Here is a 461,373-nt window from a genome sequence, read left to right on the forward strand (position 1 = left end):
CGCCGGCACGCTCCATCGACTCCCAGCAGCGCGCCGCGACCAGGCGCACCAGTTCGATTTCCGCCGAGGTCCATACCCGCGGCCGCGTCTGGTGCACGCCGACCACGGCGACCAGGCGGCCGGCCTTGTGCAAGGGCGCGCTCAGCAACGCGCGCATGCCCAGGCGCCGGTAGCCGCCGGTGTCCAGCTGCGGCGGCGGCGAATAGGTCTCGCTGTCCTGCACCACCCAGGGTCGGTTCTCGCGCATGCATTCCAGCAGGTCGCTGCCGAAATCGCTGAGGCGCGAGCGCCCGGTCAGATGCGCGGTGCCGTCGGCATAGTCGGCGCGTACTTCGAAGGTATCTTCGTCGGCATCGACGATCGCGTACGCGCAGCGGTTCGCCTGCAGATGCCGGCCCAGCAGTTCGGCGCCGGTCTCGCAGATGGCTTCGGCACTGCCGAGGTTCTGCAGCGCGTCCTCGAGCATCAGCAGGAAGCTGTCGTGGGCCTGGGCGCGCGCCTGCTCGGTGCGGTCGATGCCGTGGACCAGGACCCCGGTGACCTTGCCTTCGGCGTCGCGCATCGGCTGGTACACGCATTCCAGCGTGGTCTCCGAAACCGTTTCGTGCGGCGTGCGACGCAGGTTGAAGGTCATCGACTCGCCGGTGAAGGGCAGGCCGCTGGCGCGGACGTTGTCGAGCAGGCGGATGAATCCCTGCTGCTGGATCTCCGGGATCGCCTCGGCCAGCGGCTTGCCGACCACCTCGCGCGGCCCGACCAGTTGCTGGTAGCGCCGGTTGACGCTCTCGACCACATAATCCGGACCGCGCAGGATCGCCAACGCCGCCGGCGACTGCTCGAACGCGTCGGCCATCTGCGTGCGCTGCGCATCCAGCGCCTTCAGCAGCGCGTCGCGCTCGCGTTCCAGCTTGATCCGGGCGGTGTCCTCGGTGCAGACGCACAGCACGCCGCCGATGCCGCCGTGGTCGTCGTACAGCGGGCTGTAGGAAAAGGTGAAATACACCTCTTCGCTGTAGCCGTTGCGCATCATCATGAACGGAACGTGCTCGTTCCAGGTCGATTCGCCGGTGGCCATGACCTGTTCGGCCTGCGCGCCCACCGTCGGCCACACATCGGGCCACACCTCGGCCACCGCGCGCCCGAAGGCGAAGGGGTGGCGCATCCCCAGGATCGGAATATAGGCGTCGTTGTAGAGGTTGATCATCCGCGCGCCCCAGCGGATCACCATCGGGAAGCGCGAACTCAGGCAGATCGAAAGCGCCGAACGCAGACTCTGCGGCCATCCCTGCATCGGCCCCAGCTCATGGCTGGACCAATCGATGGCGCACAGCAAGTCTGCCGTGACGCTGTTGGCGGGCAGCCAGACAGGGGGAGGCGATCGGTCATGAGCGTTGATGGCGAAATCCCTCGAATCGATCCCTGCGGGGCAGGCTCCCTGTGCGGGATTGTCAAGGGCGGGCGGTCATTTTCGCGTGAGCATCGCCCAGCGCCTTGATCAGCTGTTCCGACAGATAGGGCTTGGTCAGCACCACGCCGGCGGCGAAACCAGCAGGGAGCGAGTCGGCCGCGACGCCGGTGGCCAGCACGAACGGGATCGCACGCTCGGTCAGCATCCGCGCGACCGCCTCGCTGGTCTCGCCGGCGGCAAGGCGGAAGTCGAGCACCGCACGATCCGGCCGCTCCTGTTCGATCAGCAAAAGCGCTTCCTGCACCGATTCGGCCGGACCGATCACGTCGGCACCGGCTTGGTCAAGCTGCAATTCCAGCAGCGTGGCATTCATTTCGTCGTTCTCGACCACCAGGATACGCAGGCCCCGCAATGCCGACATCGCTTGCTCGTTAAGGTTTGGGAACGGAAAGTATAGCGGCAGCCACGCGGGCCCTGGTTGGACCGCGATCCCAACGAAGATGAAGGATTTAGCTGATGGCGCCGCGGAATGCCGGTGCACAGCGCCAGGCACGATCACACAAAAACAAACGGCAGCCGAAGCTGCCGTAGGTCCTGGTGCCGAAGGTGGGACTCGAACCCACACGCTTTTAAGGGCGGCGGATTTTGAGTCCGCTGCGTCTACCGATTCCGCCACTTCGGCGCGGCCGCGAAGTATAGCCGACCGCAACCGGCTGCGACAGGGGGAGGGGCGGCGACCATCCAGCCGGCATCGAGGGCCCGTGTTTGCCTAGGCGGGCAGGGCATCCCTCTGCCTGCAATCGATATGTCCCTGGAGCTGGGCGCGATGGCCTGTGCCGGTCCACGCTGCCGCGCCGGCAGACCATTGCGAACAGCCAGTGGCGACTTCGCCTTTCTTGTCCTTCTTATTAGGGTGCGTGCATTGGCGTGCTATGCGATTCGGCCAGACTGCCTGGCTTGGCACAACGACGGTGATTGGGTGTCGGCAATCGCATGCGATCCAACGGGACTGCATCGATGCGATGGATGCACGCGATCGGCATGTACCGCAGCGATCACCGAATTCGCCTGCGCCGCGGTGTTAAAAAACTTCAAAAAACGCTTGCGCAGGCGGGACACCGTCGCTAATATTCCGCTCCTCGCAGCACACGTGGGGCCATAGCTCAGCTGGGAGAGCGCTTGCATGGCATGCAAGAGGTCGCCGGTTCGATCCCGGCTGGCTCCACCAACTTTTCCGGGCACTAGGCCGTCCGCAAAAGCTAATCGTTATCAGCGTCCCCATCGTCTAGAGGCCTAGGACATCACCCTTTCACGGTGGCGACCGGGGTTCGAATCCCCGTGGGGACGCCATTTTATTTGCAAGAAACCTGAAGTCCGGCGATGCCGGACTTTTTTTGTGCGGGGTTTGTACATCTCGCCAGAATCGAGTAAGATTCCGCTTCTGCCAGTACACGTGGGGCCATAGCTCAGCTGGGAGAGCGCTTGCATGGCATGCAAGAGGTCGCCGGTTCGATCCCGGCTGGCTCCACCAACTTTTCCGGGCACTAGGCCGTCCGCAAAAGCTACATCGTTATCAGCGTCCCCATCGTCTAGAGGCCTAGGACATCACCCTTTCACGGTGGCGACCGGGGTTCGAATCCCCGTGGGGACGCCAGCTACAGGAAGACACCCGGCATCGCCGGGTGTTTTTTTGTCTGCGCTTCTCGCGCCGCTTCGCATCTGGTCGGCAGCGTTGTCGCTTCAGCGCAGCAATTTGCGGTTCGCGAGAATGGCCCGCGGGTTTCCTGCACGCTGTGCCCGGAGGCGATCACGGTTTCCGACGCCGCGCCGTCCAGGTGTGCGATCCAGTAAGGCACGAAGCCGTCGGCGATTGCGCCAGAGGCACGCGCGGATCGCGGCGGGCGACGATCGAGTGATAGGTCACCTGGGGCGAAATTTTCAGGTCCGCGGCGGCCTCGACGCGTTGAGGGTGTCCATGCTGGTCGGCAACTTGCCGTGCAGGCCGGCGCTGGCGACGTCCTGGAACTGCTCGAGAATGCGCGCGGGCATGCCGATCAGGCGACCCACGCGCTCAGTGGCGCGTCGCTGCGCGGCTGGCGCTTGACCAACTGCAGCGCCGCCTGCAGCCACCGCTCGGCGGCCGTCGCCAGTTTGCGTTCCTGGGCTACGCCGTCGTTGTCGCGCAGTCGCTCTGCGCAGCGCTGCGGGTGGGCGTTGCAGGCGCATTCGTTCAGGCCGAGCACGCTGAGCGTTTCGATCGCCGCGGTGCTGAGCTGGCCACTGCCGAGCGGGTCGCCGCGCTTGGCCTGGATGTACTCGGCGGCGCTCACCGGTTTCAGCTTCACCGTGGCGCAGCCGCCACCGCCTCCGCCGCACGCGCTTCGCGGCGGCTTTCGCGCTGCGAGAACAGCAGGTCGTACAGCACCGGGATCACGCCCAGCGTGACCAGCGTGCCTAGCGCCAGGCCGCCGATCATGGTGATCGCCATGCCGGTCCACAGCGGTCCGGCGAACAGCATCAGCGGCACCAGGCCGACGATGCAGGTCAGCTTGGTCATCACGATCGGGCGCAGGCGCTTGACCGCTGCTGCGATCACCGCCTGGTGCCGGTCCAGGCCGTCGGCCAGTTCGGCGTCGATGCGCTCCAGCAACAGCACCGCGTTGTTGACGATGATGCCGGCCAGCGCGAGCAGGCCGAAGGTGGCCATGAAGCCGAACGGATAGCCGGTGAGCAGCAGCGCCAGCGCCGCGCCGATCAGCACGAAGGGAACGCTGGCGACGACGATCAACAGCTTGCGGAACGAGTTGAATTGCCAGATGAACAGCAGCAGGATCGCGCCCAGCGCATGCGGCATGTACTGCAGCAGGGCCTGGTTGGCCTCGGCCGAATCCTCCAGTTCCCCACCCATCTCGATCCGGTAGCCCGGCGGCAGGCGCAGCGCGGCGACCTTGTCGGCCAGCGCGGCGACAACCTCGTCGGTGGTCATGTTCGGGTTGTGCCCAGTGACGGTGATGGCGCGGCTCAGGTTGCGGCGCTGGATCGCCGAGGGTTCCGACGACAGCGCGATGTCCGCGATCGCCGCCAGCGGCACGGCAGCGCCGCCGGCCTGCGGATAGAGCAGGGTGGTGCCCGGATCGCTGGCCGCCGCCCGTTCGTCGGCGCCGCCGCTCAGCACGATCGGCACGTTGACGCTGTCGTCGCGGATCATCGAGGCATCGATGCCGCTGTAGCGCAGTTGCAGGGCCTGGGCGATATCGTCGCTGCCGATCCCGACGCGGCGCGCCTTGGCCTGATCCACGCGGACGTCGTAACGGGGAATGCGGATCTCCCAGTCGTCGCTGACGTCGATGGTGCCGGGCAACTGGCGCAGTGCCTGCGCGATCCCGGCGGCGATGCGCCGCAGCTGGGTTTCGTCCGACCCGACCACCCGATAGATCGCCACGCCGGATTCGGTCGAGCCCATCGAGAAGCGCTTGGGCTCGGCGCGCACGGCGGGGTAGCCCTGGCGGATGTGTTGGCGAACGCGGGCGATCAGCGCGTCGAGGTCGGTGCCGGGGCGCACGCTGACGGTGAAGTAGGCGATATTGGCGGCGGGCTGCGGCGGATTCAGGCCGAGCACGATGCGCGGCCCGCCGTCGGCGACGTAGCCGATGCTGTCCACGATCTCGGGGTTGCGCTTGCGATCGGCCAGCCAGTTGCTGATCGATTGCACGGTGCGCAGGGTCTGGCGCGCGTCGCTGCCCGGCTGCAGGGTCACCGGCATCTGGAACTGCAGGCGGTCGGACTTGGGCAGGAAGCTGTAGGGAATCGAGCCCAGGATGGTGGCCGCTCCCGCCAACAGCAGCAGCATGCTGCCCAGGAACAGCGCCTTGTGCCCGAGCAGGGTTTCGATGATGTGCCGGTAGCCGCGGTACAGCCTGGAATCGTAGTGGTCGGCAGCGCCGTCACCGTCGGCATGCGCGGTGCGGTGCGCTCGCGCGAAGTACATGCACAGCAGCGGGGTCACGGTGACGCTGAGCAGCCACGAGCCGAGCAGGGTCACCGCCAGCACGATCGCCAGCGAGCGCATGTATTCGTTGGTGCTGGTCTGGCCGAAGAAGAACGGCGAGAACGCGAGCACGATGACCAGCGAGGAGGTCAGCAACGGCAGTGCCAGGGTGCGCCCCGCGGCTTCGCAGGCGTGCCGGCGCTCTTCGCCGGCGGCCAGGCGGCGCTCGATGTCCTCGGCGATGACGATGCCGTTGTCCACCAGCAACCCCAGCGCCAGGATGATCGCGGCGATCGACACCGTCTGCAGCTCCACGCCCAGCGCACGCATCACGATCAGCGTACCGAGGATGGTCAGCGGCACAATCGCGCCGACGATCAGGCCGGTGCGCCAGCCCAGGAACAGCATCACCACCGCCATCACGATGAGCACGGTCTCGCCCATGACGTGGTGCATCTTGCCCATCTCGCGTTCGACCACGTCGGCCTGGAACGTGACCACGTGCTGCGAAAAGCCGACCGGCAGCATCCGCGCGGTCTCGCCGAGCTTCTGCCGCAATGCCTGGCCGACTTGCGCCACGTTGTAGCCGGGCGCCATCGACACCGCCACCACCACCGCCGGCTGGCCCTGGTAGATCGCGGCGCTGTCCGGCGGATCGGCCGGCATCAGTTCGACGCGGGCCAGCTGCGACAGCGGGATCTGGCGCGCGCCGTCGGCGCCGGGAGCGGAGATCAGCGTGTTGCGCAGCTCGCCCAGGGTGCGGATTTCGCCGGACGTGGTGACGGTCATCGCCAGCCCGGACGCAGCGATCTGGCCGCCGCTGGCGACCACGTTCTGGGTGCGCAGCTGTTGCGCGACCGCGCCGGGGGTCAGGCCGGCCTCGCTCAGCCGGGTCCGCTCGAAGGCGACATAGATGCGGTCCTCGCGCAGCCCGTGGAAGCTGACGCGTTCCACCCCGGGCACGGTGTACAGCTGTTCGCGCATCTGCCGCAGCGGCGCGCGCATTTCGCTGGTGGTGAAGCCGGGCGCGGTCACCGCGATGGAGGCGGTCGCGACACGGCCGAAATCGTCGTCGACGAACGGTCCTTGCGTGCCCGGCGGCAACTCGGCGCTGGCATCGGCGGCCTTGGTGCGTACCCGCTGCCACAGCGCGGGCAGGTCGTCGACGTCGTCGCGCGCGGTCAGCTGCACGATCGCGCTGCCCGGGCGCACCGTGGTGACGATCTTCTTGATGCCGGTCAGTTCGCGCAGGTGCTCTTCGAGCGGGCGCGCGATCATGTTCTCGACGCGCTCGCTGGGCATGCCGGGAAACGCGACCTGCACCAGCGCATCGCGCACGGTGACGCTGGGCTCCTCCTGCGATGGAAAGCCGAGAAAGGTGACGATGCCGCCGATCAGGATCAGCGCGGCGGTGACCAGCGCGAAGCGGCTGGACGCGAGGGTGGCGCGGGTCAGATTCATGGGCTGGCGGTGCCGGTCAGACGCGTTGCGGGCTGGAAGGGGACGACGGTCTGGCCGTCGCTGAGGAAGGCCGCGCCGGCGGCGACGATGCGTTCGCCGGCGTTGAGCCCCTGCCGCACCTGCACGCGGTCGCCTTCGGCATTCCCGACGACGATCTGGCGCCGGCGCACGCTGGCGTTGCTGGCCTGGTAGACGAACACCATCGGCTTGCCGTTGGCCATGCTCGGCACCAGCGCGCTGAGCGGGACGCTCAATGGCCGTGCCGCGTCGCGGGGCAGGGCCAGCAGCAGGTTCTCGCCGCTGCGTAAGCCGGCATCGGCGTCCGTGGCACTCTCGAACAGCGCCTGCACGGTGGCGCCGCCGTCCAGGCGATCGGACACGCTGCGCAGTCGCAACGGCAGCGCCTGCTCGGGCGCGCCGGCGCGATAAGCCGTCGCCGCCTGGCCGGGCTGCAGCGACACCGCCAATGCCGACGGCAGCGCGACCGTCACCTGCGCCCGTCCGCAGCCTTCCACCTGCAGCACCGGCTGGCCCGCGGCCACGTTGGCGTCGGGTTGCTGCAGTCGTGCCACCACGCTGCCGTCGAACGGCGCGCGCAGTTCGGCCTGGCGCAGGCCGCGGCGCGCCAGCGCCAGGTCCGATCGGGCGCTGCGCACGCGCGCCTGCGCGCCGGCGAAGGCGGTCTTGGCGGCGGTCAAGGTGGTGGCGGACGCGGCGCCGTCCTCGAACATGGCCTGCTGCTGGGCCAGTTGGGTCTGCTGCTGTTGCAGGTCGGCGGCAGCGATGCGGACGTTCGCTTCGGCCTGCTCGACGCGCAAGCGGTTCGGCTCCGGATCCAGCCGCGCCAAGACCTGGCCCTGGCGCACCGTGTCGCCGACATCCACCTCGACCGAGGCGATGCGGCCGCCGCCTTCGAAGCCGAGTTCGGCACGCTGCGCCTGGCGCACCTGGGCCACCAGGCGATCGTCGCCGCCGCCGCCGGCGCCGCTGCCGACGGCCTCCAGCTTCACCGCGCGCGGGGCTTCCGCGGGCGGCGCCGCGTCGCGGCTGCAGGCGGTCAACGACACTGCTGCCAGCGGCATGCAGGCGCAGAAGAACATCGCAAGACTCGGTTTCATAGGGGTGTCTGTGGCGGGTCAGAAGGTGTAGGTCACGGCGCCGATGGCGCTGGCGAAGGCGCGGCGCTGCACGATCGGGCTGCCGTCGGCGTTGTCGACGTAGCGCGTGCCGGCGACGGTCAGCGAGGTGCTCCAGTGCTTGGACAGGGCATGGTCCCAGTTGGCGCCGACCGAACAGGCATACAGGCCGGAGCCGGCGCTGTAGGCGGCAAACCGGCTATGTGCGCTCTGCGCATCGGTGACCCCGAAATAGGCCTGGTTGTAGCGGCGGTCGCCCCAGTGCGCGTCCAGGTTCATGGTCAGCGTGTCGCGGTCGTTCTGCAGCAGGGTGAACTTGGCGCCGGCGCGATAGGTGTTGCGGCGCGCATCGTCCTTCAGGGCGAACTCGGCTTCGGCATCCAGCATCAGATACGGGGTGAACTGCTGCGCGATCATGGTGCGGCTGGTGATCGAACCCGGCACGCCGCCCATGCCGGCCAGGGTTCTGGAACCGGGACGCCAGTTGCTGTTGCGGTCCAGCCGGCCCAGGTCGTAGCCGAACGACTGGCTGACGTAGAAGCCGCCATCGCTCTGGAATTGCGCGCCGAGGCCACGCACGCTGTCGAAGAACAGCAGGCCGCTCTGTGCGGCGATCACCGGCGCGAATAGCACGCGGTCGTCCTTGGAGCCGAAGTAGCGCGGCGCCGCCACGGCGGCGGCGCCGACGCTGAGTTCGGTCTGGTGGCCGAACAGGCGGAAGCCGGAGGCGTCCGCATCGGCGGCGTGGGCCGCCAACGGCGATACGGCGCAGGCCAGGAGCGGGAACAACGCGATGGTCTTCATGAGCGGTCTCTTCGACGTGGGGATCAGGAGGCGTGCGGCAGATGCACGCCATAGAACGCGCGGAACAGCGCGATGCGGTTGAGGAGCAGTTCCTGGCGGGCCTGCAGGTGATCCAGTGCGGCCTGCTCGGCGGCGATGCGTTCGCCGAGCAGTGCCGGGCGATCCTGCAGGCCCTGCGCGACGCGCCGTTCCATGCGCTGGATGCGTTGCTGTTCGCGATCGCGGTTGGTGCGTTCGCGCTGTTCGCGTTGCTGCAGGACCGGGCCGGCGTCGAGGGCGTCGGCCACCTCGCGGAATGCGGATTCGATCGCTTTCTCGTAGTCGGCGATGCCGGCCTGCTTGCGCAGCTGGGCGATGTCCAGATTCGCCTGATTGCGGCCGAAATCGAAGATCGGCATGGTCAGTTGCGGCACGAAGCTCCAGGTGCGGCTGCCGGCGGTGAACAGGCCGCTGAGCACGTCGCTGGCGGTTCCCAGCGACGTGCTCAGCCTGATCGACGGGAAGAACGCGGCACGCGCGGCGCCGATGTCGGCATTGCGCGCGCGCAATTCGGCTTCGGCCTGCTGGATGTCCGGGCGCTGCAGCAACACCGCCGAGTCCAGGTCGCGCAGCGCCATCGTGTCTGGATTGGTCGGCAATAGCGCCTCGATGCTGCCGGCGCTAGCCGCCGCGTCGTAGCCGGCGACCAGTTGCAGGGCGCGGCGCGCGGCGGCATGGTCGCTGGCCGCCTGCATCGCGCGGACCCGCGCCTGGTCGGCCTGGTGGCGCTGGCGGTCGAGCGCGTCGCTGGAGATCAGCCCGACATCGTGCTGGTCGTCGGCGACTGCCAACAGTGCGTTGCTGTCGTCGGCGATGGCCTGGAAACGCGTCTGCGCCTGGGCGGCGGCGCGTTCCAGCGTGTAGGTCCGCAATACTTCGGCCACCAGCGCGCCGCGCGCGGCCAGCTGCCCGGCGCTGGACGCCAGATAGCGCTGCTGCGCGGCAGCGGACAACGCGGCCAGCTTGCCGAACAGGTCCAGTTCGAAGTTATCGATGCCGACCGCTGCGGTGACCAGCTTCTGCCCGTAGCGCTCCTGCTGCCGCGCATCGTCATAGCTCTGTCGGGCCTGCTGCGCGTCGATACCGAGTTGCGGCATCTGTTGCGCGCGCTCGATCCGGTATTGCGCACGGGCCTGCTGCACTTGCAGGACGGTGTTGCGGAAATCCGGATTGTGCGCGAGCGCCTGCTGCACCAGCGGCGCGAGGTCGTGGTCCGGCGAGAAGTCGTGCAGAAACCGCTGTTCCTGCTCCGACAAAGCCACTGCGGCGACCGCGCTCGCCTGTGGTGCCGGCGTGGCAGATACGCCGCCCAGCGTGCTCGGTACGGTGGCCTGGGGGCGCTCGTAGACCGGTGCCAAGGCGCAGCCACCGAGCAGTACCGCCAGCGCGGCGGCGAGGAGGCGAGGGCGGTACGGGCGCTTGCCTGCGGACGATACAATCATGGGGGTCGGTCGGGGTGGCCAATCTCGAGTGATAGAGTCGGCCGGCGAGTTCAAGCTGGCTTTCAGGAATCTTCAAGATTTCGTCAAGACGCGCGACAAGGGCGGCACAAGACATGAGTTCCAAGAAGATTCTTGTCGTCGAGGACGACGCCGACAGCGCCAGCATCCTCGAGGCCTATCTGCGCCGCGACGGGTTCGACGTGGCCATCGCCAGCGACGGCGAACGTGCGATCCAGCTGCATGCGCAGTGGAGACCGGATCTGGTGCTGCTGGACGTGATGCTGCCCAAGCTGAGCGGCACCGAAGTGCTGTCGACGATCCGCCGCAGCAGCGACACCCCGGTGATCATGGTGACCGCGATGGGCGACGAGCCGGAAAAGCTCGGCGCGCTGCGCTACGGGGCCGACGACTATGTGGTCAAGCCCTACAGCCCGAAGGAAGTGGTCGCGCGCGTGTACGCGGTGCTGCGCCGCGCCGGGCCGGCCAGGACCAGCGAGGAGCCGCTGAAATACGAACGGCTCACCGTGGACACCAACGCGGTGCTGGCCACGGTGCAGGACGCCAACGGCCACGACGTACCGCTGGACCTGACCCCGACCGAATTCAACATCCTGGCCACCTTGCTGAAGACGCCGTTCAAGGCCTACACGCGCAGCGAACTGCTGGAAATCTGCCTGCCGGACAGCGATGCGCTGGAGCGGGTGGTGGACGCCCATGTGCACAACCTGCGCAAGAAGCTGGAAGGCGAGCGCATCACCGGCGTGCTGGTGACGGTGCGCGCGATCGGCTACCGCTTCCGATGAAATGGACCTGGCCATTCGCGCGCCGCGATGCGCACGCGCCGCTGTGGCAATGGGTCGGCCTGCGCATGAGCGCGCTGGCGGTGGTCACGGTGCTGGTGATCGCGTTCGGCATGTGGTTGCGTTTCGCGATCTGGGATATCGCCACCCTGTCCAAGCTGCCGCCGGCCGCGCGGCAGGACATGCTGGCGCTGCGCGAGGACCCGCACAGCAATGCACAGCGCCTGTGGCAACTGTTCGAGCGCTATTACGACGTCGCCGACTTCCTGCCGGGATTGGCCAATCGCGACTGGTTGCTGCTGGCGGCCTTGTTGGTCGCCTCGATCCCGGTCATCGTGGTATGCGGACTGCTGGCATCGCGGCCGTTGTCGCGCCAGTTTTCCCAGGTGGCGGAGGCGGCTCGGCGCATCAGCGATGGCGACTTTTCCGCGCGCGCCGAGGTGATTCCCTCCGCGCCGGACGAACTCGCCAGTTTCGCGATGGACTTCAACGGCATGACCGCGCAGCTGCAGCGGTACGAGCGCGAGGTGCGCGATTCCAGCGCGATGCTGGCGCACGAGCTGCGCACGCCGTTGAACGCGGCGATGGGCCGGGTGCAGGGCATGCTGGACCAGGTGTTCCCGTGTAGCGACGAACAGCTGCTGATGGTCCACCGGCAGCTGGAACAGATCAACCGCCTGGTCGGCGACCTGCATCTGCTGTCGATGGCGCGTGCCAATCAGCTGATGCTGGAGCCGCACACCTTTCCGATCGACGTGCTGATCCGCGAGCGCCTGGCCTGGCTGGCGCAGTCGCTGCAGGCGGCGCAGATGGAGGTGGAGGTACGGGTGCCGGGCGGCGTGGCGATCAGCGCCGACCGCGACCGCATCGGCCAAGTGCTGTCGGTGCTGATCGACAACGCGCTGCGCTATGCCGCGTCCGGCAAGCGCCTGCTGATCGAAGTGAGCACCGAGGGCAACGACATGCTGATCTGCGTCTGCGACCGCGGGCCGGGCGTGGCGCCGGACCTGTTGCCGCAGATGGTCGATCGCTTCTGGCGCGCCGAGGATTCGCGTGCCCGGCACTCGGGCGGCAGCGGCCTGGGCCTGTCCATCGCTGCGGCGATCTGCCATGCCCACGACGGCGCACTGGAATTCGGCAACCGCGAAGGCGGCGGGCTGTGCGCGCGGGTGCGGTTGCCGCGGGGAGCATAGATCGCAACCGGCGGCTCGGGACGCTGCGTCGACCGGCCGGGGGAGCGCGCCTTGTCCACGCACTCTAACACTGTTAGATTTCGCCAACTAACAGCGTTAGGGTACGCATGCGCAAGTCTCTCGGGCGCGAACAGATCGTCGACGCGGCCTTCCAGCTCCTGGACGAGGCCGGCATCGAAGGCGTGAGCCTGCGCAAGGTGGCCTGCCAGTTGGGCATCCGCGCGCCGTCGCTGTATTGGCACTTCAAGAGCAAGCAGGCCTTGATCGACGCCATGGCCGATGCCTTGATCGAGCAGGTGGCCCGCGACGTTCCTGCCGGCCAACCGTGGCGGGCGACCCTGCTGCAGGTCGCGCATGAGTTCCGATCCGGCCTCAAGGCGCACCGCGACGGCGCGCGCGTCTATGCCGGCACCTACATCGCAAGCGAGAACGTGCTGCGCGTCGGCGAGGCCATGATCAAGGCCTTGGCCGAGGCCGGCGCGCCCATCGGCTTCGCCGCCACTGCGGCGATGGACCTGGCCTATTACGTCATGGGTTTCGTCATCGAGGAACAGGCGCTGCCCGACTATGGCCACGTCGAGGACGTGGGCAAAGCGTTCCTGGCGTTGTCGCAGGCGCGCTTTCCCTATTGCTGGCAGGCCAGGCATGTGATGACCGAGCCGGATTTCGATCGGCGTTTCGACCAGGGCCTGGGATGGTTGCTGGGCGGCATCGAGCACTGGCTGGCCCAGGCCGACGCACAACGCGACCAGCACGGAGCTGCCCAGGCGCGCACTGCAGCTGCTTCATGACCGCCATCGCATCCCGCTTCTCCTCCCGCCAGCCATCGCCAGCGTCCACTCTTCCAGCGTCCGTCCACTACGGGCTACAGGCGTCCTCCATGCGTATCCACCTCCTGCGGTGTTCCTCCCTGATCCTGATCGGCGCGCTGCTGTCGGCCTGCGGCGGCGCGGACAAGAAGCCCGACGAGGCGGGCACCGCGTCCGCGCTCGCGGTCACCGTGGCGGCCGCGCAGACGCAGACGCTGGCACGCACGGTGGTCGTGTCCGGCCCGGTCTCGGCCTACGAGGAAATGCAGCTCGGGGTCGAACTGTCGGGCCAGCGGGTGACGGCGTTGAAGGTGGACGTGGGCGAATGGGTCAAGCAGGGCCAGGTGCTGCTGGAACTGGACCATCGCACCCTGGACAGCGAACTGGCGCAGGCGGACGCCGCGCTGCACCAGGCGCAGACCGCGCAGGAGCTGGCGCGGCTCAACTACGAACGCGGCGCGAAGCTGGCCGCCGAGCGGCTGGTCAGCGCCAGCAGCCTGGACGAATTGCGCGCCACACGCGTGGACGCCGAAGCGCAGACCGCCACCGCCCGCGCCAGGCGCCAGGCGGCGCAACTGCAGCGCGACTTCGCGCAATTGCGCGCGCCTGCCGACGGGGTGATCTCCAAGCGTCTCGTACAAGCGGGGCAGGTGGTCGCGGCAGGCAACGAACTGCTGCGCTTGATCCGCGATGGCAGGCTGGAATGGCGTGCGGAACTGTCCGAGGAGCAGCTCGCCGGTGTGGCCGTTGGCAACCCCGTCGAGCTGCCGTATGCCGGGCAGACCATCGCCGGCCGCATCCGCGCGGTCAGCCCCGGCGTCGATGCGCAGACGCGCACCGGCACGATCTATGCGGATCTGCCCGCGCCCGGCCCGCTCAAGCAGGGCATCTATGTGGAAGGGCGCATCGTCACCGGCGATGGTCGGGCGCTGACCATTCCCAGTGCCGCGATCGTGCAGCGCGACGGCCACAGCTATGTGTTCACCGTGGATGCCAAGCAGCACGCGCAGCGCCGGCGCGTGCGCAGCGGCCAGACCATGCAGGGGCGTACCGAGATCGTGGAAGGATTGAAGGAGGGCGACCGGGTGGTGGTGGACGGCGCCGGTTTCCTCGGCGAGGGCGACCGCGTGCGCGTGGTCGCCGATGCGAAGGCGGCCGCGCGATGAATATCTCCGCCTGGGCGATCAACCGCCCGCTGCCCGCGATCCTGGTCTTTTTCGTGCTGTGCGTGGCCGGCCTGTGGGGCTTCCACCAATTGCCGGTGGCGCGTTTTCCGGATATCGCCTTTCCGATGACCACGGTCACGGTCACCCAGCCGGGCGCCTCGCCCAGCCAGCTGGAAGCCGAGGTCACGCGCAAGATCGAGGATTCCGTGGCCACGGTGACCAACGTCAAGCGGGTGATGTCCACCGTCAGCGAAGGCGTCAGCACCACCACCATCGAATTCCAGCTCGAGGCCGACCTGGCCACCGCGCTGGACGACACGCGCGATGCGGTGACGCGCATCCGCACCGACCTGCCGCAGGACATCCAGGAACCGGTGATCTCCAAGGTCGACATCGGCGGTTCGCTGATGACCTACGCACTGGTGGCGCCGAAGATGACCCCGGACGAAGCCAGCTGGTTCGTCGATCGCGAGATCGCACGCGCCATGTACGGCGTGCCGGGCGTGGCCCGGGTCACCCGGGTGGGCGGCGTGCAGCGCCAGGTGCGCGTGGATCTGGACCCCAACGCCTTGCTCGCCTTCGGTATCACCGCCGGTGATGTGTCCAAGCAGCTGGCGCAGATCCAGGTGGAGCGGGCAGGCGGCAAGGCCGAACTCGGCGGCGCGCAGCAGACCATCCGCACCCTGGGCACGGTGGGCGATGCGCAGGCCCTGCGCGATTTCTCGATCAGCCTGCCCGACGGGCGCGCGGCCCGCCTGTCCACGCTGGCGCGGATCACCGACGCCGCCGCCGATCCCGCCGAAGCGGCCTTGCTGGACGGGCGCGACGTGGTCGCGTTCTCCATGTCGCGTACCCGCGGCTCCAGCGAGATCAAGGTGGAGGCGGGCGTGCACAAGGCGCTGGACGACATCAAGGCCGCGCATCCGGGAATCGACTTCCGCCTGGTCACCACCGCCATCGACGAGACCCACCGCTCCTACGAATCGTCGATGACCATGCTCTACGAAGGCGCCGCGCTGGCACTGCTGGTGGTGTGGCTGTTCCTGCGCAACTGGCGCGCGACCTGGGTCTCGGCGCTGGCGCTGCCGCTGTCGATCATTCCCACGTTCGCGGTGATGCATCTGTTCGGTTTCACCTTGAACATGATCACCTTGCTGGCGCTGTCGGTGGTGGTCGGCATCCTGGTCGACGACGCCATCGTGGAAATCGAGAACATCGTGCGCCATCTGCGCATGGGCAAGCCGCCGCTGGAAGCGGCGCGCGACGCGGCCGGCGAGATCGGCAACGCGGTGATCGCCACCTCGCTGACCCTGGCCGCGGTGTTCGTGCCGGTGGCGTTCATGCCCGGCATCGCCGGCAAGTTCTTCCGCGAATTCGGCTGGACCGCGGCCACCGCGGTGCTGTTCTCTCTGCTGGTGGCGCGCCTGCTGACGCCGATGATGGCGGCCTACCTGCTCAAGCCGCATGGCGAAGAGCAGACCGACTCGCGGCTGATGCGCTGGTACCTGGGCTGGGTCGACGCGGCGCTGCGCCATCGCGCGCGCACCCTGTGGATCGCCACCGGCCTGTTCGCCGCCTCGCTGGCGCTGGTGCCGCTGATCCCGGCCACCTTCATCCCGCAATCGGACCTGGGCCGCAGCAACTTGAACCTGGAGCTGCCGCCCGGCACCCGGCTGCAGGAAACCGTCGCCGTCGCCGAGCATGCGCGCGCATTGCTCAAGGACATTCCCGAACTCAAGCAGGTCTACACCGCGGTCGGCAGCGTGCTGGATCTCGGCGATCCGAACGCCACCGGCGTGGGCGAGCCGCGCAAGGCCACGCTGGTGCTGGATTGGGGCGTTGCCGACCACCGCGAGCGCGACCAGCGCGTGCTCGAGCGCGATGCGCGCGCGCGGCTGGCGGACATGCCCGGGGTGCGCGTGAGCTATGTGAGTTCGGAACCGGGCAACCTGTTGCAGCTGGTGCTGGCCGGCGACGACCCGCAGCACCTGCAGGATGCCGCCACCGCGCTGGAGCGCGACCTGCGCGGCATCGCGGGACTGGGCAGCGTCACTTCCACCGCGTCGCTGCTGCGGCCCGAGATCCAGATCGTGCCCGACTCGGCGCGGGCGGCGGACATGGGCGTGGCCACGGCCACCATCGCCGAGGCCGCGCGCATCGCCACCGCCGGCGACTACGAGCAGCGCCTGGCCAAGCTCAATCTGCCCGACCGCCAGGTCCCGATCCGGGTCGGCTTCAGCGAAGCCACCCTCGCCAATCCGGCCCTGATCGGCCAGCTGCGCGTGCCGGGCCGCTACGGGCCGGTGCCGCTGGCCGCGGTGGCGGAGATCCGTATGGGCAGCGGCCCGTCGCAGATCTCGCGCTACCAGCGCCAGCGCAACGTCACCCTCACCGCCGAGCTCAACGGCCGCCCGCTGGGCGAAGTGATGGAGCAGGTGCAGCAGCTGCCCAGCGTGAAGCAGTTGCCGCCGGGGGTCAGCTTCCTCAACACCGGCGACGCCGAAGTGTTCGTGGAGCTGTTCGTCGGCTTCATGCTGGCGATGGCCGCCGGCCTGGTCTGCATCTACATGGTGCTGTTGCTGCTGTTCAACCACGCGCTGATGCCGATCACCATCCTGGTCGCGGTGCCGCTGTGCGCCGGCGGCGCGTTCGGGGCCCTGCTGCTGACCCAGAACATGCTGTCGCTGCCGGCGCTGATCGGTTTGCTGATGCTGATCGGCATCGCCACCAAGAACTCGATCCTGCTGGTGGACTACGCGGTGATGGCCGAGGACGAACACGGCATGAGCCAGCACGACGCACTGATCGACGCCTGTCGCAAGCGCGCCCAGCCCATCGTCATGACCACCCTGGCGATGGGCGCGGGCATGATGCCGATCGCGCTGGGCTTCTCCGGCGATTCCAGCTTCCGCGCACCGATGGCGATCGCGGTGATCGGCGGTCTGATCACCTCCACGCTGCTGAGCCTGATCGTGATCCCGGCTGCGTTCACCCTGGTCGACGACCTCGGCGAGTGGATGTCGCGGCGCTTCCGCCACCGGTCGTCGCATTCGGCTGCCGGTTGAGCGTGTGGCCCCGGCGCGCTGCGCGCGCTCGCGTTCGCGCGGCGCACGACGTCGGTGCGCCCCGCGGTTGCAACAGTGGCCGATCGTGGCGGATTTGGCGGTAAAGTTGTGCCTGGCCGGGCAACCGGCCAACCTGGATTTCCACGACCGGACAATCGCATTGACTGCCAAGCGCCACGCCGGCCCGACCGGCACGACCCGTTCACAGTGGCTGGAGATCGAGCGCGCCGCTGCAGAAGAACTGCAGCGCCGCACCGACGCAGCGCACGCGGCGATCCTCGAATTGCTTCGGCGCCATGCCCAGGAGTTCAGCCCGCGGCAGATCGCGGGGCTTCGGCGGCGCTTGCGCAAAGGGCGTTGAGCGGCTGGCACGGGCGGGACCGATCGGCGCGGAACGTCGCGCGCCGCATGGATGGTCGCATCACGGCGCCAGAGCACCGGCCGCACATCGGCACGCTTGCTGGCTGCCTGGCGTGGCGCGGCATGGATCCGGACCGCGCCTAGCCGGTGTCGCGTTGCACCCGTGCCCGATAGTCGTGCACATTGTCGCCGCTGATGTGCCGGGCCCGGGTTCCCGTCACCGTGCCGACCTTGCGGTCCGAACCGGTCACCGGCTTGGCCTCGACGCGCGTCTCCCGCTCGAAGGCATGCGATTTGTCGGTGTTGCGGTAATACCGGTACAGCGCCCAGTACAACGCGCTCGCCCCGGCCGGGCCGGCCAGCAGCAACCAGATTCCATTGTCGTCGCTCATGAGGTGGTCACCAGGATCCAGAGGACGATGGCTTCGATGACGCTGCCGGCAGTGAGCGCGGCCAGCAGCAGCTTCCACTGCTGCACTGGCACGCTGCCCATGGTTTCGCCGGTGCGGCCGTTCACCGCGATGTAGTGCAGCATGCCGCCGTTGCGGCCGGGCTCGTGGTACGAGTACAGCCACACCGGCAGATACATCGACACCCAGCGCGTGCCGTGGACCTCGAGCCGCTCCTGCTCCCAGCGCACGCCGCGGTCGTAGCGGTCGACGGAGTCTTCGACCTGTGCGCGGGCGATCGACAGCAGCTGGTCTTCCAGCCGCGGCCGCAGGTGCTCGACGTCGCGGTTGCGCTTTTCCGAGGTGAAGCCTGCCAGGTACGACGCATTCCACTGCACCGCGTTCTTGGTGTCGAACGGCAGGATGGTGTTGATGATGTTGTTGGTGTTGGCCTGGGCGTCCAGGTTGCCGCGTTCGGAGGACGATTCCAGCGGCAGGTCGTCCACGGTGAAATCCACGTGCCGTTCCACCTGGTACACGTCGGCGTCGTAGTACGTGGTCTTGTTCTTCTCGGTGGCGCGCGTGTACTCGCGGGTCTTGATCTCGCCCTTGCCGGCCACGCTGGCGCTCACGTTGCCGTCGACGATCATGTAGGGCAGGAAAACCCCGACCACATTCTCCGGCGTGAACTGCTCCTTGAAGGCCTTCAGCGCGAACAGACGACGCTTGTCCACGAACTGGCGGATGCGCGCGACCGCGTCCTCCTTCTTGATGTGGAAGGGCAGCACCGCATCGGGCACCGCGCCGTTGGCGACCTGCTCGTTGACGCCGAACACATGCCGGCACCAGTGGCAGCGTGCAGTCATCGTGCTCTCGGTGTTGACCGTGACCTCGGCACCGCAGCCGCTGCACTTGAAGCTCATCAAGCTGGCGGCGTCGGCGGCGATGTCGCGCGCGCCGGAGGCGATGACCGTGCCGCGCAGCTCGCCGATGCCTGCGCCGAACCCGAATACTTCCTCGACCCGCGCGCCATGCCATTCGTTGCGGCAGTACTGGCAGACCAGCAGGTCGGTGCCGAGCTTGGGGCGGATGTCGGTGGCGCCGCATTTCGGGCAGCGGTTGAGGCCGTCCTTCAGCTCCTGGGCCGCGGTATCGATGGCGAGCGGATCGGGCGCCTGTAGTTCGTCGCGGATCGGAGCGGGCAGGGTGGCCGGATCGAGCGGAAAACTGCCGGGCAGCGGCGGCACGTCCTGCGGCGATCCGGGTCCGGTCGCTGCCGCCGCAGGCAAGGGCGGTGGCACCGGCGGCAGCGGTGGCGGGGTTCTGGAGTCGGACATGAGCGCGGCGTCCGGCGGCTTACAGACCCAGCGCCTTGGCCTTGGCCGCGTCGTAATCGCTTTGGGTGATCAGGCCCAGGTCCAGCATCTCCTTGGCCTTCTTCAGCTTGGCGACCGCGTCGTCGGCGGCCGGTGCGACCGGCTGCTGCAGACCGCCCACGCCGCCGACCATGCCCGTGGCCATGCCCACTCCGACCAGGCCCGCCGCGCCGCCATGCTCGCCCGCCGACTGGATGCCCTGGGCGACGCTCGCCTGCAGATTGGAGTTGCCGCGCGCACCGGCCAGCGCATCCGCGCGTTGCACGGTCTTGAGCAGTTCCCGCGTGTTCGCGTCGTATTCGATCGACACGATCGCGGTCTTGACGATGGCCAGGCCGCGCTCGGAGCGCCACTGGTACGCCTGCTCGACCGCATCGGACAGGCTCTTGGCGAAGCCGAGCGAATCCTGCTGCAACTTGGTGATGCGGTTGCCCTTGCCAGGGTCGTTCGTATACAGGCTGAAGGCCGGCGCCAGCGACCCCACCACCTCGTTGAACAGCTGGTTGGCGGCGGCGTTGTCGAGATCGGTGAAGTCGAACACCTGGCCCGGCTGCAGATAGCGCGCCGGCACGAAGTTCTTCACGAACAGGATCGGATCGACGATCTTCAGCGTATAGGCGCCGCGCGTCACCGCGCCGACCTGGGTGCCGAGGAAACCGTCGTCCCAATAGATTTCGGACTGCGTGCCGAAGCGGTTGTCGGGCAGCTCCTTCAGCGAGACGAAGAACGCGGCCTGCTGCGACCCCGGCTGGCCGCCGAACTTGAAGCGCTCCCAGCTCTGCCGGATGAGCGGCCCGACCAGGCCATTGCCGGCGAAGATCGACTGCGAATTCGGATCGTCGGAGCGCCATTCGTAGCCGCCCGGCTCGGCGACGAAGCCAGTGATCGCACCGTCCTGGAGCAGCAGCAGCCCATAGCCTTCGGGGACGACGATCTTCGACCCGTTGCTGATGATGTTCGAGGATGCACCGGTGTTGGAGCCGCGCCCGGCGTTGGTGCCATGCGGCACGGCGGCGAACAGCGCCGCCGTTGCCGGCAGGCCGGCCGGCACGGTGTAGAAGTCCTTCCACTGATCGGCGAGAACGCCGCCGACCGCACCCGCCACCGCCTGTACCAGACCCATGCCAACTCCCTGTGATGCGTGGACGGGCACCATGCCCATCGTTCTCGCCGGACTATATCAGCAGCGGGCAACAGGTGAAGGTGGGGCATGGCCTTGTCCCGGCTTATCGCCAGCGCCGTGCCGAAGCCGCCATCGGGGCCGGCGGCACGCCGAAAAAAGCCCCGCGAAAGCGGGGCCTCGTTCGGGTTAGGGGCTTCAAGGCGCGGACTGCTCCGGCGCAGGCCACAGTGTTACGGCAGATTGCACTTGAGCTTGCCTTCCACGTAGTAGGGCTTGGGGACATCCGGATTCTGGCTGGTCTTCTCGAACACCACCTCGAACGACTCCATATCCGGCGTGCCTTTGCGCGACGTGCAAGCCTCCTGCAGCTTCTTCTTCACCGCGGCGATGCCGGCGTCGCGATTGGCCCCATCGGCGCTGTTGCTCAGGTTGACGACTTCGGCGGATGCCAACGGGCTCAGGCAGAGCAGGCAACCGGCGAACACGAGTACATGCAGCTTCTTCATAGGGTCTCCTTTGCGATATCGATGTCCGTTGACGGCCGGCGACGTGGTCTGCTCTCCGCAATCTGCGCGTAGGCATGGCAAGCCTTGTCCGGCGCGTCGGTAGGATAGGGGCAGCGGGTTAAGGCTTCGTGGTGATATGAGCGCCGGTGGGATGGCCCTTTGAGCCGCAGGCCGGGTCTCTATGCATCGGATCGACCGGCGAGTCCTTGCCAGACGCTGACGTCGCCCAACGTGGCGGCATCCGCCCCGAAGAAGACATAATCCTTGAGCCAACGAACGACCCAGAGACCGCAATGGACACCGTCGTTTCAGAAACGGGCAAATCCTTGCAACAGGATCCTGGGCTACCCATTCCCACACATGCTCGTGTTGCCGCCATCGACGTGCTGCGCGGCGTAGCGCTCTTCGGCGTGCTCTCGGTCAACCTGATCACCGAGTTCCGGGTTTCATTGTTTCAGCAGTTTCTTCCATCGCCAATGGAGGGATCCCGTCTGGATCGGATGGTGGATGCGATTGTGAGCATCGGCATGGAATCGAAAGCGTTTGCGCTGTTCTCCCTGTTGTTTGGGATCGGACTCGCCATTCAATTCGAGAGGCTCGCCGCCAAGAAGCAGCGCCTATCGCTCCTGGTGAGGCGACTGCTTGTTCTGCTGGGATTCGGCATCCTGCATCTGTGCTTCGTCTGGAATGGCGACATCCTCACGGAGTATGCGCTGGTAGGGTTGATTGCCCTCCCGTTCCTGCATGTCTCGAACAGGACCCTGGTCGCCGCATGCGCAGTGGCATTGCTGGTCTATGCGGCGATGCCGTCCTGGCTTCCAGATGGTTTCCTTGGGCCCGACGAAGCGGGACTTCGACGATACGTCCACGTTGCTACGTCGGTCTATGCGAGCGGAACCTGGAGCGAAATCGTCCGCTTCAACATCGCCGAGATACCTCGCATTGTTCCGCTGCACGTGCTGGTAGCTCCCAGGACGTTCGCGCTGTTCTTGCTTGGCATGTTTGTGTGGCGGACCGGCCTGCTTCGCAACCCGGAAAAGCACAGCCATCTGCTCGTCGGCACGGCCCTGCTTGGCTTGGTCCTTGGCTTAGGCATGAATTTTCTGGAGTTGCCTGATGCAGGGGCTTCTTGGCGGCTCTGGACGCTCGTCGTTTCGGCTCTGAAAACGTTGGGCCCGGTCGTGCTTGCCATCGGCTATGGTGCCACCTGCGTAGCAGCTTATACATTCACCGGGGCCAACCGCGTACTGGGTTTGCTTGGTCCTCTTGGCCGAATGGCCTTCAGTAACTACCTGGCCCAATCGCTGGTCTTCGGTTGGATCTTCTTTGGATACGGGTTAGGTCTGTTCGGCCGTCTGGGCGCATCGCAAGCGATGTTGCTAGGCATGGCTGTTTACCTTGCCCAGGTTCTGATCAGCCTTTGGTGGCTGAAGCATTTTCGGTTCGGTCCCATGGAGTGGTTGTGGCGAACGCTCATGTATGGCGTTCGGCAACCTTGGCGGGTGAGGAGGCCATGACCGCAAACGAAGTTGCGTCGTTGTTCAAGGGTAGGGCGGGCCTAATGGCACAGTCCGGTTAGGATCCAGAGCGGACGCTGGCGCACACCCTCGTGTCCCAGCGCGTAGCAGCAACGGGTTCTCGGCTATCATCCTCCGCAATCTGATGTGAGCACGGATATGGAAGTGCGACTCACGCGCGAGCAGGTGCTCGCGCTTGCGCCTGATGCGTCATCGAGCAAGGCGGCCGGCGGTTTGGCCACAGACGGAAAGTGGGGCCTGCTCGGTGCCGATGCCGAAGCCCTGTGGGGGGAATGCCAGGGCAGCGGCGCCAAGCCGTACCAGACCCAAGTGGAGCTGGCCACGCTGGTGAGCCGCTGCTCGTGCCCCAGCCGCAAGTTCCCTTGCAAGCATGGCCTGGCCCTTATGCTGCTCTATGCCGCCGGCAATTCGCGCTGCGTGCCAGGCGCGCGCCCGGCCTGGGTGGACGAGTGGATGCAGGGCCGTCGCGCCCGTGCGGTCCGCAAGGAGGAAGCTGCCGCCAGCGTGCCCCCGTCCGATCCGCAGGTGCAGGCCGCCGCTGCCGCCAAGCGCGAACAGGCGCGCTGGTCGCGCATGGAAACCGGTGCGGCGGAACTGCAGCGCTGGGTGGCCGACCAGTTCCGCCAGGGGCTGGCCAACCTGGGCGCAGGCTTCGAGCAGGAAGCGCAGCGCATGATGGCACGCATGGTGGATGCCCAGGCCCCGGGATTGGCCAGTCGGCTGGAACGAGCGCTCGGCGAGGGCGGGCGCGACCTTGCCCAGCTGGCCGAACTGGGTGAGTCCCTCGGGCTGCTGCAACTGCTCACCCAGGCGGTGCCGCGCATGCAGACCTTCAGCGCAGCGCGACAGGCCGACCTGCGCACCGCGCTGGGCTGGCCGATGGAGCGCGAGGCGGTGCTGCGGGAGGGCGAGGCCGTGCGCGACCGGTGGCACGTGCAGGGTCAACATGTGATCGAACAGCCGGGCAACTTGCTGGAACGCCGCGTGTGGTTGCACGGCCTGGAGAGCGGGCGGGCCGCGCTGCTGCAGGACTACAGCCACGGTGGGCGCGCCTGGGAACAGCACTGGCGCAACGGCCATGTGCATGCGGGTACGCTGCATTTTCACGCAGGCACGGTACCGCTGCGCGCGGTGCCGGGCGAAGTGCAAGCGGGCACGGACGCCGGTACGGCGCTGCCGCGCGAAGACACGCTGGACGCCGCCGCGCAGGCGTACGCCATCAACCCATGGCTACCGCAGGTGCCCATGCGCCTCGGCGAGGCGCACGTCGCACACGATGGCCACAACGCCTGGGCGCAGCACGCCGAAGGCACGTTGTCGCTTCGGCTGCCGATGTCGCAGGGCTGGGCGTTGATGGCATTTGCCGGTGGCCACCCGCTGTGCCTGATGGGCGAATGGGACGGCCAGGCACTGCTGCCGCTTACCGCATGGAATGCGGCGGGCGAACGCTGGGAAAGGAGCGCGGCATGAGCGAGGCATGGTTGAAGCCGGCCCTGCTGGGCATAGACCGCCCGCAGCCCATTCCCGCCGAAGGCGCGCTGGGCGAAGTGCTCGCCGCCGTGGCCACGCAGGAAGACGCCGCGCTGGGCTACAGCCGACAGGTGGGCGTCCTGGCCGCCTGCCGGCGCGCTGCCTTGCGCATGGCCGCGCCGGTGGCCCTGCCGCCGCCTGCGGAGGTCGATCCTCTGGTGTTGCCCATCGGCCATGCCTGGGTACCGCTGTTGAAGGATCTATTCGGCAGTGCGCAGCCGTCGCCATGGATGAAGCGCGCCCGGTACGAGGCCTGCTTGCAGTTGGCCGCATACAACCGGCACCTGCCGGTGGCGGTGCTGCCGCAGGCGCTGGAAGCAGGTGTCCGCCTGAGCGCGCTGCGCCCTGTCCTGCGCCCGGTGCTGGGTGCGCGCGGCCGCTGGCTGGCATGCTGCAACGCAGACTGGGCCTACGCGGCAGATTCGGCGATCGTGGCGGGGGTACCGGCAGACCTGGAGCAGATATGGAACGAAGGCGCGTTCGATGCGCGCCTGCGGGCCTTCCAGCACTTGCGTGCGCACCACCCCGAGGACGCCCGTGCGCGTTTGCAGGGTGCGTTGAAAGACCTTTCCGCGCGCGAGCGGGTGGACTTCGTCGCTGCGCTGCAGCTGCAGCTGAGCGAGGCCGACGCGCCGCTGCTGCAGCCGCTGTTGAAGGATCGCAGCCGCGAAGTGCGCATGCTGGTCGGCCCGATGCTGGCTCGGCTGCCATCCACGCCGCACGCGCACTATGTGCGGGCGCAGATGCTCGCCCTGCTGCAGCACCAGCCGGGCGGGCTGCTGCGCCGGATGAGCTGGAAACTGGAAGCACCGTCGGCGGCGGATGCCGGTTGGACGGAAGCCGCCATCGACAGCAAGCGCCCCAACAACGATCCGTTGGGTGAGCGTGCCTGGTGGCTCTATCAGCTGGCGCGCCAGCTGCCGCTGGCCTGGTGGCGCCATATCCTGGAAAAAACGCCAGCGCAGGTGCTGGCCTGGGCGCGCACCACGGACTGGTATGACGCGCTGTTGCGCGCCTGGCTGGAGCGGGTGGACGCCGGCGAACCGGAGTGGGTGGAAGCCCTCATCGGTGCCGAGCAGCGACACATGAGCCTGAGCGACCTGCTGGCCATGCTCCCGCCGGTGCAGCGCGAACGGCATTGGCCCACCAGTGCGGCCGAACTTCAGCAAAAGCGCCTGTTCGGCGAAGTGCTGGGCAGCACAGGCCCTGGCCAGACCCTCAGTGCCGCTTACTCGCGGCAGCTGGCTGCCGGGCTGGGTGCGCTGTTCGGCGAAGAGTCGCTGCGTTACGACTACAGCCTGCGCGACGCATTGCTGGAACTGCTGGCCGTGCTTCATCCCTCCGCGCTCTCGCAGGTACGGGTGGCCGATGCACCGGCCGACGCCACCGAGGCCATGCGCGACTGCGTGCAGCAGGCACGCCAGCTTTTGGCCCTGCGTCAGACGCTGCATTCCGCTTTCTGATCATCACGACCTTTCATTGGAGCCAACATGAGCACTGCCGTCCTGCGCCAGCACGCCGAACACCAATACGCGGAAGAGTTGGAAGAACTGCGCCGCCAGGACACCCGCCAGCGCCCGGCCAACTGGGTCCTGTCGCCGTGGGCGGTGGTGACCTATCTACTTGGCGGCACGCTGGAAAACGGCTTTGTGGTCAGCCCCAAGTACATCGGCGACAGACGCCTGATGGAGGTGGCCGTGGCCACCATCGCCACCGACCGGGCCCTGTTGCTGTTCGGGGTGCCGGGCACGGCCAAGTCGTGGGTGTCCGAGCACATGACCGCAGCCATCAGCGGCGACTCCACCCTGCTGGTGCAAGGCACGGCCGGTACCAGCGAAGAGCAGATCCGCTACGGCTGGAACTACGCGCAGCTGTTGGCCCACGGTCCCAGCGAGAAGGCGCTGGTGCCCAGTCCGCTGATGCATGCCATGCGCCTGGGCAAGATCGCTCGCATCGAAGAACTCACCCGCATTCCGGCGGATGTGCAGGACGCGCTCATCACCGTGCTTTCCGAAAAGACCCTGCCGGTGCCGGAACTGGGCAGCGAAGTGCAGGCCGTGCGCGGCTTCAGCGTGATCGCCACGGCCAACAACCGCGACAAGGGCGTGAACGAACTGTCCAGCGCGCTCAAGCGCCGCTTCAATACGGTGATCCTGCCGGTGCCCTCCAGCGAGGAAGACGAAGTGGCCATCGTGGTCAAGCGCGTGGCCGAAATGGGCGCGGCGCTGGACCTGCCGGCCGAACCGCCGGCGCTGCAGGAAGTCGCGCGGGTGGTCCGCATTTTCCGCGAACTGCGCAACGGCGTGACCGAAGACGGCAAGGCCAAACTGAAGAGCCCCACTGCCACGCTTTCGACCGCTGAGGTCATTTCGGTGATCAACAACGGCATGGCCCTGGCCGGGCACTTCGGCGATGGCGTGCTGCGCCCGGGCGACATGGCCGCCGGCATGATCGGTGCCATCGTCAAGGATCCGGTGCAGGATGCGCTGGTCTGGAAGGAATATCTGGAAACCGTGGTGAAGGAACGCGACGACTGGAAAGACCTGTACCGCGCGTTCCGCGAGCACAGCTGAGCGACACGCGCCAATGAGCGAAGGTATCTCCCTTTTCGGCATCCGCCACCATGGCCCAGGCTGCGCACGCAGCCTGCTGGCTGCGCTGGAGGCACTGCAACCGGACTGTGTGTTGATCGAAGGCCCCGCGGGTACCGAAGCGCTGCTGCCGTACGTGTTGGAAGCGGGCATGCAACCGCCGGTGGCGTTGCTGTCCTACAGCGTGGACGATCCGCAGCTGGCGGTATTCCATCCCTATGCGCTGTACTCGCCGGAATGGCAGGCCATGCTCTGGGCGCTGCGCAAGGATGTGCCGGTGCGCTTCATGGACGTGCCCCCGGCGCTGACCCTGGAGTGGCAGGCGCAGGCCCGCGCGGATCGCTCGGCAGCGAAGCCCGCCGAAGCACCGGACGCAGAGGATGAAACAGCGGCGCCCCACGGCGACGCCACATCCGCTGCCGAAGACGATACCGAAACCCGCCCGGCCGACCCACTGGACTGGCTGGCACGCGCTGCAGGCCACGCCGACGGCGAGGACTGGTGGAACCACATGGTGGAAGAGCGGGGCGACGGGCAGGGGCTGTTCGACGCCATTGCCGAGGCCATGGCCGCCGTGCGCGAGCACACGCCGGAACACCCTGGCCTGCGCGGCGAGCACGAGGCCGTACGCGAGGCGCACATGCGCGCCGCGCTACGCGGCGCCAGCAAGGAATTCGCGCGTGTCGCCGTTGTATGCGGCGCCTGGCACGTTCCGGCGCTGCAGGCGGACGCACTGCGTGCCAACACCGCTACTGGCGACAATCGCCTGCTCAAGGGCATGCCCAAGCGCAAGACGCAGAGCACCTGGGTACCGTGGACCTATCGCCATCTGAGTGCCGAAAGCGGATACGGTGCCGGCGTGGACGCGCCCGGCTGGTACGACCACCTGTGGCGCAACGCCGGCTCGCACGAGCAGCGCGCCGTGGGCTGGTACGCCCGCGTGGGCCGCTTGCTGCGCGAGCATGGAATGGATTGCTCCCCGGCGCATCTCATTGAAGCCACGCGCCTGGCCGACACCCTGGCCGCGCTGCGCGGCCATCCCTCGCCGGGGCTGGAAGACATTGCCGAAGCCAGCCGCGCCGTCATCTGCAATGGCGACGACGCGCCCATGCGGCTCATCCGCGAACGCCTCATGGTGGGCGACGCGCTGGGGCATGTGCCCGACAGCGTGCCGGTGGTGCCGCTGCAGCGCGACCTGGAAGCCGAGCAGAAACGCCTGCGTTTGAAGCCCGAGGCTCTGGAAAAAACCCTGGATCTGGACCTGCGCAAGGAAAACGACCTTGCGCGAAGCCACTTGCTGCATCGCCTGCAGCTGATCGGCATCGACTGGGGCAGGCTTGCGCGGACGGGGCACTCCGTGCGCGGCACCTTCCACGAAATCTGGCAGTTGGCATGGCAGCCGCATTTCCTGGTGGATCTGGTGGAAGCCAGCCGCCATGGACAGACCCTGCTGGACGCCGCGTCCAACAAGGCCATCGCGCAGGCGCGCAAGGCCGAGGCGTTGCCGAAACTTTCCGCACTGGTGGACCAGGTGCTGCTGGCCGATCTGCCGCAGGCGGTGCGCGCCATTGCCGCCGAGCTGGAAGCGCGCGCAGCGACGGATGCCGATCCGCTGGCACTGCTCGGCGCGCTGCCGCCGCTGGCCAACATCCACCGCTATGGCAATGTGCGTCAGACCGAAGGGGTGCAGGTAGCGCAGCTGTTCGACAGCATGCTGGAACGCGCCGTCATCGGCCTGCCGCTGGCCCTTTCCAGCCTGGACGAAGCGCGCGCCGAGCTTGCCCGCAACGTGGTGCTCGATGCCGACCGCGCCATCGGCCTGCGTCACCACGCGGACGGCAGCGCTGGCTGGCAGCAGGCGTTGCAGCGGGTGGCGCGGTCGTCTTCGTGCAGCGCGCTGCTGCGCGGCGTCGCACTGCGCCTGCTGTTCGACACGCAGGCGGCGGAGGCGGAAACGGTGCACGTGCAGCTGCAGCAGGAGCTTTCGCCGGGTGCCGAGCCGCTGCAAGCCGCGCAGTGGCTGGATGGCTTCCTCAACCGAAACGCCACCGTGCTGCTGCACGATGACGCGGTGTGGCGGATGATCGACGAATGGGTGGTGGCGCTGGACGAAGTGCAGCTGGTGCGCGTGTTGCCGCTGGTGCGGCGTACCTTTGCGGCCTTCGAGGCCGCCGATCGCCGTGACCTGGGGACGCGTGTGAAGCGTGCCCCAGCGCAGAAAACCGTGGCCGTGCTGGCTCCGGACTGGAACGCGGCACGTGCCGAACGCGCGTTGCCGATGCTGCGTGAGCTGCTCGGGTTGCCCACATGACCGATATCACCGAAGCACCGAACACCCCCACCTCGCGCGAGCAGCGCTGGAGATTGATCCTGGGTCAGGAGGCCGATCGCAGCTGCGGCGCGTTGCCTGGCAACCTGCAAGGCATCGACCAGGCCCTGGCCGCACTGTACGAACCTGATGGCCCAGGCGGCCTGGGTCGCCGCGGTGGGCGCGGGGCGTCTTCCCCGAATGTGGCGCGCTGGCTCGGCGACATCCGTCGTTACTTCCCCTCGTCCGTGGTCCAGGTGATGCAGCGCGACGCCCTGCAGCGGCTGGACCTCACCCAGATGCTGCTGGAAAAGGAAATGCTGGAGCAGGTGCAGCCCGACGTGCACATGGTGGCCAACCTGATCGGGCTGAGCCGGGTGATTCCAGACGAGACCAAGGAAACCGCACGCATGGTGGTGCGCAAGGTGGTGGACGACCTGCTGCGCCAACTCGAGGAGCCGATGCGCTCCGCAGTGACGGGGGCACTGGACCGCGCCCGCCGCAACCGCCGCCCGCGCCTGGCCGAAATCGACTGGCACCGCACCATCCGCAGCAACCTGCGCCATTGGCAGCCGGAACTGCGCACCGTGGTGCCGCAGGAGGTGGTGGGCTATGGCCGCAAGGCAAGGAAGCCGCAGCGGGAAGTGCTGCTGTGCATCGACCAGAGCGGCTCCATGGCGGCATCGGTGGTGTATTCGAGCATCTTCGGCGCGGTGATGGCCTCGTTGCCGGCGGTGGCCACACGTCTGGTGGTGTTCGACACCGAAGTGGTGGACATGAGCGAGCAACTGGACGACCCGGTGGACCTGCTGTTCGGCGTGCAATTGGGCGGCGGCACCGATATCCACCGCGCGGTCAGCTATTGCCAGGGCATCATCCGCGAACCGCACAACGCCATCCTGGTGCTCATCTCCGACCTGTACGAGGGCGGGGTGGAAGACAACCTGCTGGCCCGTGCCCGCGAGTTGCTGGAGGCTGGCGTGCAATTCATCGTGCTGCTGGCACTCAGCGACGAAGGCACACCGTCCTACGATCGAAACCTGGCCGGCAAGCTCGCGACACTGGGCGTACCGTCGTTCGCCTGCACACCGGACGCATTTCCGGGGCTGATGGCCGCTGCGATCCGCCGCGATGACATCAACCAATGGGCAGGCGGGCAGGGACTGTTGACGACACGTTGAGGTGCGCGCAATGGTGCGCACATCATTGGCGCGAGCGTCGCGACGATGGGTTTGCTCACTGTGCTCTTGAGCTCATGGCAACACTGGCGTCATGCGGTCTCCGCGACTGGCGCTTGCGAGCGCCCGCGCCGACAGCGCGCCGAAACCGCTGGATGCGCCGGTGACGAGGATGATGTGCTTCGGATTTGCATTCATGGGGACTCTCCGATGTGCGCGCTTGCGTTACGCAGGAGGAGGAATCGTGTGATCAGGCGTAGCCGCCGTTGACGCGTAGCACTTGGCCATTGACCCAGCCGCCATCCGGCCCGGCCAGGAACGCGACCGCGGCAGCGATCTCCTCGGGCGTGCCGAGGCGTTCGAGCGGCGCGAGCTTGCTGATGTGCGCAATCTGCTCCTCGGTCTTGCCGTTGAAGAACAACTCGGTACCCACCGGCCCCGGCGCGATCGCGTTGACGGTGATGCCGCGGCCACGCAGTTCGTTGGCGAGCACGGGCACCAAGCCCTCGACACCGGCCTTGGAGGCGATGTAGGGCCCGTAATTGGGGAAGGACTTGGCGATCACACTGGTGGACAGCGCGATGATCCGGCCGCCTTCGCCCAGGTGATGTGCGGCTTGCGCCAGCATCAGGAAGCTGCCGCGCAGGTTGACGGCGATGACCCGATCGAAGTCGGCGAGGCTGGACTCGGCGATGGGCGCCATCGGCATGATGCCCGCACTGTTGACGACCACATCGACACGGCCGAAGGCCTTTTGCGTCGCCGCGAACAGGTGGGCCACATCTTCCGGCTGGCTGACATCCCCCTGCACAGCGATGGCATTGCCGCCGTCGGCGCGGACGTCTTGCGCGACCGCTTCGGCCGCTGCGGCGTTGCCGGCATAGTTGATGACGACGGCAAAACCATCGGCTGCGAGGCGACGCACGATCGAGCGGCCGATGCCGCGCGAACCGCCGGCAACGATGGCGACCCGCGCAGCGGGGTCGGGGAGGGATGGCTGATGCTGGGTTGGACGGGTGGTGTTGGTCATTTCATGCTCCCTTGGACGGGGAAGGGGGGACGGAGAAGCATTCTTCTCGTTGTCACCAGTTGAATAAACTGGCCAGAACTGGCAATTGAATTCAAAAATCGACAACAATAAAGGAATGGATCGCTTCGACTCCTTTCGACTGCTCACCCGAATCGTCGAACTGGGCAGCTTCACCCGTGCCGCCGGGGAGCTCGGGATCCCGCGCGCCACCGCCACCCATGCAATGAAGGAGCTGGAGGCGAGGCTGGGCACGCGTCTGCTCGAACGCACCACCCGCCAGGTGCGGCCGACCCTCGATGGCCAGGCGTTCTACGAGCGCTGCGTGCAGCTGCTGGCGGACCTGGACGATGCCGAATCCTCACTGCGCACGGTCGCCGCGAACCCGCGTGGCACCTTGCGCCTGGATCTGCACGGCACCCACGCGACGCGGATCGTATTGCCACGCATCGATGAGTTCCGCAACCGCTATCCGCAGATCGATCTCGTGATCAGTAGCGGCGATCGCCTGGTTGACCTGGTCCGCGAGGGAATCGACTGCGTGGTGCGTGCCGGCACTCCAAAAGATTCGTCATTGGTGGCGCGGCGCCTGGCTGTCTTGCCTGAAGTCATCTGCGCTAGCCCGGAGTATCTGCAGCGCTTCGGCACGCCTGAATCTCCCGGTGCGTTGTCCTCCCACAAGGCCGTGGGGTTCTTTGCCAGCAGCCATGACCGCAGCTACCCATTAGAACTCGTCGTCGATGGTCAGGTCCGCGAATTCGAGTTGGGCGCCTGGATCACGGTCAACGATGCGGAAAGCTACGTGGCATGCGCGCTGCGCGGCTGCGGCCTGATCCAGTTGCCTCGGTTCCATGTCGAGGATGAGCTGCGCGATGGTCGGCTGGTGGAAGTCCTGGGAGATTGGCCGAGCACGGGGTTACCCGTGTCGGCGATGTACCGTCGCATCGCCAGTTGTCGCCACGCGTGAGAGTCTTCATCGACTGGGTAGCGAAGGTGTATGAGGATCGCTTTGGAGCGCAGCCTTAACTTTCGAGCGGTGGGAGCGCTATAGAGCGCTGATCTTGTAGGCGGCGCGCTGGGGGCTGCTTTGCCAGATGCAGATGTCAGGGCTAGGCGATTAGGGATGTTTATCGGGGGTAGGGGACATGGCAGCTTCCGACCCAAAGCGGACAGGCCAAGTCGAAATGAGTCCAAGAGCGGGCAGGTTGCCTGTCTCGCATCAACACGCGAACTCTGTCGGTAATCGGTAGGCTACACTCGCTGTGGGCTACACAAGCGACCGCCGGAAAGCAAATGATCAAGCTAATCGTTCTCGTAGAAGGTAACTACGATGCTGTATGGGTTAATGCGCTTCTTCATAGAGCGATTTCCCGCAGCGACGTCGCCATTGTGACTCGGTCGTGCAAGGGGAAGCAGGCCGTCTACAGAGATCTGGTCTCCAGCACGGGTCAAGTCACCCCACTTTATGAGGAGACAGTCGTTGTTGGCGTCGTCGATTCTGATTCTCCCAGCATCGCAGACGCGCGCGCTCAGGTGGATTCACATCCACTTCTATCGCGAATCTCTGACCGAATTTTCTTCGCGGTCCCTACGATCGAGGCGTGGTTATTCGCTGATATTGAGGCCGCAAGGCGCCATCTTGTCCGTTACGACACCTCTGCGTTGGAGCGAATCTCATTCCCAGAGGAGATGCCGCTGCCTAAGTACTTCGCAATGCAGATTTTTGGAGGTCGTAGAGGACTTGAAAGCGCTGGTCTAAAGATCATGCAAGAAATGAGCATCGATCGTGCGATTAGTCGCTCTCCATCGATGCGCGAGTTTCTCGCGGGGGTCTCCCGATTGCTTGGTCAAGCCAGCAATTTTGAGACCATACCTGATGCGGAAAAGCTTCTCGGACGCAGGCTGCTGGGCTCTCTAATTGCAGAGACCAATCCGAGTGAAAGGATCTTGTACAGGACCATGGCAGGCGAGCGAGTCTCTGCGAAGCAGCTAACAGATGCAATCAAGGACGGCACTCCGCTTGCCAGGCAATACGCGGCAGATTTATTGCGAGTAGCAAGGGAGCTGCTCGCTCAGGAATCGGACGAATCAGAAGGGGGCGCTGAATGATAATATTTGCCCCAGCTTACGACGAGCAGACTGAAGCATGTGCTCAGGTTGCCCAGCACGTCTCAGCATCCGTTCCCGGAAAGAAGTTGATTGCAGCTGATGCCAATAGAGGTGCCATCTTAAAGGAACTAGCTGCAGCGGACGCCTGCATGATTTTTAGTCATGGCGCTCCCGATATAATCTGCGGACAAAATGACTCTCCAGCGTTGTATCCGGAGGATCTCCCGGCGATCAATCACAAGGCTCCAATCTACGCATATGCGTGCTATTCCGCGTTTTTTGGGCGGAACTCTGGTGATTCGACCCGCGTTTGGTGGGGGTACGACAAGAGTATGGTGCCGCCTCCCCTTGGCATACTGAAAAGGGAAGACATCGTGGGCGTATTTCGATACATCTCGCACAGATTCTCTCACTGCGCTTCAATCAAAGATGTAGAGCAACTGGTGGAAGAGATTCACGTATTGTGTGAATCACGAGTGGCGCTCTATAGGCGAAACGGTTCGGCCAGCATGACGAGCATGGTGTTCTTTATGCAGCTATGGACGCGACTTAGAGTCTTGACACCATGGAGTGACACGCCGGTCCTACATGCAGAGTCCTGGCAAGGGGACCTAGATGAGGTGATTTGAAGCTGGCTTAGAGCTTGGAAAGTGGGCTTACGCATGGGGCTATATGTCCGCTTCTGGCCGGAAGCGGACATCGGCGGGCCAGGGGATAAGGGAGATTTATCGAGGGTGGAGCATGGCAGTTTTCGACCCAAAGCAGGCGCGCCGAGCACCCTACGCTTCATCTACCGGAATTGTCCCTGACACAATTAGTCAGCGACCATGCATTGCGAAGGCGGCGTTTCGAACGGGTCGACGGGTGGCTCAAGATCCCAGAGAGCCAGACCATGCCCGAGGGAGCCACGTCGGGCTAGCACACTGGCTTTCTTGATTCATTCACCAGTACTGGAAGGATGCAGATGCAGGATCCCCCCGAGCGCCCCACACCGTCGCAATTCATGCGCACGTTGCGACCGGAGCTGTACTCGGACTCGGCGTCGCGTATCCGGTACCGCCTCAACGCGGAGGTACTTTCGCACCACCTAGAAACCATCACCGAGCGAAACCGGACACACGACTTCGAGCTGTTCTGTCGGAAGCTATGCGAGCGAACGATTTGCCCCAATTTGCGTCCCGCAACGGGCCCCGAAGGCGGCGGTGACAGCAAGGCCGATACTGAAACGACGCCGGTCGCGGAGGAAATCAGCAAGCTCACCTACGTTGGCGCGGCCAACAGCGGCAGCGAGCGCTGGGCGTTCGCGTTCAGCGCTAAGAAGAGGTGGACCGAGAAGGTCCGATCAGACGTGGCCGGCATCGCCGCCACCGATCGCGGCTACAATCGGATCATCTTCGTGACCTCGCGCGCGGCCCGCGCCAAAGACCGGGCCGCGCTGGAAGACGCCCTCTCCAACGAGTACGGCATTCCCGTCACGATCCACGACCGCTCCTGGATCATCGAGGAAGTCGTCGAAAAGGACCGTCGCGACCTGGCGTTCCACTACCTGGGGATCGGCGAGGAAACCAGTGACAAGGACCTGGGGCCGTCGGATTACTCCCGTTCCCGGCAGCTGGACGAGATCGAACGGGAGCTCGCGGACCCGACGGCGTTTGTCGGCATGCCCATGCAGCGAGCCGCCGACGCCTTGGTGGCTGCCAAGCTGGCGCGCGGCGTGGAGTTGCCCCGCACAGACGTAGAGGGTCGCTTCTTGCGGGCGATTCGACTGGCCGATGGCGGCGGTACGCATCGCCAGCAGTTGGTGGCCCGCTATGAGGCGCTCTGGACCGGGGTTTGGTGGTACGACGACATAGCCTCCCTGCTGTCGGGCTATGACGCGTTCGAGGCCCTGGTACTCGACGACACCCAGGCGTCCAATTTGGAGTTGCTGTGCAATCTGGCGCAGGTTCTTTTCACCACAGTGATCACCGGTCAGATGACACCGGAACAGGTGCAGCTGGAACCGCGAATCCGGCGGTTGTCCTCCAGGCTGGATGCGCTGGCAAAGGACGCGGAGCGACCGAACAACGCCCTCGAGGCGACGACGTCGCTCTTGGTCGTACGGGTCAGTCTGGCGGTGCTCGCGCAGGATCGGACGACGCTCGCGTCGCTGTGGCCCCAGTTCGGTGAAGTACTTTCAAAGGCGGAAGAGCTGGGCGAATTCGACGCCGCACGGCTGTCTCAGTTGATCGAGCGCTTCGGCGACGTCGCTGGTGACGATCAAGGCTATCGCGATCTGGTCGATCAGTTGGCCGACTTCACCACCAAGCGCACGGGCGAGTGCGAAGGCGCGTTAGTCCTGCTGCGCCGTGCACGGCAGCTCAACTTAGACCAAAACATGGAGATGATCCGATTGCTGGGTCGTGCGGCGCGGCTGCTCTCCAAGAAGGAGCATGCGCAAGAGCAGGTGAGGGCGCTGGCGGAGCTCTCCGTGGCGTACAAGAGCGCCGGGTTGGCGTGGGCCGCCCGGGCGAGCGCGACATCTGCGGCGGTGACGATGTTCGTCGACGCGGAGGATGGGAGTGAACTTCCCGCCAGCGTCTTCCCGATACTCATGAACGTCGCGTGGATGGCACTGGCGCTGAAGTACCTGCCCGAGGTGCTCGACACCATTCGCGTGGCTCGCGGCTGTCTGGCCGGACTGCCATTTGACGAGGAGTCCGCAGCGCGTGCCCGCGAACAGCTGCAGGAGTTCGACCTGTTGCTTGCCTGCCAGCTGGGCACACTGTCGGAGCCGGAACTGTCGTGCTTGCCGTCGGTGCCGGACGTCCTCCGTGGGCTGGACTTGCTTCACAGCTGGTCTGCCTTGATGTACCGACTGGGCTACGAGGACAAGCTCCGGGCGGAGGGGTATGTTCCCGCCAGTGAATCGGCGGACGACGTCGCCAACCTCTTCTCGCAGATGGCAGGGCAGCCCACGGGCGTGGCCCGCTGGCGGCCGGCGGTACTCAATGGCGAGTCGACACAGACATTTGCCACGGCCGTGTTAGGCGTGCGAATCGATGTGTCGCACGAGCCCACCGACACCGCCATCATTGTCGCCGAAGCCATCGCGGGCTCGATCGAGGCGTTCTTTGCGACCGCGTTCGAGTTGCATGCGTTCGGCCACGTCGAGCGATTCGATGTGCGGGTGGTGGAATCGGACACCCGCAACTTCGTCGTCGAGACCGATCTCGACCACATGCGAATGACCGTGCATTGCCCCCAAGGGACGTTCCCCGGGTCGCCCGGTGTCTATGCGGACTTCCAGCGCATGTTGTTCGAAGTGGCAACGAGGATTTTCTGGGCGACCTGCCACACCAAGAGCCACGGAGATGCAGCGGATCGTCTCTTGGGGGCCGATTCGGCCGCGGACCGGCTCGCGATGATTGCGTCCTTGTGCTTGAGCCGGCATCGCATGTTTGGGGGCGTGGCGCGGCTGAGCAAATGGGATCAGTACGCTCCGCAGAAGTACGATTTGCGTTCCGATCGTCCCAAGGTGGTGGCGCAGGCCCCGGCTGCGCGCCCAGTCGGGAAGGGCAGCACTGACGAGGGTGCGCCACCGAAGGTCACCAATCACGACGATGTCGCGGTGCGGTCGGTGATCGATCTGCACCTGTGGGATCGGGCCGGTTGGACAGGGACGGCGTTCGGCAGTTTCGGTGATGCGGCGCCGCCGTTTCTGGCACTGATGTTTAAGAAGCAGGATGCCGCGACCAAGATCTTCGAGCGCTGGCAGGAGCGATTCGGAAGCATGGACGACTCCGACGAGATCTACATCAGCATCGTTCGACAGTATTCAGCCAAGCATCCGGCGCACTACGGTATGGTGGTAACGTCCCGGCTCCCGGACGATGGCGACTCGGGGACGCAACTCTCCACCCTGGTCTCGCGATCGTTGTCGATGGAGCCCGACAATGACGTGAACCTCAGCCGGTTCCTGAAGGATTACGAACGCGTCGGCGCCTACTTGCTGATGCCGATGGTGTTGGAGGAAGGTCAGGCGCAACCTGCGCTTCTCCGGAATCTGTTCGTGCTCAAGCGCACGCTCCATGTAAAGCGGGCCGCCGACGTGGGGCCCTTCGATCCTGAGAACCTGTTCCTAGGGCCGCGGGGTCTGGGTCCATTGAAGCCTTAAACCACGCATCGCGCCGGCACAAGCCATCAGAAGACGACGGCCTCGGCCCGGTCGGCGTAACGCGTCTGGAGGAGTTCGTGGTGCTTTTCCACGCTGAAGCGCCAGCTCTCGAAGACCAGCGTTCTCGCGCCGAAATCATTCGTGTAGTTGATAGGGTCAAGCGCCGCGAACTGCTCACCTGCGAGACCATGGCGGCCCAAGTAGCGATTTACATCGGCCGTTGACAGCGAATCGCCTTCCCAGAAGCGAAAGATCGTACCGAGGCTGTTGATCTTCCCGCGCGCGATCACGTTGATGAACTCGTGCGCTTGACGCACCGGGTGGCCTTGGATCGTCGAGCCCGTGAACACGCGATTAGCGGTCAATACGAGCGTTCGGGTGGCTGTGGGAGCGGCAACGTTCCACCCGAGCACCTTCCAGACCTTCGTTTGGTAAGCAGGATCGGCAAACATCTGCTCCCGCAACGTGAGCTGCTCGCCGGCCTTGCGAATGTGATCGTAGCTGTTGCGCATCTCGTGTGCATTGCACGGATGGTAGGCGTTCTTGCATTCGATCAGGTACAGCGTTCCATCCCGATAGGCGACCAGGTCCGTGTCACCAGCCTTTCGGTTTCCTTTTACCTCGACGCCGACATGGAATCCCGCGTCGCGTAATGCCTGCTCCACCGCTGATTGCATGGGATCGGCCTCGCCGGCGAGGCGCTTCTCATTGAGGCCATTGGCAAAGGCGATGTTTCGCACGAGGTTGGCGTGCGCGATCACCGAAGGGGCGAGCAGGTAGTAGCCATCGACCTTGAGGAACGGCGTGTACTGCAGGTCCACGAATTCGCGGGAGTCGTCGAGCACCAGCAGCGAGATGACCTTCTCCGCCGTCTCGACAGGGAGCACGGTACTGAGGAAAGCCAGAAGCTGCTCGTGCCGGAACACGGCGATGATGGAATGCAAGGCGAGCCGTTCCCGCTCTGCGGAGTCGGTGATGCTGGTCAGCTGGTGCTGGTACAAGAATTCGACCAAGGCGAACAGGCGGCTGATGCGGAACAAGTCAGTGGAGCGAACACCGGGAGCCACCTCGAAGGGTTCGAGTTCGAGGTCCTCGTAGTCATCCACGTCCAACTGCAGCAGTGCGAGGAAGTCTTCGCGGAACGCCCGCTCTTCGGCGAGCGGATCGAACAGACCGGGCATGTCGGGGATGCCAAACGTGATGCGGCGAACGGGCTTGTCCTTGATCTGCATGAATTGCGAGATGATGGGCGCATAGATCTCTTCGAACAGCTTGGTCAAGGACATCGGGGAAGGCGACTTGGCCCAAACCTCTTCGATACCCACCTGGCGGATCAGCATCTGCATCTCCATCTGGACGTAGCCGAGGCGCACGGACTTTTCAAGGTCCGGATCGATCGAGCTGACGAGAACCAAGTTGTCGAGCGTGCGCGCGCAATAGGGCAGCCCATCAATCAAGGTCTCAGCGCGGCACAGTTCATCCAGACGGAAGGCGGTGTGCAGGTCCTCCAGGTAGGAAGCACGGTCGGCCTTGAGCGCTCGCTCGTCGGTGTAGGAGAAGTCGGTCATGTGCAGTCCGCCGGCCTCTCGGGCGATGGTCAGTACGCGCGACACCATGCTGGCGATGTCTTCCGTACTCAGGCCATCTAGGGCATGCGCGATACTCGACTCGTCGATCTCGGCATCGATCGGCACCCTGGTACGGGCGGCAAACGCCTGGTTGGCGATGACCAGGAAGGTCTTGAGTGCGCGACCCCGTCGCTTCGACAGCCGCGCCAGCAGGGCGTGCCGAAGCCGCTTGGCGTCCGCCGCTAGGTAGTGGAGGGCATCGACCGATGCCAGGTAGTCGCGCCAACGAGGCTCAAGCCCCAGCGCGTCGTGCAGGCGGTCCAAGATGCGCACCATTTCCCGCAGCGCTCCGATTCGAAAGTCGTATCGGGAGGCGCGCAGCAACCCCTGGCGGCGCAGGTCGGCCATCAGAGAATTGCCGCTCGCACACACGGCCATGGCGAGCAACAGCGCGGCCGCGTCTTGACGGTGGTTCTTCCGGATCAACTCCTTGAGCCGCGCGAAGTCGTCTCGAGACACCTTCGCAGGTCTGGTGGAGCAGACATTCGCGCGCACCCACGCTTCCTTCTCAGCGATGGTGGGGCAGCCTTGCAGAACTTGTTCGATTGATTGGAGGCTCATAGGTGCGAACAATGGGGGTGTACAGGTAGCAGCTCGGACCGCCGACATAACGGAGTTCCGCCCCCCGAACCAGCAGTCCTCACCGGGCTTAGTCCGGTGCCTTTTCCCACTAGCAGAAATTTGGGTCTTGATCCCGTCGTCTTGCCATTTTTTGCCAATGTCCGCTTCTGGCCGAAAGCGGACATTATTAGGGAAGGGGATAAGGCAAATCTATCGAGGGTAGGAGAGGTCTGTAGACTCATCGCCCGCTCGATGAGCGATGCCGTCGCGTCTTTGGGCGAAAATAGCTTGAGGCATTGACGGTTCTTTTATCGAGATCCAGTGTGATACTTCTAGCTTCGGAAGTGTTTAACTCAAGCACGCGCTCGAAGATGTAAGCGCCGAGCTCTTGGTGCGGCGCCGCCATCTCCTGCAGTCGAAGGGAAACGGTGAGCAGGTGCTCTGTGAGGGAATAGCGCGATGAGTTGTTGTCGAGGAAATCGTCGTCGACCGCCTCCAACAAGGATCGCACGACGTTGGCGACGATCAGAGGCGCGGCTTCCAGCATCGAGACCAGGCAGTCCCCCAAATTATCGTCGGCAATCTGCTTGAGTAGGTTGGGGCGAGCCGCTATGTGTTCGAGCAACTCGCGGCTGGTGGCGTCCGGCTTCAGAAGTCGCCGGGCGAACACCCAGGCCGCTGCTGCCACTACCTTGTCGTCGTCTGAGTCCAGCAGACGCAGCAAGTAGGGCTGCATCCGAGCGCGGAAGTCCGCCTCCTGCCAAAGCTCGGCGGTGGCATAGGCGATGCCGGTGCGGCATTGGACCAGGAAGGGCTCAGCATCCGTGTCCTTCAAGTGTTGCCCCAGCAGTTCCTGCACATCTGGTTCGGCGTCGCCCTTCAGGGCGAAGCGAAGCATGAGGATCTCACCCGCGGCTTGGGCAGCAAAAGCTGTCTGCGTTGCGTACAGCGCATTCAGTAATGTGTGGGCAGTTGCCGTCGAAATCCAATGCTGGCTGTTTGCGAGGAGCACTGCGCCGGTCTTGAAGTTGCAGAGCCCGGGGTAGGATTGAAACAGTTCCAGAAGGAACCGCTGTGCGCGTTCATGATCGGCGCATACCAGCCATCTCAGGTCGTGGGCCAGGGTTCCCCAGACCTTTAGCTGTTCTTCGCGGCCGAGATGTGTCTCGAGCAGGGACAACCACGCATCCCAAAGCGGAGGTTCCTGTGAAAGGCAGGCGTGGGTCAACGCAGAGAGAATGGGATAGTTGCCGCTAGGCATGATGACGAAGCCGCCGTGGCTCCACAGGATGCTGCCGGATGGATCCTTGTCTTCGGCATCGTCTTCGGTCTGGGTGCCGTCGTCGAGATCGTCCTGCAGCCATGAGGTCAACAGCTCGAACAGATCCTGTGACAGTGGCGTATCGGCACTCACGACCGCGCCAGCGGCATACGCCGCATCCCTGCGGAACTCCACACCGTCAAAGCCCTTGTGGTTCAATTCCAATATGAGCGAATGTAGCGCGGTAGCGTCGTGCTTGCTCTCTCCGAGCGCTCGCAGCACGGCGCCGACCGCGATTTCGTTGTTGTTCGGATGCATCTGGCGGATGAGGCGGATGGCCTTGTCCGGTACGACCTTGGCGAGCTCAGCCAGTGCACGGCTAGCCTGTATTACGCCGCCACGCATGTGATGTCTTGGATGGTCCCACTGCGTCTGATCGGTGAGTTCGGCAAACAGGCTGAGAATGTCTTCCTCCGACGCCCGTTGCATGCGCGTGGCGTCCATGGGGCTGTCGATCCTGCTGAATCCGGAAATGCGGACATCAGCGTCGTCCAGACCGGGGAATGCCCGCTCCTCCTCGGCGACATGGCGGCGGCACGCCACGCTCATGCGTTCCGGCGGGATGGCCCGCAGCAGGCGCAAACGATGCTGGCGCGTCCATTGCAGGCGGTGAAGACGCGTCTTTGCATCGTCATCGGGTAGGTAGATGTATCGGTTCCAGCCAAGGATGGCCCGTTCCAGTTGCTGGATCTGTTCTTCGTCGAGGTGCGGCGAGACCGCACGGATGAGGCGTTTTGTGTCGCCATGTGCATCGCGGTAGCTACCGATCACCAGACGCCTGGGATCCTCGAGTAGGAACTCAAGCGCTTCTGCAGGGTATTGCGCGGCCACCCGCTGCAGGCCCAGCGCAAGCAGCCGCTGGACGGGCATCAGGTCGGACTGTCGATTGGACTGCAGGAGATCAAGGAAGTCTTCGGGGTGACGTTCTGCTAGCAGTTTGATTCCGACGATCACAGCCGAGATGAAAGGTTTCTCGCGACGCAGCTCTTCATCGTCAAGATCGGGAAATCTCATGTCGACGCTTCTGTACCCGACGACGAAATCATGCGCATCCTGGGCCAGGAGCCGGACCGACTTCAGCACCCAAGACCAAACCGTCGCCATGAACTCTCGCGGTGCGGCTTCGGCGAGTGCCCGTAGGTCGTGCAGTTCTTGCCCGTTCAATATCTCTGCGAGACGCACAGCCTCTTCAGCGGGCTGCTGCACGTCGGCAGTCTTCTGCCGCAGCCAGGCATCGAGCAACAGCGGCGCCTGGCTAGGATCCGCGCCACTGACGACGCTGAGCATGTGGTTGGCCTGCCAGCCCGAGATCTCCGTCCTGGCAAGAATCTGCCGGCATAGGGCGATGCAGTCCGCGTCCCAGGCCGGTAGTTGCTCCAGCACGAACCAAGTCAGCGGGTCCTTCTCCGCACTGGCTTGCCAATGGTCCCGGATCAGGTCCAGTGCGCGGGCTTGCCGGGAAGGCAACGCCCGCCACAGCACCGGCAGCGCGACGCGGGCGTCCTCGACCGGCAGTCGCATGATCTCCACAAGGTGGTCGTTCGCCAGCCAGTCGAACCAGCCGGGGCTTCCGGGAACCGTGGCGAGGATGCGGCGCCGGTACCAGCCGTCGTCCCACTTCTCTGCGACCAGGGCCGTCTCGTTGGGGTCGGGGTCCTGCAGTTGGCCGAGGAACTCTATCAGCAGCATCTTCAGGTGCGGGCGAAGATCGGCGTGCCAGAGTCGCTCGATCTCCCGGGAATAGGTTGTACGGTCGACCGCACGCATGTAGGCGACCGAGTGCCACAGCAGCGGTCTAATCCGCAGGCTGTGCTGGCGCTCCAGCACGGTATCGGTGAGCTGCCCGGGCGCGTCGACGAAGCTCCGTGCGCGGATGTACTCGTAGAGCGTTTGGTGGCGGAAGCCGACGCGGCCACCCTCGCAGAGCAGGATGCCGGATCGCGAGAGTCGTTGCAGTTCGTTGTGAAAGGCATCGAACAGCGCCTCCGGCAACCAGAGAACTTCCCGGTCTGCCATCCGCGCAGTGATCTCGTACAGCGCCGTGCGCGAGCGCCCGCTCGCATCGGACAGCACCTCCTGTTTCCACAACTCTCCGAGCATGTGTTGGTACCCGAGCAGCAGATCTGCCTCTTCGGTGGTACCAATCAGCTGCAGGAACAGGTTCAGGGTCTGGGGCGATCGCAGGTCCTCACAGATCGAGGCATTCCATCCTTTGGCGTGGATGCCGTATTTCCCGAGCGTCGCCTCGACGTTATCCCATGTGGGCAGATCGAGCGTCATCGTCTCTGCATCGAGATTCCGCAACCGGGTGTCGTGCCGATGCTCGAATACTCGGCAGGAGGCCACGATGTGAACGTTCTGCACGCCCGAAAGCCCGCGAATCAGGTCCATGGGCGCACGCAGGCGCGTGGAGTGCTGGACGACCAAATCCGCAAGCGCATCCAGCTGGTCGACAAGAACGAGTACTTTCGTGGACTTGGCCAGCGCGACCACGCAATCGATCGGATCGGCGGGCAGGTTCAGATGATCGCCAAGCGAAGGCGTGTCGATGACGTCCTCGGACAGGTAATCCGCCTTGATCGCGAGGACAGGGATGCCGAGCGCGGCCTGCTCCCGAGCCAGCCTGGCGAGCAGTGCGGATTTGCCGCAACCCGGCTCGCCGAGTACGAGCGTTAACCAGGCCGGCTCGTTGGCGATTCGTTCGCAAAGCGCGTCCAGCTCGGGCCGCTCCAGCCAGTCGTCTTTAGGCAGCGTCGTCTTCCAGTCGGTTAGGTCGGCGGACGCCGCGGCAAAGCTGTTGGACACTTGGACCGGATCCAGCGAAATGGCGTTGCGAATGAAGCCGACACCACGCTCATCCAGCGCCTGCACGATCTGGTCGCGGTCCAGCGGTCCGGGAGGAGCCCGCAGCCCACTCTGGTTGCCACGCGCCATTCCGGTGAGCACATCGACGGCGGTTTCGGGGTCGTCGACCTGAAACTGTAGCGCTGAGAGGTTGACGGCTTCCCAGCCTTCGAAGTTGTGCGCGCTGCCGATCCGTGTGTGCCTGACCAGATCGAAAGCGCTATCACCGGAACAGTCCAAGACACCTTCGAGCTTGGCAAGAGCTGTTTTGAGTCTGGAGCTGGCCTGCGCCTCGAATACGTCGTGACTGGCGTAGTCACGGGTACTCTCGACCAGAGCTGCCAAGTCGCCAAACGGCGTGTGCGAGCAGAACTCGATAATCGCATCCGGCGTCTTCTGCAGTTGTCGGCGCGCTTTGACCAATTCTTCCTTCAGATCCGAATCCGATATCTGCCAGCTACGGTGGTTCGGTTGATTCTTCTTTGCCTGTATGTGTCGGGTCGTGCCGCTACCATAGGTAACGACGATGTCGTCCACATCGATGGTCTCGGACGCCCCAGGAAGGGCGACGGCGTCCACTTGCACGGAGGCGATGTTCGGGTCGGACAGCAGCCTGATCAGCCAATGCACGGCGACAGCGAGCTGGTACTCGTCTCCACGGTGGGATCTTCTGGCGGCGATGCTCATGTGTCAAACCGATATGTAAGGCAAAGACGGTCTTCTCAACTGTCAGCCGGGTGGAAGTAGATGACAAGGATCTATTGACGGAGTCATCACGGTTAGAAGTGATCTCGCGCGCGTAGAAGCGACATGTAAGTTGAATCGCGCGGATCGCTCCGAGTCGGGTCCTCGTTGAACAAAGTAGCGTTGGAACGGCCCCTCAAATACGATGACCTCGTCGAACTCTTTACCTTTGGATTTGTGTATTGTCATCACCGATACGCCTTGGTGAGCGCGACCTGTCGCTGCAAACTGATCCTCTACGACTGCTGCACGCAGGAGCGACCTCGCTTCGACATAAGCACTGTGTGCGCGCCAGGCGTCGGCCAAGACCGCCTCAATCTGTGCGCCACGGTGTAGCAGTCGCATGTGCCGAGCTTCTTTCGCGGCGGATTGGAGTTCAGCTCGGGAGCTCGCTGCCATTGCTGCTCGCACCGCTCGCCAATCCGACACTGGGTCGCCAGTAAGTTGGAGTTGTGCCACCTCGGCAACTAGCTGGCGGACTCCCGGTCCAATGCCTGCTGCTCCGTAGCCCCTGTCGCCTCGTGTCCGGACTGCGGTCGCCAGAGTGCGCATCCGTCGAGATCTGGTGATCGCAGTATTCGAAGCGTTCTCGGTGCGCCCGACCTCAAATGCCGCGAGTGCTTCAAGAACGGCAGCGCCAAGTTCAATTTCGGAGCTTCTGGGCTCCAGGAGCAGCGCAATCAGCATGCCGGCCAGCATAGGGCCCTCGGCCGAGACAACAATGTCGATGGGATACCTAGGAAGCCCGTGCTCTGCACCGTACATGTAATCAAATACGGCTGCGGCTAGGGGGTTCGACGGCACAAGAACTGCCAACGACCAGGTTTCCCGTCGCCTTAGTCGGTTTGCAGTTTCAAGCACCTTCTGCTTCAAGGGCCTGAGGCTGCGACCTGCGTATCGAATCACAGAAACACCTGTGTAGTGCTGCTGGCGGAATGCCCCATCAAGAATCGCATCCGCGAATGCAGTGATATCAGTGCCAGCACTGCGATTGTTTTCGCTGAGGAAATCGAATTCGGTTGGGGCGAATGCTTCAATGAAATCATTGAAGCGCCGAGGACTCGCACCCTTGAAGTCGTAGATGCGCTGCTTGGGGTCGCCCAGTGCAATCAAACGGCTGTGCTGTCCTAGGCGGGAGATCATTGCCCATTCTTGATCATTCGTGTCTTGGAATTCATCCACGATGATCGTTGGATAGGCATGGCCGAAGGCCTGAGCCAAAACAGGTAATTTTTCCAGCAACTCTGTTAGCAGAATTGGGAAAAGATCGAAAGCAACCAATCCTTCTTCATCAAACAGCTGCCTTTGGCGCGCGGTGCGTGCACCGCCAGCGAGTCCCGCAAGGCGCTCTCGTGCCTGGGCGGGAAGTAGAAGCGAAACTCCGGGTTTCGTGCCTAGCAGATACGCATGACTCTTCAAGACCGACCACGCGAAGCCATGGTAGGTGTTGATTTCGATGCGGCGCAGCTGATCTTTGGGGAGCGTTGCCGTAGCCTGCTCGGCGACGCGGGCAATCGTGGCACGGGCGAAACTCAGGAATAGCGCCTTCGCCGAATTTCCTATGCGCCCGGCCGCAAGGTCTTCGCAGGCTTTGGCGAGTGCGATCGTTGTCTTGCCTGACCCAGCACCGCCTCGAACTATGATGTGGCCATCCGTTCCAAGTAGGCGTTGCCGTTGTTCGCAGAGCACCAAAGGCATGGCGCTATATCCTCTGCTTAGATGACTGGAATTGGAAGCAGAGGCAATAGGATAGGCTGGGGAGGAAGCGCGGGTGGTGGTTCAACCATCGCTCTTAGTGCGCCGAGGATCCTCATGATGGTTGGAGGGAGGTGCTCGATCTGACACTGGTCAAAAAACAGGGTGAGGTAGTCATTGCCCTTCTTGTATCGAAGAATTTCAAAAAAGGGAGCGGCATAGGCCTGGTCCGGCGAGTTTTCAGGAGGGAGCTGATTTTGCAAAGCTTGCGGCCACTCGCCCTGAACTGCGAGCCATTTGACGAACCAACTCTGCATGGCAGGCGGAACCTCGGCTCGAAGGAGCTCTTCGAACCCCACGTAAGGCTGCTCAAAAGCTCGGTCGCTCGCCTGCTCGATCGTAGCTCTTGCGGCGGGCTGCTGCTGGTCAAAGATCGTTGCCACTGTCTTGCCAAGTCCGCGGAAGAATGTGGCAAACGGTGCGACCGCGGTATCTCCAACCGCATCAAATGGAACCCAGCCAAGCGAATCGAGACGCTTGTGCGCAGCGGGCGCAATTTCAGCGGCACGCCGTGATACCGCACTGTATGCAACGAACTCAGTCTTTCCTTCGACCACAAGAACCCGCCGCGCGAGAAGCGCTTCGCAGAAGCGCGTCCGGAAGCCATCTCGGAAGATTTTTAGTTTGAGATTGGCGGGCAGCACCACGGGCGTGGCCGACATGTGTCCGGTAGCATCCCTGCGCACGACCGTCATCTGCTCGGGCTTGAACTGCTCGATGACATAGGGGGAGTGCGACGTGAAGAGAGCTTGGGATGCAAGCCCCCGCACCTTGTCGACTACCCGCTGCTGGACGTGCGGTGGAAGCGAAAGCTCGGGCTCCTCCATCGCAAAGATCACGCGACCTGCACGACGTTGCGCGATCAATCCCAACATGGCCAGCACCAGCGCGTTGATCGTTCCCGAACCTTGGTGCTGGAAGGGTGCCGCGTAGCCAGGCACACCGGTAGCAAGGAACGATTTCAGGACTCGTCGAAGATCCTCGCGCGTGAGCTCTGAAACCCGAAGGTGCGGGGCGTCCGCCCACTCGCCGGGAACGATCTCCCGCATTGCATCCCGGATGGCGGTCAGGATCTGGCCAAACTCCGGATCCTGATCACCGACCACATCAAGCACGCGCAAGCGATCCAGGAGTCCCTCCCACATCCGCGTCCGAACCTCGTAGGTCCGGAGGATCACATCAAGCAACGACCCCCGTTCCATCGACAGCGCACGGCTTCCGGTGCGAAGCGCGCGAAGATGGAGGAACCCAAACTCCCGCTTGTCCGAGGAACGGCATTCGCTCGTAGGAACATCGTCGACATTTCGAGGAACGGCGAACCATGTCTTAGCGGTGAATTCGTCGGCTTCCTGGTCGTATTCGCCTTCGAACCTGATCCGGACCGCCGGTTCGACTCCGGCCTGTGCTGCCTGTGCGGCCCCGCCAGGTCCGATCAACACGCCGTCCCCCTCCCGCCAGAACTCCAAGTTGTTCCGAAAACGCTCGCAATGCTGTGCGTCGAGCCCTGCAATGACCACTTCGACAACAATCTTGGGGCCCGGATGCTCGTCATCCCCCCGGTAGGCGCCACCAAAGAAATCGTGCTCGTCGATGACCTGACTTCTGGCTAGCCTGTCCGCACCGATGGCGAGTTCGACGGCTTCGAAAATCGTGGACTTGCCGGTGTTGTTGTCGCCAAGCAAGACCGTCGTTCCGGCAAAGCGTAGGTCGGCCAGTCGAATGCCACGGAAGTTTTCGATGTGAACGCGAGCAACGCGCATGGCTCCTCCCGAACCGAGACGTTGAGCGAGACTTAATGTGCTCTCCCCGAACAACGGAGGATAGGGCTTAAGGTCACATTTGTCGCCTCCGCAGCTAAAACGGCGGGAAGTGACATGCCGCGCCTTGCAAATTGGCGATTCTTAGTTTTCGAGAAGGCGAGCAGCTGGATTGTTCGTTGCTCCGCCGGTCTGAAAATACCCCATGACACTCGACACCGACCGGTGTTCGGTCAGCTGCATAATCGCCGGCAGCGCAATCCCTTGGCGGCTGGCCTCGGTCACGAACCCTGACCTGAGACTGTGCCCGCCAAAATCTCCCTCCAGTCCGGCCAGTCGCGCCCGCCGCTGTACGATCTCGCCTACCGCGGCCGGAGACAGGGCAGGGCCGACGCGCTGCTTCCACAGCCGTCGGAAGATCGCCCCTTCGGTGATCCCGGCTGCGTCCAGCCAGTCCTGCAGCGCGAGGGCGGCCCGATCGAGCACCGGCTTGTCCGGGGTCGAGCTCGCGGTGACACCGGCCTGCTGGGTCTTGCTGTGTTCCAGGCGGTAGATATAGCCCAGGTCGCCGATTCGGCGCAGGTCGCGCAGATCGGCAGCGGCGATCTCGCTGCGCCGGCGGCCGCCGCTGGCAAACCCGAAGCAGAGTAGGGCGCGATCCCGTATTCCTTCCAGGCTGTCGTCGCAGGTAGCCAGCATGGATTCCAGCTCGGGCAGGGTGATGGCGGTCTTCTTGCGCGGCCGCTCGCCGCGTTTGACTGCGGCTCGGGCGGCGCGGCTGAGCACGGTGCGGATCGCTGGCTGTTCGCAGGGATTGGTCGCCTGTTTGAGCCTGTGCGCGGTGGACAGCACGGCGACCCGATGCCGCACGGTTGCCAAGGTCCAGGGCCCAAGCTTGGCCTTCAGGCCGGCCGCCACCAAGGCCTGGTCCACGATCGGCGGCAGCTCCCACACCAGTTCGCCCTCAGCCGAACGGCGTTGCACATGGTCAACGACGAACTGCAGCACGGTGGCCTCGGGTACCGGCAATGCCAGCTCGATGCCATAGCGCGCCGCATGCCAGCCGGCCCAGTAGCGCAGGGCACTGGTGTAGCTGCGAGTAGTGTTCTCGGCCGCTGCTTCGGCCAGCAGCTCGCGCACCGCGTCCGCCGTCTGTTGCGCCAGCTGTTCGGGCAGTACCAGCTGGTGGACGGTCTGGACTAGGGCGGCACTAGTGGAATTAGCATTCATAGTATGTAATATACGCTACGAATAAGCAGGCGTAGCCACGATAATCATCACTTATCGAGAGTAGGTCAACTGCAGGGCAGGGCGCCAATCCGGGAGGCACTTCAATGGCCAGAGGCATCACAGAATCAGATGTTCACGCCGCCGCCGACGCGCTTGTCGCGCTGGGCGAACGTCCGACCGTGGAACGCATCCGTGCTCATCTTGGCACTGGCTCGCCCAACACCGTGGTTCGCTGGCTGGAAACCTGGTGGGGAAGATTGGGTGAGCGGCTGACCGCGCAGCAGGTCAAACTTGAGCTACCCAATGCCCCTGCGGAGCTGGCGACCTTGGCCTCACAGTGGTGGGAGCATGCGCTGGCAGCCGCACAGCGCCACGCTGACGCCAACCTGGCTCAACAGCGTGCCGACCTCGTCGCACTAGAAGATGACTTGGGCAATCGGGAGGCCGCTTGGCAAGCGCAGATTCATCAGCATTCCGTTGCTGCCAACCAAGCTCGGCAGTCGCTGGTTGTCGCCGAACAGCGGCTGGCCGATCTCCAGCGCTTGTGCGATCAACAGCTTACTCAAATTGCCGACCTGACCACGCAACGCGAGGACTTGCGTGACCGCTGCACCCAGATGGAACAAGAGCTTGGTGCGCTGCAGGGCCGCTACAGCGAGCGTGAGGCAGTGATCACCATCGAGCGCAATCGTCAGGCCGACCACGTGCGTGCAATTGAAGATAGGGCGCACGCAGAGATCGATCGGGCACGGCAGGAAGCTCAGGCACTTCTAAAGCAACTTACGAGCGCACAACGGGAGCGTCAAACGTTTGAACAGCACGCTCGCCAGCAAGAAGACAGTACCCGTCAGGCGTTGGCTGAGGCGCTACGAGAAGCTGCCGTCGAGCGAACTCGAGCCGACACCCTGGCAGCAGAGTTACAACGTATCGTCTCAGCGAGGCCCACATCGCGCCAGAAGTCGGCCGCACCGGCGGCACGCAAGCCGCGCCGCGCTGCACGTTAGACAACAAGCGCATGGTATGCTCAAGCCATGAGTGCCTACCACCGCTACGAGCCCGGCTTTCGAATATCGGCGTGATCGCAACGATCACGCCCCTGTAGCTCAATTGGTAGAGCAGCGGATTTATATCCCGTCAGCGCCAGATAAGCGGCAAGTGCCGGTTCGAGCCCGGCCAGGGGCACCACCTGTTCGCGTCGTTGCAGATGACGCGTTGAACTGAGCCTTGCTTCTACCCAGGCATTTAATTGATGCGCTTTTTTCTGGATACCGAGTGGGCCGACACCCTAGGCTCTGAGCTCGTCAGCATCGCCTTGGTGGCGGAGAACGGCATTGACTACGTCTACGCCGAGCGAGAGATATTGCCGGCGCGTCCGACTGACTTCGTTCGCAGCGTCGTCTATCCACTGCTGGATCGGGACAAGTCTACCCTGACCGATCAGGCAATGACCATGCGCGTACGCGGTTTTCTGAACTGCACAAGTGCTCCAATGATCTTTGCGGACTACGCCAACGATCTTCAACTTCTGCACTACGTGCTCGCGGGCTTCGATCTACCCGATACCCAAGTCTCTGCGTGCGGCCCGACACCTCGGGCAGTGGATGTGCAGATCATTCACGACAGGCAGACGGCAACATTGGTGGAAGCCTACTTTGAGGCTCATCCTGCAGTTCGGTCCAAACGACACCATGCCTTGGTCGATGCAGAGGCACTGCGAGTGGCATGGCATGTCTCTACCGGTCGCATGCCATGTCCCGCATGGGCCGTTGATGCTATGGCACGCGTAAGCCGCGCACCTTAGCTGGCGATCGCCGCTTAGGTGAGTCATTTGCCTTGCAACTATCAGTAACGCAACTACATCGTGCTGATCCAGGAAACGCCTATGACCATCACAACCCTATCAAGCCGGGAACTGAATCAGGACGTGACGCGGGCAAAGAAGGCCACCAAGAGCGGCCCGGTGTTCATCACGGACCGCGGCAAGCCTGCGCACGCACTGTTGAGCTTCGAGGACTACCAACGGCTGACCAGGCAGCGGCGCAACATCGCCGATGCGCTGGCGATGCCGGGCATTGCAGACGTCGAGTTTGAGCCGCCGCGCGTGACGATTGGAGCCCAGCCGGCTGATCTTTCGTGATGTACGTGCTCCGACGTCCCCTCGCTTTCAGTAGCGGGGCTATTTAGAGTCCGGGTTTTAACGTGATCCACGTGTTTACGAATTTGAGTCCACCGAGACCGCCGAGGACTACAACCGGTGGTTCCGGGCGAAGATCGAGTGCGCCGTGGCCGACACGCGGCCGACGATTCCGCACGACCAAGTGATGGCGTGGGCGCACGCTGCGATAGAAGCCGCCGCGAAGGGTCAGAAGCTCGCTGATGAAGATCACCATTGAGTGGGTGGGAAAAGCACTGGGGGTGCTGCGTAAGAGCATCCAAGAGTGCGCTATCCACCGATGCCGCACGGTGGCCAGCGTCCAAGGCCCAAGTTTGGCCTTCAAGCCACATGCTGACGAATTCTCCGCGTTAACAGTAAAAGTGGGCACTCGAGAATGCGGGGCCAGGAAAACTTGGCACTCGATGGTGCGGCTGCAGATGACGATCACTTATGAGTGCGTGGGAAAAGCATTGGGAGTGCTGCGTAGGAGCATGCAAGAGTGCGTTGTCCATGCATAGCGACACCGGCACGAAGAGCGTCCACGCGTTACTTTGGATCGTGTCCTTGGAGAGGGAAAAAAGCCTTTGAAATCAAGCAGGGGCACGATCCAAGCGAAAAGGACACGAACTAAAGAAACTGACACTGGGCAAGCAAGACTTGATCCACAGCCAGATCCAGCGCGCCCGCGCCCGTAGTACATTTCGCATAATGTATATTATGTAAAGGCAGAACGCTGCGGCGCTAGGTCGCCATAGCCCTTACTGGCCAAGCTGGATCGATTGCAGGACAAGTGTCGACAGCTTCTAGCCCCAACCCCGCTCATCGACCAATGGATATCGCCGGCAACTCGACAGAGGGTCTGCAGCGCAGATAGTTCCGCTGCCGATCGAGCGCTTGCTCCCAGCCATTGCCTACCCGGCGGATCACACGGCCCTCGGAACACGAGACGCCCGAAGCCTTGGCGTCAGCGGTACCCAGCGCAGGGATATCTAGAAGAACCGGCGATGGCCGAGGACGCCCCCAGGCGCGGGACATGTTGTCCTGCATCACGAAGTCGACCTGCTCGCAATAAGCATGGACCCATGGCCGAGGATCGCTAGCGAGGAGCTTGCGACAATCCAGCTTCGGAACCGCAGCCACATTGCGATTCGGATTCACACGCTCGCTGCCGCGGCCGGTAGCTGTGCGCGTCTGCGCAGACGCAGACAAGGCGAACGCCGCCGACAGCAAGAACAGCCCCAAAATACGAACATCCATGCTCACCCCCGTGGCAGAGAGGATATGCGAGAGGTGAAGCGCACGCTTAGACAGTTGCGAGGTCGGTACGCCGGGAGACATTCGGCAGTTCGACCAAGCGCCGTCCACCAAACAACGCAATCAGGGTCTCACGCCCGAAAACAATGTGCATATTGCACTCTTTCCTGAAGAGGCATACGCTGCCGCCCAGTTAAGTGCATTTTGCACATATGGAGGCGGCATGAACGACGACGGCAAGCCATTGGATGTCTTGATCCGCGGCGCTGGCGCGGCGGGCCTCACGATCGGCATGACCGCGCAGGTCGGCAAGCTGCAGGCGCTTGCCGGTTACCTGGCGGCGGTCGGACTCTAGCCTGCGGGAGCTTTGCCTTTGAGGTCGTCGGCGAACTTGCACATGAGCCGGACCAATTCTTCGATATCCCGCTCCTCCCACTCGGCGAAGACGGCGACGCCGATTCGCTTGCGCGCTTCGTCGACCCGGTCCGTCATCGCCTTGCCCTCGCTGGTGATGACAGCCTCGCGAATGCGGCGGTCGCTGGCGCTTTCCCGGCGATCGACCAGGCCATGGCCTTCCAGCTTCGCGACCTGGCGGCTGACGGTGGTGTAGTCGCGCCCCACCCGATCGGCCAACTCGACGACCCCGATCGGCCCGAGCCGTTCCACCAGCACCAGCAGCGGGAACAGGGCGCGTTCAAGGGAGATTCCCGCCTCCCGAATCATCGCCTCGTCGCGCTGCGGCCTGTTCATGACGCCGACGATCTCGAGCAACGCTCCGTGCAGCTCACGGAATCGATCGTTGCGCTGTGCCTGTTTCGCTTTCTTCATCGCCCCGGAATCAGCTTGCGTTTGATGCCTGCATGCTACACCCATGCACCTGGGAACAACGCCTCAGACGGCATGCACGGCCAGCGTTCGTACCAGCACCGCAAGCAGCGCCAGATGCCCAACGTAGTAGATGTAGAACGCCCAGCGCGTCCGCGGAATAGGGAAATCGCGGTTGGCCAACAGCGCCACCACCGGCAATGCCAGCAAGGCCCAGCCGTTGCCGTTCCACCAGCACAGCGGTCCGAACGCCAGGACGAGGATGGCGATGCGGGCATGGCGGTGTTCCACCGCGTGGCGGAAGCCGTGCTGGGGCGCACTCTGCTGCGTCGCGTGCGGCATCGCGCGCAGGCGGAACACCCACCAGGCGGCCAGCACCAGGATCAGTCCGGCCCAGTTGTAGTCCACCAGCGGCGGCGCGGCCAGGACGCACATGCCGAGCAAGGTCCACTGCCGTCGCTGGATGCTCCAGATCGCCGCTGCCGCCAGGGCGAAGCTCAGCAGCACATTGAATGGCCACCAGTAGCCGAACGCCAGTCCGAATGCCGGCTGGGCCAGGATGCCCCACAGCAATAGCCTGCGCACGGACTTGAGGACATCGGCGCCGGGCTGGGCCAGGTTGTAGGCCATGACCAGGGCGAACAGCGGGAATGCGACGCGACCGAGTTCGGACACGACCGGGATATAGCCGTGGACCAGCGTCTTTGCCACGTGATCGCCGGTCATCAGCAGCACGGCGATCCATTTCAACAGTTCGCGGGCACTGCTGGTCATCGTGTCGTTCAAAAAGCCGCTCCTTGCGGCCAAGTGTCCGCCCTGCCCCGTCTGCCGCCATCGCCGGTGGCGGCGGTTCGGCGAGCAGCAGGCGCGCATCGCTGTCGAGGCCATGGACGGTAGACTGTTCCGCGCAAGTCGGCAATACGGCAGAGTGCGTGTCCCGGAGCGGCGTGCCGCCGCCGCGTCCCGCTCGCTGCGACGCTCAGTGCGGCTGTCGCGCCAGCGAACGTGGCACCTCTGCCTTGCGCGCCAGGTGCAGGCAGCGGTCGGCCACCGCGGACAGGCTGGTCCGGTGCGACACCACGACCAGCGCGGTGCGCGGCAGGCGTTGCCGCAGCGTCGACAGCACGTGCTTCTCCGAAACCGCGTCGAGCGCGCTGGTGGCTTCGTCAAGCAAGGCGATCCGCGGTTGCCTGAGGATCACCTGCGCCAGCAGCAGGCGCTGCAGCTCGCCGCCCGAAAGTTTGGCAGTGGCGCTGTTCAAGGTGGTGTCCAGGCCCTGCGCGCCGGCCTGCAGGCGCGCAGCCAGGCCGACGTCGCGCAAGGCCTGCCACATCGCCGCGTCGCCGGCGCCCGGCTCGGCCCAGGCGAGGCAGTCGCGCACCGTGTGCTGCCACGGGCGCACGCTCTGGCCCACATAGGCGCCATGCCGCACCAGGGCACGATACGCGGCGAAATCCAGCGTTTGCCCATCGCACTGCGCCGCGAACACGCGCGGTTCGACCATGCCGGCGAGTACGTCCATCAGGCTGCTCTTGCCGGCACCGGAGTGTCCGCAGATCAGGGTCATGCTGCCGGGCGCCAGGATCAGCTCGCCGATCGCGACCGCAGCCAGTGGCGGCGCCAGACCGAGCCTGTGGATGCGCAGCGGGCCATGCATGGGTGCGGCCGCGTGCGCTATTGCGTGCACCGCCCTCGCCGTCCCCAGGCCGACATAGCGCTGCCAAAGCTCCAGCGCCGGTGCCGCCGACCGTAGTTGCTGGAAGCTCTGCCGGGTCGAGACCAGATACGGCAGCAACCGCCCCAGCAGCAGGCCGACGGTGATCAACGCGCCGCGGTCGATGCCGTGCCAGAGGCCTGCCAGCAGCATGATCGCGGCGATGGCGGCGACGGCGCTGAGTTCGAGCAGCAACCGGCCCGAGGCGACCAGCGCCTGCTGTCGCCAGTAGCCGTGGCTGAGTCGGCTGGAGATCGCGTCGTAGCCGCGTTTCTCCAGGTCTTCGCGTTCGAACGAGCGCACGTGGCGCAGGCGCCGCGGGAAATCCTCGCTGAGCCAGAACAGCCGGGTCATGTCGGCGACGTACTGGCGGCTCACCCGCGCCTGCTCGTGGCCGGAGATGCGGAACGCGAGCAGTGCCAGGCCCAGCAGCGGCGGCAGCGCCAGCACCAGGGTCGGCGACACCAGAAACGCGATGCCCAGGCTGACGCCGGCGGTAATGGCGGCCACCAGCAACTGCAGCAATGCGCTGAAGCCCTGGACGATGATCTCGATGTTGTAGGTGAGCACGTTGGCGATTTCCGCCGAACTGGCGTCGGCCAGCGCCGGCAGCGGCGCGTCGAGCAGGCGCGCGTGCACCATGCGGCGCAGGCGCAGCGCATGGCCGCTGGCCAGATCGGCGGCCAGTCGCGCACCCGTCCAGCGCAGCAGGGCGAAAACGGCACTGGCGACGACGAAGATCGTCGTCTGGGCGAGAACGCCGTCGGGCAACGCGAGCACGTGGCCGCCGAGCGTCAATGCATGCCCGGGTTGCACCAGCGGCACCAGGGCGACCGTGGCCACGGCCCCTGCCAGCGCGCAGACCAGCGACAGCACGACGTAGAAACAGATGCGCAGCCGTTCGCCACGGTCCAGGGTGGCGACGAAGCTGCGCAGCAGCGGCGGCGCCGGGTCGGAGGCGGTGCTGCGCGCGGTCATTGGGGACGGCCTGCGGACGGTGCACGTTCGCCGATCGGTGTGGCGGACTGCGACGCGCCTGCACGCCGCGCCGGTGCGAGCATGGCGCCGCGGCGGCCCTCGCCTGCGCGCGCGGCGTCCGTTCTCATGGCCGGCATATGGTCGCCGCCGCCGCACTCATCGCAGCAACTGCAGTACGGCATCGACCGAAGCATCCGCATGCGTGCCGCGTTGCAGTTCGTACACGCCCAGCCGTTGCAGCTGGCGCGCGAACAGCGACCATCCCGGCTGCGCGGCGGCGTAAGGCTGGTCGGCGGTCAGGCGCTGAAGCACGTCGTGTTCGGCGATGGGCCGCAACAGCTGCCGCGAATCGGCGGCAGCGGTGCTGGAGACGAACACCGCACCGGCGAGCTGCAACGGCGCGGGCGCAAGGAACGCGCGGCCGTTGCGGATATCGACCTCGTGCTTGACCGCGCCGCTGCGGCGCCGGATCGTCGGTGCGGCGGCGATCCAGTCGCGGGTCTGCCCGTCGACCAGCCGCAGCAGATCCGGTCGCAGGTGCAGGAAGTTGCCGATGCCGGTAGCGAGCATGCGCTGCGGCTCGACGAACAACGCGTCCTCGGCAAGGAACTGCAGCCCGCGCAGCAGGCTGTGCAAGGCCAGCGTGGACTTGCCCGCACCGCTGGCGCCGAGCAGCAGCACGCCGCGCTCGCCGGCGCCGACGCAGGCGCCGTGCAGCGGCACCAGGCGCATCGCGCGCGCCGCCAACACGAACACCGCGAACTCGATCAGTTCGTAGCGCACATGATAGGGATGGGCGAGCATGTCTTCCGATACCACCAGCAACGCCCTGCGCTGGTCCGGCATCAGCACCATGTAGTTGTCGGCGTCGATGACTCCGCACAGCGCGCCGGCGCCGGAATGGGTCCGCACCGGCGGCGGCTGCAGCGCGAACACATAGGGCGCGTCGTGGCGCGCGACCAGGTTCAGTTCGATATGGAAGTCGGCGCCCTCCGGCAACCGATGCGGCGGCACGCCGCCGAACGCCGCGTCGACCAACTGCAGCAAGGCCTCGCTGTTGCTTTCGAAGCGGAAGCGGCCGCCCAGCAGTTGCTTGTCGAGGACATGGTCGCGCCGCAGGCGGTCGTGGAACGGATCGACGGCAGCGCCCGCCTGGGTGGCGTCGGTACTGGCCACAGGCTCCCAGCGTTGCGTGCGCACGGTCGAGAGCTGCATTGGCGATGGGTCCGTGGATTCGATGCGCGTGGGTGCGTGTAGCGGCGGGAAAGGTTGCGCACATCGCGCGTGATGCCGTGCCTGCGCAGCGCGCACAACCAAAGACGGCGCCGGCGGCACTTACCGGCACGGCCACCTGTGCGCGGCCCCTGCTGCATGCGCCGCGGCATCCGTTGCCGGCGCCGAACGAGACCCTTCCGCCGATGCCAAAGATCCAGGTCAGCCACTCCTACTTCCTGCGCTACGACCCCAAGCAGTGGGAGCGCGGCAAGCCGTATCCGCCGTTGGCCACGCTGCAGGTGGCTACGCTGCTGCGCCGGTACGGGCACGAGGTGACGCTGTTCGACGCGATGCTGGCCGACGGCGTGGAGGACTACCAAGGCTCGCTGCGCGCCGCGCAGCCGGATCTGGTGGTGTTCTACGAGGACAACTTCAATTTCCTGACCAAGATGTGCCTGAGCCGGATGCGCGAGGCTGCCTGCCGGATGATCGCCGAGGCGCGTGCCGGCGGCAGCCGGGTGATCGTGGCCGGCTCCGACGCGTCGGACCACCCCGACGCGTTCCTGGCCGCCGGCGCGCATGCGGTGCTGATCGGCGAAGGCATCGCGCCGCTGCTGGAACTGGTCGAACGCCTGCAGCGAACGCCCGACATCGATGCCGCAGCCTGGGTAGCCGACGTGGCCGATGTCGCCACTCCCGCCCTGCCGCAGCTCAAGCGCGCGCAGATCGGCGCGCGGCCGCCGGATCCGCGCCTGTCCGGCCTGGCCGCCTGGGACCTGGTGGATATCGAACGCTACCGGCGCCTGTGGCTGCAGCGGCACGGCTACTTCAGCCTGAACATGGCGGCCTCGCGCGGCTGCCCGTTCCGCTGCAACTGGTGCGCCAAGCCGATCTGGGGCAACCACTACAAGCGCCGCACCGCGCCGGAGGTGGCGGCGGAAATGATCCACCTCAAGCGCGCCTTCGCCCCCGACCATATCTGGATGGCCGACGACATCTTCGGCTTCCACATCGACTGGGTGGAAGAATTCGCCGCGGTGCTGGCCGCGGCCGATGGCTCGATTCCGTTCACCATCCAGACCCGCGCCGATCTGGGCAGCGAACGCATGGCCGCCGCGCTGGCCCGCGCCGGCTGCGCCGAGGCGTGGATCGGCGCGGAAAGCGGCAGCCAGCGCATCCTCGACAAGATGACCAAGGGCACCGCGGTGGAGGACGTGATCGCTGCGCGCCAGCGCCTGGGCGCACACGGCATCCGCGTCGGCTTCTTCCTGCAGCTCGGCTATTTGGACGAACAACTGGACGACATCCTCGCCACCCGTGCGCTGGTGGCGAAGGCGCGTCCGGACGACATCGGCGTCAGCGTGTCGTACCCGCTGCCCGGAACCAAGTTCTACCAGCAGGTGAAGAACCAGCTCGGCCGCAAGACCCATTGGCAGGACAGCGACGATCTGGCGATGATGTTCCATGGCGCCTACGACTCGGAGTTCTACCGGCGCGTGCGCGATCTGCTGCATCGGCAGGTGGACCTGCAACGCAGCGAAGCCACGCGGTCGCCGCAGGACCATGCGCAGGACTGGGCGGCCCTGGATGCGCAATGGGAGGCGTTGATCGCCAGCGAGGGCCGGCATCGCACCGAGGCCGCCGTGCCTACCGCAGCCACCGTCTCTGACCGCCGCATCCCGCTGGCGCAACGCCAATGACCGCGCAGGCGACGCCGCAAGCGCATGCGCCCTCCTCCACCGATCCCATCACCGAGCGCGGGATACAGCCCGCCTTGAAGCAGGTCGGCAAGGGCTTGCGGCTGGCGACCGAAACCCTGGCGCGCGAGCTGGCGCGGCCGGGCGACGCGATGCCGCAGTGGAACCGTCTGCAGTGGCAGCTGGCCGCGGCGGCGACCGCCGCGCACGGTATCGGTCCGTTGCTGAGCCGGCTGTCGGTGTGGCCCGATCGCGACTGGAGCGCGTTCCTGGCCGAGCAGCGCGAGCATGTCGCGCATCGCTACCGGCGCATCGCCGCGCTGCTGAAGCGGATCGATGCGCTGGCCCAGGCCGCCGGCGTGGCGATCGTGCCGCTGAAGGGCGCGGCCTTGCATGCAAAGGGCCTGTACCTTCCTGGCGACCGGCCGATGGCCGACATCGACCTGCTGGTACGCGCCGAAGACGCAGCACAGGCAGGTGCGCTGCTGGGCGAGCTCGGCTATGTGGCCGAGTTCGCGCAGTGGAAGCACCAGACCTTCCGCCCCGCGCAGGCGCACGCGGTCGCCGGCCTGGGCGAGCATCGCGACACGCCGATCAACATCGAGCTGCACCTGCGCATCCAGGAGCGGCTGCCGCTGGCCACGGTCGATATCAGCGAGCGTATATTTCCGCGCGACAGCCGACCAGGGTTGAACCCCTACCCGTCCAATGGCGCGCTGATGAGCCACCTGCTGCTGCACGCGGCCGGCGGCATCTGCAGCCGCAGCCTGCGGCTGATGCATCTGCACGACATCTCGCTGCTGGCCACGCGGATGGGCGCCAAGGACTGGCGGGTGCTGTGCGACACCGCCGATGGCGCCCCGTGGTGGGCGTTGCCGCCGTTGCAGCTGGTGCTGCGCTACTACCGCACGGCGATTCCGAAGGCGGTGCTGGCGCAGTTGCGCGCGCAGTGCCCGCCGCTGCTGCGGCTGGTCTCGCGCCGGCTGGACCTGACCCGCGCCTCGTGCTCGCAGCTATGGCTGCCGGCGCTGCCCGGGATCGAGTGGGCGCGCTCGCTCGGCGAGGTCGTGCGCTATCTGCGGCAGCGGCTGCAGCCGTCGCGGGAAAGCCGGCAGGAGCGCGCCGACATGATCCGCACCCAGCTGTGGCTGCAGGGCCAGCCCTGGGTCGCTCTGCCGCAGCGGCGGCGCCTGCTGCGGCGCCTGCTGCGGCCGGTGCCGCGGATGGATACGCTGTATGCGGTGCGCAGCGCCCTGCAGGGCTATCCGGCGGCGCGTTGAGAGGGTAGACCTCTGTAGGAGCGGCTTCAGCCGCGACAGGCAGGTTCCGGCTGCGGATGGTTTCTGTCGCGGCTGAAGCCGCTCCTACGTTGAATTCATGCGCTTACTCGCGCTTCGGACACAGCCGGCGGTACAGCGTGTTGAAGCTGCGCACGGTGTGCTCTGCATCCTCGCGCACCGCGCGACACTGCGCGGACCAGGCCAGGCGCAGGCGCAGTTCGTCGTCGGCCAGGACCTGGCGCAAGGCCTCGGCCAGGCCCGCCCAGTCGCCGGGCGGCACCGCCAGCGCCGCCGACGGCGCCCATTCCAGCAGGTGCCCTACCCCGGTGCCGACGGTGGGCACGCCGGCCACCGCCGCTTCCAGCAGCACCATCGGCCCGGCTTCGTGCAGCGACGACAGCACCAGCAGATCGGCAGCCTCCACCAGCGGGCGCAGTTCGCGCTGGGTCTTGAAGCCGAGGAAGCGCACTTGTTGCGACAACCCGAGCTGCGCGACCAGGCGCTGGATCTCGCCGTCCAGCGTGTCCACGCCGACGATATCGATCCGGAACGCGACCCCGGCACGCGCCAGCGCCGCCAGTGCGCGCAGCAGCGTCGGCTGATCCTTGACCCGGTTGAGGCTGGCGACGTGCAGCAGCCGCGCGGTGCCGCCATCGCGGCGGCGCGGCTCGCGCTGCGGCCAGGCGCGCAGGTCCACGCCCAGCGGCACGCGTTCGGCGGCGATGCCCAGCGCCCGCAGCGCCTCGACGATCGGGTCGCTGGCGGCAGTGACCGCGTCGGCCAGCCGCAACACCAATGCCTCGCGCAACCGGCCTTGCCACTTGCGCCGCCCACCGTAGCCGATGGCATGCAGTGCGACCAGTTCGCCGCCGGCGATATGCACCAGGCTCGGTCGCCGCAGCAGGCGCGCGGCGGCCACCGCGATCAGGCTGCAGTGGCCGGAGAAGATCGATTGCACCAGGTCGAACGGCGCCAGGCGGTGCTCGGCGCGGATCGCGGCGACCGCGCGCAGGCGGGTGCGGCCGTTGCCGATGTTGTGGATGCGCGCGCCGAGCAAGTCCCAGTTGGCCGGCGCAGGTTCCTGGTGCAGCACGAACACATGCACCTCGTGGCTGCGCGCCAGGCGTTCGATCAGGGTCATCAGCACCGGGATCACCCGGTACTCGCCGCTGCGATCGACCCCGCCGGGCACCACCAGCGCCAGCTTCATGCCTCGCTCCGCGCGGCGTGCTCCAGCAACTGCGCATAGGCGCGCGACCAGCGCCGGCCCACCGCCGCGAACGACAGCTGCGCATCGAAATGGGCGCGGACCTGCGCCGGCGACGGCCGTTCGTCGGCGGCGTGCACCAGCGCTTCGGCGAGCAGGTCGGCATCGCCGCACGGCCACAGTTCGCCGACGCGGCCATAGTCGGTGAGCGCCCGGAACGAAGGAATGTCGGTCAGCACCGGCAGCGTGCCGCAGGCGAAGGCTTCCAGCGCCGCGTAGCCGCAACTTTCGGCCAGGCTGCCCGACACGAACAGATCGGCCGCACGCATCAGCGTCTGCACCTGCGCATGGTCGACCTTGCCGAGCAGATGCACGCTCCCGCGCAGGCGCGGATCCTGCTGCACGCGGTGCTGGACCGCCTCCAGCAACGGCGCGCTGCCGAACGCACAGAACAGCTGCAGTCCGGGCAGCCGCGCGACAGCGCGGGCCACGCCTTCGAGCACGGTCAACGGATCCTTGCCGGCGCTGAGGTGCCCAACCCACAGCACGCAGGGCGCGCCATGCAGGCCGCTCTCGCGCCGTGCCTGGGCGCGATCGCCGAGAGTGAAGCGGCAGCTGGATTCGGGAATCGCGAACAGGCGGGTGGACGGCGCGAACAGCCCGGCATGCACGAACGAGCGCGCCAGATCGAGCGAGGTGAAGGCGATCCCCGCTGCGGCCGCATACCATTGCCGCCACTGCGAACGTCGCCACCAGCGCGGCGGGCGATTGGCATGGTCCTGCAGCAGGATCGGCACCTGCGGCAATTGCCGCGCCATCGCGCAGGCCTCGCGCGCGAACTCCAGGCCGTGCACGTGGACCACGTCGGCGCCGATCGCGTGCACGATGCCGGCGATGCGCCGCGCACGGCTGCTGGTGCCGGCTTCGCCCGGATCGGTGAAGTGATATTCCACGCCGTTGCGCAGCAACTGCTCCGAGGCATCGGCGGCCTGGATCACCGACACGCGGGTGCCGGCGCTGGCCACCGCCTCGGAGATGTCGGCCAGCGACGGCCAGTGCGCGAACACCTGCGCCGGCGCCACGCCCTTCGGTGTGCGGACGAAATTGATCTGGGCGACGTGCATGGGTTTTCCGCTGGAACGCGTCATGCCTAGATGCCGGAGACCTGCGGCCGGCGCAGGCGCACCAGCCAATTGGCCAGGTTCAGTTCCCACGGCCGGTCGTAGCGCCGGTAGCGGTAGCGCCACGCCGCCATCGCGCTCAGGCCGCGCTTGGCCCAGCGCGGCGAGCGCAGGTCCTGCGCGGTGGGATAGCGGCAACCCAGCACGGTGACGAAGTCGCGGATGCGCTGGCGCAGCGCGTCGTCCAGCCAGGGCGCGTCGGCGTGACAGGCGTAGTCCACCCATTGCGGCTGGGTCCACTCTTCCGGCGTGCGCGGGAACACCACCGGCGCGCCGTGCAGGTCGCGCAGCGGCATCGATGCGCGCTTGCCGCGGTCCTTCTCGTGGCGGCTGGCCTCCGGCAGCGGCGTGTAGACGTAGACGATGATTTCCGATTGCGGGTTGATCCGCTTGAGCTCGCGGATGAACTCGAAGGTCTGCTCGGTCTCGTGCACGGTGTCCTGCGGAGGCGCGACCATGAACGACAGCTCCGGAATCACGCCGTTGCGCCGGCACAGCTCGGCCACCTGCAGGGTCTGGTCCGGGCGCGTGCCCTTGCGGATTTCCTTGAGCATGGCCCCGCTCGGCGATTCGGCGCCGATATAGGCCATGCGCAACCGGCTCTTGCGCACCAGCGCCCAGGTGCTCTCGGACAGGTTGAGCAGCGCGTCGGCGCGCGCATAGCACCACCACGGCATCTCCAGCTTGGCCATGACCTCCAGCAGCGGGATCATCTCCGCCTCGCGGTCGAAGAAGTTGTGGTCGAAGAACTGGATCGAATCGGCACCCAGTTCCTCTTTCAGGTAGCGCAGCTCGCGCTCCAGCCGCGCCGCGGTGGGCAGCGCGGTGGCGCCGCCGAACATCGCCGCCACGCCGCAGAAAGTGCAGCGGAAACGGCAGCCCAGCGCGGCCTGGTGCGAGGCGGTACGGCGGCCGAGGAAGCTGCGGCCCAGGTATTGGCGCGGGTCGCCGAGCTTTGCGTACGGCAGCGCCGGCGCCGCCTCGCCGCGGCTGAAGCCGCGATTGCGGTTGTGCACGATCGCGCCGTCCTGCTTCCACGACAGGCCGTCGATCTGCGCCAGGCCGGGACCTTCGCCGCGCAACGCCGCGACCAGTTCCGGCAGCGTGTCCTCGCCCTGCGCGCGGATCGCGTAGTCCACGTACGGCGCGCTCAGCGCGGTGTCGGTGTACAGGGTCGGGAAATAGCCGCCCCAGACGATCGGCATGGCCGGGAAGCGTTCGCGGATCGCGGTGGACAGCGCGATCGACGGCGCGATCTGCGGCCCGCCCATGACGCTGATGCCGACCGCGTCATAGCGCTGCTCTTGCAACGCCTGCAGCGCAGTGTCGATGAAGCCGCGATCGACGTTGCCGTCGATGATGCGGCTGTCGCCGCTGCGGTCCAGCGCCGCGGCCAGATTCAGCAGCGCCAACGGGAAGCGGGCGTTGCCGCGCGAGGTGATGGTCGGATTGACCAGCAGCGTGTTCGGTGTGGAAGGCATGGAAGGAGACCGCAAGGCGAGGCTCACGGCAGGCGCCGCAGCCGGAACACCAGCGCCACCGGGACCTGCAACGCGGCAGGATCGAAGTGCGCGCCGGCGGGAATGTCGGCAGGATCGAGCATCGGTTCGCGCACCGCCTCGATCGCCAGCCCGAGCGCGGCGCAGGCCGCATGCCAGTGGCTGTAGAGATGCTGCGTATGGCGCACCGCATAGCGCTCGCCGTCGGCCTTGAAATCGCGCTTCCAGCCCAGCGCGTGGCCGATCGGGTGCACGTCGCTGCACAGCACGCTGCCGCCCGGGCGGGTGGCGCGGCGCAGTTCCGCCAGTGCCGGCTGCAGCTGCGGCAGATGGCCGACGACCAGGGCGCAGATGCTCAGGTCGGCGGCGGCATCGGCTACCGGCAACGCGTCCAGGCTGCCCTCGCACAGCGTGTAGCGGTTGCCGGCGCCAGCCGCATCCAGTTCGCGCGCGGCGCGGCCGAGCATCTGCGGCGACAGGTCCACGCCGGTGGCGTGAGCGGCGTGGCGCTGCAGCGCATGCAACAGATAGCGTCCGCTGCCGCAGCCGGCATCGAGCACGCGCTGGCCGTGCAGCGCGGACGGCAACAACGCCAGCATGGCGCGCTGTTCGGCCTGCATCACCGGGTTGTGCGCGTGCGCCGGATAGCTCGCCGCCCACAGCGCATACGCGTCGAAGGGCTCCAGGGTCGGCATGGCGCTCATGCGCGGCGTGCCTGCAGCGTGGGCGGCGCGGTCGTGCGCAACGCGTCGCCTTGCAGCTCCAGCCCGGGTTCGAGCGCGAGCAGTGCGGGGTCGGCCAGCTCCGCGGCCAGCAGCTTCGGCGCGCCGTCCAGGGTGACCGGCACCGCCGCCATGCCGGTGGCCTCGAACCAGTCCGCGAAATCGGGATCGGCGATGCGCGGGCGTCCATCGCGCACCACCGCACGCAGCTCGCTGCGCGCCAGCCCGACCAGGCTGTGCGCCGGATCGCCGCCGCGGTCGCCGACGATCAGCAGATCCGCGGCTGCGCCGACCGCGAGATTGCCGCGTCCGGGCAGGCGCAGGATCCGCGCCGCGGCAGTGGTCGCCAGGGCCAGCGCCTGCGCGGCGTCCAGGCCGTGGTCGCTAGCCACCTGCAGTTCCTCGAGCAGGTCGCGCGCGCCGCTCAGCCGCGAATCGCTGCCCAGTGTCAGGCGCCCGCCCGCATACAGCCGGCGTGGATCCAGCGTGCGCCCCAGCAACGCCAGGTTGCTCGACGGGCACCACACCACGGCCGCGCCGCAGGCAAGCACGCGCTCGATATCGGCGCTGCCCAGGCCGACGCCATGAATCAGCACGCTGTTGGCGGCCAGGTAGCCGCGCCGGTCCAGTTCGGCCAGCTCGCCGGCGGCGAGCGCATCGGTGCCTTCGGCCAGGTGGATCATCCACGGGCGGTCGGGGGCGGTCGCGGCGAAGCTCTGCGCCAGCGGCGGGCCGTAGTCGGGGCCGTGCAGGGCGTAACTCCAGCCGAACTCGCGCAGCAACGCGACCGGGAAGTCCGCCGCGTCCAGTTCGGCGTGCCAGGGATCGTGGTGGGCGACGCAGGTGACGCCGGCGAGCAGGTTCTTCAGCGCGCCGTGGCGCAGCCGCAGGGCTTTCGGCAATTGCAGCGCGGCGGCGACGGCAGGGTCGCAGAAATGCGCGGCGAACGCCTCGATCCACGCGTAGCTGCTGGCGAACGGTGCGGTCTGCGGCAGCGGCGGCACCGCGTTGACCTGCAGGTGCTCGTGCGCATTGATCAGCCCCGGAAACACCAGATGCCCGTGCAACGCGATCCGGTACGCGGCGGTGGCCGGCGCAGCGGCGATGCGTGCGCCGCGCAACGCCAGGGAGGCGCGCACCGCGCCGGCCGGCGTGGCCAGGCGTGCGCCGTGCAGGCAGGTCTCGGCGGCAGCGGAAGGCGCGCGCATGGTTCAGCGCTTGCGCATCACGATCAGGAAGTGATCGCCCATGTCGCGCAGCAACGGCCAGCCGCCGATGCGGTCGTCCAGCCGCCCCAGCCGCTCGCCCATACGCGGGTGGCGGCGATAGTGCTCGACCAGATACGGCGGCGGCAGGCACAGGCTGAGCGCGCGATAGGAGTCCAGTTCGAAATGCGCGGAAAAGGCGCGGTAGAACTCGCGCGGCAGGTAGTACCAGGTCCAGATCGTGTGCCCGTTCATGCCCACCGCGGTGACGCCGCGCGCTCCACGCACCGCTGCGCGGCGGAAGCGCCCGCGCAGCGCGTAATGGCCCACTTCCCACGGGCACAGGCGCCCGATCACCGAGAACACCAGGCGCCCGTCGCGGCGCAGCAGGCGCGCGCATTCGGCGGCCACCGCGGGCAGATCCGGTGCGCAGTTGAGCGGGCCGAAATTGGAATACATGCCGTCGAACTCGCCGTCGATGCGCTCCAGTTGCTGGATGCCGACATGCGCCACGCTGAGCCGTCCGTGCAGCGCCGGGTCCTGCGCCCGCTGCCGGGTGCGCTCCACCATCTGCGGCGACCAGTCGGTGGCCAGCACGCGGTAGCCGCGCTGCGCGAACTCGTGGGCGTCCAGGCCGGTGCCGCAGCCCAGGTCGATCAGCCGCGCGCCCACAGGCAACTGCGCGGCCACCGTGTCCCACAGGGTGGTGCGCATGCGCTGGATCAGCTCGTTGTTGCCGCGCGGACCGTCGTAGTCGGCGGCGACGCTATCGAAGGCGCGCTGGGTCTCCAGCAGCCGCGCCGGATCGATCGTCGCCGCGTGCGCAGCGGCGCCGGGCTTGCCATTCGCAGTCACATCCACTCTCCACTCGCCTGCCGTCGTCGTCGGGAATTGCCGTGCCGGCCGCAAGCGCGGATCGCACGGTATGCCAGTGAGTGCGGGTGGCGGGCGGTTTGGTTGAATCGCCGGCAGCGGCGGCGTGCGTGTTCGCGCTTATGCGCCGCTGGCGGCTGGCGCAGGCGGCGGCATGCGTGCGGCCTGTCGGCGTCGCAGCGCGTTGCGCACGATCGCGGCGAACACCCCAAGTCCAACGCCCAGCATCAGCCCCACCGCCAGCACCAGCACCGGATTGGGAAACGCGGGGCGTTCGGGCACATAGGCTGCCCAGGGCGCAGAGGTGTCGTAGGTATAGCGCGCGCCGAGCCGGGCGAGCAGATCGTCGCGCTCGGATTTCAGACTGCGGATGGTCGCGTTCTTCTCCGACAACAGCATGTTGCCGAGCAGCTGCTGCTCGACGCTGCCCTTGCCCTCGGCTTGCTGCTGCAGCAAACGCGCGCGCTCGACCTGGGTCGCGGCCAGTTCGCTGCCGATGTCCTGCAGGCGTTCGCGCGTCTGCTGCATCAGCACGGCTTGGATGCGCCGATGCAGCGCCTGCAGCTGCGCCGTGGTCGCCGTGGCCAGGGCGCGCGCCTGCTGCGCCGAGCCGGCACGCAGGCTCAACTCGATCAGGTTGGCGTAGGGATCCGGGTCCAGTTTCAGACTGCTGCGGTACAGCGCGGCCTCGCGCCCGTTCAACGGCAGGCCCAGGCTCTGCAGCACCTGGTCCTGGAACAGCCGGGTCTTGATCCGCTCGATCACGCGCTGGAACGGTTCCAGCTTGGGGTCGCGCCCGGCCGGGGTCGGGCCGAATTCGCCGACCTGCACCCATGCGGTGGCCTGCCACTGCCGGGTGGCGACCTGCAGAAAGGCGAACGCCAGCGCCAGCACGGCGAGCAGCGGCAGCACGCACCAGGTCCACTCGCGCCGCAGGATCCGCCACAGGTCGATCAGGTAGATTTCGTCTTCTTTCATGGCAAGGCATTTCCCGGAGAAAAAGGTGGCGACGGCGCCTGCCCCGCCCTGCCCGGCGCTGCCGCCAGCGCCGCGCGCCGGTTCGGCAACAGCGCGCTGCAGGCGTGCAGGACCAGGCACAACGCGACGAAGCCGGCGTTGGTCCAGATGAAGGCCTGTGGCGCGAACGGCGACATCAGGCAGGCATAGGCGATGCGCAGGAACACCAGCAGGTTGAACAGCGACACGTTGCTGCCGAGCAGGCGTACGCTCCACAGCAGCGCCGCATACAGCGCCAGCATCGCGGCCAATGCGGCGCCGGCGCCGCCGGCCAGCAGGAACGGGAAGAATTCGGTGCCGACGTTGATGTTCGGCGCATCCAGCGGAATGCCGGTGCCGGCGGTGGCGATCGAGCCGCTCAGCGGCACCAGCTGGTTGATCAGGAAACTGGCGTTGACGTAGTCCTTGGCCAGCATCGCGCCGAAGTTGTACGGGCCGGCGCCGATGTACAGCAGCAGCCACTTGATGCCCTGCGGCGCGGCGCGGTACAGCGCGCCGAACGGCAGCGTCACCGAGTCCAGCGAGCCCGAGCGCAGCGTGCCCAGCAGCGAGAACGCCGCGCCGCCTGCCACCAGCAAGGCCATGACCGACTTCCACGGCAACGGCCGCGCCGGATCGCGCCGCAGCAACAGCAGCAGCGCGAAGCTGAACAAGCCGGCAAAGATGCGGTTGCGATCGATCACCAGCACCGGGAACACGAAGCCGGCGACGATCATCGCGTTGCGCAGCGCCTTGTCGCGCACGCACAGCAGCGCGATCGGTGGCAGGATCCAGCACATGTTGGACAGGTGCCGCACGTGCGCGTGCAGCGGGGTCAGGTCGGCGTACGCGGAAGGATTGGTGAACAGCGGAATCGGGAACAACGCCAGATCCAGCACGCAGAACACGCCGACCAGCGCGGCCAGGCACAGCGCGACGAAGGCCTCGCGGGTGCCGGCATAGCGACGCGCGCGAAACGCGGCCAGCGGCGGCAGGCGGATGCCGTGCAGCGCATCCAGCAGCAGCGTCGTTGCCGCCGCGGCGGCGAGCAAGGCAATGCCGGCGGCATAGCCGGGCGGTAGATCGAAGCTGAGCAGGGTCAGCGCGCAACTGAACAGCAACGGCAGGCCGAAATAGCTCGACGGCAGGCGCAGCAGGCGTTTCATGCGCGCTCCGCCAGCGGCGCCGCTGCGGCCGGCCGCATGCGCGCCAGCAGCGACAGCCAGGCGTGAGCCAGCAGGTGCCCGCCCAGCGCGGCTGGCTGGCGCCGCAGGAACGCGATCTTGGCCGCGATGTAATGCGCCTGCGCATGCAGCAACGTGCGGCACGGCGCATCGAACAGCGCCGCGCGGCGCAGCGCCACCTGCCGCGACTCGGTCAGATTGGCCAGGCGGCTGGGCAGGTGCCGGGTCCTGCTGGCATTGGCGCCATGCAGCCGGTACGCGCACACGCCGACGTCGATGAAGCCCAGCGCGTCGCGCGCGACCAGGCGCAGGAAGAAATCCCAGTCCTCGATATGCAGCTCTTCGTCCCAGGCCACGGGCGCCTGCAGGGCGCTGCGCCGGACCAGCGCCACCGCCCCGCTCACCGCCCAGTGCCGGATCACCGCGCGGCGGATGCCGGCATCGCTCAGGTACAGGCGTTTGTCCACGCCGTGCAGGTCGCGCATGCTGCTCTGATGCAGCAGGCGTCCGTCCGCATCGACCACCACCGCATCGCCGATCACCGCGGTCTTGCCCGGCGAGGCGCGCAGATAGGCGACCTGCGCGGCCAGGCCACCCGGCAGCAGGTAGTCGTCGCTGGCGCCCAGGCGCAGGAACTCGCCGCTGGCCATCGCCACCAGATGGTTCAGCGTGGCGGCGATGCCGCGGTTCTCGCGCGGCCAGAAGCGGACCGGGATGCGCTGCCCATGCAGCGCGATCCACTCGGCGATGCGCGCGGCGGTGGCGTCGCTGGAGCCGTCGTCGACGATCACCAGTTCCTTTTTCGGATACGGGTCCTCCAGCACGCTGTCCAGGCAGCGCTGCACGAAGCGTTCGTGGTTGTACGCCGGCACCAGCACCGACACCAGCGGCATGTCGCCGCACAGTCCGCGGTCGTCCATCAGCGCACCCCTCCCAGATAGCGCCGCACCACCACGACGTTGAACGCCAGGTACAGCGCATAGTTGACCGCGAATGCGTAGGCCGCCCCGATCAGGCCCATGCGCGCGGTGAGCAGATAGACCAGCCCCAGATAGCTGGCGGCGAACACGCATTCGGAGAGCACGAACAGCCGCGTCATCGCCTTGGCTAACATCAGGTACGACAGGACGAACGAGGCGATCTTGATCACGTCGCCGACCAGCTGCGGCGCGTACAGCGGCGCGGCGGCGGCGAAATCGGCGGCGAACAGCAGCCGCGTGAGCCAGTCCCGGCACAGATAGATCGCCGCGGCCGATGCGGTCACCGCCGGCAGTACGTAGCGGTAGGCGGTGCGCAATTCCAGCAGCAGCCCGGCGCGGTCGCGCAACGCCGCCAGCTTGGGCAGGTAATAGACGTTGATCGCGGTGGTGAAGAACAGCAGATACGCCTCGGAGACCTTGCTCACCGCCTGCCAGTAGCCGACCTGTTGCCAGCCGAAGCGGACGGCCAGATGATCGCGCACGCCAATGTTGACCAGCAGCGGCAGCAGCGCCGAGGTCAGGGTCATCACCGAGAACGCGGCCAGGCGCCGGGTCATCTCCTTGTCGAAGCGCATGCGCAGCATGTCGCGGCGGAAGTACGGGCTGCGCCACAGCGCCGGCAGGCCGGCGCACAGCCACAGCACCTGCCCGGCGACCAAGGCCAGCAGCGCGCCGTACAGCTGCAGCCAGCGCGACAGCCACAGCACCACCAGCACGCTGAGCACCGAGCCGGCGACCTGGATGAAGGCCAGCCGGCGCACGTCCATGAAACCGTTGACCACGGCCAGGATGTAGTTCACCAGGGCGATGCCGAGCTGGGCCACGGCCAGCACGCAGATCAGGCTCTGGTACTGCGGATCGCCGAGCAGGCGCTGCGCGATCTGGCGGCTGAACAGCAGCGCGACCAGCCCCATCACGCAGGCAGCGCAGCACGCATAGCCAAGCGCCGCGCCCAGCAACCGCGCCAGTTTCTGCGCATCGTCGCGGTACTCGGCCACGTACTTGACGATGCCGGCGCCGATGCCGCCGCCAGCCAGCACCGCCAGCAGCGACATCAAACTGGTGAACTGGCCGAGCCGGGCCACGCCGGCCGGCCCGGCATAGACCGCGACCAGCTTCAGCACCAGCAACGCCGCCAGCAGCTTGGCCGCGGTCGCTGCGCCGCTGTACAGGCCGCTGCGCAGCACGTTCATGCCGCGCCGGCCTCGAACGCCAGGCAGGCGGCGATCACCTGCTCCACCGCGTCCGCATCCAGCATCGGCCCGATCGGCAGGCTCAACACCTCGCGGTGCAGCTGCTCGCACAGCGGCAGGCTGAGTCCGCTCAATGCGGCATAGGCCGGCTGCCGGTGCGGCGGCAGCGGATAGTGCACCAGGCAGTGGATGCCGCTGGCCAGCAGATGGCGTTGCAGCGCATCGCGCCGGGCGCAGCGGACCACGAACAGATGCCAGGCGTGCGCCGCCTCGTCGGCCACCTGCGGCAACTGCAGTTGCGGATGCACGATGCCGGCGCGATAGCGCCGCGCCACGTCGCGGCGCAGGGCGATGTCGGCATCCAGGTGCTTCAGCTTGACCCGCAGCAGCGCCGCCTGCATTTCGTCCAGGCGCGAGTTCATGCCCTGCACCAGGTGCCGGTACTTGATGTCCGACCCGTAGTTGCGCAGCATCCGGATCCGCGCCGCCAGTTCAGGATCGTCGGTCGTCACCGCGCCGCCATCGCCCAGCGCGCCGAGGTTCTTGCCCGGGAAGAAACTGAAGCCGGCGGCGTCGCCGAAACTGCCGGCGTGGCGCCCGTGCAGGCGCGCGCCATGCGCCTGCGCCGCGTCCTCGATCAACAGCAGGCCATGCTGCCGCGCCAGCGTGCGCAGCGCGACCATGTCCGCCAGCTTGCCGTACAGGTGCACCGCCATGATGGCCCGCGTGCGCGGGCCGATCGCCCGTTCCACGCTGGCCGGATCCAGGTTGAAGCTGACCGGGTCCGGCTCCACCGGCACCGGCAGCAACCGGTTCTCGCTGATCGCCAGGAAGCTGGCGATGAAGGTGTTGCCCGGCACGATCACCTCGTCGCCGTCGCGCAATTTGCCCAGGTCGCGGTAGCCGCGCAGGATCAGGGTCAGCGCGTCCATGCCGTTGCCCACGCCGATCGCATGCCCGCTGCCGCAATAGCCGGCGAACTCGCGCTCGAACGCTTCCAGCTCCTCGCCGAGCACGTACCAGCCCGAGTCGATGACCCGCGCGGCCGCTGCCTTCAGTTCGTCGGCATGGCGGGCATTGAGCGCGCGTAGATCCAGGAACGGCACGCTCATCGCAGGTCCCAGACATAGAAATCGTGGACCACGCCGCGCGCGCCGAAGCGCTCCTTCTGCGTGACCAGGCCGTCGTTGAGCACCCGGCCCTGCTGCTCGGTGGAAATGCCGAGGCTGAAGTAGTCGCGCTGCGCGTAGCGGTTCTCGATCAGGTCGGCCAGTAGCAGGCTCAGCGCGTCCACGCGCCGGCCCTGTTCGGAACAGGCCAGGTATTGCGTGTGCACCACGTGGCCGAAGTCGTACAGCACAGTGCCGGCCAGCAGCGTGGCGCCGTCGCGGACCTCGTACAGCAAGATCTGCTCGGGAAAGCGCTCGCGCAGCAAGCGCAGCTCGTCCAGGCTGTGGGTCGGGGTGGCGCCGTGGCGCTGCAACACCTCGACCAGCAACGCATGCAAAGGCGCGGGATCGTCGCTGCGTTGCACGTGCAAACCGGCCTTGCGCGCCTTGCCGATCGAGCGGCGGCGTTCGGCGGCGAAGGGCGGCCGCCCGCGCAAGGCGATCGCCGAGGACAGGTCGCGGCGTTGCAGCCGCGCACCGAGGCGATGCAGCGCGTAGAGATCCTCCTCCGCCGGCGAGCTGTGGAACAGATGCGGCACGGCCTTGTACACCAGTTCGTGCGCGCCTTCTGCGCGGTAGTGCGCGGCGATCTGCTCGAACACGTCCAACGTCGCCACTGCGCGCAGTCCGTGCACGGACAGCAGCCCGGCATAGCTCAGCCCGGCGTGGCTGACCACGCGCGTGCCTTCGATGTTGGCCGGGAACACCGCCACCGGCGCGCCGCCGCGTTCGACCAGCAGCGAGGCGTCGACGAAGCGCTCGGCGTGGTAGTCCATGTAGCCGCGCCGGTGCAGCAGGTTGCCGTTGCGGGATGCGGCGATCACCGCGTCCCAGGCCGGCGCGTCCGCGGCGCGATACGCCCTAACCGAATACATCGCCGCTCCCCGCGCCCGCATCCTGCGCGAGCGGCGCCACCGCCACGCCGAAGCCGTCGCGGCCCATGTCGTTGCCGTTGTAGAACATCAGCACGCGGTCGCGGTGCCGGATCAGCGCCGGGTAGCACAACGTGCACGCGTCCCAGCCACCGGGCGAAAGCGCCAGGCCGAACACCTCGTCGCAACGTTGCCAGTGGCGGCCGTCGGCGCTGCGCGCGACGCCGGGGAAGTACGCGCCGTCGACGTTGCCACGGGTGAAGTACATCAGATAGCCGCCCTGGCAGCGGTACACGCGCGGGCGGCCGATGCGGTATTCGCTGCCCTGCGGTTGCAGGCACAGCGTGTCCTGGCGCGGGATCGCCTGCAGGTCGTCGGTCTCGGCGTAGCGGATGTGGTAGCGCGGGAACGGGGCGCCGTCGATCTGCTCCCAGTCGTCGCCGACCGCGTACCACAGCCGCCAGCGGCCGTCCTCGTAGCGCGCCGAATGCACCGCGGCGATGGTGCTGCGCCCGGGCGCGCGGTCCAGCAGCGGCGTGTCCTGGCGGCGCTGGAAGGTCTCGCCGCCGTCCTGGGACACCGCCAGCCCGGTGAAGGCGAGGAACTTGGCCTTGGCCACGCGCTGGAAGCCGACATAGAACATGTACAGCCCGTCCGGCGCGGCGACCACGTCGCCGAGGATCATGCCGTTGTCGTCGAAGCAACCATCGCGGCCGATGTCCAGCACCGGCACGGCGCTGACCCGCACCACCCGGGTCGGATCGTCGCCGCGCACGTCGACGTAGCCGATGCGGCTGACCCCGGCGGCGTCGCGAAAGCCGGCGTAGACCCGGATCAGCTCGGCGTCCAGGCGATGCGGCGTCGGCGTCAGCGCCGAATGCCGCATCCAGCCGCCGACGCCATCGCGTGCGGTGGCGAACGCCAGGCCGCGCTTGCTCCAATCGAACATGGCGTCAGAGCGTCACGTCGAAGCTGGACTTGCCGGCCACCGCACGCGCCGGCGCACCGACGTAGACGCGGCCCGGTTCGGTATCGCGGGTGACCAGCGCGCCAGCGCCGATCACGTTGTCCGCGGCGACCTTGACCCCGTCGCTGAAGGTGGCATTGACCCCGACGAAACTGCTCTGGCCGATCTCGCAATAGCCGGAAATCACCGCATGCGAGGCGACGAACACATGGTCGTGGATCAGCGTGCGGTGGCCGATATGGTTGCCGCTCCACAGGATGCAGTTGTCGCCGATGCGGGTGAATGGCTGCACCACATTGCCTTCGAACACGAAGCAGTTCTCGCCCAGTTGCGCGTTGCGCCAGACGAAGGCGCGCGAACTGACGTAGCTGGCCAGGCGATAGCCGCGACGCCTGGCGTCGAGGAAGAAGCGCGTGCGCAGGCGGTTGAGGCCGCTGGCGGGAATCGCCACGAACGCCTCGACCTCGCCAGGCGGATACAGCCGCTCCAGGTCTTCGTACGCCACCACCGGCCGCTCGGCCAGCGTCGGCGCGGCGATGTAGTCGCGCTCGGCACTGAAGGCGAGCACGTCGTAGTCGCTGTCGTGGCTGAAGTACTCGCAGGCGATCTGGGCCAGTTCGCCCGCGCCGATGATGACCAGCGGCTTCGCCATGGCCCTATGCCTCCTGCCTGCGTTCGCCCGCGGCTTCGCGCAGGAACTCGTCGTAGTCGAGGATGTAGTCGGCCGGATCGTAGGCCTGGTCGGCCAGCACCATCAGCACGCAATCGTCGCTGAAGTCGTAGAGATCGCGCCATACCATATTGCCGAGCAGCAGGCCCTGGCACGGGTCGTCGAGCACCACCTGCACCGGACCGCTGCCGTCGTCGAGCAGGAACGACACCGAGCCGTGCAGGGCCACCGCCAGTTGATTCAGATGGCGGTGCGCGTGCTGCCCGCGGTGCACGCCGTGCTTGGTGGCGAACAGGTAATACACGCGCCGGATGTCGAAGGGCACGTCGCGTTGCTGCTCCAGGGCCACGAGCAGACCGCGCTCGTCGCCGTGCGTGCGCAACTGGATTCGTTCGATTGCCATAGTGTGTCCGACACGGACTCCGACGCGGAGTTACCAGGCTGAGTGCCGCCGGTCGTCGCAAAGGTTGCGCCCTGCCATTCGCAGCACCGATGCAGGCCGTTGCCACGCCGACGCAACCTTTCGCCGCGCCCCCGGCACCCATCTGCGACCACCACTGCGCCAGCCCCTTGCGCTGCCAGCGGGGTAGCGCAGCACGACGCCGCGAACGGCAGCGCGCATTCCATCGACACGACCTGGACAGGGCTCGCCACCATGACTTCATCCACGCAGGCCGACGACGGCATCCTTCTCCCCGACGTGGCGGAGCATCCGCCGCGCACCGCCGCGGCTGCAGGCTTGCCGCGGCCGATGGTGCTGCTGCACTGGCTCACCGTGCTGTGCCTGGTGCTGGCGGCGGGCCTGATCCTGCTGCGCGAAGAGGTCGAGGGCCGCGCCGTGCGCCAGTGGCTGCTGGAGGGCCATCGGCATTTCGGCCTGTTCGTGCTCGGCCTGTTCTTCCTGCGCGTGGCGCTGCGCCTACGCCTGGGCAAACGCCAGGACCCGGACGCCACTTCGCCGCTGCTGCGCGCGCTTGCCGGGCTCACCCACGTGATCATGTACGCGCTGCTGCTGACCCTGCCGGTGCTGGGCTGGGCGCTGAGCCAGTCGATGGGCAAGCCGGTGCATCTGTTCGCCGCCACGCTGCCGGAGCTGGTCGCCCCCGATCCGGAGCTGGCCGACACGCTCGGCGCCTGGCACGTGTATGCCGCCTGGGCGCTGCTCGGCCTGATTCTGCTGCATATCGGTGCCGCGCTGTGGCACCACTTCGTGCGCCGCGACGACACCCTGCGGCGAATGCTGCGCTTCCGCCGCGGCTGAGACGCGCCTGCACCCCTCCCCCGTCCGCCGCCCTTCCCTCGTCCGCGCACCGCACCGACCCGCTCAAGGACCCATCCCATGCAGACCGCCCAGTCGCTCTCTTCCTTCTTCCGTCCCGGCCCGCTGCGTGGCGCCGAGCAGGTCCTGCTGTGGACCACGCTCGGCTCGCTGTTGCTGCTGGTCAGCCCGCGCGCCGCGGCGGTGCCGGCGTTCGCGCGGCAGACCGGCTCCTCCTGCGCGGACTGCCACATCGGCGCCTACGGCCCGGCACTGACCCCGTACGGCATGCGCTTCAAGCTCAACGGCTATACCGACAGCGACGGCAACGGCACCAAGATTCCGGCCTCGGCGCAGCTCACCGGCACCCGCAGCGTGCCGGTGCGCGGCAAGACCAACAACCAGCTCAGCGAGGGCGATCTGTACCTGGCCGGACGGGTCAGCGACAACGTCGGCGGCTACATCAAGGTGTCCAGCACCAACAACGGCAAGGACAAGTTCACCACCAAGCTGGACAACGTGGACCTGCGCTTCGTTGCCAAGACCTTCAAGCTCGGCGGCAAGGACGCGCTGCTCGGGGTCAGCGTCAACAACAACCCTGGCAGCCAGGACCCGATCGGCGTGCTGCCCAATGCCTCCGGCCTGGGACCGGCCTCGGCCTATGCCGGTTCCACCACTCTGCTCAACCAATCCTCGCTGTCCAACCGGGTGATTGGCACCAGCCTCTACGGCGTGTACGACCGCAACTGGTACGGCGAGATCGGCACCTACAACGCATTGCCGGTCTCCACCCAGGACGACCTCGGCTACGCGGTCGGCGGCGACCCGGGCAAGCTCAGCGACACCGGCTATCTGCGCCTGAGCTACATGAAGGACATGAAGAAGCAATTCTTCTCCGCCGGCGTGGTCGCCCTGACTACCCATCGCCAGCTGCCGCGCAGCACCGGTCCGCGCGACGACTTCACCGACCTGGGCTACGACCTGAACTACCAGTTCCTCGGCACCCGCGAGCACATCCTCAAGCTCGGCTATCTCAACATCTACGAGCGCCGCCGCTATGGCAGCGCGGCGATCGACCCGGACGACCCGAGCGTGGCCGGGCTGCGCCGCGGCAGCATCCGCGACCAGTCGATCAACGTCAGCTACACCTACCGGCAGACCTACGGCCTGCTGCTGGCGCACTTCATCAACACCGGCTCGGCCGACCCGTTCCGCTACAGCCCGTACGGCACCCCGGACACCACCAGCAACCTGATCAGCGCCTCCTGGGCGCCATTCGGCAAGGACGATTCATTCACCTCGATCGCCAACCTGCGCCTGTCGGCCACCTGGTTCCGTTTCAGCAAGTTCAACGGCACCACCGGCAACGTGTTCGGCGCCCTGCCGGTGACCCGCCCGCACGACCTCAACCAGTTCTCGCTGGCGCTGAGCCTCGCGTTCTGAGCACACCTTCCCCCAAGCACGGATCGTCATGAAACCAGCCAACCCATTTCCCCTGTGGTGCACCCTGATGGCCAGCCTGCTGCCGTTCGGCGTCGCCCTCGCCCCCGCCGCGCAGGCCGGCGGCGGCCTGCCTGGTGCCGGCGTGTTCGCGACCGAATGCGCCGAATGCCATAGCGCGGCGCCGGGCAAGAACAAGAAGGGCCCGACCCTGTTCGGCGTGGTCGGGCGCAGCGCCGGCAGCGTGCCCGACTACCGCTATTCGGATGCGATGAAGAAGACCCAATGGACCTGGAGCGACGACAAGCTGCGCAGCTACCTGGCCCAGCCCGCGTCCAAGGGCATTCCTGGCGCCAACATGAAGTACGACGGGCTCGACGACAGCAAGCAGCTCGAGGACCTCATCGCCTATCTCAATACCCTGCATTGAAGTCGGCCCCCGGCCCCGGCATAGTCGAAACTGAACCCGGCGCCCGACGCCGGGTGGGTGCCGTGTCGCCGCCAGTCCGCAATGCCGATAATGGCGACCGTCCACGTGGCGAGCGCTCCAGCGTTGCCGCTGCCACCCGCCCCGGCGTTCCCTGCGATCCGATCCGCGACCATCGAGCGACCGTGCACAACCGTCCTTCCGCCGCCGGCTCCGTGTTCCCGACCGCTCTGCCCGCGACCGTGCCTCCAACCCGCACGGGCCGCCGGCGCGCGCAGCGCCATGCATGGGCATCCTGACCGGCATGACCGCGGCCGCGGCTGACCTGGCGCAATGTGCCGCGCGCCTGCGCCCGCTGCGCGGCACGCTGGCGCTGGCGGCGGCGCTGGGCCTGCCGGGCACGGCGCTGGCGGCCAATCTGGGCGGCGCGGTCGGGCTCAGTTCGCAATTGGTCGATCGCGGCATCGCGGTGACCGCCGACACCCCGTCGTTGCAGCTGGCCGGCTACTGGCTCCCCGCGCCGGGCTGGTCGCTGGGCGCGTCCGCCAGTACGGCGCTGGACGCGCCGGGCCAGCAATTGCTGACCACGATCGAGCTGTCGCGCAGCTGGACCCTGTCCGACAGCTGGCAGATGCAGGCCACGCTGCTGCGCTACGACTATCCCGGCAACCGCATCAACCGCCTGTTCAACCGCAACGAGGCCAGCATCGGCTGGTCGTACCGGGACCGGCTGAGCATGTCGCTGGCCGTGTTCGAACTGCCCGACAGCTACCGCGGCAGCTGGTACCGCGCCGCCGACCTCACCGTGCACCAGCCGCTGCCGGGGCGGCTGTCGCTGTCGGCCGGGATCGGCATCAGCCAGGCCCCGCCGGCGCTGTACGGGCTGGACTACGCCGACCACTACAGCTACGGCCACGCCGGGCTGATGTGGAACGCCGGCGCCTGGAGCGTGGAGGTCGACCGCGTGTTCAGCGACGCGCGCAGCATCTACGCCAGGCGCGGCAACGGGATCTGGCCGTGGGTGGTCACCGTGTCGCGCGCCTTCTGATCCGCACGCAACCTTTCCGTGCCGAACCGGCACATACCGGTGCCCGTTGCCAAGCCCGCCCTCCATGACCGACACCGATCCACTAGGCGATGCCACCGACCGCATGCTGCTCCGGCGCATGGCCGGCGGCGACCGCGATGCGCTGGCCACCCTGTACCGCAACTACCATGGGCGCCTGTGCCGGTTCCTGTCGCGGCTGACCCGGCGCCCGGACATCATCGAGGAAGCGATCAACGACTGCTTCTGGATCGCCTGGCAGAAGGCCGGCGATTTCCGCGGCGACTCGCAGGTCTCGACCTGGATCATGGGCATCGCCTACCGCTGCGGGCTCAAGGCGATTCGCCACCACAGCGACGAGGCGATCGAGGACGGGGTGAGCGCCGAAGAGCATTTCTCGTCCGCCTCCGCCGCCGACCCGGACGAGGACCGCGAACTGCGCGACTGGCTGGGCAAGGGCCTGGAGCGGCTGTCGGCCGACCAGCGCCTGGTGGTCGAACTGGTCTACGGCCTGGGCCACAAGCTGGAAGAAGTGGCGGCGATCATGCAGTGCCCGGTGGGCACGATCAAGGCGCGGCTGTTCCATGCCCGGGTCAAGCTGCGCAACGTGCTGCCGGGATTGGCCGGCGGCGCTTCCCCTCTGACGGAGAGCATGTCATGAAGACAGGCTTCAACGAGCCGGGCAACGAGTGCTCGCATGCCTGGGAACTAATGCCGTGGGTGCTGCAGGCCAGCGCCACGGAAGAACAACACGAGTGGCTGATCGCGCATCTGGCCAAGTGCAGTTTCTGCAGCGCCGAGTTCGCGCAGCAGAGCCGGCTGCGCATGGCGATGTCGCTGCCCAGCGACGTGCCGGTGGATGCCGAGGCCGGGCTGCAGCGCCTGCTCGGCCGCCTCGACGCGCCCGAGCCGCAGCGCCTGCCACCGCGCGTGCGCTCCAGCTGGACCACGCGGGCGCTGGTCGCCGCGGCGCTGGTGCAGGCGGTCGGGCTGGGCGTGCTCGGGGTCAGGCTGTCCGCCAGCGACCAGGGCCAGGGCGCCGGCTACCGTACCCTCAGCGACACCGCGCAGCCGCTGGCGAGCGACGCGATCCGCGTGGTGCCGGACGCGCGCATGACCCTGGCCGACTGGGACGCCACGCTGCGCAAGCTGCAGCTGCGCGTGGTCGGCGGCCCCAATGGCGCCGGCGCCTACACCGTGGTGCCAATTCAGGCCGGCTCGTCGGCGCAACCGCAGCGCAGCGTGCAGCAGCTGCGTGCGACGCCCGGCATCCGCCTGGCGGAGCCGATTTCCGCACCATGAGCCTGCGTCGCGCCTGCCTGCTCGTCGCCTGCCTCGCCCTCGGCGCCTGCGCCCATGGCGGGCGCAATGCCGCCGATGCGCCGGTGGCCGCCGCTGCGGCGCCGGCGAAGACGCCGACTGTGGACGCTTCGCCGGCCTTGGACAGCCAGCGCCAGATCGTGCTCGCGGTGGCCAACCCGATGGCCGCCCCGGGCCGGCATGCCGGCTCCAACCTGATCGGCTATGCCTCTTCCAAGTACTACGGTGCCGGCACCCAGGCGGCGGCGACGCTGGACGCATTGACCCAACGCTACCGCCTGCGCCAGGTGACCGGCTGGCCGATCAAACCGCTCGGCGTCTACTGCGTGGTGCTGGAGCCGGCGCCGGGCGTGGAACGCGACGCGTTGCTCGCCGAGCTGGCCAAGGACGAACGCGTCACGCTGTCGCAGCCGCTGCAGGAGTTCGCCACCTACGCCGACGCCCCGTCCCCCGCCCAGTCCGCGCAGCCGCTGCGCTACAACGATCCCTACGTGGACATGCAGCGCGGCTTCGTCGCGACCAACGCCGCCACCGCGCAGGTGCTGAGCCAGGGCCAGGGCGTGGGCGTGGCCATCGTCGATACCGGCGTGGACACCGCCCATCCCGACCTGAAGGGCCGGCTGCGCGACGTGCGTGACCTGGTCGGCGCCGATCCCACGGCGTTCAATCGCGACCATCACGGCACCGAAGTGGCCGGGATCATCGCCGCCGGCAGCAACAACCATCTCGGCATCGTCGGCATGGCGCCCAAGGCCGTGCTCGACGTGTACAAGGCCTGCTGGTATCCGCAGCGCGCCGGTGCCGGCGCCGGCTGCAATTCCTTCACCCTGGCCAAGGCGCTGGTCGCGATCGGCGATACGCGCACGCGCATCATCAATCTGAGCCTGGGCGGGCCGGCCGATCCGCTGCTGCGCAAGCTGCTCGAGCAGTTGCTGCAGCAGGGCCGCATCGTGGTCGCGGCGATGCCGCCGGACGGCCGCCTGGACGGCTTTCCCGATGCCACCCCGGGGGTGATCGTGGTGCGCAGCAGCAGCCCCACCCCGCCGCCGCCGGGCGTGCTGAGCGCCCCGGGCGAGGACATCCTCACCACTCAGCCCAACGGCGGCTACGACTTCACCTCCGGTTCGTCGATGGCCACCGCGCACGTCAGCGGCGTGGTCGCGCTGCTGCTGGCGCTGGCGCCGCAACTGGACGCGCGCAGCGTGCACGAGCTGCTGCGCCGGACCAGCCGGCAACGCGACGGCCTGCTGCAGGTGGATGCCGCCGCCGCGGTGCAGGCGTTGCCCCGCACCGCCGCCACGGCGCGCTGAGTCGGCGGTCATGGCCAAGTGGGTTCCGCACTGGATGCACCGGCTGGCGTCGCCGCCGACGTTCTACCGCGTCGCCGGCGCGATCCGGCCATGGGCGCTGGGCGCGTCGCTGCTGCTCGGCGCGGTGGCGTTCTACGGCGGCCTGGTGCTGGCGCCGCCGGACTACCAGCAGCACGACGCCTACCGGATCATCTTCATCCATGTCCCCAGCGCCTGGATGAGCCTGTTCGTCTATGCCGCGATGGGCATGGCCGGCTTCGTCGCCCTGGTCTGGCGCGTCAAGCTGGCGGAAGTGGCGTGCATGGCCTCCGCCTCGATCGGCGCGGCGTTCACCTTCATCACCCTGTGCACCGGCTCGCTGTGGGGCAAGCCGATGTGGGGCACGTGGTGGACCTGGGACGCGCGGCTGACCTCGGAACTGGTGCTGCTGTTCCTGTACCTGGGCGTGATCAGCCTGTACCGCGCGATCGAGGACCCGCGCCAGGGCGCGCGCGCCGCGGCGCTGCTGGCGCTGGTCGGGCTGATCAACCTGCCGATCGTGCATTTCTCCGTGGTCTGGTGGAACACCTTGCACCAGGGCTCCACGGTGCGCGTGCTCGGCCCGTCGAAGATGCCGCTGGCGATGCTGTGGCCGCTGCTGACCGCGGTGCTGGCGAGCAAGTGCTATTACCTGGCCAGCCTGCTCGGGCGGATGCGCACCGACCTGCTGGCGCTGGAACGCGGCAAGGGCTGGGTGCGCGCGCTCGCGCTGGCCGCACCCGCGTCCGCGTCCGCATCCGCCGCGGCGCAGGTAACGGCGCTGCCGGCGGAGCGCGCGGCATGAGCGGCTTCTGGGCGATGGGCGGTTACGCCACCTATGTGTGGAGTGCCTACGCGCTGTTCCTGCTGGTGCTGCTGCTGGACACGCTGCTGCCGCGCTGGCGGCAGCGGCGCCTGCTCGCCGAGACCCGCGCGCAGTTGCTGCGCGAACAGGCACGGCGCCAGCGCGGCGCCTCTTCCCGCTTGCCCGGTAGCGCCAATGACTCCCACCCGTAAGCGCCGCCTGCTGCTCGTGCTGCTGGTGCTGGGCGCGGCCGCGCTCGCCACAGGCCTGTTCGTGCTGGCCCTGCAGCACAACATCAGCTACCTGTTCACCCCGAGCCAGGTGCAGGCCGGCCAGGCGGACGGCTACCGCGTGTTCCGCCTCGGCGGCATGGTCAAGGCCGGCTCGATCCGGCGCAGCGCCGATTCGCTGCGGGTGGAGTTCACCGTAATCGACAAGGCCGGCGCCACCGCGGTCGCCTATACCGGGATCCTGCCGGACCTGTTCCGCGACAACCAGGCGGTGATCGCCACCGGCTCGCTGCATGGCGCCGATTTCGTCGCCACCGAGGTGCTGGCCAAGCACGACGAGACCTACATGCCGCAGGAACTGAAGGACGCGATGGCGCAGGCCCACCAGGGTCGTACCGCGGCGGTGGGTTCGGCGTCGACCGCCACGTCCGCGACGCCATGACGCGGATGCCGACCTGCCGCGCCGCGTTGCACTGGCCGCGCTCGGTCGCCCTGCCGCGATGACTGCCGAACTGGCCCAGCTCGCACTGATCCTGGCCCTGCTGCTGGCGCTGGCGCAGGGCGTGCTGCCGTTGCTCGGCGCCTGGCGCGGCGATCGCGCGCTGATGGCGGTGGCGCGGCCGGCCGCCTGCGCGCAGGCGCTGTTCGCCTGGCTGGCCTTCGCCCTGCTCGCGTATGCGCTGCTGCGCCTGGATTTCTCGGTGCGCTACGTGGCCGCCAACGCCAACCTGGCGCAACCCTGGTACTACCGGCTGGCCGCGGTGTGGGGCGCGCACGAAGGCTCGCTGCTGTTGTGGATCGCCATCCTCAACCTGTGGACGCTGCTGCTGGCGCGCAGCAGCCGGCACCTGCCGGACGCGTTCGCCGCGCGCGTGCTGGGCGTGCTCGGCCTGATCGCCGCCGGCTTCCTGGCGTTCGTGCTGTTCACCTCCAACCCGTTCGCGCGGCTGTCGCCGATGCCGCTGGACGGCAACGAACTCAACCCGGTGCTGCAGGATCCGGGCATGGTGTTCCACCCGCCGGTGCTCTATACCGGCTACGTCGGCTTTTCGGTGGCGTTCGCCTTCGCCATCGCCGCCCTGCTCGGCGGCGAACAACAGCAGGCCTGGGTGCGCTGGGCGCGGCCGTGGACCAATGTCGCCTGGGGCTTCCTCACCGCCGGCATCGTCGCCGGCAGCTGGTGGGCCTATGCCGAGCTGGGCTGGGGCGGCTGGTGGTTCTGGGACCCGGTTGAGAACGCCAGCTTCATGCCGTGGCTGGTCGGCGCGGCGCTGATCCACACCCAGGCGGTCACCGAAAAACGCGGCGCGCTGGGCGCCTGGACCCTGCTGCTGTCGATCCTGGCCTTCTCGCTGTCGCTGCTGGGTACCTTCCTGGTGCGCTCGGGCGTGCTGACCTCGGTGCACGCCTTCGCCGCCGACCCGCGCCGCGGCCTGTACATCCTCGGCTTCCTGATCGTGGCGGTCGGCGGCGCGCTGCTGCTGTACGCGCTGCGCGCGCCGCGGCTGGCCGCCGGCAAACCGTTCGCTGCCCTGTCGCGGGAAACCGCGATCCTGGTCGGCAACCTGATGCTGACCGTGGCTGCGGCGATGGTGCTGCTGGGCACGCTGTTCCCGCTGCTCGGCGATGCGTTGCGCCTGGGCAAGGTCTCGGTCGGCCCACCCTACTTCGGCCTGCTGTTCCCGCTGCTGATGCTGCCGGTGGTGCTGCTGCTGCCGTTCGGCCCGTATCTGCGCTGGGGCCGGACCGAAGCGGGCGCGCTGCAGGCGGTGGCGGTGCGCGCCGTGCTGGCCGCACTGGCCTGCGCGCTGGTCGCCTTCGTGCTCACCGACGGCTCGGCACGCGCGGTGGCCGGCGTCGCCGCCGCGGTCTGGATCGGCGTCGGCACGGTGCTGTACGCCTACAAGCGCCTGCGCGACGCGCCGCGCGGACGCCGTTTTCCCGCGGAACTGGCCGGCATGCTGCTGGCCCATGCTGGCGTGGCGGTGTTCGTAGCCGGCGTGCTGCTGTCGGAAAGCCTGTCGATCGAGCGCGATGTGCGCCTGGCGCCCGGGCAAAGCGAGCAGATCGGCGGCTACGCGTTCCGCTTCGACGGCGTGCGCATGATCGACGGTCCCAACTGGAAAGCCGAGCAAGGCACGCTGACGGTGAGCCGCGACGGCGCGGCGGTGGCGGTGTTGCACCCGCAGAAGCGCCTGTATTCCAGCGAGCGGATCCAGACCGAGGCGGCGATCGATGCCGGCGTCGCCCGCGATCTCTACGTCGCGCTGGGCGAGCCGATGGACGACCAGCACATCGAGAACACCTGGACCCTGCGCCTGTACTACAAGCCCTTCATCCGCTGGATCTGGCTGGGCGGCCTGCTGATGATGCTCGGCGGTTTCGTCAGTGCCTGCGCACGGCGCTTGCGCGCGCCGCACACGGCCGCGCACGGTGGCGAGCTTGGCGCGCCCGTCGCCACGTCCGCGTCGGTGGCTGCGCCATGAGCCGGCTGCTGCCCCTGCTCGGCTTCCTGCTGCTGGCCGCACTGTTCGGCTTCGGCATCTACTGGAGCCGCGCGCACGACCCGCGCGAGGTGCCCTCGCCGCTGATCGGCAAGCCGGCGCCGGCATTCGCGCTGCCGCGCCTGGACAACCCCGAACAACGCGCCGGCAGCGCCGAATTGCACGGCCGCCCTTACCTGCTCAACGTGTTCGGCAGCTGGTGCCTGGCCTGCGGCGAGGAGCATCCGGTGCTGATGGCGCATGCCGACGACCTCGGCGTGGCCCTGGTCGGTTACGCCTACAAGGACGATCCCCAGGACACGCGCACCTGGCTGGCGCAGCACGGCAACCCGTATGCGCTGGTGGTGGTCGATGAGGACGGACAACGCGCGATCGACTTCGGCGTCTATGGCGCACCGGAAACCTTCCTGATCGATGCCCAGGGCGTGATCCGCTACAAGCACGTCGGCGTGCTGACCCCCGCGGTGATCGCCGGCGAACTGCGCCCGGCCATCGCCGCGCTGGGCGGAGCGCAGCGATGACGGGTTCCTGCGCGCGGATGCGGCGCGGCCGGCGATGGACCGCGCGATGGCTGTGGCTGCTGGCTGCCCTGCTGCTCGCCCACGCGCTGCCGGCGGCGGCGCAGGCCGTGGACCCGCTGCCATTCAAGGACCGGCAACAGGAACTGCGCTTCCAGCGCCTGACCGCGCAATTGCGCTGCCTGGTCTGCCAGAACGAGAACCTGGCCGACTCCAATGCGACGCTGGCGCGCGACCTGCGCCACCAGGTGTTCGCGCAGTTGCAGGCCGGCCGCAGCGATGCGCAGATCAAGCAGTACATGGTCGATCGCTACTCGCAGTTCGTGCTCTACGACCCGCCGCTGGCGCCGGCCACCTGGCTGCTGTGGTTCGGTCCGCTGCTGTTCCTGCTCGCCGGTGCGGCCATGGTCGCGGCCACGTTGCGGCGCCGGGCCGCCACCGCGGCGCATGCGCCGCCGGAACAGGAGCCGGAAGAACAATGGTGACGGCTGCCTTCTGCATCGCCGCCGCGCTGATGCTCGGCATCGCGCTGGGCGTCCTGCTGCGGCCGCTGCTGCGCCGGCGTCCGGGCGCGCGCACGCTGCGCCTCGGCGCTGCGGGACTGGTGGCAGTGGCGCTGCCGCTGGCCAGCGCCGGCCTGTATCTGCTGGTCGGCGATCCGGCCGCGCTTGCCGGCGTGCCCGTGCAAGCCGCACCGGCGCCCGACCCGCGCGTGGCGCAGCGCGCACTGCAGCAATGGCTGGACCAGGCCGCCGCGGCAGTACAGGCGAAACACAGTGCCGAGGCACGCGGCGCCTACGCGCAGGCGCTGCGCATCGATCCGGACAACAGCGACGCGCTGCTCGGCTGGGTCGAAGCGGACATGGCGCAACAACCCGATTTCGCCGTCGGCGCGGACGCGCACGGCATGCTCGAGCGCGTGCTCGCGCAGCAACCGGACAACCAGCGCGCCCTGTGGATGCTGGGCATCGGCGAATTCCAGCGGCAGCATTTCGCCGACGCCGCGGCGCATTGGCGGCACCTGCGCGACCTGCTGCCGGAAGCCTCTCCGCTGCGTAAGACAGTGGAAGAGAAGATCGGCACCGCCGAGGCGATGGCCGCGGCACCCGCCAACGCATCCGCCGCGCATCACTGAAGCGCGCTTACCGGCACCGTCACCGCTGAGCGCTGCCGGCAAATGCCTGCACCGGCGCGAGCGTCGCTTGCACCGGACGCGCCGTGCGACACGATCCTTCCGCACGCAGCTACCACTCGGTCGGAAGCGCTCGGCAGCGTCGTGCTTGCGCGTCTGCCTGGTGAGGTCGCGACGAACGCCAGGACATCTGGCAACAGCGGCATTGTCGCAAAGCCCAATCGCCGGAAGCCGGTAAGAGCACGGCCTGCATCTTGGCGTGCAGCGTGATCGCAGCAGATGCCTGCGGTTCCGCCGGCTCGCCGGCGCGCATGGCGGCGCAGCTTTCGGCCGCTCCCGCTACCCGGCCCGTCCGCGAGCGGCCGGGCCGGGCTTGCACGCTAGTAGCAGGTGCCAGGCACCGTATTGCTCCACAGCGTGCCGGTCACGTCGCTGCTGGACGCGCGCCCGTCGTTGGCGGAGATCGCCACCGGCCCCGGGTAGACACAGATCGGGCCGGTGTAGAAATCGAACCCGCCGGCCGCATTGGAACTGCCCTGGCCGAAGACGTTCTTCAGCTTGTTGTCGACATAGCGGAAGTACACCGTGTGATTCGGCAGGAAGCAGCTGCCGTGCACAGTGAAGCCCTTGTTCGCCGGGGTTGCCGAGATCGTCGGACTGCACGCCGGCGCCGCCGTGGAGCAGGAGAGCTTGCCGTCGTTGTTCTCGGCCGACAGGCATTGGCTCTGCAGGAACAACGCATTGGTCCGGTAGCCGCCGCTCTTCTTGCGGCACATCGCGTACAGCGTGCCCTTGTCGCGGAAGACGTCGTCGCAGGTCTTGTTGGCCGATGCCGGCAAGCTCGACGCGTACGGGCCGCGGTTGCATTTCAGCCGGCCATGGTCGTTGCTCAGATCGCCGTAGCACAGGTCGGTGCGCTGGATGATCGTGTAGCGCCAGCTCTGGCTGGTGGCGCCGAAGAAGGTGAAGCCGCCGGTCTTGCAGTCGGCGCCCAACTGGGTGCCGCTCATGCTCGCGTTCTTGCACGACTTCTGCCACGAGCCGCCGGGCACCGGTGCCGCCTGGCTGTGGAAGGACAGCAGCAGCGCAACCCACAGCACCATGAGCGCGATGCAGGCACGCGGATGGAAAGCACGACGGAACGCGACGGAGAAACATGTGTTCATGTGGAACGTCCTTGTGTCGAAATGAGAGTGAGACGCGGGCACGGCGCCGTGGGCACCGCCGCACGCGTTGGAGTCACGGCGAGACGGATCTTTGCTCGCAGGATCGGAAACGGCGGCACCGCCGAGAACCGGCCATCGCGGCCTTGCACATCCGCCGGCGTTGCGCGGCAGTCGCATTGCGCGTCGTCGGGCGCATTGCGTTTCGTCGGACTCCGCGCGCGTCGTGGGGTGCGCAAACGCCGGCAAGGCTCAGCGTTGCGCCATAAAGATAGGAATGCGTATCATTAACGAATTCGGCATGCCCTATTGCCGCCACGCTCCCGCCTAGCCCGATGCCAAGCCGGTGCCTTTTCCCGACAGGCTTCCATGCATCCAGCTCCGTCTGCCCCCCTTCCCGATCCGCAATCGCCTGCCGCGCCGCGGCGTCCACTGCCGCCTTGGTTGGGCGTGCTGTCGCGCACTCTGGCCGCGATCTTCGGTGGCTATGGGCTGGCCGCGGCGACCTCCGCGCTGCTGCCGCTGCTGTGGCCGGGCCTGCGCGCGCAGGCGGTGCTGAGCGGCATGATGCTGGGCATCCTGGTCTGCGCCTGCACTGCGTTATGGGCGTTCGCCGCGCGTAGCGCCACCCGCGCCTGGCTGGGGATCGTCGCGCTGCTGGCGCCGATGGCGCTGGCCATCGCCTGGCTGCAGCAGCACGCGCCATGAAGCAGGGCTTCCGCCAGTCGATGGCCTGGCTGCATACCTGGACCGGACTGCTGGTCGGCTGGGTGCTGCTGCTGATCTTCATGGCCGGCACCGCCAGCTATTTCCGCGACGAGATCAGCCGCTGGATGCGCCCGGAACTGCCGCGCGCGCAGCTGGGCACCGATGCCGTCGCCGCGCGCGCGATCGCGCTGCTGGAGCGGAAAGCGTCGCAGTCGCCGCAATGGACGGTGTCGCTGCCCGGCGCACGCTCCTCGTTCGCGCACCTGTTCTGGCGCAATCCGCCGCCGGCCGACGGCAGCGCCCAGAGCCGCAAGCGGATGTTCGGTGACGCGCTGCTGGATCCGCGCAGCGGCCAGATCAGCGCCGCGCGCGATACCCGCGGCGGCGAGTTCTTCTATCGCCTGCACTTCGACCTGCACTACATCCCGGTGCTGTGGGCGCGCTACATCGTCGGCTTCTGCGCGATGTTCATGCTGGTGGCGATCATCAGCGGGGTCATCACCCACAAGAAGATCTTCAAGGACTTCTTCACCTTCCGCCCGGCCAAGGGCCAGCGCTCGTGGCTGGATTTCCACAACGTCAGCGCGGTGCTGGCCCTGCCCTACCACGCGATGATCACCTACACCGGGCTGGTCACGCTGATGCTGATGTACCTGCCGTGGGGCATCAAGGTCGCCTATCCGGACGCGGAAGACGCGTTCTATGCCGAAGCGTTTTCGCAGCCGCAGAATTCCCGCGAAGCCAGCGGCCAGCCGGGCACGCGCCTGCCGATCGCGCGCCTGCTGGACGTGGCGCGCGCCGAATGGCGCGCGCAGGCGCCGATCGCCGGGTTCTCGCTGTACAACCCGGGCGATGCCGCGGCGGTGATCGAGATCCGCCAGGGCGAGGGCCGACGCCTTGCCTACGACCCGCCGTCGCTGCTGCTGGATGCCGGCAGCGGGCAGATCCTGGCGCGCAGCGGCGAGGCCGGCGCGGCCGCACAGACCCGCAGCACGCTGTACGGCCTGCACCTGGCGCACTTCGCCGGATCGGGGCTGCGCTGGCTGTTCTTCGGCTCGGGCCTGCTCGGCTGCCTGATGGTGGCCAGCGGGGTGATTCTGTGGGCGGTCAAGGAACGCCCCAAGCACGCCAAGGCCGGCCGGGTCGGCGTCGGCCTGCGCCTGGTCGATGCGCTGAACATCGGCACGGTGGCCGGCTTGCCGATCGCCTTCGCCGCCTATTTCTGGGGCAACCGGCTGATCCCGGTGCATGCGGCCGAGCGCCCGGAGCAGGAAGCGGCAACGTTCTTCCTGGCCTGGGCGGCGGCGCTGGTCGCGGCCTTCGTCTGGCCGAAGCGCGCGATGTGGGCTTGCCAGCTGTACCTCGGCGCCGCCCTGTTCGGGCTGTTGCCGGTGCTCAACGCCGCGACCACGGACGCGCACCTGGGCAACAGCCTTCCGGCGCGGGATTGGGCGCTGGCCGGCGTGGATCTGGTGTGCTGCGCGCTGGGCTGTGTGCTGGCGCTGGCCGCACGACGCATGCAGCGCTGGCAGCCGCCGCTGTCGGCGGCCGAACGCCGCGCGCGCGAACGCGCGGCGGCGCAGCCGGCTGCGACCGCCGCGCTGGAGACGCCATGAACCTGCTCGGCCTGGGCCTGGCCTTTTCCGGCTTCGTCGCGCTGTGCCTGGCGATGGAGAAGCATCAGCTGGAGCTGTACGGCGCGCAGCGTGCGGCGCCGGCGCGGATGCGCCAGCTGCGCATCGGCGGCTGGCTGTTGCTGGCCGCGGCCTTCGCCTGCTGCGTGACCAGCCTGGGCTGGAGCATCGGCCCGGTGCTGTGGCTGGGCACGCTCAGCGCCAGCGCGGCGCTGCTGACCTACGGCCTGCTGCCGTACCGGCCGCGCGCCATCGTGCCGCTGGCGCTGGCGGCACCGCCGTTGGGCCTGGCAGCCGCGCTGCTGGCCTGAGCCGAGCCTTCGCGGTTCAGTTGGCCGCGTTGGCCGACGGCGGGCGCAATTCCATGGCCACACGCGCGCCGCCGATCACCAGCAGCAGGCCCGCTGCCAGGGTGATCGCCAGGTAGAGCGGCACCATGCCGCCGCGCCCGCCGCGCAGGAACACCAGGCTTTCCATCATCAGCGAGGAAAACGTGGTCAGTCCGCCGAGCAGGCCCACGATCAGCAGCGCCCGCCAGTACGGCGCACTGGCGCCCTTGCCTTCGATCCAGACCAGCAGGAAACCGCCGAAGAAGGCGCCGATCAGGTTCACCGTCAGCGTGCCCCACGGGAAGCCGGCGCCGTAGCGCTGCAGCAAGGCGCTGCCGACGGCGAAGCGCAGACCGGAGCCGACCGCACCGCCGGCCATCGCCAGCAGCAACTGCTGCCACCACACAGCGAAGTTCATGCGCGGCCCCGCTGCGCGGCGGCGCGGTGGCGTGGACAAACGAAAACGCGGTTCGGCATCGGGGTCTCCAGATCGGGCGATGCCGGGACGCAGGCCTGCCGCCCCGGCGGGGGTTGGGCAGGCATCATCAGCGCGCAGGGACTGCGGGCGGTTCGAGGAGGAATGCCATCTCCTTGATGCCGATTATGAGCGCGTCGGCTTGGCCTTGTCAGCCCGCGCCTGCTCGCGCGCGGCGCGCAGGCGGTCGAGCTTGTCCTTGAGCTTGATTTCCAGGCCGCGCTCCACCGGGCGATAGTAGACGCGCTCGCCCATCGCATCGGGAAACCCGGTCTGGTCCAGGGCGATGCCGCCCTCGGCATCGTGGTCGTACTGGTAATGCTCGCCGTAGCCGAGGTTCTTCATCAGCTTGGTCGGCGCGTTGCGCAGATGCAGCGGCACTTCCTCGGTGCCGCTCTCGCGCACCTCGGCCTTGGCCTGGTTGAAGGCGGCATAGCCGGCGTTGGACTTGGCGGTGCTGGCCAGGTACAGCACCAGCTGCGCGAAGGCCAGTTCGCCTTCCGGGCTGCCCAGCCGCTCGTAGATGTCCCAGGCTTCCAGCGCCATCTGCTGCGCGCGCGGATCGGCCAGGCCGATGTCCTCGATCGCCATGCGGGTCAAGCGCCGCGCCAGGTAGGCCGGATCGCAGCCGCCGTCGAGCATGCGCGTCAGCCAGTACAGCGCCGCATCCGGATTGGAACTGCGCACCGACTTGTGCAGCGCCGAGATCTGGTCGTAGAACTGCTCGCCGCCCTTGTCGAAACGGCGGGTGCGGTCGGCCAGCACCTGCAGCAGGGTCTGCGGCGTGATCTCGCCATCCTCGCCCTGGGCCAGTTCGGCGGCGATCTCCAGCAGGGTCAGCGCGCGCCGCACGTCGCCGTCGGCGGCGCTGGCGATCTCCAGCAGCGCTTCGTCCGAGACCCGGATCGCCTCGCCGCCCAGGCCGCGTTCGCTGTCGTGCAGCGCACGCTGCAGCGCCTCGACGATGTCCTGCGGCGACACCGACTCCAGCACGTGCACACGGCAGCGCGACAGCAGCGCCGAGTTCAACTCGAACGACGGGTTCTCGGTGGTGGCGCCGACGAACAGGATGGTGCCGCGCTCGATGTGCGGCAGGAACGCGTCCTGCTGCGCCTTGTTGAAACGGTGCACCTCGTCCACGAACAGCACCGTGCGGCGCCCGTCGGCGAAGCGCTGCGCGGCCTCGGCCAGCACCAGCCGCACCTCCGGCAGGCCGGACAGCACCGCCGAGATCGCCTTGAACTCGGCCTCGGCGTACTGCGCCAGCAGCAGCGCCAGGGTGGTCTTGCCGCAGCCCGGCGGCCCCCACAGGATCATCGAATGCACGCGCCCGGACTCGACCGCGCGGCGCAGCGCGCTGGCCGGCGCCAGCAGGCGCTTCTGCCCGACCATCTCGTCGAGCGTGCGCGGGCGCATGCGCTCGGCCAGCGGGCGCAGCGCATCGCGGTCGACGCTCAGCAGGTCGGGGGTATCGGGGGCGAGGAGTCTGCGCTTGGCCACCTGCGTATTCTATCGTCGCCATGCGCAGGCCGCGCGAAACCGCCCGGCGGCGCCGCTACAATCGGCAGCGCCGCCCCTCCCCCCATGAGCGCCCCGATGAGCCACCACAGCACGCTGGATGCTTTCAGCCACACGCACGATTTCCTCGGCGATCGCCACGAACGCAACGCGCGCCGGACCTGGGCGGTGGTCGCGTTGACCGCGGCGATGATGCTGGTGGAGATCGTCGCCGGCTGGTGGACCGGCTCGATGGCGCTGCTCGCCGACGGCCTGCACATGGCCACCCATGCCGGAGCGCTGTCGCTGGCCGGCTTCGCCTACTGGTTCGCGCGGCGGCACCGGCACAATCCGCGTTTCAGCTTCGGGACCGGCAAGGTCGGCGATCTGGCCGGCTTCTCCAGCGCGCTGATCCTGGCGCTGATCGCGCTCGGCATCGGTGTGGAATCGGCGCTGCGGCTGGCGCAGCCGGTCCACATCGCCTACGACGAGGCCCTGTGGATCGCGGCCCTTGGCCTGCTGGTGAACCTGCTCAGCGCCTGGATGCTGGGCGCCGACCACCACCACGATCATGGGCACGGACATGGCCACGGCCAGCATCATGACCACGATCACGACCATGCGCATGCGCATGCGGCGCACCGGCATGGCGACCACGCGCGCCACGATGCGCACGAACACAAACACGAACACGTGCATGGTCACGGCGATCACCCTCACGATCACCACGGGCATGCACACGCCCATGCCGCGCCCGAGCAGGCGGCCAGCCACGACCGGCACGCGCATGCCGACCACAACCTGCGTTCGGCCTACATGCACGTGCTGGCCGACGCGCTGACCTCGGTGATGGCGATCGTCGCCCTGCTGCTGGCCAAGTACCTGGGCTGGGTGTGGACCGATGCGCTGATGGGCATCGTCGGCGCCATCGTCATCGCGCGCTGGTCGTTGGGCTTACTGCGCGATACCGGCGCGGTGCTGCTCGACGCCTCGGCGCCGGCCGCCTTGCAGGCGCAGATCCGGCAGCGCCTGGAACAGGACGACGAGCGCATCGCCGACCTGCACGTATGGCGGATCGGCCCGGGCCAACATGCCGCGATCGTGTCGCTGGTGACCCACCGGCCGCGACCGGCCGCGTTCTACCGCGCGCGCCTGGAGGGCGTGGCGACGCTGGGGCATGTCAGCATCGAAGTGCAGACCTGCCCGGAGTGAGGCGCAGGCGCCGATGACCAGACGCTGGTGCGCGACCGCTCAACCGCGGCCGCACCCCGGCGCCCGGCGGCGGGTCAGTCGTCGCCGACCACGTCCACGTCCTTGTCCGGCACGTAGCGGAAGGTGCCGGCGGCGAAACTCGGATTGCGCTTCCAGTCGCTGAAGCGGATCTCGGTGCGCTGGCCGACCGCATCGACCACTTCCATCCGTGCCAGGCCGTTGCCGTCGAAGCCGAGCTTGGCGATCTGGAAGCTGGCCGCGGTGTCCACCTTCGGCGTCAGCGACAGCCATTGCAGGCCGTCGCGCGCCACCGCTTCCTCGCTGACGTCGTACTGGCGATCGAGCTTGCCCGGATCGATCAGGGCGGTCAGCGGGCTGTTTTGCTCCTCGGCGCCCTGGGTGCGCACGGTGGCTTGCTTCAGATCCGGCTCGTAGACCCAGACCTTGGCGCCATCGGCGACGATCAGTTGCTCGTAGGGCTTGCGGTACTCCCAGCGGAACAGCCGCGGCGCCGACAAGGCGACGCGGCCGGTGGTGCTTTCCTTCAGCGTGCCCTTGCCGTCGTAGACCTTTTGCGCGAACTGCCCGTCCAGGCCTTTAAGGCCGCGGGTGAAGCTGGTGAGGTCCTCGCGCGCGCCGGCAAAGGCGCTACCGGCTAGCAGCGCGGTGGCAAGAACGGTGTAGCGGAGTGTGCGAAGCATGCCGATAAGGTCCGGAATGGGATGTGGGAAGTGTGCCGTGGCCATGCTGAATAGGCGATCAGAGCGACGCATTCAGTGCCCGGTCTGCATGCGGCCGAGGTCGCCGTACAGGATCTGGCCGCGGAAGCCGCGCCGCACCTGCTGGTATAGCTCGCGGAAGGCGGCGTAGTCCTGCGGCTGGCACAGCGCCTGCGGGCCATGCACCGCGCGCCGGTGCAGCGTATGCGTGGCGACCACGGTCTGCCCGTCGCGTACCCAGGTCGCGGCGTATTCGCCGGCGGCGTTGCGGAAATGGGTATCGGCGGGGATGGCGATGATCGGCACGCTGTCCGGGAAGGTCAGCCGGTAGGTCTCGCTGCGCGCGTTGTCGTTGCAGTAGAACGGGGTCAGGTTGCGCTCGGCCGAGGTGGTCGCGTAGACCCCGCGCACCGAATCGGCGCCGGGCATCTGCGGCAGGGTCATGCCGCCGACCACGCCGAAGTCGACATAGTCGCTGGCGCGGAACCTGTAGGCGTAGCCGAACGGCCGGCTCAGGTCCTGCGGCGCGCCCTGCAGCTCCAGTTCGCCGCTGCCGTCGAAGCCGGACGCGGCCAGGATCGATTCCTCGATGCGGGTGCGGTTCTGCGCATTGAGCTGCACGAACATGGTGCGCAGGCCGATCTCGCCGATCTGGCCGCTGTCCAGCCTGGTGGTGCCGCTCAGGCTGCCGTCGGCGGCGAAGCGGTAGTCGGCCTCGGCCTCATACAGGTTCACCCGCGCGTCGTTGGGCGGGGTCCGCGTCACGCTGCCATCCACCGTATGCAGCACCGGCACGCCGAGGTCGCCGGCCGGCAGCTGGCCGAAGCGCGCGTAAGGATTGGTCGAGTCCACGTACAGCTTGAACTCGGGCAGATAGGTGATGGCGTGGTTGAAGCGGCCGAGCACCGGCACGTCGGGCAGGGTCGGCCCGCCTTCGGCGCCGATCAGCACCGGCGTGCTGGCGATGCCCTTGGCCGCCAGCAGCGCCTCCAGCACCACGGTGTGGTCCTTGCAGTCGCCGTAGTGGTTGTCGAGGATGCTGTCGGCGCTGTTCGGCTCCAGGCCGCCATTGCCCAGGTAGACCGCCACGTAGCGGATGTTGCGCGCCACCCACTCGTACAGCGCCGCGGCCTGCGCGCGGCGGTCGCCGATGCCGGCGGTGATCTGCTCGGCGCGGGCGCGTACCTTCGGCGTGACCTGCGCGGCCACGCCACTGCTGCGCTGGTAGGCCTGGCCCATCTGCGACCAGCGGCGGAAGCTGCTGGCCATGATGGTCGGGCTGAATTCCCAGGTCGCCGCCGCCCAGTTCTGGCTCTTCATCGGCTCGCGGCGCTGGTAACGCCATTCCCAGCGCGCCTGCGCGCCGTCGATCTTCGGCGTGTCGGCGCCGTCCACGCCGCGCGTGTACACGTGCATCGGCATGCGTCGCGGCGCGACCAGGGTCACCGTGGCGTCGTCGTACTGGGAGAACACGCTGAAGGTCTCCCACAGGCTGAAGTAGCCCGGGAAGTACGGCACGGTCTGGGTGCGGCGCACCCGGTACACCAGCCGCGTGCCCGGCATCAGGTTGGGGAACACCACCACCTTGACCTTGCGGTCGGCATACATCGCCGCCGAGGCGCTGGAATAGCTTTCCTGGGTATAGATCTTGTCGGCCGGCACGTCGTGGCGCAGCCCGTCCGGGGTGATCGCGTAGGCGGCCAGCACCTCCAGCGTCTCCAGCTTCTCGCTGTAGCTCAACCGCACTTGGCTGAACTTGTCCACGCCGGCCTTGGTCTTCAGCAGCAACTCGATCTCGTCGGTCTCTACGCTGCTGGCGTCGTCGCGCACCTCGTAGTCGGCGCGGTAGCGCACGTAGCTGAAGTTGTTCGCGACGTCCGGCGTGGCCGCGGCCGGGCTGGACGCCGCAGCGGCAGCGGCTGGCGGTTGCGCCGCGGCGGCGGTCCCGGCCACGGTCAGCGCGGCGCACAGCAACAGGCGCAAGGTGCAGGCGGTTCGGGACATCGGCAACGGCAGCGGGCGGCAACGGCCGCCAGCATCGCATGCGACGCTGCGCCGGGCGGTTCCGATGGCCGGGAACCGGAATGCGGGCTGGGTCGCGCGCCTCACTTCGGCGGCGGCGGCGCCAGCACGCTGCGGTCGCCGTTGTGTTCGGGCGGGCTGACCACGCCGGCCGCTTCCATCGCCTCGATCAGCCGCGCGGCGCGGTTGTAGCCGATCTTCAGCCGCCGCTGCACGCCGGAGATCGACGCGCGGCGGGTCTCGGTGACGATGCGCAGCGCTTCGTCGTACAGCGGATCGGATTCGTCGCCGCCCCCGCCGCTGCTCTCCGGCAGGCCGGTGGCACCGACCACGGTGCCGTCGCCCATGGTCTGCACTTCGTCGAGCACGCCCTCGATGTAGTCGGCCGGGCCGCTGGCCTTGAGGTGCTCGACCACGCGGTGCACTTCCTCGTCGCTGACGAAGGCGCCGTGCACGCGGTCGGGCATCGCCGTGCCCGGCGGCAGGTACAGCATGTCGCCGTGGCCGAGCAGGGTCTCGGCGCCGGACTGGTCGAGGATGGTGCGCGAATCGATCTTGGAACTGACCTGGAAGGCGATGCGGGTCGGGATGTTAGCCTTGATCAGGCCGGTGATCACGTCCACCGACGGGCGCTGGGTGGCCAGGATCAGATGGATGCCGGCGGCGCGCGCCTTCTGCGCCAGGCGCGCGATCAGCTCTTCGACCTTCTTGCCGACGATCATCATCATGTCGGCGAATTCGTCGATGAAGATGACGATGAACGGCAGCGTGTCCAGCGGCCGCGGCGCCTCGGCCAGGTCCGGGTTGGGCTTGAACAGCGGATCCATCATCGGCTGCCCGGCGTCCTGCGCGTCCTTGACCTTCTTGTTGAAGCCGGCCAGGTTGCGCACCCCGACGGTGCTCATCAGCTTGTAGCGGCGTTCCATTTCCGCCACGCACCAGCGCAGGCCGTTGGCGGCCTCCTTCATGTCGGTGACCACCGGCGCCAGCAGGTGCGGGATGCCCTGGTAGACGCTCAGCTCGAGCATCTTCGGGTCGATCATCAGCATCCGCAGTTCCTTGGCCGAGGCCTTGTACAGTAGGCTCAGCACCATCGCGTTGACCGCCACCGACTTGCCCGAGCCGGTGGTACCGGCGACCAGCAGGTGCGGCATGCGCGCCAGGTCGGCCACGGTCGGGCGGCCGGCGATGTCCTTGCCCAGCGCCAGGGTCAGCGGGCTGGCCGACTTGTCGTATTCCTTGGAGCGCAGCAGCTCGCTGAGATAGATCATCTCGCGGCTGACGTTGGGGATTTCCAGGCCGATCACCGACTTGCCCGGGATCACGTCGACCACGCGCACCGACTTCACCGACAGGCCGCGCGCGATGTCCTTGTCCAGCGAGCTGATCTGGCTGACCTTGATACCCGGCGCCGGCTCGATCTCGAAGCGGGTGATCACCGGCCCCGGATAGGCGCCGACCACCTGCGCGTCGATGCGGAAATCCTTGAGCTTGAACTCGATCTGCCGCGACAGCGTCTCCAGGGTTTCCTCGGAATAGCCCTTGGTCTGCGGCTTGGGATCGTCGAGCAGGGCCAGCGGCGGGATGCCGGACTGGTCGCCGCCGGTACCGTGGAACAGCGGAATCTGCTGCTCGCGCTTGGCGCGCTCGCTCTTCTCCACCACCGGCGCCGGCGGCGGTTCGATCTTGACCGGCTCGCGCTTGGCGCGCTGTACCGCGTCGACCTTGCGCACTTCCTCGCGTTCCTCGCGCATGGCGCGGGTCTGCTGCCATTCGTTGGCCTGCTGGCTGCCGCGCCGCGCCAGCGCCGGCAGGGTCATCACCGCGCGGCCGATGCGTTCCATGACCGCGAACCAGGACAGGCCGGTGGCCAGGGTGATCGACACCAGCAGCAGCACCAGCACGAACAGGTTGCTGCCCAGCGCGCCGAAACCGGCGGTCAGCGAGCTGCCGACCAGCTTGCCGAGGATGCCGCCGGCGCCGGCCACGTCGCCGCTGAACAGGCGCAGGTGCAGCAGCCCGGTGCCGGCGATCAAAAACCCGACGATGCCGACCAGGCGCAGCGCCGGGCCGAGGTCGGCCTCGCCGTCGCCATCGCTGTCCATGCCGAACAGCGCGATCCAGGAGATCGCGCCGATCACCACCGGCAGCAGGAACGCCACGTAGCCGAACAGCTGCAGCAATACGTCGGCGATCCAGGCGCCGAACTTGCCGCCCATGTTGTGTACCGGCGCGACCACGCTGCCGGTATGCGACCAGCCCGGATCGGTCGCCGAATAGGTGGCCAGGCTGGCCAGCAGGTACAGCAGCAGCGGCGCGATCGCGATCAGCGCCAGGTCGCGCCACAGCTTCTGCCGGCGCGGATTGGCCGCGGCGGCCTGCTTGCGTGCGGCCGCGTTGGCACCCTGGGATTTGCCGCGTTCCGGAACCTGCTTCGCCACGCTATGACCAGACCTTAGAAATACACCGTTAGTGATTGATAATAAACGAATCGGGCTGGCATTTCAGCAGGCATGACCTGAATCGTACTGCTCGCCTTCGCGCCAACTCCCGGCGCCACGCAGCGGCATCGACACGCGGCGTCGGCAAGGCGGCGCAGTGGCAACAGGCCGCAGCGTTCCCGTCACGCGGCTTGATTCATCCCAGGCCGGCCGCCACTCTATGCGACTACGCCGGAGGCCGCGCAATGCCGCGAATCCGCCGCCATTTCCACCTCTTCGCGAGTATACATGAGCTCTTCTGCCGCCAATTCCGCCAAGCATTCCCGCCTGCTGATCCTGGGCTCGGGCCCGGCCGGCTGGACCGCTGCGGTCTACGCCGCGCGCGCCAATCTCAAGCCGGTGGTGATCACCGGCCTGCAGCAGGGCGGCCAGCTGATGACCACCACCGAGGTCGACAACTGGCCCGGCGATGCCCATGGCCTGCAGGGCCCCGACCTGATGGCGCGGATGCAGGCGCATGCCGAACGCTTCGACACCGAGGTGATCTTCGACCACATCCACACCGCCGACCTGTCGCAGCGTCCGTTCAAGCTCAGCGGCGACAGCGCCGAGTACACCTGCGACGCGCTGATCATCGCCACCGGCGCCACCGCCAAGTACCTGGGCATCCCCTCGGAAGAAGCGTTCAAGGGCCGCGGCGTGTCCGCCTGCGCCACCTGCGACGGCTTCTTCTACAAGGATCAGGACGTGGTCGTGGTCGGCGGCGGCAACACCGCCGTGGAAGAGGCGCTGTACCTGTCCAACATCGCCCGCAAGGTCTACCTGGTGCACCGCCGCGACACCTTGCGCGCCGAGAAGATCATGCAGGACAAGCTGTTCGCCAAGGTCGCGGCGGGCAAGATCGAGACCGTCTGGCACCACGCCATCGACGAAGTGCTGGGCAACGAGGCCGGCGTCACCGGGGTGCGGGTCAAGTCGACCCTGGACGGCAACACCCGCGACATCGTCGCCCACGGGTTCTTCGTCGCCATCGGCCATCACCCCAACACGCAGCTGTTCGACGGCCAGCTGGCGATGAACAACGGCTACCTGGAGATCCGCTCCGGCCTCGGCGGCGCGGCCACCGAGACCTCGGTGCCGGGCGTGTTCGCCGCCGGCGACGTCGCCGACCAGCACTACCGCCAGGCGATCACCTCGGCCGGCTTCGGCTGCATGGCCGCGCTGGATGCCGAGCGCTATCTGGACAAGGGCGCTTGACCGAATCCGGCTCCCGAGCCGCCGAGCGCCGCCGACGTGGCGTTGCGCTCGCCTGCCTGCTCGCGGCGGCGGGCGCGTTGCATGCCCAGCCCGTGGCGCCGCCGCTGACCATCGGTTCGGTGGAAGCGGCGCACATGGCGTTCTGCATGTCCCCGGAGCAGGTCGATGCGCTGGCCGCGACGATGGCCGGCGGCTTGCTGGGCACCGGGGCCGACGACAGCATCAAGTTGCTGATGAGGTCGATGAGCAAGTCCGTGCGCGACACCGGCGACCGCATCACGGCCGAGGCGATCGCTGGCGATGCCGGCGCGCGGGCCGTGTTCACCCGCTTTCTCGGCGAGTGCATACTGGCTGGCATTCCGACCGCACCGCAGCGCCGCGAACGCGCCCTGGGCTGGTTGCGCGAGGACGCGGCCGGCGGCGCCGCCGACGCGGCCGACACGCTTGCGGCCCTGGTCGCGCTGGGCGAGCTCCCGGGCGGTGGCGGCGAAATGCAGCGCTTGCTGGCGGCGCGCCCGTCGCCGGCGTCTGTAGGCACGAACGCCGACGTCGCCGTGCAGGCCGAGGCGGCGCAGCAGCACCTGGCCCTGGCATCGGTGCTGTTGCGCGGGGCGATGAGCACCTTCTCCAGCGAACTCGGCGCCAACGCGACCGACAACGCCCAGTTGCGCTTCCTTTACCGGCCTTGCCCTGGCTCGTTCGAATCGAGCGCGGTGCAGGCTGCGGCGCCGCCACAGCGTGCCGCCGGCCTGGCCCGAGTGACGGCGCGCCTGGCGCAGTTGCCCAGGACCGGACTCGACTGCGCCGATCCGGCACTCGCCGCGGCCGTCCTGCCGCTCTCGTTCAGCGCACCGGCCCGTCCCGAACCCGCCCGGCGATGACCCAGGTACGCTGGCTGCACCGGCTCGACGAGGTCGCCGCCGCCGACTGGGACGCCCTGCACGACGGCCGCAACCCGTTCCTCGCGCACGCGTTCCTGGCCGGCCTGGAACGGCATGGCTGCCTGCGCCCGGACTGGGGCTGGAATCCGCTGCACCTGACCCTGTGGGACGGCGACGCGCTGGTCGCCGCCGCCCCCGGCTACCTGAAGACCAACTCGCATGGCGAGTTCGTGTTCGACCATGCCTGGGCGCATGCCTATGCGCGCTACGGCCAGGACTACTTCCCGAAATGGCTGTGCGCGGTGCCGTATTCGCCGGTCACCGGACCGCGGCTGCTGGCGCGCGACGCGACCGGGCGCCAGGCGCTGCTGGCGGCGATGCAGGCGCTGACCGAGGCCAGCGGCCTGTCCTCGGCGCACGTGAACTTCCACAGCGCCGAGGACGACGCCGCGTTCGGCGACGACTGGCTGGCGCGCAGCGACGTGCAGTACCAGTGGCACAACGAGGCCGGCTGGACCGAGTTCGAGGCCTACCTGGCGGCGATGGACCACAAGCGCCGCAAGAACATCCGCCAGGAGCGGGCCAAGGTGCAGCGCGCCGGCATCGGCTTCCGCGTCGTGCACGGCGACGAGGCCAGCGCCGCCGACCTGCACGCGATGTACGGGTTCTACCTGCGCACCTTCGACGACTACGGCAATTCGCCGGCATTGACGCTGGAGTTCTTCTCGCATCTTGCACGAGAAATGCCGCGCAACTTTCTGATATTCCTTGCCATGCTGGATGAAACCCCGGTGGCAGGGGCGCTCTGCCTGCGCGGCGGCGACACCTTGTACGGCCGCTACTGGGGCGGTGCTGCCCTGCCCGGCCTGCACTTCGAGACCTGCTACTACCAGGGCATCGACTACTGCCTGCGCGAAGGCCTGACCCGTTTCGAGCCCGGCGCGCAGGGCGAGCACAAGATCGCCCGCGGCTTCCTGCCGCGGCTGGTGCGCAGCCGCCACTGGATCGCCGACCCCGGCTTCCGCGCGCCGCTGGCCGCCTGGTGCGCCGAGGAAACCGCCGCGGTACGCCAGCACGCGGCGACCCTGCTGCGACACTCGCCGTTCCGCCAGGACTAGCCGCCTCCGCCCGATCGGCTACCCTGCGCCGATGCGCCGCCTCCCCGCCCTGCTTGCCGCCGATCCGACCGCCCCGTTCCCGCCCGCGGCGAGCGCGCTGCGCGAACCGGACGGCCTGCTCGCGATCGGCGGCGACCTGACCGCCACGCGTCTGCTCAATGCCTACGCGCACGGCATCTTTCCCTGGTACTCGGACGGCGATCCGATCATGTGGTGGAGCCCGGACCCGCGCACCGTGTTCCGCAGCGACGCGGTGCGGCTGTCCTCGCGCTTCCGCCGTTCGCTGCGCCACTCGGCATGGCGGGTACGCGCCGACACCGCGTTCGCGCAGGTCATCGAGGCCTGCGCGCAGGCGCCGCGCCGCGGCCAGGACGGGACCTGGATCACCGCCGAGATGAGCGCCGCCTACATCGCCCTGCATCGCGCCGGGCACGCGCACTCGGTGGAGGTGTTCGACGGCGCCGAGCTGGTCGGCGGCATCTACGGCGTGTCGCGCGGGCGCATGTTCTTCGGCGAAAGCATGTTCAGCGCGCGCAGCGGCGGCTCCAAGGTGGCGCTGGCGGCTTTGGCCAGGCGCCTGCACGACTGGGGCTGGCCGCTGATCGATGCCCAGGTCGAGAACGACCACCTGCGGCGTCTCGGCGCGCAGCGCTGGCCGCGCGGCGCGTTCCTCGAGGCGATCGCCACGCTGGTGGCCGCGCCCGCTCCACCTGGCCCGTGGACGCCACGTTTCGGCGAACTGGCCGCTGCGGAACTGGCCCTGCCCTGAGCGGCATTAACGCAAACTTTGCATGCTGCGGCCGAGGCGAGTAAAATCCCCGCTCTTAAGGCCTTTGGCCGCACGCGAAATCGCACAGGATTACATGTCGAAAGACGACTCCATCGAATTCGAAGGCACCGTCAGCGAGACGTTGCCCAATACCACCTTCCGGGTCAAGCTGGAAAACGGGCACGAGATCATCGCCCACATCTCCGGCCGCATGCGCAAGAACTACATCCGCATCCTGACCGGCGACCGGGTGAAGGTCGAGATGACCCCGTACGACCTGACCAAGGGTCGTATCACCTACCGCATGAAGTGACCGCGTCGCAGCGGTCGTAAGAAAGGCGGCCATTGGCCGCCTTCTCGTTTCATCGGTGACATCGCAAGGCGACTGCAGGGTCTGCAGCCGCCTTTTGTCGTGCCTGGCGTTCTAGCGCGCCATCACTCCACGGTCGCCGGCAACAGGCGCTCCGGCTCGGCCTGCGTTTCCACCACCAGCTCGCCGTCCTGCACATCGATGGTGACCCGGCCGCCACCGACCAGCTTGCCGAACAGCAGTTCGTCCGCCAGCGGGCGCTTGACCTTGTCCTGGATCACCCGCGCCATCGGCCGCGCGCCCATCAGCGGGTCGAAGCCATGCTGGGCCAGCCAGTCGCGCGCGGTCGGCGTGGCCGACAGCGACACGTGCTTCTCCTGCAGCAGCATCTCCAGTTCGATGATGAACTTGTCGACCACGCGCAGGATGTGGCTGAACGCCAACGGCTGGAACTGCACCACCGCGTCCAGGCGGTTGCGGAATTCCGGGGTGAAGCTGCGGCGGATGGTCTCCATCGCGTCGGTGGAATGGTCCTGCTTGGTGAAGCCGATCGAGCGCCGCGAGGCCTGGGTGGCGCCGGCATTGGTGGTCATCACCAGGATCACGTTCTTGAAGTTGGCCTCGCGCCCGTTGGTATCGGTGAGCACGCCGCGGTCCATGACCTGCAACAGGATGTTGAAGATGTCCGGATGCGCCTTCTCCACCTCGTCCAGCAGCAGCACGCAGTGCGGGGTCTTGACGATCTTCTCGGTCAGCAGGCCGCCTTGGTCGAAACCGACATAGCCGGGAGGCGCACCGATCAGGCGGCTGATCGAATGCGGCTCCATGTACTCGGACATGTCGAAGCGCACCAGCTCGATGCCCAGCTGCAGCGCCAGCTGCTTGGTCACCTCGGTCTTGCCGACGCCGGTGGGACCGGCGAACAGGAAGTTGCCGATCGGCTTCTCCGGATTGGCCAGGCCCGAACGCGCCAGCTTGATCGACGAGGCCAGCGTCTCGATCGCCGGATCCTGGCCGAAGATCACCATCTTCAGGTTGCGCTCCAGGTGCTGCAGCACGTCCTTGTCGGTGGCGCTGACCTGCTTGGCCGGGATCCGCGCCATTTTGGCGACGATGGTCTCGATCTCCTCGATGTCGATCAGCTCCTTGCGCACGCCTTCCGGCAGCAGCCGCTGACGCGCACCTGCCTCGTCCATCACGTCGATCGCCTTGTCCGGCAGCAGGCGGTCGCCGATGTGCTTGACCGACAGATCCACCGCCGCCTGCAGCGCGTCGTCGGCGTAGGTCACGCCGTGGTGCGCCTCGTACTTGGGCTTCAGGCCCTGCAGGATCTCGAAGGTCTCGCCGACGGTCGGCTCAACGATGTCGATCTTCTGGAAGCGCCGCGCCAGCGCGCGGTCCTTCTCGAAGATGCCGCGGTATTCCTGGAACGTGGTCGAGCCGATGCAGCGCAGGTCGCCCGACGCCAGCGCCGGCTTGATCAGGTTGGAGGCGTCCATGGTGCCGCCCGACGCCGAACCGGCGCCGATGATGGTGTGGATCTCGTCGATGAACAGCACCGCATTGGGCACCTTCTTCAGCGAGGTCAGCACGCCCTTCAGGCGCTTTTCGAAGTCGCCGCGGTACTTGGTGCCGGCGACCAGCGCGCCCAGGTCCAGCGAATAGATGACCGCGTCGGCCAGCACCTCGGGCACGCTGCCCTCGACGATGCGCTTGGCCAGGCCTTCGGCGATCGCGGTCTTGCCGACGCCGGCCTCGCCCACGTACAGCGGGTTGTTTTTGCGCCGACGGCACAGCACCTGGATGGTGCGTTCAATTTCGTCGGCGCGGCCGACCAGGGGATCGATACGGCCGTTGCGCGCCTGTTCGTTCAGGTTGGTGGCGTACTCGGCCAGTGCGTCGCCCTTGGGTTCGCCCTCGCCCGCCTCGCCCTTGGCCTCGCCGTCGGACGGCGCCGGGTTCTCACCGTCCTCGCCGAGCTTGGCGATGCCGTGCGACAGGTAGTTGACGATGTCGAGGCGGGTGATGTCCTGCTGATTCAGGAAATACACCGCATGCGAGTCCTTTTCGCCGAAGATCGCGACCAGCACGTTGGCGCCGGTGACTTCCTTCTTGCCCGAGGACTGCACGTGGTAGACCGCACGCTGCAGCACCCGCTGGAAGCCCAGCGTGGGTTGCGTGTCGCGGCCGTCGTCTTCGGCCAGGCGCGAGACCGAGGCTTCGATGGCCTGCTCCAGTTCGCCGCGCAGGCGCTCCGTGTCGGCGCCGCAGGCTTTCAGCACCGCCTGCGCCGAAGGGTTGTCGAGCAATGCCAACAACAGGTGTTCGACCGTCATAAACTCATGGCGGGCTTCCCGGGCGCGCTTGTAGCACTGGCCGATGGTTTGCTCGAGATCTTTGCTGAACATGGTTCACTCCGACGTCTGTTGCCAACAATATGCGGCTGGAGTTGCGAATTTCCACAACCCTATCGGATCAGTGTGTTCAGACCGCGTTAGTCCGGCAAACCGGTGACCGACGCTTACCAATATCAGGCTTTTTCCATCGTGCACAACAGGGGATGCTGGTTCATCCGCGAAAACTCGTTCACCTGAGCTACCTTGGATTCAGCCACTTCGCGGGTGTACACCCCGCAGACGCCGCGGCCGCGGGTATGCACGTGCAGCATCACCTGCGTGGCCTTCTCCAGGTCCAGCGAGAAAAACTGCTGCAACACGGTCACCACGAAGTCCATCGGGGTGTAGTCGTCGTTCAGCAACAGCACTTGGTACATCGGCGGGCGGGCGACTTCGGGCTTGCCGGTCTCCACCATTACGCCGTGGTCGTGGTCTGAAGAATTCTTGCGAGGCATGTGCCGATTATATACGGCCGCTGTCGGACCGGATTGGACGATCGCCGATCCTGCCCGCACAATTCGGCTTCTTTGATGGCGCAACGCATGCATTCGACGAATTTCCGCACGGCCGCCCTGCTCGCCGCGCTCCTGGCCGCCTCGCTGCCGGCGGCCGCCGCGCCGGACCAGGCGCTAGGCAAGCGCCTGAAGGCGATGGGCTACGACGTCCAGGCCGATGCCGACGGCGACTACCAGCTGTTGTTCGGACTGCGCGAGCAGGGCCGCGAGCGCCAGCAGCTGATCTACGTGCGCTCGCCGGTGGAGACCTTCGGCAGCTACCGGATCCGCGAGATCTGGTCGCCGGCCTACCAGGCCAAGGGCGACACCTTGCCCGCCGCGGTCGCCAACCGCCTGCTGGAAGACGCGCAGGCCGACATCCTCGGCGGCTGGGTGCGCCAGGGCGGCACCGCGGTGTTCGTGGTCAAGGTGGCCGCCGATGCCGACGACACCGCCTTGCGCGAGGCACTGGAAGCGGCGGCGCGCGGCGCCGATGCGATGGATGCCGAGCTCAACGCCGGCAAGGACGCGTTCTGATGGCGCTGCCCCCCGGTCCCTGGCAGCCCGACGTGACCGTGGCCACGGTGGTGGTCCGCGACGGTCGCCTGCTGCAGGTGGAAGAGTCCATCGCCGGCGCACTGGTGCTGAACCAGCCGGCCGGGCACCTGGAGCCGGACGAGAGCCTGCTGCAGGCGGCGCTGCGCGAGACATTGGAGGAAACCGGCTGGCAGGTGCGGCTGACCGCGTTCATCGGCGCCTACCAATGGAAGGCCGACAACGGCCGCCACTACCTGCGCTTCGCCTTCGCCGCCGAGCCGCTCGCGCACGACCCGCAGCGGCCGCTGGACGAAGGCATCGTGCGCGCCCTGTGGATGACCCCGGCCGAGCTGGAAGCCGCCGCGCCGCGCTGGCGCAGCCCGCTGGTGTGGCAGGTGGTCGCCGATTTCCTCGCCGGCAAGCGCTATCCGCTGGACCTGGTGCGGCAGCTGGCATGAACGGCGCGCGGATCATGGTCGGCGTGTCCGGCGGGGTCGATTCGTCGGTGGCCGCCTGGCAACTGGTGCAGCAAGGCGCCGGCGTGGCTGGCCTGTTCATGCAGAACTGGGCCGACGACGGCAGCGGCGACTGCCGCGCCGAGGACGACCGCCGCGACGCGGTGGCGGTGTGCGGCCTGCTCGGCATGCCGTTCCACTTCCGCGATTTCTCCCAGGAATACTGGCAAGGCGTGTTCGCCCACTTCCTGGCCGAATACGCCGCCGGGCGCACGCCGAACCCGGACGTGCTGTGCAACCGCGAGGTCAAGTTCAAGCATTTCCTGGACGCGGCGCGCGAACTCGGCGCCGAGCGCATCGCCACCGGCCACTACGCCCGGGTGGCCTTCGCCGACGGCCGCTGGCGGCTGTTGCGAGGGGTGGACCGCAACAAGGACCAGAGCTACTTCCTGCACCAACTCGGCCAGACGCAGTTGGCCGCGACCCTGTTCCCGGTCGGCGAGCTGCCCAAGGAGCAGGTGCGGCGCATCGCCCGCGAGGCCGGCCTGCCGACCCACGCGAAGAAGGACTCCACTGGCATCTGCTTCATCGGCGAGCGCGACTTCCGCGAGTTCCTCGGCCGCTACCTGCCGGCCCGGCGCGGCGAAATCCGCGACCCGCAGGAACAGGTCGTGGCCGAGCACCCCGGGGTGTTCTATTTCACCCTGGGCCAGCGCGAGGGTCTGAACATCGGCGGCGTGCGCGGCCGCGCGGCGGCGCCCTGGTACGTGGTCGGCAAGGACGTGGCGCGCAACGTGCTGTACGTGGACCAGGATCGCGACAGTCCGCATCTGATGTCCACGCAGTTGCAGTCCGAAGCCGCGCACTGGATCGCCGGGTCGGCGCCGGCGCGGCGCTTCGACTGCACCGCGCAGACCCGTTACCGCCAGGCCGACGAGCCGTGCACGGTCGAGGTGGCCGACGACGGCACCCTGGCAGTGCGCTTCGCCCGCCCGCAGCGCGCCGTGACCCCCGGCCAGTCGCTGGTGCTGTACCAGGGCGACGAATGCCTGGGCGGCGCCGTGATCGCCACCACCGATGCCCCGCTGCAGCGCCGCCTGGCGCAGCGCACCGATCTACATGAGGAAACCACCCGATGACCGATTCCATGGACGCGCGCGTGCTGGCGCTGGCCGGCGTCGCCCAGGCCCTGCAGCAGGTCCGGCGCATCGCCGAGACCGGGCAGTCCGAGGCGTCGCTGGTGCGGACCCTGCTGGACAGCGTGTTCCGCACCGACGCCGACACGCCGGAGGCGGTGTATGGCCGGGTCGGCGACGTCGCGCCCGGGTTGCGCCTGCTGCACAACTATTTCCGCAACCAGGGCCAGGACGAGGCGCTGCCGCGGCTGGCGCTGGCGGTGCTGCAACTGGAGCGGCGCTTCATCCGCGACACCGAGACCGGCGCCAAGGTCAGCGCCGGCATCGCCAGGATCGCGCCGAAGCTGGCCGAGCACGGCGACAGCGCGCATCCGGAGGTGATCGGCGCGCTCGGCCAGCTGTATGCCGACACCATCAGCCACCTGCGTCCGCGGGTGATGGTACAGGGCAACCCGCATTACCTGGGTCAGGCCGGGGTGGTGGCGGAGATCCGCGCGCTGCTGCTGGCCGCGGTGCGCTCGGCGGTGCTGTGGCGGCAGATGGGCGGCAGCCTGTGGGATTTCCTGCTGGCCAAGCGACGCATGATCGACGCGGTGGACCGCGCGTTGGGCTGAACGCGGCGCCGGTGGCGCCGGCCAGGGTTCGATGCAGCGCACGTTTCGCCGCGCGGACGCGATCGGCGCCACACGGCCGCTAAAGACCGAGGGGGTACGGCCGATACAGCAATCGTGAATCTGCCGAGAACGTCCATGTACTCACGCCTCCTGATCCGTCTGGCCGCCCCGCTCGCCCTGACGTTGCTGTTCCCCATCGCCGCCGGTTTCGACTGGCCGGCCCCGGTCCGTTGGGCCATCCTCACCACGATGACGTTGAGTTGGCTGGGCTTCGCCGCCTGGACAGCCTATAGCCAGAGCCGGCGTTCGCCGGAGCAGTCCAAGATCATGCGCGAGCAGGATCAGCTGCTGACCGAATTGCGCAGCTTCGTCGGCAACGAGATCGAAGGCTCGCGCAGCGAGATCGAACGGGCCCGCGAACTGATCCGCCAGGCGGTCAGCGGCCTGGGCGGCAGCTTCGAGGCGATGAACCGCAAGTCGCGGCAGCAGAGCGTGGCGCTGGCCCGGATCGTGGATCGCGCCGGCGAAGACGGCGGCGCCGGGGTCGACGTGGCCCGCTTCGCCCAGCATGCCAGCCAGCGCATGGAGCAATTGGTCGAGGCGCTGGAACAGGTCAGCGGCCAGAGCAGCGCCACGGTGCATTACATCGACGACATGTCGCAGCACCTGGACGGCATCTTCGCCCTGCTGGAAGACGTCAAGTCGATCGCCGACCAGACCAATCTGCTGGCGCTGAACGCGGCGATCGAAGCGGCGCGTGCCGGCGAGGCGGGCCGCGGCTTCGCGGTGGTCGCCGACGAGGTGCGCAACCTGTCCGAACGCTCGACCACCTTCAACGAGCAGATCCGCAAGCTGGCGCACAGCTCCAAGGACGCCATCGCCAAGGTCCGCGAGACGGTGTCGCACATGGCCTCGCGCGACATGGACCGCTCCCGCGAGGCGCGCGCCGAGGCCGCGTCGATGCTGGACAACGTGGCGGCGATCAACAATTCGCTGGGCGAAGGCATGCGCGAGATCTCCGAGTGCGGCCGCTCCATCGACAGCAGCGTCGCCGAAGCGGTGCGCGCCCTGCAGTTCGAGGACATCGCGACCCAGGCCCTGGGCGGGGTGCATACCCACCTGGACCGCCTGACCGCGATCAACCGCGAGGCCGTGGCCCTGCAGGAACTGCTGCATCGCAACGGCGGCGTGTTCGACAGCGAGTTGGTCGACGCGCTGCAACGGGTCGGCACCCGCCTGCGCGAGATGCGCGTGGAATGGGAGCGTCCGCCGCACAAGCCGGTGGCGCAGCAGAGCATGGGCGCCGGCACCGTCGAGTTGTTCTGACCGATACCGCGTGCAGCCTGCCGCACCATGAAGCGACCAGTCCCCGGCCCTGTCCGGGGCTTGTCGTGTCTGCCCTCCTCCGACCGTGCGAGCCGATGCCTTTTCAGTCCCAGTCCCGAGTCGCGGCCATGTCCTGCGACGACCTGAGCGCCGAGCACAGCGCCCTGCCCGCGAACCCGCGCCCGGCACCGGTCGCGGCCGCCAATGCCACGCCCGTGACGGCGCGGCGGCAGCCGGGCAGCGCACTGCGGCAGCTGGAAATGCTGGCGCAGGAAGAACTGCGGCAGATGCTGGGCGGGCGTGGCCCGGTGGCGCAGAGCGAACGCATCGCCGATCCGATCTGGGCCGGTCTGGCCTGGGACATGGGGCTTAGCGGGGCCGCCATCGCCGCGGCCGGCACGCCGCAGGCGCTGCCTGGGTACGCGGTGCTCGTCGACAACGACTGAGCCGATCTGGGCGGCATCGCCGCACCGGCGCGATAGCGCAATCTCCTGTAGGAGCGGCTTCAGCCGCGACAGACGGTAACGCGCGTCGCGGCTGAAGCCGCTCCTACAAGCGGCGCTCTCACCTCTGCATCGAAAAACGCAGCGCGCTAGCTGGGATTCTCCAACGAGAACAGGTCGGCCTGCTTGTCGTAGGCGAAGTACTCGGCGTAGCGCGCCCAGCTGATCACCGCCTGCACGGTTTCGGCCGCATAGTCCTCGGACATGTGGTCTTCCAGCTCGTCGCGGAAACGCCGCGCCGGCGCATGGTGGGTCGGGCGTTCGTCGAGCACGCGGCGAATGTGCGCGGCCAGCGGCACGTAGGTGGCCAGGTGCTGGGCGAACATCTGCTTGCGCGCGTCGGTACCGAGTTCGGCGAAGCGCTGCCCGGCCGGGGTCAGCTGCAGGTCGCCCTGCTCGAATACCGCGAAGCGCAGCAACTGCAGGGTCTCGGCGATCGGGAACAGTTCGTCCACCTCCAGCTGCAGGCTGGCGGCCAGCGGCGGCAGGTCGGCGCGGCCGTGGTACGGCTCGGCCGCCACCGCCTCGACCAGGCCGGCCAGCAGGTTGCTCGACACCCGCGGCAGCACCATGGCGATGCCGCTGCCGGGGAACACGCCTTCGCGCGCCTGCGTCCGCTGCGGGCTGGCGGTCATGCGCGCGTAGATGTCGTCGACCAGGGCGCGGAACGCCGGCGCCAGCCGATTGCGCGGCTGCGGCAGGGTGACCTGGATCTCGCCGATCACCCGGCCCGGGTTTGCCCCGAAGATCACGATGCGGTCGCACATCAGCACCGCCTCCTCGATGTTGTGGGTGACCATCAGGATCGACTCGATCGGCATGCGCCCCTCCGACCACAGGTCGAGCAGGTCGGTGCGCAGGGTTTCGGCGGTCAGCACGTCCAGCGCCGAGAACGGCTCGTCCATCAACAGCAGTTTCGGCCGCACCACCAGGGCGCGGGCCAGGCCCACGCGCTGGCGCATGCCGCCGGACAATTCCTTCGGATAGGCGCCCTCGTAGCCGTCCAGGCCGATCAGGTCGATCGCCGCCAACGCGCGCCGCCGGCGTTCGTCGGCGGCCACGCCACGCGCCTCCAGGCCCACCTCCACGTTCTGCAGCACGGTCAGCCACGGGAACAGCGCGAAGCTCTGGAACACCATCGCGATGTCGTCGATCGCCTGGGCCGGCGTGGCGTCGCGGAACACGATGCTGCCGGCGCTGGGCTGCAACAGCCCGGCGATGGCGCGCAACAGCGTGGACTTGCCGGAGCCGGAGCGTCCGAGCAGGCCGACGATCTGGCCCGAATGCAAGGTCAGGTCGACATCGTCCAACACCACCAGCGGCGTCGCCCCGCCCTTGTCGTAGCTCTTGCGCACGCCGTGCACGCGGACCAGCGGGGAGCGCTCGGGTGCGCTTGCGGAAAAGGTCATGGTCGCAATCTCCAGAAGGGTCAGTCGAAGCGCAGGCGGCGTTCGGCGAAGGCGTACAGGCGCCGCCACACCGCGCGGTTGAACACGGTCACGAACAGCGACATCACCGCCACCCCGAGCAGCACCCGCGCGCCATCGCCGGCGGCGGTGGCGCGGGCGATGTAGGAGCCCAGGCCGTAGGCCTGTACCTGGGTGTCGCCCCAGCTGGCGAGTTCGGCGACGATGCTGGCGTTCCAGGAGCCGCCGGACGCGGTCAGCGCGCCGGTGATGTAGTACGGGAAGATGCCCGGCAGGATCACCCGCCGCCACCAGGTCCACGAGCGCAGCCGGTAGACCGTGGCCGCCTCGCGCAGGTCGGTGGGAAACGCGCTGGCGCCGGCGATCACGTTGAACAGGATGTACCACTGCGTGCCCAGGATCATCAGCGGCGACAGCCAGATGTTCGGACTGGCGCCGGTGGCGACGATCGCCAGCACCGCGAACGGGAACAGCACGTTGGCCGGGAACGCGGCCAGGAACTGCGCCAGCGGCTGCACCCGCTGCGCCACCTTCGGGCGCAATCCGATCCACACCCCGATCGGCACCCACACCACGCTGGCCAGCGCGATCAGCACCACCACCCGCAGCAGCGTGGCCAGACCGCCGCCGAAGGCCTCGGCCAGGTCGTGCAGGCGCAGGTGCTGGCGGCCGTAATCGAACGCGAACCAGGCCGCGGCCAGTCCCGCGATGGCCAGCGCCGCGGTCCATAGCCGATCGCCCCAGACGTTGCCGCTGGCGTCGTGCACGGAGGCCGCCGCCGGACGCGGGCGGCGCGGCGCCCAGCGCAGCAGCAAGGTGCGCTGCCAGACCCAGGCCAGCGGCGCGACCAGGCGCTTGGCCAGGCGGGTGCGCCGCAGCAGGTCGTACAGCCACGACTGCGGCTTGTCCTGCGAGGCGGTGAGTTCGGCGCGGAACTTGTCCGACCAGGCGACGATGGGGCGGAACAGCAACTGGTCGTACAGCGCGATCAACACGCCCATCGCCAGCACCGCCCAGCCGACCGCGCCGAAATTGCGCTGCGCGATCGCCAACGCCAGGTAGGAGCCGATGCCGGGCAATTCCAACGTGTGGTCGCCGACCGTGATCGCCTCGGAGGCGACCACGAAGAACCAGCCGCCGGACATCGACATCATCATGTTCCAGATCAGCGCCGGCGTCGCGTACGGCGCTTCCAGCCGCCAGAAGCGCTGCCACGACGTCAGGCCGAAACCGCGCGTGACCTCGTCCAGATCGCGCGGCACGTTGCGCAGCGACTGGTAGAACGAGTACGCCATGTTCCAGGCCTGGCTGGTGAAGATGGCGAAGATCGAGGCCAGCTCGGCGCCGATCTGGCGGCCGGGAAACAGGCCCAGGAAGAAGGTCACGGTGAAGGTCAGGAAGCCCAGCACCGGCACCGACTGCAGGATGTCCAGCGCCGGCACGATCAGCCGCTCGGCGCGGCGACTCTTGGCCGCCAGGGTCGCCACCACGAAGGTGAACACCAAAGAGGCGGCCATCGCCGCGAACATGCGCAAGGTGGTGCGCAGGCCGTATTCGGGAAGCTGGCGCAGATCCAGCGAGACCGCTTCGGTGCCCGGTGGCGGCAGCGGCGCGCGCATGTCGGCGGCGCCGTGCAGCAGCAGCGCTCCCAGCCCAAGCAGCAGCGCGAACACCGCCAGATCGTGGAAATTGGGCAGCACACCGGGGCGTGCGGCGACAGTGCCGGGCGCGTTGCGGTCGCGGGGGAATAGCACCATGGGAAGGTTCCGGCAGGACGGCGGCGCCAGCTGCGCCGCACGGGTTGGGAAGAAAACGAAGGAAGAGGGGTAGGACGACCGCTCAGTGTGGCAAGCGAATATGCAAGCCAGGCGTCAGCCGCCGCTGCGCCGCGTTCGTAGGATGCGGCGCGAGGCCGCCAGGCCGATGCCGGTCGCGGCGTCGATCGCAGTCGGCGCGCAGGCATCGACCAGGGCCGCGGCGCATTGGCGACGGCCCACGTCCAGCCAGATCGGTTCCGCCGAGCGCGCGGGCGGCAGGCACCCAGTTCGCGCGCGCTTGCGTGCAGCGCAGATCGAGCGGCTGCGGCAGCATGCGCGAGCGCCGATCACGCACCGGCGCCGCCACGCGCGCGCGCGCACGACCGGCAGCGCCGACACGGCGCATGGCGACAACAACGACGAATGCTGCATGGGCGGCTCCGGAATACGGAAACGCCAGGGGCCACGCTCGGGGTCCTCGCGGATCGGGCTTGCGTACTGCGGGAGGTTGCTGCCGGCGCCGGTGCGGCGCTGGCGAACGATCCCGTCCTGAGCGGACGGGACCCATCTGGGACGAACCCAGACCTTGACGGTCCTGTCAGCTCGACAGCTGCAGCGTCGGTCTAGGATGACTGTCCAAGGAAGTGGCCTCTGGCCGGGAACGATGGGCGCGAAGTATAGCCAGCAACTGCAGCACCGCAACAGCGCCCGCCTGCTGCCGGCGAGCCGCATTCACTGACCAGCAAGCACCAGCCGCGGCAGCGTCGCCGGCGTCTCGGCCTGGCGCGCCCGCAGCCAGGAGGCGAGCTCGCGCGGCGGCAGCGGCCGCGAGTGCAGATAGCCCTGGATCTCGTCGCAGCCCTGCTCGCGCAGCAGCGCCTCCTCCTGGGCCGTCTCCACGCCCTCGGCCACCACCTGCATGCCCAGCGCATGGCCGAGTTGCACGATCGCCTGGGTGACCTTGGCGGTCCCGCTGTCGATGAGCATGTCCTGCACGAAGCTGCGGTCGATCTTCAGTCGCTGCACCGGGAAGCGGTTGAGGTAATGCAGGTTGGAGAAGCCGGTGCCGAAGTCGTCCACCGCCAGCAGCACCCCTTCCTGTTCGAACAGTTCGAAGCAGCGGCGCAGCGATTCGGTGTCGCGGATCAGCGCCGATTCGGTCAGTTCCAGTTCCAGCCGCCTGGGCGACCAGCCGTTGCGCTGGCACAGCTCGATCACCCGCTCGGCGAAGCCGCGGTCGCGCAGCTGCATCGCCGAGACGTTGACCGACACGCGGTCGAAGCTCAGCCCCGCCGCATCCCAGGCCGCGGCCTGGCGGCAGGCCTCGTTGATCACCCAGTCGCCCAGGCGCACGATCTCGCCGCATTCCTCGGCGATGGGAATGAACTCGGCCGGGTTGCAATGGCCGTGGCCGGGGCGGTGCCATCGCAGCAGCGCCTCGACCGCCGGCGCGCGTTCGCCGGCCGCGTGCACCAGCGGCTGGTACACCAGCGAGAACTCCTCGCGGTCCAGCGCACCGTGCAGCGCATGTTCGATCTCCAGCCGCCGCTGCGCGCGCAGCAGCACGTCCTGGCTGTAGTAGTGGCAGGTGTTGCGGCCGGATTCCTTGGCCGCGTACATCGCCGCATCGGCGGCGCGCAGCAGGCTGTCGAAGTCCTGGCGCCCCTCCTCCATCAAGGCGATGCCGATGCTGGCGCCGATCTTGATCACGTTCTCGCCGTTGTGCAGCGGCTCGGCCAGCGCCGCGATCAGCTTGCGCGCCACATGCCCGGCGTCGCCGGGTTCGGCCAGGTCGCGCAACACCACCACGAACTCGTCGCCGCTGAAGCGGCCGAACAGGTCGCTGGTGCGCAGCTGCTGGTGCATGCGCGTGGCCGCCAGTTTCAGCAGCGCATCGCCGGTGGCATGGCCGAAGGAATCGTTGATGCTCTTGAACCCGTCCAGGTCGACGAACAGCATCGCCAGGGTGCTGCCGCGCTCCACCGCGTCGTGCATCGCGGCTTCCGCCTGCTCGCGCAGCAGTTGCCGGTTCGGCAGCCCGGTCAGCAGGTCGTAGTGGGCCAGCAGCTCGATCCGCTCGCTGGCCTCGCGTTCGCGGCTGATGTCGCGGAACAGCACCACGAAGCGCGGCGGCAGGCCGTCGCGGTCGTCAAGCTCGATCAGCACCTGCACCCACACCCGGTGTCCGGAGGGCCGGTGGAAGCACAGGTCCAGTTGCTCGGGCAGGCCGCCGTGGGCGATCCGCGCCAGCGCCGTTTCGAACGCGTCGCGCGAATCCAGGGTGTACAGCGCCAGCGCCTGGTCCAGGTCGATGGTTTCCTTGCGCAGGCCGTGGATGCGGTAGCACTCCTCGGTCCATTGCATGCGCCGGGTGCCGACCTCGATCTCGCAGCCGCCGATCTTGCCCAGCGCTGAGACGCGGTTGAGCAGTTCGGTGCGCCAGCGGATCAGTGCGTCGGTCTGGCGCTGCTCGGTGATGTTCTGCACCTGGCCGAGCACGCGCTGAAAGCCGCCGTCCGCTTCCAGCTGCGGCTGCGCCCACACCCGCAGGTGCAGCGGCGCCTCGCTGCCGCGCACCAGCTCGACCTCGAAATTGGCCTGCTTGCCGTCGCGCTGCATGCGCCGCCAGGTGGAGATCACCTGCGCCGCCGACTCGCGACTGAGCAGGCGCAGCCAGCCGCGGCTGCTCGGCATCTGCTCCTCGCTCAGGCCGGTCACGCGCAGGAACTCGCGCGACCACCAGATCCGGTTCTGCAGCGGATCCCACGACCAGCTGCCCATGCTGGTCATGCGTTGCGCCTCGCGCAGCAGGGTCTGCTGGTCGCGCAGGCGCTGCTCAAGCAGCTTCTGTTCGTGGATGTCGGTATGCGTGCCGACCATGCGCAGCGGGCTGCCGTCGGCGGTACGGGCGACGATGCGGCCGCGGTCCAGGATCCAGCGCCACTGGCCGTCCTGCTGGCGCAGCCTGAATTCGCACACGTAGGTCGCGGTGCGGCCCTCGAAATGGGCGCGGATCGCCTCGCGCAGGCGGGCCTGGTCCTCGCTGTGCACCAGCGGCAGCAGCGCGTTGAGTCCATAGTCCGGCGCGGCGCCCTCGTAGCCGAGCATCTGCTTCCAGCGCTCGGAACGGAAGATCCGGTCGCTGGGGATGTCCCAGTCCCACAGGCCGTGTTCGGCGCTGTCCAGGGCGATTTCCCAGCGCGTGGCGCCGTCGCTGCCGACCGGCTCGGGCACGCTCAGGGTATAGGCCAGCAGCGCGCCGGCGTCGTCGCGCACTGCGCGCAGCCACCCGTCCAGGCGCCGCCCGGCGGTGCCGGGCAGCGCGCAGGCGAGCATGCTCTCGCCGTTGAGCAGGCGCTCGCGCACGTCGCGCATCAGCTCGGCATAGGCTTCCACCGTCCGCGGCAGCTCCAACGCCTGCGCGGCCCGGTTCGCGGCCAGCGGCCGCCCTTCGGCGTCCAACAGGACCACGGCCGAGGTGAGCGGATGCTGCAGCAAGCTTGCGATGACGCCTTGATCCACGCCGAGGTGCTCCGTTTCTGCCGCGCTGGTGCTGGCGGACGAAGGTGATAACGGCACCCTGCGGCATTAATTGAGCGCCCGGCCGGCCCCGGCGCCGGCCGCGCTGGGCCGCAATGGCCGCTTGCCGGTAAGATGGCGGCGGACGAATACCGCCGCATCGGGCTGTCGGGGCATGCAACCACAACGCGATCTCTCCCCGACCTCCCCGTCCTCGGGCATGCGTCTGGCGCAGCGGCTGGACCGGGGAATCTGGCGGACCGCGCTGCTGTACCTGCTGGTCGGCCTGATCTGGTCGCTGGGCAGCGACCTGCTGCTGGTTCGCTTCGTGGCCGATACGCGGACGCTGGCCGTGCTGCAACTGGTCAACGACGCGGTGTTCCTGCTGGTGACCGCCATCGCCCTGTATTGCCTGCTGCGCCCGCTGGTCCGCGGCGCGATGCAGGTGCATGCGCAGCTGGAGCTGTCCGAGGCCGGCTACCGGCAGATGTTCCAGGCCAATCCCAGCCCGATGCTGGTCTACGACCCGGAAACGCTGCGGGTCGTGGACGTCAATCCGGCGGCGATCGCCTTTTTCGGCTGGCCGCACGACAGCTTCGTCGGCCTGGAACTGGGCCGGCTCTGGCCGCCGAGCGCGGCCGAGCGCATGGGCCAGGTGATCCAGGCGATCCGCGACACGCCATCCAAGGTCTGCGTGGTGGCCGAGCCGTTGCGGCTGCGCGACGGCAGCCTGCGCATGGCCGAGGCGCGCAGCACCGGCCTGGACTACCGCGGCCGCGCAGCGCGGCTGGTGGTGATCAGCGACCGCAGCGCCGAGCACGAGGCGCAGCAGCGCCGCGACCAGGCGCTGCTGCGGCTGGAAGAGGCGCAGGCGATCGCCCGCCTCGGCTCCTGGCAACTGGATCCGGCCAGCGGCCTGGGCCACTACTCCGACCAGGTCTACCGGATGCTCGGCCGGCGCGCGCCGGAACAGCCGCGCCAGCATCGCCTGGAAGAGCTGCTGGTGCCCTCCGACCTGGCCTCGCAGGCGCGCATCCAGCGCATGCTCGAGGACCTGTGCGGTCCCGCGCCGGTGCAGCTGGACATGCTGCTGCCGGTGCTGGCCGCCGACGGCCAGGCGCGCATGCTGCACCTGCGCGCCGAATCGGCCAGCGACGACGAAGGCGCGGCCTGCGTGCGCGGTACCCTGCAGGACGTGACCGAACACGAGCGCTCGCGGCGCCTGCTGCACGAGCGCGAGGAGCAGTTCCGCGAACTGGTGCGGGTGCTGCCCGACGGGGTGGCGATCCTGCACCAGGAACATGTGCTGTACGCCAACGCCGCCTGCGCCGGACAGTTCGGCTACGACGGCGAGAACCTGCTCGGCGAACCCCTGCAGGGCCTGGTCCACCCCAGCGATCTGCAGCAGGTGCGCGAGCAGATGCGCGATGCCGGCGACAAGGGCGAGCGCGGCGCCGCCGCGCGCATGCGCCGCCGCGACGGTTCGCTGTTCCACGCCGGGCTGTCGTTCGGCAAGGTGCGTTACAGCGGCCGCGACTGCAAGCTGCTGATCGTGCGCGACCTCAGCGAACCCGAGCGCATGCGCGACGCACTGGCGCTGAGCAACCGCGAGTTGCAGGCAATGGCGCGACGGCTGTTCTCGCTGCAGGAAGACGAGCGCCGCGCGATCTCGCGCGACCTGCACGACGACATCGGCCAGGCGATCACGGCGATGAAGCTGTCCGCGCACGCCGCGCTGGACGAGGCCGATGCCGAGCGCCGCCGCGAAGACCTCGACGAGATCGTGCAGCTGGCCGACAGCAGCATCACCAAGCTGCGCAACCTGTCCACCCTGCTGCGCCCTCCGCAACTGGACGCGCTCGGCCTGGAAGCGGCGCTGCGCTGGCAGGCCGGCATGCTGTTCCGCGCCTCGCCGGTGCGCCTGCAGCTGGAGATCGCCACCCTGCCCGCGCGGCCCAGCGGCGAGGTCGAGCAGGCCTGCTTCCGCATCGCCCAGGAAAGCCTGACCAACGTGCTGCGCCACGCCTGCGCCGGCGAGGTGCGCATGGCGCTCAGCGACGAGCAGCACCGCCAGCTGCGCCTGGAGGTGGTCGACGACGGCGACGGCTTCGATCCGGCCGGACCGCGCGGACTGGGCCTGATCGTGATGCGCGAGCGCGCACAGAGCGCAGGCGGTACCCTGCAGATCGACACCGCACCCGGTGCCGGCACGCGGGTGACGCTGTGCCTGCCCTACACGACGGCGGCGACGCCGACGCACCCACCAGGACCTTAGAAACGATGTGGAATCCCGCTGTCCCCGTGTCGCCAGACGACGAACTTCCGTCGCGCCTGGGCGCGGGCCACCCCGCGCTGACCGGGATGATCGCCGAGTCGCTGGCCGGCGGGCCGGGGGTGATGCTGCTGCACATCGACATCGACCATTTCGCCTCGATCAACGAGAACATGAGCGCGGAAGTGGGCGACCACGCGCTGGCGCTGCTGGCGCAGCGGCTGCAGGCGCACCTGCGCGGGCGCGGCCTGCTGTGGCGCCACGGCAGCGACGAGCTGGTCATGGCGGTGCCGCGTACCGCCGACGTGCCGCCGCCGGAGGCCTTCGCCGAAGAGATCCGGCAGCAGATCGAACTGCCGCTGTCGGTGCTGCCGTACACCTTGTTCATGACCGGCAAGATCGGCGTGAGCCTGTGCCCGGAACACTCCGCGCGGCTGTCCACGCTGCTCGACTACGCCGAGGACGCGGTCTACCAGGCCGCGCGCGAAGGCGGCAACATGGTGCGCCTGTACGCGGCCGACGGCCCGCCCAGCGCGCACAGCGAGAGCATCATCTCGCGGCAGATCGTCGATGCGATCCCCAACGGCGAATTGCGCCTGCGCTACCAGCCGATGGTCAGCGCCCGCGACGGCCGCGTGGTCGGCATGGAATCGCTGCTGCGCTGGCAGTCGCCGACGCTGGGCATCCTGGTGCCGGAACGGTTCATGCGTACCGCCGAGCGGCTGGGCGTGATCGTGCAGATCGGCACCTGGGTGATGGAAGGCGCGCTGCGCCAGGCGCGGCTGTGGCGCGATCAGGGCTTCGACGACTTCACCATCGCGGTCAACGTCTCCACCCTGCAGCTGCTGCGCCCGACCTTCTTCAACGAAGTGATGTCGGCGCTGCAGGCGGCCGGCGTGCCGCCGCAGATGATGGTGCTGGAGATCAACGAAAGCGCGCTGACCAACAACGTCAACTTCGTCCACGAGACCCTGGCCAACCTGTGCCGCGAAGGCATCAGCCTGAGCCTGGACAACTTCGGCACCGGCGATTCCAGCCTCAGCGCGCTGGTGCGCTATCCGGTGGACAAGCTGAAGATCGACCGCAGCTTCATCAAGAGCGCGCCGGCCGGCAACCGCGAGGCGGCGATCGCCCGCGCGATCATCGCCATGGGCCACCAGCTGGGCATGGTGGTGATCGCCAACGGCGTCGAATCGCAGGCGCAGCTGGGTTTCCTGCGCCGCAACGACTGCGACATCTTCCAGGGATATCTGTTCGGCGAGCCGATGTCGGCCGAGGCCGCGGGCATGGCGCTGCGGCGCCGCTACCTGCGCCCGGAATCGTTCACCGAGACCCGCCCGGACCGCACCTTGCTGCTGCTCGACGACGAGGAGAACGTGCTGCGCTCGCTGGTGCGCCTGTTCCGCCGCGACGGCTACCGGATCCTGGCCGCCGGCAACGTGCGCGACGCCTTCGACCTGCTCGCCACCAACGACGTGCAGGTGATCCTGTCCGACCAGCGCATGTCCGACATGAGCGGCACCGAGTTCCTGGGCCGGGTGAAGATGCTCTACCCCGACACCATCCGCCTCGTGCTGTCCGGCTACACCGACCTGGCCACGGTCACCGACGCGATCAACCGCGGCGCGATCTACCGCTTCCTGACCAAACCCTGGAACGACGACGAACTGCGCGAACACATCCGCCAGGCGTTCCGCACGCACGACGAACAGCGGCGGGATGCGGGGCCCTGAGGGGCTGGGATTCGGGATTCGGCATTGGGGATTCGTAAAAGCGCGGTGTCGGCATTTCATTGACACGCACGGACCGGATCAGCAAACGCAAAACCGCTTTTGCCAATCCCCAATCCCCAATCCCGAATCCCTGCCGTTATTTCGGCTGCCTCACCGGAATCACGATCCGGAAGCTGGAGCCCTCGCCGACGGTGCTGGTCACGTCGATGCGGCCGTGGTGCTTGTTGATGATGCCGTAGGAGATCGACAGGCCCAGGCCGGTGCCGCTGCCGACCGGCTTGGTGGTGAAGAACGGATCGAAGATGCGCTGCAGCAGATCCGCCGGAATGCCGGCGCCGGAATCCTTGAACTCGATCCAGACCTCCTCGCCGTCCTGACCGGTGCTGACCACGATGGTGCCGCGCTCACCGATCGCCTGGCCGGCGTTGAGCAGCAGGTTCATGTACACCTGGTTGAGCTCGGACGGCAGGCACTCGACCAGCGGCAGGTTGCCGTAGTGGCGGTCCAGGGTGACCTTGTACTTGAGCTCGTTCCAGATGATGTTGATCGTGGACTCGAGTCCGGAATGCAGGTCCACCAGCTTCCACGATTCCTCGCGGCCGGAGTACGAGAAATCCTTGAGGTCGCGCACGATGCGCGTCACCCGCTCGATGCCCTCGCGCGATTCGGCCATCAGCTGCGGCAGGTCGCGGCTGATGAAGTCGATGTCGAAACGGTTGCGGATGTCGTCGATTTCCGGGATCAGCGCCTTCGGATCCGGCGCGCGCAAGGCGCGTTCGTAGGCTTCGATCAGGGTGAACAGGCTGCGCAGGTACTCCTGCAGGCTGCCCAGGTTGGAATGCACGTAGCCGATCGGGTTGTTGATCTCGTGCGCGACGCCGGCGGCGAGCTGGCCGATCGAGGCCATCTTCTCGGACTGCAGCAGCTTTTCCTGCGCGCCGTTGAGGCGCAGATAGGCCTGACGCAACTCGGCATGGCGTTGCTGCAGTTCCTGTTCGTAGTCCTGCTGGCCTTCGATGCCCTGGATCAGCACCAGATAGTGGCTATCGTCGCCGTCGGCATGGAAATACAGATGCGCCAGCACCACGTGTTCATCGGTCGGCAGGCTGCCGCTCCAGCGGCCGGTGCTGCGCGCCTGCGACAGCGCATCGCTGGGCAGCCACTGCGCCAGGCGTTCGCCCAGGGCGCGGTCGTCGAAGACCTCGGCATTGCACAGGTGGCCGCGGGCGGCACGGTTGGCCAGCAGCAGGCGGCCGTCGGCGCGGAACAGCAACAGGCCTTCGTCGATCAGCTCGCTCAGCGCGAGCAGGCTCCTGCGCGAAGGCAACGGCACCGGATCGGTGTAATCGGGATCGGCAAAATTCACGAATGGCAACGGGTAACGAGCGGACGCTCAATATACGCCGATGGCATCGCCAGATGCGTGGATGCCGGCGTGAAGCCGGCATGCGCTGAGGCGATGGGCGTTGCTCAGGCGATCGCCAGCGGGCGGCTCATCCGCAACGTGCTGGACTGGCCGTTGGCATCGTAGGACGAGGCGCTCTCGCTGCGGCCCAGGTGCCGCAGCGCCCAGTTGACTTCGCGCCGCCGCCGCGACAACAACGCGCCGTTGGCGCGGTTGGCGTCGGCCAGCTCGCGCAGCAACGACTCGGCCTCGGCACCGGCCGGCACGTTGGCCTCCAGCGCCCGCAGCGCGGCCAGCTTGTCGCCGGTCGCCTGCATCAGGCCTTCCACGTTGTGATCCAACAGGGCCTGCCGTTCGCCGGCGAGCGCGTCGCTGAGCTGTTGCAAGGGGTTGGTCACGGTCGTGTTCATGCGCTGAGCTGCTGATCCAGGTCCAGCATGCGGCTGGCGATGACGTCGGGGTTGATCTTGTAACTGCCGCTCTGCAGCGCGCTGCGCACAGACTCGACGCGGTTGCTGTCCACCGCCGGCGCCGCCGCCAGTTCGCGCTGCAGGCTTTGCAGCCCGGACGCTTCGCCGGTCAGGCGCAGGCTGTCGGTCGCGGCCGTGGCGCCCACCGCATTCGCCTTGCCGTCCTCGGACGCGCCGGAGGCGGCCTTGGTGTTGACGGTCGAAGTGCGAAGGGTGGCCTGGGTGGGCGAGTTCCCTTCAATTTTCTGGCTCATGACGAAATCCTGCTACGGGTTCGGTGTAGGTAACGGCCCTACACCGACGAACTTTAGGCCCGATCTCAACGCGTCACAAAAACGTCGCCATTCTGTGACACAGTTCCCTGAACGACGCGGCGTGACGACAGGTTCTCGACGGTCACCCGCTCGTTCTCGCCGCCGTCGCTGAGCGCGCGACCGGCCATCCGCACTTCCAGCGCCCCGTTGCGCGCCACCAGCGCCACATTGTCGCCGCGCCGCACCAGCCGCTGCGCGACCAGATCGCTGGCCGACAGCAAGGTGCCGGCCGGCAAGGTCCGCCGCACCACTCTGCCGATCGCCGCGGCCGGATCGGTCATTGCCGCCCCGACGATCCGCGCCGCGTCGCGTTTCTCGATGACCATATCGGCGGCATCGACGGTTTCTCCAGCGGCCAGGCCGCGGGCCAGCACCAGCACGTTCTGCAGGCGGCGTACCTTGACCGGCACGAACAGGCGCCAGCCGGCCTCGCGCGGGCAACTCACTTCCACCGTCGTGGTCCCGGTCGGCTGCGCCTGCAACCCCACCGGGCACAACGGCACGCGCACGGATGGGTCCAGCGTCGCCTCGGCTTCGGCATCGGCGCCGAGCGTGGACAGCGCCGCGGCGCGGATCGACTCCACCGACTGGAATTCCGCGGCCCAGGCCGGCAGCGCCGCCAGCAGGACCACTAACAGGATCAGGCGCATGGCCGTCTCTCTAATGAAGGGTGTCGGCAAGGCAATGCAAAGCCCATGCCGCAATTCGCGCTCCGGCGGCGACAGCCCGGCCTCAAGTTCCGCCGCGCAGGCGCCGATATGAACCCCATGTCTCATGACCTGCTCAACCGAATCGACCAGCGCACCCGCTTGGCGGGCCACAACCGGCTTGCCCTGCTGCTGTTCCGGCTGGGCGGCCGTCAGCTTTTTGGCGTGAACGTCTTCAAGGTGCAGGAAGTGCTGCGCCGGCCGGAGCTGTTCCAGGTGCCGGGGCTGCCACTGCAATTCTCCGGGGTCGCCGATGTGCGCGGCCGTTCGGTGCCGGTGCTCGATCTGGGCCTGGCGATCGGCCATCCGGAACGCGAGACGCAGGCCGACAAGGCGCCCGGCTATCTGGTGGTCACCGAGTTCAACCGCTCGGTGCAGGGCTTCCTGGTCAGCGGCGTGGAGCGCATCGTCAACATCGCGGTGGAGGACATCCATCCGCCGCCGGAACTGGGCGCCGAATCCAGCTACCTGACCGCGGTGACCCGCTTTCAGGGCGAGCTGATCCAGGTCATCGACGTGGAAAGCGTGCTGGCCGACATCGCCCAGAACCGGACCGACGCGCAGATCGACCCGGCACTGGCGCTCACCGGCTCTCAGCTGCAGGTACTGGTGGTGGACGACTCGCGCGTGGCGCGGCAACAGATCCGCAGCGTGCTCGACCAGCTCGGGGTCGGCGCCACCCTGCTGTCCGACGGCCGCCAGGCTTTGGACCATCTCTTGCAGATCCATGCCGCGGGCGAGAATCCGGCCGAGCGCTACGCGATGGTTATCTCCGACATCGAGATGCCGGCGATGGACGGCTATACGCTGACGACGGAAATCCGGCGCCACGCCGGCCTGGCCAGCCTGTACGTGCTGCTGCACACCTCGCTGTCGGGGGTGTTCAACAACGCCATGGTCGAGCGCGTCGGCGCCAACGCCTTCGTCGCCAAGTACAGCCCGCACGAACTGGCCGATTACGTGCTGGCGCGGCTGCGGGTGGTCGCCGAGGCCCAGGCCGCCTAGCGTTTCGCGGCCCCGGCGCGACGCCGGGCGCCCAGCAACATCCTCCGCCGCCACGGGGGAGGCCGCCTTCCCGCCCACGCACGGCGCCCAAGGCGCGGTTTTGGCACAGGCCTTGCCTGTCTCCCTGCAACGAACCGCGGGAGCGCGCCATGCCCAATCTGATTTCATCCTACCTAGGTGTCCACGGCGACGCCCTGCCGCTGCGCGAGCAACGGATGAAGCTGATCGCCAGCAACCTCAGCAATGTCGACACGCCCGGCTACAAGGCGCAGGACCTGGATTTCGATGCGGCAATGCGCGCCGCGCAGGGCCAGCGCGACGGCAGCCAGCTGCAGGTCACCGACAGCCGCCACATCGCGGTCGGCGGCAGCGGCAACGGGCTCAATCCGTTCCAGGTCACCCGCGAAGCCAACCAGCCCAGCCTCGACGGCAATACCGTCGATGCCGACACCGAACGCGCCGCCTACGGCCGCGCCGCGCTGGAATACCGCGCTTCGCTGAGCTTCGTCGAATCCAAGGTGCGCAGCATGCTCACCGCGATCACAGGCCAATAAGCATGAGCAATCTGCCGATTTTCGACGTCGCCGGCTCCGCGCTGCAAGCGCAGTCGGTACGCCTGAGCACCATCGCCAGCAACCTGGCCAACGCCGATTCGGTGGCCGGGTCGGCCGAAGCGGCCTACAAGCCGATCGAGCCGATCTTCCAGGCGGTGCGCAACCCGCACGACAGCAGCCTGACCGCGGTCAACGTCAAGGAAATCACCCAGAGCAAGGATCCGCCGATCAAGCGCTACGAGCCCGGCCATCCGCTCGCCGACACCGACGGCTACGTCTACTCGCCGGACGTGGATCCGGTGTCGCAGATGGTCAACCTGATCTCCGCCTCGCGCAACTACCAGGCAGGCGTGGAAGTCCTCAACACCGCCAAGGAACTGGCGTTGGCCACCTTGTCCATGGGCCGCTGAGCCCTCCCTCCCGCCGCCTAACGGCCTAGGACGTACCGATGAGCACCGTTTCCAGCGACATCTATTCAAGCCTCGGCTTGACCGCTTCCAGCAGCAGCACCAGCACCACCAACAAATCGTCGTCGCTGAATCAGGCCGATTTCCTGAAGCTGATGACCGAGCAGTTGCAGCACCAGGATCCGCTCAAACCGATGGACAACAGCCAGATGGTCTCGCAGATGGCGCAGCTGTCCACCGTGCAGGGCATCGGCGACCTCAACAAGACCGTGACCTCGCTGTCCGAGTCGATGAGCACCGATCAGGTCCTGCGCGGCGCCCAGCTGGTCGGGCACAAGGTGCTGGTGCCGTCGGCGACGTTGCCGCTGTACAGCGAGGGCGGCGCCAGCGGCGTGGTCGCCGCGCCCAGCGCCGGCATCGTCAACCTCACCGTCAGCGACGCCAACGGCAACGCGGTCAAGCAGATCAGCGTCAGCGCCAGCAAGGCCGGCGAAGTCAATTTCGACTGGGACGGCACCAACAGCGCCGGCGCCCGCATGCCGGCCGGCAGCTATACCGTCACCGCCACGCATACCGACAGCAGCGGCACCAACAGCACCCTGTCCACCTACGTCCAGGCCCCGGTCGAGAGCGCCACCATCGGCTCGGACGGCATCTACCTCGATCTGACCGGGCTGGGCACCGCCCCGCTCGCCAACGTGCTCCGCGTCAGCTGAGCCGGCCAATCCACAGGAGTCCATCATGGGTTTCAATACTTCGCTGTCCGGCATCAAAGCGGCCAATTCCGACCTCAACGTCACCGCCAACAACATCGCCAACGTCAACACCACCGGCTTCAAGGAGTCGCGTGCCGAATTCGCCGACCTGTTCTCCGCCACCGGCTACGGCCTGGCGCGCAACGCGATCGGCGCCGGCGTGCGGGTCAGCAATGTCGCCCAGCAGTTCTCGCAGGGCAACGTCGACCCGACCGGGCGCAACCTGGACCTGGCGATCTCCGGCGACGGCTTCTTCACCCTGACCAACAACGGCGCCAAGGTCTATTCGCGCGCCGGCAACTTCCAGACCGACGAGAACGGCTACGTGGTCAACCCGCAGGGCGCCCGGCTGCAGGTGTTCCCGCCGGCGGCCAACGGCAACGGCTTCGCGGTCGGCACCCTGAGCGACCTGCAGCTGCTGACCACCGACAGCTCGCCCAAGCAGAGCGACACGGTGAACCTGATGTTCACCCTGCCTGGCAACGCCAGCGTGCCGACCGTGACCACCTTCGATCCGGCCGACGCCAACAGCTACAACCACTCCACCGGCGGCATCACCGTCTACGATTCGCTGGGCGTCAGCCACACCCAGACCTCGTATTTCGTCAAGACCGCCAACCCCAACGAGTGGCAGGTGCACAACTATGTCGACGGCACCGCGGTCGGCACCCCGAGCACGATCCAGTTCGACGGCAACGGCAAGCTCACCACGCCGTCCGACGGCCGCATCGCGCTGAGCACCTTCACCCCCAGCACCGGCGCAGGCACCCTCAACCTGACCCTGGACATCAGCGGCTCGACCCAGTACGGCGAGGCGTTCGCATTGCGCGACGCGCGCCAGGACGGCTACGCCAGCGGCAAGCTCAACTCGATCAGCATCGACGCCAGCGGCGTGGTCTACGCACGCTACTCCAACAACGCCGACAAGGCGCTGGGCCAGGTGGCGATGACCAACTTCGTCAATCCGCAGGGGCTGAGTTCGCTCGGCGACAACGTGTGGGCGGAAAGCTCGGCCTCGGGCAATGCGCGCACCGGTGCGCCGGGAACCTCGGATTTCGGCAGCGTCCAGTCCGGCGCGCTCGAGGCCTCGACCGTGGACCTCACCGAACAGCTGGTCAACATGATCGTCGCGCAGCGCAACTTCCAGGCCAACTCGCAGATGATCTCGACCCAGGATCAGGTCACGCAGACCATCATCAATATCCGTTAAGGCCGGGATTGGTGATTCGGGATTGGTGATTCGTCACGGCTGGCATTCCGTCGATCGGAAGCCAGCCTTGCACGCCACCCCTGATCGTTTGCGGCACTCCCGCTTGTTCGAATCCCGAATCCCCTCATCCCGAATCACGGCTCACATCCATGGACAAAGCACTCTACGTCGCCATGACCGGCGCCCGCGCTTCGCTGCAGGCGCAGGGCACGGTGTCGCACAATCTGGCCAACGTCGATACCGCCGGCTTCAAGGCGGCGCTGGCCAATACCGAGGCGTTCCGCATCAAGGGCGCCGGCTATCCGTCGCGGATCGATGCGCTGCACATCGACCAGGGTTTCAATCGCGATGTCGGCGCGCAGCAGGTGACCGGCAACGCGCTGGACATCTCGCTCAGCGCCGACAACTGGCTGGCGGTGCAGGCCAGCGACGGCAAGGAGGCGTACACGCGCGGCGGCGAACTGGCGTTGACCCCGAACGGCCAGCTGGTCACCTCCAGCGGCCGTGCGGTGCTCGACGACCAGGGCAATCCGATGGCGATCCCGCCGCACCAGTCGCTGGAGATCGGCGAGGACGGCTCGGTGTCGATCGTGCCGCTGGGCGAAGGCCCGCAGGCGATGACCGTGGTCGGCAAGATGAAGGTGGTGCAGGCCCCGGCCGAACGCCTGGAACGCCGCCCCGACGGGCTGATGCGCAACATCAGCGACGATCCGACCCAGGCCTTCGCCCTGGCCACCGGCACCGCGGTCCACACCGGCGCGCTGGAAGGCAGCAACGTCGATGCGGCCGGCGCGCTGGTGCAGATGATCCAGCTGCAGCGCCAGTTCGAAATGCAGGTGAAGGTGATCAAGCACGGCGACGAGAACGCGCAGTCGGCCAACACCATGCTGCGCCTGAACGGCTAAGCCCGCCACGGGCGCCGCGCCGCTGCCGACGAAAAGCCGGCGCATTTGTGGCACGGCACATGCATCAGTCCCCCTGCCCCTCGCGGATCTCGGGGGCCACCATCAGAGGAATCGGGTCATGAATCAGGCTTTGTGGGTCGCCAAGACCGGACTGGATGCGCAGCAGACGCGCATGTCGGTCGTGTCCAACAACCTGGCCAACACCAACACCACCGGCTTCAAGCGCGATCGCGCCAGCTTCGAGGACCTGCTGTACCAACAGGTGCGTCAGCCTGGTGGCGCGACCTCGGCGCAGACGCAGCTGCCTTCGGGCCTGCAGCTGGGCACCGGCGTGCGCGTGGTGTCCACCTCGAAGGATTTCGAGCAGGGCAATCCGCAGCAGACCGGTCGCGCGCTGGACGTGATGGTCAATGGCCGCGGCTTCTTCGAAGTGCAGATGCCCGACGGCACCTCGGCCTATACCCGCGACGGCAGCTTCCAGATCAACTCGCAGGGCGAACTGGTCACCAATAGCGGCTATCCGGTGCAGCCCGGCATCCAGGTTCCGGAAGGCGCGCAGTCGCTGACCATCGGCACCGACGGCACGGTCAGCGTGCAGGTCGCCGGCACCGCCGCGGCGCTGGAGATCGGTTCGTTGACGCTGACCGACTTCATCAACCCCTCCGGCCTGCAGGCCAAGGGCGGCAACCTGTACGCGGAAACCGCCGCCTCCGGCCCGGCGCAGAACGGCACGCCCGGCCTCAATGGCCTCGGCACCACCGTGCAGGCCTCGCTGGAAGGCAGCAACGTCAATGTGGTCGAGGAGCTGGTCAGCATGATCGAGACCCAGCGCGCCTACGAAATGAACGCCAAGGCGATCTCCACCACCGATTCGATGCTCGGCTATCTGAACAACAACGTCTGATCCCGACACTTTTTCTGGAAACCGCCATGTCGCGCTCCTCCTCTCTTTCCCTCATCGCTGCGCTGGTCCTGCCCGCGCTGCTCAGTGGCTGCGCCGGGCTGGGCATCGCCGCCGGCGACGTGCGCCCGTATGCGCCGATGGCGCCGATCGTGCCGGTGGTGGCACAGCCCGCGCAGCCCAGCGCCGGCGCGATCTATGCCGCCGGCCCGAGCCTGTCGCTGTATTCGGACCGGCGCGCGCGCGACGTCGGCGACCTGCTGACCATCACCCTGGTCGAAAGCACCAACGCCAGCTCCACCGCCAATACCAGCATCACCAAGAAGGACGCGGTGACCATGGCCACGCCGACCCTGCTCGGCGCACCGTTGACGGTCAACGGCGTCAACGTGCTGAACAATTCCACCAGCGGCGACCGCAGCTTCGCCGGCAAGGGCAACACCGCACAGAGCAACACCATGCAGGGCAGCATCACCGTGACCGTGATGCAGCGCCTGCCCAACGGCAACCTGGTGATCCAGGGGCAGAAGAATCTGCGCCTGAACCAGGGCGACGAACTGGTGCAGGTGCAAGGCATCGTGCGCGCCGCCGACATCGGTTCGGACAACACCGTTCCTTCCAGCAAGGTCGCCGACGCGCGCATCGCCTACGGCGGCCGCGGCGCCGTCGCCCAATCCAACGCGATGGGCTGGCTGAGCCGCTTCTTCAACTCGCGCATCTCGCCGTACTGAGGCCTGCCATGAACCTTCTGACCCTGTCCTGCCGCCTGCTCGCCGCGTTCGCGCTGTGCGCCGGCCTGGCTGCCCCGGCCGCCGCCGAACGCATCAAGGACCTGGCCCAGGTCGGCGGCGTGCGCGGCAACGCGCTGGTCGGCTACGGCCTGGTGGTCGGCCTGGACGGCAGCGGCGACCGCACCAGCCAAGCGCCCTTCACCGTGCAGAGCCTGAAGAACATGCTCGGCGAGTTGGGCGTCAATGTTCCGTCGAACGTCAATCCGCAGCTGAAGAACGTGGCCGCGGTGGCGATCCACGCCGAACTGCCGCCGTTCGCCAAGCCGGGCCAGCCGATCGACATCACCGTCTCCTCGATCGGCAACGCGGTGTCGCTGCGCGGCGGCTCGCTGCTGATGGCGCCGCTGAAGGGCGCCGACGGCCAGGTCTACGCGATCGCCCAGGGCAGCCTGATCGTCGGCGGCTTCGGCGCGCAGGGCAAGGACGGCTCGCGGATCTCGGTGAACGTGCCCAGCGTCGGCCGCATCCCCAACGGCGCGACGGTGGAGCGTGCGCTGCCGGACGTGTTCGGCAGCAGCGGCGAGATCACCCTGAACCTGCACCAGAACGATTTCACCACGGTATCGCGGATGGTCGCAGCGCTGGAGAGCACCTTCGGCCCCGGCAGTGCGCACGCCATCGACGGCGGCACCGTGGCGGTGCGTTCGCCCACCGACCCGAGCGCGCGTATCGGCCTGCTGGCGCGGATCGAGAACGTGGAACTGTCGCCGGGCGCGGCGCCGGCCAAGGTGGTGGTCAATGCCCGTACCGGCACCGTGGTGATCGGCTCGCAGGTGCGGGTCAGCCCGGCGGCGATCTCGCACGGCTCGCTGACCGTCACCATCAGCGAAGGCACCCAGGTCAGCCAGCCCAACGCACTGAGCAACGGCCAGACCGTGGCCGCGCCGAAATCGACCATCACCGCCACCAACGAAGGCAGCCGCATGTTCAAGTTCGAGGGCGGCACCTCGCTGGACCAGATCGTGCGCGCGGTCAACGAAGTCGGCGCCGCGCCGGGCGACCTGATCGCGATCCTGGAAGCACTGAAGCAGGCCGGCGCGCTGAGCGCGGAGCTGGAGGTGATCTGACATGCGTATCTCGGCCTCTCCCATCGAGCTGAACGCGACCACCCAGAACGATCCTGCGCGGATCGACAAGGTGTCGCGCCAGTTGGAAGGACAGTTCGCGAACCTGCTCGTCAAGAGCATGCGCGACGCCAGCTTCGGCGATTCCCTGTTCCCGGGCGAGAACCAGACCTTCCGCGACATGTACGACCAGCAGATGGCCAAGGCGCTGACCGAGGGCAAGGGGCTGGGCCTGGCGGCGATGATCGCCAAGCAACTGGGCGGCGGCAAAAGCGCCGACGCGCCAGCCACCAACACTTCGATCGGTGCCGCGCAGGCGGCCAAGGCGTATTCGCTGGTGTCCGGCCAGGGCGGCGGCAGCAGCAGCGCCTCCGCCCTGGCCGACAGCGGCGCGGCGAGCGGCGTGGGTGCCGCTGCCTGGGGCGGCCTGGACGCCGCCGACGCGCCGCAGCAGCAGGTCGCGCGCGTGCTCGATCTGATCGCCGGCCGCGAGACCAGCGCCATGCACGAAGCGATCGGCAGCAATCCCGCCGACGGCAGCGCCAGCCTGGCCTGGACCGGCGCGGACGACCGCTGGTCGGATCTGGCGACGACGGCGGCCGACGACACCATCGGCATCGATGCCAGCGCCACCGCCGCCGCCAAGGCGGCCGCGGCCAGCCTCGGCGAGCGCACTCCGGAAGGCTTCGTCGCGCAGATCTGGACCCACGCGCAGAAGGCCGCCAAGGAGCTGGGCGTGGACGCGCGGGCGCTGGTCGCGCAGGCCGCGCTGGAGACCGGCTGGGGACGCCGCGGCATTTCCCGCGGCGACGGCGCCAGTTCCAACAACCTGTTCGGGATCAAGGCCACCGGCTGGAGCGGCGAGCGCGTCACCACCGGCACCCACGAATACGTGGCCGGGGTCAAGCAATCGCAGACCGCCGATTTCCGCGCCTACGCCTCGCCGGCCGAGAGCTTCGCCGACTACGTGCGCCTGTTGAAGACCAACCCGCGTTACCAGCAGGCGTTGAACGCCGGCACCGACATCCGCGGCTTCGCCCAGGGCCTGCAGCGCGCCGGCTATGCCACCGATCCGTCCTACGCGGCCAAGATCGCCGCGATCGCCGGCGGCCCGACCATCGGCCGCGCCGTGGCCGCGATCGGCAATGCCGCCGCCAGCGGCATCGGACGCGCGTTCGCCAGCACCTCCGATTCGTCCAACAGCGTCCTGCGCTGAGGTAGCCGCCCATGTCCGTCCTGTCCACCGGCACCAGCGCCCTCATCGCCTTCCAGCGCGCCCTGGCGACCGTGAGCCACAACGTCGCCAACATCAACACCGACGGCTACAGCCGGCAGCGCGTGTCGTTCGCGACCACCACGCCGACCCAGTACGGCTCCGACTACATCGGCAACGGCACCAAGATCACCGACATCTCCCGCGTCGCCGACCAGCTGGCGACCTCGCGGCTGCTGGACAGCAGCGGCGAGCTGGCGCGGCTGAAGCAGCTGTCGAGCCTGTCCGACCGCGTCGACGGGCTGTTCTCCGATACCGCCACCAACATCTCCGGGCAGTGGTCGAACTTCTTCGATGCCACCACCGGGCTGTCATCCAATGCCTCGGCCACCGCCAGCCGGCAGAACCTGCTGGACAACGCCACCTCGCTGGTGACCCGCTTCAAGCAGCTCAATGGGCAGATGGACGCGCTCGGCAACGAGGTCAACAACGGCCTGCTGTCCGCCACCACGGAAGCCAACCGCCTGGCCGGCGAGATCGCCAAGATCAACGGCCAGATCGGCGGCAACGCCAGCGCGGCCGCGCCGGACCTGCTCGACCGGCGCGATGCGCTGATCACCCAGCTGGTGGGCTACACCGGCGGCAGCGCGATCCAGCAGGACGGCGGCGCGATCAACGTCTATACCTCCGGCGGCCAGGCGCTGGTGGTCGGCACCACCGCGTCCACCCTGACCACGGTCACCGATCCCTACCAGCCCGGACGCCTGCAGGTGGCGCTGAAGGCGCAGAACACCACCATCACCCTGAGCGACAGCGCGCTGGGCGGGCAGATCGGCGGCCTGCTCGAGTTCCGCAGCAGCGTGCTGGACCCGACCAAGGCCGAACTTGGGCGCATCGCCACCGGTCTGGCGGTCAGCTACAACCAGCAACACAAGGCAGGCGTGGACCTGTACGGCAACCTGGGCGGCGATTTCTTCTCGCTGTCCGCGCCCAACGTCAACGCCAATGCCGCCAACACCGGCAGTGCCAGTTTCAGCGCCAGCGTCAGCGACCTGAGCAAGCTCGACGGGCAGAACCTGCTGCTGAAGTTCGACGGCAGCACCTGGACCGCCAGCCGCGCCGACACCGGCGCCAGCGTGGCGATGACCGGTACCGGCAGCAGCACCGATCCGTTCGTGGTCAACGGGGTGACCCTGCAGGTGTCCGGCAGCGCCGCCGCCGGCGACAAGTTCCTGCTGCAGCCCACCGCCAACGCGGTCACCGGCCTGGGGGTGGCGATCACCGACCCGTCGCGCATCGCCGCGGCCACGCCGGTCACCGGCAGCGCCGACCTGGACAACCTGGGCACCGGCAAGGTCAGCAACGTGCGCGCCACCGACGCCAGCAACGCCAATCTGCTGACGCCTTCCAGCATCGCCTTCATCGACGCCAACCAGTACACCATCGACGGCGCCGGCCCTTACACCTATACCGCCGGGCAGACCATCAGCGCCAACGGCTGGAGCATGACCCTGGACGGCGCGCCGGTCGCCGGCGACACCTTCGCGGTCACGCCCACCGGCGCCGGCTCCAGCAACAACGGCAACGCCCTGACCCTGTCCAACCTGGACGACAGCAAGGCGTTCAACGGCGGCACCATCACCCTCAACGGCGCGGTGTCCGGGCTCACCACCACGATCGGCTCGGCGGCGCGGCAGGCGAGCTACGCGGCCGACGCGCAGGACGTGATCCACACCAGCGCACAGGACGCGCGCGACTCGGTGTCCGGCGTCAACCTGGACGAGGAAGCCTCGGACATGTTGCGCCTGCAGCAGGCCTACCAGGCCGCCTCGCAGCTGATCTCCACCGCCGACACCATGTTCCAGTCCATTCTGGGTGCGATCCGATGAGCAACCGTATCTCCACCGGCATGATGTTCAGCCAGTCGGTCAACAACATGCTGGGCAAGCAGGCCAAGATCTCGCATCTGGAACAGCAGCTGGCGACCGGCAAGCGTCTGGTCACCGCCGCCGACGATCCGGTCGCCTCCGGCACCGCGGTCAACCTGGACCGCGCGGTCGCCGAACTGGAGCGTTTCGGCCAGAACGCCAACAACGTGCAGAACCGCCTCGGCCTGCAGGAGAACGCGCTGTCCCAGGCCGGCGACCTGATGGCGCGGGTCAGCGAACTGACGGTGGAGGCGAACAGCTCGGCGCTGACCACCGACGACCGCAAGGCAATCGCCTCCGAACTCAAGTCGCTGCACGACAGCCTGCTGAGCCTGTCCAACAGCACCGACGGCAGCGGCCGCTATCTGTTCGCCGGCGCCGCCGACGACAAGGCGCCGTTCGCGGTGGTCAACGGCAGCGTGGTCTACAGCGGCGACCAGACCCAGCGCAGCGTGGAGGTGGCGGCCGACACCCAGGTCGCCGACGCCCTGCCCGGCAGCGAGATCTTCATGCGCATCCGTACCGGCGACGGCACCGTCGATGCGCACGCGGCCAGCACCAATACCGGCACCGGCCTGCTGCTGGACTACAGCCGCGACGCCGGCGCGAGCGGCTGGAACGGCGGCAGCTACAACGTCGCCTTCACCGCCGCCGACACCTATGAAGTCCGCGACAGCGGCGGCACCGTGGTCACCACCGGCACCTACGCCGCCGGCGAGACGATCAGCTTCGGCGGCCTGAAGATGCGCCTGGACGGCGCGCCGGCGGTGGGCGACAGCTTCCAGATCGGCGCCTCCACCAACAAGGACGTGTTCTCCACCATCACCAACCTGGTCAACGCGCTGAACACCGACCCGGTCACCCCGAGCGACAAGGCCGCGCTGCAGAACACCCTGCAGTCGTCGATGCGCGACATCAGCCAGGCCTCGGCGAAGATGATCGACGCGCGTGCGGCCGGCGGCGCGCAGCTGGCCGCGCTGGACAACGCCGCCGAGCTGCGCGAATCCAACGAAGTGACGCTGAAGACCACCCTGTCCTCGCTGCGCGACCTGGACTACGCCGACGCGATCGGCCAGTACCAGCTCGAACAGGCCGCGCTGAAATCGGCGCAGACCATCTTCACCCAGATGCAGTCGATGTCGCTGTTCAACATGATCCGCTGAATCCCGATTCCGCTCTATAAGGAAAGGCGCGGAGCGCGGCGGCGCTCGCCGGCCTTTCGCGTTATACAGAGTTCGTCATCGCCGCCTGGTCTTGGAAGTGTCATCCCGGGACCGCTAAAGTTTGGCAAAAGGCGGCCGAAACTAGCTCTTCGCCGCGAGTGCCACAGGCTCCCGGTTCGCCGCATCGCGATAATTTCCGCAGCGAATCGCTAAAGGTTGTTGACATCTCGCCGTTATTTATCTCAGCAGCGGCAACGGCCAATTGATGGCCCCCCTGCGGAGGCTCCAGGCACCGATGGGTTGCCGGATAAATCGCTTAGAGGAGATATCAAAATGGCACAGGTAATCAACACCAACGTAATGTCGCTGAACGCTCAGCGTAACCTCAACAGCACCAGCTCGAGCATGGCCACGACGATTCAGCGTCTGTCCTCGGGCCTGCGCATCAACAGCGCGAAGGACGACGCCGCCGGTCTGGCGATCTCCGAGCGCTTCACCACCCAGATCCGCGGCCTGGACGTCGCTTCGCGCAACGCCAACGACGGCATCTCGCTGGCGCAGACCGCCGAAGGCGCGATGGTCGAAATCGGCAACAACCTGCAGCGTATCCGCGAGCTGTCGGTGCAGTCGGCCAACGCCACCAACTCCACCACCGACCGCGAAGCGCTGAACTCGGAAGTCAAGCAGCTGACCTCGGAAATCGACCGCGTCGCCAACCAGACCAGCTTCAACGGCACCAAGCTGCTGGACGGCTCGTTCTCCGGCGCGCTGTTCCAGGTCGGCGCCGACGCCGGCCAGACCATCGGCATCAACAGCATCGTCGACGCCAACGTCAACTCGCTGGGCAAGGCCGGCTTCGCCGCCACCCAGACCGGTTCGGCCGCCCTGGCCTCCGGCACCGCGACCGCCAGCGGCAGCTTCTCCGGCATGTCGGTCAATGGCGTCAGCATCTCGTCGGTCGCCGTCGCTGTCGGCGACGCCGGTGCCGACGTGTCCAAGAAGATCGCCGCCGCGATCAACGACAAGCTGGACCAGACCGGCGTCTACGCCTCGGTCGACAGCACCACCGGCGCGCTGAAGCTGGAATCGCTGAAGGCCGGCAAGGACTTCTCGTTCACCGCGGGCTCGGGCAGCGGCGCCACCGGCATCACCTTCAGCAACGCCGGCATCGCCACCTCGGCCGCAGTCACCGCCGGCACGACCAACACCCTGAGCGACCTGGACATCTCCACCTTCTCCGGTGCGCAGAAGGCCCTGGAAATCGTCGACAAGGCGCTGACCTCGGTCAACTCCTCGCGCGCCGACATGGGTGCGGTGCAGAACCGCTTCACCTCCACCATCGCCAACCTGAGCTCCACCTCGGAGAACCTGTCGGCCTCGCGTAGCCGCATCCGCGATACCGACTACGCCAAGGAAACCGCCGAACTGACCCGCACGCAGATCCTGCAGCAGGCCGGTACCGCGATGCTGGCGCAGGCCAAGTCGGTCCCGCAGAACGTGCTGAGCCTGCTGCAGTAACAGCCCGCTCGACACCGGCACGACCCGAAAGCCCCTCCGCGAGGAGGGGCTTTTTTTTCTGCCCGGCCGCCCGCCGGCACAGGACTTGCATCCTGGTGGGGGCAATCCCGACACGCGCTGGCGGCCTCAAGAACCGCCCCGCGCCGCCGATACCCCTATCTACCGCTGGCCTTCGTGCCCGCCACCGTAAGGAAGCCCACCCATGGCTACTTCATCGTTGTCTGCCGTCGGCTCCGGCATGGACGTCACCGCCGTCGTCAAATCCTTGGTCGCCGCCCAGCGCGCACCGCAGGAAAACCGGATCAACGCCGACGGCACCGCGTCCAGCGCGCAACTTTCGGCGTTGAGCACGATCAAGGGCGCGCTGTCCAACCTGCAGACGGCGATGAACGCCATCGCCAAGAGCGCCGACAAGAGCGCGGTCAAGGCCACCGTCGCCGACGGCGCGGGCTATACCGCCAGCGTCACCGAGAGCGCGACTGCCGGCAACTACAGCGTGGAAGTGGTGAAGCTGGCCGAACGGCAGAAGCTGACCTCGGCCGCCTATGCCGACGATGCGGTGGTCGGCGACGGCACCTTGACCGTCGCCTATGGCGACAAGACGCTGAACGTCACCATTGCCGAAAACAGCAAGCTCAGCGACGTCGCCGCGGCGATCAACAAGGCTGCCGGCGGCAGCGGCGTGACCGCCAGCGTGGTCAGCGCCGACGACGGCGACCACCTGGTGCTCAACGCGGTCGATTCCGGCACCAAGGGCGCATTGACCATCACCAGTTCCGGCGGCAACGGCGGGCTCAGCGCGCTGACCTACAGCAGCGGCAGCAGCGGCGGCCTGACCCAGACCGTGGCCGCGGCCGATGCGGTGGTGCGCGTGGACGGCTTCGAACGCACCTCCAGCAGCAATGCGATCGCCGACCTCGTGCCCGGCGTCACCTTGAACCTGACCAAAGCCGCGGAAGGCACCAAGTACAGCCTGAGCATCGCCAACGACAGCACCAGCCTGAAGGCGAACCTCACCGCGTTCGTGACCGCCTACAACACCGCCAACACCTTGCTGAAGTCCTCCAGCGCCTACGACGCCACCAACAAGAAGGCGTCGGCGTTGACCGGCGATTCGATGGTGCGCGGGCTGCAGCAATCGCTGCGCAAGCAGGTCAGCGACAACGTCGTCGACCTCAAGGCGATGGGCGTGACCATCGACAAGGACGGCGTGATGAGCTTCGACAGCGCCAAGTTCGACAGCGCCATCGCCAGCGACCCGGCCTCGGCCACCGCGATGTTCGGCACCGACGGCGCCTTCACCTCGGGCATGAGCACGTTGCTGTCCAGCAACCTGGACACCACCAGCGGCACCCTCACCCAGCGCACGGCCTCGCTCAACAAGCACATCAGCGACCTGACCGACCAGCTCAGCGACCTGGACAAGCGGATGGAGACGCTGACCACCCAGTACACCGCCAGGTTCACCGCGATGGACACCATCGTCGCGCAGATGCAGACGATCAGCGACAGCCTCACCAAGCAGTTCTCGTCGTAACGATGGCACCGGAATGAAAAAGGTTCTCGGTGCTCAAGTCCGAGCGGGCAGCGGCCGATATCTTTAGCATCGACAGTCATCCGGACTGGCAGCACGTACCGTCGCCGCGGCGCCTTCGCCGTCAGGCAAGGCAACGCCGCACCAGGCCACCCGAGGGAGTTTTTTCCATGTACGGTTCCAGCCGCCAGTACGCCGAGCAATACCGCAAGATGAGCGTGTCCACCAGCATCACCGATGCCGACCCGCACAAGCTGGTGGCGCTGCTGTTCGCCGGCGCGTGCCAGCGCATCCGCCAGGCCCAGGCCTGCCTGGCGCAGGGCGACCAGGCGCGCAAGGGCAAGGCGATCGGCGAGGCCTGCGCCATCGTCGGCCACCTCAACGGCTCGCTGGACCACGAGGCTGGCGGCGAAATCGCCAACAACCTCTCGGCGCTGTACGACTACGTGATGCATCGGCTCACCGAGGCCAACCTGCACAACGACGAGAGCGCGCTGGTCGAATCGCTGGAACTGCTCAGCGAGATCGATGCGGCGTGGAACGCCATCCCCGTGCAGCAGCGCGAACTCGCCGCGGTCGCCGCCGTATGATCGCCATCAGCATCGAAGCACTGCATGCCGAACTGCACCAGCTGCAACAGGTGCTGCAAGGCGACGACCACGCGCTGGCCGGGCGCATGGTCGCCGAGCACGACCAGCACCTGCGCGAATACCTGCAGCAGGCCGGCAACGACGTCTCGCGCGAGGGCATCGGCTCGCTGCTGCAACTGCAGCAGGCGGTGATCGCGCAGATGCTGCAGGCGCGCGACGAAGCCGGCGACTGGCTGCGTGCCAATCGCCTCTCCAACAATGCCGCGCGCGCCTATTCCCAGGCCGGATCGCTGAGATGAACAGCGCGTCCGACGGCGGCGTACACCACCCTGCCGAAGCCGAGCTGTTCCACGACACCCTGAGCTGCGAACTGGCATTGCCGGCAGACTTCAAGCTCGGCAACGGTATCGGCCGCTTCGGCGCCGCCGAAGCCCTGCTGCGCGGCCTGGCCCAGGTCGAAGACCTGCGCAGCGAAGACGGCAGCGAAGAGCGCAGCGACCAGCCCCTGCAGCTGCAGCGCATGGACGCCAAGCTCGACCTGATGCTGGTGCTGCTCGGCCGCCTGGCCCGGCAGCACGAGGAAGGTCTGCCGCTGCGACCCGTGCGTTGGTCGCGCCGAGGCCTGAGACTGGAATTGGGATCGCGCTCGGGCGCGCTGCCGGGCGCGGCCGGCCTGTTGCGCCTGCAGCCGTCGGACTGGCTGCCCGACCACCTCGAACTGCCGGTCCAGGTCCTGGCCGAAGCCGCCGCTGGCGGCGGTTTCTATCTCTGGCTACGATTCGAGACACAGCCGCCTGGCCTGGAAGAGGCCCTGGAACGGCACCTGTTCCGCCTGCACCGGCGGCAGATCGCCGACAGCCGGCGCGCACGCTGAGCCGCCCACCACGTTCCCGCCGCGCCGCGACGAGGTTGGCGGCGGCGGCGCGCTCGGCTAAGGTGCGGTACTAGAGTAGAGAGATCTCCCCACCGTGCGAGTCATCATCGTCGACGATCACACCCTGGTTCGCGCCGGCCTGAGCCGGTTATTGCAGACGTTTGCGGACATCGACGTGATCGCCGAGGCCAGCAACGCGCAGGAAGCGGTGGACCTGGCCAGCCTGCACCGCCCCGATCTGGTGCTGATGGACCTGTCGCTGCCCGGGCGCAGCGGCCTGGACGCGCTGACCGACGTGCTGCAGACCTCGCCCAAGACTCGCGTGGTGATGATGTCGATGCACGACGATCCGGTGCACGTGCGCGATGCGCTGGACCGCGGCGCCACCGGCTTCGTGGTCAAGGATGCGGCGCCGTTGGAACTGGAACTGGCGTTGCGCGCGGCCAGCCTCAACCAGGTGTTCCTGAGTCCGCAGATCTCTTCCAAGATGATCGCGCCGATGCTCGGCCGCGAACGCCCGGTCGGCGTCGCCGCGCTGTCGCCGCGGCAGCGCGAGATCCTGCGCCAGATCGGCCGTGGCCAGAGCAACAAGGAAATCGCCTCGGACCTGGGGATCAGCGTCAAGACCGTGGAGACCCACCGCGCGCGTATGATGGAATCGCTGGGTTGCCGGCGCGCCAACGATCTCGTATTGCTGGCCGCACGCCATCAGAACGAGCTGACCTGAGTCCAGCCGGAAACGGGTTCCCGGCGCGCCGTGCTGGCATGCGGCTTGCCTTAACCGCTCAGCTGCCGACGTGAAACCGTCGAGGCCCGCCAGCGTTGCCTCTGCCGCGCCGAACGACCGGCGCCCCTTACAGTCATGTAAGGATTTTCCTTACATGCCGTCGGGAATTTGACTACCTCACTCAGGAACGCCCCGATTCTGTTACCGTCAGGTGGCAAGCACTATGCATTCCACGGGCGCCAGAGGGTTGGCGCCAAACCGAGGAAGTTCGCATGAAGCCGACCGTCTCCGCCCAGCTAGGCCAGCAACTCCACCTGACCCCGCAATTGCTGCAGTCGATCCGGCTGCTGCAACTGGACGGGATGCAATTGGAAATGGAAATCCGGCGCGCGCTGGAAACCAATCCCTTGCTGGAACTGGAAGAGCCGGAAGGCGTGCTCGAGCCTGTGGTCGATCACGACACCACGCTGGAAACCGCCGCGTTCGACGAACTGCCAGAATCCTCGATGTGGGACATCCCCGCCGCCGGCTGGAGCGAGGGCGAAGACGACCGCATGCAGCGCATCGCCGCCGGCGAGTCCACCGATCCGCAGCTGCGCGTGCTGCAGCGCCTGGCGATGGAACTGGACGAGCGCGACCTGGAAGTGGCCGCGTTCTGGCTGGAGCACAGCGACGATGCCGGCTATCTCGACGGCGCGCTGGACACGCTGACCCAGCTCGCCTGCGCCCGTTTCGACCGCTCCGCCGCGCAGGTGGAAGCGATCCGCCAGCGGCTGCTGCACGGCGATCCCGCCGGCCTGGCCGCCTGCGATCTGCGCGAATGCCTGAGCGTGCAGCTGGCCGCCCTGCCCGGCCGCGTCGCCGGCCGCCACCTGGCCGCGCGCATCCTTGCCGGCGATCTGAACCTGCTCGCCAGCCACGATTACCCGCTGCTGGCGCGCCAGCTCGACGCCGAAGCCGACGACGTGCGCGAAGCGGTGCGGCTGATCCTGTCGCTGCAGCCGCGCCCCGGCGACAGCCTGCTGCCGGAGAATCTGGGCCATGTGATTCCGGACGTGGTGGCCTGGCACAGCGATGGCACCTGGCGGGTGGCGTTGAATCCGGCCACGACCCACCGCGTCACCGTCAATCCGATGCACGAACGCGCCCTGGCCGAGGCCGGCGAGGCGGCGGCGCCGTTGCGCGAAATGCTGCAGGAAGCGCGCTGGCTGACCCGTGGCCTGTCGATGCGCTACGAGACGCTGCTGCGCACCACCCGCGCCATCATCGAGCGCCAGGCCGCCTTCCTGGTCAAGGGCGAGGAAGCGATGGCGCCGCTGACCCTGAAGGAAGTGGCCGACGCGATCGGCATGCACGAGTCCACCGTGTCGCGCATCACCACCGGCAAGTATCTGCAAACGCCGCGTGGTACCTTCGAGCTGAAGCATTTCTTCGCCGTACGCCTGGAAGGCGCCGCGGTTTCGGGACAGGCGGTGCGCGCCATGGTGCGGCGCCTGATCGAATCCGAGCCCTCGGGGCGGCCGCTGGCCGACGAGGCGATCGCCGGCCTGTTGTCGCGCCAGGGCGTGAACGTGGCCAGGCGCACGGTGGCCAAGTACCGCGAACAACTGGATATCGCCCCCGCCCGCGAACGCCGTCGCGCCAAACCGCTGCTGGCCCGCGCGGGCTAAGGAAACAATGCACATGAACAAATTGTCCGTGCTTCTGGTCGACGACCACGAAGGTTTCATCAACGCCGCGATGCGCCACTTCCGCAAGCTCGACTGGATGGAAGTGATCGGCAGCGCCGCCAATGGCCTGGAGGCGATCGAACGCTCCGAGTCGCTGCGCCCGCAGGTGGTACTGATGGATCTGGCCATGCCCGAGATGGGCGGCCTGCAGGCCACGCGCCTGATCAAGACCCAGGACCAGGCCCCGTACATCGTGATCGCCAGCCATTTCGACGATGCCGAGCACCGCGAGCACGCCATGCGCGCCGGTGCCGACAACTTCGTCAGCAAGCTGTCCTACATCCAGGAAGTGATGCCGATCCTGGAGGGCTTACGCACAGAGGGAGTACCGGCATGAGCGAGTCGCGCATCCTGGTGATCGATGACGACGCGGTCCGCGCCGAACGCACGGTGAGCCTGCTCGAATTCATGGACCTCAACCCGCGTTGGGTGACCGACGTGGCCGACGTCAATCCCGGCCGCCACCGGCAGAGCGAGTGGATGGCGATCCTGGTCGGCGGACTCGACGACCAGGCCCAGGCCGATGCGTTCTTCGGCTGGGTCGCGCGCAGTCCGCTGCCGCCGCCGGTGCTGCTGCTCAACGGCGAGGCGCAGGCGTTCGCGCAGCGCCACGGCCTGCACGAGGCCAATGTGTGGCAGCTGGAAGCGCCGCTGCGTCACGCGCAGCTGGAGACGCTGCTGCGCCGCGCCAGCCTCAAGCGCCTGGACGCCGAGCACCAGGCCGGCGCGGTGCAGGACAGCGGCCCGACCGGCAACAGCGCTGCCGTGGTGCGGCTGCGACGGCTGATCGACCAGGTCGCCGCGTTCGATACCACCGTGCTGGTCCTGGGCGAGTCCGGGACCGGCAAGGAAGTGGTCGCACGCGCGATCCACCAGCAGTCGCCCCGCCGCGACGGTCCGTTCGTGGCGATCAACTGCGGCGCGATTCCGCCGGATCTGCTGGAAAGCGAGCTGTTCGGCCATGAGAAAGGCTCCTTCACCGGCGCGCTGACCGCGCGCAAGGGCCGTTTCGAGATGGCCGAGGGCGGCACCCTGCTGCTGGACGAGATCGGCGACATGAGCCTGCCGATGCAGGTCAAGCTGCTGCGCGTGCTGCAGGAACGCAGCTTCGAGCGGGTCGGCGGCAACGTCACCATCCGCTGCAACGTGCGCGTGATCGCCGCCACCCACCGCAACCTGGAAGAGCGCATCGCCGGCAACCAGTTCCGCGAGGACCTGTTCTACCGGCTCAATGTGTTCCCGATCGAGATGCCGTCGTTGCGCGAGCGCAGCGACGACCTGCCGGCCCTGGTCAACACCATCGCCGCGCAGCTGGCGCGTACCGGGCGCGGCGAAGTGCGCTTTTCCGAAGAAGCCCTGCAGGCCCTGCGCGGCTACGAATGGCCGGGCAACGTGCGCGAGCTGACCAACCTGGTCGAGCGCCTGGCGGTACTGCATCCCAGCGGCCTGGTGCGGGTGCAGGACCTGCCGGCGCGCTACCGCGGCGACTTCGCCTCCTCGATCGACGTGTCGGCGCCACCGGCGCCGATCACCGCATCGGATCCGCGCCGCGTGCCCAACGTGGTCGACTTGCACGTCGGCCCCAAGGCGTTCTCCGATCCGTCCGAAGCGGCCGCGCAGAACGCGGCGACGCTGCCGGAGAGCGGCCTGGACCTGCGCGGGCACATGGCCAACATCGAGTTGGCGTTGATCAACGAGGCGCTGGAGCGCACCCAGGGCGTGGTCGCGCATGCGGCCCAGCTGCTGGGCCTGCGTCGCACCACGCTGGTGGAGAAACTGCGCAAGTACGGCATCGACCGCGACCAGACCGAACTGGCCGGCTGAGCGCGCGTTCGCGACCCGCGTCGCCGCGCGCGTGCTGCGCTACGGAACGACCGCGGTTCGAAACTGAAGTACCCTCCCCTCTGCGCATCGCATGCTTTCCGGACACGCGTCCGGCCGGCTGCATGCGGCTGTGTCGCGAACGATGGGGATCGTCGCGTGCTTCCCGTAGGCGAACGCGGAAGCAATGGACACGTCTGTTGGCATGTGGCTTGCTTTCAGAACAGGAACCCCGTCGCCACGATCCGCGCCGCGGATTCTCCACACGCACCCACGCAGGCCACCATGCCCATTCCCGTCACCAGTCCGCTGCTGCCTCCCCTGGACGAGTTCGTGCCGTACCTGGAGAAGATCTGGAGCAGCCGCATCCTGACCAATGGCGGCGACATGCATGCGGCCCTGGAGCGTGCCTTATGTGACTACTTGGGCGTCAACCACATCGCCTTGCTCAGCAACGGGACCCTGGCGCTAATCACTGCCTTGCAAGCGCTTCGTATCGCCGGCGAAGTGATCACCACGCCCTACTCCTTCGTTGCCACCACCCATTCCTTGCATTGGAGCGGCATCCGCCCGGTCTTTGTCGATATCGACCCGGTGACCCTGAGCCTGGATCCGGCCAAGATCGAAGCGGCCATTACGCCCCAAACCACAGCGATCATGCCGGTGCATTGCTATGGCAACGCCTGTGACACCGCGGCGATCCAACGCATTGCCGATATCTACAACCTGCGCGTGATCTATGACGCAGCCCATGCCTTTGGGGTTCGCGATCAGGGCGGTTCAATCCTGCGTCATGGCGATTTGAGCGTTTTAAGCTTTCATGCGACCAAGGTGTTCAATACTTTCGAAGGTGGCGCCATCGTCTGCCCGGACGAGACCACCTATCGTCGCATCGGCTACCTGAAGAATTTCGGCATCGTCGATGAGACCACCGTGGTCGCCCCCGGGATCAATGGCAAGATGAATGAGGTCAGCGCCGCCTTCGGACTGCTGCAACTCAAGCATATCGACGCAGCGCTGGAACAGCGGCGCCTGATCGACCAGCAGTATCGGCAGCTGCTAGCCGCTATCAACGGCATCCGCTGCCTGCCCCAAGACCAGAAGGCCACAACCAACTATGCGTACTTCCCGATCCTGGTGGATGTGGACTATCCGCTGTCGCGTGACGCGCTCTACCAGCGTCTACGGGAACAGAATGTGCTGGTCCGCCGCTACTTCTACCCGTTGATCAGCGACCTGCCGATGTATCGCAGCCTGCCCTCGGCGGCACCGGACAATCTACCGGTCGCGCGCGACATCGCGCAGAAGGTCCTCTGCCTGCCGATCTATCCTGGTCTGGAGCCCGCCGACATCGAGGCAATCGCGCAGTTGATCGCACATCCTTGCTGATAGGCTCCAATGCAATTTCCCCACGCTTCACAACCTGGAAATGGAACAACATGAGTCAACAGAAATTCATTGAGGACTTCCTCTCCGCTACCGACTTTCAGGATCCGGTGGAGGTCACCATGGACACCGTCCTGGCTGACTTGCCTGAGTGGGATTCGCTCTCAGCGTTGGGGGTAATCGTCATGTTCGACGTGGAATACGGAAAGGTCATTACCGGCGACGATCTCAAGAACTGCGTCACACTAAACGATCTCTACAAACTGCTGGGGTAAAGCCATGGGATTGTCCACTCTCAGCAATGTCCGCTTTGCGGGCATGGCGAGTTGCGTGCCCAAGCGGATCATTTCCAACTTGACCGATTGCCCGCCGAAGATGCGCTCAGAACGCGAGCGTCTGGTGCGCAACATCGGCATCGAGTTTCGTCGCATTTGCCCGAGCTGGCAGACGTTTTCCGACCTGGCGCTCATCGCCACGGAAAAGCTGCTTGAAGAGCTGCAATGGGACAAGAAAGAAATCGATGCGTTGATTGTCGTGACGCAATCACCCGACTATCCCATCCCGGCCACGGCCATCATCATGCAGGACCGGCTGCAATTGCCGCAGACCGCTATCGCCTTTGATGTCAATCTTGGCTGCTCGGGCTATCCGTTTGGCCTGCACCTGGTGGGCAGCATGATTGCGGCGGGCACCATCAAAAAAGCGCTTCTGCTGGTCGGAGACCGCTCCGCCACGCTTACGGATCCATTGTTCTCCGATGCAGGCACCGCCACAGCGCTGGAATTCGACAAAAATGCACCCCCAATGCATTTCGACTTGAACAGCGACGGCAGCGGCTACCAGGCCATCATGTTGCCCGTGGGCGGACACCGTGAGCCTTACGGACACCAGCATATTTCTCCTACACGTGACGAGAATGGTGTGCTGCACTGGCCAGGTGAACTGATTCTCGATGGTCCGGCCGTATTGAGTTTCTCGACCCAGCGTGTGCCGCCAGCGGTGGAAAGGTTGCTTGACTATTCCTGTGTCTCTAAGGACAGCGTTGATTTCTTCGTTTTCCATCAGGCCAACAAAATGATCAACGAAACCATCCGCAAGAAGTTGGCGCTGCCGACAGAGAAAGTGCCGTCGACTCTGCGAGACCTTGGCAATACCAGTGGCGCTTCCCTGCCAGTCACCATGACCGTCCGTCTGAGCGATACGTTAGTCAAGGCCAAGCACCGCCTGTTGCTTGCCGGTTTCGGCATTGGCCTGTCCTGGGGCACGGCCATCGTGGACGTCGAGAACGCGGCCTTTCCGGCGCTGATCGAAGCATGAACGCCGCGCGCGATCCATTTTCCCTGGAAGGCAAGCGTGTCCTAGTGACTGGCGCTTCATCGGGTATTGGTCGACAAATTGCCATCACCTGCTCACAAATGGGAGCGCGCGTCGTCATCACCGGGCGCAACGCTGAGCGGCTGCGAGCCACATTCGACCAACTGGAAGGCCAAGGCCACACGCAAGTCTTGGCGGACCTGACAGAACAGGAAGGCATTGACCGCGTAGTGGGTGCAAGCGGTGTCATCGACGGCTTGGCACACGCAGCCGGTATGTCCAAGCTGACCCCCTTTCGCATGATTGGCCATGCGCATCTGGACGAGACATTTGCAAACAACACCTACGCGCCCATGCTGCTGACTCGAGGCCTACTGGCAAAAAAACAGATCGCGCCGGGTGGCTCCCTGCTATTCATTGCCTCGATTGCCTCGCATATCGGCCCGCTGGCTAGCGGCGCCTACGCCGCCAGCAAAAGCGCCCTGCTTGGCATGATGCGCTCGCTGGGTATGGAAGTGGCCAAGCAAGGCGTGCGTGCCAACTGCATCGCACCGGGTTACGTACGCACCCCCTTGCTGGATGGCCTGCAGGGAAGCGGCGGCAATATGGACAGCCTGTTTGAATTGACGCCACTCGGCATGGGCGAGCCAGAAGACGTGGCTTATGCAGCAGTGTTCTACCTTTCCGATGCCAGCCGCTGGATCACGCGCAACCACTTCATTCTTGATGGTGGTTTTTCTGTACCGATGGACATCTACGCATGAGTAACGCGGCGCAACGCGCTTTTTCACTGACGGGCAAGACCATCCTGGTCACAGGTGCTTCGTCAGGCATCGGCAGGCAAATCGCCGTTTCCTGCGCGCGGCGCGGGGCGTGTCTGGTCGTCACTGGGCGGGACGCCCACCGCCTTCAGGAAACCTACAATTTGTTAGAAGGCCAAGGTCACCGCCAGGTGCTGGCCGACCTGACCGAAGCAGAAGGCCGTGAACGACTGGTGCAGGGTATTTCCAGCATAGATGGCTTGGTGCACTGCGCTGGCGGGCAGCGCTTGAGCCCCATCCGGCAATTGACCGAGAAGCTCATGGCCGATGTCTATGCGGTCAATTTCCTGGCACCTGTCATGCTCACCCAGCGGCTGTTGCAGGTCAACGCTCTCGCGCCTCAAAGTTCCATCGTCTTCATGCTGTCCACTGCGGCCCATATCGGCACGCCTGGAGTAGGCCCATATTCGGCCATGAAGTCAGCCCTGCTCGGCATCATCCGCTGCCTGTCCATGGAGCAGGCCAAACGCAAGATCCGGGTCAATGGCATGTCTCCCTCTGCAGTCGTGACGCCCATCTGGGACGCAACCCATCTGGAAGCACAGAGAAAACGTCATCCGCTCGGATTGGGCACCGCAGAGGACGTGGCGAACGCTGCGATCTATCTCTTGTCCGATGCCAGTCGCTGGGTAACCGGGACCAGTCTGGTGATGGACGGCGGGGCTGTCCTGTGACCTATTCCGTGCTTATCGTCGGCGCGGGCGGCTGGGGCCGGGAGGTCTTGGAGCAAATGCAAGGTGATGTCGCGCATCGCAAGGATTGGGTAGTCACCGGGTTCCTGGACAGTCGCGCGCACATTCTCGATGACTTCGATACCGGGGTACCCATCGTCGGCGACCCTTTGACGTACGTGCCGCGTGGCAACGAGGCTTTCGTGTGCGCGCAAGGCAACCCACTGGAACGACACAAATACGTTCAACCGCTGCTTGCAAAGGGAGCCGCGTTCATCCCGATCTGCACCGAGTCGCACCTCAGTCGCCGCGTGCGTCTCGGTACAGGTTGCTTTCTCGGCAACCATGTCCACATTGGTCCCGATGTGTGGATCGGGGATTTTGCCAACCTGCTCACTTGGTCAGTGATCGGACACGACGTTCGCATTGGTCATTATGCTCATATAGGCGCACAGGTGTTCATGGGCGGCGGCGTGGAGATAGGCGACTTCGCAGTCGTGCACCCGCGTGCCACCTTGGTGCCCGGCGTCAAGGTGGGTGAGCATGCTGTCGTCGGTACCGGTGCGGTCGTGCTGAAGGACGTGCCAGCAGGTGCCACGGTGTTCGGCAATCCGGCCAAGATCGTATTCCACAAGAACATCAAGATGGACTGATCCATGCGCTCCAGGATGCACCCCAAGTACTACTTGTCGCAGGAAATATTTGATCGCGAGCAGCGCAAGATCTTCCGCAGGGTCTGGTTGTTCGCAGGACTCAAAACGCTGCTGAAGGATCACAATTGCTTTATCACGCGCAAGGTCGCAGGCATTCCCCTTGTCATACAGAACTTCCATGGTGAAATTCGTGCGTTCGAGAACGTCTGCCTCCACCGCAGTGCGCTGATCCAGGCCGGCGCTATCGGTTGCCGCCCTTTGGTGTGCCCTTACCACGCATGGAGCTACGATGAACGAGGCGGGGTGAAGAACATCCCGGACTGCAGCACGATCTATCGCATGGACGACGGCGAAAAGAACAAGCTCAAGCTGCGCGAATTCTCACTGCACGCCATTGGCAACGTGCTGTTTGTAAGCCTGGACCCTAACCCGATGCCAATCGAGGAGCAGTTTTCGCCAGAGTTCATCGCCCTGCTGGAAAGTAGTTCCAACGCTTATGACACTGAGGTCATGGTGACGACATGGCATGGACGGTACAACTGGAAGCTCGCTTACGAAAACCTTCGGGATGCCAATCACCCGCGCTTCGTCCACCCTAAGACCCTGGCCAAGAGTGTCAGCTTCGTTCCCCAAGTAAACGAGGAACAAGCCAATGAGTCCTTGGAAGCCTTGCAGGACGCATCGCTTGCGGCCCTGAGGCGCGAAATGCGTCGCTTCAGCTTCGGCGGCGCTGAAGCATCCATCCCCGACCTTAAACACTTCGGCTGGCACGACAAAGTGGAACGCTGGGGTGAGCAGGACGCCTACTTCAACTGGCTGGCTTTCCCGAACTTGCATATCGCCAGCGCAAACGGCGGCTATTCCTTCACACTGGAACACCACACCCCCATCGCGCCGGACAGGACCGACTTGGAAATATATTGGTTCAGCGCACGCAAGAAGCGGCCTTATGGGTTTTCCGGCCAGGTGTTACTGGCACAAATGCACGGCAGCAAGACGGTGGTGGGCGAAGACGTGGAAATCATGGAGCGGGTGCAGGCCGCGTTGCACACAGATGCTCCACTGCCCACTCAGGGTGACTACGAATCCATGAATCGCCTGGTCGAACGCTGGTACACGCTACTGATGGAAACCGAACATGAAATCTAGGTGGATCATCGGCGGCAGCGAATACCTCGACCTGGCCTTTCATGCTTGGAAGCAGGCGCGTCAGGACGAGACAGTCATCAGGATTGACGTGCCACAGGATGCTGATCATGCGTTCGATCTCGATGTGCTGGATGGGCTGGATCCAGCCGACGGGGCCATGTTCGCCGCCTTCGACGAACGCTTCGGCAACTTCAAACGCATGGAACTGATGCAGGCAGCAATGGAGCGTGGCTTCAGGCTGGAGCCGTTCATACACCCTAGCGCCGCCGTAGGCGCGGACGCGGTCATCGGCCTGAACGCGTTCGTGGGTGCCAATGCTGTCATCGGGCACGGTTGCAGGATCGACTACAACACCGTCATCCAAGCCGGAGCGCACCTTGGTCCGGAATGCCGCATCAAATCCTCATGCTGGATAGAGCATGGCGTTCAGATCGGCACTGGCGTCGAAATCGGCGGCAACAGCATCCTGCGTACCGGCGCCATCGTGCGCGCAGGCGTCAAAGTGGGCCGAAGCTGCGAACTTGGCTGGCCGCGTGTTTACGACGAGGACGTGCCCACCAAGACCTATTTCGATACCCGCTACGACACCCCCATTCATACCTACGATAGATGACCTCCATGCACTCGAGAAATGAGCAGCTTCGCCAACGCATTCTACGTATCGCGGAGCAGGAACGTCCTGCACTCGACGATGTCATTGCGCGCCTGCCCGCGATTGCCGACCGCCCCGTTTTCCTGGTTGCTCCCGAGTCCTACGCAGGCATGGTGCATGGCCCCCGGGTCGTGGCCAACCTGCGTCATGTGGTTGCCGCGGTTGACGACCAAAGCACCCATCTGGATAACATCCACGGCGCGCCGCGCTGGAGCAGTCAGGAGTTTCTTGCGAAGGTGGGGCAGCATCCCAATGCAGTTGCTATCGATTTCTCTTGTAGCCCGCGCGGCCGTGCGTTTGCCACCAATCTCTGCGCAGCTGCGCACATTGAACAGCTGAGCGTTGCACCTTCCGTGGATCCACTGATCCCGCATTTTGAGCAGCGCCCTCTATTTCTCATTCAACCGCGCTCTGGCATTGGCAACATCTATGCTCCCCAGATCGTCCAACACCCCACACATGTCATCGCCGCCGTGGATGACAAGCCAAACCAGGGTGACACCGTTCATGGCGTGCCGCGTTGGAGTTTGCGCCAGTTTGTCGAACAAGCGGCCCACCACCCCGGGGCATTGGCCATCGATTTCTCCTATAGTCCAGAAGAATCTGGTTTGGCCCGCAAGCTCTGCGAGCAAGCAGGCATCGAAAGGGTGGATGCCTGCCTGGCCATTGCCCACTGTGGGCTGGCAGCAGTGTACGAACCTGCCCAAGTGTACCGCCAGCGCACGCTTCTACGCCTGGACGAGTTTTTGCGCCTCGCGGATCGCCTGGACGACGAATTCAGCGTTTTTACGCTCTACAGCAACCTATTGTTCCGCCTGACCTACGATTCCAGCCTTCTGAGGGAATGCTGGGCCGCACCGATCAACGAATACTTTTCCACGTTCGCCGACAGCAGCACCTTTCAACTGGGAAAGCGCGAACATTTTTGTGATGGTGGCGCCTTCGAGGGACCTATCGTCCGCAAGTTTCTTGACGCATCCCGCCATCAATACGAAAGCATCACGGCTTTCGAGCCCGACCGCATTAACTTCCAGAAACTGCAAGGTGTCGCGAGCGCTCCCCCCTTCTTGCCTCACAATATCAAGACCATCAACAAAGCCATCTCCAACGAACATACGACGTTGCGCTTCAAGGAGACCGGCACCGTCTCCAGCCATGTATCGCAGGATGGCGACATATCCGTATCTACCACCCGCCTAGACGACGAACTTGAAAAACTGACGTTGTTGAAGCTTGACATCGAAGGATTTGAAGCCAGAGCACTGGAAGGAGCATCTCGCCTCATCCATACCCAGCGCCCCCGCATGGCTATTTGCGTATACCACTACGCCCAGGACTTGCTAGACATCGTGGAACAACTGGATAAATTAGTGGATGGCTACCACTTCCGACTACGCCAGCACTCTCCCGCCCATTACTACGATCTTGTTTTGTATGCATCCCCCGTTGCCGGAGCCGAGCCGCCGCCTTGGGCGAATTAAGCCTAGGAGCCTTCATGACCTGGAAAATACAGAGAAATGATCGACGCCAGCAAGGTTTTTCTTTTTAACTCAGCCCTTCCTGAATCCCTGGAAATGTCGGATTTCCTGAAAGGAATGGGACCGTCCCAAGCCAATATCAGAGGCCAGAACATCGGCAACGGCTACATCGCCTATGGCTTTTTGAAAGCGCTGTTCGGGCGTCCGGTGAAGCTCGACCACATTTCCAACGCACTGGAAGCAACGCTCTCCGACCAACTTGCAGAAGAGATCAACGGAAAATACTCGCATCTTGTCTGGACGATGAAGGATGACATCCGGGAGGACTTCTCGGGCCTCCCCATTGAGCGAATCACCCACTTTCTCGAAAAAATCATGATCCCGGTCGTGCCGGTGAGCCTTTGCGCGAACTCATTCAATGGCTACGACCCGGGCTTGGCCGAGCGCCTGAGCCCCAACCAGAAGCGTCTTTTCTCCATTCTCTCCGAAAAGTCCAAGCTGATTGGTGTTCGTGGAAATTATTCCGCCGAGGTCTTGAATAGCCTCGGCATAAAGAATGTCAAAGTGATTGGCTGTCCGAGCTACTTCGAGAACGGCGCAACCCGGACTTTGTACAAAAAACCATGGGATGCGGACAAGGTCGTCACTACGGCCACATTCTTCAATTCCGGGCTGCCGCGGACATCCCACCTGCTGCAGGACGAGCTGTATTTCATCAACTTGCTCTACCTTGACAAAGCACTACCACCGACCCACAACATCACAGCGCAGCCTTTCAATCTTGACGAAATACCTACGTCCTTCCAGCTACTAGCCAAGGCTATGGCTGGACGATTGGAATTTTTCTCGGATTACGACCGCTGGGCCATGTTCTTCAAAAGCAACGGCCATTGCCTCACGATCGGGACCCGGCTCCATTCCGGGATCCTCTCGATCAATAGCGGCGTCCCCGCCATTGTGACCAATCCGGATTCCAGGGCCAGGGAAACGTGCGAATACCTCCGCATCCCTTATGATCCTACCATTCACAGCCGAAGCAACATCCGTGAGGTTTTCGAGAACCTCGACCTCTCGGAAATGAACAACGCCTACCCGGCTTTGCACAAGGAATTTGTTGATTTTCTCGAAGCAGTCGGCCTTATGCCCTGCACCGCAGCCCATGACATGCCCTGCTTCGAATTTCCGGATCTAAAGAAAAACACCAGCCCCTCCGTCAAAGCTGAGCTACATGAAGCCTACACCGAACTCGTAGAGAATCTGGACCGCGAGGTCGTTGTCCGGAGAGAGCATGGCGGAGAAATATCTCGGCGCCTGGTAAATAAGTTCCAACTCCTGAGACGGCGCTATCCAGGACTGACGCGCAAGGAGTATTTGGATTACCTCAGCCGATTCTCGGTTGAAGCCAAGTGAAACTGGATCCGGTCAGCGCCAAGGCGGCCCTCATTCTTGAAGTAGCAATGGGAAAGCCGGCCAGAGCGATGGCGTCTTCGCGACGGCTGCGCATTGATGAGCAAGGCGAGCCGTTGTCGGACATCCTGCGACCTGCTTTCCCGTTTCCGATGATGTGCTGATCGACGGCCCCGAGCTGCTGTCCTTCCTCGCCGACCACACCGTCAACGTCATCGGCGAGCTCAGCTGCGTGCTGTGCCGCGCCAGCACCTGCTGGAGATCGGCGCCAGCGGGTGATGTCCGATCGTCGGTTGAACCGTCGCTGCGCTTGAAATCGCGAAGACGACGAAATGCAGGCCTGCCAAGGCCTCGGAAAGCGCTCGTAGTCGCGTGCAAGCCGTCGGAATCGGCTGACCCACCCGAAGCTGCGTTCGACCACCCATCTTGGTGTGGCTTCCACCCGCTAGAGGTCAATCACACCCCATTGGTCGGCAGCCCGACCGGCCTCGGCATGGTCTGAGAAACCCGGCGAAGTCGGCCGGCCACGATCCGGCACACATATTGCATCCTGTAGCGGATCGGCTCGGTCGACGCGCGCATCCGACTGATGCCGAAACCACTGACAACGTTGTGGATGCACCTCTTCCAACCTCGGACACGGTCAATCCTGCATGACTTCCCCCGCCCTGGTCAGCATCGTCATGCCGGCCTACAAGTTCCGCTACTTCGAGCGGACGCTGGACAGCGTGCTGGGCCAGACCTATCCGGCGCTGGAACTGGTGATCTGCGACGACAACCCCGATGGCGCCATCGCCGCGGCGGTGGAGCGCAAGCGCGCCGACGCGCGCTTCCCGATCCGTTACCAACGCAATCCCAGCCGCCTGGGCGAACTCGGCAGCAAGATCAAGGCCATCGCCCTGGCGCAGGGCGAGTACGTCAAGTTCCTGCACGACGACGACGTACTGGAACCGGACTGCATCGCCGCCCTGGTGCAGGCCATGCAGTCCGCGCCAGGGGTGCTGCTGGCGTCCTCGCGCCGCGTACGCATCGACGACGACGACGCGCCGCTGCCGGACATCCACGCCACCAGCTTCCCGTTCGCCGGCGATGTGCGGCTCGACGGGCCCGAACTGCTGTCCTTCCTCGCCGATCACACCATCAACTTCATCGGCGAGCCAAGTTGCGTGCTGTGCCGGCGCCAGGACCTGCTGGAGATGGGCGATCAGCTGATGTCCCTCGATGGCCGCGTGATCCATTGGGTCGGCGATCTGGCGCTGTACGCCAAGCTGCTGCACCGCGGCGACTTGGCCCTGCTCGCGCGGCCGCTGACCCGCTTCCGGGTGACGCAGCACCAATTCAGCCAGGCCGGCCGCGACCAGCCCGGGATCGGCGACCAGGGCCACGCCGATTTCCGCCGCGGCGTGCGCGCCATGGGCTGGTACCGCGGCGACGGCGACGTGCGCCTGGTCCGGGTGGCCGCGCTGGGCGGCGGCGAGGCTGAACCGGTCGATCTGCTGCAGGCGATCCAGGCCGCGTATGCGCGCGGCCGCGCCCAGCTGGCGCTGCGCGACTGGCAGGCGCAGCGGCAGCTGCGGCCGGCCCAGCGCGCCCTGTTCGACGCGCGCCTGGCGGAACTGGGTGGCGCCGGGCGGCTCGCGGTGCTGCTGGATGCGCGTGGCGCCGATGCGGACACGCTGCAAATCAGCCTGCAAAGCCTGCTGCTGGACGGCACTGCCTTCGCCACGCTGAGCGTGGCCGTGCTCGGCGCCACGACGGCCACGCCATGGCCGGATCCGCGGGTCCGGCACCTGCCGCTGGCCTCTGCCGACGAGGCCGCCGACCGCAACGCCGCGCTGGCCGAACTCGACCACGCGGACTGGTTTCTGTGCGCCCGCGCCGGCACCGTTTTCTGCGCGGGCGGCCTGCTGCGCCTGGTGCTGGAACTGGCGCAACAACCGCACTGCAGCGCGCTGTATGCCGACGAATGGCTGGCGCTGGACGGCCAGACGCTGGCCCCGGTGCTGCGCCCGGATCCGGACCTGGACCTGCTGCTGGGCAACCCGCTGGCGACCGCCGGGCATTGGGTGTTCCGCCGCGCCCTGGTGCAGGAACTCGGGGGGTTCGATCCCGATCACGACGGCGCGCTGGAACTGGAACTGATCCTGCGCCTGTTCCAGCGCGATGCCGGTGCCAGCCTGACGCATCTGCCCGAGCCACTGCTGATCGCGGCGCCGGCCGACGCCGCCGCGGGCGCCGAGGCGCGGCAGCGCGCCGTCGCCAGCCACCTGCGGGCACGCGGCTATGCCGACGCCCGGATCGACACGCTGCCGGGTGGCCTGCATCGCATCGACTACGGCCATCCGCAGCAGGCGCCGGTCTCGATCGTGACCATCGCCCAGGACAATCTGCCGGCCCTGCAGCGCCTGGTGGTCGGCCTGCTCGAGAGCACCGCCTACCCGGCCTACGAACTGCTGCTGGTCGACAATGCCAGCGACGCGCCGGCGGTTGGCGAATGGCTGCAGGCGGTGGCCGAACTGGGCAACGGCCGCATCCGCGTGTTCGCGCTGGAGCAGCGCGTGGCCCACGCCGAGGCACGCAACCTGGCCGCGACCCAGGCGCATGGCGATTATCTGCTGTTCCTGGACGCCGACAGCGCCGTGGTCCAGGGCCGCTGGCTGCACGAACTGATGAACCATGCGCAGCGCCCGGAGGTCGGCATCGTCGGCGCCAAGGGCGTGTCCGCGGACGCCACCATCACCCACGCCGGTCTGCTGCCCGGTCTGCTGCCCGGCGCCGGCCATGCCTTCGTCGGCGAGCCGATGGCGCAGGCCGGTTACATGGGCCGGCTGCAGGTGGCGAACCGCTACAGCGCGGTGTCCGAGCGCTGCATGCTGGTGCGGCGCGATCTCTTCGAGCGGCTGTCCGGGTTCGATGCGGCCGGGCTCGGCGACGGTGGTGCCGACGTGGACCTGTGCCTGCGCGCCGCGGCACTGGGCGAATGGATTGTGTGGGCGCCCGAGGCATTGTTGCTGCAGCCCGCCGCGCCACCGCGGCCGCAAAGCGCGGACGACGCGCTGCTGCAACGTTGGCTGCCGGCGATGGCGCACGATCCGGCCTATTCGCCGAGCCTGGGCCTGGAGCAAGCGGGCGGCTTCAAGCTGGGCGAATCCGAATTCTCCTGGCAGCCGCTGGCGTGGAAGCCGCTGCCGCGGCTCCTGGCGCATCCCGGCGATGCGTTCGGCAGCGGCCATTACCGGGTGATCCAGCCGTTCCAGGCGCTGGCCGAGACCGGGCAGATCGACGGCGTCTACTACGCGCGCCTGCTCGACCCGGTGGAGATGGAGCGCATCGCCCCGGATGCGGTGCTGGTGCAGCGCCGGGTCGGCGACACCGAGCTGGCGAAGATGGAGCGCATGCGCCGCTTCTCCAGCGCGTTCAAGGTCTACGAGCTGGACGACTACCTGCCCAACCTGCCGCTGAAGAGCGTGCATCGCGAGCAGATGCCCAAGGACGTCCTGCGCTCGCTGCGCCGCGCCGCGGGGCTGGTGGATCGGGTGGTGGTGTCCACCCCGACCCTGGCTGAGGCGCTGGCCGGCCTGCACGCGGACCTCCGCGTGGTCCACAACCGGCTGGATCCGCGCATGTGGGGCGATCTGCCGGCACCGGCCAGGACCGGCGCCGGCGCCAAACCGCGGGTCGGCTGGGCCGGCGGCGCCAGCCACACCGGCGACCTGGAACTGATCGCCGACGTGGTGCAGGCCCTGGCCGGCGAGGTGCATTGGGTGTTCATGGGCATGTGCCCGGAGCGGCTGCGCCCGCATGTGGCCGAAGTGCATCCGGGCGTGGACTTCGAACGCTATCCGCAGGCCCTGGCGGCGTTGCGCCTGGACCTGGCGCTGGCGCCGCTGGAAGACAACCTGTTCAACCGCTGCAAGAGCAACCTGCGCCTGCTCGAATACGGCGCCTGCGGCTACCCGGTGGTGGCCAGCGATCTGCCGCCCTACCAGGGCGCGTTGCCGGTCACCCTGGTCAAGAACCGCTTCCGCGACTGGGTCAACGCCATCCGCATGCATCTGGCCGATGCCGCCGCCCGCGCCGCCGCCGGCGACGCGCTGCACGCGGCGGTGCGCCGCGACTGGATGCTGGAAGGCGCCAACCTGCAGGCCTGGCGCGCGGCCTGGCTGCCGGACTGAGCGCAGCGGCCGCCGGAACCGGCACCAGGGTTGCATCCTGATCCGGGCCAGGACTGCGCCCGGCGCGGCGCGTCAATCGGCCGTCACCAGGGGAGCGAAGACCGCGCCCGGGCTGCGTCGGGAAGCCGACGCAGCCGCCGCCCCTCGCCCGGCATGCCCTTCCCTTCTCCCCGCGGGAGAAGGTGCCCCGCAGGGGCGGATGAGGGGACGGGCGAAGCTTCGTGTCGTTCGATGCGAGGCGTTCGCCGATCCCTCAGAGGTAGCCAACCGGCACCCGCCGGATTTCGGCACACCGCTTGCATCCATCCCGGGTAGCCGCCCCGGCATGGACATCCCCGTATGAGCGACTCCATCAGTTCCATCCTCTCGCAGATCCGCAGCTACCAGAGCCAGGTCGGCCAGGCCGCGCCTGCGCAGGTGGCCGATGCGGGCCGCAGCAATGCGATCGAAGGCCTGACCGGGACCCAGGGCACGCAGGGTCCGAGCTTCAGCGACACCCTGCGCAGCGCGATCAGCGGCGTCAACGAAACCCAGCAGAAGGCCGGCGATCTGGCCAAGGCCTTCGAAATGGGCGACCCCAATGCCGGCCTGGCCAAGGTGATGATGGCCGCGCAACAGTCCCAGGTGGCGTTCCGCGCCACCGTGGAAGTCCGCAACCGACTCGTCCAGGCGTATCAGGACGTGATGAACATGCCGCTGTAAGGTAGACAACGATGGCTCTTGCGCTCAGCAAAGACACTTTCAGCGGCGAAAAGGCAGGCGCCTGGTTCGATCGCCTGCAAAGCCTGCAGATCACCCGCCGCATCGGTCTGATGGCGATGATCGCCGTGGCCGTGGCCGCGGGCCTGTTCGTGTTCTTCTGGTCGCAGAAGCCGGCCTACACCCCGCTGTACACCGGCCTGGACGAAAAGGGCACGGCCGAAGCCACCGACCTGCTGCGTACCGCGCAGATCCCGTTCAAGCTCGACCCCGCCACCGGCGCGATCACCGTGCCGGAGGACAAGCTGTACGACGCGCGGCTGAAGCTGGCCGGCTCCGGACTGACCGACAACGGCAACATGGGCTTCGAGGTCATGGAGAAGGATCCGGGCTTCGGCGTCAGCCAGTTCGTCGAGAACGCGCGCTACCAGCACGCGCTGGAAACCGAGCTGGCGCGCACCATCGCCAGCCTGCGCCCGGTGCGCGAGGCGCGGGTGCACCTGGCCATTCCCAAGCCCAGCGCGTTCACCCGCCAGCGCGACGTGGCCAGCGCCTCGGTGGTGCTGGAACTGCGCGGCGGCACCACCCTGGAGCGCAACCAGGTCGATGCGATCGTCAACATGGTCGCCTCCAGCATTCCCGACCTAACCCCGGAGCGGGTCACCGTGGTCGACCAGAGCGGGCGCATGCTGACCATCGCCGACCCGAACAGCGACGCGGCCCTGAACGCGGCCCAGTTCGAGCAGGTGCGGCGCCAGGAAAGCTCCTACAACCAGCGCATCCGCGAACTGCTGGAACCGATGACCGGCCCCGGCCGGGTCAATCCGGAAGTCAGCGTGGACATGGATTTCTCGGTCACCGAGGAAGCGCGCGAGCTGTACAACGGCGAGCCGCCGAAGCTGCGCAGCGAGCAGGTCAGCGACAGCAACACCTCCGTTGCCGGTCCGCAGGGCATCCCCGGCGCGACCAGCAACTCGCCGCCGGGCGCCGCCGCACCGGGCCAGCCCGGCGCCGCCGGCACTCCGGGCGCTACGCCGGCCAATACCCAGCAGGCGGCCGCCGCGACCCCGACCGAAAGCTCCAAGAGCGCCACCCGCAACTACGAGCTGGACCGCACCCTGCAGCACACCCGGCAGCCGCCGGGCCGGATCAAGCGCGTATCGGTGGCGGTGCTGGTCGACCACGTGCCGCGGCCGGGCGCCAAGGGCAAGATGGTCGAGCAGGCGCTCAGCGCCGCCGAGCTGACCCGCATCGAAGGCCTGGTCAAGCAGGCGGTCGGCTTCAATGCCGAGCGCGGCGACACCGTCTCGGTGATGAACGCGCCGTTCGTGCGGCAAGCGCCGGAAGCGGCAGACAAGCCCGGTTGGTGGGAAGATCCGCGGGTGATGAACGGCTTGCGCCTGCTGCTCGGCGCGGCGGTGGTACTGGCCCTGCTGTTCGGCGTGCTGCGCCCGGCGCTGCGCCAGATCGCCGGCCCGGCGCCGGCCAAGGACGCCGGCAAGGACAAGTCCGAGCCGCATAATGCCGATGTGTCGATGCTGGACGACGAGGACCCGCTGCTGCCGTCGATGGCCGAAGACACCGCCAGCATCACCGGCGGCAGCCGTCCCGCGATCGCCCTGCCCGACGCCTACGAAGAGCGTCTGCGCCTGGCGCGCGAGGCGGTCAAGCAGGATTCCAAGCGTGTCGCGCAAGTCGTGAAGGGATGGGTGGCCAGTGAAGCCTGATACGTCCGCAATGAACGGAACCCAGCGCGCCGCGGTGCTGTTGCTGTCGCTCGGCGAGAGCGACGCGGCCGAAGTGCTCAAGCACATGGATCCCAAGGAGGTGCAGAAGATCGGCATCGCCATGGCGACCATGAGCGGCATCTCGCGCGAGCAGGTCGAGAAGGTCATGGACGAGTTCAACAACGAACTCGGCAGCAAGACCTCGCTGGGCGTGGGCGCCGACGACTACATCCGCAACGTGCTGGTGCAGGCGCTGGGCGCGGACAAGGCCGGTGGCCTGATCGACCGCATCCTGCTCGGCCGCAACACCACGGGCCTGGACACGCTCAAGTGGATGGACCCGCGCGCGGTCGCCGACCTGGTGCGCAACGAGCACCCGCAGATCATCGCCATCGTCATGGCGCACCTGGACAGCGACCAGGCCGCCGAGGCGCTGAAGCTGCTGCCCGAGCGCGTGCGCGCCGACGTGCTGATGCGCATCGCCACCCTCGACGGCATTCCGCCGAACGCGCTGAACGAGCTCAACGAGATCATGGAGCGGCAGTTCTCCGGCAACCAGGGCCTGAAGTCGTCCAACGTCGGCGGGGTCAAGGTCGCCGCCAACATCCTCAACTTCATGGACAGCGGCCAGGACCAGGGCGTGCTGGCGGCGATCGGCAAGATCGACGCCGAGCTCAGCACCCGCATCCAGGACCTGATGTTCGTGTTCGACAACCTGGTGGAGCTGGAAGACCGCGCATTGCAGACCCTGCTGCGCGAAGTCAGCGGCGACCGCCTCGGCCTGGCCCTGCGCGGCGCCGACATCAAGGTGCGCGAGAAGATCACCAAGAACATGTCGCAGCGCGCTGCCGAAATCCTGCTCGAGGACATGGAAGCGCGCGGTCCGGTGCGCCTGGCCGACGTGGAAGGCGCGCAGAAGGAAATCCTCACCATCGTGCGCCGGCTGGCCGATGAAGGCGTGATCAGCCTCGGCGGCGCCGGTGCGGAGGCGATGGTATGAGCGGCAACGTGGTGCGCTGGTTCGCGCCGGAACTCAATGCCGCGCCGGTTCCCGAGCCGCAGCTCGAGGAGGCCTTGCCGGAAGAACCGGTCCTGCGCCCGCCGACCCTGGAAGACATCCAGGCGATCGAGTCGGCCGCGCAGCACGAAGGCTTCGAACGCGGCCACGCCGAGGGCCTGGCCCAGGGCCAGTCGGAAATCCGCCGCCTGACCGCGCAGATCGAAGGCATCCTGGACAATTTCTCGCGGCCGCTGGCGCGGCTGGAGAACGAAGTGGTCGGCGCGCTCGGCGAAGTGGCCGTGCGCATCGCCGGCAGCCTGGTCGGCCGCGCCTACGAGGCCGATCCGGCGCTGCTGGCGGACCTGGTCGGCGAAGCGCTGGACGCGGTCGGCGGCGCGCGCCGCGAGGTCGAGGTGCGCCTGCACCCGGACGACATCGCCGCGCTGACCCCGCTGCTGTCGTTGATGGCCGACGGCACCCGACTGGTGCCGGACCTGAGCCTGAGCCGCGGCGACCTGCGCGTGCATGCCGAAGCGGTGCGCATCGACGGCACCCTGGAAGCGCGCCTGCGTGCGGCGCTGGAGACGGTCATGCGCAAGTCAGGAGCGGGCCTGTGAGCGCGCTGTCCGGTACCCATCCGGCCGACTGGCTGGACGCGCGCAACCTGCGCCTGGCCTCGCGCCTGGGCCAGCTCGAGCTCGACGCCGCCGCCGGCCGCGGCCTGATCCGCGAAGGCATCCTGCGTCGCGCGGTCGGGCTGACCCTGGAAGCGGTCGGCTGCGAGGCGCCGATGGGCGCCACCTGCAAGGTCGAGGTCGATGGCGGCTGGGTCGATGCCGAAGTGGTCGGCTTCTCCGGCGAACGCACCTCGCTGATGCCCAGCGCCGAAACCCACGGTCTGCTGCCCAACGCAAGGGTGGTGCCGGTGCGCCGCCGCGGCGGCGTGGAAGTGGGCGAAGGCCTGCTCGGCCGGGTCATCGACTCGGACGGCGTGCCGCTGGACGGCAAGGGCCCGATCCGCGCCGAAGGCTCGGTCGGCATGGCCGGCATCTCGATCAACCCGCTGGCGCGCGAGCCGATCACCATGCCGCTGGACGTGGGCGTGCGTGCGATCAACGCGCTGCTGCCGATCGGCCGCGGCCAGCGCGTGGGGCTGTTCGCCGGCTCCGGCGTCGGCAAGTCCACCCTGCTGGGCATGATGACCCGCTACACCGCCGCCGACGTGATCGTGGTCGGGCTGATCGGCGAACGCGGCCGCGAAGTGCGCGATTTCGTCGAGACCACGCTGGGCGAGGAAGGCCTGCGCCGCGCCGTGGTCGTGGCCGCGCCGGCCGACCGCCCGCCGCTGGCGCGCCTGCATGGCGCCTACCGCGCCACCGCGATCGCCGAATGGTTCCGCGACCAGGGCCTGAACGTGCTGCTGCTGATGGACTCGCTGACACGCTTCGCCCAGGCGCAGCGCGAGATCGGCCTGTCGGTCGGCGAACCGCCGACCACCCGCGGCTATCCGCCGTCGGTGTTCGCCAAGCTGCCGGCGCTGGTCGAGCGCGCCGGCAACGGCGCCAAGGGCCGCGGCTCGATCACCGCCTTCTACACCGTGCTGACCGAAGGCGACGATCCGCAGGATCCGATCGCCGACGCCGCGCGCGCCATCCTCGACGGCCACATCCTGCTGTCGCGGCGCGTCGCCGACAGTGGCCTGTATCCGGCCATCGACGTCGAATCCTCGGTCAGCCGCGTGGTCCAGGACATCGCCGACGAGCCGTGGCGGCTGCGCATCCGTGCGCTGAAGCGATTGGTCGCGGCGTACTCGGCCAACCGCGACCTGATCACCATCGGCGCCTACCAGCGCGGCAACGATGCGGCCGTGGACGAGGCGCTGGAGCGTTGGCCCGAAATCATGGAATTCCTCGGACAGGATGTCGCCAAGGCCGCAGATCTGCCCCACAGCCAGGCCGCGTTGAAGCGCCTGGTCGAACGTGAGAACTAAGCCATGATGCAATCACAGCGTATCGATCCCCTGCTCCGCCGCGCCCAGCAACACGAGGACGAGGTCGCACGCGACCTGGCCGAGCGCCAGCGTGCGCTGGAGACCCACGAGTCGCGGCTGGAAGAACTGCGCCGCTACGCCGAGGAATACGCCAACAGCCAGATGGCCGCGACCAGCCTGGCGCAACTGGCCAACCGCCGCGCGTTCCTGGATCGCCTGGAAAGCGCGGTGCAGCAGCAATGCCAGACCGTGGACCGCAATCGCGAGAAGGTGGAGATGGAGCGCAGCCGGCTGTTGCTGGCCAGCCGCGACAAGCAGGTGCTGGAACAGCTGGCGGCCAGCTACCGCGCCCAGGAACGCAAGGTCGACGACCGCCGCAGCCAGCGCGAGATGGACGACATCGGCGCGCGCCGCGTGCGCCTGGCGGTGGCCGCGGCCGACAGCGACAACGACAACGGAGACAGCCGATGAGCAACGCACTTTCCGCGCTGGGCGCCAACGTCCGCGCCAGCGCCTCCGGCAGCAACGCCGAGGCGCAGGGCCAGGACCGCAGCGGCGGCCAGGACTTCGACAAGCTGCTCGGCAACGACAGCGCGCGCGCCGCGCCCAAGCCGGCGCCTCGGCCGAACGCCAAATCGCAGCAGGCATCCGCCGGCAAGGACAAGGACGCGGCGGCGAAACGGCCGGACGCGACCGACGACAGCGCCAGCGAGCCGGCGCGCAGCGCGCAGGCCGGCAACCAGGCCGCGCGCGACAGCGAAAAGAGCAGCGAGGACAGCAAGGCGCCGGGCAAGGACAGCAAGGTCGACGCCAAGAAAGGCGAGGACGGCGAGGAAGACGCCGGCTGGCCGCCGGCCGGCCTGGCCGGCATCGGCATGAGCCTGTTGCCGACGCTCGCCGCGGCAGCGCTGCCGGCCGCGAGCGCCGGTCCGCTGGGCGCGGCCGGCCTGGCGATCGGCGTCGCCGGCGCCGCCGCGCAGGGCGTGGCCGCGCTGCTCGGCGGCGACACCCTGGCCGCGGCGGCCGGCGCCGACACCGCCGCGGCCGGTGCGGCTGCGACCGCCGCCGCGCCGGCGACCGCCGCAGCCAACACCGGTGCCAGCGCCGCCGGCGGCTTCGGCGGCATGCTGGCACAGGCCGCCGGGGCCGCCGCGCAGGCCGCCAGCGGCGGCGATGCCGCCGCCCCGGTCGCCGCGCTGGCGGCGCTGGCGAGCGCCACCGACAAGAGCGCCGACAGCGGCAGCGATGTCGCCAGCAGCGGGACCGATCCGATCAACCTGCTGGCCACGGCCGGGATCCACGCGCCGGCGCGCAGCGCCGATACCGCCGCGCCGTTCACCGGCTCGCCGACCCCGACCCCGAACCTGCACGGCGACAACTTCGACGACGAACTGGGCACGCGCATGAGCTGGCTGGCGGACCAGAAGATCGGCCACGCGCACATCAAGCTCAGCCCGGCCGAGCTGGGCCCGGTCGAGGTGCGCCTGCACCTGAGCGGCGACCAGGTCAACGCCAGCTTCAGCAGCGCCCAGCCGGAAGTGCGCCAGGCGCTGGAGAACAGCCTGCCGCGGCTGCGCGACATGCTCGGCCAGCACGGCTTCCAGCTCGGCCAGGCGGATGTGGGCCAGCAGCAACAGCAGGCCTCGCAGAACGCCCGCCAGGGCAACGGGTCCAACGGCGGCGGTGGCCTCAATGGCGGCGCTGGCGACGAAGTGCTGGGCAGCGTCGGGATTCCGTCGGTGGTGCTGCGCCAGCGCGGCCTGCTCGACGCCTACGCGTAATCCAATGGCAGCGCCGCGGTTGCGTTGGCACCGACCGCTCCTTGTGGGAGGGGCTTCAGCCCCGACAGGCGTCACCGATCAGGCCCGTCGGGACTGAGGTCCCTCCTACAGAATGGCCGCACGGCAGGCCATTGCCGCCCGCGTCAAATATCCGGCAAGCGCCACCCAGCGTTTCGGCACGCCGATTGCATCCTTAGGGCACAAGACCCCCTTAAGGAGCCAATCCGTGGCAGCAGCAGCCGACAAATCGAAGAAATCCGCCGACGCCAAAGAGGCCCCCGAGGGCGGCAAGTCGAAGAAGAAGCTGCTGATCATCGTCATCGCCGCGGTGCTGGTGCTGGGCGGCGGCGGCGCCGGCGCCTGGTTCTTCCTGAAGAAGCCCGATGCCGAGCACGGCAAGGCCGCGGCCAAGACCGCCGAGCTGCCCAAGCCGGCGCAGTACTTCGCCATGGACCCGGCGTTCGTGGTCAATCTCAACGGCAGCACGGACGACGGCCCGCACTACCTGCAGATGGAAGTGCAGCTGATGACCCGCGACCCGGAAGAACTGAAGCTGATCACCGAGAACGCGCCGGCGATCCGTGCGCACCTGCTGATGCTGTTCTCGCAGGTGCAGGCGCAGGACATTGCCGACATTGCCGGGCGCAAGAAGCTGCAGGCCGCGGCGCTGGCCGACGCGCAGAAGCTGATGACCGCCGAGACCGGCAAGAAGTGCGTGGAAGACCTGCTGTTCACCAGCTTCGTGACCCAGTAAGGCGCCGCCGCGATGACCGACCTGCTTTCCCAAGACGAAATCGATGCGCTACTGCATGGCGTCGATGCCGGTGCGGTGGACACCGGCCCGCCGCCGCCGGCCCCCGGCGAAGCGCGCCAGTACGATTTTTCCAGCCAGGACCGGATCATCCGCGGGCGCATGCCCACGCTGGAAATGGTCAACGAGCGCTTCGCGCGGCTGTGGCGCATCGGCCTGTTCAACCTGATCCGGCGCTCGGCCGACCTGTCGGTGCGCGGCATCGACCTGATCAAGTTCAACGACTACATGCACTCGCTGTACGTGCCGAGCAATCTGAACCTGATCAAGTTCAAGCCGCTGCGCGGCACCGGCCTGATCGTGTTCGAGCCGACCCTGGTGTTCACCGTGGTCGACAACTTCTTCGGCGGCGACGGCCGCTATCCCACCCGCATCGAAGGCCGCGAATTTACCCCGACCGAGATGCGGGTGATCCAGCTGATGCTCAAGCAGACCTTCGCCGACCTGCACGAGGCCTGGGCGCCGGTGATGGACGTGGAGTTCGAATACATCAACTCCGAGGTCAACCCGCACTTCGCCAACATCGTCACTCCGCGCGAGTACGTGGTGGTCAGCCGCTTCCACGTGGAGCTGGAAGGCGGCGGCGGCGAGATCCACATCACCCTGCCGTACTCGATGCTGGAGCCGATCCGCGAGCTGCTCGACGCCGGCATCCAGAGCGACCGCGTGGACCGCGACGAGAGCTGGAACATCATGCTGCGCGAGCAGCTCAACACCGCCGAGGTCACCGTCTCCAGCGTGCTGGCGCAGAAGCAGATGACCTTGCGCGAGCTGACCCGGCTGAAGATCGGCGACGTGCTGCCGATCGAGCTGCCCAAGCAAGTGCCGCTGTGCGTGGAGAACATCCCGGTGTTCACCGGCGAGTTCGGCATTTCCCGCGGCCAGAACGCCGTGAAGATCACTTCGACCCAACCCCCTGGCGCGCTGCGCCGCCGCCCCGCCCTTCAGGAAGACGCGTCATGAGCCAGAACGAAATCCCCGAGCCGGTCCCGGCCCAGTTCGAGAGCCTGCAGCCGGAAGCCGGCAGCGACGGCAGCGAGCTGAATCTGGACATGATCCTGGACGTGCCGGTGACGCTGTCGCTGGAAGTCGGGCGCAACCGCATTCCGATCCGCAACCTGCTGCAGCTCAACCAGGGCTCGGTGGTGGAGCTGGAGCGCGGCGCCGGCGAGCCGCTGGACGTGTACGTCAATGGCACCCTGATCGCGCACGGCGAGGTGGTGACCATCAACGACCGCTTCGGCGTGCGCCTGACCGACGTGGTCAGCCCCAGCGAGCGCATCCGGAGACTGCGGTGAGCCTGGTGCTCGCGGCCGCCACCCAGGCGGCCAAGTCGGCCTCGGGCGTCGGCAGCGCCGCGCCCTCGCCGCCCAGCCTGGTCGGTGCGGTGTTCGCGTTGCTGCTGGTGCTGGGACTGATCCTGGGCATGGCCTGGGTGCTCAAGCGCCTGCCCGGCAGCGGCTTCCGCCCGGCCGAAGGCCTGCGCGTGGTGGCCAGCCTGGCGGTCGGCGCCAAGGAGCGCGTGGTGGTGCTCGAGGTCAACGGCGAGCAGCTGCTGCTGGGCGTGTCGCCGGGCGGGGTACGCACCTTGCATCGCCTGCCCGAGCCGCTGCCGCAAGCGCCGGCGCCGTCGCTGCCGAACCTCAAGCAGCTCAAGAACCTCCCCGATTTCGCCCAGCTGCTGGCGCAGAAGCTGCGCAAGGACAAATGACCATGTTGCCTCGTTGGAACCGTTACGCGCGCGGCCTGCGCCTGCTGCTGATCCTGCTGGCGCTGAGCCTGCTGCCGGCGCTGGGCTGGGCCCAGGCCGCGCAGCAAGCGCCCGCCGCGCCGGCCGCACAGAACGCCGCCCCGACCCTGCCCTCGCTGCCGGAAGTGAATGTCGGCAAGGTCGGCGCGCAGCCGGTGAGCCTGCCGCTGCAGACCCTGCTGCTGATGACCGCGATCACCCTGCTGCCGTCGATGCTGCTGGTGCTGACCGCGTTCACCCGCATCACCATCGTGCTCGGTCTGCTGCGCCAGGCGATGGGCACCGGGCAGACCCCGTCCAACCAGGTGCTGATGGGCCTGGCACTGTTCCTGACCGCGCTGGTGATGATGCCGGTGTGGGAGAAGGCCTGGGGCCAGGGCATGAGCCCCTACCTCAACGGCCAGCTCGACTTCCAGACCGCGTGGACCCTGACCACCCAGCCGCTGCGCGCGTTCATGCTGGCGCAGGTGCGCGAGGCCGACCTGATGACCTTCGCCGGCATGGCCGGCAACGGCACCTACAGCGGCCCCGACGCGATTCCATTTCCGGTGCTGGTGGCCTCGTTCGTGACCTCGGAACTGAAGACCGCGTTCGAGATCGGCTTCCTGATCTTCATCCCGTTCGTGATCATCGATCTGGTGGTGGCCAGCGTGCTGATGTCGATGGGCATGATGATGATGTCGCCGATGCTGATCTCGGCACCGTTCAAGATCCTGTTGTTCGTGCTGGTCGACGGCTGGGTGCTGACCGTCGGCACCCTCGCCGCCAGCTTCAACGGAGTCTGAGCCGATGAGTCCCGAATTGGCCCTGACCGAACTGCGCGGCGGCCTGATCACCGTGCTGTGGGTGGCCGGCCCGTTGCTGCTGTCGATGCTGGTGGTGGGCGTGGTGATCGGCGTGTTCCAGGCCGCCACCCAGCTCAACGAACCGACCATCGCCTTCATCGCCAAGGTCATCACCCTGACCGCGATGCTGTTCGCCACCGGCAGCATGCTGCTGGCGCACCTGGTCGAGTACACCACCATGCTGTTCCAGCGCATTCCGCATCTGATCGGCTAGCGGGACAGGAGCCCGACGGCAATGGATTCGGCAACGCAAATGGTCATCGATGGCCAGCAGGCCTTCGCGATGGTCGGGGCGATCCTGTGGACGATGCTGCGCATCGGCGCGATGCTGATGGTGATGCCGCTGGTCGGCACCCGTGCGGTGCCCGCGCGGATTCGGGTGATGCTGGCGGCGACGCTGGCGATGGCGCTGGCGCCGCTGCTGCCGCCGGTGCCGGACTGGAACGGCTTCGATGCCGCGGTGGTGCTGAGCGTGGCGCGCGAACTGGCGGTCGGCGCGAGCATGGGCTTCATGCTGCGGCTGATCTTCGAAGCCGGCGCGATGGCCGGCGAACTGGTCTCGCAGAGCACCGGCCTGGGTTTCGCGCAGATGGCCGATCCGCTGCGCGGAGTCACCTCCGGGGTGATCGGGCAGTGGTTCTACCTGGCCTTCGGCCTGCTGTTCTTCACCGCCAACGGCCACCTGGCTGTGGTGCAGCTGTTGGTGGACAGCTACAAGGCGCTGCCGATCGGCAACGCGCTGCCGGACGCGCAGGCGATGGCCTCGGTGGCGCCGGACTTCTTCATGAGCATGATGCGCGGCGCGCTGACCCTTGCGCTGCCGGTGATGGTGGCGATGCTGGCGGTGAACCTGGCGTTCGGCGCACTGGCCAAGGCCGCGCCGGCGCTGAATCCGATCCAGCTCGGCCTGCCGGTGGCGGTGGTGATCGGCCTGGCGCTGCTGGCGGTGCTGGTCGGCGAGATGGGGCCGCCGGTGCAGCGCCTGTTCGATGCCGCCTTCGACGCCGCCAGGCAGGTCACCGCCTAGCCCGAGCGGGCGCACGCGCTGCCGGGCCTTGAGCGTTCGGGCTCCTTGCGGCTGCGCCGTTACTCTCAAGCCCCGCGCGGCTGTGCCGATAGTCTTACAACGGTGTTGCACGTGCAGCACTTACCGCCGCGCCGCGCCTTCCGGGGACGCCAGTCATCGCCGTGCCGAACAGCCACCCGCCGCCGTCGCCCTCCCCGTCGCGCGGCATCGCATGGCGGCTCGCCGCGCTGTTCGCGCTGTGCGCCTGGATCGGCGCCGCCGCGGCGCAGGAATACGGTTTCCGCGACTATGCGCAGGCCGACGGCCTGCAGGGCCTGAGCATCAACTGCCTGTACGCCGACCGGCACGGCGTGGTCTGGGCCTGCACCGAGCTGGGCCTGCACCGCTACGAGCGCGAACGCTTCGAACAGGTCGGCAAGGACGCCGGCGTCGGCAGCCCGCTGGTCTATGCGATCGCCGAGGATCGCCGGCAACGCATGTGGGTCGGCGCGTCCAATGCGCTGTACGTCGGCGACGGTCGCCGCTTCGCCACCGTACCCGGCGCCGACGGGCGACGCCTGCCGATCGACCAGGGGCAATCGCTGGCGACGTTCGGCGATGCGATCGTCGCGCTCAACGGCAAGCAGCCGCTGCGGATCTCCGACAGCGCCGCCGGCGGCTGGCAGGTCGCACCGCTGCGCAGCGCCGACGGTGCGCCACTGGCCGATGTCTCCAGCGTCACCGCGATCGGCGAGGCGCTGTGGCTGGGCTGCGGCCATCAGCTGTGCCGGCTGGATGCGCAGGGCCGCCTGCAGCGGTTCGGCCGCGCCGACGGCGTTCCCGAGGACACCTGGCTGGCGCTGCTGCGCGACCGCGAGGGCACGCTGTGGGCGCGCGGCGTCCACCACGTGCTGGCCTGGCCGGCCGGCGCGGCGGGTTTCGGCGAACGTCCGCCGCCGCCCGGCAGCGGCCTGTCGACGATGGCGGTGGGCATCAACTTGGTCGAGGATGCCGCCGGCCGGATACTGACCCGCAGCGACACCGGCCTGCTGCGCTGGGAAGGCGGGCATTGGCGCGCGTTCGAGCGCGCGCAGGGGCTGGGTGCGCTGGCGGCCAACATTTCGCCGATGCTCAGCGATCGCCAGGGGCGTCTGTGGATGGGTACCCGCGGCCGCGGCGTGCAGCGCTGGCTGGGCTATGGGCTGATCCAGCACTGGGAAGAACCGCAGGGATTGGCGATCGGACCGACCTGGGCGATCCTGCGCAGCCGCGGCGACGGCCGGCTATACGTCGGCAGCGAAATGGGTGCCAACGTGCTCGATCCCGACAGCGGCCGCATGCGCCCGCTGACCGACGGCGACGGACAGGCGCTGCGGCAGTCGGTGCAGTTGGTCGATGCCGCCGACGGCAGCCTGTGGCTGGGCCAGTCGTCCGGGCGCGTGTTGCAGCTGGATCGCGGCAGCGGCCGCATGCTGGAGCGGGCCAAGGTGCCATCGGCGCTGAAGTGGATGTTCTTCGACGATGCCGGCACCCTGTGGATCCTGACCAGCCGCGGCCTGTTCCTGCTGCCGGCGGGCGAACGCAACGCACAGCCGGCGCGCGAGGTGCCGCGCGACCAGTTCGTCGGCGGCGGCTACGATGCGCACCACCGTCTGTGGCTGGTCGGCCAGAACGGCCTGTACCTGCGCCAGGCGCAGGGCTGGCAGCCGATCCGCCTGCGCGGCACGGGACTGCCGGACGCGGAGCTGGACAAGTTCAGCATCGGCGCCAGCGACGACGTGTGGCTGTCCTTCGGCGATGTCGGGGTCTGGCGCGGGCGCTTCGAACCGTGCAGCGCCAGCGTATCGCTGCGCAAGGTGGACGACCCGCTGCTGGCGCGGATCGTGCCTTACGTGCTGCGCCAGGACCGGCAACGGCGGGTGTGGGTCGGCAGCAGCCAGGGTCTGGACCTGTGGTCGGGCGAGCGCTGGATCCGGGTCACCCAGGCCGAGGGCCTGCTGTGGGACGACACCTCCGAATCGGCGTTCTTCGAGGACACCGACGGCTCGGTGTGGATCGGCAACAGCAAGGGCGTCAGCCAGATCCTGGACCCGGCGCGGCTGTTCGCCGCGCGGCCGCTGCGCCTGCAGTTGCTGCGCGCCAGCCGCGCCGGCAAACCGGTCGTCGCCGGCGCGCAGTTGCCGTGGTCGCAGCAGCCGATCGACATCGCCTTCTCGGTGCCCGGCGCGGTCGGCGGCAGCGACAGCATCGGCTTCCGCTACCGCCTCGAAGGCTTGCAGGAGCAATGGGCCAGCACCCAGCAGGCGCACCTGACCTACACCCTGCTCTCGCCCGGCCGTTACGCGCTGGAGGTGCAGGCGCTGGACGAACGCCAGCGCGCGCGCAGCAACGTGGTGCGCCTGGAGTTCACCATCCTGCCGCCCTGGTGGCGCAGCCCGCTGGCGTGGATGGCGTACCTGCTGGCGGCGGCGTTGCTGCTGACCGTGGTGTGGCGCTGGCGGGTGAAACAGTTGCTGGTGCGCGAGCGCACCCTGGCGCGGCTGGTCGCCGAGCGGACCCAGGAACTGGAGCACGACAAGCGCGAACTGGAGCAGGCGCGCGCCGCGCTGGCGCTGAAATCGGTACGCGACGACCTCACCGGCCTGCTCAACCGCGTCGGCATCCTCGACGCGCTGGCGGTGCAGATCCAGCGCTGCCGGAACGACGGCAGCCCGTTGGCGGTGGCGATGATCGATCTGGACCACTTCAAGCAGATCAACGACCAGCACGGCCATCTGATCGGCGACGCGGTGCTGGCGCGGGTCGGGCGGCGCATGACCGCGAACCTGCGCGGTGCCGACCAGATCGGCCGCTACGGCGGCGAGGAACTGCTGGCGGTGCTGCCGGGCCTGGCGCCGCCGGCGCAGAACCCGCTGCGCGCCCTGCACCAGGTGATCGCCGCCACCCCGTTCCTCACCGACGCCGGTCTGCTCGAGGTCACCGCCTCGATCGGCGTGGCCTGGTATCGCGACGGCGAGTCGGTGCAGCAGTTGCTCAGCCGCGCCGACGACGCCCTGTACCGGGCCAAGCATGGCGGCCGCAACCGGATCGAGCTGCATCTGGACCCGGCGCTGGGCGCCAGCGTGCCGCGCTGAGCGGCGCCGGCTCAAGCCCGGCCGCGGCGCGGCCGATACTGCGTAGTGTCACGCGCTGCGCGCGTGCCGCGATGCCCGCGTGCCGCGCACGGCGCGATCCTGGTCAGCCTCCTTACTTCTTCCAGCCCGGTGACGCACGCGATGTCGGATTCCTTGCCAGCCCACGCTTATGACGGCTGCAGCGCCAGCGGCGGCTGAAGGTCGCGGCACGGGCGCACGCCGGCCCGGCCTGCCGATCCTGCAGGCGTTGCTGCTGTGGCTGGCCATGGGGCTGTTCCTGGGCGGCGGCGTGCACGCGCAATCGATCCCGTTGCGCCGCTATGCCCACGACCAGGGTCTGCTCGGCCTGGCCGGCACCTGCCTGCTGCAGACCAGCAACGGCAGCCTGTGGGTCTGCACCGAAAGCGGGCTGTACCGCTTCAATGGCCACCGCTTCGAACAGGTCGCGCTGCAAGGCCAGCGCGGCCATTTCATCAGCGCCGCGAGCGAGGACGCCCAGCACCGCTTGTGGGTGGCCACCTTCGACGCGCTCTATGTCGACGACGGCACCCGGTTGCGCCAGCTGAGCGCGCAGGAGACCGGACCGCTGCAAAAGAACAAGCTGCGCCTGTACAACGCGTCCTGGGGCATGGTCGTGCTCAACGGCCAGCAGGCGCTGCGCGCCGTGGCCGGCAGCGACGGGCGCTGGCAGCTGCGCCCGCTGTTCGACGCGGCGACCCTGGCGCGGCTGCCGCAGCTCGGCAAGCTCGCTGCGGCGCAGGGCGAAGGCGACAACCTGTGGCTGGGCTGCGACCAGGAGCTGTGCCGGGCCGCCGCCGATGGGTCGGTGACGGTCTACGGCCAGGCGCAAGGCCTGCCACCGGATCGCTGGCGGCATGTCGTGCGCGACCGCGACGGCGCGCTTTGGCTGCGCGGCGACCACCACGTGATGCAGCTGCCGGCCGCGGCCGAACGTTTCGTCGCGCGGCCGCCGCCCGGCGACGGCCAGCGCCAGGTGGTCGGCCAGGCGCAGATCCTGCTCGATCCGCAGGGACGCGTGCTGATCCGCACCGCTCAGGGCCTGGCGCGCTGGGAACACGACCACTGGCGCCAGTTCGACCGCAGCAACGGCCTGCCCGACGGTGGCATCGTGGTGCTGCTGTTCGATCGCGCCGGCGACCTGTGGATGACGGTGGACGGCGAAGGCGTGGTGCGTTGGACCGGCTACGGCTGGATCGAGAACTGGGACGTCTCGCAAGGCATGAGCAGCGCGCCGACCTGGAGCATCCTGCGCCACGGCGATGGCGCGCTGCTGCTCGGCAACGAAGCCGGCATCAACCGCCAACGCCGTCCCGACCAGCGTTTCCAGCCCTGGCTGGCGGGCGCCGGGCGGCAGATGGTCGGCCTGCAGAGCGCTCCGGACGGATCGCTGTGGAGCATCGGCTCGCTGGGCGAGTTACAGCACCACGACCGCCTGGGCCGTTTGCTGCGCACCTACCCGCGGTTGCCCAGCACGGCCAAGCGGATGTTGCTGGACGCTTCGGGGCGGATCTGGATCATCACGGCCGACGGCGTGTTCCTGCTGGCACGGCCGCAGTCCGACGATGTGCCGCAACGCGTCCAGGCGCTGCCCGGCGGCGACTATTCGGACATCCAGCAACGCCGCGACGGCAGCCTGTGGCTGAGCGGCGCACCCGGCGTGTTCCGCCTGCGCGGCGATGCCTGGACCCCGATCCGGCTGCAAGTGGTCGGCGAGCCGACGCAACCGTGGGTCAGCAAACTGTTGATCCAGGAAGACGGCCAGGTCTGGGCCTCGCTGTACAAACCGGGCGTGTGGCGGGGCCGGCTCGACGGCGACACCCTGCAGTTGCGGCCCAGCACCCGTGCCGAACAACGCGAACTGTACATCTACCTGATCCGGCGCACCCGCAACGGCTGGATCTGGATCGGCCACAACCAGGGCATTGACGTCTACGACGGCCGCCGCTGGTCGCGCCTGACCCAATCGCAGGGGCTGCTGTGGGAGGACATCTCCGAATCGGCGTTCTTCGAGGACAACGACGGTTCGGTATGGATCGGCACCAGCAAGGGCGTCAGCCATCTCCTGGCCCCGCAACGGCTGTTCCCGGCCAACGCGCCGCGGGTGACGCTGAGCGAATTCAGCCGCGGCGGCCATCCGATCGTGGCCGGCGTGCGCCTGCCCTGGAACGAGGAACCGTTGCACATCGAGGCCGGATCGCCGGACCTGTACGACGACCGCAACCGGGTTTCGCTGCGCTACCGCTTCGAGGGCGCGCATACCCGCTGGATCTACACCCCCAACTTCGAGATCGAGCATCCGCCGCTGGCGCCGGGCGACTACACGTTGGAACTGCAGCTGCTCGACGCCTACCGGCACAGCGCCTCGGCGCCGGTGCGGGTCGCGTTTTCGGTGGCGCCGGTGTGGTGGCGCAGCCAGACCATGCTGGCGCTGTACGTGTTGCTCGGTGGCGGCGCGGCGATCGCCGCGCTGCATTGGCGCGAGCGCCGCCTGCGCCAGCACCAGCGCGAACTGGCCGACCTGGTCGCGCTGCGCACCCAGGAACTGGAACACGACAAGCGCGAACTGGAGATGGCCCGGGCCGCGCTGGCGGTGAAGGCCTCGCACGATTCCCTGACCGGCCTGCTCAACCGCGCCGGCATCCTCGACGCGCTGGCCGCGCAGATGCAGGCCTGCCAGGCCGAGCGCCAGCCGCTGGCGGTGGCGATGATCGATCTGGACCACTTCAAGCGCATCAACGACGAGCATGGGCACCTGATCGGCGACGCGGTGCTGATCGAGGTGGCGCGGCGCCTGAACGCCAATCTGCGCGACTCGGACCTGATCGGCCGCTACGGCGGCGAGGAACTGCTCGGCGTGCTGCCGGGGCTGCCGGCCACCTCCGACGAGCGGCTGCAGAAGCTGCGCCTGGCCATCGCCGGCGATCCGCTGTGCATCGGCGAGCAATGCCTGGCGGTCTCCGCCTCGATCGGCGTGGCCTGGCATGTCCCCGGCGAGAGCCTGCAGCAGTTGCTGGCGCGGGCCGACCAGGCCCTGTACCGCGCCAAGCATCTGGGCCGCAACCGGGTCGAACTGCAGCGCGACTAGCCGCCGGCACGGGGGGCCGGGCAACGGCCTGAAGGCGAACGGTACGGTCCTTGCAACGGGCTGGGTCGAATCCCCTGCCCGGCGCGCCGCACCGTCATGTCCGAAAACGAAGAAGGCACCGAAAAAACCGAACAACCTACCGAAAAACGCCTGCGTGAGGCGCGCGAGCAGGGCAACATCCCGCATTCGCGCGAACTGGCGACGGCGGCGGTGTTCAGCGCCGGCATCTTCGCCCTGATGGGCATGTCCGGCTCGCTGGCGGCCGGCGCGGCGAACTGGATGAAGGGCGCGCTGCGCCCGGATCGGCGCCTGCACGACAACCCGGACGCGCTGTTCGGCCACTTCGGCGAGCTGCTGCTGGGGCTGCTGTGGGTGGCCCTGCCGCTGGTCGGCATCTGCGTGGCGGCGGGGTTCGTCGCGCCGCTGCTGATGGGCAGCCTGCGCTTCTCCGGCGCGGCGCTGATCCCCAAGTTCGACCGGCTCAACCCGATGGCCGGGCTGACCCGGCTGTACGGCCCGGAAAGCCTGGCCGAACTGTTCAAGTCGCTGCTGCGCATGGGCTTCGTCGGCGGCGCCGCGGCGCTGTGCATCTCCAACAACGTGGACGGCCTGCGCAGCCTGATGCGTCAGCCGCTGGAGACCGCCATCGGCGACGGCCTGGGCTTCACCCTGCGCCTGCTGCTGTACACCGCCGGCGCGCTGGCGCTGCTGGCCGCGATCGACGCGCCGTACCAGAAGTGGAACTACACCCGCAAACTGAAGATGACCCGCGACGAAGTGCGCCGGGAAATGAAGGAGAGCGAAGGCAGCCCGGAGGTCAAGGGCCGCATCCGGCAAATGCAGATGCAGCTGTCGCAGCGGCGGATGATGGAGGCGGTGCCCAGCGCCGACGTGGTGGTGGTCAACCCCACCCACTACGCGGTGGCGCTGAAGTACGAGAGCGGCCGCATGCGCGCCCCGACCGTGGTCGCCAAGGGCGTGGACGAACTGGCCTTCCGCATCCGCGAACTCGGCGAGCAGCACCGCGTCGCAGTGGTGTCTGCGCCACCTTTGGCACGCGCCTTGTATCGGGAAGGGCAACTCGGCAAGGAAATTCCCGTGAGACTGTATTCGGCGGTGGCGCAGATCCTCTCCTACGTGTACCAACTGCGCGCCTGGCGCAGCGGGCCGATGCCGCCGTTGCCGCCGCTGGAGGTCGATGAATTCGGCCCGGGGAGCAAGCCATGAGCCAGCCCGCCGCGCAAATGAACACGCGCAAGATGATGGACATGATCAAGCACGGTCTCGGCGCGCCGCTGATCGTGATGGCGATGCTGGCGATGGTGGTGGTGCCGCTGGCCGCGCCGGTGCTGGACGCCCTGTTCACCTTCAACATCGCCATTTCGCTGATGGTGCTGCTGGCGGTGGTCTACGTGAAGCGGCCGCTGGAGTTCAGCATCTTCCCGATCGTGCTGCTGATGACCACGATGCTGCGCCTGGCGCTGAACGTGGCCTCCACCCGCGTCATCCTGATCAACGGCCAGGACGGCCACGGCGCCGCCGGCAAGGTCATCGAGGCCTTCGGCCAGTTCGTGATCGGCGGCAACTACGCGGTCGGCATCGTGGTGTTCGCGATCCTGACCATCATCAACTTCGTGGTCATCACCAAGGGCGCCGGGCGCGTGTCGGAAGTGACCGCGCGCTTCATCCTCGACGCCATGCCCGGCAAGCAGATGGCGATCGACGCCGACCTCAACGCCGGCCTGCTGACCCGCGAGGAAGCCAAGGCCCGCCGCGAGGAAGTCCGCGAGGAAGCCGACTTCTACGGCTCGATGGACGGCGCCAGCAAGTTCATCCGCGGCGACGCCATCGCCGGCATCCTGATCCTGTTCATCAACCTGATCGGCGGCATGGCGGTCGGCGTCCTGCAGCACGGCATGCCGGTGGCGCAGGCCGCGTCCACCTATACGCTGCTGTCGATCGGCGACGGCCTGGTGGCGCAGCTGCCGGCGCTGCTGGTGTCCTCAGCGGTGGCGATGCTGGTCACCCGCGCCTCGCGCTCGCAGGACATGGGCGCCTCGATGATGGGCCAGGTGTTCGGCCAGCACAAAGCGCTGGCGGTGGCCGCGGCGATCCTGGGCCTGGTCGGCCTGGTCCCGGGCATGCCCAACGTCGCTTTCTTGACGCTGGCGCTGATCCTGGGCCTGCTGGCCTGGAAAATGTGGAAGCGCAGCCTGCTGCCGGAAGAAGCCAAGCCCGACCCGGCGCAACAGGCCGCCACGGCCGGCGCGCAGGCCAATGCCGAATTGGGCTGGGACGAATTGCGCCCGATCGACCCGCTGGGCCTGGAGGTCGGCTACCGCTTGATCCCGCTGGTGGACAAGACCCAGGGCGGCGAGCTGATGGCGCGGATCAAGGGCGTGCGCCGCAAACTGACCCAGGACATCGGTTTCCTGGTGCCGCCGGTGCATATCCGCGACAACCTGGAACTGCCGGCCAATGCCTACCGCCTGCTGGTGCACGGCGTGCCGGTGGCCACCGCCGACATCCACCCCGACCGCGAACTGGCGCTGGACCCGGGCGGCGCGCTGGGCAAGATCGACGGCATCGCCGGCAAGGACCCCGCCTTCGGCCTGGACGCGATCTGGATCCAGCCGCACCAGCGCGCCCAGGCCGAGACCATGGGCTACACCGTGGTCGATCCGGCCACGGTGATCGCCACCCACCTGTCGCACCTGATCCGCGAGCACGCCCCGGAACTGCTCGGCCATGAAGAGGTGCAGCAGCTGCTGGCCACGCTGGCCAAGAGCGCGCCGAAGCTGGTCGAGGACCTCACCCCGAAGGCGCTGCCGCTGTCGGTGGTGGTGCGCGTGCTGCAGAACCTGCTGATCGAGAAGATCCCGGTGCGGCAGCTGCGCAAGATCGTCGAGGCGCTGGTCGAGCACGCTCCGCAGAGTCAGGAACCCGGCGCGTTGACCGCGGCGGTACGCAATGCGCTGGGCCGCTTCATCGTCCAGGAAATCGCCGGCATGGCCCCGGAACTGCCGGTGTTCACCCTGGCCCCGCAATTGGAACGTGTCTTGCAGGACTCTACCCAAGGCAACGGTGCCGCGCTGGAACCCGGCCTGGCCGAGCGACTGCACCAGAGCCTGGCCGAGTGCGTCAGCAAGCAGGAAGCGCGCAACGAGCCGGCGGTGGTGCTGGTCCCGGCGCAAGTCCGCGCCGCGCTGGCCCGGTTGGTCCGCCACAGCGTCCCCGCGCTGTCGGTGCTGTCCTACAGCGAGGTGCCGGAAGACAAGCGGCTGAAGCTGGTCGGGACGATCAGCTGACAGGCAGGGATTGGTGATTTGGGATTCGGGATTTGCAACAGCGGACCCGGCGAGCGGAGAGAGACGGCAATGAAGCGATCGAAGACAAGCAGAGCAAGGCGACCGGATACCAGCCACGTAACGGCGGCATCCGCGACCAATCCCCAATCCCCACTCCCGAATCCCGGTTTCCACCCATGAAGATCAAACGCTTCGTAGCCCCCGACATGCGCACCGCGTTCCGCATGGTCCGCGACGAGCACGGCCCGGATGCGGTGATCCTGTCCAACCGGCGCACCGACGAGGGCATCGAGATCGTCGCCGCCAGCAACTACGACGAAGCCCTGGTGCAGCAGGCGCTGGACGCGGCGCGCCCGGAAGAGGCGGCGCCGCGGCTGCAGGTGTCGGCCGCCAATCCGGCGCCGCGCGCGGCCAAGGCCGCCGCCAACCCGGCGATGGCGATGATGGCCGCGATCAGCGAGCGCCGCGCCCCGGCCAGCGCCGGCGGCACCGCCAGCATGGCGCAGGCCGCGCCGGCGCGGCCGCTGACCCAGCCCGCCGCGATCGCCGCCTCGGCGATGCCCGCCGGCACCGCGCCGGCGCCGAGCCGCCCCGCCGCCGCGCCGCGGGCCCCTGCCCCGGCGGCCGCCGACGCGCCGTTCGCCGAATTCCGCATTCCCGAGGACGTGTTCCGCAACGCGCCGATCAGCGTGCCGATGCCCAGCCCGTTCCCCGCCCCGGCTGCCGCTTCCGCCGCGGTCGCGGTCGCCGCCGAGGTGCCGGCCTGGCTCGAAGACATCGCCGCCGTGTCGCTGACCCCGGCCGCCGCGCCCAGCGCCGCCAACGTCGCGCCGCCGCCGGCCGCTGCGCCTGCGGCCAGCGCCGGGATCCCGGCGCCGCCGACGCTGGCGCCGGTACCGAACTTCCCCGCCGCGCAGAACGACGAACAATTGACTCAGCTGCGCGACGAACTGGCGCTGATGCGGCAGATGATCGAGCGCGAGATGAACCGGCTCACCGACGAACGCCTGCGCGGCTCGCCGGTTCGCGCCCAGGCGCTGGAGCTGATGGACGACTACGGCTTCGACAGCGGCCTGACCCGCGACGTGGTGATGCAGATCCCCGCCGACCTGGAGCTGCACCGCGGCCGCGGGCTGATGCTGGGGCTGCTGTCCAAGCGCCTGCCGATCGCCGCGCTGGACCCGATCGAGGAAGGCGGCGTGATCGCCCTGATCGGCCCCACCGGCGCCGGCAAGACCACCACCATCGCCAAGCTGGCCTCGCGCTTCCTGGAGCGCCATGCCGCCCGCGACGTGGCCCTGGTCACCACCGACACCATCCGCGTCGGCGGCCGCGAACAGCTGCACAGCTACGGCCGCCAGCTCGGCATCGCCGTGCACGAGGCCGACAGCGATGCCGCCCTGCAGCAACTGCTGGAGCGCCTGCGCGACTACAAGCTGGTGCTGATCGACACCGCCGGCATGGGCCAGCGCGACCGCGCCCTGGCCGCACAGCTGCACTGGCTGCGCGCCTCGCGAGTGGTCCGGTCCTTGCTAGTACTCCCTGCCAACGCTCATTTCTCCGACCTGGACGAGGTGGTGCGCCGGTTTGCCGGCGCCGATCCGCAGGGGGTGATCTTGACCAAGCTGGATGAAACCGGGCGGTTTGGCAGTGCCCTGTCGGTGGTCGCGGACCACCGGCTTCCCATCACCTGGGTGACCGATGGTCAGCGCGTGCCGGACGACCTGCACCGCGCCAACGCCGCCAGCCTGGTATTGCGCCTTGAAGATTTGCGGCGCGCTGCCGATAAGCCCTGTACTCCGGAGCAGAACCATGCCGTCGCGTGATTACGCCAATCTGACCAATGCCTTCCCCCTGTCGGCAACGCGCAGCGAACCGCTGGGCCCGGTGCGCACGATCGCCGTGACCGGCGGCAAGGGCGGCGTCGGCAAGACCAACATCTCGGTCAACCTGTCGATGGCGCTGGCCGACATGGGCAAGCGCACCCTGCTGCTGGACGCCGACCTCGGCCTGGCCAACGTCGACGTGCTGCTCGGGCTGACCCCCAAGTTCACCCTGGCCGACCTGGTCGCCGGGCGCTGCACCCTGGAAGAGGTGCTGGTCGACATGCCCAACGGACTGATGGTGGTGCCCGCCGCCTCCGGCCGCCGGCACATGGCCGAGCTGCCGCCGGCCCAGCACGTCGGCCTGGTCAACGTGTTCTCCGAGCTCAAGCGCGAGCTGGACGTGATGATCATCGACACCGCCGCCGGCATCACCGACAGCGTGCTGACCTTCTGCCAGGCCGCGCAGGACGCGGTGGTGGTGGTCTGCGACGAGCCGGCCTCGATCACCGACGCCTACGCGCTGATCAAGGTGCTGTCGCGCGAACGCGGCGTGGACCGGGTGCAGATCGTGGCCAACATGGTCCGCGACCTCAACGAAGGCCGCCTGCTGTACGACAAGCTGAGCCGGGTCTGCGAGAAGTTCCTCGGCGACGTGTCGCTGAACTACCTGGGCTGCGTGCCGCAGGACGACTGGCTGCGCCTGTCGGTGCAGCGCCAGCAGCCGGTGGTCAAGGCCTACCCGTCCAGCCCGTCAGCGCAGGCGATCGCCGAGATCGCCCGCCGCACCGCGCGCTGGCAGGCGCCGACCGTGCCGCGCGGCAACGTCGAGTTCTTCGTCGAACGGATCATCCAGCGGGGGGTCGCCGCATGAACGCCGCCGCCCACTACCGCGCCGTGCAGCGCAACAGTTCCAACGACTACATCGCCCAGCATTCGGACCTGGTGCGGCGCATCGCCCACCACCTGGCGGCGCGGCTGCCGGCCAGCGTGGAGATCGACGACCTGATCCAGGCCGGCATGATCGGCTTGATCGAGGCCTCGCGCAGCTACGACGCCGACCAGGGCGCCTCGTTCGAGACCTACGCCTCGATCCGCATCCGCGGCTCGATGATCGACGAGATCCGCCGCGGCGACTGGGTGCCGCGCTCGGTGCACCGCCGTGCCCGCGACGCCGCCTCGGCGATCCGCAAGATCGAGCAGAGCACCGGCCGCGCCGCCGCCGCCAACGAAGTGGCCGCGGCGATGGACATGCCGCTTCCCGAATACCTGCGATTGATGGAAGATGCCGCGCGCGGCCAGGTGCTGAGCCTGGAGTCGCGGGTCGAAGACCACGGCGAACTGGACACCATCGCCAAGGGCGGGCCCAATCCGCAGCAGATGCTGGAGCGCAGCGAGTTCGGGCGCGAACTGGGCAAGGCAATCGCGCAGCTGCCCGAGCGCGAGCAGTTGGTCCTGTCGCTGTACTACGAACAAGAATTGAACCTGAAGGAAATCGGCGCGGTGCTCGGTGTCAGCGAGTCGCGCGTCTGCCAGATCCACGGCCAGGCCACGGTACGCTTGCGCGGACGCTTGAAAGCGTTCGAAGCGGCGGACGCCGGCCTGGAAGACGAAGAATAAGACCCAAGGGAGTTAGCGGTGAACAAGAACATGCGGATTTTGATCGTGGACGATTTCTCGACGATGCGGCGCATCGTCAAGAATCTGCTCGGCGATCTGGGCTTCACCAACACTGCAGAGGCCGAAGACGGCAACAGTGCGCTGGCGGCACTGCGCTCGGCACCGTTCGAGTTCGTGGTCACCGACTGGAACATGCCCGGCATGACCGGCATCGATCTGCTGCGCAACATCCGCGCCGACGACAAGCTCAAGCACCTGCCGGTGCTGATGGTGACCGCCGAGGCCAAGCGCGAGCAGATCATCGAGGCCGCGCAGTGCGGCGTGAACGGCTACATCATCAAGCCGTTCACCGCGCAGACGCTGCAGGAGAAGCTGGGCAAGATCTTCGAACGCCTGGGAGCGACCGCCTGATGGAAGCCACCGCCGAACGCAGCGCCCTGATCGAACGCCTGCAAGGTGCGCTGGACGCACTGGAGCGTGGCGACGAAGCCGCCTGGCGCAAGGAAATCGACACGCTCGCCGCCTGGCGCACGCGGCCGATGATGCAGGGCCTGAGCCGGCTGGCGCGCGACCTGGGCCAGGCGCTCGGCGAGCTGCCCACCATCCCCACCGAAGCCGGCGAGCTGGACGACGCCTGCTCGCGCCTGGACCACGTGGTGGCGATGACCGAGCAGGCCAGCCACCGCACCCTGGACCTGGCCGAGGAATGCCGCGCGCTGGCCGACCAGCTGCGCGCCGGCGGCCTGACCGGCGACCAGGGCGAGATCCTCGACAAGATCCGCCACAACCTCACCGAGATGGCCCTGGCGCAGAGCTTCCAGGACCTGACCGGGCAGATCATCCGCCGCGTGGCGACCATCGTGCGCCGCGTGCACGAGGGGTTCGGCGCGCTCGGCCTGCCGCCGAAGGAAGACAAGAAACCCGACGGCAGCCTGGCCGGCCCGGCGCTGGCCGGACTGGACCGCCACGGCGTGTCGCAGAACGACGCCGACGACCTTCTGTCCGGACTGGGGCTGTAATCCGATGAGCGCCGTGCCCGACGACATCGCTGCCGACTTCATCATCGAGGCCCAGGAAATCCTGGACCGGCTCGGCGAGCAGCTGGTGTCGCTGGAGCAGGCACCCGAGGACAGCGACCAGCTCAACGCGGTGTTCCGCGGTTTCCACACGCTCAAAGGCGGCGCCGGCTTTCTGGCGATCACCCCGATGGTCGAGCTGTGCCACGCCGCCGAGGACACCCTGGGCCAGGCCCGCGCCGGCCAGGCCACCCTGCAGGCGCGGCACTTCGACGCCGCCCAGCAGTCGCTGGACTACCTGCAGTCGATGCTTGACGCGTTCGGCAGCGGCAACGAACCGCCGCGCGCGCCGCAGCAGCTGATCGCGCAGTTCGCCACCAGCGGCGAAGAGACCGCCGCGCCCAGCGCCAAGCCTGCCGCGGCGGCGCCGGCGCCGGCCGCGGGCGGCAACAGCGACCTCATCGACGACGACGAATTCGAAGCGCTGCTCGACCAGCTGCACGGCGGCGCCGCGCCGGCCGCGCTACCGGTGCCGGCCGCCGCGCCGCGGCCGGTGCCGAGCGCCAAGCCCGCCGCGGCGCCGGCCAAGGCCGCCGAACCCGAACACACCGTGCGCGTGGACACCAAGCGCCTGGACGCGATCGTCAACCTGATCGGCGAACTGGTGCTGTCGCGCAACCGGCTCAAGACCCTGCGCGTGCGCCTGCGCGACGAAGAACTGGATCGCGCGGTCAGCAGCCTGGACATCGCCACCTCGCGCCTGCAATCGGCGGTGATGCGCACCCGCATGCAGCCGGTGGGCAAGGTGTTCTCGCGCTTCCCCAAGGTCGCGCGCGACGTCGCCCGCTCCCTCAACAAGGAAGTGGACCTGGAACTGATCGGCGCCGACACCGAACTGGACCGCAACCTGGTCGAGGCGCTGGCCGATCCGCTGGTGCACCTGGTGCGCAACGCGATCGATCACGGCATCGAGACGCCGGCGCTGCGCGAAGCCACCGGCAAGCCGCGCGGCGGCCACGTGCGCCTGTCGGCGCAGCAGGAAGGCGACTACGTCAGCATCGAAGTGCAGGACGACGGCGCCGGCATCGACCCCGAACGGCTGCGGCAGAAAGCGCGCGAAAAGGGCCTGATCGATCCGGAGGCCGCCGCCCGCCTGACCACCGAGGAATGCCTGCACCTGGTGTTCCTGCCCGGGTTCTCGACCAAGTCCGAGGTCACCGACATCTCCGGCCGCGGCGTCGGCATGGACGTGGTGCAGTCGCGCATCCGCGAACTCAGCGGGCAGATCCAGATCCAGTCCGAACTGGGCCGCGGCAGCCGCTTCCTGATCCGCGTGCCGCTGACCCTGGCGATCCTGCCGACCCTGCTGGTGCAGGCCGGCGACACCGTCTATGCGCTGCCGCTGGCGCGCGTGGTGGAAGTGCTGCACGCGCCGCGCCGCGCACTGGGTTGGTTCGACGGCCGCGCCGTGCTCGACCGGCAATCGCACACCTTGCCGCTGGTGGACCTGCGCCAGTGGTTGAACATCGAAGCCCCGGAACTGCCGCTGCTGACCGTGGTGGTGCTGCAGGCCGGCGAATCGCGCATGGGCCTGGTCGTGGACCAGGTCCGCGGCCGCGAGGAAGTGGTGATCAAGCCGCTGCCGCGCGCCCTGCGCGGCCTGCCCGGCTACGCCGGCGCGACCCTGATCGGCGATGGCCGGCTGGCGTTGATCCTGGATGTGGACGGGTTGAAGGCCTGAAAGGCCGGGATTGGGGATTGGGGATTGGGGATTGGGGATTCGATGCCGGTCACGGTGCGGATCGCTGCTGGCGGTTCGATGCCCGAAGTGTCATGGGTCAGCCGGTAAGTTCAACGGCGGTTTCCCGTCGCGCTTTCTGTAGGAGCGGCTTCAGCCGCGACGCCTTCCCGGTAGAGCGTCGCGGCTGAAGCCGCTCCTGCAAGGGTGCCGCGCGCTCGCCAAATTCACGGCGCGACTGCCGCCGGCTGGCCGCCTCGAATCCCCAATCCCGAATCCCCAATCCCGGCCCCACCCCCATCAAGTCCCAAGCCCGCTGGCCGATACCTCCTGCATGGACAAACTCAGTCTCATTGGCTTGCTGTTGGCGATCGCCTCGCTGGTCGGCGGCAGCATCCTCAAGGGCGCCGGCGTTTCGGCGCTGTGGTCGCCGGCCGCGTTCGTGATCGTGATCGTCGGCACCGTCGCCGCGATCCTGGTGCATACCCCGCCAGCGGTGTTCAAGCGCGCGTTCCAGATCGCCAAGTGGATCCTGCATCCGCCGGCCAGCGATCGCCAGGCGCTGCTGCAGCAGATCGTGGAGTGGAGCAACATCGCCCGCCGCCAGGGCCTGCTCGGCCTGGAGAACCAGGTGCAGCAGCAGCACGACCCGTTCGTGCGCAAGGGCCTGCAGATGCTGGTCGACGGGGTGGAGCCGGAATCGATCCGGCACATGCTGGAAATCGACCTGGACGGCCAGGAACACTGCGACCTGGCCGCGGCCAAGGTGTTCGAAGGCATGGGCATCTATGCGCCGACGCTGGGCATCATCGGCGCGGTGCTGGGCCTGATCGCGGTGATGAAGAACCTCGCCGACCCGAGCAAGCTCGGCCACGGCATCGCCGCCGCGTTCACCGCCACCATCTACGGCATCGCCTCGGCCAACCTGCTGTTCCTGCCGATGGCCAGCAAGCTCAAGAGCGTGATCAAGCACAGCAGCGGCGAGCGCGAAATGATCATCGAAGGGCTCATCGCCATCGCCCAGGGCGAGAACCCGCGCAACATCGAATCGAAACTGGCCGGCTTCTTGCATTGACCCACGACTATGGCCCGCAAGCGTCAGCACGAAGATCACGTCAACCATGAGGCATGGGCCATCCCCTATGCCGATCTGATGACGTTGCTGCTCGCCTTTTTCGTGGTGATGTACGCGCTGTCCACGGTCAACGAGGCCAAGTACCGGGTCATGGCCGACGCGATGAGCACCGCCTTCGGCGGCGCGCCGCGGACGATGAGCCCGGTGCAGGTCGGCGATCACCTGATGCAGGGCCAGGGCGGCGCGCGCCCGACCCCGATCAAGTCCAGCCCGGCGCTGTCCCTGCCCGACCCGAACCGGCTGCCCTCGGCCTCGCCGCTGCGCTCGTCCGGCGCGCTGCGCGACGAGGACCAGCTGCGGCGCGCGCAGCGCCAGCTCGACGGCATCGCCGACCGGCTCGGCGCCGCGCTGGCGCCGCTGATCCAGAAGAAGCTGATCACCGTGCGCCATGCCGGGCTGTGGATCGAAGTGGAGATCAACAGCGACATCCTGTTCGGCTCCGGCTCCGCGTCGCTGGACCAGAGCGCCCGCGCCACCCTGGCGCAGTTGGCGCAAGTGCTGGTGCCGGTGCCCAACGGCGTGCGCGTGGAGGGCTATACCGACAACACCCCGATCGCCACCCTGCAGTTCCCGTCGAACTGGGAACTGTCGGCGGCGCGCGCGGCCAGCGTGGTGCACCTGTTCGCCGACCAGGGCCTGCAACCCTCGCGGCTGTCGATGATCGGCTACGGCGAGTTCCGCCCGCGTGCCGACAACGACAGCCAGGCCGGCCGCAACGCCAACCGCCGCGTGGTGCTGGTGATCCTGGCCGATGCCGGCGGTCCCGACAGCGGCAGCGACGCGGCGCCCGTCGCCGCGGCCAGCGCGCCGTCGCCGCAAGACCGCTTGACCGATACCGCCGGCGCCGCGCCGGCGCCCCCGCTACATGCCGCTGCAGCGGCTGCCGGCACTGCCGGCCAGTCGCGCGCGGTACCTGCCGCCATTGAAGGAGTGAACTGATGCGCATCTGGGCGATTGCCAACCAGAAGGGTGGCGTGGGCAAGACCACGACCACGCTGGCGCTGGGCCGTGGCCTGGCCATGCTCGGCCACCGTGTGCTGATGCTGGATCTCGATCCGCACGCCTCGCTGACCCGCGCCTTCGACGTGCCGCAGGACCCGCCGCCGAGCGGCGTGCTGGACCTGTTCGCCACGCCGCCGAGCGACCTGGCCGCACTGGCCCGCGACAGCGCCATCGAGCGCCTGAGCTACGTCTGCGGGCAGACCGCGCTGGCCACGCTGGAGCGGCGCAGCGCCAACCAGCCCGGGCTGGGCCTGGCGCTGCAGCAGGCCATGACGCGGCACGCCGGCCAGCACGACTACATCCTGCTCGATTGCCCGCCGACCCTGGGCCTGCTGATGATCAACGCGCTGGCCGCGGCCGACCGGGTGATCATCCCGACCCAGGCCGAGCCGCTGGCGCTGCACGGCCTGGCCAGCATGGTGCGCACCGTGGACATGGTCGAGCGCTCGCGCCGCCGCCCCCTGCCCGCCTCGATCCTGCCGACCCTGTTCGACAAGCGTACCCGCGCCGGCAACGACACCTTGCGGCAGATGCAGGACAGCTACGGCGAGCGGGTCTGGGAAGACGCGATCCCGGTCGACACCAAGATCTGCAACGTCAAGGCGTTGACGGTGGCCGGCGTCCCCGGCGACTACCCCGGCCGCGGCCTGGCCGCCTATCGCCGCGCGCTGGAATGGCTGATCGCCAGCGACGCCACGCCGATGGAGCAGGCCGCATGAACACGCCCGGGGTCATCGACGACTATCTGGAAGGCCTGCTGCACGACGTGATCGCCGAAGAACGCGACAGCGAACGCCAGGCCACGCTCGCCGCCGCCAGCCCCGCACCGGCGCCGGAACCTGCGCGCGCCGTCGAGGCGCCAGCGCCGGCGGGTGCCTCCGCGGAGGAGATCGCCACCGCCGTGCTGGCCGAAGCCGATACCGATCCGGCGCTGGCCGGGATCATGTCGCAGCCGGCGCTGGCGCCAAAGCCGGCCGGCCCGACTCCGGAAGAACTCGCCGCCGCCGTGTTGGCCGAAGCCGACGCCGATCCGGCGCTGGCCGGCATCATGTCGCAGCAGGCGCTGGCGCCCAAGCCGGCCGGCCCGACCCCGGAAGAACTCGCCGCCGCCGTGCTGGCCGAAGCCGACGCCGATCCGGCCCTGGCCGGGATCATGTCGCAGCAAGCCCTGGCACCCAAGCCGGCTGGCCCGACCCCGGAAGAACTCGCCGCCGCCGTGCTGGCCGAAGCCGACGCCGATCCGGCCCTGGCCGGGATCATGTCGCAGGAAGCCCTGGCGCCGAAGCCAGCCGGCCCGACCCCGGAAGAAATCGCCGCCGCGGTGCTCGCCGAAGCCGACTCCGATCCGGCCCTGGCCGGCATCATGTCGCAGCAGGCGCCATCCGCCGCCGAGCGTGAGGCCGATCTCGAGGTGGTCGCGGCGATGGAGATGCAACGCGCCGCCACGGCGCCGCGCGACCTGGCCGCCGAGGACGATGCCGCCGCCGCGCGTGCGGTCAAGCGCCCGCCGATGGCGGTGCCGCCGGAACGCCGCGCCGAGGCCGAGCGCGCGCAGGCCGCCGGTTCGCGGCTGCCGCCCAACCTGCAGGCGTTCATGGCGCCGAGCGCCCACCACGAAGCCTCCCCGCACCAGCGCCGCGCGCCGGACCGCAGCACCCGCTGGCTGCGCCTGCGCTGCGGCGAACAGGCCTATGCGCTGGAGCTGCTGAAGGTGCAGGAAGTAGTGCTGCCGGTGCCGCTGCTGGCGCTGCGCGGCACGCCGACGGCGATGCTGGGGATCATGAACCTGCGTGGCCAGGTGGTGCCGGTGATCGACCTGGGCATCCACCTGGGCTCGGCGCCGATCGAGATGGACATGCAGACCCGGGTGGTGGTGCTGGAAGAGAACGGCGAAACCCTGGGCCTGCGCGTGTCCGCGGTCGAGGACGTGGCCAGCCTCACCGACCAGCAGATCGAGCCGCCGGACAACGCCCGCATCTGCCGCATCTCCAACCACCTGTTCCGCGGCGTGGCGCGGCTGGGCCCGCAGCCGATGATCCTGCTCGACGCCGAGCAACTGCTGCACTGAACGCGTAAAGACAAGCCTGCAATGCCTGCGCACATGCGCGGCGCCTGCAACAAAGGCGGCTTGTACCGACAAGCGCCCTGCAACACGTGGTGCCGCGCGCGCGCTGGCGCCGCGCGGCCGCTGGCCGCCTGCGGCGTGGTCCACCCCGGCCCATGCCAGCGACGACGCGTCACGGCCGCGGCGGCCGGCAACTGCCAACCCTGCCCCACTTTCCCGATGCGCCGCTAAAGCTTCCCGCGCATTGGCCGTTATCTGCCCTAGAACCATTCCGTGCGGAGCGATGATGAGCACAGTGACCCTCGGCGAAGATCTCGGCATCGAGACCAGCGCCGACCTGAAACAACGGCTGACCCCGTTCCTGGCGTCGGACGACGAGCTGCAGTTGGACGCCGGCGAGGTCCGCCGCATCCATACCGCATCCGTGCAGGTGCTGTGCGCATTCGTCGATGCGCGTCGGAAAGACGGCAAGAGCACGGTGTTCGCAACCTGCAACGACACGTTCCGCGACGCGGCACGCCTGCTAGGGGTCAGCGCATCGCTTGGCCTTCCCGCAACCCCTGACAACCTGAAATCTGTGGAGAACGCCGCATGAGCGCACGTATCTTGGTGGTGGACGATTCGGCGTCGATGCGCCAAATGGTCTCCTTTGCCCTGACCTCGGCCGGTTTCGCGGTCGAAGAAGCCGAAGACGGCCAGGTCGCCCTCGGCCGCGCCCAGGGCCAGCGCTTCAACGCGGTGGTCACCGACGTCAACATGCCGAACATGGACGGCATCTCGCTGATCCGCGCGCTGCGCCAGCTGCCGGACTACAAGTTCACGCCGATGCTGATGCTGACCACCGAGTCGGCGGCGGACAAGAAGTCCGAAGGCAAGGCCGCCGGCGCCACCGGCTGGCTGGTCAAGCCGTTCAACCCGGAACAGCTGATCGCCACCGTCCAGAAAGTCCTGGGCTGATTTCCTCTCCACCCTTTTTCCGGATTTCCCGCCCATGAGCATGGACCTGCAACGTTTCCACGCCACCTTCTTCGAGGAAAGCCGCGAAGGGCTGGACGCGATGGAAGCCGGATTGCTGTCGTTGGAAGAAGGCAACCGCGATCCCGAAACGATCAACTCGGTGTTCCGCGCCGCGCACTCGATCAAGGGCGGCGCCGCCACCTTCGGCTTCGAGGCGATGGCCGGTCTGACCCACGTGCTGGAGACGCTGCTCGACGAACTGCGCTCGGGCAAGCGCGACGTCGAAGCGCATGCGATCGATGCGATCCTGGGGTCGGTGGACGTGCTGCGCGCGCTGCTGCGCGAAGCCGAGCACGGCACCCCGGCCGATCCGGTCGCGGTCAAGGCCGTGCACGATCGCCTGCAGCAAGCCCTCAACGGCAATGCCGCCGCCGCGCCCGCCGCGACCCCGGCCGCCAACCAGCCGGCCGAACCGGAAGCCTGGCAGATCGGCTTCACCCCGGCGCCGTCGCTGTTCATGAGCGGCAACGACCCGCTGCGCATCATCCGCGAACTCGAACACCTCGGCCCGCTGCAGGTCGCCTGCCGCACCGCGCGCCTGCCCGGCTTCAGCGACCTCGACCCGCTCGAGGCCTATCTGGCCTGGGACCTGGGCCTGGTCGGCAAGATCCCGCGCAGCGCGATCGAAGACACCTTCGCCTGGGTGATCGACGATTGCGAACTGGACATCCGCGCGGTGCCGCCGCCGAGCCTGGCCAACGCGCCCGCCCCCACCCTGGCGCAGCCACCGGCCAGCGCCACCGCCGCGCCGGCCGCCGCCGTCGCCGCCAATGCACCGGCCGGCAACGCCGCCGCCGCGCACGAAGCGGAAAGCTCGATCCGGGTCAGCGTCGACAAGGTCGATGCGCTGATCAACCTGGTCGGCGAACTCGTCATCACCCAGGCCATGCTCAAGCAGGTCTCCAGCGGCCTGGATCCGGCCATGGCCGAGCGCCTGTTCGCCGGCCTGGATCTGCTCGAACGCAACACCCGCGACCTGCAGGAAGCGGTGATCGGCGTGCGCATGCTGCCGGTGGACGCGGTGTTCCGCCGCTTCCCGCGCCTGGTCCGCGACCTGTCCACCCGCCTCGGCAAGCAGGTGCGGCTGCGCACCATCGGCGAAGGCACCGAGCTGGACAAGGGCCTGATCGAGAAGATCGCCGATCCGCTGGTGCACCTGGTGCGCAATTCGATCGACCACGGCCTGGAAATGCCGGAAGCGCGCCGCGCTGCCGGCAAGGACGAGACCGGCACCATCACCCTGGCGGCCTCGCACCAGGGCGGGCACATCGTCATCGAAGTCAGCGACGACGGCGCAGGCCTCAACCGCAGCCGCATCCTGGCCAAGGCCGCCGAACGCGGCCTGGCGGTCCCGGACAACCCGACCGACGCGCAGGTGTGGGACCTGATCTTCGCCCCCGGCTTCTCCACCGCCGACGCGGTCACCGACCTGTCCGGCCGCGGCGTGGGCATGGACGTGGTCCGCCGCAACATCCAGGGCCTGGGCGGCGAAGTGCAGCTGGAAAGCAATTCCGGCCGCGGCACCCGCGTGCTGATCCGCCTGCCGCTGACCCTGGCGATCCTGGACGGCATGACCGTGTCGGTCGCCGGCGAGACCCTGATCCTGCCGCTGGCCTACGTGATCGAAGCCCTGCAGCCGCAGCCCGACGACATCCGCACCATGGCCGGCGAAGGCCGGGTGCTGCGGGTCCGCGGCGAATACCTGCCGATCCTGTCGCTGGCCGATTCCTACGGCTACGGCCGCACCGAGCAGAGTACGGAGCCCTTGGTGGTGGTGGTCGAGGCCGACGGCCAGAAGCTTGCGCTGGAAGTGGACGAACTGGTCGGCCAGCAGCAGGTGGTGGTCAAGAACATCGAGAACAACTACCGGCGCATCGGCGGCATCTCCGGTGCCACCATCCTCGGCGACGGCCGCGTCGCCCTGATCGTGGATATCGGTGGGCTGGTGCGTTCGCTGAAGGTGCCGCAAGCGGCCTGATCGCGTCGCTTCCCAGCGCCGCGCGCTGCGCGGCGGCAACAGCGCAAGCTCCGGCAGCGATGCCGGAGCTTTGCTTTTTGCGGCGCATGTGCGACCGCGCCCGCGCCCGCGCGCCGACGGTGAGGCGAATGCAGGCGTTCGCAAGCGGCAGTCGCGTGGCATGGATCCACGCGACGACCGCGTCGATCCGCGCGCAGGATCGCGACCCGCCAAGCGACAGAGCGCCCGGCCATCTCCCTGGCATGCCCGCTGCGATGACGGTACGCAGATCGATGGATAAATCGGTGTGGGCGGCGCGTGCAGCGCGCAACGCGAGGCTGCCGGCGAGAGGGCAACGACGTCAACGGGCGAGCGTTGCCGATGCGCCGTTGCAAGACACGGAAGCCGCTCGATTCGCGACAGCCGCAGGCATCGGCTGTCGGAAAAACGTCGACGTTGGAACGCATTGCCACGCAGCAGCGTTCCACCGGCTGCGGTTCCTGCAAAGCTTCGAGACAGCTTCCTAACCACGACAGAAACAGGCGCGTTCGCGCGCAACAGTTCCTTGCCGACGCGTCGATATCCGCAACGTGGCAGGCATCGAATGCGGCCGCCACGCACGGCACCTTCCGCGGTTGCGAACAACCGGCCTGGTGCAGCCGATCAATCGCTCGTTTGGACAAGGTCTGACATGAACGCACTCCTGCAACGCTACAACGTCGGCCGGCGCCTCGGCGCAGCGTTCGGCATCCTGATCCTGCTGTCCGGATTCCTGGTGGCCATCGGCTTCTCGACCATGGCCAATGCGCGCCAAGAACTGGACTCGATCGTCAACACCAACATGGAAAAGATCCGGCTATCGAGCGAAATGCTCGATGCCAATACCAACGTGGCGATCGGCTTGCACGACATCACCATCGTCGACGGCGACGCGGCCAACAAGCGCGCCCTGGACTCGGTCAACGCCAACCGCGCGCGTTACAAGGCCGCGCACGCCGCGCTGGCGGCCATGCCGGCGAGCACCGCCGAACGCGACGCCTTGGCGCTGATCGCCGAACGCCGGGACGTGTCGGTCAAGCTCAACAACCAGGTGCTGCAGCTCGGCGCGCAGAACCAGAACCAACAGGCGCAGGCCTTGTTGCTGGGCGACGCCGCCACCGCCATGGATGCGCAGCAGGCCGCGATCCGCGCCAATGTCGAACTGCAGCGGCGCCTGAGCAGGCAAGCCTACGCCACGGCGCTGGCGTCGGTGAACCGCGGCCGGCTCAACCTCGCGATCGGCGGCGTCGCCACGCTGCTGCTCGGCAGCCTGCTGGCCTGGGCGATCACCCGCAGCCTGACCCGCCCGCTGAGCCGCGCCACCCGCGCCGCCGAGGCCATCGCCGACGGCCGCCTGGACAACGATGTGCGCACCGATGCGCACGACGAACCCGGCCGCCTGCTCAACGCGATGGACAAGATGCAGACGCAGTTGCAGCGCTTCTCCAGCGAGACCTCGCAGATGATCGAACTGCATGCCGACAAGGACATGACCCACCGCATGCCGCTGGATTTCCCCGGCGTCTACGGCGAGCTCAGCAAGGGCATCAACACGATGATGTTCGAGCACCTGGACGCCATCGTCGATGCGATCGCGGTGCTCAACGAGTACGCCAACGGCGACCTGCGCCGCGACGCCCGGCGCCTGCCGGGCAGCCGTGCGGTGCTGCACGAATCGATGGACGCGGCCAAGGCCAGCCTGCTGGCGATCAACACCGAGATCAAGCGCCTGGCCGCGGCGGCGGCGGCCGGCGACTTCAGTGCGCGCGGCGATGCCGAGCACTTCCAGCACGACTTCCGCGCCATGGTGCAAGGCCTCAACGCGATGATGGAGGTCAGCGACCGCAACCTCGGCAAGCTGTCCACGCTGCTGCAGGCCATCGCCGCCGGCGACCTGACCGCGCGCATGCACGGCGAATTCCATGGGGTGTTCGCACGGATGCGCGACGACGCCAATGCCACCGCCGACCAGCTGACCGGCATCGTCGGCCGCATCCAGACCGCCGCGGTCAGCATCAATGCCGCCGCCACCGAGATCGCCGCCGGCAACGACGACCTGTCGCGCCGCACTGAACAGCAGGCCGCCAGCCTGGAGGAAACCGCCGCCTCGATGGAGGAACTGACCTCCACCGTGAAGCAGAACGCCGAGCATGCGCGGCAGGCCAATCAGCTTGCGGCCGGTGCCGCCAGCGTCGCCACCCAGGGCGGCGATGTGGTCGGCCAGGTGGTCACCACGATGAGCGGCATCGAGACCTCCTCGAAGAAGATCGCCGACATCATCAGCGTCATCGACGGCATCGCCTTCCAGACCAACATCCTGGCGCTCAATGCCGCGGTGGAAGCGGCGCGTGCCGGCGAACAGGGCCGCGGCTTCGCCGTGGTCGCCAGCGAGGTGCGCACCCTCGCCCAGCGTTCGGCCGGCGCGGCCAAGGAGATCAAGGGCCTGATCGACGATTCCGTCACCCGCGTCGCCGAAGGCTCGACGCTGGTGCGCCAGGCCGGGCAGACCATGACCGAGATCGTGGCCTCGGTGCAGCGCGTCACCGACATCATGGGCGAGATCTCGGCCGCTTCGCAGGAGCAGTACGCCGGCATCGAACAGGTCAACCAGACCGTGACCCAGATGGACGAGACCACCCAGCAGAATGCGGCGCTGGTGGAAGAAGCCACGGCTGCGGCACGCTCGATGGAAGACCAGGCAGGACAGCTCACCGCAGCCGTGGCGGTGTTCAAGCTCGAGGCGGCCAACACCGCGCACGCAAGACACCAAGCCACGCTGCGCAGCCTGCCGCCACAGCTGCGTCAGGCATAGAGGCAGCGGCGCGGCGCCAAATAGCGATGGCGGTGACCAGGAATCTGGCCGTCGCATCATCATCCGGCGCAGCGCAACACAGTCGGCCGCGGAGTCTCCGCGGCCGAATTACGTTCTGGGATGCAATGCCATTATGGCTGGCCGTGACCCACCGCACTTGTCGACTGAGGCGAAGACCACAATCGCTGCATGTATGCCCCGACTAGCCGATCAAAAGGCGCTACACATCAATAAATCCGATAACGATTGGCTATGGCTATCTATCCATATCGAGAAATCGATTGAAATTGAAAATGGAGCGGCCGTTACAGAGGACATGGATGCGGCGATCGGCATCCGCTGCAGTCCTCTTTCCAGCCCGTTCCATTCTCAACTTCCGGATCCATCGATGAAGACCAAGAATCTGTCCCTGTCGGCCCAACTCGCCATCGGCTTCGGCGCCGTGGTGCTGGTGTTGCTCACCGTCGGCGCGATCAGCCTGCGCAGCCAGTTCCAGTTCAACGACGCCGTCGCCATCAACGAACACACCTTCAAGGTGCTGGCCACCGGCGAACTGATGCAGGCCAACGCGCTGAACGTGCAGACCAGCACCCGCGGCTATCTGCTGTCCAGCAACAAGGACTATCTGCAGCCGTTCGCGCTCGGCCAGGCCGGCTTCGAGAAGAGCTTCGTCGAGGCCAAGCGCCTGACCGCGGACAATCCGCGGCAACAGGCGCGCCTGGCGCAATTGCAGGCCGCGTACCAGGAGCTGCTGCAGATCGAGCAGCAGGTCATCGCCTTGCGCGAGCGTCCGGACAGCCAGCAACAGGTTCTGGCCGCGTTCGCCGAAGGCCGCGACCGCAAGGCGATGGGTACGATCCGTTCGCTGCTGGGCGCATTCGCCGACGAGGAAAGCGGGTTGCTGGTCAAGCGCAGCCAACAGTTGCAGACGGTGCGCGCGCAGGGCAAGTGGTCGGTGCTGCTCGGCAGCCTGGTGGCGATCCTGGTCGCCGTGGGCATGGGCCTGGTGATCCGTCGCCAGTTGCTCAAGCGTCTGGGCCTTGCGATCGGCGTGGCCGACGCCATCGCCTCGGGCAAGCTCGACAACGCCATCGATACCCAATCGCGCGATGAGACCGGGCGCCTGCTGGTCAGCATGAGCAGCATGCAGGAGCAGTTGCGCGCCGTGCTCGCCGCGCAGACCGAAATGGCGCAGCGCCACGACGCCGGCCAGATCAGCTATCGCATGGACGAGAGCGTGTTCCCCGGCGACTACGGGCGCATGGTCCGCGACAGCAATGGCCTGGTCGCGGCGCATATCGCGGTGAAGATGCGCCTGATCCAGATCATGGGCCGTTACGCGATCGGCGACCTCAGCGAGGACATGGACCGCCTGCCCGGCGAGAAAGCCGTGCTGAGCGCGACGATGGACACGGTCAAGCAGAACCTGGGCGCGATGAACCGCGAGATCGGCCAGCTCGCCGATGCCGCCGCGGCCGGCGACTTCAGCGTGCGCGGCGATGCGCAGCGCTTCCAGTACGACTTCCGCGCCATGGTCGACAGCCTCAACCAACTGATGGCCACCGCCGACAGCAACCTCGATGCGCTGTCCACGATGCTGCAGGCCATCGCCAGCGGCGACCTGACCACGCGCATGCATGGCGACTTCAACGGCGTCTTCGCCAGGATGCGCGACGACGCCAACGCCACCGCCGAACAGTTGGCCAGCATCGTCGGCGGCATCCAGACCGCCGCGGTCAGCATCAACGCCGCGGCCAGCGAAATCGCTGCCGGCAACGACGACCTGTCGCGCCGCACCGAGCAGCAGGCCGCCAGCCTGGAAGAGACCGCCGCGTCGATGGAGGAACTGACCTCCACGGTGAAGCAGAACGCCGAGCATGCGCGCCAGGCCAACCAGCTTGCGGTCGGCGCGGCCGCGGTCGCGGCGCAGGGCGGCGAGGTGGTCGGCCAGGTGGTGACCACGATGAGCGGCATCGAGGCATCGTCGAAGAAGATCGCCGACATCATCGGCGTCATCGACGGCATCGCGTTCCAGACCAACATCCTGGCCTTGAATGCGGCGGTGGAAGCGGCGCGTGCCGGCGAACAAGGCCGCGGCTTCGCCGTGGTCGCCAGCGAAGTGCGCACCCTCGCCCAGCGTTCGGCCGGCGCGGCCAAGGAGATCAAGGGCCTGATCGACGACTCGGTCGGCCAGGTGGCCAACGGCTCGGCGCTGGTCCGCCAGGCGGGCCACACCATGGCCGACATCGTGTCCTCGGTGCAGCGCGTCACCGACATCATGGGCGAGATTTCCGCCGCCTCGCAGGAACAGTCCGCCGGCATCGAGCAGGTCAACCAGACCGTCACCCAGATGGACGAAACGACGCAGCAGAACGCTGCGCTGGTCGAAGAAGCCACAGCCGCGGCGCGGTCGATGGAAGACCAGGCGGGCCAGCTCACCGCAGCGGTGGCGGTGTTCAAGATCGAGGCCGCCAACGACGCCGTCGCTCCGGCCCGGCCCGTCCTGCGCAGCGCAGCGGCAGCGCGCTCGCCGCTGCGCCAGGCGCCGCGGCCGCGTGCGCTTGCCGTCGCGGGCACGGCAACCGAATGGCAGGAGTTCTGAGCCAGGCAGCAGTGCGCCCTGCCACCGCGTGAGGTTGCGATCGGCCGCAGTGTCCCTGCGGCCGATTCAATTTCCGGGACGCAATGCCGATAAGAACCTGGACACAGGATGTTTCCGAGCCCGACGCGCCCAGCATCGACGCCGCGCCGCCGCGTGGGCGAACACGGACCGGCCCCCGTGTCGTTCTCCTCTTCTGCCAGTCGACGACCCCATGAGCCCGACCCCAGCCCCACGCTTCACCAGCGTCGCCACCCGCCTGATGCTCGGCGTGGCCGCGATCGCCTTGCTGTGTTTCGGCGTGACCGCCGCGATCATCTACGTGCGCAGCAGCGATGCGCTGCTCACCTCGGCAAAAGCGGGCATGACCGATGCGGCCTACCTGGAAGCGCAACGCATTTCCAGCGACATCGGCGCGGCCTTCGTCTCCAACCAGGTGTTCGCCAACAGCCTGCTGGCGCAGCGCAGCCAGGATGCCAAGGCGCGCGAGACCTTCAGCGACAGCGTGCTGCGCGAACTGCGCCAGCATCCGGACTGGACCGGCCTGGGCACGCTCTGGGAGCCGCAGGCGTTCGATGGCAAGGACACGGCCTATGCCAATACCGAGGGCCACGACGCCAGCGGCCGCTACATGGTGTATTGGGCGTGGCAGGGCGACAAGCAGGTGCGCGAGCCGCTGCGCGACTACGAGGTGCCCGGCTCCGGCGATTGGTACCTGAAGGCGCGCCAGCAGCACCGCCCGACCGTCGTCGAGCCCTATGTGTACGAGATCGGCGGCAGCAAGGTGCTGATGACCACGCTGACCACGCCGGTGCTCGAGGACGGCAAGTTCCTGGGCGTGGTGACCACCGACTTCGGCCTGGCCAAGCTGCAGGCACGCCTGTCCAAACTGCACCCGCTCGGCGAAGGCCACGTGCGCCTGCTGTCGCCCGGCGGCGCGATCATCGCCGATCGCGACGCGGCCCTGGTCGGCAAGAAGCTGGACGACCCGGCCACGCGCGCCTTGCTTGCCGCCATCGCCAAAGGCGAGAGCGTGACCCGCCAGGTCGCCGATCCGCAGACCGGCACCACCGACATCGAAGTGTACGTGCCGCTGCAGATCGGCCAGGCGCAGGAGCGCTTCGCGTTGGGCGTGGCGGTCCCGCGCTCGCTGCTGATGGCGCAGGCGCGCTCGCTGCTGTGGACCATCATCGCGGTCGGCCTGTGCGCGGCGCTGCTGCTCAGCGGCGGCCTCTACATCCTGTTGCGGCGCCTGGTGGTCAAGCCGCTGGCCGACGCCGTCGAAGTTTCCGGCGCCGTCGCCGCAGGACAGCTGGACAGCCGCATCCACTACCGGCGCAACGACGAACTGGGCCGGCTGTTCGGCTCCTTGCAGCGCATGCAGGAACAGTTGCGCGCCGTGCTCGATGCGCAGAAGGAAATGGCGCAGCGCCACGACGCCGGCCAGATCAGCTACCGCATGGACGAGGCCGCCTTCCCCGGCGACTACGGGCGCATGGTCCGCGACAGCAATGCCCTGGCCGCGGCGCATATCGCGGTCACGCAACGCCTGGCGCAGATCATGGGCCGCTACGCGATCGGCGACCTCAGCGAGGACATGGAGCGCCTGCCCGGCGAGAAGGCCGTGCTCACCGAGACCATGGATACGGTTAAGCACAACCTGACCGCGATGAACCGCGAGATCAACCAGCTCGCCACGGCCGCGGCAGCCGGCGACTTCAGCGTGCGCGGCGATGCGCAGCGCTTCCAGTACGACTTCCGCGCCATGGTCGACAGTCTCAACCAGCTGATGGCCACCGCCGACGGCAACCTGGACGCCTTGTCCACCCTGCTGCAGGCCATCGCCGCCGGCGACCTGAGCGCACGCATGCACGGCGAGTTCAACGGCGTCTTCGCCAGGATGCGCGACGACGCCAACGCCACCGCCGAGCAGCTGGCGGCCATCGTCGGCCGCATCCAGAGCGCGGCGTTGAGCATCAACAGCGCGTCGTCGGAAATCGCCGCCGGCAACGACGACCTGTCGCGCCGCACCGAGCAGCAGGCCGCCAGCCTGGAAGAGACCGCTGCCTCGATGGAGGAACTGACCTCCACCGTGAAGCAGAACGCCGAACATGCGCGCCAGGCCAACCAACTCGCGGTCGGCGCGGCCAGCGTCGCCTCGCAGGGCGGCGAGGTGGTGAGCCAGGTGGTGACCACGATGAGCGGCATCGAGACCTCGTCCAAGAAGATCGCCGACATCATCTCGGTGATCGACGGCATCGCGTTCCAGACCAACATCCTGGCGCTCAACGCCGCGGTGGAAGCGGCACGCGCCGGCGAGCAAGGCCGCGGCTTCGCCGTCGTCGCCTCGGAAGTGCGGACGCTGGCCCAGCGCTCGGCCAATGCCGCCAAGGAGATCAAAGGCCTGATCGACGACTCGGTGACCCGCGTCAGCGAAGGCTCGGCCCTGGTCGACCAGGCCGGCAGGACCATGCAGGAGATCGTGTCCTCGGTGCAGCGCGTCACCGACATCATGAGCGAGATCTCCGCCGCCTCGCAGGAACAGTACGCCGGTATCGAGCAGGTCAACCAGACCGTGACCCAGATGGACGAGGCCACCCAGCAGAACGCCGCGCTGGTCGAGGAAGCCACCGCCGCGGCGCGGGCGATGGAGGAACAGGCCGGCCAGCTGACCGCGGCCGTGGCCGTGTTCAAGCTCGACAACGCGGTCGTCTCCCTGCCCGCCACCGTGGCCAAGCCCAGCCTCGCGGTCGCCGCACCAACGGCGAAAGCCAAGCGCGCGCCGGCAAAGCGCGGCAACGTACCGATGCGCGCGGTGCCAAGCAAGCCGGCGAGCGCCAACGACACGCAGTGGCACGAGTTCTGAGCCGCTGCGATGCGGCGCATTCCCGCACCCCGCTGGGATGCGCCGCAGGTGGATAGGCGGCGTTGCCTGCCTGGATAACTCGCCGCCTACCTTCATCACGTCGCATCGGCTGCATCCCTCCCCCGGCGGCCGAAGGCAATTCCCGGGGCAAGGAATCGAGGCGAGGCCACGACAAGCGCGCCAGGCCAACCGCCCCCCGTGTCTTCCCGATGTCCCGCGCAAGCCATCGGTCGGACAGGTTTAAAGATACGGCGGGTCTGGCCGCTAGCCTGTATGACATTTGGTTGACCGCGTCTTGGGGGACGCGGCAGCCGGTCCAAACGGACCATGCGGCCAGTCGGCGGCACCACGGCCAGGCGCATGCGTTTCACGCTCGACCGTTCACGGGGAACACAATGAAACCTATCGTGCTTGCCAGCTGCCTGACCTTGTTCGGCATCGCCAGCCTCGCGCACGCCGAAGAGGAGCCGATCGCCACCGATCGCCCCGACTTCGTCGAATCCAGCCTCACCGTCGGCGACCGCCGCCTGCAGGTGGAAACCAGCGTCGCCTGGGAGCGCGACGGCGACGTCGACGGCTACACCACCCCCACCCTGTTCCGTTACGGCCTCGGCCAGACCTGGGAATTGCGGCTGGAAACCGACGGCTGGCAGCACCTCGATGCGCCCGCCGATGCCGATGCCTATGGCTTCAGCGACATCTCGCTAGGGGTCAAGCACCACCTGGCCGGCTCCGACGGCGGCGGCGCCTCGCTGGCCTGGTTGCTGCACGTGGACCTGCCCAGCGGCGGCCGCGACGTGCGCGGCCACGGCGCGCGGCCCTCGTTGCGGCTGGTCGCCGAATGGGAACTCAGCGACAGCGTCTCGCTGGGCGCGATGCCCGGCGTGATCTGGGACGAAGACGAGAGCGGCCACCGCTACACGGCCGGCATCTTCGGCCTGGTGGTCGGCAAGGCCTGGACCGAACACAGCCGCTCGTTCGTCGAAGTGGCGCTGCCGCAGATCGCCCGCAGCGACGACGGCGGCACCGTCGCCGTGCTCGATGTCGGCTCGGCCTGGCTGCTGAGCGACAACGTGCAGCTGGACGCCATCTACAGCTACGGCCTCAACGACCGTTCGCCGGATCACGCGCTAGGCGCGGGCCTGTCCTTCCGTTTCTGAACCGAACCAGGCGATACCGATGAAGATCATGCACATGCTCGCAATCCTGGTGCTGGTGGCGGTGCTGGCGCTGCTGGCGCTGGGCGGCGTCGGCTACGGCGCGCAGCGCGGATTGCTCGACGCGGTCGCCGCGCAGGTCATCTCCTCCGATGCGCTGCGCAACCACATGCAGGCGGACATGATGCACGACGCCTTGCGCGGCGACGTGACCACGGCACTGTTATCGGCCTCGCGCCAGGACGACGCCGGCGTCAAGGCCGCACGCGCCTCGCTGGGCGAGCATGCCGCGGAGTTCCGCCAGGCCCTGGCCGACAACCGCAAGCTGCCGCTGGACCCCGCCTTGCGCCGCGAGCTGGAGGCCGTCGCTCCCGCATTGCAGGACTACATCGATGCCGCGAACCAGGTGGTGAGCCTGGTCGAAACGCACGCTGACAGCGCCGCAGCCTATGCCACCTTTACCGAAAAGTTCGAGCAGCTGGAAACGCGCATGGGCTCGATCAGCGACCGCATCGCGGCGCTGAACGAGGCCAATCGCGCCGCGGCGGAACAGTACAGCCGCCGCGTGACCTGGCAACAGGCCAGCGCCGTGGTCCTGGCGATCCTGGGCCTGGGCCTGGCCGCCGGCTGGATCCTGCGTTCGGTCGCGCGCCTGCTCGGCGGCGAGCCGAGCATGGCCATGGCCGCCGCCCAGCACATCGCGGCCGGCCGCCTGGACCAGCCGATTCCGGTCGCCGCCAAGCACGCCAACAGCCTGATGGCGGCGCTGGCAAGGATGCAGCGCGAACTGCGCGAGCGGATCGAACGCGAGCGTAGCGTCGCCGCCGAGAACCTGCGCATCCGTACCGCGCTGGACAACGCCTCGACCGGCATGTACATCGCCGACCCCGACCTGACCATCGTCTACGCCAACGGCGCGCTGCAGAAACTGCTGCATACCTATGCCGACGATATCCACGCCTGCGCGCCGGCCTTCGAGCGCTCCAGCACCCTGCTCGGCCAGCCGGTGTCGTTGCTGGAAGTGGGCAACTCGCAGGACGCGGAAATCTACCAGCAACTCGACCGCCAGGGCGTCGCGCAGCGCGAGGTGCGCTACCGCGATGCCTGCATCGCGCAGGAAGTTTCCGCGATCCGCAACGAGGTCGGCGCCCACGTCGGCTTCGTCTGCGAATGGCGCGACCGCACCGCCGAAGCCAAGGTCGAAGTGGAGGTGGCCGAGGTGGTGCGCAGTGCCGCCGCCGGCGATCTATCCAAACGCATCGACGGCGACGGCAAGCAGGGCTTCTTCCTGTTGCTGGCACAACAGCTCAACGGGCTGCTCGACGCCAATGCGGCCAGCATCGCCGAAGTGTCGCGCCTGCTCAGCGCGTTGGCCGACGGCGACCTGAGCGCGCGCATGCGCGGCGAGTTCCACGGCGTGTTCGCCACCATGCGCGACGACGCCAATGCCACCGCCGAACGGCTCGCCAGCATCGTCGGCCGCATCCAGCAGGCCGCCGGCAACATCAACACCGCCGCCAGCGAGATCGCCGCCGGCAACGACGACCTGTCGCGCCGCACCGAGCAGCAGGCCGCCAGCCTGGAAGAAACTGCCGCTTCGATGGAGGAACTGACCTCCACGGTCAAGCAGAACGCCGAGCACGCGCGCCAGGCCAACCAGCTCGCGGTCGGCGCCGCTTCGGTCGCCTCGCAGGGGGGCGCCGTGGTCAGCCAGGTGGTCACCACGATGAGCGGCATCGAGACGTCTTCCAAAAAGATCGCCGACATCATCAGCGTCATCGATGGCATCGCGTTCCAGACCAACATCCTGGCCTTGAATGCGGCGGTGGAAGCGGCGCGTGCCGGCGAGCAGGGCCGCGGCTTCGCCGTCGTCGCCAGCGAGGTGCGCACCCTCGCCCAGCGTTCGGCCGGCGCGGCCAAGGAGATCAAGAGCCTGATCGACGACTCGGTCACCCGCGTCGCCGAAGGCTCGGCGCTGGTCGACCAGGCCGGCCGCACCATGCAGGAAATCGTGTCCTCGGTGCAGCGCGTCACCGACATCATGGGCGAGATCTCCGCTGCTTCGCAGGAGCAATCCGCCGGCATCGAGCAGGTCAACCACACCGTCACCCAGATGGACGAGGCCACTCAGCAGAACGCCGCGCTGGTCGAGGAAGCCACCGCCGCGGCGCGCGCGATGGAAGAACAGGCTGGCCAGCTCAGCGAGACCGTGGCCATGTTCAAACTCGACGGCGGCGTGTCCGGCGCTGCAGTCGCGGTATCGACCGCGGCGAAGATGCCAGCGCAGCGACCTGCGCCGGCGGGCCGGACGCGCAAGCCTGCCATTCGCGCGGTCCCCGCCAATCGCGCCGCCGCCACTACCGCGACCGAAACGGACTGGCAGGAGTTCTGATGGAGGAATGCAGCGTCATACGAGCGACGCTGCATAAATGCCCACTTCCTGGTGTAGGGGAAACAGTCGCCAACTGTCAGGAAACGCATTACGACCAAGTTTCTATACACCACAGAGGACGCGCGCCGATATTACATTCAGGTGACGGCGCCAGACCCGCATAACAACGCAGTCGAATTTATTGCTCCATTTGCTTACCGCCACGCCTCGCCGCTCCAGGTTTTGCCTTCGCTATCGGTTTTGCTCAGCAAGCCTGCAACCGGACCGTCAGCCAACCTTTGGTAATCAAAGAGGTCAGCCATGAATTCGTTCCTGCAACGCTACAACGTCGGCCGCCGTCTCGGCGGCGCCTTCGGCCTTCTGATCCTGCTCTCCTGCCTACTGGTTGCGGCAGGCCTTGTGTCCATGTCGCGCGCCCAGACAGAACTGGACAAGATCGTAAAGAGCAACGTCGAAAAGACCCGGATCAGCAATAACATGCTCGATTCCAACAACAATATCCTGGTCGCGCTGAGCACCCTGACGATGGTCACCAGCGACGAACTCAACCGACAGGCAGAAGCCGATATCCAGAAAAACCGCCAGCGCTATACCGATTTGCGCAAGGCACTGGATGCATTTCCTCCCACCGCAAAAGGCAAAGTGGTGCGTGCCAAGATCGATGCCGCGCGCACGACAGCACGTGGATTGAACGACCAGGTCATCGCGCTCGCCAAAGTCAATCGCAACGCCGAAGCGCAGGCGCTGATGATCGAACGTTCGCGTCCCGCGACCCTGACCTGGAACGGATATATCAAAGAGAATGTGGAGCTGCAGAACCAGCAGTTGCAAGCGGCCTACGCCGAGGCCACGCACGCGATGGCCAGCGGCCGCACCATGCTGATCGCCGGCGGCGTAATGGTGCTGATCGTTAGCAGCCTGCTGGCCTGGGCGATCACCCGCAGCCTGACCCAGCCGCTGAACCGCGCCACCCGCGCCGCCGAGGCCATCGCCGACGGCCGCCTGGACAACGATGTGCGCACCGATGCGCGCGACGAACCCGGTCGCCTGCTCAACGCGATGGACAAAATGCAGACGCAGTTGCAGCGCTTCTCCCGCGAGACCTCGCAGATGATCGAACTGCACGCCGATAAGGACATGACCCACCGCATGCCGCTGGATTTCCCCGGGGTCTACGGCGATCTCAGCAAGGGCATCAACACCATGATGTTCGAGCACTTGGACGCCATCGTCGATGCGATCGCAGTGCTCAACGAATACGCCAACGGCGACCTGCGCCGCGATGCGCGACGCCTGCCGGGCAGCCGTGCGGTGCTGCACGAATCGATGGACGCGGCCAAGGCCAGCCTGCTGGCGATCAACACCGAGATCAAGCGCCTGGCCGCCGCGGCCGCGGCCGGCGACTTCAGTGCGCGCGGCGATGCCGAGCATTTCCAGCACGACTTCCAAGCGATGGTGCAAGGCCTCAACGCGATGATGGAAGTCAGCGACCGCAACCTCGGCAAGCTGTCCACACTGCTGCAGGCCATCGCCGCCGGCGACCTGACCGCGCGCATGCACGGCGAATTCCATGGCGTGTTCGCCAGGATGCGCGACGACGCCAACGCCACTGCCGACCAGCTGACCGGTATCGTCGGCCGCATCCAGACCGCGGCGGTCAGCATCAACGCAGCCGCCACCGAGATCGCCGCGGGCAACGACGACCTGTCGCGCCGCACCGAGCAGCAGGCCGCCAGCCTGGAGGAAACCGCCGCCTCGATGGAAGAGCTGACCTCCACCGTGAAGCAGAACGCCGAGCATGCGCGGCAAGCCAATCAGCTTGCGGCCGGTGCCGCCAGCGTGGCCACCCAGGGCGGCGATGTGGTCGGCCAGGTGGTCACCACGATGAGCGGCATCGAGGCATCGTCGAAGAAGATCGCCGACATCATCAGCGTCATCGACGGCATCGCGTTCCAGACCAACATCCTGGCGCTCAACGCCGCGGTGGAAGCGGCGCGTGCCGGCGAACAGGGCCGCGGCTTCGCCGTGGTCGCCAGCGAGGTGCGCACCCTCGCCCAGCGTTCGGCCAATGCCGCCAAGGAGATCAAGGGCCTGATCGACGACTCGGTGACCCGCGTCAGCGAAGGTTCGGCCCTGGTCGACCAGGCCGGCAGGACCATGCAGGAAATCGTGTCCTCGGTGAAACGCGTCACCGACATCATGGGCGAGATCTCGGCCGCTTCGCAGGAACAGTACGCCGGCATCGAACAGGTCAACCAGACCGTGACCCAGATGGACGAGACCACCCAGCAGAACGCGGCGCTGGTGGAAGAAGCCACGGCTGCGGCGCGCTCGATGGAGGAACAGGCGGGACAGCTCACCGAAGCGGTGGCCGTGTTCAAGCTCGACGAAGTTCCCGCGGCGACGCGTCATCGCTCCACGGTCAGCGCGCCGCAAGTGGCGGCCGTGGTCAAGGCGCAGGTGGCCGCCGCGACGCGCGCGGTGCGCAATGCACCCAAGCGCGCAGCCGGCGGCGGTGGCGGCGACGCCAGTTGGCAGGAGTTCTGAGTGCTGCGGCCGCCATGCCGGCTACGGCATGGCGGCGATTATCCAGGCTGCTCAGACAATCGGCCGCAGCTTCAGCAGTTGCAACGGCCTCGAATGAACGGAAAGCCCGAATCGCGGATTCGGGCTTTTTCATTTCCGCACCCGGGATAGGTGCCGCGGCTACGGTCCCGAACAACTCAGCACCTCGTCGTAGATCGAACGTCAGGCGCACCTGAGCCCAACTCGCCGCCCAGCATCGTGTGTGGCTTATTTTGCCAGGCATGGGAATCATTCTCATGCACGACAAAGTTGGTCGAACGCCCACATGCTTTTCGGGATGCGCACCCCTAACTCAACATTTTTCGGCTCCTAACCTAAAGTCCACCCGGTCGGTGCCGCTAAAAGTCTCACTATGAGAATTTGTCTACAAAATACTACTAAGGTTTTTGTTCCGACCTAGATGGAGCCGCCGTTGTCGAGGCTGCGGCGGCCCCCAAGTGAGCGGCTCCCATGGCTTCTCCCTGCATGTGCGTCACGTCTGCTGAGCTCCGGCGCCACGCAGACCGCTCTCTCCCGCCGGGTAAGCGTTTCCACAATTCGATCACTTCGTTCACCTGACCCGGTAGAGTCCCATGACATTCAAAAATCCGTCCATCTCCACCCAGCTCGCCATTGGCTTCGGCGCCGTGGTGCTGGTCATGCTCGTCGTCGGCGGCATCAGTCTGAGCAGCCAGTCCAAATTGAACAGCGCGATGGGGATCAACGAGCACACGTTCCAGGTGCTGGCGACCGGTCAGGAGATGCAGGAGAACGCGCTGAATATCGAGACCGGCACGCGCGGCTACCTGCTGTCCGGCGACAAGCAACACCTGCAGCCATTCGAGAAGGGCCAGGCTGCGTTCGCAAAGGGCTATGCCGACGCCAGGCAGCTGACCGTGGACAATCCGGTGCAACAGGCGCGCCTGGCCGACGTGGACAAGGCCTACCAGCAACTGTTGGCCGTGGAGAAGGACACCATCGGCATACGCGAAGGGGCCGATGGCGCCGAACAGTCTCTGGCTGTGTTCCGTGAGGGACGCGACCGCGCCGCCATGGGCAAGATCCGTCAGCTGCTGGGCGATTTCGCCAACGAAGAGAATAGCCTACTGGCCAAGCGCAGCGCCGAGCTGGAAGCGGTACGCGCCCGTGGCAAGTGGTCGGTGCTGATCGGCAGCCTGATCGCGGTGCTGGTCGCTGTGGGCATGGGCCTGCTGATCCGCCGCCAGTTGGTCAAGCGGATGGGGCAAGCCATCTCGGTCGCCGACGCCATCGCCTCGGGCAATCTCGACAACGCCATCGACACCCGGTCGCGCGACGAAACCGGCCGCCTGCTGATCAGCATGGACAAGATGCAGACCCAGTTGCAGGCGGTGCTGGCCGCGCAGGTCGAAATGGCTCGGCGCCATGACGCCGGCCAGATCAGCTACCGCATGGATGCCAAGGCGTTCCCGGGACAGTATGGCCGCATGGTGCACGACAGCAACGAACTGGCCGGTTCGCACATCGCGGTGAAGCTGCGCCTGGCGCAGATCATGGGCCGCTATGCGATCGGCGACCTCAGCGAGAACATGGACCGCCTGCCCGGCGAGAAGGCCGTGCTGACCGAGACGATGGACACGGTCAAGCACAACCTGACCGCGATGAACCGCGAGATCAGCCAGCTCGCCTCCGCCGCCGCGGCCGGCGACTTCAGCGTGCGCGGCGACGCCGAGAGCTTCCAGTACGACTTCCGCGCCATGGTCGACAATCTCAACCGGCTGATGGCCACCGCCGACGGCAACCTGAAGTCCCTGTCCGCGCTGCTCCAGGCCATCGCCGCCGGCGACCTGACCGCACGCATGCACGGCGAGTTCCAGGGCGTGTTCGCGACCATGCGCGACGACGCCAACGCCACCGCCGAGCAGCTGACCGCCATCGTCGGCCGCATCCAAGCCGCCGCGGTCAGCATCAATAGCGCCTCCAGCGAGATCGCCACCGGCAACGACGACCTGTCGCGCCGCACCGAGCAGCAGGCCGCCAGCCTGGAGGAAACCGCCGCCTCGATGGAGGAACTGACCTCCACGGTGAAGCAGAACGCCGAGCATGCGCGCCAGGCCAACCAGCTCGCGGTCGGCGCGGCCTCGGTCGCCTCGCAGGGCGGCGACGTGGTCGGCCAAGTGGTGACCACCATGAGCGGCATCGAGACCTCCTCGAAGAAGATCGCCGACATCATCAGTGTCATCGACGGCATTGCCTTCCAGACCAACATCCTCGCCTTGAACGCTGCGGTGGAAGCGGCGCGTGCCGGCGAACAGGGTCGTGGTTTCGCCGTCGTCGCCAGCGAGGTGCGCACCCTCGCCCAGCGTTCGGCCAATGCCGCCAAGGAGATCAAGAGCCTGATCGACGACTCGGTCAGCCAGGTGTCCAACGGTTCGGCGCTGGTGCGCCAGGCCGGCCAGACCATGACCGAGATCGTGTCCTCGGTGCAGCGCGTCACCGACATCATGGGCGAAATCTCGGCCGCCTCGCAGGAGCAGTACGCCGGCATCGAGCAGGTCAACCAGACCGTGACCCAGATGGACGAAGCGACGCAGCAGAATGCTGCGCTGGTCGAAGAAGCCACGGCAGCGGCACGCGCGATGGAAGAGCAGGCACGCGAGCTCACCGAAACCATCGCGGTATTCAAGATCGACGACGCTCCGGCGCCGGTGGCCGCGAGCCGGCGCCAGGCGATCAGCGCACCGGCCACGACCACGGTGGTCAAGGCACCGGTGGCGACGACGACGCGTGCCGTGCGCAGCGCGCCCAAGCGAGTGGCGAGCGGTGGTGGCAGCGATACCAGTTGGCACGAGTTCTAAGTCGCACTGCCCTCGCCATGTCGCGTCCGGCATTGCGAGGGCGCTTACGAAAAGCGGACGGCCCTGGCCGCCCGCGTGACCTGGATTTGAAACACCTAGTTTTTGCGACCGGCGCAAGCTGCGCCGATCGCGCGACGCATCGCCGTGGCAACGGCGCCATTCTGGAGCGCAAAGCTTCGACGCTCAGCACGTTGGTCCTGAGCAATACGGCAAATCCGCTGCAATCCAATCGTCACGGCGATGCGACAAAGGTAATCGCCGCCTGACCCGTGCGTGGGTATCGCTTCAACAATCTGATCGGCTTGCCGTTAAACCATTCACTTCCGAACGCTCCCACAGACAGCCATCGCCATGACGTCTCTCGAATCGCGCTGCGCCCAGTCTGTACCGCTGCCCTTGGCGGCCGTGTTGCAACGGCCGGCCGCGAACGCCAGACCATTGCAGTCGCGGACGCCTGATCTGTCACCCCCGATGACGCTCAGAGACTTTCCATGACGCTGTTCAACCAGGCCGCCGCCAGCCATCCCCTGCCCCCTTCCTCACTGCACCGACCGCTGCGCGTTTGGCATGACCTTGCCATCGCCAGGAAGCTCAGCATCATCGGCATCCTTGTTCTGCTCGGATTGGCGATCCCGGTCCTGCTCTACAGCGACAAACTCAACGAAAGCGTCGCCATCAGCCGCAACGAACTGCGCAGCTATGCGCCGCTGCGCGAGATGCTCTCGCTGCTGGGGGCGCTGCAGGCCGAACGCGTCGAAACCGGCGCCGGCGCCGCCGAGGCGGCACGCGCCGCCGGCCGGTCCTTGGCCGATTTGCAGCAGACCGTTCCGGCGTTGCCCGGCTTCGAACGCAGCGACAAGGCCTTGGCAAGCTTGCACCAGGCGCTGGCGAACGGACGCGGGGACAGCGCCGCGGTCGCCGAACAGGCCGCCGCCGCGCTGGATGCGCTGCGCGACGACAGCCAACTGGTCTATACCCCGTATGTGGAGAGCTACCACCTGGTGGTGGCCAGCCTGATCTACGGTCCGGATACCAGCGAAGCGCTGACCCGCCTGGATGCGGCAGCGGATCCGTCGCAGGCCGGCGCGGATGCGCCCGTGCTGCGCGAACAGATCGCGCAGATCGCGCGCGACCATGCCCGGCTGCGCAACGAACTGGAAAAGGCGGTGAGCCTGCTCGAGCAACCCGATCCTGCGCTGGCCGCGGCCGTCGCGACCGAATCGGGCCGCGCCGACGCTGCCTTGCAACAACTCTCCGCCGCCCTGGACAGCCGCGCACCCGACGCCGACCGCCGCTGGAACGGCGCGCTCGACACCTGTGGCCATGCGCTGCAGGCGCTGAGCGCGACCTCGCTGCAAGCCCTGCAGCGGCAGTCGGCACGGCATCTGGACGAGGCGCGCAGCGCGATGTGGTGGACGATCGCCGGGCTGAGCGTGCTGACCCTGCTCATCGTCGCCTTGTGCGCGCATACGTTGTCGGCACTGACCCGCAATGTCCGCAACGCCGCCAGCGTCGCCGCGCAGATCGCGCAGGGCCGCCTGGACACCGCGATCGCGGTCAGCAGCCGCGACGAAAGCGGCCAGTTGCTCGCAAACATGCAGCAGATGCAGCAGCAGCTGCAACGCGTGCTGGCCGCGCAGGTCGAGATGGCGCAGCGCCACGACGCCGGCCAGATCAGCTATCGCATGGACGAAAGCGTTTTCCCCGGCGACTACGGACGCATGGTCCGCGACAGCAATGCCCTGGCCGCGGCGCATATCGCGGTCACGCAACGCCTGGCGCAGATCATGGGCCGTTACGCGATCGGCGACCTCAGCGAGGACATGGACCGCCTGCCCGGCGAGAAAGCCGCGCTGACCGCGACCATGGACACGGTCAAGCAGAACCTGGCCGCGATGAATCGCGAGATCAACCAGCTCGCCTCCGCTGCTGCGGCCGGCGACTTCAGCGTGCGCGGCGATGCGCAGCGCTTCCAGTACGACTTCCGCGCCATGGTCGACAGCCTCAACCAGTTGATGGCCACTGCCGACGGCAACCTGGACGCCTTGTCCACCCTGCTGCAGGCGATCGCCGCTGGTGATCTGACCGTGCGCATGCGCGGCGAGTTCAACGGCGTCTTCGCCGGGATGCGCGACGACGCCAATGCCACCGCCGAACAGTTGGCCGGCATCGTCGGCCATATCCACAGCGCCGCGATCAGCATCAATGCCGCGGCCAGCGAGATCGCCACCGGCAACGACGACCTGTCGCGCCGCACCGAGCAGCAGGCCGCCAGCCTGGAAGAGACTGCCGCCTCGATGGAGGAGCTGACCTCCACCGTGAAGCAGAATGCCGAACATGCACGCCAGGCCAACCAGCTTGCGGTCGGTGCGGCCGCGGTCGCGGCGCAAGGCGGCGACGTGGTCGGCCAGGTGGTCACCACGATGAGCGGCATCGAGGCATCGTCGAAGAAGATCGCCGACATCATCGGCGTCATCGACAGCATCGCGTTCCAGACCAACATCCTGGCCTTGAATGCGGCGGTGGAAGCGGCGCGCGCCGGCGAACAAGGCCGCGGCTTCGCCGTGGTCGCCAGCGAAGTGCGCACCCTCGCCCAGCGCTCGGCCGGCGCGGCCAAGGAGATCAAGCGCCTGATCGACGAGTCGGTCGGCCAGGTGGCCAACGGCTCGGCGCTGGTGCGCCAGGCGGGCCAGACCATGGCCGAGATCGTGTCCTCGGTGCAGCGGGTCACCGACATCATGAGCGAGATCTCCGCCGCCTCGCAGGAGCAGTACGCCGGCATCGAACAGGTCAACCAGACCGTGACCCAGATGGACGAGAGCACTCAGCAGAACGCCGCCTTGGTGGAAGAAGCCAGCGCCGCGGCACGCGCGATGGAAGAACAGGCCGGGCAGCTAGCCGACGCGGTCGCAGCGTTCAAGCTGTCCGACACCGCAGCGATGTCTACGCTCCGCGTGCATCCCGCGCCGCCTCGCCCTGCATTCAAGCAGGCCGCCTTGTCCGCGGTGCGCTGCGCACCGATCGCCGTCGCCACGGGCACCAAGTTGCGCGGGTTCTGATCTGGCCTAGCGCGGCCGCCACGCACCGGTGCCCGCGCGCCAGAACGCGGATACGCTTGCGCTCCGTCTGCATACGCACGCCGGAGCGTTTGTCGCATTCCGACTGGCCTGCCCGCTTTGAAAATGTCTCGACCCTGTCCCACAACTGTCTCGAGGCAGGTCGAAACGCCGGAAATTAGAGTTGCAACCAGCCGGTATCCGGTCAACTTTTCGTCATCGCCGCCGATAGGACCTTCACGCGCCGCTCACACGGGCGCTCCTGTCCCGTCCGCATAGGCGTTCCCATGAAAAAGTTCAGCCATCTCTCGGTCGGCACCAAGCTGTCGGCCTTGCTCACCATCGCGATCAGCGTGGCGCTGGTGCTGCTGGCCACCTTGATCTATCGGCAGTCTGCCGCCAGCCACGAGACCCAGGTCCTGAAGGAAATCGCGTCGGCCACCACGCTGATGAATCAGTCGGTAGCGATGTACGACCGAGTCCTGGGCGAGGAGACCGACCGGATGGGGCAACTGTTCGCGACCATGCTGCCCGCTGGCGCGCCAGAACTGGAGCCAGCCAAGACGGTACAGATCGGCGACGTGCAGACGCCGACGCTGCGCCTCGGGTCGCATGTGCTGAATCTCGATTTCGCCGCGGTGGACCATTTCACCGAGGCCAGCGGCGGCGTGGCGACCGTGTTCGTGCGCAGCGGCGACGACCTGGTCCGGGTCGCGACCTCTCTGCACGACCAGTCCGGCGCGCGCGTGGTCGGCACCGTGCTGGACCATGCGCATCCGGCCTATGCGCTGTTGCTGCAGGACAAGCCCTACACCGGGCCGGCAAACCTGTTCGGCAAGGACTACATGACCCATTACCGGCCGCTGCGCGATGCGCAAGGCAACTTGGTCGGCGCGCTGTTCGTCGGCCGCAACTACACCCAGGGCCTGGCCGCGCTGCAGGAACGCCTGCGCAGCACGCGCATCGGCGAAGACGGCCATTTCATCGCCGTGGACATGCATCCGGCGCGGCGCGGGCAGTTGCTCGCGCACCCGGCCTCCAAGGCCGCCAACGTGGAGGCGCTGGTGGTGGACGCGGACAAGCCGTTGCTGCAGGCCTTGCTCGACGGCAAGCAGGCCAGCGCGACGCTGCGGCTCAAGCGCGACACCACTGCAGACGCGGCGGCCGAGCCGTTCCTGGTCACTGCGCAGGCCTACCGGCCGTGGCAATGGGTACTGCTCGGCGCACAGCCGCGCAGCGCCATCGAGGCGCCGCTGCAGGCCTTGATGCGCAGTATCCTGATCTTCTCGGCCTTAATGCTGGTCGGCTGCGCCGTGCTGGTGTTCGTGCTGGCGCGGCGCATGGTGTCGCGGCCGCTGGCGGTGGTCGAGCAGGTGGTCGGCGACATCGCCGCCGGGCGCCTGGAAAGCCATATCGAAGTCGGCGACGGCCAGGACGACGTGAGCCGGCTGCTGCACGGCATGCGCCGCATGCGCGATGATCTGCGCGAACGGCTGCGCACCGAGCGCGTGGTGGCCGCGGAGAATCTGCGCGTGCGCGTCGCGCTGGACGATGTCAGCACCAACGTGATGATCGCCGACGCCGATCGGCGCATCGTCTACGTCAACCGCCCGCTGGTGAAGATGCTCGGCGACGTGCAGGACGACCTGCGCCGCGACCTGCCGCACTTCGACGTGCAGACGCTGATCGGCAACACCATCGACGTGTTCCACCGCCACCCCGAGCACCAGGCGCGCCTGCTGGCCGAACTGAAGACCACATACCGCGCGCAGATCCGCGTCGGCGGCCGCACCATGCGCCTGATCGTCAATCCGGTGATCGACGAGGACGGCAACCGCCTCGGCTTCGTCGTCGAATGGGCTGACCGCACCGACGAGGTGGCGGTGGAAGAGGAAATCGCCGGCATCGTGCGCAGCGCGGTCGCCGGCGAGCTCGACGGTCGCGTCCGCCTGGACAACAAGCAGGGCTTCCTGTTGCTGCTGGCCGAACAGATCAATGCCCTGCTGGAAGCCAGCGCCTCCGGCCTGGGGCATATCCAGCACATGCTGCAGGCGCTGTCGGAAGGCGACCTGTCCACCCGCATCAACGCCGACCTGCAGGGCGTCTACGCCAACATGAAGGACCACGCCAACACCACCGCCGAACAGTTGGCCGGCATCGTGCGCCAGATCCAGGGCGCCTCGGATGCGATCAACACCGCCGCCGGCGAGATCGCCGCCGGCAACGACGACCTGTCGCGCCGCACCGAACAGCAGGCCGCCAGCCTGGAAGAGACCGCCGCCTCGCTGGAGGAGCTCACCTCCACCGTCAGGCAGAACGCCGAGAATGCGCGCCAGGCCAACCAGCTCGCGGTCGGCGCCGCCGCCGTCGCCACCCAGGGCGGCGACGTGGTCGGCCAGGTGGTGAGCACGATGAGCGGCATCGAGAGCTCGTCGAAGAAGATCGCCGACATCATCTCGGTGATCGACGGCATCGCCTTCCAGACCAATATCCTGGCCTTGAACGCGGCGGTGGAAGCCGCGCGCGCCGGCGAACAAGGCCGCGGCTTCGCCGTGGTCGCCAGCGAGGTGCGCACCCTCGCCCAGCGCTCGGCCAATGCCGCCAAGGAGATCAAGAGCCTGATCGACGACTCGGTCGGCCAGGTCGCCGACGGCTCGACCCTGGTCCGCCAGGCCGGCCAGACCATGAGCGAGATCGTGGCCTCGGTGCAGCGCGTCACCGACATCATGGGCGAGATCTCCACGGCCTCGCAGGAGCAGTCGGCCGGCATCGAACAGGTCAACCAGACCGTGACCCAGATGGACGAAGCGACGCAGCAGAACGCGGCCCTGGTCGAGGAAGCCACCGCCAGTGCGCGCTCCATGGAAGGCCAGGCCGGCGAGCTGGCGCGGGCGGTCGCCTCGTTCACCCTGGACCGGCGCCCGCCGGCCGGCAACGTCGCCACATTGCATCCAGGCTACAAAAAAGCCGGACACGGCCGATAGCATCGTGGGACGGGCGGAATGCGCCGTCCCGTCCCATCCACGATCCCGTTGCCCACCCATGGCCGAAGGCATTCCCAGCGACTCCCCCGAACTGTCTGCGCACGAGGCGACGGAGCAGGACGACCGCTTCCTGCTGACCAACCCGCGCCAGATCCGGCAGCTTCTGCAGTCGCTGATCAACCAGCGCTCGCAGATCAGCGCGCATGTGGGCGGCCGCGACCAGGCGTTCTCGACCGCGCTGCTGGAACTGGACGACGACAGCCTGCTGTTGGACCTGAGCGTCAACGAGGCCAACAACCGCATTGCCGAGCAGGCCGAGTACCTGTTGTGCTTCGCCCAGCTGGACAAGGTCCGGCTGCGCTTTCGCATCGCCGACCTGGAACGGGCCGACGGCGACGGCACGCCCGGGTTCCGCGCGCCGCTGCCCGATTCGCTGTACTATCTGCAGCGCCGCGAGCACTTCCGTCTGGAGACGCCGATCACCGAATCGCCGATGTGCGTGCTGCGCCTGGACGATGCCAGCCCGCCCACCGAACTGGTACTGCGGGTCATCGACATCAGCGGTGGCGGCGTGGCGGTGGCGCTGGTCCCCGGCCAGCCGGTACCGGAGCAGCGCCAAAGCTATCCGCGCTGCGTGCTGCAGTTGCCCGACGCCGACGCCATCAGGCTGACCCTGCAGGTCTGCAACATGTATCCGCACAAGCTGGCCAACGGCCAGGACACGCTGCGGGTGGGGCTGCGCTTCGCCGACCTGCCGCGCGGCGCCGACGCGGCGATCCAGCGCTACATCTTCCGCATCGAACGCCAGCGCAGTGCGCGCAAGAGCGGCGTACTGTCCTGAACGGTCCCCGCTCACGCACAGCGCCCTGTAGGAGCGGCTTCAGCCGCGACCGAGGCGTTACCAGGGAAAGTCTAGTCGCGGCTGAAGCCACTCCTACGGCGCATCCTTAATGGACCGCACCGGCCGGGTCGGCACGGCGACAGCACCGCTAAAGTTCCGCCCCGCCACGCCGATCTAGTGCAAGAGCCGCATTTCCCGCTTCCCGCCATCCCTCCGCAATCCCGTGCGCACCAGGAGCACACGATGAACGACAAGAACACCTCCGCCTCCGGCGCCACCGGCGGCGAATTCCTCAGCTTCACCCTCGGCGAAGAGCATTACGGCGTCGACATCCTGAAGGTGCAGGAAATCCGTGGCTACGACTCGGTGACCCGGGTGCCGGACGCTCCGGAGTACATCAAGGGCGTGATCAACCTGCGCGGCACCATCGTGCCGGTGATCGACCTGCGCCTGAAGCTGCGCCTGAAGGAAGCCCGCTACGACGCCTTCACCGTGATGATCGTGCTCAACGTCGAGGACCGCGTGGTCGGCATCGTCGTGGACAGCGTGTCCGACGTGATCCCGTTGAACGAAGAGCAGATCCGGCCGACGCCCGAATTCGGCGCCGCGGTCGACACCCGCTTCATCTCCGGCATCGGCACCCAGGACGACAAGATGCTGATCCTGCTGGACATCGAGACCCTGCTCGACAGCGCCGACCTGAGCCAGCACGCCCACGTCGACGAAGCCGCCTAAGCGCCTCGCAACGCGGCCGCGCCGCGGTTGCGCCTGCCATTCCCGACCCGCCGTCCATCGGCGGGTTTTTTCTTTCGGAAATGCGAACTGTTTATCACTTGCGTCGGTCAAGTTCGTCGTTACCACGCCGATAGCTGATAGGTGGCCCGATCCAGCACCTGGGCCGACCCATTTCGCCCACCCCTAAAGGAGTTTCCCCCATGAAGCCGAGCTTTCCCCTGTTGCTGGTCCTGCTGCTTGCCGCCAGCCCGAGCGCCTTCGCCCAGTCGCAGCAGATGATCCCGCCGGAAATGGCGGCCCGCTTCGTCGGCAAGGACGGCATGGTCTGCGGCAAGGTCGAGAAGGCCAAGTACGCGCAGAACTCCGAAGGCGAGCCGACCTTCCTGTACATGGGCGGCATGTTCCCGCGCCACACCTTCTCCGCGCGCATCGCCGGCGCCGACCGCGGCAAGTTCGGCTTCGCGCCGGAGACCCTGGAAGGCAAGGACGTGTGCGTGATCGGCAAGATCGAACGCGACAGCTCGCGCGCCGAGATCCAGGTCAGCGCGCCGTCCAGCCTGAAGCTGGCCACGATCAAGTAAGACAAAGCGTCGCCGCGCCGGAGCCCATGCGCTCCGGCATGGCGGCGCTTTTGTCTTCTGGCGCTTCGCCACCGTTGTCGAACCAAGGGGAAATGTGTTCATGCAGTGGATAAAGAATCTGAAGCTGATGCCGAAGCTGATGCTGGCGTTCGGTCTCGTGCTCGCCATCATGTTGGTGCAGGGGTTTGCTGCCTACAACGGCCTGCATTCGCTGAACGAAGGGGCCAGCCTGGTTTCAACGAATGTGGTGCCCAGCGTGCGCACCGGCGGCGAGATCCGCGGCATCCTGGGCGAGTACCGCAATGCTGCGTACCAGAACCTGATCCGCAGCAGCGACGCGGTCAAGAAGGAATCGGAAGCGCGCAAGATCGCCCTGAGCAAGAAGCTGCAGGAGATCTTCGACACGTATTCGCCACTGATCGGCAGCGAAAAGGAACGCGCGATCTACGATCGCACCGTCGCCGACTGGAAAAAAGCCAGCGACTCCTACAAATCGGTCGACGAGATGCTGCAGCTGGAACTGCACGACGATGCGATCGACACCTTCACCGGCGAGACCCGAACCCTGCACAACAAGGTGGTGGCCGACGTGGTCGAGCTGATCGCCGAGAACGATCGTCAGGCAGTGACCGCGGCGGAACAGGCCAACGGCACCTACAAGAAGGCCTCGGCCACGCTATTGGTCTGCCTGCTGATCGGCGTCGCCGGCGCGGTGGGTCTGGCCTGGCTGTTCGGGCGCATGCTGGCCAACAATGTCCGCGGCGCGGTCAAGGTCGCCAACGAGGTCGCCGCCGGCAAGCTCGACGGGCACATTGACGCCAACGGCAAGGACGAGATCGGCGAACTGATGCAGGCGCTCAAGCGCATGCAGCAGGACCTGCGCGAACGCACCGAGCGCGATGCGGCGGTGGCGTCGGAAAACCTGCGCATCCGCACCGCGCTGGACAACTCCTCCACCGGCATGTTCATCGCCGACCTGGACCACACCATCGTCTACGCGAACCCGTCGATGCAGGGCATCGTCGACAAGTACGCCGACCATATCCATAAAGTTGCCCCCGCGTTCAATTCGAGCATGCCGCTGGTCGGTTCCTCGCTGTCGGTGCTGGAGTACGGCAACCAGGTCGACACCAGGACCCTGGCCACGATCGAGAAACAGGGCGTGGCCGAGCGTGAAATGGCCTATGGCCCTGCGCGCATCGCCCAGATCGTCTCCAGCATCCGCGATGCGCACGGCAGCCATGTCGGCTTCGTCTGCGAATCCCGCGACCGCACCGTCGAGGCCCAGGTCGAAGAAGAAGTGGCCAAGATCGTGCAGGCCGCCGCCGCCGGCGACCTGTCCGGGCGCGTGGCCACCGACGGCAAGCAGGGCTTCTTCTTGCAGCTGGCGCAGCAGCTCAACGGCCTGCTGCAGGCCAACGGCGACAGCATCGGCGAAGTCTCCAAGCTGCTGACCGCGCTGTCGCAAGGCGACCTGACCGCGCGCATGCACGGCGAGTTTCACGGCGTGTTCGCCACCATGCGCGACGACGCCAACGCCACCGCCGAGCAGCTGGCCGCCATCGTCGGCCGCATCCAGGCCGCCGCGGTTAGCATCAACGCCGCCGCCGGCGAGATCGCCGCCGGCAACGACGACCTGTCGCGCCGCACCGAGCAGCAGGCGGCGAACCTGGAAGAAACCGCCGCCTCGATGGAGGAACTGACCTCCACCGTGAAGCAGAACGCCGAGCATGCGCGCCAGGCCAACCAGCTCGCGGTCGGCGCGGCCTCGGTCGCCTCGCAGGGCGGCGACGTGGTCGGCCAGGTGGTGAGCACGATGAGCGGCATCGAGACCTCCTCGAAGAAGATCGCCGACATCATCAGCGTCATCGACGGCATCGCCTTCCAGACCAACATCCTGGCGCTCAACGCGGCGGTGGAAGCGGCGCGCGCCGGCGAACAGGGCCGCGGCTTCGCCGTGGTCGCCAGCGAGGTGCGCACCCTCGCCCAACGCTCGGCCAATGCGGCCAAGGAGATCAAGGGCCTGATCGACGCCTCGGTCACCCAGGTCGCCAACGGTTCGGCGCTGGTGCGCCGGGCCGGCCAGACCATGAGCGAGATCGTGTCCTCGGTGCAGCGCGTCACCGACATCATGAGCGAGATCGCGGCGGCGTCGCAGGAACAGTCGTCCGGTATCGAGCAGGTCAACCAGACCGTCACCCAGATGGACGAGACCACGCAGCAGAACGCCGCGCTGGTAGAAGAAGCCACTGCTGCCGCACGCTCGATGGAAGAGCAGGCCGGCCAGCTGACCGAAGCGGTCTCGATCTTCCGCGTGGAACAGTCGCAGGCGGCCAGCGCGCCGGCGCCGCGCCATGCGCAGGTGCATTCGATCCACACGGTGGCGAAGAAGCCGGTCGCGGTGCCGCCGAGCAAGCCGGCGCTGGCCACCGGCAAGAAGTCCGTACCGGCCCTGGCCGATTCGGACTGGCAGGAGTTCTGAGGCACCGGCAGTCGCGGCATCCAGGCACTCCCCGATCCCCGGCCCTGCGCCGGGGATTTTTTTGTCGGCCATGCCACGGTCGGCCCTGATCGCGCGGCCGGCCGGGGCCGGGTTGTCTCAACTTTGTCACCGCCGCGCCGTTAAGACCTTCGAGAACCACTCAAGGTGTCCATCCAATGTCGTATCCGTCGCTCGTCGCCCGCCTGTCGGATCTGCCGCTGCGTCGCAAGTTCGTCTTGCAAACCCTGCTGCTCGGCGGCGGCATCGTGCTGCTGGCGATCATCGCCGCGCGCATGCAGTACGTGGATATCCGCAACACCCGCGAGCAGGCGCTGAAGAGCCAGATCGAGCTGGCGGTCGGCGTGGTCCAGGCCTATGCGGCCAAGGTGGACAGCGGGCAGATGCCGCTGGCCGAGGCGCAGCGCACTGCGCTGGCCACGCTGGAGTCGATGCGCGCCCGCGGTGGCGTGGACTATTTCTACGTGCACGACATGCATCCGACCATGCTGATGCACCCGACCCGCCACGATCTGGTCGGCAAGGACATCGGCAACGTGCTCAGCGCCGACGGCAAGCCGATCTTCCGCCAGTTCGCCGCGGCGGCCGCGGCCGGCGGCGGCTATGTGGACTACCTGTGGCCCAAGCCCGGCAGCGAGAAGCCGGTCGAGAAAGTCTCCTACAACGCGCCGTTCAAGCCCTGGAACTGGGTCATCGGCACCGGCGTGTACATGGACGACGTGCAGGCGCAGGCGCTGCTGTTCACCGGGGTGATGACCGTGGCCGGCGGCGTGCTGGTGCTGATCACCTTCGGCATCAACTGGCTGATCGGCAGCTCGGTGCTGGTGCCGGTGTCGCGCACGCTGCAGGCGATCCGCGCGGTCTCCAGGGGCGACCTGAGCGTGCGCATCGACAAGCCCGGACGCGACGAGACCGGGCAGATGCTGCGCGCCACCGGCGACATGATCCAGATGCTGGAACGCTTCTCCAGCGAGACCGCGAAGATGGCGCTGCTGCATGCGGACAAGGACATTTCCCACCGCATGCCGCAGGATTTTCCCGGCGTCTACGGCGACCTGGCCACCGGCATCAACACCATGATGTTCGAGCACCTGGACGCCATCGTCGATGCGATCGCGGTGCTCAACGAATACGCCAACGGCGACCTGCGTCGCGATGCGCGGCGCCTGCCCGGCAGCCGCGCGGTACTGCACGAATCGATGGACGCGGCCAAGGCCAGCCTGCTGGCGATCAACACCGAGATCAAGCGCCTGGCCGCCGCGGCCGCGGCAGGCGACTTCAGTGCGCGCGGCGATGCGGCGCACTTCCAGCACGACTTCCGGCTGATGGTGCAGGACCTCAACGCGATGATGGAGGTCAGCGACCGCAACCTGGGCCAGCTGTCCACGCTGCTGCAGGCCATCGCCGCCGGCGACCTGAGCGTGCGCATGCAGGGCGAGTTCCGCGGCGTGTTCGCGACCATGCGCGACGACGCAAATGCCACCGCCGACCAGTTGGCGGACATCGTCGGCCGCATCCAGACCGCAGCGCTGAGCATCAACACCGCGACCACCGAGATCGCCGCCGGCAACGACGACCTGTCGCGGCGCACCGAGCAGCAGGCCGCCAGTCTGGAAGAGACCGCTGCCTCGATGGAGGAACTCACCTCCACCGTGAAGCAGAACGCCGAACATGCGCGCCAGGCCAATCAGCTTGCGGTCGGCGCGGCTGCGGTCGCTTCGCAAGGCGGCGACGTCGTCGGTCAGGTGGTGACCACGATGAGCGGCATCGAGACCTCCTCGAAGAGGATCGCCGACATCATCAGCGTCATCGACGGCATTGCCTTCCAGACCAACATCCTCGCCTTGAACGCGGCGGTGGAAGCGGCGCGCGCCGGCGAACAGGGCCGCGGCTTCGCCGTGGTCGCCTCGGAAGTGCGGACGCTGGCCCAGCGCTCGGCCAACGCCGCCAAGGAGATCAAGGGCCTGATCGACGACTCGGTGACCCGGGTCAGCGAAGGCTCGGCCCTGGTCGACCAGGCCGGCAAGACCATGCAGGAGATCGTGTCCTCGGTGCAGCGCGTCACCGACATCATGGGCGAGATCTCCGCCGCCTCGCAGGAGCAGTCCGCCGGCATCGAGCAGGTCAACCAGACCGTCACCCAGATGGACGAAGCCACCCAGCAGAACGCCGCCTTGGTCGAGGAAGCCAGCGCGTCGGCGCGGGCGCTGGAAGAAGAGGCGCGCCGGTTGAGCGAGGCCGCAGCGGTGTTCCGGCTCGGTACCGGCGGCGGACGTCCCGCTGCAACCGCGCCCGTTCGCGCCGCACCCACGCCGTCGCGTCCAGCAATGGCCAAACCCGCCTCGCGCCAGCCGGCGGGCAAGCATGTGGCGGTGGCCGAAACGGACTGGGCCGAGTTCTGAGCGCAACGATGCGGTCCAGCCTACCGGACCCGCATCACAGTTGTGCCCGTACGAGGTCCCGCCGATCTCAAGCGGCAGGCGTCGCGGTCGATATTGAATTAACGATGCGTGAATGCGATCGCCGCAGCCACCTCGTCATTGCCGCTTCGGGAGCCTGAGATGCCGCGCTATACCGATCTGAAACCGTCCCTGCTCACGTCGCTGCTGTGCTTGCTCGGCTGCGCCGCGGTGATCGGGGTGGCACACCTGAGCACTCGCACGCTGGACGACTCGCGCCAGCACCTGCTGCAGTTGCAGACCCGGCAAGCGCCGTCGGCGATGGCCTTGCGCGAGCTGCGCGCGCAGCTGGCGGAATTGCGCCTCTACCAGCTGTCGCTGATCGCCGCGACCGGCGATCCCGCGGAAGTGGCCGACTGCGACCGGCGCATCGAACGCGCGCTGCGCGGCGCACGCGCGCAGGTGGCGCGGTACATCGCCACCGCGCCGAGCGGCGACGAGCGCCGCCGCTTCGCCACGGTCCAGGCGGAGCTGGACGCCTATCTGCAGTTGCACCGGCAGATCAGCAGCGCGGTGCATGCCGGCGACCGCGAACGCGCCCGCCAACTGTCCACGCAACAGGCGCTGCCGCAGCGTCGCGCCTTGTTCGCCGACCTGGAGGAACTGGGCCGTATCAACGCGGCACATGCGCTGCACCCGGAGGCCGCCGCGCCCGTCTACGTCGCCCGCTAGCCTCGCCGCGTTACTGCCTCGTCATCGCCCAATCCGCTGCACGGAAACGCCAATGAACGTCTTCAACCACCTGAAAATCCGCGACAAGCTGATCTTCGCATTCGCCCTGACCACGCTGCTGACGTTGATCCTTGGCGTTTTCACCTATTCGCGCACCACCATGTCGATGGCCGAACTCAGGCGCATCGAATCGGATTGGGTGCCGGCCACGCAGGCGCTGGCCGAAGTGCGCGCGCAGCTCGGGGAGTTCCGCACATACGAACTGGCGCAGATCGCGCGCGCCAACGACCCCGACGCGATGGCCGACTATTTCAAGCGCATGCAGAAGGTGCGCACGGAGGTGGCGAAGAACCAGGCCGTCATCGAGCGGGTGATGCTGGAAAAGACCCAGAAGCAGATGTATGCCGGGGTCAAGGAAAAGCTGGATGCCTACCTGCAGACCAACACGCTGATGGGCGATGCGCTGCGGGCCGGCGACGTCGCCGCCGCGCAGGTCATCTCCGACAAGCAGTCGCGGCCACTGCGGCGCGATCTGTTCGAGCGGATCGTGGCGCTGACCGACTACAACGTCGCCCAGCTGAACCAGGAGATGGACACCATCAACACGCAGCTGGCACGCACCAAGCTGCTGATCATGAGCCTGCTCGCGCTGGCCATCGCGGCTGCCGCCAGCGTCGGCTGGATGATTTCGCGCGGCATCGCGCGGCAGCTCGACGCGGCCCGGCAGCTGTCGCAGGCCATCGCCCGCGGCGAGCTGGACAGCGGCGTGCGTGCACGCTCCAACGACGAGATCGGCCAGCTGATGGGCGACATGCTGGACATGCGCAGCCGCATCCGCGAAGTGATCGACGCGCAGAACCAGATGGCGCAACGCCACGAACAGGGCACGATCAGCTATCGCATGGACGCGAGCGCCTTCCCGGGCGACTACGGCAACATGGTCAGGGCCACCAACGACCTGGTCGCCTCGCACGTGGCGGTGAAGCTGCGTCTGGTGCAGATCATCCAGCGCTATGCGATCGGCGACCTGTCCGAGGACATGGAGCGCCTGCCCGGCGAGAAGGCCGTACTGACCGAGGCGATGGACACCGCCAAGGCCAACCTGACCGAGATGAACGCGCAGGTCAAGCAGCTGGCCGAGGCCGCAGCGGTCGGCAACTTCAGCGCGCGCGGCGACGCCGAGCGCTTCCAGTACGACTTCCGCACGATGGTGCAGAACCTCAACGCGATGATGGAGGTCAGCGACCGCACCCTCGGCGAATTGTCGCAGCTGCTGCAGGCCATTGCCGCCGGCGACCTGAGCGTGCGCATGCAGGGCGATTTCCACGGCGTGTTCGCCAGGATGCGCGACGACGCCAATGCCACCGCCGAGCAGCTGGCGGCCATCGTCGGCCGCATCCAGAGCGCGGCCGCCAGCATCAATGTCGCCTCTTCGGAAATCGCCGCCGGCAACGACGACCTGTCGCGCCGCACCGAGCAACAGGCGGCCAGTCTGGAAGAGACCGCCGCATCGATGGAAGAACTGACCTCCACCGTGAAGCAGAATGCCGAGCACGCGCGCCAGGCCAACCAGCTCGCGGTCGGCGCGGCATCGGTCGCATCGCAGGGTGGCGACGTGGTCGGCCAGGTGGTGGCCACGATGAGCGGGATCGAGACCTCGTCGAAGAAGATCGCCGACATCATCAGCGTCATCGACGGCATCGCGTTCCAGACCAACATCCTGGCGCTCAATGCCGCGGTGGAAGCGGCGCGTGCCGGCGAACAGGGCCGCGGCTTCGCCGTGGTCGCCAGCGAAGTGCGGACGCTGGCGCAGCGTTCGGCTGGCGCCGCCAAGGAGATCAAGGGCCTGATCGACGACTCGGTGACCCGCGTCGCCGAAGGTTCGGCGCTGGTCGATCGCGCCGGGCAGACCATGCAGGAGATCGTGTCCTCGGTGCAGCGTGTCACCGACATCATGGGCGAGATCTCCGCCGCCTCGCAGGAGCAGTCCGCCGGCATCGAGCAGGTCAACCAGACCATCACCCAGATGGACGAAGCCACCCAGCAGAACGCCGCCTTGGTCGAGGAAGCCACCGCCGCGGCGCGCACGCTGCAGGCCCAGGCCGGCCAGCTCAGCGCCACCGTCGCCGAGTTCAAGCTGGACCCGCAGGTCAGCGCAGCGGCAGCGCAGGCCGCGCCGATCGCAACGGCCAAGCCGTCCGCGCGCGCCAGGCCCTCGCCGGTGACCGGTGCGGCGCGTGCACCCACGCGCATCCGCAGCGCGGCGGGCACGGCACGCGCCAGCGCCGCCGAAGACCAGTGGCAGGAGTTCTGACGACGGCCGCGCCTTGTTCCGGCGTCAATTTCGCTCGGCGCCGGCCGATAACCCGATAGACCGATTACCGCTGCGAGCCATGGCCACTCCAACGTCTTCCCTGCCCCACCCCGGTTCCGACAATCGCGACTTCGAATTCAGCGATCGCGATTTCAAGCGGGTCTGTGACCTAATCTACCAGAAGGCGGGCATCGCGCTGGCCCCGGCCAAGCGCGACATGGTCTATGGCCGCCTGTCGCGGCGCCTGCGCACGCTGGGCCTGCGCTCGTTCCGCGAGTACCTGGACTGGCTGGAGCGCGACGGCGGCGACGAGTGGGAGGCGTTCACCAACGCGCTGACCACCAACCTGACCTCGTTCTTCCGCGAGCCGCACCACTTCGAGCGGCTGCGCGAGGAACTGCAGAAACATGCCGCCTCGGCGCCGTTGAAGATCTGGTCGTGCGCCTCGTCCACCGGCGAGGAGCCCTACTCGCTGGCGATCACCGCCTGCGAGGCATTCGGCACGCTGACCCCGCCGGTGCGGATCCTGGCCACCGACGTGGACACCCAGGTGCTGGCGACCGCCTCGCGCGGCGTGTACGCGGTCGATCGCATTTCCAGCCTGGACCCGGCGCTCAAGCGCAAGTACTTCCAGCGCGGCAGCGGCGCCAACGAAGGCCAGTGCCGGGTGGTGCCGGCGCTGCGCGAGCTGCTCGAGTTCCGCCAGTTGAACCTGCTGGAGCCGCGCTACGACGTCAGCGGCCCGTACCTGGCGCTGTTCTGCCGCAACGTGATGATCTATTTCGACAAGCCCACCCAGCGTGGCATCCTGTCGCGGCTGATCCCGCATCTGGATGACGAAGGCATGCTCTATACCGGCCATTCGGAAAACTACCTGCATGCGGCCGACCTGATCCAGCCGTGCGGCCGCACCCTGTACCGGCGCGCCGCCAAGGCCCGCGCATGAGAGCCGCCACGATGGTTGCGGATCAGGTGATGCGCTACCACGACACCCGCTTCCAGACCATTGCGGCCAAGCTGTTGCCGACCCAATACCTGGTGGTGGACGACGACACCGCGCTGACCACCATCCTCGGTTCCTGCGTGGCCGCCTGCATCCGCGACCCGCTGCTGAAGATCGGCGGCATGAACCATTTCATGCTGCCCGACGGCCAGAGCGGCGACGGCGCGCCGGCGCGCTATGGCAGCTACGCGATGGAAGTGCTGATCAACGACCTGCTCAAGCGCGGCGCCGCCCGCAACCGCCTGGAAGCCAAGGTGTTCGGCGGCGGCAACGTGCTCAAGGGCTTCACCAACAATCCGGTCGGCACGCGCAACGCCGAGTTCGTGCTGAACTACCTGAAAGCCGAGCAGATTCCGGTGGTGGCCGAGGACCTGCGCGGCATCCATCCGCGCAAGATCTGGTTCTTCCCCGCCACCGGCCGCGTGGTCGTGCAGCGCCTGCCGCATGCGCACGAAGAAGCCGAAATCGCCGCCGCCGAATCGGCGGTGCGCGCCCGTCTCGCCAAAGCGCCGGTCACCGGTGCCGTGGAGTTGTTCGAATGACGTCCGAAAATCCCTGCCGCGTGCTGATCGTCGACGACTCCGCAGTCGTGCGGCAAATGCTCACCGAGATCCTGTCGCGCGCGCCCGGCGTCGAGGTGGTCGGCTCGGCCGCCGATCCGCTCCTGGCCCGCGAGAAGATCAAGCGGCTCAATCCGGACGTGATCACCCTGGACGTGGAAATGCCGCGCATGGACGGGCTGGCGTTCCTGGAAAACCTGATGCGGCTGCGGCCCACGCCGGTGGTGATGATCTCCTCGCTGACCGAGCGCGGCGCCGACACCACCTTGCAGGCGCTGGCGCTGGGCGCGGTCGATTTCATCTCCAAGCCCAAGCTCGACGTGGCCCGCGGCCTGGAGGAATACGCCGAGGAAATCGTCGGCAAGGTCAAGGCCGCGGCCAAGGCCAAGGTCCGCGCGCTCGACCGTCCGGCCGCGCCGCGGCCTGCCGGCAACGCGGTGGTCGCGCCCAGCGCGGTGTCCACGCTGAAATTCCGCACCACCGACCGGCTGATCGCGATCGGCGCGTCCGCCGGCGGTACCGAGGCGCTGCGCGTGGTCCTGGAAGGGATGCCGGCCGACGCGCCGGCGGTGGTGATGACCCAGCATCTGCCGGCCGGCTTCAGCACCGCCTTCGCCGACCGTCTCAACCGGCACTCGGCGATGGCGGTGCGCGAGGCCAGCGAGGGCGAAGCGATCCTGCCCGGCCACGCCTACCTGCCTCCGGGCGGCAAGCACCTGCAGGTGGTGCGCGACGGCGCGCGCTGGCGCTGCAAGATCGACGACGGCCCGCCGGTCAACCGGCACAAGCCGGCGGTGGACGTGCTGTTCCAGTCGGTGGCGCGCAACGCCGGCGCCAATGCGATCGGCGCGGTGCTGACCGGCATGGGCGACGACGGCGCGCGCGGCCTGCTGGAAATGCTGCAGGCCGGCGCCAGCACCCTGGTCCAGGACGAAGCCACCAGCGTGGTCTGGGGCATGCCCGGCACCGCGTTCCGGCTCGGCGCCGCACAGGAGGTGCTGCCGCTGGACCGGATCGCCGAGCGCCTGATCGCCTTGTCCAGCCAGGCCCGCTAGCTCCATGCCGCGCCAGCGCGTCCGTCACCCGAACGCGCCTGGCGACGCCGTCGCAGCGTGCCTGGCCACGCTGACGGATGCCGAGCAGGCGCTGCTGAGCTGCCTGCAGCAGGCGCCCGACGGCGTGGTGGTGATCGACGCGGACGCGCGCATCCTCGCCTTCAATCAGACCGCCGAGACGCTGTGGGGACTGACGCAGGCGCAGGTCCTGGGACGTTCGCTCGGCGAACTGGTGCCGGACGATGTGCGCGCGTCGTTCCTGGCCACGTGTCTGCAGCAGCGCACCGACGCGCCCGGCGACGGCTACGAACTGCAGTTGCCCGGCAGCGACGGCGTGCAGCGCTGGGTCTCGGTCAGCGCGGCCACGGTGCCGCAGCAGCCGGCACCGCTGTCGGTGGTGTTCGTGCGCGACATCAGCGCCGAACGCGACCGCGACGCCAAGATGCGGCTGCTGTCGCTGGCCCTGGACCGCAGCGACAACGCCATCGTGGTCTGCGACCCGCAGCTGGCGATCCTGTACGTCAATGCCGGCTTCGTACGCATGTTCGGCTATGCCGCCGAGGAGGTGCGCGGGCGGCTGCCCAGCAGCGTGCTGCCGGGCGTGGGCACCGACATGCAGGCGGTGCGGCTGACCCGCGAACGCGTGGTCGGCGGCGTGGGCCATCAGACCGACCTGCTGGTCTACCGCAAGGACGGCACGCCGCTGTGGACCACGCTGATGGCCAATCCGATCGCCGACGCGGACGGCGGCATCCAGCACTACGTGGTGTCATTCACCGACATCACCCAGAGCAAGATGCACGAGATCCTGCACAAGAACGTGCTCGACGCGCTGGTCCGCGAACAGCCGCTGGTCGACGTGGCCACGCTGATCTGCAGCGAGGTCGAGCGCATCGCCCCGCAGGTGGTGGCCTCGATCATCAGCGTCGATGGCGACGGGCGGCTGCACCCGCTGGCTTCGCCTAGCCTGCCGACCGCCTTCAACGAGGCGGTCGAGCGCATGCGCGCCGGCCCCAGCTCCGGCGCCTGCGGCGCGGCGATCTGGCGCGGCAAGCAGGTGCTGGTGCGCGACGCCGCCGCCGATCCGCTGTTCGCCGAGTACCGGCCATTGGTGCAGCAGCTCGGCCTGGGCAGTTGCGTGGCCAGCCCGATCAAGTCCAGCGGCGGGCGCGTGCTCGGCAGTTTTGCGCTGTATTACCGCGAGGTGTGCGAGCCGCAGGCCTGGCATCTGCGGCTGATCGAGCTGTGCCTGCACCTGTGCGCGCTGGCGCTGGAGCGCGAGCAGACCAAGGCGCGCGTGCACCAGCTGGCGTTCTACGACTCGCTGACCGGCCTGCCCAACCGGGTGATGTTCAGCGCCCGCGCCGAGCAGGCGCTGGCCGCCGCCGAATACCACGCGTTTCCGGTGGCGATCCTGTTCGTCGACATCGACCGCTTCAAGCGCGTCAACGAGACCCAGGGCCACGCCGCCGGCGACGGCATGCTGCGCGACATCGCGCGGCGCCTGGGCGAGACCCTGAGCGCCACCGACCTGATCGGCCGCCAGGCCGGCGACGAGTTCGTGCTGATGCTGCCGCACTGCGGCGCCGAACAGGCGGCCGGCGTGGCCGAACGGCTGTTGCTGGCGCTGGCCGATCCGTTGGTGGTCGGACACGTGACCCTGCACCCGGGCGCCAGCATCGGCGTGGCGATGTTCCCCGACGACGGCCGCGACATCGAGACCCTGCTGCGCCACGCCGACCTGGCCATGTACCGGGCCAAGAACGAAGGCGGCGGCAGCTTCCGCTTCTTCAGCGCCGACATGAACCGCATGGCGCAGGAACGCGTGGCGCTGGAGACGGCGTTGCGCGAAGCGCTGCGCCGCGACCAGCTGCAGTTGCACTACCAGCCGCAGCTGCACAGCCAGCCGCCCTACGCGCTGTACGGCGTGGAGGCGCTGCTGCGCTGGCAGCACCCGCATCTGGGCGATATCGCACCATCACGCTTCGTGCCGATGGCCGAGGAATGCGGTCTGATCGACGAACTCGGGCATTGGGTGCTGCGCCAGGCCTGCCGGCAGATAGCCGATTGGCGCCTGCGCGGCGTGCCGGTGCCGCGCGTGGCGGTCAACCTGTCGGCCAGCAACTTCGCCGACGCGCAGTTGCCGGCGCGCGTGGCGCAGCTGCTGAGCACGCATGCGCTGGCGCCCAGCGACCTGGCGCTGGAGATGACCGAGAGCGTCATGCTGTCCAACGCACCGGCGGTGCTGGCCAATCTGCGTCAGTTGCAGGCCAGCGGCGTGCGCCTGTCGCTGGACGACTTCGGCACCGGCTATTCCAGCCTCAGCCATCTGCACCAGCTGCCGGTCAACGAACTCAAGCTGGACATGAGCTTCGTCCGCGACCTGGAACACAGCGCGACCGCACGCGCGCTGACCACCTCGGTACTGCGCATCGGCGAAAGCCTGCGCCTGCATACCGTCGCCGAGGGCGTGGAAACCGAAGCGCAGCGGGCCTTCCTGTCCTCGCTCGGCTGCGATGTGCTGCAGGGATTCCTGTTCGCGCCCGCATTGCCGGCGGCCCAGCTGGAACGCTGGATCGGCGCGCATCCGACCGACGCCGCGACGGCCGCGCCGCCTGCAACGGCCGATGCAGCGCCGCCGTAGTCAATCGCGGCACAAATATTGCTTGATACACAGCACACTTTTCATCCCTGTCGGGCAATGCCGATCCGCTTCCTGTTGTCGCTGCTGCTGTGGTCCGCCAGTGCTGCGCTCGCTGCGCAGACGCTGCAGCCTGCCTATCCCGAGGTCGTGCGCCGTTTCTCCACCCACGACGGCCTGCCGCAGAATTCGGTGAACGCGATCGTGCAGGACCGCGACGGTTTCCTGTGGCTGGGCACCTTCGGCGGGCTGGCGCGCTTCGACGGCAGCGAGTTCAGCGTCTACCGCAGCCTGGCCGGCAGCGGTCCGTCCAGCGACCGGATCCTGCAACTGCTGCAGGACGACCGTGGCCAGTTGTGGATCGGCAGCGAGGACGCCGGCGTCAGCGTCTACCGCGACGGCCGCTTCCTGCGCCTGGACGTGTGCGGCGGCCGCTGCCTGATCCGCCGCTTCGTCGCTGCGGCCGACGGCAGCGTGTGGGTCTTCAGCAGTGCCGGCGCCTACCGGATCGACCCGCGCACCCTGCGGACCCTCGAACAGCAGCCGCAGGCGCTGGACATGGCCGCCGCGCTCGGCGGCGACGGGCAGCTCTACCTGGGTGGGCAAGGCCTGTGGCGGCTGCACCAGGGACGCCGCGAAGCGGTGCCGCTGCCGGCCGGGGAAACCCGGGTCAGTTCGCTGCACAGCGAAGGCAGCGTGCTGTGGGTGGCTGCCGGCACGGCCCTGCACCGCTACGACACGCTGCGCCGGCAATGGCTGCCGGCAGCCGCACCGGTACGCGGCGCGCAGGCGCTGGCGCGCGATGCGCAGCACCGGCTATGGGTGGCCGATGTCGATGGACAGCTGTTCCGCGACGACGACGATGGCGACGGGCTGCGACCGTTGACGACGCCGGCGCTGCCGGCGTCGCACAGCCTGCTCAGCGACCGCGACGGCAACCTGTGGCTGGGCAGCAACGCGCGCGGCCTGCTGCGCATCGCGCGCTCGCGCATCGGTCTGCTCAACGACGCGCAACAAGGCATGGATCTGCCCGGGCTGCCGGTGATCGGCGACGGCAGCGGCGGCCTGTGGCTGGGCACCGTGTGCGGCGGGCTGCGGCACTGGGATGCGCCCAGCGGGCGCCTGCGCCGCTGGTCGCTGCAATCCGCGCTCGGCAACGAGTGCGTGTGGTCGCTGCACCGCGACGAAACCGGCGGCGTGTGGATCGGCACCGTCGATGGCCGTGTCGGCTATCTGCCGCCCGATGCGCAGGGCGACCGCGCCGAGCGCGACAGCGACGCCTACCGCAGCCAGGCGCCGCGGCTGATCGCGCAGTGGCCGGACCAGTTGCCGATCCGCGCGCTGTACCGCACCGCCAAGCAGAAGCTGCTGGTCGCCAGCGGCAACGGCGTCTACGCGATCCCGGTCGGTGCCGGCGGCGAGACCGGCACGCCGCAGCGTCTGCCCGGCCTGCCCGGCAGCGTCACCCTGATCCAGCCGGCGCAACAAGGCGGCCTGTGGATGGCCGGCGGCGAAGGCGTGGTGCGCTGGCGACGGCAACGCGTGGTGGAACGCTGGGGCACCGGCAACGGCCTGTCCAGCCGCTTCGTACGCTCGCTGTACGAACAGCCCGACGGCACGCTGTGGATCGGCACCTACGGCGGCGGCCTCAACCGTATCGGCAACGGCCGCGTGCAGCATTTCGATCGCGGCAGCGGCCTGTTCGACGACGTGGTCTCGTGCATGGTCGCCGACGCGCGCGGCGGGCTGTGGCTCAGCGGCAACCGCGGCATTTCCCTGCTGCTGCCGGAGGAACTGGCCAAGGCCGCCGCCGGCAGCGAGGAGTTGAGCGCGATCGGCTTTTCCGAAAGCGACGGTCTGGAACCGGCCGAAACCAACGGCGGCGGCCAGCCGGCATGCCTGCGCGACGCCACCGGCAAGCTGTGGTTTCCGCTGATTTCCGGCTTCGCCGAGATCGATCCGCTGGCGCTCGGCCAGCGCCGCGTGCAGGCGCCGCCGGTACGCATCCAGTTGCTAGCCGTGAGCGGCCGCAGCGTGCCGCTGGCCGCAGAACTGCGCCTGCCGCCGCACAGCCACGACATCGAAGTGGGCTTCACCGCGATCAACCTCAGCGCGCCGGAGAAGACCCGCTTCCGCTACCGGCTGACCCGCCCGGGCCAGGACCCGGCGTGGACCGACATCGGCGCGCAGCGCAGCCTGCACTTCCCGCTGCTGCCCTGGGACGACAGCACCCTGGAAATCATCGCGCGCAGCGATACCGGCGCCTGGTCGACCACACCGGCGCGGCTGCGCTTCCGGCAGCCGTCGCCGTGGTATCTGTCGCCGCTCAGCTGGGGCGCCGCAATGGTGGCGCTGATTGCCGCGCTGTTGCTGGGCTGGCGCGTGCACGGCTATCGGCTGCGCCGCCAGCGCGACCTGCTGGCGCAACTGGTGAGCACCCGCACCCAGGAACTGGAGCAGGCCAACCGCCGCCTCGCCGACCAGGCGCAGCGCGACCCGGTCACCGGCATCGCCAACCATCGCCACTTCGTCGAAAGCCAACAGCGGCTGTGGGAACAGATGCAGGCGCAGCAGCGGCCGTTGGCGCTGCTGATGATCGACATCGACGAGTTCAAGCGCTTCAACGATCACTACGGACACCTGGCCGGCGACGACTGCCTGCGCGTGGTGGCCGCAGCGATGGCCGCGCAACTGCGCGAGGACGGCGTGCTGGCACGCTACGGCGGCGAGGAATTCGTGGCATTGCTGCCCGGCTGCGACAGCGAGGCCGCGCATGCGGTCGGCGAACGGCTGCGCCAGGCGGTGCTGGGCTGCGCGGTGGCGCATGCTCCCGGCGCGCGCCACCGGCTGGTGACGGTCAGCATCGGCTGCGCCAGCAAATGGCCGCGTTCCGGCCTGTCGAGCACGCGCCTGACCAACCTTGCCGACCAGGCGCTGTACCGGGCCAAGGAAAACGGCCGCAACCGCGTGGAAAGCGCCTGAGCAGCAGCATGCTTGCGCACGAGTACCGGTGCCGCCGAGCATTCCCTGGGCGGCGGCTTCAAGCGCCGTTGTGGGAGCGACTTCAGGGCACCTCTCATATCTCCATTCCGGAAGCTGCACGCTACGCGTGGCGATGGCATGTTCTTTTTTTCTGTCGCGGCTGAAGCCGCTCCTACACATGCGCGCCTTGCTCGTGTAGGAGCGGCTTCAGCCGCGACAGGAGGACGAAGTGGCCGCGATGCCAAGGCGTCCATGAAAAACGCGGCCGCACGCCGCCGTCTACCGCCAATGCGCCTTTGCCACGCCATGGCATCTCGAACGTATCGATGCCGGAACCTGCAGGCTGGGCGTGTCGGCGTCTCGCAAGCGCATCGACATGCTTTTTGGGGTGACTAGAAGTGCCCTTCAGTCGCGACGAGCGAAGCAAGGCGGCCCGCCGCGCCTGGATGGCGCGGGACTGACGACCCGACCTGCAGACGGCGGCGGCGCTCGCGGCAGAAGTTCCGGATGCCCTCGCCCTCACCCGGACGAAGCCAACGCGGGATCGTCAGCGGCTCGCACCGCGCTTGCAGCACCGCGCAGCTGGACGAACCCCGCAAAGGAGAAAGCCCGGCATCGCCGGGCTTTCTCGTTACAGCGTCGAACCATCCAGCATCAGGCGGCGACGGTATCCGCCACGTCCTGATATTCCTGGATCTGATCGAAGTTCATGTAGCGGTAGATCTGCTCGCCGCTGGTCTTGATCACACCCACGTCGGCCATGTACTCGTCCTTGGTCGGGATGCGGCCCAGACGCGAGCAGATCGCCGCCAGTTCCGCCGAGCCCAGGTACACATTGGTGTTGCGGCCCAGGCGGTTGGGGAAGTTGCGGGTGGAGGTGGAGAACACCGTGGCGCCTTCGCGCGCCTGCGCCTGGTTGCCCATGCACAGCGAGCAGCCCGGCATTTCCATGCGCGCGCCGGCCGCGCCGAAGGTGCCGTAGTGGCCTTCCTTGGTCAGCTCGGAGGCGTCCATCTTGGTCGGCGGCGCGACCCACAGGCGGGTCGGGATGTCGCGCTTGCCTTCCAGCAGCTTGGCCGCGGCGCGGAAGTGGCCGATGTTGGTCATGCACGAACCGATGAACACCTCGTCGATCGCCGCGCCGGCGACTTCGGACAGCGTCTTGACGTCGTCCGGATCGTTCGGGCATGCCACGATCGGCTCGTGGATGTCGGCCAGGTCGATCTCGATCACCGCGGCGTACTCGGCATCGGCATCGGGTTCGAGCAGCTGCGGATCGGCCAGCCACTCTTCCATCTTCTTGATGCGCCGGCCCAGGGTGCGCGCATCGGCGTAGCCCTCGGCGGTCATCCAGCGTAGCAGGGTGATGTTGCTGGTCAGGTATTCGATGATCGGCGCCTTGTCCAGGCGCACCGTGCAGCCGGCGGCGGAGCGCTCGGCCGAGGCGTCGGACAGTTCGAACGCCTGCTCCACCTTCAGGTTCGGCAGCCCTTCGATTTCGAGGATGCGGCCGGAGAAGATGTTCTTCTTGCCCTGCTTGGCCACGGTCAGCAGGCCGTCCTTGATCGCGTACAGCGGGATCGCGTTGACCAGGTCGCGCAGGGTCACGCCCGGCTGCATTTCGCCCTTGAAGCGCACCAGCACGCTCTCCGGCATGTCCAGCGGCATGACGCCGGTGGCGGCGGCGAACGCGACCAGGCCGGAGCCGGCCGGGAACGAAATGCCGATCGGGAAACGGGTGTGCGAGTCGCCGCCGGTACCGACGGTGTCGGGCAGCAGCATGCGGTTGAGCCAGCTGTGGATCACGCCGTCGCCCGGACGCAGCGACACGCCGCCGCGGGTGGAGATGAACTCAGGCAGGGTGTGGTGGGTCTTGACGTCCACCGGCTTGGGATAGGCGGCGGTGTGGCAGAACGACTGCATCACCAGGTCGGCGGAGAAGCCCAGACAGGCCAGGTCCTTAAGTTCATCGCGGGTCATCGGCCCGGTGGTGTCCTGCGAGCCCACCGAGGTCATCTTCGGCTCGCAATAGGTGCCCGGGCGCATGCCCTGGCCTTCCGGCAGACCGCAGGCGCGGCCGACCATCTTCTGCGCCAGCGAGAAGCCCTTGCCGGTATCCGGCGGCACCATCGGCAGGCGGAACAGGTCCGACGGCGGCAGGCCGAGGAACTCGCGCGCCTTGGCGGTCAGGCCGCGGCCGACGATCAGCGGAATGCGGCCGCCGGCGCGCACTTCGTCGAACAGCACGTCCGACTTCATCGCGAACTCGGCGATCACCTGCCCGTTCTTCAACGCCTTGCCGTCGTACGGACGCAGTTCGACCACGTCGCCGTGCTCCATCTGCGACACGTCCAGCTCGATCGGCAAGGCGCCTGCGTCTTCCATGGTGTTGTAGAAGATCGGCGCGATCTTCGAACCCAGGCACACGCCGCCGAAACGCTTGTTGGGAATGAACGGAATGTCTTCGCCGGTCCACCACAGCACCGAGTTGGTCGCCGACTTGCGCGAGGAGCCGGTGCCGACCACGTCGCCGACATAGGCGACCAGGTGACCCTTGGCCTTGAGCTCGGCGATCGCTTGGATCGGGCCGCGCTTGCCGTCTTCCTCCGGCACGAACGCGGCGCCGTCGCGCTTGTTCTTCAGCATCGCCAGCGCGTGCATCGGGATGTCCGGGCGCGTGGTCGCGTCCGGCGCCGGCGACAGGTCGTCGGTGTTGGTCTCGCCCGGCACCTTGAACACGGTGATGGTCAGGCTCTGCGGCACTTCCGGCTTGCTGGTGAACCATTCGGCGTCGGCCCAGCTCTGCAGCACCGCCTTGGCGTGCGCGTTGCCGGCTTCGGCCTTTTCCTGCACGTCGTGGAACGCGTCGAAGATCAGCAGCGTGTGCTTCAGGCCTTCGGCGGCGACCGCGCCGAGCTCGGCGTTGTCCAGCAGCTCGATCAGCGGATGGATGTTGTAGCCGCCGAGCATGGTGCCCAGCAGTTCGGTGGCGCGCTTGGGCGAGATCAGCGTGCACTGCTCGCTGCCGAAGGCAACCGCGGCCAGGTACGAGGCCTTGACCTTGGCGGCGTCGTCGACGCCGGCCGGCACGCGCTGGCTCAGCAGCTCGACCAGGAACTGTTCCTCGCCGGCCGGCGGGTTCTTCAGCAGTTCGATGACCTGCGCGGTCTGCTGCGCACTCAGCGGCAGCGGCGGGATACCGAGCGCGGCGCGCTCTGCAACGTGGTGGCGATAGGCTTCCAACATGCGGGTTCTCCGGAAATTTCGGTAGGGGTGAGCGGTAAGCGGTAAACGAATGGCGGCGTCAGGCGGACGGCTTGGGCACGATGATCTTCAGGCCCTTGAAGTAGTCGCGGAAAAAGCCGTCGTCGCGGGTGATCAATCCATCGCATTGCAGCAGCGCGTGGGCGCCGATCAGGAAGTCGGCCACCACCCGCTCGCGCTGGCCGCCGCGGGCGCGGAAACGGCGCTGCATCTCGCCGGCGCGTAATGCCGACTTGGCCTCCAGCGCATTGAAGCGGATGCTCATGTCCTCCAGCACCGACAGCGCTTCGGCGCCGTCGCGCAACGCGCCGCACACCTCGGCCAGGACAATGTCGCACACCACCACCGGGCCGGTGCTCAGGCACTGGCGCAGGCAGGCCTCGGCGGCGTCGGCCTGCGGGCCGTCGGCCAGCAGATCCACCAGCACGGACGAATCGATCGCGATCATGCCTTGGGATCGGGTTCGAACGGATCGCCCGGCGCGCGGCCGCGGATCGCGCGCATCGCCTCGTCGGTGCTGGCGAAGCCGTCGAGCTTGAAGCGGCCGCGGGCGCGCGAGATCGCATCGTCCACGCTCTTGCGCAGGATGATGCGGCCGCCGTCCAGTTCCACTTTCAGGATGGTGCCTTTGCTCAGGCCCAAGGCGTCGCGTACGGCCTTGGGCAAGGTGATCTGACCGCGCTCGGCGACGGTGGCTTCCATGGGCGGGCTCCAAGGTATGCACAAATTTTACATACTTGAAGCGTCATACTCAAGCCCGCATACAGTCCCGGTCACACCAACCGTACACACTGAATCGGTCAGAATGACCGCAGTCCCTACAGCCGCGACGCCATAGGAGTTCCGTGATGAGCGATTCCTTTTCCACCCGTGCCTCGCTCGAGGTCAACGGCAAACGCTACGCCTACTACAGCCTGCCCAAGCTCGCCGAGCGCTTCGACATCGGCCGCCTGCCCTACTCGCTGAAGATCCTGCTGGAGAACCTGCTGCGCCACGAAGACGGCGGCGTGACCGTGGGCAAGGACCACATCGAAGCGGTGGCCAAGTGGGATCCCAAGGCGGAGCCGGATACCGAGATCGCCTTCATGCCGGCGCGGGTGGTGCTGCAGGACTTCACCGGCGTGCCGTGCGTGGTCGACCTGGCCGCGATGCGCGATGCGGTGGTCAAGCTCGGCGGGCGCCCGGAGCAGATCAACCCGCTGATCCCCTCGGAACTGGTGATCGACCATTCGGTGCAGGTGGACGTGTTCGGCAAGCCGGACGCGCTCGACCTCAACGGCAAGATCGAATTCCAGCGCAACAAGGAACGCTACGGCTTCCTGCGCTGGGGCCAGAAGGCCTTCGACAATTTCAAGGTGGTGCCACCGAACACCGGCATCGTGCACCAGGTCAACCTCGAGCACCTGGCGCGGGTGGTGATGACCGCCGAGCGCGACGGCGAGGCGCTCGCCTATCCGGACACGGTATTCGGCACCGACAGCCATACCACGATGATCAACGGCATCGGCGTGCTCGGCTGGGGCGTGGGCGGCATCGAGGCGGAAGCGGCGATGCTCGGCCAGCCCTCGTCGATGCTGATTCCGCAGGTGGTCGGCTTCAAGCTGACCGGCAAGCTGCCCGAAGGCGCCACCGCCACCGACCTGGTGCTGACGGTGACGCAGATGCTGCGCAAGTTTGGTGTGGTCGGCAAGTTCGTCGAGTTCTTCGGCGAGGGCCTGCAGCACCTGCCGCTGGCCGACCGCGCCACCATCGGCAACATGGCGCCGGAATACGGCGCCACCTGCGGCATCTTCCCGGTCGACGCCGAATCGCTGACCTATCTGCGCCTGTCCGGGCGCAGCGAGGAGCAGATCGCGCTGGTCGAGGCCTACGCCAAGGCGCAGGGCCTGTGGCACGACGCCGACAGCCCGCACGCCGCCTACAGCGCCACGCTGGAGCTGGACATGGGCGAGGTCAAGCCGTCGCTGGCCGGGCCCAAGCGGCCGCAGGACCGGGTGTTGCTGGACGACATGCAGCGCAATTTCCGCGACAACCTGGTGCCCTTCGCCGAAGCGCGGCACAAGCGCCATAGCGACCTCAAGCAGGAAGACCGGCTCAAGAACGAAGGCGGCGGCGGCACCGCGGTCGGCGCCAAGGCCGCGCAGGCCGAGACCGCCGAAGCCAGCGGCGCCGGCTGGCGACTGCGCGACGGCTCGGTGGTGATCGCCGCGATCACTTCCTGCACCAACACCTCCAACCCGGCGGTGATGCTCGGCGCCGGCCTGCTGGCGCGCAACGCCGTGGCCAAGGGCCTGAAGGCGCAGCCATGGGTCAAGACCTCGCTCGGGCCGGGCTCGCTGGTGGTCACCGACTACCTGAAAAAGGCCGGCGTCATGGGCGACCTGGAGAAGCTCGGCTTCTACGTGGTCGGGTACGGCTGCACCACCTGCATCGGCAACTCCGGCCCGCTGCCGGAGGACGTATCGGCCGCCATCGCCAAGGACGACCTGGTGGTGGCCTCGGTGCTGTCGGGCAACCGCAACTTCGAAGGCCGCGTGCACCCGGAAGTGAAGATGAACTACCTGGCCTCGCCGCCGCTGGTGGTCGCCTACGCCATCGCCGGCACCACCGACATCGACCTCACCCGCGACCCGCTCGGCACCGGCAGCGACGGCCAGCCGGTGTACCTGCGCGACATCTGGCCGAGCAACAAGGAAATCGGCGACACCATCGCCGCCACGGTCGGCCCGGAGATGTTCAAGCAGAACTACGCCGACGTGTTCAAGGGCGACAGCCGCTGGGCCGCGATCGCCTCGCCCGACGGCGAGCTGTATGCCTGGGATGGCGCCTCCACCTACATCAAGAACCCGCCCTACTTCGACGGCATGACCATGCAGGTCGGCACCATCGACGACGTGCACGGCGCGCGCGTGCTCGGCCTGTTCGGCGACTCGATCACCACCGACCACATCTCCCCGGCCGGCAACATCAAGAAAGACTCGCCGGCGGGCCGCTTCCTGCAGGAACGCGGCGTGCAGCCGGCCGACTTCAACAGCTACGGCAGCCGCCGCGGCAACGACGACGTGATGGTGCGCGGCACTTTCGCCAACATCCGCATCAAGAACCTGATGTTCGGCGGCGAGGAAGGCGGCAACACCCTGTACCGCGGGCCCGACGGCGCGCAGCCGCAGAAGCTGGCGATCTACGATGCGGCGATGAAGTACAAGGCCGACGGCGTGCCGCTGGTGGTGATCGCCGGCAAGGAATACGGCACCGGCTCCTCGCGCGACTGGGCGGCCAAGGGCACCAACCTGCTCGGGGTCAAGGCGGTGATCGCCGAGAGCTTCGAGCGCATCCACCGCTCCAACCTGGTCGGCATGGGCGTGCTGCCGCTGCAGTTCCTGGACAACGAGAACGCGCAGTCGCTGGGCCTGGACGGCTCGGAGGTGTTCGCCATCACCGGCCTGCAGGACGGCGCCAGCAAGCGCGCCACGGTCGAGGCCAGGAAGGCCGACGGCAGCGTCAAGCAGTTCCAGGTCAAGGTTCTGCTGCTGACCCCCAAGGAAGTGGAATACTTCAAACACGGCGGCCTGCTGCAGTACGTGCTGCGCCAGCTGGCGGCACGCAAGGCGGCCTGAGCGGCCCTGGCGGCGCGGCATCCTGTACGGGTGCCGCGCTCGCGCACGGATACGCACTGCCGCCCGCGCACGCACTGTCTTTTTCATCGGTACGGCATTTCGACATGACGGGGGTTTTAGCCCGCCAACCGACAGCATCGAAGGTGTACCGGCCGCCGACGGAGCGATTGCAGTTCAACGCCCCATGGATGCGACGCGCTACGGCGCCGCACTCCATTGCGCATGCCGCAGCCGCCAGTGCCCGTTCTGCTCGCGCCAGCCGGTGACCACTTCGTAGCGCTGTAGCCGCTCCGGCAGCAGCCGCCCATCGCCACCGCTGACCACCGCGTCGAACCGCACCGTGGCGTCGTCGCCCTGCAGCGCGATCGACAACGGCCCGGTGTTCACTCCGATCCGCGCGTTGGCCAGGAATTGCGCGCGCAACAGGTTGTGCAGCGCAGCACGATCCATCCCCGCCTCGCCCGCGAAATCGTCGGCCACCGCATCCATCGCGTCGCGCAGGCGGTGTTCCTCCACCGCCTCCTGCATGGCGGCGATGTCCTTGCGCAGCCGTTGTTCCGCCGAATCGTGCCGGCAACCGGACAAGGCCAGCAGCAACGCGCACCCCCATCCCCACGCCCATGCCTGTCGCATCGGATTTCCTCCCGGGCTTCGTCTTTTCCATGCGGAACGGTATCCTGCCACTCGCCACGCCGCAGCGTTGCGTCGGCGTGCGGCAGCATTCCACACGAGGGGGGAGTACATGAGTCAGGAACGTCCGTGGTTGCAGAGTTATCCGGCCAGCATTCCCGCCGAGATCGACGTCAACGAATACCGATCCGTCGCCGCCGTCTTCGAAACCTCTGTCGCCAAGTTCGGTGACCGCCCGGCCTACTGCAACTTCGGCAAGACCCTGACCTACCGCGAGGCCGGCGAACTGGCCCGGCACTTCGCCGCCTACCTGCTGGGCGAGTTGCAGCTCAAGAAGGGCGACCGCGTCGCGCTGATGATGCCCAACTGCCTGCAATACCCGATCGCCACCTTCGGCGTGCTGCTGGCCGGCATGACCGTGGTCAACGTCAATCCGCTGTACACGCCGCGCGAACTGCGCCACCAGCTGATCGACTCCGGCGCCAGCGCGATCGTGGTGATCGACAACTTCGGCAAGACCGTGCAGGAGGTGTTGGCCGATACGCCGCTCAAGCAGGTCATCACCACCGGCCTGGGCGACATGCTCGGCTTCCCGAAGGGGTCGCTGGTCAACTTCGTGCTGAAGTACGTCAAGAAGCTAGTACCGGACTACGACATCCCCAACGCGGTGCGCTTCCGCGACACGCTGACCCTGGGCCGCCTGCATACGCTGCCGCAGATCGATATCGAACCGGACGACATCGCCTTCCTGCAGTACACCGGCGGCACCACCGGGGTGGCCAAGGGCGCGATGCTGACCCACCGCAACCTGGTCGCCAACATGCTGCAGGCCGGCGCCTGGATCGCCGCGACCGGCAAGCTGGAGGAAGGCAAGGAAGTCATCATCACCGCGCTGCCGCTGTACCACATCTTCGCGCTGACCGCGAACGGCCTGGTGTTCATGAAGCTCGGCGGCCTCAACCACCTGATCAGCAATCCGCGCGACATGCCCGGCTTCGTCAAGGAGTTGAAGAAGACCCGCTTCACCGCCTTCACCGGGGTCAACACGCTGTTCAACGGCCTGCTCAACACGCCCGGCTTCGAGCAGGTGGATTTCTCGTCGCTGAAGTTCACCCTGGGCGGCGGCATGGCGGTGCAGCGCGCGGTGGCCGAGCGCTGGAAGCAGGTGACCGGGGTGACCCTGGTGGAAGCCTACGGCCTGACCGAGACCTCGCCCGCCGCCTGCATCAACCCGCTGACGCTGCAGGAATACAACGGCGCCATCGGCCTGCCGATTCCGTCCACCGACGCCTGCGTCAAGGACGACCAGGGCCAGACCCTGGCGCCCGGCGAAGTCGGCGAGCTGTGCATCAAGGGTCCGCAGGTGATGAAGGGCTATTGGCGCCGTCCCGAGGAAACCGCCGGCGCGATCGATGCCGACGGCTGGCTGCACACCGGCGACATGGCGCGGATGGATCCGCAGGGCTTCTTCTACATCGTCGACCGCAAGAAGGACATGATCCTGGTCTCGGGCTTCAACGTGTACCCGAACGAGGTCGAGGACGTGATCGCGATGATGCCCGGCGTGCTGGAAGTGGCCGCGGTCGGGGTGCCGGACGAGAAATCCGGCGAAGTGGTCAAGGTCGTCATCGTCAAGAAGGACCCCAACCTCAGCGCCGAGGACGTCAAGGCGCATGCGCGCGCCAACCTGACCGGCTACAAGCATCCGCGCATCGTCGAATTCCGCAAGGAACTGCCCAAGACTAACGTCGGCAAGATCCTGCGGCGGGAATTGCGCGACAGCTCGCCGGCCGCCTAGCTCGCCGCTGGCGGACTTCAGGTCCACACCACGCGGCGGGCGCAGGCCAGCCGCACCCTGCCCTTCTCCTCGCTTCCGGCCCTGCCGCCAAGACGCATGGTTGCGGGCAGCCATGCCCGCCACAAGCCGTGAATTTCTCCGTCCAAGGCGCCATCAGTCCTCTGTTTCCGTAGGTGTAGCATCGGCTCGCGCGCTATCCCCCGGCGCCGCGCACGCCCTTTCGCTGCCAACCAAAACACCGAGGAAATCCCATGAACGTTGACAAACGCTTCTTCAACCCCAGCTTTCCCACCATCCGTGTCGAGTCGAGCCTGGATGGCAACGCGCATTGGATGTTCATGCACAACGACGCGGCCATCGGCTCCCGCCCGTGCTTCAGGGACGACCTGCTCGACGACATGTGGAGCTTTACCGATGCGATCACGCTAAGCGGCGGCAATGCGCTGCAGCGCGGGCAACTGCGGCACTTCGTATTGGCCTCGGATGCGAACGTGTTCAACCTCGGCGGAGACCTGGAACTGTTTACCCAACTCATCCGCTCGCGCGACCGCGACAGGCTGCTCGCCTATGCCAAGCGCTGCGTGGAAGGCGTGCATACCCTGCATACCGGCCTCGGCGGCGACGTGCGGACCATCGCATTGCTGCAGGGCGATGCCCTGGGCGGCGGCCTGGAGATGGCGTTGGCATGCCACACCATCGTGGCCGAGGAAGGCGTCGGCATGGGCTTGCCGGAGGTGCTGTTTGGCCTGTTCCCGGGCATGGGCGCCTATTCCTTCCTGTGCCAGCGGGTCTCGCCGCAAGTGGCGGAGAAGATCATTCTGGAAGGAACGGTCTACAGCAGCGAACAGATGCACGCACTCGGCGTGGTCGACATCCTGGTGCCCAAGGGCGAAGGAAAAGCGGCGGTCGAGGAACTGATCCGTACCCAGCAGCGTAGCAAGCTGTCCTATCTCGCGATGAATGCAGCACGCCGCATCTCGCAACAAGTGCCGTTACGGGAGCTGATGGCGATCACCGAAGTCTGGGTCGACACCGCGCTTGCGCTCGACGACAAGTCGCTGCGCATGATGGACCGATTGGTGCGGGCGCAGACGCGGCGTGCGCACAACGTCGCCGCGCTCGCATAGAAGACGAAGGCGGGAGGGGCCCCGGCCCGGCCGAATGCCGGGCTTTCCCTCAGCGCAGCTCGTTGCCATCCTGCTGGCTGCTTCGCAGCGCTCGCTGGTCCAGCACTTCCCTGCCCTCGGTCAGGCTGGCATTGAGCGTGGCCAGGCATTGCCGCCATTCGCTACGCATCTGCCAGTCCGCCATGCGCATCAGTTCGCCGCCAAGGTTGGCCATCTTCACCAGCCCCAGGTTGCTCGCCACGCCCTTTACCGCGTGCGCATGTTCGCGCAACCGCTCCCAATTCTCGGACTCGCCCGCCACCTGCATTCCGCCCAGGCAGCCATCGGCGTCGTTGAGGCATTGGGAAATGAATTCCCGCTCGAATCCATCGCCCATGCCCAGACCGGCCAGCTCGTCGAGCACGGACGAATCCAACACCCCCTCCTTGGCGAGCAGCGATTGCGGTTCGGACGGGCGCAACCTGCCGTCTGTGGCGATATCCGTCAGCGTGTCCAGCAACCGCGAGGCCACCACCGGCTTGGCCAGGAACGTATGGGCGCCGGCCTGTTCGCAGCGGTGAATCGACTCCGGCGTGACGTCCGCGCTGAGCACCACGACCGGGGTACGCGCGCGGCCGGCCTGCATGATCCGCAGCTGCTTGAGCATGTCCAGCCCGCTCATCCCAGGCATGTGCAGATCGACGATGACGGCGTCGAATTCGGTCTCGGCAAGTGCATCGAGCACCGCTTCCGCACCTTCCAGACAGATCGCGCGATGGCCTGCCTTCTGCAGCAGGCGCTGCAGCACCATGCGGTTGGCCGCATGATCGTCGGCGACCAGGATGCGCATGCTGCGCACGCGCGCGCGATGGCGCAAGAACGGATCGGTGAAGGCGATGATGTTGCCGCTCGGCGGCGATTCTTCTTCGCTGGCGCCGCCCGGCGCGGTGGTGGAAAGCGGCGTGGCGGTGGCCGCCTCGAACGGCAGCTCGAACCAGAAACGGCTACCGCGCGGAGGATTCTCCTGGTAGCCGATGCTGCCGCCCATGGCTTCGACCAGACCTTTGGCGATCGTGGTTCCCAGGCCGGTGCCTTCGTAACGCCGGGACAGACCCACGTCCGCCTGCTCGAATGCCTCGAACAGGCGAGGACGCATTGCGGGCGGCACGCCGATCCCGGTGTCGACGATGTCGAAACTCAACCTGGACGGCTCGCCGGCGTCGTCGCGCTGTATCCGGACGCGGATATCCACCCGCCCCATGTTGGTGAACTTGATCGCGTTGCCGGCCAAGTTCAGCAGGATCTGCCGCAGGTGCCCCGCGTCGCCGCGCACATGGTCGGGCACATCGGCCGCGACCTCCAAGTGATAGCCCAGGGCCTTGGCACGCGCCTGCGGCTGCAGGATCAAGCCGATCTGCGCCAGCGTCTCGCGCAACGAGAAATCGTGTTTCTCGGTGCGGATCTTGCCCGCCTCGATGGCGGAAATATCCAGCACCTCTTCCACAAGCGACAGCAGACTGCGCGCGGACGCCTGGATGGTGCCCACGCACTCGCGCTGTTCCGCGTCGAGCTTGGTGGTAGCCAGGACTTCGGTCATGCCGGACAACCCGTTCAACGGGGTCCGGAACTCATGGCTCATGTTGGCCAGGAAACGACTCTTGGCTTCGCTGGCGCGGCGCGCCTCGGCGGTCGCCTGGGTCAGCTGTCGCAGCAACCCCGACAGATACATCGGAATGGCGACCAGGCCGGTCCACAGACCGACACTGAGCGTGACGTTTTCGCGCCAGTAGCCATTGAGCAGGACCACGCAGCCGAAACTGATGCAGGCCGAGACCACGGCGCCGATCAGATAGCGGTTGCCGTAGCGCAGGCCGTTGCCGACCGTGACCCACATGATGATGACGTAAAGCCAGGCCAGCGGCTCCCCCTGCAGGATCATCGCCACCGTCATCAGGCCGTAGTCGGTGACCATGCCGATGACGCGCCGAATGTCCGACTTGCCCGGCCGCGCCAGGATCGCGGCGAACAACGCCAGGCCGACGAGGACCCCGACGCCGCTCATCAGCACCGAGGTCAGATACACGTCGGGCGCAAGCTGGCCCAGCTTCTCGGCGATCGTCATGCAGACGATGACGCCCAGGAAGATGCCAACCCGGATCAGCGTCTGCCCGTGTTCGGTGTCCGTGCGTTGTCGCAATCGGGCCCGGATCCATTCCAGCCGACGTTTCACGGCGCAACCCCCGGCCGGACCGACGCGTTCGAAAACTTCTCGCAGATCATGTGCAACTGCTCGCGTCCGCGGAACAGCGCGTCCACGCAGCGCGGGTCGAACAGGCGCCCGCGTTGGGCGTACAGATAGGCGAGCGTCGCATCCATGGTCCAGGCTTCCTTGTAGGGACGCGGCGAGATCAGCGCGTCGAAGACGTCGGCGACCGCGACGATCCGCGCCTCCAGCGGGATCGCTTCGCCGACCAGGCCGTCGGGGTATCCGCTGCCATCGTACCGTTCATGGTGGCGCAGCGCGATCAGCGCGCCGACCTGGATGAAGCGGTTCTGGCTGCCGCTGAGCAGTTCGTAGCCGATGCGCGGATGCATGCGCATCACCGCCATCTCTTCCTCGTTCAGCTTGCCGGGCTTGAGCAGCACCGCATCGGGAATGGCGATCTTGCCCATGTCGTGCAGGCTCGCGGCCATCTCGATGACCCGGACCTCGTCCTCGGACAGGCCCAGCTGCTCGGCGATCAGGCCGGCCACGTGCGCCATGCGCTCCAGGTAGGCGCTGGTCCCGGCGTCGCGGTACTCGATCGCCCGCGCCAGCCGCGACAGGGTCTCGCGTTCGCGCTCCTCGACCTCGCGCATGCTGGCCAGCAGGCGCTGCTCCAGCGACATCGCGCGCTGCTTGATGTTCTCGCTCTGCAGCCGCAGCTGCAGCAGGTTGTGGCAGCGCGCGCGCAGTTCGCGCGGGCGGATCGGCTTGACCAGGAAGTCGATGACGCCCGCTTCCAGCGCAGCCTGGCGGATCGGCTCGTCGCCGACCACGGTGATCAGGATGATCGGAATGTCGCGGTGCTTGGGCAGCCGCCGCAGCCGCCGCGCGAATTCCAGCCCGTCCATGCCCGGCATGCGGTAGTCGAGCAGCAACAGGTCGACCTTGCCGGCTTCGCACCAGGCCAGGGCGGCCTGCGAGTCGCCGAAGTCGCGCACGGTGAGTTCCGGAGCAATGTCCTCGATCACGTGGCGCAGCATGGTGCGCGCAGACGTCTGATCGTCGACGATGACGATGTTCAAGCGATTGTCCGCCCCCTCCGCCCAGTCCGGGCGGTCGCTGCTGGAGGATACTCCGGACAGGCTCATGCTGGCATCTTGCATCTGCGATCCTCTCGCCCACGGGCACCGGGCTGTTGAGACAACAACGGGAAACGCTCCGGCGCCGGCCGCGCCGACCCAACCGCCTCACTTCCGCTTGCTTGCCAACCGCTTGCTTGCCGACGCCCGATGCGAGAAGCCCACGCCAAGGCCACCGCCGCATTCGGCTAGATTAAGCCTCCGGACGCATGTACGGGAACAGCAGCACGTCACGGATCGAACTGCTGCCGGTCAGCAACATTACCAGCCGGTCGATGCCGATGCCCAGGCCGCCGGTGGGCGGCAGGCCGACCTCCAGCGCGCGGATGTAGTCGGCATCGAAATGCATGGCTTCGTCGTCGCCGCCCTCCTTCGCCGCCACCTGGGCCTGGAACCGGGCCGCCTGGTCTTCCGGATCGTTGAGTTCGGAGAAGCCGTTGGCGATCTCCTTGCCGTTGATGAACAGCTCGAAGCGGTCGGTATAGCCGGGCTCGGTGTCGCTGGAACGGGCCAGCGGCGACACTTCGACCGGGTGGTCGGTGATGAAGGTCGGCTGGATCAGGGTGTGCTCGACGGTGGCCTCGAAGATCTCCAGCAGCAGCTTGCCCCAGCCGTAGGACGGCTTGGTGCGGATCTTCAGCCGCTCGCAGTGGCGCAGCAGCGCGTCGCGGTCGGTGCAGTCGGCGACGCTGATCTCCGGGTTGTGGTGGCGCACCGCCTCGTCCATGCGCCAGCGGCGGAACGCCGGGGCCAGGTCGATGTCGGCGCCGTCCCAGTGCACCTGGGTGGTGCCGAGCACCTCCTGGGCCACGTCGCGGATCACGCTCTCGGTCAGGTCCATCACCTCGTGGTACGTGGCGTAGGCCTCGTACAGCTCCATCATGGTGAATTCGGGATTGTGCCGGGTACTGACGCCTTCGTTGCGGAAATTGCGGTTGATTTCGTAGACCCGTTCCAGGCCGCCGACCACCAGCCGCTTCAGGTACAGCTCCGGCGCCACGCGCAGGTACAGGTCCAGGTCCAGCGCATTGTGGTGGGTGGTGAACGGCTTGGCGGTGGCGCCACCGGGGATGTAATGCATCATCGGCGTCTCCACTTCCAGGAACCGGCGCGCGTCCAGCCAGGCGCGCATGGCGCGGATGATCTTGGAGCGCTTGACGAACACCTCGCGCGCCTCCGGCGACACGATCAGGTCCACGTAACGCTGGCGGTAGCGCTGCTCCACGTCGGACAGGCCGTGCCACTTGTCCGGCAGCGGGCGCAGCGCCTTGGTCAGCAGCCGCAGCGCAGTCGCGCGCACCGACAGCTCGCCGGTCTTGGTGCGGGTCAGCCCGCCCTCCACGCCGATGATGTCGCCGATGTCCCAGCCCTTGAACGCGTCGTAGGCCGGACCCAGCGCGTTGGCCTGCAGGAACAGCTGGATGCGCCCGGATTCGTCCTGCAGCTGCACGAAGCTGGCCTTGCCCATCACCCGCTTGGCCAGCAGGCGCCCGGCAAGGCGCAGGCTGCGGCCTTCGGCCTCCAGCGCCTCGGCGCTCCAGCGCTCGGCGTCGGCGAACTCGGCCTGCAGGTCGCCGGCGAAATCGCTGCGGCGGAAATCGTTCGGATAGGCCACGCCCTGCGCGCGCAGCGCTCCCAGCTTGGCGCGGCGTTCGGCGATGAGGCCGTTCTCGTCGACGGGAAGGGACGGCGCGGGGGTCTGCTCGGTCATGGGAATGGGTACGCGGAGAAGAAGGGAGAGGATGCAGCAGATGCGGCGGCGCCGCGTGGCCGGCCTCCGCCACGGCGGGCGGAGGCCGGCGGTTCAGGCGTCGCTGCGTTTGGCGCCGACTTCCAGGCCGGACTTGAGGCTGGCCTCGACGAATTCGTCCAGGTCGCCGTCGAGCACCTTCTGCGTGTCGGTACGTTCGATGCCGGTGCGCAGATCCTTGATCCGGCTCTGGTCGAGCACGTAGTTGCGGATCTGGCTGCCCCAGCCGATGTCCGACTTGGTCGCCTCGACCGCGTCGCGCTCGGCGTTGCGCTTCTGGATCTCCAGCTCGTACAGCTTGGCGGCGAGCATCTTCATCGCGTTGTCGCGGTTCTGGTGCTGGCTGCGCCCGGTCTGGCAGGCGACCACGATGCCGGTCGGCACGTGGGTGATGCGCACCGCCGACTCGGTCTTGTTGACGTGCTGGCCGCCGGCGCCGGAGGAGCGGTAGACGTCGGTCTTCAGGTCGGCCGGATTGATGTCGATGTCGATGTTGTCGTCCACTTCCGGCGACACGAACACCGAGGTGAAGCTGGTGTGGCGGCGGTTGTCCGAATCGAACGGCGACTTGCGTACCAGCCGGTGCACGCCGGTCTCGGTCTTCAGCCAGCCGTAGGCAAAATCGCCTTCCACGCGCAACGTGGCCGACTTGATGCCCGCGACTTCGCCGCCGGAGACTTCCATCAGTTCGGTCTTCCAGCCGCGCGATTCGCACCAGCGCAGGTACATGCGCAGCAGGATCTCGGCCCAGTCCTGGGCCTCGGTGCCGCCGGCGCCGGCCTGGATGTCGACGAAGGCGTTGCTGGCGTCCATCTGCCCGGAGAACATGCGTTGGAATTCCAGCTTCTCCACCTGCGCCTGGAAGCGATCGACATCGGCGACCACCGCCAGCGCGGTGGCCTCGTCGTCCTCGCTCTCGGCCAGTTCGAGAAACTCGAGCGCCTCGTTCAGCCCGTCGAGCACGCTGGCGATGCCGCCGACGGTCTTCTCCAGGTTGGCGCGTTCACGGCCCAGGCCCTGGGCGCGCTCGGGATCGTTCCAGACATCGGGGCTTTCCAGCTCCCGGGTGACTTCCTCTAGGCGTTCTTTCTTGACGTCGTAGTCAAAGAAACCCCCGGAGCGACAGCACCCGATCGGACAGATCGGCGATGCGGTGGCGGATGGGATTGAGTTCGATCATGGCGGTATTCCGGCAAACAAGAGCGCGATTCTAGCAATTCCGGCCGCCGCGCCACAGCGCACGCGGCGCCGCGCCGGGGCTGGGCCGCGCAGCGATCACTCGGCGATCGCCGCCTCGCCCTCCCCGGCCGCCGTGCGCAAGGCGGCACGGTAGCGGCGGCTGCATGGCACATGGCTGCCGTCGCGCAGGTGCACGCGCGCCTCGCCGGCCTCCAGCGGCTCGATCGAGACCACGCAGCCCAGGTTGACCATGTAGCTGCGGTGGATGCGCACGAACACGGCCGGGTCGAGCCTGGCCTCGATCGCGGCCATGGTGCTGCGCAGCGGGTAGTCGTGGCCGCGCACGCGCAGGTTGACGTAGTTGCCCGAGGCCTGCAGCCATTCGATATCCGCGGCGGCGACCAGGAACTCGCGGCCGAGCTTGCGCACCAGGAAGCGCTCCGGGCGCTCCAGCGACTCCACCGGCGGGCCTTCGTCGGGCGCGCCGAGCAGGGCCGCCTCGCCCTGCCAGCGGCGCAGCAGGAAGCGGTACATCTCCACGCACAGCAGCATCGAGGCCAGGCTGCGCACGTCCTTCAGGTATTCGTAGGCCAGCCCCTGCGGCCACGGGCCGAAGTCGTAGTGCGCGCCCTGCAGCCGGTACGCCACGCTGCGGATCGCGACCATGCCCAGCACATGCAGCACCGACAGCGCGACGCTGCCCAGCAGATACGCCGGCAGGCGGCGCCGCCAGTTGTCCCAGTGCAGCGGATAGCGCCGGGTCAGCACCACCAGCAGCGGCACGATCAGCAGGAACACCACGCCGCTGGACCATTCCCACAGCGCCGGCTCCCACGCGGCGAAGTGCAGCCCGGAGCGGCGGATGTCGATCAGCACGGTGATGCTGTTGGCGATGCCGTTGACCAGGGTCAGCGCGATCCAGAAGCCGATCTCGAAACTGCGGCGCCATGGCAGGAAACGGGCGTACATGCTGGTCGGCGATTCGGACATGCGGCGCAGTGTAGCGGCAGCGCCGCCGGTCGATGCGGACCGGTTAGTGTGGATCCGCGCCGCGTGCGTACCCGCGCCCGCACCGCCCGCTGCAAAACAGCGCCATGACCAAGCCCCTCTCCCACCGGGAGAGGGGTTGGGTGAGGGTCCGGCGCGAAGCGACCCGCGGCGCTTAAATGCACGCGGGCATCGCCCCGCTCCCCCTGCGGACTTCCTGCCTAAAAGCAGCGCACCCCGCAGCCGTGCACACGACGCAGCAAGTGGCCACGCCGCGGCGATCAACGCACCTCGAACTCGCCGACCAGGATCGTCTCCTTCTTGTCCTTCAGCCGCAGCGTCACCTGCTGGTCGCGCTGCGTGGCGCCGCCCCAGCCGGTGCTCAGCTGCAGGTGCAAGGTGGTGGCGCCGGTGACCAGCGGCTGGCGGTCGCCGAAGAAGTTCGCCTCCACCTTGTACGTGCCCGGCTTGGCCCGGCGCAGCGAGAACTCTTCCGGTCCGTAGCCGCCGGTGAAGTCCTGCGACAGCTGCCCGCCCTGGTAGGTCGAGCGGTGCGCGTAATAGCAGCGCTCGCCGTTGGGATCGGTCACCCACAGGTCCATGTCGCTGTTGTCGCTGTCCCAGTTCAGCACCACGCGCAGGTCCAGCGGCAAGTTGCGCAGCAGGCGCGGATCGATGAAGCCGGTCTGCAAAGGCGGCTGCGACCGCGCCACGATCGCGTTCAATTCGTTCAGGGCGATCAGCGCCACGCCGTCGAAGCGGCTGTCCCAGTCGCGCGCGACCACCTGGTAGAGCTGCTCGATCGCGGCCTGCGCATCGCCGCGCGCGGCGTAGGCCAGACCCAGGTCGCGGAAGCTCTGCGGCTCTTCTTCGCCCAACCGCAGCACCTGCTCGAACACCGGCACCGCCAGGTCCGCCCTGCCCGCCTGCAACAGCCGGTAGCCGAGCACGCGCAATACGTGGCGGTTCTCCAGCTGCAGCTCGGCCAGGTTGGACAGCACGCGCAGCGCCAGCTCGCGCTGGCCGCGTTCGAACAGCACGTCGGCCACGTCCAGGTAGAACGCCACGCTGTCGGCATGTGCGGCGCGCTCGCTCAGGTACAGCGGATAGACCGCGTCCGGCGCGGCGGCGCGCAGGCGCCGGGCGTATGGCGAGTCCGGCTGCCAGGGCTGCAATGCCAGGGCAATCGTGGAGCCGGGCGCGCCGGCAGGCGCATCGGCGTTCGCCGCGGAGTCTTCCGATGCTGCGACCGCGCCGGCGACGACCACCGCCTCCAGTTCGGCAGACGGCTCCGCCGGCATCGGCGCAACGGGTGCAGGCGGTGGCGCCATGGCCATCGCCGGTGCGGGCCGCGCAACGCCGTCGCGCTCCCGGCGGGCGTCGTCCTCCCCGCGTTGCGGCTTGGGCTGCGGCGGTGCGTTCTTCGGAAAGCTGCGCTGCCACCAGGCGATGCGCTGCGCGAAATCCTCGGCGACGCGATCGATGCGCTGTTTGCGCTGCCCATCCTGCTCCTGCTGGCGTTGCACCTGTGCGCGCGCCACCGCCTCGCGCAGCGCCGGCGGCGGCGCGATGGCGTAGCGCACGTAGTCGTCCACGTTCTCCAGCACCAGCAGCGAGGTGTCGGCGCTGACCAGGCCGAAGCGGCTGGCCAGTTGCTGACGGCGCGCGGCGTCGCCGAGCGGATCGGCGGCCAGGCGGCGCAGCATGGCCCGCGCCCAGGCGCCGGGCACCAGGTCGCCCGGCACCGCGGTGGCGTCGCGCAACGGCAGACGCAGGCGACGCGTGCTGGCGGCGGTGGCGATCTCCAGCTGCAGCGTCGCATCGGCCGCGAGCAGGCGCCCGGCGATGCGCAGATAACCGTCGTCGGCATAGCGCGAATCGGCGACCAGATCGGCGACGCCCTCGCCCTGCAGCGCCACCAGTTCGCCGCCACGCTGCAGCAGCCGCTCGCTGGCCTGCTGCACGCCCTGCATGCCGTGCAGCTCGATCAAGCGGCCGCCCCGCGCTTCCGCCGATACCGCCAGACGTGCCGTATCGGCATGGGCGCCGGCCGAAGCGACCGCGTACAGGCGCTGGCCCGCCGCCAGCGCCGGCAAGGCTTGCGTGCCGTAGTTGCCCAGCCCATCGCTGAACAAAAGATATTCCTGCACGTCCGCGGTCGGCCGCCACTCGCCCAATGCGCTGGCGCCGTCCGGCTGCAGACGCTGCAGCGTCGCTTTCAACGCGCTCCAGTCGCCAGCGCGCACCTGGAACCGGCGCGGCGCCTCGGCACGGTCGCGCAGCACGACCAGTTCGACCTGCGCGTTGCCCAGCGCGGTGAAATAGCGCTGCAGCAAGGCCAGTTCCGCGGGAATGTCGCGCTGCCGCGCCGACCCCGACGCATCCCACAGCAGGCCGATGCGCTGCGGCAAGGGGCGTGCGCTGTGCAGGTCGGCGATCGGCAGCAGCGCCTGGAAATAGCGTTGGCCCTCGTGGCTGCCGACCGCGACGCGCGGATCGCTGCTCGCGCGCAACGACAGCGCCAGTTCCCTGGGCAGTTGCGCTGGGGTGCCCGACCACGTCGCCGCGTGCCCCTCGGGCGTCGGCAGCAGGCGCAGGCCGGCAGGCAACGCCGCGGCGTCCACCGGCGCCGCCTGCGTGCTCAGCTCCAGGCGCAACGTCCGCGCGCTTGCCGCATACCCCAGTGGCAGCCGCCACTGCCAACCGGCGGCGGTACGCGGCAACGACTCGCGATAGACCAGGCGCACGCGGCGGCTGCCGTGCGCGGGAATCGGATACAGCCGCAGCTGGAACTGGTTGCCGGCGGTCTGCTCGACCAGGCCCGGGTCCACGCCGCGCCGCTCGATCGCCTCGAACACCTGCCGCCCGCGCGCCTTCGGCACCGGCACCGCGTCGCGCATCTGGCCGTCGATGTCCAAGGCGAAGCCGCTGATCTGCTGGCCGTCGCGCAGCGGGAACGCCAGCTGCCCTTCCAGCACGCGCGCATTGGGGTTGAAGAACAGCAGCTCCACTGTGGTTTCGGCCAGGCCGGCGGCGGCATGCGCGCTCACCGTCGCCGAGCGCAGTTCGATTGGGCGCTCGCCGCGATCTGTCTTCAGCAGCGGAGCGAGGAGTTGCTGCTGCGGCGCGGCGGTTTGGGCCAGGGCCGGCACGGCGGAGGCCGACAACAGCGAGAGCAACAGCAGGCACAGGCCTTTGCGCGCGAGGGACGGCATGGATCACTCCTTGATGGGACGGTACAGCTTGAACGTCCGGTGTGGCGCTGTGGGGTTGGTCGGTTGCGAGCAGGATATTGGTGCCGACCTCTCTCTCGATGGCAGATGGGCTCGGCTGTGTTCTTCTCCCGTCGGGAGAAGGTGCCCGAAGGGCGGATGAGGGTACGGGCGCAGCCTCCTGCACCCAAACTCCGCGAGACGCTTCGCGCCGGACCCTCACCCCAACCCCTCTCCCGAGGGGAGAGGGGCTAAGCCAGGCTGCGGCAGTACTCCACCACCAGTTGCACCGCCTCGCCGCCGCGATAGTCGTCGGCGACCAGGCGGTAGGCGATGTGCACGCGGCGGCCGGGTTCGTCGCCGCGCCAGCCGTTGAAATGGATCGCGTTCAACGGCTCGCCACGGCCGGCGCAGCGCAGGCTCAGCTTGAGATGCCGCTCCTTCAGCAGGCGCCACTGCAGCACCTCGAACTCGCCGTCGAACAGCGGCTCGGGAAAGCCCTGCCCCCACGGCCCGGCCAGGCGCAGCGCCTCTGCATGGCGATGATCCAGTTCGTGCGGATCCAGTGCGCCGTCGCTGAGCAGTTCGGCCTGCAGCAGCGCCGCGTCCAGGCTGGCCAGCGCATGCTCGCGGAACAGCTGTTCGAACTCGGCCAATGCGGCGTGCCGCAGGCTCAGGCCCGCGGCCATCGCATGGCCGCCGAATTTGTCCATCAACCCGGGACGGCGCGCCTCCACCGCGGCCATCGCATCGCGGATGTGGAAGCCGGGAATCGAGCGCGCCGAGCCGCGCAACTGGTCGCTGCCCGGCTCGGCCGGGGCGAAGGCGATCACCGGGCGATGCAGGCGGTCCTTCATCTTCGAGGCGACCAGGCCGATCACGCCCGGATGCCACTCGGCATCGAACAGGCACACCGCCACCGGCGGCGCGTCCGGCGCGGCCAGCAGCGCCTGCGCCACGGTGGCCTCGGCCTCGTCGGTCATCTGCTGCTGCACCGCGCGGCGCTCGCCGTTGATCTGTTCCAGCGTGGCGGCGATCTCCCGCGCCTGCTGCGGGTCTTCGCACAGCAGCAGTTCGATGCCCAGCGCCATGTCCTCGAGCCGGCCGGCGGCGTTGAGCCGCGGCGCCAGGGCGAACCCGATGTCGCTGGCGCTGAGCCGTGCCGGATCGCGGCCGCTGGCTTCGATCAAGGCGCGCAGGCCGACGCAGCCGTCGCCGCGCTGCAGGCGGCGCAGCCCGGCCGAGACCAGCGCGCGGTTGTTCGGGTCCAGCGGCACCAGGTCGGCGACAGTGCCGACCGCGACCAGGTCCAGCAGCACGGTCAGATCCGGCGCCTGGGTCGCGAACGCGCCGCGCTCGCGCAGGTGCCGACGCAAGGCCAGCAGCACGTAGAAGATCACCCCGACCCCGGCCAGCATCTTGCTCGGGAACGCGTCGCCGGCCAGGTTCGGATCGACGATCGCGTCGGCCGGCGGCAACACGCTGCCCGGCAGGTGGTGGTCGGTGATCAGCACCTGCCAGCCCAGCGCCTTGGCCGCGGCGACGCCGGCATGGCAGGCGATGCCGTGGTCGACGGTGACCAACAGGTCCGGCTGCAGCGGCGCCAGTTCGGCGACCAGCGCCGGCGACAGGCCATAGCCGTGCACCATGCGGTTCGGCACCGCGTGCAGCACCTGCGCGGCGCCGAGCAGGCGCAATCCGCGCACCGCAACCGCGCAGGCGGTGGCGCCGTCGCAATCGAAATCGCCGACGACCAGAATGCGTTTGCCGGCGGCGATCGCGTCGGCCAGCAGCACGACCGCCGCGTCGATGCCGCTCAGCGTATCGGGCGGCAGCAACTGCGCCAGCTTCGGCTGCGCCAGGCTGGCCTCGTGCGCGCCGCGTGCGGTGTAGATGCGGCGCAGCAGCGGCAGCACGTTTTCCGTCCACGGCCCGCCCTCGGCGGCCGGCCGCCGGGTGATGCGCAGCGGCGGACTCATGCGTCCAGGCGCGCCAGCGGCCGCCGCCAGAAGCGCCAACGCTGCTCGCGGTCGATCCGGAAACGCGTGCCGTCCTCGAAATCCAGCAGCAATTGCTGCAGCTCGCCCAGGCGCAGCGCTTCGAGCAGCGGCTGCATCACCTCGCCGACGAACTGCTCGGGCGCACGCAGCTGGCGCAGATCGACCAGCGCATCGACGCGCGGCGTTTGCTCGGCGTCGATGCCGGCGGCCTGGGTCAGCGCGCGCAGCAGCGGCTCGCGGCTGCGCACCTGCGCATGCGCGGTGCTCACCGTGGCCGGCAACGCGCCGCCGCCCCAGAACCACAGCGAGTTGATCGCCGGCTGCCCGCGCGCGCTGCGTTCGCGGTTCCACGGATGCTGATGCAGCAGCACCTGCGCCTCGGTCAGCAGCGCACGCCAGCGGCGCCCGCCCTCGCCCTGCGGCAGGTGGTCGAACAGATCGGCGCCGAGCACCTGCGCCGGCGCGGCGAACTCCGGCAGCGCGCTGCCCGGCGCCAGGCGCAGATACCAGCGGGTGGGTTCGGGCGCGTCCAGGACCAGGCCGGACTCGGCGAACAGGTCCTGCAGCGACGGCAGCAACGCGGCCAGGTCGATCGCGTCGATCGCGAGCATGTCGCCGTGCGCCGTCAGCCGCGCACCCTGCATGTCCGGCACCACGTAGGCAGGATCGGCGCGCAGCCAGACGCCGTCGCCGGCATCGCCGGCATCCAGCTGCCGGGTCAGCGCTGCCACCGGCCAATGCCCCGGCGGCAGCGTGAAATGGCGGCGCAACTGCGCTTCGGAACCGGCGCCCAGGCGCTCGCGCTCGGCGCGGCCGAGCGCCCGCGCCACCTCGCCGGTCAGCGCCGGACCGGCCAGGCGCGCCCGCTCCGGCAGCAGCAAGGTGGCGACGGCCACGGCGTCAGCCGATGTATTCGACGCTGACGATCTCGTACTCGCGGCGCCCGGCCGGCGCGTCGATGCTGACGCTGTCGCCTTCCAGCTTGCCGATCAGCGCCCGCGCCAGCGGCGAGGAGATCGCGATCAGCCCGAGCTTGATGTCCGCTTCCAGATCGCCGACCAGCTGGTAGCGCTTCTCTTCGTCGCTCTCCACGTCGGCCAGGGTCACGGTGGCGCCGAACACCACCTTGCTGCCGACCGCCAGCTTGCTGACGTCGATGACCTCGGCGTGCGACAGCTCGCTCTCCAGCTGCTTGATGCGGCCTTCGATGAAGCCCTGCTGCTCGCGCGCGGCGTGGTACTCGGCGTTTTCCTTGAGATCGCCGTGCGCGCGCGCCTCGGCGATCGCGGCGATGACTTCGGGCCGCTTGACCGACTTCAACTGGTCCAGTTCCTCGCGCAAACGCTGCGCGCCTTGCATGGTGATCGGGGCTCTCACGCTTCCAGCTCCTTGTGCAGTTCCTGCAGCGCCCAGACCGGACCGGTGCCGCGGAATTCCAATGAATGCACCAGCGCGCGGGCGCCGGCGACGGTGGTCGAATAGGTGACGCGCTGCTGCAGGGCTTCGCGCCGGATCGAGAACGAGTCGGAGATCGCCGCCCGGCCCTCGGTGGTGTTGACGATATACACGATTTCGCCGTTCTTGATCAGATCGACGATATGCGGGCGGCCCTCGGCCACCTTGTTGATCTGGTCGCACTGCAGGCCATTCTGGCGCAGCCACGCGCAGGTGCCGCTGGTCGCGACCAGGGTGTAGCCGCGCTCGACCAGCGCCTGCGCCACCGGCAGCACGCGCTGCTTGTCCGGATCGCGCACCGACAGGAACGCCTTGCCCAACGGCGGCGCCTTGATCCCGCCGGCTTCCTGCGCGCGCGCGAACGCGGCGCCGAAGCTGCGGCCCACGCCCATCACCTCGCCGGTGGAGCGCATCTCCGGGCCGAGGATCGGGTCCACGCCCTGGAACTTGGCGAACGGGAAGATCGCTTCCTTCACCGAGTAGTAGTCGGGCACGATCTCCTTCAGCGCGCCCTGCTCGGCCAGGGTCTTGCCGGCCATGCAGCGCGCGGCGATCTTGGCCAGCGCCATGCCGGTGGCCTTGGACACGAACGGCACCGTGCGCGAGGCGCGCGGGTTCACTTCCAGCAGGAACACGATGTCGTCGCCGGCCTCGTCCACCTGCACCGCGAACTGGGTGTTCATCAGCCCGACCACGTTCAGGCCCTTGGCCAGCATCACCACCTGGCGGCGCAGCTCGGCCTGGGTCTTGGCCGACAGCGAGTACGGCGGCAGCGAGCACGAAGAATCGCCCGAATGCACGCCGGCTTCCTCGATGTGTTCCATCACCCCGCCGATCAGCACCTGGCCGTCCTTGTCGGCGATGATGTCCACGTCCACTTCCACCGCATTGTCGAGGAAGCGGTCCAGCAGCACCGGCGAGTCGTTGGAGACCTTGACCGCGTCGCGCACGTAGCGCGCCAGGTCCGATTCGCCGTAGACGATCTCCATCGCGCGGCCGCCGAGCACGTAGCTCGGGCGCACCACCAGCGGGTAGCCGATCTCGCGCGCCAGCACCAGCGCTTCCTCGGCGTTGCGCGCGATGCGGTTCGGCGGCTGCTTCAGGCCCAGCTTGTCGACCAGCTGCTGGAAGCGCTCGCGGTCCTCGGCCAGGTCGATCGAGTCCGGGCTGGTGCCGATCACCGGCACGCCGTTGGCTTCCAGCGCGCGCGCCAGCTTCAGCGGGGTCTGCCCGCCGTACTGCACGATCACGCCCCTGGGCTGCTCCAGCTCGACGATCTCCAACACGTCTTCCAGGGTCAGCGGCTCGAAGTACAGGCGGTCGGAGGTGTCGTAGTCGGTGGACACGGTCTCCGGATTGCAGTTGACCATGATGGTTTCGTAACCATCCTCGCGCAGCGCCAGCGCCGCGTGCACGCAGCAGTAGTCGAACTCGATGCCCTGGCCGATGCGGTTGGGGCCGCCGCCGAGGATCATGATCTTGTCGCGATTGCTGGGCTTGGCCTCGCACTCGTCCTCGTAGGTCGAATACAGGTAGGCGGTGTCGGTGGCGAATTCGGCCGCGCACGAGTCCACCCGCTTGTATACCGGGCGCACCTTGTGCGCGCGGCGCAGCGCGCGCAGCGCCGCCTCGTTGGTGCCGGTCAGCTGCGCCAGGCGCGCGTCGGAGAAACCGGCGCGCTTGAGCGTGCGCAGGCGCGCGGCATCCAGCGAACCCAGGCCGTCTGCGGCCAATCGCTTTTCCTGCGCGATCAGGTCCTCGATCTGGTCCAGGAACCACGGATCGATGAACGACAGCGCATGCACCTGCTCCACGCTCATGCCGGCGCGGAACGCATCGGCCACGTAGAACAGCCGCTCCGGGCCGGGCGCCTTCAACTCGCGCTTGAGCGCGGCCAGGTCGTCCTCGCTGGCCAGGTCCAGCCCGGTCGGATCGAGCCCGATCTTGCCGGTCTCCAGGCCGCGCAGCGCCTTCTGCAGCGATTCGGAGAAGGTGCGGCCCATCGCCATCACCTCGCCCACCGACTTCATCTGCGTGGTCAGACGCGCGTCGGCCTGCGGGAACTTCTCGAAGGCGAAGCGCGGGATCTTGGTCACCACGTAGTCGATCGACGGCTCGAACGACGCCGGGGTCAGGCCGCCGGTGATCTCGTTCTTCAGTTCGTCCAGCGTATAGCCGACCGCCAGCTTGGCCGCGACCTTGGCGATCGGGAAGCCGGTGGCCTTGGAGGCCAGCGCCGAGGAGCGCGACACGCGCGGGTTCATCTCGATCACCACCACGCGGCCGGTCTGCGCATTGATGCCGAACTGCACGTTGGAACCGCCGGTGTCCACGCCGATCTTGCGCAGCACCGCGATCGAGGCATCGCGCAGGCGCTGGTATTCCTTGTCGGTCAGGGTCTGCGCCGGGGCCACGGTGATCGAGTCGCCGGTGTGCACGCCCATCGGGTCCAGGTTTTCGATCGAGCAGACGATGATGCAGTTGTCCGCGGTGTCGCGGACCACTTCCATCTCGAATTCCTTCCAGCCCAGCACCGACTCTTCAACCAGCACTTCGCTGGTCGGCGACAGTTCCAGGCCGCGGGTCACGATCTCGATCAGTTCCTCGCGGTTGTAGGCGATGCCGCCACCGCTGCCGCCGAGGGTGAAGCTGGGGCGGATGATGGTCGGATAGCCGACGCGGGTCTGGATCTCCAGCGCTTCCTCGAGGGTGTGCGCGACCGCCGCCTTCGGGCATTCCAGGCCGATCTCGCCCATCGCCACGCGGAACAGCTCGCGGTCCTCGGCCATCATGATCGCTTCGCGCTTGGCGCCGATCAGCTCCACGCCGTACTTTTCCAGCACGCCGTGGTCGGCCAGGTCCAGCGCGCAGTTCAGCGCGGTCTGTCCGCCCATGGTCGGCAGCAGCGCATCGGGCTTTTCCTTGGCGATGATCTTCTCGACCGTCTGCCAGTTGATCGGCTCGATGTACACGGCGTCGGCCATGTTCGGGTCGGTCATGATCGTGGCCGGGTTGCTGTTGACCAGCACCACGCGGTAGCCCTCGTCGCGCAGCGCCTTGCACGCCTGCGCGCCGGAGTAGTCGAACTCGCAGGCCTGGCCGATGACGATCGGGCCGGCGCCGATGATGAGGATGGTTTTTAGGTCGGTGCGCTTGGGCATGGGGATTCTCAGTAAAGGCGGTCCTGCCACGCCGCGGGGGCGCGCCAGGTGATCTGGTCGGGCGATCGGGCGTCGATCGCGCCATGGTCGACCGCGGCGCGAACCTCGCGCTGCATCGCGGCCCAGCTGGGAGCGGCGGCGCCGATGCGCGCGCCGATCCGGTTGTTGTGGGCGTCCATCGCCCGGCTCGCATTGCCGCGCCCGTCGCGTTCCATCACCGCCGTCACCCAGTCCACGCAGCGCGGCGACAGGGTGTAGGCGACGATGGCGCTGGCCAGGCTGTGGCGGTACGCATCGGCCGGGCCGTCGCGTCCGCCCGGCAGACCGGCGCCGAGCCACTGCGCATAGACCGCAACCAGCACGAACAGCGGATACGCGGCGAGCGCCAGCGACGCCAATACGCCCCAACGCCAGCGGCGTGGACGCAGCGACGGCACCAGCGCGACGCTCATCAGGCGGCGGCCGCCATCAGCGCGGTGAACCGATCGAACAGCGGCGCCACGTCGCGCGGGCCCGGCGAGGCTTCCGGGTGGCCCTGGAAGCTGAAGGCCGGCGCGTCGGTCAGTTCGATGCCCTGATTGGTGCCGTCGAACAGCGAGCGGTGGGTGACGCGGACGTTGGCCGGCAGCGTGGCCTCATCGACCGCGAAGCCGTGGTTCTGCGAGGTGATCATCACCCGGCCGCTGTCCAGGTCCTGCACCGGATGGTTGGCGCCGTGGTGGCCGTGGCCCATCTTCAGGGTCTGCGCGCCGGCGGCCAGCGCCAGCAGCTGGTGGCCCAGGCAGATGCCGAAGGTGGGGATCTTCCTGGCCACGAATTCCTTGATCGCGGCGATCGCGTAGTCGCACGGCGCCGGATCGCCCGGGCCGTTGGACAGGAACACGCCGTCCGGCTGCATCGCCAGCACCTCGGCGGCAGGCGTCTGCGCCGGTACGACCGTGACCTCGCAACCGCGCTCGGCGAGCATGCGCAGGATGTTGAGCTTCACGCCGTAGTCGTAGGCCACCACCTTGTACTTCGGCGCGGCCTGGGCGAACGCGTTGCTATCCAGGTCGAGCTGGCCATCGCGCCATGCATAGGCCTTGCCGGTGGAGACCACCTTGGCCAGGTCCATGCCTTTCAGGCCCGGGAACTTGCGTGCCGCTTCCAGCGCCGTTTCCACGTTCACTTCGCCGGCCATCACCGCGCCGTTCTGCGCGCCCTTCTCGCGCAGGATGCGGGTCAGCTTGCGGGTATCGATGCCGGCGATGGCGACCACGCCGCGCTGGATCAGCCAGTCCGGCAGCGACACCTGGTTGCGCCAGTTGCTGGGCCGGCGCGGCACGTCGCGCACGATCAGCCCGGCCGACCACACCTGGGCGGCTTCGTCGTCCTGGTCGGTGCAACCGGTGTTGCCGATATGCGGGTAGGTCAGGGTGACCAGTTGGCGGGCGTAGGACGGATCGGTGACGATCTCCTGATAGCCGGTCATCGCGGTGTTGAACACCACTTCGCCGACGGACAGGCCGGCGGCGCCTACGGATTCGCCCTCGAACACGGTGCCGTCTTCAAGGACAAGGATTGCGGGTTGAGTCACGGGGTTCGCCTTGGGGAGAGAGGAACCCTGCCCCACCAACTTGCGGCTGCAAGAAACCGCGAACTCGGCGCTTCTCCGGGTCCGTGGCGATGGGTAACAGGCGAGCGAGAATTGTACCGGCGCGGACCTGTCCGCGCCAGACGTTTATGTGAAAGCGCCGTTCAGCCGAGCAGATCGCGCAGCCGGTAGGCGCCTGGCGCGCGGCCCGGCAGGCGCGCGGCGGCGTGCAGCGCGCCGCGGGCGAAGATGTCGCGGTTGCTGGCGCGGTGCACCAGCTCCACCCGCTCGCCGAGCCCGGCGAACTGCACCAGATGCTCGCCGACGATGTCACCCGCGCGCAGGCTGGCGTAGCGCGGCTGCGCGCCGCCGTGCGCGGCCGCCTCGCCCAGGGTCAGTGCGGTGCCGGATGGGGCGTCCTGCTTGTGCACGTGGTGCGACTCGACGATGTCGCAGTCCCAGCCCGGCAGCGCCGCCGCGGCGCGTTCCACCAGGTCGTTGAGCACCGCCACGCCGAGGCTGAAGTTGGACGCCCAGATCAGCGGGATGCGCGCCGCCGCGTCGGCCAGCGCCTGCCGCTGCGCCGCGTCCAGGCCGGTGGTGCCGGACACCAGCGCCGCGCCGCGCGCCACGCACAGCGCCAGCACCGGGTCGAAGCCCTGCGGCAGGCTGAAATCGACCGCCACGTCGAACGCCGGCGCGCCATTCAGTTCGGTCGCAGCGAAGTACGGCACCCCGTCGACGACCCGCTGCGACGGCGACCGCCGGATCACCGCGGCCGCCACCTGCAGCGCGGGGTCCTGCGCGGCCAGGCGCAACAAGGCCTGGCCCATGCGGCCGGATGCGCCATGAATCAACACACGAACGGAGGAAGTGGTCATCGCCACAAGGTAGCGGTTTGTCGCGATCGGCGACAGGGGTGCGGCGCTGTGGCGTTGGTCGGCGGCGTTGGTCGGAGGCGGAGGCGGAGGTGGAGGCGGTTCGGAGTGTTGATGGCAGCCGACTGCGGAAGGTCTGCCTTGTCGTTCGTCGCGACTGAAGTCGCTCCCACAAGGACTTGCGGCTAGCGTGCGGTGCACTCGGGGCTCAGTTCCAACACATCTGGCGCATCGGTGTCGGAAGGTATGCGGCTTCGTTTGTCGCGGCTGAAGCCGCTCCTACAGGGGCTTGCGGCGAGCGTGGTGATGCACGGCGGCGCTCAGTTCCGACACATCCGACGCAGCGACGTCGGAAGGTCCGCCGCTTCGTTTTGTCGCGGCTGAAGCCGCTCCTACAGGGGGCTTGCGGACAGCAGGCTGGCAGTGCGGGAGAGGCTGTAGCCCGGCGCCATCCAATATTGGGAGGTCCGCGGCCCTACTGGCGGCCACCGCTGGCCTGCCGGCGCGCCCTATTCTGCCGCTGGCTGCCCCAGCAACCGCTTGTCCCAGCACTCGACTTCGCGCTGGGCCAGGCGCCGCTCGAACAGTACGCGCCAGTTCGGCACCAGCGGCAGCTCCAGCACCTGCTCCAGCTGTGCCAGGTCCACCTCGCGCCGATACAGCAGCTGGATCAGGCGCGCCAGCGACCAGTCCGGATACGGGCGCTCCAGCAGCACCAGCCGATCGCCGGCAGCGACCTCGCCCGGCTGCAGCACGCGGTAATACCAGCCGGTGCGGCCGCTTTCCTGCACGCGCCGCGCCAGCGCGGCCACCCCGAAGCGGTCGGACAGCTTCCAGCACGGCTGCCGCGATTGCGAGACCTCCACCAGCGCCGTGCCCAGCCGCAGCCGGTCGCCCAGACACAGATCGGCCTCGGTGGCGCCGAACGTGCTGAGGTTTTCGCCGAATGCGCCCGGCGCCTCCAGCAAGGCGTGCGCGCCCAGGTCCTGGCGCCAGGCCGCGTAGTGGTCGCGCGGATAGTGGTGCAACGCCTTGTCCGGGCCGCCGTGCACGCGGCGGTCGCCCTGCTCGTCCAGTTCCAGGCCCTCGATCCCGATCCGCAACCGGCCAGGCACCGGCCGCTTGTCGATCGCGCTGCGGCTGCCGGGCCGGGTGAAGGCCTGCACGCGGCCGACCAGCACCGCCTCCACGCCCAGATCCAATGCCGCAGCCGAGCTCATGTGCACGCGTCCTGGTGCCGGATCAGGCGACCGCGCTGCGATGCGCGGCGATTTCGGCCTGCAGCAGTTCGCCGAGGATGCGCACGCCGGTCTCGATGCGTTCTTCCGGCACGGTCACGAACGACAGGCGCAGCGTATTGCGCTGCGGTTCGACCGCGTAGAACGGCGCGCCCGGCACGAAGGCGACGTTGCGCTCGATCGCCTTGGCCAGCAGCGCGCCACCATCCATGCCGGCCGGCAATTCGACCCAGATGAACATGCCGCCGGCCGGGCGGTTCCAGCGCACCTGCGACGGAAAATACTTGCCGAGCGCGTCGAGCATCTGCTGGCAGCGGCTCGCGTACAGGCTGCGGATGCCGGGGATGTGCGCATCCAGGAAACCGTCCTGCACCGCCTCGTAGACGATGCGCTGGCTGAACGAGGGCGTGTGCAGGTCCGCCGCCTGCTTGGCCTGCACCAGCTTGGCGTGCACCGCTTCCGGCGCGACCACGAAGCCCAGGCGCAGGCCCGGCGCCAGCACCTTGGAGAACGAGCCCATGTAGATGGCGCCGTCCGGGTTCATCGACAGCAGGCTGGGCAGCGTGTCGCCGCTGTAGCACAGCTCGCCGTAGGGATCGTCCTCGACGATGGGCACGCCGGCCGTGGCCGCGCGCGCGACCAGCGCCTGCCGCCGGTGCAGCGGCAGGCGCCGCCCGGTCGGGTTCTGGAAATTCGGCAGGCAGTACATGAAGCGCGCACCGGCCAGTTGCGCGTCTTCCAGCGCATCCACCACCAGCCCGTCGTCGTCCGACTGCATCGCCGCGAACGCGGGCTGGAACAGCGAGAACGCCTGCAGCGCGCCGAGATAGCTGGGCGTTTCCACCAGTACCTTGCTGCCTTCGTCGATGAAGACCTTGCCGAGCAGGTCCAGGCCCTGCTGCGATCCGGTGGTGATCAGCACCTGGCCGGGGCGGATCGTGGCGCCGTCGCGGCTCAGGCGCGCCGCCACCCATTCGCGCAACGGAAGATAGCCTTCGGTCGGGCCGTATTGCAGCGCCGCCTGCGGCGCCTCGCGCAGCACCTTGTCGCACGCGTACTGCATGCGCGCCACCGGGAACGTGTCCGGCGACGGCAGCCCGCCGGCGAAGGAGATCACCTCCGGGCGTTCGGTGACCTTGAGGATTTCGCGGATCGCCGAACTGGTCAGCGCCTGCGCACGGCGGGAGAACTGGAAGGAGGTCGTCATGGCCGATAGCATAACGGCAGCGGCGCCGCGCTCCGCTGTGCAGCGCAGCGCGAACGGCGCTCAGCGATACACCGGCCCAGCCAGGTCGTGCCTTCGCTGGCGCTTGCGTAAGCCCACCAGCGCCGACGCACGATCGTGCCGTGGCTCTGCGTGGTCCGCGCGCGCCGGGATCAAGGCTGTGCTGCGGCCTCCAACAACTGCCCCAGCGCGGCATGCGTATACAGACGCACATCCGATATGGCGGGGAGTGTCGCTGTCGCGAACAGCGCCTCGTCCAATTGCAGGATCGGGCCATAGGCGATCGCGGCCTGCGCACCGATGCAAGACAGGCGGCGCAGCACGGTCAGCCGATAGCCCTGCCCCAGGTAGTAGCGGGTGCCGCCGTCGGCAGGCAATGGCGCTTCGGTGTCGATGCGTGCGTGCGGTGGTGCGCGGCCGGCCGCGACGGCGCGGAAATCGGCGTCGGCCTGGCGCAATGCGTCGCGCTGCGGCGGCGCGAGCGCCTGCAGATCCAGGCCGAAGAAAGCGCCAGCCGGCAGCGACAGGGGCAACGACGGAGCGCTCATGGCAGCCGGTTTCGCCGCGTCCTTTCCCGTCACCAGCTCAATGCCGGCGCGGCGGTGCCGGACCGCAGCTGTCGCAGCCGCCGCATGCGCCGGCGCCGGCGCTGGCCGGCGGCGCGATCCTGCGGCCCATGGCCTGCAGCCAGGACGCGCGGCCCGGCTTGAGCAGGCGCACGGCGACGGCGCCGCGCAGCTTGCGCGCGGTGCCGGGGAACTGCTTCTTCAGCACCACCCAGGCGCTGAGCAGCACCGCCAGCGCGATCACCAGGTATTGCAGCAGCAGCGACGTGCTCATCTCAGCCGGCTCCCAGCGCCGCCGCGACCTGGTAGGTGACCAGCGAGGCCAGGTACGCCAGCGCGAACAGGTAGAACGCGGCGAAGCTCATCTGCTTCCAAGAGTTGGTCTCGCGCTTGATCGTGGCCAGGGTGGAAATGCACATCGGCGCGTAGATGTACCAGACCAGCAGCGACAGCGCGGTGGCCAGCGACCAGCCGTCGCTGATCAGCGGCGACAGCGCCTGCGCGGCGGCATCGTCGTCGGCCGCCGACAGCGCGTACACCGTGGCCAACGACGCCACCGCCACTTCGCGCGCGGCCAGGCCGGGAATCAGCGCGATGCAGATCTGCCAGTTGAAGCCCAGCGGCGCGAACACCGTGGTCATCGCGTGGCCGATGCGGCCGGCGAAGCTGTAGTCGATCGGTGGCAGCGTGGCGTTGGCCGGCGCCGCCGGAAACGACAGCAGGAACCACAGCAGGATGGTCAGCGCCAGGATGATGCCGCCGACGCGCTTGAGGAAGATCGCCGCGCGCTCCCACAGGCCCAGCGCCAGGTCGCGCAGATGCGGCACGCGGTACGACGGCAGCTCCAGCAGCAAGGGATGCTCGCCCTTATCGCGGCGCCACTTCTTCATCGTCCACGACACCGCCAGCGCGCTGGCGATCGCGGCGAAATACAGGCCGAACAGCACCAGGCCCTGCTGGTTGAACACGCCCCACACCTGCCGCTGCGGGATGAACGCGCCGATCAGCAACGCATACACCGGCAAGCGCGCCGAGCAGGTCATCAGCGGTGCGACCAGGATCGTGGCCAGCCGATCGCGCGGGTCCTGGATGCTGCGCGTGGACATGATGCCGGGCACGGCGCAGGCGAAGCTGGACAGCAACGGGATGAACGAACGCCCCGACAGTCCGGCCGCGGCCATCATCCTGTCGAGCAGGAACGCCGCGCGCGGCAGATAGCCGGATTCCTCCAGCGCCAGAATGAAGGCGAACAGGATCAGGATCTGCGGCAGGAACACCACCACCCCGCCCAGGCCGGCGATGATGCCGTCGACCAGCAGGCTGTTGAGCGGCCCCTCCGGCAAAGCGCTGCCGACCCAGACGCCGAGCGCCTTGCTGCCGCCGTCGATCAGGTCCATCAACGGCGCCGCCCAGGCATACACCGCCTGGAAGATCAGGAACATCACCACCGCCAGGGTCAGCAGCCCGGCGACCGGATGCAGCAGCCAGCGGTCCAGCGCGTCGTCGATGCGCGAGGTGCGGGTCGGCATCGACACCGCGGCGGCGAGGATGCGCCGCACCTGCTGGTGGTAGTCGCCCTGCCCTGCGGCCGGCGCCACCGCCGGCGGCAATGCCGGGGCCAGCGCATCGAGCCGTTCGACCAGCGCCCTGGCGCCGTTGCGGCGCACCGCCACGGTCTCGATCACCGGCACGCCAAGCGCGTCTTCCAGCGCCTGGCGGTCGATCTGGATGCCACGGCGCTGCGCGGCATCGACCATGTTCAGCGCCACCAGCATCGGCTTGCCCAGTTCGCGCAACTCCAGCGCAAAACGCAGGTGCAGGCGTAGGTTGGTGGCATCGACCACGCACACCAGCACGTCCGGCGCCGGCTCGCCCGGATAGAAGCCACGGCACAGGTCGCGGGTGATCGCCTCGTCCAGGCTGGCCGGCTGCAGGCTGTACGCGCCCGGCAGGTCGAGCACGGCGAAGTCGCGCCCCGACGGCGCGCGGAAACGGCCTTCCTTGCGCTCGACGGTCACGCCGGCGTAGTTGGCCACCTTCTGCTTGCTGCCGGTGAGCTGGTTGAACAGCGCGGTCTTGCCGCAGTTCGGATTGCCGACCAGGGCCAGGCGCAACGGCACGGCCTCCGCGCTCATGACTGCGCCTCGGTGCCGGCTGCGACGCTGACCTGCACCCGCGCCGCTTCGCTGCGGCGCAACGCGAAACGCGTATAGCCGACCTGCACCAGCAACGGCTCGCCGCCGACCGGGCCGCTGGCCAGCACCTGCACCTGTTCGCCGGCGACGAACCCCAGCTCGCGCAAGCGGCGCGCGATGGCGTCGTTGGGCTGGCGGTCGTGCACGGTCTCCACGGTGGCGGTGCTGCGCAACGGCATATCGGACAACGTCACGGAACGTTCCGTCGAATAAGAATGGTTATCAATTGTAGCACCGTCGCAGCGCATGATGGCGCGGCCGGCGCGGCCCGCTATCATCCCCGTATGGCTGCCGTTATCCCTCCGTACGAGAACCGCCGATGAGCGATGCATTGCTGCTGGAGCGCTCAGGCAAGGTCCTGACGCTGCGGCTGAACCGACCCGAGGTGCGCAACGCGTTCGACGCCGCGCTGATCGCGCAGCTGACCGACGCGCTGCAGGAGATCGGCACCGATTCAAAGGTCAAGGTGGTGGTGCTGGCCGGCGCCGGCGCGGCGTTCTCGGCCGGCGCCGACCTGCAATGGATGCGCTCGATGGCCAGCGCCAGCGAGGCGGAGAATCTGGCCGATGCGCTGGCGCTGGCGCAACTGATGCGCACCCTGGACGAACTGCCCAAGCCGACCGTGGCGCGCGTGCACGGCGCCACCTTCGGCGGCGCGGTCGGCCTGGTCGCCTGCTGCGACATCGCCGTGGCCTCCACCGACGCGCGCTTCGGACTCAGCGAGAGCCGCCTGGGCTTGTTGCCGGCGGTGATCTCGCCGTATGTGATCGCCGCGATCGGCGCGCGCCAGGCGCGGCGCTGGTTCGCCAGCGCAGAAGCGTTCGATGCGGCCACCGCTACCCAGATCGGCCTGGTCCACCAGACGGTGGCGCCGACCGCACTGGACGCGGCGGTGCAGCGCCAGGTGGAACTGCTCGGCCAGGCCGGCCCGCTCGCCGCCGCCGGCGCCAAGGCGCTGGTGCGCCGGGTCGCCGCCGGCGGCGACAGCGCCGCGCTGGACCGCGACAACGCCGCGCTGATCGCGCGGCTGCGGGTCTCGGCCGAAGGCCAAGAAGGCCTGAGCGCCTTCCTGGATAAGCGCGATCCGAACTGGCTGGGCTTCTGGTGAGCCCGCTCGACCACATCGGTCTGCGCTGCGTCGACCTGGCGCGCAGTCTCGCGTTCTACCGCGCCGCATTGGCCGCGCTTGGGCTGGACATCGTGATGGAGGTGAGCGCGGAACAGACCGGCGATCGCCGCCATATCGGTTTCGGCCGCGACGGCAAGCCCAGCGTCTGGCTGACCGATGGCGCCACCGGCAGCGGCGGCGAACTGCATCTGGCCTTCGTCGCCGCCGAACGCGCGCAGGTGGATGCCTTCCATCGCGCCGGGCTGGCCGCCGGCGGTCGCGACAATGGCGCACCCGGGCTGCGGCCGCATTACCACCCCAACTACTATGGCGCCTTCCTGCTGGATCCGGATGGGCACAACATCGAAGCGGTCTGCCACCAACCGGCGCAGGCCTGAGCGGCGCCGAGCGCCGGCGATCGCACATCGCGCAGGCTGCGGCCTGCGCCGCTCGGCGACGGCGCGCAGCCGTCCACTCCAAGGAATGCATGTGACCGCCAATTCGCCGTTTTTGCCCTGCCCCACGCGGCCTCTGCCGATCGCTTGCGCGCCGCGCTGCGAGCGCTGCCGATGAGCGACTTCGTCCGCCTGGTGGAAGTGGGACCGCGCGACGGCCTGCAGAACGAGAAAGCCTGGGTCGCCACCGCCGACAAGATCGAGTTGATCGCGCAGCTGTCGCGCACCGGCCTGCGCAGCATCGAGGCGACCAGTTTCGTCAGCCCGAAATGGGTGCCGCAGCTGGCCGACGCGGCAGAGGTCTACGCCGGCATCGTGCCGGCGCCCGGTGTGGACTATCCGGTGCTGGTGCCGAACCTGCAGGGCTACGAGCGTGCGGTCGCGGTCGGCGTGCGCGAAGTCGCGGTGTTCACCGCCGCCTCGGAAACCTTCAACCGCACCAACACCAATGCCGGCATCGACGAATCGCTGCAGCGCTTCGCGCCGGTGCTGGCGCGCGCGGCGGCGGACGGGGTCAAGGTGCGCGGCTACGTCTCCACCGTGCTCGGCTGCCCCTACCAGGGCGCGGTGCCGCTGGCCGACGTGGTGCGGGTGGCGCGGCAGCTGCACGCCATGGGCTGCTACGAGATCTCGCTGGGCGACACCATCGGCGTCGGCACTCCGGACAAGGCGCGGGCGATGCTGCGCGCGGTCGCCGCCGAATTGCCGATGGCGGCGCTGGCGGTGCATTTCCACGATACCTACGGCCAGGCCCTGGCCAATATCGCCGCGTGCCTGGAGGAAGGCGTGCGCGTGGTCGACGCGGCGGTGTCCGGCGCCGGCGGCTGCCCGTACGCCAAGGGCGCCAGCGGCAATGTGGCCAGCGAGGACGTGGTCTACCTGCTGCACGGCAACGGCGTGGCCACCGGCATCGACCTGCCGGCCCTGGCCGCGACCGGGCGCTGGCTGGCGCAGAAGCTCGGCCGCGCCACCGGCAGCAAGGTCGGCCGGGCGCTGGCGGCGGCGTAACCGCGGCCGACCGGCGCATCGGGATCGGCGCGCCTCCGATGCCCACCGATCCTGCACCGGCAATGCCCAGCGTCACTTGCCGCGCTTGCGCGCCGAGGCCATTCCAAGCCGGTTCGCACGCACGCCGACGCGACTCCGGACGCGACCGGCATCGCATGCCCTTGCGGCTCGCGACAGGCGCACCGAGCGTCAGCATCGCGGCGCCGCGTTGGCTGTACGCCACCGCGGGAAGGCGCGGCACGCAAAGCACGATACGCCCCCAGGGTTGGCGGGCGCCTCCACGCGCTGGCGGCCACCAGCCGGCAGCGGCGGCGGAGAGTCGGCTAAAATGCGCGCTTTCCTGGGAGGGAACACTCATGCAGCTTGCCGATATCCGCGCGGTCGTCACCGGCGGCGTTTCCGGCCTAGGCCTGGCGGTCGCGCAGCGCATCGTCGCCGATGGCGGCAAGGTCGCGCTGTTCGATTTGAACGACGACAAGGGCGCGGCCGCGGTCGCCACGCTCGGCGCCGCGCAGGCGCGCTATTTCCGTACCGACGTCAGCGACGAGGCGCAGGTGGCGGCGCAGCTCGGCGCGGCGCGCGACTTTCTCGGCGGGCTCAATGCCGCGATCAACTGCGCCGGCATCCTCGGCGCCGGCCGCGTGCTCGGCAAGGAGGCGCCGATGCCGCTGGCCACGTTCCAGGGCACGGTGATGGTCAACCTGGTCGGCAGCTTCAACGTCGCCAAGGCCGCCGCCGACCTGATGCAGCACAATGCGCCCGGCGAGGACGGCGAACGCGGCGCGATCGTCAACACCGCCAGCGTCGCCGCCTACGAAGGCCAGATCGGCCAGGCCGCGTATGCCGCTTCCAAGGGCGGCGTGGTGGCGATGACCCTGCCGATGGCGCGCGAACTGGCGCGCTTCGGCATCCGCGTCAACACCATCGCCCCGGGCATCTTCTGGACCCCGATGGTGGACGGCATGCCCGAGGCGGTACAGCAGTCGCTGGCCGCCTCGATCCCGTTCCCGCCACGGCTCGGCCGCCCCGAGGAATTCGCCGACACGGTGCTGTTCCTGCTGCGCAACCGCTATCTCAACGGCGAGGTCATTCGCCTCGACGGCGCGGTACGCTTGGCGCCCAAGTAGCCGGGATTCGTGATTCGGGATTGGGGATTCGCAAAAGCGCCCTGTCCCCTTCGCTCCCCGCCCGGCTCTTTACCAATCCCGAATCTCCAATCCCCAATCCCGGCTCCAAACCCATGAAAGCCAACGAAATCAAGAAAGGCAACGTCGTCGAGTACAACAACGGCGTGTACCAGATCCGCGACATCGAGCGCAGTTCGCCGCAGGGCCGCGGCGGCAACGTGCGCTTCCGCTTCGTGATGTACAGCGTGCCCGGCGGCAACAAGCTCGATGCCAGCTTCGACGGCGACGACGACCTGCGCGAAGTCGATCTGCTGCGCCGCCAGGCCACCTTCTCGTACAAGGACGGCGAGGCATTCGTGTTCCTGGACGACGAGGACTACACCCCGTACACGCTCGATGCCGACGTGATCGGCGACGACGCCGGCTACATCACCGAAGGCCTGAGCGGCATCTACGTGCAGGTCATCGACGACCAGCCGGTGGCGGTGCAGTTGCCGCAGAGCGTGACCCTGGAAGTGATCGAGACCCCGCCGGAACTCAAGGGCGGCACCGCGACTAAGCGGCCGAAGCCAGCCAAGCTCAACACCGGCATCGAGATCATGGTGCCGGAGTACATCGGCAACGGCGAGCGCGTGCTGGTCAACACCACCACCGGCGAGTTCGCCGGGCGTGCGGACTGAGCCCGTGCGCCTGCGCCGCGGCATCGTCCTGGCGACCCTGCTGATCCTGCCCGGCCTGGCCTTGGCCGCGGCGGCCAAGCCCGTGGCCGCGGCGCGAGGCGCGGCCGCCTGCACGATCCCGGAGGAAGTGGATCCCGAGCATCACGTCGGCTTCTGCGCGCTGCCGCAGGAGCTGCGTGCATTCGTCGCGCGCCAGGATGTCTGCAACCACTTCGCCGGCGAGGAGCCCTACGATGCGGCGCGGCGGCGCGAGCTGGACAAGGCGATGGCGAAGTACTGCGACGGCAACGAGGCGACCTGGGCCACGCTGCGCGCGAAGTATCGGCAGGATCCGGTGCGCAACGCGTGGCTGGATCGCTACGGCCAAGACGTGGGTCTCGATTTGCCTTAGCGGCGGCTGCTTGCGCGAGTTGCGTCGGTGCGCCTGTCGCGGCTGACGCCGCTCCTACAAGAGCTCGCTCCCCCGGTAGGAGCGGCTTCAGCCGCGACAGACCACGTCAGGAAGTCCATTCGCGTCCGATAGCGCCAAGACGCCCTGGGTCGCTTGCCCAACCTGTCGCGATCGCATCGGATCGTCACACAGCTCGCGCCAGCGACGAACCAACCCCGCCATTTATTTCGTATCCACAGGCTGCAGCAGCGACGGCGACAACAACTGTAGCCCGCCGCTGTCGCGGTTGAGATCGCGCAACCGCGAACCCAGCGCCGCCAGGTTCGCGTCGATCTGCTGCAGTTCCGCGCGCAGCGGCGGCGGCAGCAAGGCGTGCAGACGCGCCTGCAGCGCGGCGCCGTCGCTGCGCAGCGCGTCGATCCGCGCCTGTCCCTGTTGCTGCAGCCAGGCGCGCTCAGGCGCCTGCGGCAGCCCATAACCGGGCCGGCCTTGCAATAACGTCGAGGGTTGGCTCAACAGACCTTGCTGCGCCAGCAACGCGCGCACTGCGGCAGCAGCGTCGCGGGTCTGGGATGCGCCAGCCGCGGCAGCGGCACCGGCGGTGACATCGGCCCCGGCAGCGCGCGCGCCATCGACAGCGGCGTTGGCGCGAGCCGCAATAGCGGCGTCATCGGCAACGCGTAGCCCGCGTGGCCCGGCCAGATAGCGCCGCTTCAACGCATCGCGGCCGCGCTGCTCCTGGCGCCGGCGCGCGGCGTTCTCCAGCAGCAACAGTGCGGCGCTGGCGCGCAGGTCGCCGCGCTGCAGCCAGGGCGCGCGTTGCGCCGCCGGCAGATCCAGCCAGGCTTCCACGCTGCGCGCCGGCAACGCCAACTGCGCGCGCGCGACCGCGAACATCGCCGCGTAGTGCGCGCTCGCCGGCGCGAAGTAGTAGCCCTGGCGTGTGGCGGCGTCCGCATCGTCCAGCACCGCGGTGTCGGCGATGCCGGCGCGGGCCAGGCGCCGCAGCAGGCCGGTCGGGCTGATGCCGGCCAGGCGCGCGCCGGCCAGCCGCGGCACGCCGTCGTGCAGCAGCTTGTAGGTTTCCACCGCGCAGTTGTTGCTGAGAAAGTAATAGCGTCCGTCGTAGCTCCAGTGCAGCTGCGCGGCACGCTCCAGCAGCGCCGCGCGCTCGTCCGCGCTCAGCCGCAGCGGAATCGACTGCAGGCCGCGCAGCTGCACCTGGGTGTAGTCGTCCACCACCTGCCGCAACGGCAGCACGAACAGCCGCGACGGATACGAACCGATCAGGCCGCGCACGTTGGAGATCTGCACGTCGTCGACGAACGCGCGGAACGACAGCACCTTGTGATACGCCAGGTCCAGGCGGCAATCGGGACCGGGCGCGCGTCCCGGCGCGCAGATCACCAGGCGCAGCATGCTGTGGCCCCAATGGCTCATCGGCTGCGCGTTGCCCTCGGCCAGCAGGTAATCGATCGCGTAGACCCGCGCCGGGTCCAGTTGCAGCAGCGCCGCCTCGTCGGCCAGCGGATCCTGCAGGTAGGCCAGGCCGGGGGCGCAGGCGCTCGCCGGCGGCGACCAGGCCAGGCGCTGCGCGAAATACCGCGCCAACGCCGGGCGCCGGCACGCGTAGTCCGGATCCAGCAGGAAATGTTCCAGGTTGACCGCGACGAATTCCGCCGGCGACTTGAGTTCGTACCGATCCGGGCTACGCTCGCTGAAGGCATTGTGGCTCACGCGCAGGCCCAGGCGCATCGGGCTGACCTGCCAGCCGGCCAGATCCAGCAGGCGCGGATCCGAGGACAGCCGGCCCGCCGCGGAGCGGTCGTAGAAATGCGCCAGTTCGTGCAGCAGCGCGGCGACCGCCGGCCGCCGCGCCGGATCCACCACGTCGCCGTCGGCGGTATCGGCAACAGGCTGCGCCATCCATGCGCGCAGCAAGGCCTTGTTCAACAGCAGGTTGCGCGCCTGCGCCCGGCCGTGCACCCGCTCGGGCAGATCGTCGCGCCATTGCAGCGTCAGCGGCGTCTCGATCGCTGCGGTCCAGGCCGGCGGCAGCCTGGGCAGCGTCGCGTCGAGCAGCGCCTGGCTGGCCGCGCGTTCGGATGCGCTCAATCCGCTCGCATCGACCTGCAACCGCATCGCCTGCGCAGGCAGCGCGCACACCAGCCCGAGCAGCGCCAGCCACGCCAGCCGGCGCAGCCGCCGGCGCGGCATCACAGTGCCAGGATGGCCTGCGCCAGTTGCAGGTCGCTGGCCTGCTGCGCCTGCGGGTTGCGTTCGCGCAGCACGCGCAGCGCCGCCTCCAGCTGCACGCCGCGGATGCGGCCGGCGCTGGCGACGAAGCCGGCCGCGTCGTCGCGCGCCTGCAGCACCAGTTTGTCGTCGCCGGAGCTGCTGTCCGAAGACGCGGAACTGCCCGCGGAGCCGGCCGAGGCGGAACCGGCGGAACTGCCGGCGAAGCTGGAAGCCTGCGCGAACGCGGGGACGGACAGGATCAACAACAGGGCGCAGCGCGCGGTCACTCGGTTCATCGCATCGGGTTCCAACGGGATCGGGAAAGAGAAGCGGCCGTGGCCGCGTCGGCATAGCCTAGCCGGCCGCCGCCGCGAGCGCGAGCGCCGGCGCCGCGCAGATGCGTGCACGGCGTGGCGCGGCTCAGGGGTCGAACAGCTTGCCCGGGTTGAGCAGCCCGGCCGGATCGAACACGCGTTTGACCGCGCGCATCAGCGCGATCTCCTCGGCGCTGCGGGTGCTTTGCAGATACGGCTTCTTGACCAGGCCGATGCCGTGTTCGGCGGAGATGCTGCCGCCATGCTCGGCCAGCACCTGCGCCAGCAGCTTGGTGACCTGTTCGCAGGCGGCGATGAACTCCGCGTCGGCGGTGGCATCGGGCTTGAGCACGTTGATGTGCAGGTTGCCGTCGCCGATGTGGCCGAACCAGACCACGTCGAACTGTGGATAGGCTTCGCCGAGCAGCGCCTGGGTCTGCGCCAGGAACGCCGGCATCGCCGAGATCCGCACCGACACGTCGTTCTTGTACGGCTTGTAGCGCGCCACCGCTTCGGTGATGCCTTCGCGCAAACGCCACAGCTGCGCCGCCTGCGCATCGCTCTGGCTGATCACCCCGTCCAGCACCCAGCCCTGCTCCATGCACGCTTCGAACGCGGCCAGCGCCGCGGCTTCCTGCGCTTCGTCGCCGCTGGCGTACTCGGTGACCACGTAATACGGATAGACCGTGTCGAACGGCGCCTGCGCGCCATGCGCCAGCACGTGCTGCAACGCGCGGTCGGTGAAGAATTCGAACGCTTCCAGCTGCAGGCGGCCGCGGAAGGCGGCGAACACCTGCATCAGCACCTCGAACGACGGCAGCGCCAGCAGCATCACGTTGCTCGGCGGCGGCGGGTCGGTCAGCCGCAGCGTGGCCTCCACGACGACGCCCAGGGTGCCTTCGGAGCCGATCAGCAGCTGACGGAAATCGTAGCCGCTGGAATTCTTGATCAGCCCGCGGTTGAGTTCGAGCAGCTCGCCGTTGCCGGTCACCACCTTGAGTCCGGCGATCCATTCGCGGGTATTGCCGTAGCGGATCACGCGGATGCCGCCGGCGTTGGTGGCGATGTTGCCGCCGATCGAACACGAGCCGCGCGCGGCGAAATCCACCGGATACACCAGCCCGTGCTCGCGCGCCGCGTTGTGCACCGCCTCCAGCGGCATGCCGGCCTGCACGGTGAGGGTGCGATCGACCGCATCGAACGCCAGTGCCTTGTTCATCCGCTCCAGGCTCAGCACCAGTTCGCCGTGCGCGGCCACCGCGCCGCCGGACAGGCCGGTACGGCCGCCGGAGGGCACCACCGCCACCGCATGGTCGTTGGCCCAGCGCAGCACCGCCTGCACCTCCTCCACCGTCGCCGGCAACGCGATCGCCAGCGGCGCCGGCGTCCAGCGCTGGGTCCAGTCGCGGCCGTAGTGCTCCAGGTCGGCGGGGTCGGTCTTCAGGCGCAGTCCGGGAACGGCGTGCGTAAGGGCGTCCAGGCGCGGGTCGGTCATGGGTCGGGATCGGGCGAAGGCAAGCGTTCAAGCCTGCCAGCGTTGGCTGGCGGCGTCTAGGTGGCTTGGGATTCGGGATTCGGGATTCGGGATTCGCAGAGAGCATGCGCCTGACATCGCCCTCGCCCTTCATGCCGATGCTCGGCTCTTCCGATTCCCGATTCCCGATTCCCGATTCCCGATTCCCGATTCCCCATTCCCGATTCACGAAAGATGCAACTGAAACCTTTGCCAGGGTGCGTTTGCGCGACCCCGGCATCCTATTGCGACGCACCAAAGCGCGGACGCATCTGGCATAGTGACCGACCCTTTCGCCTCGCCTCGTCGCCGCAATGTCGCCCAAGAAAACCTCGTTTCCGAAGCAGGACATCCGCGTCCTGCTGCTCGAAGGCATCAGCCAGACCGCCATCGACGTGTTCCGCGCCGCCGGCTACTCGCAGATCGAACTGCACGCCAAATCGCTGCCGGAAGAGGAACTGAAGGCGCGCATCGCCGAGGCGCACATCGTCGGCATCCGCTCGCGCACCCAGCTCAGCGCCGAGGTGCTGGCGCAGGCCAAGCGCCTGATCGCGGTCGGTTGCTTCTGCATCGGCACCAACCAGGTGGACCTGGACGCGGCCGAGCTGGCCGGCATTCCGGTGTTCAACGCGCCCTACTCCAATACACGCAGCGTCGCCGAGCTGGTCATCGCCGAGGCGATCCTGCTGTTGCGCGGCATTCCGCAGAAGAACGCCGAATGCCACCGCGGCGGCTGGTCGAAATCGGCCGCCGGCAGCCACGAGACCCGCGGCAAGGTGCTGGGCATCGTCGGCTACGGCCATATCGGCACCCAGGTCGGCGTGCTGGCCGAAGCGCTGGGCATGCAGGTGATCTTCCACGACATCGAGGCCAAGCTGTCGCTGGGCAACGCGCGCGCGGCGACCGATCTGGACGACTTGCTGGCGCGTTCGGACGTGGTCACCCTGCACGTGCCGGAGACCGCGTCGACCAAGGACATGATCGGCGCGGCGCAGATCGCGCAGATGAAGCCCGGCGCGCACCTGATCAACGCCTCGCGCGGCACCGTGATCGACATCGCCGCGCTGGACGCGGCGCTGAGCTCCGGCCACATCGGCGGCGCGGCGGTGGACGTGTTCCCGGTCGAGCCGAAGGGCAACGGCGACGTGTTCGAATCGCCGCTGGCCGCGCACGACAACGTGATCCTGACTCCGCACGTGGGCGGCAGCACGCTGGAAGCGCAGGACAACATCGGCGTGGAGGTGGCGGCCAAGCTGGTGCGCTACAGCGACAACGGCAGCACCCTGTCGGCGGTGAACTTCCCCGAGGTCACCCTGCCCGAGCACGCCGAAAGCCTGCGCCTGCTGCACATCCACCGCAACGTGCCGGGCGTGCTGTCGCAGATCAACGAACTGTTCTCGCGCCACAACGTCAACATCGACGGCCAGTTCCTGCGCACCGACCCCAAGGTCGGCTACGTGGTCATCGACGTCGCCGCCAGCGAGGAACTGGCCGGCGTGCTGAAGGACGAGCTGGGGCAGATCGCCGGGACCTTGCGGACGCGGATTCTCTACTGACCGGGATTGGGGATTCGGGATTCGGGATTCGTAAGAGCGCAGGGTCGCGTGATCCGCATCTGCGCCACCGCAATCGACCCTAGCCAAATCGCAGCCGGAGAAGGGAATCGCCAGCGCCGCCGCTCTTACGAATCCCCAATCCCGACTCCCCAATCCCGGCCCTCAGGGCAACAACTCGCCGCGCAGCCCTTCGCTCAACAGGTAGTCGTCGGCCTTCAGGTACCAGCGCTCCGGGCCGCTGGTGACCGCTTCCATGTACAGGCCGCCGCCGTCCTCGCGCGGCGGGCGCTGCAGGCTAACGATCGCCACGCCGTGCGGCGGCCCGCTCAAGGCCAGCAGCGTCCGTTGCACGGTGCGCGCCAGGTCGGCCGACTCCATGCGGTCGTCGACCGGACGGAACGCCAGGCGATAGGTGAACGAAGCAGCGGTGCGGGACATGGGCGTGGACGGGCAACGGGCGCCCCAGGGTACCCAATCCGGCCATGCCCGCCCAGCAGGCGGCGGGCGCCCGGCACCCGCGCAAGCCGGTCCGGCAGCGCCGCCCGTCACCGGCGCCTCAGCCGCCGCTGTGCGCCAGCCACTTGCCGGCCATGCGCCGCAGCGACGGATCCAGGTCCGGTTCGGCCAGCAGCTCGGCGATCGGGCGCCAGGCCAGGGCCAGCGATTCGGCGCTGACCGCGAACGCCTCGTCGGCGCCGGCGCGCACCACGTAGCGCGCGTCGAAATGCCAGTGCCCGGGCACGTCCTGGCGCTCAGGGATCCAGTGCCGGTCCAGATCGAACAGCGCGCCGTCCTGCAGCGCCAGACCCGGCAGCCCGGATTCCTCCTCGGCTTCCTTCAGCGCCACCAGCGCCAGGTCGCGGTCGCCGTCGGCGTGCCCGCCCAGCTGCAGCCAGCGCTGCAGCTTGCGGTGGTGGGTCAGCAGGGTGCGGCTGCCGTCGGCGCTGACCAGCCAGGCCGAACCGGTGAAATGGCCGTCCAGGCGTTCGCGCACGAACGGGTCCTGCGCATCGTCCAGCAACGCCAGGAATTGCGCGGCAACCTCGGCCTCCTGCGGCCAACGGACGGCATAGGCCTGCAACTGGCGGCGCAGGGATAGGTCGGGCATCGGCGGTTCTCGCGATCGGGGGCGGCCATTATCGCCGCCGACGGTGCGGCGCGGCTTGTGGCGGCCGTCCGGCTTTGGCATGGTACGACGCTTGCGTGGCCTGCCTGGGCCTAGCGCACCATCTTTACCGGGGCACGACTGCCCCGATCGCCACCGGGGAATGCACCGCATGCTGAAGTCTCTGTTGAGGGTCAAGCCGATCGAGCCTGCCGGCCACGTCGATGCCGGCGAACCGTTCGAAGGCAGCCTGGAAGGCGAAGTCACGCTGAAACGGACCCTCACCGCCAAGCACCTGATCATGCTCGGCATCGGTGCGGTGATCGGCGCGGGCATCTTCGTGCTGACCGGCCAGGCCGCGGCCAACCATGCCGGCCCGGCAGTGATGCTGTCGTTCGTGTTCGCCGGCATCGCCTGCGCCTTCGCCGGCCTGTGCTACGCCGAGTTCGCGGCGATGATGCCGGTCTCCGGCAGCGCCTACTCCTACTCCTACACCACCCTGGGCGAAGGCGTGGCCTGGTTCATCGGCTGGTGCCTGGTACTGGAATACCTGTTCGCCGGCTCCAGCGTCGCGGTCGGCTGGTCGGCCTACCTGATCAGCTTCCTCACCGGCACCCTCGGGCTGCCGTTCCCGGCCGAACTGGCCAGCGCGCCGCTGACCTGGACCGGCCATGCCTTCGTCGCCTCCGGCAGCATCGTCAACCTGCCGGCGGTGCTGATCGTGGCCGCGGTCAGCGCGCTGTGCTACGTGGGCGTCACCCAGTCCGCGTTCGTCAACGCCATCGTGGTGGCGATCAAGGTCCTGGTGATCTGCCTGTTCGTCGGCTTCGGCGTGTCCCATGTGGATCCGGCCAACTGGCACCCGTTCATCCCCGAGAACACCGGGCCGGGCGAGTTCGGCTGGAGCGGCGTGTTCCGCGCCGCCTCGATCGTGTTCTTCTCCTACATCGGCTTCGACGCGGTCTCCACCTCCGCCGGCGAAACCAAGGACCCGCAGCGCAACATGCCGATCGGCATCCTGGTCTCGCTGGCGGTGTGCACGGTGATCTACATCATCGTCTGCGCGGTGCTGACCGGCCTGCTGCCCTATACCCAGCTCGGCACCGCCAAGCCGGTGGCCACCGCCCTGGAGCACTACCCGAGCCTGGCCTGGCTGAAGACCGCGGTGGAGATCGGCGCGATCGCCGGCCTGTCCTCGGTGGTGCTGGTGATGTTGATGGCGCAGCCGCGCATCTTCTACACCATGTCCCGCGACGGCCTGCTGCCCAAGCTGTTCGGCAAGGTCCACCGCAGGTTCCACACGCCCTACGTGGGCACCATCTTCGTCGGCGTGGTCGCCGCGCTGCTGGCCGGGCTGATCCCGCTGGACGTGCTCGGCGAACTGGTGTCGATGGGCACCCTGCTCGCCTTCGCCACGGTCTGCATCGGGGTGATGGTGCTGCGCTTCACCAAGCCGGAGCTGCCGCGCCCGTTCCGGGTGCCGTTCGCGATGCTGATCTGCCCGCTCGGCGCGCTGGCCTGCCTGTTCCTGTTCTTCCAGGCCTTCCAGGAACACTGGAAGGTGTTCGTCGGCTGGACCGTGATCGGTCTGCTCATCTATTTCGGCTACGGCATCCGCCACAGCCGCCTGGCCAAGGCCTGATCCTTTCCGCGAAGACCGGCGCCCGCGCCGGTCTTCGCGTTCGTCCCTTCGTCCATCGCGCGCAGCGCCAGGCTGGAACCGCTCCATGTTCAAACAACTCTGGGCCACCAAACATCCCCACGCCGCCCACGAGGACGCCGGCGGCCTGGGCCTGCAGCGCGCGCTCGGCCCCTGGGGCCTGACCGCACTGGGCATCGGCGCGGTGATCGGCGGCGGCATCTTCGTCATCACCGGCCAGGCCGCGGCCAACCACGCCGGCCCGGCGATCATGCTGTCGTTCGTGCTGGCCGCGCTGTGCTGCGCGTTCTGCGCGCTGGCCTACGCCGAGTTCGCGGCGATGGTGCCGGTCTCCGGCAGCGCCTACACCTACACCTACGCCACCTTCGGCGAACTGGCGGCCTGGTTCATCGGCTGGATGCTGGTGCTGGAATACGGCGTGTCGGCCTCGGCGGTGGCGGTGAGCTGGACCGGCTATTTCCTGAGCCTGCTCGACCATTTCGGCATCCACCTGCCCGCGGCGCTGGTCAACGCGCCGCTGGACGGCAAGCTGCAGCGCACCGGCGCGATCGCCAACCTGCCCGCCGCCGGCATCGTGCTGCTGCTGACCTGGCTGTGCTACGTCGGCATCCGCAAGTCCTCGGCGATGAACATGGCGATGGTGGTGCTGAAGACCGGGCTGATCCTGCTGGTCATCGCGGCCGGCTGGAAGTACGTGGACCCGGCCAACTGGCACCCGTTCATCCCGGCCAACGAAGGCCCCGGCAAGTACGGCATGGACGGCGTGCTGCGCGGCGCGGCGATGGTGTTCTTCGCCTACATCGGCTTCGAGGCGGTGTCGGTGGCGGCGCAGGAGTCGCACCGGCCGCAGCGCGACCTGCCGATCGGCATGATCCTGTCGCTGGTGATCTGCACCGTGCTGTACATCGCCATGGCCGCGGTGATGACCGGACTGGTGCCGTTCGCGCAACTGGGCACCGACGAGCCGGTGGTGACCGCGGTCGCGGCACATCCGCAACTGGGCTGGCTGCGGGTGGTGGTCGAGGTCGGCGCGCTGATCGGCCTGTCTTCGGTGGTGCTGGTGATGATCATCGGTCAGCCGCGGATCTTCATGATCATCGCCCGCGATGGCCTGCTGCCGCCGCTGTTCACCAAGATCCATCCCAAATACCGCACCCCGCACATCAACACGGTGATCACCGGTATCGGCATCGCACTGCTGGCGGCGCTGTTCCCGCTGGACGTGCTCGGCGAACTGACCTCGATGGGCACGCTGATCGCCTTCGCCGCGGTCTGCGCCGGGGTGCTGATCCTGCGCCGCACCCAGCCGGACCTGCCGCGCCCGTTCCGCATCCCGTTCGCCTGGCCGATCTGCATCGCCGGGGTGCTCAGCTGCGTGGCGCTGCTGTCGGCGATGACCGCGCACAACTGGCTGCTGATGGCCGGCTGGACCGTGCTCGGCCTGCTGATCTATTTCGGCTACGGCTTCCGCCACAGCCGTCTGCGCCGCACCGGCCAAGGCTGAGCGATAGAGCCCCTCTCCCTCCGGCGACCGAAGGAAGTCCCCGCGGGAGAGAGGGGTTGGGGGTGAGGGTCCGACGCGAGGAGGTGCTCCTGAGGTGCACCCGCCTGTCATCCCAATCCAGCCATCAAGCCCTACACTACGCGCATGAACGCACTGCCCTACGATTCCGAGCGCCTGCGCACGCTGGCGCACCTGCTGATCGACAACATCCGCGAACTCTCGCAGGCCGGCTGGACCCCAGCCACCAGCAGCAATTTCTCGCACCGCCTGGACGATCGCCATGCCGCGATCACCGTCTCCGGCCGCGACAAGGGCCGGCTGGTGGAGGACGACATCATGGTGGTGGACTTCGACGGCCAGGCGGTCGGCCGGCCACTGCGCCCGTCCGCCGAGACCCTGCTGCACACCCAGCTGTACCGCCGCTTCCCCGAGATCGGCTGCGTGCTGCACACCCATTCGCCGGTGCAGACCGTCGCCTCGCGCCTGTATGCCGGCGCCGGCCACATCCGCCTGGAAGGCTACGAATTGCTGAAGGCGCTGCACGGCAACCAGACCCACGAGACCGCGGTGGACCTGCCGGTGTTCGCCAACACCCAGGACATGACCGTGCTGGCCGCGCAGGTGGACGCGCTGCTGGACCGCACGCCGCTGTGGGGCTACCTGATCGACGGCCACGGCCTGTACGCCTGGGGCCGCGACATGGCCGAGGCGCGCCGCCACCTGGAAGCCATCGAGTTCCTGCTGCATTGCGAACTGGAACTGCGCAAGCTGCGCGCGACCGGCTGAGCCGACGCGCAGCGCCCGCGCGACAGCGTTCCAGCGCCGCAACGGCGGCCTACCCGCCAGCTGCTACCCTTTTCCTCCCCCAACGACGCCCTCGCCCGCCGCCATGAGCCGACTCCGCATCTTCGCCGAAACCACTCCCGACGCGCCGCTGTTCGACAGCCGCGATGGCGACGCGATCGCCGCCGAGCTGCGCAAGATCGGCGTCACCTTCGAGCGCTGGCAGGCCGACCAGCCGATCGAGGCCGGCGCCACCCCGGAGGCGGTAATGGCCGCCTACAAGAGCGATATCGACCGGCTGGTGGCCGAGCACGGCTTCAAGACCGTGGACGTGGTCAGCATCGCCCCGGACCATCCGCAGCGCGAGGAGATGCGCAAGAAGTTCCTCGACGAGCATTTCCACAAGGAAGACGAGGTGCGCTTCTTCGTCGCCGGCTCGGGCCTGTTCACCCTGCATGTGGACGGCAAGGTCTACGAAATCGAATGCGTGCAGAACGACCTGATCGCGGTGCCGGACGGCACCCACCACTGGTTCGACATGGGCCCGGAGCCGCGCTTCATCGCGATCCGCTTCTTCACCGAGCCCGATGGCTGGGTCGGCCATTTCACCGGCACCGACATCGCCCAGCGCTTCCCGCGCTACGAAGCGGCGCTGCGCGGCGAGGCGAACTGAGCGATGGCCAGCCCGCGCGTGATCCTGACCGACATCGAAGGCACCACCAGCAGCATCTCCTTCGTCAAGGACGTGCTGTTTCCCTACGCGCGCCACGCCCTGCCCGACTTCGTCCGCGCGCACGGCCAGCAGCCGCAGGTGCGGCAGTGGCTGGATGCGGTGGCGACCGAATGCGGCGGCATCTGCACCGATGCGGTGATCGTGGAGACGCTGCAGGGCTGGATCGACCAGGACCGCAAGCACACCGCGCTGAAGGCCTTGCAGGGCATGATCTGGGAGGCCGGCTACCAGGATGCCGACTTCGCCGCGCACATCTATCCCGACGCCGCGCCGGCGTTGCGCCGCTGGCATGCCGACGGCCACCCGCTGTACGTGTATTCGTCCGGCTCGGTGCCGGCACAGAAACTGTTCTTCGGCCATAGCGACGCCGGCGACCTGACCGGGCTGTTCTCCGGCTGGTTCGACACCGAGGTCGGCGCCAAGCGCGAAGCGGCCAGTTACGCGCGCATCGCCGAGGCGACCGGCGCGCCGGCCGCGCAGATCGTGTTCCTGTCGGACGTGGTCGCCGAACTCGATGCGGCGCGCGAGGCCGGGCTGGACACGGTGCTGGTCGATCGCCGCGAGGACTATCCCGAACCGCGCCTGGGCGATGCCTGCAACGGCCACCGGCGCGTTGAGAACTTCGCCGAGCTGGCGTTCTGAGCATCGCGGCTCGCGCCGCGCGTCACTGCCTCTTTTTTATGCGGCCGCCCATGCCTTCGTTCCTGCGCAGCCTCCGCGTGTCGTACCGCCGCCTGGCCGTGGTCCTGCTGCTGGCGCTGCTCTTGCCCGCCTGCCATGCCGATGCCGGCGCGCCGCAGGCGAATGCGGATGCGGATGCGCCGGTCGATCCGATCGACCAGGCGCAACTGCGCAAGGCGCTGGATGCGCTGCAGCCGCAGCGTCCGGGCATCACCGACCTGTACGTGGTCGGCTTCGCCGGCGACGCCAGCGAGGACGTGTTCCGCAACGAAACCCTGTACCTGCGCCAGTTGTTCGCGCAACGTTTCGATGCGGCGGGGCATATCGTCACCCTGATCAATCACGCCGACAATCTCGGCGCCCACGCCTACGCGCCGCAGGCCTCGTACGACAACCTGGCCGACACGCTGCAGCGGATCGGCAAATTGATGGACCGGCGCGAGGACGCGCTGCTGCTGTTCCTGACCAGCCACGGCACCGAGCAGCATGAGCTGTACGTGCAGTTCGGCCCCGGCGAGGACGCCGACTACGACACCATCACCCCCACCGAATTGCGCGGGCTGCTCGACGACGCCGGCATCCGCAACCGGGTGATCGTGCTGTCGGCCTGCTATTCGGGCGGCTTCGTGCCGGCGTTGAAGAGTCCGGACACGCTGATCATCACCGCCGCGCGCCGCGATCGGCCCTCGTTCGGCTGCGGCAATACCGCCAGCGCGACCTATTTCGGCCGCGCCTGGCTGATCGACGCGCTGGCGCGCACCACCGACTTCGTCGAGAGCTACCGCCTGGCCGCCGCCGAAATCACCGCGCGCGAGCAGGCCGAAGGCGAGGCGCCGTCGTATCCGCAGCTTTACGTCGGCGCGCGCATCGTGCCGCTGCTGCAGCGCTGGCGCGCGCAGTTGCAGCCGGTCGCGGCGCCGGCGTATCCGTATCCGGAACCTGAGGCGAAGACGGACACGGAGACGGAGGCGGAGACGACAGCAACGCCGAACCCGGCGGCTGATGGCAAGGCTGGACAATAGCCGGGCGGGGCAACGCGTCGGATCCGAATGCCGGTGACGAAGACGATGACCGAAGCCGATGCCGATGCCGAGTCGGCAGGTTCAGTGCATGCGACAACATTCGCAACGAGCCCGAGGTTGCTTCGTCCGACTCCTACCGCACACCGCTTTCCCACAGGGGTTTCCTTCGGGAGCCGCTAGGAGAGCGGGTTCAGCGTGACGATGGGCATCGCCCTCCGCGGTCGCGCCGACCCTCGGCGTCGCGCGACGACAGGCGGGCAAGACGATTCGGTACGTGCCGCGCGCCACGCGATCGCCAAATGGCTCCGCGCCCAGGAAATGCAGTGCGGTTCAAGCCTATGTCCTTCGTGCGCCGCCCCCAGGAGGAAATGCGAGTGAGTCGCGTTTGATCGCCGACTCGTGGCACTCGCTAGACTTGGCCCCGCAGCAAGCCCGCCAGCCTCACGCCAGCCAGCTGCTCCCGATCCTTCCGCCCGCTCGCCTTCGCTCGCCAGCCAGGATCACCCGTTCTCGCCGGCCTCCCTAGTGGAGGCGTTTTTGTTTTGGAGATTCGGAAAATCCGCGTGCTGGTCCTATGCCTTGTGGCCAGCGGCGCTGACCCACCCACGGGCTCTGAAGCGTTTGCTGCTTGCGCTCGTCGCGACTGAAGTCGCTCCCACAAAACCTCGCGACGCGCCGGCAGGATGCACTGTAGGAGCGGCTTCAGCCGCGACAATTCGCTTAAGGAGCCAAACAATGTGCCGGTGCATTCGTCGCGGCTGAAGCCGCTCCTACAAAGGCGCGCAGCGGCGCGCTGGAAGCAGTGTGGGAGGGACTTCAGTCCCGACACAGGAAGCCAGACCGTTCGCCGTAAACTGCTGCTTGCATCGACGAAAACCCGCTGCAGCAATGCGCCGACTGCGGCGCGTCGAGGCTGCTTTTCCGACTCCCCAATCCCGACTCACCCAATCCCTGCCTCACGCATCCCCTGCTCGCCCCACGCAGAACTCAGGGCGTCGCATCCTGCAGGCGATAGGAAGTGCTCGCGCGCTGCTCGCCGCGCCAACGGTCGAAGGCGCGCACCTCGATGCGATGCGCGCCGGCAGCCAGATCGGTCGGCAAGGTGCCGCGCCACAGATGCTGCGACGGGACGGCTTCCGGCGAGCGATCGTAGCCGCGCAGCGCCTCGGCGGCATCGTCGCGCGCGTTTTCGGCGAGCATGTCCGGATCCGGCCGCAGCACGCGCACCATCGGCTTCCAGTCGCCCTCGTCGATGCGATATTCCACGCGGCTGCCCTCCTCGCCCATGAACACGTTCGCGTACACCCCGAAGTCCGGATAGGCCTTGCGGCGCAGCAACTTGGGCGCGTGCAACTGCAGCTGCGGGTCGCCGGCCGCACGTGCGACGTGATAGGCCAGCGCATAGTCGCCGCCCCGTTTCACGTGCAGGACCGCATAGCCGTTCGGGGTGCCGTCGGCCATCGTGGTCGCCGGGATGCCGTCGGCATCCTTGACGCCCGACCAGTAAGCGCCACAGGCCGCGCCGACGTTGTATTCGTGCAGCGGCTGCGCGCCGTGCCAGCCTTCGTCGGCGCCGTGGTAATAGTGGCGCTGCGTGTGGGTATGGCCGCTGAGCACCAGCACGTGCGGAAACGCCTGCAGCAAGCCGAACAGGCGCGCGCGGTCGGCATGGCGGAAGGTCTCCTTGCCCGGCGCGGCGTCGAACAGCGGGATGTGCATGCCCAGCACCACCAGCCGCTCTTTCGGCACCGTTGCCAGGTAGGCCTGCAGGAACGCGAACTGGTCCTCGCGCAGGCCACCGATGTAGTCGGGCTGCTGCTTCGGCCGATAGACAACGTCGTCGAGGAACACGAAGCTGGCACCGCCCTCCTCCACCGCGTAGGTATCCGGTCCATAGACCGCGCGCCAGCTGGACAGCGAGTCGGCATCGTCGGCCGCGTCGAAGTTCAGATCGTGGTTGCCGGGCACATGGAACCACGGCACGCCGAGCTTGGCGGTTTCGACATTCAGCGCCGGATACAGCGACAGGTCGTCGCTGACCACGTCGCCCAGGGTGGTACCCAGACGCGCGTGGGTCTTGCCCACCAGCGGCGCGACGATATCGCGTGCGTAGTAGCCGACGTCGGTTGCCGAAGCGGTCTGGGTGTCGGTGAACACCAGCACCTCGGTTTCAGCCGCGGCTGGCTGCGCGCGCAGCGCGAAATCCCAGCCGCTGGTGGTGTCGCCGGACGATGCGATGCCCGGATATTTCAACTTGGGCGATCCCGCCGGCGCGTAGTGCCGCCAGTAATCCGGCAAGCCGTTGCCGGCGCTGGCGAAGACGTAGCCATCGGGTTTGATCACGAACACCGTGCGCCCCGGCTCCACCGCCAAGGTATAGCGGCCCTGCGCATCGGTGCGCACGATGTGCACGCCGTCGGACACCTGTACGCCAGCGATGCCGCGCTCGCCCTTTCCGCGGCCCGCGTGGCCATCGCGTTCCTGATAGACGCTGCCGCTGATCGTCGCCGGCTGCGCCAGCACCGGAAGTGCGGCAGCCAACAGGCAGGTGAGGACTACGACGCGCAACGACATGGAATGGACCCGGCAAGCGAAAGAAGTGGCGATTGTAGCCATCCCTCACGGCACGGCGGTGACTGCGACTGCGCAAGCCAGCCGTTGAGGTCGGCCAAGTACTTCGCCTGTCGCCGCCCCTCCGGGGGGTTGCGCGGGGAACGGCAAGCAGCGCCGCGCGGCGTGGCGCGCGCACAACTGTCGAACCGCGCCAACGCATAGGTGCGGCGGCCGCCAATACTCTTCTGTTTGCGCCAGCTTGGCCGGACAGGCGCGCACGTCTGACCGGGAAATCGGTTTTCGCCAGAGGTGCCGCGCTTCCAGCAGCGCGACCGCGTCGGCCAGGGCCTGCCCCTGCGCTTGTCGCGATTGAAGTGCTCCCCAAGCACTCGTCGCGCACCAGCAGATGCGCTGTAGGAGGGGTTCACCGCCGACAGCTCGCTTGCAGAGCCGACCGATTTGCCGGCTCGCTCGTCGCGACTGAAGGGCACCTCTAATAACTCCATTCCGGAAGCTGCACGCTGCGCGTGGCGATGGCGTGCTCCTTTTTTTTGTCGCGGCTGAAGCCGCTCCTACACATGCGCGCCGTGCTCTTGTAGGAGCGGCTTCAGCCGCGACAGGAAGACGAAGTGGCCGTGATGCCAAGGCGTCCATGAAAAACGCGGCCGCAACGCCACCGTCTACCGCCAATGCGCCTTTGCCATCCATGGCATTCGAACGTATCGATGCCGGATACCTGTAGGCTGGGCGTGTCGGCGTCTCGCAGGTGTATCGACATGCTTTGGGGGTTATTAGAGGTACCCTTCAGCCGCTCCTACAACGGCGCGCAGCCGTGGATTGCTGGGTGCGCCAGGAAAAGGGCTTCAGTCCCGACGCAGGAAGGCGAAACGCTCGACCCTTGCCAGGCCGGGAACCACTTCCGCAACGCGCAGGGCGCGGACGAGCGCCCTGCGCTTGCAGCGATGGCCGGGCATCGCAAGACTGAAGCCGATCACGTGCAATCTTGGCAAGTCCGGCCAAGCCCGGACTCCTGCCGATCCTGGATTGCAAGGGCAGCTGATGCGTCCCGGGTCGAAGCCGTCAGGCATGCCGCCACGCGGCTGGCCAGGGCCTGCCCGCCGCCGTTGGAAAATCGGCGTTGACCTCCTGTGCGCGGTGGCGCAACCGCATGCGCAGGGCGTCGGGTATCGCGACTGCGCCCTTGCCCGCGTGCAACCGGGAAGCGTCGGGATTCATTTTGCGGCGAAGATGGTCCGGCAGATCGCGCAGTTGCTTCATCGCGGTCACCCGCACCGCCTCGCGCGCCTGCCGGGAGTCGAAGCTCACCGGTGCGTCCCGGTCGATCCCAAGCCAGCCACAGAGATCGCGAAAGCCGGCTTCCGGTGCCGCGTACATGTCCTCGAACGTCATCAACCGGAATTGCTCCTCCGGAAAGAACCGGCGCCAGCGCGACAGCGGCGCGGTCACGTCCAGGAGTTTGAGGTAGTGCAGTCCGAACGGGAAATACGTGGTCGCGAAACGCGCGTCGCCCGTTCGCAGCATCGCCGTCTCGGGGTTGGTGTCGCCTTCGTTGCCGGTGCGCAGATACAGCTCGTACAGGCTGACCAGCATGTCCGCCGGATTGCGTAACAGCAGCACGATGCGCGCATCGGGATGCGCCTTGGCGATCAACGCCGGCGCCTGGTGGCTGTAGAAGTACCAGACCGAGGCTTCGGCGCGATAGCGCTGATCGCCCGCGACGGCGAACAGCCGCTGGTAATCCGACGGATCGGACACGGTGTGCGGCTGAGCGGGCAGATCCGCGGCGTAGAAATGCGGTTCCTTCAGCACGGACGCGTAGACATCGGGATGTTGCTTCAACGCGGCGAACAGCGAGGTGGTGCCGCATCTGGGCGCGCCGATGACAAACAGATTCGGCGCCTTCACCACGGAAAGATCGCCTTGTCCTTGTAGAACTTTCCGGTCTCGCCGCCGCCATCGGCCAGCCACAGGATGGTCTCGGCGCCCTGCTCTGGCGAACGCGGCGCGGCGATGCCGCCGAGCTTGGTCCTGACCCAGCCTGGTGTCATGCAGTTGACGCGGATGCCGCTGTCGGCGAGTTCGATGGCCAGCGCCTGGGTCAGCACGTTCAGCGCCGACTTCGAGCTTCGGTATGCCAGGTTGTTGCCTTCGATCTTGGTGGAGCTGCCATGGCCGCTGGACACGTTGATGATCTGTGCCTGCGCACGCTCGCGCATCAACGGCAAGGCGAGCTGGATCAGGCGCCACGGACCGAAGAAATTGACGTCGAAGGTCGCCCGCGCCTGCGCCTGGGCTTCCGTACTGGGTCTGTCGCGCACGCCGACGGAGACGCCGGCGTTGTTGACGAGCAGGTCGATATGCCCGTGGGCTTGCGCGATGACGTCGATCGCCGCCGCCATCGACGCTTCGGAACAGACATCGAGCTGGATCGGCGTCACGTTGACCAGGTGATGGCGCTCGACCGCCGACGCCCCTTCGTGCGGATTCCGGCAGCCCATGTACACCTGCATGCCGCGCTGGGCAAGGCCTTCGCATGCGGCCAGGCCGATGCCGCGATTGCCGCCGCTGACGAGGGCGACGCGATCGCCGCGGGTAGTCTCGGTCATGCGGCATCCCTCCGGTAGTCCGGAAAGCGATTGAACAGGAAGGCTTCCTTGCGCAGGACGAAATCGCGCAGATCGGCGTCGAAGTAGTCGCGCGCACGCGGGCGCGCCCGCGCTTCGTGGGCCTCGTCCGGCATTACCCTGGCATGCTCGCGAACGGCCTGCGACAGCGACGCATCCGCGCCATGGCGCTGGATATAGTCGGCGAGGTCGTCGTTGAGCGTCTCGGTCCGCAGGAATTCGACCGGATACTCGTACGCTGGCAGATGTCCCCGATCGAGGTCCTGTTCGACGATGGCGGCGAACGCGCGCTTCGGGTCCTTGCAGAAGAAGCGAATGAACTGCTCCGTATGCCATCCTAGCGCCCGCTCGGCCGGCAACCGCGGTGTGTCGTAGCCGCTGGCGACGCCGCGATGCACGTTGACGAAGAAGCGGTTGGCGATCGCGACGAACGCGTCGAAGCCGACCTGGGGATACGCCGGGAACTCCCGCTGGATCCGCGCCGGATCGCAGTATTCCTCGGGATGCGTCTTCCACCAGCCATAGTGGTACTGGGACACGTAGCGCTCGAAGGGCGAGCGCATCACCGAGAGGATGGGCTTGCCCCGGTCGGCGGCCGGGATCTCGTCGCAGGTGGCATGTTTGCGCCCGGTTTCGACGGCCTGCGCGCCATACACGCGCCGCAGCATCTCGGCGATGAAGGTTCCGCCCGTCTTGGGCATGTGGATGAAAACGAAATCCGGCGTTATCAGCATCGTGGTCAGGCCTTGAGCGGCCTCGCGCTGCCGGTGAGCCCGCGCCGCAATCCCGCGCCGAGATAACGGCCGCAATAGTCGCCGTAGACGACGCCTTCATCGGTGAGCCGCAGCCGCTGGTCGTCGAAAGTGATCAGGCCCTGGCGCTGAAGGTGCGCGAGGTCCTCGGCGAGCATCATCTGCAGGTTCACGCCGTGGCGGTTGCGGTAGTCGTCGAGATCGATCGAGGTCGTCTTCAGGCCCATCACCAGGTCGCGCAGCATATGGTCGGCGCTGCTGATCTCCAGCACGCGCTGGGTCGGGATCGCTCCACTCTCAACGCGGTCCAGATACGCGTCGATCTCGGTGATGTTCTGCCTGGCGCGGCCGCCGACGGTGCCGAACGCCGACGCGCCGAAGCCGTACATGTCCTCGCCGCGCCAACGGCTGATGATGTGATGCTGCGGATACTTGCCTTCGCGGGTGAAGGTGAAGTACGTGGACGGCAGATAGCCGGCCTCGCGCAGGCGCGAAAGCCCCCAGCGCGCGAACGCCATTTCCTGGTCAGGCCCGGGCAGCGAGAGCGTGCCCTGCCGGACGTCGTTCATGTAATGCGCGTTGGAGTACAGCTCCATCTTGTACACGGTGACGGCATGCACGCCGAGCGAGACGGCACGATTGATCGAATGCTGCCAGCTCTGCATCGTCTCGCCTTCGAGGCCGGACAGCAGGTCCACGTTGACCACGGCGCCGGTCTTGAGCGCGCGCTCGATCGCGCGCGAATTCTTTTCGTCGGTGTCGTGCCGGCCGGTCAAGGCCACCACGCGGTCGTCGAAGGACTGGATGCCGAAGCTGATCCGGTTGACGCCCAGATCCGCCAGGCCGTCGATCATGCGATTGTTCAGCGTGATCGGCTCGATCTCGAAAACGAACTCCGGCGCGTCCAGCACGAAGCATTCCTCGATCTTGCGCTTGATCCGCCGCAACTGCTCGGGCTGGATCACGCTCGGCGTGCCGCCGCCGAAATAGATCGACTTCACGGTCCGCCCGCGCAACCTGTGCGCGTCGGCCACCAACTCGATCTCGCGGCACAAGGCGTCGACGTAGCGCTCGCGCACCGCGTGCGAAGACGCGGACAGGATCTCGATCTTGAAGAAGCAATAGCGGCAGCGCTGCAGGCAGAACGGAATATGGAAGTACAGATGCAGCGGCTTTTCGGACAATGGCTCGGCGTCGCCGGCCGATTTCCAGTAGCGCTGGGGCGGCCACGCCACCACGAAACCGTCGCGGTTCGGCGCTTCGTTGCGATAGTCCGGCGCCGCTTCGAGCGGCGGCGCGCCTGCGTCGCCGACCAGCGCGATGCTGAGGTTCTTCATTACGCGCTGGCCTCGTCCGCGCGCTCGGGCAGGCGCTTCAGGACCAGCGACGCCACGCTGTCTAGCGACTTGAACGTGCCCGAATCCAGGTCTTCGTCCAGCACGCGGATCGGGAAGCGCCGCTCCAGATGGTTGATGAACTCGGCCATGCTGATGGAATCCAGCGCAAGCCCATCGTCCAGGAAGGAAGCCCCGTCCTGGATCTGCTCGTAGCGCACGTTGAGATCCAGGTCCTCGGCGATCAGGCGCTTCAAGGTGTCGACGATCTGAGACTTATCCATGGCGATATTCCTTGATGATGGTCTTCCTGTCGGGTTTTCCGCTACCCAGACGCGGCAGGTCCGAAACGAGCGTGTAATGGTCCGGCCGGGCGAAGGCCGGCAGGGTCATCGAGGCATGGCGTCTGAGCGCATCGATGGTCAAGCCCGGGGCCGAGGGCTTGATCACGGCTGCGATGGCTTTGCCGGCTGCGGTCTCGTCTTCGAGCACGATCGCCACGGCCTGCTCGACATCCGGCCATCCCATGATGGCGCCCTCCAGATCTGCCAGGATCAGCAGCTTGCCCGCGCGATTGAGGCTGAGATCGGCCCGGCCGCGGATCGCAAAGCCGCCCTGGTCGTCGAAGGTCGCGATGTCGCGCGTGTCCCACTCGGCGGGCAGCGCCGACAAGGTCCCCTGGTGGGCGATATGGGTCGCGGCGTGCGGATGGCGCACGATCAGCGTGCCTTGCCCGGCGCCCACGTCCGCCACGCGCGCGTGCACGCCTTCGAGCGGCCGCAGCGCCTTGGGATCGTTGGGCTCGGAGATCGCCACCACGCCGAGCTCGGAACTTCCGTAGAGGTCGAAGACACGGTTGAACACGTGCTGCGCCTGCGTGTGCAGCATGGGCGGCGTGCCGTCGCCGGCCAGCACCAGGCCGCGGCAACTGGCGACCGGATCGCTCTTGCGCTGCAGCAGCATCCGCAACAGGTGCGGCGTGGAAAAGACCCAGGTCGGCGTCGCGGCCCGCAGCGCATCGTTGAAGCCGAGCAGATTGGCCTTGGGCAGCAGGTGGATCTGCGCGTCGGCCAGCAACGCCGGAATCAATGCCGCGCCTAGGCCATACATATGATGCAGGGGAACGGTGATCAGCACCCGGTCGTGCGCGCCGAGTTCGAGCCGGCGCAGGACCATGGCGCCGGTCGCAAGCAGATCGTCGTAGGAATGCCAGATCACCTTCGGCGCGGACACGGTGCCCGAGGACAGCACCGCCATCCCGTCGGGCCATTGCCCGTGCCCGGCCGGCGGCGGCGCAATCTGCAGGGGCGAGGCCGTGGCCCCGTTTCCGACCGCTGCACCGATATGCGCATCGCACAAGGCCGGTGGAGTCGCGTCGCCCGCGCACAGCAGCAGCGGATGTCCGTCGACGATGGCCGCCAGTTGCAGCGACAGCATGCCGAGATCGCCGATTCCCCGCAGTGCGACCCGCCGGTGCATGCGGTAGGCCTTCCAGCGCTCGCGCCCGCTGTCCAGCAGCTCCTGCAGCGTCGCGCTTTCGCCATTGAGCTGCACCGCGCTGCCGCTGGCGGCGAGCGCGTCGCGCCAGCCGTTCGCGCAGGATGGAACGGCCCCCGCGTTCATCGTGCGCGCTCCAGGGATTCGTTGTTGAGGATTTCGCTCACCTCGACGCAATGCGCGCCGTTGAGCCGCAGCGCGTAGCGTCGCGATATCGCCCAGGTCGATTGCGTCTGCAGACTGCGTGGCGCCGGCACGCGCAGGGTTTCCAGATCGGTCTTCTCGAGCAGGCCGCGGTCGTGCGGGTCGAACAGTTTGCCGATGCCCACGCTGCCGTCGAGCAGCTTCTGCCGCTGCTGCGCATCGATGCAGGCCAGTTGGATCGACGATTCGGCGACCAGGACGATATTGCCCGGGTCGCGCACGTACAGCCGGGAACAACGGCGCAAGACCTCGCTGCCGTCGGCCTGGGTCTCGATGCGTTGCGCGAGGACTTCAACCTCGACGGGCAATCCGGCGACGGCCTCCAGAAAGAAGGTGGTCGACCCCTGCAAGGCCAGATAGTCGTTGAGCCGCTGCGAAGGCATGGCGTCGACCCCGAGCATCTCGACATACGGTTCCGCGGGCGACGTGTCCGCTGAAGCCGTGCAGGAAGCCAACAGGTGCGAGGTCATGTGCGTTCGTCCTTGAAAGAATTCCGCAGGCCGCAGACACACGGCTGTCAGATGCACAACGCATCATTGTGCATTTCCTTATGCTTCGGGGGCATGTACCGAGTATATTCAGAAGGCGCAGCGGAAATGTAGACAAGCGACTGCATCGGCCGCCGAGTATCGCCGCATCGGACATCATCGCGTTCGCGGCGCGAGTATCGTCTCGACCGAGGCCGAAAACACCCACGCAGTCTCGCGGCACGGCTGGTTGTTGGGATCGTAACCGCCGACATACAGCATGCCGGGCGCGAACGGCGACGCCGCGAAGCTGCGAGCGGCGAACAGCGCCGCCGACGGGTCCAGGTCCGCAGAATCGATCCGACCGAGCGTATGCCGCCGCCCTTCCGGATCGCGAATCAGATACCAGGCATCCGGCGCCCATCCCTCCGTCGGATGGATGTCCACCCGCGTGCTGTCGCTGGCGCCGACGCCGGCCACCAGCAGCGTCTGTCCGGTAGCGGGATCGACTACGGGAGTGAAGTCGTCGTAGGCCACCACGCCGAACGCCGGCCGCTTTCCCCAGTGCATGCCGAGGAAGTCGAGCACGTCCAGTTCCAGGGTTTCCCGGAAATCGTCGCGCGGGTCGATCCGCACGATCCGGCAGCGATCCCCTTCCAGCGCCGCCAGCAGCACCTGGCCCGATCCGGAAGGATGCGCAACGGCGGTGAGTCCGCGGTAGCCGCAGCTGGGATAGATCAACGGATCGGCGATGGTGTGGACCTGCTCCCAGCGCGGCGCGGGTCCGTCGATGCGTCGATACAGATGCGGCCGGATGCTGACGTACAGGTGGCCATCGCATTGGGTGAAGGCCATCGGACGGCGCCGATAACCGGACAGCTCTGCCTGCACGTCCCAGCGGATCCTGCCCGGCGCGTCCGGGTCATGGCTGCCGCTGAAAATGCCGAGCGGCAACGTGCCGGCAAAGACGCGCTCCTGCCCGGTCACGGTGTCGCGATGGACGAAGAAGCTGCGGGTGCCGGCCAGCCCGGCGCCGCCGCCCAGGCGCGTGCGCGCCCACGTTCCGGCTTCGTCGTCGAAGCAATCCACATACACCGTGCCCTGGCTGTTCGAGGGCCCGGCGAGCAGCAGCGAGACCGGGACATCGAGCTTGCGCCCGCGCCCGTCCTCGGTGAACGCCACCGATTTCAGCAACACCCGCCAATAGTCGCGATCGTATGCATGGGCTTGCCGCCACTCGCCGTCCGCCCTATCCAGCACCGCGATCTGCGCGCCGACCGGCGGGTCGCCGGGCAGATACCGGTTGTGGGTGTAGGACAGCGAAGCAAACAGCCGCCCGCGATGCGGCACCAGGTGCAGCACTTCGGTACCGCCGAGCAGCCGGCCGCCGCCGTCGCGCATCCCGGCCTGAAAGACGCGGCGGAACGGCGCTGGCGTCGTGGCGATCGGTGCGTCCATGCAAACCTCTCAGGCGAAGAAGGAATCCAGCGTGTCGATCGAAGCCGGCTGGCGGGCGTGCGCATAGAGCGTGCGCTTGAACGCCTCCTGCTGATCGCGCTCCACGCGCAGATGCGCGGGAGTCCAGCGCCGGATGCGCGTCCCCATGCCCTGGATGTCGCGATCGGCGTGACTGTCCAGATAGGCGAGCACGTTGCTGGTGGCCGAGTAGCCGCGGGCGAGGAACTGGGCGATGCGGAAGGTCATCCGGTAGCTGGCTCCCAGCACGCGAGGATGGGCGATGAGCCTGAGCGACTTTTCGCGCAGATCCCCGATACCGCAACCCAGCGGATCGAGCAGGACCCGCTCGGCGCAGTCGTAGTAGAACGCATTGACCGAGAAGTCGCGCATGAGCGCATCCTCGGCCAGATCGGACCGCGCGACGAAACGCGTGTTCCACATGTCGCCGTTCTGGATGTCCTTCCAGCTGCGCAGGATGTTGATGTCCGTCCCGCCCGATGCGGCATCGCCCCAGCGCAGGACGCCGAAACCGTCGTTGCGCATGCGCAGCGCAGCGGTCTCGGTACCGGGATAGGCGTCGCACAGCAGGCGGTATGCGTCGTCCAGGCCGCAATCCAGCGCCAGATCGATGTCCTTGCCCGGCTGGCCTGCCAGCCAATCCCTCGGCGTGCCTCCGATAATGAAAACGCGCTTGCCGGCGCGTTGGAACACCCCGATGAGGTCGCGCACGCGCACGCCGTAGCGCTCGTCCTGGTACACCAACTGTTCCAGCGCGGCTTCCACGCGCTCCGGTGCGAGCGATGCATCGATGATCTTCATGTCGCGAGATACCTGATCCTGATGGCCGATCATCGCCGCTGCGTCCGTGCACGTTTCCCCACGATGCTCAGGACCTGATGCCGACGCCTCTGCCGAGCAGGGTCAGCGCGAAAGCGGCCAAGCCTATAATGAACAACAGCATCACCACAAGCGACGTACCGATACCCGCGGTATCCGTGCCCAGCACGCCATAACGGAACGCGCTGATCATGTGCATGAGCGGATTGATCCGCGAAATGCTCTGCCAGGGCTCGCCCAGCAGGTCGACCGGATAGAACACGCCTCCCAGATAGGAGAGTGGCGTCAGCACATAGGTCGATACATGCCCGGTGTCGTAGAAGTTCTTCGCGTAGATCGCGACGATGACGCCGACCAGGGCAAAGATCGTGGCGGCCAGCAATGCCGACAGGAAGACGATGCAGGGATGCGCGGTGTGGAGCGAGGTCAGCGACAACGCGACCAGCAACACCAGGCCGCCGACCAGGAAACCGCGCACCACCGCGGAAATCACGTAGCCCAGCAGGATCGTCCAATCGCGCATCGGCGACACCAGCAGCTCTTCTATCGCGCGATTGAAGCGCATGAAGTAGAACGTGTTGGAGGCGTTGGCATAGCTGTTGGTGATGACGCACATCATCACCAGGCCGGGGGCGATGAATTGCACATAGCTGAAGCCGCCGAAGCTGCCGATGCGATCGCCGATCAGCTTGCCGAAGATCGCGAAGTACAACACCATCATCGCCAGGGGCGGGATCAAGGTCTGCACCCACATGCGGAACATGTGCGCGATCTCGCGCCGAACCAGGCAATGCAGTGCGATCCAACTGGACGAGCCCTTCATGCCGCACCGGACTGCGTCTGAAAGCGGAAAACGTGCGGGCCGGCGGCGGTTGCGGACATGTCAGTTGCGCATGCGCCATGCGTTGGCGCGCGCGGTGATCCGCACGACGAGGACTTTCTTGAACACGCTGTATTCCATCCAGGTCTGGCCGGGTACCGCCGCCAACTCCTGCTTGAGGTCGAGGTAACGCTGCCGCTCCTCCGGAAAGGCGCGCAGGAAGTCGCGGAAATTGCAGATGTCGGCGAACCGGGGATTGTCGGCGGCGCAGGTGTGGACGACGAACGAGCGGCCGCCGTCGCGCGCGATACGCCAATGCCACGCGAACCCCGCATCGATCGGGCTTTCGCCATATGCCTGATAGCCGAGCCCGGCCAATATCCGCGACTGCCGCTCGGCCGAAGACCACGCGCCGGTCGCCACTGCGATGTCCAGGATGTTCTTGCTCGGCAGGCCGGCAATGGCCGTGCTTCCGATATGTTCAACAGCGACCACATCCTCGCCGGCCAATGCCTCCAGCAACCGACGTCTTTCGTCCTCGAATGCCTGCGGCCAGCCCGCGTCGTACTGGCTCTGCACATCCAGCTCCAGCGCCGGCGGGCGCACGCGCGAGTAACGGCGCACGAGCTGTTCGACGCTCTCCGCCCCCAGTTCGCCAGGAAGCACCTGCTCCTTGAGTCGCCTGATGACGCGCGCCAGTTGCAGCGCGCCCCCGATCTCTCCGGCCTGGGAACTCATGACGGCACGCCGGGTCGCCCACGCGCTATCGCAGCGCCGCCGATCGTCAGGAAACCGAGATACGCTCCACGGTTGCGGCTGACAGGGTCGATCGCAATGCGCGGGAGCCTACGGAAGGATGGACGACCCAGCTGTCGGTTCGACCAAAAGCGGTTCCCTATGCATTCCTGCCGCCCCTCCATCACCGCGTTGCGTGGGCGCTCGAACCCGCAGATGGCGCGAATCCACGGGATATGAAGCTGCCGTGCCAGGCATGGGATGCGGTCTTTCGGTGTCTGGCCGCGGCCGGCGTAGTGCGCGAAAAGCGCATCGCCTGGATCGGCGACGGTTGCATCCAGCTTGCCTAGCATTGCATCTCCATTGCAGGTGGGTTGATGGGCGCAAGCGCTGAGCGCGGCCCCAAGCATCGCGGTACTGCGGCGTTCCTCGCCGGCATCGCCAGTTTGCGGATGCTTATGGATGGCCATGGCCGTTGTCAAGCGACATCGGGCCATACGCCATTGCTGGCATTGGCGAAGGCGTCGCCGCTGGACTCGATGACGATCACTTGCGCACCAGCTCCATTGCGAGGCTGTAGCGGCACTGCGCAGTGGCCGCATGCGATACACGCCGCCGGACATTCGCACGCCAACGATGCCGCGCTCACCGTGGCCACGGCCGGCGCAGCCATTGCGCTCCGAGACCTTTACCGCGGAACGTCGCGATCTACGCTAACGCGACGCACCGCGGCGGTCGACTGTCAGCGAGCACTGCAGCGCGCAGCGACGTGCGGAATGTCCGGCGATCGGACGCGGCCGCGATGGCGACCACCATCGCGGTAATGCAGCGACTGCGCTGCGCCAGTTTACTTGTGCCGCGCTTCCAGCACCGCGACCGCGTCGGCCAGCGCCAGGCCGCGCGCGCGCAGCAGCACGGTGAGGTGGTACAGCAGGTCGGCCGATTCGCCGAGCAGCGCCGCGTCGTCCTGCGCCACGCCGGCCAATGCGGTCTCCACGCCTTCCTCGCCCACCTTCTGCGCAATACGCCGGGTGCCGCTCTCGAACAGTTGCGTGGTGTAGCTCCCCGGCGGACGCGCGCGTTCGCGTTGTTCCACCAGCCGATCGAGCGCGCCAAGGAACTGGCCCGGCGCCTGCGGGAAGCAACTGCTGCGGCCGAGGTGGCAGGTCGGGCCGTGCGGATGCGCCAGCACCAGCAAGGTATCGCGGTCGCAGTCGGTCTCGATCGACACCAGGTCCAGGGTGTTGCCCGAGCTTTCGCCCTTGGTCCACAGGCGCTGCTTGCTGCGGCTGTAGAAGGTGACCTTGCCGCTGGCGCGGGTCGCGGCCAGGGCTTCGGCATTCATGTAGCCGAGCATCAGCACGCGCAGCGTGGCTGCGTCCTGCACCACCACCGGCAGCAGGCCGTCGCCCTTGCTCCAGTCCAGTTCCGCATCCGCGGTCGCGGCGGCGACGTCTTGCTCATGCGCCATCGCGCACCTCGATCTGTCGTTGGCGCAGGAAGCGCTTGAGGTCGGGAATCGGAATCGCACCGCTGTGGAACACGCTAGCGGCCAGCGCGCCGTCCACGTCGGCCCGTTCGAACACGTCGGCGAAGTGCTGCATCTCGCCGGCACCGCCGGAGGCGACCAGCGGCACCTTGCACAGCGAGCGCACCTCGTACAGCTGGGCGATGTCGTAGCCGCGGCGCACGCCGTCGTTGTCCATGCAGTTGAGCACGATCTCGCCCGCGCCCAGTTGCTGCGCCTCCACCACCCAGTCCACGGTGCGCACGCGCAGCGCCTGGGTCTTGCTCGGATCGCCGGTGAAGCGGCGCACGCGCCATTGGCCATCGTCCTCGCGGATCGAATCGATGCCCACCACCACGCATTGCACGCCGAACGCTTCGGCCAGTTCGGCGATCAGCGCCGGCCGCTCCAGCGCCGGGGAATTGATCGAGATTTTGTCGGCGCCGGCATGCAGCACCGCGCGTGCGGTGGCCACGTCGCGGATGCCGCCGGCCACGCAGAACGGGATGTCGATCAGCCGCGCCACGCGCTCGACCCAGGCGTAGTCGACCGAGCGCCCTTCCGGGCTGGCGCCGATGTCGTAGAACACCAGTTCGTCGGCGCCCTGGTCGCGGTAGCGCAGCGCCAGTTCGACGATGTCGCCCATGTCGATATGGTCGCGGAACTTGACGCCCTTGACCACGCGGCCGTCGCGCACGTCCAGGCACGGGATGATGCGCCGGCTCAGCATGCCAGCGCCTCGTCGAGGCGCAATCGCCCTTCCAGCAGCGACTTGCCGAGCACCGCGCCGGCGCAGCCGGCCTCGCGCGCGGCGCGTACGTCGGCGGCGTCGCGGATGCCGCCGGAGGCCTGCACCTGCACGCCCGGCGCGATCCGGCGCAGATACGCGTACAACTCCAGGTTCGGCCCGGACAGCATGCCGTCGCGGGCGATGTCGGTGCACAGCAGGTGCTTCAGCCCGGCCGCGGCGTATTCGCCGGCCAGCTGCTCCAGGGTCAGCGAGGAGGTCTCGGTCCAGCCCAGCACCGGCAAGCGCCACACGCCCTGCGCGTCCTGGCGTGTGTCCAGCGCCACGGTGATGCGCTCGGCGCCGAACTCGGCCAGCCATTCCAGCACCGACTCGCGGTCGCGCACCGCCAGCGAGCCGATCACCACCCGCGCGGCGCCAGCGTCGAGGATGCGTTGCACGTCGGCGCGCGAGCGCACGCCGCCGCCGGTCTGCACCTGCAGCCCGGTCTGGGCACCGATCTGGCTGAGCAGCGGCGCCAGGGTGTAGCCGCCGGCGCGCGCCGCATCCAGGTCCACCAGGTGCATCCAGCCTGCGCCGGCGTCGGCGAAGGCCTGCGCGCGCGGCAGCGGATCGTCGCCGTAGTGGGTTTCGCGGGCGTAGTCGCCCTGCGCCAGCCGCACCACACGGCCGTCGCGGATATCCAGCGCGGGATAGACGATGAAACTCATGGGAAATCGGTCTCGAGGAAGTTGCGCAGGATGCGCGCGCCGGTGCTCGCCGAGCGCTCGGGATGGAACTGCGCGCCGCAGCGGCGGCCGCGCTGCACCACCGCGGTGAACAGGCCACCGTGATCGCAGGCGGCCACGGTGTCGGCGGTGACCGGTGCGGCATAGCCGTGTACGAAGTAGGCGCTGGCGTGTTCCGGCAGGCCGTCCAACAGCGGCGACGGTCGCATCGGCAGCAGCCGGTTCCAGCCCATGTGCGGAATGCGGATGCCCAGCGCCGGCGGCATGTGCCGGACCACGCCGGTCAGCAGGCCCAGGCAATCGACATCGCCTTCCTCGGAGTGCTCGAACAGCAATTGCATGCCCAGGCAGATGCCGATCAGCGGCACCTGCAGCGCGCGCAGCGGCTCGATCAGCCCCTGCTCGCGCAACCGCGCCATCGCATGCGGCGCGGCGCCGACCCCGGGCAATATCACCCGGTCCGCGCCCTGCAGCCCGGCGGCGTCGCGCACCAGCCGGGCTTCCACGCCGAGCCGTTCGAGCGCGTAGCGCACCGAACCGAGGTTGGCGCCGCCGGCATCGATCAGGGCGACATCGCTCATCGCATGCTCCCCGCGAAGCCCGCGCCCATCACAGCACGCCCTTGGTAGACGGCAACGCGGCGCCCTCGCGCCGCAGCGCCTGGCGCAAGGCGCGCGCCAATGCCTTGAAGCAGGCCTCGACCTTGTGATGGTCGTTGTCGCCACGCACGCTCAGGTGCAGGTTCAAGCCCGAGGCATCGCACAGCGAACGGAAGAAATGCGGCACCAGTTCGGTCGGCAGGTCGCCGACGCGTTCGCGCTTGAACTCGCCCTCGAACACGAAGTACGGGCGGCCGCTGAAATCCAGCGCGGCGCTGGCCAGGGTCTCGTCCATCGGCAAGGTGAAACCCGCGCGGGCGTCTTCGCCGGCCGCCAGCCACGGGCTGTCCGGCGGATCGAAGCCGTAGCGGCCGATGCCGCGCTTGTCGCCTAGGGCCTGGCGCAAGGCCTGGCCCAGCGCCAGACCGGTGTCCTCGATGGTGTGATGCTCGTCGATATGCAGGTCGCCGGCGGCGCGTACGTCCAGCGCGAAGCCGCCGTGCTTGCCGATCTGCTCGAGCATATGGTCGAAGAACGGCAGGCCGGTGGCGCAGTGCGGATCGCGCGCCAGGTCCAGGTCGATCTCGACCGCGATCCGGGTTTCCCTGGTGTCGCGCTGCACCTTGGCGCGGCGCGGCGCATCGGCCAGTTCGTGGGCGATGCCGGCCCAGTCCCAGTCGCCGCCGAACTGCTCGGTCTTCAGCTGGAAGCCGCGGATGCGCAGATTCCCGGCGAACTGGATGTCGGTGATGCGGTCGCCGACCATCGCCGAACGCGCCCAGTCGATGCTGCGGTCCTGCAGGTACGGCAGCATCAGGCCGATGCCGGGCTTGCGCGTGGGCGCATTGTCGGCCGGCCAGCTGCGGTCGATCAGCACCTCGCGGAAGGCGATGCCCTGGCTGGCGAAGATCTGCAGCATCAGCGCGTTGGGGCCGTCGAACGCGGCTTGTGGATACGCCTCGCTGCCCAGGCCGTCCTGGTTGGTGACGATGACGAACTGGTAGCCGGCGTCGCGCAGCTTGAGCATGGCCGGGATCACGCCCTGCACGAAGCGCAGCTTCTCGTAGGCGTCGATCTGGAAATCGGCCGGCTCCTCGATCAGGGTGCCGTCGCGGTCGACGAACAGGATCGGGGTCATGCCGCGGCCCTCCCCGCCTGCAGTGCGCCGAGCACGCGCTGGTTCTGCTCCGCGGTGCCGATGGTGATGCGCAGCGCGTCGCCCAGGGTCGGCGCGGCGCGCTGGTCGCGCACCACCACGCCGGCGCCGAGCAAGGCGCGGAACGCGGCGTCGGCGTCGTCGAAGCGCACCAGCAGGAAGTTGCCCTGCGAAGGGTATACCCGGCGCACGCCGGGCAGCGCGGCCAGCGCGGCGAACATGCGCTCGCGCTCGCGGCAGATCTCGGCCACCCGCGCGGCAGTCTGGCGCAGCGATTCGGGCTGCAGCGCGGCCAGCGCCAGCTGCGTGCACGGCGCCGGGATCGGATACGGCGCCTGGCAGCGGCGCAGCACCGCGATCAGCGCCGGATCGGCAATGACGCAGCCGATCCGCGCCGCCGCCAGCGCATGCGCCTTGGACAACGTGCGCAACACCGCCAGGTTGGCATGGCGCGCCAGCAGCGTGGTCGCCGAGGCCACCTCGGAGAATTCGCCGTAGGCCTCGTCGACCACCAGCAAGGCGCGCCCATGCAGGCGCTCGGCGGCGCGCTCGATATCCGCAAGCGGGATCGCCGCGCCGCTGGGATTGCCCGGCGAGCACAGGAACACCAGCTTGGCCATCTGCGTCAGCGCCGCCTCCACCACCGCGTCGACATCGGTGATCAGGCCGGCGGCGTCTTCGCGCAAGGGCACTTCGACGATGCGCGCGTTCTGCAGCCGCGCGCATACCGCATACATGCCGAACACCGGCGGGGTGATCACGATCGCGTCGCGGCCCGGCTCGCACAGCGCGCGCAGCAGCAGGTCGATGGCCTCGTCGCTGCCGCGGCCGAGCAGCAACTGCTCCGGCGCGCAGGCGTAGAGCGCCGCCAACGCCGCACGCAAGGCCGGCGGTTGCGGATCCGGATAGCGGCGGTTGCCGGCATCGCGGTCGGCAGGATTGGCCCAGGCCGATTCGTTGGCGTTGAGCCAGACATCGCCGTGCAGGGCGCCGCTGCGCGCCGAGGAATAGCCGGCGAAGTCGCGCAGGTCGTGACGGACCAGCGCCAGCATCGATCCCGGCACCTGCGTTTCGTTCGGCGCGCTCATGCCGCCTTCTCCATCCGCAGCGCCACCGCATTGGCGTGCGCGTCCAGGCCTTCGGCGCGGGCCATGGTCACCGCGCAGGCGCCGATCGCGGCAATGCCGGCGCGGCTGGCGCTCTGCACGCTGACGAAGTTCTGGAAGCTGGCGACGCTGACCCCGCTGTAGGCGCGCGCCGCGCCGTTGGTCGGCAGCACGTGGTTGGTGCCGCTGCAATAGTCGCCCAACGCTTCGGGGGTGTAATCGCCGAGGAACACCGAGCCGGCCACCTCGACCTTCTCCAGCCAGCCGCGCGGCTCGCGCAGCGCCAGGATCAGGTGCTCGGGCGCATAGCGGTTGCTGATCGCAAAGGCCTCTTCCAGCGCGCCGACCTGGATCAGCCGAGATGCCGCCAGCGCCTGGCGTGCGATCGCCGCACGCGGCAGCGTCGCCAGCTGGCGCTCGATCTCGTCCTCGACAGCGTCGATCAGCTCGGCGCTGTCGGACAGCAGCAGCACCTGCGAGTCCGGGCCGTGCTCGGCCTGCGACAGCAGATCGGCGGCGACGAACGCGGCATCGGCGCCGACATCGGCGATCACCAGCACCTCGGACGGGCCGGCGGGCATGTCGATCGCCGCCGCGCCGGCCTGCGCCACCTGCTGCTTGGCTTCGGTGACGTAGCCGTTGCCCGGCCCGAACAGCTTGTCGCACGACGGCACCGACTCGGTCCCGAAGCCCATCGCCGCGATCGCCTGCGCGCCGCCGAGCTTGAACACGCGGTCCACGCCGGTCAGCTTCGCCGCGACCAGCACCGCCGGATCGGCCGAGCCGTCGGCGCGCGGCGGCGTGCACAGCACCACCTCGCGGCAGCCGGCCAGCGCCGCCGGCACGCACAGCATCAGCGCGGTGGACGGCAGCGGCGCGCTGCCGGCCGGCACGTACAGGCCGACCCGGCCGATCGGCCGCACCACCCGTTCGCAGACCACGCCCGGCGCGGTTTCCACCACATACGGCTGGGTCATGCCGGCACGGTGGAACGTCTCGATCCGTGCCGCGGCCTGCGCCATCGCCTCGCGCAATACGGCCGGCACGGCCGCTTCGGCGGCAGCGAACTCGTCGGCACCCACTTCGAACCCTTGCAGCACCACGCCGTCGAAACGCGCGGTGATCTCGCGCAACGCCGCATCGCCGCGGCCGCGCACGTCCTCAAGCAATTGCGCCACCGCGGCGCGGGTCTGCGCGGCAACGGTCTGCGCCGGCCGGGTCAAGGCCTGCGTGCGCGCCTGCGCGTCGAGCGAATTCCAGTCCAGTCGGTTCATGCCAGCGAGCGCTCCACCGTCAACACCATCAGCCCCTGCGCGCCGGCGCGCTCCAGTTCCTCCATGCGCTGCCAGGTAATCGCGCCATGGCACATGGTCTGCAACTGCAGCGTGCTGCCGCCATCGCCGGGCAGCTGCACCAGCGGGTCGGCATCGGGCAGCAAGCGGGTCAGTTCGGCGACGTGATCGCGCGCGGCGCGGAACATCAGCAGCTTGCTGTCGCGCAGCTTGAGCACGCCGTCGAGCCGGCGCAGCAACATCGCCGCCAGCCCGGCGCGGGCGTCGCCCGGTTCGCGTACCGGCCCGGCCAGCACCGCCTCGCTTTCCAGCAGCGTCTCCACCGGCTTGAGCTGGTTGGCGGCCAGGGTCGCGCCGCTGGACACCAGGTCGCAGATCAGGTCGGCGGTGCCCAGGCGCGGCGCGATCTCCACCGAGCCGGACAGCTCCACCACCTGCGCGTCGAGGCCGCGCGCTTCCAGCCAGTCGGCCAGCACCGCCGGATAGCTGGTGGCGATGCGCTTGCCCTGCAGTTGCTCCGGGCCGGTCCATTCCCAGCTCTCGGGCACCGCCAGCATCAGCCGGCACTGGCCGAAGTTCAGCCCGCGCAGCGCGCGGTAGGCTTCCGGCAGGCCGTTGCGGCGGCGCTCGCCGGCCTGCTCTTCCAGCTCGTTGCGGCCAACGATGCCGAAATCGCAGACGCCGTCGGCGATCAGTCCGGGGATGTCGTCGTCGCGCACCAGCAACAGGTCCACCGGCAGCGACTCGCCGTAGCAAAACAACTTGTCGCGGCTCTCGCGCCAGCTCAGCCCGCAGGCGGCCAGCACCGCCCGCGCCGGCTCGGCCAGGCGGCCGCTCTTCTGGATCGCGATACGCAGCCGGTCACGCGCCGGCGCTGCCAGGGAAGCACTCATCAGGACATCTCAATGGGAATCGGAGGGGCGCGCCGCTTGCCGGCGCAGCGCCGTGGCATAGCCGCCGGCGCCGTATTCCAGGGTCCGCGCGACGCGGCCGATGGTGGTCACGCTGACCTGGGTCAACTCGTGGATCTCGCGGTACGGCACGCCCTTGAGCAGCAGCGGCACCACCCGCCAGCGGTCGGACATCGCCTCCAGCTCGGCCGGCGTGCACAGGTCCTGCAGGAACGCGGCGACCTCCTGCGGCTTGCTCAGGTGGGCCAGGGCGCGCGACAGCGCCTTGAGCGAGGTGTCGCTGTCGCGATCGGATTGCGTGGCGGGTCGTTGTTTCATTGCGATAATGTAATAGCGTGTTAGTACATTAACGCGATTGGACAGGCCGGGTCAAGCCGCGGGGTGAGCGCGTTCAGTGGAGATGCTCGATTGCCGATGGGCGCGAGGACGCCACGCCATCTGTCGCGGCTGAAGCCGCTCCTACAGGGAGCGGTGCGCGTTTGCGTTGTTGTAGGAGCGGCTTCAGCCGCGACAGGCACTCACACCGATCGAATCGGCCCAAAGGCGCAGGCATAGCCCCGGCTGCCCCCAAGGAAATACCCGGTTGCAGCTGGCGAACGCGGGTTGCGCCCGCCGTCACGTGAGCGGGCTCGGCGGCGGCAGGCTCTGGCCATCCGCGTCGCGACTGAAGTCGCTCCCACAGGGAACACGCGGCGCGACCGTCCTGGTTTCGCCGCGTCCGGGCCTACCAGCCCCTCAGGGCATGACCTTGGCCTGCTCCAGCTCGACCAGCAGGGCGCTGGCCAGTTCGTCGCGGGCGACCTCGAATTGCTGCTCGCGCACCAGATCCTTGACCGCGACCACGCCGCGCGCCAGCTCGTCGTCGCCGGCCAGCACCACGAAGCGGATGCCGGCGCGCGCAGCGTACTGGAACTGCTTGCCGACCTTCTTCGGCTCCATCTGCACTTCGGTATTGATCCCGCCGACACGCAGGCGCCGGGCGATGTCCAGCGCATCGTCCAGCTTGGCCTCGTCCATCAGCGCCACCATCGCCTGCACGCTGCTGGCGGCGATGCCCTCGATCAGGCCGGCCTCGCGCAGCTGCCAGAACAGGCGGGTCAGGCCGATGGAGATGCCCACGCCCGGCAGCTTGGACTTGCTGTAGTGGCTGGCCAGGTCTTCGTAGCGCCCGCCCGAGCAGATCGAGCCGATCTGCGGGTAGTCGGTCAGCAGGGTCTCGTAGACGGTACCCGTGTAGTAGTCCAGGCCGCGGGCGATGGAGAAGTTCAGGCAATACGCGGTTTCCGGCACGCCCAGCGCCTTGACCAGGGCCAGCACCTCGCGCAGCTCGGCCACGCCCTCGCGCAGCGTGGCGCTCGCTGCGCCGGCCGCGGCCAGCGCATCCAGCCGCGCCAGCGCGTCCGTGTGGCCGCTGGAGCGCACCGCGACGAAGGCCAGGATCTGCTCGACCTGCTCGGCCGGAATGCCGAAGCCCTCCCCGGCCAGCGTCTCGCGCACGTAGTCGGCGCCGCGCTTGTCCAGCTTGTCGACCTCGCGCAGCACCGCCAGCTGGCGCTCGCCTTCGGCCACGCCCAGGCTCTCGAAGAAACCGCGCATCAGCTTGCGGTTGTTCAACTGCACCGCGAACGCGCCGATGCCCAGTTCCGAGAACACCGCGTGGATCACCGCCAGCACTTCGGCGTCGTAGCGGATGCTCAGCGCATCCTTGCCGATCACGTCGATGTCGCACTGGTAGAACTCGCGGAAACGGCCGCGCTGGGCGCGCTCGCCGCGGTACACGCGCTGCATCTGGTAGCGGCGGAACGGGAAGCTCAGCTCGTGTTCGTGCTCGGCCACGTAGCGCGCCAGCGGCACGGTCAGGTCGAAGCGCAGCGCCAGCTCCGGCAAGCCGCCCTCGCCGCTGGCCTCGGCATTGGCCAGCGCGCCGGTGGACTGCACGAAATACACCTGGCGCTCGGTCTCCCCGCCCGACTTGGTCAGCAGCACGTCGGACAGTTCGAACACCGGCGTCTCCACCGGCAGGAACCCGAACCGCTCGTAGTTGCGGCGGATGACGTCCAGCATGCGCTGGAACGCGATCTGCTCGCGCGGCAGCAATTCCATGATGCCGGGCGGCGTACGGGGCTTGATCACGTGCAAAACTCCTGCGTCTTGGGGGCAAACAGACGCCAATTCTAGCCGTACTGGGGTGCCGGCGATCGTATCGGCGTATCATCACGGCGTGACCACTCCGCAAGTCAAGCGCATGCACCGGACCGTCCCCGGCTTCGCCCTGCCCTATGCCGAACCCGCCGCGGCCCGCGATCCGAGCGCGCACGAGTGCATGCATTGCGCCGTGCGCCACCTGGCGATCTGTTCGGCGCTGGCCTGCGACGAGGTGCAGGCGCTGGAACGGGTGACCACCTCGCTCTCCTACGCCGCCGGCGCCACCCTGGTCCGCACCGGCGAGGCGCGGCAAGCGGTCTATACCGTCACGTCCGGCGCGCTGCGTCTGGTCCGCACCCTGGCCGACGGCCGCCGCCAGGTGGTCGGCTTCGTGCTGCCGGGCGACTACGTGGGCCTGAGCGAGTCGGAGAAGTACCGCAACGACATCGAAGCGATTGCCGACAGCCGCGTGTGCCGGGTGTCGGTGGCGCACATGCGGCAGCTGCGCACGCAATACCCGCAACTGGAGCGCAAGCTGTTGCAGCGCGCCTGCCTGGAACTGGACGCGGCGCAGGACGCGGCGCTGGCGCTGGCGCGCCTGCAGCCGATGGAAAAGCTCGCCGACTTCCTGCTGAAGCTGGCTGCGCGCACCGCCAGCCGCGGCGATCCTGGCAACACGGTGACCTTGATGATGGGCCGCGGCGACATCGCCGACCATCTCGGCCTGACCATGGAAACGGTCAGCCGCACCTTCACCAAGCTGCGCCAGCAAGGCCTGATCGCCCTGCCGCAGCTGCACGTGGTCGAGATCCGCGACTTCGCCGCATTGCACCGGCTGGCGTCCGACGACGAGTGAGCCGACCGGCGGCGGCGATTTTTTCGCCAGCCCGTGTCTACGCCTTGCACCACCGTGCCCGCAACGACTTATCCACAAGTTTTCGGGGCAACGCTCCACATGCGCTGTGGACAACCCGGCCGACCCGCGATCCGGTTCCGAACCGCGATGCTGGCTGCGACCCGAGGGCTCCACTCCGCCAGGCCGCACCGGGAAAACCGGCGCGGACGCTGCCTGTCGCCAGATCCGTGAATGCTTCAGGCTCCGACCATACCCTGTCACGCGGCCAGGCATAGACTTGCGCCGCGATACACCTGCGGCGCCGCCGCGGTGCCGGAGGGGGGAACCATTGGGAGGGCAACCATGCTCGTCGCCATCGATGTGCTGCACGACTCACGCGCCTGCGTGGTGCTGGATCGCGAAAAGGAACTGGATTTCTGGAAGGCGCATTTCGCCCAGGCCCCGTTCCATCAGCCCGGGCACGCGTTCACCGACTACGAGCCGGCGCTGAAGCTGGCCTACGACGCCTACTTGAAGTACCACGGCCAGCGCTTCGAAGACGTGGCCCCGCAGTTGCACGACGTGTTCCTGCGCGACCACCCGCGCTCGCGGCTGGACTGGCTGCAGGTACGCAGCGTGGTGCAGGCCGCCTGGTTGCGGCTGCAACCGCAGGATCAGGACTGAGCCTGCGCCTCGGGTCCGACGCCGCCGTGCGCGCGCAACGCAGGCGGCAGCGCGGCGGCCCGAACCGCGGCGCCGCCGCCGGGTCAGGCCGTCGATGTCAACCGGCCAGCAGCCGCGCGCGCAACACCGCGTAGTCCGGCGCGATCGGCTCGGCGTGCGCCGGCCGCTGCAGCAAGGCCGCCAACGCGGGCGGCACCGGCACCGGCTGGCCGATCAACGGTTCGACCACCGCCTCGAACTTGGCCGGATGCGCGGTCGCCGCCACCGCCCAATCGCCGGCATCGGCCTCGGCGCCCTCGGCACGGATCTGCTGCAACACGTGCAAGGCCGTCGCGGTATGCGGGCAATGCACCTCGCCGTAGCGGCGGAAGCGCTCGCCGATCAGCTGGCGGATCTGCGCATCGTCCACCGAATAGGACTGGAACTGCCCGCGCAACGCGGCATCGTCGCCGCGGTACAGCCAGCGCAGGCGCTCGAAATTGCTCGGCGCGCCGACGTCCATGGCATTGGCGACGGTGGCCACGCTGGGCTGCGGCGCGTAGTCGGCACCGGCGAAGTAATCCGGCAGTACGTGGTTGGCATTGGTCGCCAGAACGATACGGCCCAGCGGCACGCCCAGCCCGCGCGCCAGGATCGCGGCCAGCGCATTGCCGAGGTTGCCGGTCGGCACCACCAGGTTCAGCGCCTGCGCACGCCCGGCGTAATGCACCAGCGCGCTGTGCGCGTAATAGCTCATCTGCGGCAGCAGCCGTCCCAGGCTGATGCTGTTGGCCGAGCTCAGCGGCGCCTGCGCCTGCAGTTCGACATCGTTCAAGGCCTGCTTGACCAGCGCCTGGCAGTCGTCGAAGGAGCCGGCCACGCGCAAGGCCTGGATGTTGTCGCCGAAACAGCCCAGCTGGTGCGCCTGCCGCGGCGACACGCGCCCGTCCGGATACAGCACCACCACGCGCAGGCCGGGCTGGCGATGGAAGGCCGCAGCGACCGCGGCGCCAGTATCGCCGGAGGTGGCGACGAGGATGGTCAGCGGGGTGGCGGCGTCGCGGCGCAGCCGGGCCAGGCAGGCGGCGAGGAAGCGCGCGCCGAAGTCCTTGAACGCGGCGGTCGGCCCATGGAACAGCTCCAGCGCGTGGTCGCCGGGCGTGGCCAGCGGCTGCAATGGCGCATCGAAATCGAAGGCTTCGGCGCAGATTGCAGGCAGCTCGGCAGCGAGCGCGTCGCCGTCGAAGAACGGCGCCAGCAGCGTCGTGGCGGTCTCGGCCAGGCTGGCACCGGCCTGCAGTTCGCGCGCCGGCGGCATGCGCTTGGGCACGTACAACCCGCCATCGGGCGCCAGGCCGGCGGCGATGGCCTGGCTGAGGCTGGCGGCGGGCGCGGCATTACGGGTGGAAATGAAGTTCATGGTGGTTCCATCGGCAGGGGAAATTCGATCGCACTGTCGTCCGTAACTGTGGCACTACTTGGTTGTTGCTCTTGTCGCTCTTGTTGTTGCTCTTGTTGTTGCTCTTGCTTTTGCTTGCTCTGCTCTCGCTTGCTTTGGCCATCGCTTTTCTTGCTTCGATCTCCCGTGAGGCGCGGCAAGCAGGATGGGTACAACCCCCGAAGGGGGCGACGCGCAGGATGCGCGTCGTTTTCGGCAGGCACATGGATGTGCCTTCCGAAAATTCCCATTCTGCTTGCGGACCCGGAGCGCGCAGCGCGGAGGGCGCGCCGCCCGGGTGTGCTTTCTTTTGGTTACTTTTCTTTGCACAAGCAAAGAAAAGTGACCCGCGTCAGCGGAAGCTGTTGCTCTTGCTCTTGCTTCAAAGCTCTTTGTAGGAGCGGCTTCAGCCGCGACAGCTTCCTGCATCCTGGTGGTCGCGGCTGAAGCCGCTCCTACAGTTTTTCTCATCCGACATCCAAAGCCCAAGCAACAGCAAAGCTTTCGCCTTGCGGCGAGTCACTTTTCTTTGCTCGCGCAAAGAAAAGTAACCAAAAGAAAGCGCGCCCTGCCTACGCGCCCTCCGCGCTGCGCGCTCCGGGTCCGCGTCCATGACGGGGATTCGCGGAAGGGGCATCCTGCCCCTACCGCGAACGGCGCACATCCATGTGCGCCGCCCCTGCGGGGTTTTTCCCCGCCATGGCCGCCGCTGCGGAAGGGAACCCGGTACGGCAAAAGCAACAGCAAAGACAACAGCAACAGCGAAAGCAACAGCAACGACAACAGCAACAGCAACGGCAACAGCAACGGCAACGGCAACGGCAACGGCAACGGGAAGGCTACGCGGCGCTAGAGCAATCGGGCGCCCGGACACTGCAGCGGCGATACCCAGTGCTGGCTGTCGAAACCGGCTGCCGCGAACGCCGCCTGCACCGCCGGTGCGGCCGCCTCGGCTGCCGCGCGCGTCGGGAACCACGCGAAGATGCTGGGGCCGGCGCCGGAAATGCTCGCGCCCATCGCGCCCGCCGCCAGCGCGGCGTCCTTGGCCGCATCGAAGCCGACGATCAGCGGCGCACGCCGCGGCTCGATCAGCACATCGCGCAGCCCCGCCCGCACCAGCGCCTCGTCGCCGGCATGACACCCCGCCAGCACCAACGCCAGATTCGAACTCTGCGCCACGAACTCGCCGAGCCGGTAATCGCCGGCCAGTGCCTCGCGCGCACGGCGCGTCTCCAGGACCGCATCCGGATGCACCAGCAGGCTGTGCCAGGCCGCCGGCACCGGCACCGGCACCATCCGCTGCAAGGTCGACAGCACCAGCCCGCCCAACAGCATCGGGCCCAGGTTGTCGCCATGGCGGCTGCCGCTGGCCACCGCCTCACCCTCCAGCGCATACAGATACAGCTGTTCGCGCGACAAGGGCGCGTCCAGCAGCGCATTGGCCGCCACCAGCGCCGCCACGCACGACGCCGCCGAACCGCCCATGCCGGAGCTGAGCGGGATGCCCTTGTCGATCTCGAGTTCGAAACCGAACGGCAGCGCCAGCGCCTCGCGCAACGCGATCAGCGCCGCACCGGCGGTATTGCGCGCGGCCTCCAGCGGCAGCGCCACCGTGGTGCCACGGATCGCGGCGATGCGCACCTGCGGCGCATCGATGCGGCGTACGGTGACCGTGTCGCCAACGCCCTCCACCGCATAACCGAGCAAATCGAAGCCCACCGCCACATTGGCTACCGAGGCCGGCGCGAAGGCGCGCGCCTCGCGCGTCGCGGCGCGGGCAGCGGAATGCGGTTCTAGCGAGGTCTGCGCCTGACTCACAGCCGTGCGCCCTCGCCCGCCGCCACCCGCAGCAGGTCGGCGAACACGCCGGCCGCGGTCACTTCCGGACCGGCGCCGGGCCCCTGCACCACCAGCGGATTGTCGCAATAGCGGCGGGTGGTGAACTGCACCACGTTGTCGGTCAGGCGCAGGTTGGCGAAGGCATGCTCGGCCGGCAATTCCACCAGACCGACGCTGGGCGCGCGGTCCGGCGCCAGCTGCGCCACATAGCGCAATACGCAGCCGCGCGCCTTGGCCGCCTGCAGGCGCTGGGCGAACGCCGCATCCACTTCGTGCAGCCGCGCCATGAAGTCCTCCACGCTGGCCTGGCGCAGCGCTTCCGGCACCAGGCTCTCCACCGACACGTCCTCCAGGCTCAGCTCGCGCCCGGCCTCGCGTGCCAGGATCACCAACTTGCGTGCCACGTCGGTGCCGGACAGGTCGTCGCGCGGGTCCGGCTCGGTATAGCCCATGCCACGCGCATCGGTGACCAGCTGCGAGAACGGCACGCTGCCGTCGTACTTGTTGAACAGCCAGGCCAGGGTGCCGGAGAAGATGCCCTCTATCGCGGTGACCTCGTCGCCGGTATCGACCAGATCGCGCAGCGTGGTGATCACTGGCAGGCCGGCGCCGACGGTGGCCTCGTAGCGGAAGCGCGCGCCGCTGCCCTCGGCGGCGGCGCGGATCGCATGGAAACGCGCCAGCGGCCCGGCGCCGGCCTGTTTGTTCGGGGTGACCACATGGATGCCGGCGGCGAGCCAGTCGGCATAGCGGTCGGCGACGTCGGCGCTGCCGCTGCAATCGATGATGACCGCGTGCGGCAGGTGCGCCGACAGCAGATGCGCGGTGAACGCATCCAGGTCGGTGGGCTGCTGGCCGCTGGCGAAGGCCTGCCGCCAGTCGCCGCCGATCGCGCGCGGCTCCAGGCGCATCGCGCTGCGCGAGGCGATCGCGCGCAGGCGCAGGTCGAGGTTGGCCTTGGCCAGCAGTTGTGGCTGCGCCGCGCGCAGCTGATCGAGCAGCGCCGCGCCGACGTTGCCCGGGCCGATCACCCCGACCGAGAAGGTCTGCGGCGACAGCCAGAACCCGGCATGCGCTGCGCGCAGCGCCTTGGTCGCGTGCGCGCTGTCGATCGCCACCGAGATGTTGCGCTCCGACGACCCCTGCGCGATCGCCAGGATGTTGACCTGCGCGCGACCCAGCGATTCGAACAGGCGCGCCGCCACGCCCGGCTGCCCAGCCATGCCGTCGCCGACCGCGGCCAGCACGCTGATGCCGGTGGTCAGCTGCACCCGCTGCACCTGCCCGACCACCAACTCGTGCGCGAATGCCGACAGCAGCGCATCGCGCGCGCGTTCGCATTCGTTCTGCCGTACCACGCAGCAGATCGAATGTTCCGAAGACCCCTGCGAGATCATCACCACCGACACCCGCGCGTTGCGCAGCGCGGCGAACACGCGCTCGGCAGTGCCGGGCACGCCGATCAGGCCGGTGCCTTCCAGGTTCAGCACCGCCAGGTCCGGGCTCAGGGTCAGGCCCTTGATCGGGCCGCTGCTGTCGCTGCTGGCGGTGATGCGGGTGCCCGGGTGTTCGGGCTGGAAGGTGTTGCGGATGATGATCGGCAGGCCGCGCTCGATCGCCGGCGACATGGTCTGCGGATGCACCACCTTGGCGCCGAAATAGGCCAGCTCACAGGCCTCGTCGTAGCTCAGCGTTTCCAGCTGCACCGCTTCGGGCACCACCCGCGGGTCGGCCGACAGCACGCCGTCCACGTCGGTCCAGATATGCAGTTCGTCGGCATCGAACAACGCGGCGAAGATCGCGCCGGAGTAGTCGCTGCCGTTGCGGCCGAGCGTGGTGATGCGGCCGGCGCGGTCGCGGGCGACGAAGCCGGTGACCACGACGCGCTGCTGCGGATGCTGCTCGCGCCACGCCGCCAGGCGCGTTGCGCTGGCCTCCCAATCCACGTCCACGCCCAGTTCGCCGCGATCCACCACCAGCACCTCGCGCGCGTCCAGCACCGCGCAATCCTCGCCCAGCGCGCGCAGATGCTCGCCGAGCAATTGCGCCGAATACACCTCGCCCAGGCCCTGCACCCGGTCCAGCACCTCGCGCGGCAACTCGCCGATCACCGCCAGTGCACCGAGAATCTCGGCGAGATGGTCGAAGCGCGCATCCAGCCACTCCACGGTGCTCCCGGCGTGCTCGCCGAGCAGCGACACCGCCGCGGCGCGGTGCCGCGCGCGGGTCTCGTGCCAGCGCTCGCGCCAGTCGCTGTTCTCGCTGGCGGCCAGTTCGGCCAGGCCGATCAGCGCATCGGTCACCCCCTTCATCGCCGAGACCACGGTGATCTGCAGGGTTTCCGGGCGCGCCAGCAGAAGCTGCGCGACATGGCGATAGCGTTCGGCATCGGCCACCGAAGTGCCGCCGAACTTGTGGACGACGGTGCGCGCGGCGAGCGCGGGATCTGCGGCGGGAGCGGAAGCGACGGCGGGGGACGGCATGGGAGACCTCGGAGTGGAGGCCCCGCTCGCATCAGGCCGACGGGTTCCCCCGCATCCTGATCCGGGTGCGGGGCCGTGGGTTTCGACAGTTACGCGAAAACGACGGGCCGCACCGGGCGAATGGTGTGGGTGGTAATACCGGTGGTAATGCCCGCACTGCACGCGGCCGGGCGCCGAAGCGCGAGCGGCATGAAGCTGGTGACGAGGGCGAGAACGTTGGGCATGAGCGCAAGAGGACATCATGCGCCGGGGTGCTGTCAAGCGCTGTCTGCCGATGGCGGCATGCGGCTGGCACCCGGATCGATCGGTTGCAAAAGTTACTATCGGGCGCGGGGTTGCAGACGCTTCGCCGGCGGCACCGCGCAAGTGCTTATCTGCGTGGTGGCTTGGTCAAGTTGCCTGCGCTACCACGCTGCCAGGTCGATCGCCGTGGTGTCGCCGAACCGCGCAACCGCTTCACGATCTTGTCCACGATCCTGGACAGTTCGGACGCGATCAGCGCGACCATTGTCAGGAGCATCATGCCGAGCGCAGCGAGTATGGGATTCATGCGCCGCACTGTAGAACGCCATTTTTGCTGGCCCATGGTTGCAACGACAAAAACGACGCGCGGTTGCGCGGTGTTCAGTGGCGCGGCTCGTCATTGACCACGCAATTCCATGTGCTGGAGCAATCGATACCACACGTCCCGCCATCGGCGGCTGCGCCAGGCGCGCGGAACTGTCTTCCGCGCGCCTGGCGCCCTCATCAATAATGCTGCTGGTTGTCCGCAGGCGGCTGCTGCTGTTGCTGTGGATTGGTGGTGGGCGATTGCGGATCGGTGGTCGGGGTGGCCGGCGTCGCCGGGGCGGTTGCCGGATCGGCACCGGTCGAGGTGCCGGTGGCATCGCCGCTGGTCACAGGCGCACTGCTGCCGCCCGCGGGGCTGCCATCGGCCGCCGCGGGCGGTGTCGCAGCGTTCTGGTCCTGCGCATTCTTGTCGCCATCGCGATGGCAAGCGGCCAAGGCCGCCACCATCGAACCGATCAATACAAACTTCAAGGCGCTGTTCATTGGTTTGACTCCTGCTTCGCGTTCGCATGGGTGGATGAACACGGCCGCCGTCGACGGTCGGAACGAGGTGGAGCCCGTCATCAGGGGTGTGGGTGCGCAATCGGCGCCGCATTGCAACGCGGCATCGCGGGCCGATATCGGCGACCGCGAACTGCGACAGGGCAAGCCCGCCGTTGCGCATCCAACCATGCAAGAACCGGTGCCGCATGGCATCCGTTCCTGCATCGACGGACGTGGGCAGATTACGGACTGCCACGCTCAGCCCGCGTCGACGGTGGGTGTAGATGGCGTTAGGGCAGGACGGCACCGCGATTGCCGTGCCACGGCGCCGAAGGCAGCGTTCACCGCCGGCCCTGGCGATTCCACGCGCTTGCGCACGTCTCCCTTGCGATGGTGACCCCGGCGCGATTCGAACGCACGACCTGTCCCTTAGGAGGGGACCGCTCTATCCAGCTGAGCTACGGGGCCATTGGCCGGCGCATTGTCGCACGATCGTTGCGCTTGCCAAGCCCGCCGCGGCGCGCCAGATGCGGCCGTGCCCGCCCGGTCTGCTAAAATTGCGGGCTACTAATCGCGTCCCGCGTCCCCCGCCTGCGGTCGCCTTCCCTGTCGCAACGATTCCCAGGAGATTCCATGTCCGCTGACCTGCTCAAGGCGCTCGGCCTGACCGCGTCCAATTCCGGCACCTATCTCGGCAACGGCGAGTGGTCCACGGCCACCGGCGCCGGGGTGCTGCAGCCGCTGAACCCGTCCAGCAACGAGGTGATCGCCGAAGTGCAGGCGACCACCGCGCAGGACTACGAGACCGTGGTCGCCCGCGCACAGGCCGCGTTCAAGGTGTGGCGCACCACGCCGGCGCCGCGCCGCGGCGAGGCGGTGCGGCTGTGTGGTGATGCGCTGCGCAGGCACAAGGACGCGCTGGGGTCGCTGGTCGCGCTGGAAATGGGCAAGAGCAAGCCCGAAGGCGACGGCGAAGTGCAGGAGATGATCGACATCGCCGATTTCGCGGTCGGCCAGAGCCGCATGCTGTACGGCTATACGCTGCACTCCGAGCGTCCCGGCCACCGCATGTACGAGCAGTACCAGCCGCTGGGCCTGGTCGGCATCATCAGCGCCTTCAACTTCCCGGTCGCGGTGTGGGCGTGGAACGCCTTCCTGGCGGCGATCTGCGGCGACATCTGCCTGTGGAAGCCGTCCAACAAGACCCCGCTGACCGCGATCGCGTCGATGAAGATCTGCAACGACGCGCTGCGCGACGCCGGCTTCCCGGACATCTTCTTCCTGATCAACGACGCCGGCACCGAACTGGCGGAAACGCTGGTCGAGGACAAGCGCATCGCGCTGATCAGCTTCACCGGCTCGACCCAGGTCGGGCGCAACGTCGCCGAGAAGTGCGCGCGGCGCCTGGGCCGCTGCCTGCTGGAGCTGGGCGGCAACAACGCGATCATCCTCGACGAAAGCGCCGACCTGAAGCTGGCGATTCCCGGCATCGTGTTCGGCGCGGTCGGCACCGCCGGCCAGCGCTGCACCACCACGCGCCGACTGATCGTGCACGAATCGATCTACGACACCGTACTGGCGACGCTGCTCAAGGCCTACAAGCAGGTCGAAGGCAAGATCGGCGACCCCACCGACCCGGCCAACCTGATGGGCCCGCTGAACAGCCGCGGCGCGGTCGAGCAGTTCCTGGCCTCGATCGCCAAGGCCAAGGCCGCCGGCGGCACCATCGAGACCGGCGGCACCGCGCTGGACCGCCCCGGCAACTTCGTGCTGCCGGCGATCGTCACCGGCCTGAAAAACAGTGACGAGGTCGTGCAGCACGAGACCTTCGCGCCGATCCTGTACGTGATGAAGTACAGCACCCTGGACGAGGCCATCGACATGCAGAACGGCGTGCCGCAGGGCCTGTCCTCGTCGATCTTCACCCAGAACCTGAAGGCGGCGGAGAAGTTCCTGTCCGCGGCCGGCAGCGACTGCGGCATCGCCAACGTCAACATCGGCACCTCAGGCGCCGAGATCGGCGGCGCGTTCGGCGGCGAGAAGGACACCGGCGGCGGCCGCGAATCCGGCTCGGACGCGTGGAAGGTGTACATGCGCCGGCAGACCAACACGATCAACTACTCCGACTCGCTGCCGCTGGCGCAGGGCATCAAGTTCGACCTGTAAGCGATGCGCCTCGCCGCCCTGTCCGACATCCACGGCAACCTGCCCGCGCTGGAGGCGGTGCTTGCGGATATCGGGCGGCGCGGCGTGGACAGGATCGTCAACCTCGGCGACATCGTCTCCGGCCCGCTGTGGCCGCGCGAAACCGCCGCGCGGCTGATGCCGCTGGCGCTGCCCACGGTGCGCGGCAACCACGAGCGCCAGCTGCGCGAACTGGCGCCCGCGGAGATGGGCGCCAGCGATGCCTACGCGCATGCGCAACTGACACCGGCACAACGGCACTGGCTGGACAGCTTGCCGCCGACGCTGTCGCTGCCGCAGGCACTGCTGTGCCACGGCACCCCGCACGACGACCTGTGCTGGCTGCTGGACGAACTGCAGCCGCCGCAGTTGCAGGCCGCCGATGCACAACGCGTGCGCGAGCGGCTCGGCGACGCGCCGGCCGCGGCACTGGTGCTATGCGGGCACAGCCATGTGCCGCGCACGCTGCGCCTGGACGACGGGCGACTGCTGTGCAATCCGGGCAGCGTCGGCCTGCCCGCGTACGCCGAGGCGCATCCGCAGCCCTACCGCGTCGAAACCGGCACGCCGCAGGCGCGTTACGCAATTCTGGAACACCGCGACGGCCGCTGGGACGCGCAACTGCTGGCGATCGACTACGACCACAGCAGCGCCGCGCTGCAGGCCGAGCGCAACGGCCAGCCGGAATGGGCGCATGCACTGCGCCACGGCCGCGTACGCGGATGAACGGCGCACGGCATGCGCGCTTCTGGGATAATTCGGGCACCGTGCATGCGAGCGAACCCGCTGCCCCCTTCACGAAGGATCCGCACATGAGTGCCGTACGCGAAACCAATTCCCTCGCCGTGGTCAGCCTGGTCGCCGGCATCCTCGGCTGGACGCTGATGCCGGTCCTCGGCAGCCTGGGCGCGATCATCACCGGGCACCTGGCACGCGCAGAGATCCGCCGCCAGCCGCAACGCTTCCAGGGCGACGGACTGGCGGTCGGCGGGCTGATCCTGGGTTGGGCCGCGGTGATCGTCGCGATCCTGTCGGTGCTGGCGTTCGTGCTGTTCTTCGGTGGGCTGGCCTGGTTCGCCAGCACCCAGGCCTGAGCCGATGACCGCCTCCGCTCCACGCGAACGCTTCAGCGACCGCGTCGCCGACTACGTCCGCTACCGTCCCGACTATCCGCCGGCGCTGCTGGACTGGGTGCATGGGGAACTCGCCGTGGCACGCACCGCGCAGGTTGCCGACATCGGCGCCGGCACCGGCATTTCCACCCGCATGTTCCTGCAGGCCGGGCATCCGACCCTGGCGGTGGAGCCGAACGCGGCGATGCGCGCCGCCGCCGAGGCGCTGCTGGGCGATATGCCCGGCTTCACCGCGATCGACGGCAGCGCCGAGGCCACCACCCTGTCCGACGCCAGCATCGATCTGATCAGCGCCGCGCAGGCCTTCCACTGGTTCGATCTGGACGCGGTCCGCCGCGAATGGGCGCGCGTGCTGCGCCCTGGCGGGCTGGCGCTGGTGTACTGGAACTCGCGCCTGCTCGACGGCACGCCGTTCCTGCAGGACTACGAGCAATTGCTGCTCGACTACGGCACCGACTACAGCGCGGTGGCCGAGCGCTACCACGACGATGCGACGATGCAGCGCTGGTTCGGCGCCGGGCTGCGCGGCACCGCGCAGTTCCCCAACGTGCAGAAGCTGGACTACGACGGCCTGCGTGGGCGCCTGCTGTCCTCCTCGTACGCGCCGCTGGCCGGGCATCCGCGCCACGCCCCGATGCTGGACGCGCTGCGCGCATTGTTCGACCGCCATCAGGTCGATGGCCTGGTCGACGTCCACTACCGTACCCGTGCCTTCGCCGGCACGTTGAACTGAGCTGCCCATGTATTCCCTCGCCCGCCCGTTCCTGTTCGCCTTCGACGCCGAGCGCGCCCACACGCTGGGCCTGCGCGCGATCGAGATGACCTACCGCACCGGCACCAATCCGCTGCTGGCCAGGGCGATCGCCCCGATGCCTACGCGTGCGTTCGGCCTGGAGTTCCCCAACCCGGTCGGCTTGGCCGCGGGCCTGGACAAGAACGGCGAGCACATCGACGCGCTGCTGGCGCTGGGCTTCGGCTTCGTCGAGATCGGCACCATCACCCCGCGGCCGCAGCAAGGCAATCCGAAGCCGCGCATGTTCCGCCTGCCGCGCGAGCAGGCGGTGATCAACCGCATGGGCTTCAACAACCTCGGCGTGGACGCGCTGGTGCGCAACGTCGAACGCGCGCGCCGCCGCCACGGCCTGCTCGGCATCAACATCGGCAAGAACAAGGACACGCCCAACGAGGAGGCCGCGTCGGACTACCTGCATTGCCTGGAAAAGGTCTATGCGCTGGCCGACTACGTGACCGTCAACATTTCCTCGCCGAACACCGCCGGCCTGCGCGAGCTGCAGGAAGAGCAGGCCCTGCGCCAGCTGGTGTCGCAGTTGCGCGAAGCGCAGGAAGCGCTGGCCGCGCGCCACGGCAAGCGCGTGCCGATGCTGGTCAAGGTCGCGCCGGATTTGAGCGACAGCGACATCGACGCGGCGGCGCGGGTGCTGTCGGACCTGCAGGTGGATGGCGTCATCGCCACCAACACCACCATCGCCCGCCCCGGCCTGGAACAGCACCCGCTCTCCGCCGAGGCTGGCGGCCTGTCCGGCGCCCCGCTGCTGGGCCAGTCCACCCTGGTGCTGCGCCGGCTGCGCGCGCGCCTGCCCGAGGCGATCCCGCTGATCGGCGTCGGCGGCATCCTCTCCGGTGCCGATGCGGTGGCGAAGATGGCCGCCGGCGCGGCGCTGGTGCAATGCTACAGCGGGCTGGTGTTCCGCGGCCCGGAGCTGATCGGCGAATGCGTCGAGGCGATGCGCCGGCGCCGCGAAGCGCCCAGCCGCGGCGCGGTCGCCGCGCTATGAGCAACGCCTGGTCGCTGACCGCGAATGCGCCGCTGCAGGCGCTGAACACCTTCCATGTCGCCGCGCAGGCGCCGTGGCTGCTGCAGATCTTCGCCCCCGAGGCGCTGCCCGACGCGCTGCTGGCGCCGCAGCTGGCCGGCGCGGCGCTGCTGCCGCTGGGCGGCGGCAGCAACATGCTGTTCGCCGGCGATGCGCCCGGCGTGGTGCTGACCTTCGCCAACCGCAGCATCGACACGCTCGAACACCGCGCCGACTACGCCATCGTCCGCGCCGGCGCCGGCGTCGGCTGGCACGAACTGGTGATGTGGTCGCTGGCGCAAGGCCTGTCGGGCCTGGAGAACCTCGCGCTGATCCCGGGCACGGTCGGCGCCGCGCCGATCCAGAACATCGGCGCCTACGGCACGCAGGTCGGCGAGTTCGTGCACGTGGTGGAGGCCTATGACCGCGCTGACGCGCGCTTCGTGCGGCTGGATGCGGCCGCCTGCGAGTTCGGCTACCGCGACAGCCTGTTCAAGCGCCAGCCCGACCGCTACCTGATCGCCGCGGTGGAATTCAACCTGCCGCGACTGCATGCGCTGCGCCTGGACTACGCCGGCATCGGCGAGGAACTGGAGGCGCTCGGCATCGCCACGCCGGGCGCGCCCGACGTGGCGCAGGCGGTGATCAACATCCGCCGCCGCAAGCTGCCCGACCCGGATGTGCTCGGCAACGCCGGCAGTTTCTTCAAGAACCCGCTGCTGCCGGCCGAACAGGCACAGGCGCTGCAGCACGCCTACCCGGCGCTGCCGGTATTTCCCGGCGACGGCGAGAACCAGCGCAAGCTGTCGGCGGCATGGTTGATCGAAGCCTGCGGCTGGAAGGGCCATCGCGACGGCGACGCCGGCGTCTCTGCCGCGCACGCGCTGGTGCTGGTCAACCACGGCCAGGCCAGCGGCGCCGAGCTGCTGGCGCTGGCGCGGCGCATTTCCGCCTCGGTGCTGGAACGCTTCGGCGTGATCCTGGAGCCGGAACCGCGCATCGTCGGCGCGCACTGGTGAAGCAGCCGGTATCGTTGCGCGCGGCCGCGCTGATGCTGGCCAGCACGCTGGCGTTCGGACTGATGGTGGTGGCGATCCGGCTGGCCTCCGCGCACCTGGCGACAGTGGAAATCGCCTTCTTCCGCAACCTGTTCGGCCTGCTGTTCCTGCTGCCGATGCTGTTGCGCCCGGGCCAGCCGCTGCCGCGCACCGCGCAGCTGCCGCGCTACCTGCTGCGCACCGCGATCGGCCTGGTGTCGATGCTGGCAGGCTTCTGGGCGATCGGCCACCTGCCGCTGTCGCAGGCGATCGCGCTGTCCTACTCCACGCCGCTGTTCGTGACCCTGGCCGCCGCGTTCTGGTTGGGCGAGCGCGTGCGCCTGCGGCGCTGGATGGCGGTGCTGTGCGGTTTCGCCGGCGTGCTGATCATCCTGCGCCCCGGCGCGGCCACGTTCAGCGCCGGCACCCTGATCGCGCTGCTGGCGGCGGTGACGAGTGCGCTGGTGGCGATCCAGATCAAGCAGTTGGCGCGGGTGGATGCGGCCAACACCGTGGTGTTCTACACCTATGCGTTCTGGGTGCCGATGTCGCTGCTGCCCGCTCTGTTCGCCTGGACCTGGCCGCACGGCATCGATTGGCTGTGGCTGCTCGCCACCGGCCTGTTCGGCACGCTGGGGCAATTGCTGTGGACGCGCGCGCTGCGCATCGGCGAAGTGTCGGCGCTGACCCCGATCAGCTTCGTGCAACTGCCGTTCGTGGCCATGTTCGGCTGGTGGCTGTTCGGCGAGGCGCCCGACGGCTGGACCGTGCTCGGCGCGCTGATCATCCTCGGCGCCAACGCCTACATCGCCCACCGCGAAGCGCTGCTGGCGCGGCGCGCGGCCAGCGCCGCGGCGACCGCGGCGGCCAAGCCGGGCGAATAAGCACCTCCGATATTTGTTTACCCGAACACGAAACCGCTGCACTAAGCTCGGCCAACCAGGACATCGGTTTCAGGGAGAAACCATGGCAGCGCTGATCCCCAGCTATGCGTCGTGCTCGCAGCGGATGACGCCGGGCGAGCGCCGCTTCGCCCAACGCCTGGCAGACAAGTTGGAAGACGACTATCTGTGCTGGTACGACGTCCCGGTGGGTCCGCAGTATCGGCATCCGGACTTTGTTGTACTGCACCCAAGCCGGGGCTTTCTTGTCCTGGAGGTCAAGGACTGGAAGCTCGAGTCGATCGTGGAGATAAGTCGCGACAGCGTGGTGCTGCACACCGAACGCGGACGCGATGTCACTGCCAATCCTGTCCGCCAGGCGCGCGAATACACTCTGGAGCTGTGCAAGCTTCTGCAACGCGACCCAGCGCTGCGCCATCCCGAAGGCACCCAACGCGCAGGCAAGTTGATGATGCCCTGGGGTTGGGGCGTGATCCTGACCAACATCACCCGCCTGCAGTTCAAACACGCGCAACTCGAACATTTCATTCCAGCCGCCTCGGTGATATGCCGCGACGAAATGGTGGAGTCGGTCGACCCGGAGAGCTTCCAGAAACGGCTCTGGGACATGTTTATGATGCCGTTCCCTTGCCGCCTGTCGCTTCCGCAGATCGATCGTTTCCGTTGGCACCTGTTTCCCGAGCTGCGAATTCCGACGCAGACCGGCATGTTCGAAGGAACCGTCGAACCGCCATCGTTGCTGGCTGAGATTCCCGACCTGATCAAGATCATGGATCTGCAGCAGGAACAGCTGGCGCGCTCGCTGGGCGATGGCCATCGCGTGATCCACGGCGTCGCCGGCTCCGGCAAGACGATGATTCTTGGCTATCGCTGCCTGGAACTTGCGCGACGCTACGCCAAACCGGTGCTTGTGCTGTGCTACAACAAGACCCTGGCAGGACGACTGCAACAACTCATCGCCGCAAAGGATATGGGCGAGCGGATTGTCGTTGCGCATTTCCATGGCTGGTGCCGACAGCAACTGGAGGCATTCCACGTCCGCAGCCCGACCGCGCAAAGCAACGCCGCCGCCTATGCAGAGGCGCTGGTACGCTGCGTCATCGACGGCGTGGCCGCCAATGCGATTCCGCGCGCGCAGTATGCGGCGGTGCTGATCGACGAAGGCCACGACTTCAAGCCTGAGTGGTTCCAGCTGGTCGTGCAGATGATCGACCCGGAAACCAATGCGCTGCTGCTGCTCTATGACGACGCGCAGGCGCTTTACGACAATGGCGGAAAACGCAAGTTCTCCTTCGCCAGCGTCGGCATCCAGGCACAGGGGCGCACTACCATCTTGCGCATGAACTACCGCAATTCTCTGGAAGTGCTGGCGACCGCGAAAGCGTTCGCGCGCGAACTGCTGGAAAGCCACGATGCCGACGACGACCACGTCCCTATCATCGCACCGGAGAGCGCTGGCCGTCGCGGCCCGCTGCCGGAACTGCTGCGTTGCCGGAACATCTGGGACGAGGCCGAACGCATCGCCCTGCAAATCGCAGAGGCCATCGAAAAAGGCGCTGTCGCCAACGATTTCGCGGTACTTTGCCGGAGCAATCAGTTGGCCAAGCTGATCGCCAACCGTCTGCTGAAGCAACACATACCGGTCGTACTGGCGGAGGACAGCGCCAAGCGCAACCTGTTCGAAGGCGCGCCCTCGGTCAAGGTGATGACAATGCACTCAAGCAAGGGATTGGAGTTCGACACGGTGTTCATTCCTGGCATATGCGAAATCGGCCAACGCCAGAACGGCGACGAAGAACACATGCTGCTGGAGGCAAAATTGCTTTATGTCGCGATGACCCGTGCCTTGGGGCGATTGGTGATGCTGCATCACGGAGAAGGGGTGTTCGCCGAAAAGATCCACGTCGCCTTGGCGGACGTACGTGCACGTCTGCGGGCCGCCTGAGCGCAGCTCCGGTGCTGGAGAAGCCGCTGCGAGCGGCTCGCGCCAGCCGATTCACACGCCGAACAGGCGGGCCATGCGAGCCTCCGCTGCGATAGCCGGATGCGCAACGCGATGAACATCGGCCTGATCGGCGGCATGAGCTGGGAATCCACGCTGCCTTATTACCGGCTCATCAACGAGACGGTCCGCGCGCAGCTGGGCGGGCTGCATTCGGCCAAGCTGCTGCTGTACAGCGTGGACTTCCACGAGATCGAACAGCTGCAGCAGGCCGGCGACTGGGACGCGGCCGGCGCCGCGATGGCCGCGGCCGCGCACGCGCTGCAGGCCGGTGGCGCCGATTTCCTGGTGCTGTGCACGAACACCATGCACCGCGTCGCCGATGCGATCACCGCCGCAGTGCCGCTGCCGCTGCTGCATATCGCCGATGCCACCGCCGATGCGTTGCAGGCGGCCGGGGTGACCCGGGTCGGGCTGCTCGGCACCCGCTTCACCATGGAACAGGACTTCTACCGCGCGCGGCTGCAGCGGCGAGGCTTCCAGGTGCTGATACCGGCACCGCCGGAACGCGACGACGTGCACCGCATCATCTACACCGAACTGTGCCAGGGCGTGATCCGCGACGCCTCGCGGGCGCGCTACCGCGCCGTGATCGCGGCGCTGCAGGCGCAAGGCGCCGAGGCGGTGATCCTGGGCTGCACCGAGATCGGCTTGCTGATCGGCGCCGGCGACGCGCAACTGCCGCTGTTCGATACCGCCGCGTTGCATGCGCACGCGGCGGCGCTGCATAGGCTGGCCTAGCCGAGGCGGCATGCATGCGTCGCCGGCACGGTCGGCCACACGCGTCCCAAGGGTCTCCGGCAAACTTCATAATGGGCGTACGCCCGATTGCAAAGATCACCATGCGCCTGCTTCGCTTGTTCTCCCTGGCAACACTCGCCCTGCTGCTGTGCGTGGCACTGCCAGCCTTGGCCATCGCGATTCCCGAGTACACGCCGAACGTCGTCGATCCGGCCGGAGCGTTGAGCGACGCGCAGCGGCAACAGGTCAACGACGCGCTGCGGCAGATCCGCGAGGAACAGAACATCTGGGGCGCGGTCTATGTGGTGCCCTCGCTCGACGGCGAGGACATCGAACAGGTGGCCGATGCGGCGTTCCAGAAGTGGCAACTGGGCAGCAAGGACGCCAACAACGGCCTGCTGCTGGTCCTGGCGATGCAGGACCGGCGCTCGCGCTTCGAGGTCGGCTATGGCCTGGAAGGCGTGCTGCCCGATGCGGTCGCCCGCCGCGCGCTGGACGATCATCTGGCGCCGAAGATGCGCGAGGGCGACACCGCCGGCGCCATCGTCGATGCCTTCGGCTTCATGGCGCGCGTGGCCGCCAAGGATCCGCAGAGCCTGGCGGAACTGTCGCGCGCCTCGTCCGCTGCCGAGCAGGACGGACGGGCGGACTGGAAACGTGGCGTTGCCGCCTGGGCCGGCATGTTCGTGCTGATCTGGCTGCTGCCGCCACTGCTGGCGCGCCGGCAGCAACACCTGCGCGCGCGTCTGCTGCAGCGCCATCCGGAATTGGCCAACGCGCCGGAGGAGATCGCCACCTCCAAGCGCAAGCGCGCGTCGTCGGGGGCATTCATCAAGATATTCCTGACCATCAACCCGGGCGTGTTCGCGCTGGTGCTGTCGATCCTGTTCGCGTTGGCGTTCTGGCTGTGCATCGCCGCCGAAGTGTTGACGCTGTGCCTGATGCTCGCCCTGTCGGGCCGCCGCTACCGCTCGCCGGAACGGTACCGCGCCTTTCTTCAGGAGCAGGAACGCATGCGCAAGGCACTGATCCGCAAAGGGCACGTCGTCGAGACCGGGGCCGGCACATATGCCTACACACAGGCGTACTACGCCAGCGAAGCGGCATCGTCGAGCTCGTCGTCCTCGTCCAGCGATTCCTCGTCTTCCGGCGGCGGCAGCTCCGGCGGCGGCGGCGCCAGTTCGAGCTGGTGACTCCCCTCAGGCCGCCGCGCGCCGGCGCCGCCAACGCGGGCGCCGTTCGCCGCGGAACATCAGCAGATATAGCCCCAGCACCCAGACCAGCGCCGCACACCAGCCGCCGAGAATGTCGGAGGGGTAATGCACGCCGAGGTAGATGCGCGACACGCCGACCAGCAACGCAAACGTGCTGGCCAGCAGCAGCACCGGCCAGCGCCAGCGGGTGCGCCAGGCCAGCGCGATCAGCACCGAGGCCAGGGTCATCGATCCCATCGCATGGCCGCTGGGGAAACTGAAGGTATGTTCCGGCGCGATCGACTCCCACAGGCTGGGCCGGTCGCGCTGGAAGAACTGCTTGGCACTCAGGTTCAACAGCGCCGAACCGACGAAGGAGAACGCGGCGAACATGGCCTCGCGCCAGCGCCGCAGGCCCAGCAACAGCAGCACGATCAGCGTGTCCAGCGGGATCACCCCGTACTGGTAGCCGGCCTCGGTGACGACGCTGAAGAACCGGTCCCAGCCTGGCGAGGCCAACGCACGCATGCTCCACAGCAGCGGTTCGTCGAAATAGAAGTTTTCCAGTTCGTGGACTTCGTCGGCCAGCGCCACGAACACGCCCATCGGCAGCAACACGCCGGCGAACAGCAGACCGATGCGCCAGGCGTTGCGGCGCAGCCAGTGGCGCACGCCGGCGGCGCGCTCGGCCGGGGCTTCACCCGGCGCGGCGGACATACTTGGTTGCGACGTAGTCGTCGATCAGCGCGACGAACTCGTGGGCGATGTTCTCGCCGCGCAGAGTGACGGTCTTTTCGCCATCGACGAACACCGGCGCCGACGGCGCCTCGCCGGTGCCCGGCAAGGAGATGCCGATGTTGGCGTGGCGCGATTCGCCCGGACCGTTGACCACGCAGCCCATCACCGCCAGGGTCATGTTCTCGGCGCCAGGATGGTTCACCTTCCACTCCGGCATCTTCGCGCGGACGTGGTTCTGCACCACCTTGGCCAGCTCCTGGAAAAATTCGGAGGTGGTGCGGCCGCAGCCCGGGCAGGCAGTGACCAGCGGGGTGAAGGCGCGCTGGCCGGTGGTCTGCAGCAATTCCTGGGCGACGATCACCTCCTGCGTGCGCGACTGCCCCGGCTCGGGGGTCAGCGAGATGCGGATGGTGTCGCCGATACCTTCCTGCATCAGCACCGCCAGCGCCGCGCTGGAGGCGACGATGCCCTTGCTGCCGATGCCGGCCTCGGTCAGGCCCAGGTGCAGCGCGAAATCCGAGCGCTGCGCCAGGTCGCGGTACACCGCGATCAGTTCCTGCACGCCGCTGACCTTGCAGCTGAGCACGATGCGGTCGCGGCCCAGGCCCAGTTCCACCGCGCGCTCGGCCGAATCCAGCGCCGAGCGGATCAACGCCTCGCGCAGCACGCGGCCGGCGTCCCACGGCGTGTCGCGGCGCGAATTCTCGTCCATCAGTTGCGCCGCCAGGGCCTGGTCCAGCGAGCCCCAGTTGGCGCCGATGCGCACCGGCTTGTCGTACTTCAGCGCGAACTCGATCAGCTGCGCGAACTGGGTGTCCTTCTTCTTGCCGAAACCGACGTTGCCAGGGTTGATCCGGTACTTGGCAAGCGCCTCGGCGCAGGCCGGTTCGGCAGCCAGCAACTGGTGCCCGTTGTAGTGGAAGTCGCCGATCAGCGGCACCTCGATGCCCATCATCCGCAGCTTGTCGACGATGCGCGGGATCGCCGCGGCCGATTCGGCGTTGTTGACGGTCAGCCGCACCAGTTCCGAGCCGGCGCGCCACAACTCGGCCACCTGCTTGACCGAGGAGGCCACGTCGGCGGTGTCGGTGTTGGTCATCGACTGCACCACGATCGGCTTGCCGCCGCCCATGACGATGCCTCCGACGCGGACCGGCTGGGTGGAACGGCGCGCCCAGGGCGCGGCGTCGCTGGGGGGGGTGGGTCGGCTGACGGCGTCGTACATGGGCGCATTTTAGCGCGCGCGGGGGTCCGTGCCCCACCCTGGCAGCGGGGACTGCGACGGTTTGTCGCAGACAGCCGTGCGCGCCAGCGCATACGATGCGCGCCATGACCTCCACCGATGCCTCGTTCCTGCGCACCCTGTGCAGCCTGCGCTGGCTGGCCACCGCCGGGCAGGCAGCGACGATCCTGGTCGCGACCTGGGCGATGCGGCTGCCGCTGCCGCAGGTGCCGTTGTGGTCCGGCGTGGCCGCGCTGACCCTGTTCAACCTGTATGCGCAGCTGCGGCTGCGCCATGCCGACACCGCCGCGCCGGCCACCGCCTTCGGCCATATCCTGGTCGACGTGACCGTCCTCACCTGGATGGTCGGCTGGAGCGGCGGCATCGGCAACGCCTTCGGCTCGCTGTTCCTGGTGCTGATCGCGCTGGCCGCGCTGGCCCTGCCGCTGCGCTGGGCGCTGGCGGTGGCGGCGGCCTGCGTGGCCGGCTATGCGGTCAGCGCCCTGTTCGGCCTGCCGCTGCCGCGCGGACCGCACCAGGCGCTGGATCTGCAGCGCTGGGGCATGGCCGCCAACTTCCTGCTGTCCACCATCGTGGTGCTGGTGTTCTCCACCCGCCTGGCGCTGTCGCTGCGCGAACGCGAGCGCGAGCTGGCGCTGCTGCGCGAGCGCTTCACCCGCAACGAAGGCATCGTCGCCCTGGCCACCCATGCCGCTTCGGTCGCGCACGAGCTGAACACGCCGCTGGCGACGATGACCCTGCTCACCGACGACATCGTCGAGCAGAGCGATCAGCCGGAACTGCGCGAGGACCTGGAAACCCTGCGCGAACTGCTGGTGCAGTGCCGCGAACGGGTGCTGGCGCTGGCCGCGCCGGCGCAGCGTCCCGGCGGCGGCACGGTGTCGCTGGCGCATGTGCTGCACCAGTGGCAATTGGTGCGCCCGACCGTGCAACTGCGCCGCAACGACGACGCGCCGCTGCAGCTGCGCCTGGAAAGCGCGATCGGCCACCTGTTGCAGGTGCTGCTGAACAACGCCGCCGATGCCGGCGAACGCGCCGGCCATCCGCAGGTGGACCTGAGCGTGCGGGTCACCGGCAGCGAACTGGTCGGCGAGGTCCGCGACTACGGCGGCGGCTTCGACGCCAACCAGGTCGCGCTGCCGGCCACCCTGTTCCGCAGCGGCAAGCCCGACAGCATGGGCGTGGGCCTGGCGCTGTCGCATGCCACCATCGAACGCCTGGGCGGCGAACTGTGGACCCAACCGGCGCCGGACCACGGCGCGCGGGTCGGGTTTCGCCTGCCGCTGCTCGCCCTGGAGACGCCCGCATGAGCATCGACGCCCCGCTGGGCCTGCTGGTCGACGACGACCCGCTGTACCTGCGCACCCTGCAACGCACCCTCGCCCGCCGCGGGCTGGAAACGCTGACCGCCGACAGCGGCGCCGCGGCGCTGGCCCTGGCGGCGGCGACGCCACCGGCCTATGCGCTGATCGACCTCAAACTCGGCGACGAATCCGGCCTGTCGCTGATCCAGCCGCTGCGCGCGATCCGCGCCGACATGCGCATCCTGTTGGTCACCGGCTACGCCAGCATCGCCACCGCGGTGGAGGCGATCAAGCTCGGCGCCGACGATTACCTGCCCAAGCCGGCCACGGTGCAGATGATCCTGCGCGCGTTGAGCCTGGAGGCGGACAGCGCCGAGGACGACGATGCCATCGACCCGCCGGACGCGATGACCCCGCTGAGCCGGCTGCAGTGGGAGCACATCCAGCAGGCCATGCACGAAACCGGCGGCAACGTGTCGGCGGCCGCGCGCCTGCTCGGCATGCATCGCCGCTCGCTGCAGCGCAAGTTGGCCAAGCGGCCCAGTCCGCAACGCGAGCCGCAACGCTGAGCGCGTGGCGGCAACGGCGATGCCGCCATGCCGGGCCGGCGTTCACGCGCCGCCCACCTTTCCGACCCGCGGCTGTTCGACGGTCGTGTTCCGCCGTCGAGCGACTCAAGTGCTGCGGCGGCGCGCCGCTAACCTGGCATGCATTCCTCAGCTCCCCCGCTGTTGCCCGACGAAACGAAGAGGCTGGCCACCCTGCGCCAGCTATGCCTGCTCGACACCCCGGCCGACCGCGTCTTCGACCTGATCACCCAGCTGGCCTCGCGCACGCTGCATGCGCCAATCGCCCTGGTCTCGCTGATCGACGAACAGCGCCAGTGGTTCAAGTCCCGGGTCGGCCTGGACGCGCCGCAGACGCCGCGCAGCCAGGCCTTCTGCGCGCACGCGATCCACAGCCCCGAGCTGCTGGTGGTGGCCGACGCGCGGCAGGATCCGCGCTTTCGCGACAACCCGCTGGTCACCGGGCCGCCGTTCATCCGCTTCTACGCCGGCGCGCCATTGATACTGGCCGACGGCACCGGCCTGGGCACGCTGTGCGTGATCGACCCCGAACCGCGCCATGCATTCGATGCGCAATCGCGCGAGACCCTGCAGGAGCTGCGCGACCTGCTGTTGCTGCGGATCGAGACCCTGCGCAACACCGGCTACGTCGATGCGCTGACCGGCCTGCCCAACCGTAGCCGCTTCAACGAAGACCTGACCATGTGGCTGTCGTTGCAGAACGCGGACCAGCACCACACCGGCGTGGCGGTCGATGTCTGCGGCACCGAGTATTTCCGCGACATGGTCAAGGCATTGGGCTGGGAATATGCCGAAGGCTACCTGCTGGCCACGCGCGACCGATTGCTCAAAGCGCTGGACGGACTGCCGGCGTACCGAATCGACACCACCAGTTTCGCCTTCGTGGTGGAGGGCAACGACCCGGCGCAGCTGGCGCAGTGCTGCGAACGCGTGTGCAGCGCCTTCGCCGAGGCGATCGACCACCAGGGCATTCCGCACGCCGCGACCCCGTCGCTCGGCGCGGTGCGCCTGGACGGCGCGTTGAGCGCCAACCACACGCTGCGCTCGCTGACCACCGCCGTGGACATGGCGCGCCAGCGCGGCCTGCCCTGGAGCCTGTACGAACGCGGCCATGACGCCACCCAACGCAACGCGTTCCGCATCCTGGCCGCGTTGCCGGAGGCGCTGGGCGCACGCGACCAATTGAGTCTGCACTACCAGCCGCGGGTCAGCCTGCACAGCGGCGAATGCGTCGGCGTGGAGGCGCTGCTGCGCTGGCAGCATCCGCTGCTCGGCAACGTGGCCCCCAACGAATTCATCCCGTTGGCGGAAAAGACCGCGCTGATGAGCCGGGTCACCGCCTGGGTGCTGCAGGCCGGCATCGCCCAGGCCGCGCTGTGGCAGCGGCAGGGCCATCGCTTCAGCGTCTCGCTGAACATCTCGGCGGTGGATCTGGAACAGGCCGACTTCATCGCCACGCTGCGCGAGTTGCTGGCGCGGCATGCGCTGGAACCGGGCCGCCTCGAAATCGAATTCACCGAGAGCGCGATGATCCGGCATCCGCAGCGCGCGGCCGAACAACTGCAGGAGATCAGCACGCTGGGCGTGAAGATCGCCATCGACGACTTCGGCAGCGGCTACAGCAACCTCAGCTACCTCAAGCGCATCCCCGCCAGCGCGCTGAAGATCGACCAGTCGTTCATCCGCTCGCTGCCGGGCAGCCACAAGGACTGCATGATCGTGCCGTCGATGATCCGGCTCGGCCACGACTTCGGCCAGCAGGTGGTGGCCGAAGGCATCGAGACCGAGCAGATCTACGAGATGCTGCGCGACTGGGGCTGCGACGAAGGCCAGGGCTACTGGATCGCGCGGCCGATGCCGGCGGCGGCGCTGGACGCGTGGCTGGAAACGCCATGGCGCGACGACTGAGCCCGCGCCGCGGCTGAGCCTGCGGCGGCGGCCACACCACGCGGCCGCCGCGGCAATGCTCAGGCCGCGCTCACCAGAACACCGTGTACAGCGCGATCAGGATCGCGACCACGACCACCGCCCCGATCTTGAAGCCGAGCGTGGTGGCGTAGCCGACGTCGTCGGTGCGGATCAGGTCGCGCGCCTGCCTGGCCGGGGTCAGCAGCGACACCACCACTGCCAGCACCAGCGCCGCCACGAACACCACGCCGATGCGGTCCATGAACGGCAGTTCCGGCCAGGCGACCTTGAGCGCGAACGACAGCACCACCGACCCGATCGCCGCGGTCAGCGCACCGGCTTCGTTGGCGCGCTTCCAGAACAGGCCGAGCATGAAGATCACCACAACGCCCGGGGTGAAGAAGCCGGTGAATTCCTGGATGAACTGGAAACCCTGGTCGAAGTTGCCGAGCAGCGGCCGCGCGGTGAGCACGCCGACCAGCACCGCCGTCACCGCGGCGATGCGGCCCACCCGCACCAGCCGCTTCTGTTCGGTCTGCGGGCGGAACTTGGCGTAGAAGTCCAGGGTGAAGATGGTCGCCACCGAATTGATCTTCGACGCCAGCGACGCCACGATCGCCGCCACCAGCGCCGCGAACACCAGGCCGAGGATGCCGCTGGGCAGCAGCTGCATCATGGTCGGATAGGCCTGGTCGGGCTTGGCCAGGTCCGGCGCCAGCACCACCGCGGCGATGCCCGGCACCACGATCACCAGCGGCATCAGCAGCTTCAGGAACGCGGCGAACACGATGCCCTTCTGCGCCTCGCCGATGTCCTTGGCGGCCAGCGCGCGCTGGATGATGTACTGGTTGAAGCCCCAGTAGCTGATGTTCATCACCCACAGCCCGCCCAGCAGCACGCTCAGGCCCGGCAGGTCCTTGTAGAACGGGTTGTCCTTGGTCAGGATCATGTGGAAGTGTTCCGGATGCGCATTCCACAGGTGCTTGAAGCCGGCCAGCACGCCGGCGCCGTCGCCGATGCGCGACAGGGTCAGCCCGGCCACCAGCAGCCCGCCCAGCACCAGCAAGGTGACCTGCACGATGTCGGTCAGCGCCACCGCCTTGAGCCCGCCGTACAGCTGGTAGACCAGCGCGAACACGCCGATCAGCGCCAGCGCCAGGGTCTGGTCCATGCCGGTGACCTGACTCACCGCGATCGAACCCAGCCACAGGATCGAGGTCAGGTTGACGAACACGTACAGCAGCAGCCAGAACACCGCCATCAAGGTGCGGATCCACTTGCCGTAACGCTGCTCCAGGAACTGCGGCATGGTGTAGATGCCGTTGCGCAGGAAGATCGGCAGGAAGAACTTGCCGACGATCAGCAGGGTCAGCGCCGCCATCCATTCGTAGGACGCGATCGCCAGGCCGATCGCATAGCCGGAACCGGCCATGCCGATGATCTGCTCGGCGGAGATGTTGGCCGCGATCAGCGAAGCGCCGATCGCCCACCACGGCAGGGTCTTGCCGGCCAGGAAGTAATCCTCGGCGCTTTTGCTGTGCCCGGCCTTCTCCCGCGATACCCACTGTGCGAGCACGAAGATGCCCGCCAGGTAGACCAATACGATCGCAATATCCAACGTCGCCAGACCCACTGCACTTCTCCCACGGGCCGAGGCCCTTTCGCCTGTGTATCGATGCACCCATCCGCACAGGACGGGCGTTGTCTTTGCATGGCCGAGCGCGAACGCGAGCGGCCGCTGCCGTCGCTTGGTCGCGCATCGGTCGCCGCGCGGAACGTTTGCCGCGGCGCGTCCCGTCGCCAGTTGTCGTTCCTGCATCCGCTGCCGCATCGGCGGCCGCGCCGCGAGCGGTTGGCGCAGCGCTGCACTATCCGTCTTCGCCGCAGTCCTGGCGGCCGCCCTGCCCCGCTTGCATCCGTATCGGCGCAGCCGGCGCCAGCCGCCGACGGCGCCGCTGCGGTCCCGTCAGGCGCGCATCAGCGCACCGGGCAGTCGACCACGCTCTGCGCGTCGTTGCTGGCGCCCAGCGCGATCCGCGACAGCGCCAGGTCCAGCGTGCCGTCGCTCTCGATCGCCGGCAGCCGCTCCAGCCTGGAGACGTCGGCGCCGGCGACGCTGAAGCACTTCAACGGCACGCCCAGCGTGCGCCACTCGCCCTTGGGCAGCGCCGCCAGCGCCTTGCCCAGATCGACCTGGGCCGCGCAGCCGTTGCCACAGGCCACGCCGATGCGCGCGCCGGCGCTCGGCGCCGCATCCACCTTCAAGGTCAGGATCAACTGCACGTCGCCATTGCTCTCGCGCGAGACGTCCAGCGGCTTGGGCAGTACCAGCGCCATGCCGGCCTTGCCCTTGCCCGACCACGCGAAGCGGCGCGCGTCTTCCTGCGCCTTGTGGTCGATCGCGGTGACCTTCAGCGATCCGTCGGCCAGCGCCGCCGGCATCGTCGCCGCCGGCAGATTGGCCTGGCTGGCGCCCTGCAGGATCAGGTTGATGCCCGGCGCCGGCTTGCCGCGGTCGAAATACACCCCGCCTACCGCCTGCGCGCCGGACACGCCGGAGACTTCCGACAGGCGGGTCAGATCGCCCTTGTCGGCGTAGCGCAGGCCATAGCCGAACGCGAACTGCGGGTTGTAGTTCTTCTGGCCGACGTTGTTGGCGTACTGGGTCGCGGTGCGCGGCCAGAAGAAGCTGAGCTTGCCGTGGAAGTCGTACTGGATGCCGCCATCGGGCTTGCGCAGCAGCACGTCGGCGACGCCGCCGCCTTCCGAACCCGGCAGCCATGCGGCGACGAACGCATCGGCGGCATTGATCTCGCGGTTCACCCACAGCGGACGCCCGCTCAGGAACACCGCCACCACCGGAATGCCGTCGGCCTTGAGCTTCTTGATCAGCTGCAGGTCGCTGTCGTCGCCGGGCTTGTACAGCAGCGTGGCGATGTCGCCCTGGAATTCGGCGTAGGGGTTCTCGCCGAACACCACCACCGCCACGTCCGGCTTGGCCTGGTACTTGCCGTCGGTCGCCAGCTCGGCGCTGCCGCCGGCGGCCTTGACCTGTTGCTGCAGGCCTTCCCAGATCGTGTTGCCGTTCGGGTAGTCGGCGCGCTTGGTGCCGGTGCCCTGCCAGTTCAGCGTCCAGCCGCCGGACTGCTTGCCCATGTCGTTGGCGCCGTCGCCGGCGACCAGCAGCTTGAGCTGCGGCTTCAGCGGCAACAGCTGCTTCTGGTTCTTCAGCAGCACCAGCGACTCGCGCACCGCCTGCCGCGCCACCGCGCGGTGCTCGGGCGCGCCGAGCAGTTCGAACTTGCCGCCGAGCGGGCGCTGCGACGGTTTGCCGGCCTCGAACAGGCCCAGCCGCAGCTTCACCCGCAGGATGCGCCGCACCGCGTCGTCCAGCCGCGCCATCGGGATCTCGCCCGACTTGACCGCCCTCACCGCGTTCTCGTACACGCCCTTCCAGCTGTCCGGCGCCATCAGCATGTCCACGCCGGCGACGAACGACGCCGGGCAATTGTCCTTGCTGCAACCGGGCACCTGCGCATGGCCGTTCCAATCGCCGACAACGAAACCGCCGAAATGCATCTGCCCTTTCAGCACGTCGGTCAGCATCGGCGTGTTGCCGTGCATCTTGACCCCGTTGAAGCTGTTGAACGAGGCCATCACCGTCTGCGCGCCGGCGGCGATCGCCGGTGGATAGCCGGCGCCGTGGATGTCGCGCAATTGCTGCTCGGTGACGCGCGTGTCGCCCTGATCCTTGCCGTCGGTGGTGCCGCCGTCGCCGAGGAAATGCTTGACCGAGGCGATCACGTGCGAGCCGTCGAGGAAACCGGGCTGCCCGGGCACGCCCTGCAGCCCTTCGACCACCTTGCCGGCGAAGCTGGCGACCACCTCGGGCGATTCGGAATAGCCCTCGTAGGTGCGGCCCCAGCGGTCGTCCTGCGGCACCGCCACGGTCGGCGCGAAGGTCCACTCCATGCCGGTGGTGCGGGTCTCGGCGGCGGTCACCGCGCCGATCTTGCGCATCAGCTCCGGGTCGCGGGTGGCACCCAGGCCGATGTTGTGCGGGAACAGCGTGGCGCCGACGATGTTGCTCTGCCCGTGCACCGCGTCGATGCCGAAGATGATCGGGATCGCCGGTCCGGCCTTGCCCTTCTCCATCGAGGCTTCGTAGTAAGCGTCGGCCAGTTTCAGCCATTCCGCCGGGCTGGCGTCGTACTTGCCGCCCGGATCGGAGTTGCCGCCGGCCAGCACCGAGCCGATGTGGTACTTGCGCACGTCGTCCGGGGTCATGCTGGCGATGTCGCCCTGCACGGTCTGCCCGACCTTTTGCTCCACCGTCATCTGAGCCATCAGCTTGGTGATGCGCGCCTCCAGCGCCGGATCCTCGGCCAGCGGCCAGGCCGGCGACGGCCATTGCTGCGGATGGATCGACGGCGCGGCAGCGGCGGCGGCTGGAGCCGATTGGCCGGGGCCGGCCGCGGCCAGCGCCAGCAGGCCCAGCGCGGCGGCGGTAGCCAGCGCATTGCGAATCGGCGCAGACACGCCAGCGGACTGTCTTTGCAAGGTCTTCCCTCCCAGGAACGATGAGTGCGGCGTCCGCCGCGCCACGGCCGGAGCGGTCCGGCACGCGATCAGGCGCCTACGCTTTCGCAATCGGTGAACGGTGTCAACCGACAGCGGGGATATGCCATGCGCGCACTGGCATATCGGATTGCGCTATAGCGACGGAATACCTTCTGAGCGACAGCTTCCGCGCCAGGCCGCCTGTGGGTCGTCACTCGCGCCCATCCCGCCCGGCAGAATTGCTGCAGCACAGCATGACAAGGACTCTGCGTTGCGCAAACCCGGGCACATGTACCTTCTCTCCCAACGGCACTGAGGCCTCACGAGAAACCCGCGCGCAAGGCCTGCGGCACATCCCGATGGGTGGTCGCGCCGAACGCGAGGAACACGGCACTGCCGGCCGAGGACGGCTGTCCGGCATTCCCGACGTTGCCGCTCAATGGCTCGCGGACAGGTCCCAAGACCTGACGCAGCACTCGACGACTTCGGCCGGATCGAACCACATACCTCCCGCTTGCAGCCTAGCCTTGTGCGTGACGGCGGCCGCAGCTGATCGCCGGCCCGCTCAGCAGGCTAGAACTCCGCTTCCTTGCTCGTTGGGTTGAACGTTTGCCAACCCAGGTCGTTACCGACGCTGAGAAACCCTGTCCCACCGGATAGCCCTTGCGCTTGCAGACCTGGTGCCTGCACGACCGAAGAATAATCCGCAAAAAAATCGGGCTTGCGCCATTGCGCGGAAATCGATTCGCGGCTGCCACCCAGGTCGTTGTTCCAAGCAATGGCTTTTTGCGAAGTCGGCGGACCGAATTTGCGCCTGAGCAGTTCCATCACGCGTTGCTGCGCCTCAAACCCGGTCGTATTGAAGCGCAAGGCGATCACCCGCCCATTGCGCAACAAGAACAGGCCGCCCGTACCTTCCAAGGAAAACGCATCGCCCGCGCCCGCACCGATCGACAGGCCGATCGGCGCGATCCACGCCGGGAACTCAGCCTTGGCGAAGACCAGGTAACCATATTCGCCTGGCCCGAACTCGGTGTCGCCCACCGCCATGCGCGTCGTGCCGGGCGCTATGCACAAACCTGTTGCGGGCAGCGTGGCCTTTGCCGGCTCGGGCGGCGGCGCCGTCAGCTTGTTGAACATCCTGCTCCCCAAGCCTTTGTTGCTGGCGCGCGCAGGCGGCGGTGGCAAGGAAATCTGGCAAACGGGAAACGCGAGCGGCGCTCCCAATTTGATGCCGAATATGTCAGGTTCCGCCGCCAACACCGGCGTACAGGAAAGAACGGACAGGAATACGGCAAGCGAACCGACAACCAAAGAAAAACGCATCTGGCAAGCATCCATGCAGCGTTTGGGTTAGAGGCGATCGAGTATACGTGCGTCGCTGCTGACGGATTCTGCGGATTTCGACAGCATGCCAGGCCGGACAGCAGTCCAAGCCGCTTTTTCACGTCAAACAAACGATGCCATCGTCCGGCAACAAGAAAGGCGGCGCGCCTGACTACCGATCTTCGGCCGATGCGGGCGCCGCATCCTCGAAACCCTCGTTGGAGGCCGGCACCAACAGCTTCACGCACCTCTCGCAGGCGATGTCGATCTTCTCCAGGCAATCGCGGACCAAGGCATCCTGGCCCGTCTCGGCCGCGCGCTTGGCCAGGCGCCCAGCCATGCAGATGGCGTTGACCTCGTTCCGAATGTCGTGCATCAGTTCTTGCTCGCTCATCGTCTTTTCCCTCGCTGGCGCACCAGTGACCGAGCATAGCCGTAGGCCGTGAACGCCGCGCGCAAGGGCACGCGCCGTTCTTCGTTTCGTGCGCAGCGCGCACTCCTCCGCGCAGCCGGCGGCCGCCACGGAGCCCGGGAAGTGGATCTGCGTTGCGCCAAACACGGCACGTGGAATCGGCTGGCACGCCACGCCGACGCGCGCCTGACCCGACCAACGCGCGCGCACGCCGCATGCTTGCCTCACGCCGCACGCCACGAGGCGGCGGCGTCGCGCACATGCCTAGCGCAGCTTGCGGCGGCGCGAATGCGTCTGCCGCCTGATCTCCGCGAGCAGCGCGTCGATCGCCACCGGCTTGTTGACGTGCGCGGTGAAGCCCGCCGCCAGCGCGCGCGCCACGTCCGCCTGCGCGCCGAAACCGGACAGCGCCAGCGCCGGCACGTCGGCGTAGTGCGGCAATTGGCGCAAGCGGCCGATCAGCGACAGGCCGTTCATGTCGGGCATGCCGATGTCCGACAGCACGATATCGAAACGCGAAGCGGCGGCCATCTCCAGCGCCGCCGCGCCGGTGGTGGCCACGCTGACCTCTGCGCCTTCCAACTCCAGCAGTGCCGCCAGCGATTCGACCGTGTCGCGGCTGTCGTCGACCACCAGTACCTGCAGGCCGGCGCACGGTGCGATCCCGATCTCCTGATCCGGCATCGCCGGGGTGGCAACCGGTTTGGCCAGCGGCAGCCACACCACGAAGGTGCTGCCGCTACCGAGGCCTTGCGACAGCGCTTCCACCCGGCCGCCCTGCTGGTCCACCAACTGTCGCACCAGCGCCAGACCGATGCCCAACCCGGTCTGCTTGCTCGCGACCCGCGCTGCGGCCTGGCCGAACATGTCGAACACCCGCGGCAGGAAATCCGGGCTGATCCCCTGGCCGGTGTCCTCGACCGCCAGCCGGCCGTAGCCGCCGGCACTGGAGATGCGCACGGCGATGCGGCCACCGGGCGGAGTGAACTTGATCGCATTGGATACCAGATTCCACACGATCTGCTCCACCCGCTGCGGATCGCCCCGCACCAGCAGGTCCTCTTCCTGGCTCGACACGCTCAGGTCCAGCTCCGACGCCGCGCTGTCGGCGGCAGCCACCTCGACGATGTTGCGGGTCAGTGGCAGCAGCGGCAGGTCGGTGATGTTCAGGTGCAACTTGCCGGTGCGGATGCGCGACAGGTCCAGCAGGTCGTCGATGATCTTGGCCTGCCCGTGGATCGCGCGCTTGACCACTTCGATGATGCCGGTGCCCTTCTTGGAACCGCGCAGTTCGGGCACGCGCGACAGCAGTTCGATATTGACGCTGATCAGGTTCAGCGGGTGCTTGAGCTCGTGCGACATCACTGCCAAGAAATCCCCGCGCAACTCCTGTTCACCGGGCAGCTCGGCATCCGCCGCCGACGCCGGCAGGCGGGCCAAGCGCCCCGCCTCGGGGCGCCACAGCAACTTCAGCGATTCGGCCGTGGCTACGCCGAGCGGGAACGTCATCTCGAACAGCTCGACCGTCGCGCCGTCGCGGCAGAGCAGCGGACGGCGCTCAGTGCGCGGCATCCTGTCCTCGGCATCGCTCGCTCCGCCATTGGGCGTACCGGGACGGCGCCGCGGATACAAGCGCGAGAATGGTGTGCCCAGCATGTCGTCGGCAGCGTAGCCGAGGATCTCGCTCGCGCCGGCGCTCCAGCAGCGGATCATGCCGCCTGCATCGATCGCCACCACGCCCAGATGGCCGCCCGTGCCGGCCAGCATCCCGGGCGACGGCTCGAGCTCGCGCGCCTGCTGCTCGGCACGGCGCAGGCTGGTCACGTCGACAAAGGTCAACACCGCCCCGTCGATGCGGTTTTCCTGGGTGCGGTACGGCAGCACGCGGACGATATAGGTGCGTCCGTCGATCGCCCGCACCTCGCGCTCGCGCACCTGCAGCGACGAGAAGGCAACCTCCGCGTCGCCAGCCAGCTCCGGGTAATCCAGGCGGTGGGTGATGTCCAGCAAACGCCGGCCGACGTCGGCCGGGATGATGCTGAAGATGCCTTCGGCGTGCGGTGTATAGCGCTTGATGCGCAATTCGGCATCGACGAAGATCGTAGCGATCTCGGTGGAGGCGATGAAGTTGCGCAGGTCGTCGTTGATCTCCGCCGCTTCGTCCACCTTGCTCTTGAGCTCGTAGTTGACCGTCGTCAACTCCTCGTTGAGCGACTGCAGCTCTTCCTTGCTGGTTTCCAGTTCCTCGGTGGCCGAGCGCAGTTCCTCGTTGATCGCCTGCAGTTCCTCGTTGGACGCCTTCAGCTCCTCGGTGGACGTCTCGGATTGTTCGATCGTGGTCTGCAGCCGATCACGCGTGGCCTGCAGTTCTTCCTCCAGCCGCAGCAGCACCGCATCCTTCGCCGGCGGAGCGTCTGCCGCCTCCTGCTTGGGGCTGAGCGTGTCGTCCACTTCGTCGAAGAACACCAGCATGAAATTGGCGTCGGCGTCGGGATCGCGGAACGGCCGCACCACCATGTTCAGATAGCTGCGCACGCCGTTGCGCTCCAGCCGCACCTGCCGCGCCTCCACGCTGCGCTTGGTATGCACGGCCTGGAACAGCGCGCTGCGCAGCTCCAGCCGCAGCGCCGGGTCGACGACCGCCAGCAGGTTGTAGCTGGGTTCGCCACCGCCGAACTTCATGAAGCGGCCGACCTCGCTGGACATGTGCACGATGGTGTAGTCCTGATCGATGATCACGCTGGGCGGCGCATAGTGCTCGAGCACGCGCTGGTGGACCTCGGCGAAGGAGAATCCGCGGACCCGCGTGGTCGCTGCCGGGATCGCGCCGACGTGCGGCCCGGCGCGCAGCGGCAGGCTCGGCGTCAACAGGTTGCGCGACTGGGCGCGCGCGCGGAAGATCCGGTTCTTCTTGTCCACCGGCTCGAACAATGCCGAGGCCGCATCGGCCGACTCGGAGCTGCCCAGGAACAGGTAGCCGCCCGGAGCGAGCGCGAAGTGGAACACCTGCAGCAGCCGCGCCTGGATGTCGCGGTCCAGGTAGATCAGCAGGTTGCGGCAGCAGATCAGGTCGACCCGCGAGAACGGCGGGTCGCGCAGCACGTTGTGCAGCGCGAACAGCACCCGGTCGCGCACATGCTTCTTGACCCGGTACTGATGATGCTCGCGGCTGAAATATTCGCGCAGCCGCCCCGGCGGCACATCGGTCACGATCGAATCCGGATACAGCCCGGCGCGCGCACGCGCCAGCGCGCGCTCGTCGATGTCGGTGGCGAACACCTGAATCGGCGGCGGCGACTCCGTGCGTGCGGCCTCGTCGCACAACAGCATCGCGATCGAGTACGGCTCCTCGGCGGTCGCACAGCCCGGGGTCCATACCCGCACCGAGCCGCTGTCGCGGCCGCGCTCAATCAAATTCGGCACGATATCGCGCTCCAGCGCCTCGAACGCCTCGCGATCCCGGAAGAAATTGGTCACGCTGATCAGCATGTCGCTCAGCAGCGCGCCGGTCTCCGCCTCGTTTGCGGTCAGGAAGTCGCGGTAGCTGCCGATGTCCTTGAGCAGGTTGACCTGCAGCCGCCGTTCGATGCGGCGCAGCACCGTCGCCCGCTTGTAGTGGTGGAAATCGTGCCCCGTCCGCGAACTGAGCATCGCCAGGATGTCGCGCAGCGCCTGTTCGTCGCTGCGGCTGGCCTGGACCTTTCTGGCCATGGTCGGTTCATCGATCTCGTCCTTCGCCGGCAACACGATCTGGCGTGCGTTCTGCCACAGCTGCATCAGCTTCTGCGGCATCTCCGCAACCGGCAGCACGAAGTCCACGAAGCCGCTGGCGATCGCGTTGCGCGGCATGTCTTCGTACTCGCAGTCGTCCGGCAATTGCGCGAGCGTGACGCCGCCGTACTCCTTGAGCGCAGCGATGCCGACGGATCCGTCCGAGCCGGTTCCCGACAGCACCACTCCGATGGCACGGTCGCGATGCGCCTGCGACAAGGTGCGGAAGAAGGTATCGATGGCGGTATGGCGCCCGCGTGGGCGCGTAGCGTCCTGCACGATCAGGCTGCCGTCGTTCATCAGCAGATCGACCGATGGCGAGATCACATAGACGTGATTGCGCTCGATCTTGCGCGGCTGGGTGACCTGCACCACCGGCATGCGCGTGGCGCGCTGCAGCAGCTGGTCGGCGCTGCTCTCGTGCTTGGGCGACAGGTGCAGGATCACCACGAACGCCATGCCGTTGTCCGCCGGCAGGTTCGCCAGCAGCGTGGAGACCGCAACCAGACCGCCAGCGGACGCGCCGATGCCCACCACGGGGAAGTCCAGGTGGCTGATCTGGATCGGGCGATCAGCGGGTTCCGCGGGGTGGTCGGGCATCTTCGTTCCAAAGCTGAAGTGTTATCTGTCCGTTCATTTTACCGTGACGCGCCGTAAGCTTCCCGTATGCATGACGTGCACGGGCATTCACGCCGCAGATGCGGGGGGCCAAAGCGGTTCGCCACCACCAAGACGCCCGCGTATGGCCGGTTTCGCGCCGCCATCGCGATTGCCTGCGCCAGACGCGGACCCGCAGCGCACCATGCCGATCGGCATCCTGATGTGCGCGGCACCCCGGATTGATCCCCTTACGCCGGTGCGGCCGCTGCCGCGGCGGCAGGAATGCCGCCAGCCCATGCGCCGCCGGGCTCCGTCAGGCAGATGCGCGACATGCACGGCTGTTAAGGCAATGACGCGCGTCTGTCCTCCGTCATACGGTCAGGCGCCTGCCACTTCTCCAGCAAGGCGAGAACGGCACTGCACGCCTCGAAGGCCCACCATGGCACATTCGATCGCTATCGTGCGCCTCGCGCATGTCCACCGCGTCGGCCGGCGATCACACCGGTTGCGCCATGGGCGCTCCAACCTTGCTTAATGCGGTCGGCGCGTTCGGCCCAGCGGCAGCGGCCAGCTGCGCTCGCCGACACGCCTGACTGATTGAGCAGTTCGCATCCTCACCCAGATGGGTGGTCGCCACTTCGGCAAGTGAGGCTCAGGGAGTGAGGACTTCCAGTGAACACCTGCATGCGGTTGCCTCGTTAGACGACGACGGAGCCTCACGAAAGGGATTAGCCAAATCATGGTTGAAGAACCTTCGTTGCACGCCAAGCCCTGGTGCCGTTGGCGACAACTCCAATGTCGCAGGCCTACCTACTACCCTCCCGAATCCCCGTCCCTGGTACAGACGTCGCCATCGCGCGGCAATAGCGGAAGCCATCGCATTGCCACGTCATGCGCCCCCAACAGGATCGGCGCGTCCGTCGTTTTGCGGTTTCGGCATGCCAGCCTCAGGCATCCGTCTCTTCCTGCCGGAACGATACCGATGCCACGTCCCTGCGATCCCCGTCATCACGACGACACCGCCGCGTGCGCCACGACGCGATCGTCATGGCGCACGCAACCGGTCTCGCGACCGCGGCCTCAGCCGCGCAGCCGCGCCAGCACCGCCCGCGTCACCGGATCGGCGACCTCGGTGGTTTCCCCCTGCAGCGCCGGCAGCAGTTGGCTGGCCAGTTGCTTGCCCAGTTCCACGCCGAACTGGTCGAAGGCGTTGATGCCCCAGATCACCGACTGCACGTAGACGCTGTGCTCGTACATCGCGATCAGCGCGCCCAGCGCCTGCGGGGTCAGCGCGTCGAGCAGGATCAGCGTGCTCGGGCGGCCGCCCGGGTAGTCGCGGTGCGGGTCGTCGCTGCCCTGCCCGTTCGCCAGCGCCTCGGTCTGCGCCAGCAGGTTGGCCAGCAGCGCCTGGTGGTTGACGGTGTACGGATCGTCGTTGTGGATGCAGCCGATGAAATCGGCCGGCACGATGCTGGTGCCCTGGTGCAGCGCCTGGAAGAAGCTGTGCTGCACGTCGGTGCCGGCGCCGCCCCACCACACCGGCACGGTATCGGCCTGCACCGGGCTGCCGTCCAGCCGCACGCGCTTGCCCAGGCTCTCCATCACCAACTGCTGCAGGTAGGCCGGCAGCAGCGCCAGGCGCTGGTCGTAGGTCATCACCGCCTGCGTGGCATAGCCGAGCACATTGCGGTTCCACAGCGTGGTCAGCGCATGCAGCACCGCCACGTTGCGCTCCAACGGCGTGTTCAGCGCGTGGGCGTCGAACTGCGTAGCACCGGTCAGCAATTGCTCGAAGCCGTCGGCGCCGATCGCCAGCGCGATCGGGAAGCCGACCGCCGACCACAGCGAGTAGCGCCCCCCGACCCAGTCCCACATCGGCAGCACGCGGCTGGCGGCGATGTCGAAGGCCTTGGCGGCGCGTTCGGGATTGGCGCTGACCGCGTACAGGCGCTCGCTGCCGCCGAGCCAGTCGCGCAGGATCTGGCCGTTGAGCAGGGTTTCCTGGGTACCGAAGGTCTTGGAGATCAGCACGCCGGCGGTGCGTGCCGGATCCAGCGTGGCCAGGGTGCGCTGCATCGCCGCGCCGTCGACGTTGGAGACGAAATGCACGCGGAAGCGCGCGCCCTCGACCGGCCGCAGCGCGTCGGCGACCAGGCGCGGCCCCAGGTCGGAACCACCGATGCCGACGCTGACGATGTCGGTGACCTCGGTCTGCGCCAATGCGTCGATCAGCGCGCGCATGCGCTGCTGCACCTCGCGCGCGCTGGCGTTGGCTTCGGCCGCGACCGGCGCGCCGCTGAGTTCGCCGCGCAAGGCAGTGTGCAGCGCGGCGCGGCCTTCGGTGACGTTGACCGTCTCGCCGCGGAACAGGCGCTGGAATGCGCCGGCCACGTCGTGCTCGGCCGCCAGCGCGAGCAACGCGTCGAGCGCGGCGCGGTCGTATTTCTGCCGCGCGAAGTTGAAGTACAACGGTCCGACCTGCAGCGCCAGGTCGTCGACCCGGCCCGGCTCGGCGGCCAGCAATTCGGGAAGGCGCGCCCCGCGCAAGCGCTGGGCGTGGGAATGCAGTGCGTCGAAACCGTTGGACTGTGTCATGCGGCCTGCTTCGGGATGCTGTGGTTGGTATGGGTGATCGTGTTGTTGCCGTCCACGTAGACCAGGGTCGGCTGGAAGCGCGCGGCTTCCTCCTCGCTCATGCCGGCGAAGGCGGCGATGATGATCAGGTCGCCGACCTGCACGTGGCGCGCGGCGCCGCCGTTGAGCGAGATGATGCCGCTGCCCTCGTCGGCGCGGATCGCGTAGGTGCTGAAGCGTGCGCCGTTGGTGACGTCCCAGATGTGCACCTGCTCGAACTCGCGGATGCCGGTGGCGTCCAGCAGCAGCCCGTCGATGGCGATCGACCCTTCGTAGTTGAGCTCCGAATGGGTGACGGTGGCGCGGTGGATCTTGGTCTTCAACAGGCTCAGTTGCATGCTTGCGGTACTGCGGTGGGGAAAGGCGCGCAGTTTAACAGCCGGGGGGTTAAGCGGCAGTGGCAGCGAGGCTTGGCGACAGGTGCGCGGCCTTGTCCGATGCGCGTCCCGGCATGCCGACCGCAGGACACGCTTTGGCTGCACGATGCGGCAATGCGCGCTGCGAGCGACACCGACCGCGGCCGGCCGAGCAGCGGGCCCCGCGGTCTGGACAACGACGAAGCGGCTGGCCTGATGGCTTCGCACACAGTCGGGGCTGAAGCCCCTCCCACAGTGCACCCAGCCGGCTCGCGCATGTCCCTGCAGGAGCGGCTTCAGCCGCGACGACGGAGCGGCGGGCTCGCCGGGGCGTCGGACACAGTCGGGGCTGAAGCCCCTCCCACAGTGCACCCAGCCGGCTCGCGCATATCCCTGTAGGAGCGGCTTCAGCCGCGACGACGAAGCGGCGGGCTCGCCGGCGTCGGCACAGTCGGGGCGAAGCTCCTCCCACAGTGCAACGAGCCGGCTCACAGCAAGCGGCTTCAGCCGCGACAGGGCCTACCGAGCGTGCCTGTCGCGGCTGGAGCCGCTCCTACAGTGCACCCAGCCGCTCACAGCGACCTGTGCGGGAGCGCTCCAGCCGCGACGCGCGAAGCCGACCGGCACTCCGCCGCCTTCGACCACAGCCGGCACGGTGCCGGCAGCAGCGCCACGGCAGCCACTGCGCGCCGCCGCGCTCAGAACTCCAGATTGTCGATCAACCGGGTGCGCCCCAGGCGCGCGGCGATCAAGGCCACGCGCGGGCCTTCCTGGTCCTGCGGCTCGCTCAGGTCGGGCAGGCGCAGCACGGTGTAGTCGACCTCGAAGCCGGCCTGCTGCAACTGCCTGGTCGCCGCCGCCTCGACCTCGGCGCGCGGACGCCCGGCGATATGCCCGTCGCGCATCGCCAGCAACGTCTGCCGGATCTGCGCCGCGCGCGGCCGCTCTTCGGCCGACAGGTACTGGTTGCGCGAACTCATCGCCAGGCCGTCGGCCTCGCGCACGATGCCGCCGCCCAGAATTTCGATCGGGAACGCCAGGTCGGCGACCATCTGCCGGATCACCGCCAGTTGCTGGTAGTCCTTCTTGCCGAACGCGGCCAGGTCCGGCTGCACCTGGTTGAACAGGCGCGCGACCACGGTGCACACGCCATCGAAATGGCCAGGCCGGCAGGCGCCTTCCAGCACTTCGCTGACGCCCGGCGTATGCATGCGCAGCGCCAGCTCCACGCCCAGCGGATACATGCTTTCCACCGTCGGCAGCCACAGCACGTCGCAGCCGGCGCCTTCCAGGCCGCTGGTGTCGGCCTCGGGCGTGCGCGGGTAGCGGGTGAAGTCCTCGTTCGGGCCGAACTGGGTCGGGTTGACGAACACGCTGGACACCACCCGGTCGGCGTATTGCCGGGCCAGCATCACCAGCGAGAAATGCCCGGCATGCAGGTTGCCCATGGTCGGCACGAAGGCCACGCGCAGGCCCTGCCGCTTCCAGCCGGAAACGACGGCGCGCAGCCGGGCCAGGTCGGTGATGGTCTCGATCATTTGGCGTAGGCGTGTTCGGCGTCGGGGAAGGTGCCGGCGCGTACCGCGTCGGCGTAGGCGCGCACGGCGCCGGCGATGGAGCCGCCTTCGGCCAGGAAGTCCTTGACGAAGCGCGGCCGCCGGTGGCCGCTGTCCAGGCCCAGGAAGTCGTGCAGCACCAGCACCTGGCCGTCGCAATCGGGGCCGGCACCGATGCCGATGGTGGGGATGTCGATCGCGGCGGTGATCCGCGCGGCCAGCGGCGACGGCACGCATTCCAGCACCAGCAGCGCAGCGCCGGCTTCAGCCACCGCCTTGGCATCGGCGAGCAATTTGGCCGCGGCCGCTTCCTCGCGGCCCTGGATCTTGTAGCCGCCGAAGGTCAGCACCGACTGCGGGGTCAGGCCCAGGTGCGAACACACCGGGATGTCGCGCTCGCTGAGGAAGCGGATCACCTCCAGCTTGTGCCCGGCGCCCTCCAGCTTGACCATCTCTGCGCCGGCCTGCAGCAGTCGGGTCGCCGCGTCCAGCGCGCGCTCGGGGGTGGCGTCGGACTGGAACGGCAGGTCGGCCACCAGCAGCGCGCGCTGCAGCACCCGCGCCACCGCGGCGGTGTGGTAGACGATGTCGTCCACGGTCACCGGCAGGGTCGAGTCGTGGCCCTGCACCACCATGCCCAGCGAATCGCCGATCAGGATCAGGTCCACGCCGTTGGCGTCGAACGCGCGCGCGAAGCCGGCGTCGTAGGCGGTCAGCATCACCAGCTTCTGCTGGCGGCGCTTGGCCTCGGCCAGGGCGGGAACGGTCCAGGGCTTGCTGTCGGCGTGGCTGCTCATAAGCTCATGCGGTGCGGTGATAAGCCGAGCATTATCTACCGATTGCCACGATCCCGTCGGTTTCGATGCGGTCACGTATGTCACGCACCGTTCCATGGCCGGGGATGACCGCCTCGGCGGCGATCTCGGCCAGCGGCAGCAAGGCGAAGCCGCGCTGGTGCAGGTGCGGATGCGGTACCTGCAGCCCGGGCACGTCGATCACCGCCTCGGCAAACAGCAACAGGTCCAGGTCCAGGGTGCGCGGGCCCCAGCGCTCGCCGGGCGCGCGTTGGCGGCCGTGGCGGGCTTCCAGCGCCAGCAGCGCCTGCAGCAGCTCCAGCGCCGGCAGCGCGGTGCTGAGCACGGCCGCGGCATTGATGAAGTCCGGCTGCGCCTGGTTGCCCCAGGCCGGGCTGCGGTACAGCTGCGAGGCGCGCAGCAGACGCGTGTGCGGAAGCGTATCCAGCTCGGCGATGGCCGCGCGCAGGGTGGCGGCCGCATCGCCAAGGTTGCCGCCCAGGCCGATGCAGGCCTGCACCGGCGCGGGACCAGGCGACACGCTCACTCCGCCGGTGCGCCGGCATCCGGACGCCGGCGCCGGCGCCGGCGGCGCTTGGGGGTTTCCTCGCTGTCGGCCGGGGCCATCGCCACCTCGTCGCCGACGTAGTCGATCTCCGGGTCGAAGCCGCGTGGCGGCGGCGCGTAGCCGGGCTGCTGCTGCAGTTCGCGCCAGTAGGCGATATCGGCCTCGTGCTCGGCCGAGGCCGACTGGCGCAGGATCAGGAAATCGAACGCGGCGCGGAAGCGCGGATGCGACAGCGTGCGCACCACCCGCTTCTTCTGCCGCGAGGTGAAGCGCGACTGCAGCAGCCAGATCTCCTGCATCGGCAGCGAGAAGCGCCGCGGCAGCGCGACCGTGCTCAGCTGGTGCAGGGTCACCCGGTCGGCGGCGCGGCGCTGCGCTTCTTCCAGCTGCATGCCCTGCTTCTGCAGCGCCATCAGCGCGCGGCAATAGGCCGGCCACAGCAACAGCGCGAACAGGAACGCCGGCGACACCGGCTCGTCGTTGGCCACGCGCGCATCGGTGTTGCGCAGGCCTTCGATCAGCATCCGCCGCAGCGCGCCGCTGCGGTTGGACTTGAGCGCCGCGGCGCTCTCCGGGAACAGCGCGGCGAGCAGGCCGTAGCGTTCCAGGCCTTCGAAACTGGCCACGCCATCGCCGGACAGGAACAGCTTGAGCACTTCCTCGAACAGCCGTGCCGGCGCCGCTTCGGCCAGCAGCCCGGCCAGGCGCGGAATCGGTTCGGCGGTGGCCGCTTCGATCTCGAAGTCCAGCTTGGCGGCCAGGCGCACCGCGCGCAGCATGCGCACCGGGTCTTCGCGATAGCGCTGCTCGGGATCGCCGATCAGGCGCATCAGCCGCGCCTGCACGTCGGCGAAGCCGCCGGTGTAGTCGCGCACCGAGAAATCCTCGATCGCGTAGTACAGCGCGTTGCAGGTGAAGTCGCGGCGCACCGCGTCGTCCTCGATGCTGCCGTAGACGTTGTCGCGGACCAGGCGGCCGTTGTCGAGCTCGCGGTCGCCGCTGCCGTCGTCGACGTTGGCGCGGAACGTGGCCACTTCGATGATCTCGCGGCCGTAGACGACGTGCGCCAGGCGGAAGCGGCGGCCGATCAGGCGGCAGTTGCGGAACAGCTGCTTGACCTGTTCGGGGGTGGCGTCGGTGGCGACGTCGAAGTCCTTGGGCTGCAGTTCGACCAGCAGGTCGCGGACCGCGCCGCCGACCAGGTACGCGCCGAAGCCGGCTTCGCGCAGCCGGTACAGCACGCGCAGCGCATTGGGACTGATGTCCTTGCGCGAAACGTTGTGCTGATCGCGTGGGATCAGTTGCAGAGTGAACGGCACAGGAACTGGCGGATTGATGATGGCGCTTCCGTATCGAGTTGCGGGATTGCCGCCGGGCGGCTAGCCCCATATACTAGCGCCCTGCAATCGATGCGACCAACCTGCTCCCTTCGTCTAATGGTTAGGACGTGGCCCTCTCAAGGCTAAAACAGGGGTTCGAGCCCCCTAGGGAGCACCATCGTCGCCTTGCCTGCAGCGAAAACCACAAAAGCCCCGCCTTGGCGGGGCTTTTGCGTTGTGGGGCCGGACCCGGAGAGGGGTCCGCTCCCAACGGATGGCACAGGGCATTGCCGCGCCGGACCGGTCGGGACTATTCGTCCGGCTGAGGCAGCGTAGATATGCAGCCATGAAGTCCCATTGACATCAGACGCGGCGCGCCCGCTGCGCGCCGCGCCGGCAGCGGGCTCAGCCCTGCATCTGCTCCAGCTCGCGCCCCTTGGTCTCGTAGACGTACTTGAGCACGAAGAACACCGAAATTAACGCGGCCACGGTGTAGATGCCGTAGGCGCCGGCCAGGCCGATGCTGCCCAGCAGGATCGGGAACGACACGGTGATGGCGAAGTTCGAGGTCCACTGCGCCGCGCCCGCCACCGCCAGGCCGGAGCCGCGGATCTGGTTCGGGAACATCTCGCCCAGCATCACCCACATCACCGGGCCCCAGGACATGTTGAAGAAGATCACGTAGACGTTGGCCGCGATCAGCGCCAGCCGGCCCATGCCCGGCGACATCGCCAGCTTGCCGGCTTCGTCCAGCGAGGCGCTGGCGAAGGCCAGCGTGACCAGCGCCAGCGACACCGCCATGCCGGCCGAACCGATCCACAGCAACGGCTTGCGCCCGATCTTGTCGATCAGCAGCACGGTGATCAGGCAGGCGCCGATGCTCAGCGCGCCGGACAGCACGTTGATCAGCAGCGAATCGCTTTCGGAGAAGCCGACCGCCTGCCACAGCACCGCGCCGTAGTAGAACACCACGTTGATGCCGACCAGCTGCTGGAAGGTGGCCAGGCCGATGCCGATCCACACGATCGGACGAACCTTGCCGGTGACCTTGCTGACCAGGTCCGACAGTTTGGGCTTGTGCTGGTCGGCCGCCAGCGAGGCGGAGATCTCGGTCAGCTTGGCCTGCGCCTCGCGTAGGCCGTACAGCTTGGTCAGCACCGCCAACGCATCCTCGCGGCGTCCCTTGACCACCAGGTAGCGCGGGCTTTCCGGGATCGCCAGCAACAGCAGCAGGAACAGCAGCGACGGAAACGCCTGCATCCAGAACATCCAGCGCCACGCGGCCTGGCCCAGCCACAGCGGCTCGGTCGAGGCGCTGGCAAGCTTGACCAGCACGTAGTTGCTCAGGAACGCGGTGAACAGGCCGCTGATGATGGCGATCTGCTGCACCGTGGCCAGACGCCCGCGGTAGCGCGCCGGCGCGACCTCGGCGATGTAGGCCGGCGACATCACGCTGGCCGCGCCGACCGCGAAGCCGCCCATGACCCGCGCGAAGACGAAGAACGCGGAGCTGTGCGATGCGCCGGCACCGAGCGCCGACAGCAGGAACAGCACCGCGGAGATGATCAGCACCGCACGCCGCCCGAGCCGGTCGGCCAGCCAGCCGGCGAAGAACGCGCCGATCGCGCAGCCCAGCAGCATCGAAGCGACCTCGAAGCCGGTGCCGGCGGCGCTGGAATGGAAGGTCTGCTTGAGCCCGTCGACGGTGCCGTTGATCACGCCGCTGTCGAAGCCGAACAGGAAACCGCCGATGGTGGCGACGCAACTGATGAGGATGATGAGGCGCGTGTTCTCGCCTGCGCCATGGGCGCGGTCTAGGGAGACGCTGGACATTGAGTCACCTGGTGTCGTGCAGAAAGGAAGGCAGCCATCGGGGAGACGGCACGGCCGGCGGCAAGGGTGCCGCCGGCCGTCGCGCGCATCAGCGGATCAGGTACTGGTTGATCAGGTTTTCGTAGGCTTCCTGGCGGCCGCTGACCTGCCTGGGCTCGCCGGCCTTGGCCGCGTGCGCCGCCAAGTCCGCCAGCGTGCTGCGGCCGGCCGCGAACGCCGCACCGGCGCCGCTGTCGAAGCTGCTGTAGCGCTGCGCCCGCCACTGCTCCAGCGGCGAGGACGTCAGCAGCGCATGGGCGACTTCCAGACCGCGCGCGAACGCGTCCATGCCGCCGATGTGGGCCAGGAACAGGTCCTGCGGATCGGACGACTCGCGCCGCACCTTTGCGTCGAAGTTCAGCCCGCCCGGCGCCAGCCCGCCCTGGCGCAGCACCACCAGCATCGCCCCGACCGTGTCGTACAGGTCGGTCGGGAACTGGTCGGTGTCCCAGCCGTTCTGCGGGTTGCCGCGGTTGGCGTCGATGCTGCCCAGCAGGCCCGCATCGGACGCCACCTGCAGGTCGTGCTCGAAGCTGTGGCCCGACAGCGTGGCGTGGTTGGCCTCGATGTTGAGCTTGAAGTCCTGGTCCAGCCCATGCTGGCGCAGGAAACCGATCACCGTGGCGCTGTCGAAGTCGTACTGGTGCTTCATCGGCTCCATCGGCTTGGGCTCGATCAGGAAATTGCCGGTGAAGCCGATGCTGCGGCCGTAGTCGCGGGCGATGGTCAAAAAGCGCGCCATGTTGTCCTGCTCGCGCTTCATCTGCGTGTTGTGCAGGCTCGCATAGCCTTCGCGGCCGCCCCAGAACACATAGTTCTCGCCGCCCAGCTCCACCGTGGCCTCCAGCGCGGCCTTGACCTGCACCGCCGCGCGCGCGACCACGTCGAAGTCCGGATTGGTCGAGGCGCCATTCATGTAGCGCGGATGCGAGAACAGGTTGGCGGTGCCCCACAGCAGCTTGATGCCGGTGTCGGCCTGGCGCTGCTTGGCGATGCCGACCATGTGCTTGAGGTTCTTCTCGTACTGGCCGACGTCGTCGGCGTCCGGCGCCAGGTCGATGTCGTGGAAGCAGTAGTACGGCACGCCGAGCTTGGTGAAGAACTCGAACGCCGCATCGGCCTTGGCCTCGGCGCGGCCCAGCGCGTCGCTGCCGGCGTCCCACGGATAGGCACGCGTGCCCGGGCCGAACGGATCGGCGCCGTTGCCGCAGAAGCTGTGCCAGTACGCCACGGCGAAGCGCAGGTGCTCGGCCATGGTCTTGTCGCCGATGCGCTTGTTGGCGTCGTAGACCTTGAACGCGAGCGGGTTGTCCGAGGCCTTGCCTTCGAACGCGATGCGGCCGATGCCCGGGAAGTATTCCTTGGCGCCGATGTAGACGGAGTTGCTCATGACGAAGTCCTGGTGTGCGTTTGCGGGGGAAAAAATGGATCAGCCGGCGTAGAGCGGGCCAATGGCGTGCAAGTGCTTCAAGAAGGTCTGGTAGTGCGCCTGGTACTGCGCGCCGCGCTGCGCATCGGGCTGCGCCGACAGCGTCGCTTCGTCCTGCTGGTGCTGCAGCACCACGTCCGCCAGGCTGGCGTGGTCGCCCTGCGCGTGGCCGTCGGCCCACAGCGCCTGCAGCGCGGCGCCGAACGCGGCGCCTTCGGCCTGCGCCGGCACGTGCACCGGCAAGCCGAACAGGTCGGCGATCAGCTGCCGCCAGCCGGCGCTCTTGCTGCCGCCGCCGGTGACGTAGATCGAGTCGAACGCCAGCCCGGCATCGACGAAGGCGTCGAAGCCGTTGCGCAGGCTGTAGGTGGCGCCTTCCATCGCCGCGCGGTAGAAATGCGCCGGGGTGGTGTTGTGCAGGTCCATGCCGGTCATGCAGCCGCGCGCGGCCGGCAGGTTCGGGGTGCGCTCGCCGTTGAAGAACGGCAGCAGCACCAGCCCGCCGGCGCCGGGCGTGGTGGCGTCGAGCAAGGCCTCGCCCTGCCCGGTCTTGATCCCGAACAGGCGCGAGATGGTCTCGGTGGCCACGGTGCAGTTCATCGTGCAGATCAGCGGCAGCCAGCCGCCGCTGGACGAGCAGAACGCGGCCCAGCGCGCGGCATCGTCCACCACCGGCCGATCGGCGTAGGCGAACAGCGTGCCGGAGGTGCCCAGGCTCATCGTCAGCCGCCCAGGCACCACGTTGCCGGTGCCGATCGCGGCCATCATGTTGTCGCCGCCGCCGGTGGCCACACGCACCTCGCGCGGCAGGCCCAGGGTCTGCGCCGCGGCCGCGGACAGGGCGAAGGTGGTCTCGGTCGGCACCAGCGGCGGCAGCGCCGCAGCCAGGTCGCGCTGCGGATCGATCGCCTGCAGCAGCGGCGCCGACCACTGCCGGGTGCGCACGTCCAGCCAGCCGCTGCCGGAGGCGTCGCCGACTTCGGTGTAGCGCTCGCCGGTGAGCCAGAAATTGACGTAGTCGTGCGGCAGCAGCACCGAGGTCATGCTGGCGTACGCGTCGCTGCGGTGCTTGCGCGTCCACGGCAGCTTGGAGGCGGTGTAGCCGGCCAGGATCGGGTTGCCGGCCAATGCAATGCAGCGTTGTTCGCCGCCGGCCGCCTGCATGATCTCCTCGCACTCCAGCTGGGTGCTGGTGTCGCACCACAGCTTGACCGGCGCGGTGACCTGGCCTTGCGCATCCACCGGCACGAAGCCGTGCTGCTGCCCGGATACCGAAATCGCGCGCACCTGCGCGCGCTGCTCGGCGCTCAGTGCGGCGAAGCAGGCGACGATGCCGTCGATCCACCACTGCGCCTGCTGCTCACGGGTGCCGTCGTCGCGGCTGATCAGTTCCAGTGCATGGCCGTGCGTGGCGACCACGCGCCGGCTATCCGCATCGTAGGCGAGCAGCTTGACGCTCTGCGTGCCTACGTCCAGGCCGATGTACAGACTCATTGCCGCACCAGCCGATCGTTGCGCAAACCCAGTTCCATCGTCGCTCCAGGAGAAAGATCGGCGGCCAGGGTCTGCCCGCCGTAAACCAAAGTGTAGTGCCCGCCACGCTCGCTGCTCAGTCGCGCATGCTGCAGGCGGCCATCGCGCCAGGCCAGATCGATGCCCGCCGCACCGCGCACGCGCAGGCCGCGCACCTGCCCCTGCGGCCAGGCCTGCGGCAACGCCGGCAACAGCCAGATGCTGTCGCCCCAACTCTGCAGCAGCATTTCGGTGATGCCTGCGGTGCCGCCGAAGTTGCCATCGATCTGGAACGGCGGATGCGCGTCGAACAGGTTGGGAAAGGTGCGCTCGGGCGACAGCAGCATCGCCAGGATGCGATGCGCATGTTCACCGTCGCGCAACCGCGCCCACAGGTTCAGGCGCCATCCTAGCCCCCAACCGGTAGCGCTATCACCCCGCCGCTGCAACGAGCGCCGCGCGGCCTCGGCTAGGGCCGGCGTGTCGCGCAGGTTGATCTGGCTGGAGGGGTGCAAGGCGTACAGATGCGAGACGTGGCGATGATGCGGTTCCGGCGCCTGCAGGTCCCAGTCCTGCTGCCATTCCTGCAGTTGCCCGGCGCCGCCGATACGGTCCGGCGGCAGCTGCGCGCGCAACGCAGCCAGGCGCTCGCCGAAGGCCGCATCCACGTCCAGCAACTCGCCCATTTTGATGCACTGCGCAAAAAGATCGCGCAGCAACTGCGCGTCCATCGCCGGGCCGGCGCACAGCGCGGCGCCGAATGGATGCTGGTTCTCCGGTGACATCGACGGGTTGGTCACCATCGCGCCGGTGTGCGGATCGCGCACCAGGGTGGCGACGAAGAATTCGGCCGCACCCTTGAACAGCGGATAGATGCGTTGCAGGTAGGCGCGATCGCGGCCGTAGTCCCAGCGGTCCCACAGCTGTTGCAGCAGCCAGACCCCGCCCATCGGCCACAGGCTCCACTTCGCGCCGTCGATCGGCCCGGCCTGGCGCCACAGGTCGGTGTTGTTGTGCACCACCCAGCCCGGCGCGGCGTACATGGCCCGCGCGGTGCGGGCGCCGGTTTCGGCCAGATCGAACAGCATGGCTTCCAGCGGCTCCACGCACTCGTGCAGGGCGTTGGCCTCGCTGGGCCAGTAGTTCATCTCGGTGTTGATGTTGACCGTGTACTTGCTCTCCCACGGCGGCTGCATCAGGTCGTTCCATACGCCTTGCAGGTTGGCCGGCTGGCTGCCCGGGCGCGAACTGCTGATCAGCAAATAGCGGCCGTACTGGTGGTAGAGCGCGGCCAGCGCCGGATCGTGGCCGTCGGCAAAGCGGCGCACGCGCTCGTCGGTGGGCAGCTGCGCGGCGGCGCTGCTGCCCAGGTCGATCGCGACCCGGCGGAACAGGCGCCGGTGTTCGGCCAGATGCCGCTGCAGCAACTGCGCATAGGGCAGCGCCGCCGCTTTGCGCAGTTGCGCGGTGCTGAGCGCCAGCGGATCGCCGCCGACGTCGTCGTAGCGCCGGTAGCTGGTGGCCGCGGTCAGCAGCAGCACCACCTCGTCGGCGCCTTCGATGCGGATCCGCCCGCGTTCGATGCGGGTCTGGCCGCCAGTGGCCTGCGGCAACACGCGCAACGCGAAGCGCAGCCCGCCCTCGATGCCGGCGAAACCGGCGTTGTGCCCGGCGAACAGCAAGGCGCCCTGCTCTTCGGTGACCTCGCCGGCCTGCGGGCTGTCGATGCCGATGCGCAACGAGATGCGGCCGGGGCGATCGCAGGACAGGCGCACCACGATGCACTGCTCGGTCGGCGAGACGAACACCTCGCGCAGATGCGTGGCGCCGCCCGAGGCGAAGCGGGTGCTGGCCACCGCGGTGTCCAGATCGAGCTCGCGCCGATAGCCGTCGATGCCGTCGGCACGGTCGTAGTCGAGCAGCAGGTCGGCCAGCGGCTGGTACGGCATCTGCTTGTGCGGGCGCGACAGCATCTTCGCATCGGCCAAGGCTTCGGCCTCGGCGTAGCGGCCGGCGAAGATCAACGCGCGCACCTGCGGCAACGCGGCCAACGCCTCCGGCGAGGTGGCGTCGTAGGGCTGGCCGGCATACAGCGTGTCTTCGTTCAACTGCAGGCGTTCGTGGGCGATGCCGCCCCACACCATCGCACCGAGCCGGCCGTTGCCGACCGGCAACGCCTCCACCCATTGCGTGGCCGGGCGCGGGTACCACAGGGTCAGCGCGGCGGGATCGGCCGTCGTTGCCGGGACCGGTGCGCGCGCGGCATCGGCGCCCGCCCCGGCAGCGAGCGCAGCGCCCGGCACGGCGAGACCGGCGACCAGGCCACTGCCGATCGCCTTGCACAGCTCGCGACGGGTCAACGCGATGCTCACCTTGTGTCCCCGTTCGCCTGCAGCGGACGCAGGCGCAGCCACCCGCTGCACGCGGCCGCACGCGCGCACCGGCTCCGGAACGGAGAATCCGGGCAGGCAACGGCGCCACCTGCGTCGCCATCACGCCGCAGCGCCGCCCGCAGTGTGGCGCCGTTCCGGCCCGGGTTGCCGCCCAGTTCGGCCATTACTTCGCCTTGCCGCCCTTGCCGCGCTTGGTGCCCTTGCGCGCCACACTCAGGCTCTTGCCGCTGTACTGCACGCTGGCGTCGGCCTTGGGCTCCAGCGACCCGGTCTCCTCGCGCACACCATCGACGAAGCGCACGTTGATGGTGCGCTTGGCCTGCATGCCCGGCCAGTTGCCCTCGCGCGCGCCGATGGTCAGCACGCCCTTGGCCTGGTTCCAGCTCAGCGGAATGCGGCTGAATTCGCCCTTCTCGTAGCCATAGCCCTTGCCGTCGTCCTCGTACAGCGAGAACTGGCCGTCGGCGCCGGTGTAGACCACCACGGTCAGCGGCGCGTTCGGCACTTCGTCCACGTATTGCTGCACGGTGGTGGTGGGCACGATGGCGCCGGCGCGCACGAACAGCGGCATGCGCTCCAGCGGCGCGGCGGCATCGATGCTCTGGCCGCCCTCGTAGCGCTTGCCGCTGTTGAAGTCGATCCACGAGGTCCCGGCCGGCAGGTAGACCTGGCGCGAGGTGGCGCCGAAGCGGGTCACCGGGGCGACCAGGAACGCCGGCCCGAACAGGTACTCGTCGTTGATGTCGGCGACCTTGGGATCGTGCGGGAAGTCCATTGGCAGGCCGCGCATCATCACCCCGTCACGGTGATAGGTGTCGCCCGCCAGCGTGTAGATGTACGGCAGCAGCGCATACCGCAGGCGGCTGTAGTAGGCCATGCTCGCGTAGTACGGCGTGCCTTCCGGGGCAATGTTCCAGATCTCGCGGAACGGGAACTGGCCGTGCGAGCGGAACAGCGGCACGAACGCGCCGAACTGGAACCAGCGCGTGTTGAGTTCGCGCCATTCGCTCTGGTGCGCCGGGTCCTGGTCCTCGTAGCGCTTCTCCACCGCGAAACCGCCGATGTCGAAGGTCCAGTTCGGCAGGCCGGACATGGAGACGTTGACGCCGGCGGAGATCTGGTCGCGCATGTCGTCCCAACGCGAGACGATGTCGCCGCTCCACACCGCCACCGCATTGCGCTGGGTGCCGGCATAGCCCTTGCGCGACAGGATGAACACGCGCTTGCCGTCGGCAGCGCGGTCGCCCTCGTACACGCCATGGGTGTGCGGCAACGGGTAGGAATTGAAGAACTCGGTGGACGGGCCCAGCGCGGTCGGCGTGGTGCGCGCCTTGCGCTCGCCGATGTCCAGGTTGGAGTGCACGTCCGGCTCGTCGGCGTCCATCCACCACGCGTCGAAGCCCTTGCGGTTGAGCTTCTCGTTGACCTGGCGCCAGTAGATCGCCTGCGCATCGGCCGAATACGGGTCGTAGAACGAGTTCTTGTAGCCCTTGCCGATCCAGTCCAGCTCGCCGACCTCGACGTTGCGCTTGTACATGTGCCCGGCGGCGTCGAGTTCCTTGTAGTTGGCGGTGGTCGGATAGAACTTCGGCCAGATCGAAATCATGATCTGCGCGTGCATGTCGTGCACCGACTTGACCATGCCGTCCGGATCGGGGAAGTGCGTCTTGTCGAAGTCGTGCGAACCCCACGCGTTCTCCGGCCAATACGACCAGTCGAGCACGATGTTGTCGATCGGCAGCTTGCGCTTGCGGTACTCGGCCAGCGCGCCGACCAGTTCGTCCTGGCTCTTGTAGCGCTCGCGGCTCTGCCAGAACCCGTAGGCCCACTTCGGCAGCAGCACCGCCTTGCCGGTCAGTTCGCGGTAGCCGGCGATGACCTGGTCGGCGTCGGCGCCGGCGACGAAGTAGTAGTCGATCATCTGCCCGGCCTCGGACCACAGCGACAGGTCCTTGGCCTCGGCCGCCGGCAACGGATCGCGGTGCAGCAGCGCGATGTAGCTCGGGTCGATCAGGTCCCACTCGACCTTGATCTTGTGGCGCTGGCCCGGCTGCAGCGCAAGGGTGAATTCGTTGTGCCACGGGTTCCAGTTCTGGCGCCAGCGGTCGACCACCAGCTTGCCGTCGACCCACAGCTTGGCGTACTCGCTGGAGTACAGCGAGAAGCTGTGCTCGCCGCCGCTCCTGGCCTCGATCTCGCCTTCCCAGCTGACCTGCATGCGGCTCTTGTCGCTGGGCTTGGCTTTGGCCGGGAACTTGGCCAGGTCCTTGATGTACTGGTAGTTGAGCTCTTTCTCGCGGCGTTCGACCACCTGCTTGCCGTTGACCGAGTAGCGCGCGGTCAGCGCGCCCGGCTTGCCCTTGGCGTCGTACAGCTTCAGCGAGGCCGGCAGCGGCTGCAGGCCGCGCGGATCGCCCATGCGGGTGATCGAGTTGTTGTCCCACAGGATGCCGTAGTTGCGGCTGGATACCAGGTACGGCACCGCCAGGTCGATATTGCTCTGCAGCAGCTCGACGTTGTGGCCCTTCTGGTTCATCCAGCCCTGCTGGTGCTGGCCGAAGCCGTAGAAGGCCTCGTTGTCCGGCGAGGCGAAGCGCTGGCGCGTGCTCAGGTACGCCTTGCCCTCCACCTTCAGCGGCGTGAAGCTGCGCCCGCCGGCCACTTCCGCCAGCAGCGGCTTGCCGTCGGCATCGGCGAAACTGACGTGGCCATCGACCGTGGACACCTGCGCGGTGACCTTGGCGGTCCTGACCCGCACCGTGTCGCCCTGCTCGTCGAACCGGTACGCGGTGTCGCCCTGCACCGGCACCCGCATCAGGCTCGGGGTGCGCTTGAAATCGCCGTCCGGATCGGCGCTGACGCGGATGATGCCGCTGTCCACCACCTGCAGCCGCACCGGCGCGGCGCCCTTCGCGCTGGGGTGCACGGTGACGCCATCGGCGTCCTTCTTCACTTCCTGCGCGTGGACGCCGACGGCGAGCAGCGCCAGCGACAGGGCCAGCAGGCGCGGCAGCGGCTTCATCGCCAGGCGGACGGGGCGGTTCGGGTTGTACATGTTCACTCCCTCTGTAGCGGGTGACGGCGCCGCACGTTGGCGGCGCCGAGGTGTCAGTAAGTAGCCAGCTTGATCTTCAGCAACTGCGGCACGTCGGAGAAATTGACGCCGTAGTCGGTCTGATCGCCGTTCCAGTTGCGCTGGAACCGCCACTGCATGTCATCGTAGAAGCCTTCCTCGACCCGGTCGTAGACCATGTTGGCGGTCGCCTCGCTGGCCGGGTGCAGGGTCACCCGCACGTGGTAGCCGGTGACCAGGAATTCGTCCGGGCCCAGTTCGGCGATCAGCGCCGCGCCGCTCGGCTCGGGATTGCCGGGCGGCGTGCCCTTGAACCAGAACTGCGGCACGCCGTAGGTGATGGTCGCGCTCCAGCGCGCGTTGAGGCGCAGTTCCTGCACCGGCTGGCCCGGTTCCTCGGCGGTGCCGTGCAGCTTGCCTTCGGAGGCAGCCTTGGCGAACGGACGCATGCCCATGCTCACCGCCTTGAAGCCCAGCGCGAACGGCGCCATGGTCGGTTCGTCCACCTTCTTCGCGCCCAGCGGCCAGTTCGAATAGCCGCTGTAGTCCATGCCGAAGGTGGACCAGCCGATGCCGTTGTGGCCGAGCGCGGCGTACAGGTAGCGCGCGTATTCGGGGCGATTGCCGGTCTCGGCGACGAACAGCGGGTTGTCCGGCCGCGCGTAGCGGCCGAGCACGGTGATGTACGGCGTGTAGTCGGGCAGGTAGATGTCCGGGGCCAGCAGGTCGATGTGCGGCGCAGCGGCCTTCCACACGTCGAGCACGTTGTCGGTGGCGCCGCCGCTGGCGTACTGGCCGGGCTGGCCGGGATTGAACGGGCCGCGCAGCGCCGCATTGACGTACATCGGCAGCGGATACTCGGCCTTGCCGGCGGCGGCGACCTGGTCGATGAAGTGGCCGATATGCCAGGCGTGGAAGAACTCGTCGGCGTCGGCGCCGAACACCTGCGCCCACGTTCCCGGTTGCTTGCCGAGTTTCTGCAGCAGCGCCTCGGGCACCGGGCCGTCGAAGGCCTGCTGCGCCAGCGGCGAGAAATCGCGCACGCTGCCGTAGGTGCCCGGCTCGTTCTCCGGCTGCACCATCAGCACGGTGCGCTGCGGATCGGCCTGCTTGAGGTGCTTCATGAAGGCGACGAAGGCCTTGCGGTCGGCTTCCAGCGTGGCCGGCGCCAGCGGCGACAGCGAACCAAGTGCCTTGCCGTCGCGGGTGATGACCCGCGGAAAACGCACGTTGTCGGTCTTGACCCAGTGCGGCGTGTAGGACGGGCTGTTGTTCTTCCAGGTGCCGAACCACAGCAGCACCAGCCGCACCTTGTGCGCGCGGGCCTGCGCCAATAGCGTATCGACGAAGGAGAAATCGAACTTGCCCTCCTCCGGTTCCACCTGCTCCCAGGCGATCGGCACCTGCACGGTGTTGGGGCCGAGGAACTGCATTGCCGGCCACACCTTGTCCAAGGCGGCGGGATAGTTGCTGGAATTGTTGACCTGCGCGCCGAGGATCAGGAACGGCGCGCCGTCGACCAGCAGCGTGTGCTTGCCGTCCTTGCTGAGCAGTTGCGGGATCGGCGCCGGTGCCGGCGTCGCGGTGGCGGCGCTGGCCTGCCCTGCGGCCGGCTTGGCCGTGTCGGGCTTGGCCGCGTCGGTGCCGGTGGCCGCCGGCTTCGGCGCGCACGCCGCCAGGCCAAGCGCGAGCGTGGTGACCAGCAGCGATCGCCAGCGGCGGCGTGCAGGGAGCGTGCGGGAAGCGAAGGAATGCATGCGGGTCGAACTCCGTGTCACCAGGTGTCGGTTCGGAAGGGGGAAACGGGCAACTGCTCGCGGTTGACCAGGTTGGCCTCGGCCGGGTTTTCGCTCCAGGCGTAGCGCACCGCCTGCGGTTGCGCCACGTCGGCGCTCTCGACCACGACCCGGTCGCCGTCGATGCGCGCCTGCGCCGGATGGAAACGGCGGTCGGCGCCGGCCACGCTGAAGCCGCGCAGCACTGCGGCGTCGCCGCGTACCGCCAGCGCGCTGCCCATCGGATCGAACCGCAGCGCGACCGCAGGCCCGCCGAACTCGGCCTGCGCGAACACCGGCGCGCTGTAGACCAGCTGCTCGCCATAGGCCACATGCCGCGCGGCCAGCGCCAGACGGTGGCCGACGTCCTGCTTGTTGGTCGGATGGATGTCGCCGGGCGTGCCGATGTCGATGGTCACCGCCTGTGCGGTCGCCGGCAGCGCCAGGGTCTTGGACTGCGATTCGCGCAGCTGCGCCCACGGGCTCAGGTCGCCCTTGTCGGAACCGGCCTGGAAGTTGGCCAGTTGCACCCACAGGAACGGCAGCCGCGGCTGCGCGCGCTCGTCGCGCCAACTGCGGATCAGCGTCGCGAACTGGTCGCGGTAGCGCAGCGCGCCGCCTGCGTAGGCATTGCTCTCGCCCTGGTACCAGATCACGCCCTTGAGCGGAAACGGCTGCAGCGGGTGGATCATGCGGTTGTACAACAGAGTCGGCTGCTGGTTCCTGCCGTCGTCCAGGCTCACGCTCACCTTGGCCGGGCGAAACTTCCATTCCCGCAACGGGCGCTTGCTACCGTCGCCGAGTTGCACGAAGCGTTCGCTGTCCTCGCCGTGCAGGCCGCCGCCGCCGCTGAGGTCGGTGACCTGCACCGCGAGGTGGTTGACGCCGGCCTTCAGCGCGGTCGCGGGAATGCGGTACACGCGCGGCAGGTTCCAGCGATTGTCGGTGCGCCCGACCGGCTGGCCGTTGACGTAGGTGACGTCCGAATCGTCGACCTGACCCACGCCCAGGGTGATGCCGGCCTTGGCTTCCGCTGCGCTGAGGGTGAAGGCGGTGCGGTACCAGGCGATGCCGTCCATGCCGTCGTAGCCGCTGGACTCCCAGTTGCGGTCGACCGGGATGCTGTCCCAATCGCTGTCGTCCAGGTCGGGGGCGCGCCATTGTTCGGCGCTATCGTCCACCGCCGGCCAGCGCGCGATGCGCTGCTTCACCGCGGCCAGGGTCTGCGCGTCCTTGGCCTGCAGCGCGGCGATGCTGTGTTCGGTCTGCGCGGCATCCATGCCCAGCGCCGCGGCGTCCATCCACGCCTCGATCGCGCTGCCGCCCCAGCTGCTGTCGATGATGCCGATCGGCACCCCGGTGCTCCTGCGCAACTCGCGCGCGAAGAAATAGCCCACCGCGGAAAACGCGCCGGCATTTTGCGGCGTGGCGGCCTTCCACTCGCCGCCGGCCAGTTGTGGCTGCGGCTGCGGCGACCACGACTTGGGCACCTTGAAATGGCGCAGCTGCGGATCGTTCGCCGCGGCCACCTCGCTGGCGCCGTCGCGCGCCTGCGCCAGCGGCCACTCCATGTTGGACTGGCCGCTGGCCAGCCACACGTCGCCGACCAGCACATCGCCGATCCGGCGCTGCGCACCGTCGCCCTGCACCTCCAACACATACGGCCCACCGGCCGCATGCGCCGGCAGCTGCGCCTGCCAGCGCCCGTCCGCGGCGGCGACGGCCTTCGCCGCCGCGCCGTCCAGTCGCACCTGGATGCGCGCGCCCGGCGTGGCCCAGCCCCACACGCGCATCGGCACATCGCGTTGCAGCACCGCGCCGTCGGCGAACAGCAACGGCAGCTGCAACTCCGCCCAAGCCGAGGCGGGCAATGCCGCCAAGGCCAGGATGGACAGCCATCGCAGACAACGGGTCGGACGTGCGTTCATCGGATCGATCCTGGATTGACGGGTGCGACCGGCGTCGGTGCACAAGACAAGAAAAACCATGGCGCAGCGCCGCCGGCGCACACCGGCGCCAGAATGCGCATGCGGCGTCGGCCGCAAGGATTACGGTGCATCGCCATAGAAAATGCCTCGACCGCCGGTGGCGAAATAGACGCGGCCGACCACGCGCGGGTCGCCGGTGACAGCGTAGGGGCGGCCGAAGCGGTGCGCGTCGTCGTCGATCCGCTGCCAGTGCTGGCCCTCGTCCGCGGAACGGAACAGCCCGCCGACGCCATCCACGCTGCCGGCGAGGAACAGCATCGGCGCGGCGCCATCGCGCGGCGCCCGGCCCAGACCCAGCGAGCGCGCCTCGTCCACCTTCGACAGCACGGTCAGGCCACCGTCCTGCCAGCGCATCACGCCATGGCTGGGGCTGGCCAGGTAGACCACGCCGGCGCGCGCCGGGTCCGGACGCAGCTGCGGGCGGGTGCGTTCGGCAGCGGACGGCACGCCGACCTCGACGCCGCTGTCGCGGAACCGGCGCCCGCCGTCCTCGCTGAGAAAGAAGCGGCCGCTGGCCGCATCCACTGCGTACCAGCGCTGCGGATCGACCCGGTCGGCCTCGATCAGCAAGCTGCCCGAGGAACCTTCCACACGCTGCCACTGCCGGCCCCAATCGTCGCTGGCCCAGGCGCTGCCGCCATTGCGCGGCGACCAGATCACGCGGCTGCCGTCGGCGTTGATCGCGATATGCCCGGCGCCCTCGCCCACCGGCGGCTCGCTGGCGAATGCGGTCCAACTGGCGCCGCCGTCGCGCGACCAGGCGGCACGCACCTCGCCGTTGCGCCGCTCGCGCAGGGTGCCGCTGCGCACCACCAGTTGCGGCGCTTGCCCGGCGGCATCGATGCTCTCGCCGTTGGTCAGCCGCGGCCCGGCGAACTGCGATTGCACGCGGTCCACGCGATCGTGGCGGAAGCCATCGATGTCGCCGAGCGCGCTGAGCAAATGCGCGCCCTGCGCCGGACTGAGCAGGTCCAGCGGCACCGTTTCCTCCAGCCCGGCATCGGCGAACCACCATTGCACCACGCCATCGGCGTCATCGAACGCGCGCAGGTTGCGCGAGGCCCAAATGCCGTAGCCGGTGACGAACAGCGCGCGGTCGCTGTCGAACGGATCGATCGCCAGCGACGCCATCCAGTGCGGGCGCGCCTGCGCGGTCCACGGCGCGGCGTCGTGTTCGAAGCGCGAGCGCGGGAACAGCGCTGACCAAGTGCGTCCGCCATCGGTACTGCGGTAGATGTCGTCGCCCGGCTGGTAGCGGCGGAAGGTGCTGGCGAGCAGCGTCTGCGGCTGGCGCGGGTCCACCGCCACCGCGCCCCAACCGAAGCCCGGCCCGCTGCGCGGTTGCGGCACCGGGGTGATGTCGGTCCAGCGTGCGGCGACCGGTTCGTACTTCCAGACCGCGCCGTCGGCCATCAGGTCCGGACCCGGTTGGTCGCCATAGCTGAGGTAGTAGATGCCGGCACTGGACCGGACCATGTGGCTGGGGCGCAATCCGGTCGGCTGCCCCGGCACCGGCCGCCAGCTGCGCCCGCCATCCGCGGACTCGAACAGGCTGTGTTCCGGCGTGGACACGCCGACGTAGATCCGCTGCGAGGCGCCACCGCCGGCCGCGCTGGCCGGATCGAACAGCACGAAGGCGATGCCCACCTGCTGGCGGCGTCCGGCGTGGTTGACCGCGCTCGCCGACGGCCCGGTGGCGACCGCCGGAAACGACGCCACCCGCTGCCAGTGCGCGCCGCGGTCGGCGCTGCGCCACAGGCCGGCATCGCGCGAGCCGAGCAGCAATACGCTGCCATCGTTGGGATCCACCGCGAGCCGTTCGCCGTTGCCGCGGCCCAGTTCGTTGCCGCCCAGCTTGAACGGCAGATCGGTGCGCACGAAGCTGCGCCCCTGGTCGTGCGAATGCAGCAGCGCGGCGTTGCCGGCGCGCTCGTGCAGATAGGTGCCCGCGGCCAGGTACAGCGCCTGCGGATCGTGCGGGTCGATCGCGAACGCATCGATGCCCATCAGGTTCTGGTCGGCCGGGCCGAGCCAGTCGGTCAAGGCGACCCACTGCGCGGACGCGGCGTCCCAGCGGTAGGCGCCACCGACGTCGGTGCGCGCATACAGCAGGCCCTGCTGCGCCGGGTGGAACAGCAGGCCGCTGACGAAGCCGCCGCCGCCGATGGCGACGCTGCGGAACTGGTACGGCAGCGACGGCGCGGCGAGTGCCGGAACCGCGCTGCACAGCAAGGCCAGCAACAGCGTCCGCCAGGCCAGACGCAACCGCCCGGCACGCTGCACCGTGCCAGGCAGTGCGTCGGATCCTAGCAAGCGATGTTGCCGCATCGTGCGCCCTACTCCGATTGCAACCGACGGCCGCGCCATCGGCAGGAAAGCTCCGCTCCGGTCACGCAGCGCGCGCCGGAGCGGATCGACTGCGCCGTGCTCAGAAGCTGGCGCGCAGGGTCAGGCCGTAACGGCGATCGTTGATCACGAAGTCGCGGTAACGCGATTCCACGCCCAGGTAGCTCTCGTTGCGCGTATCCAGCAGATTGACCCCATCCACCGACACCGACCACACGTCGTTGATGTTGTAGCGCACCGACGCGTCCAGCTGACCGAAGCCCTTGTTGTACACCGGCAGATTGCCGGTGCCGTTGCCGGCCGTGGTCACCAGCCAGTCGCTGCGCCAGTTGTAGGCCACGCGCGCCTGGAAGCGCGACATCTCGTAGCTGAGGATCAGGTTGTAGCTGTTCTTGGACAAGCCCTGCAATGGCACCGTCAGCGCCTGGCCGTTGGTGTCGGTGGCGGTCGGGCTCGGCGCCTCGCTGTCCACGTAGGTGTAGTTGGCCTGCAGGCCGAAGCCGCTCAGCCAGCCCGGCAGGAAGTCGAAGAACTGGGTATAGCCCAATTCGGCGCCCTTGATCCTGCCGTCCTTGCCGTTGACCGGACGGGTGATCTCCCAGGTCTGGCCGCCATAGACTTCCTCGAACACGGCATCGGCGATGAAGCCGTCGACCTTCTTGTAGAACACCGTGCCGTACATCATCGAGCCCTTGCCGAAATACCACTCCAGCGCGGTGTCGAACTGGTCGGCCTTCATCGGCCGCAGGTCCGGATTGCCGGCCGAGCCGGTGCGGCGGGTGGTGCCGTCGTTGCCGGTGGCGGTGCCCAGGCTGAGGTTCGGGTTGAGCTCGTTGAGATCCGGACGCGAGATGCCGCGCGAGGCGGCGAAGCGCCACTGCAGCGTGTCGGTGAGCATCCACCGCAGGTTCAGGCTCGGCAGCACATCGGTGTAGGTCTGCTGCACGTCCACCGGCAGCAGGCCGCCGCCCTCGGCGTCGGTGCCGGTGCGCACGCCCTGCGAATCGACCTTGGTGCGCACGATGCGCAGGCCGATGTTGCCGTCGAACGGAATCGCGCCGCCGTCCACGCCGAAGCGCAGCACGCCGTAGGCGGCGTAGGTCTTCTCGCCCTGGCCGTTGATGTTGTTCGGCGCGAAGGTCAGCGGCGAGGCGCCGAACACCTTCAACGCTTCCGCATAGTTGTCGACCAGCGTGTCAGACGGGGTCAGCCTGGGGCCGAAGGTCTGCGAATCGCCGCGGAAGAAATCGGTGATCGGATTCTGCATCACCTGCGCGTCCGGGTACTGCGAGAACGGCGCGCCCAGGTACATGTAGCGCCACACGTTGCCCTTGTTCTGCGCATCGCGGTCGGTATAGCGCACGCCGGCCTTGAAGCTGCGCGCGAAGCTGTCGTCGAACGCCAGGTCCATGTCGCTGCGCCAGGCGAACTCGGTGGCCTTGTTGTCGTCCTTGTTGTCCAGGTGGAACTTCCAGCCGCTGTAGTTGGCCTGGTCGGCCAGGTAGCCCGGGTTGCCGGCGGCATCGGTCACCGACAGGCGCGGCAGGTCGCCGCGGAAGTCGATGGTGTACAGCGGCGTGGTGTCCATGCCGGTGCCGAGGATGTAGCGCGTGCCCTTGGTGGTGGCGTCGATGTACTGGAAATCGGTGCTCAGGGTCAGGTTCGGCGACACCGTCCACTTGGCGCCCAGCGAGTAATCGGTGGTCACCGAATGGCGCTCGGTCAGGCTGGTGTTGGAATCGGCCGGGGTGTTCTGGAAGGTGCCGCTGACGAACTCGTTGCGGTCGTTGACCACGATGTCGTCGTAGCCCTGCATCGGGTTCTGCCCGGTGTAGGCGAAAAACGAGTAGTCGTGCCAGCGGAAATCGTAGTCCGAGCGCAATACCTGCGCGGTGACCTCGAGGTCGTCGTTCGGTCGCCACTGCAGCGCGAACGCGCCGGTCTTGCGCTTGCGCTCGCCGACCGTGGTGTTGGTGCCGGCGCCGTGCGGAACCGAGATCTCCTGGCCTTCGTAGCCCGGCAGATCGGTCTGCGTGTACCACGGCTCGATGGAGATGGTGTCCTGGCGGAACGGGCTGGTCTGCTGCGAGTAGTTCACCAGCAGGCCGATCTCGCCGATCCCGGTCTGCCAGCGGTCGCTGTACATGCCCGAGAACGCCGGCTTGCTGTCGTCGGCCAGGTCGTAGTGGTTGTACTGCACGCTGCCGGCGATCTTGCGCCCGTCGTAGTCGAACGGCAGGCGCGTGCGCAGGTCGACAGTGCCGCCCAGGCCGCCTTCGATCATGTCCGCGGACGGATTCTTGTAGACGTTGACGCCCGCCAGCAGTTCGGCCGACACGTCTTCGAAACTCAGGCCGCGACCATCGTTGGCGGTGAAGATGTCGCGGCCGTTGAGCTCGGTGCGGACCTGGGTCAGGCCGCGGATCGCGATGCTGCTGCCCTCGCCGTAGTTGCGCGCGATCTGCACGCCGGAAATGCGCTGCAGCGCCTCGGCGACATTGTTGTCGGGCAGCTTGCCGATGTCCTCGGCCACGATCGAATCGACGATCTGCTCGGAATTCTGCTTGACCAGCTGCGCCTTGGTGACGCTGCTGCGGGTGCCGCTGACCTGCACCGTATCCAGCTGTGTCGTGGCAGCGTCGGCCTGCGCAGGCGCGACCTGCTCGGCTTGCTGGGCCTGCGCGGCGGACGCGGCGACCAGCGCGGCGACGGCCAGGGCGATGGCGGAACGGCGCACGCCGCAGCCGGAAATCGAACGGGTAGAACGGAGCGCCACGGTCCGCGCACGCGGACAATGGCTATGGGGCGCTGACATGGTGCTTCCCTCCCAGGACACATGTACCAACGATTCGGCGATCGTGCCGAGGGCAACGTCGCCGCTTCTAAGTTGTCCGGCCGCACCTGCCGAAATGGGTGCTGACCGCAAGTCGGACGCGAACGGGGGTGCCGCAGCGCGCACGCGATCGAAGACGATCACGACTCGAAGCTGAGAATAGGTCGCAGTATCCATGCCATCCAATGAAATATTTACGCTTAGCTATACGTTTTCCACATACGAAAAAGCAGTCCACCCGTAAACAGCCACCCCCTCGCTGCAGAACGCCTGCGCTTTGGCGCCCGCCGGACGCAGCGGCAACGCCATAAAAAAACCCGCATGCGTGCGTCACTCACGCATGCGGGCCGAGGACAGCATCGTGCCGAAGTCGCTTACCAGTTGGCGCGCAAAACCAGCGAGTAGCGGCGGTCGTTGACGAACCAGCTGCGCGTGTACAGGTGGTTGTCGACCTCGCCGTCGGCATAGGAGGTCGGCCCCATCAACACCTTGGTCACGGTATCGGTCAAGTTGTTGGCCTGGATGCCGAGCTGCAGGTGCGGCGTGAAGCGATAGAACACCGAGGCGTCGAGCTGGCCGTAGTCGTCCGCCCAGGTCGGCAGCTTGGTCGCCACGTCGCTGGCGGTCAGCAGGTAGCGCGAACGCCAGTTGTAGGCCAGGCGCACCGACAACGGCCCTTTCTCGTAGATGCCGGCGAGGTTGTAGCTGCGCCGCGACAGGCCTTCGAGCGGCAGGCTCACACCGGTGACGGTGGTCTGCGTGTAGGGATCGGTCGCGGAATTGACGCCGCCACTGCTGTCCACGAAGGTGAAGTTGGCATTGACGCCGAAGCCGCTCAGCCAGCCCGGCCACGAGTCGAAGAACTGCGTGTAGCCGTATTCGAAACCGCGGATGCGGCCCTTGGCCATGTTGTAGGGCCGCGTCACCAGCCAGTCCTGGCCGCCGTAGGTCTCGGTGGTGGTCTGGGTGGAGAAGTAGTCCTTGACGCTCTTGTAGAACAGGGTCAGGTACATCATGTCGCTGGTGTCGAAATACCATTCCAGCGCGGTGTCGTACTGGTTGGCCTTCATTGGCTTGAGGTCCGGGTTGCCCGCGGTGCCGGTCCACTTGGACACCGTGCCGTCGTCCTCGGTGGTCGCCGCCAGCAGCAGATACGGCTGCAACTGGGTGTAGTCCGGACGCGCCATCGCCTTGGACGCGGCGATGCGCCACTGCAGCGCATCGGAGAACTTGAAGCGCATGTTGAAGCTCGGCAGGACATTGGTGTAACTGCCCTGCGCGTTGTTGGGGAAGTACTGCCCGGTGTACTGCGCCTTGAGCGCGTCCGAGCCTGCGGTGGCCGACAGGTCGGGGAACTGGCCGTAGCCGGTGGCCTCGGTCTTGGTCTGCACGATGCGCACGCCGATGTTGCCGTCCACCGGCACGCCCAGCGCGTCGTCGTTGCCGAAGTACATCACCGCGTAGGCGGCCTGGGTGCGTTCGAACTGGCGGTTGGTATCCTGCAGCTGGTACTGGTCCGGCGCCCAGCCCCAACCGCGCAGCGCCACGATCTGCTCGATCAGCTTGGAGGTGCCGGCGTAGTCCTTGACCGCAGCGTTGCTGGGAAAGTACAGGCTGTTGGGCACGCTGATCTTGCCGCGGAACAGGTTGGAGTACGAGTACAGCTGCGAGGACGAGGTCATGTAGCTGGCCAGGTCGGCCAGGCCGGTGCTGGTTTCGGGAATCGTCGCCCAGTTGTCGCTGATCACGCCCCAGTTGTAGCCGGAGTTCTTGTTGGTCTGGGTGCGCGAAGTACCGCGGATACCGGCGCGGAAGGTGCGCAGCCACGGATTGTCGTCGTAGGTGTATTCCAGGTCGAAGCGCGTGGCCAGCTCGCGGCCGCGGTTCTTCGCCAGGTGGTCCATCGCCGCGCTCCAGAAATAATTGGAGGGGTCGGAGGTATAGCTGGTGTCGGCGATCGACACCGACGGGTACTTGCCGCTCAGGTCGAAGGTCAGGCCCGGCAGGTAGACCGAACTGAACAGGGTGAAGTCCAGCGAATCGCTTTCCGACTGCACCAGCTGCATGTCGCCGCGCACCGTGAGGTTGCTGGTGAGCTTGTGGGTGAAGCCGCCGGACAGGTCGGAGGTGGTGGTGCTCTGCTGCGCGTAGCGGTTGTCGGTGTAGAAGCGCACGCCATCGTTGCCGGTGACGTTGCCGCGCCAGGAACTGGACACCGGCGAGCCGCTGACGAAGCGGCCGTCGGCGTCGTAGGTGAAGGTGGTGCCGGGCGCGGGGCTGATTGCGTTGGTGTCGTCGTTGAAGAACGCCGCGCGCTCCTGCCAGTTCATGTCGTAGGTGGAGCGCATGTACTGCACGTAGATTTCGGTGTCGTCGCTGGGCCGCCACTGGAACGCGCCGGCCACGCCCTTGCGCTTGCGCTCGAAGTCCAGCTGCCGCCAGTTGACGCCGCCGGGCACGTAGACCTTGTCGAAATCGGTGCCGGCCAGCAACGCCGCATCGGTGCGGCGCACGAACGGCTCCACCTGGATGCCGTCGCTGCGGGTGGCCAGTTCCGAATAGGCCACGTCCAACATCAGGCCCATCTCGCCGACGCCGGTGTTCCAGCGATCGCTGAACAGCAACGAGCCGGACGGCTTGTAGGTCTTGCTGAAGTCGCCGTAGTTCTCGTCGGCGGTGAAGCCGATTACCCGGCCGGGCTGGTCGAACGGCATGCGCGTGCGCAGGTTGACCGTGCCGCCGAGGCCGCCTTCGATGATCTCGGCCGACGGGTTCTTGTACACGTCCACCCCGGCCATCAATTCGGCCGGCACGTCCTCGAAACTGAGCCCGCGGCCGCTGGCGGCGCTGAAGCTGTCGCGCCCGTTGAGCTCGCCGCGCACCTGGGTCATGCCGCGGATCATCACGCCGCTGCCTTCGGCGGAGAAATGGTCGGGATCGTTGCGCGCCATGAAATGGTCGATGGTCACGCCGCTGACCCGCTGCAGGGTCTCGGTGACGCTGCGGTCGGGCAGCGCGCCGATGTCCTCGGCGCTGACCGAGTCGACGATCTGCTCGGCGTCGTGCTTGATCGTCTGCGACTTGATCAGGCTGGCGCGCACGCCCTTGACCTCGATCGCGTCGAGCTGGGTGACCGGATCGACGCTTTTCTTCTTGGTGCTGTCCTCGGCGTCCTGTGCCATCGCCTGCGCGCTCAGCAACAGGCCGATGCTCAGCGCCATGGCCGAACGACGCAACAGACAGGTAGTACGAACCGCTGCGGTCGGCGAGGCCGGACCACGGTAGTGACGCGATGACATGATGTTTCCCTCCCAGGACACATGCACACACGGACGGCAGTCGCGCGTACGCGCCGCCTTGCTGGTTGTGACGGCGGCTGGCCAAGGCCGGCTGCCGTATCGCTAGGCGTGGCGGGCATCGCAGTGGAGCGATGCGCCGCGACATCGGTCACGATCGGCTGAGCCTAGAAGTGAATTTCGCGTTAAGCAAATGAAAGTTTCACGCAGAGCTATGTGTTTTTCGACTACTTGGAGGGCGCCGAAAAAACTGCCCAGCGAGCCTCGCCAAGCGTCACCAGAACATGGTGATGCTTGCCGCCAGATGCCACTCCACGCCATACGCTCCGCACGATCGCCCTGCCCCGATCAGCACACGGCGTCCCCGCAGATCCGATCAGCCCGGCGACCGGTCCGGATACAGCCGCTTGGCGGCGTTGCGCAGCGCCAGCAGGATGCGTTCGGCGCCCGGCGGCAGCATGTAGTCGCGGCGGCGGATGATGCCGAACGACTCCATCCGCACCCCCAACGCGATCGGCAGCACGGTCAGCAGCTTGGCCTGCACGTACGGCGCCACCGCGTCGGCCGGCAGCGCCGCCAGCAGGTCGCTGCCGCGCAGCAGGCTGGTCATCACCGGCAACGACGAGGTCTCGATGACGTTCTGCGGGGTCGGCACGCCGTGCTCCATGAACATCGCGTCCAGCCGCGCGCGCAGCACGCTGTCCACCGGCGGCAGCACCCAGCCGTAGCGCGCCAGGTCGGCGTGGCGCAGGTCGGCACGCGCCGACAGCGGATGCCCGGCGCGCGCCACCACCGAATGCGGCTCGTCGGCCAGCGGCTCGAATTCCAGTTCGTCGCCGCCGTACGGGCCGAGGATGCGGCCGATGACGATGTCGAGCTGGCCATCCAGCAGCTTGGCCACCAGCGGCCGGCTGTAGTCCATCTCCACCCGCACCAGGATGCCGGGGAATTCGCGCTTGACCTCGGCGATCGCCTGCGGCACCAGGTTGGTGCCCGGATTGACCACGGTGCCGATCGAGACCTGGCCCATGCGCCCCTCGCGCAGCGCGGCGATCTCCTCCTGCGCGCGGCCGATCTCCGACATCGCCGAACGCGCGCGGCGGATCAGCACCTGCCCGTACCAGGTCGGCTCCACCCCACGCGCGTGCCGCTCGAACAGTTTGACCCCGAGCAGATCCTCCATTTCCGCCAGCAGCTTGGACGCCGCCGGCTGGGTCATGCTCGCCGCCTCGGCCGCGCGCAGCACCGAGCGGTGCTCATGCAATTGCAGCAGCAGCAACAGATGCCGGGTCTTGAGGCGGGCGGCATTGAACCAGGGATTGGCGGCAGCGGTCATAAGCGGAAAGCGTCCTGAGCGAGAAGATGCGTATTCACCACCGGAATAGCATATGTCTAAAATTTCATTTGCCGAGCATATCTTCACGCGCGCAGGCTATCGGCCAGTCGCGACTCCGGCCGCGACGCCGTCCCACCGCCACACCCGCCTCGTGAAGGCGCCGGCGCCCCGCGCCAGCGTAGATGAGCAGGACGATCAGCCAGCGCACCGGTCGATGGCGTCCGCCCGTTCGTCGCCAACGGGCCGGTCGCTCACCTGCGCGCCATTGCGGCCGCGCGATGACGACGTCGCAGTGGACGCCTTTCGCTCCACGCACGCTGCCAGGTAAGCCGATGTCCGCCGTCTCCCCGTTCCACTTTCCGCTGATCGCGATCCTGCGCGGTCTCACCCCCGACGACGCGCTGGACCATGTCGGCGCGCTGGCCGAGGCCGGTTACGACGCGATCGAGATCCCGCTCAACTCGCCGCGCTGGGCCGACAGCATCGGCGCGGCGGTGCAGGCCTTCGGCCAGCGCTGCTGGATCGGCGGCGGCACCGTGCTGAAGATCGCCGACGTCGATGTCCTCGCCGATCTCGGCGCGCGCTTCATCGTCACGCCGAACACGCGGCCGCCGGTGATCCGCCACGCGGTCGCGCGCGGCCTGCAGGTGGTGGCCGGCTTCGCCACCGCCACCGAAGCCTTCGACGCGCTCGACGCCGGCGCGCAGATGCTCAAGCTGTTCCCGGCCGCCACCTACGGCCCCGGGCACCTGCGCGCGTTGCGCGCGGTGTTGCCGCCGACGGTGCCGCTGTTCGTGGTCGGCGGGGTCAGCACCGACACGCTGCACGACTACCTGGCCGCCGGCGCGATCGGCGCCGGCATCGGCGGCGAACTGTACCGGCCCGGGCAGGCGCTCGCGCAGACCCAGGCGCAGGCCGCCGCCTTCCGCCAAGCCTACCTGGACCACGCATGAAGATCGTTCGCCTCACCACCTACCACGCCGCGCCGCGCTGGCTGTTCCTGAAGATCGAAACCGACGAAGGCATCACCGGGTGGGGCGAACCGGTGATCGAAGGCCGCGCGCGCAGCGTCGACGCTGCGGTGCACGAGCTGAGCGGCTACCTGATCGGCAAGGATCCGTCGCGGATCAACGACATCTGGCAGCTGCTGTACCGCAGCGGTTTCTACCGCGGCGGGCCGATCCTGATGAGCGCCATCGCCGGCATCGACCAGGCGCTGTGGGACATCAAGGGCAAGGCGCTGGGCGTGCCGGTGTACGAACTGCTCGGCGGCCTGGTACGCGACCGCATGAAGACCTACCGCTGGGTCGGCGGCGACCGTCCGGCGGCGACCATCGCGCAGATCCAGGGCTACCGCGAACTGGGCTTCGACACCTTCAAGTTCAACGGCACCGAGGAGATGAAGCTGATCGACGGGCCGCGCGCGGTGGATGCGGCGCTGGCCAAGGTCGCGCAGATCCGCGAGGCGTTCGGCACCAGCATCGACTTCGGCATCGATTTCCACGGCCGCGTCGCCGCGCCGATGGCGCGCGTGCTGCTGCGCGAACTGGAGCCGTTCAAGCCGCTGTTCGTCGAGGAACCGGTGCTGCCGGAACTGGCCGAATACTATCCGCGCCTGGCCGCATCCACGCCGATCCCGCTGGCCGCCGGCGAACGCATGTTCTCGCGCTTCGACTTCAAGCCGGTGCTGCAGGCCGGCGGCCTGTCGCTGCTGCAGCCGGATCTGTCGCATGCCGGCGGCATCACCGAATGCCTGAAGATCGCCAGCATGGCCGATGCCTACGATGTCGGCCTGGCGCCGCACTGCCCGCTCGGTCCGGTCGCGCTGGCCGCCTGCCTGCAGGTCGATTTCGTCTCGCACAACGCGGTGCTGCAGGAACAGAGCATCGGCATCCACTACAACGAAGGCGCCGACCTGCTCGACTACGTGATCAACAAGGAAGACTTCGCCTGCGACGACAGCGGTAGCATTGCCGCATTGCCCAAGCCCGGCCTGGGCGTGGAAATCGACGAGGAGCGCCTGCGCCATGCCAACGAAAATCCGCCCGACTGGCACAATCCAGTCTGGCGCCATGCCGACGGCAGCATCGCCGAATGGTGAGTGAGCCCATGAACGCTGCAGCCTCGCCCGCCCACACCGCCTCGCTGGCGGTGGACAGCCGCTGCACCCATGGCGAAGGCGTGGTCTGGTGCGAACGCCGGCAAGCGCTGTTCTGGGTCGACATCGACGGACGCCAGCTGTGGCGCCACGACCCGGCCAGCGGCGCCACGCGGCACTGGAACCTGCCCGACCGCCCCGGCTGCCTGGGCCTGTTCGACGACGGCCGCCTGCTGCTGGCGCTGGCCAAGGGCGTGTACGCCGCCGATCCGGACGCCAGCGCCGCCGACGCGACCGACTTGCCGCTGCGCAAGCTGGCCGACCTGGAACCGGAGCGCGACGACACCCGCGCCAACGACGGCCGCGCCGACCGCCACGGCAATTTCGTGTTCGGCACCATGAGCGAGCGCGCCGACCAGGCCCCGGTCGGCAGCTTCTACCAGTGGTCCGCGCGCCACGGCCTGCGCCGCCTGCCGCTGCCCAGCGTGGCGATCCCCAACGCGATCTGCTTCAGCGCCGACGGCCGCACCCTGTACTACTGCGACTCGGTACGCCCGCAGATCCTGTGCTGCGACTACGACGCCGCCAGCGCGCAGACCGGCAACAGCCGCGTGTTCGCCGAACTCGATCACCCCGATGCCGAACCCGACGGCGCCATCGTCGATGCCGAAGGCCACCTGTGGAACGCGCAATGGCGCGCCTGGCGCGTGGTCCGCTACCGGCCCGACGGCAGCGTCGAACGCAGCGTCGCGCTGCCGGTCAAGCATCCCACCTGCCCCGCCCTGGGCGGCGCCGACGGCCGCACCCTGTACCTGAGCACCTCGCGCATGGACCATGCCGACGACGAACTGGCGCGTACGCCGCACGCCGGCGGCCTGTTCGTCGCCGCGGTCGGCATCGCCGGCCTGCCCGAAGGACGCATCGCCAGCGCATGATCGCCATCGATTGGGGCACCAGCAGCCTGCGCGGCTATCGGCTCGCCGCCGATGGCCGCGTCCTGGAGCAACGCCGCAGCGACCAGGGCATCGGCGCCTGCCAGGGCCGCTTCGCCGCGACCCTGGCGGCACTGATCGACGGCTGGTCCGGCGACGTGGTGCTGTGCGGCATGATCGGCAGCCGCAACGGCTGGATCGAACTGCCTTACGTGCCCTGCCCGGCCGACGCCGGCGCGCTGGCCGCGGCGATGCAGCCGCTGCAGGACCCTGCCCTGCCCGGGCGCACGCTGTGGTTCGTGCCCGGCGTGGCCAGCAGCGCCGAGGCGGTGCCGGACGTGATGCGCGGCGAGGAGACCCAGCTGATCGGGCTGCTCGGCCTCCTCGCGCAGGACGTGCAGGACGCGGGCCGCCACAGCGTGTGCCTGCCCGGCACCCACAGCAAATGGGTCGATCTGGACCACGGCCGCATCGCCGCCCTGGCGACGATGATGACCGGCGAGCTGTATGCGCTGCTGCGCCAGCACAGCCTGCTGGCGCGCCTGATGGAGGCCGGCGACGCGCAGTTCGACGAGGCCGGCTTCGACGCCGGCCTGCAGCGCAGCGGCGAGCCCGGCGGCCTGCTGCACCACCTGTTCGGCGTGCGCAGCCTGGGCCTGTTCGAGCGGCTGAGCGCCGCCGCCGCGCCGTCCTACCTGTCCGGCCTGCTGATCGGCCACGAACTGCGCGCGCGCCTGCCGCTGGCGCCGAACGTGCACCTGATCGGCGGCAGCGGCTTGCTGGACCGCTATGCGCATGCGTTGCGCGCGCTGGGCAGCGCGGTCCGCAGCCACCCCGAAGACCTTGCCGCGCGCGGCCTATACCGCCTGGCGCAACGCCGCGGCGGCATCGCCGTCTGATCCCGTCACGCCCCGACGCCGCGCGCGGGTCGTGCCGCAAGGCCCGCCTGCCGCGGCGCGGCGGGACCCGCGCCGGCACCGCCAACGCGCATTCTCCACGCGCCGGCGCCGACTGCTTTAGAATTGGGCGCTTAATCGCCGGATCGAACCATGCCTTTTGTCGTCACCGAAAACTGCATCAAGTGCAAATACACCGACTGCGTGGAAGTGTGTCCCGTGGATTGTTTCCACGCGGGCCCCAATTTCCTGGTGATCGATCCGGACGAGTGCATCGACTGCACCCTGTGCGAGCCGGAGTGCCCGGCCAACGCGATCTATCCCGAGGACGACGTGCCGGCCGGCCAGGAAGGCTTCGTCGCGCTCAACGCGGAGCTGGCCAAGGCCTGGCCGGTGCTGACCACGCGCCAGGAACCGCTGCCCGACGCCGCCGAGTGGGACGGCAAGCCGAACAAGCTGCCGCTGCTGCTGAAGTAACCGGCACCTGCCACGCCGACGCAATCCAGGCCGCGCGAGCGGTTCCTGCAGGAGCGGCTTCAGCCGCGACAGGCGCTTCGGTGAAGTCCTGTCGCGGCTGAAGCCGCTCCTACAAAGGCTTCATCCTGGCGCACCCGCTGGCGCCAACACTTCTCCAATAACGAAACGGGCGCCCTGCGGCGCCCGTCTGTGTTTATCGCAACGGCCGGCGCGAACGCCGGCCGGCGACGCCGGCTCAATGGCCGAGCTTGGCCTTCAGCGCCGCGATCAGCTTGACCGGGGCCTCGCCGTTGGCCGGCATGCCGCGCGGATCGACCGCCGACACGTACACGCCGGCGTCCACCGCCACCACGCGCACCAGGAAGTTGCTGCCTTCGTAGGCCACGTCGTAGGAGCCCAGCACCTGCGCACGGCTGGCAATGGTGACGCCTTCGATGCTGCCCAGCGCGTCGCCGACCTGGCCGAACACCTGGTCGCGCGCGCCCGGCACCACGAAGCCGCTGTTCGACGCCGCCGGCGCCTGGGCCGGCGTGCCGCTGGCGCCGGGGCGCTGCGTGGCCGACGCCAGCGCCGGCACCTTCATCGCCGCCGAGGTGTCCGGCGCGGTCAGGTCCGGCGGCACTTCCAGCGGACGCGCTTCGGGAGCCAGCGCATAGTCGCCGCGCGGCTTGCCCTTGTGGAACCAGCTGCAACCGCTGGTGGCCGCGACCATGGTGGTCGCCAGCACGGCGGCCGACAGCACGCGGACGTAGGGAACGGAAGCACGCATCGATCAATCTCCTGAGGGTCAGGCCGCGAGCGTTTCGCGGCTGGATAGTTCTTCCAACGCGGCTGCGTCGGTGGCGAGGCGGTCGGCCGTGGCGTGGTGCGCCGCGGACAGCGGCAGCAGCGGCAGCCGCAGCCCCTGGCCGATACCGGCGCGCTGCAGCAGCGCCTTGACCGGGATCGGGTTGGATTCGATGCCGCAGAAGGCATGGAACGGCTGCAGGCGCGCGTCCCAGGCCTGCGCCGGCTCGGCCTGGCGCGCGCGCGCCAGGTCGCACAGGCGGCGGTAGGCGGCCGGCAAGGCGTTGGACGCGACCGAGATCAGCCCGTCGTAGCCGCCGAGCATGGCCTGCGCGGCGCTGCCGTCGTCGCCGCTGAGCACGGCGAAGCTGTCGCTGCGCAGCGCCAGCAGCGCGGCGATGCGCTGCGGATCGCTGCTGGCTTCCTTGATCCCGACGATCTGCGGATGCTGCGCCAGCTGCGCCACCGTCTCCGGCAGCAGATCGCAGCCGGTGCGCCCGGGCACGTTGTACAGCACCACCGGCAGGCCGCCCTGTTCGGCCACCTGCAGGTAATGCGCGAGCAGACCGGCCTGGGTCGGACGCACGTACGGCGGCGTCACCACCAGCGCGTACTGCGCGCCGTTGGCCGCGGCGCGGCGGGTCAGTGCGACCGTCTTGGCGGTGCCGGACAGGCCGGTGCCGGCCAGCAGCGGCACGCGTCCGCCGATCGCCTGCGCCGCTTCGCGCAGGATCAGATCGTACTCCTCGTCCAGCAGGGTCGCCGCCTCGCCGGTCGATCCCGCCACCACCACACCCTGCACGCCGCCGTCCAGCTGCCGTTTGAGCAGCCGCTGCCAGGCGTCGAGGTCGAGGTCGCCATTGCCCCGGAAGGGCGTGGCCAGGGCGGTGATGATGCCGGAAAGGGACAAGATGCCTGATGCTCGCTGTGGAGTTGGAGAGGGCCGCACGCGGCCTGCATGAACGTCGATTCGTCCCGCATGTTACTTGCGGCCCGAAAGCGCGGGCAAGTATGCTGCATACTGCACCGAGCGACCGCCCGGACGCCGTTCAGCCTTACGCAATCCTACGCAATGCCGGAAGCCCCTTTGACCGACACCACGCCCCGGCCCGCGCCGACCGAAAACCACCTCCTGATCAACGCCTACACGACGCATCCGGAGTCGCCGCTGTTGCCGGTGACGCGGCGTATCGCCGACAGCGGCTGCAATCTGGTCGATGCGCGCCTGGCCACGGTCGGCCGCGACGTGTCGGTGACCGCGCTGGCGACCGGCTCGTGGGATTCGGTCGCCAAGCTCGAAGCCATGCTGACCCGGCTCGACCGCGAGGAAGGCATGAAGCTGGTGTGGTACCGCACCGGCGCCAAGCAGGCGCAATCCAACCTGCTGCCCTACATCGTCGAGGTCATCGCCGCCGACAAGCCGGGCATCCTGTTCCAGCTGGCCGACTTCTTCGACCGCCAGGGCATCACCATCGAGAACCTGCAGAGCACCCGCTACCGGGCGATGCAGACCGGCGCGGAGATGTTCTCGGCGCAGGTGACGATCGGGGTGCCGGCGAACATGCACATCGCCGCGCTGCGCGACGACTTCCTCGAGTTCTGCGACCACCTGAACCTGGACGCGATCATGGACCCGATGAAGTTCTGATCCGCGCTGGACATCGGCGCAGTCGAACGCAGATGATGGCGATGCACGCGGAGGACACCCCATGAAGGACGGCGACACCCTGGACCGCACCACGCTGGCATTGCCGCTGGCGTTGTCCGGCGGCGCCAGCGCCACGCTTGGCGATTACGCCGGCCGCTGGCTGGTGCTGTATTTCTATCCGAAGGACAGCACCCCCGGCTGCACCACCGAGGGCATCGACTTCAACGCGCTGCTGCCGCAGTTCGAGCAGGCCAACGCCGCCGTGCTCGGCGTCTCGCGCGATTCGCTGAAGTCGCACGACAATTTCTGCGCCAAGCAGGGCTTCCGTTTCCCGCTGGTCAGCGACGCCGACGAGGCCCTGTGCCGCGCGTTCGACGTGATCAAGGAAAAGAACATGTACGGCCGCCAGGTGCTCGGCATCGAGCGCAGCACCTTCCTGATCTCGCCTTCGGGCCGGCTGCTGCGCAGCTGGCGCAAGGTCAAGGTTCCCGGCCACGCCCAGGCCGTGTTCGACGCGCTGCAGGCCGCCGCCCAGCAGTGATCATTCGCGTTTCCCGCACGCCGCATCCCCCTGCCCCGCGCAGGCGGTGATGGTCTTTCCCTGCTCCATTCCCAGGAATCCACGATGACCCGAGGCAAGCGCATCTACGTGCTGGATACCAACGTGCTGATGCACGACCCGACCGCGCTGTTCAAGTTCGAGGAACACGACGTGTTCCTGCCGATGCAGGTGATCGAGGAGCTGGACAACGCCAAGAAGGGCATGTCCGAAGTCAGCCGCAACGCGCGCCAGGTCAGCCGTTTCCTCAACGAGCTGATCGAGGGCGCCGGCGCCGAGCAGATCGAGTCGGGCATCCCGCTGAGCCATCCGCAGGGCATCCAGCTCAAGAGCAGCGGCAGCATCGGCCGGCTGTACTTCCAGACCCGCCCGGTCGAGCCCGGGCGCAGCTTCGGCACGGTGGCGCCGGACAACAAGATCCTGGCCGCGGTGCTGGCGCTGCGCGAGGACGGCCCGGAAACGCCGGTGATCCTGGTGTCCAAGGACATCAACCTGCGGATCAAGGCGGCGATCAGCGGCCTGACCGCCGAGGATTACGAGAACGACCGCGCACTCGACGATTTCAGCCTGCTGTACACCGGCGCGATCGAGCTGCCGGAGGATTTCTGGCAGAAGCACAACCAGGACCTGCGCAGCTGGAGCGACAAGGGCCGCACCTGCTACGAGATCGCGCTGGCCGACGACGAGGACTGGTATCCGAACCAATACCTGTACCTGCCGGGCGACGACGAAGTGGAACTGCGCGTGGTCAAGGTCAACGGCGAGCGCAAGGCGACGCTGGCGCTGGTCGACGATTTCCGCAGCGGCCAGCACGCGGTGTGGGGCATCGCCGCGCGCAACCGCGAGCAGAACTTCGCGCTCAACGCGCTGATGGATCCGGAGATCGACTTCGTCACCCTGCTCGGCACCGCCGGCACCGGCAAGACCCTGCTGGCGCTGGCGGCGGGACTGGCGCAGACCATGGACCAGCAGCGCTACCGCGAGATCATCATGACCCGCGCCACGGTCAGCGTCGGCGAGGACATCGGTTTCCTGCCCGGGACCGAGGAAGAGAAGATGACGCCGTGGATGGGCGCGCTGACCGACAACCTGGAAGTGCTGACCCACAACCAGGAAGGCGGCGCCTGGGGCCGCGCGGCGACCAACGACCTGCTCGCCAGCCGGATCAAGATCCGCTCGATGAACTTCATGCGCGGACGCACTTTCCTGTCGCGCTACCTGATCCTGGACGAAGCGCAGAACCTGACCCCGAAGCAGATGAAGACGCTGATCACCCGTGCCGGCCCCGGCACCAAGATCGTGTGCCTGGGCAACGTCGAGCAGATCGACACCCCGTACCTGACCGAGACCACCTCCGGCCTGACCTACGCGGTGGACCGGTTCAAGGCCTGGCCGCACAGCGCGCACATCACCCTGCGCCGCGGCGAGCGCTCGCGCCTGGCCGACTACGCCTCGGAGGTGCTGTGAACGCCGCCGGCGCATGCCGCCTCGGCGGCGCGGCGCTGGCCCTGGCCCTGCTCGGCGCGTGCGCCACCACGCGCGGGCCGGCCAGCGTGCCGACCGCGATCAAGGCCGGGCAGTCGTGGATCGTCACCCGCAACAGCACCGCCGCGCAGGTGCTCGACACCTGCTCGCGCGACAGCCCCGCGCGCCAGGAAGGCGCGGTGAGCGGCTACTGGGCGCCGAGCGTGGAGCAGATCGCGCAGCTGGAAACCCGGCTGGCGCAACTGCAGCCCGCGATCGCCGATCCGGGCAGCTACGACCGCCAGTACGTCGGCATCGTCTACCGCGGCAAGCAAGCGATCTACGTCAACGCGTTCAAGCCGCGCGACGACAGCGAGCTGGATCCCAGCGTCGATGCGGTGCGCGTGTGCGGCGGCGGCGGCAGCTTCTGGGGCGCGGTGTTCGATCCGGACAGCGGCACGTTCTCCGAGATCGCCGTCAACGGCGCGAAGTAGGCCGCGACGCATGCGCCGCCCGCCCTCGCCCAGCCCGTCGCGCGCCGCGCGGCGGCGGTGCCGCGGCGCATGAACTTCGAGCTGCCGCGCTGGGCCTGGGCGTTCGCCGGCGCGCTGGCCTGCGTCGCCGGCATGGTCAACGTGGTCGGCTATCTGGGCTTCGAGCACCAGGCAGTGACCCATCTGACCGGCACCACCACCTTGCTGGGCGCGGCGCTGGCCGAGGGCGACATGCGCGTGATCGGCCATCTGCTCGGCGTGGTGCTGGCCTTCCTCGGCGGCGCCGTGCTCAGCGGCATCGTGATCCAGGACAGCCGGCTGCGCCTGGGCCGCCGCTACGGCGTGGCGCTGGCCCTGGAAGCCGCATTGCTGCTGGCGGCGATGCAGGCATTCAAGCAGCAGCAGATCCTCGGCGCGCTGCTCGCCGCCACCGCCTGCGGCCTGCAGAACGCGATGACCACCACCTACAGCGGCGCGGTCGTGCGTACCACTCACCTGACCGGCATGTTCACCGACCTGGGCATCGGCCTGGGCCAGGCCTTGCGCGGCCTGCCGCTGCCGCGCCGGCGCATTCGCCTGAGCCTGCTGATCATCGGCGGCTTCCTGCTCGGCGGCGTGCTCGGCGCCCTGGCCTATCGCCACATCGGCTTCGATGCGCTGCTGGTGCCGGCGCTGCTGACCGGCCTGGTCGGCATCACCTACACGCTGCAGGCCCACTACCGCCGCCAGCAACGCTGAGCCCGCGGTCGCCAAGCGGCAGCTGGCGCTGCACAATCGGCGCATGAGCGAACCCACTGTCGTCTCCGCACTGAGCATCGCCGGCACAGACTCGGGCGGCGGCGCCGGCATCCAGGCCGACCTGAAGACCTTCGCCGCGCACCGCGTGCACGGCCTGTCGGCGGTGGCCGCGCTGACCGCGCAGCACACCCGCGGGGTCGACGCCGTGCACGTGCCGCCGCTGGACTTCGTGCGCGCGCAGATCGATGCCTGCTTCGCCGATTTCGACATCGCCGCGGTCAAGCTCGGCATGCTCGCCAATGCCGCGGTGATCCACCTGGTCGCCGATGCGCTGGAGCACCACCGTCCGCCGTTCGTGGTGCTGGACCCGGTGATGGTCGCCACCAGCGGCGCCAAACTGCTCGAGGACGATGCGCTGGATGCGTTGCGCCGCCGCCTGCTGCCGCTGGCCACGCTGGTCACGCCGAACACGCCGGAAGCGCAGCTGCTGTTGGGCCGCGCGATCGAGAACGCCGACGATGCCGAACACGCCACCGCCGCGCTGCTCGAGGCCGGCGCGCAGGCCGTGCTGCTCAAGGGCGGCCACATGGACGAAGGCCATCGGGTCATCGACCGCTACGACGACGGCGTCAGCCGCAGCGAATTCAGCCATGCGCGGCTGCCGCTGCACGCGCACGGCACCGGCTGCACCCTGGCCTCGGCGATCGCCGCGCAACTGTGCCAGGGGCTGGCGCTGCCGGTGGCCTGCGAGGCGGCGATCGACTATGTCGCCCGCGCGCTGCAGGGCGGCTACCGCCCCGGCCGCAGCGAGGTGGTGGTGCTGGACCACTTCGGCGCCGCGCGCCACGCATGAGCACGCAGACGCCGGCGAGCGAGACGCTGCCGGCCAGCGCCGGCGATGGCCACCGCTGGACGCTGCTCGCACGCATTCCCGCGACGCCGCGCCAGACGCTGCTGTGGCTGCCAGCGCTGGGCGTGGCCGCGCGCCACTACCTACCGTTCGCCGAAGCGCTGGCCGCGCAGGGCGTGGCGGTGTTCCTGCACGAATGGCGCGGCAACGGCAGCAGCACGCTGCGCCCGTCGCGCACGCAGGACTGGGGGTATCGGCAACTGCTGTGCGAGGACCTGCCGGCCAGCCACGCGGCGATCGCGCAGCACGGCGCGCTGCCGCCGCTCATCGGCGGCCACAGCCTCGGCGGACAGATCGCCTGCTGCTACGCCGCGCTGCATCCGCAAGCCTTTTCCCAGCTGTGGCTGGTCGCCAGCGGCACGCCGTACTGGCGCCGGTTCGCCGCGCCGCGCCGGTATCTGTTGCCGTTGGCGTATCGCTTCCTGCCGTGGCTGGCCCGGCGCCAGGGCGTGCTGCAGGGGCGCAGGCTCGGCTTCGGCGGGACCGAAGCGCGTTCGCTGATCGCGGACTGGGCGCGGGTGGGCCTGAGCGATCGCTATGCGGTCGCAGGCATGACAGCGGACCTGGAAATGCTGCTGGCGCAGCTGAGCGCACCGGTGCGCGGCGTGCTGCTGCAGGACGACTGGATGGCGCCGGACACCTCGCTGCGCGCCCTGCTGCGCAAGATGGCGCTGCGCTCGCTGGACGCGGCGCAGCTGGGCGCCGCGGCCGACCATTTCGCGTGGATGAAGCGGCCGGCAGCCGTGGCGCAGGCCCTGCTCGGCAGCGCGGACTGAATTTTTTCCACGAAGGGCATTGACGGGTCCGGCGGACTCGGTAATAATTCCGCTCCTGACGACGCGCCCGTAGCTCAGTTGGATAGAGTACCTGGCTACGAACCAGGCGGTCGGGAGTTCGAATCTCTCCGGGCGCACCAGTCAGATGAAAAACGACAAACCCGGTTTGTCGTTTTTTTTTGCGTGTTCGCCAGCGCTTTGCGGGCATGCACGCGCACCATCGCGCAGCCCGGCGACGCATCGGCGCACGCCGCTGTAGACGAATCGGCAGAACTCGGGAATAATCCCGCGCCTGACCACGCGCCCGTAGCTCAGTTGGATAGAGTACCTGGCTACGAACCAGGCGGTCGGGAGTTCGAATCTCTCCGGGCGCACCAGTCAGATGAAAAACGACAAGCCTGCGCTTGTCGTTTTTTTTGCGCGTCCGCCAGGCGTTTACGCCTCGCCACATGCGGCGCAGGGCCTGCATGGGCGAATCGAGGGAACACGGAAATGCGCTCGCAGTCGCTGCCACCGTTCCCGTTGGCCGATTGCCTGCACAGGCCGGATTTGGCCAGATTCCGACGGGCATCGCCCCGCAATGATTGCGCTAACATCGGCTGGTCGCGGCGCATGCGCCGATCGGATTCGGCCGGTATTCCCGCGTCGCTTGAGGTCGCGGCCGACGCGACTGGGACTGGCGGCATTCGCCCACTGCAGCATGGTGCGGAAACCGACACCACTCATGGAGACCAGCGGGGAAAACGCATGGCGAATGTTTTGCAAGCGAGCAAGATGCGCAGGCCGGCCCGGCACGCGATCACCACCCCACGCGCGATCGTCGCCACCCTGCTGCTGATGGCATTCGGTTCGCCAGCGATGGCCTGCGACGATCCGGTCAGCGTATGCGCGGCCGCACGAACGGGCAGTTTCGCCCTGATCGAGCGCAACGTTCCTGCCGACGTGTATGTCGACGCCGGCGCCGATCCAGCGGTGCGCCATGCAGCCGCGAGCTTGCGCGAGGACCTGGAGCGCGTCAGCGGGCATTCGCCATCCGCACCGGCCACGCTGACTGAAGCGCATGGCCCGACCGTGATCCTGGGCGTGCTGGGCAAGAGTCCGCTCATCGACGGGCTGGTGAAGCGCGGCACGCTCAAACTCGGCGACCTGGCCGGCGAGTGGGAAGGCTTTCGCCAGATCGTGGTCGACCGGCCCACGCCGACCATCGCGCGCGCCCTGCTGATCGTCGGTGCCGATCGCCGCGGCGCGGTCTACGGCGCCTACGACCTTTCCGAACGGATCGGCGTCTCGCCGTGGGTCTGGTGGGCCGACGTGCCGGTGACCCGCAAGCCCGCGCTCTATCTCACCGCAGGCACCCGCGGCGACCACCCGCGCGTGAAGTACCGCGGCTTCTTCATCAACGACGAGGATCCGGCGTTCAGCGGCTGGGCGAAGGCCAAGTTCGGCGGCATCAACGCCAAGGCCTATGCGCACGTGTTCGAGTTGATGCTGCGGCTGAAGGGCAACTACCTGTGGCCGGCGATGTGGGCACCCAGGGCGTTCAACGACGACGACCCGAACAACAAGGTGCTGGCCGACGCGATGGGCGTGGTGATGGGCAGCTCCCATCACGAGCCGATGACCCGGGCCCAGGACGAATGGCATCGCCATACCGATCAAGGCATCACCGGTGGCCGCTGGGACTACGCCAGCAACGCCGAAAATCTGCGCGCGTTCTGGCGCGGCGGCATCGAACGGATGATGTCCAAGGGCGACGGCGTCGGCTACGAAAGCCTGATCACCGTGGGCATGCGCGGCGATGGCGACGAGCCGATGGCCGAGGGCGCGGCGACCCAGTTGCTCGAACAGGTGGTCAAGGACCAGCGCGCCATCATCGCCGAGGTCACCGGCAAGCCGGCACAGCAGACCCCGCAGGTCTGGGCGCTGTACAAGGAAGTGCTCGACTATTACGACCACGGCATGCGCGTGCCCGACGACGTGACCCTGCTGTTCTCCGACGACAACTGGGGACAGATCCGGCGGCTGCCGGTTCCCGGCAAGGACCGCCTCGATCGCGCCGGCGGGTACGGCGTGTACTACCACTTCGACTATGTCGGCGTGCCGCGCAACTACAAGTGGATCAACACCAACCAGGTCGCCAAGGTCTGGCAGCAGATGGATCTGGCCTATCGGCGCGGCGCCAGCAATCTCTGGATCGTCAACGTGGGCGACATCAAGCCGATGGAATACCCGCTGTCGTTCTTCATGCGCATGGCCTGGAACCCCGAGGCGATGACGCCCGACGCGCTGCAGGCGTTCCCGCGCCAATGGGCGAGCGCCACCTTCGGCGACGCGCTTGGTCTCGACATCGGCCAGGTGCTCACCACCTACGCAACCTACGCTTCGCGCCGCAAACCCGAATTGATCGACTACGACAGCTTCGCCCTCGGCCAGGGCCTTGGGCCGGTTCTGGACGGCGGCGAATTCGGTGCACTGGTCGACCAGTGGCGGGCGCTGGCGAAGAAGGTGGAAACGATCAAGGCGCGCCTGCGCCCCGACCAGCAGGACGCGTATTTCCAGCTCGTCGAGCATCCGGTGCTGGCACTCTCCAATCTCTACGAGATGTATTACGCCACGGCCTGGAATCGCAGGCTCGCCGCGCACAACGACGCGCGCGCCAATCACTTCGCCGACATCGTCGAGGCGACATTCAAGCGCGATGCCGAACTGACCGCGCGTTATCACGCGCTTGGCGGCGGCAAGTGGGCCGGCATGATGAATCAGGTCCATATGAGCTACGTGATCTGGAACGATCCGACCCAGCAGACCATGCCCAGCATCGTCCGCGTGTCGGCAGACACCCCGCCGGACAAATTGGCGGCGAACATCGTTTTCGGCCGCCCCGACAAGACGCCAGCGCAGGCCGGGACGATCCAGGCGAGCAAATTCGACAGCGCCGCGCAGGGCGCGGGATTGGCCTGGAAGACGATCCCCGACCTAGGCCGCGACGGCGCCGTCATCGCCTGGCCACAAGGACGACCGGCAACATCGCCGGCCGACCGGATGTGGCTCGGCTACAACGTTGCGTTGCCCAGCGCCGGAACCGCGCGCGCGCGCATTCGACTGGCGCCGACCCTGGACACGCTGGGCACGCAGGGCGTGCGGCTCGGCGTATCGCTGGACGACGGCGACGTGCAGATCCTGACGTCGTCGCTGTCCGCGACCGGCGGTGGCGCCGTGACGCCCGGACAGAAGGCCTGGTACAAAGCCGTGATCGACAATGCGCAGACGCTCGAACACACCTTCGCCAATGTCGCGGCGGGGCCTCACACGCTAAAGATCTGGCGGATCGACGACAACGTGATCCTCGAGCAGGTGGCCTTGGAAACGGCCTCGCCATAATCCGCCGTACAGCGGTGGCCCGCGACGCCGAGCGCCAGACTCGCGACCGACGCTCGCAGGCACTGTCTGGATCGGGGCTCCCTCCCCCGTGGCGTCGGCGATTGTCCGAACCTGCGCATCGGCGCCGCGTGGCGGGCGATATCGATGCTGTCCGGCGTGCACCCAGACCGCAAGCCTCGCATGCGCCCGAAGGAATCCGCGTCGGCGCGCCAGCCGGATGAACGTCACGCCTGCGCCTGCGCGCTGCCTGGCGCTATGTCCCGCCCCGGCACAGGCGTCGCATCTTCATGCCGCGATCTTGCCGTCGATACCGGCCACCTGCGCCGCTGCGCCGTCCTGCAGTTCGATCACCGCATAGCCTGCCGCACGCCACGCGTCCAGCCCGCCGCGCAGCGGCACCACGTCCTCGTAGTGACGCTGGCGCAGGCGCGTGGCCAGCACCGCCGCCGACACCTCGTTCGGACAGGCGCAGTAGATGACGATCTTGCGATCGCGCGGCAACGCCTCGACGATGGCCTCGACATCGCGATCGTCCACCTCCAGCGCGCCGGGAATCGCATACGGCTCGAGCGTGCGATACCCCGGCGCCCGGATGTCCAGCAGCACCGGCACCGCCTCGCCCTGCATCAACGCGTACAGTTCGTCGACGTCGATGCGCAAGGTTTCCATCGACTTCAGCAGCGCATGCCGGCGCCAGGCCCGATAGCCGATATAGAGCACCAGCAGGCCGGCCAGCAGCAGCACCGCACGCGTGCCGAGCAGGCTCAGCCAGTCCAGCACGTCCTGCACCTGGTCGGCGAACGCCAGGCCCAGCAGCAGCCCGCAGCCGGCCCACAGCGCCGCACCCAGCGCGTCGTAGCGCAGGAACGCGCCCGGCCGCACCCGCATCGCCCCCGCCATCGGCACCGACACCATCGACAGGCCGGGCACGAACTTGGCCACCGCCAGCACGCGCACGCCCCAGCGGGTGTAGAAGCGCTCGGTCTGCTTCATGCAGGTATCGCGCGACAGCGACAGGCGGCACAGCGATTGCAGCGTGCGGTTGCCGTAACGGCGGCCGGCACCGAACCAGACCAGGTCGCCGATCAGGCTGGCCACGATCGAGACCGACAACGCGGCCAGCAGGCTGCTCCACACCGCACTGCCATCGAGCAGCGCATAGGTCGCGCCGACCAGGATCAGGGTCGGCAGCGCCGGCACCGGCAGCCCCAGCGACAACGCCAGCACGTTGACGAAGACCAGGCCCAGGCCGTAACGCGCGATCAGTTCCTGCATGGCCGTGCCTGCGCCTGGGGGAGAAAGGGATGCGCCATTATCCTCCCGACGCCGACGCCCGGCGCGCGCGATGGCGCATCACCAGCGGAACAGACCCGCCCACGCTCAGTCCAATCGCGCCTGCAGCCGCGCCAGCCACGCCTCGAACACCCCGGGCTGGCGCATGCGCGCACGCCACCAGGCCAGCGCCGCCCCTTCCTCGCCGCTGCGCCACGCCAACTGGAACACCTCGTCCGGCTTCGGCTCCTCGACCTGCTTGCGCAGCAGCGCGCCGCGCGCCAGCGCCGCGCGCGCGTAGGGTTCGGGCAGGAAACCGAAGCCCAGCCCGGCCACCTGCAGCAGATACTTGCTGCGCATGTCCGGCACGGTCAGCGCATCCTGGCCGAACAGCAGCCCGACCGTGCGCGGCAGCAGCCGCCGCGCCGAATCGGCGACCGCGATCGCGCGATGCTCGGCCAGCTGGCTGCGGCCGAGCGGCTCGGCCGCCTGCGCCAGCGGATGGCTGTGCGCCACCACGAACACGAACGGCAGCGTGCCCAAGGCTTCGGCCACATAGCCGCCACCGCTGGGCCCCTCCCCGGCCGCGCCGACCAGCAGGTCCACGCGCCGGTCCAGCAACGCCTCCCAGGTGCCGGACAGCGACTCCTGCACGATCCGCAGCCGGGTCCGGTCGGCGACCGCATAGAACGCGGCGATGTCCTCGGCCAGGCAGTCCGGCGCGAACACCGAATCCAGGCCCAGCGCGAACTCGGTCTCCCAGCCGGAGGCGACGCGCCGCACCCGCAGCTCCAGATCGCCGGCCGCACGCAGCAGATGCCGGCCCTCGCGCAGCAACTCGGCCCCGGCCGCGGTGAGCGCCACCTTCGGCCCCAGGCGTTCGAACAGCTGCACGCCCATGTCCTGCTCCAGCTTGGCCACCGTGTAGGAAATCGTCGACGGCACCTTGTGCAAGGCCTTGCCGGCGGCGGAGAACGAGCCGCGGCGGTCGATGGCATCGACGATCTGCAAGGCGTCCAGACTGATCTTGAGCATTTTCGAATTTTTCGATGATAGATGCCGAATCTATCCGTTTTTCAAACCACGGGACAGCGCGGATACTCTCCCTCACCGCAAGGCGGCGACGAAATCGAGCAGATATCGCGACCGCCCTGCCTATCGATCCACTTGCACATACCGCCACTACAGGAGCTTCCCATGTTGCAGATCCGCCCCAGCGATACCCGCGGCCGCGCCGAGCACGGCTGGCTGTCCTCGCGCCACACTTTCTCCTTCGGCCACTACCACGACCCGCGCCACATGGGCTTCGGGCCGTTGCGGGTGATCAACGAGGACCGGGTGCAGCCGGGCCAGGGCTTCGGCACCCATGCGCACCGCGACATGGAGATCCTGTCCTACGTGCTCGACGGCGCGCTGGAGCACAAGGACAGCATGGGCAACGGCTCGGTGCTGCGCTATGGGGACGTGCAGCGCATGAGCGCCGGTTCCGGGGTCACCCACAGCGAGTTCAACCACTCCGCCAGCGAGCCGGTGCACTTCCTGCAGATCTGGCTGATGCCGGAACGCGCCGGGATCGAACCGGGCTACGAGGAAAAACACTTCGCTCCGGAGACCAAGCGCGGCCAGCTGCGCCTGATCGCCGCGCCGCAGGGCGAGGACGGCGCGGTGCGGATCCACCAGGATGCGCGCATCTATGCGGCGATCCTGGACGGCGCCGAGCGCATCGCCTACCCGCTGGCCAGCGGGCGCGGCGCCTACGTGCAGGTCATCCGCGGTTCGCTGACGCTCAATGGCCAGGCGCTGAAGGCCGGCGATGCGGCGCAGATCGTCGACGAGGCCGAGCTGCACTTCGCCGATGCGCAGGACACGGAATTCCTGTTGTTCGACCTGCCGCGCTGAGCCGCTGCGCCACCTCGAGCGCCGCCGCAGCATAGGCGGCGCCCGAAGAACCCGCCAGATGGCGGGTTCTTCGCGTTGGCGTGGCGGATACGGTTCGGCCATGCGGGGTCGCCGCGTTCCATGCGTCCGCGCCCTCCATCCGAGCGACACCGCACTCGAATTCGGCGTCATGCGGCGCGCTCCTCACGCGCCCCTCGGAATGCCATGACGCGTCCTGCACGGCACCCGCGTCAATGCTGCGCTCTTCCCCCACGCCGGCATGCCGGCCAAGAGCCCTCCCCCGATGCGACATCCCGCCAGCGCCGTCTACGCCACTCCCTCACGCATCCGCCAAGGGCGCCCCTTTCCCCGCGGCGCCGTGTTCGATGGCAAGGGCACCAACTTCGCCCTGTTTTCGGCGCACGCCACGCGCGTGGAGCTGTGCCTGTTCGACGAATCCGGCACGGAAACGCGACTGGACCTGCCCGAGTACACCAACGAGATCTGGCACGGCTACCTGCCCGACGCAAAGCCCGGCCAGCGCTATGGCTACCGCGTGCACGGCCCGTATGCGCCCAGCGAAGGCCATCGCTTCAATCCCAACAAGCTGCTGCTCGACCCCTATGCCCGCGAAATCGAGGGCGACCTGGTCTGGGCGGACGAACTCTACGGCTACACCGTCGGCCACCCGGACGGCGACCTCAGTTTCGACGAGCGCGACAGCGCGCCGTTCATGCCCAAGTGCGTGGTGGTCGAGGACACGTACGACTGGGGCAACGACGCGCGCCTGCTGACCCCATGGAGCGAGACGCTGATCTACGAGACCCATGTGCGCGGCTACACCATGCGCCACCCGCAGGTGCCGCAGGAACTGCGCGGCACCTGCGCCGGACTGGCCCAGGAACCGGTGCTGCGCTACATCAAGGAGCTGGGCGTGAGCGCGGTGGAACTGCTGCCGGTGCACGCCTATCTCGACGACCAGCACCTGCTCGACAAGGACCTGCGCAATTACTGGGGCTACAACACCCTGGGCTTCTTCGCGATCAAGTCGCGCTACCTGGCCAGCGGCCATCGCGACGAGTTCCGCGACATGGTCAAGGCCATGCACCGCCAGGGCCTGGAAGTCATCCTCGACGTGGTCTACAACCACACCGCCGAAGGCAGCGAACTCGGCCCGACCCTGTCGTTCCGCGGCATCGACAACGCCAGCTATTACCGTCTGGCCGAGGACAAGCGCTATTACATCAACGATACCGGCACCGGCAACACGCTGAACCTGAGCAATTCGCGGGTGATCCAGTTCGTCAACGACTCGCTGCGCTACTGGGCCGGCGAGATGCACGTGGACGGCTTCCGCTTCGATCTGGCCACCATCCTCGGCCGCGAACCCACCGGCTTCGACCAGCGCGGCGGCTTCCTGGATGCGTGCAACCAGGACCCGCTGCTGTCGGAAGTGAAACTGATCGCCGAGCCCTGGGACTGCGGCCCGGGCGGCTACCAGGTCGGCCACTTCCCGCCGGGCTGGTCGGAGTGGAACGACAAGTTCCGCGACAACGCCCGCGCCTTCTGGAAGGGCGACGACGGCATGCTGGCCGAGTTCGCGACCCGCTTCACCGGCTCGGCCGACCTGTTCGATCGCCGCGGCCGCCGCCCGTGGGCCTCGGTCAACTTCATCACCGCGCACGACGGCTTCACCCTGCGCGACCTGGTCAGCTACAACGAAAAGCACAACGAGGCCAACGGCGAGGACAACCGCGACGGCTCCAACAACGACGGCTCCTGCAACTACGGTGCGGAAGGCGGCACCGACGATGCCGAGATCCTGCAGATCCGCGAGCGGCAGAGCAAGAACCTGCTGGCCACGCTGCTGCTGGCGCAAGGCACGCCGATGCTGCTGGCCGGCGACGAGCGCGCGCAGACCCAGGGCGGCAACAACAACACCTACTGCCAGGACAACGAGATCACCTGGCTGGACTGGGACAACGACCTCACCGAGGGCCGCCTGACCGCCTTCGTGAAAGCGCTGAGCGCGTTGCGCAAGCGCTATCCGATCCTGACCCGCGGGCGCTTCCTCAACGGCCAGTACAACGAAGAAGCCGGCCTGCGCGACCTCACCTGGCTCAATCCCGGCGGCACGGAGATGGAAGACGCGCATTGGACCGATGCCGGCGCTCGCTCGGTCGGACTGCTGCTGGAGGGCAAGGCGCAGACCTCCGGGGTCAAGGAACTGGCCAACGACGACACCTTGCTGATCGTCATCAACGCCTACCACGAAGGGGTGGACTTCACCCTGCCCTCGTCGGAGGAGGAACTGCACTGGAAGCTGGTGCTTTCCACCGACGATGCATTGCAGATCGACAGCATGCCCGCAGGCGCCAGCGCCTTCCTGGCGCCGCCGCGCAGCATCAGTGTGTTTGAATGCCAGGCGCCGCAACCCCAGTGATCGGACGCGCCAAACGCATGCGGCATCCCCCGGCTGTCGCATGCGAGGTGTCGTCGCCAGGGACAGCACGGCGCGCACAGGCTCCCGCGTTGGATGGCGGGATCTTCACTCCGGGCATACCGCGCTGCGCGCAGCTTGGCGATGCCCGCTCAAGGGTGCTCATTTCTACGTGGAGTCAACGATGGACAAGAATCGCACTGAAGGCGCCAAGAACCAGGTCAAGGGCAGCGTCAAGGAAGTCGTCGGCAAGGTCACCAGCAACAAGCTGAAGGAAGTCGAAGGCAAACTTCAGAAGGGCGCCGGCAAGGTCCAAAGCGAAGTCGGCAAGGCGCGGGACAACGCCCGCAGCTGAAGACCGGCGCAACACGCCCGACCGTTTCCAAAGCACGACACGGCACTGCCGGAGCGATACGTCAGAGACGCGTAGCAGCGGCCTATTCGGTACGGATAGGCCGCTCGCCTCTGCCGGGTCTCTCACGAGGCCTTCAGAAGTTCCAGATCGAGCACCGCATGCGCGCCCGCTGGAATCCAGCGCCGGATGATCACACGAGGGATCCGCTCATTGCCGACATCGGCGCAAAGCGCCAACAAATGATCGCGCGTGGGCCGGTACTGCCAGAAACGCCATCGATCCACATCGTGATCCAGGACCGGATCGGCCACCAATCGTACCGACCCTCCACCCGCCAGCTGGAAACCGAACTTGTCCAGCGGGATGGACATCCCCAGACCGCGCGCCTTGGCGTAGGACTCCTTGAACGTCCAGTACTCGAAGAAGCGATCCTGCTGTTGATCGGGGGGAATGCGCGCGAGGTCGGCGATCTCCTCTGGCGCGAAATTGCCGTTCGCCACGCCCATGGACACCTGTCGTACCGCGAGGTGTTCGACATCCACGCCCACTGCGCGACGCGCGGTAACGGCCATGGCGATCAGCCCTCGCGTATGCGAGATATTGAAAGACAGGCCGCATGCGCCAATACCGTGGAGCTCCGCGATGCGTGGACGCCCGAAGCCATCCTTGAGAAAGCGCCAGTTCTTCGGCAGCACATCCACGTATTCGGACAACACCGTGCGCGCCATGCCACGGGTGACGAGGTAGCGCTTGCGGTCGTCCTCGAGCAGGAACCGCACCTGCTGCCTGCGCTCATCCGCGTTCAACACCGGCAACATTTCCGCGAGCGCGTCTTCAGCGATATCGTCATAGAACGCGAGCCAGACATCGATACCCGGCTCGGCGACGCCTGGCGGCACGTCCGCTTCGCATCGGCGCGCGCATTCGCCTTCCGTCATGACCCCAGGTCTCGCACGCCGCCAGGTACGAGCAGCGATGCCATGTGAGGAAGACCATCGAGGCAAATCGAGAAGCGGGCGGCACCGGAGCGTCCCACACCGATCGCGTCGCGGCAATGGCGATCGCTCAAGCCAGCCTTGTCCCCTCCCCCATCCGATCGCCGCTCGCCGTCCACCCCGTCACGCCGCATTCGGCACGATCGCCTGCGCCTTGGGACCGAACTTCCGGGCGAGCCACAATTCGACGTCGTGGACGAAACTGAAGAGCACCGGGACGAGGATCAGGCTGAGCACGGTCGAGGAAATCAGGCCGCCAATTACCGCGATGGCCATCGGCGCGCGGAACGCGGAGTCCAGCGAGACGCCGAATGCCAGCGGCAGCATGCCCGCGGTCATCGCCACCGAGGTCATCACGATCGGGCGCGCGCGGGCGCGGCACGCCAGCATGATCGCGTCGAATCTCGGCACCCCTTCGCGGATGTTCTCCAGCATGGCGTCCACGAGCAGGATCGAGTTCTTATCGGCGATGCCCATCAGCATCAGCATGCCGAGCAAGGCCGGCAGGCTCAGCTCCATTCCGGTCGCGAACAGCAGCAAGAACGCGCCGCCGATCGACAGCGGCAATGCCAACATTCGCGCCAGCGGCTGCAACCAGTCGCGATACAGCAGGACCTGGATCGCGTAGACCAGGAACAGGCCGGTACCGAGCGCCTTCAGAAAACTGACCATCAATTCGTTCACGAACTCGGCATCTCCGGTATTGAGCACGCGCACGCCCGGCGGCAGATGCTTGATCGACGGCAAGGCATTGACCGCCGCCATCGCAGTGCCGAGGGCGACGCCGTCGAGATTGGCCTGCAGATCGATGCGGCGCTCGCGGTCGTAACGCTCGATCGTGGCCGGCCCCTTGCCGAACCGCAGCGTGGCCACCGATGCCAGCGGCACGCTGTCGCCAGCGGCCGTGCGCAGCTTGAGGTTCTGCAAGATGCCCAGATCGGTGCCGTATTCGCGTGGCAGGCGCACCCGCACCGGAATTTCCCGGCTCATGTAATTGAACTTGGACAGACGCGGAATATCGTCGCCGATCGTCGAGGTGCTGACCGCTTCGCCGACCTGCTCCGCGGTGATGCCGAACTCGGCCGACTTGAGCGGGTCCATCTGCACGACGATTTCCGGCTGCTCCTGGCCGACGCTGGTGTCCACGCCGATCAACCCGGGAATCTTCTGCATGTCGCGCTTGACCGCATCGGCCGCGCGGGTGAGCGCGCGATCGTCGTCGCTGACCAGCGCGATCGATACGTCCTTTCGACCCGACAGGCTGTCGAAACCGACCCGCATGTCGGCCAGCTTGGCGATCTCCGGATAGACGCGCGTGGTGAATTCGCGCTCGCTGATGTCGCGCTTGGCCGGGGGAACCAGCTTGACGTAGATCCGCGACTTGTTGACCGCGCCGTCGGCGCCGCCGGACAGGGTGAGCACGTATTCGACCTCGGCATGCTTGCTCACCACCGCGGCGACTTGCTGCGCCGCCTGATCGGTCTGCTCGATGGTGCTGCCGCGCGGAACTTCCAGCGTGATGCTGGAGACGGAGTAATCGTCGTACGGCATGAAACCGAGCGGCAACAGCGGCACCAGCCCGAACGAAGCGACCACGCCGAGCAGCGCCATCACCAGCGTCTTGATGCGGTGCTTGAGCGTCCAGCGAACGATCGCGAGATAGCGGAGCATCAGAGCCCCGTCCTGCGGATGATCCGTGGTCGGCACTTTCATCAGTCGCGACGCCAACATGGGCGTCAGCAGGCGCGCCACCATCAGCGAGAAGAACGCGGCGACCGCCACGGTCAGACCGAACTGGCGGAAGTACAGGCCCGGCAGCCCGCCCATGAAACTCACCGGAATGAACACGACGCAGATCACCAGAGTCGTCGCGATCACCGACAGGCCGATCTCTTCGGAGGCTTCGATCGCCGCCTGCATGACCGATTTTCCGGAGCGCATGTGCCGGTCGATATTCTCGACCTCGACGATCGCATCGTCGACGAGCACGCCGGTGACCAGGGTGATGGCCAGCAGGCTGATCATGTTCAGACTGAAATCCAGCCATTGCATGACCAGGAACGTGGGGATAATCGACAGCGGGATCGTGAGCGCCGCGATCAAGGTGGCGCGCCGATTGCGCAGGAACCAGAACACCACCAGCACGGTCAGAATCGCGCCCTCTAGGAAGTTGAACATCGTCGCGCGATAGCCGATCTCGACGAAGTCGATATCCGAGAAGGCCACACGGAATTTCACCCCACCCGTCTTCGACAACGCGTCCAGGCGCTCGCGCACCGCCTTGGCGACCGAGACCTCGCTGACAGCGGGATCCTTGTAGACCATGAAGGTGACCGCCGGGCGGCCATTGACCTTGGTGATGTTGCGCACTTCCGACGGGCCGTAGGAAACGACACCGATGTCCGACAGCTTCACCTTGCGTCCGCCCGGCACCGCGATGCGCGTACCCGCCAAGGCGTCCAGACTGTCGGCGCGGCCGATCGTGCGCAGCGCGTACTCGGTCGCGCCGAGGGTCAAGCGCCCGCCCGGCGAGTTGACATTGCTGGCCACCATTTGCTGGCTGACGTCGGCGGCGCTGATTCCGAGCGACGCCAAGGTCGCCGGGTCCAGCACGATGGAAATTTCCTGATCGCTGCCGCCGCTGCGGTCCACGCGCGATACGCCTTTGACCGTCAGCAGCTCGCGTGCGACCGTCTGATCGACGAAGCGGCTCAGGTCTTCCATCGGCATTTCCGGCGCTTCGGCGATATAGATGCCGACCGGCCGGCCAGTATCGCTGGCGCGGCGTACGATGGGCTCGCGTACCGTCGCCGGCAGATTCTGCCGGATCGCGGCCACCGCGTTGCGTACGTCGTTGGTCGCGCGATCGACGCCGACATCGAGGTTGAATTCGATCTGCGTCGACGACTGGCCTTCCGTCACCGTCGATACGATGCGCTTGATGCCCGGGATCGACGCCACCGCATCCTCGACCTTCTGCGTCGTCTCGGTCTCCATCTCGGTAGGGGTCGCGCCGGGTTGCAGAATCAGCACGTCGACCACCGGCGTGACCACGTTCGGCATCGCGGTGATCGGCAACTGAATGAAGGCGACGATGCCCGCCAGCGTGAGCATGACGAACAACAGGATCGGCGGCACCGGATTGCGGATCGCCCAGGTCGAGAAGCCGAAGTTCATTTCGAAAGATCTCTATCCAATGAGGAAGTGCGGCAGGTGAAACGTCACGGTACCTGGATCACCAAGGCGGTCAGCGACTCGCGTCGGCAATCAGCACTTTGTCCTTCTCGCGCAGGAATGGGCCGGCTTTGGCGACAATGCGCAGGCCGTCGAGCGATTCCGACACCACGACTTGGTCGATGGTCTGCAAGGTCGGCGTGATCGGCATGCGCGACACCAGACCCTTGCCGTCCACACGCCAGACGTAGCTGCCGAGCGAATCCTGCTGCATCGCCGTGCGCGGAATCGTCCAACCCTCCACCTGCGCCAGATCGATGCGCGCCTGCGCGAAGATGCCCACCGGAACGACCTCTGGCGCGTGCAGGCGGATCCGCACTTCGCTCGAACGCGTGGTGCTGTCCACGTTCGGCGTGATCAGCCGAATCTCGCCAGGGATAGGCTCGGCGCGCCCGGCCAGCTTGATGCTCGCGCTCATGCCCGGCTTCAGACGCCCGACCACCGCTTCGGGCACGCTGGCATCCACCTCCATCTCGCCGTCCTTCGCGATTTCGAACAAGGCGACGCTGTCGCTGGTGAGATTGCCGATCTCGGCAGCACGCCGATAGACGAAGCCTGCGGCCGGAGCGACGACGCTGGTGCGCTGCACGCTCAGTCGCGCGTTGTCGTAGCGCGCGCGCGCGCCTTCGAAATCCGCCTGCTTCTGTTTGAACGACTCCACGCTGACCAGTTGCTGCGGCAGCAACAGGCGCATGCGCTCGTAATCGCCCTGCGCACGCTCGAAGTCCGAGCGCAGTTCGTTGCTGGAGATGCCCATGCCCTTGCCGTCCAGCACCGCCAATACCTGCCCGGCCTTGACGTAGTCGCCGACCTCGGCTTCCACGCGTTGCACCTGCAGGCCGGACAGTTGCGGAATCACCGGCACGTTCTCGCGACTGCGCGTGGCGCCGACCACGGACACCGCCTCCGCCAGCGCCTTGCGTTGTGGCTTGATCACGCTGACCGTCAGCGGTGGCGTGGTTTGGTTGGTGGTGACCGCAGACTTCGCGGATCGACCGCTGAGCAAGAGGCCCAGCAGCAGACCGGTGCCCAGCAAGGTTGCGGCGTAGATCACTGGACGCATTTTCATGACGAGACCACTTCGGTGTTTGAACGGGGGGAACGGGCCAGCGCCGAGTGCATATCGGACCGCTGCGGCAATTGGGCCGGTACCGGCGCATCGGCCGCCCCATGTCGAACCAGCGCAGGCGCGGGCAGCTGCGCCAGCGATGGCGGAACGAACCGGATCACGGGTGAATCGTCGCGTGGGTGGTCCATCGCACCTCCCCTCCCTGGACATATGGTGATGTAGGTAACCGTAACACCAACACGGACGATAGCAATGGCCGTGTGCGTCATTTGGACCCAACTGATGGCATACAGGGATCGAAACTGGGGACTGCTTCTCATGTCTGGACGCGGCGATCGCCGGCGTCGCCGTCCGCTTCGCACCGAACCGCCCCGATTCCGTCCCGCTCCACGCATGTTGCGAATGCCCGGGAATATGCCGACACGATCCCCTGCGTCCTGCACGGCGACGCGCACACGTATCGGCTCCACAGGCGCGGGGATCACCATCGGAATCTCCAGCGCGCCAGCAAGAGGATCACCACCATCCAGACCGACATGGTGATCAGCGACGGGTACAGCTGCGAAACGTCGTGCAGACCGACGCCTCCGAACATCAGCTCGCGCAGGATCGAGGTGAACGGCGCCAGCGGCGAATGCTCGGCGATCGGTTGCAACCAGGACGGGAACAGCTTGATCGAGAAGAACGCGCCGCCGAGCAGCAACATCGGCACCTGGATGAAGCTGACGATACCGCTGAACGCCATCACCGAACGACTGAACAGGAACACGATCAGGCCGATGCCCAGATAGGTCGCTGCGCCCATCGTCACCGCCAGCAACAGCAACGGATAGTTGATGTCGGCCGACACGCCGAGTCCGAACACGGAGACGGCGAGCATGCCGGCGACCACGCTGTAGGCGACCAGGACGCGCGAGAGAAACAGTCCGGCGAAGAACGGCGTTGGCGAAACGTCGATGGCTTTCAAATTCTTGAACAGCCCCGCGCTTTCCTCGCCGATCAGCACCGAGCCGAAACCGCTCAAGCCGATCAACAGCAGCGTCATCCCGATCAGACCCGGCAACAAGGTGGCCAGATAGGAGGAGCGTCGACTTACTTCCACGTTCTGCAGGCGGACCTTGGTCGTCGGCGAGACGGAAACGTCGGTCTTCAGGATCGACGCCAGCGCGATCGCCGAGATGCGGTTCTCTTCCAGCGAATTGCTCTCGATCGTCAAGTTCGCCGGTCCGCCCTCGGCTGACCCGGAGGCGCTCAGCAAGTGCTGGATCTCGTTGTTCTTGAGCGCGGCCTCGGCCTGCGCGCGTTCGCCCACGAAGGGCGCGACATGGACGAGGTCTTGCTTGCCGAGCGCGTCGACCAAGGATTTGCTGGCCGGCGCGATCTCCGTTTCCAGGTAAGAAACCTTGATCCTGTGATTGCCGGACAGCTCCAAGGGATAGCCGATACCCAGCAGCAGCACCACCGGGAAGACATAGCTGAACACCAGCGCCACCTTGTCGTAGCGCAACTGGCGCATGCGCAACTTGAAGAACACCCAAACCGTTCTCATGACTTCAATTCCTTCCCTGTCTTATTCAAGAACACGTCTTCCAGATTCAAGCGGTCCACCTGTATGCCGGCCACCGCGACGCCACGCGCTTCGGTGATGGAGAGGATCTGGCGGATCGCACCGGTCACGTCGTCGGTGGGAATGCGCAACGAATCGCTGAAGGCATCCCAGGTGGCGACGAACGTCGGCGCCATTTCCAGGGCGATCTCTTCACCGGGCGCTCCGAGACCGAGCTTGACCGCGATCTGCTGGGTCGCGTTCAACTGCGCCACCAAGGACTGGGGATCGCCACGATCGACGACATTCCCCTTGTTCATGATCATGATCTCGTCGCACAGGCGCTCGGCCTCTTCCATGTAGTGCGTGGTCAGCACGATGGTGCGGGTACGTTCGTGCTTCAGTTCTTCGATGAACTCCCACAAATGACGGCGGCTGTGCGGATCGAGGGCGGCACTGGGCTCGTCCAGGAACAGGATGTCCGGATCGCCAAGCAGCGCGATCGCGATCGACAGGCGCTGCTTCTGCCCGCCGGACAGATCGTCGACCTTGAATTTCATCTTGTCGGCCAGATCCAGGCGATCGAGCAAACGCGCAGTCGTGCCGAGCTTACGCTTGCCGCTTGCCGCGGCGCGGTACTGCGAATAGAACTCCAGCAACTCCTGGACGGTCAGGAACTGGAAGTAGTTGCTGCTCTGCAACTGCACGCCGAGCCGCGGCTGGATCTTGCGGATCTGCGTGCCCACGTCCATGCCGAGCATGGTGATGCGGCCGGAGCTGATCGGAACGATGCCTTCGATCATGCCCAGCAGCGAGGTCTTGCCGGCGCCGTTGGGGCCCAGGATGCCGAAGCAGGACCCCTTGGGCACGCTGAAGTTCAGACCCTTGACCACCTCGACATCGCCATAGCGCTTGTACAAGTCCTGCACGACGATGGCAGGTTCTGCGGTTGCGACCGGCGATGCCACGACCGCGAGGCTCGGTGCCGCCACCAGGACGGGCGCGGGTGCAGGATCGGGGGCGGTAATGGCGCGTCCATTGCGGATGGTTCCTCCCGCCGACGCGATCAAGGCGTTTATTTCTTCGACCATGGCACTGCTTCCTTTGAAGACGAATATGGCGTCGAGTCTTGCTGTGCCGGCATAAGCATCGAACACGACACCCTGCACGGCCTCGACTTTGGCGCGCAGCGCCTGGACGTCGACATGCGAGTGATCGAGTCCCTCGCCGGCGGCACGTTGGAAATTGAAGGCAACCTCGCCCTGTGCCGAGGCCAGCGTGGCCGCGGCACGGGCGTCGCCTGAGCGATGCCAGTCGAGGAAGCGAACGCCTTGGCGATGCAGCAGGTCGGCGCGTTTGATCGCGTCTTCGAGCGCGCTGTCCAGGCCGACCACGACCGGAATCTTGTCGAGGAACAGGCCGAATTGACCGGCAAAGCTGCGGTTCGCCAACTGCCTGCCGTGATGGGTCATCGCCATCGCGAAGCGATCCAGGCCGGTGACCGCTGCGATCAGGGTCCGGAACAGATCGAAGGCGCGCTTGGCTGAGCCATCGGAGGATGCCACCGGCATTTCGATCACCAGCATGCGTGCGGGCTGATCCGCATTCGCCGCGAGCGCGTCGGCAGTGGCTCGGGCGACCTGGGCCATGCCTGCGTTGTCCAGTTCGATCGCCAGCCGTTCGAGCACGGCCGGATCGTGCTCTTGCGCGCATGCCGCGACGAAATCGTGATAGCGGCCGCGGGGTGGCTCTCCGTCCTCGATCAGGATCCGGCGCAGCCCGTCGGCGATCGCTTCGAAGGAACGGCCGTCGCTGATCAGGTGATCGTTCACCATCAGCAATAGATGATCGGTGTCGCTGCGCGATAACAACACGGCGACCTGGCATAGGCGGGACGCCGCCTGCGCCCGGTGCAGCGCGGCGACGATCGCCGACCAGACCGCATCGGCGTCACTGGATGACGCCGCGCGCAGGTCGAGCCATGGCACGTCGTCGGCGCGGAACGCCGCCGGGTCCAGCACATCCCAGCTCGATGCCTCGAAGTCGGCACCCGCACGCAGCATGTCCTGGCCGCGTACCAACGCGGCGAACGCACTGCGCAGCTCGTCCGCCGACCACCAGCCGTTGATCGGCACCACGTGCTGGGACACGCGATCGTGCCATTCGATGGCGGATTTCTGCACTTCGCTGAAGGGATACCGCTCGACCACGCCCGCTGCCTCCACAGCGCGCTCGCTTTTCGCCAGCGCGGCTTCCAGGCCGGCGAGGAAGGCGCGCTGATCGAATCGGGCATCGCTGGCCGATAGCGGCTCTTCGCCAATGACGATACGGCTCGGATTCGCACCGGCGTGCAACCAAGCGCTGACCTTCTTCAACGCGGCAATGTCGGCCGGCGCCGCCGGCGACAGGCGCAGGATCCGACGCTCGCCGATGGTTTCGATGCGGTAACTCCAGTCGCGGCCGTCCAGCCATGCTTCCAGGGTGAGATCGGCGTCTGCCGCATCGCGGTCGGTCTCGATCGTGGCCGCGATGGCCTGCACCGTGCCGAGCCGGTAGATGTCGGCGAGCTTCAGCTCGATGCCCAGCGCGGCGAGCTTGTCGATTACCACCAGCACCATCAGCGAATGGCCGCCGAGTTCGAAGAAATCGTCGAAACGGCCGACCCGGTCGAGCTTCAGCAGTTCGGCCCAGATCGTCGCCAACGCGGTTTCCACGCGCCCTTGCGGGGCTTCGTATTCGCGCCGCGCATAAGCGGCATCGTCCGGCGCGGGCAAGGCCTTGCGATCGAGCTTGCCATTCGGGGTGAGTGGCAGCGACGGCAACACCACGAACGCCGCCGGGACCATGTAATCGGGCAACTGTGCCAACAGCTGCGTGCGCAGCTCGGCGATCGACGAGGCGGTTCCCGGCTGCAGCGTCACGTAGGCGACCAGCCGCTTCTCGCCCGCCGCATCTTCGCGCGCCACGACCGCCGCTTCGTGTACACCGCTGCATGCCGCCAGCTTGGCTTCGATCTCGCCCAACTCGATGCGGAAGCCGCGGATCTTCACCTGCAAGTCGTTGCGGCCCAGATACTCGAGTTCGCCGTTGGCGGTCCAGCGTGCGAGATCGCCGGTCTTGTACATGCGCGCAGCCGCCTGGCTCGCGAACGGATCGCGCAGGAAGCGCTCGTCGGTCAGCTCCGCACGGTCCAGATAGCCGCGCGCGACCTGGACACCACCGAGGAACATCTCTCCGGGGACGCCGATCGGCGACGGCTCGCCGTAGGCGTCGAGCACATACACAGGGGTGTTGAGGATCGGCTTGCCGATGACCGGCCCACCGAGCGAGCCGCGGATGCTGCCGATCGTCGCATCGACCGTGCATTCGGTCGGGCCATACATATTGTGGAAGTGGATCTTCGGAGAGGCCTTCAACCGCTCCCACATGCGCCGGCCCACCGGCTCGCCGCCCAGATAGATACTGGTCGGGCGATGCCCGCCGGTTTCGATCAGGCCGGCCGACAGCAGCACCTCCAGCTGAGACGGCGTGCTGTCCATTGCCTCGATCCGGTAGCGATCGAAGAAGGCCAGCATGGCCGGGCCGTTCGCGCGGATCGCCTGCGGTACCAGCACCAGGCAGTGGCCCGACAGCAACTGCAGGATGCCTTTCAGCGACATGTCGAACGAAAACGCTGCGTTCAAGGCGACACGCGAATTCGGCGCCAACGCGTGATGGGTGGTTTGACGCATCGCTCGCCAGAAATTGACCGGCGAGCGATGCTCGACCATCACGCCCTTGGGCTGACCGGTCGAACCCGAGGTGTAGATCACGTATGCCAGGTGGCGCGGGGTAAGACCCGCCATGGTCGGATCGTGAGCGTCCAGGGTATCCAGGCTGCCGTCATCCAGCACAAGCACCGGCGCTTGTGCAGCCTGCAGCAACGGCAGGCTCGCGTACACCCGCGCTTGGGTCAGCAACGCCTTGGGCCGGCTGTCCTCGAGCATGTAGGTCAGACGGTCCGCCGGATAGCTCGGATCCAAAGGCACGTAGGCCGCGCCGGCTTTGAGAATGCCGAGCAGACCCACGATCATCGACACGCTGCGCTCGACGCAGATCGCCACCCGATCGTCGGGCTGCAGGCCCAGGCCGATCAAGCGATGCGCCACTTGATTGGCGCGACGGTTCAGTTCGGCGTAGCTGAGCGTAACGTCTTCGCAGATCAGCGCCTGCGCATCGGGCGTGCGCCGTACCTGCGTTTCGAACAACGCGTGCACGGTCGACTCCGGATGGGACTCGTGGGCCGCGTTCCACTCATGCAACATGCGCATGCGCTCGGCTTCGTCGAGCAGCGGCAGCCGCGCCACGGTCATGGACTCGTCCTGCGCCATTCCGGCCAACAGACGCCGCCAGTAGCCCGCGTAACGGGCCACGGTCGCTTCGTCGAATAGCGCAGTCATATAGGTCAGCGCACCGACGATGCCGCCGTCGCGTTCGGCCAGGTCAAGGGCCAGGTCGAATCGGGCCTTGCTGGTGTCTTGGGCCAGGCCCTCGGTTTCGATGCCTGGCATCGACAGGCCTGCCTGGTCCTGGTTCTGCCAGGCCAGCATGACCTGGAAGATCGGCGTGTGTGCCGTGCTGCGCACCGGCTTGGTCACCTCGACCACATGGTCGAACGGCAGGTCTTGGTGCGACTGCGCATCGAGCACTTGCCGACGCGTACGCGCCAGCAGCTCGGCCACCGTCGGTGCATCGCGCAAGTCGATCCGCAGCGCGAGCGTGTTGACGAAGAAGCCGATCAACGGTTCGATCTCGGCCCGGTTGCGGCCGGCCATCGGACTGCCGATCACCACCTCTTCCTGCCCGGACAGGCGGCTCAGCAGCGCCGCCCAGCTCGCCAGCAGGGTCATGTAGAGGGTCACCCCGTGGCGCTGGCTCAGCGCTTTCAGCTTCGCGGTGAGTGACGCGTCCAGTTCCATTTCGAGTGCGGCGCCCGCGAAATCCTGATGCGCCGGACGTGGGCGATCGGTCGGCAATTCGATCAAGGTCGGCGCACCGGCGAGGGTTTCGCGCCAGTACGCCGCCTGTCGCTCAAGCTGACCGTCGGCCAGCCATTGCCGCTGCCATTGCGCATAGTCGATGTACTGGATCGGCAACGGCGGCAAGGGATCGGCCGCGCGGTCCAGCTCGGCGGTATACAGCTGGCTGAGCTCACGAAGCATCACCCCGATCGACCAACCGTCGGAGACGATGTGATGCATCACTACATACAGCGCGTACTCCTGGTCTTCCAGTTGCACCAGCAGTGCCCGCAAGGGCAGATCGGTGCGCAGATCGAAGGGCTCGGCGTACAGCGCCTCCCCCCGGGCGGCGCGCAAGGCGTCGCGGTTGCGTTCGCCACGCAGGTCCTCGAAGCGCAACCGCAGCGTCGCGTCCGCATCGACTCGCTGCATCGGTTGACCATCGATCAGCACGAAGCGCGTGCGCAGCGATTCGTGGCGTGCAACGACGCGCTGCAAGCAACGCTCCAGCGCCGCCACGTCCAGGCGACCGGTCAGGCGCAAGGCGCCGGCCGAGTGGTAAGCGGCGCTGGCGCCATCGATCTGGGTCAAGAACCACAAGCGCTGTTGCGCGAGCGACAGCGGCATATGCGGATGACGCTCGGCCACGCTAATGGCGCTCAGTTGCGCCGCGTCGCCGCTCGCCAGGCGCTGCGCCAGCTGCGACAGCACCGGCGCTTCGAACACCCAGCGCAGCGGCAGCTCCACGCCCAGCATTTGCCGCACCCGCGAACTCAGCTGCACCGCGAGCAGCGAATGTCCGCCCAGTTCGAAGAAGCCATCGTGGCGGCCGACCTGTTCGACCTTCAGCAACTGGCTCCACAACTGCGCCAGGCGCTGCTCGATCTCGCCCTGCGGCGCCGCATACGCGCGCCGCGCATACGCGCTGTCGTCCGGCGCCGGCAGCGCCTTGCGATCCAGCTTGCCGTGCGCGGTCAACGGCCAGGCCTGCAGCTGCACGAACGCCGCCGGCACCATGTACTCGGGCAACTGGCTGGCCAGGCGTTCGCGCAACCCACCGGCGTCCAGCGCCTCCTGCACAGCGCCTCCGGTCAGACAGTACGCCACCAGCCGCGGCTCGCCGCCCTCCCCGCGCGCCACCACCACCGCCTCGCGCACTCCAGGACATTCGAGCAGCTTGGCTTCGATCTCGCCCAGTTCGATGCGGAAGCCGCGGATCTTCACCTGGAAGTCGTTGCGACCGGCGAACTCCAGGCTGCCGTCGGGCGACCAGCGACCGAGGTCGCCGGTCCGGTACAGGCGCGCGCCGGGCTCGCTGGAGAAGGGGTCGGCGACATAGCGCTCCGCGGTCAGCGCGTCCCGGTTCAGATAGCCCGGCGTGACGCCGTCGCCGCCGATCCACAACTCCCCGATCACCCCCACCGGGACCGGCTGACGGTGCGCGTCCAGCGCGTAAACCTGGGTATTGGCGATCGGACGGCCGATGCTGATCCGCGCTTCCTCCGCGCTCAGCGCCGTCGTGGTCGACAGGATCGTCGTCTCGGTCGGACCGTAGCCGTTGACGTACTCGCCGCGACCGGCCCAACGCTGCACCAGCTCCGGCGTCGGCGCCGAACCGGCGGTCAGCAGCTTCATGCCGGCCGGTGCCAGCGCCGGATCCAGTTGTTGCAGATAGGCCGGCGGCAAGGCCGCAAAGCCGATCTGCCGCTCCAGCAGATACGCCTGCAGGCGCTGCGGGCTTTGAATCGTCTCCTCGTCCAGCAGGTGCAGTTCGGCGCCGCCGAGCAGGCCGGCGAAGATCTCGCCGGCCGATGCATCGAAGGTGTACGGCGCGAACTGGGTCATGCGCACGCCCGCCGCCAGCAAGCCGGCAGCGCGGCACCAGCAGCAGAAATTCACCACGTTGCGGTGCGAGACCTGTACGCCCTTGGGCGTGCCCGTCGTGCCGGAGGTGTAGATCACGTACGCCAGCTGCGTCGCCTCCATGCCAACGACCGCCGGATCGTGATCGGCATGCGCCGACAGCGCGTCGGCCACCGCCTCCAGGCGCGCCACCGGCACACCCGGCACGTCGGGCACCTGCGCGCTCGCATCCGCGATCCACAGCGCCGGCTGCGCGTCGTCCAGCATGAACGCCACGCGCGCCCACGGCAGATCCGGCGCCATCGGCACATAGGCAGCGCCAGCCTTCAGCACGCCGAGCAGCGTCTCCACCATCGGCACGCCGCGCGACAGCGACAAGGCGACGCGCGCGCCAGGCCCGATGCCCTGCGCGCCCAACCAATGGGCGATCCGATTGGCGCGGCGGTTCAAGGCCGCGTAGCTAACCCGTCGCTCGCCCCATACCAGTGCCACCGCGTCCGGGTGCGCCGCGGTCTGCGCGGCGAACAACGCGCCGATGCAGGTGTCGCGCGGATAAGGCTGCGCCGTCGCGTTCCACTGCTGCAGCACCTGCGCGCGCTCGGCCTCGCCCAGCAACGGCAGCGCCGAGACCGGCACCGTGTCGTCGTTGGCCATCGCCACCAGCAAGCGCTGCCAGTAGCCTGCGTAACGCGCCACTGTCGCCAGATCGAACAGCGCCGTCGCGTAGTTCAGACTCCCCTCGATGCCCTGTGCAGTTTCGCGCAGGCCCAGGGTCAGTTCGAACTGCGCCGTGCGCAGCGCCGTGTCCACTGCCGTCGCCTCGATCCCTGACAATGCCAATTGACCTTCGTCCTGCGTCTGCCAAGCCAGCAGCGCCTGGAACACCGGCGTGTGCGACGGATTGCGCGGCGGCTTGACCGCTTCGACCACTTGATCGAACGGCAGATCCTGGTGCGACTGCGCGTCCAGCACGCAACGGCGTGTGCGCGCCAGCAACTCGGCGACCGTCGGCGTCCCACCCAGGTCGATGCGCAGCGCCAGCGTGTTGACGAAGAACCCGATCAGCGGCTCGACCTCCTCGCGGTTGCGCCCTGCGACCGGGCTGCCGATGACCACGTCGTCCTGACCGGACAAACGGCCCAGCACTGCTGCCCAACTCGCAAGCAGGGTCATATACAGGGTCGCACCATGACGCTGGCCAAGCGCTTTCAGTCGCTCGGTCAGGTCCGCATCCAGACCGATATCGAACGCAGCGCCAGCGAAATCCTGACGCGGCGGACGCGGACGGTCGGTCGGCAGCTCCAGCAAAGCGGGCGCGCCGCTCAACGCCTCGCGCCAATATGCGGCCTGACGTTGTGACTGGCCGTCCGCCAACCATTGCCGCTGCCATTGCGCATAGTCGATGTATTGCACCGGCAACGGCGGCAGCGGATCGCTATTCCCCTGTAAGTACGCGGTATAGAAGCGGCTTAGCTCCTCCAGCATCACCCCGATCGACCAGCCGTCGGAGACGATGTGGTGCATCACCAACGCCAGCCCGAAATCGCGCTCGCCCAGCTGCGCCACCTGCACGCGCAGCAGTGGACCGCGTTCCAGGTCGAAGGCCTGAGTGAACAAGGCCTCGTTGAGTGCCGCGTTCGCTGCTTCGATATCGTCCTGATCGCGAAGATCGTGCACGCGCAGATCGGCCGCGGCCTGCGCTGCCACCTGCTGCATCGGCTGCCCGTCGATCGACACGAACCGCGTGCGCAGCACCTCATGCCGGGCCACGATCTGGTCGAGCGCATGCGACAGCGCGGCCAGATCCAGCGTGCCGTGCAGACGCTGTGCGCCCGACAAGTGATAGGCGGCGCTCGCGCCGTCGATCTGGCTCAGGAACCAGAGGCGCTGCTGCGCCTGCGACAAAGGCATGAACGGCTGCCGCGGTGCGGGCAGGACCGCCGATTGATCCGAGCGTCGTCCCGCCGCGACATGCGCAGCCAGCTGCAACAGGGTCGGCAACTCGAAGAGCTCGCGCATCGACACGTCGACATCGAACGCCCTGCGTACCCGCGACGCCAGTTGCACGGCCAGCAGCGAATGCCCGCCGAGTTCGAAGAAATCGTCGAAGCGGCTGATCGCCTCGACACGCAACAGCTCCGCCCAGATCGCGGCCAAGCGTCGCTCCGTCGCGCCTTGCGGCGCCTCGAAAGCGCGCCGCGCATACGCCGAGTCGTCCGGCACCGGCAGCGCCTTGCGATCGAGCTTGCCGTTCGGCGTCAGTGGCCACGCGGCCAACCGCACAAACGCTGACGGTACCATGTACTCAGGCAAGCGCTTGGCCAGATGCTCGCGCACCAAAGCGATGTCCAGCGCCTCGTCGGCCAGGCAATATGCGACCAGACGCTTCTCGCCCGCCGCATCCTCGCGCGCCAGCACGACCGCTTCGCGAACGCCCACGCATTCGATCAGCTTGGCTTCGATCTCGCCCAGTTCGATGCGGAAGCCGCGGATCTTCACCTGAAAGTCGTTGCGACCCAGCAGGGTGATGGTACCGTCGTTCGACCAACGGCCCAGATCGCCGGTGCAGTACATCCGCGCGCTGGCGTCGGCCGCGAACGGATCGCGTACGAAGCGCTGAGCCGTCAGCTCCGGCTGGCCCAGGTAGCCGCGCGCCACACCGGCACCGGCGATCCAGATCTCGCCCGCCACGCCGATCGGCACCGGCGCCCCGGCCGCATCCAGCACATAGACCTGCGTGTTGCCGACCGGGCCGCCGATATCGCCGACAAAGCCGCTGTCGCGCGTCATCGTGGTCCAGGTCGAATAGGTCGTCGTTTCCGATGGCCCGTACAGATTGCACAGGCGTTCGACGTTGGCGCTGGCGAGGATGCGCTCCGCCAGCGAACGCTTGAGCGCCTCGCCCGCCACATTGACCACGCGCACGCTCGGCGGAATGGCTTGCGCACGGGTCAACTCGGCCATTGCCGAGGGGACGGTGTTGATCAGCGTCACCGGCGGCGCCGCATCCAACAACGTCAGCGCGTTCGCGACCAAGGTCACCGTGCCGCCGACGGAAAGCGGTGCACCATATTCGAACAACGACAGATCGAAGTTGATCGAGGTCGAGAACAGGCAGTTGCTCAGGTCCTGTGCGCTGAAGGCCTGTGTGGCCCAACTCAGGAAGTTCACCGCGTTGCGATGCTCGATCGCCACGCCCTTGGGTCGTCCTGTCGAGCCGGAGGTGTAGATCAGGTAGGCGAGATTGGACGCGCGTAAACCCGCGGTCGTGACGTTCTCATCCAATGCGTTCGCCCACTGCGCAGCGTCGGCATCGATATCCACAATCACCGGCAAGGCTGCGTTGCCGTCTCGGTCCAAGGCCTGTGCCAATACCGGCCGGCCCACTGCATCGGCAAGCACCACACGCGGCGTCGCGTCCTGGAGGATCTGTACCAGACGCTCTGGCGGATACGTGGGATCCAAGGGCACATACGCCCCGCCCGACTTCAGCGTTGCCAGCAAGGCCACCATCATGCCGGCCTTGCGTTCCAGGCACAGACCGACCCGATCGTCGGGCATGACGCCCAGGCTGCGCAAATACTGGCTCAAACGATTTGCGCGGCGATTCAGTTCGGCATAGCTCAGCCGCTCCTGGCCGGCCACCAATGCAATCGCGTCGGGCGTACGCTGCGCCTGAGCCTCGAACAAGTCGTGCAGGCGAGCCTCACGCGGGTACTCCAATGCCGTCGCGTTCCATTCCGACAGCATCCGGGCGCTCTCGGCAGCGCCCAACAAGGGCAGGCGTGCAACGACGGCCTCGGCGTCGGCGACCATGGCCTGCAGCAGGCGCTGCCAGTAGGCGAGGTAACGCGAGACCGTCCCGGCATCGAACAGCGAGGTCATGTAGCCTAGCGCGCCCTCTATGCAGCTGCCGGTATCGCGCAGATCGAGAATCAACTCGAACGGCGCGGTCGTCGTCGCCAGCGCTTGTTCGGTGACTTCGACGCCGGCCAGCCGCAGGCGGCTCTCGGTCTGACCCTGCCAAGCCAGCATCACCTGGAAAACCGGCGAATGCGCGGTGCTGCGCGGCGGCTTCACCGCTTCGACGATCCGATCGAACGGCAGGTCCTGATGCGCCTGTGCGTCGAGCACCTTAGCTCGCGTGCGCGATAGCAGCTCGGCAACGGTCGGCTCGCCACTCACGTCGATGCGCAGCGGCAGCGTATTGACGAAGAAGCCGATCAGGGGCTCGACCTCGGCGCGAGCCCGGCCTGCGACCGGGCTGCCGATCACGACCTCGTCCTGCCCCGACAGGCGGCTCAACATCGCTGCCCAACTCGCCAGCAAGGTCATGTAGAGAGTCGTGCCGCAACGCTGGCTCAACCGCTTCAGACCCATGTAGAGCGTCTCGTCCAACTGCAGGTCGATGGCCGCGCCGGCGAAATCCTGATGCGGTGCGCGTGCACGATCGGTCGGCAGCTCGAGCAGGGTCGGTGCACCGGCCAGGGTTTCGCGCCAGTACTGCGCCTGGCGCTCGGCCGGACCGCCGGCCAACCACTGCCATTGCCATTGGGCGTAATCGATGTATTGCACCGGCAACGGCGCCGGCGCTTGCGCCACCGCCCCGATTTCCAAGGCATAGAACGCGCTGAGGTCCTCGAGCAGCACACCGATCGACCAACCGTCGGACACGATGTGGTGCAGCACGGCGTGCAGGACATGGACATCGTCCGCGATCTGCACCAATTGCATGTGGATCGGCAGTGCCGCGCCAAGATCGAAGGGCTGCGCGAGGAACGCGGCGCCGAGCGCCTTGCCGGCATTCTCGGGGTCTTGCGCGGCCCGCGCGTCTTCCAAGCACAGATCGAACGCGTCCGCGTCGACGAACTGCTGCTTCGGCTCGCCTTCCACGAGCACGAAGCGCGCGCGCAGGACCTCATGCCGCGCAACGATGCGACGCAGCGCCCGCGCCAGCGCACCGCGGTCCAATGCGCCGGCCAGGCGAAGGGCGCCGGCCGAGTGATACGCCGCGCTCGCGCCGTCGACCTGGGTGAGGAACCACAGACGTTGCTGTGCCGGCGACAGCGGCATGTACGGCTGGCGCGGCGCGATCTCGATCGTCGCCGCCGCCGACGCGGTCGCGAGCGAGACGCGTTCGGCCAAGCGTGCCAGCTCGGAGGCCTCGAACACATCGCGCAAGCTCAGTTCGACCTGGAGCGCATCGCGTACCCGCGTGGCCAGCTGCACGGCCAGCAGCGAATGGCCGCCGAGTTCGAAGAAATCGTCGAAACGGCCGACCCGGTCGAGCTTCAGCAGCTCGGCCCAGATCTTCGCAAGTGCGGCTTCCACAGGTCCCTGCGGCATCGCATAGCCACGGCGTGCGTAGGCTTCGCCATCCGGCGCCGGCAAGGCGTTGCGATCCAGCTTGCCGTTGGGCGTGAGCGGTAGCGACGGCAACACGACGAACGCGCTGGGCACCATGTAGTCGGGTAGTTGCAGCAACAGCCGTGTACGCAGCTCGGCGACGGTGGTGGAGGATTCGACCGACTCGGTCAGGTAGGCGACAAGTCGCTTCTCGCCCGGCACGTCCTCGCGCGCCAGCACCACTGCCTCGCGTACATGCTCCAATTCGGCGAGCCTGGCTTCGATCTCGCCAAGTTCGATGCGGAAGCCGCGGATCTTCACCTGGAAATCGTTGCGGCCGAGATACTCGACGTTGCCATCGGGCAGCCAGCGCGCCAGATCGCCGCTGCGGTACAGCCGTGCCCGCGGATCACGCGAATAGGGATCGGCGATGAAACGTTCCGCGGTGAGCTCCGCGCGGTTGCGATAGCCGCGGCCGACCTGCACGCCGCCAATATGCAGTTCGCCGGCGACACCCACGGGAACCGGCTCGCCATGCGCATCGAGCAGGTAGATCGCCGTATTGGCGACCGGCTTGCCGATCGGCACGATGCCGGCATGCGCATCGTCGACGCAGCGCCAATGGGTGACGTCGACGGCAGCTTCGGTCGGCCCGTACAGATTGTGCAACTGCGCATGCGGCAATGCGGCCCGGAAGCGTTGCTGCAAGGCATAAGGCAGGGCTTCGCCGCTGCACTTGACGTGGCGCAGCGAGCCGCAGCGCGCCAGATCGCTCTGCGCCAAGAAGGCCTGCAGCATCGAAGGCACGAAATGCATCACGGTAATGCCGCAGCGCTCGATGGTCTCGACCAGGTAGGCCGGGTCCTGATGGCCGCCGGGACGCGCCAGGGTCAGACGCGCGCCGGCCAGCAACGGCAGAAAGAATTCCCACACCGATACGTCGAAGCCGAAAGTGGTCTTCTGCAGGACCCGATCGCTCGCGTCGAGCCCGAACTGATCCTGCGCCCACAGCAAGCGATTGACCACGCCACGATGTTCGTTCATCGCCCCCTTCGGCAGGCCGGTCGATCCGGAGGTATAGATCATGTAGGCCAGGTGAGAGCCGCTTACCCCGACCGACGGATTGGCATCGCGATAGGACTGCGTCGAGAGACGGTCGAGATCTAGCACCGGGAACGGGACTTCCGATCCGGCTGCCAGCGCGGCGACCGTTTCCGCCAGTTCGCCATGGCTCAGCGCCACCTTCGGCGCGCAGTCGTCCAGCATGTGACGCAGACGCTGTTGCGGATACGAAGGATCGATCGGCACATAAGCTGCGCCAGATTTGAGGATCGCCAGCAGGCCGACCACCATGTCCAGGCTGCGTTCCATGCAGATCGCGATGCGGTCCTCCGCAACAACGCCCATCGCGATCAGATGATGGGCCAGGCGGTTGGCGCGGCGGTTCAATTCGGCGTAGCTCAGCGCATTGCCGCCGACGCCGTCCTCGTAGCTCAGCGCGACCGCATCGGGGCTGCGTTGCGCCTGCGCTTCGAACAGCGCATGCACCGTGGTATCCGGATAGCTGCGTTCGGTCGCGTTCCAGCCGTTCAGTAACCGGTTGCGTTCGACGGCATCGAGCAACGGCAGGCGCGCTATCGCCGCAGTGTCGTTCAGCGTCATGCCGGCCAACAGCCGCCGCCAATAACCGAAGTAGCGCTCGACTGTCGTCGCGTCGAACAACGATGTCATGTAGCTCAGCGCGCCGACGATCTCCTCGCCCTGCTCGCGCAAGTTCAGGATCAGCTCGAACTGGGCGTTGCTCGCTTCCTGGTCCAGACCCTCGATGGTCACGCCAGGCATCGACAACCGCGCTTCGCTCTGGTTCTGCCAGGCCAGCATGACCTGGAAGATCGGCGTGTGCGCGGTGCTGCGCACCGGCTTTGTCACCTCGACCACATGGTCGAACGGCAGGTCTTGGTGCGACTGCGCATCCAGCACGCGGCGGCGCGTGCGGGTCAACAGTTCCGCCACTGTGGGCTCGCCGTTCAGTTCCACGCGCAGCGCGAGCGTATTGACGAAGAAGCCGACCAGCGGTTCGATCTCGGCCCGGTTGCGGCCGGCCATCGGGCTGCCGATCACCACCTCTTCCTGCCCGGACAGGCGGCTCAGCAGCGCCGCCCAGCTCGCCAGCAGGGTCATGTAGAGGGTCACCCCGTGGCGCTGGCTCAGCGCCTTGAGCTGAGCGGTCAGGGTCGCATCGAGTACGACGTCCAGTGCGCTGCCGGCGAAGTCCTGATACGGCGGGCGCGGACGATCGGTCGGCACTTCCAGCAAGGTCGGCGCACCGGCGAGGGTTTCGCGCCAGTACGTGACCTGTCGCTCCAATTGGCCGCCGGCCAACCATTGCCGCTGCCATTGCGCATAGTCGATGTACTGGATCGGCAACGGCGGCAAAGGATCGTCGGCGCCTTCGATTTCGGCGGTATACAGACGGCCGAGCTCTTCCAGCATGACGCCGATCGACCAGCCGTCCGAGGCGATGTGATGGACTACCACGTACAGCGCGTGCTCCTCGTCTTCCAGCTGCATCAGCAACACCCGCAGAGGCGGATCGGCGCTCAGATCGAAGGGCTCGGCGTACAGCGCTTCGCCCCGGACGGCGCGCAAGGCGTCGCGGTTGCGTTCGCCACGCAGGTCCTCGAAGCGCAACCGCAGCGTCGCGTCCGCATCGACTCGCTGCATCGGTTGGCCATCGATCAGCACGAAGCGCGTGCGCAGCGATTCGTGGCGCGCAACGACGCGCTGCAAGCAACGCTCCAGCGCCGCCACGTCCAGGCGACCGGTCAGACGCAAGGCGCCGGCGGTATGATAGGCAGCGCTGGCGCGATCGAGTTGGCTCAAGAACCACAAGCGCTGTTGCGCGAGCGACAGCGGCATATGCGGATGACGCTCGGCCACGCTAATGGCGCTCAGTTGCGCCGCGTCGCCGCTCGCCAGGCGCTGCGCCAGCTGTGACAGCACCGGCGCTTCGAACACCCAGCGCAGCGGCAGCTCCACGCCCAGCATTTGCCGCACCCGCGAACTCAGCTGCACCGCGAGCAGCGAATGCCCGCCCAGTTCGAAGAAGCCATCGTGGCGGCCGACCTGTTCGACCTTCAGCAACTGGCTCCACAACTGCGCCAGGCGCTGCTCGATCTCGCCCTGCGGCGCCGCATACGCGCGCCGCGCATACGCGCTGTCGTCCGGCGCCGGCAGCGCCTTGCGATCCAGCTTGCCGTGCGCGGTCAACGGCCAGGCCTGCAGCTGCACGAACGCCGCCGGCACCATGTACTCGGGCAACTGGCTGGCCAGGCGTTCGCGCAACCCACCGGCGTCCAGCGCCTCCTGCACAGCGCCTCCGGTCAGACAGTACGCCACCAGCCGCGGCTCGCCGCCCTCCCCGCGCGCCACCACCACCGCCTCGCGCACTCCAGGACATTCGAGCAGCTTGGCTTCGATCTCGCCCAGTTCGATGCGGAAGCCGCGGATCTTCACCTGGAAGTCGTTGCGACCGGCGAACTCCAGGCTGCCGTCGGGCGACCAGCGACCGAGGTCGCCGGTCCGGTACAGGCGCGCGCCGGGCTCGCTGGAGAAGGGGTCGGCGACATAGCGCTCCGCGGTCAGCGCGTCCCGGTTCAGATAGCCCGGCGTGACGCCGTCGCCGCCGATCCACAACTCCCCGATCACCCCCACCGGGACCGGCTGACGGTGCGCGTCCAGCACGTACACCTGGGTATTGGCGATCGGACGGCCGATGCTGATCCGCGCTTCCTCCGCGCTCAGCGCCGTCGTGGTCGACAGGATCGTCGTCTCGGTCGGACCGTAGCCGTTGACGTACTCGCCGCGACCGGCCCAACGCTGCACCAGCTCCGGCGTCGGCGCCGAACCGGCGGTCAGCAGCTTCATGCCGGCCGCTGCCAGCGCCGGATCCAGCTGTTGCAGATAGGCCGGCGGCAAGGCCGCAAAGCCGATCTGCCGCTCCAGCAGATACGCCTGCAGGCGCTGCGGGCTTTGAATCGTCTCCTCGTCCAGCAGGTGCAGTTCGGCGCCGCCGAGCAGGCCGGCGAAGATCTCGCCGGCCGATGCGTCGAAGGTGTACGGCGCGAACTGGGTCATGCGCACGCCCGCCGCCAGCAAGCCGGCAGCGCGGCACCAGCAGCAGAAGTTCACCACGTTGCGGTGCGAGACCTGTACGCCCTTGGGCGTGCCCGTCGTGCCGGAGGTGTAGATCACGTACGCCAGCTGCGTCGCCTCCATGCCAACGACCGCCGGGTCGTGATCGGCATGCGCCGACAGCGCGTCGGCCACCGCCTCCAGGCGCGCCACCGGCACACCCGGCACGTCGGGCACCTGCGCGCTCGCATCCGCGATCCACAGCGCCGGCTGCGCGTCGTCCAGCATGAACGCCACGCGCGCCCACGGCAGATCCGGCGCCATCGGCACATAGGCAGCGCCAGCCTTCAGCACGCCGAGCAGCGTCTCCACCATCGGCACGCCGCGCGACAGCGACAAGGCGACGCGCGCGCCAGGCCCGATGCCCTGCGCGCCCAACCAATGGGCGATCCGATTGGCGCGGCGGTTCAAGGCCGCGTAGCTGACCCGTCGCTCGCCCCATACCAGTGCCACCGCGTCCGGGTGCGCCGCGGTCTGCGCGGCGAACAACGCGCCGATGCAGGTGTCGCGCGGATAAGGCTGCGCCGTCGCGTTCCACCGCTGCAGCACCTGCGCGCGTTCGGCCTCGCCCAGCAACGGCAGCGCCGATACCGGCACCGTGTCGTCGTTGGCCATCGCCACCAGCAAGCGCTGCCAGTAGCCGACGAAGCGCTCGATCGTCTCGCGATCGAACAAGGCGGTCATGTAGTTCAGGAAGCCGCTGATGCAGCCGTCCTTCTCGCGCAGATCCATCAACAGGTCGAGCTGCGCGGTTTTCATCGCCTTCGGCGCGCGCACCACTTCGACGTCCGGCAGGGCCAATTCGCCTTCATCCTGGCTCTGCCAGGCCAACATCACCTGGAACATCTGATTGTAGGCGCTGTTGCGCGGCGGCTTGAGCGCTTCGATCACGCGGTCCAGCAACACATCTCCGTGCGCCTGCGCATCGAGCAGTCGCTGGCGGGTACGCGCCAACAGCTCGCCGGTGGAGGGATTGCCATCCAGGTCGATCCGCAGCGCAAGGGTATTGATGAAGAAGCCGATCAGCGGCTCGATCTCTTCGCGGTTGCGGCTGGCCATCGGGCTGCCGATCACCACCTCCGATTGCCCCGACAGGCGCGAGAACACCGCCGCCCAGCTCGCCAGGATCGTCATGTAGAGGGTGACGCCGTGGCGCCGACTCAAGGCCTTGAGCCGGGCGGTCAAGGCCTCTTCAAGATGCAGATCGATCGCTGCGCCGGCAAAATCCTGCTGCGGCGCTCGCGGCCGATCGGTCGGCAGCTCGAGCAGCGGCGGCGCACCCGCCAACGTCTCGCGCCAGTAGCCGATCTGCCGATCCAGCTCGGCAGCGGGCAGATGCTCGCCCTTCCAGAACGCGTAATCGATGTATTGCACCGGCAGCGCCGGCAATGAGGCCTGCGCCTGGCCGGTTTCGGCGGCATAGAACTCGCTCAGCTCCCTGAGCATGACGCCGATCGACCAACCGTCGGAGACGATGTGGTGGGTCACCCATTGCAACTCAAACGCACGCTCGTCCAGTTGCAGCACTTGCGCGCGCAACGGCACGTCGCGACCGAGATCGAACGGCTCCGCGTACAGCGCCGAATACAGCGTATCGCAACGAGTGGCCACATCTTCGGCGCCACGGAGATCCTGAAAGCGCAGATCGAACGAAGCGCTGTCGCCGATGCCCAGCATGGGCTCGCCGTCGATCTGAACGAAACGGGTGCGCAGGATTTCGTGCCGCGCAACGATGGCGCGCCAACTGCGCTCCAGCGCCTGGCGATCCAGGTCACCAGCGAGGCGATATGCGCCACCGATATGGTGCGCCGAGGTTGCCTGACCGAGCTGGGTCATCACCCAGAAGCCGCGCACGATCTGCGGCATCGCCATGAACGGCCGGCGCGCCACCGGCGCGATCGGATTCAGGCTGGACGCGGCGATGCGCGGCAGGCGCTCGCCCAGCTGACACAGTTCCGAGGCCTCGAACACATCGCGGAACGTCAGCTCGACGCCGAGCGCCTTGCGCACGCGCGACACCAGCTGCACGGCGAGCAACGAATGTCCGCCGAGTTCGAAGAAGTCGTCGTTGCGCCCGACCTTTTCGAGCCGCAGCAGATCGGACCATATGCAGGCCAGCGTGGTCTCGATCTCGCCCTGCGGCGCCGCGTAGACGCGGCGCGTGTAAGCCGCCTCGTCGGGTGCCGGTAGCGCCTTGCGGTCGAGCTTGCCGTTGGCGGTCAGCGGCCAGGCCTCCAGCCGCACGAACGCCGATGGCATCATGTAATCGGGCAAAGCGCTGGCGACATGCTCGCGAATCGCGGCGATGTCCAGCGCCTCGTCGGCCAGGCAGTACGCGACCAGGCGCTTGCCGCCGTTGTCGTCGTCGCGCGCAACCACCACCGCTTCGCGCACGCCCGCGCATTCGCCGAGCCTGGCTTCGATCTCGCCCAGCTCGATGCGGAAGCCGCGAATCTTCACCTGGAAGTCGTTGCGGCCAAGCAGGGTGATCGTACCGTCGTTCGACCAACGCCCGAGGTCGCCGGTCTTGTACATGTGGGCGCCGGGCTCGGCGCTGAACGGATCGTCGAGAAAGCGCTCGGCGGTCAGTTCCGCCTTGCCGAGATAGCCGCGGGCGACACCATGGCCGCCGATGAAGATCTCGCCGGCCACGCCGATCGGCGCAGGAGCGCCGGTCTCGTCAAGGATATAGATCTGCGTGTTGCCGATCGGGCGGCCGACGTCGGCGAGGAAGCCGGTACCGCGATCCATCCGCGTCCACGTCGAATAGGTCGTGGTTTCGGACGGACCATAGAGATTGCACAGTTGCTCGACCTGCGGAGTGGCGATGATGCGTTCGGCGAGCGCGCGCTTGAGTGGTTCGCCAGCGACGTTCACCACCCGCACACTTGGCGGAATCGCCTCGGCGCGGGTCAGCTCCATCATCACCGAAGGCACGGTATTGATCAGGGTGACCGGCAATGCCGCGTTCAGCAGCACCAGCGCGTTATCGACCAGGGTCACGCAGCCGCCGCACGACAAGGGCACGCCGTACTCGTAAATCGACAGATCGAAATTGATCGAGGTAGAGAACAGGCAATTGCGCAACGTGTCGGACGAAAATTCCTGCAAGGCCCAGCAGATGAAATTGACGCCGTTGCGATGTTCGATGGCCACGCCCTTGGGCCGACCGGTCGAACCGGAGGTATAGATCAAATAAGCCAGGTGGCGCGAATTCAGGCCGACCGCCTGCGCCGCCGGATTCTCGCTGGACGCGTTCACCCACGCACCCGCATCAGCCTGCAGGTCGAGCACGGTCAACGACTGCGCCTGTTCGGCCAGCGCCAGCGCTTGCGCCAGCACGGGGCCGCCGACGGCATCGGTGAGCACCACCCGCGGCATGGCATCGTCGAGCATGTAGCCCAGACGGTCTGCGGGATAGGCGGGATCCAGCGGCACATAGGCGGCGCCGGACTTCAGCGAGGCCAGCAGCGCGACCAGCATGTCGGCGCTGCGCTGCACACAGATGCCGACGCGCTCGTCCGGGCCAAGGCCGAGCGTACGCAGATGATGCGCGAGGCGGTTGGCGCGTTCGTTGAGTTGCGCATAGCTCAACCTGCTGGCGCCGGCGACCAGCGCCACCGCGTCGGGCGAGCGTGCGACCTGCGCCTCGAACAACTCGTGCATGCAGGCGTCGCGCGGATAGTCGATCGCCGTCGCGTTCCAGGTTTCCAGAACCAGGCGGCGCTCTGCCTCGCCCAGAATCGGCAGGCGCGATACCGCCTGCGTCTCGTCCAGGGCCATCGCACGCAACAAGCGTTGCCAGTGGCCGAGGTATCGTTCGATGCTGTCGGCTTCGAACAAGGCGATCGCGTAGTGCAGTTCGCCGGCGATGCCGTCGGCGGACTGGCGCAGATCCAACGCCAGGTCCACGCCCACCGACTGTACCTGCGCCGGCGCACCGGCCTCGCGCAAGGCCAATACGCTCTGGAACACGGGCGCCGACAGCGCGCCGGCTAGCGACGCGGTGGATGCGACGATGCCCTCGAAGCTGGGCACCGCATGCGCGAAGGCATCGCGCAGGCGACGATCGACCCGAACCAGCAGCTCTGCGACGCTCGGCTGCCCGCTCAGATCGACGCGCAGCGGCAGCACATCGCCGATCGAGCCGGCCGGCGCACCGCCGTCGGTCGGCACGCCAACCACGACGTCGTCCTGGCTCGACAAGCGCGCCAGCGTTGCCGCCCACCCCGCCAACAAGGTGGATTGCAGGGTCGTGCCTCGACGCGCGGCGAGCGCGTCCAGGAGTGCGGTCAACTCCGAATCGATGGAGATCCCGATGCTGGCCGTGGCCGCATCCTGTCGCCCGCTGCGCGGACGATCGGTCGGCAATTCGAGCATGGCCGGCGCACCTGCGAGCGCATCGCGCCAGTAGGCAACGTGACGATCGAAATCGTTGCCGATCGCAGGGTTGACCGGCGACGTCTCCGTATCGGAGCCGGTGCGGAGCGAAGCGTCCAAGAAATTTCCGTTTGACATCCTGATCCCTGTCCTTCCTGCATCGAACCGGCTTTCCAGCCGACCCTGTCCATGGTGCGGACCGCAAGGTCCGATACGCTTCAGGCCGCGAGCTTGTCGATCGCGCCAGCGACGGTTTCCGCGTTGCGTCCGAACTGATTGATCGTGGCGATCTGTTCCAGGCGATCGCCATAACCGTATTTGATGAACCCCGACAGCGTGCCGGTGGGGCCGAGATCGACGAAGCGACACGGCCCTTCGGCGGCGATCGCGGCGATCGCGGCGCGGAAATCCACCATCTGGCTGGTCACCTTCCAGTAATGCGCCGGTACGACCCGCTCCAGGCGACCGGCGGTCGCGGAGGAGTACTGCGCGATGGACGGCACCGAGATCGGCACGCCATCGAACATGCGCAGGAACGCCCCCTCGATCGGCGCGAGCAGGGGCGAATGGAACGGATATTCGACCGGCAGGCTCATCGAGACGACGGCCTGGGCATCCAGCCTGCGCCGGGTGTCGTCGATGGCCGCACGATTACCGCTGACGACGAAGTTGCCGTCGAAATTGACGCTGCCGATCACGGTGTCGCGGTAGAGCTCGGGATGGCTGTGGAAATGCCCGACCGGCGCCATTACGGTGAGCATGCCGCCGCCGGCGGCCTCACTGCTGAACACCCCGGCCTGGCGGATCACGGTGCGCATCGCGTGCTCGTGCGACAGCGTTCCCGCCGCGACCGAGGCGGCGTACTCGCCCAGGCTGTAGCCGAGCACGGCGTCCGGACGAATGCCGGCATGCGCCATCGCCTGGGTGAGGCCGTAGCCGATGCTGAAGATGGCCGGATGCGACAGGCCGATATCGGTCATCTCACGTCGTTTGTTCGCTTCGTCGTAAAGCTCGGCGACGAGATCGCGCGAGGTCATCTCCCGATAAATGGCATTGCAAGCGTCCATCGCCTGCCGGAACGCGGCGTTCCGTGCATACAGCTCTCGGCCCATGCCGTAGTACTGCGAGCCCTGTCCCGAGTACATGAAGACGATGCGCGGCTTCGGCGCGATGGGCACCGGCCTCGCGGCGGCGGTCAAGATCATCGGCGCTTTGCGGATCTTCGAGAACAAGCCGCTCAGTACATCGCCCGGTCCGATTTCCCGCAACGCGACCTCGCCCCGCGCGAGCAGCCACGACATGGATTCGTACCAGTTCACCGGATGGCTGATCTGCTCGATCAACTTCGGCAACCACGCCTCACGCGCATGCGGGCGGGCGCTGCGATTGGAAACGACATCGGCGCGCAGCGGATGCAGGCGGCCCTGCTCGGACAGCTGCCCGACGAACTCGGCGTAGGCGCTCTCGACCTCGCGCATATAGCGCGAATGGAAGGCCGCGCTGACCCTCAAGCGCACGAAGCGCGCCCCTGCCTCGGCAAACACCGGCTCGCAGCGATCGATATCCTCGTGCAGACCCGAGATGACGTGCTGACTGTCGGAATTGATGTTCGCGATATCGATGCCGCTCAATCCCGATTGACCCAGGATCGTGCGCACGCGCGCCAGATCCGGCCCGATGATCGCCGCCATGGCGCCGCGTGGCGCCTGCGCCATCAAGGCGCCGCGCTTGGCGACCAATTCGATCCCGGTCGCGAAATCGAATGCGCCCGCAGCAAACAGCGCGGCGAATTCGCCGAGGCTGTGACCGGCGAAGATCGGCGGCACCACCTCGCCCTCGTCGCGCGCCTGCAGAAACGCCAGCGCGGACACCGCGAACAGCGCCGGCTGGGTGTACTCCGTCTGGTTGAGCAAGCCGCCCGGATCCTCCAGGCATAGCTCGCGCAAGGAATAGCCCAGCACCGCATCGGCCTGCGCGACCAACTCCGGATAGCGCGCGAACAACTCGCCGCCCATGCCTTTGTGCTGCGAACCCTGCCCGGGAAACACCCACACCGTCGTCATCGAAGCCGTCCTCTTCCGTCTCAGGCGACGAGCGCGCGGGTATTGAGCTGCGCGCTCAGCACGTCGACGACGTCCTGCAGCGTATAGCGGTCGCGCTTGTCCGAATCGGCGACACGCACGCTCAGGCGCTGCTCCAGCTCATACCAGATCTCCAGCATTTCCCGCGAATCCACGCCCAGATCGCCTCCCAGATAGAAGTCCGGCTCCACCGTATCGACGGTGAACCCGGTGCGTTTGATCTCATTGATGGCGGACAGCACTTCTGCGTACACGTTCATGTCTCTCTCCTCAGCTAACGTTGCGTTCCGGCACAAGACGGCGCTCGCCCGGACCTCGTTGGCGCGTCGCCGCGCGCGAATGACCAAACTGGCGTTAGAGCAACCCCATCTCGCGCGCGGTCGAGGTGATGAGATCGACGGCGGCATCGATCTCTTCTCGCGTGTGCGTGGCCATCACCGACAAGCGCAGGCGCTCGGCACCCGGCGGGACCATCGGGTATTCCATGATGTTGGCGAACAGCCCGCGACGGTACAGTTCCTTGTTCAATCGCCTGACTGCGCCGTCCTCGCCGAAGAACACCGGCACGATTCCTGATTCGCCGCGGGCGATGCGCATGCCGGCCGCCTCCAGGCGATCCTGGATGTAGCGGACATTGGCATGCAGGTTCTCGATGCGCTGCGGCTCGCGCTCCATCACGTCGAGCGCGGCCGAGATCGCGGCGATCGTCGGCTGCGCCAGGCCGGAAGTGAACAGGTACGGATACGAAAAATTGCGCAGCAGGAAGATATGCTCGTTGCTGCCCGACACGAACGCGCCCTGCGCACCGATCGCCTTGCTGCAGGTGGACATGCGCAGGTCGACCTGGCCGAGCAGATCCAGATGCTCCAGCGTGCCGCGCCCGTTGCGGCCGACCGTACCCAGACCGTGGGCATCGTCGAGGATGGTGATCACGTCGTGGCGCTTGCAGATCTCGATATACTTCTTCAGATCGATGATCAGACCGTCGACCGAGCGCACGCCCTCGACCGTAGAGAAGATCTGCGCGCCCGGCTTGGCCTTGGACTTGATCCGCTCGAGAATCCTCTCGAAGCCGTCGAGTTCGTCCGGATCGAAGGTATAGAACGGAACGCCGGCCATCTTGATCGCATTGATCACGCTGGCGTGGCTGTTCTTGTCGTAGACGATCACGTCGTTGCGGTTCATCAGGCCGGCGACCCAACACAGATTGGCCATGTAGCCGCCAGGCAACAGCACCGCATCTTCGTGTTCGGCCAGCTTGGCCAGCCGAAGTTCCAGGTCGCGATGCTGCTTGGTGTAACCGGAGAATGCAGGCGACCCACCGCTGCCAATGCCATACAGCTCGACCGCCTCGATCACTTTGCGCTTCACATAGGGATCGTTCGACAGGCCCAGATAGCTATTGGAACCGAACACCAGCACTTCATTGAAGACTTCGCTGTTGAGTTCCTTGTACTTCATGCGGCGATCGACCGGACCGAAGCCCTGGCGGCCGACCATGTACCCCGCTTCCAGCTCTTTCACATAAGTTTCGTACTGGTGCGCGAGCCGCTCTTTGAAAGGCTTGCGTTCGAGTTCGATCAAAGCTCTTGAGTCCATTTCAGTTCCCTTCCTTCCTGTTAAGTGTCCCTACCGCTTCCGGAGCATCGTCCACGCGAGCCCTAGCCGAAAAATCCGTTGCGCCTGTACCACTCCGCGCTGTCGCGAACCATCGTGTCGATCGGCGCGGAACGGTAGCCGAGCTCGCGCTGGGCCTTGCTCGAATCGAAGTAATACGTACATCCCATCACGCGCATCCGGTACGCCTCGACCGCGGGCCGGCCAGGGACGAACGGGAACCGGCGCTCCTGCAGGGTGGTCTTCAGACGCAACCAGCGGTAATTCGCCTTCGGAATACGCAGCGGCTTTTCCAGCACTTCGCCAATCACGTTTAGGAAGCGAGCGATGCGAATGTTGTCCCCTCCCAACAGATAGCGCTCTCCGGGCCGTCCATGGGACAACGCACTGACATGCGCGCGCCCCACATCGGCCGCGGAACAATAGCTCGCACCACCCGGCGGACTGAAGGGGAGCTGGTCGTAGTGCGCAGCGATCAACAAGCGTCCCCACTGCAGGTTGTGGTCGTAGGCGCCGACCACTTCCGCCGGATTGAGCACAATCGTCTCCAGGCCGCGCGCATTGGCCTCGAGCACCACGCGCTCGGCTTGCTGTTTGGTCGCCGCATACGGGCTGCGCCTGCGGTAGCCGGTGAGCGGCACGGTTTCGTCGGCGACGCGCGAGGCGTCGTCGAAAGCGCCCACCGTCGATGTGGTGCTGGTGTACACCAGCCGGCGCACGCCATTGCGCAAGGCCGCATCGACGACGTTGCGCGTGCTGTGCACGTTGGCCGCCTGCAATATCGGCAGATCGCTCCACTTGCAACTGGTGTTGCCGGCCGTATGAATCACCGCCTCCGCGCCGCGCATGGCCTGCGACAACGCATCCACATCGCCCAGATCGCCACGGACGATCTGCACACCGAACGGCTCCAGGTACTTCGTGTTCGAGTCCGGCCGCACGATGGCGGTGACGCGATGCCCGGCGGCGACCAGCGCAGAGACGATGTTGAGACCGACGAAGCCATTGCCGCCCGTGACGAATACAGTCATTCAAGAACCTTCCGTTGTAATGGCTTTGGCTTCCATGGTCTTCCAGAAGCGTTCCCGGCTCTCGGATTTGGTGCGCATGCCTAACGCGGACGGCATGCGATCGGGGTTGGAGACGATGCCTTCGAGCAGCACGGTGATCTGTTCGAGCAGCATCGCCGCGCTGGCGTGATCGGGTTCGACCGCGCGATACATCAAGCTCAGCTCCAGCGAATCGACATCGATCGCCGCGGCTACTTCCATGCGCGGCCGCAGGCCGCAGGGATACGCTTCCGAGGCAAGGTGGCGTTCGCCGTCCTCGCCCGGCGCGATCGGCGAACCGAAGCTCACAACGCAATCGAACAACTGCTCGCGCCCGACCCACTCGCCGATCCGTTCGATCGTCGTGCAGGCATGGCGATGCTTGCGTAGCAGGGTCGCCTGCAACTCGCCCAGCCATTCGAGCACCTTCTGCCGGCCGACCGTGCGCACCCGCACCGGCAGCAGGACCGGCTCGCCAGCACGATCGGCACCGAGCAGGCCGAACTGGGAATAGCGGGCATTGCTGTAGCGATTGAGCAACACCGCCCAGGCCGCGGCAATCAGGGTTTCCAGCGCGATGCTGTGGCGCGAACCGAAGGCTTGCAGCAGCTGCGTCAGTGCGGGATCGACCACCTCGGACACGACATGCACCGTGCCAGCCCCCTCGCCGCCCGGCGCCGCGGTTTCCAGCGACATGCGTTCGCCCAAGGCGACCACGGTATCGGTCGCGTCGCCCAGGTGGTCGACCCAGTACCGGCGCACCCACTCGTCGTCGGGCTCGTCTGCCGCAGTCCGCACGGATGCGCCTTCGACGTCGGCGGACAGGACATCCGACAAGCGGCGCCATTCCGCGGATTGTTCCGCTGGTGCAGCGAGCTCTTCGGTTCGGCCGATGCCCAGGCAGTCGTCCGCCTCGGCGCCATCCGACCTCGATTGTGCCGAGGATCCGCCGTCCGGGACGACCAGATTACGCAAGTCGCAACGTACCTGTTCGAACGGCGTGCCCGGGAACGAGGCACGCCGGCGCGACTGGCCGTGGTGAATCGCGGGCCAATCGATCGCTGCACCGCGGACCCACAGCTCGGCGAGCTTGTCGAGATCTCGGGCCCGCAGCAACGTGTCAACAAAGCCGTCTCCAGCATCGCCGTTCAGCAAACGCAACACGTCCAGCGAACCATGGGCTTCGATATCGCCGCAGAACACTCCACTACGGCCGCCGGTCTCGCTCGGGTGCTCCAGCGCCGCAATCAGCGCCTGTGCATCGGCAGCAACCACTGCCAGACGATGGCGATAGGCGATACGCCCAACCTGCGAGGCGTATGCGAGGTCGGCGAATGCCGTCTGGGTCAATCCTTGCGCCGCCTGTTCGCGCATGAAGGCGGCAAGCGAACCTGCGTAGGCCTTCAACCCGTCCTGGCTGCGCGCCGACAGCACGAACAGGACCGGCGATGCGACGTTCGGGGCTCCGGCCGGTGCGGACGCATGCGATTCCACGATCACGAACGCATTGGAACCGCCCATGCCGAACGAGTTGATGCCGGCGATACGCGTGCCCTTGGCATTGCGCGGCCATGCGGTCGCCGTATCGGGAAAACGCAGCGCCGAACCGGCATGATCGAAATTGCTGTTGATGCGGCGCAACTTCGCGCAAGGCGCGAATTCGCCGTGGCGCATGCTCAACAACACCTTGATCAGAGAACCGACGCCGGACGCCGCTTCCATGTGCCCGATACCCGCCTTGCTGCCGACCGCGCACCGACCGACCGCGCTGGAAGTACGCCGCAGCGCATTGTCGAGCGCCTTCAATTCGATCGGATCGCCCAGTTCGGTACCGGTACCGTGCGCTTCGATGCAGTCGATGTCGTCGGCGACCAGGCCGGCATCGCGAATGCAATCGGCGGCGGTGTCTTCCATCGCCTGCAGATTCGGCATGAACTGCCCCGGCCCGGTGCCGAAGTGGCCGATACGCGAGGCGCGGATGACACCGTGGATATGGTCGCCATCGGCAATCGCGCGGCTGAGCCGCTTCAGCACCACCACCCCTGCACCCTCGCTCGGGACAAGACCGTTTGCGCCTTCATCGAAGGTCCGTTCCTTGCCGTCGGGCGACAAGACCTTCATGTCGTGCAACAACTGGTACTTGCTCTGATGCAGCGACAGATTGACGCCGCCGACCAAGGCTACTTCGCAGTCGTCGGAAAGAATCGACTGTCGGGCCAGATGCAGTGCGGTCAGCCCGCCCGAGCATGCGGTGGAAACGGTCAGGCTGGGTCCATGGAAATTCATCACGAACGACAGGCGGTTCGACAATTCGCTGGCCACCGAACCCGGACCGATGTACTCGCGGCTAAGCCGCTGCACGTCGGCGGCGATACGGCTGAAGTCGTCGTTCATCGCGCCGACGAATACGCCGACCTTGCAGGCGGCCAAGGCCTGTGGCGTGTACGCGGCATCTTCGACAGCACGCCATGCGGTGCGCAGCAGCACGCGCAACTGCGGATCGGCCTTGTCGGCCTCGGCCTGTGACATGCGGAACAGCTTCGGATCGAACAGCTCGACATCGGACAGGAACCCCCCTGCGTCGGCGATCGACTGGCCCGAACGCGAGCGATAGTCGTTGAGCGAAGATGCGAATCCGCGCGTTGCCGGAACGCTGGTCAGGCAATCGCGGCCCTCGCGCAGATTGCGCCAGAACCGATCCAGGTCGGGCGAAGACGGAAACTCGCCGGCCATACCGATGATCGCGATGGCTTCGGCTGCGGCGGCGGGCGCGCGTCCGTTCGGCAACCGCTTGGAATGCGTTGGCGCCGCCGTCTTCTCGCGGGCCGGAGTCGGCAAGGCCGGCGCTGCGCTGGCGTCGCGAGTCGGGACTGCGGCTGCCACCGCACCGGCATCGGGGAAGAGCTGGCGCACCGCTTCCGGATGGCGAGCAAGCAGATAGTGCGCGAGCTGAGCGGCACTGTCGTATTCGAACAGCGCGGTCTTCGGCAGTTCGGCGAAATCCGCGCGCAATGCGGTGTGCAATTCGAGCATCAACACCGAATCCATCCCGCACTGCTCGAAGCTGGTGCGCGAGCAGATGGCCGAAACCTGGGTCTTGGTGACCGCGGCCATACGTTGCTTGATGAGGTGTTCAACCTCGCTACCCAACGCGGCGTCGACCGTGCCCGCATCCGCTGCACGTTGCTTGGCTGGCGTCACTTTTGGCTCGGCGCGCACAGTGAGCTTGGTTGCAACCGGCGCAGTGTCGCGCATCGTGGGCCTGGCATCGGCCATACGCATCGCAGCGGTGCGCTCGACCGTGGCCGGCGTGTCCATCTGCGGCTCGACACCCTCTGCCAGACGCAAGGTCTTCGCAATGCGCTGCGGGTCGCCGACGGTCACCAGCACACGGCCCTGCGCCGAACGCAACAGCGTGCCGAGGATCTCCAAGCCTTCGGCCTCGTTCAGCGCCTGCATGCCGGAGAACCCGAACACCACCGAATCGCCCCCTGTGATTTCCATACCGCCGGTCGCCCACAATGGCCAGCCGATCGACAGGCTGCGGCCCTGACGCAGTCCGCGGGCGCGCTGCGCCTCGCGCCACAGCGCATAGCCGTCCATGAAACGGTTGCCGGCAGCATATGCGCCGGATCCCAGATCGCCGATCAGCGCCGAGACCGACGAGAATGCGACGAAGAAATCCAGCGGCAACAACGCGGTCGCGCGGTCAAGCGCGATCAAGCCGTCGACCTTGGGCGCGAGCAGCGCGTTGAAGCCCACATCGTCGAGTTCGAGAATGGAGCGATCGCTGGCGGCGCCGGCGCAGTGAACGACGCCACTTAGGCCGCCGAGTTCACGTTCGGCCACCGCCACCAATGTCGCAACCGCCATCGGATCGGCGATATCGACGCTGCGGTATTCGACGTGCGCGCCGAGCGCACGGATCGCATCCAATATCCCGCACGCGCTCGCCGGCACCTCGGCCGAGCGACCGCACAGCAGCAGCCTCGCCCGGCACTTGGTGGCCAACCAATGCGCCACCGCCAGACCGAGCTTGCCCGCGCCGCCGGTGATCAGATACGTGCCGGCGTCGCGCAAGGGCAATGCGGCGCTCGCATCGTGCGCGGCCATCGGCAGGGCGCGCAGGGTACGGCGATGCCGGAGGCCGCCGCGCCAGGCGATTTCGCTGGCGCCGAAGCCGGCATCCACGTCCAGTTCGTCGACGATCGTCCGCGCACACACATCGATCCCATCTCGATCTTCGCTGAGTGTGGACAGTTCGAAGCGATGATTGGCCATCAACAGCGAACGGGCATATCCGATGATCGCCTCGTGTTGCGGCTGGACGTCGCCGTGGTCGCGATAGGCATATAGCAGCCGCACCGCGGCGCCGGGATTGATCCGCTCCGAGGCGACGAACAACTGGCGTACCGACTGCAGCCCACGATGCAAAGCGCTCGCGCCGATGCCATCGGCCGACCATGCGCCATCGGGCGTGCCGTTCCAGATCACGATGCGCTCCGGCAGCAGATCGCGATCGCGCAGGGACTCGAACAGAGCCCATGCACTCGCGGCATTGAACGGATCGAACCGATCCGGCGCGGACACATCTTCCCCATGTACGGCGAATGCAACCGCAATGCCGCGATCGCCCTCGGGCAACGCGCGAACCACACCTTGCGCAAGACCCATGTCGTCGGCGACCACCAATACCGTACGTGCGGCGCGGTGTGCCGTTGCGACCGGCGCTGGCGGCGCCGGCAACCAGTGATCGTCGAAGAACTGCACCGCGCGGGCCTGCGCCTCCTGACGCACCAGCGCACGGCCACTGAATCCGTGCAATTTCGCCAGCACGCGTCCATCCGCGTCGGTCACCAGGATGTCGTACTTGTACGCGGTCGCCTCGGTAATGGGTACCAAACCAGGCGGCAGTGCGGCCGCCAGCGCGTCGCGACTGCGCACGACATGCGCATAGCAGGTTTCGGTCAGCGGGTGGCGAATCTCCAGTTCGTCCAGTGCGAACGGCACGATCGGCACGACCGGATTGCCGCTGGTGGCCACCTCGACCGCCAGCCCGGCGCGCAGCACAGCATCGAGCAAGGAAGGGTGCAGACCGAATTGGCTGAGGCCCGAGCGCAGATGCACCGGCAGGCGCAGTTCGCATAGCGCGCCTTCGGCCAGGCGATAGCGAGCCTGGGTCACCTTGAAAGACGGGCCGAAATGGAAGCCCATGCGGCGGAAGGCGGAGTAGATCTCTTCCTGATCGCGTTCGATGCGCGTCCCGCGTGCGACGATGGCCGGGATATCCAGCCATTCGTCGACGACCTCGTCTCCGGAATCCTGAAACACCAGCTCGCCGTCCGCGCAGATCGCCGCATCGGACTCGCGCAGGACATCGAATTGCAGTCCGGCCTCGTCGCTGTGCATGCGGATCGTCAGCGCATCGGGCATGCCGGCAATTTCGAAAGGCTGGCGCCAGGCGAAATTGCGGATCCGCGACACACGCCAACCTTCACCCGCCGCAAGGTCGCCGGCCGCACGCGCCATTTCCAGATAGGCAACGCCGGGCAGAATCTTGCGGTCGCGATCGGTATGGACGATGTGGTCGCGCAGATAGAACTCCTGACCATCGAAGCGCTTGCGATAGATCTGCGTGGCGAGCGTGGACAGGTTGCGATCGATCAGCGGATGCGGAGCGTCGGCAACCGCGTCCCCTCGCTTTTCGTCGACCCAGTAGCGCTGCGTGACAAACGGCATGGTCGGGAACGGCACACGGCGCGGTCGGGCGCTACCGGCGTCGACCGGATACAGGGCGTCGACATAACGTGTCCAATCCACGTCGAGCATCGACACCCAGGCACGTGCCAACTGCAGCAGGCGGCCGCCGGCGATCAAGGTACGGATGATCGCGTCGCGCTCGCCTACCTCGACGATCGCTTCGAGCTTCTCGCCTTGCCGTCGCGGTGAACCGCGCAGCACGCCCTCGATGCTGGAGCCGGCGCGACACGCGCGCAACGCGTTCAACAGCTCGGCAACGCTGGTCGCGACGATCGCGAGGCGCTCGTCCATCGTCTCGCGACCGATCTGCGAGGAATAGGCGAGCGAACGAAGGTCCAGGCCGACGTCCGGATCTCCGCCGCGCTCCAGGAACGCGATCATGCGATCGACGTAGCGCATCAGGCGCTCTTCCCCATCGGCCGACAGCACGAACAGCACCGGCCGACCGTCGGCGACCGCCGGCGCGGTCCGCGGATGATCCTCGATCAGGCAATGCGCGTTGGCGCCGCCCGCACCGAAGGAACTCAAACCGGCGCGACGTGGGCTGCGCGAGCCGCTCGCGATCCACGGCTCCTGTTGCTGAACCACGCGGAAAGGAGCCTGGGTGAAATCGATGTTCGGATTCGCCGGCGAAGCATGCAGGGACGGCGCGATGGCGTCGTGGCGGAACTGCAGCAGGATCTTGGTCAATCCGGCGATGGCCGCAGCCGACTCCAGATGGCCGACGTTGGACTTGACCGAACCGATGCGACACTTCTCGCGGTTCGATTCCGCAACGCCGAAGGATGCGGAGGCCGAATCGAACGCGCGGCTCAGCCCGGCGATCTCGATCGGATCGCCCAGGGACGTGCCGGTACCGTGAGCTTCGATGTAATCGATGCTGCGCGGATCCCAACCGGCGCGGCTGAGCGCCTTGCCGATCACATTGGTCTGCTCGACCTGATTCGGCACGGTGTAGCCGTTGGTCTTGCCGCCGTGATTGAGACTGGTCGCTTTGATCACGCCGTAGACATGGTCGCCGTCCTGGATCGCCTGACTCAAACGCTTGAGCATCACTGCGCCGACACCCTCCCCCGGCACGTAACCGTCGCCGTCGGCGCCGAACGCGCGGCAGCGACCGTCGCTGGACAGGAACTGCGCGGCGGACAACTTCTGGTACTTGTTGGGATGCACGATCACGTTGACGCCGCCGGCGATCGCCATGTCGCAATCACCGTTGTGGATGGCGCGACACGCCAAATGGATCGCGGTCAGCGAGGAGGAGCACATCGTATCGACGGCCATGCTCGGGCCGTTGAAATTCATGAAGTACGAAACGCGGTTGGCGATCGAGGAGAATGGTGGATTCGGCCGCCCCGACTTGAGCTGCTCCTCGGTAACGTCGATCTGAGCGTAGTAGCCCCACATCACCCCGACGTACACGCCGACAGACCGGCCCTTGAGCGATTGCCGGGTCTGGCAGGCGTCCTCGACGCATTCCCACGCGGTCTGCAGGAACAAGCGCTCCTGCGGGTCGATCAGTTCGGCCTCACGCGCGGAAATATTGAAGAAACGCGCGTCGAACTGATCCACGTCGTCGACGAATCCGCCCCACTTGCTGTAGACCGCGCCCTTGAGCGTTCGGTCGGGGTGGAAGTAACGGCCATGGTCCCACCGCGACAACGGAATCTCGCTGACGCTGTCGCGGCCGGCCGAAAGATTCTGCCAGAACGCGTGCAGATCGTTCGCGCCAGGATAGCGGCCGCTGAGGCCGACGATGGCGATGTCTTCCGGCTCGAAGCGATCCGCGTCGCCACGCAGACGGCGGAATTCGCTCGGCGCGGCAAGCCCGCGCCGTCTTGCGGGCATGGAATCTCGCGCGTTCGCTTGCGCATGCGTTTCCGTACCGATCTTCTCAGCGCGTCCGTCCCGCCACTGCAGTTCTGCGGCCCAATCGGCCAGCGTGTCGTGACGGTAGGGAGCGGACGCGTCCACACCTTCAAAATCCTGCGCCAGGGCATGCAGCACAGTGAGGATGTTGACCGCGTCCAGCGGCCAATGCGCGATCGGCGTGTCGACGCTGCAGTTCGCGGCTTCCGCGCCGAGAATCCGCCGCAGTTGCCGGAACAGATGGTCCCGAACTCCCATGTCGTCGCTTTCCGCGGCCATCGGCGCCTCGCCGCTCGCGCTGGCGGAGACGATGGATGCTGTCAGCGCGACTGCGGGGCTGGCTCCGGCCAAGAACTGGGCGGCCTCCGGGAAGGTCTCGGCCAAATGCTCGGCCAAACTGGCGACGTCCTGGTACTCGAAGAACAGCGTTTTGGAGACGGCGCCGAAGGCCGCTTCCAGCCGTCCGGTCAGCTTGACGATCATCACCGAATCGATGCCGTAGTGCTCCAACGGCGCGTGCGGATCGATGTCGTATGGACCCAGACCAACCGTTTCCGCCAGAACGCGACGCAAGAACTCCTGCGCGGCCCGCCTGGGCGCATCGACGGAGAGAAGCGGAGCTTGCGCCACAACGGCGGCTTGCGTCGTCGACACGTGTCCGTCGATGGCCGGCGCCATCGCGCGCAACGCCTCGGCGTGATTTTCCGCGAGGTAGTCGGCGATGCCGGACAATTCCTGGTACTCGAAGAACAGCGTCTTGGGCACTTCTCCGAAACGCAGCTCCAATTCGCGATTCAAGGCCGCGATCATGACCGAATCGATGCCGTAGTTTTCCAGCGACGCATGCGGATCGATCTGCGCTGGCGCAAGCTTGGTGACATTGGCAAGCAATTCGACCAGACGCGAGGTCGCGATCGCCTGCAGCGCTTGCGTATCAACCGTGCTCGACGTTGCCGCAACCACCGAAGACTGCATCGTCGCCGGCAAGGCCTTGGCCATCACCGGCTTCGGTGTCGTACGACCGCGCGCGAGCAGTGACAGTTGCGGTGCGGACTGAATGGTGAGCTGCTCGATGCGCACCAGTACCCGGCCCTGCGCATCGCACACGCTCAGGTCGAAGTGCGATTGCTCCGGCGTCGTAGCCCCGTGCACGATCGCGCTCCTGCGCGCATGCACGAGCACCTGTTCGCCCGGGATCGCGAGAATCTCGATCCGGCGCAACCGCACCGGCACGCGGATGCCATCGGCGCTCGCATTGAATCCGCCGACGCCGAGACTGACCCGGATGGCGCCGTCGATCAATGACGGATGCAGCACGAAATCGCCCGCCTTCACCCCTACGCTATGCGGCAGACGCAATAAACCCAGTGCCTCGTCGGCGTTGTGACGCAGGCTTTTGAAGACCTGGAAGCTTTCGCCAAAGGCGAAGCCCATGGACGAGAACACGGCCTCCACATCGACGCCGTCGAGCGCGACCGTTCGGGCCGCAATCGCGGCCAGGTCCACGCCTGCAACCTCGCCAGCGCCGAAAGCATCGCCAAGCACGATCGCACCATCGGCATACGGCTGTTGCGCGTCGCCGCCGACGGCGTCGATAGCGAACGCAACGGCCCCACGTTCAGGCAGCAGCGAAATCCGCACGGGTTGCGGCGCATCGTTGACGATGATCGGCCTGTACCAATGCACATCCTCGATCGCCGCCACCACGCGGCCGGGCGCGGCCAGCCGCGCCGCCTGCAAGGCCAGTTCGAGATACACCACGCCCGGCAGGACCCGGTTATCGCCTAAACGATGATCGCGCAGATAGAACGCATCGGGGTGGAACGTCTTCAGGAAGGCCTGTTCTTCCAAGGTGGACACATTGGCGTCGATCAACGGGTGCAATGCGGCAATGCCGCCCTCGCCGCTCGCGCCGACGTCAGCCGTCTCGATCCAGTAACGCTGACGTTGGAAGGCGTACCCCGGCAATGGCACGCGCCGCCTGCCGCCGGCGACATGCAACGCCCGCCAGTCGACCGATACGCCGTCCACCCAGGCCTGCGCCAAAGCGGCTAGATCGCGAGCAGCAAGTGATTCCGCCAACCGTGCCGCGGCGGCGGCGGCGCGCGCGGCTATCGCAGGGTCGCGTTTGGCGGTATCGCGATGGCCGGACCAGGCTTGCGTGGCGAGCATGCCCTTCTCGGCATACAGGCGCAGCGCATCCAGCGACTCGCGCCGCGATGCAACCACGAACGCGACGCGGACTTCCATCGCGATGCGGCCGATCTGCAAGGTATATGCCGCATCCTGCAAACCGATGGTCGGATCGTCCTGCAAACGTTGGGCCAGCCCGGCGGCCATTTCGCGCAAGGCGCTGTCGCGGCGCGCGGACAGCACGACGACGACCGGCGCCTCGGGGTCGGAATTGCCGCGAACTTCCTCGATGTATTCTTCGACGATCAGATGGCCGTTGCTGCCGCCGGCGCCGAACGAGCTGATGCCCGCCAGCCGCGGCAATTCCCTGCGCATCCCGGCCTGTTCGACGACCGGACGCAACCAGGGCTGCAAGCTGCGCTGCACCCGGAACGGGCTGTGCGCGAAATCGATGTAGGGATTGGGGGTATCGGAATGAATCGACGGCACCAGACTGCGATGCCGCATCTGCAGCAGCACCTTGGTCAAGCCGGCGATGCCGGCCGCCGCTTCGAGATGGCCTAGGTTGGACTTGGCCGAACCGATCGCACAGTACTGATGCTCGCTTTGGGCGAAGGCCTTGGTCAGCCCTGCGACCTCGATCGGATCGCCCAGGCTCGTGCCGGTGCCATGTGCCTCGACATAGCTGATATGGCGCGCATCCACGCCCGCCGCATCCAGCGCGTCCTGTACCAGCGCCGCTTGACGCTTGGGATTGGGCACGGTGAAACCGGAAGCCTTGCCCCCATGGTTGATCGACGAGCCGCGGATGATGCCGTAGATGTGGTCGCCGTCGCGACGCGCCTGAGCGAGGGATTTCAACACCACGGCGCCGACGCCTTCGCCAGGCACATAGCCGTTGCCACCCTCGCCGAAAGCGCGGCAGCGGCCGTCGCTGGACAGGAAATGCATGTCCGAGAGCAGGTTGTACTTGTTCGGATGCAACGACAGGTTGACCGCGCCGGCGATGGCGACGTCGATCTCGCCCGCGCCGATCGCCTGACAGGCGAGATGGATCGCGGTCAGCGAGGACGAACAGGCGGTATCGATGGTCAGACTAGGACCGGAAAAATTGAACTGATACGAAACCCGATTGGCCACGGCCCAATAGAAGCTGTGCGGAACCACCCAGCTGTCGCGCGGGCGGTCCACGCCGTGCAGCTGGTAATCGCCCCACATCAAACCGGCATAGACGCCGACCGGGTTTTCGCGGTGGCCACGCGCCTGCGCCAGCGTGTCCGGCGTATACCCGGCATCTTCGATCGCGTGCGAGGCGATCTCCAGGAAAAGGCGTTCGTTTGGATCGATGTTCTCCGCTTCCTTGGGCGAGATATTGAAGAACAGCGGATCGAACTGATCGACGCCGCGCAGGAAGCCGCCCCACCGGCTGTAGCTGTTGGCGCGCGTCGCTTCGCCCGGCTGGAAACGGAACTTCGCCGCCAGATCCGGCCTGTCGGCGGGAATTTCCTCGACGCAGTCGCGGCCCAGTCGCAGGTTGTCCCAGAATGCGTCCAGCGTTTCCGCTTGCGGATAGCGGCCTGCCAGACCGATGATCGCAATGTCGTCGCGGTGCGGCGGGGATAGGGACCCGGCGGCGCGGCTGCGGGTCGGCGATGACACCGCGTAGGCCGCAGCACGCCCGGACTCGTGCGCGACGACCGGCGCAGGCGGCGGGTTCGATGCAGCGTCTGCGCCCCTTGCCGCGGCGATCTCGACCACGGCTTGCGTAGGACGCGCAATCGCGCGGCACCGGTCCGGATGCTGTTCGATGAAGTACGCGCTGAGTTCGCCCAGCGTCTGGTATTCGAAGAACAGGGTTTTCGGCAGCGTGCCGAAGGATTTTTCCAGATCGGCGATGAGATCGATCATCACCACCGAATCGAAACCGTAATCCTTGAACGAGCGGTCCGGCTCGAAGTCGGCGGAAATACCGAGCTGGGACGCGAACAAGTTCGCAAGAAAACGCGATACAGGCGCGCGCCAGGCGGAAGGGGCCTCATCGATGTGGCTCTCGTCGGCGCCCGGCGCAACGGCGGCGATCGCGGCGGCCGCCGACTGGCGATCCTCGGCGATCACACCGAGCACCTCACGCACCTTGTCGATATCGCCGGCCGGCATCACCACGACTTGCGGCTGCGCTTGCGCGATCGCGTAGTCCAGCACTTCGATACCGCGCTGGGTCGTCAACGGCACGATCCCGAAACTGCGTTGCAGCGCTTCTTCTTCCTTTTCGCCAAGACGCATGCCGCCGTCCTGCCAGTACGGCCAGTTGATCGATATCGACTTGCCGCTGCGTTGGCCGTTCGCGACCAGCGTCTCGCGCATCGCCGAAAACGCGTCCTCGAACGCGTTGCCGAACGCATAGTCGCACTGCCCGACATTGCCCAGCACGCCGGTGACGGATGAAAACAGCACGAACAGGTCCAGCGAGTCGTGTTGCGTTTCCTGATCCAGGCACCAGACACCCAGGGTCTTGGGCGCGATGACGCGCGCGAACGCCTCCGCGGACTTGCGCAGCAGGAAATCGTCTTCGATGACCCCGGCCGAGTGCAGCACGCCGTTCAGCACTTGATCGCGCCGGTGCAGATCCGCGCGGATCGCCGCAAAGACCTGCCGGACGTCATCGCGATCTGTGATGTCGCACGCGAAATACATCGCGCGACCGCCCAGGCCGGCCAATGCCTCCAGCGCCGGCCGTTGCGCTTCGGACAGCGGCTTGCGGCCGGTCAGATACACCGTGGCCCGATAGCGCTCGCACAGATGGCGGGCGACGATCAGGCCGAGCGCACCGAGCCCGCCGGTAATCAGATAGGCGCCCTCCGTTCGAAAGCCTGTGCTGCCCGAATGCGCCACGGCCGGGAGCGCGCTCGAATGCACGGGTGCGAACCGGCGCGTCTCGCGCAGGCTGTTGCGATAGCGCACATCGGTGACCTTGTCGGCCGCGAGCAACTCGTCGACGACCAGGTCGGCCCAGCTAGCGCTATCGGCCGGGCATTGCACGACGCGTCCGCTGAAGCTGGGCTTTTCGATCGCCAGCGTCTTGTAGAACCCGCCCAGCGCGACGACGTCGACGCCACCCAGACCGTTGCGATCGGGCGCGCCGTCGCGGTCCTGCTGGTTCAAATGCACAAAACGCGCGCGCTTTGGACCGCGCAACATTGCCTTGACCAGCGCGAACACCGTGCGCGCGCCGACATCGATGCGCGCCTGCACCGACAGGTTGCTGTTTGGCTTCGGCGCGATCCAAACAAAGTATTCCAATTGCAAGTCGCGCGCTTTCCAGGCTGCGATCACGGCCTCGGCATCGGCGAGCGAACCGGCGCGAAGGGCCCTGCCCTGCTCTGCCGGCGCCAGGTCGGCGTCCGCGGCCAGGATCGGCAAGCGTTCGAAACGCGTGCCGGCGAACCGCGGGGATCGTGTGAGCACCGCATGCAGGCTGTCTAGATCGTCCCGCTCGCCGATCATCACCACCGTCGCAGGCGCCTGCGACGCGCGTGGCACCGCCGCCTGCGCCCACAGCGGCGCGTACAGATCGCCGGCAATCGATTCGGGCGGAACGCGCATCGCAGAAGCCTTGGGACCCTGCGCAGACGAGGCCTGCGCTACGCGTGGCCGCAAGCTCAATCCACGGAATGCCAGGCGCACGCGGCCGACGGATTGGCCAGGTACGCACTCGATCAGATCGATATCGAGCCGGGGAATCCGCTCGCTGCCGGACGAGGTCGGCGCGAATCGCGCCCAGGCGTAGAGCTCGGTCGCACCCGAATTGGAACCCGTCCCCGCACCCACAACATCCAGACGATCCAAGGCGAACGGCAGGCACGGCGCATGCGCGTGCGGCGGCGCGTTGGTCGCGTCGATGGCGGACGCGAGTACGACCGCCGCCTGCAGCGCAGCATCGGCAGTACTCGGATGCACGACAAAGGCCGGGTGGCCGGCCGCAAGCTGCATGGGCACCACGATCCGCGCCAGGCATTGGTCGGCGCCGAGGCGTACATCGGCGATCGCCTGGTGCGTCGGTCCGTACTGCAGCTGCAAGCCCGCCAGCCCACGGTAGCACGTGACCGAATCGACGAGGCCGGCCGTGCAGTCGCTGCCGATCGCCCCGATATCCACCAGCATTTCGCTGGCATCCCGATCGACGTCCAGGCAACCCTGGCAGTACACCTGCGCCGACTCCCGCGTTTTCGCGTCAACCACGCGAAAACGTAGACGAGCCGGGTCGGCGTCCTGTGCCATACCGTCACCGGATGCGTCCAACTCCAATTCGACCGATACAGCAGCGTCCATCACTTCGAGCGGACGCTGCCAGACCACGTCGTGCAAGCTGACAGTGAGCGCTGCACGCGCATCCGCAGCATCGGCGAGCGCGAGATCCGCGGCGGCACGCGCCATTTCCAGGTACGCGACGCCAGGCAGGATCGATCGGCCGTCGACGACGTGATCGGCAAGGAAGAATTCGCGACCATCGAAGGTCGAGCGGAAGCGCTGCTGGCCGAGAACGGACACGTTCTGGTGGAGCAGCGGATGCAGGCGGGTTTCGGGCTGGGTCTCGGCGCGCAAATCCGCTGCGATCGGCGCGGGCGTCCAGAAGGCGGCGCCTTTGAAGGGGTAGCCAGGCAGACGCACTGGCTGCGCCGATACGCCAGCGAACAGCGGCGCCCACGACAGCTTCGCGCCGGCGCGGAAAGCGTTCGCCAGGATGCGCAAAGCGTCGCTTCGCGCTTGCTTTTTCAGCTTTGACCATTTCGACAGCAACGCCTCGGCGTCCACACTTTCGGGCATGGACACGTCATGCATGGTCGCATCCATCGCCTGATTCAATGCATCCAGCAATGCAGCCGGGCTATCCACCACGCAAGCGAACCGGCAAGCCAAGGCATCGCGGCCCAATAGCAACGTCCGGCTGACATCGATCGGCCGCGTGCGTCCCGCATCGTCCCGCGCCCAATCGCGCAGTGCCGCGATGCGTCGCTGCAAGGCGGGTGCAGTCTTGGCCGACAAGGCGATCAACACGGGTTCATCGCTGCGAACACGACCGGAGCCGCGCCCGACCGGCGCCGCCGGCGCCTCTTCCAGAATCACGTGGGCATTGGTGCCGCCGAACCCGAACGAACTCACGCCGGCGCGCAACGGTTGCCCCGGCGCGGGCGGCAGCCAGGGGCGGCTGTCATCGAGGACATAGAACGGCGTGTCGTCGATCGCGATGCGGTGGTTGAGTCGGGCGAAATTCTGGAACGGTGGCAGGCGACGATGCCGCATCGCCAGCAATACCTTGATCACGCCGGCCACGCCTGCGGCGGCCTCGAGATGGCCAATATTGGTTTTCACCGAACTCACGCCGCAGTACGCCGAAGGCAGTTCGATGCCCTGCTTGCGCGCCAGGCCGCCAAACGCCTGCAGCAGGCCTTCGAATTCGATCGGATCTCCCTTCGGCGTGCCCGTGCCGTGCAGCTCGACGAATCCCAGACTGTCGACGGCCACGTCGGCGCGCTCGTGCGCGGCCATGATGACCTCGGCCTGCGCCTGCGGACTCGGATAGGTCAAGGTATAGGTGCTGCCGCAATGATTGACCGCGGTGCCCTTGATGACGCCATGGATCGCGTCGCCATCGGCGATGGCGCGCTCCAGCGGCTTGAGCAGCAAAAACGCCGCGCCTTCGCCGCGCACGTAGCCGTCGGCAGCATCGTCGAAGGTCTTGCAGATGCCGCTCGGCGACAGCATCCCCATCTTCGAGAACGAGATATGGCGGGTCGGCGTCAACATCAGATTGATGCCGCCAGCGAGCGCCATCTCGCAATCGTCGTACTGCAGGGCTTGGATCGCGCTGTGGATCGCGTTGAGCGAACTCGAACACGCCGTATCGATCGGCACGCTGGGCCCGCGCAAGTCGAAGTAATGCGACACGCGATTGGCGATCACCGCCGTCGCGGTACCGGTGGAGTGATGCGCTTCGATCGAAATCTCGTCGCGCTCCTGCAGCTCCTTGTAGTCGTGATTGAAGACGCCAACGACAACGGCCACCTTGCGTCCGCGCACGCCCGAAGGCGCCACGCCCGCGTCTTCCATGCAATTCCAGGCGAGCTCAAGCATGATCCGCTGCTGCGGATCCATGGACTGCACCACCTTTGGCAGGAAACCGAAGAACTCATAATCGAACGCGTCGACCGCGTCGATGAATCCGCCCCATTTGCTATCGGTCTTATTGACCGTGTGCTTCGGATCGCCCCATACGCTGCGCCAATCCCAGCGCTGCGCTGGAATCTCGGTCACACTCGACTTACGGTCAATCAAATTCCCCCAGAACGTCGTACTGTCGTTCGCCCCTGGAAATCGAAACGCCATCCCAATAACTGCGGTATCCATATCGCTCTAGGCATCCTGTCTGCATCGCGATCGCGATCGCCGTCTCTCCCCATACAAGAGACTGGCAATATCCTTCTGCCCCCACAGAGGATCGTTCGAATGTGACGAACTTCCGCGAAATTATTTTTGCTTGATATCACAAAGCGGGAAATACCCCGTAGACAGATGCTGAGCATTCACGTGAATGCGACGTCCAATGCATGTCGAACTGGCCTGCAAAACGCATCCGCAGCTTGCCCACACGGCACCGCAGGTTCGCTCGACCGCACAGCGATGGCGAAAAAATCGCCAACTCGATAGCTTGCGAGCGACGCGCGCAATGCTGCGCGTCGCTTGAGGCGACCACGGGCAACGGCCGGTTGAAAATTTTTCGGTGACTATTCGCTTGATTGTGTCGTGGACCCCACCGGGAATCAGCGACTTGGCAAGACGTCCACCACTTCTTTGCACACCACCGCGTCGCGCTGATGGGCTCTGCCGATACCAAACGCCAAGGGGGCACCACGCTGGTCGTAGGCAGGTGCGTTTACCGCCGAGCCTGCCGCGATCAGCAGCCGCAATCATTCATTCGCGAACTGCGTTGTCTACTACTTCACGCTGATGTGGCGAGCCTTCCAATGGCGTCGTGTCCAATTGCGATGACGGCCAAGAGGACGGGCATCGGCCATGCCTTTGAAGTGAATCCGTTTCGTGCGCATGGATTGGTTCTGAGAGCCGGCAGCCATGTCCCGTGTACTTCCCACATCCGCCCGTGACTGTCTCCGGCCTCCGGCGCACATCTTCGTGTCCCGCGCGCTGCGCCCGCCTACACCACCGCCCAGCGCCCTGATATCCAGATTGATCAGGTGTGCGAGATGGCGGTTTGGCCTGCAGGACGATCCGGGCGTCAGGCCGAGATCTGGAATCGCCAGCTGCCTTGCGCTGCTTCGCGCTCCTATCAGCCCAGCTTGACGAAGTCGGCGCGCCCTGCCACTCACTCGCTGGACACGTTAAGGCGCCGTCCTAGTCCATTCAGTCGAAGTGGAAGAGCGGATGCCGTAAGCCCGCAAGCTCAAGGTACGCAATCGCACCGGACCGGGCGCTGGCGTAGAGCGGATCAGCGGCACCACGAGCCGCGTTGCCAGTCGCAAGCTTGAAGTTCGTCAGGCCGAAGACGCGTTTGCGCTGGCCTGAGGGCGCCGTAGTTCGTCATCCACTGCTTTTCAACTACTTGCGACGGAGAGGATGACCGGGAGTTGGCCGCTCCTGCGCGATGTCGCATACAAATCATCCAGAACATCTGCCCGCGTCGGCGCGTTACCAGTCCTGGAATGTTCTTACCACCGCCTTCCATCAGAGCAGCCCTCCCCTTTCGCCCTAGTCCAGGGTGGACGCACTCTGGACGGTTTGACGCGTCAGGACTCACCGGCAATTTCATGCCCTTGAGGGTGACTCGAGAAAGGCGTTCCCAGCGCCACTGGAGTTCTGGTCCGTTGCGTGTGCAAGCGGCCATCCCTGATTGGCTGCAACGGCAACGCCTAGCCAACGCGGCGGCGCGCTCATGTCGTGCCGCGCGTTTGACCACCTTGCGGCCAAGCACGCCAGCAGATCGCGGAATTCGCAGACGAGCGCAGTAGCGGCCAGTCGCCCGCACGCGAGGTAGCGCGCCACGCGAATGGAAGTGCCCAAGCGCACGTCCAAGTTGGACAAAGAAAAACGCCCGCAAATCGTTGATTTGCGGGCGTTTCCTTGACACTGGCGGAGTGAGAGGGATTCGAACCCTCGATAGAGCTTTTGACCCTATACTCCCTTAGCAGGGGAGCCCCTTCAGCCGCTCGGGCATCACTCCGGGTTTAGACGCTGCGGATATTCCGCGACCGGGCGCGAAGGATAACGGTTTGTAGGGTCTCAGGTAAACCCTTTCGCCGCATCAATCGGAAGATTGATCGCCGTGGCCGCCGCCATGCGACGTCGGCTCGTCGCCGCGCTGGATGCGCTGATAGATTTCTTCGCGGTGCACAGCGACATCCTTCGGTGCGGTGATACCGATGCGCACTTGATTGCCCTTGACCCCAAGCACCGTCACGGTGACCGAATCGCCGATCATCAAGGTTTCGCCTACCCGGCGAGTCAGGATCAACATTTTTAAAATTCTCCAGGGAACCGGTGATTCCCACCGGTACGGCGCCCCGAGCCGGGACACCCCATCACGAAAGGGAAAAGAAGATCGATGTTAAGGGAAGCCGCGCCCTGCCAGCAAGGCGGCGCGAGTTCGTGTTCAGGGGAGATGTTGCTTGACCCAGGCGGGTACGCCCTCGAGCGCAAGGGCAAGGGCGGGCCCGTCCTCGCCACCACCCTGGGCGAGGTCCGGGCGGCCGCCGCCCTTGCCCGAGATCTGACCGGCGATATGGCTCAGCAGTTCCCCGGCCTTGACCCGGCCCATTGGGCTGCCGTTCACCCCGGCGACCAGGGCCGCCTTGCCCTCGCTGGCGCCGGCCAGCACGATCACGCTGTCGCCCAGTTGCTGCTTCAGGCGGTCCATCGCCTCACGCAAGGCCTTGGCGTCGAAGCCTTCCAGGCGCACGGCGAGCACCTTCACCCCGCCCACCTCGACCGCCGCGGCGGCCAGGTCGGCGGTAGCGCCGGAGGCCAGCTTGGCCTTCAGCGCCTCCAGCTCGCGCTCCAGGCGCTTGTGCTTGTCGCCAAGCTGGCGAATCTTCTCGACCACATCGCCGGCGCTACCGCCGACCAGCTCGGCCGCCTCGTGCAGCTTGGCCTCTTCGGCCGCCACGTGATCCAGTGCGCCCTGCCCGGTCACCGCCTCGATTCGACGCACGCCGGCCGACACGCCGCCCTCGCTGGTGATCTTGAACAGACCGATGTCGCCGGTGCGGGACACGTGCGTGCCGCCGCACAGCTCGGTGGAGTAGTCGCCCATCTTCAGCACGCGCACGCGCTCGCCGTATTTCTCGCCGAACAGCGCCATCGCACCGAAGTTCAGCGCCTCCTGCATGCCCATGTGGTGCACTTCGACTGCATGGTTGGCGCGGACCTGCGCGTTGACCTTGCGCTCGATGACCGCCAGTTCCTCGGCACTCATCGGCTGGAAGTGCGAGAAATCGAAGCGCAACCGGTCCGGCGCGACCAGCGAACCCTTCTGCTGCACATGAGTACCCAGAACCTCGCGCAGCGCGGCGTGCAGCAGGTGCGTGGCGGAATGGTTGAGGATGGTGGCGCCGCGGCGGTCGCTGTCGACCTGCGCGGACAGCGTGGCGCCGACCTGCAGGCGGCCGCTGCGCAGCTGGCCGACATGGCCATGGAACTGGCCGGCGAACTTCTGCGTCTCCTCGACCTGGAACGACACGCCGTCCGCGCTCAATTGGCCCAGGTCGCCGACCTGGCCACCGGATTCGGCATAGAACGGGGTGCGATCGAGCAGCACGATCGCCGCATCACCGGCCTCGACGGACTCGACCGGGCGCCCGTCCTTCAACAACGCGACCACTTTCAGCGCATCGGCCTGCAGCGCGTCGTAGCCCAGGAATACCGTGGGAGCCAGCTGCGCCACCAGGTCGGCCGGCAGGGTGGTACCGCCGCCGAACTTGCCGGCCGCGCGTGCGGTCTCGCGCTGGCGCTCCATCGCGCTTTCGAAGCCGGCCATGTCCACGTCCATGCCCCGCTCGCGGGCGATGTCGGCGGTGAGATCGACCGGGAAGCCATAGGTGTCGTACAGGCGGAACGCGTCCGCGCCGGGGATGCTGCCGCTGGCGCGGGCGGCGATCTCGTCGAAGATCTTCATGCCCGAATCCAGGGTCTCGGCAAAGCGCTCCTCTTCGGCCTGCAGTGCCCGCTGCACGGTGGACAGGGCCGCCGGCAGTTCCGGATAGGCCTCACCCATCAGTTCGGACAGGGTGGCCGCCATCTTGTGGAAGAACGGCTGGCGCACGCCGAGCATCCAGCCATGGCGCAGGGCGCGGCGGATGATCCGGCGCAGCACGTAGCCGCGGCCTTCGTTGGACGGCAGTACGCCGTCGACGATCAGGAACGAGCAGGCGCGGATGTGGTCGGCGATCACGCGCAGCGACTTGTTCTCCAGGTCGGCCATGCCGGTCAGCTCGGAGGCGTGGCGGATCAGCGCCTGGAACAGGTCGATTTCGTAGTTGCTGTGCACGTGCTGCAGGATTGCGGCCAGCCGCTCCAGGCCCATGCCGGTATCCACGCACGGCGCCGGCAGCGGCACCAGGGTGCCGTCGGGCTGGCGGTCGAACTGCATGAACACCAGGTTCCAGATCTCGATGAAGCGGTCGCCGTCCTCGTCCGGCGAGCCCGGAGGACCACCGGCGATATGCGCGCCATGGTCGTAGAAGATCTCGGTGCACGGGCCGCAGGGGCCGGTATCGGCCATCTGCCAGAAGTTGTCCGAGGCGTACGGCGCGCCCTTGTTGTCGCCGATGCGCACGATCCGCTCCGGCGGCACCCCGATCATGTCGCGCCACAGCTCGTAGGCCTGCTCGTCGGTGTGGTAGACGGTGACCAGCAGGCGCTCCGCGGGCAGTTTCCAGACCTGGGTCAGCAGTTCCCAGGCCCAGGCGATCGCCTCTTTCTTGAAGTAGTCGCCGAACGACCAGTTGCCCAGCATTTCGAAGAAAGTGTGATGGCGTGCGGTATAGCCGACCGAATCCAGGTCGTTGTGCTTGCCGCCGGCGCGCAGGCAACGCTGCACATCGGCTGCGCGCACGTAGCTGCGCTTTTCCGCGCCCAGGAACACGTCCTTGAACTGCACCATGCCGGAATTGGTGAACAACAGCGTCGGATCGTTGCCCGGCACCAGCGGCGCGGACGGAACGATGGTATGGCCCTTCCCCTTGAAGAACTCGAGGAAGTCGCTGCGGATCTGTGAGGTGGAGAATTTGGCGGGTGCGTTCATGGGCTGGCTATAGACGAGCGGACGGGTTTCCGGGCGTACCCCCTCAAGATAAGGGCGTGCGGAAACCGGACAAGACAACCCGCCAAGGTTAGCAGGCCCGGCCCGCTCAGTCCTCCGGCTCGTAGCGCGTGGCCGCGCGGATGCTGTCGCCATCGAAACCGCGCCGCGCCAGCAGATCGGCGGCCTTGCGCCGCTGCGGCAGGTCCACCGGCCCTGCGGCACCGAAGCGCCGCTGCACCAGATCGCGGGCGTTCTCGGTCCAGTCGCCCTCGAACGCAGCCATCGCGGTGGCGATGGCCTCGCTATCCAAGCCGTGGGTGCCCAGTTCGGCACGGATATGCAATGGGCCGTAGCCGGTATTGGCGCGGCTGCGCACCAGCAGCTCAGCGAAGCGGGCATCGTCCTGCCAGCCGTCTTCGGTCAGCCGGTCTACCGCCGCGACGGCGGCATCCGACTCCACGCCCCGTGCCCGCAATTTGCGGGTCAGTTCCTTGCGAGAATGTTCGCGACGCACCAGCAGGCCCAAGGCCCGCTGCAATGGCGTCTGTTCCGGCTGCCGGCGGCGCCGGCGCGGTTCCTGTGCTTGTTCGTCGTCACCCATGCAGGCTCACCGCCACGATCGTCAATGTGCCGTCCTTGGCACCTGCCCTCCTGGCTTGCTCAAGACTGCCGAGGGAGACGAGCGGCACTGACTCCACCGCTCCCCCGGCAGAAGACCATCACACTTCGGCGTCGGCGTCCTCGGCTTCGGCCTCGCTCGGCGCGATTTCCGTGGGCTGGAACTTCTCGCGCAGCTCGCTTTCCAGCTTCGCCGCCACCTGCGGGTTGTCGCGCAGGTACTGGCGCGAATTGTCCTTGCCCTGGCCGATACGCTCGCTGCCGTAGCTGTACCAGGCACCGGCCTTCTCGACCAGCTTGGCTTCCACGCCCATGTCGATCAGCTCGCCTTCGCGGCTGATGCCTTCGCCGTACAGGATCTCGGTGATGACCTGCTTGAACGGGGGCGCCAGCTTGTTCTTGACCACCTTGATCTTGGTCTGGTTGCCGATGATCTCGTCGCCCTTCTTGATCGCGCCGATGCGGCGGATGTCCAGGCGCACCGAGGCGTAGAACTTCAACGCGTTGCCGCCGGTGGTCACTTCCGGGCTCTGGCCGGGCATCATCACGCCGATCTTCATGCGCAGCTGGTTGATGAACACCACCAGGGTGTTGGAGCGCTTGATGTTGCCGGTCAGCTTGCGCAGCGCCTGGCTCATCAGGCGCGCCTGCAGGCCGGGCAGCTGGTCGCCCATCTCGCCTTCGATTTCGGCCTTCGGGGTCAGCGCGGCGACCGAATCGACCACCACGATATCCACCGAGCCCGAGCGCACAAGCATGTCGGCGATTTCCAGGGCCTGCTCGCCGGTATCCGGCTGCGACAGCAGTAGCTCGTCGACATTGACGCCGAGCTTGGCCGCATAGACCGGGTCCAGCGCGTGCTCGGCGTCGATGAACGCGGCGGTGCCGCCCTTCTTCTGGCATTCGGCGATGGCCTGCAGGGTCAGCGTGGTCTTGCCCGAGGATTCAGGACCGTAGATTTCCACGACGCGACCCTTCGGCAGGCCACCGATGCCCAGCGCGATGTCCAGCATCAGCGAGCCGGTCGGAATCACTTCCACGGCTTCGATGACCCGATCGCCCATGCGCATCACCGAGCCCTTACCGAACTGCTTCTCGATCTGGCTCAGGGCGGCAGCGAGCGCGCGCTTCTTGTTCTCGTCCATTTTGGTGTCCTTCGGAGGTGAGGATGATTTGCGGGGTAGGTTCAATTTAGCGGCCTGGTATCGCACGGGCTGAGACAGTGCGGGGCAAAGAAAAAATAATTCGTCCGGCAGGTCTACAGCAGCGGCGAACAGCGATGTCGCGGGTCGGGAAAATCCGGCCTGCGATGTAGTGCAATTCCAAAATCAACGGTTGGGGCGCAGCAGGCCGCAGTACAGGCCTTCGATGGCGAAATCCTGGTCCGGCAGCACTTCGATCGGCGCGTAGTCCGGGTTGCGCGGCAGCAGGCGGATGCGGTCCTTGCCGATCTTCAGCAGCTTGACCGTGATCTCTTCGTCGATCCGCGCCACCACGATCTGCCCGGAACGGGCGTCGCGGGTGCGGTGCACGCCGATCAGGTCGCCGTCGAAGATGCCTTCGTCGCGCATCGAGTCGCCCTGCACCTTGAGCAGGTAGTCCGGCGCCGGCGAGAAGAACACCCGGTCCAGCACCACGAAATCGTCCGAGCCGATGTCCGCGCCGATCGGCAGGCCGGCGGCCACCCGCCCCAGCACCGGCAGGCGCAGGATGTCGGCGTTGTCCACCCGCGGCGCCGGTGTCGGCACGGCTGCGCCGGTCACCAGGCGGATGCCGCGCGCCTGGCCGGGCACGCGGCGGATCGCGCCGGCCTGCTCCAGGGCTTCCAGGTGGTACTGCGCGGCACGGACGCCCTTGAAGCCGAAGGCGCGGGCGATCTCGGTCTGCGACGGCGGGGCGCCGTCGTGCTCGATGCGCTGGGCGATCAGGTCGAGGATCGCTTGCTGGGTTTCGGTCAGTTCCATGGTTAGTAGTAATACTACTAAAAACGGAAATGAGCAACCGCTGTGTGAGCGAGGAGCGGCAGTTGCAGTTCCCGCGGACCGCGACGCCCGCGCGTGGCCTGCCGCCACGCCTGGCATGGCCAACTTCGCTCGCCGCGTCAACGTGTTTCGCTCAGCGGCCGCTGCGCCAGATCGAGAACAGGATCCAGACCCCCGACAGCGCCGCTCCGATGAAGCCGCCCACGCCGATCGCAAGCAGCCAGCGGCTGGACACGCCGCCGACGCTGTTCATCACGATCGAGGAGCCGATGATCAGCGCGGCGGTGACGATGCCCATGGTCAGTCGATTCGCGGCGCGGTTGACCTGGTCGCCGAAGCCTTTCAGCGACGTGGTCTCGACGTTGAGCTGCAGCCGTCCGCGCCGCGCCGCCTGCAGCAGCCTGCGGGTGTCGCGCGGCAGGTCGCCGAGCAGTTCCAGCGCGCCGAGCACGGTGCGGCGGCCGCGCTTGGCCATCGCGCGCGGGGCGAAGCGCTGCAACATCACCCGTTCCAGATACGGCGCGGCAGCGCCGGCCATGTCGAAGTCCGGATCGAGCTGGCGCCCTACCCCTTCCAGAATCAGGAAGGTCTTGATCATCAGCGCCAGGTCGGCCGGCAGCGCCAGCGCGTGCTGGCGCAGGATCGCGGTGACGTCGCCGAGCATCGCGCCGACCCGCAACTCCTTCAACGGCACGCCGCGGTACTGGTCGACGAAGCTGGCGATCTCCAGTTGCAGCCGCGCCTCGTCGATCTCGGCATCGCCATCGGTCCATTCCAGCAGCACGTCGGCGACCGCCTCGGCCTCCTGGGTGACCAGGCCGTGCAGCAACTGCACGACCTGGTAGCGGCGCTGCTCGGAGATGCGCCCGACCATGCCGAAATCGATCACCGCGATGCGTTCGCCGGGCAGGTAGAAGATGTTGCCCGGGTGCGGATCGGCGTGGAAGCAGCCGTCCTCGAGCACCATCTTCAGCACGATGTCGGCGCCGACGCGGGCCAGCTGGCGGCGGTCCAGGCCGGCGGCATCCACGCCCGCCAGGTCGCGTCCGCCGATGCCGGCGACGAAGTCCTGCACGTTGAGCGTTTCGCAGGTCCATTGCCAATGCACGCGCGGGATCAGGATCTCGTCGTGGCCCTGGAAATTGGCGGCGATGCGCTCGGCGTTGCGGCATTCGCCGGCGAAATCCAGCTCGCGCCGCAGCGACACGGTGAACTGGTGCACCACCTCCGCCGGGTGGTAGCGCTTGAGGTCGGCCGCGCGCGCCTCGACGATCTCGGCCAGCCGCGCCAGCAGCCGCAGGTCGGCCTCGATCACGTCGCGGATGCCGGGGCGGCGCACCTTCATCACCACCGCGGTGCCGTCGTGCAGCCAGGCGCGGTGGGTCTGTGCCAGCGACGCGGCGGCCAGCGGCGTTTCCTCGACCTGGGCGAAGATCGCCGACGGCGCCTCGCCCAACGCCTCGAGCAGTTGCGGCAGGATCTGTTCGTAGGGCAGCGCGGGGGCCGCGTTCTGCAGTTCGCCGAGTTCGTCGATCCACTCCGGCGGCAGCAGGTCCACGCGCGTGGCCAGCACCTGGCCGAGTTTGACGAAGGTCGGGCCCAGGTCCTGCAACGCGCGCCGCACCCGCTGCGGCGCCGACATGCGCAGCATCTCTTCGGCGTTATGCCAGTGCAGCAGGCGCCCGGCGCGCTCCAGCACGTCGGCCATGCCGATGCGGCGGACCACATCGCCGAAGCCGTAGCGGATCAGCACCGAGGCGATTTCCTGCAGACGCCCCAGATCGCGGACCGTGCTCAGCGCCTCCCACATCGCGGTCGCCACCTACAATCCGCCGGCGCTCACAGCAGCGCGCCGAGACCGCGCAACGCGGCAGCCACGGTCTGCCGGCGCACCGCGTCGCGGTCGCCGTCGAAATGGAACAGTTGCGCGCTGGCGTAGCCGCCGCGCCGCTTCCAGCCCACCCACACGGTGCCGACCGGCTTGTCGGCGGAACCGCCGCCGGGGCCGGCGATGCCGGTCACCGCCACCGCGATGCTGGCGCCGGAATTGACCAACGCCCCGGACACCATCTCGATCACCGTCTCGCGGCTGACCGCGCCATGGTGCTCCAAGGTCTGCGGACGCACGCCGAGCAACGCCTGCTTGGCCTCGTAGCTGTAGGCGACCATGCCGCAGTCGAACCAGTCCGAGGAGCCGGAGATGTCGGTCATCGCCTTGGCGATCCAGCCGCCGCTGCAGCTTTCGGCGGTGACCAGGCGCTCGCGCCCGGTGCGCAACTGGTCGCTGAGCGCGGTGGCGAGTTGCAGAAGTTGCGGATCGGTGGGGACGGTCATGGCGCTGCTCGGGAAACCAATGCGCTTTGTAGCCCAATTCGCCACGGCTGTCGCGCCTGCGCGGCGCGGCGCCAGGCGTGGCTTCAGCGAGGATGGTGCAGGCGGGACGGTGGCTGGTATGTCAGATACAGTTTCGATGGAATGGTTGCGCCAGCGTTGGCTTCATGCCGCACCGAAGAAGGACAGCGACTCGCTGATTGGCATGATGCCCTCCGTAGGAACGGCTTCAGCCGCGACAGGTACTCTCCGGTAAGGCAATGTCGCGGCTGAAGCCGCTCCTACAGGGCCTGCGCAAGCTGTAAACGCCTGAGCCGAAGCTGCACCGAGGCGGCGTCGGCCTCGGCGTCATCGCACGCGGCTAACGCCGCTGCCACTCCTCTTCCTCGCGCGGCGGCAGCAACGCGCGGATCGGCGCGCCGTCGGCGCTGGCGGCCAGGCGCTCGGCCTCGGTGATCGGAATGTCCACCTGCAGCAGCCAGCCATCTTCGTCGGCCTGCTCGCTGCGGATCACCTGCAGCTGGTGCAGCTGCGAGCGCAGGCGCCCGGCGCTGGACGGCAGGCGCAGGCTGCCCTGCACGTGCTGCAGCCCCAGCCGCTGGCCGAGCACGCCCTGCAGCAGTTCCAGGCCACGCTCGTCGCGCGCCGAGATCCAGACCCGCTCGCGGCGCGCCTCGTCCGGCACGCCGTCCTGCGCATCGTGGCGCACGTCGGCGCCTTCGATGCGGTCGATCTTGTTGAACACCAGCAACTGCGGCAGATCGCCGGCGCCGACCGCGTGCAACACCTCGTCGACCTGGGCGATGCGCTCTTCGCGCAACGGATCGGCGGCATCGACCACGTGCAGCAACAAATCGGCCTCGCGCGCCTCCGACAGCGTCGAGCGGAACGCGGCGACCAGTTCGTGCGGCAGGTTGCGCACGAAGCCGACGGTGTCGGCCAGCATCGCATTGCCGCCCGGCAGCGCGATGCGGCGCACGGTCGGGTCGAGCGTCGCGAACAGTTGGTCGGCGGCGTAGGCCTCGGCGCCGGTCAGCGCATTGAACAGGGTCGACTTGCCGGCATTGGTGTAGCCGACCACCGCGATCCGCGGCAGTTCGCTGCGCACCCGCGCACGGCGCATCTGGGTGTGTTGCACCTCGACCTTTTCCAGCCGCTTCTGCAACTGCTCGACCCGCTTCTGCAGCAATCGGCGGTCGGTTTCCAGCTGGGTTTCGCCGGGGCCGCGCAGGCCGATCGAACCGCCGCGCTGGCGCTCCAGATGGGTCCAGCCGCGCACCAACCGCGTGGCCATGTGGCGCAGCTGGGCCAGCTCGACCTGCAGCTTGCCCTCGTGGCTGCGCGCACGCTGGGCGAAGATGTCCAGGATCAGCCCGGTGCGGTCGATCACCCGCCGCTCCAGGTACTTTTCCAGATTGCGCTCCTGGCCCGGGCTCAGCGCATGGTTGACCAGGATCAGATCGGCGCCGCTGGCCTCTGCCGCGGCCTTGACCTCTTCCAGCTTGCCGCTGCCGATCAGCGTCGACGGGCTGGGCTTGTCGATGCGCGCGGTCAGCGTGGCGGCGATGCTGGCGCCGGCGGAGCGCGCCAGGTCGGCGAACTCCTCCAGCACGTCGTCCTCCAAGGGACCACCGGCGTAGGGCTGGATCAGCAGTGCGTGTTCGCCACGGCGGGAACGATCAAACACCCGCCGCTCCGGTCTTCAACAGCGTCTTACTCGGCTTCGTCATCGTCCGCACTGCCACCCTCGTTCTGCTGCACATAGCCACCGCCCGGTCCGACGCGCACGTTGCGTGCCGGCACCACGGTGGAAATGGCATGTTTGTAGACCATCTGGCTCACGGTGTTGCGCAACAGCACCACGAACTGGTCGAAGGACTCGATGGTACCCTGCAGCTTGATACCGTTGACCAGGTACACCGAGACCGGCACCCGTTCGCGACGCAGCGCGTTCAGGAAAGGATCCTGTAAGGATTGCCCCTTGGACATGCTTCACTCCCGTTTATTGTTTTTATGTGCCCGGGACGGCACTGCAGCTCCCCTGCCGTGGCCCGGACCGCCGATGTTACACAACCGCGGGCTCCAGCACAGCGCGGCATGTAGCCAAATCAGCCAAGAAAGTCCGCCACCGCCACATCCAGGCGCGCACCGTCGCATTCGGGGTCGAACCAGCGCGCGTCTAGCTCCCCGCGCAGCCAGGTCAGCTGGCGCTTGGCCAGCTGGCGGGTGGCGGAGATCGCGCGTTCGCGGAACGTGGCCGCGTCGCTGGCCCCGTCCAGGTGTTCCCAGGCCTGGCGGTAGCCGACCGCACGCACCGCCGGCAGCTCCAGCGGTCGCGCCACCTGGCGCAGCGCCGGCAGCGCGCGCAGCGCTCGCACCTCGTCGAGGAACCCTTGCTCCAGCATCGCGTCGAAGCGCAGCGCGATGCGCCGGTGCAGCAGCGCGCGCTCAGCCGGTGCCAGCACCAGTTTCAGCACCCGCAATGGCAGCCGCGGCGGCCCGGGCTGCGCCTGCCATTCGCTGATCGGGCGTCCGCTGAGCTGGAACACCTCCAGCGCGCGCTGGATGCGCTGCGCGTCGCCAGGCCGTATCCGCCGCGCGGCCTGCGGATCGACCTGCTGCAGCTGCGCATGCAGCGCCGCCCAGCCTTCGGCCTGCGCGCGCGCGCCCAGCGCCGCGCGCAGTGGCGGATCGGCCGGTGGCATCGGTGCCAGGCCTTCCAGCAACGCCTGGAAGTACAGGCCGGTGCCGCCGGCCAGGATCGGCAGGCGGCCGCGGGCGACGATCGCATCCAGCGCGGCGCGCGCGTCCACCGCGAATTCGGCGGCCGAATACACCTGCCAAGGATCGCGCAGGTCCAGCAGATGGTGCGGCACGCGTGCCAGCTGCGCGGCGTCGGGCTTGGCCGCGCCGATGTTCAGGCCGCGGTACACCAGCGCCGAATCGACGCTGACGATCTCGCCGCCGTAGCGCTCGGCCAGGGCGATCGCCGCGGCGGTCTTGCCCGACGCGGTCGGGCCCATCAGCGCGATCGCGCGCGGGCGCCGGTCGGCCGGCATCAGTCCTCGTCCGGCCAGCGGATCGCCGCGGGCGCGGCGCCGCTGCGCGGCAACGGCACCGCCGCCAGCGCCTG

341 protein-coding genes, 11 tRNA genes, 3 pseudogenes and 1 riboswitch (2 of these 356 running past the window's edge) are annotated in these 461,373 nt (G+C 67.7%); of the genes and pseudogenes, 192 read left to right on the plus strand and 163 right to left on the minus strand.

Annotated elements, in window-relative coordinates; genetic code table 11:
• From AB3X08_RS10805 to AB3X08_RS10815, 3 genes are all read right to left on the minus strand, one after another.
• Positions 1-1,291 carry the 5' portion of a PAS domain-containing protein gene (locus AB3X08_RS10805; protein WP_369938195.1) on the minus strand. Its footprint begins 2,513 nt before the window's first position, so the window shows 1,291 of its 3,804 coding nt (coding positions 1-1,291); its start codon is at positions 1,289-1,291; the stop codon falls past the left edge of the window.
• 157 nt (positions 1,292-1,448) lie between these two features.
• A complete protein-coding gene (locus AB3X08_RS10810) occupies positions 1,449-1,781 on the minus strand; it encodes a response regulator (protein ID WP_369938197.1) in 333 nt (110 codons plus the stop codon).
• A gap of 222 nt (positions 1,782-2,003) precedes the next feature.
• Positions 2,004-2,090: transfer RNA gene (locus AB3X08_RS10815), tRNA-Leu, on the minus strand.
• Positions 2,091-2,560: 470 nt separating this feature from the next.
• Between AB3X08_RS10815 and AB3X08_RS10820 the strand changes: the two genes are divergently transcribed.
• From AB3X08_RS10820 to AB3X08_RS10835, 4 genes are all read left to right on the plus strand, one after another.
• Positions 2,561-2,636 (plus strand) — tRNA-Ala (locus tag AB3X08_RS10820).
• A gap of 46 nt (positions 2,637-2,682) precedes the next feature.
• Positions 2,683-2,758: transfer RNA gene (locus AB3X08_RS10825), tRNA-Glu, on the plus strand.
• A gap of 105 nt (positions 2,759-2,863) precedes the next feature.
• Positions 2,864-2,939 (plus strand) — tRNA-Ala (locus tag AB3X08_RS10830).
• Positions 2,940-2,986: 47 nt separating this feature from the next.
• Positions 2,987-3,062: transfer RNA gene (locus tag AB3X08_RS10835), tRNA-Glu, on the plus strand.
• Between the two features lie 400 nt (positions 3,063-3,462).
• Here the strand turns inward: AB3X08_RS10835 and AB3X08_RS10840 are convergent.
• Genes AB3X08_RS10840 through AB3X08_RS10860 form a run of 5 tightly spaced genes read right to left on the minus strand, consistent with a single transcriptional unit; the run spans position 3,463 to position 10,278 of the window.
• Positions 3,463-3,753 carry a hypothetical protein gene (locus AB3X08_RS10840; protein WP_369938199.1) on the minus strand — a complete coding sequence of 97 codons (291 nt, stop codon included), beginning with the start codon at positions 3,751-3,753 and terminating at the stop codon, positions 3,463-3,465.
• Positions 3,750-6,857 (minus strand): efflux RND transporter permease subunit, encoded by a 3,108-nt coding sequence (locus AB3X08_RS10845; RefSeq protein WP_369938200.1) that lies wholly within the window; start codon positions 6,855-6,857, stop codon positions 3,750-3,752. Before AB3X08_RS10845 ends, AB3X08_RS10840 begins: the two co-directional genes overlap by 4 nt.
• Entirely contained in the window at positions 6,854-7,975 is a 1,122-nt protein-coding gene (locus AB3X08_RS10850; RefSeq protein ID WP_369938202.1) for an efflux RND transporter periplasmic adaptor subunit, read from the minus strand. The genes AB3X08_RS10845 and AB3X08_RS10850 overlap by 4 nt, the downstream gene beginning before the upstream one ends.
• 18 nt (positions 7,976-7,993) lie before the next feature.
• Positions 7,994-8,797, minus strand: a complete 804-nt coding sequence (locus AB3X08_RS10855; protein ID WP_369938204.1) for a MipA/OmpV family protein — start codon at positions 8,795-8,797, stop codon at positions 7,994-7,996.
• Positions 8,798-8,820: 23 nt separating this feature from the next.
• Positions 8,821-10,278, minus strand: a complete 1,458-nt coding sequence (locus AB3X08_RS10860; protein WP_369938206.1) for an efflux transporter outer membrane subunit — start codon at positions 10,276-10,278, stop codon at positions 8,821-8,823.
• Between the two features lie 113 nt (positions 10,279-10,391).
• Here AB3X08_RS10860 and AB3X08_RS10865 point away from each other — a divergent pair, with 113 nt between their 5' ends.
• The 6 genes from AB3X08_RS10865 to AB3X08_RS10890 all read left to right on the plus strand — a co-directional run bounded on the left by AB3X08_RS10865 (position 10,392) and on the right by AB3X08_RS10890 (position 17,672).
• Positions 10,392-11,081, plus strand: coding sequence for a response regulator (locus tag AB3X08_RS10865; protein ID WP_369938208.1), 690 nt, complete (start codon positions 10,392-10,394; stop codon positions 11,079-11,081).
• The gene (locus AB3X08_RS10870) at positions 11,078-12,271 is read left to right on the plus strand and encodes a sensor histidine kinase (RefSeq protein WP_369938211.1); all 1,194 of its coding nucleotides are present in this window, start codon (positions 11,078-11,080) and stop codon (positions 12,269-12,271) included. Before AB3X08_RS10865 ends, AB3X08_RS10870 begins: the two co-directional genes overlap by 4 nt.
• A gap of 107 nt (positions 12,272-12,378) precedes the next feature.
• Positions 12,379-13,062, plus strand: a complete 684-nt coding sequence (locus AB3X08_RS10875) for a TetR/AcrR family transcriptional regulator C-terminal domain-containing protein (RefSeq protein ID WP_369938213.1) — start codon at positions 12,379-12,381, stop codon at positions 13,060-13,062.
• 89 nt (positions 13,063-13,151) lie between these two features.
• On the plus strand, positions 13,152-14,246 hold the full coding sequence (locus AB3X08_RS10880) for an efflux RND transporter periplasmic adaptor subunit (protein WP_369938215.1): 1,095 nt from the start codon (positions 13,152-13,154) through the stop codon (positions 14,244-14,246).
• A complete protein-coding gene (locus tag AB3X08_RS10885) occupies positions 14,243-17,311 on the plus strand; it encodes an efflux RND transporter permease subunit (protein ID WP_369938217.1) in 3,069 nt (1,022 codons plus the stop codon). Before AB3X08_RS10880 ends, AB3X08_RS10885 begins: the two co-directional genes overlap by 4 nt.
• 67 nt (positions 17,312-17,378) lie before the next feature.
• Positions 17,379-17,672, plus strand: a complete 294-nt coding sequence (locus AB3X08_RS10890) for a hypothetical protein (RefSeq protein ID WP_369938219.1) — start codon at positions 17,379-17,381, stop codon at positions 17,670-17,672.
• A 139-nt stretch (positions 17,673-17,811) separates the two neighbouring features.
• On the opposite strand, the gene AB3X08_RS10895 is transcribed toward AB3X08_RS10890, so the two are convergent.
• The 4 genes from AB3X08_RS10895 to AB3X08_RS10910 all read right to left on the minus strand — a co-directional run bounded on the left by AB3X08_RS10895 (position 17,812) and on the right by AB3X08_RS10910 (position 21,065).
• A complete protein-coding gene (locus AB3X08_RS10895) occupies positions 17,812-18,063 on the minus strand; it encodes a hypothetical protein (RefSeq protein WP_369938221.1) in 252 nt (83 codons plus the stop codon).
• The gene (locus AB3X08_RS10900; protein ID WP_369938222.1) at positions 18,060-19,397 is read right to left on the minus strand and encodes a TFIIB-type zinc ribbon-containing protein; all 1,338 of its coding nucleotides are present in this window, start codon (positions 19,395-19,397) and stop codon (positions 18,060-18,062) included. Before AB3X08_RS10900 ends, AB3X08_RS10895 begins: the two co-directional genes overlap by 4 nt.
• Before the next feature lie 19 nt (positions 19,398-19,416).
• Positions 19,417-20,559, minus strand: a complete 1,143-nt coding sequence (locus tag AB3X08_RS10905) for an SPFH domain-containing protein (protein ID WP_369938225.1) — start codon at positions 20,557-20,559, stop codon at positions 19,417-19,419.
• 230 nt (positions 20,560-20,789) lie between these two features.
• Positions 20,790-21,065 carry a hypothetical protein gene (locus AB3X08_RS10910; RefSeq protein WP_369938227.1) on the minus strand — a complete coding sequence of 92 codons (276 nt, stop codon included), beginning with the start codon at positions 21,063-21,065 and terminating at the stop codon, positions 20,790-20,792.
• 293 nt (positions 21,066-21,358) lie between these two features.
• On the opposite strand from AB3X08_RS10910, the gene AB3X08_RS10915 reads away from it, so the two are divergent.
• From AB3X08_RS10915 to AB3X08_RS10940, 6 genes are all read left to right on the plus strand, one after another.
• On the plus strand, positions 21,359-22,582 hold the full coding sequence (locus tag AB3X08_RS10915; protein WP_369938229.1) for a DUF418 domain-containing protein: 1,224 nt from the start codon (positions 21,359-21,361) through the stop codon (positions 22,580-22,582).
• A 234-nt stretch (positions 22,583-22,816) separates the two neighbouring features.
• Positions 22,817-24,073, plus strand: a complete 1,257-nt coding sequence (locus tag AB3X08_RS10920; RefSeq protein WP_369938230.1) for an SWIM zinc finger family protein — start codon at positions 22,817-22,819, stop codon at positions 24,071-24,073.
• Complete coding sequence (locus AB3X08_RS10925; RefSeq protein ID WP_369938231.1) at positions 24,070-25,596, plus strand: DUF5691 domain-containing protein; 1,527 nt, start codon at positions 24,070-24,072, stop codon at positions 25,594-25,596. Before AB3X08_RS10920 ends, AB3X08_RS10925 begins: the two co-directional genes overlap by 4 nt.
• A gap of 27 nt (positions 25,597-25,623) precedes the next feature.
• Positions 25,624-26,706: an ATP-binding protein gene (locus tag AB3X08_RS10930; RefSeq protein WP_369938232.1), complete on the plus strand. Its 1,083-nt coding sequence runs from the start codon at positions 25,624-25,626 to the stop codon at positions 26,704-26,706.
• Between the two features lie 13 nt (positions 26,707-26,719).
• Positions 26,720-29,035 (plus strand): DUF5682 family protein, encoded by a 2,316-nt coding sequence (locus tag AB3X08_RS10935; protein ID WP_369938234.1) that lies wholly within the window; start codon positions 26,720-26,722, stop codon positions 29,033-29,035.
• Positions 29,032-30,213 (plus strand): VWA domain-containing protein, encoded by a 1,182-nt coding sequence (locus AB3X08_RS10940; RefSeq protein WP_369938235.1) that lies wholly within the window; start codon positions 29,032-29,034, stop codon positions 30,211-30,213. The genes AB3X08_RS10935 and AB3X08_RS10940 overlap by 4 nt, the downstream gene beginning before the upstream one ends.
• A gap of 72 nt (positions 30,214-30,285) precedes the next feature.
• Here AB3X08_RS10940 and AB3X08_RS10945 read toward each other — a convergent pair whose 3' ends face one another.
• Together AB3X08_RS10945 and AB3X08_RS10950 are read right to left on the minus strand one after the other, a co-directional pair.
• Positions 30,286-30,408 (minus strand): hypothetical protein, encoded by a 123-nt coding sequence (locus AB3X08_RS10945; RefSeq protein ID WP_369938236.1) that lies wholly within the window; start codon positions 30,406-30,408, stop codon positions 30,286-30,288.
• Between the two features lie 52 nt (positions 30,409-30,460).
• Entirely contained in the window at positions 30,461-31,240 is a 780-nt protein-coding gene (locus tag AB3X08_RS10950; protein ID WP_369938238.1) for an SDR family oxidoreductase, read from the minus strand.
• A gap of 115 nt (positions 31,241-31,355) precedes the next feature.
• Between AB3X08_RS10950 and AB3X08_RS10955 the strand changes: the two are divergent.
• Positions 31,356-32,263: pseudogene (locus tag AB3X08_RS10955) on the plus strand (LysR family transcriptional regulator).
• A gap of 267 nt (positions 32,264-32,530) precedes the next feature.
• Positions 32,531-33,346 (plus strand): hypothetical protein, encoded by an 816-nt coding sequence (locus AB3X08_RS10960; protein WP_369938240.1) that lies wholly within the window; start codon positions 32,531-32,533, stop codon positions 33,344-33,346.
• A gap of 2,176 nt (positions 33,347-35,522) precedes the next feature.
• Here AB3X08_RS10960 and AB3X08_RS22560 read toward each other — a convergent pair.
• The 6 genes from AB3X08_RS22560 to AB3X08_RS10990 all read right to left on the minus strand — a co-directional run bounded on the left by AB3X08_RS22560 (position 35,523) and on the right by AB3X08_RS10990 (position 49,342).
• Positions 35,523-35,609: a hypothetical protein gene (locus AB3X08_RS22560; RefSeq protein WP_420018505.1), complete on the minus strand. Its 87-nt coding sequence runs from the start codon at positions 35,607-35,609 to the stop codon at positions 35,523-35,525.
• A gap of 1,919 nt (positions 35,610-37,528) precedes the next feature.
• Positions 37,529-39,691: a hypothetical protein gene (locus AB3X08_RS10970; protein WP_369938243.1), complete on the minus strand. Its 2,163-nt coding sequence runs from the start codon at positions 39,689-39,691 to the stop codon at positions 37,529-37,531.
• 238 nt (positions 39,692-39,929) lie between these two features.
• Positions 39,930-44,543 carry a hypothetical protein gene (locus tag AB3X08_RS10975; protein ID WP_369938245.1) on the minus strand — a complete coding sequence of 1,538 codons (4,614 nt, stop codon included), beginning with the start codon at positions 44,541-44,543 and terminating at the stop codon, positions 39,930-39,932.
• A 42-nt stretch (positions 44,544-44,585) separates the two neighbouring features.
• Entirely contained in the window at positions 44,586-46,298 is a 1,713-nt protein-coding gene (locus tag AB3X08_RS10980) for a UvrD-helicase domain-containing protein (RefSeq protein ID WP_369938247.1), read from the minus strand.
• A gap of 17 nt (positions 46,299-46,315) precedes the next feature.
• Entirely contained in the window at positions 46,316-48,115 is a 1,800-nt protein-coding gene (locus AB3X08_RS10985) for an ATP-dependent nuclease (protein ID WP_369938249.1), read from the minus strand.
• A gap of 141 nt (positions 48,116-48,256) precedes the next feature.
• Positions 48,257-49,342, minus strand: a complete 1,086-nt coding sequence (locus AB3X08_RS10990) for a site-specific integrase (protein ID WP_369938251.1) — start codon at positions 49,340-49,342, stop codon at positions 48,257-48,259.
• Positions 49,343-49,446: 104 nt separating this feature from the next.
• Between AB3X08_RS10990 and AB3X08_RS10995 the strand changes: the two genes are divergently transcribed.
• The 5 genes from AB3X08_RS10995 to AB3X08_RS11015 all read left to right on the plus strand — a co-directional run bounded on the left by AB3X08_RS10995 (position 49,447) and on the right by AB3X08_RS11015 (position 51,735).
• The gene (locus AB3X08_RS10995) at positions 49,447-50,346 is read left to right on the plus strand and encodes a DNA-binding protein (protein ID WP_369938253.1); all 900 of its coding nucleotides are present in this window, start codon (positions 49,447-49,449) and stop codon (positions 50,344-50,346) included.
• 88 nt (positions 50,347-50,434) lie between these two features.
• Positions 50,435-50,527 (plus strand) — tRNA-Ile (locus AB3X08_RS11000).
• 64 nt (positions 50,528-50,591) lie between these two features.
• Complete coding sequence (locus AB3X08_RS11005) at positions 50,592-51,143, plus strand: hypothetical protein (protein ID WP_369938255.1); 552 nt, start codon at positions 50,592-50,594, stop codon at positions 51,141-51,143.
• Positions 51,144-51,224: 81 nt separating this feature from the next.
• Positions 51,225-51,479: a type II toxin-antitoxin system Phd/YefM family antitoxin gene (locus AB3X08_RS11010; RefSeq protein WP_369938256.1), complete on the plus strand. Its 255-nt coding sequence runs from the start codon at positions 51,225-51,227 to the stop codon at positions 51,477-51,479.
• Positions 51,480-51,612: 133 nt separating this feature from the next.
• Entirely contained in the window at positions 51,613-51,735 is a 123-nt protein-coding gene (locus AB3X08_RS11015; RefSeq protein ID WP_369938515.1) for a hypothetical protein, read from the plus strand.
• A gap of 581 nt (positions 51,736-52,316) precedes the next feature.
• Here AB3X08_RS11015 and AB3X08_RS11020 read toward each other — a convergent pair.
• On the minus strand, positions 52,317-52,754 hold the full coding sequence (locus AB3X08_RS11020) for a hypothetical protein (protein ID WP_369938258.1): 438 nt from the start codon (positions 52,752-52,754) through the stop codon (positions 52,317-52,319).
• Between the two features lie 220 nt (positions 52,755-52,974).
• Between AB3X08_RS11020 and AB3X08_RS11025 the strand changes: the two genes are divergently transcribed.
• Positions 52,975-53,106, plus strand: coding sequence for a hypothetical protein (locus AB3X08_RS11025; RefSeq protein WP_369938260.1), 132 nt, complete (start codon positions 52,975-52,977; stop codon positions 53,104-53,106).
• On the opposite strand, the gene AB3X08_RS11030 is transcribed toward AB3X08_RS11025, so the two are convergent.
• The 4 genes from AB3X08_RS11030 to AB3X08_RS11045 all read right to left on the minus strand — a co-directional run bounded on the left by AB3X08_RS11030 (position 53,103) and on the right by AB3X08_RS11045 (position 57,483).
• Positions 53,103-53,579, minus strand: coding sequence for a MarR family winged helix-turn-helix transcriptional regulator (locus AB3X08_RS11030; RefSeq protein ID WP_369938262.1), 477 nt, complete (start codon positions 53,577-53,579; stop codon positions 53,103-53,105). The genes AB3X08_RS11025 and AB3X08_RS11030 overlap by 4 nt on opposite strands.
• Before the next feature lie 63 nt (positions 53,580-53,642).
• Positions 53,643-54,350, minus strand: a complete 708-nt coding sequence (locus tag AB3X08_RS11035) for a TraX family protein (RefSeq protein ID WP_369938264.1) — start codon at positions 54,348-54,350, stop codon at positions 53,643-53,645.
• A 205-nt stretch (positions 54,351-54,555) separates the two neighbouring features.
• Positions 54,556-56,268 carry an ATP-binding cassette domain-containing protein gene (locus AB3X08_RS11040; RefSeq protein ID WP_369938265.1) on the minus strand — a complete coding sequence of 571 codons (1,713 nt, stop codon included), beginning with the start codon at positions 56,266-56,268 and terminating at the stop codon, positions 54,556-54,558.
• Between the two features lie 156 nt (positions 56,269-56,424).
• Entirely contained in the window at positions 56,425-57,483 is a 1,059-nt protein-coding gene (locus tag AB3X08_RS11045) for a serine kinase (protein ID WP_369938267.1), read from the minus strand.
• Between the two features lie 203 nt (positions 57,484-57,686).
• On the opposite strand from AB3X08_RS11045, the gene AB3X08_RS11050 reads away from it, so the two are divergent.
• Both AB3X08_RS11050 and AB3X08_RS11055 read left to right on the plus strand, forming a co-directional pair.
• On the plus strand, positions 57,687-59,183 hold the full coding sequence (locus AB3X08_RS11050; RefSeq protein ID WP_369938269.1) for a B12-binding domain-containing radical SAM protein: 1,497 nt from the start codon (positions 57,687-57,689) through the stop codon (positions 59,181-59,183).
• On the plus strand, positions 59,180-60,460 hold the full coding sequence (locus AB3X08_RS11055; protein WP_369938271.1) for a nucleotidyltransferase family protein: 1,281 nt from the start codon (positions 59,180-59,182) through the stop codon (positions 60,458-60,460). Before AB3X08_RS11050 ends, AB3X08_RS11055 begins: the two co-directional genes overlap by 4 nt.
• A gap of 103 nt (positions 60,461-60,563) precedes the next feature.
• On the opposite strand, the gene AB3X08_RS11060 is transcribed toward AB3X08_RS11055, so the two are convergent.
• The 15 genes from AB3X08_RS11060 to AB3X08_RS11130 form a co-directional block, all read right to left on the minus strand.
• Positions 60,564-61,670 carry a glycosyltransferase family 4 protein gene (locus AB3X08_RS11060; RefSeq protein ID WP_369938272.1) on the minus strand — a complete coding sequence of 369 codons (1,107 nt, stop codon included), beginning with the start codon at positions 61,668-61,670 and terminating at the stop codon, positions 60,564-60,566.
• Positions 61,667-62,791 carry a glycosyltransferase family 4 protein gene (locus tag AB3X08_RS11065; RefSeq protein ID WP_369938274.1) on the minus strand — a complete coding sequence of 375 codons (1,125 nt, stop codon included), beginning with the start codon at positions 62,789-62,791 and terminating at the stop codon, positions 61,667-61,669. The genes AB3X08_RS11060 and AB3X08_RS11065 overlap by 4 nt, the downstream gene beginning before the upstream one ends.
• 26 nt (positions 62,792-62,817) lie before the next feature.
• Positions 62,818-64,329 carry a B12-binding domain-containing radical SAM protein gene (locus AB3X08_RS11070; protein WP_369938276.1) on the minus strand — a complete coding sequence of 504 codons (1,512 nt, stop codon included), beginning with the start codon at positions 64,327-64,329 and terminating at the stop codon, positions 62,818-62,820.
• Positions 64,330-64,352: 23 nt separating this feature from the next.
• On the minus strand, positions 64,353-65,051 hold the full coding sequence (locus tag AB3X08_RS11075) for a class I SAM-dependent methyltransferase (protein ID WP_369938278.1): 699 nt from the start codon (positions 65,049-65,051) through the stop codon (positions 64,353-64,355).
• A complete protein-coding gene (locus AB3X08_RS11080) occupies positions 65,048-66,277 on the minus strand; it encodes an amidohydrolase family protein (protein ID WP_369938279.1) in 1,230 nt (409 codons plus the stop codon). The genes AB3X08_RS11075 and AB3X08_RS11080 overlap by 4 nt, the downstream gene beginning before the upstream one ends.
• Positions 66,278-66,280: 3 nt before the next feature.
• Complete coding sequence (locus AB3X08_RS11085) at positions 66,281-67,129, minus strand: class I SAM-dependent methyltransferase (protein ID WP_369938281.1); 849 nt, start codon at positions 67,127-67,129, stop codon at positions 66,281-66,283.
• Positions 67,130-67,267: 138 nt separating this feature from the next.
• The gene (locus AB3X08_RS11090) at positions 67,268-68,125 is read right to left on the minus strand and encodes a Wzz/FepE/Etk N-terminal domain-containing protein (RefSeq protein WP_369938283.1); all 858 of its coding nucleotides are present in this window, start codon (positions 68,123-68,125) and stop codon (positions 67,268-67,270) included.
• Positions 68,122-69,309, minus strand: coding sequence for a hypothetical protein (locus tag AB3X08_RS11095; RefSeq protein ID WP_369938284.1), 1,188 nt, complete (start codon positions 69,307-69,309; stop codon positions 68,122-68,124). The genes AB3X08_RS11090 and AB3X08_RS11095 overlap by 4 nt, the downstream gene beginning before the upstream one ends.
• Positions 69,306-70,247, minus strand: coding sequence for a glycosyltransferase family 2 protein (locus AB3X08_RS11100; protein ID WP_369938285.1), 942 nt, complete (start codon positions 70,245-70,247; stop codon positions 69,306-69,308). Before AB3X08_RS11100 ends, AB3X08_RS11095 begins: the two co-directional genes overlap by 4 nt.
• The gene (locus AB3X08_RS11105; RefSeq protein ID WP_369938287.1) at positions 70,247-71,500 is read right to left on the minus strand and encodes an O-antigen translocase; all 1,254 of its coding nucleotides are present in this window, start codon (positions 71,498-71,500) and stop codon (positions 70,247-70,249) included. The genes AB3X08_RS11100 and AB3X08_RS11105 overlap by 1 nt, the downstream gene beginning before the upstream one ends.
• Positions 71,497-72,612, minus strand: coding sequence for a DegT/DnrJ/EryC1/StrS family aminotransferase (locus AB3X08_RS11110; RefSeq protein ID WP_369938288.1), 1,116 nt, complete (start codon positions 72,610-72,612; stop codon positions 71,497-71,499). The genes AB3X08_RS11105 and AB3X08_RS11110 overlap by 4 nt, the downstream gene beginning before the upstream one ends.
• Positions 72,609-73,544 (minus strand): GNAT family N-acetyltransferase, encoded by a 936-nt coding sequence (locus AB3X08_RS11115; RefSeq protein WP_369938290.1) that lies wholly within the window; start codon positions 73,542-73,544, stop codon positions 72,609-72,611. The genes AB3X08_RS11110 and AB3X08_RS11115 overlap by 4 nt, the downstream gene beginning before the upstream one ends.
• Positions 73,531-74,490, minus strand: a complete 960-nt coding sequence (locus AB3X08_RS11120; RefSeq protein ID WP_369938291.1) for a hypothetical protein — start codon at positions 74,488-74,490, stop codon at positions 73,531-73,533. The genes AB3X08_RS11115 and AB3X08_RS11120 overlap by 14 nt, the downstream gene beginning before the upstream one ends.
• Positions 74,491-74,494: 4 nt before the next feature.
• A complete protein-coding gene (locus tag AB3X08_RS11125; RefSeq protein ID WP_369938293.1) occupies positions 74,495-75,160 on the minus strand; it encodes an acetyltransferase in 666 nt (221 codons plus the stop codon).
• Positions 75,161-75,164: 4 nt separating this feature from the next.
• Positions 75,165-75,581, minus strand: coding sequence for a sugar 3,4-ketoisomerase (locus AB3X08_RS11130; protein WP_184409911.1), 417 nt, complete (start codon positions 75,579-75,581; stop codon positions 75,165-75,167).
• A gap of 348 nt (positions 75,582-75,929) precedes the next feature.
• Here AB3X08_RS11130 and AB3X08_RS11135 point away from each other — a divergent pair, with 348 nt between their 5' ends.
• The 14 genes from AB3X08_RS11135 to AB3X08_RS11200 all read left to right on the plus strand — a co-directional run bounded on the left by AB3X08_RS11135 (position 75,930) and on the right by AB3X08_RS11200 (position 87,188).
• On the plus strand, positions 75,930-76,439 hold the full coding sequence (locus tag AB3X08_RS11135; protein WP_369938516.1) for a cytochrome b: 510 nt from the start codon (positions 75,930-75,932) through the stop codon (positions 76,437-76,439).
• Between the two features lie 78 nt (positions 76,440-76,517).
• On the plus strand, positions 76,518-77,879 hold the full coding sequence (locus tag AB3X08_RS11140) for a cytochrome C (protein ID WP_369938295.1): 1,362 nt from the start codon (positions 76,518-76,520) through the stop codon (positions 77,877-77,879).
• Positions 77,880-77,907: 28 nt separating this feature from the next.
• Entirely contained in the window at positions 77,908-78,306 is a 399-nt protein-coding gene (locus AB3X08_RS11145) for a c-type cytochrome (protein WP_369938296.1), read from the plus strand.
• 283 nt (positions 78,307-78,589) lie between these two features.
• The gene (locus AB3X08_RS11150) at positions 78,590-79,351 is read left to right on the plus strand and encodes a hypothetical protein (protein WP_369938298.1); all 762 of its coding nucleotides are present in this window, start codon (positions 78,590-78,592) and stop codon (positions 79,349-79,351) included.
• A 64-nt stretch (positions 79,352-79,415) separates the two neighbouring features.
• Complete coding sequence (locus AB3X08_RS11155; protein ID WP_369938300.1) at positions 79,416-80,009, plus strand: RNA polymerase sigma factor; 594 nt, start codon at positions 79,416-79,418, stop codon at positions 80,007-80,009.
• Positions 80,006-80,650 (plus strand): zf-HC2 domain-containing protein, encoded by a 645-nt coding sequence (locus AB3X08_RS11160; protein WP_369938301.1) that lies wholly within the window; start codon positions 80,006-80,008, stop codon positions 80,648-80,650. The genes AB3X08_RS11155 and AB3X08_RS11160 overlap by 4 nt, the downstream gene beginning before the upstream one ends.
• Positions 80,647-81,978, plus strand: coding sequence for a S8 family serine peptidase (locus AB3X08_RS11165; RefSeq protein WP_369938303.1), 1,332 nt, complete (start codon positions 80,647-80,649; stop codon positions 81,976-81,978). The genes AB3X08_RS11160 and AB3X08_RS11165 overlap by 4 nt, the downstream gene beginning before the upstream one ends.
• A gap of 10 nt (positions 81,979-81,988) precedes the next feature.
• Positions 81,989-82,801 (plus strand): heme ABC transporter permease, encoded by an 813-nt coding sequence (locus AB3X08_RS11170; RefSeq protein ID WP_369938305.1) that lies wholly within the window; start codon positions 81,989-81,991, stop codon positions 82,799-82,801.
• Positions 82,798-83,013, plus strand: coding sequence for a heme exporter protein CcmD (gene ccmD, locus AB3X08_RS11175; protein ID WP_369938307.1), 216 nt, complete (start codon positions 82,798-82,800; stop codon positions 83,011-83,013). The genes AB3X08_RS11170 and ccmD overlap by 4 nt, the downstream gene beginning before the upstream one ends.
• Entirely contained in the window at positions 82,997-83,473 is a 477-nt protein-coding gene (gene ccmE, locus AB3X08_RS11180; RefSeq protein ID WP_369938309.1) for a cytochrome c maturation protein CcmE, read from the plus strand. Before ccmD ends, ccmE begins: the two co-directional genes overlap by 17 nt.
• 58 nt (positions 83,474-83,531) lie before the next feature.
• Complete coding sequence (locus tag AB3X08_RS11185) at positions 83,532-85,517, plus strand: heme lyase CcmF/NrfE family subunit (protein ID WP_369938311.1); 1,986 nt, start codon at positions 83,532-83,534, stop codon at positions 85,515-85,517.
• The gene (locus tag AB3X08_RS11190; protein WP_369938313.1) at positions 85,514-86,056 is read left to right on the plus strand and encodes a DsbE family thiol:disulfide interchange protein; all 543 of its coding nucleotides are present in this window, start codon (positions 85,514-85,516) and stop codon (positions 86,054-86,056) included. The genes AB3X08_RS11185 and AB3X08_RS11190 overlap by 4 nt, the downstream gene beginning before the upstream one ends.
• Positions 86,053-86,538: a cytochrome c-type biogenesis protein gene (locus AB3X08_RS11195; protein WP_369938314.1), complete on the plus strand. Its 486-nt coding sequence runs from the start codon at positions 86,053-86,055 to the stop codon at positions 86,536-86,538. Before AB3X08_RS11190 ends, AB3X08_RS11195 begins: the two co-directional genes overlap by 4 nt.
• Positions 86,532-87,188, plus strand: coding sequence for a tetratricopeptide repeat protein (locus tag AB3X08_RS11200; protein WP_369938317.1), 657 nt, complete (start codon positions 86,532-86,534; stop codon positions 87,186-87,188). Before AB3X08_RS11195 ends, AB3X08_RS11200 begins: the two co-directional genes overlap by 7 nt.
• A 377-nt stretch (positions 87,189-87,565) precedes the next feature.
• On the opposite strand, the gene AB3X08_RS11205 is transcribed toward AB3X08_RS11200, so the two are convergent.
• The gene (locus AB3X08_RS11205; protein WP_369938318.1) at positions 87,566-88,288 is read right to left on the minus strand and encodes a hypothetical protein; all 723 of its coding nucleotides are present in this window, start codon (positions 88,286-88,288) and stop codon (positions 87,566-87,568) included.
• Positions 88,289-88,717: 429 nt separating this feature from the next.
• Here AB3X08_RS11205 and AB3X08_RS11210 point away from each other — a divergent pair, with 429 nt between their 5' ends.
• Genes AB3X08_RS11210 through AB3X08_RS11220 form a run of 3 tightly spaced genes read left to right on the plus strand, consistent with a single transcriptional unit; the run spans position 88,718 to position 91,001 of the window.
• On the plus strand, positions 88,718-89,056 hold the full coding sequence (locus AB3X08_RS11210) for a DUF3649 domain-containing protein (RefSeq protein WP_369938320.1): 339 nt from the start codon (positions 88,718-88,720) through the stop codon (positions 89,054-89,056).
• Positions 89,053-90,672, plus strand: a complete 1,620-nt coding sequence (locus AB3X08_RS11215; protein WP_369938322.1) for a PepSY-associated TM helix domain-containing protein — start codon at positions 89,053-89,055, stop codon at positions 90,670-90,672. Before AB3X08_RS11210 ends, AB3X08_RS11215 begins: the two co-directional genes overlap by 4 nt.
• A complete protein-coding gene (locus AB3X08_RS11220; RefSeq protein WP_369938323.1) occupies positions 90,669-91,001 on the plus strand; it encodes a DUF3325 domain-containing protein in 333 nt (110 codons plus the stop codon). The genes AB3X08_RS11215 and AB3X08_RS11220 overlap by 4 nt, the downstream gene beginning before the upstream one ends.
• A gap of 16 nt (positions 91,002-91,017) precedes the next feature.
• Here the strand turns inward: AB3X08_RS11220 and crcB are convergent, their stop codons facing one another.
• Entirely contained in the window at positions 91,018-91,437 is a 420-nt protein-coding gene (crcB, locus tag AB3X08_RS11225; RefSeq protein WP_369938324.1) for a fluoride efflux transporter CrcB, read from the minus strand.
• A gap of 111 nt (positions 91,438-91,548) precedes the next feature.
• A riboswitch (Fluoride riboswitch) is annotated at positions 91,549-91,619 on the minus strand.
• Position 91,620: 1 nt separating this feature from the next.
• The gene (locus tag AB3X08_RS11230; RefSeq protein ID WP_369938517.1) at positions 91,621-92,910 is read right to left on the minus strand and encodes a replication-associated recombination protein A; all 1,290 of its coding nucleotides are present in this window, start codon (positions 92,908-92,910) and stop codon (positions 91,621-91,623) included.
• 180 nt (positions 92,911-93,090) lie between these two features.
• Here AB3X08_RS11230 and dmeF point away from each other — a divergent pair, with 180 nt between their 5' ends.
• The gene (gene dmeF, locus AB3X08_RS11235; RefSeq protein ID WP_369938325.1) at positions 93,091-94,203 is read left to right on the plus strand and encodes a CDF family Co(II)/Ni(II) efflux transporter DmeF; all 1,113 of its coding nucleotides are present in this window, start codon (positions 93,091-93,093) and stop codon (positions 94,201-94,203) included.
• Between the two features lie 74 nt (positions 94,204-94,277).
• On the opposite strand, the gene lolA is transcribed toward dmeF, so the two are convergent.
• The 3 genes from lolA to AB3X08_RS11250 form a co-directional block, all read right to left on the minus strand.
• Positions 94,278-94,904 carry an outer membrane lipoprotein chaperone LolA gene (gene lolA, locus AB3X08_RS11240; protein ID WP_369938327.1) on the minus strand — a complete coding sequence of 209 codons (627 nt, stop codon included), beginning with the start codon at positions 94,902-94,904 and terminating at the stop codon, positions 94,278-94,280.
• Between the two features lie 72 nt (positions 94,905-94,976).
• Positions 94,977-96,926: a DUF3857 domain-containing protein gene (locus AB3X08_RS11245; RefSeq protein ID WP_369938329.1), complete on the minus strand. Its 1,950-nt coding sequence runs from the start codon at positions 96,924-96,926 to the stop codon at positions 94,977-94,979.
• Positions 96,927-97,027: 101 nt separating this feature from the next.
• Positions 97,028-99,385 (minus strand): DNA translocase FtsK, encoded by a 2,358-nt coding sequence (locus AB3X08_RS11250; RefSeq protein WP_369938331.1) that lies wholly within the window; start codon positions 99,383-99,385, stop codon positions 97,028-97,030.
• 288 nt (positions 99,386-99,673) lie between these two features.
• Here AB3X08_RS11250 and trxB point away from each other — a divergent pair, with 288 nt between their 5' ends.
• The 5 genes from trxB (at position 99,674) to infA (ending at position 103,723) form a co-directional block, all read left to right on the plus strand.
• A complete protein-coding gene (gene trxB / locus AB3X08_RS11255) occupies positions 99,674-100,642 on the plus strand; it encodes a thioredoxin-disulfide reductase (RefSeq protein WP_369938333.1) in 969 nt (322 codons plus the stop codon).
• A complete protein-coding gene (locus AB3X08_RS11260; RefSeq protein ID WP_369938335.1) occupies positions 100,639-101,523 on the plus strand; it encodes a hypothetical protein in 885 nt (294 codons plus the stop codon). The genes trxB and AB3X08_RS11260 overlap by 4 nt, the downstream gene beginning before the upstream one ends.
• Complete coding sequence (locus AB3X08_RS11265) at positions 101,520-102,641, plus strand: GNAT family N-acetyltransferase (RefSeq protein WP_369938337.1); 1,122 nt, start codon at positions 101,520-101,522, stop codon at positions 102,639-102,641. The genes AB3X08_RS11260 and AB3X08_RS11265 overlap by 4 nt, the downstream gene beginning before the upstream one ends.
• 31 nt (positions 102,642-102,672) lie before the next feature.
• Positions 102,673-103,410 (plus strand): leucyl/phenylalanyl-tRNA--protein transferase, encoded by a 738-nt coding sequence (aat, locus tag AB3X08_RS11270; protein WP_369938339.1) that lies wholly within the window; start codon positions 102,673-102,675, stop codon positions 103,408-103,410.
• 94 nt (positions 103,411-103,504) lie between these two features.
• Entirely contained in the window at positions 103,505-103,723 is a 219-nt protein-coding gene (gene infA, locus AB3X08_RS11275) for a translation initiation factor IF-1 (protein WP_004425677.1), read from the plus strand.
• Between the two features lie 122 nt (positions 103,724-103,845).
• On the opposite strand, the gene clpA is transcribed toward infA, so the two are convergent.
• Both clpA and clpS read right to left on the minus strand, forming a co-directional pair.
• Positions 103,846-106,128 carry an ATP-dependent Clp protease ATP-binding subunit ClpA gene (gene clpA, locus AB3X08_RS11280; protein ID WP_369938340.1) on the minus strand — a complete coding sequence of 761 codons (2,283 nt, stop codon included), beginning with the start codon at positions 106,126-106,128 and terminating at the stop codon, positions 103,846-103,848.
• Positions 106,129-106,250: 122 nt separating this feature from the next.
• Positions 106,251-106,571, minus strand: a complete 321-nt coding sequence (clpS, locus tag AB3X08_RS11285) for an ATP-dependent Clp protease adapter ClpS (RefSeq protein WP_046979857.1) — start codon at positions 106,569-106,571, stop codon at positions 106,251-106,253.
• A 75-nt stretch (positions 106,572-106,646) separates the two neighbouring features.
• Between clpS and AB3X08_RS11290 the strand changes: the two genes are divergently transcribed.
• From AB3X08_RS11290 to AB3X08_RS11315, 6 genes are all read left to right on the plus strand, one after another.
• Complete coding sequence (locus AB3X08_RS11290; RefSeq protein WP_184409886.1) at positions 106,647-107,147, plus strand: hypothetical protein; 501 nt, start codon at positions 106,647-106,649, stop codon at positions 107,145-107,147.
• Complete coding sequence (locus AB3X08_RS11295; protein WP_369938342.1) at positions 107,147-107,605, plus strand: NUDIX hydrolase; 459 nt, start codon at positions 107,147-107,149, stop codon at positions 107,603-107,605. Before AB3X08_RS11290 ends, AB3X08_RS11295 begins: the two co-directional genes overlap by 1 nt.
• Complete coding sequence (gene mnmA / locus AB3X08_RS11300; RefSeq protein WP_369938343.1) at positions 107,602-108,741, plus strand: tRNA 2-thiouridine(34) synthase MnmA; 1,140 nt, start codon at positions 107,602-107,604, stop codon at positions 108,739-108,741. Before AB3X08_RS11295 ends, mnmA begins: the two co-directional genes overlap by 4 nt.
• Positions 108,738-109,352 (plus strand): high frequency lysogenization protein HflD, encoded by a 615-nt coding sequence (hflD, locus tag AB3X08_RS11305; RefSeq protein WP_369938344.1) that lies wholly within the window; start codon positions 108,738-108,740, stop codon positions 109,350-109,352. Before mnmA ends, hflD begins: the two co-directional genes overlap by 4 nt.
• Positions 109,353-109,487: 135 nt before the next feature.
• Positions 109,488-110,678 (plus strand): methyl-accepting chemotaxis protein, encoded by a 1,191-nt coding sequence (locus AB3X08_RS11310; protein WP_369938346.1) that lies wholly within the window; start codon positions 109,488-109,490, stop codon positions 110,676-110,678.
• 128 nt (positions 110,679-110,806) lie between these two features.
• Entirely contained in the window at positions 110,807-111,124 is a 318-nt protein-coding gene (locus AB3X08_RS11315) for a hypothetical protein (RefSeq protein ID WP_369938348.1), read from the plus strand.
• A gap of 146 nt (positions 111,125-111,270) precedes the next feature.
• On the opposite strand, the gene AB3X08_RS11320 is transcribed toward AB3X08_RS11315, so the two are convergent.
• The 4 genes from AB3X08_RS11320 to AB3X08_RS11335 all read right to left on the minus strand — a co-directional run bounded on the left by AB3X08_RS11320 (position 111,271) and on the right by AB3X08_RS11335 (position 117,887).
• Entirely contained in the window at positions 111,271-112,590 is a 1,320-nt protein-coding gene (locus AB3X08_RS11320) for an AAA-associated domain-containing protein (RefSeq protein ID WP_369938349.1), read from the minus strand.
• 20 nt (positions 112,591-112,610) lie between these two features.
• The gene (locus tag AB3X08_RS11325) at positions 112,611-114,365 is read right to left on the minus strand and encodes an ABC transporter permease (RefSeq protein ID WP_369938351.1); all 1,755 of its coding nucleotides are present in this window, start codon (positions 114,363-114,365) and stop codon (positions 112,611-112,613) included.
• A gap of 114 nt (positions 114,366-114,479) precedes the next feature.
• On the minus strand, positions 114,480-114,797 hold the full coding sequence (locus tag AB3X08_RS11330) for a hypothetical protein (RefSeq protein ID WP_369938353.1): 318 nt from the start codon (positions 114,795-114,797) through the stop codon (positions 114,480-114,482).
• Positions 114,798-115,097: 300 nt separating this feature from the next.
• Positions 115,098-117,887, minus strand: coding sequence for an EAL and GGDEF domain-containing protein (locus AB3X08_RS11335; protein ID WP_369938354.1), 2,790 nt, complete (start codon positions 117,885-117,887; stop codon positions 115,098-115,100).
• A gap of 172 nt (positions 117,888-118,059) precedes the next feature.
• Between AB3X08_RS11335 and AB3X08_RS11340 the strand changes: the two genes are divergently transcribed.
• Positions 118,060-120,159, plus strand: a complete 2,100-nt coding sequence (locus AB3X08_RS11340) for a PAS domain S-box protein (RefSeq protein ID WP_369938356.1) — start codon at positions 118,060-118,062, stop codon at positions 120,157-120,159.
• Positions 120,160-120,164: 5 nt separating this feature from the next.
• A complete protein-coding gene (locus tag AB3X08_RS11345) occupies positions 120,165-121,889 on the plus strand; it encodes an EAL domain-containing protein (RefSeq protein ID WP_369938358.1) in 1,725 nt (574 codons plus the stop codon).
• Positions 121,890-122,025: 136 nt separating this feature from the next.
• On the opposite strand, the gene AB3X08_RS11350 is transcribed toward AB3X08_RS11345, so the two are convergent.
• The 4 genes from AB3X08_RS11350 to flgA form a co-directional block, all read right to left on the minus strand.
• Positions 122,026-123,255 carry an ATP-binding protein gene (locus tag AB3X08_RS11350; RefSeq protein ID WP_369938359.1) on the minus strand — a complete coding sequence of 410 codons (1,230 nt, stop codon included), beginning with the start codon at positions 123,253-123,255 and terminating at the stop codon, positions 122,026-122,028.
• Between the two features lie 104 nt (positions 123,256-123,359).
• Positions 123,360-123,704, minus strand: a complete 345-nt coding sequence (locus AB3X08_RS11355) for a flagellar protein FlgN (protein WP_369938360.1) — start codon at positions 123,702-123,704, stop codon at positions 123,360-123,362.
• A complete protein-coding gene (gene flgM, locus AB3X08_RS11360) occupies positions 123,701-124,018 on the minus strand; it encodes a flagellar biosynthesis anti-sigma factor FlgM (RefSeq protein WP_369938362.1) in 318 nt (105 codons plus the stop codon). Before flgM ends, AB3X08_RS11355 begins: the two co-directional genes overlap by 4 nt.
• A gap of 65 nt (positions 124,019-124,083) precedes the next feature.
• Positions 124,084-124,728, minus strand: coding sequence for a flagellar basal body P-ring formation chaperone FlgA (flgA, locus tag AB3X08_RS11365; RefSeq protein ID WP_369938518.1), 645 nt, complete (start codon positions 124,726-124,728; stop codon positions 124,084-124,086).
• A gap of 117 nt (positions 124,729-124,845) precedes the next feature.
• Here flgA and AB3X08_RS11370 point away from each other — a divergent pair, with 117 nt between their 5' ends.
• From AB3X08_RS11370 to AB3X08_RS11525, 32 genes and pseudogenes are all read left to right on the plus strand, one after another.
• Positions 124,846-125,790: a chemotaxis protein gene (locus tag AB3X08_RS11370; RefSeq protein ID WP_369938363.1), complete on the plus strand. Its 945-nt coding sequence runs from the start codon at positions 124,846-124,848 to the stop codon at positions 125,788-125,790.
• Between the two features lie 149 nt (positions 125,791-125,939).
• The gene (gene flgB / locus AB3X08_RS11375; protein ID WP_369938365.1) at positions 125,940-126,344 is read left to right on the plus strand and encodes a flagellar basal body rod protein FlgB; all 405 of its coding nucleotides are present in this window, start codon (positions 125,940-125,942) and stop codon (positions 126,342-126,344) included.
• Between the two features lie 2 nt (positions 126,345-126,346).
• The gene (gene flgC / locus AB3X08_RS11380) at positions 126,347-126,754 is read left to right on the plus strand and encodes a flagellar basal body rod protein FlgC (RefSeq protein ID WP_184409872.1); all 408 of its coding nucleotides are present in this window, start codon (positions 126,347-126,349) and stop codon (positions 126,752-126,754) included.
• A 38-nt stretch (positions 126,755-126,792) separates the two neighbouring features.
• Complete coding sequence (locus AB3X08_RS11385) at positions 126,793-127,467, plus strand: flagellar hook capping FlgD N-terminal domain-containing protein (RefSeq protein WP_369938367.1); 675 nt, start codon at positions 126,793-126,795, stop codon at positions 127,465-127,467.
• Between the two features lie 25 nt (positions 127,468-127,492).
• Positions 127,493-128,716 carry a flagellar hook protein FlgE gene (flgE, locus tag AB3X08_RS11390; protein ID WP_369938369.1) on the plus strand — a complete coding sequence of 408 codons (1,224 nt, stop codon included), beginning with the start codon at positions 127,493-127,495 and terminating at the stop codon, positions 128,714-128,716.
• Between the two features lie 149 nt (positions 128,717-128,865).
• On the plus strand, positions 128,866-129,621 hold the full coding sequence (locus AB3X08_RS11395; RefSeq protein WP_184409869.1) for a flagellar basal body rod protein FlgF: 756 nt from the start codon (positions 128,866-128,868) through the stop codon (positions 129,619-129,621).
• A 118-nt stretch (positions 129,622-129,739) separates the two neighbouring features.
• Complete coding sequence (gene flgG, locus AB3X08_RS11400; RefSeq protein WP_184409868.1) at positions 129,740-130,525, plus strand: flagellar basal-body rod protein FlgG; 786 nt, start codon at positions 129,740-129,742, stop codon at positions 130,523-130,525.
• Positions 130,526-130,551: 26 nt separating this feature from the next.
• Positions 130,552-131,253: a flagellar basal body L-ring protein FlgH gene (gene flgH / locus AB3X08_RS11405; RefSeq protein WP_369932648.1), complete on the plus strand. Its 702-nt coding sequence runs from the start codon at positions 130,552-130,554 to the stop codon at positions 131,251-131,253.
• A gap of 8 nt (positions 131,254-131,261) precedes the next feature.
• Positions 131,262-132,380 carry a flagellar basal body P-ring protein FlgI gene (locus AB3X08_RS11410; protein ID WP_369932649.1) on the plus strand — a complete coding sequence of 373 codons (1,119 nt, stop codon included), beginning with the start codon at positions 131,262-131,264 and terminating at the stop codon, positions 132,378-132,380.
• Between the two features lies 1 nt (position 132,381).
• The gene (gene flgJ / locus AB3X08_RS11415) at positions 132,382-133,593 is read left to right on the plus strand and encodes a flagellar assembly peptidoglycan hydrolase FlgJ (protein WP_369932650.1); all 1,212 of its coding nucleotides are present in this window, start codon (positions 132,382-132,384) and stop codon (positions 133,591-133,593) included.
• Between the two features lie 11 nt (positions 133,594-133,604).
• On the plus strand, positions 133,605-135,479 hold the full coding sequence (gene flgK / locus AB3X08_RS11420) for a flagellar hook-associated protein FlgK (RefSeq protein ID WP_369932652.1): 1,875 nt from the start codon (positions 133,605-133,607) through the stop codon (positions 135,477-135,479).
• Positions 135,476-136,681 (plus strand): flagellar hook-associated protein FlgL, encoded by a 1,206-nt coding sequence (flgL, locus tag AB3X08_RS11425; protein WP_369932653.1) that lies wholly within the window; start codon positions 135,476-135,478, stop codon positions 136,679-136,681. Before flgK ends, flgL begins: the two co-directional genes overlap by 4 nt.
• Before the next feature lie 333 nt (positions 136,682-137,014).
• The gene (locus AB3X08_RS11430) at positions 137,015-138,199 is read left to right on the plus strand and encodes a flagellin (protein ID WP_369932655.1); all 1,185 of its coding nucleotides are present in this window, start codon (positions 137,015-137,017) and stop codon (positions 138,197-138,199) included.
• 202 nt (positions 138,200-138,401) lie between these two features.
• Positions 138,402-139,736, plus strand: coding sequence for a flagellar filament capping protein FliD (gene fliD, locus AB3X08_RS11435; RefSeq protein ID WP_369932657.1), 1,335 nt, complete (start codon positions 138,402-138,404; stop codon positions 139,734-139,736).
• Between the two features lie 167 nt (positions 139,737-139,903).
• Positions 139,904-140,323: a flagellar export chaperone FliS gene (gene fliS, locus AB3X08_RS11440; protein ID WP_184409860.1), complete on the plus strand. Its 420-nt coding sequence runs from the start codon at positions 139,904-139,906 to the stop codon at positions 140,321-140,323.
• Positions 140,320-140,622, plus strand: a complete 303-nt coding sequence (locus tag AB3X08_RS11445) for a hypothetical protein (RefSeq protein WP_369932658.1) — start codon at positions 140,320-140,322, stop codon at positions 140,620-140,622. The genes fliS and AB3X08_RS11445 overlap by 4 nt, the downstream gene beginning before the upstream one ends.
• Positions 140,619-141,197, plus strand: a complete 579-nt coding sequence (locus AB3X08_RS11450; protein WP_369932659.1) for a PilZ domain-containing protein — start codon at positions 140,619-140,621, stop codon at positions 141,195-141,197. Before AB3X08_RS11445 ends, AB3X08_RS11450 begins: the two co-directional genes overlap by 4 nt.
• A 94-nt stretch (positions 141,198-141,291) precedes the next feature.
• A complete protein-coding gene (locus tag AB3X08_RS11455; RefSeq protein ID WP_179564539.1) occupies positions 141,292-141,924 on the plus strand; it encodes a response regulator in 633 nt (210 codons plus the stop codon).
• 272 nt (positions 141,925-142,196) lie between these two features.
• Complete coding sequence (gene rpoN, locus AB3X08_RS11460) at positions 142,197-143,594, plus strand: RNA polymerase factor sigma-54 (RefSeq protein ID WP_369932661.1); 1,398 nt, start codon at positions 142,197-142,199, stop codon at positions 143,592-143,594.
• 13 nt (positions 143,595-143,607) lie between these two features.
• Complete coding sequence (locus tag AB3X08_RS11465) at positions 143,608-143,991, plus strand: response regulator (RefSeq protein WP_010341669.1); 384 nt, start codon at positions 143,608-143,610, stop codon at positions 143,989-143,991.
• Positions 143,988-145,478 carry a sigma-54 dependent transcriptional regulator gene (locus AB3X08_RS11470; protein ID WP_369932662.1) on the plus strand — a complete coding sequence of 497 codons (1,491 nt, stop codon included), beginning with the start codon at positions 143,988-143,990 and terminating at the stop codon, positions 145,476-145,478. Before AB3X08_RS11465 ends, AB3X08_RS11470 begins: the two co-directional genes overlap by 4 nt.
• A gap of 282 nt (positions 145,479-145,760) precedes the next feature.
• Positions 145,761-146,864 carry a DegT/DnrJ/EryC1/StrS family aminotransferase gene (locus tag AB3X08_RS11475; RefSeq protein WP_369932663.1) on the plus strand — a complete coding sequence of 368 codons (1,104 nt, stop codon included), beginning with the start codon at positions 145,761-145,763 and terminating at the stop codon, positions 146,862-146,864.
• A gap of 50 nt (positions 146,865-146,914) precedes the next feature.
• Positions 146,915-147,136 carry an acyl carrier protein gene (locus tag AB3X08_RS11480; protein WP_369932664.1) on the plus strand — a complete coding sequence of 74 codons (222 nt, stop codon included), beginning with the start codon at positions 146,915-146,917 and terminating at the stop codon, positions 147,134-147,136.
• Positions 147,137-147,140: 4 nt separating this feature from the next.
• Entirely contained in the window at positions 147,141-148,178 is a 1,038-nt protein-coding gene (locus AB3X08_RS11485; protein ID WP_369932666.1) for a ketoacyl-ACP synthase III, read from the plus strand.
• Positions 148,175-148,939 (plus strand): SDR family NAD(P)-dependent oxidoreductase, encoded by a 765-nt coding sequence (locus tag AB3X08_RS11490; RefSeq protein ID WP_369932667.1) that lies wholly within the window; start codon positions 148,175-148,177, stop codon positions 148,937-148,939. The genes AB3X08_RS11485 and AB3X08_RS11490 overlap by 4 nt, the downstream gene beginning before the upstream one ends.
• Complete coding sequence (locus AB3X08_RS11495; RefSeq protein WP_369932669.1) at positions 148,936-149,670, plus strand: SDR family NAD(P)-dependent oxidoreductase; 735 nt, start codon at positions 148,936-148,938, stop codon at positions 149,668-149,670. Before AB3X08_RS11490 ends, AB3X08_RS11495 begins: the two co-directional genes overlap by 4 nt.
• Entirely contained in the window at positions 149,667-150,320 is a 654-nt protein-coding gene (locus AB3X08_RS11500; protein WP_369932671.1) for an acetyltransferase, read from the plus strand. Before AB3X08_RS11495 ends, AB3X08_RS11500 begins: the two co-directional genes overlap by 4 nt.
• A 3-nt stretch (positions 150,321-150,323) precedes the next feature.
• Positions 150,324-151,469: an aromatic ring-hydroxylating oxygenase subunit alpha gene (locus AB3X08_RS11505; RefSeq protein ID WP_369932673.1), complete on the plus strand. Its 1,146-nt coding sequence runs from the start codon at positions 150,324-150,326 to the stop codon at positions 151,467-151,469.
• Positions 151,459-152,082, plus strand: coding sequence for a UDP-3-O-(3-hydroxymyristoyl)glucosamine N-acyltransferase (locus AB3X08_RS11510; RefSeq protein WP_369932674.1), 624 nt, complete (start codon positions 151,459-151,461; stop codon positions 152,080-152,082). The genes AB3X08_RS11505 and AB3X08_RS11510 overlap by 11 nt, the downstream gene beginning before the upstream one ends.
• Positions 152,079-153,602 carry an FkbM family methyltransferase gene (locus AB3X08_RS11515; RefSeq protein WP_369932676.1) on the plus strand — a complete coding sequence of 508 codons (1,524 nt, stop codon included), beginning with the start codon at positions 152,079-152,081 and terminating at the stop codon, positions 153,600-153,602. The genes AB3X08_RS11510 and AB3X08_RS11515 overlap by 4 nt, the downstream gene beginning before the upstream one ends.
• A gap of 36 nt (positions 153,603-153,638) precedes the next feature.
• On the plus strand, positions 153,639-155,009 hold the full coding sequence (locus AB3X08_RS11520) for a polysaccharide pyruvyl transferase family protein (RefSeq protein WP_369932677.1): 1,371 nt from the start codon (positions 153,639-153,641) through the stop codon (positions 155,007-155,009).
• Between the two features lie 56 nt (positions 155,010-155,065).
• Positions 155,066-155,250: pseudogene (locus tag AB3X08_RS11525) on the plus strand (hypothetical protein); the annotation flags it as partial.
• Here AB3X08_RS11525 and AB3X08_RS11530 read toward each other — a convergent pair.
• Positions 155,231-155,433 (minus strand): annotated as a pseudogene (locus AB3X08_RS11530) (transposase); the annotation flags it as partial. The pseudogenes AB3X08_RS11525 and AB3X08_RS11530 sit on opposite strands and share 20 nt — an antisense overlap.
• A 226-nt stretch (positions 155,434-155,659) precedes the next feature.
• Here AB3X08_RS11530 and AB3X08_RS11535 point away from each other — a divergent pair.
• The 53 genes from AB3X08_RS11535 (at position 155,660) to AB3X08_RS11795 (ending at position 235,361) form a co-directional block, all read left to right on the plus strand.
• Positions 155,660-159,181, plus strand: a complete 3,522-nt coding sequence (locus AB3X08_RS11535; RefSeq protein ID WP_369932679.1) for a glycosyltransferase — start codon at positions 155,660-155,662, stop codon at positions 159,179-159,181.
• Between the two features lie 339 nt (positions 159,182-159,520).
• A complete protein-coding gene (gene fliE, locus AB3X08_RS11540) occupies positions 159,521-159,883 on the plus strand; it encodes a flagellar hook-basal body complex protein FliE (protein WP_003472382.1) in 363 nt (120 codons plus the stop codon).
• A gap of 11 nt (positions 159,884-159,894) precedes the next feature.
• On the plus strand, positions 159,895-161,607 hold the full coding sequence (gene fliF / locus AB3X08_RS11545; RefSeq protein WP_369932681.1) for a flagellar basal-body MS-ring/collar protein FliF: 1,713 nt from the start codon (positions 159,895-159,897) through the stop codon (positions 161,605-161,607).
• A gap of 10 nt (positions 161,608-161,617) precedes the next feature.
• Entirely contained in the window at positions 161,618-162,607 is a 990-nt protein-coding gene (fliG, locus tag AB3X08_RS11550) for a flagellar motor switch protein FliG (RefSeq protein WP_369932682.1), read from the plus strand.
• Positions 162,604-163,224 carry a FliH/SctL family protein gene (locus AB3X08_RS11555; protein ID WP_369932683.1) on the plus strand — a complete coding sequence of 207 codons (621 nt, stop codon included), beginning with the start codon at positions 162,604-162,606 and terminating at the stop codon, positions 163,222-163,224. The genes fliG and AB3X08_RS11555 overlap by 4 nt, the downstream gene beginning before the upstream one ends.
• The gene (locus AB3X08_RS11560; protein WP_184409832.1) at positions 163,221-164,597 is read left to right on the plus strand and encodes a FliI/YscN family ATPase; all 1,377 of its coding nucleotides are present in this window, start codon (positions 163,221-163,223) and stop codon (positions 164,595-164,597) included. The genes AB3X08_RS11555 and AB3X08_RS11560 overlap by 4 nt, the downstream gene beginning before the upstream one ends.
• Positions 164,598-164,600: 3 nt before the next feature.
• Complete coding sequence (gene fliJ / locus AB3X08_RS11565; RefSeq protein WP_184409831.1) at positions 164,601-165,068, plus strand: flagellar export protein FliJ; 468 nt, start codon at positions 164,601-164,603, stop codon at positions 165,066-165,068.
• Entirely contained in the window at positions 165,065-166,378 is a 1,314-nt protein-coding gene (locus tag AB3X08_RS11570; protein ID WP_369932685.1) for a flagellar hook-length control protein FliK, read from the plus strand. Before fliJ ends, AB3X08_RS11570 begins: the two co-directional genes overlap by 4 nt.
• 226 nt (positions 166,379-166,604) lie before the next feature.
• Positions 166,605-167,132, plus strand: coding sequence for a flagellar basal body-associated FliL family protein (locus AB3X08_RS11575; RefSeq protein ID WP_369932687.1), 528 nt, complete (start codon positions 166,605-166,607; stop codon positions 167,130-167,132).
• Between the two features lie 12 nt (positions 167,133-167,144).
• Positions 167,145-168,152 (plus strand): flagellar motor switch protein FliM, encoded by a 1,008-nt coding sequence (gene fliM / locus AB3X08_RS11580; protein ID WP_184409827.1) that lies wholly within the window; start codon positions 167,145-167,147, stop codon positions 168,150-168,152.
• Complete coding sequence (gene fliN, locus AB3X08_RS11585; RefSeq protein ID WP_369932689.1) at positions 168,149-168,487, plus strand: flagellar motor switch protein FliN; 339 nt, start codon at positions 168,149-168,151, stop codon at positions 168,485-168,487. The genes fliM and fliN overlap by 4 nt, the downstream gene beginning before the upstream one ends.
• The gene (fliO, locus tag AB3X08_RS11590; protein ID WP_369932691.1) at positions 168,484-168,900 is read left to right on the plus strand and encodes a flagellar biosynthetic protein FliO; all 417 of its coding nucleotides are present in this window, start codon (positions 168,484-168,486) and stop codon (positions 168,898-168,900) included. Before fliN ends, fliO begins: the two co-directional genes overlap by 4 nt.
• Positions 168,901-168,902: 2 nt before the next feature.
• Positions 168,903-169,724 carry a flagellar type III secretion system pore protein FliP gene (gene fliP, locus AB3X08_RS11595; RefSeq protein ID WP_369932693.1) on the plus strand — a complete coding sequence of 274 codons (822 nt, stop codon included), beginning with the start codon at positions 168,903-168,905 and terminating at the stop codon, positions 169,722-169,724.
• Positions 169,725-169,728: 4 nt separating this feature from the next.
• Positions 169,729-169,998 (plus strand): flagellar biosynthetic protein FliQ, encoded by a 270-nt coding sequence (locus AB3X08_RS11600; protein WP_145708136.1) that lies wholly within the window; start codon positions 169,729-169,731, stop codon positions 169,996-169,998.
• A gap of 21 nt (positions 169,999-170,019) precedes the next feature.
• A complete protein-coding gene (gene fliR, locus AB3X08_RS11605) occupies positions 170,020-170,811 on the plus strand; it encodes a flagellar biosynthetic protein FliR (protein WP_369932695.1) in 792 nt (263 codons plus the stop codon).
• Positions 170,812-170,972: 161 nt separating this feature from the next.
• The gene (locus tag AB3X08_RS11610; protein WP_369932698.1) at positions 170,973-173,924 is read left to right on the plus strand and encodes a diguanylate cyclase; all 2,952 of its coding nucleotides are present in this window, start codon (positions 170,973-170,975) and stop codon (positions 173,922-173,924) included.
• A 169-nt stretch (positions 173,925-174,093) separates the two neighbouring features.
• Positions 174,094-177,030, plus strand: coding sequence for a diguanylate cyclase (locus tag AB3X08_RS11615; protein WP_369932701.1), 2,937 nt, complete (start codon positions 174,094-174,096; stop codon positions 177,028-177,030).
• A 96-nt stretch (positions 177,031-177,126) separates the two neighbouring features.
• Positions 177,127-178,257: a flagellar biosynthesis protein FlhB gene (gene flhB / locus AB3X08_RS11620; protein ID WP_369932702.1), complete on the plus strand. Its 1,131-nt coding sequence runs from the start codon at positions 177,127-177,129 to the stop codon at positions 178,255-178,257.
• On the plus strand, positions 178,254-180,338 hold the full coding sequence (flhA, locus tag AB3X08_RS11625; RefSeq protein ID WP_369932704.1) for a flagellar biosynthesis protein FlhA: 2,085 nt from the start codon (positions 178,254-178,256) through the stop codon (positions 180,336-180,338). Before flhB ends, flhA begins: the two co-directional genes overlap by 4 nt.
• 176 nt (positions 180,339-180,514) lie before the next feature.
• Complete coding sequence (flhF, locus tag AB3X08_RS11630; RefSeq protein WP_369932705.1) at positions 180,515-182,164, plus strand: flagellar biosynthesis protein FlhF; 1,650 nt, start codon at positions 180,515-180,517, stop codon at positions 182,162-182,164.
• Complete coding sequence (locus tag AB3X08_RS11635) at positions 182,151-183,035, plus strand: MinD/ParA family ATP-binding protein (protein ID WP_369932707.1); 885 nt, start codon at positions 182,151-182,153, stop codon at positions 183,033-183,035. The genes flhF and AB3X08_RS11635 overlap by 14 nt, the downstream gene beginning before the upstream one ends.
• On the plus strand, positions 183,032-183,781 hold the full coding sequence (locus AB3X08_RS11640) for an RNA polymerase sigma factor FliA (RefSeq protein WP_184409808.1): 750 nt from the start codon (positions 183,032-183,034) through the stop codon (positions 183,779-183,781). Before AB3X08_RS11635 ends, AB3X08_RS11640 begins: the two co-directional genes overlap by 4 nt.
• 18 nt (positions 183,782-183,799) lie before the next feature.
• Positions 183,800-184,192 carry a chemotaxis response regulator CheY gene (gene cheY, locus AB3X08_RS11645; RefSeq protein ID WP_010341542.1) on the plus strand — a complete coding sequence of 131 codons (393 nt, stop codon included), beginning with the start codon at positions 183,800-183,802 and terminating at the stop codon, positions 184,190-184,192.
• The gene (locus AB3X08_RS11650; protein ID WP_369932708.1) at positions 184,192-184,800 is read left to right on the plus strand and encodes a protein phosphatase CheZ; all 609 of its coding nucleotides are present in this window, start codon (positions 184,192-184,194) and stop codon (positions 184,798-184,800) included. Before cheY ends, AB3X08_RS11650 begins: the two co-directional genes overlap by 1 nt.
• 4 nt (positions 184,801-184,804) lie before the next feature.
• Complete coding sequence (locus AB3X08_RS11655; RefSeq protein ID WP_369932709.1) at positions 184,805-186,538, plus strand: chemotaxis protein CheA; 1,734 nt, start codon at positions 184,805-184,807, stop codon at positions 186,536-186,538.
• A 331-nt stretch (positions 186,539-186,869) separates the two neighbouring features.
• Entirely contained in the window at positions 186,870-187,610 is a 741-nt protein-coding gene (locus AB3X08_RS11660; RefSeq protein ID WP_179564482.1) for a flagellar motor protein, read from the plus strand.
• 9 nt (positions 187,611-187,619) lie between these two features.
• The gene (gene motD / locus AB3X08_RS11665) at positions 187,620-188,609 is read left to right on the plus strand and encodes a flagellar motor protein MotD (protein WP_369932711.1); all 990 of its coding nucleotides are present in this window, start codon (positions 187,620-187,622) and stop codon (positions 188,607-188,609) included.
• Positions 188,609-189,391 carry a ParA family protein gene (locus AB3X08_RS11670; RefSeq protein ID WP_184409799.1) on the plus strand — a complete coding sequence of 261 codons (783 nt, stop codon included), beginning with the start codon at positions 188,609-188,611 and terminating at the stop codon, positions 189,389-189,391. The genes motD and AB3X08_RS11670 overlap by 1 nt, the downstream gene beginning before the upstream one ends.
• On the plus strand, positions 189,388-190,740 hold the full coding sequence (locus tag AB3X08_RS11675) for a chemotaxis protein CheW (protein ID WP_369932714.1): 1,353 nt from the start codon (positions 189,388-189,390) through the stop codon (positions 190,738-190,740). Before AB3X08_RS11670 ends, AB3X08_RS11675 begins: the two co-directional genes overlap by 4 nt.
• Before the next feature lie 283 nt (positions 190,741-191,023).
• Positions 191,024-191,332, plus strand: a complete 309-nt coding sequence (locus AB3X08_RS11680; protein ID WP_074375519.1) for an STAS domain-containing protein — start codon at positions 191,024-191,026, stop codon at positions 191,330-191,332.
• On the plus strand, positions 191,329-191,694 hold the full coding sequence (locus AB3X08_RS11685; RefSeq protein ID WP_003470902.1) for a response regulator: 366 nt from the start codon (positions 191,329-191,331) through the stop codon (positions 191,692-191,694). Before AB3X08_RS11680 ends, AB3X08_RS11685 begins: the two co-directional genes overlap by 4 nt.
• A 34-nt stretch (positions 191,695-191,728) precedes the next feature.
• Positions 191,729-193,732: a chemotaxis protein CheA gene (locus tag AB3X08_RS11690; protein ID WP_369932715.1), complete on the plus strand. Its 2,004-nt coding sequence runs from the start codon at positions 191,729-191,731 to the stop codon at positions 193,730-193,732.
• 670 nt (positions 193,733-194,402) lie between these two features.
• Positions 194,403-196,562, plus strand: a complete 2,160-nt coding sequence (locus AB3X08_RS11695) for a methyl-accepting chemotaxis protein (protein WP_369932717.1) — start codon at positions 194,403-194,405, stop codon at positions 196,560-196,562.
• 388 nt (positions 196,563-196,950) lie between these two features.
• Entirely contained in the window at positions 196,951-199,164 is a 2,214-nt protein-coding gene (locus tag AB3X08_RS11700) for a methyl-accepting chemotaxis protein (protein ID WP_369932718.1), read from the plus strand.
• A gap of 211 nt (positions 199,165-199,375) precedes the next feature.
• Positions 199,376-202,027, plus strand: a complete 2,652-nt coding sequence (locus tag AB3X08_RS11705; protein ID WP_369932720.1) for a methyl-accepting chemotaxis protein — start codon at positions 199,376-199,378, stop codon at positions 202,025-202,027.
• Positions 202,028-202,422: 395 nt separating this feature from the next.
• Positions 202,423-203,187: a transporter gene (locus AB3X08_RS11710; RefSeq protein WP_369932721.1), complete on the plus strand. Its 765-nt coding sequence runs from the start codon at positions 202,423-202,425 to the stop codon at positions 203,185-203,187.
• A 19-nt stretch (positions 203,188-203,206) separates the two neighbouring features.
• Positions 203,207-205,576: a methyl-accepting chemotaxis protein gene (locus AB3X08_RS11715; protein WP_369932723.1), complete on the plus strand. Its 2,370-nt coding sequence runs from the start codon at positions 203,207-203,209 to the stop codon at positions 205,574-205,576.
• Positions 205,577-205,876: 300 nt separating this feature from the next.
• Entirely contained in the window at positions 205,877-208,123 is a 2,247-nt protein-coding gene (locus tag AB3X08_RS11720; protein ID WP_369932724.1) for a methyl-accepting chemotaxis protein, read from the plus strand.
• Between the two features lie 611 nt (positions 208,124-208,734).
• Complete coding sequence (locus AB3X08_RS11725; RefSeq protein WP_369932726.1) at positions 208,735-210,978, plus strand: methyl-accepting chemotaxis protein; 2,244 nt, start codon at positions 208,735-208,737, stop codon at positions 210,976-210,978.
• 491 nt (positions 210,979-211,469) lie between these two features.
• A complete protein-coding gene (locus tag AB3X08_RS11730) occupies positions 211,470-214,037 on the plus strand; it encodes a methyl-accepting chemotaxis protein (RefSeq protein WP_369932727.1) in 2,568 nt (855 codons plus the stop codon).
• A gap of 284 nt (positions 214,038-214,321) precedes the next feature.
• Positions 214,322-217,018, plus strand: a complete 2,697-nt coding sequence (locus AB3X08_RS11735; RefSeq protein ID WP_369932728.1) for a Cache 3/Cache 2 fusion domain-containing protein — start codon at positions 214,322-214,324, stop codon at positions 217,016-217,018.
• A 58-nt stretch (positions 217,019-217,076) separates the two neighbouring features.
• Positions 217,077-217,859: a flagellar brake protein gene (locus AB3X08_RS11740; protein WP_369932729.1), complete on the plus strand. Its 783-nt coding sequence runs from the start codon at positions 217,077-217,079 to the stop codon at positions 217,857-217,859.
• 243 nt (positions 217,860-218,102) lie between these two features.
• On the plus strand, positions 218,103-218,594 hold the full coding sequence (locus tag AB3X08_RS11745; protein WP_003467814.1) for a chemotaxis protein CheW: 492 nt from the start codon (positions 218,103-218,105) through the stop codon (positions 218,592-218,594).
• A 200-nt stretch (positions 218,595-218,794) separates the two neighbouring features.
• Complete coding sequence (locus tag AB3X08_RS11750) at positions 218,795-219,175, plus strand: hypothetical protein (RefSeq protein ID WP_145700032.1); 381 nt, start codon at positions 218,795-218,797, stop codon at positions 219,173-219,175.
• Positions 219,176-219,275: 100 nt separating this feature from the next.
• Positions 219,276-221,657 (plus strand): methyl-accepting chemotaxis protein, encoded by a 2,382-nt coding sequence (locus tag AB3X08_RS11755; RefSeq protein WP_369932730.1) that lies wholly within the window; start codon positions 219,276-219,278, stop codon positions 221,655-221,657.
• Between the two features lie 176 nt (positions 221,658-221,833).
• Positions 221,834-224,077, plus strand: a complete 2,244-nt coding sequence (locus tag AB3X08_RS11760; protein ID WP_369932732.1) for a methyl-accepting chemotaxis protein — start codon at positions 221,834-221,836, stop codon at positions 224,075-224,077.
• Positions 224,078-224,236: 159 nt separating this feature from the next.
• On the plus strand, positions 224,237-224,806 hold the full coding sequence (locus AB3X08_RS11765; protein WP_369932734.1) for an MCP four helix bundle domain-containing protein: 570 nt from the start codon (positions 224,237-224,239) through the stop codon (positions 224,804-224,806).
• Positions 224,807-224,858: 52 nt separating this feature from the next.
• Positions 224,859-227,120, plus strand: coding sequence for a methyl-accepting chemotaxis protein (locus tag AB3X08_RS11770; RefSeq protein ID WP_369932736.1), 2,262 nt, complete (start codon positions 224,859-224,861; stop codon positions 227,118-227,120).
• Between the two features lie 79 nt (positions 227,121-227,199).
• On the plus strand, positions 227,200-228,066 hold the full coding sequence (locus tag AB3X08_RS11775; RefSeq protein ID WP_369932737.1) for a CheR family methyltransferase: 867 nt from the start codon (positions 227,200-227,202) through the stop codon (positions 228,064-228,066).
• An 11-nt stretch (positions 228,067-228,077) separates the two neighbouring features.
• Positions 228,078-228,665 (plus strand): chemoreceptor glutamine deamidase CheD, encoded by a 588-nt coding sequence (gene cheD / locus AB3X08_RS11780; RefSeq protein WP_369932739.1) that lies wholly within the window; start codon positions 228,078-228,080, stop codon positions 228,663-228,665.
• Positions 228,662-229,738 (plus strand): protein-glutamate methylesterase/protein-glutamine glutaminase, encoded by a 1,077-nt coding sequence (locus AB3X08_RS11785; RefSeq protein WP_369932740.1) that lies wholly within the window; start codon positions 228,662-228,664, stop codon positions 229,736-229,738. The genes cheD and AB3X08_RS11785 overlap by 4 nt, the downstream gene beginning before the upstream one ends.
• 4 nt (positions 229,739-229,742) lie before the next feature.
• On the plus strand, positions 229,743-232,382 hold the full coding sequence (locus AB3X08_RS11790) for an EAL and GGDEF domain-containing protein (RefSeq protein ID WP_369932742.1): 2,640 nt from the start codon (positions 229,743-229,745) through the stop codon (positions 232,380-232,382).
• Positions 232,383-232,439: 57 nt separating this feature from the next.
• Positions 232,440-235,361: a diguanylate cyclase gene (locus AB3X08_RS11795; RefSeq protein WP_369932744.1), complete on the plus strand. Its 2,922-nt coding sequence runs from the start codon at positions 232,440-232,442 to the stop codon at positions 235,359-235,361.
• Positions 235,362-236,015: 654 nt separating this feature from the next.
• Here AB3X08_RS11795 and acnB read toward each other — a convergent pair.
• Genes acnB through AB3X08_RS11810 form a run of 3 tightly spaced genes read right to left on the minus strand, consistent with a single transcriptional unit; the run spans position 236,016 to position 239,327 of the window.
• A complete protein-coding gene (acnB, locus tag AB3X08_RS11800; RefSeq protein WP_369932747.1) occupies positions 236,016-238,607 on the minus strand; it encodes a bifunctional aconitate hydratase 2/2-methylisocitrate dehydratase in 2,592 nt (863 codons plus the stop codon).
• 58 nt (positions 238,608-238,665) lie between these two features.
• Positions 238,666-239,073 (minus strand): type II toxin-antitoxin system VapC family toxin, encoded by a 408-nt coding sequence (locus AB3X08_RS11805; protein WP_185812961.1) that lies wholly within the window; start codon positions 239,071-239,073, stop codon positions 238,666-238,668.
• Complete coding sequence (locus AB3X08_RS11810; protein WP_184414535.1) at positions 239,070-239,327, minus strand: AbrB/MazE/SpoVT family DNA-binding domain-containing protein; 258 nt, start codon at positions 239,325-239,327, stop codon at positions 239,070-239,072. Before AB3X08_RS11810 ends, AB3X08_RS11805 begins: the two co-directional genes overlap by 4 nt.
• A 146-nt stretch (positions 239,328-239,473) precedes the next feature.
• Between AB3X08_RS11810 and acnA the strand changes: the two genes are divergently transcribed.
• A complete protein-coding gene (acnA, locus tag AB3X08_RS11815; protein ID WP_369932748.1) occupies positions 239,474-242,242 on the plus strand; it encodes an aconitate hydratase AcnA in 2,769 nt (922 codons plus the stop codon).
• Between the two features lie 198 nt (positions 242,243-242,440).
• Here the strand turns inward: acnA and AB3X08_RS11820 are convergent, their stop codons facing one another.
• Positions 242,441-242,875: a nuclear transport factor 2 family protein gene (locus AB3X08_RS11820; protein WP_369932749.1), complete on the minus strand. Its 435-nt coding sequence runs from the start codon at positions 242,873-242,875 to the stop codon at positions 242,441-242,443.
• 109 nt (positions 242,876-242,984) lie between these two features.
• On the opposite strand from AB3X08_RS11820, the gene AB3X08_RS11825 reads away from it, so the two are divergent.
• Both AB3X08_RS11825 and AB3X08_RS11830 read left to right on the plus strand, forming a co-directional pair.
• Entirely contained in the window at positions 242,985-244,670 is a 1,686-nt protein-coding gene (locus tag AB3X08_RS11825; protein WP_369932750.1) for a long-chain fatty acid--CoA ligase, read from the plus strand.
• 251 nt (positions 244,671-244,921) lie between these two features.
• On the plus strand, positions 244,922-245,797 hold the full coding sequence (locus tag AB3X08_RS11830) for a crotonase/enoyl-CoA hydratase family protein (RefSeq protein ID WP_369932752.1): 876 nt from the start codon (positions 244,922-244,924) through the stop codon (positions 245,795-245,797).
• Between the two features lie 49 nt (positions 245,798-245,846).
• On the opposite strand, the gene AB3X08_RS11835 is transcribed toward AB3X08_RS11830, so the two are convergent.
• From AB3X08_RS11835 to AB3X08_RS11925, 19 genes are all read right to left on the minus strand, one after another.
• Positions 245,847-248,006 (minus strand): ATP-binding protein, encoded by a 2,160-nt coding sequence (locus tag AB3X08_RS11835; RefSeq protein WP_369932753.1) that lies wholly within the window; start codon positions 248,004-248,006, stop codon positions 245,847-245,849.
• On the minus strand, positions 248,003-249,145 hold the full coding sequence (locus AB3X08_RS11840) for an HD domain-containing phosphohydrolase (RefSeq protein ID WP_369932755.1): 1,143 nt from the start codon (positions 249,143-249,145) through the stop codon (positions 248,003-248,005). Before AB3X08_RS11840 ends, AB3X08_RS11835 begins: the two co-directional genes overlap by 4 nt.
• A gap of 169 nt (positions 249,146-249,314) precedes the next feature.
• Entirely contained in the window at positions 249,315-250,832 is a 1,518-nt protein-coding gene (gene lysS / locus AB3X08_RS11845; RefSeq protein WP_369932757.1) for a lysine--tRNA ligase, read from the minus strand.
• 93 nt (positions 250,833-250,925) lie between these two features.
• A protein-coding gene (gene prfB / locus AB3X08_RS11850) for a peptide chain release factor 2 (RefSeq protein ID WP_184414543.1) occupies positions 250,926-252,051 on the minus strand; the annotation gives its coding sequence in 2 pieces (ribosomal slippage) (positions 250,926-251,975 and positions 251,977-252,051; 1,125 coding nt in all).
• Positions 252,052-252,146: 95 nt separating this feature from the next.
• On the minus strand, positions 252,147-253,040 hold the full coding sequence (locus tag AB3X08_RS11855; RefSeq protein WP_369932758.1) for a LytTR family DNA-binding domain-containing protein: 894 nt from the start codon (positions 253,038-253,040) through the stop codon (positions 252,147-252,149).
• Between the two features lie 278 nt (positions 253,041-253,318).
• Positions 253,319-256,252: a VIT domain-containing protein gene (locus tag AB3X08_RS11860; protein ID WP_369932759.1), complete on the minus strand. Its 2,934-nt coding sequence runs from the start codon at positions 256,250-256,252 to the stop codon at positions 253,319-253,321.
• Positions 256,253-256,500: 248 nt separating this feature from the next.
• A complete protein-coding gene (gene recJ, locus AB3X08_RS11865) occupies positions 256,501-258,228 on the minus strand; it encodes a single-stranded-DNA-specific exonuclease RecJ (protein ID WP_369932760.1) in 1,728 nt (575 codons plus the stop codon).
• A complete protein-coding gene (locus AB3X08_RS11870; protein ID WP_369932761.1) occupies positions 258,225-259,145 on the minus strand; it encodes a phosphoglycerate mutase in 921 nt (306 codons plus the stop codon). Before AB3X08_RS11870 ends, recJ begins: the two co-directional genes overlap by 4 nt.
• Positions 259,146-259,149: 4 nt before the next feature.
• On the minus strand, positions 259,150-259,614 hold the full coding sequence (greA, locus tag AB3X08_RS11875) for a transcription elongation factor GreA (RefSeq protein ID WP_184414624.1): 465 nt from the start codon (positions 259,612-259,614) through the stop codon (positions 259,150-259,152).
• Positions 259,615-259,622: 8 nt separating this feature from the next.
• Positions 259,623-262,865, minus strand: coding sequence for a carbamoyl-phosphate synthase large subunit (carB, locus tag AB3X08_RS11880; protein ID WP_369932764.1), 3,243 nt, complete (start codon positions 262,863-262,865; stop codon positions 259,623-259,625).
• Between the two features lie 8 nt (positions 262,866-262,873).
• The gene (locus AB3X08_RS11885) at positions 262,874-263,317 is read right to left on the minus strand and encodes a DUF6973 domain-containing protein (RefSeq protein WP_369932766.1); all 444 of its coding nucleotides are present in this window, start codon (positions 263,315-263,317) and stop codon (positions 262,874-262,876) included.
• A complete protein-coding gene (carA, locus tag AB3X08_RS11890) occupies positions 263,317-264,441 on the minus strand; it encodes a glutamine-hydrolyzing carbamoyl-phosphate synthase small subunit (protein WP_369932767.1) in 1,125 nt (374 codons plus the stop codon). Before carA ends, AB3X08_RS11885 begins: the two co-directional genes overlap by 1 nt.
• Before the next feature lie 161 nt (positions 264,442-264,602).
• Positions 264,603-265,319 (minus strand): 4-hydroxy-tetrahydrodipicolinate reductase, encoded by a 717-nt coding sequence (dapB, locus tag AB3X08_RS11895; protein WP_369932768.1) that lies wholly within the window; start codon positions 265,317-265,319, stop codon positions 264,603-264,605.
• A 506-nt stretch (positions 265,320-265,825) separates the two neighbouring features.
• Positions 265,826-266,536, minus strand: coding sequence for an MOSC domain-containing protein (locus AB3X08_RS11900; protein ID WP_369932769.1), 711 nt, complete (start codon positions 266,534-266,536; stop codon positions 265,826-265,828).
• Between the two features lie 22 nt (positions 266,537-266,558).
• Entirely contained in the window at positions 266,559-267,761 is a 1,203-nt protein-coding gene (locus AB3X08_RS11905) for a PLP-dependent aminotransferase family protein (protein ID WP_369932770.1), read from the minus strand.
• 170 nt (positions 267,762-267,931) lie between these two features.
• Positions 267,932-268,327 (minus strand): hypothetical protein, encoded by a 396-nt coding sequence (locus AB3X08_RS11910; protein ID WP_369932771.1) that lies wholly within the window; start codon positions 268,325-268,327, stop codon positions 267,932-267,934.
• A gap of 37 nt (positions 268,328-268,364) precedes the next feature.
• Complete coding sequence (locus AB3X08_RS11915; RefSeq protein ID WP_369932772.1) at positions 268,365-268,619, minus strand: DUF6587 family protein; 255 nt, start codon at positions 268,617-268,619, stop codon at positions 268,365-268,367.
• 1 nt (position 268,620) lies between these two features.
• Positions 268,621-270,480, minus strand: coding sequence for a ferrous iron transporter B (gene feoB, locus AB3X08_RS11920; protein ID WP_369932773.1), 1,860 nt, complete (start codon positions 270,478-270,480; stop codon positions 268,621-268,623).
• Complete coding sequence (locus AB3X08_RS11925; protein WP_369932775.1) at positions 270,477-270,734, minus strand: FeoA family protein; 258 nt, start codon at positions 270,732-270,734, stop codon at positions 270,477-270,479. The genes feoB and AB3X08_RS11925 overlap by 4 nt, the downstream gene beginning before the upstream one ends.
• Positions 270,735-270,859: 125 nt before the next feature.
• Between AB3X08_RS11925 and AB3X08_RS11930 the strand changes: the two genes are divergently transcribed.
• The 6 genes from AB3X08_RS11930 to AB3X08_RS11955 all read left to right on the plus strand — a co-directional run bounded on the left by AB3X08_RS11930 (position 270,860) and on the right by AB3X08_RS11955 (position 275,309).
• Positions 270,860-271,648 (plus strand): enoyl-CoA hydratase-related protein, encoded by a 789-nt coding sequence (locus AB3X08_RS11930; RefSeq protein ID WP_369932776.1) that lies wholly within the window; start codon positions 270,860-270,862, stop codon positions 271,646-271,648.
• Complete coding sequence (locus tag AB3X08_RS11935) at positions 271,645-272,046, plus strand: VOC family protein (RefSeq protein ID WP_369932777.1); 402 nt, start codon at positions 271,645-271,647, stop codon at positions 272,044-272,046. The genes AB3X08_RS11930 and AB3X08_RS11935 overlap by 4 nt, the downstream gene beginning before the upstream one ends.
• A gap of 171 nt (positions 272,047-272,217) precedes the next feature.
• Positions 272,218-273,111, plus strand: coding sequence for a hydroxymethylglutaryl-CoA lyase (locus AB3X08_RS11940; RefSeq protein WP_369932779.1), 894 nt, complete (start codon positions 272,218-272,220; stop codon positions 273,109-273,111).
• A 356-nt stretch (positions 273,112-273,467) separates the two neighbouring features.
• Complete coding sequence (locus AB3X08_RS11945) at positions 273,468-274,238, plus strand: SDR family oxidoreductase (RefSeq protein WP_369932780.1); 771 nt, start codon at positions 273,468-273,470, stop codon at positions 274,236-274,238.
• A gap of 113 nt (positions 274,239-274,351) precedes the next feature.
• Positions 274,352-274,918 carry an elongation factor P-like protein YeiP gene (gene yeiP / locus AB3X08_RS11950; protein ID WP_184414561.1) on the plus strand — a complete coding sequence of 189 codons (567 nt, stop codon included), beginning with the start codon at positions 274,352-274,354 and terminating at the stop codon, positions 274,916-274,918.
• A gap of 4 nt (positions 274,919-274,922) precedes the next feature.
• Positions 274,923-275,309 (plus strand): hypothetical protein, encoded by a 387-nt coding sequence (locus tag AB3X08_RS11955; protein WP_369932782.1) that lies wholly within the window; start codon positions 274,923-274,925, stop codon positions 275,307-275,309.
• Between the two features lie 222 nt (positions 275,310-275,531).
• On the opposite strand, the gene AB3X08_RS11960 is transcribed toward AB3X08_RS11955, so the two are convergent.
• From AB3X08_RS11960 to AB3X08_RS11970, 3 genes are all read right to left on the minus strand, one after another.
• Entirely contained in the window at positions 275,532-277,526 is a 1,995-nt protein-coding gene (locus tag AB3X08_RS11960; RefSeq protein WP_369932783.1) for a DUF4105 domain-containing protein, read from the minus strand.
• Positions 277,526-277,843 carry a DUF2388 domain-containing protein gene (locus AB3X08_RS11965; protein ID WP_185812989.1) on the minus strand — a complete coding sequence of 106 codons (318 nt, stop codon included), beginning with the start codon at positions 277,841-277,843 and terminating at the stop codon, positions 277,526-277,528. The genes AB3X08_RS11960 and AB3X08_RS11965 overlap by 1 nt, the downstream gene beginning before the upstream one ends.
• A 124-nt stretch (positions 277,844-277,967) precedes the next feature.
• The gene (locus AB3X08_RS11970; protein WP_369932785.1) at positions 277,968-279,356 is read right to left on the minus strand and encodes an FAD-binding oxidoreductase; all 1,389 of its coding nucleotides are present in this window, start codon (positions 279,354-279,356) and stop codon (positions 277,968-277,970) included.
• 332 nt (positions 279,357-279,688) lie between these two features.
• On the opposite strand from AB3X08_RS11970, the gene serA reads away from it, so the two are divergent.
• Entirely contained in the window at positions 279,689-280,930 is a 1,242-nt protein-coding gene (gene serA, locus AB3X08_RS11975; RefSeq protein ID WP_369932788.1) for a phosphoglycerate dehydrogenase, read from the plus strand.
• Positions 280,931-281,092: 162 nt separating this feature from the next.
• Here the strand turns inward: serA and AB3X08_RS11980 are convergent, their stop codons facing one another.
• Together AB3X08_RS11980 and AB3X08_RS11985 are read right to left on the minus strand one after the other, a co-directional pair.
• Positions 281,093-281,368, minus strand: a complete 276-nt coding sequence (locus AB3X08_RS11980) for a hypothetical protein (RefSeq protein ID WP_369932789.1) — start codon at positions 281,366-281,368, stop codon at positions 281,093-281,095.
• A 118-nt stretch (positions 281,369-281,486) separates the two neighbouring features.
• On the minus strand, positions 281,487-282,038 hold the full coding sequence (locus tag AB3X08_RS11985; RefSeq protein WP_369932790.1) for an NUDIX hydrolase: 552 nt from the start codon (positions 282,036-282,038) through the stop codon (positions 281,487-281,489).
• Between the two features lie 169 nt (positions 282,039-282,207).
• Between AB3X08_RS11985 and AB3X08_RS11990 the strand changes: the two genes are divergently transcribed.
• From AB3X08_RS11990 to AB3X08_RS12015, 6 genes are all read left to right on the plus strand, one after another.
• On the plus strand, positions 282,208-283,677 hold the full coding sequence (locus tag AB3X08_RS11990; RefSeq protein WP_369932791.1) for an amino acid permease: 1,470 nt from the start codon (positions 282,208-282,210) through the stop codon (positions 283,675-283,677).
• 85 nt (positions 283,678-283,762) lie between these two features.
• Complete coding sequence (locus AB3X08_RS11995; protein WP_369932792.1) at positions 283,763-285,199, plus strand: amino acid permease; 1,437 nt, start codon at positions 283,763-283,765, stop codon at positions 285,197-285,199.
• A 144-nt stretch (positions 285,200-285,343) separates the two neighbouring features.
• Entirely contained in the window at positions 285,344-285,985 is a 642-nt protein-coding gene (locus AB3X08_RS12000) for a methylthioribulose 1-phosphate dehydratase (RefSeq protein WP_369932794.1), read from the plus strand.
• A gap of 103 nt (positions 285,986-286,088) precedes the next feature.
• The gene (locus AB3X08_RS12005) at positions 286,089-286,655 is read left to right on the plus strand and encodes a 1,2-dihydroxy-3-keto-5-methylthiopentene dioxygenase (protein WP_369932795.1); all 567 of its coding nucleotides are present in this window, start codon (positions 286,089-286,091) and stop codon (positions 286,653-286,655) included.
• A gap of 3 nt (positions 286,656-286,658) precedes the next feature.
• Positions 286,659-287,357 (plus strand): acireductone synthase, encoded by a 699-nt coding sequence (gene mtnC, locus AB3X08_RS12010; RefSeq protein WP_369932797.1) that lies wholly within the window; start codon positions 286,659-286,661, stop codon positions 287,355-287,357.
• 50 nt (positions 287,358-287,407) lie between these two features.
• Positions 287,408-288,418, plus strand: coding sequence for a C13 family peptidase (locus tag AB3X08_RS12015; protein ID WP_369932798.1), 1,011 nt, complete (start codon positions 287,408-287,410; stop codon positions 288,416-288,418).
• Between the two features lie 987 nt (positions 288,419-289,405).
• On the opposite strand, the gene AB3X08_RS12020 is transcribed toward AB3X08_RS12015, so the two are convergent.
• The 23 genes from AB3X08_RS12020 to hisS all read right to left on the minus strand — a co-directional run bounded on the left by AB3X08_RS12020 (position 289,406) and on the right by hisS (position 311,900).
• A complete protein-coding gene (locus AB3X08_RS12020; protein ID WP_369932799.1) occupies positions 289,406-290,992 on the minus strand; it encodes a calcineurin-like phosphoesterase C-terminal domain-containing protein in 1,587 nt (528 codons plus the stop codon).
• A gap of 1,059 nt (positions 290,993-292,051) precedes the next feature.
• Positions 292,052-292,900, minus strand: coding sequence for a sulfotransferase family protein (locus AB3X08_RS12025; protein ID WP_369932801.1), 849 nt, complete (start codon positions 292,898-292,900; stop codon positions 292,052-292,054).
• Positions 292,894-293,598 carry an SDR family NAD(P)-dependent oxidoreductase gene (locus AB3X08_RS12030; protein WP_369932803.1) on the minus strand — a complete coding sequence of 235 codons (705 nt, stop codon included), beginning with the start codon at positions 293,596-293,598 and terminating at the stop codon, positions 292,894-292,896. Before AB3X08_RS12030 ends, AB3X08_RS12025 begins: the two co-directional genes overlap by 7 nt.
• The gene (locus AB3X08_RS12035) at positions 293,595-294,350 is read right to left on the minus strand and encodes a hypothetical protein (protein WP_369932804.1); all 756 of its coding nucleotides are present in this window, start codon (positions 294,348-294,350) and stop codon (positions 293,595-293,597) included. The genes AB3X08_RS12030 and AB3X08_RS12035 overlap by 4 nt, the downstream gene beginning before the upstream one ends.
• Before the next feature lie 5 nt (positions 294,351-294,355).
• Positions 294,356-295,705, minus strand: coding sequence for a coproporphyrinogen-III oxidase family protein (locus tag AB3X08_RS12040; protein ID WP_369932806.1), 1,350 nt, complete (start codon positions 295,703-295,705; stop codon positions 294,356-294,358).
• The gene (locus AB3X08_RS12045) at positions 295,705-295,986 is read right to left on the minus strand and encodes an acyl carrier protein (RefSeq protein WP_369932808.1); all 282 of its coding nucleotides are present in this window, start codon (positions 295,984-295,986) and stop codon (positions 295,705-295,707) included. The genes AB3X08_RS12040 and AB3X08_RS12045 overlap by 1 nt, the downstream gene beginning before the upstream one ends.
• Positions 295,979-297,325: a class I adenylate-forming enzyme family protein gene (locus AB3X08_RS12050; protein WP_369932809.1), complete on the minus strand. Its 1,347-nt coding sequence runs from the start codon at positions 297,323-297,325 to the stop codon at positions 295,979-295,981. Before AB3X08_RS12050 ends, AB3X08_RS12045 begins: the two co-directional genes overlap by 8 nt.
• On the minus strand, positions 297,322-297,873 hold the full coding sequence (locus AB3X08_RS12055) for a hypothetical protein (RefSeq protein ID WP_369932810.1): 552 nt from the start codon (positions 297,871-297,873) through the stop codon (positions 297,322-297,324). Before AB3X08_RS12055 ends, AB3X08_RS12050 begins: the two co-directional genes overlap by 4 nt.
• A gap of 174 nt (positions 297,874-298,047) precedes the next feature.
• On the minus strand, positions 298,048-299,328 hold the full coding sequence (locus AB3X08_RS12060) for a hypothetical protein (RefSeq protein WP_369932812.1): 1,281 nt from the start codon (positions 299,326-299,328) through the stop codon (positions 298,048-298,050).
• Positions 299,329-299,337: 9 nt separating this feature from the next.
• Complete coding sequence (locus AB3X08_RS12065) at positions 299,338-300,147, minus strand: CCA tRNA nucleotidyltransferase (protein WP_369932813.1); 810 nt, start codon at positions 300,145-300,147, stop codon at positions 299,338-299,340.
• A 67-nt stretch (positions 300,148-300,214) separates the two neighbouring features.
• The gene (locus tag AB3X08_RS12070) at positions 300,215-300,988 is read right to left on the minus strand and encodes an ABC transporter permease (RefSeq protein ID WP_369932815.1); all 774 of its coding nucleotides are present in this window, start codon (positions 300,986-300,988) and stop codon (positions 300,215-300,217) included.
• A gap of 60 nt (positions 300,989-301,048) precedes the next feature.
• Entirely contained in the window at positions 301,049-301,723 is a 675-nt protein-coding gene (locus tag AB3X08_RS12075) for a GrpB family protein (RefSeq protein WP_369932818.1), read from the minus strand.
• Positions 301,720-302,190, minus strand: coding sequence for a hypothetical protein (locus AB3X08_RS12080; protein ID WP_369932819.1), 471 nt, complete (start codon positions 302,188-302,190; stop codon positions 301,720-301,722). Before AB3X08_RS12080 ends, AB3X08_RS12075 begins: the two co-directional genes overlap by 4 nt.
• A gap of 377 nt (positions 302,191-302,567) precedes the next feature.
• Positions 302,568-303,191, minus strand: a complete 624-nt coding sequence (hisIE, locus tag AB3X08_RS12085) for a bifunctional phosphoribosyl-AMP cyclohydrolase/phosphoribosyl-ATP diphosphatase HisIE (protein ID WP_369932820.1) — start codon at positions 303,189-303,191, stop codon at positions 302,568-302,570.
• Positions 303,181-303,957, minus strand: coding sequence for an imidazole glycerol phosphate synthase subunit HisF (hisF, locus tag AB3X08_RS12090; RefSeq protein ID WP_369932821.1), 777 nt, complete (start codon positions 303,955-303,957; stop codon positions 303,181-303,183). Before hisF ends, hisIE begins: the two co-directional genes overlap by 11 nt.
• Positions 303,951-304,685 carry a 1-(5-phosphoribosyl)-5-[(5-phosphoribosylamino)methylideneamino]imidazole-4-carboxamide isomerase gene (hisA, locus tag AB3X08_RS12095; protein ID WP_369932822.1) on the minus strand — a complete coding sequence of 245 codons (735 nt, stop codon included), beginning with the start codon at positions 304,683-304,685 and terminating at the stop codon, positions 303,951-303,953. The genes hisF and hisA overlap by 7 nt, the downstream gene beginning before the upstream one ends.
• Positions 304,682-305,284 (minus strand): imidazole glycerol phosphate synthase subunit HisH, encoded by a 603-nt coding sequence (gene hisH, locus AB3X08_RS12100; RefSeq protein ID WP_369932824.1) that lies wholly within the window; start codon positions 305,282-305,284, stop codon positions 304,682-304,684. The genes hisA and hisH overlap by 4 nt, the downstream gene beginning before the upstream one ends.
• A gap of 28 nt (positions 305,285-305,312) precedes the next feature.
• Positions 305,313-306,440, minus strand: a complete 1,128-nt coding sequence (hisB, locus tag AB3X08_RS12105; RefSeq protein ID WP_369932825.1) for a bifunctional histidinol-phosphatase/imidazoleglycerol-phosphate dehydratase HisB — start codon at positions 306,438-306,440, stop codon at positions 305,313-305,315.
• Positions 306,437-307,546 carry a histidinol-phosphate transaminase gene (gene hisC, locus AB3X08_RS12110; RefSeq protein ID WP_369932826.1) on the minus strand — a complete coding sequence of 370 codons (1,110 nt, stop codon included), beginning with the start codon at positions 307,544-307,546 and terminating at the stop codon, positions 306,437-306,439. The genes hisB and hisC overlap by 4 nt, the downstream gene beginning before the upstream one ends.
• Complete coding sequence (gene hisD / locus AB3X08_RS12115) at positions 307,543-308,838, minus strand: histidinol dehydrogenase (RefSeq protein WP_369932827.1); 1,296 nt, start codon at positions 308,836-308,838, stop codon at positions 307,543-307,545. Before hisD ends, hisC begins: the two co-directional genes overlap by 4 nt.
• Positions 308,835-309,749 carry an ATP phosphoribosyltransferase gene (gene hisG / locus AB3X08_RS12120; RefSeq protein WP_369932828.1) on the minus strand — a complete coding sequence of 305 codons (915 nt, stop codon included), beginning with the start codon at positions 309,747-309,749 and terminating at the stop codon, positions 308,835-308,837. The genes hisD and hisG overlap by 4 nt, the downstream gene beginning before the upstream one ends.
• A gap of 9 nt (positions 309,750-309,758) precedes the next feature.
• Positions 309,759-310,085 carry a YerC/YecD family TrpR-related protein gene (locus AB3X08_RS12125; protein ID WP_369932831.1) on the minus strand — a complete coding sequence of 109 codons (327 nt, stop codon included), beginning with the start codon at positions 310,083-310,085 and terminating at the stop codon, positions 309,759-309,761.
• Between the two features lie 417 nt (positions 310,086-310,502).
• On the minus strand, positions 310,503-311,900 hold the full coding sequence (gene hisS, locus AB3X08_RS12130; protein ID WP_369932832.1) for a histidine--tRNA ligase: 1,398 nt from the start codon (positions 311,898-311,900) through the stop codon (positions 310,503-310,505).
• Between the two features lie 112 nt (positions 311,901-312,012).
• On the opposite strand from hisS, the gene AB3X08_RS12135 reads away from it, so the two are divergent.
• Together AB3X08_RS12135 and AB3X08_RS12140 are read left to right on the plus strand one after the other, a co-directional pair.
• Complete coding sequence (locus AB3X08_RS12135) at positions 312,013-312,768, plus strand: Crp/Fnr family transcriptional regulator (RefSeq protein ID WP_369938519.1); 756 nt, start codon at positions 312,013-312,015, stop codon at positions 312,766-312,768.
• Between the two features lie 342 nt (positions 312,769-313,110).
• Positions 313,111-313,431, plus strand: coding sequence for a hypothetical protein (locus AB3X08_RS12140; RefSeq protein WP_369932834.1), 321 nt, complete (start codon positions 313,111-313,113; stop codon positions 313,429-313,431).
• 97 nt (positions 313,432-313,528) lie between these two features.
• Here the strand turns inward: AB3X08_RS12140 and thrC are convergent, their stop codons facing one another.
• The 5 genes from thrC to AB3X08_RS12165 all read right to left on the minus strand — a co-directional run bounded on the left by thrC (position 313,529) and on the right by AB3X08_RS12165 (position 320,691).
• Entirely contained in the window at positions 313,529-314,830 is a 1,302-nt protein-coding gene (gene thrC / locus AB3X08_RS12145) for a threonine synthase (protein ID WP_369932836.1), read from the minus strand.
• 867 nt (positions 314,831-315,697) lie between these two features.
• On the minus strand, positions 315,698-316,666 hold the full coding sequence (locus tag AB3X08_RS12150; RefSeq protein ID WP_369932837.1) for a homoserine kinase: 969 nt from the start codon (positions 316,664-316,666) through the stop codon (positions 315,698-315,700).
• Positions 316,663-319,170, minus strand: coding sequence for a bifunctional aspartate kinase/homoserine dehydrogenase I (thrA, locus tag AB3X08_RS12155; protein WP_369932839.1), 2,508 nt, complete (start codon positions 319,168-319,170; stop codon positions 316,663-316,665). The genes AB3X08_RS12150 and thrA overlap by 4 nt, the downstream gene beginning before the upstream one ends.
• A gap of 747 nt (positions 319,171-319,917) precedes the next feature.
• Complete coding sequence (locus AB3X08_RS12160; protein ID WP_369932842.1) at positions 319,918-320,304, minus strand: hypothetical protein; 387 nt, start codon at positions 320,302-320,304, stop codon at positions 319,918-319,920.
• A gap of 310 nt (positions 320,305-320,614) precedes the next feature.
• Positions 320,615-320,691 (minus strand) — tRNA-Arg (locus AB3X08_RS12165).
• Positions 320,692-320,856: 165 nt separating this feature from the next.
• On the opposite strand from AB3X08_RS12165, the gene AB3X08_RS12170 reads away from it, so the two are divergent.
• The 10 genes from AB3X08_RS12170 (at position 320,857) to AB3X08_RS12215 (ending at position 331,229) form a co-directional block, all read left to right on the plus strand.
• Positions 320,857-322,389, plus strand: a complete 1,533-nt coding sequence (locus tag AB3X08_RS12170) for an aldehyde dehydrogenase family protein (RefSeq protein WP_369932845.1) — start codon at positions 320,857-320,859, stop codon at positions 322,387-322,389.
• A 3-nt stretch (positions 322,390-322,392) separates the two neighbouring features.
• On the plus strand, positions 322,393-323,133 hold the full coding sequence (locus tag AB3X08_RS12175; protein WP_369932847.1) for a metallophosphoesterase family protein: 741 nt from the start codon (positions 322,393-322,395) through the stop codon (positions 323,131-323,133).
• An 86-nt stretch (positions 323,134-323,219) separates the two neighbouring features.
• Complete coding sequence (locus tag AB3X08_RS12180) at positions 323,220-323,501, plus strand: DUF4190 domain-containing protein (protein WP_179564286.1); 282 nt, start codon at positions 323,220-323,222, stop codon at positions 323,499-323,501.
• 4 nt (positions 323,502-323,505) lie between these two features.
• Complete coding sequence (locus AB3X08_RS12185; RefSeq protein ID WP_369932849.1) at positions 323,506-324,273, plus strand: class I SAM-dependent methyltransferase; 768 nt, start codon at positions 323,506-323,508, stop codon at positions 324,271-324,273.
• 7 nt (positions 324,274-324,280) lie between these two features.
• Complete coding sequence (locus AB3X08_RS12190; protein WP_369932851.1) at positions 324,281-325,336, plus strand: quinone-dependent dihydroorotate dehydrogenase; 1,056 nt, start codon at positions 324,281-324,283, stop codon at positions 325,334-325,336.
• On the plus strand, positions 325,333-326,373 hold the full coding sequence (gene murB, locus AB3X08_RS12195) for a UDP-N-acetylmuramate dehydrogenase (protein WP_369932853.1): 1,041 nt from the start codon (positions 325,333-325,335) through the stop codon (positions 326,371-326,373). The genes AB3X08_RS12190 and murB overlap by 4 nt, the downstream gene beginning before the upstream one ends.
• 32 nt (positions 326,374-326,405) lie before the next feature.
• On the plus strand, positions 326,406-327,275 hold the full coding sequence (locus AB3X08_RS12200; protein ID WP_369938521.1) for a DMT family transporter: 870 nt from the start codon (positions 326,406-326,408) through the stop codon (positions 327,273-327,275).
• A gap of 82 nt (positions 327,276-327,357) precedes the next feature.
• Positions 327,358-329,238 carry a DEAD/DEAH box helicase gene (locus tag AB3X08_RS12205; protein WP_369932855.1) on the plus strand — a complete coding sequence of 627 codons (1,881 nt, stop codon included), beginning with the start codon at positions 327,358-327,360 and terminating at the stop codon, positions 329,236-329,238.
• Between the two features lie 111 nt (positions 329,239-329,349).
• A complete protein-coding gene (locus tag AB3X08_RS12210; RefSeq protein WP_369932857.1) occupies positions 329,350-330,036 on the plus strand; it encodes an aspartate/glutamate racemase family protein in 687 nt (228 codons plus the stop codon).
• 14 nt (positions 330,037-330,050) lie between these two features.
• Positions 330,051-331,229 (plus strand): TPM domain-containing protein, encoded by a 1,179-nt coding sequence (locus AB3X08_RS12215; RefSeq protein ID WP_369932860.1) that lies wholly within the window; start codon positions 330,051-330,053, stop codon positions 331,227-331,229.
• Between the two features lie 6 nt (positions 331,230-331,235).
• On the opposite strand, the gene AB3X08_RS12220 is transcribed toward AB3X08_RS12215, so the two are convergent.
• On the minus strand, positions 331,236-331,946 hold the full coding sequence (locus tag AB3X08_RS12220) for a phosphatase PAP2 family protein (RefSeq protein WP_369932862.1): 711 nt from the start codon (positions 331,944-331,946) through the stop codon (positions 331,236-331,238).
• Positions 331,927-333,192, minus strand: a complete 1,266-nt coding sequence (gene ispG, locus AB3X08_RS12225) for a flavodoxin-dependent (E)-4-hydroxy-3-methylbut-2-enyl-diphosphate synthase (RefSeq protein WP_369932864.1) — start codon at positions 333,190-333,192, stop codon at positions 331,927-331,929. Before ispG ends, AB3X08_RS12220 begins: the two co-directional genes overlap by 20 nt.
• Before the next feature lie 104 nt (positions 333,193-333,296).
• On the opposite strand from ispG, the gene AB3X08_RS12230 reads away from it, so the two are divergent.
• The 3 genes from AB3X08_RS12230 (at position 333,297) to AB3X08_RS12240 (ending at position 337,009) form a co-directional block, all read left to right on the plus strand.
• Positions 333,297-334,520, plus strand: coding sequence for an ATP-binding protein (locus AB3X08_RS12230; RefSeq protein ID WP_369932865.1), 1,224 nt, complete (start codon positions 333,297-333,299; stop codon positions 334,518-334,520).
• Positions 334,517-335,083, plus strand: a complete 567-nt coding sequence (locus tag AB3X08_RS12235) for a response regulator transcription factor (RefSeq protein ID WP_369932867.1) — start codon at positions 334,517-334,519, stop codon at positions 335,081-335,083. The genes AB3X08_RS12230 and AB3X08_RS12235 overlap by 4 nt, the downstream gene beginning before the upstream one ends.
• Before the next feature lie 138 nt (positions 335,084-335,221).
• Positions 335,222-337,009 carry a putative bifunctional diguanylate cyclase/phosphodiesterase gene (locus tag AB3X08_RS12240; RefSeq protein ID WP_369932869.1) on the plus strand — a complete coding sequence of 596 codons (1,788 nt, stop codon included), beginning with the start codon at positions 335,222-335,224 and terminating at the stop codon, positions 337,007-337,009.
• 70 nt (positions 337,010-337,079) lie between these two features.
• Here the strand turns inward: AB3X08_RS12240 and AB3X08_RS12245 are convergent, their stop codons facing one another.
• From AB3X08_RS12245 to pcnB, 11 genes are all read right to left on the minus strand, one after another.
• On the minus strand, positions 337,080-338,642 hold the full coding sequence (locus AB3X08_RS12245; protein WP_369932871.1) for a sodium/sugar symporter: 1,563 nt from the start codon (positions 338,640-338,642) through the stop codon (positions 337,080-337,082).
• Between the two features lie 344 nt (positions 338,643-338,986).
• Positions 338,987-341,569, minus strand: coding sequence for a glycoside hydrolase family 3 protein (locus tag AB3X08_RS12250; protein WP_369932873.1), 2,583 nt, complete (start codon positions 341,567-341,569; stop codon positions 338,987-338,989).
• A 573-nt stretch (positions 341,570-342,142) separates the two neighbouring features.
• On the minus strand, positions 342,143-342,895 hold the full coding sequence (locus AB3X08_RS12255) for a hypothetical protein (protein WP_369932874.1): 753 nt from the start codon (positions 342,893-342,895) through the stop codon (positions 342,143-342,145).
• Between the two features lie 172 nt (positions 342,896-343,067).
• The gene (locus AB3X08_RS12260; protein ID WP_369932876.1) at positions 343,068-343,289 is read right to left on the minus strand and encodes a hypothetical protein; all 222 of its coding nucleotides are present in this window, start codon (positions 343,287-343,289) and stop codon (positions 343,068-343,070) included.
• Positions 343,290-343,571: 282 nt separating this feature from the next.
• Positions 343,572-347,678, minus strand: coding sequence for a CheR family methyltransferase (locus tag AB3X08_RS12265; protein WP_369932877.1), 4,107 nt, complete (start codon positions 347,676-347,678; stop codon positions 343,572-343,574).
• 1,080 nt (positions 347,679-348,758) lie between these two features.
• On the minus strand, positions 348,759-350,273 hold the full coding sequence (pgi, locus tag AB3X08_RS12270) for a glucose-6-phosphate isomerase (protein WP_369932879.1): 1,515 nt from the start codon (positions 350,271-350,273) through the stop codon (positions 348,759-348,761).
• Positions 350,270-350,650, minus strand: a complete 381-nt coding sequence (gene panD / locus AB3X08_RS12275) for an aspartate 1-decarboxylase (protein ID WP_048489041.1) — start codon at positions 350,648-350,650, stop codon at positions 350,270-350,272. Before panD ends, pgi begins: the two co-directional genes overlap by 4 nt.
• A 716-nt stretch (positions 350,651-351,366) precedes the next feature.
• A complete protein-coding gene (gene panC, locus AB3X08_RS12280) occupies positions 351,367-352,206 on the minus strand; it encodes a pantoate--beta-alanine ligase (RefSeq protein WP_369932880.1) in 840 nt (279 codons plus the stop codon).
• On the minus strand, positions 352,203-353,021 hold the full coding sequence (panB, locus tag AB3X08_RS12285) for a 3-methyl-2-oxobutanoate hydroxymethyltransferase (protein ID WP_369932881.1): 819 nt from the start codon (positions 353,019-353,021) through the stop codon (positions 352,203-352,205). Before panB ends, panC begins: the two co-directional genes overlap by 4 nt.
• A gap of 31 nt (positions 353,022-353,052) precedes the next feature.
• Positions 353,053-353,565, minus strand: coding sequence for a 2-amino-4-hydroxy-6-hydroxymethyldihydropteridine diphosphokinase (folK, locus tag AB3X08_RS12290; protein WP_369932882.1), 513 nt, complete (start codon positions 353,563-353,565; stop codon positions 353,053-353,055).
• Positions 353,562-354,905, minus strand: a complete 1,344-nt coding sequence (gene pcnB / locus AB3X08_RS12295) for a polynucleotide adenylyltransferase PcnB (protein ID WP_369932883.1) — start codon at positions 354,903-354,905, stop codon at positions 353,562-353,564. Before pcnB ends, folK begins: the two co-directional genes overlap by 4 nt.
• Before the next feature lie 103 nt (positions 354,906-355,008).
• On the opposite strand from pcnB, the gene AB3X08_RS12300 reads away from it, so the two are divergent.
• Positions 355,009-355,083: transfer RNA gene (locus AB3X08_RS12300), tRNA-Glu, on the plus strand.
• A gap of 227 nt (positions 355,084-355,310) precedes the next feature.
• On the opposite strand, the gene AB3X08_RS12305 is transcribed toward AB3X08_RS12300, so the two are convergent.
• From AB3X08_RS12305 to AB3X08_RS12355, 11 genes are all read right to left on the minus strand, one after another.
• Positions 355,311-356,738, minus strand: coding sequence for a sugar porter family MFS transporter (locus tag AB3X08_RS12305; RefSeq protein ID WP_369932884.1), 1,428 nt, complete (start codon positions 356,736-356,738; stop codon positions 355,311-355,313).
• A gap of 88 nt (positions 356,739-356,826) precedes the next feature.
• Positions 356,827-358,167 carry a xylose isomerase gene (gene xylA / locus AB3X08_RS12310; protein ID WP_369932885.1) on the minus strand — a complete coding sequence of 447 codons (1,341 nt, stop codon included), beginning with the start codon at positions 358,165-358,167 and terminating at the stop codon, positions 356,827-356,829.
• Between the two features lie 39 nt (positions 358,168-358,206).
• Entirely contained in the window at positions 358,207-359,700 is a 1,494-nt protein-coding gene (xylB, locus tag AB3X08_RS12315; protein ID WP_369932886.1) for a xylulokinase, read from the minus strand.
• Positions 359,697-362,090 carry a glycosyl hydrolase family 95 catalytic domain-containing protein gene (locus AB3X08_RS12320; RefSeq protein WP_369932887.1) on the minus strand — a complete coding sequence of 798 codons (2,394 nt, stop codon included), beginning with the start codon at positions 362,088-362,090 and terminating at the stop codon, positions 359,697-359,699. The genes xylB and AB3X08_RS12320 overlap by 4 nt, the downstream gene beginning before the upstream one ends.
• Before the next feature lie 184 nt (positions 362,091-362,274).
• The gene (locus AB3X08_RS12325; RefSeq protein WP_369932889.1) at positions 362,275-365,166 is read right to left on the minus strand and encodes a TIM-barrel domain-containing protein; all 2,892 of its coding nucleotides are present in this window, start codon (positions 365,164-365,166) and stop codon (positions 362,275-362,277) included.
• Positions 365,167-365,219: 53 nt separating this feature from the next.
• Entirely contained in the window at positions 365,220-366,941 is a 1,722-nt protein-coding gene (locus AB3X08_RS12330) for a DUF5597 domain-containing protein (RefSeq protein ID WP_369932891.1), read from the minus strand.
• 17 nt (positions 366,942-366,958) lie between these two features.
• Positions 366,959-368,887 carry a sialate O-acetylesterase gene (locus tag AB3X08_RS12335; RefSeq protein WP_369932892.1) on the minus strand — a complete coding sequence of 643 codons (1,929 nt, stop codon included), beginning with the start codon at positions 368,885-368,887 and terminating at the stop codon, positions 366,959-366,961.
• A 120-nt stretch (positions 368,888-369,007) separates the two neighbouring features.
• A complete protein-coding gene (locus tag AB3X08_RS12340; protein ID WP_369932894.1) occupies positions 369,008-371,314 on the minus strand; it encodes a cellulase in 2,307 nt (768 codons plus the stop codon).
• A 61-nt stretch (positions 371,315-371,375) separates the two neighbouring features.
• Positions 371,376-374,108: a TonB-dependent receptor gene (locus tag AB3X08_RS12345; protein ID WP_369932896.1), complete on the minus strand. Its 2,733-nt coding sequence runs from the start codon at positions 374,106-374,108 to the stop codon at positions 371,376-371,378.
• A 392-nt stretch (positions 374,109-374,500) separates the two neighbouring features.
• On the minus strand, positions 374,501-377,347 hold the full coding sequence (locus tag AB3X08_RS12350) for a TonB-dependent receptor (protein WP_369932897.1): 2,847 nt from the start codon (positions 377,345-377,347) through the stop codon (positions 374,501-374,503).
• Positions 377,348-377,798: 451 nt separating this feature from the next.
• Complete coding sequence (locus AB3X08_RS12355) at positions 377,799-378,758, minus strand: LysR substrate-binding domain-containing protein (protein ID WP_369932898.1); 960 nt, start codon at positions 378,756-378,758, stop codon at positions 377,799-377,801.
• A gap of 332 nt (positions 378,759-379,090) precedes the next feature.
• On the opposite strand from AB3X08_RS12355, the gene AB3X08_RS12360 reads away from it, so the two are divergent.
• The 5 genes from AB3X08_RS12360 (at position 379,091) to fdxA (ending at position 383,161) form a co-directional block, all read left to right on the plus strand.
• On the plus strand, positions 379,091-379,711 hold the full coding sequence (locus tag AB3X08_RS12360) for a 2-dehydro-3-deoxy-6-phosphogalactonate aldolase (RefSeq protein WP_184414858.1): 621 nt from the start codon (positions 379,091-379,093) through the stop codon (positions 379,709-379,711).
• Positions 379,708-380,859 (plus strand): galactonate dehydratase, encoded by a 1,152-nt coding sequence (dgoD, locus tag AB3X08_RS12365; protein WP_369932899.1) that lies wholly within the window; start codon positions 379,708-379,710, stop codon positions 380,857-380,859. The genes AB3X08_RS12360 and dgoD overlap by 4 nt, the downstream gene beginning before the upstream one ends.
• 8 nt (positions 380,860-380,867) lie before the next feature.
• Positions 380,868-381,791: an SMP-30/gluconolactonase/LRE family protein gene (locus tag AB3X08_RS12370; RefSeq protein ID WP_369932900.1), complete on the plus strand. Its 924-nt coding sequence runs from the start codon at positions 380,868-380,870 to the stop codon at positions 381,789-381,791.
• Positions 381,788-382,687 (plus strand): 2-dehydro-3-deoxygalactonokinase, encoded by a 900-nt coding sequence (locus tag AB3X08_RS12375; protein WP_369932902.1) that lies wholly within the window; start codon positions 381,788-381,790, stop codon positions 382,685-382,687. The genes AB3X08_RS12370 and AB3X08_RS12375 overlap by 4 nt, the downstream gene beginning before the upstream one ends.
• A gap of 150 nt (positions 382,688-382,837) precedes the next feature.
• Positions 382,838-383,161 carry a ferredoxin FdxA gene (gene fdxA / locus AB3X08_RS12380; RefSeq protein WP_039005179.1) on the plus strand — a complete coding sequence of 108 codons (324 nt, stop codon included), beginning with the start codon at positions 382,838-382,840 and terminating at the stop codon, positions 383,159-383,161.
• Between the two features lie 235 nt (positions 383,162-383,396).
• On the opposite strand, the gene AB3X08_RS12385 is transcribed toward fdxA, so the two are convergent.
• Both AB3X08_RS12385 and dapA read right to left on the minus strand, forming a co-directional pair.
• Positions 383,397-383,930, minus strand: a complete 534-nt coding sequence (locus tag AB3X08_RS12385; protein ID WP_369932903.1) for a hypothetical protein — start codon at positions 383,928-383,930, stop codon at positions 383,397-383,399.
• 18 nt (positions 383,931-383,948) lie between these two features.
• Positions 383,949-384,857 (minus strand): 4-hydroxy-tetrahydrodipicolinate synthase, encoded by a 909-nt coding sequence (dapA, locus tag AB3X08_RS12390; protein WP_369932904.1) that lies wholly within the window; start codon positions 384,855-384,857, stop codon positions 383,949-383,951.
• 162 nt (positions 384,858-385,019) lie between these two features.
• On the opposite strand from dapA, the gene AB3X08_RS12395 reads away from it, so the two are divergent.
• The 10 genes from AB3X08_RS12395 (at position 385,020) to AB3X08_RS12440 (ending at position 393,917) form a co-directional block, all read left to right on the plus strand.
• Complete coding sequence (locus AB3X08_RS12395; protein ID WP_087943489.1) at positions 385,020-385,595, plus strand: glycine cleavage system protein R; 576 nt, start codon at positions 385,020-385,022, stop codon at positions 385,593-385,595.
• 61 nt (positions 385,596-385,656) lie between these two features.
• Positions 385,657-386,136, plus strand: a complete 480-nt coding sequence (locus AB3X08_RS12400) for a peroxiredoxin (RefSeq protein ID WP_009604221.1) — start codon at positions 385,657-385,659, stop codon at positions 386,134-386,136.
• An 84-nt stretch (positions 386,137-386,220) separates the two neighbouring features.
• Positions 386,221-387,621, plus strand: a complete 1,401-nt coding sequence (locus AB3X08_RS12405; RefSeq protein WP_369932905.1) for a PhoH family protein — start codon at positions 386,221-386,223, stop codon at positions 387,619-387,621.
• On the plus strand, positions 387,618-388,112 hold the full coding sequence (locus AB3X08_RS12410) for a hypothetical protein (RefSeq protein WP_369932907.1): 495 nt from the start codon (positions 387,618-387,620) through the stop codon (positions 388,110-388,112). Before AB3X08_RS12405 ends, AB3X08_RS12410 begins: the two co-directional genes overlap by 4 nt.
• Positions 388,113-388,181: 69 nt before the next feature.
• Entirely contained in the window at positions 388,182-388,850 is a 669-nt protein-coding gene (locus tag AB3X08_RS12415) for a YoaK family protein (RefSeq protein ID WP_369932909.1), read from the plus strand.
• A 43-nt stretch (positions 388,851-388,893) separates the two neighbouring features.
• The gene (gene thiD, locus AB3X08_RS12420; protein ID WP_369932910.1) at positions 388,894-389,703 is read left to right on the plus strand and encodes a bifunctional hydroxymethylpyrimidine kinase/phosphomethylpyrimidine kinase; all 810 of its coding nucleotides are present in this window, start codon (positions 388,894-388,896) and stop codon (positions 389,701-389,703) included.
• Positions 389,700-390,536: an alpha/beta fold hydrolase gene (locus tag AB3X08_RS12425; RefSeq protein WP_369932912.1), complete on the plus strand. Its 837-nt coding sequence runs from the start codon at positions 389,700-389,702 to the stop codon at positions 390,534-390,536. The genes thiD and AB3X08_RS12425 overlap by 4 nt, the downstream gene beginning before the upstream one ends.
• Positions 390,537-390,599: 63 nt before the next feature.
• Positions 390,600-390,676, plus strand: a tRNA-Arg gene (locus AB3X08_RS12430).
• Between the two features lie 160 nt (positions 390,677-390,836).
• Positions 390,837-390,913, plus strand: a tRNA-Arg gene (locus AB3X08_RS12435).
• Positions 390,914-391,310: 397 nt separating this feature from the next.
• The gene (locus AB3X08_RS12440) at positions 391,311-393,917 is read left to right on the plus strand and encodes a glycosyl hydrolase 115 family protein (RefSeq protein ID WP_369932914.1); all 2,607 of its coding nucleotides are present in this window, start codon (positions 391,311-391,313) and stop codon (positions 393,915-393,917) included.
• A gap of 285 nt (positions 393,918-394,202) precedes the next feature.
• Here the strand turns inward: AB3X08_RS12440 and AB3X08_RS12445 are convergent, their stop codons facing one another.
• Complete coding sequence (locus tag AB3X08_RS12445) at positions 394,203-395,192, minus strand: DedA family protein/thiosulfate sulfurtransferase GlpE (RefSeq protein ID WP_369932915.1); 990 nt, start codon at positions 395,190-395,192, stop codon at positions 394,203-394,205.
• Between the two features lie 105 nt (positions 395,193-395,297).
• Positions 395,298-396,224: a LysR substrate-binding domain-containing protein gene (locus tag AB3X08_RS12450; RefSeq protein ID WP_369932916.1), complete on the minus strand. Its 927-nt coding sequence runs from the start codon at positions 396,222-396,224 to the stop codon at positions 395,298-395,300.
• Between the two features lie 162 nt (positions 396,225-396,386).
• Here AB3X08_RS12450 and AB3X08_RS12455 point away from each other — a divergent pair, with 162 nt between their 5' ends.
• The 3 genes from AB3X08_RS12455 (at position 396,387) to AB3X08_RS12465 (ending at position 399,862) form a co-directional block, all read left to right on the plus strand.
• Entirely contained in the window at positions 396,387-397,088 is a 702-nt protein-coding gene (locus tag AB3X08_RS12455) for a pirin family protein (RefSeq protein WP_369932918.1), read from the plus strand.
• 283 nt (positions 397,089-397,371) lie between these two features.
• Positions 397,372-399,510, plus strand: a complete 2,139-nt coding sequence (gene glgX, locus AB3X08_RS12460; protein WP_369932919.1) for a glycogen debranching protein GlgX — start codon at positions 397,372-397,374, stop codon at positions 399,508-399,510.
• 181 nt (positions 399,511-399,691) lie between these two features.
• Positions 399,692-399,862 (plus strand): CsbD family protein, encoded by a 171-nt coding sequence (locus AB3X08_RS12465; RefSeq protein WP_369932920.1) that lies wholly within the window; start codon positions 399,692-399,694, stop codon positions 399,860-399,862.
• Positions 399,863-399,984: 122 nt separating this feature from the next.
• Here the strand turns inward: AB3X08_RS12465 and AB3X08_RS12470 are convergent, their stop codons facing one another.
• The 22 genes from AB3X08_RS12470 to folP all read right to left on the minus strand — a co-directional run.
• Positions 399,985-400,800, minus strand: a complete 816-nt coding sequence (locus AB3X08_RS12470) for a 4'-phosphopantetheinyl transferase family protein (RefSeq protein WP_369932922.1) — start codon at positions 400,798-400,800, stop codon at positions 399,985-399,987.
• A 180-nt stretch (positions 400,801-400,980) separates the two neighbouring features.
• On the minus strand, positions 400,981-404,034 hold the full coding sequence (locus AB3X08_RS12475; protein ID WP_369932924.1) for an efflux RND transporter permease subunit: 3,054 nt from the start codon (positions 404,032-404,034) through the stop codon (positions 400,981-400,983).
• A 70-nt stretch (positions 404,035-404,104) separates the two neighbouring features.
• A complete protein-coding gene (locus AB3X08_RS12480; protein WP_369932925.1) occupies positions 404,105-405,160 on the minus strand; it encodes an efflux RND transporter periplasmic adaptor subunit in 1,056 nt (351 codons plus the stop codon).
• Between the two features lie 481 nt (positions 405,161-405,641).
• Positions 405,642-406,667 carry an ABC transporter permease gene (locus tag AB3X08_RS12485; RefSeq protein WP_369932926.1) on the minus strand — a complete coding sequence of 342 codons (1,026 nt, stop codon included), beginning with the start codon at positions 406,665-406,667 and terminating at the stop codon, positions 405,642-405,644.
• Positions 406,668-406,705: 38 nt separating this feature from the next.
• Positions 406,706-427,627 (minus strand): non-ribosomal peptide synthase/polyketide synthase, encoded by a 20,922-nt coding sequence (locus AB3X08_RS12490; protein ID WP_369938522.1) that lies wholly within the window; start codon positions 427,625-427,627, stop codon positions 406,706-406,708.
• An 80-nt stretch (positions 427,628-427,707) separates the two neighbouring features.
• Positions 427,708-429,552 carry an ACP S-malonyltransferase gene (fabD, locus tag AB3X08_RS12495; protein WP_369932928.1) on the minus strand — a complete coding sequence of 615 codons (1,845 nt, stop codon included), beginning with the start codon at positions 429,550-429,552 and terminating at the stop codon, positions 427,708-427,710.
• Positions 429,553-429,572: 20 nt separating this feature from the next.
• Entirely contained in the window at positions 429,573-429,830 is a 258-nt protein-coding gene (locus AB3X08_RS12500; protein WP_369932930.1) for an acyl carrier protein, read from the minus strand.
• Positions 429,831-429,924: 94 nt separating this feature from the next.
• Positions 429,925-431,154 carry an aminotransferase class I/II-fold pyridoxal phosphate-dependent enzyme gene (locus AB3X08_RS12505; RefSeq protein WP_369932931.1) on the minus strand — a complete coding sequence of 410 codons (1,230 nt, stop codon included), beginning with the start codon at positions 431,152-431,154 and terminating at the stop codon, positions 429,925-429,927.
• 77 nt (positions 431,155-431,231) lie between these two features.
• Positions 431,232-432,218 carry an NAD-dependent epimerase/dehydratase family protein gene (locus tag AB3X08_RS12510; RefSeq protein WP_369932933.1) on the minus strand — a complete coding sequence of 329 codons (987 nt, stop codon included), beginning with the start codon at positions 432,216-432,218 and terminating at the stop codon, positions 431,232-431,234.
• On the minus strand, positions 432,219-448,403 hold the full coding sequence (locus AB3X08_RS12515; protein WP_369932934.1) for an SDR family NAD(P)-dependent oxidoreductase: 16,185 nt from the start codon (positions 448,401-448,403) through the stop codon (positions 432,219-432,221).
• Positions 448,404-450,138: 1,735 nt separating this feature from the next.
• Positions 450,139-450,231: transfer RNA gene (locus AB3X08_RS12520), tRNA-Ser, on the minus strand.
• A gap of 81 nt (positions 450,232-450,312) precedes the next feature.
• Positions 450,313-450,525 (minus strand): carbon storage regulator CsrA, encoded by a 213-nt coding sequence (gene csrA / locus AB3X08_RS12525; RefSeq protein WP_145700275.1) that lies wholly within the window; start codon positions 450,523-450,525, stop codon positions 450,313-450,315.
• Positions 450,526-450,660: 135 nt separating this feature from the next.
• Complete coding sequence (gene alaS, locus AB3X08_RS12530; RefSeq protein WP_369932936.1) at positions 450,661-453,309, minus strand: alanine--tRNA ligase; 2,649 nt, start codon at positions 453,307-453,309, stop codon at positions 450,661-450,663.
• Positions 453,310-453,415: 106 nt separating this feature from the next.
• Positions 453,416-453,910: a recombination regulator RecX gene (gene recX, locus AB3X08_RS12535; protein ID WP_369932937.1), complete on the minus strand. Its 495-nt coding sequence runs from the start codon at positions 453,908-453,910 to the stop codon at positions 453,416-453,418.
• A 118-nt stretch (positions 453,911-454,028) separates the two neighbouring features.
• Positions 454,029-455,072: a recombinase RecA gene (gene recA / locus AB3X08_RS12540; RefSeq protein WP_369932938.1), complete on the minus strand. Its 1,044-nt coding sequence runs from the start codon at positions 455,070-455,072 to the stop codon at positions 454,029-454,031.
• A 183-nt stretch (positions 455,073-455,255) separates the two neighbouring features.
• On the minus strand, positions 455,256-455,891 hold the full coding sequence (gene lexA, locus AB3X08_RS12545; protein WP_369932939.1) for a transcriptional repressor LexA: 636 nt from the start codon (positions 455,889-455,891) through the stop codon (positions 455,256-455,258).
• 151 nt (positions 455,892-456,042) lie between these two features.
• A complete protein-coding gene (locus AB3X08_RS12550) occupies positions 456,043-457,719 on the minus strand; it encodes an ABC1 kinase family protein (protein ID WP_369938524.1) in 1,677 nt (558 codons plus the stop codon).
• A gap of 29 nt (positions 457,720-457,748) precedes the next feature.
• Positions 457,749-458,243, minus strand: coding sequence for a CinA family protein (locus AB3X08_RS12555; RefSeq protein WP_184414640.1), 495 nt, complete (start codon positions 458,241-458,243; stop codon positions 457,749-457,751).
• 358 nt (positions 458,244-458,601) lie between these two features.
• On the minus strand, positions 458,602-459,927 hold the full coding sequence (gene hflX / locus AB3X08_RS12560) for a ribosome rescue GTPase HflX (protein WP_369932940.1): 1,326 nt from the start codon (positions 459,925-459,927) through the stop codon (positions 458,602-458,604).
• 26 nt (positions 459,928-459,953) lie between these two features.
• Positions 459,954-460,229 (minus strand): RNA chaperone Hfq, encoded by a 276-nt coding sequence (gene hfq / locus AB3X08_RS12565; RefSeq protein ID WP_003471569.1) that lies wholly within the window; start codon positions 460,227-460,229, stop codon positions 459,954-459,956.
• Positions 460,230-460,348: 119 nt separating this feature from the next.
• On the minus strand, positions 460,349-461,299 hold the full coding sequence (miaA, locus tag AB3X08_RS12570) for a tRNA (adenosine(37)-N6)-dimethylallyltransferase MiaA (protein WP_369932943.1): 951 nt from the start codon (positions 461,297-461,299) through the stop codon (positions 460,349-460,351).
• Positions 461,299-461,373 carry the final stretch of a dihydropteroate synthase gene (gene folP, locus AB3X08_RS12575; RefSeq protein WP_369932944.1) on the minus strand. The gene runs 825 nt beyond the window's last position, so the window shows 75 of its 900 coding nt (coding positions 826-900); its start codon lies beyond the right edge, outside the window — the gene reads right to left on this strand; the stop codon is at positions 461,299-461,301. The genes miaA and folP overlap by 1 nt, the downstream gene beginning before the upstream one ends.

Source organism: Xanthomonas sp. DAR 34887 (genome assembly GCF_041245805.1).
Classification (GTDB): domain Bacteria; phylum Pseudomonadota; class Gammaproteobacteria; order Xanthomonadales; family Xanthomonadaceae; genus Xanthomonas_A; species Xanthomonas_A tesorieronis.

Coding starts and splice junctions, on each gene's coding strand:
- AB3X08_RS10810 (WP_369938197.1), bottom strand. CDS start 1,781: ATGAATGCCACGCTGCTGGAATTGCAGCTTGACCAAGCCGGTGCCGAC.
- AB3X08_RS10845 (WP_369938200.1), bottom strand. CDS start 6,857: ATGAATCTGACCCGCGCCACCCTCGCGTCCAGCCGCTTCGCGCTGGTC.
- AB3X08_RS10850 (WP_369938202.1), bottom strand. CDS start 7,975: ATGAAACCGAGTCTTGCGATGTTCTTCTGCGCCTGCATGCCGCTGGCA.
- AB3X08_RS10855 (WP_369938204.1), bottom strand. CDS start 8,797: ATGAAGACCATCGCGTTGTTCCCGCTCCTGGCCTGCGCCGTATCGCCG.
- AB3X08_RS10860 (WP_369938206.1), bottom strand. CDS start 10,278: ATGATTGTATCGTCCGCAGGCAAGCGCCCGTACCGCCCTCGCCTCCTC.
- AB3X08_RS10865 (WP_369938208.1), top strand. CDS start 10,392: ATGAGTTCCAAGAAGATTCTTGTCGTCGAGGACGACGCCGACAGCGCC.
- AB3X08_RS10870 (WP_369938211.1), top strand. CDS start 11,078: ATGAAATGGACCTGGCCATTCGCGCGCCGCGATGCGCACGCGCCGCTG.
- AB3X08_RS10875 (WP_369938213.1), top strand. CDS start 12,379: ATGCGCAAGTCTCTCGGGCGCGAACAGATCGTCGACGCGGCCTTCCAG.
- AB3X08_RS10880 (WP_369938215.1), top strand. CDS start 13,152: ATGCGTATCCACCTCCTGCGGTGTTCCTCCCTGATCCTGATCGGCGCG.
- AB3X08_RS10885 (WP_369938217.1), top strand. CDS start 14,243: ATGAATATCTCCGCCTGGGCGATCAACCGCCCGCTGCCCGCGATCCTG.
- AB3X08_RS10895 (WP_369938221.1), bottom strand. CDS start 18,063: ATGAGCGACGACAATGGAATCTGGTTGCTGCTGGCCGGCCCGGCCGGG.
- AB3X08_RS10900 (WP_369938222.1), bottom strand. CDS start 19,397: ATGTCCGACTCCAGAACCCCGCCACCGCTGCCGCCGGTGCCACCGCCC.
- AB3X08_RS10905 (WP_369938225.1), bottom strand. CDS start 20,559: ATGGGTCTGGTACAGGCGGTGGCGGGTGCGGTCGGCGGCGTTCTCGCC.
- AB3X08_RS10910 (WP_369938227.1), bottom strand. CDS start 21,065: ATGAAGAAGCTGCATGTACTCGTGTTCGCCGGTTGCCTGCTCTGCCTG.
- AB3X08_RS10915 (WP_369938229.1), top strand. CDS start 21,359: ATGGACACCGTCGTTTCAGAAACGGGCAAATCCTTGCAACAGGATCCT.
- AB3X08_RS10925 (WP_369938231.1), top strand. CDS start 24,070: ATGAGCGAGGCATGGTTGAAGCCGGCCCTGCTGGGCATAGACCGCCCG.
- AB3X08_RS10930 (WP_369938232.1), top strand. CDS start 25,624: ATGAGCACTGCCGTCCTGCGCCAGCACGCCGAACACCAATACGCGGAA.
- AB3X08_RS10935 (WP_369938234.1), top strand. CDS start 26,720: ATGAGCGAAGGTATCTCCCTTTTCGGCATCCGCCACCATGGCCCAGGC.
- AB3X08_RS10940 (WP_369938235.1), top strand. CDS start 29,032: ATGACCGATATCACCGAAGCACCGAACACCCCCACCTCGCGCGAGCAG.
- AB3X08_RS10945 (WP_369938236.1), bottom strand. CDS start 30,408: ATGAATGCAAATCCGAAGCACATCATCCTCGTCACCGGCGCATCCAGC.
- AB3X08_RS10950 (WP_369938238.1), bottom strand. CDS start 31,240: ATGACCAACACCACCCGTCCAACCCAGCATCAGCCATCCCTCCCCGAC.
- AB3X08_RS10960 (WP_369938240.1), top strand. CDS start 32,531: ATGATCAAGCTAATCGTTCTCGTAGAAGGTAACTACGATGCTGTATGG.
- AB3X08_RS10970 (WP_369938243.1), bottom strand. CDS start 39,691: ATGAGCCTCCAATCAATCGAACAAGTTCTGCAAGGCTGCCCCACCATC.
- AB3X08_RS10975 (WP_369938245.1), bottom strand. CDS start 44,543: ATGAGCATCGCCGCCAGAAGATCCCACCGTGGAGACGAGTACCAGCTC.
- AB3X08_RS10980 (WP_369938247.1), bottom strand. CDS start 46,298: ATGCCTTTGGTGCTCTGCGAACAACGGCAACGCCTACTTGGAACGGAT.
- AB3X08_RS10985 (WP_369938249.1), bottom strand. CDS start 48,115: ATGCGCGTTGCTCGCGTTCACATCGAAAACTTCCGTGGCATTCGACTG.
- AB3X08_RS10990 (WP_369938251.1), bottom strand. CDS start 49,342: ATGAATGCTAATTCCACTAGTGCCGCCCTAGTCCAGACCGTCCACCAG.
- AB3X08_RS10995 (WP_369938253.1), top strand. CDS start 49,447: ATGGCCAGAGGCATCACAGAATCAGATGTTCACGCCGCCGCCGACGCG.
- AB3X08_RS11005 (WP_369938255.1), top strand. CDS start 50,592: ATGCGCTTTTTTCTGGATACCGAGTGGGCCGACACCCTAGGCTCTGAG.
- AB3X08_RS11010 (WP_369938256.1), top strand. CDS start 51,225: ATGACCATCACAACCCTATCAAGCCGGGAACTGAATCAGGACGTGACG.
- AB3X08_RS11020 (WP_369938258.1), bottom strand. CDS start 52,754: ATGGATGTTCGTATTTTGGGGCTGTTCTTGCTGTCGGCGGCGTTCGCC.
- AB3X08_RS11025 (WP_369938260.1), top strand. CDS start 52,975: ATGAACGACGACGGCAAGCCATTGGATGTCTTGATCCGCGGCGCTGGC.
- AB3X08_RS11030 (WP_369938262.1), bottom strand. CDS start 53,579: ATGAAGAAAGCGAAACAGGCACAGCGCAACGATCGATTCCGTGAGCTG.
- AB3X08_RS11035 (WP_369938264.1), bottom strand. CDS start 54,350: ATGACCAGCAGTGCCCGCGAACTGTTGAAATGGATCGCCGTGCTGCTG.
- AB3X08_RS11040 (WP_369938265.1), bottom strand. CDS start 56,268: ATGACCGCGCGCAGCACCGCCTCCGACCCGGCGCCGCCGCTGCTGCGC.
- AB3X08_RS11045 (WP_369938267.1), bottom strand. CDS start 57,483: ATGCAGCTCTCGACCGTGCGCACGCAACGCTGGGAGCCTGTGGCCAGT.
- AB3X08_RS11050 (WP_369938269.1), top strand. CDS start 57,687: ATGCCAAAGATCCAGGTCAGCCACTCCTACTTCCTGCGCTACGACCCC.
- AB3X08_RS11055 (WP_369938271.1), top strand. CDS start 59,180: ATGACCGCGCAGGCGACGCCGCAAGCGCATGCGCCCTCCTCCACCGAT.
- AB3X08_RS11060 (WP_369938272.1), bottom strand. CDS start 61,670: ATGAAGCTGGCGCTGGTGGTGCCCGGCGGGGTCGATCGCAGCGGCGAG.
- AB3X08_RS11065 (WP_369938274.1), bottom strand. CDS start 62,791: ATGCACGTCGCCCAGATCAATTTCGTCCGCACACCGAAGGGCGTGGCG.
- AB3X08_RS11070 (WP_369938276.1), bottom strand. CDS start 64,329: ATGCCTTCCACACCGAACACGCTGCTGGTCAATCCGACCATCACCTCG.
- AB3X08_RS11075 (WP_369938278.1), bottom strand. CDS start 65,051: ATGAGCGCCATGCCGACCCTGGAGCCCTTCGACGCGTATGCGCTGTGG.
- AB3X08_RS11080 (WP_369938279.1), bottom strand. CDS start 66,277: ATGCGCGCGCCTTCCGCTGCCGCCGAGACCTGCCTGCACGGCGCACGC.
- AB3X08_RS11090 (WP_369938283.1), bottom strand. CDS start 68,125: ATGAAAGAAGACGAAATCTACCTGATCGACCTGTGGCGGATCCTGCGG.
- AB3X08_RS11095 (WP_369938284.1), bottom strand. CDS start 69,309: ATGAAACGCCTGCTGCGCCTGCCGTCGAGCTATTTCGGCCTGCCGTTG.
- AB3X08_RS11100 (WP_369938285.1), bottom strand. CDS start 70,247: ATGGACGACCGCGGACTGTGCGGCGACATGCCGCTGGTGTCGGTGCTG.
- AB3X08_RS11105 (WP_369938287.1), bottom strand. CDS start 71,500: ATGAACGTGCTGCGCAGCGGCCTGTACAGCGGCGCAGCGACCGCGGCC.
- AB3X08_RS11110 (WP_369938288.1), bottom strand. CDS start 72,612: ATGAGCGTGCCGTTCCTGGATCTACGCGCGCTCAATGCCCGCCATGCC.
- AB3X08_RS11115 (WP_369938290.1), bottom strand. CDS start 73,544: ATGTATTCGGTTAGGGCGTATCGCGCCGCGGACGCGCCGGCCTGGGAC.
- AB3X08_RS11120 (WP_369938291.1), bottom strand. CDS start 74,490: ATGTTCGATTGGAGCAAGCGCGGCCTGGCGTTCGCCACCGCACGCGAT.
- AB3X08_RS11125 (WP_369938293.1), bottom strand. CDS start 75,160: ATGGCGAAGCCGCTGGTCATCATCGGCGCGGGCGAACTGGCCCAGATC.
- AB3X08_RS11130 (WP_184409911.1), bottom strand. CDS start 75,581: ATGGCAATCGAACGAATCCAGTTGCGCACGCACGGCGACGAGCGCGGT.
- AB3X08_RS11135 (WP_369938516.1), top strand. CDS start 75,930: ATGGTGCTGCTGCACTGGCTCACCGTGCTGTGCCTGGTGCTGGCGGCG.
- AB3X08_RS11140 (WP_369938295.1), top strand. CDS start 76,518: ATGCAGACCGCCCAGTCGCTCTCTTCCTTCTTCCGTCCCGGCCCGCTG.
- AB3X08_RS11145 (WP_369938296.1), top strand. CDS start 77,908: ATGAAACCAGCCAACCCATTTCCCCTGTGGTGCACCCTGATGGCCAGC.
- AB3X08_RS11150 (WP_369938298.1), top strand. CDS start 78,590: ATGGGCATCCTGACCGGCATGACCGCGGCCGCGGCTGACCTGGCGCAA.
- AB3X08_RS11155 (WP_369938300.1), top strand. CDS start 79,416: ATGACCGACACCGATCCACTAGGCGATGCCACCGACCGCATGCTGCTC.
- AB3X08_RS11160 (WP_369938301.1), top strand. CDS start 80,006: ATGAAGACAGGCTTCAACGAGCCGGGCAACGAGTGCTCGCATGCCTGG.
- AB3X08_RS11165 (WP_369938303.1), top strand. CDS start 80,647: ATGAGCCTGCGTCGCGCCTGCCTGCTCGTCGCCTGCCTCGCCCTCGGC.
- AB3X08_RS11170 (WP_369938305.1), top strand. CDS start 81,989: ATGGCCAAGTGGGTTCCGCACTGGATGCACCGGCTGGCGTCGCCGCCG.
- ccmD (WP_369938307.1), top strand. CDS start 82,798: ATGAGCGGCTTCTGGGCGATGGGCGGTTACGCCACCTATGTGTGGAGT.
- ccmE (WP_369938309.1), top strand. CDS start 82,997: ATGACTCCCACCCGTAAGCGCCGCCTGCTGCTCGTGCTGCTGGTGCTG.
- AB3X08_RS11185 (WP_369938311.1), top strand. CDS start 83,532: ATGACTGCCGAACTGGCCCAGCTCGCACTGATCCTGGCCCTGCTGCTG.
- AB3X08_RS11190 (WP_369938313.1), top strand. CDS start 85,514: ATGAGCCGGCTGCTGCCCCTGCTCGGCTTCCTGCTGCTGGCCGCACTG.
- AB3X08_RS11195 (WP_369938314.1), top strand. CDS start 86,053: ATGACGGGTTCCTGCGCGCGGATGCGGCGCGGCCGGCGATGGACCGCG.
- AB3X08_RS11200 (WP_369938317.1), top strand. CDS start 86,532: ATGGTGACGGCTGCCTTCTGCATCGCCGCCGCGCTGATGCTCGGCATC.
- AB3X08_RS11205 (WP_369938318.1), bottom strand. CDS start 88,288: ATGGTGCTGTGGGTTGCGCTGCTGCTGTCCTTCCACAGCCAGGCGGCA.
- AB3X08_RS11210 (WP_369938320.1), top strand. CDS start 88,718: ATGCATCCAGCTCCGTCTGCCCCCCTTCCCGATCCGCAATCGCCTGCC.
- AB3X08_RS11215 (WP_369938322.1), top strand. CDS start 89,053: ATGAAGCAGGGCTTCCGCCAGTCGATGGCCTGGCTGCATACCTGGACC.
- AB3X08_RS11220 (WP_369938323.1), top strand. CDS start 90,669: ATGAACCTGCTCGGCCTGGGCCTGGCCTTTTCCGGCTTCGTCGCGCTG.
- crcB (WP_369938324.1), bottom strand. CDS start 91,437: ATGAACTTCGCTGTGTGGTGGCAGCAGTTGCTGCTGGCGATGGCCGGC.
- AB3X08_RS11230 (WP_369938517.1), bottom strand. CDS start 92,910: ATGCGCCCGCGCACGCTCGACGAGATGGTCGGGCAGAAGCGCCTGCTG.
- dmeF (WP_369938325.1), top strand. CDS start 93,091: ATGAGCCACCACAGCACGCTGGATGCTTTCAGCCACACGCACGATTTC.
- lolA (WP_369938327.1), bottom strand. CDS start 94,904: ATGCTTCGCACACTCCGCTACACCGTTCTTGCCACCGCGCTGCTAGCC.
- AB3X08_RS11245 (WP_369938329.1), bottom strand. CDS start 96,926: ATGTCCCGAACCGCCTGCACCTTGCGCCTGTTGCTGTGCGCCGCGCTG.
- trxB (WP_369938333.1), top strand. CDS start 99,674: ATGAGCTCTTCTGCCGCCAATTCCGCCAAGCATTCCCGCCTGCTGATC.
- AB3X08_RS11265 (WP_369938337.1), top strand. CDS start 101,520: ATGACCCAGGTACGCTGGCTGCACCGGCTCGACGAGGTCGCCGCCGCC.
- aat (WP_369938339.1), top strand. CDS start 102,673: ATGCGCCGCCTCCCCGCCCTGCTTGCCGCCGATCCGACCGCCCCGTTC.
- infA (WP_004425677.1), top strand. CDS start 103,505: ATGTCGAAAGACGACTCCATCGAATTCGAAGGCACCGTCAGCGAGACG.
- clpA (WP_369938340.1), bottom strand. CDS start 106,128: ATGTTCAGCAAAGATCTCGAGCAAACCATCGGCCAGTGCTACAAGCGC.
- clpS (WP_046979857.1), bottom strand. CDS start 106,571: ATGCCTCGCAAGAATTCTTCAGACCACGACCACGGCGTAATGGTGGAG.
- AB3X08_RS11290 (WP_184409886.1), top strand. CDS start 106,647: ATGGCGCAACGCATGCATTCGACGAATTTCCGCACGGCCGCCCTGCTC.
- AB3X08_RS11295 (WP_369938342.1), top strand. CDS start 107,147: ATGGCGCTGCCCCCCGGTCCCTGGCAGCCCGACGTGACCGTGGCCACG.
- mnmA (WP_369938343.1), top strand. CDS start 107,602: ATGAACGGCGCGCGGATCATGGTCGGCGTGTCCGGCGGGGTCGATTCG.
- hflD (WP_369938344.1), top strand. CDS start 108,738: ATGACCGATTCCATGGACGCGCGCGTGCTGGCGCTGGCCGGCGTCGCC.
- AB3X08_RS11310 (WP_369938346.1), top strand. CDS start 109,488: ATGTACTCACGCCTCCTGATCCGTCTGGCCGCCCCGCTCGCCCTGACG.
- AB3X08_RS11315 (WP_369938348.1), top strand. CDS start 110,807: ATGTCCTGCGACGACCTGAGCGCCGAGCACAGCGCCCTGCCCGCGAAC.
- AB3X08_RS11320 (WP_369938349.1), bottom strand. CDS start 112,590: ATGACCTTTTCCGCAAGCGCACCCGAGCGCTCCCCGCTGGTCCGCGTG.
- AB3X08_RS11325 (WP_369938351.1), bottom strand. CDS start 114,365: ATGGTGCTATTCCCCCGCGACCGCAACGCGCCCGGCACTGTCGCCGCA.
- AB3X08_RS11330 (WP_369938353.1), bottom strand. CDS start 114,797: ATGCAGCATTCGTCGTTGTTGTCGCCATGCGCCGTGTCGGCGCTGCCG.
- AB3X08_RS11340 (WP_369938356.1), top strand. CDS start 118,060: ATGCAACCACAACGCGATCTCTCCCCGACCTCCCCGTCCTCGGGCATG.
- AB3X08_RS11345 (WP_369938358.1), top strand. CDS start 120,165: ATGTGGAATCCCGCTGTCCCCGTGTCGCCAGACGACGAACTTCCGTCG.
- AB3X08_RS11355 (WP_369938360.1), bottom strand. CDS start 123,704: ATGAACACGACCGTGACCAACCCCTTGCAACAGCTCAGCGACGCGCTC.
- flgM (WP_369938362.1), bottom strand. CDS start 124,018: ATGAGCCAGAAAATTGAAGGGAACTCGCCCACCCAGGCCACCCTTCGC.
- flgA (WP_369938518.1), bottom strand. CDS start 124,728: ATGCGCCTGATCCTGTTAGTGGTCCTGCTGGCGGCGCTGCCGGCCTGG.
- AB3X08_RS11370 (WP_369938363.1), top strand. CDS start 124,846: ATGTCTCATGACCTGCTCAACCGAATCGACCAGCGCACCCGCTTGGCG.
- flgB (WP_369938365.1), top strand. CDS start 125,940: ATGCCCAATCTGATTTCATCCTACCTAGGTGTCCACGGCGACGCCCTG.
- flgC (WP_184409872.1), top strand. CDS start 126,347: ATGAGCAATCTGCCGATTTTCGACGTCGCCGGCTCCGCGCTGCAAGCG.
- AB3X08_RS11385 (WP_369938367.1), top strand. CDS start 126,793: ATGAGCACCGTTTCCAGCGACATCTATTCAAGCCTCGGCTTGACCGCT.
- flgE (WP_369938369.1), top strand. CDS start 127,493: ATGGGTTTCAATACTTCGCTGTCCGGCATCAAAGCGGCCAATTCCGAC.
- AB3X08_RS11395 (WP_184409869.1), top strand. CDS start 128,866: ATGGACAAAGCACTCTACGTCGCCATGACCGGCGCCCGCGCTTCGCTG.
- flgG (WP_184409868.1), top strand. CDS start 129,740: ATGAATCAGGCTTTGTGGGTCGCCAAGACCGGACTGGATGCGCAGCAG.
- flgH (WP_369932648.1), top strand. CDS start 130,552: ATGTCGCGCTCCTCCTCTCTTTCCCTCATCGCTGCGCTGGTCCTGCCC.
- AB3X08_RS11410 (WP_369932649.1), top strand. CDS start 131,262: ATGAACCTTCTGACCCTGTCCTGCCGCCTGCTCGCCGCGTTCGCGCTG.
- flgJ (WP_369932650.1), top strand. CDS start 132,382: ATGCGTATCTCGGCCTCTCCCATCGAGCTGAACGCGACCACCCAGAAC.
- flgK (WP_369932652.1), top strand. CDS start 133,605: ATGTCCGTCCTGTCCACCGGCACCAGCGCCCTCATCGCCTTCCAGCGC.
- flgL (WP_369932653.1), top strand. CDS start 135,476: ATGAGCAACCGTATCTCCACCGGCATGATGTTCAGCCAGTCGGTCAAC.
- AB3X08_RS11430 (WP_369932655.1), top strand. CDS start 137,015: ATGGCACAGGTAATCAACACCAACGTAATGTCGCTGAACGCTCAGCGT.
- fliD (WP_369932657.1), top strand. CDS start 138,402: ATGGCTACTTCATCGTTGTCTGCCGTCGGCTCCGGCATGGACGTCACC.
- fliS (WP_184409860.1), top strand. CDS start 139,904: ATGTACGGTTCCAGCCGCCAGTACGCCGAGCAATACCGCAAGATGAGC.
- AB3X08_RS11445 (WP_369932658.1), top strand. CDS start 140,320: ATGATCGCCATCAGCATCGAAGCACTGCATGCCGAACTGCACCAGCTG.
- AB3X08_RS11450 (WP_369932659.1), top strand. CDS start 140,619: ATGAACAGCGCGTCCGACGGCGGCGTACACCACCCTGCCGAAGCCGAG.
- rpoN (WP_369932661.1), top strand. CDS start 142,197: ATGAAGCCGACCGTCTCCGCCCAGCTAGGCCAGCAACTCCACCTGACC.
- AB3X08_RS11465 (WP_010341669.1), top strand. CDS start 143,608: ATGAACAAATTGTCCGTGCTTCTGGTCGACGACCACGAAGGTTTCATC.
- AB3X08_RS11470 (WP_369932662.1), top strand. CDS start 143,988: ATGAGCGAGTCGCGCATCCTGGTGATCGATGACGACGCGGTCCGCGCC.
- AB3X08_RS11475 (WP_369932663.1), top strand. CDS start 145,761: ATGCCCATTCCCGTCACCAGTCCGCTGCTGCCTCCCCTGGACGAGTTC.
- AB3X08_RS11480 (WP_369932664.1), top strand. CDS start 146,915: ATGAGTCAACAGAAATTCATTGAGGACTTCCTCTCCGCTACCGACTTT.
- AB3X08_RS11485 (WP_369932666.1), top strand. CDS start 147,141: ATGGGATTGTCCACTCTCAGCAATGTCCGCTTTGCGGGCATGGCGAGT.
- AB3X08_RS11490 (WP_369932667.1), top strand. CDS start 148,175: ATGAACGCCGCGCGCGATCCATTTTCCCTGGAAGGCAAGCGTGTCCTA.
- AB3X08_RS11495 (WP_369932669.1), top strand. CDS start 148,936: ATGAGTAACGCGGCGCAACGCGCTTTTTCACTGACGGGCAAGACCATC.
- AB3X08_RS11505 (WP_369932673.1), top strand. CDS start 150,324: ATGCGCTCCAGGATGCACCCCAAGTACTACTTGTCGCAGGAAATATTT.
- AB3X08_RS11510 (WP_369932674.1), top strand. CDS start 151,459: ATGAAATCTAGGTGGATCATCGGCGGCAGCGAATACCTCGACCTGGCC.
- AB3X08_RS11515 (WP_369932676.1), top strand. CDS start 152,079: ATGACCTCCATGCACTCGAGAAATGAGCAGCTTCGCCAACGCATTCTA.
- AB3X08_RS11520 (WP_369932677.1), top strand. CDS start 153,639: ATGATCGACGCCAGCAAGGTTTTTCTTTTTAACTCAGCCCTTCCTGAA.
- AB3X08_RS11535 (WP_369932679.1), top strand. CDS start 155,660: ATGACTTCCCCCGCCCTGGTCAGCATCGTCATGCCGGCCTACAAGTTC.
- fliE (WP_003472382.1), top strand. CDS start 159,521: ATGAGCGACTCCATCAGTTCCATCCTCTCGCAGATCCGCAGCTACCAG.
- fliF (WP_369932681.1), top strand. CDS start 159,895: ATGGCTCTTGCGCTCAGCAAAGACACTTTCAGCGGCGAAAAGGCAGGC.
- fliG (WP_369932682.1), top strand. CDS start 161,618: ATGAACGGAACCCAGCGCGCCGCGGTGCTGTTGCTGTCGCTCGGCGAG.
- AB3X08_RS11555 (WP_369932683.1), top strand. CDS start 162,604: ATGAGCGGCAACGTGGTGCGCTGGTTCGCGCCGGAACTCAATGCCGCG.
- fliJ (WP_184409831.1), top strand. CDS start 164,601: ATGATGCAATCACAGCGTATCGATCCCCTGCTCCGCCGCGCCCAGCAA.
- AB3X08_RS11570 (WP_369932685.1), top strand. CDS start 165,065: ATGAGCAACGCACTTTCCGCGCTGGGCGCCAACGTCCGCGCCAGCGCC.
- fliM (WP_184409827.1), top strand. CDS start 167,145: ATGACCGACCTGCTTTCCCAAGACGAAATCGATGCGCTACTGCATGGC.
- fliN (WP_369932689.1), top strand. CDS start 168,149: ATGAGCCAGAACGAAATCCCCGAGCCGGTCCCGGCCCAGTTCGAGAGC.
- fliP (WP_369932693.1), top strand. CDS start 168,903: ATGTTGCCTCGTTGGAACCGTTACGCGCGCGGCCTGCGCCTGCTGCTG.
- AB3X08_RS11600 (WP_145708136.1), top strand. CDS start 169,729: ATGAGTCCCGAATTGGCCCTGACCGAACTGCGCGGCGGCCTGATCACC.
- fliR (WP_369932695.1), top strand. CDS start 170,020: ATGGATTCGGCAACGCAAATGGTCATCGATGGCCAGCAGGCCTTCGCG.
- AB3X08_RS11615 (WP_369932701.1), top strand. CDS start 174,094: ATGACGGCTGCAGCGCCAGCGGCGGCTGAAGGTCGCGGCACGGGCGCA.
- flhB (WP_369932702.1), top strand. CDS start 177,127: ATGTCCGAAAACGAAGAAGGCACCGAAAAAACCGAACAACCTACCGAA.
- flhA (WP_369932704.1), top strand. CDS start 178,254: ATGAGCCAGCCCGCCGCGCAAATGAACACGCGCAAGATGATGGACATG.
- flhF (WP_369932705.1), top strand. CDS start 180,515: ATGAAGATCAAACGCTTCGTAGCCCCCGACATGCGCACCGCGTTCCGC.
- AB3X08_RS11635 (WP_369932707.1), top strand. CDS start 182,151: ATGCCGTCGCGTGATTACGCCAATCTGACCAATGCCTTCCCCCTGTCG.
- AB3X08_RS11640 (WP_184409808.1), top strand. CDS start 183,032: ATGAACGCCGCCGCCCACTACCGCGCCGTGCAGCGCAACAGTTCCAAC.
- AB3X08_RS11650 (WP_369932708.1), top strand. CDS start 184,192: ATGGAAGCCACCGCCGAACGCAGCGCCCTGATCGAACGCCTGCAAGGT.
- AB3X08_RS11655 (WP_369932709.1), top strand. CDS start 184,805: ATGAGCGCCGTGCCCGACGACATCGCTGCCGACTTCATCATCGAGGCC.
- AB3X08_RS11660 (WP_179564482.1), top strand. CDS start 186,870: ATGGACAAACTCAGTCTCATTGGCTTGCTGTTGGCGATCGCCTCGCTG.
- motD (WP_369932711.1), top strand. CDS start 187,620: ATGGCCCGCAAGCGTCAGCACGAAGATCACGTCAACCATGAGGCATGG.
- AB3X08_RS11670 (WP_184409799.1), top strand. CDS start 188,609: ATGCGCATCTGGGCGATTGCCAACCAGAAGGGTGGCGTGGGCAAGACC.
- AB3X08_RS11675 (WP_369932714.1), top strand. CDS start 189,388: ATGAACACGCCCGGGGTCATCGACGACTATCTGGAAGGCCTGCTGCAC.
- AB3X08_RS11680 (WP_074375519.1), top strand. CDS start 191,024: ATGAGCACAGTGACCCTCGGCGAAGATCTCGGCATCGAGACCAGCGCC.
- AB3X08_RS11685 (WP_003470902.1), top strand. CDS start 191,329: ATGAGCGCACGTATCTTGGTGGTGGACGATTCGGCGTCGATGCGCCAA.
- AB3X08_RS11690 (WP_369932715.1), top strand. CDS start 191,729: ATGAGCATGGACCTGCAACGTTTCCACGCCACCTTCTTCGAGGAAAGC.
- AB3X08_RS11695 (WP_369932717.1), top strand. CDS start 194,403: ATGAACGCACTCCTGCAACGCTACAACGTCGGCCGGCGCCTCGGCGCA.
- AB3X08_RS11700 (WP_369932718.1), top strand. CDS start 196,951: ATGAAGACCAAGAATCTGTCCCTGTCGGCCCAACTCGCCATCGGCTTC.
- AB3X08_RS11705 (WP_369932720.1), top strand. CDS start 199,376: ATGAGCCCGACCCCAGCCCCACGCTTCACCAGCGTCGCCACCCGCCTG.
- AB3X08_RS11710 (WP_369932721.1), top strand. CDS start 202,423: ATGAAACCTATCGTGCTTGCCAGCTGCCTGACCTTGTTCGGCATCGCC.
- AB3X08_RS11715 (WP_369932723.1), top strand. CDS start 203,207: ATGAAGATCATGCACATGCTCGCAATCCTGGTGCTGGTGGCGGTGCTG.
- AB3X08_RS11720 (WP_369932724.1), top strand. CDS start 205,877: ATGAATTCGTTCCTGCAACGCTACAACGTCGGCCGCCGTCTCGGCGGC.
- AB3X08_RS11725 (WP_369932726.1), top strand. CDS start 208,735: ATGACATTCAAAAATCCGTCCATCTCCACCCAGCTCGCCATTGGCTTC.
- AB3X08_RS11730 (WP_369932727.1), top strand. CDS start 211,470: ATGACGCTGTTCAACCAGGCCGCCGCCAGCCATCCCCTGCCCCCTTCC.
- AB3X08_RS11735 (WP_369932728.1), top strand. CDS start 214,322: ATGAAAAAGTTCAGCCATCTCTCGGTCGGCACCAAGCTGTCGGCCTTG.
- AB3X08_RS11740 (WP_369932729.1), top strand. CDS start 217,077: ATGGCCGAAGGCATTCCCAGCGACTCCCCCGAACTGTCTGCGCACGAG.
- AB3X08_RS11745 (WP_003467814.1), top strand. CDS start 218,103: ATGAACGACAAGAACACCTCCGCCTCCGGCGCCACCGGCGGCGAATTC.
- AB3X08_RS11750 (WP_145700032.1), top strand. CDS start 218,795: ATGAAGCCGAGCTTTCCCCTGTTGCTGGTCCTGCTGCTTGCCGCCAGC.
- AB3X08_RS11755 (WP_369932730.1), top strand. CDS start 219,276: ATGCAGTGGATAAAGAATCTGAAGCTGATGCCGAAGCTGATGCTGGCG.
- AB3X08_RS11760 (WP_369932732.1), top strand. CDS start 221,834: ATGTCGTATCCGTCGCTCGTCGCCCGCCTGTCGGATCTGCCGCTGCGT.
- AB3X08_RS11765 (WP_369932734.1), top strand. CDS start 224,237: ATGCCGCGCTATACCGATCTGAAACCGTCCCTGCTCACGTCGCTGCTG.
- AB3X08_RS11770 (WP_369932736.1), top strand. CDS start 224,859: ATGAACGTCTTCAACCACCTGAAAATCCGCGACAAGCTGATCTTCGCA.
- AB3X08_RS11775 (WP_369932737.1), top strand. CDS start 227,200: ATGGCCACTCCAACGTCTTCCCTGCCCCACCCCGGTTCCGACAATCGC.
- cheD (WP_369932739.1), top strand. CDS start 228,078: ATGGTTGCGGATCAGGTGATGCGCTACCACGACACCCGCTTCCAGACC.
- AB3X08_RS11785 (WP_369932740.1), top strand. CDS start 228,662: ATGACGTCCGAAAATCCCTGCCGCGTGCTGATCGTCGACGACTCCGCA.
- AB3X08_RS11790 (WP_369932742.1), top strand. CDS start 229,743: ATGCCGCGCCAGCGCGTCCGTCACCCGAACGCGCCTGGCGACGCCGTC.
- AB3X08_RS11795 (WP_369932744.1), top strand. CDS start 232,440: ATGCCGATCCGCTTCCTGTTGTCGCTGCTGCTGTGGTCCGCCAGTGCT.
- acnB (WP_369932747.1), bottom strand. CDS start 238,607: ATGTTGGAAGCCTATCGCCACCACGTTGCAGAGCGCGCCGCGCTCGGT.
- AB3X08_RS11805 (WP_185812961.1), bottom strand. CDS start 239,073: ATGATCGCGATCGATTCGTCCGTGCTGGTGGATCTGCTGGCCGACGGC.
- AB3X08_RS11810 (WP_184414535.1), bottom strand. CDS start 239,327: ATGGAAGCCACCGTCGCCGAGCGCGGTCAGATCACCTTGCCCAAGGCC.
- acnA (WP_369932748.1), top strand. CDS start 239,474: ATGAGCGATTCCTTTTCCACCCGTGCCTCGCTCGAGGTCAACGGCAAA.
- AB3X08_RS11820 (WP_369932749.1), bottom strand. CDS start 242,875: ATGCGACAGGCATGGGCGTGGGGATGGGGGTGCGCGTTGCTGCTGGCC.
- AB3X08_RS11825 (WP_369932750.1), top strand. CDS start 242,985: ATGAGTCAGGAACGTCCGTGGTTGCAGAGTTATCCGGCCAGCATTCCC.
- AB3X08_RS11830 (WP_369932752.1), top strand. CDS start 244,922: ATGAACGTTGACAAACGCTTCTTCAACCCCAGCTTTCCCACCATCCGT.
- AB3X08_RS11840 (WP_369932755.1), bottom strand. CDS start 249,145: ATGCAAGATGCCAGCATGAGCCTGTCCGGAGTATCCTCCAGCAGCGAC.
- lysS (WP_369932757.1), bottom strand. CDS start 250,832: ATGACCGAGCAGACCCCCGCGCCGTCCCTTCCCGTCGACGAGAACGGC.
- AB3X08_RS11855 (WP_369932758.1), bottom strand. CDS start 253,040: ATGTCCGAATCGCCGACCAGCATGTACGCCCGTTTCCTGCCATGGCGC.
- AB3X08_RS11860 (WP_369932759.1), bottom strand. CDS start 256,252: ATGCCGTCCCTCGCGCGCAAAGGCCTGTGCCTGCTGTTGCTCTCGCTG.
- recJ (WP_369932760.1), bottom strand. CDS start 258,228: ATGAGTCCGCCGCTGCGCATCACCCGGCGGCCGGCCGCCGAGGGCGGG.
- carB (WP_369932764.1), bottom strand. CDS start 262,865: ATGCCCAAGCGCACCGACCTAAAAACCATCCTCATCATCGGCGCCGGC.
- AB3X08_RS11885 (WP_369932766.1), bottom strand. CDS start 263,317: ATGAGCGTCGCGCTGGTGCCGTCGCTGCGTCCACGCCGCTGGCGTTGG.
- dapB (WP_369932768.1), bottom strand. CDS start 265,319: ATGACCACTTCCTCCGTTCGTGTGTTGATTCATGGCGCATCCGGCCGC.
- AB3X08_RS11900 (WP_369932769.1), bottom strand. CDS start 266,536: ATGAGCTCGGCTGCGGCATTGGATCTGGGCGTGGAGGCGGTGCTGGTC.
- AB3X08_RS11905 (WP_369932770.1), bottom strand. CDS start 267,761: ATGACGACCTCCTTCCAGTTCTCCCGCCGTGCGCAGGCGCTGACCAGT.
- AB3X08_RS11910 (WP_369932771.1), bottom strand. CDS start 268,327: ATGAGCGCTCCGTCGTTGCCCCTGTCGCTGCCGGCTGGCGCTTTCTTC.
- AB3X08_RS11915 (WP_369932772.1), bottom strand. CDS start 268,619: ATGAGCACGTCGCTGCTGCTGCAATACCTGGTGATCGCGCTGGCGGTG.
- feoB (WP_369932773.1), bottom strand. CDS start 270,480: ATGAGCGCGGAGGCCGTGCCGTTGCGCCTGGCCCTGGTCGGCAATCCG.
- AB3X08_RS11930 (WP_369932776.1), top strand. CDS start 270,860: ATGAGCGATGCATTGCTGCTGGAGCGCTCAGGCAAGGTCCTGACGCTG.
- AB3X08_RS11940 (WP_369932779.1), top strand. CDS start 272,218: ATGAGCGACTTCGTCCGCCTGGTGGAAGTGGGACCGCGCGACGGCCTG.
- AB3X08_RS11945 (WP_369932780.1), top strand. CDS start 273,468: ATGCAGCTTGCCGATATCCGCGCGGTCGTCACCGGCGGCGTTTCCGGC.
- yeiP (WP_184414561.1), top strand. CDS start 274,352: ATGAAAGCCAACGAAATCAAGAAAGGCAACGTCGTCGAGTACAACAAC.
- AB3X08_RS11960 (WP_369932783.1), bottom strand. CDS start 277,526: ATGCCGCGCCGGCGGCTGCGCCGGCTGGCGTGGCTGGCGCTGCTCGGG.
- AB3X08_RS11965 (WP_185812989.1), bottom strand. CDS start 277,843: ATGAACCGAGTGACCGCGCGCTGCGCCCTGTTGTTGATCCTGTCCGTC.
- AB3X08_RS11970 (WP_369932785.1), bottom strand. CDS start 279,356: ATGACCGACCCGCGCCTGGACGCCCTTACGCACGCCGTTCCCGGACTG.
- serA (WP_369932788.1), top strand. CDS start 279,689: ATGTCGCCCAAGAAAACCTCGTTTCCGAAGCAGGACATCCGCGTCCTG.
- AB3X08_RS11980 (WP_369932789.1), bottom strand. CDS start 281,368: ATGTCCCGCACCGCTGCTTCGTTCACCTATCGCCTGGCGTTCCGTCCG.
- AB3X08_RS11985 (WP_369932790.1), bottom strand. CDS start 282,038: ATGCCCGACCTATCCCTGCGCCGCCAGTTGCAGGCCTATGCCGTCCGT.
- AB3X08_RS11990 (WP_369932791.1), top strand. CDS start 282,208: ATGCTGAAGTCTCTGTTGAGGGTCAAGCCGATCGAGCCTGCCGGCCAC.
- AB3X08_RS11995 (WP_369932792.1), top strand. CDS start 283,763: ATGTTCAAACAACTCTGGGCCACCAAACATCCCCACGCCGCCCACGAG.
- AB3X08_RS12000 (WP_369932794.1), top strand. CDS start 285,344: ATGAACGCACTGCCCTACGATTCCGAGCGCCTGCGCACGCTGGCGCAC.
- AB3X08_RS12005 (WP_369932795.1), top strand. CDS start 286,089: ATGAGCCGACTCCGCATCTTCGCCGAAACCACTCCCGACGCGCCGCTG.
- mtnC (WP_369932797.1), top strand. CDS start 286,659: ATGGCCAGCCCGCGCGTGATCCTGACCGACATCGAAGGCACCACCAGC.
- AB3X08_RS12015 (WP_369932798.1), top strand. CDS start 287,408: ATGCCTTCGTTCCTGCGCAGCCTCCGCGTGTCGTACCGCCGCCTGGCC.
- AB3X08_RS12020 (WP_369932799.1), bottom strand. CDS start 290,992: ATGTCGTTGCGCGTCGTAGTCCTCACCTGCCTGTTGGCTGCCGCACTT.
- AB3X08_RS12030 (WP_369932803.1), bottom strand. CDS start 293,598: ATGACCGAGACTACCCGCGGCGATCGCGTCGCCCTCGTCAGCGGCGGC.
- AB3X08_RS12035 (WP_369932804.1), bottom strand. CDS start 294,350: ATGCTGATAACGCCGGATTTCGTTTTCATCCACATGCCCAAGACGGGC.
- AB3X08_RS12040 (WP_369932806.1), bottom strand. CDS start 295,705: ATGAAGAACCTCAGCATCGCGCTGGTCGGCGACGCAGGCGCGCCGCCG.
- AB3X08_RS12045 (WP_369932808.1), bottom strand. CDS start 295,986: ATGGATAAGTCTCAGATCGTCGACACCTTGAAGCGCCTGATCGCCGAG.
- AB3X08_RS12050 (WP_369932809.1), bottom strand. CDS start 297,325: ATGAACGCGGGGGCCGTTCCATCCTGCGCGAACGGCTGGCGCGACGCG.
- AB3X08_RS12055 (WP_369932810.1), bottom strand. CDS start 297,873: ATGACCTCGCACCTGTTGGCTTCCTGCACGGCTTCAGCGGACACGTCG.
- AB3X08_RS12060 (WP_369932812.1), bottom strand. CDS start 299,328: ATGGACGCACCGATCGCCACGACGCCAGCGCCGTTCCGCCGCGTCTTT.
- AB3X08_RS12065 (WP_369932813.1), bottom strand. CDS start 300,147: ATGAAGATCATCGATGCATCGCTCGCACCGGAGCGCGTGGAAGCCGCG.
- AB3X08_RS12070 (WP_369932815.1), bottom strand. CDS start 300,988: ATGAAGGGCTCGTCCAGTTGGATCGCACTGCATTGCCTGGTTCGGCGC.
- AB3X08_RS12075 (WP_369932818.1), bottom strand. CDS start 301,723: ATGAGTTCCCAGGCCGGAGAGATCGGGGGCGCGCTGCAACTGGCGCGC.
- AB3X08_RS12080 (WP_369932819.1), bottom strand. CDS start 302,190: ATGGCCATCCATAAGCATCCGCAAACTGGCGATGCCGGCGAGGAACGC.
- hisIE (WP_369932820.1), bottom strand. CDS start 303,191: ATGGCGCATGAGCAAGACGTCGCCGCCGCGACCGCGGATGCGGAACTG.
- hisF (WP_369932821.1), bottom strand. CDS start 303,957: ATGCTGAGCCGGCGCATCATCCCGTGCCTGGACGTGCGCGACGGCCGC.
- hisA (WP_369932822.1), bottom strand. CDS start 304,685: ATGAGTTTCATCGTCTATCCCGCGCTGGATATCCGCGACGGCCGTGTG.
- hisH (WP_369932824.1), bottom strand. CDS start 305,284: ATGAGCGATGTCGCCCTGATCGATGCCGGCGGCGCCAACCTCGGTTCG.
- hisB (WP_369932825.1), bottom strand. CDS start 306,440: ATGACCCCGATCCTGTTCGTCGACCGCGACGGCACCCTGATCGAGGAG.
- hisC (WP_369932826.1), bottom strand. CDS start 307,546: ATGAGCGCGCCGAACGAAACGCAGGTGCCGGGATCGATGCTGGCGCTG.
- hisD (WP_369932827.1), bottom strand. CDS start 308,838: ATGAACCGACTGGACTGGAATTCGCTCGACGCGCAGGCGCGCACGCAG.
- hisG (WP_369932828.1), bottom strand. CDS start 309,749: ATGAGTGCTTCCCTGGCAGCGCCGGCGCGTGACCGGCTGCGTATCGCG.
- AB3X08_RS12125 (WP_369932831.1), bottom strand. CDS start 310,085: ATGAAACAACGACCCGCCACGCAATCCGATCGCGACAGCGACACCTCG.
- AB3X08_RS12135 (WP_369938519.1), top strand. CDS start 312,013: ATGCACCGGACCGTCCCCGGCTTCGCCCTGCCCTATGCCGAACCCGCC.
- AB3X08_RS12140 (WP_369932834.1), top strand. CDS start 313,111: ATGCTCGTCGCCATCGATGTGCTGCACGACTCACGCGCCTGCGTGGTG.
- thrC (WP_369932836.1), bottom strand. CDS start 314,830: ATGAACTTCATTTCCACCCGTAATGCCGCGCCCGCCGCCAGCCTCAGC.
- thrA (WP_369932839.1), bottom strand. CDS start 319,170: ATGCCGTCCCCCGCCGTCGCTTCCGCTCCCGCCGCAGATCCCGCGCTC.
- AB3X08_RS12160 (WP_369932842.1), bottom strand. CDS start 320,304: ATGACGGGCTCCACCTCGTTCCGACCGTCGACGGCGGCCGTGTTCATC.
- AB3X08_RS12170 (WP_369932845.1), top strand. CDS start 320,857: ATGTCCGCTGACCTGCTCAAGGCGCTCGGCCTGACCGCGTCCAATTCC.
- AB3X08_RS12175 (WP_369932847.1), top strand. CDS start 322,393: ATGCGCCTCGCCGCCCTGTCCGACATCCACGGCAACCTGCCCGCGCTG.
- AB3X08_RS12180 (WP_179564286.1), top strand. CDS start 323,220: ATGAGTGCCGTACGCGAAACCAATTCCCTCGCCGTGGTCAGCCTGGTC.
- AB3X08_RS12185 (WP_369932849.1), top strand. CDS start 323,506: ATGACCGCCTCCGCTCCACGCGAACGCTTCAGCGACCGCGTCGCCGAC.
- AB3X08_RS12190 (WP_369932851.1), top strand. CDS start 324,281: ATGTATTCCCTCGCCCGCCCGTTCCTGTTCGCCTTCGACGCCGAGCGC.
- murB (WP_369932853.1), top strand. CDS start 325,333: ATGAGCAACGCCTGGTCGCTGACCGCGAATGCGCCGCTGCAGGCGCTG.
- AB3X08_RS12200 (WP_369938521.1), top strand. CDS start 326,406: ATGCTGGCCAGCACGCTGGCGTTCGGACTGATGGTGGTGGCGATCCGG.
- AB3X08_RS12205 (WP_369932855.1), top strand. CDS start 327,358: ATGGCAGCGCTGATCCCCAGCTATGCGTCGTGCTCGCAGCGGATGACG.
- AB3X08_RS12210 (WP_369932857.1), top strand. CDS start 329,350: ATGAACATCGGCCTGATCGGCGGCATGAGCTGGGAATCCACGCTGCCT.
- AB3X08_RS12215 (WP_369932860.1), top strand. CDS start 330,051: ATGCGTCGCCGGCACGGTCGGCCACACGCGTCCCAAGGGTCTCCGGCA.
- AB3X08_RS12220 (WP_369932862.1), bottom strand. CDS start 331,946: ATGTCCGCCGCGCCGGGTGAAGCCCCGGCCGAGCGCGCCGCCGGCGTG.
- ispG (WP_369932864.1), bottom strand. CDS start 333,192: ATGTACGACGCCGTCAGCCGACCCACCCCCCCCAGCGACGCCGCGCCC.
- AB3X08_RS12230 (WP_369932865.1), top strand. CDS start 333,297: ATGACCTCCACCGATGCCTCGTTCCTGCGCACCCTGTGCAGCCTGCGC.
- AB3X08_RS12235 (WP_369932867.1), top strand. CDS start 334,517: ATGAGCATCGACGCCCCGCTGGGCCTGCTGGTCGACGACGACCCGCTG.
- AB3X08_RS12240 (WP_369932869.1), top strand. CDS start 335,222: ATGCATTCCTCAGCTCCCCCGCTGTTGCCCGACGAAACGAAGAGGCTG.
- AB3X08_RS12255 (WP_369932874.1), bottom strand. CDS start 342,895: ATGCGTTTTTCTTTGGTTGTCGGTTCGCTTGCCGTATTCCTGTCCGTT.
- AB3X08_RS12260 (WP_369932876.1), bottom strand. CDS start 343,289: ATGAGCGAGCAAGAACTGATGCACGACATTCGGAACGAGGTCAACGCC.
- AB3X08_RS12265 (WP_369932877.1), bottom strand. CDS start 347,678: ATGCCCGACCACCCCGCGGAACCCGCTGATCGCCCGATCCAGATCAGC.
- pgi (WP_369932879.1), bottom strand. CDS start 350,273: ATGACACAGTCCAACGGTTTCGACGCACTGCATTCCCACGCCCAGCGC.
- panD (WP_048489041.1), bottom strand. CDS start 350,650: ATGCAACTGAGCCTGTTGAAGACCAAGATCCACCGCGCCACCGTCACC.
- panC (WP_369932880.1), bottom strand. CDS start 352,206: ATGATCGAGACCATCACCGACCTGGCCCGGCTGCGCGCCGTCGTTTCC.
- panB (WP_369932881.1), bottom strand. CDS start 353,021: ATGAGCAGCCACGCCGACAGCAAGCCCTGGACCGTTCCCGCCCTGGCC.
- AB3X08_RS12305 (WP_369932884.1), bottom strand. CDS start 356,738: ATGTCCAGCGTCTCCCTAGACCGCGCCCATGGCGCAGGCGAGAACACG.
- xylA (WP_369932885.1), bottom strand. CDS start 358,167: ATGAGCAACTCCGTCTACATCGGCGCCAAGGAATACTTCCCGGGCATC.
- xylB (WP_369932886.1), bottom strand. CDS start 359,700: ATGAGTCTGTACATCGGCCTGGACGTAGGCACGCAGAGCGTCAAGCTG.
- AB3X08_RS12325 (WP_369932889.1), bottom strand. CDS start 365,166: ATGTACAACCCGAACCGCCCCGTCCGCCTGGCGATGAAGCCGCTGCCG.
- AB3X08_RS12330 (WP_369932891.1), bottom strand. CDS start 366,941: ATGCATTCCTTCGCTTCCCGCACGCTCCCTGCACGCCGCCGCTGGCGA.
- AB3X08_RS12335 (WP_369932892.1), bottom strand. CDS start 368,887: ATGAACGCACGTCCGACCCGTTGTCTGCGATGGCTGTCCATCCTGGCC.
- AB3X08_RS12340 (WP_369932894.1), bottom strand. CDS start 371,314: ATGGCGCGGCCGTCGGTTGCAATCGGAGTAGGGCGCACGATGCGGCAA.
- AB3X08_RS12345 (WP_369932896.1), bottom strand. CDS start 374,108: ATGTCAGCGCCCCATAGCCATTGTCCGCGTGCGCGGACCGTGGCGCTC.
- AB3X08_RS12350 (WP_369932897.1), bottom strand. CDS start 377,347: ATGGCGCTGAGCATCGGCCTGTTGCTGAGCGCGCAGGCGATGGCACAG.
- AB3X08_RS12355 (WP_369932898.1), bottom strand. CDS start 378,758: ATGACCGCTGCCGCCAATCCCTGGTTCAATGCCGCCCGCCTCAAGACC.
- AB3X08_RS12360 (WP_184414858.1), top strand. CDS start 379,091: ATGTCCGCCGTCTCCCCGTTCCACTTTCCGCTGATCGCGATCCTGCGC.
- dgoD (WP_369932899.1), top strand. CDS start 379,708: ATGAAGATCGTTCGCCTCACCACCTACCACGCCGCGCCGCGCTGGCTG.
- AB3X08_RS12370 (WP_369932900.1), top strand. CDS start 380,868: ATGAACGCTGCAGCCTCGCCCGCCCACACCGCCTCGCTGGCGGTGGAC.
- AB3X08_RS12375 (WP_369932902.1), top strand. CDS start 381,788: ATGATCGCCATCGATTGGGGCACCAGCAGCCTGCGCGGCTATCGGCTC.
- fdxA (WP_039005179.1), top strand. CDS start 382,838: ATGCCTTTTGTCGTCACCGAAAACTGCATCAAGTGCAAATACACCGAC.
- AB3X08_RS12385 (WP_369932903.1), bottom strand. CDS start 383,930: ATGCGTGCTTCCGTTCCCTACGTCCGCGTGCTGTCGGCCGCCGTGCTG.
- AB3X08_RS12395 (WP_087943489.1), top strand. CDS start 385,020: ATGCCGGAAGCCCCTTTGACCGACACCACGCCCCGGCCCGCGCCGACC.
- AB3X08_RS12400 (WP_009604221.1), top strand. CDS start 385,657: ATGAAGGACGGCGACACCCTGGACCGCACCACGCTGGCATTGCCGCTG.
- AB3X08_RS12405 (WP_369932905.1), top strand. CDS start 386,221: ATGACCCGAGGCAAGCGCATCTACGTGCTGGATACCAACGTGCTGATG.
- AB3X08_RS12415 (WP_369932909.1), top strand. CDS start 388,182: ATGAACTTCGAGCTGCCGCGCTGGGCCTGGGCGTTCGCCGGCGCGCTG.
- thiD (WP_369932910.1), top strand. CDS start 388,894: ATGAGCGAACCCACTGTCGTCTCCGCACTGAGCATCGCCGGCACAGAC.
- AB3X08_RS12425 (WP_369932912.1), top strand. CDS start 389,700: ATGAGCACGCAGACGCCGGCGAGCGAGACGCTGCCGGCCAGCGCCGGC.
- AB3X08_RS12440 (WP_369932914.1), top strand. CDS start 391,311: ATGCGCAGGCCGGCCCGGCACGCGATCACCACCCCACGCGCGATCGTC.
- AB3X08_RS12445 (WP_369932915.1), bottom strand. CDS start 395,192: ATGCAGGAACTGATCGCGCGTTACGGCCTGGGCCTGGTCTTCGTCAAC.
- AB3X08_RS12450 (WP_369932916.1), bottom strand. CDS start 396,224: ATGCTCAAGATCAGTCTGGACGCCTTGCAGATCGTCGATGCCATCGAC.
- AB3X08_RS12455 (WP_369932918.1), top strand. CDS start 396,387: ATGTTGCAGATCCGCCCCAGCGATACCCGCGGCCGCGCCGAGCACGGC.
- glgX (WP_369932919.1), top strand. CDS start 397,372: ATGCGACATCCCGCCAGCGCCGTCTACGCCACTCCCTCACGCATCCGC.
- AB3X08_RS12465 (WP_369932920.1), top strand. CDS start 399,692: ATGGACAAGAATCGCACTGAAGGCGCCAAGAACCAGGTCAAGGGCAGC.
- AB3X08_RS12470 (WP_369932922.1), bottom strand. CDS start 400,800: ATGACGGAAGGCGAATGCGCGCGCCGATGCGAAGCGGACGTGCCGCCA.
- AB3X08_RS12475 (WP_369932924.1), bottom strand. CDS start 404,034: ATGAACTTCGGCTTCTCGACCTGGGCGATCCGCAATCCGGTGCCGCCG.
- AB3X08_RS12480 (WP_369932925.1), bottom strand. CDS start 405,160: ATGAAAATGCGTCCAGTGATCTACGCCGCAACCTTGCTGGGCACCGGT.
- AB3X08_RS12490 (WP_369938522.1), bottom strand. CDS start 427,627: ATGTCAAACGGAAATTTCTTGGACGCTTCGCTCCGCACCGGCTCCGAT.
- fabD (WP_369932928.1), bottom strand. CDS start 429,552: ATGACGACGGTGTGGGTGTTTCCCGGGCAGGGTTCGCAGCACAAAGGC.
- AB3X08_RS12500 (WP_369932930.1), bottom strand. CDS start 429,830: ATGAACGTGTACGCAGAAGTGCTGTCCGCCATCAATGAGATCAAACGC.
- AB3X08_RS12510 (WP_369932933.1), bottom strand. CDS start 432,218: ATGACTGTATTCGTCACGGGCGGCAATGGCTTCGTCGGTCTCAACATC.
- AB3X08_RS12515 (WP_369932934.1), bottom strand. CDS start 448,403: ATGGATACCGCAGTTATTGGGATGGCGTTTCGATTTCCAGGGGCGAAC.
- csrA (WP_145700275.1), bottom strand. CDS start 450,525: ATGTTGATCCTGACTCGCCGGGTAGGCGAAACCTTGATGATCGGCGAT.
- alaS (WP_369932936.1), bottom strand. CDS start 453,309: ATGAACGCACCCGCCAAATTCTCCACCTCACAGATCCGCAGCGACTTC.
- recX (WP_369932937.1), bottom strand. CDS start 453,910: ATGGGTGACGACGAACAAGCACAGGAACCGCGCCGGCGCCGCCGGCAG.
- recA (WP_369932938.1), bottom strand. CDS start 455,072: ATGGACGAGAACAAGAAGCGCGCGCTCGCTGCCGCCCTGAGCCAGATC.
- lexA (WP_369932939.1), bottom strand. CDS start 455,891: ATGGAACTGACCGAAACCCAGCAAGCGATCCTCGACCTGATCGCCCAG.
- AB3X08_RS12550 (WP_369938524.1), bottom strand. CDS start 457,719: ATGTGGGAGGCGCTGAGCACGGTCCGCGATCTGGGGCGTCTGCAGGAA.
- AB3X08_RS12555 (WP_184414640.1), bottom strand. CDS start 458,243: ATGACCGTCCCCACCGATCCGCAACTTCTGCAACTCGCCACCGCGCTC.
- hfq (WP_003471569.1), bottom strand. CDS start 460,229: ATGTCCAAGGGGCAATCCTTACAGGATCCTTTCCTGAACGCGCTGCGT.
- miaA (WP_369932943.1), bottom strand. CDS start 461,299: ATGCCGGCCGACCGGCGCCCGCGCGCGATCGCGCTGATGGGCCCGACC.